At 63.8% G+C, this 461373-nt stretch carries 410 protein-coding genes, 2 tRNA genes, 2 other RNA genes and 2 pseudogenes (1 of these 416 running past the window's edge); 250 read left to right on the forward strand and 166 right to left on the reverse strand.

Annotated features, from left to right (window positions below; genetic code table 11):
• The 11 genes from M9955_23220 to M9955_23270 all read right to left on the reverse strand — a co-directional run.
• Window positions 1–267, reverse strand: partial view of an ABC transporter permease gene (locus M9955_23220; protein MCO5084555.1) — the 5' portion only. The gene continues 561 nt to the left of window position 1, outside the view; 267 of the gene's 828 nt are visible here — the first part of the coding sequence; it begins with the start codon at window positions 265–267; the stop codon falls past the left edge of the window.
• 30 nt (window positions 268–297) lie between these two features.
• A complete protein-coding gene (locus M9955_23225; protein ID MCO5084556.1) occupies window positions 298–1194 on the reverse strand; it encodes an ABC transporter permease in 897 nt (298 codons plus the stop codon).
• A 75-nt stretch (window positions 1195–1269) separates the two neighbouring features.
• The gene (locus M9955_23230; GenBank protein ID MCO5084557.1) at window positions 1270–2283 is read right to left on the reverse strand and encodes an extracellular solute-binding protein; all 1014 of its coding nucleotides are present in this window, start codon (window positions 2281–2283) and stop codon (window positions 1270–1272) included.
• 78 nt (window positions 2284–2361) lie between these two features.
• Window positions 2362–3417 carry an ABC transporter ATP-binding protein gene (locus tag M9955_23235; protein MCO5084558.1) on the reverse strand — a complete coding sequence of 352 codons (1056 nt, stop codon included), beginning with the start codon at window positions 3415–3417 and terminating at the stop codon, window positions 2362–2364.
• A gap of 198 nt (window positions 3418–3615) precedes the next feature.
• Window positions 3616–4560, reverse strand: coding sequence for a 2Fe-2S iron-sulfur cluster binding domain-containing protein (locus M9955_23240; GenBank protein ID MCO5084559.1), 945 nt, complete (start codon window positions 4558–4560; stop codon window positions 3616–3618).
• A complete protein-coding gene (locus tag M9955_23245; GenBank protein ID MCO5084560.1) occupies window positions 4560–5111 on the reverse strand; it encodes a pyridoxamine 5'-phosphate oxidase family protein in 552 nt (183 codons plus the stop codon). The genes M9955_23240 and M9955_23245 overlap by 1 nt, the downstream gene beginning before the upstream one ends.
• A 4-nt stretch (window positions 5112–5115) precedes the next feature.
• Window positions 5116–6432 (reverse strand): aspartate aminotransferase family protein, encoded by a 1317-nt coding sequence (locus M9955_23250; protein ID MCO5084561.1) that lies wholly within the window; start codon window positions 6430–6432, stop codon window positions 5116–5118.
• A complete protein-coding gene (locus M9955_23255; protein ID MCO5084562.1) occupies window positions 6429–7196 on the reverse strand; it encodes an N-formylglutamate amidohydrolase in 768 nt (255 codons plus the stop codon). The genes M9955_23250 and M9955_23255 overlap by 4 nt, the downstream gene beginning before the upstream one ends.
• The gene (locus M9955_23260; GenBank protein MCO5084563.1) at window positions 7196–8518 is read right to left on the reverse strand and encodes a glutamine synthetase family protein; all 1323 of its coding nucleotides are present in this window, start codon (window positions 8516–8518) and stop codon (window positions 7196–7198) included. The genes M9955_23255 and M9955_23260 overlap by 1 nt, the downstream gene beginning before the upstream one ends.
• Window positions 8515–9162, reverse strand: a complete 648-nt coding sequence (locus tag M9955_23265; protein MCO5084564.1) for a cysteine hydrolase — start codon at window positions 9160–9162, stop codon at window positions 8515–8517. Before M9955_23265 ends, M9955_23260 begins: the two co-directional genes overlap by 4 nt.
• Window positions 9159–10079, reverse strand: a complete 921-nt coding sequence (locus tag M9955_23270; protein MCO5084565.1) for a MurR/RpiR family transcriptional regulator — start codon at window positions 10077–10079, stop codon at window positions 9159–9161. Before M9955_23270 ends, M9955_23265 begins: the two co-directional genes overlap by 4 nt.
• Here M9955_23270 and M9955_23275 point away from each other — a divergent pair.
• Window positions 10062–10394 carry a hypothetical protein gene (locus M9955_23275; GenBank protein ID MCO5084566.1) on the forward strand — a complete coding sequence of 111 codons (333 nt, stop codon included), beginning with the start codon at window positions 10062–10064 and terminating at the stop codon, window positions 10392–10394. The genes M9955_23270 and M9955_23275 overlap by 18 nt on opposite strands.
• An 11-nt stretch (window positions 10395–10405) precedes the next feature.
• Entirely contained in the window at window positions 10406–11707 is a 1302-nt protein-coding gene (locus M9955_23280; GenBank protein MCO5084567.1) for a class II D-tagatose-bisphosphate aldolase, non-catalytic subunit, read from the forward strand.
• Between the two features lie 32 nt (window positions 11708–11739).
• Here the strand turns inward: M9955_23280 and M9955_23285 are convergent, their stop codons facing one another.
• A complete protein-coding gene (locus tag M9955_23285; GenBank protein ID MCO5084568.1) occupies window positions 11740–12429 on the reverse strand; it encodes an SDR family oxidoreductase in 690 nt (229 codons plus the stop codon).
• A 468-nt stretch (window positions 12430–12897) separates the two neighbouring features.
• On the opposite strand from M9955_23285, the gene M9955_23290 reads away from it, so the two are divergent.
• The 21 genes from M9955_23290 (at window position 12898) to M9955_23390 (ending at window position 39913) form a co-directional block, all read left to right on the forward strand.
• Window positions 12898–13863, forward strand: a complete 966-nt coding sequence (locus M9955_23290) for an NAD-dependent epimerase/dehydratase family protein (protein ID MCO5084569.1) — start codon at window positions 12898–12900, stop codon at window positions 13861–13863.
• A 219-nt stretch (window positions 13864–14082) separates the two neighbouring features.
• Window positions 14083–15633 (forward strand): glycosyltransferase family 4 protein, encoded by a 1551-nt coding sequence (locus M9955_23295; protein ID MCO5084570.1) that lies wholly within the window; start codon window positions 14083–14085, stop codon window positions 15631–15633.
• 4 nt (window positions 15634–15637) lie between these two features.
• Window positions 15638–16363, forward strand: a complete 726-nt coding sequence (locus M9955_23300) for a glycosyltransferase (GenBank protein ID MCO5084571.1) — start codon at window positions 15638–15640, stop codon at window positions 16361–16363.
• A gap of 50 nt (window positions 16364–16413) precedes the next feature.
• Window positions 16414–20193: a DUF1796 family putative cysteine peptidase gene (locus M9955_23305; protein MCO5084572.1), complete on the forward strand. Its 3780-nt coding sequence runs from the start codon at window positions 16414–16416 to the stop codon at window positions 20191–20193.
• A 631-nt stretch (window positions 20194–20824) separates the two neighbouring features.
• The gene (locus M9955_23310; protein ID MCO5084573.1) at window positions 20825–21871 is read left to right on the forward strand and encodes a polysaccharide biosynthesis protein; all 1047 of its coding nucleotides are present in this window, start codon (window positions 20825–20827) and stop codon (window positions 21869–21871) included.
• A gap of 8 nt (window positions 21872–21879) precedes the next feature.
• Window positions 21880–23007, forward strand: a complete 1128-nt coding sequence (gene wecB, locus M9955_23315) for a UDP-N-acetylglucosamine 2-epimerase (non-hydrolyzing) (protein MCO5084574.1) — start codon at window positions 21880–21882, stop codon at window positions 23005–23007.
• A gap of 19 nt (window positions 23008–23026) precedes the next feature.
• Complete coding sequence (locus M9955_23320; protein MCO5084575.1) at window positions 23027–24151, forward strand: glycosyltransferase; 1125 nt, start codon at window positions 23027–23029, stop codon at window positions 24149–24151.
• A gap of 12 nt (window positions 24152–24163) precedes the next feature.
• Window positions 24164–25171: a glycosyltransferase gene (locus M9955_23325; GenBank protein MCO5084576.1), complete on the forward strand. Its 1008-nt coding sequence runs from the start codon at window positions 24164–24166 to the stop codon at window positions 25169–25171.
• Entirely contained in the window at window positions 25168–26061 is an 894-nt protein-coding gene (locus M9955_23330) for a glycosyltransferase family 2 protein (GenBank protein MCO5084577.1), read from the forward strand. The genes M9955_23325 and M9955_23330 overlap by 4 nt, the downstream gene beginning before the upstream one ends.
• Window positions 26062–26198: 137 nt before the next feature.
• Complete coding sequence (locus tag M9955_23335; protein MCO5084578.1) at window positions 26199–27206, forward strand: GDP-mannose 4,6-dehydratase; 1008 nt, start codon at window positions 26199–26201, stop codon at window positions 27204–27206.
• A gap of 23 nt (window positions 27207–27229) precedes the next feature.
• On the forward strand, window positions 27230–27934 hold the full coding sequence (locus M9955_23340; GenBank protein ID MCO5084579.1) for a sugar phosphate nucleotidyltransferase: 705 nt from the start codon (window positions 27230–27232) through the stop codon (window positions 27932–27934).
• A gap of 192 nt (window positions 27935–28126) precedes the next feature.
• Window positions 28127–28654: a hypothetical protein gene (locus tag M9955_23345; GenBank protein ID MCO5084580.1), complete on the forward strand. Its 528-nt coding sequence runs from the start codon at window positions 28127–28129 to the stop codon at window positions 28652–28654.
• An 8-nt stretch (window positions 28655–28662) separates the two neighbouring features.
• Window positions 28663–29925, forward strand: a complete 1263-nt coding sequence (locus tag M9955_23350) for a glycosyltransferase (protein MCO5084581.1) — start codon at window positions 28663–28665, stop codon at window positions 29923–29925.
• 1 nt (window position 29926) lies between these two features.
• Window positions 29927–33415 (forward strand): glycosyltransferase, encoded by a 3489-nt coding sequence (locus M9955_23355; protein MCO5084582.1) that lies wholly within the window; start codon window positions 29927–29929, stop codon window positions 33413–33415.
• On the forward strand, window positions 33397–34671 hold the full coding sequence (locus tag M9955_23360; GenBank protein MCO5084583.1) for a hypothetical protein: 1275 nt from the start codon (window positions 33397–33399) through the stop codon (window positions 34669–34671). Before M9955_23355 ends, M9955_23360 begins: the two co-directional genes overlap by 19 nt.
• Window positions 34671–35528 carry a hypothetical protein gene (locus M9955_23365; GenBank protein ID MCO5084584.1) on the forward strand — a complete coding sequence of 286 codons (858 nt, stop codon included), beginning with the start codon at window positions 34671–34673 and terminating at the stop codon, window positions 35526–35528. Before M9955_23360 ends, M9955_23365 begins: the two co-directional genes overlap by 1 nt.
• Window positions 35529–35532: 4 nt before the next feature.
• Window positions 35533–36291 (forward strand): hypothetical protein, encoded by a 759-nt coding sequence (locus M9955_23370; GenBank protein ID MCO5084585.1) that lies wholly within the window; start codon window positions 35533–35535, stop codon window positions 36289–36291.
• Window positions 36292–36381: 90 nt separating this feature from the next.
• Window positions 36382–36660 carry a hypothetical protein gene (locus M9955_23375; GenBank protein ID MCO5084586.1) on the forward strand — a complete coding sequence of 93 codons (279 nt, stop codon included), beginning with the start codon at window positions 36382–36384 and terminating at the stop codon, window positions 36658–36660.
• Window positions 36661–36677: 17 nt separating this feature from the next.
• Window positions 36678–38069 carry a glycosyltransferase gene (locus tag M9955_23380; GenBank protein ID MCO5084587.1) on the forward strand — a complete coding sequence of 464 codons (1392 nt, stop codon included), beginning with the start codon at window positions 36678–36680 and terminating at the stop codon, window positions 38067–38069.
• Window positions 38070–38072: 3 nt separating this feature from the next.
• The gene (locus M9955_23385) at window positions 38073–38990 is read left to right on the forward strand and encodes a glycosyltransferase (GenBank protein ID MCO5084588.1); all 918 of its coding nucleotides are present in this window, start codon (window positions 38073–38075) and stop codon (window positions 38988–38990) included.
• Window positions 38991–39043: 53 nt separating this feature from the next.
• Window positions 39044–39913: an SDR family oxidoreductase gene (locus M9955_23390; GenBank protein MCO5084589.1), complete on the forward strand. Its 870-nt coding sequence runs from the start codon at window positions 39044–39046 to the stop codon at window positions 39911–39913.
• Here M9955_23390 and M9955_23395 read toward each other — a convergent pair.
• On the reverse strand, window positions 39910–41322 hold the full coding sequence (locus M9955_23395; protein ID MCO5084590.1) for a short-chain fatty acyl-CoA regulator family protein: 1413 nt from the start codon (window positions 41320–41322) through the stop codon (window positions 39910–39912). The two genes, M9955_23390 and M9955_23395, sit on opposite strands and share 4 nt — an antisense overlap.
• A 131-nt stretch (window positions 41323–41453) precedes the next feature.
• On the opposite strand from M9955_23395, the gene M9955_23400 reads away from it, so the two are divergent.
• The 7 genes from M9955_23400 to M9955_23430 all read left to right on the forward strand — a co-directional run bounded on the left by M9955_23400 (window position 41454) and on the right by M9955_23430 (window position 50915).
• Window positions 41454–42986 carry an acyl-CoA carboxylase subunit beta gene (locus tag M9955_23400; protein MCO5084591.1) on the forward strand — a complete coding sequence of 511 codons (1533 nt, stop codon included), beginning with the start codon at window positions 41454–41456 and terminating at the stop codon, window positions 42984–42986.
• 9 nt (window positions 42987–42995) lie between these two features.
• Window positions 42996–43289, forward strand: a complete 294-nt coding sequence (locus M9955_23405) for a hypothetical protein (GenBank protein MCO5084592.1) — start codon at window positions 42996–42998, stop codon at window positions 43287–43289.
• 25 nt (window positions 43290–43314) lie between these two features.
• On the forward strand, window positions 43315–45333 hold the full coding sequence (locus tag M9955_23410; protein MCO5084593.1) for an acetyl/propionyl/methylcrotonyl-CoA carboxylase subunit alpha: 2019 nt from the start codon (window positions 43315–43317) through the stop codon (window positions 45331–45333).
• 12 nt (window positions 45334–45345) lie between these two features.
• Window positions 45346–47517 (forward strand): methylmalonyl-CoA mutase, encoded by a 2172-nt coding sequence (scpA, locus tag M9955_23415; GenBank protein ID MCO5084594.1) that lies wholly within the window; start codon window positions 45346–45348, stop codon window positions 47515–47517.
• A gap of 25 nt (window positions 47518–47542) precedes the next feature.
• Window positions 47543–48730 carry an L-2-hydroxyglutarate oxidase gene (lhgO, locus tag M9955_23420; protein ID MCO5084595.1) on the forward strand — a complete coding sequence of 396 codons (1188 nt, stop codon included), beginning with the start codon at window positions 47543–47545 and terminating at the stop codon, window positions 48728–48730.
• A gap of 129 nt (window positions 48731–48859) precedes the next feature.
• The gene (gene fgd, locus M9955_23425) at window positions 48860–49867 is read left to right on the forward strand and encodes a glucose-6-phosphate dehydrogenase (coenzyme-F420) (GenBank protein MCO5084596.1); all 1008 of its coding nucleotides are present in this window, start codon (window positions 48860–48862) and stop codon (window positions 49865–49867) included.
• 40 nt (window positions 49868–49907) lie between these two features.
• The gene (locus M9955_23430; GenBank protein MCO5084597.1) at window positions 49908–50915 is read left to right on the forward strand and encodes a TIGR03842 family LLM class F420-dependent oxidoreductase; all 1008 of its coding nucleotides are present in this window, start codon (window positions 49908–49910) and stop codon (window positions 50913–50915) included.
• Window positions 50916–50942: 27 nt separating this feature from the next.
• Here the strand turns inward: M9955_23430 and cofH are convergent, their stop codons facing one another.
• The 5 genes from cofH to M9955_23455 form a co-directional block, all read right to left on the reverse strand.
• The gene (cofH, locus tag M9955_23435) at window positions 50943–53396 is read right to left on the reverse strand and encodes a 5-amino-6-(D-ribitylamino)uracil--L-tyrosine 4-hydroxyphenyl transferase CofH (protein ID MCO5084598.1); all 2454 of its coding nucleotides are present in this window, start codon (window positions 53394–53396) and stop codon (window positions 50943–50945) included.
• Window positions 53386–54078 (reverse strand): 2-phospho-L-lactate guanylyltransferase, encoded by a 693-nt coding sequence (gene cofC, locus M9955_23440; protein MCO5084599.1) that lies wholly within the window; start codon window positions 54076–54078, stop codon window positions 53386–53388. The genes cofH and cofC overlap by 11 nt, the downstream gene beginning before the upstream one ends.
• The gene (cofD, locus tag M9955_23445; GenBank protein MCO5084600.1) at window positions 54075–55064 is read right to left on the reverse strand and encodes a 2-phospho-L-lactate transferase; all 990 of its coding nucleotides are present in this window, start codon (window positions 55062–55064) and stop codon (window positions 54075–54077) included. Before cofD ends, cofC begins: the two co-directional genes overlap by 4 nt.
• 3 nt (window positions 55065–55067) lie before the next feature.
• Window positions 55068–55841, reverse strand: a complete 774-nt coding sequence (gene cofE / locus M9955_23450; GenBank protein MCO5084601.1) for a coenzyme F420-0:L-glutamate ligase — start codon at window positions 55839–55841, stop codon at window positions 55068–55070.
• A 137-nt stretch (window positions 55842–55978) separates the two neighbouring features.
• Window positions 55979–57598, reverse strand: a complete 1620-nt coding sequence (locus M9955_23455; protein ID MCO5084602.1) for a GMC family oxidoreductase N-terminal domain-containing protein — start codon at window positions 57596–57598, stop codon at window positions 55979–55981.
• Between the two features lie 169 nt (window positions 57599–57767).
• Here M9955_23455 and M9955_23460 point away from each other — a divergent pair, with 169 nt between their 5' ends.
• The gene (locus tag M9955_23460; GenBank protein ID MCO5084603.1) at window positions 57768–58289 is read left to right on the forward strand and encodes a c-type cytochrome; all 522 of its coding nucleotides are present in this window, start codon (window positions 57768–57770) and stop codon (window positions 58287–58289) included.
• A gap of 133 nt (window positions 58290–58422) precedes the next feature.
• Entirely contained in the window at window positions 58423–58872 is a 450-nt protein-coding gene (locus M9955_23465) for a pseudoazurin (protein MCO5084604.1), read from the forward strand.
• A 182-nt stretch (window positions 58873–59054) separates the two neighbouring features.
• Here the strand turns inward: M9955_23465 and M9955_23470 are convergent, their stop codons facing one another.
• The 5 genes from M9955_23470 to M9955_23490 all read right to left on the reverse strand — a co-directional run bounded on the left by M9955_23470 (window position 59055) and on the right by M9955_23490 (window position 62531).
• On the reverse strand, window positions 59055–59951 hold the full coding sequence (locus M9955_23470; GenBank protein MCO5084605.1) for a formylglycine-generating enzyme family protein: 897 nt from the start codon (window positions 59949–59951) through the stop codon (window positions 59055–59057).
• A gap of 58 nt (window positions 59952–60009) precedes the next feature.
• Complete coding sequence (gene nirK, locus M9955_23475; GenBank protein MCO5084606.1) at window positions 60010–61125, reverse strand: copper-containing nitrite reductase; 1116 nt, start codon at window positions 61123–61125, stop codon at window positions 60010–60012.
• Window positions 61126–61314: 189 nt separating this feature from the next.
• Window positions 61315–61716, reverse strand: a complete 402-nt coding sequence (locus M9955_23480) for a hypothetical protein (GenBank protein ID MCO5084607.1) — start codon at window positions 61714–61716, stop codon at window positions 61315–61317.
• Window positions 61717–61890: 174 nt separating this feature from the next.
• Window positions 61891–62064, reverse strand: a complete 174-nt coding sequence (locus tag M9955_23485) for a hypothetical protein (protein ID MCO5084608.1) — start codon at window positions 62062–62064, stop codon at window positions 61891–61893.
• 122 nt (window positions 62065–62186) lie between these two features.
• Window positions 62187–62531, reverse strand: a complete 345-nt coding sequence (locus tag M9955_23490) for a helix-turn-helix domain-containing protein (GenBank protein MCO5084609.1) — start codon at window positions 62529–62531, stop codon at window positions 62187–62189.
• Between the two features lie 161 nt (window positions 62532–62692).
• On the opposite strand from M9955_23490, the gene M9955_23495 reads away from it, so the two are divergent.
• The 3 genes from M9955_23495 (at window position 62693) to M9955_23505 (ending at window position 66332) form a co-directional block, all read left to right on the forward strand.
• The gene (locus tag M9955_23495; protein ID MCO5084610.1) at window positions 62693–65341 is read left to right on the forward strand and encodes a hypothetical protein; all 2649 of its coding nucleotides are present in this window, start codon (window positions 62693–62695) and stop codon (window positions 65339–65341) included.
• 73 nt (window positions 65342–65414) lie between these two features.
• Window positions 65415–65618, forward strand: a complete 204-nt coding sequence (locus M9955_23500; protein MCO5084611.1) for a hypothetical protein — start codon at window positions 65415–65417, stop codon at window positions 65616–65618.
• A gap of 264 nt (window positions 65619–65882) precedes the next feature.
• On the forward strand, window positions 65883–66332 hold the full coding sequence (locus M9955_23505) for a hemerythrin domain-containing protein (GenBank protein ID MCO5084612.1): 450 nt from the start codon (window positions 65883–65885) through the stop codon (window positions 66330–66332).
• Here M9955_23505 and M9955_23510 read toward each other — a convergent pair.
• On the reverse strand, window positions 66313–67032 hold the full coding sequence (locus M9955_23510; protein ID MCO5084613.1) for a Crp/Fnr family transcriptional regulator: 720 nt from the start codon (window positions 67030–67032) through the stop codon (window positions 66313–66315). The genes M9955_23505 and M9955_23510 overlap by 20 nt on opposite strands.
• Window positions 67033–67163: 131 nt before the next feature.
• Here M9955_23510 and hemN point away from each other — a divergent pair, with 131 nt between their 5' ends.
• Window positions 67164–68510, forward strand: coding sequence for an oxygen-independent coproporphyrinogen III oxidase (gene hemN / locus M9955_23515; GenBank protein MCO5084614.1), 1347 nt, complete (start codon window positions 67164–67166; stop codon window positions 68508–68510).
• 23 nt (window positions 68511–68533) lie between these two features.
• Here the strand turns inward: hemN and M9955_23520 are convergent, their stop codons facing one another.
• From M9955_23520 to M9955_23580, 13 genes are all read right to left on the reverse strand, one after another.
• A complete protein-coding gene (locus M9955_23520) occupies window positions 68534–70051 on the reverse strand; it encodes a permease (GenBank protein MCO5084615.1) in 1518 nt (505 codons plus the stop codon).
• On the reverse strand, window positions 70048–70815 hold the full coding sequence (locus M9955_23525; protein MCO5084616.1) for an ABC transporter ATP-binding protein: 768 nt from the start codon (window positions 70813–70815) through the stop codon (window positions 70048–70050). The genes M9955_23520 and M9955_23525 overlap by 4 nt, the downstream gene beginning before the upstream one ends.
• A 148-nt stretch (window positions 70816–70963) precedes the next feature.
• Entirely contained in the window at window positions 70964–71110 is a 147-nt protein-coding gene (locus tag M9955_23530; protein MCO5084617.1) for a hypothetical protein, read from the reverse strand.
• Window positions 71111–71244: 134 nt separating this feature from the next.
• The gene (gene xylA, locus M9955_23535; GenBank protein MCO5084618.1) at window positions 71245–72555 is read right to left on the reverse strand and encodes a xylose isomerase; all 1311 of its coding nucleotides are present in this window, start codon (window positions 72553–72555) and stop codon (window positions 71245–71247) included.
• 25 nt (window positions 72556–72580) lie between these two features.
• Window positions 72581–73381: a 3-methyl-2-oxobutanoate hydroxymethyltransferase gene (locus M9955_23540; protein MCO5084619.1), complete on the reverse strand. Its 801-nt coding sequence runs from the start codon at window positions 73379–73381 to the stop codon at window positions 72581–72583.
• Window positions 73382–73470: 89 nt separating this feature from the next.
• The gene (locus M9955_23545) at window positions 73471–73785 is read right to left on the reverse strand and encodes a MocE family 2Fe-2S type ferredoxin (protein ID MCO5084620.1); all 315 of its coding nucleotides are present in this window, start codon (window positions 73783–73785) and stop codon (window positions 73471–73473) included.
• Window positions 73786–73857: 72 nt separating this feature from the next.
• Window positions 73858–74952, reverse strand: coding sequence for a fatty acid desaturase family protein (locus tag M9955_23550; protein MCO5084621.1), 1095 nt, complete (start codon window positions 74950–74952; stop codon window positions 73858–73860).
• Between the two features lie 82 nt (window positions 74953–75034).
• Window positions 75035–75811: an ATP-binding cassette domain-containing protein gene (locus M9955_23555; GenBank protein ID MCO5084622.1), complete on the reverse strand. Its 777-nt coding sequence runs from the start codon at window positions 75809–75811 to the stop codon at window positions 75035–75037.
• Window positions 75812–75815: 4 nt separating this feature from the next.
• Window positions 75816–76787, reverse strand: a complete 972-nt coding sequence (locus M9955_23560; GenBank protein ID MCO5084623.1) for an ABC transporter permease — start codon at window positions 76785–76787, stop codon at window positions 75816–75818.
• Window positions 76788–76898: 111 nt separating this feature from the next.
• Window positions 76899–77831 (reverse strand): substrate-binding domain-containing protein, encoded by a 933-nt coding sequence (locus M9955_23565; protein MCO5084624.1) that lies wholly within the window; start codon window positions 77829–77831, stop codon window positions 76899–76901.
• 157 nt (window positions 77832–77988) lie between these two features.
• Entirely contained in the window at window positions 77989–79185 is a 1197-nt protein-coding gene (locus M9955_23570; GenBank protein ID MCO5084625.1) for an aldose 1-epimerase family protein, read from the reverse strand.
• Between the two features lie 10 nt (window positions 79186–79195).
• Entirely contained in the window at window positions 79196–80110 is a 915-nt protein-coding gene (locus tag M9955_23575) for a sugar phosphate isomerase/epimerase (protein ID MCO5084626.1), read from the reverse strand.
• A gap of 15 nt (window positions 80111–80125) precedes the next feature.
• Window positions 80126–81256, reverse strand: coding sequence for a Gfo/Idh/MocA family oxidoreductase (locus M9955_23580; protein MCO5084627.1), 1131 nt, complete (start codon window positions 81254–81256; stop codon window positions 80126–80128).
• 374 nt (window positions 81257–81630) lie between these two features.
• Here M9955_23580 and M9955_23585 point away from each other — a divergent pair, with 374 nt between their 5' ends.
• A complete protein-coding gene (locus tag M9955_23585) occupies window positions 81631–82662 on the forward strand; it encodes a LacI family DNA-binding transcriptional regulator (protein ID MCO5084628.1) in 1032 nt (343 codons plus the stop codon).
• A 6-nt stretch (window positions 82663–82668) separates the two neighbouring features.
• Window positions 82669–83859: a Gfo/Idh/MocA family oxidoreductase gene (locus tag M9955_23590; GenBank protein ID MCO5084629.1), complete on the forward strand. Its 1191-nt coding sequence runs from the start codon at window positions 82669–82671 to the stop codon at window positions 83857–83859.
• A gap of 55 nt (window positions 83860–83914) precedes the next feature.
• On the opposite strand, the gene M9955_23595 is transcribed toward M9955_23590, so the two are convergent.
• Both M9955_23595 and M9955_23600 read right to left on the reverse strand, forming a co-directional pair.
• A complete protein-coding gene (locus M9955_23595; protein ID MCO5084630.1) occupies window positions 83915–87013 on the reverse strand; it encodes an efflux RND transporter permease subunit in 3099 nt (1032 codons plus the stop codon).
• On the reverse strand, window positions 87010–88158 hold the full coding sequence (locus M9955_23600) for an efflux RND transporter periplasmic adaptor subunit (GenBank protein MCO5084631.1): 1149 nt from the start codon (window positions 88156–88158) through the stop codon (window positions 87010–87012). Before M9955_23600 ends, M9955_23595 begins: the two co-directional genes overlap by 4 nt.
• Window positions 88159–88271: 113 nt before the next feature.
• On the opposite strand from M9955_23600, the gene M9955_23605 reads away from it, so the two are divergent.
• Entirely contained in the window at window positions 88272–88817 is a 546-nt protein-coding gene (locus M9955_23605) for a TetR/AcrR family transcriptional regulator (protein MCO5084632.1), read from the forward strand.
• A gap of 83 nt (window positions 88818–88900) precedes the next feature.
• Window positions 88901–90310: a sodium:proton antiporter gene (locus M9955_23610; protein MCO5084633.1), complete on the forward strand. Its 1410-nt coding sequence runs from the start codon at window positions 88901–88903 to the stop codon at window positions 90308–90310.
• 64 nt (window positions 90311–90374) lie between these two features.
• Here the strand turns inward: M9955_23610 and M9955_23615 are convergent, their stop codons facing one another.
• Complete coding sequence (locus M9955_23615; protein MCO5084634.1) at window positions 90375–91301, reverse strand: LysR family transcriptional regulator; 927 nt, start codon at window positions 91299–91301, stop codon at window positions 90375–90377.
• A 79-nt stretch (window positions 91302–91380) separates the two neighbouring features.
• Between M9955_23615 and M9955_23620 the strand changes: the two genes are divergently transcribed.
• Window positions 91381–92274: a DMT family transporter gene (locus tag M9955_23620; GenBank protein MCO5084635.1), complete on the forward strand. Its 894-nt coding sequence runs from the start codon at window positions 91381–91383 to the stop codon at window positions 92272–92274.
• A gap of 17 nt (window positions 92275–92291) precedes the next feature.
• On the opposite strand, the gene M9955_23625 is transcribed toward M9955_23620, so the two are convergent.
• Window positions 92292–93347 carry a dipeptidase gene (locus M9955_23625; GenBank protein MCO5084636.1) on the reverse strand — a complete coding sequence of 352 codons (1056 nt, stop codon included), beginning with the start codon at window positions 93345–93347 and terminating at the stop codon, window positions 92292–92294.
• Between the two features lie 177 nt (window positions 93348–93524).
• On the opposite strand from M9955_23625, the gene M9955_23630 reads away from it, so the two are divergent.
• From M9955_23630 to M9955_23640, 3 genes are all read left to right on the forward strand, one after another.
• Entirely contained in the window at window positions 93525–94733 is a 1209-nt protein-coding gene (locus M9955_23630; GenBank protein MCO5084637.1) for a Xaa-Pro peptidase family protein, read from the forward strand.
• An 83-nt stretch (window positions 94734–94816) separates the two neighbouring features.
• On the forward strand, window positions 94817–96280 hold the full coding sequence (locus tag M9955_23635) for a caspase family protein (GenBank protein MCO5084638.1): 1464 nt from the start codon (window positions 94817–94819) through the stop codon (window positions 96278–96280).
• A gap of 23 nt (window positions 96281–96303) precedes the next feature.
• Entirely contained in the window at window positions 96304–97539 is a 1236-nt protein-coding gene (locus M9955_23640) for an FAD-dependent oxidoreductase (protein MCO5084639.1), read from the forward strand.
• A 3-nt stretch (window positions 97540–97542) separates the two neighbouring features.
• On the opposite strand, the gene M9955_23645 is transcribed toward M9955_23640, so the two are convergent.
• The 3 genes from M9955_23645 to M9955_23655 all read right to left on the reverse strand — a co-directional run bounded on the left by M9955_23645 (window position 97543) and on the right by M9955_23655 (window position 106213).
• A complete protein-coding gene (locus tag M9955_23645; protein ID MCO5084640.1) occupies window positions 97543–98172 on the reverse strand; it encodes a M15 family metallopeptidase in 630 nt (209 codons plus the stop codon).
• Window positions 98173–98480: 308 nt separating this feature from the next.
• A complete protein-coding gene (pbpC, locus tag M9955_23650; protein ID MCO5084641.1) occupies window positions 98481–100535 on the reverse strand; it encodes a penicillin-binding protein 1C in 2055 nt (684 codons plus the stop codon).
• 260 nt (window positions 100536–100795) lie between these two features.
• Window positions 100796–106213 (reverse strand): alpha-2-macroglobulin family protein, encoded by a 5418-nt coding sequence (locus tag M9955_23655; GenBank protein MCO5084642.1) that lies wholly within the window; start codon window positions 106211–106213, stop codon window positions 100796–100798.
• 511 nt (window positions 106214–106724) lie between these two features.
• On the opposite strand from M9955_23655, the gene M9955_23660 reads away from it, so the two are divergent.
• The 5 genes from M9955_23660 to M9955_23680 all read left to right on the forward strand — a co-directional run bounded on the left by M9955_23660 (window position 106725) and on the right by M9955_23680 (window position 114589).
• Window positions 106725–108380, forward strand: coding sequence for an ABC transporter substrate-binding protein (locus M9955_23660; protein MCO5084643.1), 1656 nt, complete (start codon window positions 106725–106727; stop codon window positions 108378–108380).
• Between the two features lie 91 nt (window positions 108381–108471).
• Window positions 108472–109509: an ABC transporter permease gene (locus tag M9955_23665; protein ID MCO5084644.1), complete on the forward strand. Its 1038-nt coding sequence runs from the start codon at window positions 108472–108474 to the stop codon at window positions 109507–109509.
• A 9-nt stretch (window positions 109510–109518) separates the two neighbouring features.
• Window positions 109519–110676 (forward strand): ABC transporter permease, encoded by a 1158-nt coding sequence (locus tag M9955_23670; protein ID MCO5084645.1) that lies wholly within the window; start codon window positions 109519–109521, stop codon window positions 110674–110676.
• Between the two features lie 13 nt (window positions 110677–110689).
• Entirely contained in the window at window positions 110690–113140 is a 2451-nt protein-coding gene (locus tag M9955_23675) for an ABC transporter ATP-binding protein (GenBank protein MCO5084646.1), read from the forward strand.
• 84 nt (window positions 113141–113224) lie between these two features.
• Entirely contained in the window at window positions 113225–114589 is a 1365-nt protein-coding gene (locus M9955_23680; GenBank protein MCO5084647.1) for an MmgE/PrpD family protein, read from the forward strand.
• On the opposite strand, the gene M9955_23685 is transcribed toward M9955_23680, so the two are convergent.
• Window positions 114569–115120, reverse strand: a complete 552-nt coding sequence (locus M9955_23685; protein ID MCO5084648.1) for a hypothetical protein — start codon at window positions 115118–115120, stop codon at window positions 114569–114571. The two genes, M9955_23680 and M9955_23685, sit on opposite strands and share 21 nt — an antisense overlap.
• A 257-nt stretch (window positions 115121–115377) precedes the next feature.
• On the opposite strand from M9955_23685, the gene M9955_23690 reads away from it, so the two are divergent.
• From M9955_23690 to M9955_23700, 3 genes are all read left to right on the forward strand, one after another.
• Window positions 115378–116916 carry a trimethylamine methyltransferase family protein gene (locus M9955_23690; GenBank protein ID MCO5084649.1) on the forward strand — a complete coding sequence of 513 codons (1539 nt, stop codon included), beginning with the start codon at window positions 115378–115380 and terminating at the stop codon, window positions 116914–116916.
• 135 nt (window positions 116917–117051) lie between these two features.
• On the forward strand, window positions 117052–119514 hold the full coding sequence (locus tag M9955_23695) for an FAD-dependent oxidoreductase (protein ID MCO5084650.1): 2463 nt from the start codon (window positions 117052–117054) through the stop codon (window positions 119512–119514).
• Window positions 119515–119607: 93 nt separating this feature from the next.
• Window positions 119608–121350: a cation:proton antiporter gene (locus M9955_23700; GenBank protein ID MCO5084651.1), complete on the forward strand. Its 1743-nt coding sequence runs from the start codon at window positions 119608–119610 to the stop codon at window positions 121348–121350.
• Window positions 121351–121356: 6 nt separating this feature from the next.
• Here the strand turns inward: M9955_23700 and M9955_23705 are convergent.
• Window positions 121357–121858, reverse strand: a pseudogene (locus M9955_23705) (TetR family transcriptional regulator C-terminal domain-containing protein).
• A gap of 233 nt (window positions 121859–122091) precedes the next feature.
• Between M9955_23705 and M9955_23710 the strand changes: the two are divergent.
• The 3 genes from M9955_23710 to M9955_23720 all read left to right on the forward strand — a co-directional run bounded on the left by M9955_23710 (window position 122092) and on the right by M9955_23720 (window position 125164).
• A complete protein-coding gene (locus M9955_23710) occupies window positions 122092–123420 on the forward strand; it encodes an aspartate aminotransferase family protein (protein ID MCO5084652.1) in 1329 nt (442 codons plus the stop codon).
• A 69-nt stretch (window positions 123421–123489) separates the two neighbouring features.
• Complete coding sequence (locus M9955_23715) at window positions 123490–124743, forward strand: Zn-dependent hydrolase (protein MCO5084653.1); 1254 nt, start codon at window positions 123490–123492, stop codon at window positions 124741–124743.
• Window positions 124744–124810: 67 nt separating this feature from the next.
• Window positions 124811–125164 (forward strand): hypothetical protein, encoded by a 354-nt coding sequence (locus M9955_23720; protein MCO5084654.1) that lies wholly within the window; start codon window positions 124811–124813, stop codon window positions 125162–125164.
• A gap of 10 nt (window positions 125165–125174) precedes the next feature.
• Here M9955_23720 and M9955_23725 read toward each other — a convergent pair whose 3' ends face one another.
• Complete coding sequence (locus M9955_23725) at window positions 125175–125606, reverse strand: cupin domain-containing protein (GenBank protein MCO5084655.1); 432 nt, start codon at window positions 125604–125606, stop codon at window positions 125175–125177.
• A 106-nt stretch (window positions 125607–125712) separates the two neighbouring features.
• On the opposite strand from M9955_23725, the gene M9955_23730 reads away from it, so the two are divergent.
• The 6 genes from M9955_23730 to M9955_23755 all read left to right on the forward strand — a co-directional run bounded on the left by M9955_23730 (window position 125713) and on the right by M9955_23755 (window position 130230).
• Window positions 125713–126501, forward strand: a complete 789-nt coding sequence (locus M9955_23730) for an ABC transporter ATP-binding protein (protein MCO5084656.1) — start codon at window positions 125713–125715, stop codon at window positions 126499–126501.
• A gap of 57 nt (window positions 126502–126558) precedes the next feature.
• Window positions 126559–127437, forward strand: a complete 879-nt coding sequence (locus M9955_23735) for an ABC transporter permease (GenBank protein MCO5084657.1) — start codon at window positions 126559–126561, stop codon at window positions 127435–127437.
• Complete coding sequence (locus M9955_23740) at window positions 127434–128588, forward strand: ABC transporter permease (protein ID MCO5084658.1); 1155 nt, start codon at window positions 127434–127436, stop codon at window positions 128586–128588. The genes M9955_23735 and M9955_23740 overlap by 4 nt, the downstream gene beginning before the upstream one ends.
• 23 nt (window positions 128589–128611) lie before the next feature.
• On the forward strand, window positions 128612–129583 hold the full coding sequence (locus tag M9955_23745) for an ABC transporter substrate-binding protein (protein ID MCO5084659.1): 972 nt from the start codon (window positions 128612–128614) through the stop codon (window positions 129581–129583).
• Window positions 129584–129746: 163 nt separating this feature from the next.
• Window positions 129747–129980: a DUF6290 family protein gene (locus tag M9955_23750; GenBank protein MCO5084660.1), complete on the forward strand. Its 234-nt coding sequence runs from the start codon at window positions 129747–129749 to the stop codon at window positions 129978–129980.
• Entirely contained in the window at window positions 129964–130230 is a 267-nt protein-coding gene (locus M9955_23755) for a type II toxin-antitoxin system RelE/ParE family toxin (GenBank protein MCO5084661.1), read from the forward strand. The genes M9955_23750 and M9955_23755 overlap by 17 nt, the downstream gene beginning before the upstream one ends.
• Window positions 130231–130232: 2 nt before the next feature.
• On the opposite strand, the gene M9955_23760 is transcribed toward M9955_23755, so the two are convergent.
• The 4 genes from M9955_23760 to M9955_23775 form a co-directional block, all read right to left on the reverse strand.
• Window positions 130233–131885 (reverse strand): thiamine pyrophosphate-binding protein, encoded by a 1653-nt coding sequence (locus tag M9955_23760; GenBank protein ID MCO5084662.1) that lies wholly within the window; start codon window positions 131883–131885, stop codon window positions 130233–130235.
• Window positions 131882–133054 carry a CoA transferase gene (locus M9955_23765; protein MCO5084663.1) on the reverse strand — a complete coding sequence of 391 codons (1173 nt, stop codon included), beginning with the start codon at window positions 133052–133054 and terminating at the stop codon, window positions 131882–131884. Before M9955_23765 ends, M9955_23760 begins: the two co-directional genes overlap by 4 nt.
• A 75-nt stretch (window positions 133055–133129) precedes the next feature.
• Window positions 133130–134065 carry an alpha/beta hydrolase gene (locus tag M9955_23770; protein MCO5084664.1) on the reverse strand — a complete coding sequence of 312 codons (936 nt, stop codon included), beginning with the start codon at window positions 134063–134065 and terminating at the stop codon, window positions 133130–133132.
• Window positions 134066–134138: 73 nt separating this feature from the next.
• Window positions 134139–135407: a GGDEF domain-containing protein gene (locus M9955_23775; protein MCO5084665.1), complete on the reverse strand. Its 1269-nt coding sequence runs from the start codon at window positions 135405–135407 to the stop codon at window positions 134139–134141.
• A gap of 195 nt (window positions 135408–135602) precedes the next feature.
• Between M9955_23775 and ettA the strand changes: the two genes are divergently transcribed.
• The 6 genes from ettA to M9955_23805 all read left to right on the forward strand — a co-directional run bounded on the left by ettA (window position 135603) and on the right by M9955_23805 (window position 140239).
• Window positions 135603–137252 carry an energy-dependent translational throttle protein EttA gene (gene ettA, locus M9955_23780; protein MCO5084666.1) on the forward strand — a complete coding sequence of 550 codons (1650 nt, stop codon included), beginning with the start codon at window positions 135603–135605 and terminating at the stop codon, window positions 137250–137252.
• Window positions 137253–137308: 56 nt separating this feature from the next.
• Window positions 137309–137533 carry a DUF6290 family protein gene (locus M9955_23785; GenBank protein MCO5084667.1) on the forward strand — a complete coding sequence of 75 codons (225 nt, stop codon included), beginning with the start codon at window positions 137309–137311 and terminating at the stop codon, window positions 137531–137533.
• A 2-nt stretch (window positions 137534–137535) separates the two neighbouring features.
• Complete coding sequence (locus M9955_23790; GenBank protein ID MCO5084668.1) at window positions 137536–137799, forward strand: type II toxin-antitoxin system RelE/ParE family toxin; 264 nt, start codon at window positions 137536–137538, stop codon at window positions 137797–137799.
• A gap of 140 nt (window positions 137800–137939) precedes the next feature.
• On the forward strand, window positions 137940–138269 hold the full coding sequence (locus M9955_23795) for a hypothetical protein (protein MCO5084669.1): 330 nt from the start codon (window positions 137940–137942) through the stop codon (window positions 138267–138269).
• A gap of 142 nt (window positions 138270–138411) precedes the next feature.
• Entirely contained in the window at window positions 138412–139533 is a 1122-nt protein-coding gene (locus tag M9955_23800; protein ID MCO5084670.1) for a beta-ketoacyl-ACP synthase III, read from the forward strand.
• Window positions 139534–139627: 94 nt separating this feature from the next.
• Window positions 139628–140239 (forward strand): molybdenum cofactor sulfurase, encoded by a 612-nt coding sequence (locus tag M9955_23805; protein MCO5084671.1) that lies wholly within the window; start codon window positions 139628–139630, stop codon window positions 140237–140239.
• A 42-nt stretch (window positions 140240–140281) separates the two neighbouring features.
• Here M9955_23805 and M9955_23810 read toward each other — a convergent pair whose 3' ends face one another.
• The 3 genes from M9955_23810 to tsaA all read right to left on the reverse strand — a co-directional run bounded on the left by M9955_23810 (window position 140282) and on the right by tsaA (window position 142731).
• The gene (locus M9955_23810; GenBank protein ID MCO5084672.1) at window positions 140282–141841 is read right to left on the reverse strand and encodes a tetratricopeptide repeat protein; all 1560 of its coding nucleotides are present in this window, start codon (window positions 141839–141841) and stop codon (window positions 140282–140284) included.
• A gap of 78 nt (window positions 141842–141919) precedes the next feature.
• Window positions 141920–142234 (reverse strand): DUF2293 domain-containing protein, encoded by a 315-nt coding sequence (locus M9955_23815; GenBank protein ID MCO5084673.1) that lies wholly within the window; start codon window positions 142232–142234, stop codon window positions 141920–141922.
• Between the two features lie 2 nt (window positions 142235–142236).
• Window positions 142237–142731 carry a tRNA (N6-threonylcarbamoyladenosine(37)-N6)-methyltransferase TrmO gene (tsaA, locus tag M9955_23820; GenBank protein ID MCO5084674.1) on the reverse strand — a complete coding sequence of 165 codons (495 nt, stop codon included), beginning with the start codon at window positions 142729–142731 and terminating at the stop codon, window positions 142237–142239.
• Window positions 142732–142838: 107 nt separating this feature from the next.
• Here tsaA and M9955_23825 point away from each other — a divergent pair, with 107 nt between their 5' ends.
• The 3 genes from M9955_23825 to M9955_23835 all read left to right on the forward strand — a co-directional run bounded on the left by M9955_23825 (window position 142839) and on the right by M9955_23835 (window position 146519).
• On the forward strand, window positions 142839–143852 hold the full coding sequence (locus M9955_23825) for a metalloregulator ArsR/SmtB family transcription factor (GenBank protein ID MCO5084675.1): 1014 nt from the start codon (window positions 142839–142841) through the stop codon (window positions 143850–143852).
• Window positions 143852–144775 carry a methylenetetrahydrofolate reductase [NAD(P)H] gene (metF, locus tag M9955_23830; protein MCO5084676.1) on the forward strand — a complete coding sequence of 308 codons (924 nt, stop codon included), beginning with the start codon at window positions 143852–143854 and terminating at the stop codon, window positions 144773–144775. The genes M9955_23825 and metF overlap by 1 nt, the downstream gene beginning before the upstream one ends.
• A 520-nt stretch (window positions 144776–145295) precedes the next feature.
• Window positions 145296–146519 (forward strand): alanine racemase, encoded by a 1224-nt coding sequence (locus tag M9955_23835; GenBank protein MCO5084677.1) that lies wholly within the window; start codon window positions 145296–145298, stop codon window positions 146517–146519.
• Between the two features lie 63 nt (window positions 146520–146582).
• On the opposite strand, the gene M9955_23840 is transcribed toward M9955_23835, so the two are convergent.
• Window positions 146583–147761 (reverse strand): lytic murein transglycosylase, encoded by a 1179-nt coding sequence (locus tag M9955_23840; GenBank protein MCO5084678.1) that lies wholly within the window; start codon window positions 147759–147761, stop codon window positions 146583–146585.
• Between the two features lie 118 nt (window positions 147762–147879).
• Window positions 147880–148686, reverse strand: coding sequence for a glycoside hydrolase family 25 protein (locus M9955_23845; GenBank protein ID MCO5084679.1), 807 nt, complete (start codon window positions 148684–148686; stop codon window positions 147880–147882).
• Between the two features lie 202 nt (window positions 148687–148888).
• Here M9955_23845 and M9955_23850 point away from each other — a divergent pair, with 202 nt between their 5' ends.
• The 4 genes from M9955_23850 (at window position 148889) to M9955_23865 (ending at window position 151635) form a co-directional block, all read left to right on the forward strand.
• The gene (locus tag M9955_23850) at window positions 148889–150250 is read left to right on the forward strand and encodes a beta-lactamase family protein (protein MCO5084680.1); all 1362 of its coding nucleotides are present in this window, start codon (window positions 148889–148891) and stop codon (window positions 150248–150250) included.
• A 93-nt stretch (window positions 150251–150343) separates the two neighbouring features.
• The gene (locus M9955_23855) at window positions 150344–150682 is read left to right on the forward strand and encodes a metalloregulator ArsR/SmtB family transcription factor (GenBank protein MCO5084681.1); all 339 of its coding nucleotides are present in this window, start codon (window positions 150344–150346) and stop codon (window positions 150680–150682) included.
• Window positions 150679–151161, forward strand: a complete 483-nt coding sequence (locus M9955_23860) for an SRPBCC domain-containing protein (protein ID MCO5084682.1) — start codon at window positions 150679–150681, stop codon at window positions 151159–151161. Before M9955_23855 ends, M9955_23860 begins: the two co-directional genes overlap by 4 nt.
• A gap of 84 nt (window positions 151162–151245) precedes the next feature.
• Window positions 151246–151635 (forward strand): cupin domain-containing protein, encoded by a 390-nt coding sequence (locus tag M9955_23865; GenBank protein ID MCO5084683.1) that lies wholly within the window; start codon window positions 151246–151248, stop codon window positions 151633–151635.
• 12 nt (window positions 151636–151647) lie between these two features.
• On the opposite strand, the gene M9955_23870 is transcribed toward M9955_23865, so the two are convergent.
• A complete protein-coding gene (locus M9955_23870; GenBank protein ID MCO5084684.1) occupies window positions 151648–155355 on the reverse strand; it encodes a hydantoinase B/oxoprolinase family protein in 3708 nt (1235 codons plus the stop codon).
• Window positions 155356–155598: 243 nt separating this feature from the next.
• On the opposite strand from M9955_23870, the gene M9955_23875 reads away from it, so the two are divergent.
• The gene (locus tag M9955_23875; GenBank protein ID MCO5084685.1) at window positions 155599–155805 is read left to right on the forward strand and encodes a hypothetical protein; all 207 of its coding nucleotides are present in this window, start codon (window positions 155599–155601) and stop codon (window positions 155803–155805) included.
• Between the two features lie 58 nt (window positions 155806–155863).
• Here the strand turns inward: M9955_23875 and M9955_23880 are convergent, their stop codons facing one another.
• On the reverse strand, window positions 155864–156754 hold the full coding sequence (locus M9955_23880; protein ID MCO5084686.1) for a DMT family transporter: 891 nt from the start codon (window positions 156752–156754) through the stop codon (window positions 155864–155866).
• A gap of 119 nt (window positions 156755–156873) precedes the next feature.
• On the opposite strand from M9955_23880, the gene M9955_23885 reads away from it, so the two are divergent.
• The 5 genes from M9955_23885 to rnpB all read left to right on the forward strand — a co-directional run bounded on the left by M9955_23885 (window position 156874) and on the right by rnpB (window position 161292).
• A complete protein-coding gene (locus M9955_23885) occupies window positions 156874–157590 on the forward strand; it encodes a DnaJ family molecular chaperone (protein ID MCO5084687.1) in 717 nt (238 codons plus the stop codon).
• Window positions 157587–158348 carry an N-acetylmuramoyl-L-alanine amidase gene (locus M9955_23890; protein ID MCO5084688.1) on the forward strand — a complete coding sequence of 254 codons (762 nt, stop codon included), beginning with the start codon at window positions 157587–157589 and terminating at the stop codon, window positions 158346–158348. The genes M9955_23885 and M9955_23890 overlap by 4 nt, the downstream gene beginning before the upstream one ends.
• Before the next feature lie 192 nt (window positions 158349–158540).
• Complete coding sequence (locus tag M9955_23895) at window positions 158541–159176, forward strand: transglycosylase SLT domain-containing protein (GenBank protein MCO5084689.1); 636 nt, start codon at window positions 158541–158543, stop codon at window positions 159174–159176.
• Between the two features lie 172 nt (window positions 159177–159348).
• Window positions 159349–160827, forward strand: coding sequence for an MFS transporter (locus tag M9955_23900; GenBank protein ID MCO5084690.1), 1479 nt, complete (start codon window positions 159349–159351; stop codon window positions 160825–160827).
• Between the two features lie 52 nt (window positions 160828–160879).
• Window positions 160880–161292: RNase P RNA component class A (rnpB, locus tag M9955_23905), an RNA gene on the forward strand.
• A 141-nt stretch (window positions 161293–161433) separates the two neighbouring features.
• Here the strand turns inward: rnpB and M9955_23910 are convergent.
• Window positions 161434–162543, reverse strand: a complete 1110-nt coding sequence (locus M9955_23910; protein ID MCO5084691.1) for a cystathionine gamma-lyase — start codon at window positions 162541–162543, stop codon at window positions 161434–161436.
• 382 nt (window positions 162544–162925) lie between these two features.
• On the opposite strand from M9955_23910, the gene mraZ reads away from it, so the two are divergent.
• The 22 genes from mraZ to M9955_24020 all read left to right on the forward strand — a co-directional run bounded on the left by mraZ (window position 162926) and on the right by M9955_24020 (window position 189575).
• Complete coding sequence (mraZ, locus tag M9955_23915) at window positions 162926–163387, forward strand: division/cell wall cluster transcriptional repressor MraZ (protein MCO5084692.1); 462 nt, start codon at window positions 162926–162928, stop codon at window positions 163385–163387.
• On the forward strand, window positions 163384–164400 hold the full coding sequence (gene rsmH / locus M9955_23920) for a 16S rRNA (cytosine(1402)-N(4))-methyltransferase RsmH (protein MCO5084693.1): 1017 nt from the start codon (window positions 163384–163386) through the stop codon (window positions 164398–164400). The genes mraZ and rsmH overlap by 4 nt, the downstream gene beginning before the upstream one ends.
• Before the next feature lie 4 nt (window positions 164401–164404).
• Window positions 164405–164776, forward strand: coding sequence for a hypothetical protein (locus M9955_23925; GenBank protein ID MCO5084694.1), 372 nt, complete (start codon window positions 164405–164407; stop codon window positions 164774–164776).
• Window positions 164773–166476, forward strand: a complete 1704-nt coding sequence (locus M9955_23930) for a penicillin-binding protein 2 (protein ID MCO5084695.1) — start codon at window positions 164773–164775, stop codon at window positions 166474–166476. The genes M9955_23925 and M9955_23930 overlap by 4 nt, the downstream gene beginning before the upstream one ends.
• Window positions 166477–166531: 55 nt before the next feature.
• Complete coding sequence (locus M9955_23935; GenBank protein ID MCO5084696.1) at window positions 166532–167980, forward strand: UDP-N-acetylmuramoyl-L-alanyl-D-glutamate--2,6-diaminopimelate ligase; 1449 nt, start codon at window positions 166532–166534, stop codon at window positions 167978–167980.
• Window positions 167977–169410, forward strand: a complete 1434-nt coding sequence (locus M9955_23940) for a UDP-N-acetylmuramoylalanyl-D-glutamyl-2,6-diaminopimelate--D-alanyl-D-alanine ligase (protein ID MCO5084697.1) — start codon at window positions 167977–167979, stop codon at window positions 169408–169410. The genes M9955_23935 and M9955_23940 overlap by 4 nt, the downstream gene beginning before the upstream one ends.
• Window positions 169411–169435: 25 nt before the next feature.
• Entirely contained in the window at window positions 169436–170518 is a 1083-nt protein-coding gene (gene mraY / locus M9955_23945) for a phospho-N-acetylmuramoyl-pentapeptide-transferase (GenBank protein MCO5084698.1), read from the forward strand.
• Between the two features lie 4 nt (window positions 170519–170522).
• On the forward strand, window positions 170523–171926 hold the full coding sequence (gene murD, locus M9955_23950; protein MCO5084699.1) for a UDP-N-acetylmuramoyl-L-alanine--D-glutamate ligase: 1404 nt from the start codon (window positions 170523–170525) through the stop codon (window positions 171924–171926).
• Entirely contained in the window at window positions 171923–173074 is a 1152-nt protein-coding gene (ftsW, locus tag M9955_23955; GenBank protein MCO5084700.1) for a putative lipid II flippase FtsW, read from the forward strand. Before murD ends, ftsW begins: the two co-directional genes overlap by 4 nt.
• A gap of 14 nt (window positions 173075–173088) precedes the next feature.
• Window positions 173089–174216, forward strand: a complete 1128-nt coding sequence (murG, locus tag M9955_23960) for an undecaprenyldiphospho-muramoylpentapeptide beta-N-acetylglucosaminyltransferase (GenBank protein MCO5084701.1) — start codon at window positions 173089–173091, stop codon at window positions 174214–174216.
• A complete protein-coding gene (gene murC, locus M9955_23965; GenBank protein MCO5084702.1) occupies window positions 174213–175625 on the forward strand; it encodes a UDP-N-acetylmuramate--L-alanine ligase in 1413 nt (470 codons plus the stop codon). The genes murG and murC overlap by 4 nt, the downstream gene beginning before the upstream one ends.
• Window positions 175622–176587 carry a UDP-N-acetylmuramate dehydrogenase gene (gene murB, locus M9955_23970; protein ID MCO5084703.1) on the forward strand — a complete coding sequence of 322 codons (966 nt, stop codon included), beginning with the start codon at window positions 175622–175624 and terminating at the stop codon, window positions 176585–176587. Before murC ends, murB begins: the two co-directional genes overlap by 4 nt.
• 712 nt (window positions 176588–177299) lie before the next feature.
• Entirely contained in the window at window positions 177300–178226 is a 927-nt protein-coding gene (locus M9955_23975; protein ID MCO5084704.1) for a D-alanine--D-alanine ligase, read from the forward strand.
• 71 nt (window positions 178227–178297) lie between these two features.
• Complete coding sequence (locus tag M9955_23980; protein MCO5084705.1) at window positions 178298–179155, forward strand: cell division protein FtsQ/DivIB; 858 nt, start codon at window positions 178298–178300, stop codon at window positions 179153–179155.
• A complete protein-coding gene (gene ftsA / locus M9955_23985) occupies window positions 179152–180456 on the forward strand; it encodes a cell division protein FtsA (protein ID MCO5084706.1) in 1305 nt (434 codons plus the stop codon). Before M9955_23980 ends, ftsA begins: the two co-directional genes overlap by 4 nt.
• Window positions 180457–180528: 72 nt before the next feature.
• Window positions 180529–182202 (forward strand): cell division protein FtsZ, encoded by a 1674-nt coding sequence (gene ftsZ, locus M9955_23990; GenBank protein MCO5084707.1) that lies wholly within the window; start codon window positions 180529–180531, stop codon window positions 182200–182202.
• Window positions 182203–182481: 279 nt separating this feature from the next.
• On the forward strand, window positions 182482–183432 hold the full coding sequence (gene lpxC / locus M9955_23995; protein ID MCO5084708.1) for a UDP-3-O-acyl-N-acetylglucosamine deacetylase: 951 nt from the start codon (window positions 182482–182484) through the stop codon (window positions 183430–183432).
• A gap of 184 nt (window positions 183433–183616) precedes the next feature.
• On the forward strand, window positions 183617–184480 hold the full coding sequence (locus tag M9955_24000) for an outer membrane protein assembly factor BamD (protein MCO5084709.1): 864 nt from the start codon (window positions 183617–183619) through the stop codon (window positions 184478–184480).
• Window positions 184481–184501: 21 nt separating this feature from the next.
• Window positions 184502–186169: a DNA repair protein RecN gene (gene recN, locus M9955_24005; GenBank protein MCO5084710.1), complete on the forward strand. Its 1668-nt coding sequence runs from the start codon at window positions 184502–184504 to the stop codon at window positions 186167–186169.
• A 134-nt stretch (window positions 186170–186303) separates the two neighbouring features.
• A complete protein-coding gene (ligA, locus tag M9955_24010) occupies window positions 186304–188454 on the forward strand; it encodes an NAD-dependent DNA ligase LigA (GenBank protein MCO5084711.1) in 2151 nt (716 codons plus the stop codon).
• Window positions 188455–188556: 102 nt separating this feature from the next.
• Window positions 188557–189282 (forward strand): AzlC family ABC transporter permease, encoded by a 726-nt coding sequence (locus M9955_24015; GenBank protein MCO5084712.1) that lies wholly within the window; start codon window positions 188557–188559, stop codon window positions 189280–189282.
• Window positions 189279–189575: an AzlD family protein gene (locus M9955_24020; protein ID MCO5084713.1), complete on the forward strand. Its 297-nt coding sequence runs from the start codon at window positions 189279–189281 to the stop codon at window positions 189573–189575. The genes M9955_24015 and M9955_24020 overlap by 4 nt, the downstream gene beginning before the upstream one ends.
• Window position 189576: 1 nt before the next feature.
• On the opposite strand, the gene M9955_24025 is transcribed toward M9955_24020, so the two are convergent.
• Window positions 189577–191406 carry an aminopeptidase P family protein gene (locus M9955_24025; protein MCO5084714.1) on the reverse strand — a complete coding sequence of 610 codons (1830 nt, stop codon included), beginning with the start codon at window positions 191404–191406 and terminating at the stop codon, window positions 189577–189579.
• A 191-nt stretch (window positions 191407–191597) separates the two neighbouring features.
• Here M9955_24025 and M9955_24030 point away from each other — a divergent pair, with 191 nt between their 5' ends.
• On the forward strand, window positions 191598–191786 hold the full coding sequence (locus M9955_24030; protein ID MCO5084715.1) for a hypothetical protein: 189 nt from the start codon (window positions 191598–191600) through the stop codon (window positions 191784–191786).
• Window positions 191787–191796: 10 nt separating this feature from the next.
• On the opposite strand, the gene M9955_24035 is transcribed toward M9955_24030, so the two are convergent.
• From M9955_24035 to M9955_24045, 3 genes are read right to left on the reverse strand one after another with little or no spacing between them, the layout of a single operon-like run.
• The gene (locus M9955_24035) at window positions 191797–192669 is read right to left on the reverse strand and encodes a 50S ribosomal protein L11 methyltransferase (protein ID MCO5084716.1); all 873 of its coding nucleotides are present in this window, start codon (window positions 192667–192669) and stop codon (window positions 191797–191799) included.
• A 51-nt stretch (window positions 192670–192720) separates the two neighbouring features.
• Window positions 192721–193299, reverse strand: a complete 579-nt coding sequence (locus M9955_24040) for an SCO family protein (protein MCO5084717.1) — start codon at window positions 193297–193299, stop codon at window positions 192721–192723.
• Between the two features lie 32 nt (window positions 193300–193331).
• Window positions 193332–193493, reverse strand: a complete 162-nt coding sequence (locus tag M9955_24045; GenBank protein ID MCO5084718.1) for a hypothetical protein — start codon at window positions 193491–193493, stop codon at window positions 193332–193334.
• Window positions 193494–193681: 188 nt separating this feature from the next.
• Here M9955_24045 and M9955_24050 point away from each other — a divergent pair, with 188 nt between their 5' ends.
• Both M9955_24050 and M9955_24055 read left to right on the forward strand, forming a co-directional pair.
• On the forward strand, window positions 193682–194128 hold the full coding sequence (locus tag M9955_24050; protein MCO5084719.1) for a CreA family protein: 447 nt from the start codon (window positions 193682–193684) through the stop codon (window positions 194126–194128).
• 36 nt (window positions 194129–194164) lie between these two features.
• Complete coding sequence (locus M9955_24055) at window positions 194165–194797, forward strand: antibiotic acetyltransferase (GenBank protein ID MCO5084720.1); 633 nt, start codon at window positions 194165–194167, stop codon at window positions 194795–194797.
• 1 nt (window position 194798) lies between these two features.
• Here the strand turns inward: M9955_24055 and M9955_24060 are convergent, their stop codons facing one another.
• The 4 genes from M9955_24060 to M9955_24075 form a co-directional block, all read right to left on the reverse strand.
• Complete coding sequence (locus M9955_24060; protein MCO5084721.1) at window positions 194799–195677, reverse strand: CPBP family glutamic-type intramembrane protease; 879 nt, start codon at window positions 195675–195677, stop codon at window positions 194799–194801.
• A 325-nt stretch (window positions 195678–196002) separates the two neighbouring features.
• Window positions 196003–196857 carry an SDR family NAD(P)-dependent oxidoreductase gene (locus tag M9955_24065; GenBank protein ID MCO5084722.1) on the reverse strand — a complete coding sequence of 285 codons (855 nt, stop codon included), beginning with the start codon at window positions 196855–196857 and terminating at the stop codon, window positions 196003–196005.
• A gap of 251 nt (window positions 196858–197108) precedes the next feature.
• Window positions 197109–197291 (reverse strand): hypothetical protein, encoded by a 183-nt coding sequence (locus M9955_24070; GenBank protein ID MCO5084723.1) that lies wholly within the window; start codon window positions 197289–197291, stop codon window positions 197109–197111.
• 82 nt (window positions 197292–197373) lie between these two features.
• Entirely contained in the window at window positions 197374–200061 is a 2688-nt protein-coding gene (locus M9955_24075; GenBank protein ID MCO5084724.1) for a UvrD-helicase domain-containing protein, read from the reverse strand.
• Between the two features lie 205 nt (window positions 200062–200266).
• On the opposite strand from M9955_24075, the gene M9955_24080 reads away from it, so the two are divergent.
• Genes M9955_24080 through M9955_24090 form a run of 3 tightly spaced genes read left to right on the forward strand, consistent with a single transcriptional unit; the run spans window position 200267 to window position 202791 of the window.
• On the forward strand, window positions 200267–200824 hold the full coding sequence (locus M9955_24080) for a periplasmic heavy metal sensor (protein MCO5084725.1): 558 nt from the start codon (window positions 200267–200269) through the stop codon (window positions 200822–200824).
• Window positions 200825–200842: 18 nt separating this feature from the next.
• Window positions 200843–201538, forward strand: coding sequence for a response regulator transcription factor (locus tag M9955_24085; GenBank protein ID MCO5084726.1), 696 nt, complete (start codon window positions 200843–200845; stop codon window positions 201536–201538).
• Between the two features lie 2 nt (window positions 201539–201540).
• Complete coding sequence (locus tag M9955_24090; protein ID MCO5084727.1) at window positions 201541–202791, forward strand: HAMP domain-containing histidine kinase; 1251 nt, start codon at window positions 201541–201543, stop codon at window positions 202789–202791.
• A 56-nt stretch (window positions 202792–202847) separates the two neighbouring features.
• On the opposite strand, the gene M9955_24095 is transcribed toward M9955_24090, so the two are convergent.
• Together M9955_24095 and M9955_24100 are read right to left on the reverse strand one after the other, a co-directional pair.
• On the reverse strand, window positions 202848–203315 hold the full coding sequence (locus tag M9955_24095) for an OmpA family protein (protein ID MCO5084728.1): 468 nt from the start codon (window positions 203313–203315) through the stop codon (window positions 202848–202850).
• A 71-nt stretch (window positions 203316–203386) separates the two neighbouring features.
• Window positions 203387–204061 (reverse strand): L,D-transpeptidase, encoded by a 675-nt coding sequence (locus M9955_24100; GenBank protein MCO5084729.1) that lies wholly within the window; start codon window positions 204059–204061, stop codon window positions 203387–203389.
• 284 nt (window positions 204062–204345) lie between these two features.
• Between M9955_24100 and M9955_24105 the strand changes: the two genes are divergently transcribed.
• The 3 genes from M9955_24105 (at window position 204346) to M9955_24115 (ending at window position 207302) form a co-directional block, all read left to right on the forward strand.
• Window positions 204346–205530, forward strand: coding sequence for a TMEM43 family protein (locus M9955_24105; GenBank protein MCO5084730.1), 1185 nt, complete (start codon window positions 204346–204348; stop codon window positions 205528–205530).
• 101 nt (window positions 205531–205631) lie between these two features.
• Window positions 205632–206510 (forward strand): dienelactone hydrolase family protein, encoded by an 879-nt coding sequence (locus tag M9955_24110; protein ID MCO5084731.1) that lies wholly within the window; start codon window positions 205632–205634, stop codon window positions 206508–206510.
• 276 nt (window positions 206511–206786) lie between these two features.
• The gene (locus tag M9955_24115) at window positions 206787–207302 is read left to right on the forward strand and encodes a hypothetical protein (protein MCO5084732.1); all 516 of its coding nucleotides are present in this window, start codon (window positions 206787–206789) and stop codon (window positions 207300–207302) included.
• 6 nt (window positions 207303–207308) lie between these two features.
• Here M9955_24115 and M9955_24120 read toward each other — a convergent pair whose 3' ends face one another.
• From M9955_24120 to M9955_24130, 3 genes are read right to left on the reverse strand one after another with little or no spacing between them, the layout of a single operon-like run.
• Window positions 207309–207491 carry a hypothetical protein gene (locus M9955_24120; protein ID MCO5084733.1) on the reverse strand — a complete coding sequence of 61 codons (183 nt, stop codon included), beginning with the start codon at window positions 207489–207491 and terminating at the stop codon, window positions 207309–207311.
• Window positions 207492–207549: 58 nt separating this feature from the next.
• Window positions 207550–208740, reverse strand: a complete 1191-nt coding sequence (locus M9955_24125) for a hypothetical protein (protein MCO5084734.1) — start codon at window positions 208738–208740, stop codon at window positions 207550–207552.
• A gap of 14 nt (window positions 208741–208754) precedes the next feature.
• Window positions 208755–209246: a thioesterase family protein gene (locus M9955_24130; GenBank protein ID MCO5084735.1), complete on the reverse strand. Its 492-nt coding sequence runs from the start codon at window positions 209244–209246 to the stop codon at window positions 208755–208757.
• Between the two features lie 103 nt (window positions 209247–209349).
• On the opposite strand from M9955_24130, the gene M9955_24135 reads away from it, so the two are divergent.
• Window positions 209350–210765, forward strand: a complete 1416-nt coding sequence (locus M9955_24135) for an FAD-binding protein (GenBank protein ID MCO5084736.1) — start codon at window positions 209350–209352, stop codon at window positions 210763–210765.
• Between the two features lie 85 nt (window positions 210766–210850).
• Window positions 210851–214705: an AsmA family protein gene (locus tag M9955_24140; GenBank protein ID MCO5084737.1), complete on the forward strand. Its 3855-nt coding sequence runs from the start codon at window positions 210851–210853 to the stop codon at window positions 214703–214705.
• Window positions 214706–214738: 33 nt separating this feature from the next.
• Here M9955_24140 and M9955_24145 read toward each other — a convergent pair whose 3' ends face one another.
• The 7 genes from M9955_24145 to ssrA form a co-directional block, all read right to left on the reverse strand.
• Window positions 214739–214969, reverse strand: coding sequence for a ribbon-helix-helix domain-containing protein (locus tag M9955_24145; protein MCO5084738.1), 231 nt, complete (start codon window positions 214967–214969; stop codon window positions 214739–214741).
• Entirely contained in the window at window positions 214966–215169 is a 204-nt protein-coding gene (locus M9955_24150; GenBank protein MCO5084739.1) for a DUF4169 family protein, read from the reverse strand. Before M9955_24150 ends, M9955_24145 begins: the two co-directional genes overlap by 4 nt.
• A 2-nt stretch (window positions 215170–215171) precedes the next feature.
• Window positions 215172–215702 (reverse strand): SspB family protein, encoded by a 531-nt coding sequence (locus M9955_24155; GenBank protein ID MCO5084740.1) that lies wholly within the window; start codon window positions 215700–215702, stop codon window positions 215172–215174.
• A gap of 143 nt (window positions 215703–215845) precedes the next feature.
• Window positions 215846–216385 carry an AAA family ATPase gene (locus M9955_24160; protein ID MCO5084741.1) on the reverse strand — a complete coding sequence of 180 codons (540 nt, stop codon included), beginning with the start codon at window positions 216383–216385 and terminating at the stop codon, window positions 215846–215848.
• Window positions 216386–216400: 15 nt separating this feature from the next.
• The gene (locus M9955_24165; GenBank protein ID MCO5084742.1) at window positions 216401–216748 is read right to left on the reverse strand and encodes a type II toxin-antitoxin system HicB family antitoxin; all 348 of its coding nucleotides are present in this window, start codon (window positions 216746–216748) and stop codon (window positions 216401–216403) included.
• Entirely contained in the window at window positions 216745–216999 is a 255-nt protein-coding gene (locus M9955_24170) for a type II toxin-antitoxin system HicA family toxin (GenBank protein MCO5084743.1), read from the reverse strand. The genes M9955_24165 and M9955_24170 overlap by 4 nt, the downstream gene beginning before the upstream one ends.
• Window positions 217000–217051: 52 nt before the next feature.
• Window positions 217052–217422: a transfer-messenger RNA gene (gene ssrA, locus M9955_24175) on the reverse strand.
• A 113-nt stretch (window positions 217423–217535) separates the two neighbouring features.
• Here ssrA and M9955_24180 point away from each other — a divergent pair.
• From M9955_24180 to M9955_24210, 7 genes are all read left to right on the forward strand, one after another.
• On the forward strand, window positions 217536–218330 hold the full coding sequence (locus M9955_24180) for a thymidylate synthase (GenBank protein ID MCO5084744.1): 795 nt from the start codon (window positions 217536–217538) through the stop codon (window positions 218328–218330).
• Between the two features lie 104 nt (window positions 218331–218434).
• Window positions 218435–219520: a DUF4424 domain-containing protein gene (locus M9955_24185; protein MCO5084745.1), complete on the forward strand. Its 1086-nt coding sequence runs from the start codon at window positions 218435–218437 to the stop codon at window positions 219518–219520.
• 14 nt (window positions 219521–219534) lie between these two features.
• A complete protein-coding gene (locus M9955_24190) occupies window positions 219535–220056 on the forward strand; it encodes a dihydrofolate reductase (protein ID MCO5084746.1) in 522 nt (173 codons plus the stop codon).
• A gap of 143 nt (window positions 220057–220199) precedes the next feature.
• Window positions 220200–221315: an FtsH protease activity modulator HflK gene (hflK, locus tag M9955_24195; protein ID MCO5084747.1), complete on the forward strand. Its 1116-nt coding sequence runs from the start codon at window positions 220200–220202 to the stop codon at window positions 221313–221315.
• Entirely contained in the window at window positions 221315–222271 is a 957-nt protein-coding gene (locus tag M9955_24200) for a protease modulator HflC (GenBank protein ID MCO5084748.1), read from the forward strand. The genes hflK and M9955_24200 overlap by 1 nt, the downstream gene beginning before the upstream one ends.
• A 13-nt stretch (window positions 222272–222284) precedes the next feature.
• Window positions 222285–222470 (forward strand): DUF2065 domain-containing protein, encoded by a 186-nt coding sequence (locus M9955_24205; protein MCO5084749.1) that lies wholly within the window; start codon window positions 222285–222287, stop codon window positions 222468–222470.
• Between the two features lie 113 nt (window positions 222471–222583).
• On the forward strand, window positions 222584–224089 hold the full coding sequence (locus M9955_24210; GenBank protein ID MCO5084750.1) for a DegQ family serine endoprotease: 1506 nt from the start codon (window positions 222584–222586) through the stop codon (window positions 224087–224089).
• Between the two features lie 25 nt (window positions 224090–224114).
• Here M9955_24210 and M9955_24215 read toward each other — a convergent pair whose 3' ends face one another.
• Window positions 224115–224687: a GNAT family N-acetyltransferase gene (locus tag M9955_24215; GenBank protein MCO5084751.1), complete on the reverse strand. Its 573-nt coding sequence runs from the start codon at window positions 224685–224687 to the stop codon at window positions 224115–224117.
• On the reverse strand, window positions 224684–225571 hold the full coding sequence (gene serB / locus M9955_24220) for a phosphoserine phosphatase SerB (GenBank protein MCO5084752.1): 888 nt from the start codon (window positions 225569–225571) through the stop codon (window positions 224684–224686). The genes M9955_24215 and serB overlap by 4 nt, the downstream gene beginning before the upstream one ends.
• Between serB and miaA the strand changes: the two genes are divergently transcribed.
• Both miaA and M9955_24230 read left to right on the forward strand, forming a co-directional pair.
• Window positions 225570–226481 (forward strand): tRNA (adenosine(37)-N6)-dimethylallyltransferase MiaA, encoded by a 912-nt coding sequence (miaA, locus tag M9955_24225; protein MCO5084753.1) that lies wholly within the window; start codon window positions 225570–225572, stop codon window positions 226479–226481. The genes serB and miaA overlap by 2 nt on opposite strands.
• A 94-nt stretch (window positions 226482–226575) precedes the next feature.
• Complete coding sequence (locus M9955_24230) at window positions 226576–227367, forward strand: GGDEF domain-containing protein (protein ID MCO5084754.1); 792 nt, start codon at window positions 226576–226578, stop codon at window positions 227365–227367.
• Between the two features lie 47 nt (window positions 227368–227414).
• Here the strand turns inward: M9955_24230 and M9955_24235 are convergent, their stop codons facing one another.
• Together M9955_24235 and M9955_24240 are read right to left on the reverse strand one after the other, a co-directional pair.
• Window positions 227415–229256, reverse strand: a complete 1842-nt coding sequence (locus tag M9955_24235) for an ATP-binding protein (GenBank protein ID MCO5084755.1) — start codon at window positions 229254–229256, stop codon at window positions 227415–227417.
• A gap of 131 nt (window positions 229257–229387) precedes the next feature.
• Entirely contained in the window at window positions 229388–231193 is a 1806-nt protein-coding gene (locus M9955_24240; GenBank protein MCO5084756.1) for an NAD(P)/FAD-dependent oxidoreductase, read from the reverse strand.
• Between the two features lie 188 nt (window positions 231194–231381).
• On the opposite strand from M9955_24240, the gene M9955_24245 reads away from it, so the two are divergent.
• From M9955_24245 to M9955_24275, 7 genes are all read left to right on the forward strand, one after another.
• Complete coding sequence (locus M9955_24245; GenBank protein ID MCO5084757.1) at window positions 231382–231948, forward strand: XRE family transcriptional regulator; 567 nt, start codon at window positions 231382–231384, stop codon at window positions 231946–231948.
• Between the two features lies 1 nt (window position 231949).
• Window positions 231950–232495, forward strand: a complete 546-nt coding sequence (locus M9955_24250; protein MCO5084758.1) for a GNAT family N-acetyltransferase — start codon at window positions 231950–231952, stop codon at window positions 232493–232495.
• A 250-nt stretch (window positions 232496–232745) separates the two neighbouring features.
• Complete coding sequence (locus M9955_24255) at window positions 232746–234497, forward strand: acetolactate synthase 3 large subunit (protein ID MCO5084759.1); 1752 nt, start codon at window positions 232746–232748, stop codon at window positions 234495–234497.
• Window positions 234498–234564: 67 nt separating this feature from the next.
• The gene (locus M9955_24260) at window positions 234565–234846 is read left to right on the forward strand and encodes an AbrB/MazE/SpoVT family DNA-binding domain-containing protein (protein ID MCO5084760.1); all 282 of its coding nucleotides are present in this window, start codon (window positions 234565–234567) and stop codon (window positions 234844–234846) included.
• On the forward strand, window positions 234830–235252 hold the full coding sequence (locus M9955_24265) for a type II toxin-antitoxin system VapC family toxin (protein MCO5084761.1): 423 nt from the start codon (window positions 234830–234832) through the stop codon (window positions 235250–235252). The genes M9955_24260 and M9955_24265 overlap by 17 nt, the downstream gene beginning before the upstream one ends.
• Window positions 235249–235821 carry an acetolactate synthase small subunit gene (gene ilvN, locus M9955_24270; protein MCO5084762.1) on the forward strand — a complete coding sequence of 191 codons (573 nt, stop codon included), beginning with the start codon at window positions 235249–235251 and terminating at the stop codon, window positions 235819–235821. The genes M9955_24265 and ilvN overlap by 4 nt, the downstream gene beginning before the upstream one ends.
• A 128-nt stretch (window positions 235822–235949) precedes the next feature.
• Window positions 235950–236546 carry a LysE family translocator gene (locus tag M9955_24275; GenBank protein ID MCO5084763.1) on the forward strand — a complete coding sequence of 199 codons (597 nt, stop codon included), beginning with the start codon at window positions 235950–235952 and terminating at the stop codon, window positions 236544–236546.
• A 3-nt stretch (window positions 236547–236549) separates the two neighbouring features.
• Here M9955_24275 and M9955_24280 read toward each other — a convergent pair whose 3' ends face one another.
• Both M9955_24280 and M9955_24285 read right to left on the reverse strand, forming a co-directional pair.
• The gene (locus tag M9955_24280) at window positions 236550–237023 is read right to left on the reverse strand and encodes a DUF2269 domain-containing protein (protein MCO5084764.1); all 474 of its coding nucleotides are present in this window, start codon (window positions 237021–237023) and stop codon (window positions 236550–236552) included.
• Between the two features lie 3 nt (window positions 237024–237026).
• Window positions 237027–238304: an SDR family oxidoreductase gene (locus tag M9955_24285; protein ID MCO5084765.1), complete on the reverse strand. Its 1278-nt coding sequence runs from the start codon at window positions 238302–238304 to the stop codon at window positions 237027–237029.
• A 95-nt stretch (window positions 238305–238399) separates the two neighbouring features.
• Between M9955_24285 and nthA the strand changes: the two genes are divergently transcribed.
• From nthA to M9955_24320, 7 genes are all read left to right on the forward strand, one after another.
• Entirely contained in the window at window positions 238400–239017 is a 618-nt protein-coding gene (nthA, locus tag M9955_24290; protein ID MCO5084766.1) for a nitrile hydratase subunit alpha, read from the forward strand.
• Window positions 239014–239673 (forward strand): nitrile hydratase subunit beta, encoded by a 660-nt coding sequence (gene nthB / locus M9955_24295; GenBank protein MCO5084767.1) that lies wholly within the window; start codon window positions 239014–239016, stop codon window positions 239671–239673. The genes nthA and nthB overlap by 4 nt, the downstream gene beginning before the upstream one ends.
• Window positions 239674–239689: 16 nt before the next feature.
• The gene (locus tag M9955_24300) at window positions 239690–240025 is read left to right on the forward strand and encodes a nitrile hydratase accessory protein (GenBank protein ID MCO5084768.1); all 336 of its coding nucleotides are present in this window, start codon (window positions 239690–239692) and stop codon (window positions 240023–240025) included.
• Window positions 240026–240493: 468 nt separating this feature from the next.
• Window positions 240494–240883 carry a type II toxin-antitoxin system VapC family toxin gene (locus M9955_24305; GenBank protein MCO5084769.1) on the forward strand — a complete coding sequence of 130 codons (390 nt, stop codon included), beginning with the start codon at window positions 240494–240496 and terminating at the stop codon, window positions 240881–240883.
• Window positions 240884–240950: 67 nt separating this feature from the next.
• Window positions 240951–242078: an ATP-dependent RecD-like DNA helicase gene (locus M9955_24310; GenBank protein ID MCO5084770.1), complete on the forward strand. Its 1128-nt coding sequence runs from the start codon at window positions 240951–240953 to the stop codon at window positions 242076–242078.
• 100 nt (window positions 242079–242178) lie between these two features.
• On the forward strand, window positions 242179–242919 hold the full coding sequence (locus M9955_24315) for a pyridoxine 5'-phosphate synthase (protein ID MCO5084771.1): 741 nt from the start codon (window positions 242179–242181) through the stop codon (window positions 242917–242919).
• A 180-nt stretch (window positions 242920–243099) separates the two neighbouring features.
• Window positions 243100–244938 carry a potassium transporter Kup gene (locus M9955_24320; protein MCO5084772.1) on the forward strand — a complete coding sequence of 613 codons (1839 nt, stop codon included), beginning with the start codon at window positions 243100–243102 and terminating at the stop codon, window positions 244936–244938.
• A gap of 68 nt (window positions 244939–245006) precedes the next feature.
• Here the strand turns inward: M9955_24320 and M9955_24325 are convergent, their stop codons facing one another.
• Window positions 245007–245894 carry an SDR family oxidoreductase gene (locus tag M9955_24325; protein MCO5084773.1) on the reverse strand — a complete coding sequence of 296 codons (888 nt, stop codon included), beginning with the start codon at window positions 245892–245894 and terminating at the stop codon, window positions 245007–245009.
• Between the two features lie 122 nt (window positions 245895–246016).
• Between M9955_24325 and M9955_24330 the strand changes: the two genes are divergently transcribed.
• The gene (locus tag M9955_24330; protein MCO5084774.1) at window positions 246017–246439 is read left to right on the forward strand and encodes a helix-turn-helix transcriptional regulator; all 423 of its coding nucleotides are present in this window, start codon (window positions 246017–246019) and stop codon (window positions 246437–246439) included.
• 50 nt (window positions 246440–246489) lie between these two features.
• Window positions 246490–247731 (forward strand): FAD-dependent monooxygenase, encoded by a 1242-nt coding sequence (locus M9955_24335; protein MCO5084775.1) that lies wholly within the window; start codon window positions 246490–246492, stop codon window positions 247729–247731.
• Here M9955_24335 and M9955_24340 read toward each other — a convergent pair.
• On the reverse strand, window positions 247723–248241 hold the full coding sequence (locus tag M9955_24340) for a hypothetical protein (GenBank protein ID MCO5084776.1): 519 nt from the start codon (window positions 248239–248241) through the stop codon (window positions 247723–247725). The two genes, M9955_24335 and M9955_24340, sit on opposite strands and share 9 nt — an antisense overlap.
• A gap of 348 nt (window positions 248242–248589) precedes the next feature.
• Here M9955_24340 and M9955_24345 point away from each other — a divergent pair, with 348 nt between their 5' ends.
• From M9955_24345 to M9955_24355, 3 genes are all read left to right on the forward strand, one after another.
• Entirely contained in the window at window positions 248590–249168 is a 579-nt protein-coding gene (locus M9955_24345) for a TetR/AcrR family transcriptional regulator C-terminal domain-containing protein (protein MCO5084777.1), read from the forward strand.
• Window positions 249169–249199: 31 nt separating this feature from the next.
• On the forward strand, window positions 249200–250219 hold the full coding sequence (gene ilvC / locus M9955_24350) for a ketol-acid reductoisomerase (GenBank protein ID MCO5084778.1): 1020 nt from the start codon (window positions 249200–249202) through the stop codon (window positions 250217–250219).
• A 349-nt stretch (window positions 250220–250568) separates the two neighbouring features.
• Window positions 250569–250862, forward strand: a complete 294-nt coding sequence (locus M9955_24355; protein MCO5084779.1) for a PilZ domain-containing protein — start codon at window positions 250569–250571, stop codon at window positions 250860–250862.
• Between the two features lie 28 nt (window positions 250863–250890).
• Here M9955_24355 and M9955_24360 read toward each other — a convergent pair whose 3' ends face one another.
• The gene (locus tag M9955_24360) at window positions 250891–251370 is read right to left on the reverse strand and encodes a BA14K family protein (protein MCO5084780.1); all 480 of its coding nucleotides are present in this window, start codon (window positions 251368–251370) and stop codon (window positions 250891–250893) included.
• 138 nt (window positions 251371–251508) lie between these two features.
• On the opposite strand from M9955_24360, the gene M9955_24365 reads away from it, so the two are divergent.
• From M9955_24365 to M9955_24375, 3 genes are all read left to right on the forward strand, one after another.
• On the forward strand, window positions 251509–252621 hold the full coding sequence (locus tag M9955_24365) for an endonuclease/exonuclease/phosphatase family protein (protein ID MCO5084781.1): 1113 nt from the start codon (window positions 251509–251511) through the stop codon (window positions 252619–252621).
• An 8-nt stretch (window positions 252622–252629) separates the two neighbouring features.
• Entirely contained in the window at window positions 252630–253358 is a 729-nt protein-coding gene (locus M9955_24370) for a hypothetical protein (protein ID MCO5084782.1), read from the forward strand.
• A gap of 89 nt (window positions 253359–253447) precedes the next feature.
• Window positions 253448–254707 carry a sodium:proton antiporter gene (locus tag M9955_24375; protein ID MCO5084783.1) on the forward strand — a complete coding sequence of 420 codons (1260 nt, stop codon included), beginning with the start codon at window positions 253448–253450 and terminating at the stop codon, window positions 254705–254707.
• A gap of 12 nt (window positions 254708–254719) precedes the next feature.
• On the opposite strand, the gene M9955_24380 is transcribed toward M9955_24375, so the two are convergent.
• From M9955_24380 to M9955_24390, 3 genes are read right to left on the reverse strand one after another with little or no spacing between them, the layout of a single operon-like run.
• Complete coding sequence (locus tag M9955_24380) at window positions 254720–255931, reverse strand: ABC transporter permease (GenBank protein MCO5084784.1); 1212 nt, start codon at window positions 255929–255931, stop codon at window positions 254720–254722.
• Window positions 255931–256632: an ABC transporter ATP-binding protein gene (locus tag M9955_24385; GenBank protein MCO5084785.1), complete on the reverse strand. Its 702-nt coding sequence runs from the start codon at window positions 256630–256632 to the stop codon at window positions 255931–255933. The genes M9955_24380 and M9955_24385 overlap by 1 nt, the downstream gene beginning before the upstream one ends.
• A gap of 4 nt (window positions 256633–256636) precedes the next feature.
• Window positions 256637–257929, reverse strand: coding sequence for an efflux RND transporter periplasmic adaptor subunit (locus M9955_24390; protein MCO5084786.1), 1293 nt, complete (start codon window positions 257927–257929; stop codon window positions 256637–256639).
• A 111-nt stretch (window positions 257930–258040) separates the two neighbouring features.
• Between M9955_24390 and M9955_24395 the strand changes: the two genes are divergently transcribed.
• Complete coding sequence (locus M9955_24395; protein ID MCO5084787.1) at window positions 258041–258964, forward strand: PhzF family phenazine biosynthesis protein; 924 nt, start codon at window positions 258041–258043, stop codon at window positions 258962–258964.
• 101 nt (window positions 258965–259065) lie between these two features.
• Window positions 259066–259141 (forward strand) — tRNA-Lys (locus M9955_24400).
• Between the two features lie 117 nt (window positions 259142–259258).
• Here M9955_24400 and M9955_24405 read toward each other — a convergent pair.
• Window positions 259259–260179, reverse strand: a complete 921-nt coding sequence (locus M9955_24405; protein MCO5084788.1) for a DUF4214 domain-containing protein — start codon at window positions 260177–260179, stop codon at window positions 259259–259261.
• A gap of 185 nt (window positions 260180–260364) precedes the next feature.
• Between M9955_24405 and M9955_24410 the strand changes: the two genes are divergently transcribed.
• The 5 genes from M9955_24410 to M9955_24430 all read left to right on the forward strand — a co-directional run bounded on the left by M9955_24410 (window position 260365) and on the right by M9955_24430 (window position 266234).
• Window positions 260365–261078: a trypsin-like serine protease gene (locus tag M9955_24410; GenBank protein MCO5084789.1), complete on the forward strand. Its 714-nt coding sequence runs from the start codon at window positions 260365–260367 to the stop codon at window positions 261076–261078.
• Window positions 261079–261211: 133 nt separating this feature from the next.
• Window positions 261212–262951, forward strand: coding sequence for a type I secretion system permease/ATPase (locus M9955_24415; GenBank protein ID MCO5084790.1), 1740 nt, complete (start codon window positions 261212–261214; stop codon window positions 262949–262951).
• Between the two features lie 7 nt (window positions 262952–262958).
• Window positions 262959–264284, forward strand: a complete 1326-nt coding sequence (locus M9955_24420) for an HlyD family type I secretion periplasmic adaptor subunit (protein MCO5084791.1) — start codon at window positions 262959–262961, stop codon at window positions 264282–264284.
• 153 nt (window positions 264285–264437) lie between these two features.
• Entirely contained in the window at window positions 264438–264749 is a 312-nt protein-coding gene (locus tag M9955_24425) for a helix-turn-helix domain-containing protein (GenBank protein MCO5084792.1), read from the forward strand.
• Between the two features lie 57 nt (window positions 264750–264806).
• Window positions 264807–266234 carry a hypothetical protein gene (locus M9955_24430; GenBank protein ID MCO5084793.1) on the forward strand — a complete coding sequence of 476 codons (1428 nt, stop codon included), beginning with the start codon at window positions 264807–264809 and terminating at the stop codon, window positions 266232–266234.
• 27 nt (window positions 266235–266261) lie between these two features.
• On the opposite strand, the gene M9955_24435 is transcribed toward M9955_24430, so the two are convergent.
• Window positions 266262–267167, reverse strand: a complete 906-nt coding sequence (locus tag M9955_24435) for an NAD-dependent epimerase/dehydratase family protein (GenBank protein ID MCO5084794.1) — start codon at window positions 267165–267167, stop codon at window positions 266262–266264.
• A 144-nt stretch (window positions 267168–267311) separates the two neighbouring features.
• Here M9955_24435 and M9955_24440 point away from each other — a divergent pair, with 144 nt between their 5' ends.
• From M9955_24440 to M9955_24490, 11 genes are all read left to right on the forward strand, one after another.
• Window positions 267312–268082: a SapC family protein gene (locus M9955_24440; protein ID MCO5084795.1), complete on the forward strand. Its 771-nt coding sequence runs from the start codon at window positions 267312–267314 to the stop codon at window positions 268080–268082.
• Window positions 268083–268120: 38 nt separating this feature from the next.
• Complete coding sequence (locus tag M9955_24445; GenBank protein ID MCO5084796.1) at window positions 268121–269260, forward strand: glycosyltransferase; 1140 nt, start codon at window positions 268121–268123, stop codon at window positions 269258–269260.
• A 122-nt stretch (window positions 269261–269382) separates the two neighbouring features.
• Window positions 269383–270357 (forward strand): GDP-mannose 4,6-dehydratase, encoded by a 975-nt coding sequence (gene gmd, locus M9955_24450; GenBank protein MCO5084797.1) that lies wholly within the window; start codon window positions 269383–269385, stop codon window positions 270355–270357.
• A 12-nt stretch (window positions 270358–270369) separates the two neighbouring features.
• On the forward strand, window positions 270370–271389 hold the full coding sequence (locus M9955_24455) for a GDP-mannose 4,6-dehydratase (GenBank protein ID MCO5084798.1): 1020 nt from the start codon (window positions 270370–270372) through the stop codon (window positions 271387–271389).
• Window positions 271386–272543 (forward strand): FkbM family methyltransferase, encoded by a 1158-nt coding sequence (locus tag M9955_24460; GenBank protein ID MCO5084799.1) that lies wholly within the window; start codon window positions 271386–271388, stop codon window positions 272541–272543. The genes M9955_24455 and M9955_24460 overlap by 4 nt, the downstream gene beginning before the upstream one ends.
• Window positions 272540–273853, forward strand: a complete 1314-nt coding sequence (locus tag M9955_24465; protein ID MCO5084800.1) for a glycosyltransferase family 4 protein — start codon at window positions 272540–272542, stop codon at window positions 273851–273853. The genes M9955_24460 and M9955_24465 overlap by 4 nt, the downstream gene beginning before the upstream one ends.
• Window positions 273854–273864: 11 nt before the next feature.
• Entirely contained in the window at window positions 273865–274518 is a 654-nt protein-coding gene (locus M9955_24470) for an acetyltransferase (protein ID MCO5084801.1), read from the forward strand.
• Window positions 274519–274530: 12 nt separating this feature from the next.
• On the forward strand, window positions 274531–275691 hold the full coding sequence (locus tag M9955_24475) for a DegT/DnrJ/EryC1/StrS family aminotransferase (protein ID MCO5084802.1): 1161 nt from the start codon (window positions 274531–274533) through the stop codon (window positions 275689–275691).
• Window positions 275692–275709: 18 nt separating this feature from the next.
• Window positions 275710–276747 (forward strand): glycosyltransferase family 4 protein, encoded by a 1038-nt coding sequence (locus tag M9955_24480; protein MCO5084803.1) that lies wholly within the window; start codon window positions 275710–275712, stop codon window positions 276745–276747.
• Window positions 276744–277781: a glycosyltransferase family 4 protein gene (locus tag M9955_24485; protein MCO5084804.1), complete on the forward strand. Its 1038-nt coding sequence runs from the start codon at window positions 276744–276746 to the stop codon at window positions 277779–277781. Before M9955_24480 ends, M9955_24485 begins: the two co-directional genes overlap by 4 nt.
• Window positions 277782–277783: 2 nt before the next feature.
• Entirely contained in the window at window positions 277784–278932 is a 1149-nt protein-coding gene (locus M9955_24490; GenBank protein MCO5084805.1) for a glycosyltransferase family 4 protein, read from the forward strand.
• A gap of 16 nt (window positions 278933–278948) precedes the next feature.
• On the opposite strand, the gene M9955_24495 is transcribed toward M9955_24490, so the two are convergent.
• The 6 genes from M9955_24495 to M9955_24520 all read right to left on the reverse strand — a co-directional run bounded on the left by M9955_24495 (window position 278949) and on the right by M9955_24520 (window position 286944).
• Window positions 278949–280829 carry a polysaccharide biosynthesis protein gene (locus M9955_24495; protein ID MCO5084806.1) on the reverse strand — a complete coding sequence of 627 codons (1881 nt, stop codon included), beginning with the start codon at window positions 280827–280829 and terminating at the stop codon, window positions 278949–278951.
• Window positions 280830–280966: 137 nt separating this feature from the next.
• Window positions 280967–281521: a sugar transferase gene (locus M9955_24500; GenBank protein MCO5084807.1), complete on the reverse strand. Its 555-nt coding sequence runs from the start codon at window positions 281519–281521 to the stop codon at window positions 280967–280969.
• A gap of 87 nt (window positions 281522–281608) precedes the next feature.
• On the reverse strand, window positions 281609–283234 hold the full coding sequence (locus M9955_24505) for an ABC transporter ATP-binding protein (GenBank protein MCO5084808.1): 1626 nt from the start codon (window positions 283232–283234) through the stop codon (window positions 281609–281611).
• A gap of 1 nt (window position 283235) precedes the next feature.
• A complete protein-coding gene (locus M9955_24510; GenBank protein ID MCO5084809.1) occupies window positions 283236–284369 on the reverse strand; it encodes an ABC transporter permease subunit in 1134 nt (377 codons plus the stop codon).
• Window positions 284362–285285, reverse strand: a complete 924-nt coding sequence (locus M9955_24515) for an ABC transporter permease subunit (protein MCO5084810.1) — start codon at window positions 285283–285285, stop codon at window positions 284362–284364. The genes M9955_24510 and M9955_24515 overlap by 8 nt, the downstream gene beginning before the upstream one ends.
• Before the next feature lie 60 nt (window positions 285286–285345).
• Entirely contained in the window at window positions 285346–286944 is a 1599-nt protein-coding gene (locus M9955_24520; protein MCO5084811.1) for a peptide ABC transporter substrate-binding protein, read from the reverse strand.
• 556 nt (window positions 286945–287500) lie between these two features.
• Between M9955_24520 and M9955_24525 the strand changes: the two genes are divergently transcribed.
• Together M9955_24525 and M9955_24530 are read left to right on the forward strand one after the other, a co-directional pair.
• On the forward strand, window positions 287501–296041 hold the full coding sequence (locus M9955_24525; GenBank protein ID MCO5084812.1) for a protein ndvB: 8541 nt from the start codon (window positions 287501–287503) through the stop codon (window positions 296039–296041).
• A gap of 225 nt (window positions 296042–296266) precedes the next feature.
• Window positions 296267–298042, forward strand: a complete 1776-nt coding sequence (locus tag M9955_24530; protein MCO5084813.1) for a glucan ABC transporter ATP-binding protein/ permease — start codon at window positions 296267–296269, stop codon at window positions 298040–298042.
• Window positions 298043–298075: 33 nt separating this feature from the next.
• Here M9955_24530 and M9955_24535 read toward each other — a convergent pair whose 3' ends face one another.
• The 8 genes from M9955_24535 to M9955_24570 form a co-directional block, all read right to left on the reverse strand.
• Window positions 298076–298573: an L-2-amino-thiazoline-4-carboxylic acid hydrolase gene (locus M9955_24535; GenBank protein MCO5084814.1), complete on the reverse strand. Its 498-nt coding sequence runs from the start codon at window positions 298571–298573 to the stop codon at window positions 298076–298078.
• The gene (locus tag M9955_24540; protein MCO5084815.1) at window positions 298570–299370 is read right to left on the reverse strand and encodes an ATP-binding cassette domain-containing protein; all 801 of its coding nucleotides are present in this window, start codon (window positions 299368–299370) and stop codon (window positions 298570–298572) included. Before M9955_24540 ends, M9955_24535 begins: the two co-directional genes overlap by 4 nt.
• Window positions 299367–300140, reverse strand: coding sequence for an ABC transporter ATP-binding protein (locus M9955_24545; GenBank protein MCO5084816.1), 774 nt, complete (start codon window positions 300138–300140; stop codon window positions 299367–299369). Before M9955_24545 ends, M9955_24540 begins: the two co-directional genes overlap by 4 nt.
• Complete coding sequence (locus tag M9955_24550) at window positions 300137–300967, reverse strand: ABC transporter permease (GenBank protein ID MCO5084817.1); 831 nt, start codon at window positions 300965–300967, stop codon at window positions 300137–300139. The genes M9955_24545 and M9955_24550 overlap by 4 nt, the downstream gene beginning before the upstream one ends.
• Window positions 300967–301953, reverse strand: coding sequence for an ABC transporter permease (locus tag M9955_24555; protein ID MCO5084818.1), 987 nt, complete (start codon window positions 301951–301953; stop codon window positions 300967–300969). Before M9955_24555 ends, M9955_24550 begins: the two co-directional genes overlap by 1 nt.
• 96 nt (window positions 301954–302049) lie before the next feature.
• Window positions 302050–303660 carry an ABC transporter substrate-binding protein gene (locus tag M9955_24560; protein MCO5084819.1) on the reverse strand — a complete coding sequence of 537 codons (1611 nt, stop codon included), beginning with the start codon at window positions 303658–303660 and terminating at the stop codon, window positions 302050–302052.
• 150 nt (window positions 303661–303810) lie between these two features.
• Complete coding sequence (locus tag M9955_24565) at window positions 303811–304608, reverse strand: creatininase family protein (GenBank protein MCO5084820.1); 798 nt, start codon at window positions 304606–304608, stop codon at window positions 303811–303813.
• Between the two features lie 78 nt (window positions 304609–304686).
• Window positions 304687–305070 (reverse strand): RidA family protein, encoded by a 384-nt coding sequence (locus tag M9955_24570; protein MCO5084821.1) that lies wholly within the window; start codon window positions 305068–305070, stop codon window positions 304687–304689.
• Window positions 305071–305326: 256 nt separating this feature from the next.
• Here M9955_24570 and M9955_24575 point away from each other — a divergent pair, with 256 nt between their 5' ends.
• Genes M9955_24575 through M9955_24605 form a run of 7 tightly spaced genes read left to right on the forward strand, consistent with a single transcriptional unit; the run spans window position 305327 to window position 311947 of the window.
• Window positions 305327–306331 carry an ABC transporter substrate-binding protein gene (locus tag M9955_24575; protein MCO5084822.1) on the forward strand — a complete coding sequence of 335 codons (1005 nt, stop codon included), beginning with the start codon at window positions 305327–305329 and terminating at the stop codon, window positions 306329–306331.
• 5 nt (window positions 306332–306336) lie between these two features.
• Complete coding sequence (locus tag M9955_24580) at window positions 306337–307155, forward strand: ABC transporter ATP-binding protein (GenBank protein MCO5084823.1); 819 nt, start codon at window positions 306337–306339, stop codon at window positions 307153–307155.
• Entirely contained in the window at window positions 307142–307999 is an 858-nt protein-coding gene (locus M9955_24585) for an ABC transporter permease (GenBank protein ID MCO5084824.1), read from the forward strand. Before M9955_24580 ends, M9955_24585 begins: the two co-directional genes overlap by 14 nt.
• Before the next feature lie 7 nt (window positions 308000–308006).
• Window positions 308007–309323: a cytosine deaminase gene (locus M9955_24590; GenBank protein MCO5084825.1), complete on the forward strand. Its 1317-nt coding sequence runs from the start codon at window positions 308007–308009 to the stop codon at window positions 309321–309323.
• Window positions 309323–310726: an FAD-binding oxidoreductase gene (locus M9955_24595; GenBank protein MCO5084826.1), complete on the forward strand. Its 1404-nt coding sequence runs from the start codon at window positions 309323–309325 to the stop codon at window positions 310724–310726. The genes M9955_24590 and M9955_24595 overlap by 1 nt, the downstream gene beginning before the upstream one ends.
• Window positions 310727–310777: 51 nt before the next feature.
• Entirely contained in the window at window positions 310778–311359 is a 582-nt protein-coding gene (locus M9955_24600) for an NAD(P)H-dependent oxidoreductase (GenBank protein ID MCO5084827.1), read from the forward strand.
• Window positions 311360–311947, forward strand: a complete 588-nt coding sequence (locus M9955_24605) for an NAD(P)H-dependent oxidoreductase (protein MCO5084828.1) — start codon at window positions 311360–311362, stop codon at window positions 311945–311947.
• On the opposite strand, the gene M9955_24610 is transcribed toward M9955_24605, so the two are convergent.
• From M9955_24610 to M9955_24630, 5 genes are read right to left on the reverse strand one after another with little or no spacing between them, the layout of a single operon-like run.
• Window positions 311944–314388: an FAD-dependent oxidoreductase gene (locus M9955_24610; GenBank protein MCO5084829.1), complete on the reverse strand. Its 2445-nt coding sequence runs from the start codon at window positions 314386–314388 to the stop codon at window positions 311944–311946. The two genes, M9955_24605 and M9955_24610, sit on opposite strands and share 4 nt — an antisense overlap.
• Window positions 314385–315566: a pyridoxal phosphate-dependent aminotransferase gene (locus tag M9955_24615; GenBank protein ID MCO5084830.1), complete on the reverse strand. Its 1182-nt coding sequence runs from the start codon at window positions 315564–315566 to the stop codon at window positions 314385–314387. The genes M9955_24610 and M9955_24615 overlap by 4 nt, the downstream gene beginning before the upstream one ends.
• 2 nt (window positions 315567–315568) lie before the next feature.
• Entirely contained in the window at window positions 315569–316261 is a 693-nt protein-coding gene (locus M9955_24620) for an HAD-IA family hydrolase (GenBank protein ID MCO5084831.1), read from the reverse strand.
• Window positions 316258–318711 (reverse strand): FAD-dependent oxidoreductase, encoded by a 2454-nt coding sequence (locus M9955_24625; GenBank protein ID MCO5084832.1) that lies wholly within the window; start codon window positions 318709–318711, stop codon window positions 316258–316260. Before M9955_24625 ends, M9955_24620 begins: the two co-directional genes overlap by 4 nt.
• Window positions 318712–318722: 11 nt before the next feature.
• The gene (locus M9955_24630) at window positions 318723–319319 is read right to left on the reverse strand and encodes an XRE family transcriptional regulator (GenBank protein ID MCO5084833.1); all 597 of its coding nucleotides are present in this window, start codon (window positions 319317–319319) and stop codon (window positions 318723–318725) included.
• 171 nt (window positions 319320–319490) lie between these two features.
• Here M9955_24630 and M9955_24635 point away from each other — a divergent pair, with 171 nt between their 5' ends.
• Window positions 319491–320201, forward strand: a complete 711-nt coding sequence (locus M9955_24635; protein ID MCO5084834.1) for a nitroreductase — start codon at window positions 319491–319493, stop codon at window positions 320199–320201.
• Between the two features lie 31 nt (window positions 320202–320232).
• On the opposite strand, the gene soxG is transcribed toward M9955_24635, so the two are convergent.
• From soxG to M9955_24655, 4 genes are read right to left on the reverse strand one after another with little or no spacing between them, the layout of a single operon-like run.
• Window positions 320233–320835, reverse strand: a complete 603-nt coding sequence (gene soxG / locus M9955_24640; GenBank protein MCO5084835.1) for a sarcosine oxidase subunit gamma family protein — start codon at window positions 320833–320835, stop codon at window positions 320233–320235.
• Complete coding sequence (locus tag M9955_24645) at window positions 320828–323812, reverse strand: sarcosine oxidase subunit alpha family protein (protein MCO5084836.1); 2985 nt, start codon at window positions 323810–323812, stop codon at window positions 320828–320830. The genes soxG and M9955_24645 overlap by 8 nt, the downstream gene beginning before the upstream one ends.
• A complete protein-coding gene (locus tag M9955_24650; protein MCO5084837.1) occupies window positions 323809–324111 on the reverse strand; it encodes a sarcosine oxidase subunit delta in 303 nt (100 codons plus the stop codon). The genes M9955_24645 and M9955_24650 overlap by 4 nt, the downstream gene beginning before the upstream one ends.
• Before the next feature lie 3 nt (window positions 324112–324114).
• Complete coding sequence (locus M9955_24655) at window positions 324115–325374, reverse strand: sarcosine oxidase subunit beta family protein (GenBank protein MCO5084838.1); 1260 nt, start codon at window positions 325372–325374, stop codon at window positions 324115–324117.
• A 222-nt stretch (window positions 325375–325596) separates the two neighbouring features.
• Here M9955_24655 and M9955_24660 point away from each other — a divergent pair, with 222 nt between their 5' ends.
• The 7 genes from M9955_24660 (at window position 325597) to M9955_24690 (ending at window position 334304) form a co-directional block, all read left to right on the forward strand.
• On the forward strand, window positions 325597–327996 hold the full coding sequence (locus M9955_24660; GenBank protein ID MCO5084839.1) for a mechanosensitive ion channel: 2400 nt from the start codon (window positions 325597–325599) through the stop codon (window positions 327994–327996).
• Window positions 327997–328102: 106 nt separating this feature from the next.
• On the forward strand, window positions 328103–328366 hold the full coding sequence (locus tag M9955_24665) for a hypothetical protein (protein ID MCO5084840.1): 264 nt from the start codon (window positions 328103–328105) through the stop codon (window positions 328364–328366).
• 210 nt (window positions 328367–328576) lie between these two features.
• Window positions 328577–330016: a UbiA family prenyltransferase gene (locus tag M9955_24670; GenBank protein MCO5084841.1), complete on the forward strand. Its 1440-nt coding sequence runs from the start codon at window positions 328577–328579 to the stop codon at window positions 330014–330016.
• A gap of 50 nt (window positions 330017–330066) precedes the next feature.
• Complete coding sequence (locus tag M9955_24675; protein MCO5084842.1) at window positions 330067–331365, forward strand: FAD-binding oxidoreductase; 1299 nt, start codon at window positions 330067–330069, stop codon at window positions 331363–331365.
• A gap of 24 nt (window positions 331366–331389) precedes the next feature.
• Window positions 331390–331818, forward strand: coding sequence for an EamA family transporter (locus M9955_24680; GenBank protein ID MCO5084843.1), 429 nt, complete (start codon window positions 331390–331392; stop codon window positions 331816–331818).
• Window positions 331815–332822, forward strand: coding sequence for an NAD(P)-dependent oxidoreductase (locus M9955_24685; GenBank protein MCO5084844.1), 1008 nt, complete (start codon window positions 331815–331817; stop codon window positions 332820–332822). Before M9955_24680 ends, M9955_24685 begins: the two co-directional genes overlap by 4 nt.
• A gap of 102 nt (window positions 332823–332924) precedes the next feature.
• On the forward strand, window positions 332925–334304 hold the full coding sequence (locus tag M9955_24690; protein ID MCO5084845.1) for an aspartate aminotransferase family protein: 1380 nt from the start codon (window positions 332925–332927) through the stop codon (window positions 334302–334304).
• A gap of 51 nt (window positions 334305–334355) precedes the next feature.
• Here the strand turns inward: M9955_24690 and M9955_24695 are convergent, their stop codons facing one another.
• A complete protein-coding gene (locus M9955_24695) occupies window positions 334356–336104 on the reverse strand; it encodes a hypothetical protein (GenBank protein MCO5084846.1) in 1749 nt (582 codons plus the stop codon).
• Between the two features lie 214 nt (window positions 336105–336318).
• Here M9955_24695 and M9955_24700 point away from each other — a divergent pair, with 214 nt between their 5' ends.
• Together M9955_24700 and M9955_24705 are read left to right on the forward strand one after the other, a co-directional pair.
• Entirely contained in the window at window positions 336319–338880 is a 2562-nt protein-coding gene (locus tag M9955_24700; protein ID MCO5084847.1) for an FAD-dependent oxidoreductase, read from the forward strand.
• A gap of 109 nt (window positions 338881–338989) precedes the next feature.
• Window positions 338990–339838: a DUF1194 domain-containing protein gene (locus tag M9955_24705; GenBank protein ID MCO5084848.1), complete on the forward strand. Its 849-nt coding sequence runs from the start codon at window positions 338990–338992 to the stop codon at window positions 339836–339838.
• A 25-nt stretch (window positions 339839–339863) separates the two neighbouring features.
• Here M9955_24705 and M9955_24710 read toward each other — a convergent pair whose 3' ends face one another.
• From M9955_24710 to M9955_24720, 3 genes are all read right to left on the reverse strand, one after another.
• Entirely contained in the window at window positions 339864–340865 is a 1002-nt protein-coding gene (locus tag M9955_24710; GenBank protein MCO5084849.1) for a GlxA family transcriptional regulator, read from the reverse strand.
• Window positions 340866–341090: 225 nt separating this feature from the next.
• Window positions 341091–341231: a hypothetical protein gene (locus tag M9955_24715; protein ID MCO5084850.1), complete on the reverse strand. Its 141-nt coding sequence runs from the start codon at window positions 341229–341231 to the stop codon at window positions 341091–341093.
• Between the two features lie 309 nt (window positions 341232–341540).
• Window positions 341541–341726, reverse strand: a complete 186-nt coding sequence (locus M9955_24720) for a hypothetical protein (GenBank protein MCO5084851.1) — start codon at window positions 341724–341726, stop codon at window positions 341541–341543.
• Window positions 341727–341889: 163 nt separating this feature from the next.
• Between M9955_24720 and M9955_24725 the strand changes: the two genes are divergently transcribed.
• Window positions 341890–342789, forward strand: coding sequence for a LysR substrate-binding domain-containing protein (locus M9955_24725; GenBank protein ID MCO5084852.1), 900 nt, complete (start codon window positions 341890–341892; stop codon window positions 342787–342789).
• 34 nt (window positions 342790–342823) lie between these two features.
• Here M9955_24725 and M9955_24730 read toward each other — a convergent pair whose 3' ends face one another.
• The 13 genes from M9955_24730 to M9955_24790 form a co-directional block, all read right to left on the reverse strand.
• Window positions 342824–343606 (reverse strand): hypothetical protein, encoded by a 783-nt coding sequence (locus M9955_24730; GenBank protein ID MCO5084853.1) that lies wholly within the window; start codon window positions 343604–343606, stop codon window positions 342824–342826.
• A complete protein-coding gene (locus tag M9955_24735) occupies window positions 343606–344517 on the reverse strand; it encodes an alpha/beta hydrolase (protein ID MCO5084854.1) in 912 nt (303 codons plus the stop codon). Before M9955_24735 ends, M9955_24730 begins: the two co-directional genes overlap by 1 nt.
• A gap of 99 nt (window positions 344518–344616) precedes the next feature.
• On the reverse strand, window positions 344617–344778 hold the full coding sequence (locus tag M9955_24740; protein ID MCO5084855.1) for a hypothetical protein: 162 nt from the start codon (window positions 344776–344778) through the stop codon (window positions 344617–344619).
• 207 nt (window positions 344779–344985) lie between these two features.
• Window positions 344986–347094 (reverse strand): ASKHA domain-containing protein, encoded by a 2109-nt coding sequence (locus M9955_24745; GenBank protein ID MCO5084856.1) that lies wholly within the window; start codon window positions 347092–347094, stop codon window positions 344986–344988.
• An 11-nt stretch (window positions 347095–347105) separates the two neighbouring features.
• Window positions 347106–348077, reverse strand: a complete 972-nt coding sequence (locus M9955_24750; GenBank protein ID MCO5084857.1) for a methyltetrahydrofolate cobalamin methyltransferase — start codon at window positions 348075–348077, stop codon at window positions 347106–347108.
• A 51-nt stretch (window positions 348078–348128) separates the two neighbouring features.
• The gene (locus tag M9955_24755) at window positions 348129–349247 is read right to left on the reverse strand and encodes a methylenetetrahydrofolate reductase (GenBank protein MCO5084858.1); all 1119 of its coding nucleotides are present in this window, start codon (window positions 349245–349247) and stop codon (window positions 348129–348131) included.
• Window positions 349244–349897 carry a methylenetetrahydrofolate reductase C-terminal domain-containing protein gene (locus tag M9955_24760; GenBank protein ID MCO5084859.1) on the reverse strand — a complete coding sequence of 218 codons (654 nt, stop codon included), beginning with the start codon at window positions 349895–349897 and terminating at the stop codon, window positions 349244–349246. Before M9955_24760 ends, M9955_24755 begins: the two co-directional genes overlap by 4 nt.
• Window positions 349890–350192 (reverse strand): virulence factor, encoded by a 303-nt coding sequence (locus tag M9955_24765; GenBank protein MCO5084860.1) that lies wholly within the window; start codon window positions 350190–350192, stop codon window positions 349890–349892. Before M9955_24765 ends, M9955_24760 begins: the two co-directional genes overlap by 8 nt.
• A 136-nt stretch (window positions 350193–350328) precedes the next feature.
• Entirely contained in the window at window positions 350329–351090 is a 762-nt protein-coding gene (locus M9955_24770) for a formyl transferase (GenBank protein MCO5084861.1), read from the reverse strand.
• Between the two features lie 62 nt (window positions 351091–351152).
• The gene (locus M9955_24775) at window positions 351153–351809 is read right to left on the reverse strand and encodes an exopolysaccharide biosynthesis protein (protein MCO5084862.1); all 657 of its coding nucleotides are present in this window, start codon (window positions 351807–351809) and stop codon (window positions 351153–351155) included.
• Window positions 351810–351915: 106 nt separating this feature from the next.
• Entirely contained in the window at window positions 351916–352491 is a 576-nt protein-coding gene (locus tag M9955_24780) for a DUF4893 domain-containing protein (protein ID MCO5084863.1), read from the reverse strand.
• A gap of 34 nt (window positions 352492–352525) precedes the next feature.
• Complete coding sequence (locus M9955_24785) at window positions 352526–353158, reverse strand: DUF1638 domain-containing protein (protein ID MCO5084864.1); 633 nt, start codon at window positions 353156–353158, stop codon at window positions 352526–352528.
• Between the two features lie 415 nt (window positions 353159–353573).
• Window positions 353574–354266: a B12-binding domain-containing protein gene (locus tag M9955_24790; protein MCO5084865.1), complete on the reverse strand. Its 693-nt coding sequence runs from the start codon at window positions 354264–354266 to the stop codon at window positions 353574–353576.
• Window positions 354267–354519: 253 nt separating this feature from the next.
• On the opposite strand from M9955_24790, the gene M9955_24795 reads away from it, so the two are divergent.
• The gene (locus M9955_24795) at window positions 354520–356097 is read left to right on the forward strand and encodes a trimethylamine methyltransferase family protein (GenBank protein ID MCO5084866.1); all 1578 of its coding nucleotides are present in this window, start codon (window positions 354520–354522) and stop codon (window positions 356095–356097) included.
• A gap of 145 nt (window positions 356098–356242) precedes the next feature.
• Window positions 356243–356932 (forward strand): hypothetical protein, encoded by a 690-nt coding sequence (locus M9955_24800; protein MCO5084867.1) that lies wholly within the window; start codon window positions 356243–356245, stop codon window positions 356930–356932.
• On the opposite strand, the gene M9955_24805 is transcribed toward M9955_24800, so the two are convergent.
• The gene (locus M9955_24805) at window positions 356916–358250 is read right to left on the reverse strand and encodes an adenylate/guanylate cyclase domain-containing protein (GenBank protein ID MCO5084868.1); all 1335 of its coding nucleotides are present in this window, start codon (window positions 358248–358250) and stop codon (window positions 356916–356918) included. The two genes, M9955_24800 and M9955_24805, sit on opposite strands and share 17 nt — an antisense overlap.
• Before the next feature lie 280 nt (window positions 358251–358530).
• Here M9955_24805 and M9955_24810 point away from each other — a divergent pair, with 280 nt between their 5' ends.
• The 4 genes from M9955_24810 (at window position 358531) to M9955_24825 (ending at window position 363050) form a co-directional block, all read left to right on the forward strand.
• Complete coding sequence (locus M9955_24810) at window positions 358531–359265, forward strand: dienelactone hydrolase family protein (GenBank protein MCO5084869.1); 735 nt, start codon at window positions 358531–358533, stop codon at window positions 359263–359265.
• A 78-nt stretch (window positions 359266–359343) separates the two neighbouring features.
• The gene (locus M9955_24815; GenBank protein ID MCO5084870.1) at window positions 359344–359907 is read left to right on the forward strand and encodes an RNA polymerase sigma factor; all 564 of its coding nucleotides are present in this window, start codon (window positions 359344–359346) and stop codon (window positions 359905–359907) included.
• 2 nt (window positions 359908–359909) lie between these two features.
• A complete protein-coding gene (locus M9955_24820; protein ID MCO5084871.1) occupies window positions 359910–362009 on the forward strand; it encodes a von Willebrand factor type A domain-containing protein in 2100 nt (699 codons plus the stop codon).
• A 447-nt stretch (window positions 362010–362456) separates the two neighbouring features.
• Window positions 362457–363050, forward strand: a complete 594-nt coding sequence (locus tag M9955_24825) for a PadR family transcriptional regulator (GenBank protein ID MCO5084872.1) — start codon at window positions 362457–362459, stop codon at window positions 363048–363050.
• Between the two features lie 48 nt (window positions 363051–363098).
• On the opposite strand, the gene bmt is transcribed toward M9955_24825, so the two are convergent.
• Window positions 363099–364112 (reverse strand): betaine--homocysteine S-methyltransferase, encoded by a 1014-nt coding sequence (gene bmt, locus M9955_24830; GenBank protein ID MCO5084873.1) that lies wholly within the window; start codon window positions 364110–364112, stop codon window positions 363099–363101.
• A 194-nt stretch (window positions 364113–364306) separates the two neighbouring features.
• Here bmt and M9955_24835 point away from each other — a divergent pair, with 194 nt between their 5' ends.
• Window positions 364307–365212: a S1C family serine protease gene (locus M9955_24835; protein MCO5084874.1), complete on the forward strand. Its 906-nt coding sequence runs from the start codon at window positions 364307–364309 to the stop codon at window positions 365210–365212.
• 7 nt (window positions 365213–365219) lie between these two features.
• Here M9955_24835 and M9955_24840 read toward each other — a convergent pair whose 3' ends face one another.
• Entirely contained in the window at window positions 365220–366056 is an 837-nt protein-coding gene (locus M9955_24840; GenBank protein ID MCO5084875.1) for a helix-turn-helix domain-containing protein, read from the reverse strand.
• A 164-nt stretch (window positions 366057–366220) separates the two neighbouring features.
• Here M9955_24840 and M9955_24845 point away from each other — a divergent pair, with 164 nt between their 5' ends.
• The 3 genes from M9955_24845 to M9955_24855 all read left to right on the forward strand — a co-directional run bounded on the left by M9955_24845 (window position 366221) and on the right by M9955_24855 (window position 368396).
• Complete coding sequence (locus M9955_24845) at window positions 366221–367231, forward strand: fatty acid desaturase (GenBank protein ID MCO5084876.1); 1011 nt, start codon at window positions 366221–366223, stop codon at window positions 367229–367231.
• A gap of 91 nt (window positions 367232–367322) precedes the next feature.
• Window positions 367323–368129 carry a PhnD/SsuA/transferrin family substrate-binding protein gene (locus tag M9955_24850; GenBank protein ID MCO5084877.1) on the forward strand — a complete coding sequence of 269 codons (807 nt, stop codon included), beginning with the start codon at window positions 367323–367325 and terminating at the stop codon, window positions 368127–368129.
• A gap of 42 nt (window positions 368130–368171) precedes the next feature.
• Window positions 368172–368396 (forward strand): hypothetical protein, encoded by a 225-nt coding sequence (locus tag M9955_24855; GenBank protein MCO5084878.1) that lies wholly within the window; start codon window positions 368172–368174, stop codon window positions 368394–368396.
• A gap of 18 nt (window positions 368397–368414) precedes the next feature.
• On the opposite strand, the gene M9955_24860 is transcribed toward M9955_24855, so the two are convergent.
• The 3 genes from M9955_24860 to M9955_24870 form a co-directional block, all read right to left on the reverse strand.
• Window positions 368415–369977 (reverse strand): glycosyltransferase family 39 protein, encoded by a 1563-nt coding sequence (locus M9955_24860; GenBank protein MCO5084879.1) that lies wholly within the window; start codon window positions 369975–369977, stop codon window positions 368415–368417.
• Window positions 369978–370059: 82 nt separating this feature from the next.
• Window positions 370060–372633 (reverse strand): FAD-dependent oxidoreductase, encoded by a 2574-nt coding sequence (locus M9955_24865; protein ID MCO5084880.1) that lies wholly within the window; start codon window positions 372631–372633, stop codon window positions 370060–370062.
• A gap of 90 nt (window positions 372634–372723) precedes the next feature.
• Window positions 372724–374301 carry a trimethylamine methyltransferase family protein gene (locus M9955_24870; protein MCO5084881.1) on the reverse strand — a complete coding sequence of 526 codons (1578 nt, stop codon included), beginning with the start codon at window positions 374299–374301 and terminating at the stop codon, window positions 372724–372726.
• Between the two features lie 193 nt (window positions 374302–374494).
• On the opposite strand from M9955_24870, the gene M9955_24875 reads away from it, so the two are divergent.
• The 4 genes from M9955_24875 to M9955_24890 all read left to right on the forward strand — a co-directional run bounded on the left by M9955_24875 (window position 374495) and on the right by M9955_24890 (window position 378134).
• A complete protein-coding gene (locus M9955_24875) occupies window positions 374495–375700 on the forward strand; it encodes an MFS transporter (protein MCO5084882.1) in 1206 nt (401 codons plus the stop codon).
• A gap of 200 nt (window positions 375701–375900) precedes the next feature.
• Window positions 375901–377280 carry an aspartate aminotransferase family protein gene (locus M9955_24880; GenBank protein MCO5084883.1) on the forward strand — a complete coding sequence of 460 codons (1380 nt, stop codon included), beginning with the start codon at window positions 375901–375903 and terminating at the stop codon, window positions 377278–377280.
• Window positions 377281–377328: 48 nt separating this feature from the next.
• On the forward strand, window positions 377329–377739 hold the full coding sequence (locus M9955_24885) for a carboxymuconolactone decarboxylase family protein (GenBank protein ID MCO5084884.1): 411 nt from the start codon (window positions 377329–377331) through the stop codon (window positions 377737–377739).
• Between the two features lie 74 nt (window positions 377740–377813).
• A complete protein-coding gene (locus tag M9955_24890; protein ID MCO5084885.1) occupies window positions 377814–378134 on the forward strand; it encodes a hypothetical protein in 321 nt (106 codons plus the stop codon).
• Window positions 378135–378388: 254 nt separating this feature from the next.
• Here M9955_24890 and mmsB read toward each other — a convergent pair whose 3' ends face one another.
• The 3 genes from mmsB to M9955_24905 form a co-directional block, all read right to left on the reverse strand.
• Window positions 378389–379273, reverse strand: a complete 885-nt coding sequence (mmsB, locus tag M9955_24895; protein MCO5084886.1) for a 3-hydroxyisobutyrate dehydrogenase — start codon at window positions 379271–379273, stop codon at window positions 378389–378391.
• 63 nt (window positions 379274–379336) lie between these two features.
• Window positions 379337–380506, reverse strand: a complete 1170-nt coding sequence (locus M9955_24900) for an isobutyryl-CoA dehydrogenase (protein ID MCO5084887.1) — start codon at window positions 380504–380506, stop codon at window positions 379337–379339.
• Window positions 380507–380638: 132 nt separating this feature from the next.
• Window positions 380639–381424, reverse strand: coding sequence for a TSUP family transporter (locus M9955_24905; protein MCO5084888.1), 786 nt, complete (start codon window positions 381422–381424; stop codon window positions 380639–380641).
• A gap of 108 nt (window positions 381425–381532) precedes the next feature.
• Between M9955_24905 and M9955_24910 the strand changes: the two genes are divergently transcribed.
• Complete coding sequence (locus M9955_24910; GenBank protein ID MCO5084889.1) at window positions 381533–381964, forward strand: TerB family tellurite resistance protein; 432 nt, start codon at window positions 381533–381535, stop codon at window positions 381962–381964.
• A gap of 19 nt (window positions 381965–381983) precedes the next feature.
• On the opposite strand, the gene M9955_24915 is transcribed toward M9955_24910, so the two are convergent.
• From M9955_24915 to M9955_24935, 5 genes are all read right to left on the reverse strand, one after another.
• Entirely contained in the window at window positions 381984–383603 is a 1620-nt protein-coding gene (locus tag M9955_24915) for a dipeptide ABC transporter ATP-binding protein (protein MCO5084890.1), read from the reverse strand.
• Window positions 383600–384469 carry an ABC transporter permease gene (locus M9955_24920; GenBank protein ID MCO5084891.1) on the reverse strand — a complete coding sequence of 290 codons (870 nt, stop codon included), beginning with the start codon at window positions 384467–384469 and terminating at the stop codon, window positions 383600–383602. Before M9955_24920 ends, M9955_24915 begins: the two co-directional genes overlap by 4 nt.
• A complete protein-coding gene (locus M9955_24925) occupies window positions 384466–385413 on the reverse strand; it encodes an ABC transporter permease (protein MCO5084892.1) in 948 nt (315 codons plus the stop codon). Before M9955_24925 ends, M9955_24920 begins: the two co-directional genes overlap by 4 nt.
• A gap of 17 nt (window positions 385414–385430) precedes the next feature.
• Window positions 385431–386912, reverse strand: a complete 1482-nt coding sequence (locus tag M9955_24930) for an ABC transporter substrate-binding protein (protein ID MCO5084893.1) — start codon at window positions 386910–386912, stop codon at window positions 385431–385433.
• Between the two features lie 117 nt (window positions 386913–387029).
• A complete protein-coding gene (locus tag M9955_24935) occupies window positions 387030–388307 on the reverse strand; it encodes an acetylornithine deacetylase/succinyl-diaminopimelate desuccinylase family protein (GenBank protein ID MCO5084894.1) in 1278 nt (425 codons plus the stop codon).
• Between the two features lie 209 nt (window positions 388308–388516).
• Here M9955_24935 and M9955_24940 point away from each other — a divergent pair, with 209 nt between their 5' ends.
• The 4 genes from M9955_24940 (at window position 388517) to M9955_24955 (ending at window position 393626) form a co-directional block, all read left to right on the forward strand.
• Window positions 388517–388945: a L,D-transpeptidase gene (locus M9955_24940; GenBank protein ID MCO5084895.1), complete on the forward strand. Its 429-nt coding sequence runs from the start codon at window positions 388517–388519 to the stop codon at window positions 388943–388945.
• 132 nt (window positions 388946–389077) lie between these two features.
• Window positions 389078–391927 (forward strand): molybdopterin oxidoreductase family protein, encoded by a 2850-nt coding sequence (locus tag M9955_24945; protein ID MCO5084896.1) that lies wholly within the window; start codon window positions 389078–389080, stop codon window positions 391925–391927.
• Window positions 391924–392685: a 4Fe-4S dicluster domain-containing protein gene (locus M9955_24950; GenBank protein ID MCO5084897.1), complete on the forward strand. Its 762-nt coding sequence runs from the start codon at window positions 391924–391926 to the stop codon at window positions 392683–392685. The genes M9955_24945 and M9955_24950 overlap by 4 nt, the downstream gene beginning before the upstream one ends.
• A 14-nt stretch (window positions 392686–392699) precedes the next feature.
• Window positions 392700–393626: a dimethyl sulfoxide reductase anchor subunit gene (locus M9955_24955; protein ID MCO5084898.1), complete on the forward strand. Its 927-nt coding sequence runs from the start codon at window positions 392700–392702 to the stop codon at window positions 393624–393626.
• Window positions 393627–393635: 9 nt separating this feature from the next.
• Here the strand turns inward: M9955_24955 and M9955_24960 are convergent, their stop codons facing one another.
• The 7 genes from M9955_24960 to M9955_24990 form a co-directional block, all read right to left on the reverse strand.
• Window positions 393636–394571 carry a lipid A biosynthesis lauroyl acyltransferase gene (locus tag M9955_24960; GenBank protein MCO5084899.1) on the reverse strand — a complete coding sequence of 312 codons (936 nt, stop codon included), beginning with the start codon at window positions 394569–394571 and terminating at the stop codon, window positions 393636–393638.
• The gene (locus tag M9955_24965; protein MCO5084900.1) at window positions 394571–395599 is read right to left on the reverse strand and encodes a zinc-binding dehydrogenase; all 1029 of its coding nucleotides are present in this window, start codon (window positions 395597–395599) and stop codon (window positions 394571–394573) included. The genes M9955_24960 and M9955_24965 overlap by 1 nt, the downstream gene beginning before the upstream one ends.
• A gap of 30 nt (window positions 395600–395629) precedes the next feature.
• Window positions 395630–396898 (reverse strand): beta-ketoacyl-ACP synthase, encoded by a 1269-nt coding sequence (locus tag M9955_24970; protein ID MCO5084901.1) that lies wholly within the window; start codon window positions 396896–396898, stop codon window positions 395630–395632.
• Between the two features lie 12 nt (window positions 396899–396910).
• A complete protein-coding gene (locus tag M9955_24975) occupies window positions 396911–398098 on the reverse strand; it encodes a beta-ketoacyl-ACP synthase (GenBank protein ID MCO5084902.1) in 1188 nt (395 codons plus the stop codon).
• A gap of 27 nt (window positions 398099–398125) precedes the next feature.
• Window positions 398126–398407 carry an acyl carrier protein gene (locus M9955_24980; GenBank protein ID MCO5084903.1) on the reverse strand — a complete coding sequence of 94 codons (282 nt, stop codon included), beginning with the start codon at window positions 398405–398407 and terminating at the stop codon, window positions 398126–398128.
• A 173-nt stretch (window positions 398408–398580) separates the two neighbouring features.
• A complete protein-coding gene (locus M9955_24985; GenBank protein ID MCO5084904.1) occupies window positions 398581–399135 on the reverse strand; it encodes a histidine phosphatase family protein in 555 nt (184 codons plus the stop codon).
• Window positions 399136–399247: 112 nt separating this feature from the next.
• Window positions 399248–402202 (reverse strand): caspase family protein, encoded by a 2955-nt coding sequence (locus M9955_24990; GenBank protein MCO5084905.1) that lies wholly within the window; start codon window positions 402200–402202, stop codon window positions 399248–399250.
• Between the two features lie 164 nt (window positions 402203–402366).
• Here M9955_24990 and M9955_24995 point away from each other — a divergent pair, with 164 nt between their 5' ends.
• The 3 genes from M9955_24995 (at window position 402367) to M9955_25005 (ending at window position 405964) form a co-directional block, all read left to right on the forward strand.
• Complete coding sequence (locus tag M9955_24995; protein ID MCO5084906.1) at window positions 402367–403314, forward strand: AEC family transporter; 948 nt, start codon at window positions 402367–402369, stop codon at window positions 403312–403314.
• A gap of 149 nt (window positions 403315–403463) precedes the next feature.
• Complete coding sequence (locus M9955_25000; GenBank protein ID MCO5084907.1) at window positions 403464–404921, forward strand: NAD-dependent succinate-semialdehyde dehydrogenase; 1458 nt, start codon at window positions 403464–403466, stop codon at window positions 404919–404921.
• 20 nt (window positions 404922–404941) lie between these two features.
• On the forward strand, window positions 404942–405964 hold the full coding sequence (locus M9955_25005) for a galactose mutarotase (GenBank protein MCO5084908.1): 1023 nt from the start codon (window positions 404942–404944) through the stop codon (window positions 405962–405964).
• A gap of 3 nt (window positions 405965–405967) precedes the next feature.
• On the opposite strand, the gene putA is transcribed toward M9955_25005, so the two are convergent.
• Window positions 405968–409588 carry a bifunctional proline dehydrogenase/L-glutamate gamma-semialdehyde dehydrogenase PutA gene (putA, locus tag M9955_25010; GenBank protein ID MCO5084909.1) on the reverse strand — a complete coding sequence of 1207 codons (3621 nt, stop codon included), beginning with the start codon at window positions 409586–409588 and terminating at the stop codon, window positions 405968–405970.
• A gap of 165 nt (window positions 409589–409753) precedes the next feature.
• Between putA and M9955_25015 the strand changes: the two genes are divergently transcribed.
• Both M9955_25015 and M9955_25020 read left to right on the forward strand, forming a co-directional pair.
• The gene (locus M9955_25015) at window positions 409754–410212 is read left to right on the forward strand and encodes an Lrp/AsnC family transcriptional regulator (protein ID MCO5084910.1); all 459 of its coding nucleotides are present in this window, start codon (window positions 409754–409756) and stop codon (window positions 410210–410212) included.
• A 60-nt stretch (window positions 410213–410272) separates the two neighbouring features.
• Window positions 410273–411196, forward strand: coding sequence for a sugar kinase (locus tag M9955_25020; GenBank protein ID MCO5084911.1), 924 nt, complete (start codon window positions 410273–410275; stop codon window positions 411194–411196).
• Between the two features lie 36 nt (window positions 411197–411232).
• Here M9955_25020 and M9955_25025 read toward each other — a convergent pair whose 3' ends face one another.
• Window positions 411233–412405: a winged helix-turn-helix domain-containing protein gene (locus M9955_25025; GenBank protein ID MCO5084912.1), complete on the reverse strand. Its 1173-nt coding sequence runs from the start codon at window positions 412403–412405 to the stop codon at window positions 411233–411235.
• A gap of 415 nt (window positions 412406–412820) precedes the next feature.
• Here M9955_25025 and M9955_25030 point away from each other — a divergent pair, with 415 nt between their 5' ends.
• The 28 genes from M9955_25030 to M9955_25165 all read left to right on the forward strand — a co-directional run bounded on the left by M9955_25030 (window position 412821) and on the right by M9955_25165 (window position 440556).
• On the forward strand, window positions 412821–413186 hold the full coding sequence (locus tag M9955_25030) for an NADH-quinone oxidoreductase subunit A (GenBank protein MCO5084913.1): 366 nt from the start codon (window positions 412821–412823) through the stop codon (window positions 413184–413186).
• Window positions 413177–413758, forward strand: coding sequence for an NADH-quinone oxidoreductase subunit B (locus M9955_25035; protein MCO5084914.1), 582 nt, complete (start codon window positions 413177–413179; stop codon window positions 413756–413758). Before M9955_25030 ends, M9955_25035 begins: the two co-directional genes overlap by 10 nt.
• Window positions 413759–413762: 4 nt before the next feature.
• Window positions 413763–414368: an NADH-quinone oxidoreductase subunit C gene (locus M9955_25040; GenBank protein ID MCO5084915.1), complete on the forward strand. Its 606-nt coding sequence runs from the start codon at window positions 413763–413765 to the stop codon at window positions 414366–414368.
• A 6-nt stretch (window positions 414369–414374) separates the two neighbouring features.
• Window positions 414375–414566, forward strand: a complete 192-nt coding sequence (locus M9955_25045; GenBank protein ID MCO5084916.1) for a hypothetical protein — start codon at window positions 414375–414377, stop codon at window positions 414564–414566.
• 31 nt (window positions 414567–414597) lie between these two features.
• Window positions 414598–415788: an NADH-quinone oxidoreductase subunit D gene (locus M9955_25050; GenBank protein ID MCO5084917.1), complete on the forward strand. Its 1191-nt coding sequence runs from the start codon at window positions 414598–414600 to the stop codon at window positions 415786–415788.
• A 58-nt stretch (window positions 415789–415846) separates the two neighbouring features.
• A complete protein-coding gene (locus tag M9955_25055; protein MCO5084918.1) occupies window positions 415847–417118 on the forward strand; it encodes an NADH-quinone oxidoreductase subunit E in 1272 nt (423 codons plus the stop codon).
• 9 nt (window positions 417119–417127) lie between these two features.
• On the forward strand, window positions 417128–418432 hold the full coding sequence (nuoF, locus tag M9955_25060; protein MCO5084919.1) for an NADH-quinone oxidoreductase subunit NuoF: 1305 nt from the start codon (window positions 417128–417130) through the stop codon (window positions 418430–418432).
• On the forward strand, window positions 418429–419028 hold the full coding sequence (locus M9955_25065) for an NADH-ubiquinone dehydrogenase (protein ID MCO5084920.1): 600 nt from the start codon (window positions 418429–418431) through the stop codon (window positions 419026–419028). Before nuoF ends, M9955_25065 begins: the two co-directional genes overlap by 4 nt.
• Entirely contained in the window at window positions 419025–419348 is a 324-nt protein-coding gene (locus tag M9955_25070; protein ID MCO5084921.1) for a pentapeptide repeat-containing protein, read from the forward strand. The genes M9955_25065 and M9955_25070 overlap by 4 nt, the downstream gene beginning before the upstream one ends.
• Window positions 419348–421429: an NADH-quinone oxidoreductase subunit NuoG gene (gene nuoG / locus M9955_25075; protein ID MCO5084922.1), complete on the forward strand. Its 2082-nt coding sequence runs from the start codon at window positions 419348–419350 to the stop codon at window positions 421427–421429. Before M9955_25070 ends, nuoG begins: the two co-directional genes overlap by 1 nt.
• Before the next feature lie 5 nt (window positions 421430–421434).
• Complete coding sequence (gene nuoH, locus M9955_25080) at window positions 421435–422478, forward strand: NADH-quinone oxidoreductase subunit NuoH (protein MCO5084923.1); 1044 nt, start codon at window positions 421435–421437, stop codon at window positions 422476–422478.
• A 73-nt stretch (window positions 422479–422551) separates the two neighbouring features.
• Window positions 422552–422743, forward strand: a complete 192-nt coding sequence (locus M9955_25085) for a hypothetical protein (GenBank protein ID MCO5084924.1) — start codon at window positions 422552–422554, stop codon at window positions 422741–422743.
• A gap of 3 nt (window positions 422744–422746) precedes the next feature.
• Entirely contained in the window at window positions 422747–423238 is a 492-nt protein-coding gene (gene nuoI, locus M9955_25090; GenBank protein MCO5084925.1) for an NADH-quinone oxidoreductase subunit NuoI, read from the forward strand.
• A 167-nt stretch (window positions 423239–423405) separates the two neighbouring features.
• Entirely contained in the window at window positions 423406–424026 is a 621-nt protein-coding gene (locus M9955_25095; protein MCO5084926.1) for an NADH-quinone oxidoreductase subunit J, read from the forward strand.
• A 2-nt stretch (window positions 424027–424028) separates the two neighbouring features.
• Window positions 424029–424337, forward strand: coding sequence for an NADH-quinone oxidoreductase subunit NuoK (gene nuoK / locus M9955_25100; GenBank protein ID MCO5084927.1), 309 nt, complete (start codon window positions 424029–424031; stop codon window positions 424335–424337).
• Between the two features lie 13 nt (window positions 424338–424350).
• On the forward strand, window positions 424351–426447 hold the full coding sequence (gene nuoL / locus M9955_25105; protein ID MCO5084928.1) for an NADH-quinone oxidoreductase subunit L: 2097 nt from the start codon (window positions 424351–424353) through the stop codon (window positions 426445–426447).
• Window positions 426447–427949 carry an NADH-quinone oxidoreductase subunit M gene (locus tag M9955_25110; GenBank protein MCO5084929.1) on the forward strand — a complete coding sequence of 501 codons (1503 nt, stop codon included), beginning with the start codon at window positions 426447–426449 and terminating at the stop codon, window positions 427947–427949. Before nuoL ends, M9955_25110 begins: the two co-directional genes overlap by 1 nt.
• 13 nt (window positions 427950–427962) lie before the next feature.
• The gene (gene nuoN, locus M9955_25115) at window positions 427963–429393 is read left to right on the forward strand and encodes an NADH-quinone oxidoreductase subunit NuoN (GenBank protein MCO5084930.1); all 1431 of its coding nucleotides are present in this window, start codon (window positions 427963–427965) and stop codon (window positions 429391–429393) included.
• A 2-nt stretch (window positions 429394–429395) separates the two neighbouring features.
• Window positions 429396–430220 carry a biotin--[acetyl-CoA-carboxylase] ligase gene (locus M9955_25120; GenBank protein MCO5084931.1) on the forward strand — a complete coding sequence of 275 codons (825 nt, stop codon included), beginning with the start codon at window positions 429396–429398 and terminating at the stop codon, window positions 430218–430220.
• Between the two features lie 10 nt (window positions 430221–430230).
• Window positions 430231–431895: a ribonuclease J gene (locus M9955_25125; GenBank protein ID MCO5084932.1), complete on the forward strand. Its 1665-nt coding sequence runs from the start codon at window positions 430231–430233 to the stop codon at window positions 431893–431895.
• A gap of 126 nt (window positions 431896–432021) precedes the next feature.
• The gene (mce, locus tag M9955_25130) at window positions 432022–432426 is read left to right on the forward strand and encodes a methylmalonyl-CoA epimerase (GenBank protein MCO5084933.1); all 405 of its coding nucleotides are present in this window, start codon (window positions 432022–432024) and stop codon (window positions 432424–432426) included.
• Window positions 432423–432689: a DUF1467 family protein gene (locus tag M9955_25135; protein ID MCO5084934.1), complete on the forward strand. Its 267-nt coding sequence runs from the start codon at window positions 432423–432425 to the stop codon at window positions 432687–432689. Before mce ends, M9955_25135 begins: the two co-directional genes overlap by 4 nt.
• 480 nt (window positions 432690–433169) lie before the next feature.
• On the forward strand, window positions 433170–434498 hold the full coding sequence (locus M9955_25140) for a proline--tRNA ligase (protein ID MCO5084935.1): 1329 nt from the start codon (window positions 433170–433172) through the stop codon (window positions 434496–434498).
• On the forward strand, window positions 434495–435781 hold the full coding sequence (locus tag M9955_25145) for a lipoprotein-releasing ABC transporter permease subunit (protein MCO5084936.1): 1287 nt from the start codon (window positions 434495–434497) through the stop codon (window positions 435779–435781). The genes M9955_25140 and M9955_25145 overlap by 4 nt, the downstream gene beginning before the upstream one ends.
• A complete protein-coding gene (locus tag M9955_25150; protein ID MCO5084937.1) occupies window positions 435778–436461 on the forward strand; it encodes an ABC transporter ATP-binding protein in 684 nt (227 codons plus the stop codon). The genes M9955_25145 and M9955_25150 overlap by 4 nt, the downstream gene beginning before the upstream one ends.
• A gap of 312 nt (window positions 436462–436773) precedes the next feature.
• Window positions 436774–437253, forward strand: coding sequence for a (2Fe-2S)-binding protein (locus M9955_25155; protein MCO5084938.1), 480 nt, complete (start codon window positions 436774–436776; stop codon window positions 437251–437253).
• A 141-nt stretch (window positions 437254–437394) separates the two neighbouring features.
• Window positions 437395–439746, forward strand: a complete 2352-nt coding sequence (locus M9955_25160) for a xanthine dehydrogenase family protein molybdopterin-binding subunit (protein MCO5084939.1) — start codon at window positions 437395–437397, stop codon at window positions 439744–439746.
• Window positions 439747–439758: 12 nt separating this feature from the next.
• The gene (locus tag M9955_25165) at window positions 439759–440556 is read left to right on the forward strand and encodes a xanthine dehydrogenase family protein subunit M (protein MCO5084940.1); all 798 of its coding nucleotides are present in this window, start codon (window positions 439759–439761) and stop codon (window positions 440554–440556) included.
• Between the two features lie 54 nt (window positions 440557–440610).
• Here the strand turns inward: M9955_25165 and M9955_25170 are convergent, their stop codons facing one another.
• Together M9955_25170 and M9955_25175 are read right to left on the reverse strand one after the other, a co-directional pair.
• Complete coding sequence (locus tag M9955_25170) at window positions 440611–441129, reverse strand: GNAT family N-acetyltransferase (GenBank protein ID MCO5084941.1); 519 nt, start codon at window positions 441127–441129, stop codon at window positions 440611–440613.
• A complete protein-coding gene (locus tag M9955_25175; protein MCO5084942.1) occupies window positions 441126–441884 on the reverse strand; it encodes a copper homeostasis protein CutC in 759 nt (252 codons plus the stop codon). Before M9955_25175 ends, M9955_25170 begins: the two co-directional genes overlap by 4 nt.
• A gap of 168 nt (window positions 441885–442052) precedes the next feature.
• Here M9955_25175 and M9955_25180 point away from each other — a divergent pair, with 168 nt between their 5' ends.
• From M9955_25180 to dusA, 4 genes are all read left to right on the forward strand, one after another.
• Entirely contained in the window at window positions 442053–442427 is a 375-nt protein-coding gene (locus tag M9955_25180) for a YciI family protein (protein MCO5084943.1), read from the forward strand.
• On the forward strand, window positions 442424–443689 hold the full coding sequence (locus M9955_25185; GenBank protein ID MCO5084944.1) for an RNA polymerase sigma factor: 1266 nt from the start codon (window positions 442424–442426) through the stop codon (window positions 443687–443689). The genes M9955_25180 and M9955_25185 overlap by 4 nt, the downstream gene beginning before the upstream one ends.
• A 66-nt stretch (window positions 443690–443755) precedes the next feature.
• Complete coding sequence (locus M9955_25190; GenBank protein MCO5084945.1) at window positions 443756–444124, forward strand: nuclear transport factor 2 family protein; 369 nt, start codon at window positions 443756–443758, stop codon at window positions 444122–444124.
• Between the two features lie 238 nt (window positions 444125–444362).
• Window positions 444363–445319: a tRNA dihydrouridine(20/20a) synthase DusA gene (dusA, locus tag M9955_25195; protein MCO5084946.1), complete on the forward strand. Its 957-nt coding sequence runs from the start codon at window positions 444363–444365 to the stop codon at window positions 445317–445319.
• Here dusA and M9955_25200 read toward each other — a convergent pair whose 3' ends face one another.
• Together M9955_25200 and M9955_25205 are read right to left on the reverse strand one after the other, a co-directional pair.
• Window positions 445320–446024 (reverse strand): TIGR02281 family clan AA aspartic protease, encoded by a 705-nt coding sequence (locus M9955_25200; GenBank protein MCO5084947.1) that lies wholly within the window; start codon window positions 446022–446024, stop codon window positions 445320–445322.
• Between the two features lie 2 nt (window positions 446025–446026).
• Window positions 446027–446260 (reverse strand): DUF1289 domain-containing protein, encoded by a 234-nt coding sequence (locus M9955_25205; GenBank protein ID MCO5084948.1) that lies wholly within the window; start codon window positions 446258–446260, stop codon window positions 446027–446029.
• Between the two features lie 123 nt (window positions 446261–446383).
• Here M9955_25205 and M9955_25210 point away from each other — a divergent pair, with 123 nt between their 5' ends.
• Entirely contained in the window at window positions 446384–447385 is a 1002-nt protein-coding gene (locus M9955_25210) for a nicotinate-nucleotide--dimethylbenzimidazole phosphoribosyltransferase (GenBank protein MCO5084949.1), read from the forward strand.
• On the opposite strand, the gene M9955_25215 is transcribed toward M9955_25210, so the two are convergent.
• On the reverse strand, window positions 447382–448914 hold the full coding sequence (locus M9955_25215) for a HAMP domain-containing histidine kinase (GenBank protein ID MCO5084950.1): 1533 nt from the start codon (window positions 448912–448914) through the stop codon (window positions 447382–447384). The genes M9955_25210 and M9955_25215 overlap by 4 nt on opposite strands.
• 150 nt (window positions 448915–449064) lie before the next feature.
• On the opposite strand from M9955_25215, the gene M9955_25220 reads away from it, so the two are divergent.
• From M9955_25220 to M9955_25235, 4 genes are all read left to right on the forward strand, one after another.
• Window positions 449065–449607: a thermonuclease family protein gene (locus M9955_25220; protein ID MCO5084951.1), complete on the forward strand. Its 543-nt coding sequence runs from the start codon at window positions 449065–449067 to the stop codon at window positions 449605–449607.
• Between the two features lie 22 nt (window positions 449608–449629).
• The gene (locus tag M9955_25225; GenBank protein MCO5084952.1) at window positions 449630–450241 is read left to right on the forward strand and encodes a glutathione S-transferase; all 612 of its coding nucleotides are present in this window, start codon (window positions 449630–449632) and stop codon (window positions 450239–450241) included.
• Window positions 450238–450858, forward strand: coding sequence for a uracil-DNA glycosylase family protein (locus M9955_25230; GenBank protein MCO5084953.1), 621 nt, complete (start codon window positions 450238–450240; stop codon window positions 450856–450858). Before M9955_25225 ends, M9955_25230 begins: the two co-directional genes overlap by 4 nt.
• Window positions 450859–450969: 111 nt before the next feature.
• Entirely contained in the window at window positions 450970–451461 is a 492-nt protein-coding gene (locus M9955_25235) for an Lrp/AsnC family transcriptional regulator (GenBank protein MCO5084954.1), read from the forward strand.
• On the opposite strand, the gene M9955_25240 is transcribed toward M9955_25235, so the two are convergent.
• The 3 genes from M9955_25240 to M9955_25250 all read right to left on the reverse strand — a co-directional run bounded on the left by M9955_25240 (window position 451462) and on the right by M9955_25250 (window position 454169).
• Window positions 451462–452169 carry a DNA alkylation repair protein gene (locus M9955_25240; protein MCO5084955.1) on the reverse strand — a complete coding sequence of 236 codons (708 nt, stop codon included), beginning with the start codon at window positions 452167–452169 and terminating at the stop codon, window positions 451462–451464.
• 5 nt (window positions 452170–452174) lie between these two features.
• Window positions 452175–453044 (reverse strand): NAD(P)-dependent oxidoreductase, encoded by an 870-nt coding sequence (locus tag M9955_25245; GenBank protein MCO5084956.1) that lies wholly within the window; start codon window positions 453042–453044, stop codon window positions 452175–452177.
• 78 nt (window positions 453045–453122) lie between these two features.
• Entirely contained in the window at window positions 453123–454169 is a 1047-nt protein-coding gene (locus tag M9955_25250) for a DUF1176 domain-containing protein (GenBank protein ID MCO5084957.1), read from the reverse strand.
• Window positions 454170–454610: 441 nt separating this feature from the next.
• On the opposite strand from M9955_25250, the gene M9955_25255 reads away from it, so the two are divergent.
• From M9955_25255 to M9955_25275, 5 genes are all read left to right on the forward strand, one after another.
• The gene (locus M9955_25255) at window positions 454611–455099 is read left to right on the forward strand and encodes a hypothetical protein (protein MCO5084958.1); all 489 of its coding nucleotides are present in this window, start codon (window positions 454611–454613) and stop codon (window positions 455097–455099) included.
• An 85-nt stretch (window positions 455100–455184) separates the two neighbouring features.
• Complete coding sequence (locus tag M9955_25260) at window positions 455185–456237, forward strand: aldo/keto reductase (GenBank protein ID MCO5084959.1); 1053 nt, start codon at window positions 455185–455187, stop codon at window positions 456235–456237.
• A 24-nt stretch (window positions 456238–456261) separates the two neighbouring features.
• Window positions 456262–457521, forward strand: a complete 1260-nt coding sequence (locus tag M9955_25265; GenBank protein ID MCO5084960.1) for a cysteine desulfurase-like protein — start codon at window positions 456262–456264, stop codon at window positions 457519–457521.
• Window positions 457522–457615: 94 nt separating this feature from the next.
• On the forward strand, window positions 457616–457864 hold the full coding sequence (locus tag M9955_25270) for a ParB N-terminal domain-containing protein (GenBank protein MCO5084961.1): 249 nt from the start codon (window positions 457616–457618) through the stop codon (window positions 457862–457864).
• Window positions 457865–458036: 172 nt separating this feature from the next.
• A complete protein-coding gene (locus M9955_25275) occupies window positions 458037–459053 on the forward strand; it encodes a glycoside hydrolase family 25 protein (protein ID MCO5084962.1) in 1017 nt (338 codons plus the stop codon).
• A gap of 40 nt (window positions 459054–459093) precedes the next feature.
• Here M9955_25275 and M9955_25280 read toward each other — a convergent pair whose 3' ends face one another.
• A complete protein-coding gene (locus M9955_25280; GenBank protein MCO5084963.1) occupies window positions 459094–459588 on the reverse strand; it encodes a DUF992 domain-containing protein in 495 nt (164 codons plus the stop codon).
• Window positions 459589–459878: 290 nt separating this feature from the next.
• Window positions 459879–459953 (reverse strand) — tRNA-Asn (locus tag M9955_25285).
• Between the two features lie 228 nt (window positions 459954–460181).
• On the opposite strand from M9955_25285, the gene M9955_25290 reads away from it, so the two are divergent.
• The gene (locus M9955_25290) at window positions 460182–460454 is read left to right on the forward strand and encodes a hypothetical protein (protein MCO5084964.1); all 273 of its coding nucleotides are present in this window, start codon (window positions 460182–460184) and stop codon (window positions 460452–460454) included.
• A 71-nt stretch (window positions 460455–460525) separates the two neighbouring features.
• Window positions 460526–461286: pseudogene (locus M9955_25295) on the forward strand (IS5 family transposase).
• Window positions 461287–461373: the final 87 nt, after the last annotated feature.

A 461373-nucleotide genomic window follows, 5' to 3' on the forward strand; every position in this document is an offset into this window, starting at 1 on the left:
GAGCGCGAGCGCGATCGTCGACGACGAGACGCCGATGATGACGGAATTGATGCCCGCTTCGATCCACTGCGGGTCGCCGAAGAAGGATTCGTACCAGCGCAGGGAGAAACCGGGGGGTGGAAAACGCAGCGATTCCGCGCTGGAGAAGGACATCGGTACGACAATGATGATCGGCAGGGCGAGGAACAGCAACACTGCAACCGCCACCGTTGCCAGAGCGCTTCCGGCGACGCTCGCCTCGCGGCGTTCCATGGCTGCGTCACTCAACGTTCGGCTCCGCTTGAAAAAGGTTCACGATCAAGTCTTTCGCCTCAGCAGCTGATAAACGGCGTAAAGCGCCAGCGTGAGGACGAGCAGCACGATCGAGATCGCCGCCGCCAGATTCCAGCGCGGGAACTGGTTGATCAATATGTCGAGCATGTTCGCTATGAGCGGCACCTTGCCGCCGCCCAGGATCGCGGGCGTGATGTAGAAGCCGAGGCTCAGGATGAACACCAGCACGAAGGTCGCGGCAAGAGCGGGAAGCGTGAGCGGAAAGAAAATGCGCCGGAAGAACTGGCCGCTCGACGCGCCGAGCGTATACGCCATCGGCCGCAGCCGCGGATCTATCTGCAGCATGGCTGCATAGAGCGGCAGCAGCATGAAGGGCAACAGCACATTCACCATGCCGATGGTGACGCCCACCTCGTTGTAGAGAAACGGAATGGGCTTGTCGGTCAGGCCGACGGCCTGCAGCGTCCGGTTGACGATGCCGGCGTTGCCCAAAACGACGATCCACGCATAGGTCCTGACGAGAATGCTGACCCAGAAGGACGTGACGATGATGCCGAGCGCGAACATCTGACCGCGCCTCGAAAGTCCGGTCATCCAGTAGGCAAGCGGATATCCGACGAGGGCGCATATCAGGGAAACGGTCAGAGCCACGCGCCCTGTCCGCAGGACGACCGTGAGATAGATTTTCGACGTGGCGAAATCGACGTAGTTCGCCAGCGTGAAGCCTCCGGAAACCTGGTCGACCAGGCTCCATGCGGCGGTCATCAGAAGCGGCAGGTTGAAGCCGACGCCTATGAAGACCAGCAGCGGCAAAACCCAAACGAGGCCGCTGGCGACGACGCGGTGCGGCCGACGGATCGTGGCGGACGGCAGCGCCCGCTTGTCGGCGGTCAAGCGCGCGGCTTCGGCGTCAAGAGTCAAGTCGGACATCCGGCATTGCACGGGCTAGGCGATGTGTCCGGCGTCCTGCGACGCCGGACACTGGATCGATCGGTTTCACTGGGCCAGCTTGAATTCCTGCCAGCGCTTCTCGACGTCGGCGGCATTGTCGTACCACCACTTGCCATCCGTAACGAACTGGACGTCGCGGTTGGCCTTGTAGTTCGGGAATTGCGACAGCTTGTCCTGCGGCAGCAACGGGTCGAGTTCGGGGCTCGGGCCGGTGTAGCTGATGTAGTTGGCGACACATGCCTGCTTCTGCGGATCGGAGTATTCGTGCAGATAGAGCCAGGCGGCCTCCTGCATGGCCGGGTCGGCACCCTTCGGGGCTCCCCACCAGGAGGTGTCGAGCATGCCGCCATTGAAGGAAATCTTGATGTCGTCCTTGGTCACGAGACGTCCCGACCAGCCGATAGCATATTGCGCTTCATTGTCCTGGAGGAGCTGTGCCGCCTGTCCGCCCGCCGTCCACCAGATCACGTCTCCCTTCACGCGCTCAAGCGTCTTGAACGCGCGATCGAGATCGAGCGGGAACAGCTTGTCCGGCTCGACGCCGTCGGCGAGGGCGGCGAATGCAAGCACATACCCCGGATAGTCGGGGAGGGCGCGCTTGCCCGGGAAATTGACCGTGTCGAAGAACTCCTGCCAGTTCTTCGGCTCCTTCGCATCCGGGCGCCACGCCATGATCGTGGAGAAATAGGTGCTGGCGAAGCCGTACGGCTTCTTGGCGTCGGGGAACATGTCGAACGGCTTCACCGCGTCCCAGTTGATCGGGTCCAGCAAGCCGGCGGCGTTGGCGCGTTCCAGTTCCGTCGTCTCCAGATCCATGAGGGCCACGTTGACGTTGCCCGATTGTGCGAGGCCCGCCAGCTTCGCGTAACCCGCCGGAGTGTCGAGTTCGACCTTGATGCCGTATTTTTCCGTGAACGGCGCGTCGACGCACTTCGTGACGGCGTCGGTCCATTCGCCGCCCGCGGTCAGGATACGCAAGGTCTTTGCCGGTTCGGCCGCTGCGGAGCCTGCCGCCACCGTGAGGACGGAGCCGAGCAGATATATAGAGAATCTACGCATGTTATTTCCTTTCCATACGTTCGGGGTTCCCGTTCACCGGATTATTCCGGTTTTCCTTTTGCGCGATTGCTGCCGCCATCAGGCCGGCAGAACCCAAACATCCTCCGGTTGCCAAGTCAGCCCGACCCGGTCGCCGACGGCGATGTCGCGTTTGAGATTGGAATTCTGGACCGTGAACACGTAGCCCTTGTCGGTCCGCATCAGGTATCGGACGGATTCGCCAAGGAAAACGCGTTCGGATACATTCACGGGCAGGGCGCCAGCGGCATCGCTCTGCACGATTTCCAGTTGCTCGGGCCGCAGCATGCCGAAGACGCTTGCGGCCGATCGCGTGACGGATCTGCCGTCGATGCGGATGCGGTCGCCTTCCTGCAACTGGATGTGCGGCTCCTCCCCCCCATCCACCGCTCCCCGGAAAACATTGGCGATGCCCAGAAAATTGGCGACGAATTCGTTCGCCGGTTGCTGGTACGCCTTCTCGGGCGTATCGATCTGCTGGATGCGCCCGTCCGACATGATGACGACCTCATCCGCCATCGAGAGGGCCTCGTCCTGGTCGTGCGTGACGAGCAGCGTCGTGATGCCGAGGTCGCGCTGAAGCTGGCGCAATTCCATCCGCACCTCTTCGCGCAGCTTGCGGTCAAGCGCGGCGAGCGGCTCGTCCAGCAGCAACACGCTCGGCTCGAATACGATGGCGCGGGCGATCGCGACGCGCTGCTGCTGACCACCCGACAGTTGCGAGGGCTTGCGCGAGGCCATGGCGCCCATGCGCACACGCTCCAGCGCCGTCCCGACCAGCTTCCTGATCTCCTCGGAAGGCCGGCCCCGGATGCGGAGGGGGAAAGCGACATTCTCGAACACGCTGAGATGCGGAAAAAGGGCGTAGCTCTGAAAGACGAGCCCGACATTGCGCTGGGCGGCAGGGGCCAGCGTGACATCCCTGTCGGCGATCTCGATCGATCCCGACGTCGGAAGAATGATGCCGGCAAGGACCGACAGCATCGTTGTCTTGCCGGAGCCGCTGGGACCGAGAACCGCACTGAGCGAGCCCGGCTTCACCTCCATCGTGACATCTTTCAACGCCTGGAAGCTGCCGTATTGCTTGCTGAGCTTTTTGATGCGGATCGAACTCACTCGCACCCTCGTGCCATTTCGGATCGCGTCGCGCCCCAGGCGACAGCGAAAACTTGGCGCATCGCGCATAAAACAATCAATTTACGATTGTTTATGCGGTGCATCAGATGCGCTTATGGTCGATGCGCGGGGTGGATTCGGTTGCTTCTTCCGGAGCGGAAGTCGGTGCGTCCGGATCGGCCGCGCCCGCCATTGGCGTCACGCGGTATGGATGAACACCTCGTTGCGAATATCGTCCACCAGTAAACCGTGGGCCGACAGCGCCTCTCGTGCGCCCGCGACCATCCCGGGCGGGCCGCAAAGATAGGCTTCGGTGCTAGGCGCAAGCGGCACGGTTGTCACCGATTTCAGCGCTTCGACGGGATTGCCGATGAATCCGGCCCATAAAGGGGAGGCTGAATCGGCCGCAAGAACGATCTCCAGCGGCAGCGTTTCCTTCAGCGCATGCAATGCGTCCAGCGCATAGGCGTCGGCGTCGGAGGCGAAGCCGGCCACGATGGCGAGCGGCGGCGCAGCTTCCGCCTCCATGGCAGACAGCATCGAAAGGATCGGCGCGAGGCCGGTGCCGCCGGCGACGAACAGCTTTGGCCTGGGATTGGAGCGCAGGTAGAAGACGCCGAACGGCCCGCGTACGGTGAAGGCGTCTTCCGGCTTCGCGCGCTCGCGCAGATAGGCGGACATTGCCCCGCCGGGCAGATCGCGCACATGCAGCACCTGCTCCTTCGCCGATGGCGGATTGGCCATGGAGAAGCGCCGCGGCTGGTCCATGCCCGGGAAGATGACCTCGACATACTGTCCGGGCAGGAAGGGCAGCGGGAACTGCAGGCGGTAACGGATTTCCCAGACGGAGGGCGAAACGCGCGAGAAGCTGTTGATCTTGGCGCGGCGCAGCGAGGCGGGCGTCACGTCCACGCGGCGATATGGTAGCCTGAGATCGAGCCCGGAGCGGGCCGGCATTATGCACAAGAGGACATACGATCCGTCCGGCGCGGACGCGACGCAGGTCCGGCACGTGCCTTCCCGGCAGTTGCTGGCGAGCACGTTGCCAGCCGTCTCGGCGGATACGAGCACGCTTTCCCCGTCGATCGCTGGAAAGTGCATGATCTCGCCATCGGCGAAAGTGAGGGAAATCGGCTCCGCCATCAGAAGTCGTCGGAAACATATCCCGTCGAAAGGCCGTCGATGCTGACGACATTGTTGGCGAGCCTATAGGCTTCGAGGCCTTCCTCGCCCTTGGAGCGCGCCCAGTCGACAAGCTCGCTGCGCTCTGCCATCTCGCCGACGACCGGTATGCTCCAGCCGCAGGAGGTTGCGACCGCATCGACGTTCAGGCGGAAAATCTGGCGAGTGCCGGGAAAGATCGGGAAAAGCGCCAGAAGCGTCTCCCATTCAGGATGATCCGGCCGGATGAGCTCGGCGCGGCCGTAAAGGCGCAACGTCATCGCCTCGCCGTTGAAGGCGCAAAACATCATCGTCATGCGGCCGTTCTCGGTCACATGCGCCGCCGTCTCGTTACCGCTGCCGGTGAGATCGAGATAGACGACCGTGCGATCATCGAGAATGCGCAGCGTGTCGAGCCCCTTGGGAGAGAGATTGACCCGGCCGTCTTGCGGCGCGGTCGCAACGAAGAACAGCTTCTGCGCCTCGATGAAGGCGCGCATGTCGTCGGGAATGGTTTTCCAGTTCAGGCCCATTTTTCTACCACATCATGAAGGAGGCGACGTCGGCGTCGGAGATGAGACCGGCGGCGACGTCGGCCATTGCCCGGTCGACGATGGAGACGCCTTCCGCGACCTCGGCCTCCGTGAGCGTCAGCGGCGGCATGAATTCGAGCACGTTCGCCTTCAGCCCGACATAGGTGAAGGCCGCCCCGAGTTGATAGCCGCGATAGATGATCTTGGCGGTCGTCGTCGCCGGCACCGGCTCGCGCGTCGCCCTGTCGGTGACGAGATCGACGCCTATGGCGAGGCCACGTCCGCGCACGTCGCCGACGATCTCGTGCCGGTCTCCGAGCGCGCGCAGAGCATCGGCGAACAGCGTTCCGATGCGCGCGGAGCGCTCAATCAGGCCTTCGTCCTCGATCGCCTTCAGCACCGCATTGCCGGCGGCGGTCGCGACCGGGTTGCCGGCCGTCGTCTGCAAGGCGAAGGCAGGCGCGTGATCCATGACCGCCTTCGGCCCGACCACGGCCGACAGCGGCAGGCCGCCGCCGATGCCCTTGCCGAACACAACCATGTCCGGCTCAAGCCCCTCATGCTGGAAGCAGTGCATAAGGCCGCTGCGCGCCAGCCCGACTTTCACCTCGTCGACGACGATCATGATGCCGTGCCGGCGGCAGCGCTCCTGCAACGCCTTGAGGAAGTCCGGCGGCGGCACGATCAACCCGCCATCGGACATCAGCGGCTCGATGAACACCGCCGCGACCTGATTCGGCGGGCAGGTCGTCTCGAACTGGAAGTCGAGCATGGCCAGCACGTCCTCGGCGCTGAAACGCGGGCGATACGGGTCGGGGTAGGGCAGGAGCAGGATGCCCGGCCGTGGCAGCGTGTGCGTCATCGCCGTGTGGCCGCTGATGCCCATCGAGCCGGAGAGGTTGCCGTGATAGGAGCCGACGAAGGAGATGAAGCGCGGGCGGCCGGTCGCCGCGGTAAGGACGCGCACGGCGCAGTCGTTGGCGTCGGAGCCCGAATGGCCGAACCAGACGCGCCTTTCGCCCTGTCCGGGCGTGATCTCCAGGAGCTTTTCTGCCAACGATACGGCCGGCTCGTTCGGGTAGAGCAGCAAGCTGGCTCCAGCCATGTCGCGGACCGATTTCTCCACCGCCTCGACAATCGCCGGATGATCGTAGCCGAGGATCGCCGGCCCGGCGGAGCCCGAAAGGTCGAGCACCGCGCGACCACCTTCCTCGATCAGCCGGTTGCCCTTGCCGCCCACCAGCGACAGCGGCGAAAACCGCAGCCGCCCGATCTCGGCGATGACGCGCGCATCGCGCTCGCGCAGGGTAAGGCCGCTCATGCCGCCACCTCGCTTGCCCGCCCGGGCAGGACGGCAGCGAGCCTGCCGGTCCATTCCGCCACGCCGCTCTCGTCGGCGATCAGGTCCTGCCTTATCTCGATCAGCACGGCCGGTATGCCGCGATCGTCGCCGTGGATCGGTACGGCATAGTCACCGTCACGGCTGATCACATAGGGCACGTTGAAATCCGCCACGATCGCCGGATCGCGGCGGAGGCCATTGAGGATGTGGGCGGCGAGGCCGCGCGCGCGGTCGAACAGCACGCCGGCGTGCCATTTGCGCGCGACGCCCAGGAAGACCGGCGTGAAGCTGTGGACGGTGACGATGAGCGTCGGCCGCCCCTCGGCAGTGCGCCGGTCGAGATGCGCGGCCACACGGTTGTGGAAAGGCTGGAACATGAGCCGCGCGCGCCGGTTGCGTTCAGCATCGTCTATTCCGGCATTGCCCGGTATGTCCGTATCTTCCGAGCGCACCGGAATGCTGCCCGGCACGCCGACCGGCCGGTTGAGGTCGATGAGCAGCCGCGAATAGCCGCTGAGGAATGCCGGTGCATCGAGATGCTGCGACAATCTGCGGGTCACTTCCGCCGCGCCTATGTCCCAGGCGATATGCCGCTCCAGATGCCGCGCATCGAGTCCGAGCCGGCCATATTCGGCGGGCATGTGGTTGGAAGCGTGCTCGCACAGAAGCACGATGTCCGAACCACCGCGCTCGTTCAGGACTTCGACCGCCGGTGGCCAGTCGCGGCTGGGCGGGGCGCTCATCAGTAAAGCGTCCGGTAAAGGTCGCAGATGGCTTCCGGCGTCATTTCGGAGAGCTTTTCAGCTTCATGCCGTTTGACGCCGACGAAGGTCTCGACGAAAGCCGGAGCGAACCAGCCTGTTACGATCTCGTCCGCGAGCAGCGTGTCGATGGCTGCCGGAAGGCTGTCCGGAAGGCGGCGGAGTCCGAGCTTCGCCCGCTCCGCTTCGCCCATCAGCGTGGGGTCCCCGGACACCAGAGGCGGCGTCGGCAGTCCGGCTTTGAGCCCTTCGAGACCGGCATGCACGATCGCGGCCAGCGACAGATACGGATTGGCGGTGGCGTCGGCTGCCCGGTACTCGACATTATACTGCTTCGCCGGATCGCGACCGCCGATGGTCACTGTCGGACAGATGCGCAGTGTCGCCTCGCGGTCGCGGTCGGCGAGCCAGGTGTAGGACGAACTCCAGTTGTGCGGCTTCAGCCGATAGTAGGACGGCACACTGGACGCGGTGAGCGCGGTGATCGCCGGCAGGTGAAGCAGCACGCCGGCACAGAAAGCACCGGCTCTTGCCGACAGGCCGCCCGGTCCGGCGGCATCGTAGGTCGCCGGCTTGCCGTCCGCATCGACAAAGCTGAAATGGATGTGCACGCCGTTGCCGACGCCATCCGGCGCGGTTTTGGGCGCGAAGCTCGCGTGCCAGCCGAGGTTGCGGGCCAGCTCGCGCGTGATCTCGCGGATCGCCACGCAGCGGTCGGCGGCGGCGAGCGCATCGGCCGGAGCGTGCGTCACCTCGAACTGCTCGTTGCCGAACTCGGCGATGATGACTTCCGGCGAGACGCCCGCCTCTTCCAGCGCCGCCATCAGCGTCGGCGCGAAGGGGTCGGCGCGGCGCAGGGCGGCAAGGGAAAGCGAATGCGCCGGCGCGAAGCTCGCACCCGCGATCTGGAACTCCTGCTCGAAGGCGGCGACGACGGATAGGCCCGTCTCCGCCCTCAGTTCGGCCAGCGCATCCTTCAGCATGGTACGGGTGCAGCCGAGCCACGGCGTGCCGTCAAGCTCGACGATATCGCCGGGCACCATGTCGAGAGGCGTCGCCGACCCGGTCATGCCGGTGCGGAAACGGGCCTGCCGGTCCGGGATCAGCCGCAGATCGCCCGACGAGCCCCAGGGATTGGGGTCGACGATGGAGTTGAACGGCGTCAGCGACAGGTTGGCCTGCAGCCAGCCGACGCCGGTCGCGGCGATCTTGTCCAGCCGGCTTTCCACCACCGACCGGCCGCGCGTCACGGCGGCGAGGTCCGTGGTCACCACGGCGACGAGAGATTCGACGGCGGCGTTCATGCCGATTTCCCCATGGCCTCGATGCGGGCGACGACGGTGTTCGTGTCGGCGACCCAGCAATAGCCGCCGAAAGCCTTGAGCCCGTTGGCGTGGCGCTCCGGCGTGGCGGTGGCGCAGGCGTCGGAGACGCAGGTCACCAGATACCCGCGATCGGCGGCGTCGCGCACGGCCATGTCCACGCACTGGTCCGTCATGATGCCGACGATGATCAGGTAGCGGATGCCGAGATTCTTCAGCAGATAGTCGATGTTGGTGGAGTTGAAGACGCCCGACGATGTCTTCGGCAGCATGATCTCGTCGCCGGCCGGGGCCAGCGATTTCACCGGAAGCCCCGTGGCAAGGCTCGGCGCGACATGGATCGGCGTCAGCTTGTGGTCGAGCGAACGGTCGCGCCCGTCCTCGGTCAGGCTCTGGATGATGGTGTGCAGAACCTCGACGCCGTTTGCGCGCGCCGCCTTCAGCAACCGCTCCTGGTTGGGGATCGTCTCGGCCGCGGTCTGGCGGTAGAAGTAGTGGTCCGGCCCGCGCTCGGGATGCGACGGATCGGCCCCGGGCTCCAGCCAGATTCGTTGCATGTCGACAAGGAGCAGCGCGGTCTCACCCTTGCGGAACGGCTCGTCCCGCTTCGGCAGCGAATGGCTCATGATTTCTTGTCCTGCTTTGACGATTTGGGTCCGGGCGTGCGGCGGGCGCCGCCGTCTCCGGCGCTGCTGTCCAGCGTCACGGCGTTCGCCTGACGCACTTCCTCCAGCCGCTCGATACGGGCGCGGGCCTCGTCGCCAAGCGTCGAGAGGATGTGCGCTACCAGCGCTTCCATCTGCGCAATCGCAGGGGCCAGCGTGTCGTAGGGCGATGCGACCTCCAGCGGGCTGACGATGGTCACCTCCGCGAAATCAGCGACCGGCGACAGCCACTGATCGGTGAAAAGCAGGAGACGTATGTCGCGGGCTGCGGCCTGCCGGGCGAAAGCGACGACGTCGAGCTGATAGCGGCGGTAGTCGAATACGATCAACACATCCTTGCGGCCGAGATCGGCAAGCGTGTCGAAAGCCTGCGCGGAGAGCACGCCGAGATCGCGTATGCCGGGCCTGAACTGCACGAGGTAACCGGCCAGCATGCCGGCGACATGACGGCTGAACCGTCCGCCGAGAAGGACCACGTCGCCCCTGGCGTCCATGATCAGCCGCGCCGCGCGGTCGTAACTCTGAAGCGGAGTGGCGCTTACCGACTTGTTCAGCGCTTCCCCGACCGAATCCAGATAGGCGACGATAGTGCTTTCGCTGGATGCGCTCGACCGCTTCGATTCCATCATCAGCAGCGGCGAACGCAAGCCCGCCTCGACTTCGGCGAGAAGCTTGGCCTGAAAATCCGGGAAGCCCTCGAAACCGAGCTTCATGACGAGCCTCACCACGGTGGGGTCGCTGACCCCGGCGCGCTTGGCGAGACTGGTGGCCGTACCGAGGCCGGAGGTCGGATACTCCGCAAGCAGGAGACGGACGATCTTCTCCTCCGACGGCGTGAGCGACAGTCCCTGGCTCATCAATTGATCCCGGATGGTCATGCTCCGCCCCTATGCCGCCTCTTCCCGGACGATCCCGACGATGCGAAAACAGACACCGCCCATGCCGGCGAGATTTATCCGCAGGCCGCTTCTATCACGAAGAAAAAATTACACGATGTATATATTCCGTCAATAGTGAAGACAGATCGACATTTGCGCGAAATCCCGTCGAGCAGGAAGATCGCCGTCGGCAAATCCGTGATTGAAGCGATTCCGCTGGCCGTTTACGCGCCTCTTAGATCCATGCAGTATTCCGGCGGCAATTGCCGGCCATCGTCCTCCGCGCTTTCTCGCGCGAAGCAGGTGCACGGCTAAGGGTGGTCTGAATGCGAGCCAATCTCAGGGACATCGTGGAGCGCAACCTCTCCGGCGCTGCCGTTGCGCTGCCGTCCGTGTGTTCGTCGCACCCCGACGTGATCGCGGCGGCCGCGCTGCTCGCGAGGCGGCATGAGCAGCCGTTGCTGGTCGAGGCGACGAGCAACCAGGTCAATCAGTTTGGCGGCTACACCGGAATGAAGGCCGACGACTTCATCGGCTTCGTCGCGAATATCTGCGCCAGGGCCGGCCTGCCGCGCGAGCGCGTCATCTTCGGCGGCGATCATCTCGGCCCGCAGGCATGGCGGGACCAGGATGCGGGGACGGCGATGGCGCACGCGGCCGATCTCGTGCGCAGCTTCGTCGAGGCGGGCTTCACGAAGATACATCTCGACTGCTCCGAGGGCTGCCGGGGCGAGGATGCACAGGTTTCCGACGCTTTGAGCGCGGAGCGTACGGCGCGATTGGCGGCGGTTTGCGAGCAATATGCGCCGGCGCGCGAGGATATTTCCTATATCGTTGGCACGGAAGTGCCGCCCCCCGGTGGGGCGCGTGCCAGCGATGGCGCGCACGGCATCGTGCCGACCTCGCCGGAAAGCGCCCGCGCGACGCTCGATGCCCAGCAGCGCGCGATCGAATCTATGGCGTCCTCCGAGGCGTGGGGCAGGGTGGTCGGTCTGGTCGTCCAGCCGGGTCTGGAGTTTTCCGGCGATCACATAGACCATTTCAATCCCGGGTCGCCGGATCGGCTGTCACCGATCCTCGCCGACTATCCCGGCCTGTGTTTCGAGGCGCATTCGACCGACTATCAGCAGCCGCAAGTCTTTCCGGAACTCGCCCGCCGTCATTTCGCGATCCTGAAGGTCGGACCTGCTCTGACATTCGCCTATCGGCAGGCAGTCTATGCGCTCGACCATGTCAGGAATTGGTACGAGGCGCCAAAAGGACGCGCGCCGCTTGCCGACACGATGGAAGCGCTGATGCTCGCGGCGCCCGCCAATTGGGACAGGCACTATCACGGCACTGCGGAGGATGTCCGCAGGCTGCGCCACTTCGGCTATGCCGACCGCATCCGCTACTACTGGAACCGGCCTGAAGCGGAGGCGGCGGTTCGCGATCTCATCGCTTCGCTGGAGGCGCACAAGCTGCTCGTTCCGATGCTCGAACAGTATTTCCCGCCGGATGTCATAGCGCGCGCCGAAGGGCTGGCAGAGTATATGCCGAGCTGGCCGCGGGCCTTGATCCTCGCGACGGTGCAGGAGGCGTTGCTGCCCTACTTCAAGGTCGGCCCCGGCGGAGCCGACAGCCGCTGAACCCATCCTGACGGCGATTTTGTCGAAGCATCTCAGGCGATCGAGTAGCCGCCGTCGACCGGAAGCACCACGCCGTGAACGTAGGCGGCTTCTTCCGAGACCAGGAAGGCGATGACGTTAGCGATGTCCGACGGTTCGGCCCAGCGGCCGAGCGGAATACGCGCGGTGATCTTCGGCCCGCGTTCCGGATCGTTCTTGGCGCCGATCGCCATGCGGGTCATGACCCAGCCGGGCGCAACGGCGTTCACGCGGATGCCTTCCGGTCCCCACGCCACCGCCATCGAGCGGGTCAGGCCCATGATGCCGGCCTTGGACGAGGCGTAGGCAGGCGATTTCGGCGAGCCGAAATAGCTCCACATAGAGGCGATGTTCACGATCGAGCCGCGCGCGGCGCGGAGCTTTTCACGGGCGGCGCTGGCGGCGGCGAGGCTTGCAGTCAGGTTGACGTCGAGGACCAGCTTGAAATCATCGAGACCCCATTCCCTCTCCTGACGCAGGATGCCGGCGCAGTTGACGAGCGCGTCGATCCTGTCGGCCCGCGCGACGAGCGCCTTGATATCCTCTTCCTTCGTCACGTCGGTGGTGACGAACTCGATGCTCTCGGGAAGTCCGTCCTCACGGTCCAGCCCGCCGGCAACGACACGGTAGCCCGCCGCGATCAGACGCTGGCAGGTTGCGAGGCCGATCCCCGTACCGCCTCCGGTTACGATTGCTTTCTTCATCGCATTCTCCTCGATCCATCCGCGTGCAGGTCAACTCTGCAGGGATTCCTCGGCTACCGCGCGGATACCGGGTCCGTCCAGCTTGTAATGCTCTTGGAGATGGTCGACTGCGCTTGCCGCCATCGATCGAGGCATCCTGGAAGAGTCGCTGGAGCGCGGGGTCGAGGCGACGGTATTCATGAGCGACCTCGCTTCGAAAGCGGCGGGTTCTCGCTCTCACATTCCATGACCCGCGGCCCGATGGCGGTGAAGCCATGGTCGGAAACGCTGTACGGCTTTCAGGTCGCCTGTGCGAATCTCATCCAGATCCGCCTCGAAGGGTGGAGGCGGTGTTCGCGCCGTGAGAATTCCGCCGGACGGCATCCGTCATCTCTTTCGTTCCGTCCACCTGACGTATCGGACAGGTCGACCTCGACGTGCATAAGGTTGTAGATTGGCACGCATCGAGATCGGAGACCGCATTCACGCATGCGTGTGTTAATAACAGGAGCGCACGGATTTATTGGCTCGGCCCTGCGTAAGGAGGCTGAACGTCGCTCCCTGAGGATCAGCACCCTTGCCATCGGAACCGGGAGGGCGGGCAACATCTACGATGGTCGCATCGGTTCCATGGATGATGTTGTGCAGTTAGCCGCGTTTCTGGAGCGACAGGCCCTCGACGGCATTGTTCATCTCGCGGGAACCACGCATGGAGAGAGGCCGGCAGAAACTTTTGCGTTGAATACGGGCTTTGCCGCGACATTGATGGCGGCACTCGATCTCGCCGGACTGCAAAACTGTCCGGTGCTTCTGATCGGCAGCGCGGCTGAATATGGCCGCCCCCGGGCGGAAGGCGCGGATCGGCTGCGGGAGACCGACCCAACCCGCCCTTCGACTGTATACGGCCTCAGCAAGCTCTCACAGACCCAGTTCGGCCTTGCGGCGTCCGCCCGGGGGCAGACGATCGTCGTGGCGCGTGTGTTCAATGTCGTCGGCGCCGGCATGCCGAAGCATCTGAGCCTGCCAAGCTTCGCCAGCCGGATCGCGGCTCTCGGTACGGCGGAAACGCTGTCGGTACTGCGAACGGGCAATCTCGATGCTGTGCGCGACTACATTTCGGTGGAGAGCGCAGCCGCGGCCTTGCTTGATCTGCTCTTTGCGCCAGCCGCTTACGGTCGGGTCGTCAATGTGTGCAGCGGCAGATCATACCGGATGCGCGACCTGCTCCATCGGATGCTCAAGATGGCAGAGCAGTCACCCGCAATCGAAGAGGCATCGGCAGGTGAGGAACCTCCGGACTGGGTCGTCGGCGATCCGACGCTCTTCTCCTCCCTGACCGGTTGGTTGCCGGGACCGATACGCGACGAGGATCTGGCTGCGGTGCTGGTCGACGCGGGATGCCGCGCTCGTCCAGGTTCCGAGGGACTCACCCGCGTCGTGCCCAGTGTGATCTGAGCAGGACTGCCGCATGTTCTCGTCATCAGCAATCAGCCTTGACTGGATACTGTCGGCCATTCAGCCGCAGTCGGCAAAGCCGGGGCTGGTCGTGGAGGCACTTGGATGAAATCCACTCACGGCGCGACCGCTCCGACGGTTCGGACTGGAGAACGATCCGGCGCTTGCGGCATTGGGCCGCTGCCACGCGCGCCTGTGCAGGTAACGGCTGTTGCCGGCATGCTTGCCGATGTCTGGGAGATGTCCCGGCAGCGTCTTCTGCGCCGCCTTCTGGCTAACCGGCAGGAACTCTTTCAGGAAAGCTATTACGCCGACCAGTGCGGACGCGAGGCACTGACCGGGCTCAGCCCGCTGGAACACTATATCCAGATCGGCTCGCGTCGGAATTGCCCCGCTCATCCAACGATGGATGTCGGGCGCATCGTGGAGGATATGCTTACGGCTCCAGCGACGCTGGACGGAACCGTGGTCGCCAATATGTTTCCCGGACTAGATAACGTACCCGACGAGGTTTATCGTGAGCTTGGGGCGTGGTCGCGCCATTTTCCGGAACTGAATCCCAAGGCCTTTCGTCCGCCCCTTGATCCCGGCGCGATGAGTGTGCGCGCCGAGCGACTTGGAAAGGCGTTTTCAGCCCTGCGCGATGCGATCGGTTCGTCGTTTACGCATCTTGTCGTCGCGCCATGGCATTATCACCCCGGCGGCGCAGAGCGTATCGGGCTCCTTCTCATGCGGTATCTCCGCGATATGGTTGGGGCTGCGAACGTCGTGATGTACGCCGCCGATCTGCCGACGGTTCATAATGTGGATCTGCCCAGCGATACGAGGCTGGTCTCGCTCTGCGACGTGCTGGATTCTCCCACACTTGAAGAGCGTGTCGAAATGCTCGACAGGCTGATCATCGAGTTTGCGCCGCGTGTCGTCTTCAACCTTCATTCCGAATCCTGCTGGCAGCTTTTCGCGCGACATGGCGCGACGCTCCATCACAACACCGGTCTCTACGGGATCGTTTTCAGCAATGCTGTATCACCGGAGGGTGAGCCCTATGGCTATTCCTATGAATTGCCCGGCTGCATCGGCGCGATGCGGGCGGTGATCGCCGACAATAGCAGCGTAAGGCGCGATCTTGCCCGGCATCTTCCCCTGCTCAAGCGCGATGTTGGAAAGATCCATGTCGTCTATACACCGGCGCCACCAGGCATGACGATGAAGCGGCCTCGACGCAACAAGCCTCGGCAAAGCCTCTGGATGAGCAGGTTCGCTGACGAAAAGCGGATGGACGTCCTTGCAGCGATCGCGGCGCGAATGCCGCATCGCCGTCATCTGGTCTACGGCTCTCTGGTGCAATCACGACGTCCCGCGAGCCTCGATCTGCTTGACGCACTCGGCAATGTTGAAGTGCGCGGGCGCTACGCCAGTCTTTCGGACATCCCGGCAGACAGTTGCGACGCGTTTCTCTATACATCCACCTTCGACGGGCTTCCGATCGTGTTTCTGGAGGCGACGGCGATGGGTCTCCCGATCGTCGCGCCGGACGTCGGCGGCATAGGCGATTTCGTGACCGAAGAAACCGGCTGGCTGGTCTCAGGCTCCGAAGCGGTGGACGAGTATGTAGCGGCGCTCTGCGAAATCGAGGAGAATCCCGAGCTGGCCTGCCGCAAGGTGCATGCCGCCCAGCGGCTCGTCCGGGAGCGGCACGGATGGGAACGTTTTGCCTCTTCTCTCGCTTCTCTTCCCGGTTTCATAGAGACCAGCCTTGTCGAGGAATAAGCCGATGAACGACAGATCGACAGGCGACGGCGATATCTTCATCGCGGTCTGCGCCAGCCGGGAAGGAAAGTTGCTCCATCGCACGCTCGCTGTGCTGTCGGATGCAATGGTGGAGGCCACACTTGGCGGCTTCAGGTGTGAAACGGTCGTCTTGTTACACGATGCCGACGAGGCTACGGCCACCATGGCCTACGACCGCGCCGGATCGTCTATTCGCGTCGTCGATTTGGGAGGAGCCGATCGAATCAAAGCCCGGAACGCGGCTGCGCGCATGGCTGAAGCGCCGCTGATCACCTGGATAGACGCCGGAGACGTCTGCAGCCGCGACTGGATTCGAGAGGCTGCCGGCCGAGCCTTCGAAGCCGGTCGCGAGGTGGTTTGGCATCCAGAGCATTGCGTCGTGCTGGGTGACAGTTTCCAACTTGTGGTATGCCGCGATCAGGAGGATGCACCGCGGGAAGTCGCCTCTTTTTTCTGGACGCCGCCCTATCCCTATGCGGCGCTCGCCCAGCGCGACCTCTATCAGCGCTTTCCGCTGCTGCCGCACGATACGGGGCGAGGATATCTCGGTGGCGACTGGTACTGGGGTTGCGAAACTATCGCTGCAGGCATTCCGCACAAGACCGTACCGAAGACATTCGTGGGCATCCTGCCCGACGATCCGCCGGTTCGCATCAATCTGGGGCCAGCACCCCGCAACATGCGACCCGCACCCCTTCGGCGCGCCTGATGCCGGCGGCTGTGTGACCCGCGATACGATCCAGATGGCAGGATGACAGCATGGGTGTGCCTTCCTTTTTCGGCTACCGGCATCTGAACAATGTATTTCGCGCCGGCAGCGATGCGGCGTACCTCTACGCTACCGTTCCTCATACGGCTTCGGCGCAGACGCTGCGCACGCTTTGGGCGCTGGAGAAGCGGCAGGGTCTGCTGTCATCCCCACCTCCTGCCGATCGCGCCACGCTGCACGATCACAGCGTGTTCCCCTGGCTCACGATCGACCATCCGGATTTTTCCCGCTACGTCGAGCGTTTTCAGTCGGCCTTCCGCTTTGCCGTCGTCCGCAACCCCTACGCCCGACTCCATTCGATCTTTCTCACTCATATCCAGCGCGACACACCCGCGGGACGCCGCTTCCGGCGCACGGCGAAGCTCCCGGTAAGCGAGGTTCTCGACTTCGATCGCTTCGCCACGCTGCTCGCCAACCTGCCAGAGCACGACCGGCATCCGGTCTTTTCACCACAGTCGGACTGGCTTTTGTACGAGAGCGTTCCCTACCATGCGTTGGGTGCTGTCGAACGTTACGTCGAAGACATGAGCGCGATGATGGCGCATGCGGTGCCGCCCGGCGGTACTGCCGACGAGGCCGGGGATCTGTCGATCGAGCGACCGTTCAGGCAAGTCATCTCGCCGGAGACAGCGCAACTCGTTCTCTCACTCTATCACCGCGACTTTGACGTTCTCGGTTACGATACCGACCCGGGCGCGGCCAGTGCTGCCCCGCGACGCCCGCTGGAGCGTATGCCGGAGCAGCCGCTCTACGGCACGCCGTTGTGGTTGCTGGTCGACAGCCGCGCTCAGCTTCTGGTCGGAAATGTCGACGTCGCCATCCGCCAGATCGAGCGGGTGATCGCGGAGGGAGAGGCTGAGCAGCGCGTCCTGCCGCAACTGCGCCTCGACCTTGCGCGCATCCATCAGGATCGTGGCGATTTCGACCAGGCGCTCGCCGTACTTCGGGCACCGCAAACCGCGTCGCTTTCCGATCCAGAATATCTGAGGGCACTGGCGGAACTGGAATTGCGGCGCAACGAACCGGCCGCTGCTCTGAAGGCGCTTGTCGCGATGTTCTCGGCATCGGACCCATCTCCTTCGGCGGTAAGGGAGATCGGTGCGCTCTGCGCACTGACCGGCGATCTGGATACATCGTTGCGTATGGGACATGCCATTCTCGACGCAGTACCATCCGGACCTGAGCGCAACCGTCTTGTCGATGCCCTCGTCGCTGGATTGAGCCGTCGTGGCTCGCCGCGCTACGCACTTGCCGTGCTCGAAGATATCCGCGAGGTGCGTGATCTCGGTTACGACGTCGCGGAGCCGGTCGCGCGGCTGCGAGGGGAAAAAAGCGCCCCGCCGCCTGTCGCGGCGCGCGATCCTGAGCTGCTGCCGCAGTCCGTCTTTGTCGATCCCGCATTGCAGGCGCTCGCGGAGGAGACCAGGGCAACCGCCGAATTCCTCCGGGAACGGCTGCTGCGCAAGGTGCTCGAAGCCAATCCGTTCCTATTCGACGCCGCGCATTATGCGCGTAGCGCGCCGGATCTCGGCAAGAGCGGACTGACGTCGTTTGAACACTATGTGCGGCATGGCAGCCGTCGACCGGGGGTGGAGCCCAACACCTTCTTCAATCATGCCGTTTATCTGCACCACTTCGCACGCGAGCCCGACACCATCCTCGACGCACTCGTTCACTACGTGGTCGAAGGCGCGCCGAGAGCGATCGATCCCGGCCCGTTCTTCGACAGCAAGGCCTATCTCCGCAAACATGCGGATGTCGCAGGCACGAGCGCTAATCCTCTTAACCACTACCTCTCCGGAGGGGAGCGCACGCGGGGACCTTTCGGCCTTCTGCCGGAATCCGTGTTCAATGGCCTGAAGCAGATGTCGTTCAACGACACAAAACTGTTTCCTAGTTCGTGGCGGCTGGGAGCCCTGACGCCCGATGCTTCCAGCCGTACTGCCGCCGAACGAAGAGGCGCCGTCTACAGCCGGCTGTCACGCGATCTGCCCGAGCATTGCACGCATCTCGTGCTGTTGCCGTGGGTCGCGCATCCGGGAGGAGCGGAGCAGGTTGCCGCCTCCACGCTGCGCATGCTTGTCGAGAGGCTCGGGGCAGGGGCTGTCGCCGCGATCGGCACCGACATGGCGAGCCGCAAGGGCTTCGATCTGCCCGAAGGTTTGAAGCTTTTCTCGTTGTCCGACTACCACGAAGCTCTCACAGTGGAAGATCGCGTCGAGATCCTTGATCGCCTCATCATGGAGCGGAAGCCTCGGATCACGTACAATCTGAACTCGCTTGCGTGCTGGGTCCTGATGGATTCACGCTCCCATATGCTGAAAGGGGAAACCGCGCTCTATGCCGCCATTTTTGCGTATGGTTTCAACGAAATCGACGGAACCTTCGGCTTTCATCAGCATATCGAAGCCTGCATCGACCATTTGACCGGCATCGTTACCGACAACAGCCGGTTTCCTGCGATCCTGCCGAGAATGGCACCGATATTGTCGACACAGGCCGAGAAGGTGCATGTCGTTTATACTCCGATCACCACCACGTTCGCGGAACCTTCTTCTCCTTCCGCAACACGGCCACGGCAGGCTCTGTGGATGAGCCGCTTCGCGCCGGAGAAGCGCATGGACGTGCTGGGAAGAATCGCAGCTGGCGCTCCCGACAGGCGCTTCGTCGTATACGGTTCGCAGAATCCCAATGTCCCGCCGGCAGACATCACTTTCCTGCGCGATCTTCCGAATGTCGAACTGGCCGGTTATTTCCGCGACCTGGACGATGTTCCCTTCGACGAATGCGACCTGTTCGTCTACACGTCCGCCTATGACGGCCTCCCGGTGGCGTTGCTGGAGGCCGCGGCAAAGGGCCTTCCTATCATAGCGCCAAACGTCGGCGGCATCTCGGATTTTATAACGTCGGAGACGGGATGGCTGGTGTCCAACCCGGACGCCGTCGATGAATATCTGGCCGCCATGCGCGAGATCGAAAACGATCCCAAACTTGTGCGGCGGAAAGTCCTCGCCGCGCAGAAGCTGCTTCGGCAAAGACATAGCTGGGCGGCGTTCCAGCAACAACTCGAACAACTGCCGCACTTCCTGCCGGGAGAACCCGATCCCAACAAACCGAACGCGCGCACCGGCTTTCAGAACGTCGTTGCGATCAGCCTTGGCGAGGCGTGCCAGTCAGCCCATCAAATAAGAAGATACTTCTCCACCGACGATCCCCATCACTACGAATGGCTGTTCCAGCCGGTCAAAAGCTATCCCGACGAGGCCGCGGGCTCGCCGTTCAACTGGTCGATCACGCCGATAGAGGCAGTCGCGAGGGCGATTTCACAGGACTTTGCGGGCTTTCTGAAACGTGAGAACCTGGAGTTCCGGACGGAGCCTTTCCAACATGTCCTCGATGTCGCCTACGGCATAAAGCACGTCCACTATTTCTCGCTGACCGAGGCGTATCTGGACGACTACGACATCGTCGAACAGAAGCTCGGCAAGCGGATCGACATGTGGCGGAAAGCGCTGCGCGGTGGCAAGAGCGTGTTGTTCGTCCGCCAGTCCGTAGGGGACGAGGCGGAGGCCGTGAAGCGTCTCGCCGGCGTCATCGGCAGGGCGTATCCGGATCTTCTCTTCGGCATCTTGGCCGTCTGCGGCAGCTATGAGAACCGGCAGGAAGGCAATGTCGTCTTTCGGCGCGTGCCGACGAATCCAAACGATTGGCAAGGGTACAACGAGCCCTGGAACGAGGCGCTGGATGCCGCCCGCCGTCTTTTTTCCTGATCGAGGCGATCGGGCGAATGTCGGCGAGATACGCGAGGCTTAAGGAGTGGGAGCACAAACTCGACACGTTCGTGGAGCCCGACGGCAAGTATAGGGCACGGTGCAATGACACTCTGACAAAGCGCCCGGGCCATTTCGACGAACAGATGGCGGCCGAGCCTTCTTGGGCAGAGCGCGATGCGTTGCTGGATGTAATGGCGGCAACCACGAAGGCGCATGGCATCGGTTTCTGGCTCGCTACGATGCCGCATGCGGTGCCACCTGTGGCTGCTGACGATCCGGACGAAGATCAGCGCACATTGCGAGACGCTTTGAACGATGCGACCCGGAGATACTGCCTGCGACGCTAGGTGAATCTGGTTGATCTGGATTCATATGTTCCAGACTTCGGCGGCCTGATGTATGACGCGATTCATCCGAATGAGAATGGAGCTCAGGCGATCGCACGAGCCCTGCACTCATGTATTCGCCTGCCGACAATCGTCGGGGCAAAGAAAGAAGCCTGATAATCCGGTGCTGGTGAACGGGTGCGGTTGGAAGCCACTTGCGGATGGTGGTGTACCGCTTTGGCGAACGCCGGGCCGGCTGATCGACGCCAGCTTTCAATATCCCAGTTCCAGTTGGAGTTCTCATGACCGCTTTTCCGCTTGCGCCCTTCGCGGCATCCGACACAGAAGGCAGGGTTGCCCTTATAACGGGCGGTACCGGCTCGTTCGGTACTGCGGTCCTGCATCGTTTTCTCGGTATGAATTTCAAGGAGATACGCGTCTTCAGCCGGGACGAGAAGAAACAGGAAGACATGCGCATCGCGCTGAAGAACGATCGGGTGAAGTTCTATCTCGGCGACGTGCGGGAGGCTTCGTCGCTTCAGCCGGCGATGGTGGATGTCGATCTCATCTTCCACGCAGCGGCGCTGAAGCAGGTGCCGTCCTGCGAATTCTACCCGATGGAGGCGATCCGCACCAATGTGCTGGGCGCGGAGAACGTGTTGGAGACCGCGGTGCGGTTCGGCGTGCCGAAGGTGATCGTGCTGTCGACGGACAAGGCCGTCTACCCGATCAACGCGATGGGCATGACCAAGGCGCTCATGGAAAAGCTGACCATCGCCAAAGCCCGCACGATCTCGAGCGACCGGACGGTGCTTTGCGCAACGCGGTACGGCAACGTCATGGCGTCGCGAGGCTCGGTCATTCCGCTTTTCGTCTCTCAGGTCAAGGCGGGCAGGCCGATCACGGTGACGGACCCCAACATGACCCGCTTCCTGATGTCGCTGGAGGATTCCGTCGATCTGGTGCTCTACGCCGCCAAGAATGCGCGGCAGGGCGATCTCTTCGTCCAGAAAGCGCCGGCAGCCAGAATCGGGGTGCTGGCGGAAGCCGTGCGGCGCATATTCAAGAGTGACGTACCCGTGCAGGTGATCGGCACGCGTCATGGCGAAAAACGGTACGAATCCCTGATATCCCGCGAAGAAATCGCCCGGGCGGAGGACCTCGGCGACTACTACCGGGTGCCGGCCGACGACCGCGACCTCAACTATGCCAACTATTTCAGCAAGGGGCAGACCGAGTTGTCGCAGATGGAGGACTACACCTCCGACAATACCCGTATTCTCGATCTGGACGGCGTGATCGCGTTGCTGCACGAACTGCCGTTCATCAAGAACGAACTGGCGAGCTGAAGCTTCCGATGACGAGAAAATACAAAATCCTGACGATCGTCGGGACCCGGCCGGAACTCATCAAGATGTGCCGCGTCATCGCGCTTATGGAAAAGCATACCGATCACGTGCTGGTGCATACGGGGCAGAATTTCGACCACCAGCTCAATCAGGTCTTCTTCGAGGAGCTGGGCATCCGTGCGCCCGACTTTTACCTCGGAGCCGCGGGAGGCAGTCCGGTCGCCGTCATAGCCGACATACTGTTGAAGGTGGAGGAGGCGCTGCTGAAGGTGCGCCCGGATGCGGTTCTCATCTATGGCGACACCAATTCAGGACTGGCGGTGATCGCCGCCAAGAGGCTGAAGATACCGGTTTTCCACATGGAAGCTGGCAACCGCTGCTTCGATCAACGCGTGCCGGAAGAATTGAACCGCAAGGTGATCGACCATCTTTCCGATGTGAACATGGTTCTGACTGAGCACGCGCGGCGCTATCTGATTGCGGAAGGCCTGCCGCAGGACCGCATCTTCAAGGTGGGGTCGCACATGCAGGAGGTGCTCGACCATTTCCGGCCGGCCATCGCCCGGTCCGACGTCCTCGACAGGCTGCAACTCGACGCGGGCTCCTATTTTCTCGTTTCCAGCCATCGCGAGGAGAATGTCGATTCGCCGGAGCGGCTGGCCAGCTTGCTCGATTCGCTCAACGGTCTCGTCGAACGCTACGGTCATCGCGTCATCGTGTCGACGCATCCGCGTACGCGCAAGCGCATGGAGGAGATGGACCTGCACGAACCCGATCCTCGCATCACCTTCCTGCCGCCTTTCGGGTTCTTCGACTACATCAAGCTGCAGGCGGAAGCCGCCTGCGTGATTTCGGACAGCGGCACGATCACCGAGGAGGGGTCGCTGCTCGGCCTGCGCGCCGTCACCATCCGGCAGGCGCATGAGCGGCCGGAGGGAATGGATGCCGGGACCCTGATCATGTGCGATCTCGATCGGCAGAGCCTCTTGAATGCGGTCGAGGTGGCGATTGCGGCGGACATGCCTGCGGCCATGCCGGTTGCAGATTACGAAGCCGGCGCCGTTTCCCGGAAGGTGCTGAACATCGTCCTGAGCTATATGGGATTCGTCAACCGGGTCGTTTGGCGAAAGAACTGAAACGCGTTACGAGGCCCGGATGCCTCTCGTCGTTCTTCACATCATCCCCACGATGGGGCAGGGCGGCGCTGAACGGCTGCTCCATGCACTGGCGTCGGTGCCAGCCGAGGGGCAGCGGCACATCGTGCTGACGCTGTTCGATGAAGTGCTGTTCGGAGACGGCGTCGACATCCGCACGCTCGGATTGGCGCGTCGCCAGCGCCTGCGTTCCTCCATGCGTTTCGCTCTGGCCTGGCGATCGATCCGGTCGATCATCCGCGACGAGAATGTCGGCATCGTGCATGGCTGGCTCTATTACGGCATTCTGGCGACCATTTTTGCACGGCCGCATGTCGACAAGGTGGTCTGGTCGATCCACAACACCCTGATGCCTGCAACGGGCCGATATACGGCGCTTCATCTCGCCGAGCGCGGTTGCGCGCGTCTTTCCTATAGCGTGCCGGATCGCATCATATACTGCGCGGAAGCGGCGCGTGCGGCTCATGATGCGGCGGGCTACAGGCGCGATGCCGGCATCGTTCTCGACAACGGCGTCGACGTCGAGCGCTTCTGCTACCCGGGACCGGAAGCCGTCCGGGCAAAGAGGCGGCGGCTTGGCTTTGCCGACGATGACGAGATCGTCGGCATCTTCGCGCGTTTCCATCCGCAGAAGGACCTGACCAATTCGTTCGCCGCAATCGCGGAATGCGTCAGGACGCGACCGAATCTGAAAGTGCTGCTTGCGGGCGCGGGCATGTCGCCCGACAATCCCGAGCTCAACAGGTCGCTGGAGCGCGCCGGACTCGCGCAACGCGCGACCTGCATCGGCATAAGGGACGACATGGAGGAAGTCATCAATGCGGCCAGTCTGATCGTCTCGGGATCGGCTTATGGCGAGGCCATGCCGATGGTCGTGCTGGAAGCGCTGAGTTGTGGAGTGCCTGTCGCCGCCACCGATGTGGGCGACGTGTCGCGGCTCGACATGCCGAGATCGGCAATTGTGCCGCCGTCCGAACCGCACGCATTGGCCGGCGCCATCAGCGCCGGGCTCGACCAGGGACGGGACGACGCCTTGTGGCGGAACGCGTCGGCGCGGACCCGGACGCGTTTCTCGATCGGCGCCTATCGGGCGGCTCACGCTTCGTTCTACAGATCCCTGCGGTAGGAGCGCTCGGCGATGAAGCGTCGTTCCGATGCGCCACCTGTCTCGATCGTCACGCCCGTCTGGAACGCGGCGGGATTCATCGAGGAGACGATCACTTCCGTGATGTCGCAGTTGGGGGACGAAGATGAGTATATAATCGTCGATGACGGTTCTACGGACGGAACTGAAGAAGTACTCGCAAGCCTCCAGAAAACATACGGATTCAGGCTTTTGAAGCAGGCAAATAGCGGGGAAGTCGCGGCCGTCAACCTTGGTGTGGACGCGGCTTGCAACGATCTTGTCTGCGTGGTCAACGGCGACGATCCGATCCTGCCCGGACTGCTGAGGCATATGAAGGAGACGTTCCGGAACGAGCCGGAACTGGCTGCGGCATACCCCGACTGGCTGATGATAGATGAGAAAGGCGTGATCCTTCGCACCGTCCGGACGATTCCATATTCATACCGGACGATGCTGGCGGAACATTTCTGCATTCCCGGTCCCGGCACGTTTTTCCGTCGAAGCGCCTTCGCAGGCGAGCCTTGCCGCGACCCGAGGGCGGAGGGACTTTCCGATTTCGACTGCTGGCTGCGCCTCGGCCGCACGGGATCGAGCATGCGGCGCGTGCCGGAGGTGCTGGCGACATGGCGGTCGCATCCCTCCGGCACGACGGCCACGATGGACGGCGCCAAACTCGCCCGGGCAAAGATAGAACTCATGACGCGCTTCTTCGCGCGGGACGATCTGCCGTCCGGCGTGCGTGCGCTGGAGGCACAGGCATTCAGTGCCGCCTATTATCATGCGGCGCTGCTGGGCATCAGGCGATCCCGCGTGCCCTCGCTGCGCTATGCCGTCGCGTCCTACCGGCACAAGCTCGTATGGCCCGCGGACGTGCATCCCACGCAGAGAAGGTCGTTGCCGCATCTTCTCTATGCCGTGACGCAGCCGTTTTCAGGCTGGTGTCACAGGCTGTCTGACTCGTTCCTTCCAGAGCGCTTCCGGCGGGCGCGGGTGCTGTCCCAGACATTCGGCGCGCAATGAGAAAGCCCGTCGTCAGCGTCGTCATTCCCGCCTTTAATCGAAGTGCAACGATCGGGCGTGCGTTGGCGAGCGTCAGGGCGCAGACATTTCCGGACTTCGAGATCGTGGTGGTCGACGATGCATCCGTGGACGACACCGTCGCTGCATGCGCCGCGTTCGAGGACAGCCGATTGCGGATCGTGCGACGCGATGTCAATGGCGGCGCCGCGGCCGCGCGCAACACGGGCATATTGGAATCAACAGCCGACCTGATCGCGTTTCTTGATTCCGATGATAGCTGGCTGCCCGACAAGCTCGCGCGACAAGTCGCGGCGATGTCGCTGCCGGGCGCTCCGGAGGTCGGTTGCACGGGTGTGATCCTGCATTTGCTCGACCATGGGGAGAAACGGGTCAAGCGTCTGGAGCAGACGAGCGACTGGGCGCGGCGTCTTGCCATGGACTGTGATCTCAGTCCCGGTTCCACGCAGATAGCCACCCGCCGGATCTTCGGCGAGATCGGCCTTCTGGACGAAACGTTGCCTCGCTTCGAGGACTGGGACTGGCTGCTGCGCTACACTCGCCGCCATGCGATCGGCGCGATCCCCGATCCTCTTGCGGAGATCTACAACCGACGCGCGAGATTGGGTGAGACAGTCGAGCGTTCCGCTGCGCTATTTCAGCGCAAGCATCAATCCGTATTTCGCGGCCTGCCAGTGTCGGATCGTCGCGACGCGCTAATGAATCTTTGGCTGCAGGCCGCCAATACCTATGCTTTCGAGCGCCGTTTCTGGCGTGCGATCCCGCCTTTGATCAAGGCTTTCAGGCACCGCCCTCTGCGGACGACGCAACGTTTCTTCGGCGGCGCGATCCGTTACGGTTTGCAGTCTGGAAAATCGTCGGAACTGACTTAGGTGTCCACGCAAGGATGCGCCCGCTGGTTGGTGGACGCGCTCTTTGGGTGAGTGTTAAGCGAGTCTTCGATTGGCCTCGTAGCGCGGACGAGAGTCGTTTTCACCACCCCTTTGAAAAGCGGAGGCTGCCGGGCAGTATGCGTATTGATTTGCGCGGGATCGCAAACAAGCGAATCCTGGTCACGGGAGCCGGTGGCTTCATCGGAAGCCACCTGATCGAGGCGCTGAGTCGCGCCGACGCCCGCGTGAAAGCGCTTCTTCACTACAATGCGGATGGCAGCATCGGCAATCTGCGCCTGCTGCCGAAAGATGTGATCGCGGGTGTCAAGATCGTTCATGGCGATCTCAACGATGCGGAATTCTGCGTCCGGCTGGTCGAGGATTGCGACATCGTGCTTCACCTTGGAGCGCTGATCGCCATCCCGTATTCCTATCTCGCCCCTCGCAGCTACGTCGCCACCAACATCGGTGGAACGCTGAATCTCCTGGAGGCGGCGCGGAGCCGCGGCGACGTGCGCTTCGTTCACACCAGCACATCCGAGGTCTATGGCAGCGCCCGCTACGTCCCCATGGACGAGGCGCATCCACTGCAGGCGCAGTCGCCCTATGCCGCGACCAAGATCGGGGCCGACAAGCTGGTGGAATCCTACGTGAACGCCTTCGGCGTCGACGCGGTCATCGTGAGGCCTTTCAACACCTATGGTCCGAGGCAATCGGCCCGCGCCGTGATACCGACCGTGATCGGACAGGTGCTCGGCGGCACGGAGCTCGTCAAGCTTGGCGCCGTCGCGCCGGTCCGGGACCTGACCTATGCCTCTGACACGGTTGACGGTTTCATCACCGCGGCGCTTGCCGAAAACGTCAAGGGGCGCTGCTTCAATCTCGGCACCGGAAGCGGCATCGCGATCGGCGACCTGGCGTCGCTGATCATCCGGCTGATGGGCTCCGATGCGCGAATCGAATGCGATGCCCAGCGCCTGCGTCCCGAAGCGAGCGAGGTCGACAGGCTGATTTCCTCGCATGACGCCTTCACCAACGCGACCGGCTGGGAGCCGAAGGTTTCGCTGGAGGAGGGGCTCGGGCGCACCATCGCCTATTTCAAGGCGAATCCCGATCTGCTGCCTCATGTTGGCTACGTGGTATGAGCACGCGGCATCAGGCAATCGTGATGGCGGGCGGGAAGGGCACGAGGCTCCATCCTTATACGGCCGTGCTTCCCAAGCCCCTGATGCCGCTCGGAGACGCACCGGTCCTTGAGCTGCTGCTGCGCCAGCTTTCGAATTTCGGAATCGGCGACGTCGTGATCGCGGTCAATCATCTGCGCCATCTCATCCAGGCATTCTTTGGGGGCGGCTCCAGCCTTGGCATGAACATCGCCTACGCCACGGAAGACCATCCGCTCGGGACGTGCGGTCCGGTGGCGCAGGTGCTGGACGACATGGCCGACGACTTTCTGCTGCTGAACGGCGACCTGCTCACCGATCTCGATTTCAGCGCGCTGCTCGATCGTCACAGGCAACGCAATCTGGACGCCACCGTCGCCGGTATCAGACGGAAGATCAGAGTCGAGTACGGCGTGCTCGACGTCGATCCGGACGCACGCCTCACAGGGCTGCGCGAGAAGCCTGAGATGGAGTTCGTGATCAGCATGGGCGTCTACGCGTTGCGTCGCGACGCGATAAGGCCGTTTCTCACGCCGGGAGAGCCGCTGGATATGCCTCAACTGCTTGCCGCCATGATCGCGGCGAAGTCCCGCGTCGAATGCTTCGTGACGGATTGCAAGTGGCTGGATATCGGTCGGCCGGAAGACTACGGCGTCGCCCAGGCGATCGTATCTGACGGGTATGACGCGTTCGTGAGGCAGAATCCATGATGGTCGATCGTGCTGTCGTTTTTGGGAAAGTGAATCTTCCGGTAGAAGAGGGCTCAACCCACCTCGATTGTGCCGTGGTCGTTGATCATTTCGAGGTCCGCTCCCGCGGTGTCAACCTCCGGGAGGAAGGAGGACGATTGTTCGGAATGGCGCTCCAAAAGCTTTCAGCGCCGATAAATCGTATGACCCGCGATGCAGAAGACGCCTTGTAGCTCCTGCGACCCCGCCGACGAAGGCCCGGGCACACGTCGCCTTCGTGAGAAGACGTCGTTTTCGGGGCGACCCGGCCAGCGCCCCGTCCAAATTGTCCTTGATGCACGAGAGGACGACGAGGGCCGGGCACTCCTCGCGATCTCTGCACTTCACCTGTGCGCGCGCTGCCTGCCTGACGTGATCGTCCGTGCGCTTTGTCCGACCGGCGCCGTCGTCAGCGTGGCGCTTGAGGCGTTCGAGTGGGATACCGGCGTCGAAGTGCAAGTATTCGGAATTGAGGATGCCGCAGCGGCTTTCGAGGGCGCGGACCTCTATGTGAGCGTGTCGCTGGACTCCGTTCATCGTGGCTGGTTCGAACAGGCGCAACGCGCCGGAATACAGGCCGTGGTGGCGACGCAATTTCCTGAGACTGTGGACAGGCAGTTTTTGACCATGCCGGTGCGCGTCGCCCACGATACGCGCCTCCTGGCGGAACGGGTACTCGAATGCCTCGAAAATCGCCGATAAAGCCGATTGTGAGCAGGAAGGAGGATTTCCGCCTTGTCCTCATCGTCGGCATGGCGGCCAGTATTCATCTGGCGCGCTGGGTCGCGCTCGTGCGTGGCTCGCAATACAAGGTGGTGGTGTTTCCCGTAATGCGCGGGACACCGTGCGGGGAACTTGCGCCTTACCGGCTGGTGCGGAATCGGGACGATATCGCGGCGCTGGCGAAGGGCGAAGTCGGTGTCTTCGATCTCGACAGCGTTCCCCGCAACGTCGCGGAAACGGTGGACAACGTCAACGCATATACATGGCCCGGGCATCCAGGCTTTCCCGACGATTTTCGTCCGACGACCGCCTACAAGCTCACAAAATGCATTCGCGATCTGGACCCCGATCTCGTGCATAGCATGGAGGTCCAGTTCGCGGGATACCTCATGCTGGAGGCGAAGCGGCGGATCGGCAGGGCGAACTTTCCGCCATGGCTTCTGTCGAACTGGGGCAGCGATGTCCTCCTTTTCCAGAAGCTTCGCGACCATCTCCCAATTCTCAAGCAGGTTTTCCGGGAGATCGATGGCTATTGGTCGGAATGCGGCCGCGATGTGAGGATCGCCCGAGACTTCGACTACCGCGGCAGGGTGTTCGAACCGATGCCGGCATCTGGCGGGATGCTCATGAAGGAGGCGAATGTTTCAGCTCCTTCGACGCGGCAACTCCTGCTTGTAAAGGGCTATCACGGCTGGGCCGGACGCGGGCTGCATATCCTGTCGGCCGTTTACCTCGCCGCCCCGGAACTGCGTCATCTGCGCATCCGCGTCACGTTTTCCAATGGCGTGGCGATCAGGATGACGCAAGACATCCGGGAGCGTACCGGGCTCGACATCGACGTTGAGCCTTATGTCGAAAAACATTCGGACGCGCTGCAACGGCTTAGAGAGTCGCGCATCGTGGTAGGCCTGGGCATCTCGGACGGTATCAGCACCACGCTTCTGGAGGCGATGACGGTGGGCACATTTCCGGTGCTGGCTGACACGTCATGCGCCTGCGAATGGATCGACAACGGCACGCACGGGATCATCGTCAACCCGCACGACACTGCGGCATTGGCGACCGCGCTCGTGCGCGCGGCGACCGATAACAAGCTCGTGGACAGCGCGGCCCTTCGCAACCGCAAGGAGGTCGCGCGGCGCTGGTCCGCGAGCCGCAACGCGCAGAAGGTCCTGCGCAACTATGGCATCATGATGGACAAGACCCGCGACGTCCCGCACGGGACGTCTGCCCGTGAAATGCAGGTCTGAGATGATGCACGCGCCTTCATCTGCCGCCGATACGCTTGTTTCTATCATCATTCCGGTCTTCAACGGGGCCAGATGGTTGGGCGATGCGATCGACAGCGCAATCGGGCAGACGCATCTCAACATAGAGGTGATTGTCGTAGACGACGGGTCGAACGACGATGGCCGGACGCGGGCGGTCGCGGAATCTTATGGTGATCAGATACGGCTGATCACGAAGCCGAACGGCGGCGTCGCTTCGGCTCTCAATGCTGGCATTCAGGCAATGCGCGGCGCGTTCTTCTCCTGGCTCAGCCACGATGATCTCTATCATCCACGGAAAATAGAGGTGCAACTGGCGCGCGCGCTCAGTTTTCCTGAACCGGTCGTGGTATTCGGAGACGTCGCAGTCATCGATGAGGCCAGCCGCAAGGTCTGGGAACTGGCTCTGGGCGCCAATACGCGCGCCCGAGACCATGCGTTGTGGCACGTGCTGGAGGCGCGGCTCAGCGGGTGCTCTCTGCTCGTGCCGCGCGTCTGTTTCGAGATCTGCGGCGTGTTCGACGAGTCCCTGCCGACGACCCAGGACTATGAGCTCTGGTACCGTCTGGCCCGGAAATATCGCTTCGTGCATTCCAGTGGCCTTCTAACGCTATCTCGCGCGCACGCCGATCAGGGTTCGCGAAATACGCGTCATCTGGAGGAGGCATCCCTGTTGTGGATGGATTTCCTCGATCGCCTGCCGGCCGACGTTCAGTCGGGGATGGCGATGGACGAACTCGAGTTCTGTGCCCGCGCCTGTCGAGCCGATATCCTTGCGTCCTATCCTGGACTGCCTGCTTTCGCGCACCGGCGCATGGTGGAAGCGCGGTCGAAGGCGAAGCTGACCCTGGTAGCCGACGTTCGCTATATCAGCGCCGCGTTCGAAACGCTCGGTCGGCTGGCTGGGATGGGTTATGTCGCGATCGATGTCGTCTTCGTCCAGCATGGAACCGGCGACGGCGCAGTCGTCGGCAAATTCGATCATGTCATGCGACGCGTCGGTTCACTGGTCACCGTCAGTGCGGATACGACTGCGGCGGAGGTCTCAGCAGCCGTCGCAGTTCGTGCCGATCCCGACGCCGTGATGATATTTCTTTCGGGCGATTCCCCCAATGTTCTTTTAGATCTCGAAACCGGTCTTGACCGGCTGTTCGCCAGGGAATTCGATGCCATGCTCCGGACGGAGCCGGAAGGCCGGTGGCTCGACGGCGGCATTTTGAGAGCCGGCGCCTTGATGGAGGCGATACGTCGGTCGGCTGTTCGTAGCGATCGTGCACTGCGAAGCGAGTTGGAATTTTGCGCGCGCGTTGCAGTCATGCCGCAGAAACCGGCGCAATCGCCGGTTCATATGGCTGCCGCGGGCGGCAGCGTAATCCCCGATGATGACGCCGCACGGCACGTTGTTGACGATGCTCCGACGGACACGCAATCGCGGGACGAAGCTGCGGCGGATATCGAGAGCCTTGAGGCTCCGACGGCGAGTACAACTCGCGAGCGCTATGTTCACCAGTTTCCGCCGCCATATCTCGGACGTTTCGAATTCCTCCGCGTGGCGCGAAAGCCGTTCCTGAAAGAAAAAAACGTCGAGAGGTTGCTTTCGCTCGTGGAGCGCCTTCGGACGATTGGTGGAGGGCGAATGTACCGGCCGGCCGTCTGGACTACGGAGCGGCTGCTCGGTGCTCGCGGTAAGATCGACCGAGACTGGTATCGAAGCGCTTACAAGGATGTCGATGCAACGATCGATCCGGTTATCCACTATCTGAAACAGGGTTGGCGGGAGAATCGTGATCCGTCACCCTCCTTCTCGACCAGCGAATATATACGGCGTTTCTCAGGCGGCGATAAACTCAACCCGATCACGCATGCATCGTTCTATCTCGAGAAACAGAAGGATCGGCCGATCCTCGGGAGCTTTCTCGTCACAAAGCTGTTGCGCTATCCGATCTCGAAGCAGTTTCTATCGGACAAAATTCTCGCCTCGCTTTCCCGCATGCAATCCCGCAGGCGTTTCTTCCTGCCGGAAAAGCATATCGGGAAGATCGAATGGATGTTCGGTGTAAGAGGCAAGATCGATCGCGACTGGTACAGACAAACCTACCTCCTCTCTTCCGGGAGCGGGGAAGACCCTTCATTGCACTATCTTGCGACAGGCTGGCGTTACGGCAACAAGCCCTCCGAGCGATATCGTATCGCGTCCTTTCCGACGTCCGGCGGCCCACTCTCCCATCTCAATCCGTTGAGCAGGGATACATTTTTGGGCCGAACCGAGATCGAATTGATCGAAGACCCATCAGTCTCGGCAGCGGAGGTCCTATCCGATTTCGCGGAGGGCGAAACTGGCGGTGACCGGGAGGCGGTCGATTCAAAGGACACCCTGCGGTCTTCTGGATCGAACATCCAGCAGGAGCGTTTCAGCCTCCAGACCGATACACATCATCCAGAAGCCGTTTTCGCATCTGCCGTTTTGCCGGCATGCGTCGCCTTTGTGCCCGATGGGACGCCATCGTCGGCTGACTGGATTCGATATGTCCGGAAGTCACTGGGATCGCAGGCGCGGTCCGTTGTCGTGCTTGCGTCCGGAACCAGTTCCATTTCCCTTTCGGGTGTGGGGCCGGACGTGTCATTCAACCTCCCGGAACAGCTTCCCGCGGCAGTCGAGCACATTCGCGCCATTGGTGTAGCGCGCTTCGACCTCGTCGGCCTTGCGCATCAAGAGAGCATTCAGATGCTGCTGGACGGTCTTTCGATCCCTGTGGACGTGACCGTTTTGTCGGAACCAATTCACAAAGCGGACCGCGCTTTGCTGCGACGTGCCGAGCGGGTGCTGACACCGGAGGCGGACATCGCACTCAGCCTTCGGCAATTGCGACAGAGGGGGCGAATCCTCCATGTCGTACCGCCCTGCGAGCATGAGGCTTTCAACTATAGGGTGGTACGCCGCAGGCTTCAGGAAGCCGATTCACTCAGGATATTGGTAATAATGCCGGAAGCGAGCGAGCCGGTGATATCAAGTGTGCTCGATGTGGCTGGCATGATCGCTGAGCGCAATCTGCCGATTTCCCTGATGGTTGCCGCCGAGCGCGAACGAACGTGTACACTCCAGTCTGTGATCTGGGTTGGACAGGCAAACTTCCCGAACCTGATCGAACTGATAGGGGAAACCTCTCCGCACCTCCTGTGGCTGGCTACCGACCCTGATACCGCCATGCTGCCCTATGCCCAGCATGTCGCCGAAATGGGCTTGCCGGTGCTGCTGACGGGATCCCGCAGGGTAGCAAGCCGGTTTTTCGGACGGGACTTCGCATGGCGCGGTACGGATAAATCGGGCGGGAGAGCCGAAGCAATAATCCAGCAACTCGAAGCACTGCGGGAAAGCGGACTGGATCTGCCATCGACAGGACTTTCGCCCGTCAAGGGATCGCCCGTCGCGTTTTATCCTGGGAGATATCTTGAATGGCGAAAGCGACCATAACCCGTGAGCGCAGGGTTCTGCTGATCGCCGGCGTTCCGCCGTGCAGCAACTATAGTGGAGGTATCTTCCTCGAACAAATCGTCCGGGCCACCCAGCCGCCGGCAGGGGTTTTCGTTGTGCAGAATCGGCATCTGACCCCCATCCTGAGCGCCGATCTCGCATCGCGGCTTTCGATCCGGACACGTATCAAGCCGGAAGAATTGCATGATGCCGGAGATATGCCCGTCAGGGTTCGGCGGGACGAAAGGCATGCCCGACTGAAGACCGTACCGGAGCTCTTTTCCAAGGCCTTGCGATTTGCGGCGGAAATCAACGCAACGGATTTCTGGATCGTTCTGGAAGGCCAAACGTTGATACGTCTGGCTCATATGCTGATGACGAAGGGTGGGCTGCCCGTTCACGTCCAGGTCATGGACCCGCCCGGATGGTGGCTGCGAGCGCACAATGTAGACACGCGATCGAGCGAAGAAATCCTCAAGCAATTCGACGAGGTCTTACGGGGCGCTGCCGGCTGTGCCGCCGCGTCATGGGCGATGGCGTCGCATTTTCGTCATTTATATAAGGCCCGCTGCGCTGTCGTCGTACCGGCGCTCGATGCTCAACTGGCGCTTCCTGCCGCCTTGTCGCCCGGAGATGGCACCATGCGGGTGGCCTTTTCGGGGCAAACCTATGCCACCGAGGAAATGAATGATCTCATCGGCGCTATGGTGGACATCAAGAACAGCGGACGATTCCGCGATGTAGAGCTTCACGCTTTCACAAATCACATCCCGACGGATGTGCCGGATAGCACAAGCGTGATTCGCAGCCGCGGATGGATATCCCAAAAGGATCTCGTGCGGGAACTTGCAAAAATGGACCTGCTCTATTGTCCCTACTGGTTCGCGGAAGGCATGCGGGAGACCGCCAATCTCAGCTTTCCGTCGAAGCTGATAACATATTTCGCCTCGGGCCGGCCGGTCGTGTTTCACGGCAGAGCCGATTCATCGCCCGGTCGCTTTCTCCGGGAAAACGCGGCAGCATTCTTCTGCTTTAGACCGGGAAAAGACGCGATCAGGAATACGCTGGAGCGAAGCCTGATCAGACACGACGACTATGCGGAAGTCTCGGCCAATGGCCGCGCGCTTGTCGAATCCCGGTTCAGCTTCGAGGCGTTGCGGGCGTCTTTTTCGGACTTCCTGCACATCCCACGTGAAGATGAGGGAGGGAACGTCCGGGCACCGTGGCGCGGGCACAATTTGGCGGATCAAGCTTGATGTTCAAGAGGTACCTCTTCCTTTTTGCCGCCCTCGTGGCTTTCGCCGTGCTGTTGCGATCTCTCTCCGGTGCCGGCGATGCGGGGGCGGGATTGAAGCAGTGGCTGATACCGGTCGCCACGCTCTACCTCGATACGTTCAACAATCCGACGACCGCACTCGTCCTGTCCTTGGCAATGGGACTGGCGGGGATGGCGATCATCGTCTTCTTCTGGGTCAAGCGGTTCCGTCCGGTGAATTCCGAGCTGCGCTGGGTGCTCAGGAAGCTGAAGATCGCCAAGGGAGAGGCGGGTTCACAGCAAGCGTTCGATGCCGCAAACGAGATTTTTGCGTCATCGGATTTGCTGGCGCGCCATTGGCGGTCGTTCCGGCCGCAGATCGCGCGGTCCGCCGATGGAACCTATATGCGCTTTGCCGATCCGTCGGACAGTTTCTCCCTGTCGACCATACGCCTTGCCGGCCGGTCGGCCTCGGCCATGCGCGCTTTCGCCGGGGATTTCGTCGGCATCGGTCTGGTCTTCACCTTCCTCGGACTGGTCGCCGGACTCTATTTCGCCGGGCGCAGCATGCTGAGCGCCGATCTCGGCGCCGCGCGGGAAGCGCTGATCCAGCTGCTACATGCATCGACCTTCAAGTTCCTTACCTCCATCATGGGCATCGGCATGTCGCTGGTGCTGACATGGGCCAACCGCATCTTCGTGTCGTCCACGGAGGAGGAACTCGACGAGCTGAATATCTGGATCGAGGATCATTTCCCCCGTGCGCCACGCACCATGGCCTCCGAAAATGCGCGCCAGTCTGCCGAATCCGCCGAGGTTCCAGGCGTTCCGGCGGTGCTTTCCGTAGCAGGGGAGTAGCTTTATGGCGGGCTCCGACCAGAATATCGAGGGCGGCGGGTCCGGTTTCTTCGTGCCCATGGTTGACATGCTGGCCGGCGTCATCTTCATCCTTATCATCATGCTCGTGTCCGTCGCGCTGCTGGCGCGTGACGACTATACGAAGATCGAGACCGCCCAGAAGGAAATCACCGCGATCGAGAAGGAGCTGGAAGCCGCGCGTGCGGCCGAGGCGACCTATCTCCATCCCCGGCGCCAGGCCAACGAAGCTCTGCGCGCCGTGCTCGAAAGGATTTCGAAAGACCTCGCCGCCAGCGGCATCTCGTCGGCAGTCGAAAAGGGACCGGACAGGCTGCGCCTGGAAGGCGCCGACTTCTTCGACGGCGGTGTGTCGCTTTCGGCCAAGGGTGCGCAAGCCGTGACGGTGCTGAGCAAGGCGCTGGCGCGAAGCCTGCCATGCCTCACCGATCTGCGGCCGATACCGGAATGCGCCGACGTGCCAGATGCGAGAGCCGCGCGGGTTGCGATGACGGTCCACAGCCCCGCGCGTGACGGGTCACCCCTAGACGCGCAGGCGCTTACGGATGTCCAGTCGGTCGCTCTTTTCGCGGCTGTCGGGGAAGACAATCCGGCGCTCATGGCGCTGCACAATCCGGCCGGCCAGAAACTCGTGGGATATGCCGCGCTGGGCGACAGCGTGCTGGCGAAGGAGGCAGGCGAGCACACGGAGCGCATCGAACTGGTGTTCGAGATGTTCGTTCCGCCGCTGCCGGATCAACAATAGCGGTTGACACGATTGCGGCTCGCTGCAGCCGGTGTGTCGGCGTGCTGCGGGAGGTGTCCGGTATCTGGAAGGAAGAGGCAGGTTGCGAAAATGGGCCTAATCAGAAGAGCCAAGGGCCTCATCCTCAGAAGCCCGTTGCTGCGGGCGGCCGTCTCAAGGCTGCGCGACCGAGCCGCGGCTGTCGCGGCGCGTCTGGCAGGCGAGCGCAGGATGAACGAGGCCACGCACGGCAGGGTCGAACTCATGGAGCTCGAAATCTATCGGCTGCGCAGCGATCTCAACCGTGCCGTCGCGCAGGCGGCGCGCGAGCGCGACCGCAATCTCGAACTGTGGGAGCGCCTCAGAGCATCGGGTGACCTGCAGGCGTGAAGCGCGGAAGCAAACCCATGTTCAATGTCGCGCCCGTCTCGCCGATGGTGAGCATCGTCATGCCCGTCTACAATGGCGGCGACTATTTCCGGCTGGCGCTCAACAGCGCGCTGAGGCAGGCATACGACAATTTCGAGATCGTCGTGGTCGACGACGGGTCGCAGGATGGCGGCGCGGCGGAGATGATCGCGGCCAGAGGCGGTGCGCGCGTCCGGTACATTCGTCAGGAGAATCAAGGCGTCGCCGGCGCGCTCAATCGCGGTCTTCGGGAGATGCGTGGAGAGTTCTTCTGCTGGCTGAGCCACGACGATCTCTTCGTGCCGCACAAAACGGCGATGCAGGCCGCCTATCACAAGCGCCTCGGCAAGCCGGATGCCGTCCTCTTCTCGGATTACGAACTGATGGACCCGGCGGGAAAGGTCTATCAGCGGATATCCGCCGATCGCGCCCGGCTGATGCGCGCGCCCATGCTGGCGCTGCTCAGTGGTTCCATCAACGGATGCACGCTGTTCGCTCCGGCGGAGGTGATGCGCGCCGTGGGCGAGTTCGATCCGCAATATCGCTACGTACAGGACTACCGGTTCTGGAACAGGCTGCTCCGGGACTACGAGTTCTTCCACCAGCCAGAATCGCTGGTTCACTACCGCATTCACCCCGAACAGGGGTCCAACCATGCCAATGCGGTGATCGAAGGCGACGATCTCTGGATCGACATGATGGGCGACCGTACGGAAGCCGAGCGGGTCCAGATGATGGGCAGTTCGCTGCGCTTCTTCGAGCATATGACGCGCCATCTGGCGGGCTCGCCCTACCGCAAGGCCGAAACCTTCGCCCGGGAGCGCGCCGATTTCTTCCGCGATCACACACCCGTCACGCTGGTCGTGCCCGTCGCGAACGGACAGCAGGCCGACGCAGCCCGGATTCTCGAATGGGCCGAGGCTTCGAGGCATGCTGACCTCGAAGTGCTTGTCGTGACCCGTCGCGGAACCGGCTTCGATCAATCGGGCGAGCGCGGCCGGAAGAATCTCCGCGTCGTGCTGGCGCCGGACGATGCGCATGAGACCGATCTTCTCAACACAGGGTTGGAAGCCAGCCGGGGCGCATATGTCACCTTCGCGCGGCCGGGGAGGCGGCTGCCACGACGTGCGCCCGTGGAGTTCGCGGCGCACATGATGCAGCAGGGCGAGACGGCGATGGTGATCGCGCCGCTCTCGCGCCCGCTGACCAGCATGGATATCGCCATGCGCGTGCCGGGAACGGAGGAGCTGCGGCTCGAAAATCTGGTGATCCATCGTTCCCTTATCGATGGAGGTTATCGCGTCAGGGGTGGCGGCACGCCGCTCGAAAGCTCGGCTGCCTTTGCGGCGTTCTGCCGTCCCGAGCTCGCTGTCTGGCATATCGGGGAATAGATCATGCCGGCGATTTCGGTGATCCTGCCGACATACAACCGCGCCTACTGTCTAGACCGGGCAGTGGGCAGCCTGCTGGCGCAGACGTTCGAGGACTGGGAGCTGATCCTTGTCGATGACGGCTCAACGGATCGGACGTCCGAACTTCGCCGCGAGTTCGCCTCGGTGCTCGGCGCGCGCTATCGCGATCTGGATTCGCAGCGTCGAGGCGCCTCGGGAGCGCGCAACCTTGGCATCGAGGCGGCGCGGGGCGAGTGGATCGCGTTTCTGGACAGCGACGACGTCTGGATTCCCGAGAAGCTGGGGCTGCAACTCGACGCGCTCCACGCAAGTCCGGAGGCAGGCTTCTGCTACACGGATTTCTTCGAGTTCGACGACGCCTACCATATCCTTCATCCGCGACATATCATTCCGGCGGCAATGGAAGGCAGCATCTATCCGCAACTCCTTGAAATTAGGCACAATCTCATCACCTGTCCGTCCGTGATGGCGCGCCGCGACCTCGTGATCGCCAATGGCGGCTTCGATGAGAGCATGAGAGTGTGCGAGGATATCGATCTGTGGACCCGCCTGTCGCGACTGGCTCCGGTGGTCGCGGTGCGCATGCCGCTGACCGGGGTGCATTCCCGGCACGACCAGCGTTTTCCCTATGTCGAAAGCGTGAAGGGACGCGATTTTCTGTACAGGCGGGCGGCGGAGCGAGACGGCGCGTTGACCGGGGGATTTCTCCGAATGCTCTATGACGAGGCGTTCGAAGCGTTTCAGGTCGTCGCGCGGATCAAGGGCGACGTCGCCGAGGCGGCGAGCCTCGAGGCGGCGCGACGGCGGCTGGCGGATCTGAAAGACGATCGTTTCGAAGCCGTGACAGCAATCGTCGATGATCTTGTCGACCGTCTTTCCGCCGCCGGAACCTCAAGATGATCCGTCCGGTCTGCGAACCAACTCAAAGAACACCAGAATGAGCAGTGTCGACCATGCCTAAAATCCTGATTCTCGGCGTTTCCGGCATGCTTGGAAATGCCGCCTACCGCCTGTTTGCGGGTTCCGAGGGATGGACCGTCGCCGGCAGGGCACGCAGTCTCGACGGGCTGGACGCCCTGCCGCGCACGGCGACAGCATCGATCGCGGGGGGGCTGGACATATCCGACGGTGGTCGGCTGAACGAGGAGATCGCCGCCGAGAAGCCCGATCTCGTCCTGAACTGCATCGGCGTCATCAAGCAGCTTTCCGAAGCCAAGGACCCGATCGTTTCTATCGAGATCAACGCGCTGTTTCCGCATCGCCTTGCGAAGATATGCGGCGAAGCGGGCGCACGCCTGGTGCATGTCTCGACCGATTGCGTCTTCAATGGAAAGGGGAGCATGTACCGCGAGACAGATCCTTCGGATGCCGAGGATATGTACGGGAAATCGAAGTATCTCGGCGAAGTCGACTACGATCACGCCATCACGCTCCGGACATCGATCATCGGGCATGAAATCCGCTCGTCCGTCTCGCTTCTCGACTGGTTCCTGAGCCAGCGGGGACCTTCCGTGAAGGGCTACACGCAGGCGATCTTTTCCGGCCTCACCACGCTCGAACTGTCGCGCGTCATCCGCGACGTCGTCGCGCCAAGACCGGAACTGCGCGGCCTCTGGCACGTGGCGTCGGAGCCGATCGACAAGTTCTCGCTGCTCAGGCTGATCGCGGAAGCCTATGGAAAGACGATCGAGATCATTCCCGACTCTGCGGTGAAGATCGATCGATCGCTGAATGCGGAGCGGTTTCGGGAAGCCACGGAGTATGCGCCGCCGGCATGGCCGGAACTGATCCGGCAGATGCGCGCGTTCGGGCGAGGCGGCTAGGACACCGCGAAAGGCAGGGTCGCACGTGCGTTCTGGTCGATGAGGATGCCTGCGTTCAACGGCGGAACGGCGCGCTGCACGCAGTCGCGGCGCTCGCAGATGCGGCAGGAGATGCCGATCGGGTCAAACGCCGCGCGATTCTCGACATCAAGACCATCGGCGTAGACGAAGTCGCCTGCATAGGAGATTTCGCAGCCCAGCGCGATCGCGTAGGAGCGGTTGAGCGCGTGGTAGCCGGCCGTCCGTTTGCGGACCTCGGCGGCGACGGAAAGATAGCGCACGCCGTCCGGCGTTTCGGCGAGCTGTCTTATGATGCGGCCGGGCGCCTCAAAGGCCTGATGCACGTTCCAGAGCGGGCACGCCGCGCCGAAGCGGGCGAATTGCAGCCTCACCGCGCTGTGACGCTTGGTGATGTTGCCGGCGCGGTCGACCGTCGCGAAGAAAACGGGAATCCCTTTCATGCCCGGCCGCTGCAAGGTGGAAAGGCGGTGCGCCGCCTGCTCCATACTGGCGCCGAAACGCGCGGCGAGCAGTTCAAGGTCGTGGCGCAGTTCCTTCGCGGCGGCCATGAATATCTGGTAGGGCAGGACCAGCGCTCCGGCGAAATAGTTCTTCAGACCGATCTTGCAGACCTCGGTCGCCGCCGTCGAACGGAAGGCGGCCCGTCTGGCGATCTCGTCGATCGCCGGCTCCATCTCCAGCGCCGCGATCTGGAACGCCGTCTGGAAGGTGCGGGTCGCGGCAGGCAAATAGGGGTTCAGGAACAGCGTGCGCGAAGAGGCGTCGAAACGCCTGATCATGTCGTCGTCCGGGCGCGCGCGGGTGGTGCGCACGCCGTGCTTTCGTTCCAGATAGTCGGTCAGGGCCGTTCCGGCCTCGCGCTCGGGCAGGGAGAGCGCGTGGGCCAGCTTCTCCGCCGCAACGTCGAGCTCGTGGACATAATTGTCCACGAAATGGAAGAAATCCCGGACTTCCTCGTATGGGCTCGGTTCGGCGACGGACGCGTTGCGGCCGAGCGCATCGTCGAGGCTGACAAGCTGCTCCGTCGCCTTGCGGTAGGCCTGATGGCAGGAGATGAGCGCGCGGGCCAGCGACGGCGCGTTCTGGGTGATCAGTTTCAGTTCCTGAAGGGTCGGCCGATGGCTGTCGAAGACGGAATCCGAAAGCGCTTCCGTCAGGGCCGACAGCATGCGGTCGCCATCGGTCTGCGAAATATCGGCCAGATCGATCTGGAATTTTTCCGCGAGTTCCAGAAGCACGGCGGCAGATACCGGGCGCTGGTTGTTCTCGATCTGGTTGAGATAGCTTGTCGAAATGCCGAGCCGCGAGGCAAACTGTACCTGCGTCAGGCCGCCGGCGAGGCGCAGGTCGCGGACTTTCCGCCCGATGTAGAGTTTAGGAGGAGCCATTTCGCATTTTTGCAAAATCTACTTTGCAATTTTATACACTGCACATGCGCACATTTTCAAGCGTTCCGGCCCGCTTCGACCGGCGATAAGCGGAACGACAAATCGAATGATCAAAAGGACGGAGGAGGCTGATGCGTGCGGTGCTCGACCAGCTGGAAGCGCGGCGCGCCGAGGCACGCCTCGGCGGAGGGCAGAAACGCATCGATGCCCAGCATGCCAAGGGCAAGCTGACGGCGCGCGAGCGGATCGAGGTGCTGCTCGACGAAGGGTCGTTCGAAGAGTTCGACATGTATGTCACCCATCGGGCCACCGATTTCGGCATGGCCAGCCAGAAGGTGCCCGGCGACGGCGTAGTCACCGGCTGGGGCACGATCAACGGCCGGCTCGTCTATGTGTTCAGCCAGGATTTCACCGTGCTTGGCGGTTCGCTGTCGGAGACGCATGCGCAGAAGATCTGCAAGATCATGGACATGGCGGTGAAGAACGGGGCGCCCGTCATCGGCCTCAACGATTCCGGCGGCGCGCGCATCCAGGAAGGCGTGGCGTCCCTTGCCGGATATGCCGAGGTGTTCAAGCGCAATGTCGACGCTTCCGGCATCGTTCCGCAGATCTCGGTCATCATGGGACCGTGCGCGGGCGGTGCGGTCTACTCTCCGGCGATGACCGATTTCATCTTCATGGTGCGCGACTCCTCCTACATGTTTGTCACCGGCCCGGACGTGGTGAAAACCGTCACCAACGAGATCGTCACGGCCGAGGAACTCGGCGGCGCGCGCACGCATACGCAAAAATCCTCCGTCGCCGATGGCGCGTTCGAAAATGATGTCGAGGCGCTGGAGCAGGTGCGCCGGCTGTTCGATTTCCTGCCGCTGAACAACCGCGAGAAGCCGCCGGTGCGGCCGTTCCACGACGACCCTTCGCGGCTGGAGATGCGGCTCGACACGCTGGTGCCGGACAGCGCCAACAAGCCCTACGACATGAAGGAGCTGGTGCTCGCCATTGCCGACGAGGGCGATTTTTTCGAGATCCAGGAAGCGTTCGCGAAGAACATCATCACCGGCTTCCTGCGCATCGAGGGACAGACGGTGGGCGTGGTGGCGAACCAGCCGATGGTGCTGGCCGGCTGTCTCGACATCGATTCCTCTCGCAAGGCTGCGCGCTTCGTGCGCTTCTGCGATGCGTTCTCGATACCGATCCTGACGCTGGTGGACGTGCCCGGATTCCTGCCCGGCACGGCGCAGGAATATGGCGGCGTCATCAAGCACGGCGCCAAGCTTCTCTTCGCCTATAGCCAGGCGACAGTGCCGATGGTGACGCTGATCACGCGCAAGGCCTATGGCGGCGCCTATGACGTGATGGCCTCCAAGCATATCGGCGCGGATGTGAACTATGCCTGGCCGACGGCCGAGATCGCGGTGATGGGCGCCAAGGGCGCGACGGAAATCCTCTACCGGTCCGAACTCGGCGATCCGGAAAAGATCGCGTCGCGCACCAGCGAGTATGAGAGCCGTTTCGCCAATCCTTTCGTGGCGGCCGAACGCGGCTTCATCGACGAGGTGATCATGCCGCATTCCTCACGCCGCCGCATCGCGCGCGCCTTCGCCGCGCTGCGCGGCAAGAGCGCGGAAACGCGCTGGCGCAAGCACGACACCATTCCGTTGTGAGGCGTTTGCATGATGCGCGACGCGCAGAAGCCGGAACTGACGCCGGAGGAGGCGAGGAAGGATCATTGGCGGATGTTGCGCTTCATGGCGCTGAACGCGGCGCTCGGCAGCCTGATCGGCGCGTTGGCGGCCGTGGCGCTGATCCTGCTCGACGTTGGCGGCATCGGCGCCCGCATAGCGAACGCCGCGAACCCGGTCATACCCGTCCTGCTGATCGCCGTCCCGTTCGCCTCGATTTTCGGCGGCGCGATGACGGCGTCCGCCATCATGCTGATGCCCTATGAAAAGCGATACAGAGACTGAAAACGCCGGGACTGGAAAACGCTTGATGTTCAAGAAAATCCTGATAGCCAATCGCGGCGAGATCGCCTGCCGGGTCATCAAGACGGCGAAGAAGCTCGGCATCGCCACGGTCGCCGTCTATTCCGACGCCGACCGCGACGCGCTGCACGTCAAGATGGCGGATGAGGCGGTTCATATCGGCCCGCCGCCTTCGAGCCAGTCCTATATCGTCATAAGCAAGATCGTCGACGCCATCCGGGCGGCCGGCGCGGATGCGGTTCATCCGGGCTACGGCTTCCTCTCGGAGAACGCCAACTTCGCCGAGGCGCTGAAGGCCGAGGGCGTCGCCTTCATCGGTCCGCCGCCGGTCGCCATCGAGGCCATGGGCGACAAGATCACCTCGAAGAAGATAGCGGCCTCCGCCGGCGTCAGCACGGTGCCCGGCCATATGGGGCTGATCGAGGACGCCGAGGAAGCGGCGAAGATCGCCAGCGAGATCGGCTATCCGGTGATGATCAAGGCGTCCGCCGGCGGCGGCGGCAAGGGCATGCGCATCGCCTGGAACGACGCCGAGGCGCGCGAGGGCTTTCAGCTTTCCCGAAACGAGGCCAAATCCTCTTTCGGCGACGACCGCATCTTCATCGAGAAATTCGTCACCCAGCCGCGACATATCGAGATACAGGTTCTGGGCGACCAGCACGGCAACACCGTCTATCTCGGCGAACGCGAATGCTCGATCCAGCGCCGCAACCAGAAGGTGATCGAGGAGGCGCCGTCGCCGTTCCTCGACGCCGCGACGCGCAAGGCGATGGGCGAGCAGGCCGTCGCTCTGGCCAAGGCTGTCGGCTATTATTCCGCCGGCACGGTCGAGTTCATCGTGGACGGCGACCGCAATTTCTATTTCCTCGAAATGAACACGCGGCTTCAGGTCGAGCATCCTGTGACGGAGCTGATCACCGGGCTCGATCTGGTCGAGGAGATGATCCGCGTGGCGGCGGGCGAGACGCTGCGGTTCCGCCAGGAGGATGTGAAGCTGGACGGCTGGGCGATCGAAAGCCGCCTCTATGCCGAAGACCCTTATCGCAACTTCCTGCCCTCCATCGGCCGCCTGACGCGCTACCGGCCTCCCGTCGAGGGGCAGCGCGAAGACGGCACCGTCGTGCGCAACGACACCGGCGTCTTCGAGGGCGGCGAGATCTCGATGCATTACGATCCGATGATCGCCAAGCTCTGCACTTATGCTCCGGGAGAGGGGGCGGCGGCCCGCCTCGCCGCCATCGAGGCCATGGGCCGGGCGCTCGACGACTTCGAGGTGGAGGGCATCGGCCACAACCTGCCGTTCCTTTCGGCGGTCATGCAGCAGGAGCGTTTTCGCGACGGCCGGCTGACCACCGCCTACATTGCGGAGGAATTTCCCGAAGGTTTTGCGGGCGTCGCGCCGGGCGGGAGGGAGGCGAGCGCGCTCGCCGCCGTCGCCGCGTTCGTGCACCTGCGCAGCGAGCGCCGCAATGTCGCCATATCGGGGGCGCTCGACAATCACCGCCGGGTGGTCGGGCAGGACTGGGTGGTAACGCTGGCCGACCGCGAATTCGCGGCACGTATCGAATCCGGCGACGGGCGTGCGAACGTGGCATTCGACGGCGGGGAGACGGCGTGCGTCGAGAGCGACTGGCGGCCCGGCATGAGCCACGCGCACTTCTCGGTCGACGGCCAAAGCCTTGGCGTGAAGGTCTCGCAGTCAGGCAGCGGCTGGCGGCTCAGATGGCGCGGCATGGACGTGGTCGCGCGCGTGCGCAGCCCGCGTGCGGCGGCGCTGGCGCGCCTGATGCCGAAGAAGCTGCCCCCGGACACGTCGAAGCTTCTTTTGTGCCCGATGCCGGGCGTGCTGACCGCCATTGCCGTCAGCGAGGGGCAGACTGTCGAGGCCGGCCAGACGCTCGCCACGGTCGAGGCCATGAAGATGGAGAACGTGCTCAGGGCCGAGCGGCAGGGCGTGGTCAAGAAGATCGGAGCCAAGGTTGGCGCCAGCCTGGCGGTCGACGAGCTGATCATGGAGTTCGACTAGATGGCAGTTGCGATGGGTGCTCAATCGCTGAGAAGAGAAGAGCCGGCAGAAACCGCCGATCTCGCCAACTGGCGTGCTGCTGCTGAGAAGGAGATCAAGCGCGACCCGGACACGCTGGTCTGGCAGACGCCGGAAGGCATTGCAGTCAAGCCGCTCTATACGGCCGCGGATATGGAGGGTAACGCCTATCTCGACAGCCTGCCGGGCCAAAAGCCGTTCCTGCGCGGGCCGCGCGCGACGATGTATGCCGGGCGGCCCTGGACGATCCGGCAATATGCCGGCTTCTCGACCGCCGAGGCGTCCAACGCCTTCTACCGCAAGGCGCTCGCAGCGGGGCAGCAGGGCGTGTCGGTGGCTTTCGATCTCGCGACCCATCGCGGCTACGACAGCGATCACCCGCGCGTGGAAGGCGACGTCGGCAAGGCGGGCGTTGCCATCGATTCCGTCGAGGACATGAAGATCCTGTTCGACGGCATCCCTTTGGAGAAGGTTTCCGTGTCGATGACCATGAACGGCGCGGTGATCCCGATCCTCGCCAGTTTCATCGTCGCGGGTGAGGAGCAAGGGGTCGCGCGCGAAAAACTTTCGGGGACCATCCAGAACGACATCCTGAAGGAGTTCATGGTCCGCAACACCTACATCTACCCGCCCGAGCCCTCGATGCGGATCATCGCCGACATCATCGAGTACACAGCGAAGGAGATGCCGAAGTTCAACTCGATCTCCATCTCCGGCTACCACATGCAGGAGGCGGGCGCGACGCTGGTGCAGGAACTCGCCTTTACGCTGGCGGACGGGCGGGAATATGTGCGGGCCGCGCTCAGGAAAGGGCTCAACGTCGACGATTTCGCCGGGCGGCTCTCCTTCTTCTTCGCAATTGGCATGAACTTCTTCATGGAGGCGGCAAAACTCAGGGCCGCAAGGCTGCTCTGGTCGCGCATCATGGAGGAATTCCAGCCGAAGAAGGCCGAATCCTTCATGCTGCGGACCCATTGCCAGACGTCGGGCGTATCGTTGCAGGAGCAGGACCCGTACAACAACATCGTGCGCACCGCCTTTGAGGCGATGAGCGCGGTGCTTGGCGGCACGCAGTCCTTGCATACCAATTCGTTCGATGAGGCGATCGCGCTGCCGACGGAATTTTCCGCCCGCATCGCGCGCAACACGCAGCTTATCCTGCAGCACGAGACCGGCGTCACGAAGGTCGTCGATCCGCTCGCCGGCTCCTATTTCGTCGAGAGCCTGACAAAGGAGCTGGCAGACGCCGCGTGGAAGCTCATCGAGGAAATCGAGGCGATGGGCGGCATGACGAAAGCCGTGGTCGAGGGCCTGCCGAAGCGGCTCATCGAGGAAGCCGCGACGCGACGGCAGGCGGCGGTCGACCGGGGCGACGAGGTCATCGTCGGCGTCAACAAGTATCGTCTGGAAGAAGAAGACCAGATCGACATTCTGGACATCGATAACAAGGCCGTGCGCGAGTCGCAGGTCAGGCGGCTGGAGCAGATCCGCCGGCAGCGCGACCCGGGGCGCGTCGAGCAGACGCTGGCGGCGCTGACGGACGTCGCGCGCGGCGGCAAGGGGAACATTCTGGAGGCTGCGGTGGAAGCGGCCCGCGCACGGGCAAGCGTAGGCGAAATCTCCGATGCATTGCGCAAGGCTTTCGGCGATCACGCCGCCGTGCCGAAGGTGGTGCGACACGTCTACGGCCCCGCATACAAGGACGAGCCGGAATACGCCACGCTGGTCGAGCGGCTGGAGGCGTGCGCGGAGCGGCTGGGGAGCAAGCCGCGCGTGCTGGTCGCCAAGCTCGGGCAGGACGGCCACGACCGGGGCGCCAAGGTCATCGCGTCCGCCTTCGGCGACATCGGTTTCGACGTCGTCGCCGGCCCGCTGTTCCAGACTCCGGAGGAAGCGGCCGAGACCGCGGTCGCCGCGAAGGTGCACGTCGTCGGCATGTCCTCGCTGGCTGCGGGCCACAAGACGCTGGCGCCGCAACTGGTCGAGGCGCTCAAGGCCGGAGGCGCGGAGAACATCATTGTCGTGGTCGGCGGCGTGGTGCCGCGGCAGGACTATCAGTTTCTCTTCGACCACGGCGTCGCGGCCGTTTTCGGTCCGGGCACCAACGTGCTCGATTCGGCGCGTGCCGTTCTCGATCTCATCGAAGGCAAGAGGCGCAACGCCTGAGAGGTGTGCCGCCGGAGGCCGTGTCGTGATCCATGATTTCTGCGTCGTCGGCGGCGGCATAGTGGGGCTGGCGACGGCGCTGGAACTCCTGCGGCAGCGGCCCGGCGCAAGCCTTCTCCTGCTGGAGAAGGAGGAGCGCGTCGGTTTCCACCAGACCGGTCACAATAGCGGCGTGATCCATGCCGGCATCTACTACGCGCCGGGCAGCCTGAAGGCGAAACTCTGCTTCGAGGGCCTGCATGCCACGAAGGATTTCTGCGACGAGCACGGCATTCCCTACGACACCTGCGGCAAGCTGATCGTCGCCACCAACGAGGTCGAACTGCGCCGCAACGATGCGCTGTTCGAGCGGGCGACGGCGAACGGGCTGAAGCTCAGTCGCGTCGGACCCGAGGAGCTGCGGGAACTGGAGCCGAACATTGCAGGCGTCGGCGCTCTTCTAAGCCCGGAAACGGGTATCGTGAGCTATCTCCGGATCTGCGAGAAGATGGCCGACCTGCTGCGCAAGGCCAGCGCGGAGATACGGCTAGGCGCAGCGGTGACGGGAATCAGGGACGAGCAGGAAAGCGTCACGGTGGTGGCGGGCGACGAATCGTGGCAGGCCCGCCGTCTCGTCTGCTGCGGTGGATTGCAGTCAGATCGGCTTGCGCGGCTGGCCGGCGCGAAGGCGGATTTCCGCATCGTGCCGTTCCGGGGCGAATATTTCGTGCTGCCGCCGTCAAGGAACGACATTGTCAGGCATCTGATCTACCCCGCGCCCGACCCGTCGCTGCCCTTTCTCGGCATCCACCTGACGCGGATGATCGACGGCAGCGTGACGGTCGGTCCGAACGCGGTGCTCGGACTGGCGCGGGAGGGCTATCCCCGCCTTGCTTTCGACGTGCGCGACACGCTCGATCTCGCCACCTATGGCGGTTTCTGGAAGCTCGTCGCGAAGAACTGGCGGCATGCGGCGGGAGAATTGCGCAACTCCATCTGGACGCGCGGCTATCTGCGGGAGTGCCGGAAATACTGCCCCGGTCTGACGCTGGAGGATCTGCGGCCCTATCCCGCCGGCATACGCGCGCAGGCGGTGACGCCCCGAGGCGAGGCGATCCATGATTTTCTGTTCGCCGCGACGCGGCGCACCCTGCATGTCTGCAACGCGCCGTCACCGGCGGCCACGTCCGCCATCCCCATCGCAAGGATGATCGCCGCGAAGATTCTGGCCTGAACAGTATGCCGGGCGGGAGTCATTTCGCCGCGCGGAAAAATGCTCTAGCCTGATGATCGCGGCTTTCCGGTCAAGCGGCCGGGAGGCGCACCGTCGCCTATCGTTGCAAACATCGTCAAGGGGTAAAGCGTGTCGTTGAGGATCGGGTACAAGGCTTCCGCCGAGCAGTTCGCGCCGCGCGATCTGCTGGATTTCGCCGTCGAGACGGAAGCGGCAGGCTTCGACTCCGTCTTCATCAGCGATCATTTCCAGCCGTGGCGGCATACGGGCGGACATGCGCCTTTCGCCATGTCCTGGATGGGCGCGCTCGGCGCGCGGACGTCCCGGGTGCAGATCGGCACCAGCGTGCTGACGCCGACGTTCCGCTACCATCCCTCGATCGTGGCGCAGGCTTTCGGGACGCTGGGTTCGCTGTTTCCGGGGCGCATTATCCTCGGCATCGGCACGGGCGAATCGCTGAACGAGGTGCCCGCCACGCGCACCGAGTGGCCCGAACTCAAGGAGCGCTTTGCCCGCCTGCGGGAGTCGGTCGACCTGATGAACCGCCTGTTCCGGGAGGAGCGGCTGACCTTCGACGGCACCTATTACAAGACCGAGAACGCCACGATCTACGACCGTCCGGACGTTCCGGTGCCGATCTACGTCGCGGGTGCGGGGCCGATGATCGCGAAATTCGCCGGCCGCGTCGCCGACGGTTTCATCTGCACCAGCGGCAAGGCGCCTGAGCTTTACAGCGAGACGCTGCTGCCGAACGTCGCCGCCGGGCTCGATGCGGCGGGCAGGACGCCGGATTCGATCGATCGCATGATCGAGATGAAAGTCTCCTTCGACACCGACCGGCAGCGCGCGCTGGAGGACACGCGGTTCTGGGCGGCTCTGTCGCTGTCGCCGGAGGAGAAGATGTCGGTCGAAGACCCGCTGGAAATGGAGAAGTTGGCCGATAATCTGCCGATCGAGCGCGCCGCCAAGCGCTGGATCGTCACCAACGATCCGGACGAGATGGTCGAGCGCATCCGGCCCTATGTCGATCTTGGCTTCCGGCATCTTGTGTTCCATGCTCCGGGTTCGGACCAGAAACGCTTCATCAGGCTTTTCTCGGAACAGGTGATGCCGAAGCTGCGCAAGACATTCGGCTGAGGGGAAGGCCGGAGGAACCGGCCAGAACGGAGTGAGGACATTGGAATTCGCTATTACATTCAAGGGTTTTGTCGAGGCTGAGCGGGCGCGCTACCTCGTCCGCATGGCCGAATATGCCGGCTTCAAATATTGCTGGTTCTACGATTCCCATATCCTGTGGCGCGACTGCTACGCGGCCATCGCCATGTGCATGGAGCACACCACGGCCATGCGTTTCGGGCCGCTGGTCACCAACCCCGATGTGCGCGACTGGTCCGTCGCGGCTTCCATCTTCGGCTCGCTGTCGAAGCAGAGCGGCGGCCGTTTCGACCTCGGCGTCGGCCGGGGAGATTCCTCGCGGCGCGTCATGGGCTTCAAGCCGGCGACGCTGGCGCGCGTGGCCGAGTTCATACACAAGACCAAGGCGATGGTGCGCGGCGACGAGGTCGTCTACGGCGAATCGCCGGAGCCGGTGAAGTTTCCATGGGCAGTGGGGCACGAGATGCCGGCCTGGATCGCGGCCTACGGGCCGCTGGCGCTGAAGACAGCGGGAGAGCATGCCGACGGCGTCGTGTTGCAGATCGCCGAGCCGGGCTTGTGCAAATGGTTCACCGACCAGTGCATCGAGACGGGCAAGGCGGCCGGCAAGGACATGTCCGGCTTCCGCTCGATGGCGGCCGCGCCGGCCTACTTCGGCCCGAGGGACAAGGCGATCGAGGCGACGAAGTGGTTTCCGGCCATGGTCGGCAACCACGTCGCGGACATTGTCGAGAAATACGGCAAGGATTCCGATCTCGTGCCGAAGAGCCTCACCTCCTATGTGGAGAAGCGGCGCGGCTATGACTATTCGAAGCACGGGCAGAGCGACAATCCGTATCTCGATTTCATCACGCCGGACGTGGTCGAAAGCTTCTGCGTGCTGGGCGAGCCGGAGGAGCACGTCGCCAAGATCAAGGCGCTGCAGAAGGCCGGCGTGACGCAGTTCAACATCTATCTGGACAGCGGCCAGGAAGAAGAGATCATCGCCGGTTACGGCCGCGACGTGATCCCGGCATTTGCGAAGGGGTGAAACGCTGGACGGGCGCGTCGACGCCCGTCACCCATGCCGCGAGCGGCGCGCGGCGTAACGCTCCGCCGCCGCTTCGTTCCTGCGTAGCAGCGGCGTGTTGACGACATCGCTCAGTTCGCCGGCTGCGAAAGCCATGCGGCGGCGCTCCGGCGGCGCGTCGGCGTAGAGCGTCGTGCGTAGGCGTGGCAAGCGGCCGTTGGAACGGATAAGCTCCTCCATCAGCGTCGGCGACATTTCCTGGCCGTGGGAAGCGCCGGCGGCGCGCGAGATGGTCTCGTTCATCAGCGTGCCGCCGAGATCGTTGACGCCGGCGCGCAGCGCCCGCGCCACGCCTTCCGCGCCGAGTTTTACCCAGGACGCCTGGATGTTGGTGATGTGCGGATGGAGAGCCAGCCGCGCCACCGCATGCATCAGCAGCGCCTCGCGGAAGGTCGGGCCGCGCCGCGCTTCGCCCTTGAGATAGATCGGGGCTTCCATATGAACGAAGGGCAGGGGGACGAACTCGGTGAAGCCGCCCGTCTCCTTCTGCAAATCGCGGATGCGCATGATATGTCGCGCCCAGTGGACCGGCCGCTCGATATGGCCGAACATGATGGTTGCCGTGCTTCTCAGGCCCACGCGGTGCGCCGCGCGCATGACCTCAAGCCACTCGCCGGTGCGCACCTTGTCGGCGCATAAGATGTCGCGCACTTCATCGTCGAGGATTTCCGCCGCCGTACCCGGCAGGCTGCTGAGGCCGGCCTTGCGCAGTTCGGTCAGGAACTCCTCCAGCGAGACGCCGAGAGTCTGCGTGCCGTGCCAGACTTCCAGCGGCGAGAAGGCGTGAACGTGCATGTCCGGCGCGGCCGTTTTCACCGCGCGGCAGATGTCGAGATAGGTTTCGCCCGTATAGTCCGGATGGATGCCGCCCTGCATGCAGACCTCGGTCGCGCCGCGCGCCCAAGCTTCGCGGGTGCGGCGCTCGATCTCGTCGAGGCTGAGATCGTATGGCGTGCCGCGCAGATTTTCGGACAGCTTGCCCTTGGAGAAGGCGCAGAACCTGCACTTGTAGGAGCAGACATTGGTGTAGTTGATGTTGCGCGTGACGACATAGCTCACCGTGTCGGCGTTGACGGCGGCGCGCAGTTCGTCCGCCGCGCGGCAGACGGCGAGGAGGTCGCCACCACGCGCCTCGAACAGACCGACAATTTCCCTTTCGCCAAGTGAAGCGCCGGACTGCGCACGATCGAGGAGCCGCGACAACGGCCCGGTAATCGCCGGCGTGGCGGGCGTGTCGAAAACCTTCGTCCATTGCGGCAGGCTTTCCGCACGACCCGGCGACCAGTCATCTGAACGCACGAAACCATCGGAGTCGACGGCTTCCAGCACGGGCGTGCGGAACGCCGGCTCCAGCCATTTTTTCGCGTCCTTGAGATGCGACGGATAGATCGGCAGGCGCTGCACCAGATGCTTGCCGGCCGTCTCGGTCGCGCGTTCAAGAATGTCGAGATGCGGCCATGGCGCTTCCGGGTTGACGTAGTCGGGGGTGACCGGGGATACGCCGCCCCAGTCGTTGATGCCGGCTCCGATGAAGCGGCTGAGCGTGCCGCGCGCAAGGTTCGGCGGCGCCTGGATGCTCATCGTCGGGCCGAACACCAGACGCGCCACTGCGATCGTCCAGAGGTGGTCGTCGAGATCGGGCTCGGGGGCCGCGCTCATGCGCGTGCCGTCCTTGGCGCTGAAATTCTGGACGATGATTTCCTGGATGTGGCCGTATTCGTCGTTGATGTCGCGCAGCGCCAGCATGGCCTCGATGCGCTCCAGCCGCGTTTCGCCGATGCCGATCAGCAGCCCGGAAGTGAAGGGCACGGCGGCCTCGCCGGCGAGACGGATCGTTTCAAGGCGGGCGGCGGGCACTTTGTCCGGCGAGCCGAAATGCGGCCCGCCGCGCTCGCTCAGCCGCTCGCTGATGGTTTCGAGCATGATGCCCATCGAAGCGGAAACGGTTTTCAGCCGTTTCAGATCGTCCAGTCCCATCAGGCCGGGATTGAGATGCGGCATCAGGCCGGTTTCGGTAAAGGTTCTCCCCGCCGCTTCCAGAAGATAGTCGAGCGTGGAGGCATGGCTGAGTTCCGCCAGCGCCTCGCGCGCGGCGCGATAGCGCATCTCCGGCTTGTCGCCGAGGGTGAAGAGCGCTTCCGTGCAGCCCGCCGCTGCGCCACGCCGCGCGATCTCCAGCACCTGTTCCATGGAGAGATAGGCAGCCTCGCCACGCTTCGGCGGATGGGCGAAGGTGCAGTAGTGGCAGACGTCGCGGCACAGATGGGTGAGCGGAATGAAGACTTTTCGCGAATAGGACACTGCGGAGCCGAAACCCTGATCGCGGATTTCGGCGGCGGTTTCGAGAAGCCGCGCGTCGAGGTCCACCGAAGCGAGCGAAAGCGCCTCGTCATGGGTAAGCGTATGGCCGGATGCCGCGCGGGCGAGGATGTCAGGCTTCATGCGTCGTCATTCCTGCGGCCGACGCTGCGGTCTCTTTCAGGTTCAGTCCGGAGAGATAGCCGTGCGTCAACGTCTGCGAGTTCCTCGACAGCATTGCACCGAGATCGGCGGGTCTGTCGATATCCAAAGCGAGTCGGGGGAGCAACGGCAGCATGGGCTCAATTCCCGCCTTGCGCGCCAGTGCGCAATGACGGGCAAAGCTGTCTGGCCCGAAGGAGAAGGACAGCAGATCGGGCGGCGAGCAGGCGAGGGCGTTCGAGCCGCCGTCAGAATCCGCCCGCGCAATGGTGACGGCGGGGTTGCCGTTGTGACCTTCGAGCATGGCTTCGATGTCGGCCGGCGTGACGAGAGGCACATCGCCGGGAAGGATGAGGACGCCGGTTGCGCCGAGCCGCGAGGCAGTTGCCATCGCACCGGCGAGTGCTGCGTTCAGGCCGCTTTCCATTTTCTCAGCCAGCACAGTCGCACCTTCCCGTCTCGCAAGCGCGGCAATCTCCTCATCCGCCGTCACCACAGCGACGCCGGAGAGGCGCGGTGTCGCCAGCGCAGCGCGGATGACATCGGTTGCCATGATGCGGACCAGCATCTCCCGCTGGCCTTCGGAGAGTGCGGCCGAAAGCCGCCGCTTGGCATCCTTCAGCCGCTTTACCGGGATAAGGCACCAGATGCCGGCATCGCTCAAGGGGCGTCTCCGGCCTTGAGCGAATGCGCGAAATCGAGCACGGCGCGGGCGAGCCGCTCCTTGTCCTCAACCGTGTGCATGACGGTTCCGGTTGCCAGCACCGGCAGATCGAGTGTGGCTGCCTCAGCGGCGTCGGATGCATCGATGACGAGGCCATCGACAAGCCCGCGATAATGTTCGGCAACGGACGCCGTGGTGACCGGCAAATTCAGCTCGCGCATGATCTTGGCCGTCGGACCCTTGACGGCCGCGCCGCCGACGATCGGAGAGACCGCGATGACCGGCGCGGGAGCCGAGGCCAGCGCCTCGCGCAGGCCGGGCAGCGCCAACAGGGGATCGACGCTGAGATACGGATTCGAAGGGCAGATCACGATCGCCGCCAATGACGAATCGGCGAGGGCTTGCATCAGCACCGGATGCGGACGCGCGTCCGCCACGCCCTCAAAGGCGATGCCGCGCACTTCAGGCGCGCACTGGCGTTCGACGAAATAGCGCTGGAAGTCGAGATCGCCTTCCGGGGTGCTGACCTTCGTGCGAACGGGATCGTCGCTCATCGGCAGCAGATGCGCCTCGATGCCGAGGCGTGCCGCGAAACCGGCGGTGATTTTGGAAAGGCTCCGGCCTTCCTTCAACTGCATTGTGCGCAGCACATGGGTAGCGAGATCGCGGTCGCCGAGATTGAACCACTTCTCGCCGCCCAGCCTGCCGAGGGCGGCCATGAAGTTCCAGCTTTCTCCCGCAAGGCCCCAGCCGCGTTCCGTGTCGTTCAGGCCGGCCAGCGTGTAAGTGACGGTGTCGATGTCGGGCGAGACATGCAGGCCGAGATGCTCGAAATCGTCGCCCGTGTTGATCGCGACCGTCAGCCTGCCGGGTGCGAGGACCCGGTAGAGGCCGAGCGCGAGTTTGGCGCCGCCGACGCCGCCGCAAAGCGCCAGAACTCTCGCGTCCGTCCTCTCGGAGGCTGGTGCGTTGCTGCGGTCGATCACGTCCTAACTCCGGAAAATGTCCTGATGCTTCGGCCGCAGCAGGGCGCTGGCCGGAGCGGGAGCCTGCCGCCAAGACAGGCCGCGCAGCAGCACGGCGGGGCGTCCCTGCGAAGCCTGCCCCATGAGCAGGCCGGCGGCGGCGGCGATCTCGTCGGCGAACGCGATCTGGGTTACCCTGAGCGCACGACCGAAGAGGTCCGGCTCTCCGACGCAATCGACCACGGCGGGCAGGCCGGCCGCGCCGAGCGCGACGCCGGTCACGCCGATGCGCCACGGCCTTCCGAAACTGTCGCTCATCACCACGCCCACCTCGACACCGAAGTGCCGATATATATGTGCGCGCATCGTCTCGCACCATGCATCCGGCGCTTCCGGGAGAAGCAACACCTGTTCGTCATCCGGTTCCTGCTCGACATTCGACTGATCGACGCCGGCATTGGCCATGATGAACCCCAGCCGGTGGACGACGATCAGCACGCCCGGACGGGCCGCTATGATCTCGGTCGACTCGGACAGGATCACTTCGACGTGACGGGGGTCTTTCTGCACCAGCGCCGCCAGTTCGACGGCGCGCGGCGACGGCACGACATCGGCAAGACGCACATAGCGTCCCTGCGATTTGGAGACGATCTTCTGGGCGACGACCAGCACGTCGTGCGCGCATGGCTCCAGCCCGTTGCCCGCCATAGCCTCGACGAGCAGGGCAGGCAGGTCCTCGCCCGGCGAAACGAGCGGCAGGCCGGGTAAGGCGACGAGGCTGAGACCGTCAGGATTCAAGGTTCGGACACCGTGGAATGGCTTCGGCCCGGACCTTCGGCGCAAGCCCGGTCCGGCGGATAGAGGGGCCATGCAATAGCCCATGTGCGACGGCTTGTCATATCCCGCGCGGCGAATGCCGTTGCGCCAGCGCTGTGTTACCGCTTCGCGTCCTCAAGGATCATTGCCGCGCCTTTCTCGGCGATCATGATCGTGGGCGAATTGGTGTTGCCCGACGTGATGGTCGGCATGATCGAGGCATCGACGACGCGCAATCCATCGACCCCGCGAACCCGCAGGCGGCCGTCGAGCACGGCCTCGCGATCGTGATCGGCGCCCATGCGCGCCGTGCCGACCGGATGGAATATCGTCGTGCCGAGATTGCCGGCGGCCACCGTCAAATCCTCGTCGGAAACGATGTGGGCGCCCGGCTTGTGTTCCTCCGGCCTGTAGGCGGCGAGGGCCGGCTGCGAGACTATCTTTCGCGCCCATTTCAGCGATTCGACGGCGACGCGACGATCTTCCTCCGTTGAGAGGTAGTTTGGCCGTATGTCCGGGGTATCCGTGGCTTCCGGTCCGGAAACATGGATCGAGCCGCGACTCGAGGGGCGGAGATTGCAGACGCTGGCCGTGAAGGCCTGGAAGGGATGCAATCCGTCGCCCCAATTGTCGAGCGAAAGCGGCTGGAAATGGAACTCGAGATTCGCCGTCTCGTATTCCGGCGAGGACTTCACGAAGGCGCCCATCTGCGACGGGGCCATGGTCAGCGGGCCGCGCCGCCGCAGAGCATAGTCGACACCCATCATCGCGCGGCGGAAGAGATTTCCGTAATCGCCGTTGAGCGTGCGGATGCCGCTGACCTTGTAGACGGGGCGGATTTGCAGATGATCCTGAAGGTTCTTGCCGACGCCACGCGATTCGACCACCGGTTCGATGCCGTGCGCCTTCAGGATCGCCGGATCGCCGATGCCCGACCTTTCGAGGATGAGCGGCGAGGCGACGGTGCCCGAGGAGAGCACGATCTCACCGGCGCGCGCGCGGAACGCCTTGCCATCCTTGTGATAGATCAGCGCCGCGGCACGGCCTTCCACAAGCTCGACGCGGTCGACATGTGCGCCCGTTTCGACGCGCAGGTTGGGGCGGCCGAGCGCGGGCTTCAAAAAACCGCGCGCCGCGCTCCAGCGCCGCCCACGCTTCTGGTTCACCTGGAAATAGGACGAGCCGGTGTTGTCGCCGGTGTTGAAGTCGGCGATCTTCGGCACGCCGGCCTGCTCGGCGGCGTCGCGAAGGCGGTCCAGTATGTCCCAGCGGATGCGCGGATTCTCGACGCGCCACTCGCCGCCGGATTTATGGAATGCGTTCTGCGGGTTTTCGTGATCCTCATGCCTCAGGAAGTAGGGCAGAACATCGCCCCAGCCCCAGCCGGTCAGACCCATCTGCCGCCAGCCGTCGTAGTCGCGAGCTTGCCCGCGCATGTAGATCATGGCGTTGATGGCGGACGAGCCGCCCAGCACCTTGCCGCGTGGATAGGCGAGCTGCCGGCCGTTCAACCCCGGTTCGACCGCCGTTTTGAACATCCAGTCGGCGCGGGGGTTGCCGATGGCGAAGAGGTAGCCGACGGGGATGTGAAACCAGATCCAGTTGTCCTTGCCGCCGCCTTCCAGCAGCAGCACGCGCTTCGACGGATCGGCGGAAAGGCGGTTCGCCAGCACGCAGCCAGCCGAACCCGCGCCAGCGATGATGTAGTTGTATTGTCCCGCGTCTTCCATCGAAGTCATCATCCCGACCAAGCCTGCTCTTATACACGGGCAGCATCGATGTCAGCCACCGACCGTCGGGACCCGCCGGCATTCAGGCAGAGCGCCGGTCCTCGTGTGTCGGCATCCCTCGGATTGATGAGGCACGCACTGTCGCGCTAAAATTGAGCGAACGGAATGCGAGGCGGATATGACACCGGGTGGCAGGATAGTGATCGCGGCGATCGGCTGCGTGCTGCTCGCATTGGCTGCCGGCGTCGTCTACATGTATCTTGCGAGGCAGCCGCACAAGCCATTGCTGGCATGGAAGGATGCAGCCGTCGTCGCGCGAGGCCGCGTTCTCTATGCCGACCATTGCGCGGGGTGCCACGGCGCCAAGGGCGAGGGACAGACGGCCGCCGGATTGGCGGCGACCGATGGGCCGCTCGCGCCGCCGCATGATTCGACGGGACATACCTGGCAGCATCCCGATTTCGCGCTGGTTCAGCTCACCAAGTCGGGCGTCGCGTCGGTCGCATGCCTTCCGCTGGACGAGAACGCGATGCCGAAGTTCGCCGATGCGCTGACGGATCGCGAAATCCTCGATATCCTCTCCTACATAAAGTCGAGTTGGCCCGCCGATACGATCGCCGAGCAGGAGAAGGTCAACCGGCTCTACCGGAGCCACAACGACGCGATGTGGGACATGCTGAAGCTCGGCGGCACATCATAGCCCCAACCCTTCGCAGCGCCGTGTTTCTTGCGATTTCCAGCGATGATTTGTCCTAGCGCAAATCGCCCCGACGTTCCGCGGATTATTGGAGCGTAAACGGCCGTCGTGGCCGTGGATGCTGAAAGGAAAGACAATGAACAGAATTATCGCAGCAATGGCGCTCGGTGCGGCTGTGCTGTTCGCAAGCGGCGCAGGGGCTGCCGATCACGAAGTGAAAATGCTCAACAAGGGCGCGAAGGGGGCCATGGTATTCGAGCCCGACCTTATTCTCGCAGCCCCGGGCGACACCATCAATTTCGTGCCCGTCGACAAGGGCCACGATGTCGAGACCATCAAGGGCATGATCCCGGACGGCGCAGAGCCGTTCAAGAGCAAGATCAGCCAGCCTTTCAGCGTGACGCTGGACAAGCCGGGTGTCTACGGCGTGAAGTGCCTGCCGCATTACGGCATGGGCATGGTCGCGCTGATCCGCGTCGGCGAGGCCAGCGAGGCCACGAATATCGAGGCGGCGAAGGCGGTGAAACAGCCGGGCAAGGCCAAGGCCGTATTTACCGAGCTTTTCGAGCAACTGGCCACAAAATAACAAACGCGGCCGGGCGGATTTTCCGCATCCGGCCATCCCATCGACCAGTCAAAAAAACCGCCGGCTTCCGAAAAAGGAAGCCGGCGGTTTTTCGTTGTGATGGCAGGTGCTGAACAACGCTCGCTCTTGCCGCCTGATGGTGATGAGGTTTCCTATAGGGGTGTCCGGAGATCGCAGGTCGATCAACCAGCGTCATCCTGAAGGAAAGGAATTGCAGCGAGCAACTTTTGCACGCGGCGGAACGAGAGGAGGGGCGTTTCGTCCTTGATCAGGCGGAAACCGAGGTTTTCCGGAGGCGTGCCCACGGCGCAGCCGCCGCTCTTTCCGTCGCGGACGAAGTTGGACATGTAAGCCCGATGCCGACCCTCCAGCACATGCACGCCGCAATTCTCGATCGAACCGACGACGGCACCTTCGGAATCGACGCTTACGCGTTCGTAGCAGGTTGAGGTCCACTCCCAGACATTGCCGCCGAAATCCTCGATGCCCTTTGTGTTCGCGCCGTAGTGGCCGCGCGGCTTGGGCTCGGGGTCCGGAGGACGTTTGGCAGCCGCCTCCTCGCGATAGCGCCTGATCCAGCGGACTGCCGGATTGGCAGGGTCGTCGGCAACGGGCGATACACTTTCTCCGACGAACCGTTCTCCCGCCGCGACGGCTGCCTCCAGCGCCGTCGGCAGACGCCAGTCTTCTCCGGTCGTTTCCGAATACCAGCGCGAATAGGCCTGCGCGTCGAGCCAGCTGACGCCGGTCACCGGAACGTCGGCGGCCGAAGCAGTCGCCGCCGCCGGGTCACAGGCGCCGGCCGCCACGCAGCGTTCGTAGTCCGCCAGACCGACCTGCCGCTTCATGATCCGGAAGGACGGCACCGCCATGGACTGCACGGGAGCGGCGACGGGATGGCCGTCGCGAAGGAATTCGCCGGGCTCCGGAAAGTCGATGACGGTGGCGGAGATCTCGACGGTCTCGGCTGCGGGGAAACCGGCCTCTCGCGCCGGGAGACTATGAACCCCGAGCGCGGCGACAGGCACTGCGAACGCCGCAACCGCGCCAAGAACTGCATCCAACATATTGACGGGCATAGCGAAAATCCTTCGAAGAATGGGTCCGGACGACAGCCCGGACCCATGCCGGTCCCGCTCAGTTGGTGACGATCGGACCCGGCGCCGCGACCTGCTTCATCAGGTCGTCATTCCACTCGCCGTCGACCACGAAGTGGGCGGTCGCACCGAGTTCCACGGCCTCGATGAGGTTGTGGTTCACATAGGCGTAGATGCCCGGCTGCAGGAAGGTGTAGAGCGCCGCGCCGGCAGAACCGCCCCGGATGAACCACGTTTCGAGGTCCTTGGCGGGCGGGTTGGCGAACTTGCCTTCTTCCCACACATAGTCGCCGTGGCCGCCGATGATGTGAGGCCGGGTGTCCCGGTTGGCCTGCGAGTGGACGATCAGCACCGTCTCTCCGACCTTTGCCTTCATGGCGTTGTCGCCGGTCAGCGAGCCCTTGGCGCCGTTGAAGACGACATGGGTGGGAACGAGGCCCTTCATCACGACCAGCGTGTCTTCGTAGCTTTCGCCGTGCGATTCGTAGGTCTTGAAGTTCCCTTCGGCATCGCGCGGGATGTAGAAGTCATTCTCGCCGATGTAGTAGATGCGGTCGTAGCGAAGCGCCTCGCCCTTCTCGTTCTTCAAACCGTCGCGGGGCAGGATCATGATCGTGCCGCTCATGCCCGACACGACGTGCCACGGGATCATCGCGCCCTCGGGTGCGCAGTGATAGACGAAAGTGCCCGTGCGTGTCGCCTTGAAGCGCAGCTTCACCTGCTCGCCGGGGTTGATCAGCGTCAGCGCGCCGCCGCCGAGCGCGCCGGTCGCCGCATGGAAGTCGATGTTGTGCGGCATCATGTTGGTATCGGGGTTGATGAGCGTCAGTTCGACATAGTCGCCCTCATGCACGACCATCATCGGGCCGGGAATCGAACCATTGAAGGTCATGCCCTGAAGAGTGGTGCCATCATCGTCGATGACCACCGGCTTTTCCTCGATCGCCATCGTGAATTCGACGACCTTGGGACCGCCCTTGGCGACCTGCTCGTGGGGATGGACGAAAGGCGGGTTCACCAGCGTGACCTTTTCGCGCGGCAATGCGGCGATCTCGGCCTCGCTCAGCGAGGCGGCAATAGAGGCACGGGCGGGCGGCATGCTCGCCAGCATTCCGGCGGCCGCAACTCCCAGAAGGGTTTGGCGACGCGTGAACATCTCGGTTCTCCTTGTGGTCCATCGATTTGACAGGGAAAACCTAGACCCCGGCGCGCATGCGTTCTTTGCGCTGCAACAAATTTCCGCATGCACTGCGAAATATTTATTGCGAAGCGGTCAGGAACGCGTGGGCTGGAAAGAGTTGTCGAGTGCGAATCGCCCATTCGGCGGCGATTCGCCCGGTCCGCGCTACTGGACCTTGATCGTATACTGGTGACGTTCGATCCTGCCGTCGTCGGTCTCGACCTCGATGACGGCGTTGTCCTCTCCCGTGAAGCCGGCATTCGCCTGATAAAAGACCGCGGCGACGTCGGGGGTCAGGGCAGGGCACTTCTTCACCACGCCCTGCTTTAGTTTGCCGGGCCGTGCGGTCAAGGTTCCATTTACGGCGGGCTTGGCGAGGCGCACCTGCACCTTGCCGTTATCGCATTCCGGGGTGACCCTGCCGAAGATGCCGATCTGCGCCGGCTTGCCGGCGGACACGTTCACGGTCTTCTCCACCACCTTCGCCTCCTGCGCGAGAGCCAGCGAAGGCAGCGAGACCGCTGCGAGGGCTGCGATCATGAGTCTGGTGGGTAGAGCCATCGGCATCGTCCGCTCCTTGTGCAAGCGAATCTGGAAGGCTGTCTGCCGAAACGCGGTCGGCCAGGACAGCACCTTATGCCCCCGCAAGGAATCTTCGATCAGCGATGGGGCGGAAACAAGGCGCTTCGCCGCCCGCAAGGACCGTAGGAGCAGCCGTGCGGGACCGCTACGGCCGGTGGTTCAGCGCTTGGCCTTGGCTGCGAAAGCCGCCTGCACCTGCTCCCAGCGGCCGAACTCCTTGCCGCAACTGGTGCATTTCACGATGAAATCGAGATTCGCCACGTCGATAGGGGTTTCGACGGTCATCGTGGCGCAACTCGGACATTTCAGGACAAGCGGACGGACCTCGGCCATTTGGCGCTCCCTTCAGACAGCGCCACGACATCGGCGCAGCCCTATATATAATGAGATCAGGGCCGGAACGCGACGGCGGATGAAAACACGCGCCGCGCCGGCCTGCTGCCCCTCAGGCCGAATCAGCCGTGAACGACGGTCAATTCCGTCTTCGGCGCATCGTCCCGCGATTCGCCGAAGAGAATCTCGTAGGAGATGGGATCGTAGTAGCGCATCAGTCCGCGCAGGAAAGCGCGCGGCTCCATGCCGAGCGTGGTCGCCCATAGCACGTATTTCTCGGGCGGCACCCGCCCGCGACCATTCTCGATCTGCGAGATGAACGTGTAATAGTCGGCGGCCACGATGGCAGCGAACGAACGCTGCGTGTGACCGGCCTTCTCCCTGAGTTCCTTGAGCCAAAGACCGCCTTCGCGACGCAATTGCTGCGTCGTGGGGTCGTCCAGCCTCTGATCCCTGCCAGCCAACATGTTCCGGGTTCCTTCCGCGCAAACCGCGTGTCTCGGCCATAAGTACGGGCCGCCCGTTTTTTTGTAAAGTAGAATTGACACTAGCCAATTTGATAGCTTAAAAAGCGACAACCGGACGGGGACAGCCGTGTCCGGCTACCCGAGTCATCGAGGAGATAACCATGACAGACCTAGCTGCGCTCGTAGCGGCGAATGAGGATGCGGCAGCTGCAATTGCTGCGGCCTATGAAATCCTGCTCGGCGGCGTGCCGAACATTGCCGGCTTTACGGTGCTGATCAACAATGCGAACGAGACGAACTTCGGCTCGAACGATCCCAGCATCGTTTTCAACCAGGAAAACATCTTCATCAACATCGTCAACGCGCTGGTTCAGGGCAACCCCGATGCCGCTGCCGCGTTCGCTGACATCACGGCTGGCGCCGCTTCGCTGGCGGATAAGGTCGCCGCGATCTACAACGCGCTCATCCCGCCCGGCGCGCAGAGCGAAGGCGGTCTCGAGTACGTGACTCGTGCGGAAGCGCTGGCGTTCTACGCCCAGGTTGCCGCCGAGCGTGGCGTTGCCGGTCCTGACGGTGCCGCTATCGTCGCCATGGCGTCGATCCTGAACATCGCCTACGAGGACGACGTCTCGGGTATCGGTGACTCGGTCAACGACCTGCTCGCCGCGATCGCCAACGGTTCGGCTGTGCTTCCGGCTTCCGGCGACACCTTCACCCCGATCGAGGATGCCGACGGCACCGACTTCGACGGTGACGACAATGCCGCTGGCGCCATCATCACCCTGACCGACCGTGTCGACGCCCCCGGCATCGACGAGTCGCAGGCTGGTTCGGGCCGTGACACCACCGGCACCGGCTTCAACGATCTCTACATCGCCACGGGTGCAACCCTCGGCGCTGGCGATGAGATCGCCGCAGGCGGTGGCAACGACACGCTTCAGCTCCGCTTCATCGACCAGGGTATCCGTTGGGTCGACCTCGGCACCGGTTTCGTTCCGGGCATCGGTCTTACCGTCAACCTGCCGGTCTTCGAGGTCCGCTCCACGGGTCTTGAGAACATCGACGTCCAGCTCGCTGGCGGCAACGACATCCTTGACATCCTGCTCAGCCCTCCGCTGAACCCGTTCGAGGTCGTCTTCGGCGGTGCGGAAATCGATCTGTCGCGCTCCTCGGAGATCACCGATCTGAACATCGAGCGTTCCTCGGGCATCCTCCGCTTCTCGAGCATCCAGAACAACGTCAATGTCAGCGTTACCGACTCGGTGGCCTGGCTCCAGTTCATCTTCGATGACGGCGCTCTCGGCGGCGCTGCCTCGACCTTCACGCTGGATGTCGATCACGCCTATGCGATCCTCGACATCGAGGCCAACGGTCCGGGCGACGTGTTCGACAGCCTTGTGCTCAACACGAACGACTTCAATGTCCTCGTGGTCAGCGACAACTGGGACGGCAGCCTGCCGCTTACCAGCCTGACGGTCACCGGCGCCGGCACCAACGTGCTGCTCTCCGGCCTGACCAGCCCGATCCTGGTCGGACCGCTCGCTGGCACGACCGACGAGTTCGCCGGTCTGACCACTGTTGACCTGTCGGCCAACACCGGCGGCACGGCTGTCGAACTGCTGTTCAACATGGCGGACCTCACCTTCACCGGCGGCTCTGGCAATGACATTGCTCTGCTGGGTTCCACCTCTGGCGGCGGCTTCCTCACCAATGACGACGATTTCGACGGCGGTGACGGTTACGACATCCTCGGTTTCGGCGGCGACGACCTCGTTGACCTCGATCCGGCAACTGTCACGCGCTTCGAGCTGTTTGCCCTGTTCAACGATGCTTCGGGCAACGACTTCAAGTTCGAGAACGCCGGCTTTAACGTCGATATCGCCCTGATCGCCGACTGGAATGCCAGGCTGACGCTTGAGGACTTCGACGGTCACACGCTCTATGTTCTGGAAAACCAGGACAATGCGGCTTCGGCGATCCAGTTCGACGACACGGATGTCGGCAACATCTCGCTCGGCCTGCCGATCGAGCTGATGACCTATGTCAACCTCGGCCTGGACTTCCTGGACGAGCTTGGTCTCGACGCCCTGATCCCGCTGCTGACGACGCCGACCGGCACCTTTGGCGTGGAGCTCATGGAGGTCAACACGACCGATCTCGAGCAGATCAACTTCGAGGTTGGCGGCGGTCTTCTGGCCGGCTTCAACACGGAGTTGTATGTCGACAACATCACGCTCACCGGTTCTGTCGATACTATTGCAGGATTGGGCACGGGTAACCTGTTCATCTATGCCATCACCGAGACCAATGCGGGTGATGACGCTGACGGCCTGACCTTCGATCTGTCGGCTCTGACCGGCGGCTTCGATGGCGGCAACCTCGCCGGTGTGCTTCTGAACGGCCCGCAGACCTACCTAATCGGTGCTCTAGGCAATATCGATGCTGGTGACCTTACCACGTCTTATGACTTCGATGGCGACGCCGTCGCTGACGATAGCTCGCTCATCGCCTTCGGTGGCGCCGGTCCGGCTGGCGACAACTTCCAGGACTTCGGAATCTTCTCCGATGCGTCGTTCGGGAATGTTGCGATCACCGGCTTCGACGCCTGGAACGTGGTGGGTACGCTGCTCGGTCAGCAGGACGTGCTCGACTTTACCGCTCTGGGTGTGGACGAACTGACCGACCTGACCTTCACGGACGTGGCGGGGAGCGGCGTTGTCATTACGTCGTCGCTGTTCGATGGTTCGGTGCTTCTGGTTGGTGTCAGCGCTGCTGACATCTCCAACGAAAACTTCGACTTCGTCGCCTAAATCGGGCAACGATTTCAAATCCGGGAAGGGCGCTTCGGCGCCCTTTCTCTTTTATGAAACAGGGAGAAATCCGATGAACAAGACCGTCACCGCCAAGACGATCCACAAATTGAGCCTTCATCAGACGCCCGAGCACCCCGAGCTCGTCGTCATGGAGATCCAGGTCACGGGCGAGACCGCACATTACGGCGTCGCTTTGAGCCAGCTCCGTCAATTGGCAGAAAACCTGCTCAAGCAGATCGAGAAGCTGGAGGCCGGCGCCGCCAAGCCGAACTGAGTTCGGCGCCCGGCAACCTTCCATCGCTGCAGCCGTCGGCTGAGCCTTCGCGGGCTCGCCGGCGGCTTTTGTTTTGCATGGATTTCAGAAGCAACGTCCCGCGTCGCCCCCGGACGGATGGGTGTTGATACAGATCAAGGTAGCACGGCAACGCCGGACGTAGCGATAAAGCGCATGAGCCACGCGACCGTGCAGAACACAGACTGTCAAAAACAAACATGCCCTGAAGGGGCAGCGGCGGCGCGGGGCGGAGGAAGCTGTGCTATGATGAGGCTCCGCAAGGACATCGCTCTGGTGGCGGAGGCGCATGTGCGTCAGCTCGCACTGTGCGCCGATCTCGAGGCGATCGCCGACGATCTGCCGTCTCAGGTCGACAGGCAGCGCTGCCTGCATCTGGCCCGCGCGGTATGCCCGACCATCGCCGCGGCCCAGTCAATCGAGGAAGAGCTGGTGTTTCCGGCGATGCGCGCCCTGCTTCCCGCAATGCCGGAATTGCAGCAGACGCTGGAGCGCCTGCGCTGGGAACACTTCGAGGACATGTGCTTCGCTGAAGAGCTTCACGATGCCTTGCTCGCCATGGGATGCGGCGAGCCGACGCTCGATGCGGAAGCCACCGGCTACATGCTGCGAGGCTTCTTCGAAAGCCTGCGGCGCCACGTCGCCTTCGAGCGCGAGATGCTTCTGCCGTTGCTGACTAGCCGCAACGCGATTTGAGCGTGGCGAGGTTCGTCACCTCGACGTGACGGTTGTTGGTGATCTCGATGATGCGCTCGGCCCGGAGCTTGGACAGCTGCCGCGATACGGTCTCGATGGTCAGGCCGAGGAAATCCGCGATGTCGGCGCGGGTGAGCGGCAGGTCGAAGGCGCGCCTCGATCCGCTGGCCGGATCGAGATGGGTGGCGATGAGGTAAAGGAAACTCGCCACCTTCTCGGAAGCCGTCTTGCGGCCGAGCGTCACCATCCAGTCGCGCGCCTCGTCGAGCTCGCGCAGCGTCTGCTGCATCAATCGGCGCTCGAGCGCCGGGTTGTCGGCGACCAGCTTCTCCAGCGCCGCCCGGGGCACACGGCAGAGATCGACCTCGGACGCGGCTTCGGCGGTCACCGCGCTTTCCTTGCCGTAAAGGCGGCCGAGGAAATCCGGCGCGAACTGCAGACCGACGATCTGCTGGCGGCCGTCCTCCAGCACCTTGGAGAGCTTGACCACGCCGCGCATCACGTTGGCGTAGCTTTGAATCGGCATCGCCTCGGCGGCGAGTTCCGTGCCCGGCTCATGATGCGCGATGTGCGTGCTTCTCGAAAGGGCCAGCAATTCGGAGGGCTGCAGCACGCCGCACATGCCCCTGTGCCGCGCTTCACAGCTCGCGCATATCGCAGGCACCTGCGAGTTGTGGATGTCGCGGCGTTCGATCGTCATCGTCATGGTCGCCGCAAATATGGTCGAACGCCGGCGGGATTGCCATATTGCCGATTGCCGCAGGCCGTTGATCGAAGTCAAGGCGCGCGCCGGCATGGCTGGTAGCTGTCTCAGCCGGACAGGAGCAAGCCATGGACCCCGCGCTGATCGACCGCTATTCGGCCCCGGTGCCGCGATATACGAGCTATCCGACGGCGCCGCATTTCCACGACGGCGTCGATGCCGCCGTATATGGCGGCTGGCTGGGCGAGATCGCTCCATCCGAAAGCGTGTCGCTTTATCTGCACGTGCCGTTCTGCGACCGGCTGTGCTGGTTCTGCGGCTGCCACACAAAGCAGGTGCGGCGCTACGATCCGATCGCCGAATACCTTGAGGCGCTGCGCCTGGAGATCGGGCTGGTCGGCGGGCGGCTCGGCCGGAAGCGGATCAGCGCCGTGCATTTCGGCGGCGGCTCGCCCACCCTGATGCAGCCGGACGACGTGCGCGGACTAGGTGCGTTGCTGCGCGAAACCTTCGAGTTCCAGCCGGATTGCGAGATCAGCGTCGAATGCGATCCGAACGACATGGACGAGCCGCGCCTCGACGCCTGGCGCGACTTCGGCGTGACGCGGGCCAGTTTCGGCGTGCAGGATTTCGATCCCGTCGTCCAGCGCGCGATCAACCGCATCCAGACGTTCGAACAGACGCGCGACGCGGTGGAGGGTTTTCGCGCGCGGGGCGTAGGCTCGATCAATCTCGACGTGCTCTACGGCCTGCCGCACCAGACGGTGGACGCGTTGCGGCACACGCTGGAGCAGGCGGTGTCGCTGGCGCCGGACCGTCTGGCGCTGTTCGGCTACGCCCATGTGCCGTGGATGAAGAAGCACCAGCAGATGATCGACGAGGCGGTGCTGCCCGGCCGTCATCAGCGCTTCGAGCAGGCGGAGCGCGGCGCCGACTTCCTCGAGCGCGCAGGTTATGTCCGCATCGGCCTCGACCATTTCGCGCGGCCGGGCGACAAGCTGGCCGTCGCGGCTGCGGAAGGCCGGCTTCACCGCAATTTCCAGGGCTACACCACCGATGCGGCTTCCGTCCTTGTCGGGCTCGGCGCTTCCTCGATCAGCCGCTTGCCGCAGGGCTACGTCCAGAACATCGTCGCGACCGGACAATACATGGCCTGCGTGCGCAAGGGCGAATTGCCCGCGGCGAAGGGCTATGCGTTCACGCCGATCGACCGCGCCACCGGCTGGGCGATCGAGCAGCTGATGTGCAATTTCGAAATCGCGCTGCCGCAGCTCGACGCCGAGTTTCCATCCGACGCGGAAAGCGTGGCCGAACGGATCAGGGACATCGCCGCCGACGACCCGGATGGTCTGGTCAGGTTCGACGGCCGAGCGATCGCGCTCACGCCACAGGGACGGCCTTTCGTTCGCACGGTGGCTGCGAAGCTCGACCGCTTTCTGACGCAGGGCGGCGCGAAATATTCCGCGGCGGTGTGAGCCGCGTCCATACTGAAGCGTTTTTAGGTCGGTCTCGGCCGTGCCATTCCGGCGACGACCAGCACGAGCAGCGCGCCGATGGCCGCGAACGGCGCAAGCATGCTGCCGGCCGCCGCCAATCCCGCCGTCGCGGCCCAGCCGATGGACGAAAATGCCTCGGCGAAGGTGGCGACGCGCGAAGATGTCTGCCGTCGCCGGAAATGGCTGCGCTTCGCCTGCGCGCGGAAGAAGAGCTGGATCGCCGTGGACGACGCGGCGGCGACCAGAACGCCGACAGCCGTGACGAAAGCGGCCCACAGCGAAGCCGTGGCGAGCGCCGCGACGATCGGCGCCAGCACGAAGGCGACCGAGCCGATGACGGCCTCGATCTTGGCGCGCAGCACCGCGCGGCCGTTGATCGGCGCCGTGGCCACGAGGTCGGGGGCGTCCTCGCCGGAAATCGCCAGCCAGGCGAGGCCGCCGGCGATCTGTCCTGCCGACATCACGAGAACGGGAACAAGCACGACCAGCGTGCCGCTTTCGGCGCCGTAGTTCTTCCACAGCAGCAATGCGGGCGGGATGAGGTAGAGGATCTGCATCATTGACTGCGAGATCAGCCAAGGGTCCCTGAGCAGGAGCGTCCATTCCTTGCGGCGCAGCGCCGATGCGGCGGACGAGCGGCGGAACATTTTTTTCGTCCTCTGGCGCACGCTGCCCATGCCGACGCCGGCGGCGGCGACAGCGAACTCGCCGAACCGCCGGGAGGCTACGGAGACCGCCAGCGCGAACAGGCCGAAGCCGGCGCAGAGTGTGATCGCAAACGCCGAGGAGTCTCCCATGGCCGCGCGCGCGGGCAGCCAGAGCAGGCTGTCGAGCGCCGGGGCGTGATCCACGATCGACGCCGAGTGGAACGCATCGATCCGGGAGAGATTGCCGTAGGCGAAGATCGAAACCGCCTGAATGCCGATGACGAATGCCGCGCCGACGATCGCAGCCACCACCTGCGCGACGAAGCGGGTGCGCGCCGGCCCCAGCGTCCTGAACAGCAGAACCGTCATGCCGACCGCAAGCGCCGTCGCGCCTGCCGACATCGCGAAAAGAACGCCATAGGCCGCCAGCCAGTGCGGTCCGCCGGCGACGATCAATACGTTGATGAAAGGGCCGATGAGAACAAGCGACAGAAGCGAGGTGGCGACGCCGATCGCGGCCATGCGCAGCGCGAAGATCATGCGTGTCGGCGCGGGCGACGACAGCAGAAGGTCGAGATCGGCGCGGGCGTAGAAGGCGCGCGTGACCGACTCCATGGCCTGCGAGACCATCACGGTCCAGCCGAGGAACGCGCTTCCGGTGACGACGATGAGCGTTTCGCGATCCGGCGGGAAGGTAACCCCGGCATAGGGGCTGACGATCTGCCACGCGACGAAATGCAGGCACGCGGCGAAGACGAGGATGATTGCGACGGCGATGCGCACGCGCCCGGGCCGGCCGGCGGTGACCATCCACGCAAAGTCGCGCCACATGAGCCGCAATTCATGCCGTGCGAACCAGACTGCCTTGCTCATGCGGCCGCATCCGACGGCGTGACGAGATCGAGGAAGATCTCTTCCAGCGTCGAGTCGCTCTTGCCCGCGCGCATCCGGAGATCGTCCAGCGTGCCCTCGGCGATCAGCCTGCCGGCGGCGATCACGCCGATCCGCTCCGCCATGCGCTCGGCGACTTCCAGTATGTGCGTGGTCATGATGATGGTGCAGCCCTGCGCGACGCGCTCGGCGAGCACCTTCTTCACCTGCCGCGCCGAGCCGGCGTCGAGCCCGGTCAGCGGCTCATCGAGGATGATGAGCCTGGGGTCGTGAACCAGCGCGCCGGCCAGCGCCACCTTCTGGCGCATGCCCTTGGAAAAGCCTTCGCAGCGCGTGTTCGCGTGCGGGCCGAGCCCCAGCCAGTCGATCAGTTCACGCGCGCGCGTCTCGGCGTCGCGCGAATCGATACCCCAGAGGCCGGCGACAAACTCCAGATATTCGAGAGGCGTCAGCTTGTCGTAGATCATCGGCTCGTCGGAAACCCAGGCAAGCACGGATTTTGCCTCGACGGCGTTGCGGCGGGCGTCGATGCCGAAAATGGAAATCTCGCCACGATCCGGCTGAAGCAGGCCGGCGACCATGCGCAATGTCGTCGTCTTGCCGGCGCCGTTCGGGCCGAGCAGGGCATAGAATTCGCCGGCGCGGACTTCGAGGTTCAGGCCGTCCACCGCCGGTCGGTCGAAGCGCTTGTGAAGGTCGCTTATGGCAAGCGCAGGAACGGCATGGGCGGGAACGGGGGCAACCACGGGCGGCTCACGGGACGTTGCAACGGCAGCGACGTTACTTTGAGGGTGTTTAGGCCGAATGAATCGCCGCCTGACGCGTCCGGAACGCGATCACGATGGCTAGCCGGAGGTTAACGCGCGTTTGGCTGGCCATCGGTCGAACCACAGATCAACGCCGCGGACCCGTCCTGCCGATCAGCCCGAATGCGATTGCCAGCGCAATGCCTATGCCGATGCCTGCGCCAATGCTGTCGAGCAGCAGGCCGATGACGACGCCGATCGCGACACCCAGACCTATGTTGAGCGGAGTGTTCATACCGCCGCATGTAGGGGGCTGGCAGGGCGCTGCAACCCGTCGGGAGCCATCCGCCGGGGAGGCGAGGCACAAGAAACCCCGGCCAATGGCCGGGGCAGAGCAGGGCAGGGCGCAGAATGGCGGATACGCGTGCGTCACACGTACCGGTTGACGATATTCTCCAAGAATTCCTGACGGCCGGACTTCGGCTCCGGCTCGATCCTCTTCCTGACGACGCGCTCCGCGATCTCCTCCAGCGAGCGCTTGCCGGCCAGCATCGCCTTGCCCTCGGCGCTCTTCCAACCCGCATAGCGCTCCTCCAGCGGGCCGGAGAGCGCCCTGTCCTCCAGCATGCGCGCGGCGGCCTTGAGGCCGCGTGCGCAGCAGTCGATCGCGCCGATATGGCCGATGAGCAGGTCCTGCGGATCGATCGACTGGCGGCGCAGCTTGGCGTCGAAATTGGTGCCGCCTGTCCTGAAACCGCCGCCCTGCAGGATGTAGTAATAGGCCAGCGCCATCTCCGGCACGTTGTTGGGGAACTGGTCCGTATCCCAGCCCGACTGGTAGTCGTTTCGGTTCATGTCGATCGAGCCGAAAACGCCGAGCGCGTTGGCAAGCGCCAGCTCGTGCTCGAAGGAGTGGCCGGCGAGGATCGCGTGGCCCTGCTCGATATTGACCTTGACCTCGTTCTCCAGCCCGAAATCCTTGAGGAAGCCGTAGACCGTGGCGACATCGTAGTCGTACTGGTGCTTCGTCGGTTCCTGCGGCTTCGGCTCGATCAGGATCGTGCCCTTGAAGCCGATCTTCTTCTTGTAGTCGACGACCAGCGACAGGAAACGGCCGGCCTGTTCGCGCTCGCGTTTCAGGTCTGTATTGAGCAGGGTCTCGTAGCCTTCGCGGCCGCCCCAGAGCACGTAGTTCTCGCCCTTCAGCCGCCTGGTGACGTCCATGCAGGCCTTTACGGTCGCCGCGGCGTAGGCGAAAACGTCCGGGTCGGGATTTGTCGCCGCGCCGGCCATCCAGCGGCGGTTGGAAAACATGTTGGCCGTGCCCCATAGCAGCTTGACGCCTGTCTCCTTCTGCTTGGCGGCGAAGATCGCGGCGATTTCGTCGAGCCGGGAGAGGCTTTCGGAAAAATTCTTGCCCTCGGGCCGCACGTCGGCGTCGTGGAAGCAGTAATAGGGCGTGCCGAGCAGGGTGAAGAGCTCGAAGGCCACATCGGCCTTGAGCTTGGCCAGTTCCATCGTGTCGCCAAACCACGGCCGGTCGAAGGTGCGGCCGCCGAACGGGTCGCCGCCCTCCCAAGCGAAGCTGTGCCAGTAGGCGATGGCGAAGCGGAGCTGGTCCTCCATGCGCTTGCCCGCGACGATCTCGTCCGGATTGTAGAAGCGGTAGGCCAGCGGGTTGGTGCTGTCCGGACCCTCGTATTTCACCGGCTTGATGTCGCCGAAGAATCCCGTGCTCATGAAAATCCCCTCCCTTATGTGGATGTCAGGCCGCGTCGATGCGCTTCATGAAGGCGTCGAGTTCGGCCGGGTCCATGCGGACGATGTGTTTCTCCTCGGGGTAGGCGCCGCTCTCGACGTCGGCAACATACTCCTTGAAGGCAGCGATGCGTTCCTGTTGCAGGCGGTCGTACTCCGCTGCGAAATTGCGATAGACCTTCGAGTGGCGTGGCATGTGGCCTCGGTTGGTCCCGAGTATGTCGCAGGCAAAGAGGTATTGGGCATCGCAGCCGGTGCCGGCGCCCATCGACCAGAGCACGAGCGAGGTGCGCTTCGATATGGCCTCCGCCACTTCCACCGGCACCACCTCGATTTCGACGCCGATGGCGCCGCATTCCTCGTACTTCCTGACCTGCTGGTAGATTGCCATGGCGGTGTCGGCGGTCTTGCCGACGGCCTTGAAGCCGCCCGTCCAGGTCGCGCGGGAAGGCACCAGACCGACATGGCCGATGACGGGGATATTGTCCTCCGCAAGCCGCTTGACGGTCGGAAAGCCGGTCGAGCAGTAGACTGCGTCGGCGCTGTTCTTGTACATCCCAAAGGCCCAGCGGACGAAATCGTCCTGCGTGCCGAACTCGAAGAAATTGTCACCCGTCATGGAGAACAGTGAGGGAGCGGCGTCCCGGTATTCGGGATGAAGCAGCAGTTCCGGCGGGATCGAGACGATGTCGATGCCGGCCCTTTCCGCGGCCTCCGCTTCCTCGATCGTCATGACGCGCAGCATGGTGAGCTGGCGTTTGCCTTTCAAGGCGCGTATGTCGGCAACTGTCGGCCGCTTGCGGCTCATCTGATCCCTCCCAGAGATAGTCCATAATCGATTAGATCGATCGTGACAGCGCTGTCTTTGCGTCTGCCACAATCACCCGCGACTGGCAATCAGCCGATGTCGATCATCACCTTTCCGGCCTCGACCTTCACCGGATAGGTCTTCAGATTGATGCAGACGGGGGCGCCTTTGGCCTCGCCGGTCTTGTAGTTGAAGCGGCCATTGTGCTTCGGGCATTCGATGATGTCGTCCATGACGAGACCGTCGGCGAGATGCACCTTCTCGTGCGTGCAGAGACCCTCGGTCGCAAAATACTCGTCGTCCGGGGAGCGATAGATAGCATACGTCCTTCCGGCATGATCGAAGCGGATCACATCCTCCTCATCGACCTCATCCGCTTCGCACGCTTCAATCCATTCAGCCATTTCGTCTGGTCCATTTCAATCAGTAGAGCGCCGGGCGAGGGCGCCCGGCGCGGCTAGAAGCGAAAACCTCGGCTATTCCGCCGCCGGCGCCAGCTTCACGTCGTGGAATTCCTCCCGATACGGCTTGGCCGTCGGGGGAAGCTCACGCTTCAGGAAGTAATCCTCGTATTTCAACTGGCGCAGCACGACCGGCCAGACCTCCTTGTAGGCGTGCCACATCGAGGGATTGGGCTTCGGCAGGTCGTGCTTTATGAGCTCATGCAGCCTCGGCAGCGCGTGGTACGGTATCATCGGGAACATGTGGTGTTCGACGTGATAGTTCATGTTCCAGTAGATGAAGCGGCTGATCGGGTTCATGTACACCGTGCGGCTGTTCAGCCGATGGTCGGTCACGTTATCCGCGAGGCCGATATGCTGCAGAAGGCCGGTCAGCACCATGTGCCAGCAGCCGTAGATGCGCGGCAGCCCGATGATCATCAGCGGCAGCCAGGAGCGCATGTAGAGCGCCAGCGCCACCGTCGCGATGTAGATCGCCATGTGCCAGCGGGCGGCGCGGATGGCTTTCGGCCATTCGGACTCCGGCATGTAGCTCTTCTCGTCCGGGCTGATGATGCCGAGGGCGTTCTTGCCGATGCCGATCAGCGAATACCAGACATCGACCACGCCGATGAACATCAGCGCGGCGCGGATGAGGTCCGGCGGACGCATGACGGCGATCTCCGCGTCGCGGCCGACGATATAGGTGTCGGTGTGGTGACGCGCGTGGCTCCACCGCCAGACGACGGGGTTGCGCATCACCATGAAGGAGGCGATCTCGTAGATGACGTCGTTCATCCAGCGCGTGCGGAAGGCCGTGCCGTGGCCGCATTCGTGCCAGCGGGAATCGCAGGACGAGCCGTAGAGCACGCCGTAGACAAAGAAGAACGGCACGCACCACCAGGTGCCCCAGAACCAGATGCCGCCTCCCGCCGAAATCAGCAGCGCCGCGATCCAGATGATGGTATCGCGGATCGCCGGCCCGTCGGAGCGCTGCATCAATTCCTTCATCGTCTTGCGCGGCACGTCGGTGTGATACCATTCGGCGGAGGCGAGGCCGGTCTCGATCGCCCGCTTGGTGCTTTCGCCTACGAGGCTATAGTCGCGTTTCATCTTGTTCGTCTCAGTCATCATGACCTCCGATGCTTTCCGCTCCGGTTCAGGTGGCCGCATTCCCCCATCTTTGGCCAATACATATAGGATGCGCCCGCCGTCAGTGCCCGACAGCGCTGCGCAACTCTTCTTCCGTCATGCCGGTAATCACTTCCTCGACCTTCTCGACGGTCGTCTGCCTCGGATCGATGTCGTCCGCGACGACCTTGCCTTGCCGCATCACGACGATGCGGTCGACCACCTGGAAGACATGGTGGATGTTGTGCGCGATGAAAATGCAGGAATGCCCCGTGTCCCGGGCATTGCGCACGAAGCGCAGCACGCCCTGCGTTTCCGCCACGCCCAGATTGTTGGTCGGCTCGTCCAGAATGATCAGATCGCTGTGGAAATACATGGCGCGCGCGATCGCCACGGCCTGACGCTCGCCGCCGGAAAGGGAGCCGATCGGCGTGTCCGGCGGGATGTTCTTGCTGATGCCGACCCGTTTCAGGAGGTCGCGCGCGACCTGATCCATCGCCGTCTGATCCATCCTGTTGAGGAAGCCCGGACCCTTGATCGGCTCGCGGCCAAGGAACAGATTTCGCGTGATCGACAGTTGCGGGACCAGCGCCGAGTCCTGGTAGATCGTCTCGATGCCGTTGGCGATAGCGTCCGTCGTATTCCTGATCTCGACCTTCCGGCCCTTGATGAAGATGTCGCCCGACGTCGGCCGTACCGCGCCGGACAGCACCTTGATGAGCGTGGACTTGCCGGCGCCGTTGTCGCCGAGCAGGCCGACGATCTCGTTCTCGAACACGCGGAAGGTGACGCCGTCCAGCGCGCGCACGCGGCCGTAGAACTTGCTGACGTTCTCCATGCGGACCAGTTCTTTGGACATGGTCTCAGTTCCCCGCCTGGTGCCGGCGCTCGAGGCCGGAATGGAGCGCCATCATGCCGAGGATGATCGCGCCGATGAAGATGTTGTAGGCGAGGCCCGGCACGCCGATCATGACGATGCCGTTGCGCATGATACGCAGGATGAAGATGCCGATCACGGTGCCGATGATGGTGCCGCGCCCGCCGGTCAGCGCGGTGCCGCCGATCACCACCATGGCGATGACTTCCAGTTCGTAGCCGGTGCCGCTGTTCGGGTTCGCGGCGGAGGTGCGGATCGAGCTGATGATGCCGGCGAAGGCCGACAGCATGGCCGATATCATGAACAGCGCGACCTTCGTCCGGTCGACGTTGACGCCGCGCGCGCGGGCCGCGTTGGCGTTGCCGCCGGAAGCCTGGATCCAGTTGCCGAACTTGGTCCGGGTCAGGATGTAGCTGAGGATCACCGCGGCGACGATGAACCAGAAGAGCGACATGTAGATGCGGAACGGCCCGATATAGAAGTCGCCGACCAGAAGCTGCGCCAGCCAGTGTTCGCCGGAGTTCCATGTGCGCTGCGGGAAGCCGTCGGTGATGAACAGCGCGGTGCCGCGCGCGACGAGCAGCATGCCCAGCGTGACGAGGAAGGAAGGGATCTTGAGCCGCGTCACGAACCAGCCGTTGACGTAGCCGATGAAGGCGGCCACCCCGAGCGCGACGAGGAAGGACACTTCCAGCGGCAGCGATCCGGCGTTGAACAGCGTCCACATGATGACGGGCGACAGGCCGAAAAGCGAACCGACCGACAGGTCGAACTCCCCCGACGTCATCAGCAGCGTCATGGCGAGCGCCACGAGTCCCAGTTCGACCGAGAAGGCCAGGGTGTTGCTGATGTTCAGTACGGAAAGGAACTGGGGGTTGATCGCCGTGAAGACGACAAGCAATCCGATCAGCAGCACGAACGGGCCGAATTCGGGTTTTGAGAACAGTCGCTGGAGCATCTCTGGCTTTCGTGGCTGGCGCGGTCAGGCGGCTTCGGCGTTTCGTCGCATCGGGTTGCGTGGAATGGCGGCGTCCGCGGCGAAATCGCTGCGGACGCCCGTTTCAGGGTTTTACTTGCCGGACATCACGTCGGCATAAGTCTGCGCGGTGTCCTTCTCATAGAGCGCGCCGGTGATGATGTTGAAGGCCGGCGGAACGCCCTCGGTGGCCATCAGCGCCAGCGAAAGCGCCATGAAGCTGGTCGCCTGCGGGTCCTGCCACTGTGCGGCGTTCACGTAGCCTTCGAGGACTTCGGCCGTGGTGTCGAGCGAGTTGCCCCAGCCGACGACCGGAACTTCGCCCGGCTTGACGCCGACCTGGTCGAAGACGCGCTTGATCGAGCCCGTCGCCATGTCGCCGAGGCCGATGATGGCCTTGATCTTGGCGCGGTTGGCGTTGAGGTAGTCGCTCATGCGGGTGATGACCTCGGCCTGGTCGAGCGTCGTCTCCGTCACTTCCCAGGTGATGCCGAGCGGCTCGAAGACCTCCTTGATGCCCTTCTCCTCCTCGACGCCGTAGCTGGCGCCGGGAACCTCGACGGGCAGCCAGACGAAGTCGCCCTGCTTCACGAGGCCCTTGTCGACCAGATACTGCGCCCAGCCGCGGCCGACGACCTTGAGGTCGGTGCCGACATAGGCCTGGAAATTCGCCGACGGATCAGGCGTGTTGAAGTTGATCAGCGGGATGTTGGCGGCCTTGGCCTCCTTGACGATCTCGACGAGGCTGCCCGGGTCCGGGCTCGTCGTCACGATGGCGTCCGCTTTGGCGGCGATGGCGGAGCGGAGCGCTTCCTGCTGGGCCGGCACGTCGCCATTGTGGAAGGACGTCTTCACGTCCTGGCCTGTCGCCTTCGCCCACATTTCCGCGCCTTGCAGGAAGTAGGTCCAGACCGGATCGGCCGGGCTGCCATGCGAGATCCAGTAGAGCGTCTTGGCCTGCGCGGCGGCAGGCAGGACGAGGGCCAGCATCAGGCCATAGACGAATAATCGCAATTTACTCAGCATCGATTACCTCCCGTTCGAAACACATGTTTCAGTTGCTCCTCCGCAGGCCCCGGGGAACCGGAACCGCATGGCCCGGCTTGCGCCGGACGCATTCTCACGCCGCGTTCCGGAGGCTCCGTTCGCGGCGAATTCGTTCGATGAAAGCGCCATCGTCATCTCACCGTGTTCCGCGCGGCATGGCGCCGTGAAGCGGCGGATGATTGTTGGAGAGTTCCGGGAAGCCGTCCTCCGGCTGCTTCGCGATACCCGTGATGCGCTTCTCCGCGGCGGCGATCTCGTCAGCACCGGCAAGCACGCGGAAGACCACATCGTAGCGGCGTTCGTCGCCATGCTCCAGCCAGATCATTTCGCCGCGCTCGCGCGCCGCCTCGTGGCCGAGCACGTGATGCGTCGAGGGCTCCATGCCGAGCACGTAGAGCCCCGCCTGCATGTTCTGCCATTCCAGCGTGCAGGGAAACTGGTCCTTCCGGCTGACGACCTCGAAACCTATGCCGAGCCGATCGTTGACGATCGCCATCGGCGACCATCCGCCGCCGTCGGTGCCCAGTTCGTGCTGCCAGACCTGCTCCGCGAAAATGTCCCGCGGAGCCGGCATCACGTTGTAGGGGACATCCTGCCTGCGATAGTTCTCGCCGGCATGCGCCGCCCAGACGACATCGGCGATCGGTGCCAGATAGCGCGAGCCCTCCGCAACGACCGGGTGACCGACATTGACGTGGTACAGATACATGTGCGGCGTGCGGTAGAATCCGCGGTTGACCACGACATCGTGCAGGCGGATCTCGTTGGTCCCGGCCTTCACCTCGATGCGGCGCGTCAGTTCCAGATTCTCGCCGAACACGGTGGCCTGCGAGACCACGCCCTCGCACCACAGCGTGCATTCGTCGCCGTCCCAGCGCTCGCCATAGCCGGCGAGCCGCGCCGGCAGGTTGGCGATGCGGCCATGGATGGAATGCTTGACGGTGTCGCGGCCGCGATAATTGTAGTGATCCGCCGGCTCCTCATACATGAACAGGATATGGTCGAGGCCGCAGGTGGCGAGCAGCCCGGAGAAGGTGCGCAGCCAGCCGAGACCGCCTTCGCCGTCATATTCCGCGTAGGCCGGATGCTTGAAGCCGGTCGGCGAATGCCAGCCGATCGCCATGCCACGGTACTCGCATTCCGCTATGTCGAAGCCGCGATCGACCATCACCGTGAAGCGCAGCCCGGTGCCGGTGCGGAACTCCAGAATGCGCACCCCGCGCTCGCCGCCGTCGCCCAGCGTCATCAGCCTGACGCCGGCGAATTGCGAGAACGAGCCGGCGCTGGCCGCGAGGTCGCGGCGGCTACGCTTCTGTCCGTAGAGGTCGACCATGATCCGGTTCTCAGAGGCCGTTGGCGCGCAGCTTGCCGTCGAGGAATTTCTTGGCGCGCGGCACGTCGTCCTCGGCCAGATGCTCGATGATGATCGGGATGTTGGAGTGCTTCTCGGCCAGCCGCTGCAGGTAGAGATCGTAGTTCAGCGAGCCGAGGCCGGGGGCCGGCAGTTCGATCTCGCCGACGCCGCGGAAGGTATGGCTTTCCATGGCGTTGTCGTCGCCGATGTCGTCATGCTTCTCTCCCTTGTCGTCGCCGGAGCGCTTGACGTCCTTGGCATGCGCGATCCTGATTTTGTCCGACAGCGTGTCGAAGACCTGATTGAGGACCTGATCCATCCGGTCGATGTTGTGGCTCTCGAAGTAGTTGGTCGGGTCCATCAGCAGGCCGAGACCCGGATGGTCGACCTGCGCGAACATCCTCACTGTCTCCTCGACCGAGCCGACGACGTTGTTCACATAGGTTTCGAGGCAGAAGACGGCGCCATGGTCGTAGGCGGTCTGGGCGAGGTCGGCGATGACCTTTCGGCACTCCTCGAACCCTTCCTCGGTCTTGTTCTTCGGATGGTGAACCCAGTCTGACTCGGTGTTGTAGGTGCCGGTTTCCGAGATCACGTAGGGCGAGCCGAGGTCGCGCGCATGGCGGATGATCTCCTTGAGGTAGTCGACGCGCCTCTTCCGCTCCCCTAGGTCGGGGTGGATGATGTTGGTGTATCCGGAAACGCAGCAGATCGGCAGGTTATGGTCGCGGAACACATCGCGGACGCGCTTCGCCTTGTCCTTCGTGATCTGGCCGGCGGAAAGATCGACGTCACGGAAGTGAAGGTCGAGCTGCACCGTGTTGAAGTCGAGCGCGCGGATCTTCTTCGCCGTCTCTTCCAGCCCGTAAGGGAAGTAACCCGTGAAAATGCCGGTCTGCATCATGATGAACGATCCTCCTCAACGATCGCCGATCGGAATTTCGGAAAGCCTGACGGTGCGGCCCTTGGCGATGGACCGGTACCCGGCCTCCACAAGCTGCATGGTCCTGACATTGTCGGCCACGCTCAGCGCCGGCGGCTCTCCGGTCTTGACGGCGTGTTGCAGTTGCTCCATCACGCCGATGAAAGCGTGCGGGAACCACATCGTGCCCCATTTCGGCGTCACCCACTTGCCTTTGGTGGCTTTCGTCGAGGCATAGGCGAGAGTGGACGGGACGCCGGTCGGCCAGCCGATCGTGCCCTTGGCGACGCCATGTGTGCCGTCGACCCGCCAGTTGATGTGCTGGTCGTCCTCGTAGCCCTTCTCGCGCGGCCCGGACCACACATCCTCCAGCGACACGGCCATCAACCCGGAAGGGAAGCGCAGCGTCGAAACGGTGATCCCGTCGGAGTGTTCGAACGTCGTGCGCGGGTCCTTGCGCGTCAGCGTGGTGATCTCGTCCGGATCGCCGAACAGGAAGCGCAGTACGTCGAGATGATGCACGGCCATGTTGGAGAGCGTCAGCCGGTCGTATTCGGCCAGAAACGGCTGCCAGTGCGGAATGGCGTGCATGTCGATCTGCGCAAAGACGATCTCCCCGAGCGTGCCGGCGTCGATCAGCTGTTTCAGCGCACGCATCGACTGGTCGTAGCGCATGTTCTGGTTGACGGAGAGGATCTTGCCGGCCTTCGCCGCCTGATCGCGCAGCTTGATCGCCTCCTTCAGCGACAGCGCCAGAGGCTTCTGCGCGAGGATCGCCTTGATGTGAGGCTGCTTCAGCGCATGACGGATCAGGGCCGGCTGCTGGTCCGGCGGGAAGGCGAGGTCGACGATCTCGACGCTCTTGTCCTCGATAAGCGCCTCGGGCGTTTCGTGGACCTTGGGAATGCCCCAGCGGTCCGCGACCTTCCGGGCGTTGGCCTTCGTGCGCGAGGCGATAGCAACCACGGGGAAGCCGGCTTCCTTGTAGGCGGCGAGGTGGCACTCGGCCATGATCATGCCGGCGCCGACACAGCCGATCCTGTACTTTCTGGTCCGGACTTTCACGTCCGGCTCAAGCTTCGGACCAGCCAAGCAAACCTCCCGCGCCGCGATGCGGCCCGGCCGCATCGCGCTGCACGCCCGTCGGCAACGCTGCGCTCACCGCCGGTGCGGCGGTGATGCGGCCTGCGGCCCGGCATGAACTCCTCCCTGTGAGCCAGACTTATGGCTCGCGCGGATAATTGACGGTCGTGGCAAACGCTGTCAACATCATTTCTCATCAAAACACACCATAAGCTTTCATGGGAGGATAAGTCATGACCAGAGTTATGCACTCACCCTGATGTTTCGGCATGGGAGGGTTTCCGTCCCATACAGTGAATGCCGCGACGTTTGGCGGCATTGCGCGGCGGTTCATCATTTCACATCAATTCATGTCAGATGCTCACGCAGGTATTGAACGGAACCCACGCGCGGCTGCAAAAGCTGGAAGGTGATCGGCGGTGCGCTCCACATTGAATGACGTTGCCCGCGAGGCCGGGGTCTCCGCCGCCACCGTCGACCGTGTCCTCAACAACCGGACGGGGGTGAGGGCCCGAACGCGTGAGATCGTGATCGAGACCGCACGGCGGCTGGGCTACATCTCTCCGCTCCCCGAGGACGAGAGGGGTCGGGGAGGCGCTGCCGGCAATATCATCCGCCTGAACTTCGCGCTGCCTGCCGGCACCAATACCTTCATCAGGATGCTGCGCCGCGAGATCGAGGTGCAGGCGTTGTCGCGCCCCAATCTCGACGTCCATGTCGAGGCGATCGAGGGTTTCGATCCCGAGGCGCTGGCGCGGGCGCTGCTTGACCTGCGCGGCAAGACGCAGGGCGTCGGCGTGATCGCGCTCGACCATCCGACCGTGCGCGAGGCGATCCGTTCGCTTGCCGCGACCGGCGTGAAAATCGTCACCATCGCCTCGGACATCCAGCATGTGCCGCGCGTCGCCTATGTCGGCATCGACAACCGCGCCGCCGGGCGGCTCGCCGGCTACATCGTCGGCCGTTTCATGGGCGCTGGAGCGAGCGGCAAGGCAGCCATGTTCGCAGGCTCCCGATCCTACCGGGGCCACGAGGAGCGCGAGATGGGATTCCGCCATATCCTCACAGAGGAGTTCCCCCGCCTCCAGGTGGTGGAACTGCGCGAGATGCTGGACGACCGCGCAAAAGCCTATTCGGAAGCTTGTGCGCTGCTCGACCGGCATCCCGATCTGGCGGCGATCTACAATATCGGGGCCGGCAATCCCGGCATAGCGCGCGCGCTGAAGGAGCGCGGAAGGCAGCATTCCGTGGTGTTCGTCGGCCACGAAGCCACGGAGGGCACGCGCGAGCTGCTGCTGGACGGCACGCTGGATGCCGTGATCGACCAGAATCCCCGGGTGGAGGCGCGCGAGGCGCTCAACATCCTGACGCAGTCGGTGCGCGGGCTACCCTTCGATCCTCATCCGCCGCGCCTGCAGGCGATTTTCCGCGAGAACATTCCCGAATTCTGAGGGCGGATGAGGCGGCGGCCTCCGCTGTCCCGGCGACGATTTTCCGAGAATGCCCCTCGCGGCTTCCTTGAGGTCGGGCGCGTCATCGGCTACGCGACTGGCTGGGAAGAGATTTCGCGGCAGCCGGCTGCGGCGATCATCACCGGGAGAGACTGGATGGCGGACAAGGTTCGTGTTGGCCTGATCGGCTGCGGCTTCTATGCCGCGAACCATCTCAATTCGTGGCGGGAGCTGGCGGCGGAAGGCGCGTCGCTGACGGCGGTGTGCGATGTCGATCCGGCCAAGGCAAAGGCAGCCGGCGAGGAATTCGGCGTGCCTTGCTATACCGAAGCGGCGAAAATGCTCGACGCGCATGAACTGGAGCTGGTCGACATCGTGACGCGCCGCGACACGCATCGTCCGCTCGCGGAGCTGACGATCGCGCGCGGCATCGCCACCGTCGTCCAGAAGCCGTTCGCCCCGAGTTGGGAGGATTGCGTCGCTATCGTCGAGGCTGCGAAGAAAGCCGATGTCTGGCTTGCGGTGCATGAGAATTTCCGTTTCCAGACGCCGATGCGCAAGGTCAAGGCGGTGATCGACAGCGGCGCCATCGGAACGCCGAGCTGGGCGCGCATCAGCTTCCGCACCGGCTTCGACGTCTACAAGACGCAACCCTATTTCTACGACGAGGAACGCTTCGCCATCGACGATGTCGGCATCCACGTGCTGGATCTGGCGCGCTATTTCATGGGCGAGGTGGAGCGGATTTCCTGCGAGACGCAAAAACGCAATCCGAAAGTGCGGGCCGAGGATACGGCGACCATGATGCTGCGCCATGCCAGCGGTTCGGTCAGCATCGTCGAATGCACCTATGAGGCCCGCCGCGCGCCGGAACCGTTTCCGCAGACTTTTCTCGAGATCGAGGGCGAGCGCGGGTCGATCATCGTCGGCCTCGATTTCAGGATGAAGGTCATTGTCGGCGACAGGATCGAGGAGACTGACATCGGCTCTCCGCTGCGGTCATGGACGAGCGACCGCTGGCACGTCGTGCAGGAGGGCGCCTTCAACGCCTGCCAGCATTTCCTGCGCACGAGCCGCGCCGGCATCGAGGCCGAGACGAGCGGCGCCAACAATCTCAGGAGCTATGCGCTTGTCGATGCAGCCTATCGCGCTGCCGAAGAACATCGCGCCGTGAAGCCCGAGGCGTGGAAAGGCTGACCGAACGAAAATGCCGGGCGTCCGCGTCCGGCAACATTCCGTCGGGGCTGCTCGTTCAATGCCCAGATACGGGCAGCGCCGAGGGCGTCTCGGCGGCCGGAGCAGGGGAGGGCGTCTCGTGCTTCGCTTCGCCGCGATGCGCCAGGAAAGTGTAGAACATCGGCACCACGAAGAGCGTGAACATGGTGCCGACCAGAATGCCGGCGAAGATCACCAGACCCATGGAGTACCGCGCGGCCGCGCCAGCGCCCTGCGCGGTGATCAGCGGCACGACGCCGAGCGCCATGGCCGCGGTCGTCATCAGGATCGGACGCAGGCGCACCTTGGCAGAGGCGACGATGGCGTCCCTGATCGAGAGGCCGTGGTCCTCGCGCTGCTGGTTGGCGAATTCCACAAGAAGGATGCCGTGCTTGGTTATGAGTCCGATCAGCGTGATGAGGCCCACCTGCGTGTAGATGTTCAGCGTGCCAAGGCCGAGATTGAGCGGCAGGATGGCGCCGAATATCGACAGCGGCACAGACATCATGATGATGAGCGGATCGCGGAAGCTCTCGAACTGCGCGGCGAGCACGAGGTAGATCACGACGATCGCAAGACCGAAGGCGATGGCGATCGTCGACCCCTGTTCCTTTTCGAGACGCGACTGGCCCGAATAATCGATGAAGAAGCCGGACGGCAGCAACGGGCGCGCAATATCCTCGATGACCTGCAGGCCGTCGCCGGTGGTGACGCCGGGCAGCGGCAATGCGGCGATCGTCGCCGAGTTCAGCTGGTTGAACTGCTCGATGGAGGCCGGCGAGGAGTTGGTGCCGATATTGATGACGGCGGACAGCGGCACCATTTCTCCGTTCGTGCTGCGCACGAAGAAGTCGCCGAGCTTCTCCGGCGTCCGGCGGTATTCGTCCGGCACCTGGAGGATGATGTCGTAGCTGTTCGAGTCGCGGTCGAACTGGGCGACCGCTCCGCCGCCGACCAGCAGGCCGAGCGTCCGGCCGATGTCGCTGATCGGGAGGCCCAAAGCCGCGGCGCGGTCGCGGTCGATGGTGATCGTCACCTGTGGCGCGTCGAAGGACAGCGAGTTCTGGACGATGATGAAGCGCCCGCTCGCCTGCGCCTTCTCCTTGATCTGCTCGGCGATCTCGAAGACCTGGCTCGGATCGCCCGTCGACTGCACGATCATGGAGATCGGAAGCCCGCCGCCGCTGCCGGGCAGGGTCGGCGGCGCGAAGACCAGCGCCTCGACGCCGGCGACCTTCGAAATGCGGGCCTGAATGTCGGCCTGCAACTCCTTCTGGCTGCGCTTGCGCTCCGACCAGTCCTTGAACGACCAGATGGCGAAGCCGGAATTGGTCTCGCCGCCGAAGCCGACGATCGAGAAATTGACCTTCAGCTCCTCGAGGTCCTTCGTCAGTTCCCGCATCTGATCCGTGTAGCGGGAGGTGTATTCGCTCGTCGCGTAGCGCGGCCCCGTCACGAGGGCGAAAAGCGCACCCTGATCTTCCTCGGGGGCCAGTTCGCCCGATGTCTTGGTGAACATGAACGCGGTCACGGACACCAGCGCAATCACGATCATCAGCGTCACCGGACGGTATTTCAGCGAACCGGAAACCAGCCGCTCATAGCGATTGGCAATGCGGTCGAAGGTGCTGTCGACGAAACGCTGGAAGCGGCTGTGATTGCCGGCCTTCAGGATGCGGGCGGACATCATCGGCGTCACCGTCAATGCCACGAATCCCGAAATGACCACCGCGCCGGCGAGCGTCAGCGCGAATTCGCGGAAGAGCGACCCGGTGAGGCCGCCGGTGAAGGCCAGCGGCGCGAACACCGCCGCAAGCGTGATCGTCATCGCCACCACCGGGCCGACGATCTCCGACATGCCCTTGAACGCCGCCTGCATGGGCGACATGCCTTCCTCGATGTGGCGGTGGATGTTCTCCACCACGACGATGGCATCGTCGACGACCAGGCCGATGGCGAGCACCATGGCGAGCAGCGACAGGAGGTTGATCGAATATCCCATGGCGAAAAGCATGAAGCAGACGCCGATCAGCGACAGCGGGATCGTGACGACCGGCATGAGCACCGATCGGAACGAGCCGAGGAAGAGCAGGATGACCACGATGACGATGGCGACGGCTTCGCCGATGGTCTTGAAGACCTCCTCGATCGAGGCGCTGATCGTTTCCGTCGAGTCGTAGACAAGCGTGATCTTCATGCCGTCCGGCAGGCTGTTCTGGATGGCGGGCAGTTCGTCGATGACGGCCGACGCGGTGTTGAGCGGATTTGCCGCCGGTGTCGGAAACACACCGATGAAGGTGCCCTGCTGGCCGTCGAAGTTGACGATCGTGTCGGTGCTTTCAGCGGCGAGTTCCACGCTCGCCACGTCGCGCAGGCGCACGACGCCGTTTCCGTCCGACTTCAGCGGGATCGCGGCGAACGCCTCGGGAGACTGCAGCGTGGACTTCAGCGTGATCGAATAGGCGGTGTTGGCGTCCTTCGTCTTTCCGGGAGCGGACAGGAAGTTCGAGCTGTTGATCGCCGCCAGCACCTCGGCCGCCGTCATCTTGCGTGAGGCGAGCTTGATCGGATCGATCCAGACGCGCATCGAATATTCGGCGGCGCCGAGCACCTGCACCTCCGCGACGCCCTCGATGGTCGACATGCGCGGACGCAGGACGCGCTCGATATATTCGGTGATCTGCTCCGGCGTCATGTTGGGATTCTGGATCGCAAGGTACATCAGCGCGAACTGCTGGCCGGTGCCCTTGACGATGACGGGGTCCTCCGCGTCGTTCGGCAACTGGCTGCGCACGCCCTGCACCTTCGACATGACCTCGGTCAGCGCAACGTCCGGATCTGAGCCCAGCTTCATCTGGACGGTGACGATGGAGACGGACGGGCGGCTCTGCGATGTTACGTAGTCGATGTTTTCCGTCGTCGCGACGGCGCGCGCGATCGGCGCCGTGATGAACCCCTGAATGAGGTCCGGGCTGGCGCCGGCATAGGTCGTGGTGATGGTCACGACCGTTTCCTCGACCTCCGGATATTGGCGGACCGAGAGGTTGAACAGGCCCTGGAAGCCCAGCAGCAGGATCATGAGGGCGGTCACCGTGGTGAGCACGGGCCGCCGGATGAAGAGATCCGAAAAGCTCATTGGTCGCTCGCCGTCTTCGTCGGTGTCTGCGGGGTCACGGTGTTGTCGACGCGAACCGGCGTGTTGTTCGAGAGGCGGTTCTGGCCGGCGGTGACCACTTCGTCGCCGGCGGCGACGCCCCTGGTGATCTCGACGGTGCCGTCGTTGCGGCGGCCGGTCGTGACGAAGACCTGCGACACGGAAAGTGCGGGGGCCTGCTCGGCCGACGGGGTGTTTCCGGTTGCGGCCGGTGCCGCCGCCGGTTTCACCACGAAGACGAAGTCGCCGTAGAGACTGTTGACCAGCGCCGTGTCCGGAATGGCGATCACGTCGTCTTCCTTCGGCAATTCGACACGCACCTGAACGAACTGGCCGGGGCTCAGCTTGCCGTCGGGATTGGTGATCTCGGCGCGAACCGAAACGAGTCGGCTCGACGGGTCCACCTTGGGCTCGATGCCCCTGATCGTTCCCTTGAACGGCCGGTCGTCGGCGGAAACGCCGAAGGAAACCGGCTGCCCGATCTTGAGCAGCGCAAGCTGCTGTTCGGGCACGGCGAAATCGGCGCGCATCGTGTCGAGATCCTGGAGGGTCGCCACGACCGTGCCGGGCTGGACGAACTGGCCGAGCTCGATGCGCGGTATGCCCATGGTGCCGGCGTAGGGTGCGCGCAGCTGCTTCTGGTCCAGCACCGCCTGCAGCTTGGACACCTGCGCGGCGGAGGTTTCGGATGCGGCGCGCGCCGAATCGGTCGTGACCTCGGAACCGACACCGCGCTTCTGCAGTTCGACGGCGCGGTCCAGAGCCTGCTTGTCCAGCCGGGCCTGCGTCTGCCCGGCCTCGAGATCGGCGCGCTGCACCGCATCGTCGAGCTGGACGAGGACCTCGTTGTCCTGAACCCGCTGGTTGGCGTCGAAGAAAATGTCCTTGACGATGCCCGTCGTCTCGACCGTGAGATCGACGCCGCGGGCGGCGCCGACGGTGCCGATCGTCTCGATGCCGGGCGTCCAGGCGGCGGGCTCGATCTTGACCGTGGACACCGTCACCTGCGGCACCGGCATGGAGGCGAAGAAATCCTGTATCGCCTTGTCGCGGAACATGTTGAAGCCGACGATGCCGCCGACCACGACGGCGAGCAGAACGAACGCGATGATGAAGCGCTTGATCAAGGCGATCCCCAAACGAATGCGTGCCCGTCAAGGGCACTCGGACCAACGTTACTGTACCGTCTGGACGGTATTGTCAATCTGGCCTACAATTTTCGCAGGACGGAGTCGCTCATGTGACACAGATAAGAACAAGCTCAAAAGACAGAATCCTCTCCGCGGCGGCAGATGTGGCGCGCGAGGCGGGCGCCGGCAACCTTTCGCTGGAAGCCGTGGCGGCGCGGGCGGGGGTCTCCAAAGGCGGCCTGCTCTATAATTTTCCCACGAAGGCTGCGCTGATGCGCGCTTTGGTGGAATCGTTCCTGACCAGGTTTGAAACCGAGCTCGACGCGGCCACGCAAGGCCCCGGCGCGCGAGACGGCCTGCTCGAAGCCTATATCAAGCTCTCGGCGATCGAATGCGACGAAACCCGGCCAGGCGCGGCGGGTGTGCTCGCGGCGATCGCGGAAGACCCTGATTTCCTCAAGCCCATCGCCGCGTTCAAGCGCAGGCTGCTCGACAGGCTGAAGGACGACACGCCGGATGTCGAAACGCTGCTGCTGGTTTATCTGGCGCTTGAAGGCATGCGCAGCATGAAGCTGTTCGACAGCGATGTGTTGACCCACGAGGAGCGCGAGCAGGCGATCGCGGCGATGCTGAAGCGGGTCACGCAAACCTGTTGAGTTTCGACGTTCCGCTTTGACCCTGTGTGCGGTGCCGGCTACTTTGCTCCGGCGCAACAAGGGGGCGTGATTTGCGTTTCCGGATGACTGTACGACGCCTTCCTTTCCTGGCCGGCGTGGCTCTGGCGATGCCCGCTCCGGCCTTTGCCGCCGAACTGCCGGGGGAGGCGATGTCGCTCCTGTGGGCCATTCCGTTCGCGGGCATTCTCGTCTGCATCGCGACCGGCCCGCTGCTCTATCACCGTTTCTGGGAGCATCATTACGGCAAGATCGCCCTTGCATGGGCCTTGCTGGTCATCGTCCCGTTGGCCGCCGCTTTCGGCTTTCCGGCGATGCTGACGGCCGTGCTGCATACGGTGCTGCTGGAATACCTGTCCTTCATTATCCTGTTGTTCGGGCTGTTCACGATTTCGGGCGGCATTCTCGTCGCCGGCAACATCCACGGCACCCCATGGACGAACGCGCTGATACTGGTCATCGGCGCCATCCTCGCTTCGGTGGTCGGAACGACAGGCGCGTCGATGATTCTCATCCGCCCGATCATCCGCGCCAACGACAACCGGCGTTTCAACGCCCATGTCATCGTCTTCTTCATCTTCCTCGTCTCCAACATCGGCGGCTCGCTGACGCCGCTCGGCGACCCGCCGCTCTTCGTCGGCTTCCTGCGCGGCGTCGATTTCTTCTGGACGACGACGCATCTCTGGCTGGATACTCTCCTTGTCGCGGGGATCGTGCTGGCGGTGTTTCTGGTGATCGACATTGCCCTCCACCGCCGCGAGGTCGGCGCGCCGAAGATCAAGGACCCGACGCCGGATTCGAAGATCCGCATCAAGGGGCTTGCCAACATCCCGCTGCTGGTCGGCGTGATCGCGGCGATCCTGATGTCGGCGGCATGGAAGCCGGGCGTCGAGTTCACCATTCACGGCGTTCATGTCGAACTGCAGAACGTCGTGCGCGACGTCCTCATTCTCGCGCTCGCCGGCATCTCGCTGAAGATCACAAGAAAAGAATACCGCGCGGCGAACGGCTTTACGTGGGGGCCTATCGCGGAGGTGGCGAAGCTCTTCGCGGCCATCTTCATCTGCATCATACCGGTCATCGCGATCCTGAAGGCCGGCATGAACGGCGCGATGGCGCCGCTGGTCGAACTGGTGACGCGGCCGGACGGTTCGCACAACGATCTGGCCTATTTCTGGATGACCGGCGTGCTGTCGTCCTTCCTCGACAATGCGCCGACCTATCTCGTCTTCTTCGAGCTTGCCGGCGGCGATCCGGTGGAGTTGATGACGACCCACGCGACGACGTTGGCCGCCATCTCGGCCGGCGCGGTGTTCATGGGCGCCAACACTTATATCGGCAATGCGCCGAACTTCATGGTCTACGCCATCGCCCGGGAGCGCGGCGTCCGCATGCCGAGCTTCTTCGGCTACATGCTGTGGTCCGGCGCGATCCTGATTCCCGCCTTCATCATCGCCGGCTTCATCTTCTTCTAGAGATTCAAGGCGTCCGGCGACGGAAGAAGGAGTCGGTTCAGGAGCTTAGGGTCAGATCCTGACCCTAGCGCTGCTCCTTCAGGAAGGTTTCGATGCTTTCTGCGTCCAGCCCCGCCTCGGCGGCAATGCGCCGGGCGAGTTCCGCTGCAGCGGCGCGGGGTCTGCCGGACGGCCGATCCATCCAGTAGGACACCGGATTGAGCACCGTGCGATCGTCGACCGGCACAATCAGACCGGCTTCGATCTGCGACGTCGCGAGAGGCGGGCGCGCGAGGGCCACGCCGAGCCCGTTGGCCGCCGCCGCGAGCACCAGATTGTAGTCCTCGAAACGCCTGTCCTGCGCACGCGGGAAATACTCCCTCCCATGCGCCGCCAGCCAGGCGCGCCAGGGCGCTGCGTCGGAATCATGGATCAGCGGATATTTCAGGATGGCATCCGGCCCGCCTTTGGCGATGTCGGCGGCAAGTGCGGGCGAGGCGATAGGGAAGCACTGCTCCTCGAACAGTTTTATCGACACGCGACCCGCGACGCCGCCGCGTCCGCAGCGCATGGAAAGGTCGATGCCTTCTTCATCCAGGTCGATCTGCCTGATGTCGACATCGAGGACGATGCGAAGCGGAGTCCCTGTGGTCTCCAGCTTCTTCAGACGCGGCATGAGCCAGAGACCGCAGAGCGAGGGTATGGTCGCCAGCCGGACGACCGAGCCGCCGCGCGGCTCGGTCCAGCGGTCGGTGTTGTCGGCGATCAGCGCGAAGGCTTCAGCCGTGCGGATGAACAGCCGGTTGCCCTCGATGGTCAGCGATACGCCGCGGGCGCCGCGCTCGAACACCTTGAAGCCCAGCCAATCCTCCAGTTTTGCAATCTGCCGGCTGACGGCGCCGTGGGTGACGTTCAGCGTCTCCGCGGCCGCCGAGAAGCTGCCGCCGCGCGCGGCAGCCTCGAAAGCCCGGAGGGTGTCGAGCGGCGGCAACTGGCGCAAGCTGTGATCCATAGTCACAGCTGATGCTTGAATTCGTCGTTTGTCAATCATCTTCCGAAGAGGCAAGAGAGGTGTGAACGGAGATGAAATCATGAACGCCGAGGCGACGCTTTCCAGGGCGGGACATTCCATCGACTGGATCACGGTGGCTGCCGTCGGCACGACCGTGATCGGCTGGGCTTCCGCCTTTCCCGCAATCCGCGCTGGTCTCGTCGCCTTTGGTCCAGCGGAGCTTGGGGCGTTGCGGTTTCTGATTGCGGCGCTGCCTGCCGCGCTCTTCCTTGTCATCGTCCGCCCCGGATTGCCGAAGCTCGCCGAGGCGTGGCGCTTCCTGTTCGGGGGCGCCGTGTTCGTCGCGCTCTATACGACGCTGCTCAATTTCGGCGAACTCACCGTATCCGCCGGTGCCGCAAGCTTCATCATCAACGTCAGTCCGGTGCTCACAGCCATCCTTGCCATCTTCATACTCGGTGAGCGGTTTCGCGCGCTGGCATGGCTCGGCACGGCGATCTCCTTCGGCGGCGTCGGGCTGATCGCTCTCGGCGAAGGCGGCGGCCTGACGCTCAATCAGGGAACCCTGCTCATCCTCGGGGCGGCTTTGTGCACGACGCTCAACACCATCGTGCAGAAGCCGCTCTTCGCCGATCACAAGCCGCTCGTCGTCGCCGCCTGGAACCTGATCATCGGCGCTGTGTTCCTGTCGCCCGTCCTGCCGGGCGCATTCGCCGAAGCTGCCGTAGCCGACCTGGTGAGTCTTCTGTCGCTGCTGTTTCTGGGCATCGTCTCCAGCCTTGTCGCCTACGGGGCGTGGGCCGTCGCGCTGTCGCGCCTGCCTGCGGCGCGGGCCAGCAACTATCTCTACTGCATCCCGCCGGTCGCCACCGTGATCGGTTTCCTCTGGCTCGGCGAGGCGCCGGGAACGCTCGGCCTCATCGGCGGCGCGCTGGCGCTCGGCGGCGTCATTCTCGTCAACAGATCGAAGTGAGACCGGGACGGCGCGGACTATGCTTCGCGCCAGGCCTGTCCAAGCACGCGCAGCCAGTTCTCACGGCAGAGCTTTTCCATTTCCTCGTCGCCATAGCCGGCCTTGCGCAGCGCCTCGATGAGGTTCTGCAATCCGGCGGCGTCCCGAATCTCCCTTGGCACCATCGCCCCGTCGAAATCGGAGCCGATGGCGACGCAGTCGATGCCGGCGCGCTCGACCATGTGGTCGACGTGGCGAACCATATTGTCCAACGGCGTCTCGCCAAGCTCCTGTCCATCGGAGCGCAGCATGGTCACGGCGAAATTCAGCCCGGCCAGCCCTTTGCGCTCCCTGATGGCGTCAAGCTGCCGGTCGGTCAGGTTGCGCGCCACCGGCGTCAGCGCATGGGCGTTGGAGTGGCTGGCGACCGGCGGCTGGTCGCTCAGTTCCACCACGTCCCAGAAGCCCTTTTCGGTGATGTGCGAGAGATCGATCAGAATGCCGAGCCGGTTGCACTCCCTGACAAGCGCCTTGCCCGCGTCGGTCAGGCCCGGTCCGGCATCGGGACTCGCGGGGTAGGCGAAGGGAACGCCATAGCCGAAAATGTTGTTGCGGCTCCAGACCGGGCCGAGGCTGCGCAGCCCGGCGCCATAAAAGAGTTCGAGCGCGTCGAGGTCCGCGCCGATCGGCTCGCACCCCTCCATATGCAGCACGGCGGCAAAGACCCCGTCCTCCATGGCGTCCCGGATGTCGGCCGTGGAGCGGCAGAGCTTCCAGACGCCGGCGCGGTCGAGTTTTAGCGCGATCGCCGCCTTGGCGACGGCGATGTCGAGCGACGGCTGACGGTCGAGCGGCGGCGAAAGCCGCGTTGCGTATTCGCCCCTGTTGTTCGGCGGGCTGAGCGTCAGCGGCGCGGAATTCGGGATATAGATCGCGCACAGCCCGCCGGCGAGGCCGCCTGCCTTGGCGCGGGGCAGGTCGATATGGCCGGCGGTCGTGCCATTGACCATCTCGGCGATGGGATCGCCGCCAGCGGCGGCGTTTCGCCAGAGACGCAAAAGCACGTCGTTGTGACCGTCGAATACCAGTTCCATGCAAAGCTCCAGATTTGCCGGCGATCATCGGGGTGAAAACCGGCATGGCAAGAAAAATGTTGAGTGCCAGGACGTCTGTCCTGCCTCCCTGCCTGCGACTGATTGACAGGTCTTGGCACAGGCGTCTCCGCTGTACGTCTGCGCCGCAATCTGGTAGGACCAGATCGGAGAGAATTCATGGAGGAGCATGTGAACATCCAGGCCGCTGCCGGCCAGAAGCCCGGCATTCCGTTCGACCAGGCCCGCGTTGATCGCATCATGGAGGAACAGGGCATAGACGTGCTCGTCGCCACGTCGAAGCACAACGTCCAGTACCTTCTCGGCGGCTACAGGTTCATCTTCTTCTCCGCCATGGATGCGATCGGTCACAGCCGATACCTGCCGATCGTCATCTATGAGAAGGGCAGACCCGAGCACGCCGCCTACATGGCCAACAAGATGGAGGGTCATGAGCATCAGGTGCATCCGTTCTGGGTGCCGAACCTGCATACCAGCTTCTGGGGCAGCGTCGATGCGGCCGAGAAGGCTGCGGCGCATCTGAAGAGCCTCGACCTCGGCAATGCGCGGATCGGATACGAGCCGGGCTTCATGCCTTCGGACGCCTATGCGGTGATCGCGGCAGCGGTGGGCAACAAGCAGCTTGTCGACGGCACGGGGGCTTTTGAGCGCATCCGCGCGGTCAAGTCACCAGAGGAGCTCGACCTGCTCAGACAGGCGTCCGAGCACATCACCGACTCCATGCTTGCGGTGTTCGCCGGCTCCGGCGAGGGCTCGACCAAGGAGGAGATCGTGCAGGCGCTTCGCACCGAGGAGACGCGGCGGGGCCTTCAGTTCGAATATTGCCTCATTACCCTCGGCTCCAGCCACAACCGCGCCGTTTCCGACGCAGCATGGAAGAAAGGCGAGGTGATGTCGCTCGATTCCGGCGGCAATTATCGCGGCTATATCGGCGATCTCTGCCGCATGGGCGTTTTGGGCGAGCCCGACGCGGAACTGGAGGACCTGCTCGGCGATATTCTCGAGGTGCAGGAAAAGGCGATCGCGCAGGCGAAAGCGGGGAATCCCGGCTCTGCCGTGGTCATGGCCGGCGAACAGACTCTGGCGAAGAAGACGCATATCGCACCCTTCACGGATTTCTTCACGCACGGCATGGGCCTGATCTCGCACGAGGCTCCGTTCCTGATGACCAATCACCCGGTCGCCTATGAAGGCGTGGACGCGTCCCGGCCGCTGGAGGCAGGTATGGTGATCTCCGTCGAGACGACGATGCTCCATCCCTCGCGCGGCTTCATCAAGATCGAGGACACGGTCGCGATCCATGAGGGCAGGGCGGAACTGGTCGGTGACCGCGGCCGCGGCTGGAACCGCGGCGGAACGGCGCGCTGAGCGATTTCCGCGCCGTGATTTGACAAGGCATTGAGCCCTGCCTAAGCCTTCGTTCCTGTTGTCGGCGCTGCTAAGGGGGATGCTTGTCGGGTCTGCTCAGGACATTCGCTGCGGTCGCGACCCTGCTCGCCGTCCTGTCGCTGCCGGCGCTGGCCGACAGGCGCATCGCGCTCGTCGTCGGCAATTCCGACTACCAGCATATCGCCAAGCTCGCCAATCCGAGGAATGACGCCGAAGACCTGTCGAAGCAACTCGCGGGTCTCGGCTTCGAGGTGATGGGCGGCACGGATCTCGACCGGCGCTCGTTGGTGGAACAGCTCATAAAATTCGGCCGCGCGGCGGGCACTGCCGACGTCGCGCTGTTCTTCTACGCCGGGCACGGCATCCAGGTGAACGGCCAGAACTATCTCGTGCCGGTCGACGCGATGGTGGAATACGAGGCGGAGGCCGACATTTCGCTCGTGTCGCTGTCCGGCGTGCTTCAGCAGATGGAGCGCGGCTCGGAAACCAACCTCATCTTCCTCGACGCCTGCCGCAACAACCCTTTCGCCGACCAGCTGGCGCGCTCGGAAAACCGCTCGGCGCAGTCGATCAGCAAGGGCCTCGGCCGCGTGCAGTCCGGCTCCGGCACCTTCATCGCCTTCGCGACGCAGCCGGACGCGGTTGCGTCTGATGGCGCCGGGCGCAATTCGCCTTTCACCGGCGCGCTGCTCAAGCACATTTCGGCTCCCGGCCAGTCGATCTCCGACCTGATGATCGAGGTGCGCAACGACGTGATGGCGGCGACCGGCGGCAAGCAGGTACCATGGGATTCCTCCTCGCTCACCGGCCGTTTCGAGTTCGCCGCGCGCCAGCAGATCGCCGCCGCGCAGCAATCGCAGCCGCAGGAAAGCGGCGCGTCCGAGAAGGAAGCCTATGAGCAGGCGGTCGCCGTCGGCAGCTGCGGCGCGCTGGAAGCCTTCATGCGGCGTTATCCCGACAGTTTCTATGCCGAGCTCGCGAAGGAGCGGGCGGCTTCGGCCTGCGCCGCGCCGACTGCCGAGCAGGTCGCGAGCGCTCCTTCCGTGGCGACCGCGACGCGTTCGGTGGCGCGCGACGGCACCTGCGAGCGCGGTCCTTTCGATGTCGACTACTGCGCAAGCTCGGTGCTGAAGCCGAGCAAAGCCATCCGCTACGAGCCGTCCATGATGTTCGACGGCAATCGCGAGACGGCGTGGGTGGAAGGCGAGAAGGATGACGGGCTGAACGAGACGCTGACGCTGCATTTCGGCAAGGCGCGCCTGCTTTCCGGCTTCGAGATCATCAACGGCTACGACAAGACGGAAAGCATCTGGCAGGCGAATTCGCGGGTGAAGACGCTGGAGGCCACGACCGGCGACGGCCAGACGCTGACGGTCGGCCTTCAGGACGTGCGCGGCGCGAGCCGGGTGGATTTCAAGCCGGCGATCCGCACCGAATGGCTGGAACTCCGGATCAAGGACGTCTATCCGGGGTCCAAATACAAGGACACGGCCATCAGCGAGCTTTATCCGGTGTTCGCCGACTGATCCTTCATGAAGCAGGTGCAGCAATGACAGCCGGCATGGTCATCATCGGGGCGGGCGAGTGCGGCGCGCGGGCGGCGTTCGCCCTTCGCGAGAACGGCTATGAAGGGCCGGTGACGCTGATCGGCGCGGAAGTCCACGCACCTTACGAGCGGCCGCCGCTCTCCAAGGACGCCATCACCGACGAGGCCCATCCCGCGCCGAAGCATGTGGCGCTGGCGGAGCGCTTCGCCGGGCAGGGCATCGATCTGCTGACGGGGCGCGAGGCGGTCGCCATCGACCGGAACGCCCGGCAGGTGCGTCTCGCCGATGGCTCGGCGATCGCCTACGACAAGCTGCTGCTGGCGACAGGCGCGACGGCGCGCACGCTGCCGATGGCGGCCGCCGCCGGCGAGCGCTGCCTGACGCTGCGCACCTATGACGACGCGTTGCGCATTCGCGGCCTGTTGAAGCCCGACGTGCGCGTCGCGATCATCGGCGGCGGCTTCATCGGGCTGGAGCTTGCCGCCAGCGCCCGCAGGCGCGGCGCAGAAGCGGTGGTGATCGAGGCGCAGCCGCGCATCCTGATTCGCGGGGTGCCGGAGGAGGTCGCGCGAGCCGTCGCCGCGCGGCACCAGGAGGCGGGCGCGGAGATCGTCACGGGGCAGGGGATTTCCGCGATATCGACGGATGATGACTCCGTTGTCGTCGAGCTTGGCTCGGGCCGCAGGATCGAGGCCGATTTCCTCGTCGTCGGCATCGGCGCGTCGCCGGTCACGACGCTGGCCGCCGAAGCTGGCCTCGTCATCGACAACGGCATCGCGGTCGACAGCCGCCTGCGCACCAGCGACGAGAACATTTTTGGGGCGGGAGACTGCTGCTCTTTTCCGCTGGAGATTTACGGCGGCCGGCGCGTGCGGCTGGAATCCTGGCGCAACGCGCAGGATCAGGGCGCGCATGCCGCCCGCAACATGCTGGGCGCGGACGAGCCGTTCGGCGTGGTGCCCTGGTTCTGGTCGGATCAGTACGATCTCAGCCTGCAGATCGCCGGGCTGGCCGATGGCGCGGCGACGGTCGTGCGGCGCGATGTCGGGGAGGGCGCCTTCATCCTCTTCCATCTCGGCGAGGACGGCCGCCTGCTGGCCGCCAGCGGCATCGGCCCCGGCAATGCGGTGGCGCGCGATATAAGGCTGGCGGAGATGCTGATCGGAAAGGGCGTCCGGCCCGATCCGGCTGAACTCGCGTCGCCCGACGTGAAACTGAAGTCGCTGCTTTCGCGGTGACGCCTATTTGCCTGTCACGTCGAAGTCGAAGGGCTGCCTGAACGGCTCGTCGCGAAGCGTGAAGTGCCACCATTCGCGGGCATAGTTCCGAAAACCCGCCTCTCTCATCAGCCGGACGAGCTTTTCGCGGCTTTTCCGCGCCGTCTCCGAGACGTCCTTTGACGCGGTGGCGCTGACCGGGTCCATGCAATCGACGCCCGTGCCGAACTCCAGCGTTTTCGCGCCGCGCACGCCGCAGGCGGGGTCTGGCGCCGCACTCGCGTCGTCCAGAGGCGCGATGGTCAGGTCGACGGTCGAGCCGCGCGAATGGGCCGAGCGGCGCGCCAGATAGCCTTCCGCCACCAGCCGGTTGCGCCGCACTGCGGGATACCATTCGGCGTTGGTCTCCCTGCCGCCTTTGGTCCATTCGACCATGTCGGCCACCGCGCGCTTCGGGCGGTAGCAGTCGATGACGACCAGCGTCTCACCGTCGGCCCTGAACGCGGCCTGTACCTTCGTCAGCGCCTCGGCGGCTTGACGGGTGAGGATGCAGGCCGGCACCGCATAGCCCTTGACCGGACGCCCGAGGAAATTTTCCGCGCCGGCATAGCGGATGTCCTGGCGGATCGACGGATCGACCTCGGACAGATGCACGAAGCCGGGAGGAAGGTCGGCGGCGGATACGGAGTGAACAAGCGAAATGGGCGCAGCAACAATTGCACTTGTTGCTATGAGCAAGCGTAGGATGGATTGCGCTCTACGCCGCCCCCCTCTGTCCTGCCGGACATCTCCCCCACACGGGGGGAGATCGGCTTTCATAAACGGTTTCGCCAATCCGCGACGTTGGCGATTGGCGAAAGCCAAGCAACTTTCTGATCTCCCCCCGTGTGGGGGAGATGTCCGGCAGGACAGAGGGGGGCGGCGTCGAGCGCCAGTCCCGAAAAGCAGCGACGCGCCAGGCTTCACTCGACGAACACCTTGACACTCGCGGCGCGGCCGGCGGCGTCGATGACGGTGAGCGTGGAAAAGCCCGTCGTGTCGGGCTGCCATGTCATCTGTCGGCGGCGGGCGAGTTCGGCGAGCGGCTTGCCGTTGGCGAGCCAGCGGAACGGCGCGCGACCGCCCTGCAGCTTCAAAACCAGCGGTTGCGCGCCGCTGACGGCATCGTTCAGCGCCACGCGCACGCCGTCCGGCGGGAAGACGATGCGCGGCGCGGGCTCGGTCGCCTTGGCCACGACCAGACCGGACTCGTCGGTGGAGAAGCGCGCCAACGTCACCGGCAGCTCGTCCTGCTTCTGGCGGATCACGCCGGGAGGCGGGGAGGGCAGCGGCACGGCGGCGACGCCCGAGCGGGCAAATCCCTCGAACAGGATGGGTGCCGCCGAGACATAGCCGGAAAGGCCCGGCACCGAGCCGCCGTCGGCGCGGCCGACCCAGACGCCCAGGACGTAGCGGCCGTCATAGCCGACCGACCATGCGTCGCGGTAGCCGTAGCTGGTGCCGGTCTTGTAGGCGATGCCGCGCGGTGCCGCTCCTTGCGGCGGTTTCACGCCGACCAGCATGTCGCCGACCTGCCATGTGGCGGTAGTGTCGAGGATCGTGCCCGCGCCTGTCGGCTGAACGGCTTCCGTGCCGTCGCGCAGGACGTTCACCTTGCCGCCATTCGCCAGTCCCGTGTATAGCTGCACGAGGCCGCGCAGCGTGATGCCAGCGCCGCCGAGACCGATGGCGAGGCCGGGCGGCTGCTTGTCGGGAAGGTCGAGTTTTATGCCGACCTGCCGGAAACGCGCGATGAGCCGCGACGGGCCGACCGCATCGAGCAGGCGGATCGCCGGCACGTTGAGCGAAAGCTGGAGGGCCTGCCGCACCGTCACGTCGCCCTGATACGACATGTCGAAATTGCGCGGCCGATAGCCGGCGAAATCGGCCGGCCGGTCCTCGATCATCGTCTCCTGCGCGACCATGCCCTGCTCGAAGGCGAGGCCGTATATGAAAGGTTTTAGGGTCGAGCCCGGCGAGCGTGAGATCTTCGTCATGTCGATCCAGCCCGAGCGGGCGGAATCGAAGAAATCGGCCGAGCCAACCTCGCCGAGAATCTCGCCGGTGCGCGCGTCGGCCATCACCATGGCGACCGAGAGTTTCGGGCCGAGCTTCTTCGCCGCCTCGCGCGCCACGTCCTCGAGACCCTGCTGCACACTCTTTTTTATCGTGAGCCTGTGGTCGAAGGCGGAGGGGTTGGCGCGCAGCGCGTCGTCCGACAGATGGGCGGCGAGCGCCGGCAGCGCCATGCGTTTCAGCGGAATCGGGTCGAGCCCGGCGCGCTCGGCTTCGCCTTCGGCCAGCACGCCGGCGCCGATCATGCGGTTGAGCACGCGCTCGCGCGCCGCCTGCGCCAGCATCGGGTTGCGATCCGGGCGGCGGCGTTCGGGAAGCTGCGGCAGCGCCACCAGCATGGCGGCCTCGGCGACCGTCAGGCGTCTCGGCTCCTTGCCGAAATAGGCCAGCGAGGCGGCGCGCACGCCTTCCAGATTGCCGCCATAGGGGGCAAGCGTCAGGTAGCGGTCGAGGATTTCGCGCTTCGACAGGCGGCGCTCGATCTGCACCGCGCGCAGCATCTGCCGGATTTTCGAGCCGAAGCTGCGGCTCTGGCGGGGCTCGATCAGCCGCGCGACCTGCATGGAAAGCGTCGACCCGCCGGAGACGATGCGCCCATTGGTGCCGAGCTGCAAGGCGGCGCGGCCGAGCGCCCAGACATCGATGCCGGGATGATCGTAAAAACGCTTGTCCTCATAGGCGACCAGCATTTTGAGGAATTCGGGATCGACCTTGTCGGCCGCCGTCTTCAGCCGCCAGCGGCCGTCGACCGTGGCGAAGGCGCGGAGCAATTGGCCGTCGCGGTCGAGCACTTCCGTCGAGACGGTCAGTTCGGCAGGGAGCGGCGGCGGATAGGCCGCGTCCAGCCGGTCGAGCGCGACGTAGCCGCCGCCGACGAGAAGGGCCAGCGACGCGCTGGCGATCGCGGTGCGGCGGAGAAGTTTTCTCAACCGTGGGGTTGCGCCGACATCTCTTTCAGTGATGGGGGCGTTGGCCATATCGCCCCCTCACCGGTCGCTTCGCGACCACCTCTCCCCCACTTCGTGAGGGGAGAGGAACCCAAACTTGCAGATGTCGGCGCGCGCGATGCGGCAGCGGTTCCTCTCCCCCTGGCAGGGGGAGAGGTGGTTCGCGCAGCGAACCGGTGAGGGGGTGCTGTTCATGGTGTGTCCAACGCCGTCCGCTACTCCGCCTTCACCTCCATCATACCGGTCGCGGTGCGGGCGGAGAACTGCGGGCGATACATGTCCTCGACATAGGCGGCTGGATGCACGTAGACGCCCGGCGTGACTGCGCGCACGACATAGGCGAGCGTCATGCTGCCGCTGGCCTGATCGGGATCGAAGGCCGCGACGAAGCGGTCGTCGCGGAACTCCAGATGCGCGGCGCTGGTCTCGGGAAGCCACGAGAAGTTCGACAGGTCGGCGCTGGAGACCAGCCCCGGATTGTCGATCTCGAAGCCGGCCGGCAGCAGGTCCTGGATCAGCACGCGCGATTGCCATCTGTTCGAGTTCGTCGCCTCGACCACCACGACGTAGCGTTCGTTCTGCTTCGCCTCGGTGATGTTCGCCTGCTTTCCGTCGAGCGTGTAGTAGGTGCGCTTGATGGTGAAGCCGTCACCGCCGGCCGGCAGCGGCTGCTTCGGCGCTGCGACGGTGGTCACCACGGCCTGCAAGGCATCCTTGCCGTCGTTCCTCACGACGATCGGATTGGCGACGAGATCGTCGCCGGTGACGGTGCGCGAGAGCGCGCCGGTGTGCGGCTGGCCGTCGACGTTGAGCGTGACGCCGCCGGTGTTGGAGGCGAAGGCGCGGGCGGCCAGCACCAGCCACGCCTGATCCTGCGTGCTCAGCCATGTGTAGCGCTGGCGCTCCGCCGAGACGAGCTTGATGAGTTCCGGCGTGACAGACGGCATCGGCTTCGTCTCCGCGGCAAGCGCCAGCATCGCGGCGCCGTCGCGCAGCCGCGAGCCGTAGTCCGAACGATACCAGTCGTTCTCCGGCTTCGACCTGGCGAGCTGGAGCGCGGCCTGGAAGGTCTGCTCGGACCGCTGCATGTCGCCATAGAGTGCAAGGCTCGCGGCAAGATGGGCGATCGCCAGCGGGCTGGTGAAGCCTTCGAGCTTCGTGTCTGCATAGTAGCGCAGGTCGCCGACCGACGCTTTCTTGTTGCGGGCCAGAACGTAGAGCGCGTAGGCGATCTCGCTGCCGCGATCCTGCACGTCGACGTCGTAGGAGATCGAGTTCTGCAGATTGTTCAGCGCCTGGACGAGCGCCTTGGATGGCACGTCGTAGTTCTGTTCGCGGGCGCGGCTCAGGAAGTCGGTAACGTAGGCGTCGAGCCACAGGTCGCCCGAACCCGGTGACCAGAGACCGAAGCTGCCGGCCGAGGCCTGATAGTTCAGCACGCGGTAGACGGCGTCCTGGATGCGCTCGCGCAATTGCGGGTCGTCCGGCAGGCCGAACGGCTTCGACAGTTCGCTCACATAGAGCAGCGGCAAAGCGCGGCTCGTCGTCTGTTCGGCGCAGCCATAGGGATATCGGTCGAGCGACATCAGCAGCGAGGCCACGTCGAAGGCGGCCGCCGGCGAGACGTTGAGGCTGACCGACGCGCCTTCCAGCACGCTGGCCGCGAGCAGCTGCTCGTCGACGCGCAGGCTCTTGTTCGGCCCGAGATCGACCACCATGCGCGTGGTGACGGGCAGGGCGGACGGGCGGATCGGCAGATAGAGCTGCTGCTCAACCGTCAGGCCGGACGCATTGGCGAGCCGGACGGTCACACCGGAATCGCCGGGCGCGACCGCCGTCAGCGGGATGCTCATGGTCTGTCGCTTGCCGCCCGCGAGGTTCACCGTGTCGGGGAACTCGCCGGTGCCGACGGTGAGGTTGCCGGCCGGCTCGACCGACAGCGCATATTCGCCGTCTGGCGCGTCCGTGTTCGAGATGTCGAGCCGCATCGTGGCCGAATCGCCGGGGGCCATGAAGCGCGGCATGCCGGCGGTGAGCACGATCGGATCGCGCACCACCACATCGGTCGAAGCCTCTCCGACCGCATTCTTCGTCCACGCGACGGCCATTACGCGCACGGTGCCGTTGAACTGCGGAATGTCGAAGTTGACGGTCGCCTTGCCGTCGCGGTCGAGCTGGACCGGACCTTCGAAGAAGGCGACCAGCTTTTCCTTCGGCGGGCTGCCCTGCGGGCTGAGATTGCCGCCGTCACCGCCGGTCCTGAGCTTGCCCATGACGCCGAGCGAGCCGTCGATCAGACGACCATAGATGTCGCGGATTTCCAGCCCGAGCATGCGCTGGCCGAAGAACCAATCGCTCGGGTCAGGCGCCTTGTAGCTCGTGAGGTTGAGGATGCCGACATCGACGGCCGCGACCATGACGTAGGCGTTGTCGTTCTCGGCCGCGCCCTTCACTTCGACCGGGATCGAGAGCGTCTGGCGGGGCTCGGTCTTTGCCGGCGGCGTCAGCGCGACGGAAAGCTGCTTTGCACCCGGCGCGATCTGCAGCCATTTCAGGCCGATGGCGCGCGCCGGCATGCGCGATTCCTGCGCGTCTCCCGGACGGAAAAGCGTGGCGGTGACATAGGCGCCCGCGCCCCATTCCGCGTCCACCGGAATGTCGATGGTCGCGCCGTCAGCCGGCACCGTGGCCGTGACGGTCTTCAACAGGCGCTCGGCGCCGATGGTCACCAGCATCTCGCCGGCAAAGCGCGGCGAGACCTTGAGCTTCGCCACGTCGCCCGGCTGATAGGCGTCCTTGTCGAGCGCGATCTCGAGCCCGTCCGGCGTCTCCGTCGAGGTGGCGGAGACGTACCAGCCGGCGTCGAATTCGTAGCTCGTCGCCGGACCTTCCGGATCGGCGCTCTCCACTTCCAGCCGATAGCGGCCCCAATCCACGGGCACGGAGATCGACGCTTCCTTGTCCGTGGTCGCATCGATCGTGCCGTCGGCGACGGCCGTGGTCAGCGTCACCGGCTCGTAGTTCCATGAATTGCCGTTGCGATACCACTGGTACTCGCGCTCCACCTTGACCAGCGACCAGACGAGGCCATTCTCGGCCTTGCGCTGGCCCTCATTGTCCGTGGCGATGACGCTGAACTTCGCGGTCCCGCCCTGCGGAACGGAGTCGGCAAAATCCGGCCGTATGCCGATCATGTCGCCCTGCGGGCGGATGTTGATGTCGGTGGAGCGCTCGACCGCGCGGCCGCCCGTCTCGCGCATGCGCACCGTCACCTTGGCGTCGACCAGACGCGTGGTGGAGGGCAGGGCGTCTATGGTGACCGGGAAGGTCGCCTTGCCGTCGTCGCCGACCAGCGGCAGGTTCGCCAGCGGCGTCCGGGTCGCTTCGCCCTCCTGCTCGTCCGCAAGGCCGAACCAGTAGCCCTTGAAGACATCCCATTGGCGCGTCGTGGTGAGCGTGACGTCGCCCTCCAGCGCGAGGCCGGCGGCGGGCGCGCCGTAGAGGAAGCGGCCGTCGACGGTCATGGTCGCCGTCTCGTCGGCCGCGATCTCCGTCTTGTCGGCGGTCAGGTCGAACTCGATGCGATCCGGCACGAAGTCCTCGACGAGGAACATCTGCGTGGCGACCGCCGGCTCCTTGGGATCGGTATGGATGGCGACCGTCCAGGTGCCGCGCATGGCGTTGGGCGAGAGCGGCAGGGGGACGGCATGGCCGCCCGCCATCTCGCCGTCGCTGACGGTGCGCCTTTCCTCGACGCCGTCGGGGCGCGTGAAGATGAAGGTGAGCGGCAGTTTTTCGACCGCCGTCGCGTCCGCGTTGCGGGCAAGGGCGGCGACATGCACCTCCTCGCCGACGCGGTATATGCCGCGCTCCGTCCACGCATAGACGTCCAACGCGCCGGGCGCGGCGCGGCCCTGGACGCCGCGATCCGACAGGTCGAAGCCCGCCTTGGTCATGTCGAGGAAGACGAAGTCGCTGCCGGCAAGGCTCGCCATCAGCACGGCCGGAACCATGCCGCCTTCGCCGCGCGTCAGGCCCGGCTGGAACACGGCCTTGCCCCCGGCGTCGGTCTTCGCGGTGCCGAGCACTTCGTTGTTGCGCGACAGGAGCGACAGTTCGGCGTCGGCCATCGGCTTGGCCGTGCCGAGCGAGCGCGCGAAGACGGTCAGCCCGTCCTGCCCGGTATAGGTCGAAAGGCCGATGTCGGAGACGACGAACCACTGGGTGGCGCGCGACTCCCAGGTGTTGCGGGTGTCGTTCTCCGGCGTCGCGGTCAGCACATAGATGCCCGGCTTGCGCTGGGGCAGCGCCTCGTCCACCGGGAAGCTGGTGGTGACTTCCTTGTTCAGCTCGCTGGCGACATCGATCTTGCCCTCCCAGACCGGCTCGCCCATCTGGTCGGAAATGTTGGAGAGATCGTAGCCGTCGAGCTGCCGCAGGAACTGGTAGCCCGAGACGAGCTGCGGCAGCGAGCGGTCGTTGATCCGGTAGAGCTTCAGGTCGGCCGAATTCATGTTGACGGTGACCAGCGGAATGCCGCGCCGGGCCGTCGAGGGCAGCACGAAGCCGTCGCCGGTGAAGCGCACGGTCGGCGAGCGGTCCTGGATGTAGACGGAGAGCACGATGGGGCTCTCGATGACCTCGCCGATCGCAGCCGGCAGACCGGGGCGGAAGGCGACGCTGTATTGCCTGCCGTGCTCCAGCCCCTCGACGCAGATCTGCTGGTCCTTGGCTTCGACGGCCTTCGGCGCCTGATTGTCGATGGTGACGAAGGTCGAATAATCGACGCCGGTCTTCACCAGCGCCTCGGAGAACTGCGCGCAGACGCGCGGGGTCGCCGTATCGGAATCGACACTGTGGTTGACGACGCGGAAGCCTTTTCGCACCTTCAGGTCCTCATATTCGGCGCGGATGGCCGGCGAATTGACGAGCAGCAGGCTGGCCTCATAGGCCTGAAGCGCCGGGCGGAAGAGATCGCGCTTGTCGAGGCCGACGGCGATCTTGGCCAGCGCATCGGCGCGCTGCGCGGCGGTGCGCGTTACGAGATAGGCGTTGTAGGCCGATGACGTCGCGTCGTTGCGCAGGGAATAGCTCTCCTGGCCGTTGATCGCCTGAACGGCGAGCACGGCGTTGGCGAGATCGATCCAGACCGCCGCATCGTCGGGGGAGATGGCGAGCGCCGCCTTATATTTCTGCATGGCGGTGCGCGGATCCCCGGTCAGCATGGCCGAATCGCCGGAATCGACCAGCGTGTTGAGGCCTTCCGTGACGGGCTGCGCCGGATTGACGATCAGGCGGCGGTAGTTCTGCGCCTCGGTCGCCATCCATTCGGGGAAGAAGGAAAGAGTGGTGGGCGCGCCGATATCCGGATCGCCGTTCAGGTTGACGACCTTGCCTGCCACCGCCCCGGTGAACGGCTTGATGGTGTTGAAGTCGGACTTCAGGAAGCACCATTTCGCCTTGGTGTTGTAGGTGAAGGCCCGGCAGCCTTCATCGGCAAGGCATATGGTCTTGCAGCGGTCGAGCGAGACGTTCGGTTCGGTCCTCAGATCGAAGCCGAAATAGTCGCTGTTCTCCGTCGTGACGACGGTGCGCGCCTGCGCGAAGGCCTGTCCCGTCACCAGGGACGCCATGGCCAAAAAGACAAGCGCCAAAATTCCGTGTGCCGCACGCATCCTGTTGCCCTCCCGAGAAACGTTGCAAGCCTTTCGGTTCGTATTGGACACGCCCGCCCGGCATCCCGTCAACACGAACGCGGACGGTCACACCATCCGCAACACACATTTGTGAGCGGGCGAATGTGGCTCCTTTGAGAAGGTTTCGTGGCAGCCGGTGGAATATTTTCGCAGTCTGTCCGCATGGCGGGAAATTGCGGCCCGTCCGGCATTTCCGCATTTGCCGCTGGACCGAAGGAGCATGCGCTTCTGGCGCTTGAATACATCCGTGGACCGTCGTTTATATGGGCGACGAAGAATCGTAAGATTTGCCGGTGCGTTGCCGAAATTGCGCCAACTTTGTCGCAATCGCGCCACCCGCGTCCCAACCAAAGTTGCACATTCCCCTGCGGGTTTCGCATTTCTCCGCCTTTGACATAGCCGGCGCGATGCGAAATGGTATGGGCAGAACAGAAAATGGGAGCTGGCAATGGGTTTCTTCAAAAGCAACGGGGATCGCGTCCCTGACCACATCCTGAAGATGGCCGAGGATGTGAAGGCGGGACACTGCGACCGCCGCGAGTTTCTGGCGCTGGCGAGCGTGTTCGGCGCGTCCACGGCCATGGCCTACGGCATGATCGGCCTCGCCGCGCCGACGCCGGCCGCGGCGCAGGAACCGAAGAAGGGGGGCGTGCTCAAGGTCGCCATGTCCGTCAAGGACCCCAAGGACCCTCGTACGGCCGACTGGTCGGAGATCGCCAATGCCGAGCGGCAGACCCTTGAGCCGCTGGTCAAATACACGCGGGATTTCACGTTCGAGCCGTATCTGCTCGAGTCGTGGGAAGTGAATGACGACGCCACCGAATACACGTTGAAAATTCGCCCCGGCGTGACCTGGACGAACGGCGACACCTTCAACGCCGATGACGTGATCGCCAATTTCACCCGCTGGGCCGACAAGAGCGCCGAGGGCAATTCGATGCCCGGCCGCCTCGGCTCGCTGGTCGACGAAGCCTCCGGTAAGCTGCGCGAAGGCTCGGTCGAAAGGGTCGACGACGCGACGGTCAAGCTCAAGCTCACCAAGCCCGACATCGCGCTGATCCCGCAGCTTTGCGACTATCCCGGGCTCGTCGTCCACCGCAGCTTCGACGAGACAGGCCGTGATTTCGTCAAGAACCCGATCGGCACCGGGCCTTTCGAGCTGGTTTCCTATGAAGTCGGCCAGAAGGTCGTCTACAAGCGTCGCGAGGACGGCAAGTGGTGGGGCGGCGAGGCTCTGCTCGACGGCGTCGAATTCATCGACTACGGCACCGATCCGTCGGCGATGGTTTCTGCCTTCGAGGCGGGCGAAGTCCACACCAATCACGAGACCACGGCCGACTACGTCTCCATTCTGGAAGGTGTCGGCTGCGTGACGTCCGAGGTGGTCACGGCCTCCACGATCGTGGCGCGCACCAACGTCGCCAACAAGCCTTATGACGATCAGAAGGTCCGCAACGCGCTGCAACTCGCCGTCGACAATGCCGTCGTGCTGCAGCTTGGCTACGGCAATGCCGGCGCTCCGGCGGAGAACCATCACGTCTGCCAGATCCATCCGGAATATGTCGAACTGCCGAAGGTGGCGCGCGACATAGCCAAGGCGAAGGCGCTGATGGAGGAAGCCGGTCAGATCGACTACGAGCACGAGCTGATCACCGTGGACGAGGACTGGCACAAGAATACGGGCGACGCGATCGCCGCGCAGCTCCGCGAGGCCGGCATAAAGGTCAAGCGCACCGTGTTGCCGGGCTCGACCTTCTGGAACGACTGGACGAAGTATCCCTATTCGATGACCAACTGGAACATGCGCCCGCTCGGCATCCAGGTGGTGGCCATCGCCTATCGCACCGGGGAGGCCTGGAACGAAGCCGCCTATTCCAATCCCGATCTCGACGCCAAGATCAACGAGGCGTTGTCGATCGCGGATGCGGAGAAGCGCAAGGTGGTCATGGCCGATATCGAGAAGATCCTGCAGGACAGCGGCATCATCATCCAGCCGTACTGGCGCAAGCTTTACAACAGCTCGGTTCCGGCGGTGAAGAACCACGGCATGCATCCGACCTTCGAGCATGATTTCGGCAAGGTCTGGCTCGACGAGAGCGCCTGACAAGGACACTTTGGCGAGGGGGCGAAAGCCCCTTCGTCGTTTCAGACGCTTGATCTGATGTGACCCCAACCCGGCCAGGCAGGGGGCGGCTATGCTTACGTTTATTTTTCGACGGCTCGGAACCATGGTGCTGACCATGTTCTTCCTGACGCTCGTCGTGTTCTTCATGGTCAATCTCGAGCCGAATCTGAAGAAACTGGCGATCAGTCAGCTCGACATGCGGTCGCCGGCGGAGCAGATCGAAAGCTGGCTGGTCAAGAACGGCTATCGCGACAACTTCTTCGTGCGTTACGGCCGCTGGCTGGGCGTCGTTCAGAAGCAGCCCTTCACCGATCCCGACAGTGGCAAGACGGTGCCGCGCTTCAGCTACTGCAACGAACCGTCCGAGCCGTATTTCGGCGGCATATTGCAGGGCGATTTCGGCTGCTCGACCAAGTTCAAGACGACGGTTTCGGCGAAGCTCTGGCCGGCGCTCGCAGCCACCGGCAAGCTGATGTTCTGGGTGATGGTCACCATGGTGCCCATCTCGCTGCTGATCGGCATTCTGGCTGGCATGCGGGAAGGGTCGCGCATGGATCGCTCCCTTTCGGTTGCCTCGATCACGACGACGGCCACGCCTGAATACGTCTCGGGCGTCATTTTCACCGTCATCTTCGCTTCATGGCTCGGCTGGCTGAACGGCTCGGCGGCGAGCGCGACCGGGCAGGGCCTCACCTTCTACAATTTCACCCTGCCGGTGATGACCATGGCAATCTACGGCATCGGCTACATCGCCCGCATGACGCGCGCCTCCATGGTCGAGGTGATGACGCAGCAATATATCCGAACGGCGCGGCTCAAGGGCCTGTCGTTCAGCCAGGTCGTCATCAAGCATGCGCTGCGCAATGCGCTGATCGCGCCGTTCACGGTCATCATGCTGCAGTTCCCGTGGCTGCTCACCGGCGTCGTCATCGTCGAGACCATGTTCCGCTACCAGGGTTTTGGCTACACGCTTGTGGAGGCGGCGGGCAACAACGACATCGACCTTCTGCTCGGCTGCTCGCTGGTGTCGGTGTTCGTGGTGCTGTTCACGCAGCTCATCTCGGACGTGGGCTATGCCTATCTCAATCCCCGTATTCGAGTGCAGTAGGAGCCACGCATGCAGCTCGAATATATCGGCGGATTTCAGATCTTTCTGGGCATCATCGCGCGCTTCTGGCCGGTCTGGGCGGCGCTCGCCATCGTGCTCGTCGCCAGCTTTGCCTACAAGAAGCGCCTCGGTCTCTACGGCCAGCTTTTCGACAGCGGCGTCGGCATCGCCGGCGTTTTGATCGTCCTGTTCTGGCTGTTCACGGCGATCTTCTCCGGCACCGTCGCGCCGTTCGACCCGCTGGCGCAGGTGCCGGTGATGAAGGACGCGCTGCCCGGCGCGGTCGAGCCGGCCTCCGCCAGGATCTATCTCCTCGGCGGCGACAAGCTGGCGCGCGACGTGTTCTCCCGCATGGTCTACGGAAGTCGCATCGTGCTCATCATCGCGCCCGCCGCAACCGCCTTCGCGCTCATGGTTGGCACGACGCTCGGCCTGCCTGCCGGCTATTATGGCGGGCGGATCGATACGCTGCTGTCCTTCCTGGCGAATCTGGTGCTAGCGTTTCCGGTGATCCTGCTGTTCTACCTGCTGGTGACGCCGGGCATCATGGACACGCCGATTCCCTACGGGCTGGCGGGGCTCTTCTTCCTGTTCCCGATCATCTTCTTCCTGACGCTGTTCTACACCCGCTTCAAGAACCGGCCGGAACGGCTCTATCCGCTGATGGCGCTGACCGTCATCCTCGGCGGCTGGATCTATATCGGCCTCGTCTTCGACGCCGATCCTCTCGGCATCGTCTCGATCGACCCGAACCAGCTCAACATCTTCGTGGCGGTGGTCTTCGCCTCCAGCCCCGGCGTGTTCCGCATCGTGCGCGGCCTCGTCATGGACATCAAGACGCGCGACTATGTGGCGGCGGCGCAGACCCGCGGCGAGACGCCGTGGTACATCATGCTCTGGGAAATCCTGCCCAATGCGCGCGGGCCGTTGATCGTCGATGCATGCCTGCGCATCGGCTACACGACCATCCTGCTCGGCACGCTCGGCTATTTCGGTCTCGGCCTTGCGCCGGAAAGCCCCGACTGGGGCACCGCGATCAAGGACGCCAGCCGGTTGCTGCGCTCCTTCATCCACCCGGCGCTGCCGCCGACGATCGCGCTGATGAGTTTCGTGCTCGGCCTCAACCTGCTTGCGGACGCCCTGCGCGAGCAATCGATGAAAGACTGACGGGAGACCTGCGATGAACGAAGCCGTCAAAGCCACGAACATCCAGGACGCGAAACCGATCATCGAGATCGAGAACCTCTCGATCTCCTTCTTCACCCGCAAGGGCGAAATCCCCGCCGTGATGGATTTCTCCTGCAACGTCATGCCCGGCGAAGCGATGGGCATCGTCGGCGAGTCCGGCTGCGGCAAGTCCACCGTGTCGCTCGGCATCATGCGCGACCTCTCCAACATCGGGAAGATCATCGGCGGCCGGATACGCTTCAAGGGCAAGGACATGGGCGAGATGTCCGAGGAGGAGCTGCGCTCCATCCGCGGCAACGAGATCGCCATGATCTACCAGGAGCCGATGGCGTCGCTGAACCCGGCCATGAAGATCGGCCGGCAACTGATGGAAGTGCCGATCCTGCACGACAAGGCGTCGAAGGAAGAGGCCTACAATCGCGCGCTGGAAATGGTGCGCGCCGTGCGCCTGCCGGACCCGGAGCGCATGATGCGCTCCTATCCGCACCAGCTATCGGGCGGCCAGCAGCAGCGCATCGTCATCGCCATGGCGCTGTTGTCGAAACCCGCGCTGCTGCTGCTCGACGAGCCGACGACCGCGCTCGACGTGACTGTCGAGGCCGGCATTGTCGAACTGGTGAAGGGGCTCGGCGAGAAGTTCGGCACGTCGATGATTTTCGTGTCGCACAATCTCGGCCTGATCCTCGAAACCTGCGACCGCATCACCGTCATGTATTCCGGCGAGGCAGTGGAGACGGGCAAGATCGAGGATGTCTTCGACCGGATGCGCCACCCTTATACGCAAGGGCTCTTCCGCTCGATCCCGCTGCCGGGCGCCGACAAGAACTCGCGGCCGCTGATCGCCATCCCCGGCCAGTTGCCGCTGCCGCAGGAGCGGCCGAAGGGCTGCAATTTCGGACCGCGCTGCCATCATTTCGTGGAGGGCGTCTGCAACGCGGCCGAAATCCCGATGATCCCGGTCGAGGGGCATGAGGGCCATTTCTCGCGCTGCGTCCGCTTCAACGAGATCGACTGGTCAGAAGTGCCCGCCGGCGCCGACAAGAAGCACGAGCCGGTGAAGCCGGGCGCGCCGGTGCTGAAGATCGACAATCTGAAGAAATACTACAAGGTCGCCGCTAACGAGATCTTCGGCGGCGGCGAGACCCGCGTCGTCAAGGCCAACGAATCGATTTCGTTCGAGGCGCGCGAGTCCGAAACGGTGGCGATCGTCGGTGAATCCGGCTGCGGCAAGTCCACGCTGGCCAAGGTGCTGCTCGGACTGGAGACCGCAAGTTCCGGCACGGTCGCGCTCGGCAATGGCGAGATCCAGTCGACCGGCATCGAACAGCGCGACGTGCAGACGGTGTCGTCGATCCAGATGGTCTTCCAGAATCCGTTCGACACGCTCAATCCGAGCCATTCGGTCGGCTCTCAGATCATCCGCACGCTGGAAAAGTTCGGCGTCGGCAAGACAGCCGCGGATCGCAAGAAGCGCATGTTCGAACTGCTCGATCTGGTGAAACTCCCGCGCGCCTTCGCGGAGCGGCGTCCGCGACAGCTTTCCGGCGGCCAGAAGCAGCGCATCGGCGTGGCGCGCGCCTTCGCCGGTCAGGCCAAGGTGGTGGTGGCCGACGAGCCGGTCTCGGCGCTCGACGTGTCCGTGCAGGCGGCGGTGACCGAACTTCTGATGGACATCCAGCGCAAGAACAAGACAACCATGCTGTTCATCAGCCACGACCTGTCGGTCGTGCGCTACATCGCCGACCGCGTCGTGGTCATGTATCTCGGCCATATCGTGGAGCAGGGGACGACCGACCAGATTTTCTCGCCACCCTACCACCCCTACACCGAGGCGCTGCTGTCTGCGATTCCGATTGCCGACACCAGCGTCGTGAAGAAGCACATCGTGCTGGAGGGCGACATACCCTCCGCGATGAACCCGCCGCCCGGCTGTCCCTTTCAGACGCGCTGCCGCTGGAAGAAGTTTGTGCCCGGCAACAAATGCGAGACCGAACTGCCGCCGCTGAGGGATTTGGGCGGCGGCCACAGAAGCCTCTGCTGGCTATCCGACGATGTGCTGAAGACGATGGAGCCGGTGATCAGTTTCGGTGATTCCGGAGACGCGATAGCACACGACGTGGTGCCGGAAGATCCTGCCCATGGCGCAGGTCCCGGTTATGCCGGTCCGGCTCCGAAGCGTCCGCACGGCAAGACAGCCAGCCCCGCCGCCGGCGCCGAAGCGGCTTCCGCGCAACAGGCCGAAGCACGTGCCAGGCGTCGGGCGCATGAACGTCACGACGACGATTCGGAGGATTTCGGCGCCTCGCCCGACCCGAATTCTGATGTCGGCCCGATCTCGCCTCTGCAGGTCGGCGATGGCAGGCAGGCGGAAGATCCCGACGTCTCCTCGGCTTTCGAGGAAGATGCCGGCAAGAGCGGAAAGCCTCGCCCGACACGCCACTAGAATGGTATCCAGCCCGATGCTTCAATGTGATCGGACATCGCGTTGCGGCCGCTCGGTTGCCGCCCGTCGGGAGAAGAGGGTCGCATGACCGGATCGGTGATCGATTTCATCGGCCGGTTTCGCCTTGAGGATGCGCCGGAGGACGTGGTCCATCATGCCCGGCGGTGCCTGCTCGATCTGATCGGCGTGGCGGCGGCGGGATCGCACATGCAGGTCAGCGGCATCGCGCGATCCGTGGCGGCGGCGCAATTCGGCGGCGAGGCGGCGGGATTCCTGTTCTCGGACGGCGCTGCCAGCGCGGCAGGTGCGGCCTTCGTCAATGCCGTCACGATCGACAGTTTCGATGCGCATGACGGCCATCCGCTGACCAAGGGTCATGCGGGTTGCGGCTCGCTGGCGGCGCTGCTGGCCTTTGCCGGCGACGGAGCGGCGATGTCGGGACGCGACGCGCTCGGTCATCTCATCCTCTCCTACGAGATCGCGATCCGCGTCGGCATTGCGCTTCATGCGACGGCTTCGGATTACCACACCAGCGGCGCCTGGGTGGCCCTGGCGACGGCGGCGATCGGCAGCCGGGTGATGGGGCTCGGTCCCGCACAGACCCGCGAGGCGCTCGGCATTGCCGAGTATCACGGTCCGCGCAGCCAGATGATGCGCTGCGTCGACCAGCCGACCATGGTCAAGGACGGATCGGGCTGGGGCGCGATGGCCGGCGTGGTGGCCGCCTGTCTTGCCCGCGAAGGTTTTACGGGCGCGCCAGCGGTCACCGTGGAGGCCGGAAACGTCCGCCAGTTCTGGGACGACCTCGGCAGCCGGTGGCGCATCCGCGAGCAGTATTTCAAGCCTTATCCCGTCTGCCGCTGGGCGCAGCCGGCCATGGAAGCGGCGGCAGCCCTGAAGCGCGCGCATCGTTTCGAGGCGGCGGACATCGAGGTTATCACGGTGCGCACCTTCCACGAGGCAAGCCGCCTCGCGGTCGCCGAACCCGGCTCGACGGACGAGGCCCAATACAGCCTGCCGTTCCCCGTCGCCGCATTGCTGGCGCGGGGAAGGGTCGGACCTTCCGAGATCGAAGGCGAAGCGCTGAACTCGCCCGAACTGCTGAGCCTGTCGCGGGCGGTGCGGCTGGTGGACGATGCGCGTTATTCGGCGCGTTTTCCAGCGGAGCGCTGGGCGGATGTCGAGATTCTGCTGAAGGACGGTCGATCGCTCCGGTCGGAGCCCTCGGTCGCGCGAGGCAGCGCCGAGAACCCGCTCAGCGATGTCGAGGTGAGCGAAAAGTTCCACGAACTCATGGCGGAATCCGGCTTTGCCGGGCGGGCGGGGCGCATCGAGGAGCTCGTCATGTCGCTGGAGCGCCAGCCGAGCATCGCGCCGCTGGTCGAATTGCTGACGGGGAGTGTGCGGCGCGCTGCGGAGTCCCGACCTTCAGCCGCGGCAGCCCTGTAGCTGCGCCTGATAGCGCTGCGCCATGGCTTCGGTGTCGCGCGCATATTTCTGTAGGCTGGCGTTGCTGCGCCAACTGCCGCGCCCATAGCCTCCCCAGCCGGAGTAATAGGCGAGGTAGAGGTTGAAGGCGTCGTTCTTGGCGACTCCGAACTTTTCCGCCGTCTGGGAGTGGTACCAGCCGACGAAATCGACCGCGTCGCTGAACTTGTTGCGCCGCGCGCCCCAATTGCCCGACTCGGTCTTGTATTGCGTCCAGGTGCCGTCGAGCGCCTGCGAATAGCCATAGGCGCTTGAGGCGCGCTTGCCCGGAATGAAGCCAAGATAATATTTGCGCGGCGGACGCGCATTGCTCTTGAAGCCGGATTCCTTGCGTACGGTCGCCATCAGCACATGCACCGGCACGCCGTATTTCTGCTCCGTGCGCCGCGCGGTGGACTGCCAGTTGTTGAACCAGCCGTCGTTCTGATCGAAGACCGCGCAGATGTCGTTGATACGGTTCGGCGCCGACGCGCACGCGGAAAGCGCGAGCATCGCGGAGACGGCTAAAACTCGACTAAAACTGTACGCACACACGCGAAAAGTCTTAGGCGGAAATCATAAAGGGAGTCTTTCGCCAATTGTTAACGAATGAGGCGGCGTGCGCGCCTTACAAGGAAATACTGCGATCACGGCATTTGGTGTCGCATTGTTGATGGTTGCGATCGATCGATGCCGCCTCAGCTAAAATCGCGTCCATGCAGGGCGCATTTCTGACAGACTGGGTACCCCGTGCCGGTTTTGATGCGCGCATGACCGCACTTCGCAGCCGACGCAGCGCCGACCGTACCCATGCAAGGACCGGTGCCGCCATTCCGCAACTGCCGCTCAGGCAGGTCGTCAATCCCTATCCGCCGATGGCGATCCTGTCGGACGACCAGATCGAGGCGATTCACGAGGCCTCCCTCCATATCCTCGAAAATTTCGGCATCGAGCTGATGAGCTCGCGCGCGCTGGCACTGTTCGGGAAGGCCGGCGCCACGGTCGACCATGCGACCTCGAACGTCCGCGTCGATCGCGGCCTCGTGGAGCAGGCTCTGGCTACCGCCCCGTCATCCGTCACGCTGACGCCGCGAAATCCGGAACGCGCGGTCCATATCGGCGGCAACGCCATCAACTTCACACTCGTCGCCGGGCCGCCCAACGTGCACGATTTCGAGCGTGGCCGGCGGGCCGGCAACCATCGCGACTATTGCGATCTTGTGCGGCTGGCGCAGCATTTCAACTGCATCCACATGCTGGGCAATCAGGTCTGCGCGCCGGTCGAGCTGCCGGCGACTTCGCGCCACCTCGACACCTACTTCGCCAATCTGGCGCTGACCGACAAGGCGTTTCACGTCTCGGCCATCGGCCGGGGCAGGGCGCTCGACGGCATTTCCATGGCCGCGATCGCGCGCGGCCTGACGCTGGACGAGATGCGCGGCGATCCGGCCGTCACCACGATCATCTCCGTCAACTCGCCGCGCCGTTTCGACGACGCCATGGCGGACGGGCTGATGACCATGTCGGAATTCGGCCAGTCGGTCTGCGTAACGCCGTTCACGCTAATGGGCGCGATGAGCCCGGTGACGCTGGCCGGCGCGCTCGCCCAGCAAAATGCCGAGGCGCTGTTCGGCGTGGTGCTGACGCAGCTCGTGCGGCCCGGCGCGCCCGTAATCTATGGCGCCTTCACCTCCAATGTCGACATGCGATCCGGCGCGCCGGCTTTTGGCACGCCGGAGAACACCAAGGCCAATGTCGCCTCGGGACAACTCGCGCGGCGCTACGATCTTCCCTACCGTACGACGCCGGGTTCGGCTTCGAATGCGGCGGACGCGCAGGGCGCCTATGAGACGATGATGGCGCTGTGGGGGGCGGTGCTCGGCCACGGCAACCTCGTCTACCACGCCGCCGGCTGGCAGGAGGGCGGGCTCACCGCGTCGTTCGAAAAGCTCATCATCGACGTCGAGATGATCCAGCACATGATGGAGTTTTTGCGCCCGATCGAGGTGAACGAGGGCGAACTGGCGCTCGATGCGCTCGGCCGCGTACCGACCGGCGGCCATTTCTTCGGCGAGCCGCACACGCTGGAGCGCTATTCGACGGCCTTCTACCAGCCGCTGCTGTCCAACTGGCAGAATTTCGAGGCATGGCAGGAAGCGGGGGGGCTGGACGCGACCCAGCGCGCCACCCGGCTCTGGAAGAAGGCGCTGGAGGAATACCGGGAGCCGACAATGGACCCGGCCCGCCGCGAGGAACTCGAAGCCTATATGGCAAAGCGCCGCGAAGAGATTGGAGCGGGCGAACCGTGATCGCAGAGCGCTCCGTTCGCCGTCAGGCGACGGATGACGGTTGCCGGATGGGGCGTAATCCTAAAGTGTCGATTCACCGCCCTCACACCCGGAATCCAGTCCTTCATCCAACCCGTTGAACGAGAATCGAAAACCATGAAATTGCATGCACAGGTCGTGGTCATCGGCGGAGGCGTTGTCGGCTGCTCGGTGCTCTACCATCTGGCGCGCGCCGGCTGGACGGACGTCGTGCTGCTGGAGCGCGACGAACTGACGTCCGGCTCCACGTGGCACGCCGCCGGCGGCATGCATACGATCAACGGCGATCCCAACGTCGCCAAGCTGCAGAAATACACGATCGACCTTTACAAGGAGATCGAGGAGCTTTCGGGACAGGCGACCGGCGTGCACATTACCGGCGGCGTGCTGCTCGCCGCCACCGAGGCGCGGATGGACTGGCTGCGCGGAGTCGTCGCCAAGGGCCGCTATCTCGGCCTCGATCTCGAAGAGATCTCCGCGGAAGAAGCGCATCGGCTGATGCCGCTGATCGATCCAAAGCAGTTCGTCGGGGCGGTGCGCAATTCCGAAGACGGCCATCTCGACCCGGCCGGCGTCACCCACGCCTATGCCAAGGCTGCGCGCAAGCTGGGCGCGGAGGTCGAGCGCTTCACCAAGGTGGAGGACATCAAGCGCCTGCCGGACGGATCATGGCAGGTGGTGACGAACAAGGGCAATGTGGTCGCGCAGCATGTGGTGAATGCGGGCGGCCTGTGGGCGCGCGAGGTCGGCCGCATGGTCGGGCTGGAACTGCCGGTTCTCGCCATGGAGCACATGTATCTCATCACCGAGGACATGCCGGAGGTCGCCGAGATCAACGCCTCGACCGGCAAGGAAGTGATCCATGCCGTCGATTTCGACGGCGAGCTTTACCTGCGCCAGGAGCGCGGTGGCATGCTCATGGGCACCTATGAAAGGGCGAACAAGCCGTGGTCGGAGCATGAGACTCCATGGAATTTCGGCCATGAACTGCTGGAGCCCGACATCGACCGCATCGCGCCCTCGCTGGAAGTCGGCTTTCGACACTTTCCGGCGTTCCAGAAGGCGGGCATCAAGCAGATCATCAACGGCCCCTTCACCTTCGCGCCGGACGGCAATCCGCTGGTCGGCCCGGTGCGCGGCCTGCCGGGCTTCTGGGTCGCCTGCGGCGTCATGGCGGGTTTTTCGCAGGGCGGCGGCGTCGGTCTGGCGCTCTCCAACTGGATGATCGACGGCGATCCGGGATTCGACATCTGGGCTATGGATGTCGCGCGCTACGGCGACTGGGCGTCGATGCGCTACACCAACGCCAAGGTGCGCGAGAACTATTCGCGGCGCTTCTCCATCCGTTTTCCGAACGAGGAGTTGCCGGCCGGCCGCATGCTCAGGACCACGCCGGTCTACGACCTTCTCTCGGCACGCGGCGCGCAGTTCGGCGTCGCCTACGGGCTGGAGGTGCCGCTCTGGTACGCGCCGGAGGGCGTGAAGGACGAGTTCTCGTGGCGCCGCTCGACCGACTTCGAGCATGTCGGCAGGGAAGTGCGCACCGTGCGCGAAGGCGTCGGCTTGTCGGAAATCTCCAGCTTTGCGAAGTATCGGGTCACCGGCCCGGGCGCAGCCGAATGGCTCGACCGGATGCTCGCCTGCAAGCTGCCCGCGCCGGGGCGCATGACGCTTGCGCCGATGCTCAAGGAAGACGGCAAGCTGGTCGGCGATTTCACGCTGGCCAATCTGGGGCCGGCAAAATATCCGGTGACGGGCGTCCTCTCGGAATCCCCCGAATGGATGATCTTCGGCTCCGGCATCGCCGAGCAGTACCATACGCGCTGGTTCGAGCAGCATCTGCCGGCTGACGGCTCCGTCGCCGTCGAGGCGCTGGGCCAGAAACTCGTCGGCCTGTCAATCGCAGGCCCGAAGGCGCGGGATGTTCTGGCGAAGCTTACCCGCGACGACGTTTCCAACGCCGCGTTCCCCTTTATGGCGATCCGGCGGATGGATGCGGGCATGGCGCCCGCCATCGTCGGCCGCGTCAGCTACACGGGCGATCTCGGCTACGAGATCTGGATGGAGCCGGAATACCAGCGTCATGTCTTTCACATGGTGATGGAGGCAGGCGCGGAATTCGGCATCGGCCTGTTCGGCGGCCGGGCTCTCAATTCCCTGCGGCTCGAAAAGAACTACGGCTCGTGGGCGCGCGAATACCGGCCGATCTATGGCCCGTTGGAAGCCGGTCTCGATCGCTTCGTCGCTTACAACAAGCCGGCGGATTTCATCGGCAAGGCCGGCGCGTCGGCCGAAAAGGCAAGCGGCGGCAGGCTGCGGCTCAGGGCCTTCGTCATGGATGCGGCGGACGCCGACGTGATCGGCGACGAGGCTATCTGGTTCGGCGGCAAGGTGCAGGGCTGGGTGACGTCCGGCGGCTACGCCCACAATGCGCGGCAATCGGTGGCGCTCGGCTATGTGCCGAAGGAGATCGCCGACGAAACGGACGGCTTCGAGATCGAACTGCTCGGCAAGCGTCACGCCGCGCGCCTGCAGCCCATTCCGCTGTTCGACGCGGACATGAAGCGCTTGCGCGGATGAGCGGTGTGCGGCGGGCTGCGTTGAGCCTGTCCGCGCGACCTTGACGCACGGGGGGGGAGTGTCCAGAAAGTCTGGTGCAACCGGGGGCGACGCGTGCACCACGACACCAGCTTGATAGCGATTGTCGCGATCGGCTTCGTGCTGGCCGCCATCTTCGGCTACATCGCTGACAGGCTCAGGCTCCCGACGCTGGTCGGCTATCTCGTGGCCGGCGTTTGTGTCGGTCCGTTCACGCCGGGCTTCGTCGCTGATCCCGCACTGGCCGGCCAGTTGGCCGAACTCGGTGTCATCCTGCTCATGTTCGGCGTGGGCCTTCACTTTTCCGTCTCCGACCTTCTTGCCGTTCGAGGTCTGGCCGTGCCCGGCGCCATCGGCCAGATCGTCGTGGCGACGCTTCTCGGCATGGGACTTTCCTCCCTTTGGGGCTGGACGACGGGCGAGGCCATCGTCTTCGGTCTGAGCCTTTCCGTGGCGAGCACGGTGGTGCTGCTCAAGGCGCTTGAACAAGGCAATCTCGTTTCGACGCCCATGGGCCGCGCCGCGATCGGCTGGCTCATCGTGGAAGACCTTGCCATGGTGCTTGCGCTGGTGCTGCTGCCGGCCTTCGCGGAAATGCTCGGTGGTCATCCGATCTCCGCCGATGGTGGGCACGATGCAGGAGCCGGCGGACAATCGGTGTTGCTGGTTCTGGGCGTCACGCTGATCAAGGTTGCCGCCTTCACGGCGCTTGCCGTCGCGCTTGGCCCGAAGATCGTGCCGGGCATCCTGACGCGCGCGGCACGAACCGGGTCGCGGGAGCTTTTTACGCTGACCGTGCTTGCGATCGCCTTGGGAATCGCCTTCGGCGCCGCCGCGGCGTTCGGCGTTTCCTTCGCGCTCGGCGCGTTCTTCGCCGGCGTGGTCATGAGCGAGTCGCATCTCAGCCATCGCGCGGCGGCGAATTCGCTGCCGTTGCAGGACGCGTTCTCGGTCCTGTTCTTCGTATCGATCGGCATGCTCTTCAACCCGATGGTCATCGTCGAGGCGCCGGGCAAGGTGCTAGGGGTTCTGGCCATTATCATGATCGGCAAGTCGATCGTCGCGGTCGCGATCGTATTGCTGCTGAGGTATCCGGTCGGCATGGCGCTCGGCATCGGAGCCAGTCTCGCGCAGGTCGGCGAGTTTTCGTTCATCCTCGCCGGTCTGGGCATCGCGCACGGGCTGCTGTCGGAGGAGGGGCAGGACCTCATCCTGGCGGGTGCGCTGCTGTCGGTCACCCTGAACCCGTTGGCTCTTCTTGCGGCCGGTATCGCTCAAAAATGGATGCAGACGAGCGGGCCGTCGGGCTGGTCCGGCTTCGGCAGGGCGAAGCTCCGGGCGCTCGTCCATGACCTGGAGGTTGCGCGCGCGGCGGCCGAGGCGCGCGAGCACGAACAGGAGCGCCAGATTACCGAACTCCTCGGCACCTTTCCGTTGTTTTCCAGGATCGACAAATCGGGACAGGAGGAACTTCTGCTGCTGTTCAGGCCGCAGACGGCCGCGCCGGGAGACCGCATCATCCGGGCCGGAGATCGCGGTACAACCATGTACTTCATCACTTCCGGCAAGATCGACGTGACCGTGCACGGAAAAGTCTTCCGCCTCGATGCCGGCAGCTTCTTCGGTGAGATGGCGCTGCTCAGCGGCGAGCGGCGGACCGCCGACGTGACCGCCGTCGATTTCTGCCAGTTGCTGGTGCTGGAGCGGCGCGACTTCAACCAGTTCATGTCGCGTCATCCGGAGCTGCGGGAAGCTGTGAACGAGATGGCCGACCGCCGCAAGGCGCTCAATCTGCAGGGAAGCGCCGGCGAAGCGTGAGACGCGTCAGGCCTTGGGCTTCAGGCCCTCCAGAAAGAGCTGTTCGAGGAAACGCGCCGCATCCTCGAAGCGCCCGTCGCCGCCCCGGTCGGGACCGAGCACGGCACGCACCTGGACGTCGAAGTCTGCGTAGTGCTGGGTCGTCGCCCAGATCGAGAAGATCAGGTGATAGGGATCGGTCCGCGCGATCCTGCCGGAGCGCATCCAGCCTCTGATGACTTCGACCTTCTCGTCCACGAGCTGTCAGCGGATCGCCAATATCGTCGAGCTCGCGCAGGGGCGCCAGGCAGGTGTCGAGCAGCCGGGCGAGCAGCGTCGAATGGATGTCCTCCTTGCTGCGGAAATAATAGAGCAGGTTGGGCTTCGACATGCCCGCCGCATCGGCGATCTGGTCTATTGTGGAGCCGCGGAAGCCATGCGCCGAAAAGACTTCCAGCGCCGCTTCCAGAATGGCGTCGCGCCTTTCGTTCTGGATGCGCGTGCGGGGATGTGCGCTTTTGGCGGCCAAGTTTCAGGCACCTCCCGGGACAGGAGCAAAGGCGACGATTTGGCCTAATCGACTGGACCAGAGATTTCCGGCGCGTGGAGCGCGTGAGGCTGTGAGCATTTCAGCTATCAGTCCCCTTGACCGCCTGCATGGCGATGCTAACGTTTGTCCATTCGGTCAAATTTGCGTACACGAAAGCGCAGGCAGAACCAAGCGTTGGCCGTTCCGAAACCGCAATTAGAGGAAGCTTGGTCATGTCGAACCGCCTGAAAGTCACGCCCAACGATCTGAGCGCCTTCTGGATGCCCTTCACTGCCAATCGGCAGTTCAAGCAGGCGCCGCGCATGTTCGTGTCCGCCAAGGACATGCATTACACCACGACCGACGGCCGCAAGGTGCTCGACGGCACGGCCGGGCTCTGGTGCGTGAATGCCGGCCACTGCCGGCCGAAGATCACGGAAGCGATCCAGCAGCAGGCAGCCGAACTCGACTATGCCCCGGCCTTCCAGATGGGGCATCCGATCGTGTTCGAGTTCGCCAACCGCCTGGTCGATATCGCGCCGGCCGGCATGGACCACGTCTTCTTCACCAATTCGGGCTCCGAATCGGTGGAAACGGCGCTGAAGATAGCGCTCGCCTATCATCGCGTGAAAGGCGACGGCTCGCGCTTCCGGCTGATCGGGCGCGAGCGCGGCTATCACGGCGTGAACTTCGGCGGCATCTCGGTCGGCGGCATCGTCACCAATCGCAAGATGTTCGGCACGCTGCTGACCGGCGTCGATCATCTGCCGCACACGCACCTTCCGGCCAAGAACGCCTTCTCGAAGGGCGAGCCCGAGCATGGCGCCGATCTGGCAGACGAGCTGGAACGCATCGTCACGCTGCATGACGCATCGACCATCGCCGCCGTCATCGTCGAGCCGATGGCCGGCTCGACCGGCGTGCTCATCCCGCCGAAGGGCTACCTCCAGCGCCTGCGCGACATCTGCACCAAGCACGGCATCCTGCTGATCTTCGACGAGGTCATCACCGGATTCGGCCGTCTCGGCACGCCTTTCGCCGCAGACTACTTCGGCGTGACGCCGGACATCATCACCACGGCCAAGGGCGTCACCAACGGCGTCATTCCGATGGGGGCGGTGTTCGTGAAGAAGGAAATCCACGACGCCTTCATGAACGGGCCGGAGCACCTGATCGAATTCTTCCACGGCTATACCTATTCGGGCAATCCGATCGCCTGCGCGGCCGGCCTCGGCACGCTCGACACCTACAAGGAAGAGGGGCTGCTCACCCGCGCGGCCGAGCTTGCTCCGCATTTCGAGGAAGCGCTGCATTCGCTCAAGGGTGAGCCGCATGTCATCGACATCCGCAATATCGGCCTCGTCGGCGCTATCGAGTTGCAGCCGATCGCCGGACAGCCTACGAAGCGTGCGTTCTCGGCCTTCGTGAAGGCGTTCGAGCGCGGCGCGCTGATCCGCACCACAGGCGACATCATCGCGCTGTCGCCGCCGCTGATCATCACGAAGGGACAGATCGACGAACTGGTCGACCATGTGCGCGAAGTGCTGCGCATGATCGACTGACAGGACTTGTGCAGGCGAGGCCGCGTCGGGAACCGCGGCCCTGCCTCAACAGAATGAGAGGGCATGCGCATGGCGGCGCCAGGCGAGAATTTGCGGATCAATCCGGATCGTCTCTGGGATTCGTTGATGGAAATGGCGAAAATCGGTCCTGGCGTCGCCGGCGGCAACAATCGCCAGACATTGACCGATGAAGACGCGGAAGGCCGTCGCCTTTTCCAGAAATGGTGCGAGGACGCCGGGCTGACGCTGGGCGTCGACAAGATGGGCACCATGTTCGCGACCCGGCCCGGCACCGACCCGGACGCGCTTCCCGTCTATGTCGGCAGCCATCTCGACACGCAGCCTACCGGCGGCAAGTATGACGGCGTGCTGGGCGTGCTGGCCGGGCTGGAGGTCGTTCGCTCCATGAACGATCTCGGCATCAGGACAAAGCATCCCATCGTGGTCACCAACTGGACCAACGAGGAAGGCGCCCGTTTCGCTCCGGCGATGGTTGCGTCCGGCGTGTTCGCCGGAGCGATCACGCTTGACTATGCCTATAGCCGGCAGGACCTCGACGGCAAGATTTTCAGCGACGAGCTGAAGCGCATCGGCTGGCTCGGCGACGAGGAAGTCGGCGCGCGCAAGATGCACGCCTATTTCGAATATCATATCGAGCAGGGACCTATCCTCGAGGCCGAGACGAAGCAGATCGGCGTCGTCACACACTGTCAGGGCCTGTGGTGGCTGGAGTTCACGCTGACCGGCCGCGAGGCGCACACCGGCTCGACGCCTATGGCGATGCGCGTCAATGCCGGGCTTGCCATGGCCCGCATCTTCGAGATGGTGCAGGCGGTGGCTATGGAAAATCAGCCGGGCGCCGTTGGCGGTGTCGGACAGGTGAAGTTCACGCCGAACTCCCGCAACGTGCTGCCGGGCAAGGTGGTCTTCACCGTCGACATCCGCACGCCGGATCAGGCGAAGCTCGACCGCATGCGTGCCACCATCGAGACGAAGGCGAAGGCGATCTGCAACGAACTGGGCGTCGGCTGCTCGGTCGAGGCCGTGGGCCATTTCGATCCCGTCACCTTCGACCCGACGCTCGTCGGCCGTGTGCGCTCCGCCGCGGAAAAGCTCGGCTACACGCATATGGACATTATCTCCGGCGCCGGACACGACGCCTGCTGGGCAGCCAAGGTCGCGCCGGCGACGATGATCTTCTGCCCCTGCGTGGGCGGTCTTTCGCACAATGAGGCGGAAGAGATCTCCAGGGACTGGGCGGCAGGCGGATGCGACGTGCTTCTGCACGCCGTGCTCGAAACGGCCGAGATCGTCACCGACTGATCGGACAGCGACCGTGGAGGCTCTCCTGCGAAGCGTCACACGGTCCCTTGTCCCGACGCTCTTTCCTATGGCGGTGGCGTTCGCGGTCGCCATCGTTTCCGCATCCGCCGCCACCCTCGACATCGCTGGTCCCTATGGCAACGAGGCGGGATGCCGTTTCGCCGCGAATGGCGACTATGGCGACGACAGCCTGCTTCTCCTGACGTCGGAGGAGGTTTCCACCTTCGTGACGGGCTGCATCTTCACGACCATCCGCCCCCAAGGCGAGGGCGCGTTCCTGATCGACGTGCTCTGTTCCCATGAGGGCGAGGAGTACAAGACGACCGGCACGATGCGGATCGAGAAGGTCGCGGGCGCGGACGCCTACTCGATCGTCGACGAGGACGGCAGCCAGTGGGGCGCGGTCGGCCCATGCGACTAGACCAAGGCGGTCATCCAGCCATCTTCGGCGTTTCGGGCACCAGCGCGTCGAGATGCGGCAGCAGCACCACGCTTTCCTGTTCGTTCGGGTCCGTGCGGGCTATGACGGCCGAGACCGGCGCGTCGCTGAGATTGGCGGGCAGGTGCGGCACGCCGGCCGGTATGTACATCATCTCGCCGGCCCGGGTGACGGCATGATGCTGCAACCGCTCGCCGAACCAGGTGTGCGCCTCGCCCGACAGCACATAGATCGCCGTTTCGTGGCTTTCGTGCAGATGCGCCTTGGCGCGGGCGCCGGGCGGCAGCGTCAAAAGGTGCATGCAGATGCCGGTGGAGCCGACGGTCTCCGCCGCGATGCCCGCGAAATAGTTCAGTCCCTGCTTGCCGGCATAGGCTTCGCCGGGACGGATGACGTGGCAGGTTGCGTTTGCTGGCTCGGACACGCAAGGTACTCCGCAAGGTAGTGGGACGGCGAGTGGAATTCAGCACGATGAAAAAAGCAATCGTAGGGTGCCTGAGCAAGCTCCCGAAAGAGGGCGGCGTGCCGACATGACCGGCCAGCCTTCCGTCGTTTCCGCGAGCAGGCTCGGGCTCACCTTTGCCACCAATGACGGGCCGGTGCAGGCCCTTTCCAACGTCGATCTGTCGATCGGCAAGGGCGAGTTCGTGTCCTTCATCGGCCCTTCCGGATGCGGCAAGACGACCTTCCTCCGCACCATCGCGGACCTCGAACAGCCGACGGCAGGCGCCATCACCGTCAACGGCATGACGCCGGAGGAGGCGCGCAAACGCCGCGCCTACGGCTATGTCTTCCAGGCGGCGGCCCTGCTGCCGTGGCGCACCATCGAGAAGAATGTCGCGCTGCCGCTGGAGGTGATGGGCGTTTCCGGAAGCGAGCAGAAGGCGCGCGTGAAGCGCATGCTCGAACTGGTCAATCTCGCCGGCTTCGAGAAGAAATTTCCATGGCAGCTTTCGGGGGGCATGCAGCAGCGCGCCTCGATCGCCCGCGCTCTCGCCTTCGACGCGGACCTGCTGCTCATGGACGAACCCTTCGGCGCGCTGGACGAGATCGTGCGCGATCACCTCAACGAACAGTTGCTCAAGCTCTGGGCGGCGACCGACAAGACGATCTGCTTCGTCACCCATTCGATCCCCGAGGCGGTGTATCTTTCCACCCGCATCGTGGTGATGTCGCCGCGACCCGGCCGGGTCACCGACGTCATCGAATCGACATTGCCGAAGGAGCGTCCGCTCGACATACGCGAGACGCCGGAATTCCTGGAGATCGCCGCCCGCGTCCGCGAGGGCCTCAGAGCAGGGCACAGCTATGAGGATTGAGGCTGGAGGTCCGCAAGTATACCCCTCACCGGTGCTCACCAGTTGGGCGCAGCGCGCATGACCATCTTCCGCGAAAAGATCTGGCCGGTCCTGTCGATCCTGCTGGTGCTGGTCGCGGTCTGGTATGTCGCGGCGGTGTTCATGAACGCGCCGTTCCAGCGGGACATGAACCAGCGCGGCGGCGTGACGCCCGGAACGATGGAGTTCATCGGCCAGACGCTCTCGCAGCCCAAACCCACCCTGCCGGCGCCGCATCAGGTGGCGCAGAACGTCTTCGAGAACACCTTCCTGCGCAAGGTGACCAGCAACCGCAGCCTCGTCTACCATTCCTGGGTGACGCTTTCCTCGACCGTGCTCGGCTTCGCCTTCGGCACCGTGCTGGGCATCCTGATCGCCGTGGGCATCATCCACACCAAGGCGCTGGAACGCAGCCTGATGCCGTGGATCATCGCCTCGCAGACGATCCCGATCCTCGCCATCGCGCCGATGATCATCGTCGTGCTGGCGGCCGTGAACGTCACCGGCATCATCCCCAAGGCGATGATCTCCACGTATCTCTCGTTCTTTCCCGTGGCGGTCGGGATGGTGAAGGGATTGCGTTCGCCGGACCTCATGCATCTCGACCTGATGCACACCTACAGCGCGACCAGGGCGCAGACTTTCTGGAAGCTGCGCGTGCCGGCGTCGGTGCCGTTTCTGTTCGCCTCGATGAAGGTCGCGATCGCCGCCAGCCTCGTCGGCGCCATCGTCGGCGAACTGCCGACCGGCGCGGTGGCCGGCATCGGCTCGAAGCTGCTCGCCGGTTCCTACTACAGCCAGACGATCGACATATGGGCTGCACTCGTGGCCGGATCTGTCGTCGCAGCGCTTCTGGTGACTTTGGTCGGCATCGTCGGCCGGCTGGTCGAACGCGCCATGGGAGCGCGGCTGGCATGAGTTTTGTCCGCCCGTCCTGGCAGGCCGTTCTCGCCATCGTGCTCTGCTTCGCCGCGATGGCGCTGCCGGCCATGAGTTCGCTGGAACTCGACGCGCGCGCCAATCCGACGGCGACCATCGACTATCCGTTCCTCGGCACCGCAGGCCTGATCCGCATCCTGCTGATCGTCGGTGCGGCCGCCTCGATGGCGCGGCTGTCGGCTCTGGGAGAGGCCACGATCCTGTTTTTCGCGGCGCATGCCGCAGCGTGGCTGCTGTTGACGGGCATTGCCGGCTACGAGGGAACCGCGCTCGCGCCGTTCTTCCTGCTCGTTGCGGCCGGCTGGCTTCTTGCCTGGCGTCTCGTCACGGTGCTGTCCTCCATCAAGACCGGCAATCGTGCGCTCGACGGGGTGCTGCGCCTCGTCATCCCGGCGATCTTCGGCGTGTGGCTGTTGATCATCTGGGAAGCGCTGACGCGCGGCTTCGGCATTCCGTTCGTGCTGCTGCCGCCGCCCAGCGCCATTGGCGCGCGCATCGCGAATTCCTTGCCCATCCTGTTTGCGGATGTGCGGCAGACCATCTTCAAGGCGGTGCTGGCCGGCTATGTGCTCGGCTGCGTATCCGGTTTCGTGGTGGCGATCCTTGCGGACCGCATCGGTTTCCTGCGGCGCGGGCTTCTGCCCATCGGCAACATGGTGTCGGCGCTGCCGATCATCGGCGTCGCGCCGATCATGGTGATGTGGTTCGGCTTCGACTGGCCCTCGAAAGCCGCCGTCGTGGTCATCATGACGTTCTTCCCGATGCTGGTGAACACGGTGACCGGGCTGGCCGCCAGCGGCGCAATGGAGCGCGACCTGATGCGCACCTACGCTTCCTCCTATTGGCAGACGCTGTTCAAGCTGCGTCTGCCGGCGGCCGCGCCGTTCATCTTCAACGCCTTGAAAATAAACTCCACTTTGGCTTTGATCGGCGCTATCGTCGCGGAATTCTTCGGGACGCCCGTGGTGGGCATGGGCTTCCGGATCTCCACCGAGGTCGGCCGCATGAACATCGACATGGTCTGGGCCGAAATCGCTGTCGCAGCGGTCGCCGGCTCGGTGTTTTATGGCATCGTCGCCCTCGTCGAGCGGGTGGTGACGTTCTGGCATCCGTCTGTCCGCGGGGGATAGACCAACTTCAGAGGGTAACGAGCATGAAGAAACTTATCGTATCCATGCTGGCGGGCGCGATGTCGTTCGCCGCGGCGCAGGCGATGGCCGCCGACGCCGTGACGCTGCAGCTCAAATGGGTGACGCAGGCGCAGTTCGCCGGCTACTACGTCGCCAAGGACAAGGGTTTTTATGAGGAGGAGAACCTCGACGTCACCATCAAGCCCGGCGGCCCGGACATCGCGCCCGAGCAGGTGATCGCGGGCGGCGGCGCCGACGTAATCGTCACCTGGATGGCGGCTGCTCTGGCGGCGCGCGACAAGGGCGTCAACCTGATCAACATCGCACAGCCTTACAAGAAGGCGGGCATGGAAATGGTCTGCCCGAAGGATGGGCCGGTGAAAACCGAGGCCGACTTCAAGGGCAGGACGCTCGGCGTCTGGTTCTTCGGCAACGAGTATCCGTTCTACGCCTGGATGAACAAGCTCGGCCTCTCGACCGAAGGCGGTCCGGATGGCGTGACGGTGCTGAAGCAGTCCTTCGACGTGCAGCCGCTGATCCAGAAGCAGGCCGACTGCATCTCGGTGATGACCTACAACGAATACTGGCAGTTGATCGACGCCGGCTACAAGCCGGAGGATTTGATCGTCTTCAACTATTCGGAGATGGGCAACGACCTGCTTGAGGACGGCCTCTACACGGTGGAAGACAAGCTGAAGGACCCGGCCTTCGAGGACAAGATGGTCCGCTTCGTGCGCGCCTCGATGAAGGGCTGGAAATACGCCACGGAGAATCCTGACGAAGCGGCCGACATTGTGGTCGAGAACGGCGGTCAGGACGAAAACCACCAGAAGCGCATGATGGGCGAGGTGGCGAAGCTGATCGACAATGCCGACGGCAAGCTGATCCCGGCGGCCTACGAGCGCACGGCGCAGGCGTTGCTCGACCAGAAAATCATCTCCAAGCCGGCGGAAGGCGGCTTCACCACCGCGATCACCGACAAGGCGATCAAATAGGACGCATCTCGGCGAAAGCATCTGAAAGGGGCGGGCGACCGCCCCTTTTTTATGCCGTCATGCCCTTGTCCAGAAATGGTGAAGAGCCAGCGTCGTCTTTGATATTGTAGCGGGGTCGCGGCCGCTGCCCCGGGATGCTATATTGAGGTTCTGGAGATTTGTTATGGCCAATATATCCATCGATGCCGATATCGACGCGATCGTACAGCGTTTCGCGAAGAATACGGGGCGTTCACGCGAGACCGTGCTTCGCGAAGCCATCCTGCGGGGGCTGGAAGATCTTGAAGACGAGGAAGACGTCCGCCGCTCTGATGAAATTTTGGATCGGCTTGAGCGTGGCGAAATCCGGACATACACCTCAGCGGAAGTGAAGCGTCGGCTTGGCTTGGACGATTGAGTACACCGAGCCTGCTGAAAGAACATTGTCCAAGCTCGATCGGAAGGTCGCGCGCAGAATAGTCACTTTCCTTGACGAGCGAATCGCCAGGATCGACGATCCTCGGTCTCAAGGGCAGGCGCTATCGGGTGCTCTGCGCGGCCAGTGGCGCTATCGCGTTGGCGACTATCGCATCATATGCCGGATTGAGGATCGGCGTCTGGTCGTTCTCGTGATCGATATCGGTCATCGAGGCGACGTCTATCGCTGATTTCAACGCTTCTCTCTTATGTCCGTCAGCGTGCGTGCGGGTGTGATCGCTTCGGGGTCGAGCTTGACCTCGATGATCGCGGGCTTGCCGCTTTTTCGCGCGCGTTCGAAGGCGGGCGCGAATTCGGACGTTTCGCTAACCGTCTCACCATGTCCGCCGAAGGCGATGGCGTAGGCGGCGAAATCCGGATTGCGCAGCGTCGTGCCGGACACCCGGCCAGGATATTCGCGCTCCTGATGCATGCGGATCGTGCCGTAGATGCCGTTGTTCAGGATCACCACGATCACCGGCAGATCGTATTGCACGGCGGTGGCGAACTCCTGTCCGTGCATGAGGAAATCGCCGTCGCCGGCCCAGACGATCACCTCGCGGTCCGGGAATACGGCCTTGGCGCCCACGCCTGCGGGCATGCCGTAGCCCATGCTGCCCGAAGTCGGCGCGGCCTGCGTGTTGAAGCGGCGATGCCGGTGGAAGCGATGCATCCATGTCGCGAAATTGCCGGCGCCGTTGCAGATGATCGCGTCCTCCGGCAGCACCGTCTCCAGATGCGCCATGATCGGCCCCATCAGCACCTTGCCCGGCCCGGTGGCTGGCGGTGTCGACCATTCGAGATAGCTCTGGTGAAGCTCTTCCGTGCGGTTCGCCCAGACAGGCGTTCTGGACGGCGTGATGTGCGAAAATGCGTCTGCGAAGGCGGCGGGCGTGGCGTTGATCGCCACGGTCGGCCGGAAGACGCGGCCAAGCTCCTCCGGGTCCGGATAGATGTGCACAAGCTTCTGGTCGGGATAGGGGCTTTTCAGCAGCGTGTAGTCCGCGGACGGCATCTCGCCGAAGCGGCAGCCCACCAGCAGCACGAGGTCGGCCTGCTTGATGTAGCTGCCGAGTTTTGGATTGACGCCGATGCCGACATCGCCCGCATAGTTCGGATGCAGCTGGTCGCAGAGCGCCTGCCGGCGGAACGAGCAGCCGACCGGCAGCGACCATCGTTCCAGCGCCGCGCACATCTGTCCGACGGACTCCTCCGTCCAGCGGGTGCCGCCGAGGATGACGAACGGCCGCTCGGCCTTTTCAAGCAGCTCTTGAAGCGCGGCCATCTCCGGCTCGCCGGGCCGCGTCTCGACAGGCGTCCAGGGCAGGGGTTTTGGCGTCTCGACCTCGTCGGTCAGCATGTCCTCCGGCAGCGAGATGACGACCGGACCCGGCCGCCCGGACGTGGCGACGGCGAAGGCGCGGGTGACGAGTTCGGGGATGCGGCGCGCATCGTCGATCTCGACCACCCATTTGGCGATCGAGCCGTAAAACGCCTTGTAGTCGACCTCCTGAAAGGCCTCGCGCTCCTTGATGCCGCGCGCGATCTGGCCGATGAACAGGATCATCGGCACCGAATCCTGACGCGAGATGTGCACGCCGGCCGAAGCGTTGGTGGCGCCGGGGCCGCGCGTCACGAAGCAGATGCCGGGTTTTCCGGTCAGGCGACCCTCGCAGTCGGCCATCATCGCCGCGCCGCCTTCCTGCCGGCAGACGATGGTCTTGATCGGCGAGTCGTGCAGCGCGTCGAGCACGGCGAGATAGCTCTCGCCCGGCACGCAGAAAAGGCGCTCGACGCCGTTCGCCTCCAGCGCGTCGACGATCAGCTGGCCACCGGTGCGCGTCATGCCTTGTTCTCCAGTTCGGCGAGGATTTCGGCCGTATGTTCGCCGAGGCGCGGCGAAGGCCGTTCATAGGTGAGAGGCGTCGCGGACATCACCATCGGCGCGCGCACTGAGGGCAGCATGTTGCCGTGACCGTCGTCCAGATCCATGCGCATGCCGCGCGCCTCGACCTGCGGGTCGGCGAACATCTCGCCGATATTGTTGATGGGGCTCGCCGGCACGCCAAGGCGTTCCAACTCCGCGAGCAAGGGCGCGCGTTTCCACTTTGCCACTGCCTCGACGATGGCATCATGCAACGAGACGCGGTTGGCGACACGCGAGGCGTTGTCGACGTAACGGCTGTCGCCCGGCAGGTGGTCCAGACCGACCACCGAACAGAATTTGCGAAACTGCGCGTCGTTGCCGGTGGCGAGGATGAAATGTCCGTCCTCCACCGGCAGCACTTCGTAGGGCGCGATGTTCATATGGGCATTGCCCATCTGGACGGGGACCTTGCCGGAAACGAGATAGTTCAAATTCTGGTTGGCAAGCACCGAGATCTGGCTGTCGAACAGCGCCATGTCGATGTGCTGTCCTTCGCCGGTCGCTTCGGCGTGGCGAAGTGCGGCCTGTATCGCGATGACCGAATAGAGGCCGGTGAAGATATCGCTGACCGCAACGCCGGCCTTCTGCGGCTCGCGCCCCGGCTCGCCGGTGATCGACATCAAGCCGGACATGCCCTGGATGATGAAGTCGTAGCCGGCACGCGGCGCATAGGGTCCGGTCTGGCCGAAGCCGGTGATGGAGCAGTAGACGAGCTTCGGATTGACGGCGCGCAGGCTCTCATAGTCGAGACCGTATTTCTTCAGGCCGCCCAGCTTGAAGTTCTCGATCAGGACATCGGCCGTCGCGACGAGCCTGCGCACGGTCTCGACGCCCTCGGGCGTCGAGAAATCGACCGCGATCGAACGCTTTCCGCGATTGCAGGAATGGTAATAGGCAGCCGAGAGGTTCTCTCCGTCGCGCCCGGTGACGAATGGCGGTCCCCATTTTCGCGTGTCGTCGCCGCCATCCGGGTTCTCCACCTTGATGACGTCGGCGCCGAGGTCTGCCAGCAATTGGCCCGCCCAGGGTCCGGCCAGGATGCGGGCCAGCTCGACGACGCGTATGCCTTTGAGGGGAGGGGTGGACATGGCGCTCCTTGCTGTTTCGCCGGCTGTAGCAATGCCGGCCCGCGCTGTCATCCGAAAGCAGCCTGCGACCAATGGTCAGCGCACGGGAATCATCCGGTCCAGCCAGTCGCCGAAATCCCGCATGATGATGTTTCGATTCAACTCGTTGAGGGATTCGTGCCGGGTTTCGGGATAAACCGTTGAAACGAGATTCGAAAACCCCATCCGCCGCAGCCTCGCCGCGAAGTCCGACACCGCCTTGCCGCCATCGGTCGCCGGGTCGCTGTCGCCGCCGACCAGATTGATCGGCAGGTCGCGGCGGACGGCGGAGAAGTTGCCGTCGTCCGCCCCGGCGAAAACGAAGGCGAACACGTCCCGCCACATGGAGACGGACGCGTCCCAGCCGCAGAGCGGGTCGGCGATGTATTTGTCCACCTCGACGGGATCGCGCGACAACCAGTCGAAGGGCATCCGGCGGTTCGGCACTCTTCTGCCCCATTCCTGAAATGTGAGTCGCGGCAGCAGGCGGGACGGCACGTCCGATCCCAGCCGGAATTTTTCCCATGCGAGGATTGCCTGCGCGACGCGCCCCATGAAACCGGCCGAGAAATTGGCGTTCCAGATGGCGGCGGCATCGATGCGGCCGGAGTGGCGCAGGAGGAAGTTTGTCGCGATCAGGCCTCCCATCGAATGGCCGAAAAGGACGACCGGCAGTGCCGGGTGCTCCTCAGTGATCAGCCGATGCACGGCAAGCACGTCCTTCAGGACTTTCGAGACCCCGTCGCGCGCGGCGAAACGACCCTGAGGAGCGTCGGCGGCCTTTGTGTGGCCATGCCCGCGATGGTCATGCGCATAGACGGCGAAACCTCGCCCGGCGAGGAAATCGGCGAAGCGTTCGTAGCGGGCCGAGTGCTCGGCCAGCCCATGATTGATCTGCACGACCGCACGCGGCGCGCCTGCGGGATGCCGCGATTGCAGGTTCAACGCCGCGCCCGTCGGCGATTCCAGTATGCTACGGCTGTCGAACGGCATGTCGCCCCCGGGTCCGTGCCAAGTGTCGGCATGCCGGGAGATGCCGTCAAGCCGCGCAATGGGTCACCCGGCTTCAGGCGTGGCTGCGCTTCCCGTCGGCATCCTGCGCGGCCTCGCCGACGACGCGGTCGCGCCCGTTCGCCTTGGCCTCGTACAGGCGTTCGTCGGCCTGCGCGAACAGGGCGGCGACGCTGGACGCGCCGTCGCCGACCGTGGCGACGCCGGCGCTGACCGACAGTTCGAGCTTGTCGTTGCGACTGGAGACGTGGACCGCGTGGCGGATGTTCTCGCCGAGAAGGCGGGCCATGCCATGCGGGTGCGGGCACAGGATCGCGAACTCCTCGCCGCCGATCCGGTAGACCTGGGCGTTTTCGCCGGCGGCTTCGACGAGCAGCGTGGCGATAGACTTCAGGACGCGGTCGCCCTCCGCGTGGCCGAACCGGTCGTTGATCGATTTGAAATGATCGACATCGAGCACCAGCAGGCTGAGCGGCTGGCCGGTTCGAAGACTCTCGGAGATCGCCTGTTCGGCGTCGGACTGGAAGCGTCCGCGATGCAGCAGACCCGTCAGGCTGTCGCGTCCGACGGTCTCCACCAGCGCCTCGTAGCGTTCGCGATAGGTCAGCACCTCGAAGATGTCGCTCAGGCCGCGCGGGGCCGGCAGGCGCTCCGTCTCCACCCATCTCAAATAGGCGACCATCATCGCGCTGAAGACCAGCGCGGCGGCCATCTTGGCCGCCCATCCCCCGAAGAAGACCTCTGCCGGGGCGTCGCTGAAGAAGCGGAGGGCGAGGTAGAAACCTGCCTGGTCGAGCGTCAGCACGCAGGCGATGGAGACGAGGATGCGCGCGAAAAGCGAGCGCCTGAACATCCGGCCGAGCTTCTCGTAGGCAAGGATGATCAGTATGGCGTCGACGAAGAGCAGTGTTGTGCCCCAGACCATCAGCCACCCCATCTCGTCGATGAAGGCGATATCCGGCGTCTTGTTGTTGGGGAGCAGCGCAAGCTCGTGCTGACGCAGGACGAGCACCATCAGCACCATCACCGCATTGCCGAGAAGCAGGCCGTAGATCGGCTGCCGGACGGCGGCGGCATCTTCCTTGATATAGAGGAGAAGCAGCATCGCCAGCTTCCCGGAGAACAATACCGCCGAGCCCGGCGAGACGATGCCGAATGGCAACTGGACGTAGAAGACGCTGGCAAGATAGGTTTCGAGAAAATGCATCACGCCGAGGGCGCACATGAAGACGCCGATGCCGATGCGCGCGCGCCAGCGGAACAGCGTCGTCATGACGCTGAAGTAGAGGAGCGCTTCGGCGATCAGCAGAAGACTGTTGTGCAACGTCTCGTCCGTGTCTCCGGCGGGCCTGTGGTGCTGGCCCGCCAAACATCACGGTTGTGACGTATAAGGGTTAAGCGGTTGTTTCCCCGTGCCGATCTTCATGTGGCCGGGCAGAGGCAAAAGCGATTGCCGTTCCCTCTGCAATCGCCTACATAGCGCGCAATCCTCCGTTCATCGAAGACAGGGTCAGCGCGCGTGGCACGCCAGTTCATCTATCACATGTCGGGTCTGAGCAAGGCCTACGGCACCAAGAAGGTGCTCGAAAACATCCATCTCTCCTTCTACCCCGACGCCAAGATCGGCATTCTGGGCCCGAACGGCGCTGGCAAGTCGACCATCCTCAAGATCATGGCCGGTCTCGACAAGGAGTACACCGGCGAGGCGTGGCTCGCCGAGGGCGCGACCGTCGGATACCTCGCGCAGGAGCCGGTTCTCGATCCGGCCCTCAACGTTTTCGGCAATGTCATGGAGGGCGTCGTCAGGAAGACGGCCATCATCGACCGCTATAACGAGCTGATGGCCAACTACTCGGACGAGACCGCCGACGAGGCGGCGCAGTTGCAGGATGAGATGGATCGCCTCAACCTCTGGGATCTCGAACAGCAGGTCGAGATGGCGATGGAGGCGCTGGCCTGTCCGCCCAAGGACGCCGACGTGACCAACCTTTCGGGTGGCGAGCGCCGCCGCGTCGCGCTCTGCAAGCTCTTGCTGTCGGAGCCCGACCTGCTGCTCCTCGACGAGCCGACCAACCATCTCGACGCCGAGACCACGGCGTGGCTTGAAAAGCACCTGCGCGCCTACAAGGGCTCGGTGCTGCTCATCACCCACGACCGCTACTTCCTCGACAATGTGACGGGCTGGATTCTCGAGCTCGACCGCGGCCGCGGCATTCCCTATGAGGGCAACTACACCGCCTATCTGGAAGCCAAGGCCAAGCGTCTCAAGCAGGAAGGCCGCGAGGACGACGCCCGCCAGCGCGCCATCTCGCGCGAGCGCGAGTGGATCGCGTCCTCGCCGAAAGCCCGCCAGACCAAGTCGAAGGCGCGCATCAAGGCTTTCGAGGAACTGCTGGAGCAGGCGGACAAGCGCCGGCCGACCGACACGCAGATCGTCATCCCGCATGGCGAGCGGCTGGGCAATGTCGTCATCGAGGTGGAAAAGCTCAACAAGGGTTTTGGCGATCAGTTGCTGATCGAGGACCTGACCTTCAAGCTGCCTCCCGGCGGCATCGTCGGCATCATCGGCCCGAACGGCGCGGGCAAGACGACGCTGTTCAGGATGATCACCGGTCAGGAAAAGCCGGATGCCGGATCGATCCGTATCGGCGAGACGGTGAAGCTCGGCTATGTCGACCAGAGCCGCGACGCGCTCGATCCGAATAAGACCGTCTGGGAGGAAATCTCCGGCGGCGCCGAAGTGGTGAAGCTCGGCAAGTTCGAGGCGAACACCCGCGCCTACTGCTCGTCCTTCAATTTCCGCGGCGGCGACCAGCAGCAGAAGGTCGGCAGCCTGTCGGGGGGGCAGCGCAACCGTGTCCACCTCGCCAAGATGCTGCGCACCGGCGGCAACGTGCTGCTGCTCGACGAGCCGACCAACGACCTCGACACGGAGACCCTGGCGGCGCTTGAGGACGCACTGGAAAGCTATGCCGGCTGCGCCGTCATCATCAGCCACGACCGCATGTTCCTCGACCGCCTCGCCACGCACATCCTCGCCTTCGAGGGCGACAGCCACGTCGAGTGGTTCGAGGGCAATTTCGAGGATTACGAGAAGGACAAGGTGCGCCGCCTCGGCCCCGAGGCGCTCAACCCCCACCGCATGACCTACAAGCGGCTGACGAGATAGTATCCCGTTGTGTGCAGAGTGCCTCTGCTATACATGTATAGCAGAGGAGTTTTCGTATGCTTGCTCTTCGCTTGCCGCCTGACATCGAGAAGCGCCTGGACGATCTGGCCCGGAAAACGGGCCGGACGAAGAGTTTCTACGCACGCGAAGCCATTCTCGAGCATATCGATGACCTTGAGGACCTTTACCTTGCCGAACAGCGGTTGAAGGAAAACGGCCCGCGGATTTCGCTCGAAGACATGATCGAGAAGTACCGCATCGATGATGCCGACATGGCCTGATCTTGTGGCGCATCGAGTTTGACGCCAAGGTCGACAAGGAGTTGGCGCGGCTCGCGCCAAAGGACAGGCAGAGCATTCTCCGCTTCCTGCGCGAACGCGTGGCTCCGCTCGGCAGTCCGCGTGAACTCGGCGAGGCGCTGGCCGGCCCGCTTTCGGGATACTGGAAATATCGTGTCGGCGACTATCGCGTAATTGCCAGGATCGAAGATCGGCAGGTCACCATTCTGGTCGTGCGGATCGGCAATCGACGGGAAGTGTATCGATGATACGATTCCTGAACCCGGCGTAGAAATGACATGCTGGCATAGACCGTCAGTCAGGTTTCTGTCGCAACCCTTTCCAAAGCTGCCTTGATACTGCAAAGAAAAGGGCGCAGCCTTGTCTGGTGGGTTTTGGGGAATTTCTCATGCGTCTTTCGTGCAGGCTGATGCTGTCGACATTCGTGGTGACGGCGGCATTCGCGGCTCCCGCATCCGCCAAGCCCGCGCAGTGCTTCACCACGGACGACGGCTATTATTCCTGCGATTTTCGCGGGCTGGACAAGGCTGGCAGCTTCCGCACTTCGGCGCGCGGCTACCCCACCTATGTGATCGAGGTCTACCAGAGCGGCCGGGCCTACGGTTATGCGGATTTCGGCACCGGCAGCAAGCCGCTGCCGGGCGAGTATATCCGCAGCCGGCAGGATCGCGCCTGCTGGGACAACACCGTGACGGGCACGCAGATCTGCGCCTGGTGAAGACATTCGCATCGCCGCGACACATCACGTGATGATCAGGTCCCTTCCCAAGCCGGCGCGTGCAGACTAAAGGGGCTCGCCAGAGACAGCGTTGAGGGCGCGGTTTTCCGCAACGGGAAGCCTCGTGCAGAATACGGCAAATATGAATCGCGTCATCGTCAGCGGCATCGGGATCGAGATACCCGAAGCCTCGATCAGCAATGAAGAGCTTGTCGAGAGCTTCAACCGGTGGGTCGACGCGGAGAATGCGAGGCGCGAGACTGCCGGCGAGGAACTGCTCGCCAGGTCGGACAGCGACTTCATCATTGCTGCATCCGGCGTGCGGAGCCGCCATGTGCTGGAGCGCGAGGGCATCCTCGATCCGGAGCGGATGGCGCCGCGCATTCCTTTTCGCGGTGACGATGAGCTTTCGGTGATGGCGGAGTTCGGAGCCGTTTCGGCGCGCAAGGCGCTTGCCGACGCGAATATTGCGCCCGCCGACATAGATTTGGTGATCTGCGCGGCGTCTCATCAGCAGCGGCCGTATCCGGCGATCGCCGTCGAGATCCAGAGGGCGCTGGGCCTTGGAGGCGCCGCGTTCGACATGAGCCTTGGCTGCTCGTCTGCCGCAGCCGCGCTGCATGTCGCCTATAACCTGGTCCGGTCCGGCGGGCACCGGCGCGTTCTCATCGTGACGCCCGAGATCATCACCGGTCATCTCAATTTCCGCGACCGGCAGACGCACTTCATCTTCGGCGATGCCTCCGCCTCGATGGTGGTGGAGGCGATCGGCGAGGGCGAGACCCTACCGGGCAAGCTGGAAATCCTTGGCACGGCGCTGTGGACTGAATTCTCCAACAACATCCGCACCAATTTCGGTTTTCTGGCGCGCACGGGCCAGAACGACACCTCCGTCGTCGAGATGGAAGGCATGCTGATCAAGCAGGTCGGAAACAAGGTGTTCAAGGAAGTGACGCAGGCCGCCTATCGGTTTGCGGTCGAGTTCCTCGCCGGCAAGGGGCTGAGACCCGTCGACATGCGCCGTTTCTGGCTGCATCAGGCAAATGCGCGCATGAATGCGATGATCCTGAAGCTGGCGCTTGGCCAGGAGGTCGGCCACGACCGTGCGCCGATGGTGCTCGAGAGGCTCGGCAACACGGCCGCAGCGGGGGCCGTGATCGCGCTGAAGGAGAACCATGAGGATCTGGCCGCCGGCGACAATGGCCTCTTCTGTGCGTTCGGCGCGGGTTATTCCATGGGCGCGGCGCTGCTCCGCAAGATGTAGCGCTATCGATCGGCGGCTTTTATCGCCCGATCAATGTTTTTTGCTGGAGGGTGCGCTCTTCGGGCGATAGCGTTCGCCCGACGAAGGATGAGCCATGGCCGAACAACTGAATCTGCTGGAAAGCGACGTAGAGATCGTCCCGGGCCGCAAGATTTCCGCGCGTGTCGCTGGCACCTATATCGCGCCTGCGGGTGATTTCCAGACGGAGGCGGTCGAGGCTCTGTCGCTCGGTTTCGACGGGATCGCCGGCGACGTGCATGCGGGGCCGACACGTCGCTCGGGCGGACGCGAGCCCTGGTATCCGCGCGGCACCGAAATGCGCAACGAGCGGCAGCTTTCGCTGGTAGCGCCCGACGAACTGGTGATCGTCGCCGGGCGCATGGGCATTGCCGAGGTGAAGCCTGAATGGATCGGCGCAAATCTGCTGATCGACGGCGTTCCGCGCCTTTCCATGCTTCCAGCCGGCTCGCTGATGTTCTTCAAGGGAGGCGTCACGCTGAAGGTCGACGCGCAGAACGGGCCGTGTCGTATCGCCGGACGCGCCATAGCGGAAAACGCCGGCATGGCGGACGCCGGCGCCCTGCTGTTCCCGAAGGTCGCGAAGCGCCTTCGGGGGCTGGTCGCGTGGGTTGAGAGGCCGGGCACGATACGCAGGGGCGAAGACGTCTCCATCCGCGTCCCGGAGCAGTGGATCTACCGGGTTTGAACAGTGTTCAATGCACATTGAACACTGTTCAAACGATGCCGTTCACTGGTTCGTCGCCGTCAGCAGCTTGATGAACTGTTCGGCGACCGGCCGCATCGGCGCGTCTTCCTTTTCGAACTCCAGATATTTTCTGTAGGCGGCGACGGCCTCCTCCTTCCTGCCGAGGTCGCGCAGGGCGTTCGCCTGCACGATGTGGAACGCGGCCTCGGTCGGGGCGATTTCCAGCGCGCGGCTGATGGTGGCGAGAGCGAGATCGGGTTTGCCGAGGATCAACTGGCATTCGGCAAGCTGCCTTATGTAATCCGCGGTTCCGGGCGCGAGCTGGATGGCGCGCTCGAAACGGGGAACGGCATCGCCGCAGCGCCGCAGAATGGTGAGGATGCGGCCGTGTGACATCTGCGCGTCGGCGTCATCCGGCGCGTAGTCGGCCGCGTCCCGGTAGATTTTCTCCGCCGCCTCGTAGTCGTTGGCGGCGAGATGACGGCCGGCAAGAAAGGCGAAGGCCGGCAGGTATCCGGGATCGATCTCCAGAGCGCGCCGAAGCAATTCTTCGCCTTCCTTCTGCCGGCCCGCATCCAGTTCGATCTTGCCGGCCTTGGCGAAATAGCGCGGCGATGCGGTATCCCACTCTGCGGCCTCGACAAGCAGCGCGACGGCGGTCGCGTTGTCGCCCGCCGCTCTGGCGAGGTCGGCCAGACCCTCCGCGGCGAAAACGCTGCGCGGATCGAGCGCCTTCAGCCTCTCAAGTTCCGTTCTTGCCCGCGCGCTGTCGCCCGATGCGCCAAGCGCCTGACCAAGATTGGCGAGCGCCGGCTTGAAGCGCGGATCGAGTTTTAGCGCAGCCTCGAACTCCGTGATCGCGGCCGGAAAATCCCCCTGGTTCACGCGGATCGTGCCGATCAGATTGTGGGCCCACTTCGCATCCGCGTGGTGGGAGCGGATGAGACGCCGTGCGAGCGTGGTCGCCTTCAGAGGTTCGGTGTCCGCAAGAGCGGCCAGTGCCGTGAAGGGGTCCAGATAGGACAGCACCGACGCTGCGCCCTGCCGGAAGTAGGTCCGCTCCTCCATGTCGCCCAATGGCGGAAGGTCGATGATGTCGACCCGGTCACGGATGACGCGCAACCTCAGCCGCACGCCTGCGCGAGCGCAATCCGCGTCGCCGCACACGAACTCGCCGGCAATCCGGGTCTCATAGGCATTGAAGAGCTTTCGCAGGTGGAAGACCAGCGACTCGATCGAAAAGCCGGAGTCCGGAAACGAAAATTCCACCTGCCGCGCATTCGGTATGGCGACGATGGTGTCCTTCGACGTTTTCGCGGCCCGCGCGACGTCGTTCAGCCCGTCCCACAGACGACTGGAAACGACTTCGGGCGTGAAGCCTTGCTCGGAAAGCGCGTCGGGAACGGCGATGGGCTCGATGACGACCTGATCGCGGCGGAATTGCCCGACGAGGATCGGCAGGATGACGATGACTGCGATGAGGAACAGGGCGTTGAGGAACAGGGTCCGCAACGTGTTCGACCACGCCTCCATGTTCGGCAGGGAAAGCCATTCCCTGAGCCGCTGCCATGCGTTCGGTCCGGATGCCTTCGCCCGCGCCATTCGCCCCTGTACCCCCTGCGATCCGCCATTGCCCGTCGACCAGCTTCCCCATCGTCGGCGGCATTTTTGGGACGCACCTTAGCCGTCATCGTCGTCCGGATCGAGCAGCCGCGTGGCGCGCCAGCCTGTCAGCACCGCATTGACCGCGTCGAGCACGAAGAAGCGCGCTGAATCCCGGTCGTAGCCTTCCGCCAGCAGCTTTTCGTAGTCAGTGTGCTGGTGACGGATATGCGCGACGGTGGCGAGCCACACCGCGATGCTCGGCGGCAATGTCTTCATGTGCCGGGCGCCGGCATCCTGCCGGATCTGTTCGGCATCAGAATAGGGCGCCATGGGAATCAGCAGGGTAAGCGCCTTGTCGATGGCGCGGCGGCGCTCGGTCGGTGCCGCCATCGCTACGGCCGCAGCGCGTCGGGAAATGCGTCAACCGAAGAAAAGTACGGCTTGACGTCGACCACGGGCGTGCCATCGAATAGATCGATCGCGTCGATCCCTATCAATCCAGTCGCGAGATCGACGGAGGTGAGGCGCACCACGTGCAGGCCGACCGGATTCGGCCTCACCGGTGAGCGCAGGGCGAAAACGCCTTTGGCGTCAGATGCATGGCGCGGTTTCTGCACAATCAGATTCCGTTGCGCCCGATCGAACCACGACAGGAGGATCGCGTGGGTGAAGGCCTCCAGGCCCAAAAGCCCCTGGCGGAACGGTCCATCGATCTCGATGGAGGCGGGCTGACCGGTTTCGCGCGCCGCGGTCATGTTCTTCGGACACTCGCCCCGATCCGTCCATGGCGACGTCACGCGTCCGATGAACCGGATCGTGGCGTCGGCCTGATCGCCGGGGTTGAAGGGAAGGGCGATTTCGCCCTCGCGGCGTTCGGTCAGATGCATGGGCGATGACAGTCCGGCAACATTTTCTGTTTGCAAGGCGACATATCACGTTGCACTTTGGTTGTTTCTCGCATAAAGATATCTTTATATGTTTTCCGGAATTGCCGATGCGCTCTCGACCCGATGCCGATCTGGATACGCTCGTTGATACATTGAAGGCGGCGGCGGAATCCAGCCGCCTGCGAATCCTGACGCTGCTGGCGCGGGGCGACCTGACGGTTTCCGACCTGACCGAAATCCTCAACCAGTCGCAGCCGCGCGTCTCGCGCCACCTCAAGCTGTTGCTCGAAGCGGGACTGATCGATCGCTATCAGGAAGGATCATGGGCTTTCTTCCGGCTGACCGACGCGGAGGATATGCGCAGCTTCGTGCAGGGCCTCGTTGCGAGGGTTCGCGCCGCCGATCCGCAGATCGAACGCGATCTGGAACGTCTCGGCTCGGTGAAGCGCCGCAGGCAGGAAAGAGCAACGGAGTATTTCCGTGAGAACGCCGCGAGCTGGGATCACATCCGCTCCCTGCACGCTCCCGACGGCGCGGTCGAGGCCGCCATGCTGAAGCTGGTCGGCGACAGGCCGTTCCAGTCGATGCTCGACCTGGGCACCGGCACGGGCCGGCTGCTGGAGCTCTTCGCGCCGCTCTATCGCCGTGGCGTCGGCATCGACATGTCGCGCGAGATGCTTTCGGTGGCGCGCGCCAATCTCGACCGGGCCGGCGTGCCGCATGCGCAGGTGCGGCTCGGCGACATCTACGCGCCGCCGGTGGAACGCGACGCCTACGATCTCGTCACCATCCATCAGGTGCTGCACTATCTGGACGACCCCGCGCTGGCGATCCGCGAGGCGGCCCGGCTGCTGAGGCCGGCCGGCCGGCTGCTGATCGTCGATTTCGCGCCGCACACGCTGGACGTGCTTCGCGACGAACATGCGCATCAGCGGCTCGGTTTTTCCGATCGACAGATCGGCGACTGGTTCGCGGAAGCCGGCATCGATCTCGAAGCGGCGCGCGACATCGCTTCCACCGCCGGGAAGGGCGGCTTGACGGTGAAGGTCTGGATGGGATGCGACCGCAGGCTGCTGGTCGCCGATCCGACGGGACGCGATTTGCAGCAGGAGGTCGCCTGATGAGCCAGTTCCGTCTGTCACGCCGGCCGGATATCGGCGACAAGATCCGCGTTTCGTTCGAGTTCTTCCCGCCGAAGACCGACGAGATGGAGCAAAAGCTCTGGGAAACGGTGAAGCGGCTGGAGCCGCTGGCGCCGCGCTTCGTGTCCGTCACCTACGGAGCCGGCGGCTCGACCCGCGAACGCACCGCGCGCACCGTGAAACGCATCCTCACCGAGACGTCCCTGACCCCGGCTGCGCACATGACCTGTGTCGACGCGTCGAAAGACGAGGTCGATGCGGTGATCGGCGAGTTCGCGGATATGGGCGTGAAGCGTTTCGTGGCGCTGCGCGGCGACCCTGCCGAAGGCGTCGGCGCCGCCTATCGCCCGCATCCGGGAGGCTACGCCAACGGCGCCGAGCTGGTGGCCGCGATGCGCGAGATCGGCGACTTCGACATTTCGGTGTCGGCCTATCCCGAGAAACACCCGGAGAGCCCGGATTTCGCGACGGATATCGACATGCTGAAGCGCAAGGTCGACAATGGCGCGACGCGCGCCGTCACCCAGTTCTTCTTCGACAACGATGTTTTCGAGCGCTACGTCGAACGGGTTCGCCGCGCCGGTATCTACATTCCGGTCGTTCCGGGCATCCTGCCGGTCCACAATTTTGCACAGGTGGCGAATTTCTGCTCCCGCTGCGGCGCGCATGTGCCAGCCTGGCTTGCCGAGCGCTTCGAGGGGCTGGCGAAAGATCCGCAGACGCATGCGCTGGTCGCGTCCGCCGTGGCGGCGGAACAGGTTCTCGATCTGGTGGAGCGCGGCGTCGGCGATTTCCATTTCTACACGATGAACCGCGCCGATCTGGCCTTCGCCATCTGCCACATGATCGGCATACGCGCCATGCCGTCCACGGAGTCGGTCGCAGCCCAAACCGCCGCCTGAACAGTGCTTCTCCCTTCACGACAAAGGGCCGGCAATGCCGGCCCTTCAGAAATTGTCGTCGCCTGAGTTTGCTGTCAGGACCGCTTCACGGTCAAGGAAGTACTCCGATGATCAGGGCGCCTATGAAGGCGAACGCAGCACAAATCATGATGGCATTGATCGGTCGCGCAAGTCCCATGAATAGCCTCCTCGTTGTGGTGACTATTTCGGGAGTCTAGGGGACTTCAGGTCACACGCAAGCGCAAAATATGCTGCATTGCGTCATGATTGTGGAGATTGCGACGGAATTGCGGCGGCTATGGGACGGATTTGATTGCAGAAATCGCGGCCGATTCCATCAGGCAAAAATTTTTTTGATCAACTGGTCAGACGATTTCCGGCCGCATTGGCCGTTCGTTGCCTGACAGGTCCCGGCTTTTCAAGGCGAGCCGTTCAGATCCGTGCCGGAACCCTCGCGCCGCCGGCCAGTTTTCCCGTTGCGATCCTTGGGTTATGCAGCGGTCGGAAGCGAGGGACGACGATGCAGCGATTCGAGAATGCGCGGGCAGCGGCCCATCAGCTCCGGCCGGACGACCCCGTCTATTGCTTCCGTCCGGACGTGCTGAAGCAGGACTGCCGGCGGTTCATGGAGATGTTTCCGGGCAAGACCGCCTATGCGGTGAAGACCAATGGCGAACGGCTGGTGCTGAAGACGCTGGTGGAAGCCGGCGTGAACGCCTTCGACGTGGCTTCCCCCGGCGAGTTCGAGGCGGTGAGGGAGGTCTCGGCCGATGCCGAGATGCTCTACATGCATCCGGTCAAAGCGCAGTCGCATATCAGGCTGGCGCTGGAGAAATACGGCGTGAGGGTCATCGCGCTCGACCATGAGGACGAGATCGCCAAGCTGACGCGCGTGGTGCGGGCGCTCGACATCGATCCCGGGCAGATCACCGTTTTCGTGCGCATCCAGACCAAGGGATCGGCGGCCTATGAATTGTCCAAGAAGTTCGGCGCGGGCCCCGCCTATGCGGTCGAGCTTGCCGACCGGCTCCACCGGACGGGCTTCAAGGTGGGATTGTGCTTCCATGTCGGCAGCCAGATCGAGGACCCGGACACCTATGAACGCGCGCTGGCCTCGGCGGACTGGGTGCGCAACCGCGTGAGCTTCGACCTTGCCGGGCTCGATGTGGGCGGCGGCTTTCCGGCGGAATACGGGCACGATCCGAGAAGCCGCAAGCCCGACATGCCGTCGCTGGGGCAGATCATGTCGCGGCTGCGCGGTGACCTTTCGGAATACGGTTTTGACGGGATGCCGCTGGTCGCCGAACCCGGCCGCGTGATCGTGGCGCGCGCGTTCTCGCTGATCGTGCGCGTGATGCTGCGCAAGGGCCGGCGGCTCTACATCAATGACGGGATCTGGGCGTCGCTGTCGGATTCCTGGACCGGCAAGATCACGCTGCCGGCGCGGTTCATTCCCGACCCCGCCATCCGCGCGCGCAACGGCGACGAGCACAAGATCGTGCCGTTCAAGGTCTGCGGCGCGACCTGCGATTCCGTCGATATATTGTCGCGTCCGTTCTGGCTGCCCGAGACGATCGACACGGGCGACTGGATCGAGATCGGCCATATCGGCGCCTATTCGCTGTCGCTCAGGACGCGCTTCAACGGCTTTTATCCGGATACCTTCGTCGAGGTCACGACGCCCTTCGAGGAAGGCGGCGCGGTGGAGGGCTTTGCCAGCCTGGAAACGATGAGTGGGCCGTGAGCGGTGAGCAGTGACCCGTGAACAGTGGGATTTTACTGTCCACGGGTCACTGCTCGCCGATCCCTAAATGGCTGCCAGCAGCGCCGGCGTCGGCCAGCCATCGATGGGCAGGCCGAGGCGTTTCTGCTCGGAACGGACCGCCTCGCGCGTGTTGACGCCCAGAATGCCGTCCACCTTGCCAACGTCGTAGCCCATCGCCTGCAACTTCTGCTGGAGCAGTTTCATGTCTTCCAGGCCGAGGCCCGGCTCGGGATTACGCTTGTCGTAGGCCGGCGCGCCGGCGAAGCGCGCGGCGAGGTTCGCTGCCGTCAGCGTGTAGGTCGCCGACTGGTTCCATTCGAGAAAGACGTCGTAATTGTCGTAGGAAAGGAAGGCGGGGCCCTTGCGGCCCATCGGCAGGACGAGTCCGGCCCTGAGCCCGTTGTCCGTCAGCGCGCTGCCATCGCGCCGGGTGACGCCCCACGACGCCCATTGGGGGAGCGGCAGCTTGTTGGTGCGGCCGGTCTCCTCCCACGGCATCTCCTCGGGCACGCGTACCTCCTCGATCCAGGGCTGGTCGCGCTTCCAGCCGCGGTTCTGGATTTTTGCGGCTGCGGTCAGGATCACGTCGGCGGGATCGTTGCGCACGTCGACATGGCCGTCGCCGTCGCCGTCCTGTCCGAGCTTCATGATGTCGGAGGGAAGCATCTGGGTCTGGCCGATCTCGCCTGCCCATGCGCCCTTCACGTCGGCGGGCAGGTCTCCGCGATCGATAAGGGTGAGCAGCGGCACGATCTGCGGACGGAACAGGTCAGGCCGGCGGCAATCATGCGAGAGCGTCACAAGCGCGTTGAGCGTGAGGAAGTCGCCCTGCACGGCGCCGAAATCCGTTTCCAGCGCCCAGAAGGCGGTGATGACGGCCGGCTGCACGCCGAATTCCCGGTCGGCGCGGGCGAACACGTCGGCGTATTTCTTGAGATTGGCCACGCCCTGCTTGAGACGGTAGGCGGAAATCATGCGGTCGGAGAATTCGATGAAGGTCTGGGCGAAGACGCCCTGCGCGCGGTCGCGCTGGAGGACCTTTTCATCGATATGCGCGCCGTCCAGCGCAGCGAGGCCGGCAGGGCCGACGCCCGCCGCGACCGCCTCGGCCCGCACCCCCTCTTTCCATTGCGCGAAGTCGCCGCCGCAGGCCTGCGCCAGCGCGGGGCCGGAGAGGGTCAGCGCGGCGGCAATCGACGTGGCGCAGAGCAATTTGTTCAAGATCGGTCCTTTTCCTCGCGAGAGGCGGTGCTTGTCAGGACCTTTTGGCAAAAATGCGCCCGCCGCGAAAGCCATGCGCGGCAGTCATTGCGCCCGGCCCGTCACATTCCGGCGAGATTCAGTGCGTGTTCGCTCGCAGCCACTTGTTCCAGGCGGTCGTGGAGCCGTTGAAGACGTTGATGTCGGCATTACCCCGGATACCCGGCACGACGCCCGTTCCGGTATACTGCCAGAAGGTGAAGGGATGCTCGCCGTATTTCTCGGTCGGGTGGCCGGCGACCGACCGCAGCCAGTACGGATAGCCCCGGAAGGTCGAGAGGTTGTTGTCGTCGAAGAAGTCGATCGAGGTGTAGATGATCGGCTTCTTGCCGTAATGCCGCTCGACGATTTCGAGGAACGTCTTCATCTCGCTGCGCACGGTCGCGGCCGGCGGTCTCAGCTTGCAGGTCGGGGAATCCGGGTTCCATTCCATGTCGAGGATCGGCGGCAGCGAGCCTTTCTCGCGCGGCACGTTGCGGATGTACCAGGCGGCCTGCTCATGGGCCGGGCGGCAGAAATAGAAGAAATGATAGGCGCCGCGCGGCACGCCGGCAGCGCGCGTGCTGGACCAGTGCTCGTCGAAATAATCGTCGACACGGTCGCCGCCCTCGGTCGCCTTCACGAAGGCGAAGGAGATGCCGTTCCTCTTCGCCGTGTGCCAGTCGATGGAGCGCTGGTATTTCGACACGTCGGTGCCATGGACGGCATAATGGATCGGCTTCTTCGCCTGCCATTCATGCGGCTTGTTGTCATCAAAGCGCGGATAGGCGAGCGCGACCCTGGTGGAAATGGAGGCCGAACTCGCAGCGCCCATCGGCTCGATGACGTCCGAAGTCGTGCAGCCCGCCAGCAGCGCCAGCATGCACAGCAACGCCATCCGTCGCATCATGTTTCGTTTCCCCACTCCATTCCCGACGCGTGCCGGGAACCAATCGCGTCACGATCCCCGGCCGAAGGGAGGTTCCGCACAACTGTCCCACGTGTTCGCCGAACATAGTTGATTTTTGGTTGATCGACCCCCACACGGTCATTCGAGATTGTGGGCGAAAATCGGCAATTCCGTGGCCGTTCGATTGGAGAGAGCATCGATGGGTGTGGTCGCGAAGATGCTGAAGTGGACCGGCGTTCTGGTCGTCGTCCTTCTCGCGGCTGTTGCGGGATGGCTCTATTTCGCGCCGCCGGAACTTATCCGCGTCGGCAGCGCATACTCGGCCAAGATCGTCTGCTCGAACGTCTTCATCGCCGGGCGGAACGCCGACGATGTTCTCGGCGACGACGTGCAGGCGCCCGGCCATCCGTTGCTGCGTCTGATGCGGGTCGAAGTGGACGGGGAGGCGCAAACCGTGACGGCCGCGCTGCTCGGCCGGTTCGGGGCAGGGGTTGCGGTGGCGCGCGACGGGTTGGGCTGCGCGTCCGTTCCCGATGGCAACGCCGAGGCGGCAAAGGCCATCGGCCTGCCTGTTGCAGCAAGGGTCGTGGCGGACGAGGATGCGTTGTGGCCTGAGGGCAATCGCGTCGATGCTTCCCAAGAGCCGGCGCTGGCGACGGTTCTAGACGATGCGGATCTGACGGGTCCGGGCATGCGCGCCGTCGTCGTTGTCCATAACGGCCGTATCATCGGCGAGCGCTACGGCGAGGATTTTTCAGCGGAAACGCCGTTGCTCGGCTGGTCGATGACGAAGACGGTCAATGCCGCGATCGTCGGCACGCTGGTCGAGGCAGGCAAGATGGATCCTGGCGCGTCCGGTCTGGTCGAAACGTGGAAGAGCGACGAACGCACGGACATCACGCTCGCCAATCTGATGGCGATGTCAAGCGGGCTGTCGTTCAACGAGGATTACGGCGACGTGACGGATGTCACGCGCATGCTTTTCCTCGAACCGGACATGGCCGCCTTTGCCGCCGCGCAGCGATTGGCAAGCCCTGTCGGAAAGACCTGGAGCTATTCGAGCGGCACGGCTCTTATCCTGTCCCGCCTTTGGCAGCAGGCGGCCGGCGCAGAAGCGCTCGAATGGCCCCGGCGGGCGCTGTTCGAGCCGCTCGGCATGACCAGCGCCGTGCTGGAGACGGACGAAGCGGGGACTTTCGTGGGCTCGTCCTATCTCTATGCCACGGCGCGCGACTGGGTGCGGTTCGGGCAGTTTCTGCTGCAGGAAGGCGTCTGGAACGGCCGCGAGCTTCTGCCGCCCGGCTTCGTCCAGTGGATGCGGGAGCCGGCTCCGGCATCGGACGGGGTCTACGGCAACGGCCAGCTATGGCTGAAGCCGGGCGGGCCGAACGACGTGGCCGGCCTGCCGCCAGACACGTTCTGGCTGATCGGCCATGACGGCCAGTCCATGGCGTTGGCGCCGTCGAAGCAGCTCATCGTGCTCAGGCTCGGCCTGACGCCGTCCCGGCAGGGGTACAGGCCGCAACGGCTTCTCGCCGCAATTGTTTCTGCCATCGAATAGTCGCTCAATCTCCGGGATAGTCAGACAAGCAAGTTTGCGCTTGATCATAACAATTTAGTTATATAACATGATTGACATTAAATGGAAACAGGTATGAGCCGCCTCGATCACGCTTTTGCCGCACTCGCTGATCCCACGCGCCGCGCGATCCTCGCGCGTCTGTCTCTGGGAGAGGCCACGGTGATGGAACTGGCGAAGCCTTTCGAGATGAGCCAGCCGGCGATTTCGCGTCATCTCAAGGTGCTGGAGGAAGGCGGCCTGATCACGCGCCGCGTCGAGGGCACCAAGAGGCCATGCAGGCTCACACCGGGCGGGCTTGGGGAAATCGATGCGTGGCTCGACACGCTCAGGGCCGCACTGACCCGCAACTATGAGCGGCTCGATACGGTGTTGGCCGCGATGCAGGACGAAGAAGCGGAGGAAATCCCATGAGCAAACTGACGCTGAAGACCGAGGGCGACACGCATGTCGTCGTCACGCGGCGCTTCGCCGCCCCGCCGAAGCTGGTGTTTCGTGCGCATACCGAGCCCAAGCTGCTTCAGAAATGGCTGCTCGGCCCCGATGGATGGACGATGCCGAAATGCATCAGCGATGCGAAGCCGGGCGGCAAGATCCGTTTCGAATGGGCCGACGGGAACGGCAACGGTTTCCATCTCACCGGGGAGTATCTGGAGGTCGAGCCCTACAGCCGCCTCGTGCATGTCGAGCGAATGCATCTGCCTGATCCCACGCCCGACAACCACGTCGAGACAACGTTCGATGCCGATGGTGGCGGTACGCTTCTCACGCTGCGCATGACGCTGCCAGATGCCGAAACGCGCAGGGCAATGCTTGCGACCGGCATGGAAGACGGCATGGAGGCGAGCTACGCACGGCTTGAGAACATGGCCATGGCAGGAGTGGTGGCGTGAGGACAACCGCAACGCTTGCGATGTTGAGCCGCAGCGACCATGCTCGGGGCGACGACGGCATTCCGTCGACACCCGGAGAAGTGTATGCCACGACACGATTTCGATCCGGCGACTATTACTCCCGATGGCCGCCCGCCAGCCAAGGCACGGCTTTTCGACGGTTCACTCGCCGGCCCGTATCGCGGATCGGTGAATGGCGAGGCGCTGGGCACGCAGGTCACCGTGCTCACCTACGGCAATGACGAGCCTGGCACCGGACCAAAGCTGCATGTGCATCCCTATGACGAGATCTTCGTGCTCCAGGAGGGCAATGCGAGGTTCTTCGTCGGCGATCAGGTGATCGAGGCAACGGCGGGCGAGACCGTGCTCGGCCCCGCCGGTCTGCCGCACAAATTCATCAATCTCGGCCCGGGACGGTTCCAGACTCTCGATATTCACCTTTCGCCGCGCTGGATTCAGACCGATCTGGAGTGAAGACGCTCCCGTCTATTCGCTGCCGAAACCGCCCGCCGTCGGCGTCGTGACGATGACGGCCTCGCCGGCCTCCAGCACGGTCTGGTCGCAGGCTCTCAGGGTTTCGACGGCGCCGTCGCTGCGGCGCACTTTCGTCGAACCGGCCTCGCCGTCACCGCCGCCGTCAAGGCCTTGCGGCGGGCGATTACGGTGCGACGACAGGATGGCGCATTCCATGCGTTCCAGAAAACGGACGGTGCGTTTCGTGCCGTCGCCGGCACGCCATCTGCCCTTGCCGCCCGAACCCTCGCGGATATGGAAATCCTCCAGCAGGACCGGAAAGCGCAGTTCGAGGATTTCGGGATCTGTGAGGCGGGAATTGGTCATGTGGACGTGCACGCCCGACGTGCCATTGAAGCCGCGGCCAGAGTTCACCCGGCCGGCAGGCGAGCCGGAGCAGATCGTCTCGTAGTACTGGTAGGTTTCGTTGCCGTAGGTCAGGTTGTTCATCGTGCCCTGGCTGTTGGCGAGCGCGCCCATGGCGCCGAACAGGGCGTTGGTGACGTGCTGCGACGTCTCGACATTGCCGGCGACGACCGCTGCCGGGTAGGCGGGGCGCAGCATGCAGCCATCCGGTATGACGATGTTGACCGGCCTGAGGCAGGCGGCATTCATCGGGATGTTATCCTCGACCATGACGCGGAAGGCGTAGAGCACGGCGGCGCGCGCCACCGGTTCCGGCGCGTTGAAATTGTTCTTCATCACCGGCGAGGTTCCGGTGAAGTCGACGGTCGCTTCGCGTTTCTTGCGGTCGACGGTGATCTTCACCTTGATGATCTGGCCGGTGTCCGTCGGGTATTCGTATTCCGAGACGTCTGGCAGCCGCTCCAGCACGCGCCGGACGCTTTCGGCCGCATTGTCCTGAACGTGGCCCATATAGGCGTTGACGACGCCGAGGCCGAAATGGGCGACCATCTTGCGCAACTCGGCAACGCCCTTCTCGTTGGCGGCGATCTGCGCCTTGAGGTCAGCGATGTTCTGGTGCGGGTTGCGGGCGGGGTAGGGATGGTCGGTCAGGAGTTCGTGCAGTTCCTTCTCGCGGAAGCGGCCGCGCTCGACGATGCGGAAATTGTCGAAAAGCACGCCTTCCTCGTCCACCGTCGTCGCCAGCGGCGTCATGGAGCCGGGAGCCGTGCCGCCGACATCGGCGTGATGGCCGCGCGAGGCCACCCAGAAGAGGATGTTGCCTCTGTCGTCGCTGAAGACCGGCGTCACCACGGTGATGTCCGGCAGGTGCGTGCCGCCATTGTACGGCGCGTTCAGTGCGAAAACGTCGCCCGGATGGATGTCGCCTTCGTTCAGCCGGATGATCGTCTCGACGGAGCGGTCCATGGAGCCGAGATGCACCGGCATGTGGGGGGCGTTGGCGACCAGCGCGCCGTCGCTGTCGAAGACCGCGCAGGAGAAATCGAGCCGTTCCTTGATGTTCACCGAATAGGCGGTGTTCTGGAGCGTCACGCCCATCTGCTCGGCGATCGACATGAAGAGGTTGTTGAACACCTCCAGCATGACCGGGTCGGCTGCCGTTCCAAGCGCGGCGCGGCGCGTCTTTCTTTCGATGCGGCGCAGAAGAACATGATCCTTGGCGGTGATCGTCGCCTGCCAGCCCGGCTCCACGACGATCGTCTGGTGGCTCTCGATGATGAGAGCGGGGCCGGCCACGCGATGGCCCGGCTTCAGCGTTTCCCGGCGGAAAATGCCGCTTTCATGCCGTGCGCCTTCGGTGAAGATTCGTCTGGTTTCGGAAGGCTTTGCCGCCCGGTCCTCGGTTTCCGAATCAACTTCGCTGCGGCCTTTTTCGCTGACGTCGACGCCTTCGACGCCAACCGTTTCCACGATCATCGGCTTGTTGTCGTAGATGAAGCCGAACTGGGCCTTGTGGGCTGCTTCGAAAGCCTGCCGCGCCTGCCCGATGGAGCCCTCCGTGAAGTCGACCGGCAGCGCGGTGTCCGTGCCGTCATAGCGGATGTGCAGCACGGGTCTGGTCGAGGCCGTCGCTTCCTCCACGCCCTGCGCGGCCAGTTCGGACAGCACGGCGGCGCGAAGGCTTTCGATCAATTCGCCGATGGCCGTCAGCGAATCCTCCGCGAGGGGCAGGAGCAGTGCCTGCTGGCGGGAGGCGAAGACGGATGCGAGGCCGATGCCGTAGGCCGAGAGCAGGCCGGAGAAGGGGTGGATGAGCACCGCCTCCATGCCGAGCGCGTCGGCGACGAGGCAGGCATGCTGGCCGCCCGCGCCGCCAAAACAGTTGAGCAGATATTCGGTGACGTCGTAGCCGCGCTGGACGGAAATCTTCTTGATGGCGTTCGCCATGTTCTCGACGGCGATGGTGACGAAACCCTCGGCCACCGCTTCCGGCGTCCGGCCGTCGCCGATCTCGGCGGCAAGCGCCTCGAATTTCTCGCGCACGATTTCAGTGTCGAGCGGCTGATCCTGGGCAGGCCCGAAGATTTTCGGAAAGAAGTCCGGCTGCAGCTTGCCCAGCATGACGTTGGCGTCGGTGACGGCCAGCGGTCCGCCGCGCCGGTAGCAGGCCGGACCGGGATTGGCGCCGGCGGAATCCGGTCCGGCGCGGAAACGGCCGGCCTCGAAATGCAGGATCGAGCCGCCGCCCGCCGCGACGGTGTGGATGCGCATCATCGGGGCGCGCACGCGCACGCCGGCCACTTCCGTGTCGAAGGCGCGCTCATATTCGCCGTCGTAATGGGCGACGTCGGTCGAGGTGCCGCCCATGTCAAAGCCGATCACCTTGTCGAAGCCGGCGAGCCTCGCCGTCTCCACCATGCCGACCACGCCGCCGGCCGGGCCGGAGAGCAATGCGTCCTTGCCCTGGAACATGTCGGCGGCGGTGAGGCCGCCCGACGACATCATGAACATCAATCTTGGGCTCACGGCCGCGTGCTCGCTTCGCTCGCTGGCCTCCGCCGGGGCGGCCGACGACGGCCGCCGCGCGGTCGCGCTTGCGGGCTTCGCCCGTTCCGTTTCGATTCCCAGTTCACCCGCCACGTGGCTCACATACCTGCTCAGGATCGGGGAGAGATAGGCGTCGACCACGGTGGTGTCGCCACGGCCGACCAGCTTCACCAGCGGTGAGACCTCGTGGCTGACCGAGACCTGGCCGAAGCCGATCCGGCGGCAGACCTTCGCCACCGCCTGCTCGTGTTCGGGAAACTTCCAGGCGTGCATGAAGACGATGGCGACGGCGTCGATGCCGTCGGCGCGGGCCTGTTCGATCGCCGGCTTGACCGAAGCGATGTCGAGCAGCTTTTCCACGCAACCGTCGGCGCGCACGCGCTCCTCGACCTCGACGACGCGTTCGTAGAGCTGCTCAGGGAGGATGATCTCCTTGGCGAAGATGTCGGGCCGGGCCTGATAGGCGATGCGCAGAGCATCGCGGAAGCCCCTGGTGATGAGGAGGAGGACACGGTCACCCTTGCGCTCCAGCAGCGCGTTGGTGGCGACCGTGGTGCCCATCTTGATGTCGCCGATGCGGCCGGTGGGGATGGGATCGCCTGTCTTGAGGCCGAGAAGGTCGCGGATGCCCTGGATGGCGGCGTCGCGGTAGGCTTCCGGGTTTTCCGAGAGCAGCTTGCGCGGATGCAGGCCGCCGTCGGGCGCGCGGCCGACAATATCGGTGAAGGTGCCGCCACGATCGATCCAGAAATCCCAGCGTCCACTCATGGCGTTTCCCTCTCGCGCAAGCACTCTACATATCCGTGCAGAGCAAATGATCGGAGCATCGTCAATGACTCCGGATCGCGCATGCTGTTTCGAACGATGAGGCTGCCTGAGACAGGGCTCTTCTGACGTTTCATTACGCCCTGTAAGCCGATGTGAATGACTTCACGAATTCGTGCGCATTTCTCCTCCGACCGTCCGGACCGTAAAGGAACGGCCGGGCGCATTTTGAGAAGGAGAGCTGACATGAAGAAGCTTATTCTGGCCGCTGTTTCCGCCGCTGCCCTTTTCGGTGTCGCCGCGTGCAGCGACAGCGGGACCGGCACCGACACGACCACGACGCAGAGCACCAATCCGCCGGTCACCGATCCGGCAGCTCCGACCGTGCAGCCGACCGAGCCTGCTCCTGCGGAGAAGCCGCTCGAACCCGCTCCGGCAGCTCCGGCTCAGTAACGGGGATATAAGATCTCCATTCAGCGGCCGGGCTTGCCCGGCCGTTTTTATTGCGGAATCAGCGCGAAACGCGTGCGCGGCGTCCGAGCACAACCACGCCTACCACAAGCAGTGCGAAGATCGCAGTGCGCGGTCCGATCGTTTCTCCGAGCAGCAAAGCAGAGAAGGCGAGCGTGAAGAAGGATTGCAGCAATTGCACCTGGCTGACGCGCGCGATACCGCCCATGCCAAGTCCGATGTTCCAGGCGAAAAAGCCGAGCAGCATGGAAAAGAAGCTGAGGTAGAAGAAAGCGACCGTCTCGGCAGGGGAGGCGTGCCAGTAGACCGGGTCGAATATGAATATGCTGACGGGAACTGAAATCGGCGCCGTCGTCACGAGCGACCAGCATATCACTTCCCATCCGGGCATTCGCTGCGAGAGCTTGCCGGATATGACATAGCCGAGGCTGGCGGAGATGGCGGCGGCGAACAGCCACAGATCACCCGCGGTGAGGACCATGCCGTTGTCCCCGATTGCGAAGGCCACAACCAGGAATGCGCCGAGAACGCCGAACATCCAGAACAGAGGCGATGGCCGTTCGCCCATGAAAAGCGCGGCGAAGACGCTGGTGGCAAGCGGCAGGATGCCCAGCACCACGCCGCCATGGGACGCGGGTACGGTTTGCATGGCGATCGAGGAAAAGATCGGAAAGCCGAAGACGAGCAGCACTCCCGCGGCGAACAGGGCCACGACATCCTTCCGTGGGAACGGCTTGCGCAGGAGCAGCAACAGGAATCCGGCCGCGACCGAGGCAAGCGCGGCCCGGCCGCAGGCGACGAATGAAGGGCTGAACACCTCGACCGCGACGCGCGTTGCCGGAAGCGTGCCGCCGAAGATGGCGACGCCGACCAGCCCGAGCAGCAGGCCGATCGTCTCCCTCGAGAAGCGCGGAGCGGGTGAAGTGTCCATCGGCAAGGGTTAGCGTCGGAACCGGCAGCACGTCGCGGCCAATCCATTGGACCAGCGAACTCATGCGCACCGCGCGGCGCGGCTTCAATCCCGTCCCGAAACCACATAAGACAGCATTCATGTCCATTTGGTCCCGAATTGGCGAATTTGCGCGTCGCGTGTCGGCGTCGGCTTCCGCCGGCGCCGTCGACGTTGCCGCCGCGTTGCGCAATGCGTTTGCCGGCGATCCCGAACTTCGCCGGAAAGTGGCGTTCTCCGTCGCCATGATCGCGCTTTCCGCCAAGATGGCGAAGGCCGACGGCGTCGTGACGCAGGACGAGGTGCGAGCCTTCCAGCAGATTTTCGCCGTGCCGCCGAAGGAGGCGCGGAATGTTTCCCGTCTCTATACGCTGGCCCAGGCCGACATTGCCGGTTTCGAGAGTTATGCGGCGCAAATGGCTGCGCTATGCGGCTCGGGCACGCGCAACTGCATGATGCTGGAGGACATACTCGACGGCCTTTTCCACATCGCCAAGGCCGACGGCGTGCTGCATGAGCGGGAAGGGCGCTTCCTGCACCGCATCGCGGAAATCTTCGAGATCGAGGAAGATCACTATCAGAGCATTCTGGCGCGACACGTGAACATCGGGGCCGCAGATCCCTATGTCGTGCTCGGCATCGAGCGGGGGCAGCCGCTGGACGAGGTCAAGAAGCAGTACCGGAAGCTGGTGTCCGAGAACCATCCCGACCGTCTGATCGCGCGTGGGGTGCCGGAAGAATTCATTGCGCTCGCGACGACACGCATCGCCGCCATCAACGCGGCCTATGAGCTGATCGAGAGGGGGCTGAGGCTGTGAGCGGCTTCCTGCCCGATCATACGGGGGCCGACGTCAGGGTGTCGCCCAATTTCGGGCCGCGCGCGCAAGGTTTCCGGCCCGACATGATCATCCTGCACTACACCGGCATGGAAACCGGGGAGGCCGCCGAGGCGTGGCTGTGCAATCCGGTTGCGGAAGTTTCCTGCCACTATCTCGTCCATGAGGACGGTCGCATCGTGCAGATGGTGCGCGAGAGCGACCGGGCGTGGCATGCCGGCAAAAGCTCATGGAAGGGCGTCGCGGACATCAATTCCTGTTCTGTCGGCATCGAAATCGTCAATCCGGGCCACGCGTTCGGCTATGTCGAATTTCCCGATGCGCAGATCGAGGCGGTCATTGAACTCTGCGCGGGCATTGCCAGCCGTCACAATGTGGCGCCGGAACGTGTCCTGGCGCATTCCGACGTCGCTCCGGGGCGCAAGGTCGACCCCGGCGAGCTGTTTCCGTGGGGGAAGCTTTTTGCCGCCGGGATCGGTCATTTCGTCGCGCCTAGCCCCATCGGCGGCGGCCGTTTTCTCACGGGCGGGGATCGCGGCGAACCGGTCGAGGCGCTGCAATCCATGCTCGCGCTTTATGGTTACGGGGTCGAGATCGGCGGTGTGTTCGACGCGGCGACGGCAACCGTAGTCGCCGCATTTCAAAGGCATTTTCGGCCTGAACGTGTCGATGGCGTGGCCGACCGCTCGACGGTCGAGACGCTGCACCACCTGCTCAAGGCGCTGCCCGCGCTGGCCTGATAAACTCCGGCGTTGGTCCTGACGAAATATCTCTCGGTGAAACGTAACGTGACTTGGAGAGTCACGTTTGGCGCTCATTTGCGGGCCAATCCGCCGATCCTCGCGCCGGACCCGACCTCCCACGGGTCCTGATTTCAAGCCCGGCGGACGGGAACCCAAGCCCGGACCGCCCCCGCAGACAATCGGAGCCAAATGAAAATCCCGACCGTTTTGACGGCGGCACTTGCCGCCGCCGCGATGACTTTTGCCGCGCATTCCGCCGAACGTCCCGCCAATCCCGCTAAAAGCGTCTCCCAGGCGAAGCTCGCTGCGCTCGCCCCCAACAAGCCCGGCAAGCCGGCCGGCGTGACGCGCGAAGAATGTCCCTACCTTTTCGGCTGCGGCGACAAACAGGAAACGGACAAGACGACGACAGCTTCCATCGCGAAGCCACGCAACCCGGCCGCCAGCACAGGCAGCCAATATGGCGACATCATCGCGAAATATGCCACGGCCTATGGCGTGCCGGCGTCGCTTGCCCATGCGGTCATCCATGTCGAGAGCAATTTCCGGCCCAACGCACGCGGCAGCGCGGGCGAGGTGGGCCTGATGCAGATCAAGCCGGCGACCGCACGGATGATGGGCTACACGGGTTCGGTGAAGGGCCTCTTCAATCCCGAGACGAACATCAAGTTCGGCATCAAGTATCTTTCCATGGCGCATCAGCTTGGCGGCGGCACCACATGCGGCACGGTCCTGAAATACAATGCCGGCCATGCCGCCAAGCGCATGAACAAGCGGTCCTCGGCCTATTGCGCCAAGGTGAAGCGGCTGATGGCCGGCGCCTGAGCGATCCTGCGGTCAGCCAGCCGTGCAAGTCCCTCGCGAGCCGCTTCCGTCGCGGCTCGCGAGGCGATGGGAAGTGGATATGACGAAAACACGCCTTTCCCAACCGGCGGCCATTTGCCATTAGATGCCAGTTCCGCTGCGGCCTGCATCAGGCAGCGGACGGGATGCGCGAATGGACACTCCTCCCCGAAATATGGACGCCGCTGCGCCGGCACTCACGGAACGCGAGAAGAACGTCATCATCGGTGGCGTTCTGCTGGCGATCCTGCTGGCCGCGCTCGACCAGACGATCGTCGCGCCGGCCCTGCCAACCATCGGCGCGGCGCTCGGCCACGCCGATTACCTGCCGTGGATCGTGACCGCGTACCTGCTCACCGCCACTGCGGCTGCACCCCTCTACGGCAAGATTTCGGACGTTCACGGACGTCGCGTCACCATCCACGCGGCGATGTTCGCCTTCCTCGTCGGCTCGGTGGTGAGCGCGGTGGCGCCGAGCATGCTCGTGCTGGTGCTCGGCCGCGCCATACAGGGGCTTGGCGGCGGCGGGCTGTTCACGCTGGCGCAGACGGTGATCGGGGATCTCGTGCCGCCGAAGGAGCGCGCCCGCTACGCCGCCTGGATTTCCGGCACATGGGCGGTCGCCAGCATCGCCGGTCCGCTGCTGGGCGGCGTCTTCGCCGAGCATCTGCACTGGTCGCTCGTCTTCTGGATCAACATTCCGCTCGGCATCGCCGCCGCGGCCATCATGAACGGACCGTTGAAGAAGCTGCCGATCGTCGGCCGCCGCCACAGCATCGACATACCGGGCGCGGTGCTGCTGCTTGCGGCGACCGCCACGCTGCTTCTGGCGCTGAGCTGGGGCGGCAGCGAATATCCCTGGCTGTCCGCCCCGATTGCCGGTCTCGTGGGCGGCTCTGCGTTGCTTTGGGGCCTTTTCGCGCTGCGTCTGCGGCGAGCGGCGGAGCCGCTGGTGTCGCTCGAGGTGCTGGCCAATCCGATCGTGCTGTGGGGAACGATCTCGATCGCCCTTCTTGCAGCCGCCAATGTCGGCCTGACCGTCTACCTGCCGATCTACCTGCAATCCGTGCTCGGGCTGACGGCGGCGCAATCGGGCACGGCGATGCTGCCATTCCTGCTCGGCACGGTCGTCGGCGCTTCCACGAGCGGGCGGCTGGTGGCGCGCATCGTCCATTACAAGCGGATCGCCGCGTTCGGCCTCGTGCTCAGCACGCTCTGCGTGATCGTGCTCGGTCTTGTCGCCTCCGAAGCCTCGCTGCTGGTCGTCAACGTGCTGCTGACGCTCATCGGCATCGGCATGGGGACCATGTTCCCGGTCGGCACGGTGTCCGTCCAGAATGCGGTGGACCATGCCCATCTCGGCGTGGCGACCGGCGTGCTGGCCTTTCTCCGCTCGCTGGGCAGCGCGCTCGGGGTCGCGGCGCTGGGCGCGGTGGCTCTGGGCTACGGCCTGCCGCTTGCCCGCGAGACGGCTCAGGTGGTCGTCGCGCCGGCGATGGCGGGCGCGGCCTTTGCCGCGATCTTCTTCGCAAGCGCCGCCATTCTGGCGGCCTGTGTCGGCGCTCTTTTCCTGATGCCGGAGAAGCCGCTGCGGGGTCGCGGGAGCGAGAAAACGCGGGCGGCGGAAGGATAGGCGGCGCGCTTTGCTGTTGCATTGCGCTCATCCAGCGACTAACTGCCGGGTGCCAGCTGGCCGGGCGGCCGCACGCGTCAATGCCGAAAGGTGGCGCGTGAGGAAAGTCCGGGCTCCATGAAGACACGGTGCCGGCTAATGGCCGGCGGGGGCGACCCCAGGGAAAGTGCCACAGAAAGCAGACCGCCCCATTCCTGCCCGAAAGGGCGGGCGGGGTAAGGGTGAAAGGGTGGGGTAAGAGCCCACCGCGCGACCGGCAACGGGAGCGGCACGGTAAACCCCACCGGGAGCAAGACCGAATAGGGACGGTGCGAAGGGAAACCTTCGGGGGCGGTTTTCAGCCCACCGTCCGGGTAGGTTGCGTGAGGCGTCCGGCAACGGCCGCCCAAGATGAATGGCCGCCACGTTCCGCCGTCGCGAGAGGGCGGGGCCATACAGAACCCGGCTTACAGGCCAGCTGGCTCTCAAATCTCCCGGAAACCGAGCGATTTGAGCCGTTTGCGAGCAGATGCGCAGTTTTCGATTCCGGTCGCTCGCAGATCGATTCAATGCGCTGACGCGCCGAATCCGGATGTCGGGCGAAGTGGCTGACGACGTGTGCTGCGATCAGCCCGCCTGATCCAGCGCGTCCTTCAATGCCGTCCAAAGCTCCTCCGTCGGCTCGCATCCGATGGAAAGCCGGACGAAGCCGGGCGTGACGGCATCGCCCCACCGGGCCCGGCGCTCGGCCGACGTATGCACCCCGCCGAAGGAGGTCGCCGGCTGGATCAGCGCGCAGGCATCGATGAAGCGCTCGGCGGCCGACTGCGTGCCCAGCGTCAGGCCGATGAGGAAGCCGAAACGGTCCATCTGCATGCGGGCAAGATTGTGGGATGGGTCGTCCGGCAACCCGGGGAAGCGCAACGCTTTTGTGGCCGGATGAGCCTGCAGGCGGGGGGCGATCGTTTCGGCCGACCGGCACATGCGGTCGAAGCGAACTTCGAGGGTTTCCAGTCCGCGATGGACCAGCCAGGCCTCGAACGGTCCGGGAATCGCGCCGGAAAGCTTGCGCCAGTCGCGAACGGCCGAAAGCAGGGAGCCATCGCGGCTTGCGACATGGCCGAACAGGACGTCGGAGTGACCGTTCGGCGCCTTGGTGTCGGCCGACACGACGATATCGGCGCCAAGCTCCAGCGGCCGCTGCCCATAGGGCGTCATGGTGGTGTTGTCGGCGACGACGATCGCGCCGGCGGCATGGGCGGCGGCGGAGACCGCCGCGATGTCGCAGAGATCCAGTCCCGGATTGGCCGGACTTTCGAGGAAGACGAGGCGATAGCCGTCGAACCCTCCGTCCACAAAGCTGGCGGTCGGCCGCAGATCGGCGGCGACGCCGAACGACTTGAGAAAACGGTCGGAGAGCACGCGCGTGGTGTAATAGCCGTCGGCAGGCAGCAGGATGCGGTCGCCGGTCTTCAGCAGGCTGAAGAAGGCAGCCGAGATCGCCGCCATGCCCGACGGGAAAGCGACCGCCTCGGCGCTTTCGAGATGCCCGAGCATCTCCTCGACCGCTTCCCATGTGGCGTTGTTGAAGCGCCCATATTGCCGCGCGCCGGCCGGGTCTCCCGGCAGATGGTACATCGCCGCCATAATCAGCGGCAGCGGCACGGGATCGCCCTTGGCGAGCGTCCTGCGGCGAAGATGCGCGAGTTCGGCGGCGCGTTTAGACTGATCGTTCATGTCCGGCTCTTTTCTGCGGTTTCCGCCCGTCTAAGGCCCGGCCGGCGCGAGCGCAATGCGCCTCTGCGGGTCAATCCTAACGCTTCGTTAGTCTTAATGGATCACAAATGCCGGCAAGGCGCGAAATCCGTGCCCAAGACCCATTTGTAAGCGATTTGTGTCCGCATGTCCCGTTGACGCCCATACAGTCCCATGTTACCCCATAACCACAATCAATCCCTTGTTGCAGTAGCGGGTGAAGCGTTCGCCAGATCGATGGTCCAGCGGGTCATCGAGCGGGGGTGCTTTTGCTGTGGCGAGGGGTGTTTTCGGGGGTCGCGCCCGATCGGCGCGGCGGGGCGTATGAAACGGGGTCGGGCGGTGCGAGCCGCCGCTGTGACGCATGGATCGTTTTCTGTCGAGTGCGGTGAACAGGATAGACTCGAAGGGACGGGTATCGGTGCCGGCTTCCTTTCGCGCGATCGTGCAGAAACGTGGCTATTCGGACCTCTACGCGATACGCCAGCTGGACGTCCCGGCGCTGGATGTCGGCGGTCCGGACCTGCTCGACGGTTTCGAGCAGCGCATCGCGCAGGAGGACCCGCTGCTGCAGACAGCGGACGACCTGGCCTATTTCTACTATGGCGACGGAGCCTTCCTGAAGCTCGACCAGGACGGCCGGATCACGGTCACGGACTTCATCCGCGAGCATACGGGCATCACCACGGACGTGGCCTTCGTCGGCAAGGGCAAGGTGTTCCAGATCTGGGAGCCCGAGCGGTTTCGCGCCTATGGCGCAGAGGTGAGGGCGAGGCTGCTGGCGCGGCGACAGGCCGCTTCAGCCGCTTCGGGAAGAACGGAATGATGGCGGGCCACGGCGACGACCATCTCGCCGCTGGCGGACCGGCCCGCCACATTCCGGTTCTTCTGCAGGAAGTGCTGGAGGCGCTGGCGCCTGTGCCGGGTGAACTCTTCATCGACGGAACGTTCGGCGCAGGCGGCTACACGAGAGCCATTCTCGCCAAGGGCGCTTCGGTCATCGCGATCGACCGCGATCCGGACGCCATCGCGGCCGGGGCGGCGCTGGTGAAAGAGTCTGGCGGTCGCCTGCGGCTCGTGCAGAACGCCTTTTCGCATCTGGACGAGGTTGCCGAACGGGTCGACGGCGTCGTGCTCGACATCGGTGTTTCCTCGATGCAGCTCGACGAGGCGGAGCGCGGCTTTTCCTTCCGCACCGACGGCCCGCTCGACATGCGCATGGCGCAGGCGGGCCTCTCCGCGGCCGATGTCGTGAACCGCTTCAAGCCGGAAGACCTGACACGCATTTTCGGCCTGCTGGGCGAAGAGCGCCATGCCGGGCGCATCGCGCGCATGATCGAGAAGCGCCGGGCGACGAAACCGTTCACCCGCACGCTGGAACTGGCGGACGCCATCGAGACGCATATCGGGCGCAATCCGAAGGACAAGATCCACCCCGCGACGCGCGTGTTCCAGGCGTTGCGCATCTTCGTCAACGACGAACTCGGCGAGCTGGCGAAGGCGCTCTTCGCCGCCGAGCGGGTGCTGAAACCCGGCGGCCGGCTTGTCGTCGTCACCTTTCATTCGCTCGAGGATCGCATCGTCAAGCGCTTCATCGCCGATCGCGCGACCAACCCCGCCGGCTCGCGCTACCTGCCCGAGGTCAAGGCGATCGCGCCGACCTTCGAGAAGCGCGGCGGCGCGGTCGGGCCGTCCGAGGCGGAAATCGCCGCCAATCCGCGCTCCCGCTCGGCCAAGCTGCGCGGGGCGGTCCGCACGTCGGCGCCCGCCCGCGCGGCCGATCTCTCCATTTTCGGCCTGCCAAGGCTGCCCGAAATCCTGCGTCCGGAAGAAAGGTAGCAGCGTGTTCCGCACCAGCGACATCATCATGCTGACCGTCATCGTCGCCTCGGCGGCCTTCACCTACAAGGTCAAGCACGAGGCGGAGGACAGGCTGTCCGAGATCCGCAAGATCGAGGCGCAGATCCGCTTCGAGGAAGACACGATCGACGTGCTCAAGGCGGACTGGAGCCTGCTGACGCAGCCGGCGCGGCTGGACAAGCTGTCCAAGATCTATGAGGGCGAACTTGGCCTCAAGACAACCGAGGCCAAGCAGATCGTGCGCCTGAGCGAATTGCCCGAACGGCCGCTGACGATCGAAGACCTTGTGTCCGACTCCACCGATCTCGCGGCCGCCGGCGCCGACCCTGTCACCACGGGAGCTGTCGCGCAATGAAAGCATTCTGGAAGCGATCGAAAGATACCGCGCCAGCCGACAGCATTGTCGTGGACGGCGCGCGCAAGACGGGCGGACGCCCGCGCAACCGCGTCCTGATGACGATGGCGGTCTTCTTCGCCATCTACGCGACCATCGCCGGGCGTCTGGTCTATTTCGGCATACTGGAGCCGGATGAGGGCAGCGGTCCGGCTTCACGCGTCACCGCAGCGCGTCCCGACATCGTGGACCGCAACGGCGAGGTTCTGGCGACGGACATCAACACGGCGTCGCTGTTTGCCGAGCCGCGGCGCATCGTCGATGCCGACGAGGCGATCGAGAAACTGACGACTGTCCTGCCGGACCTGAATGTCGAGCAGACCTACAACAAGCTGAAGAGCGGTACGGGCTTCGTCTGGCTGAGGCGGCAGATCTCGCCGCGCCAGCAGGCCGACATCATGGCGCTCGGCATTCCGGGCGTCGGCTTCCGCACCGAAAAGCGCCGTTTCTATCCCGGCGGCGAGACCGCGTCGCACATACTGGGGCTTGTCAACATCGACAACCAGGGCATTGCGGGAATCGAGAAATACATAGACAGCCAGGGCCTCGCGGACCTTCAGGCCTCCGGCCTCGCGATGGAACGGGACCTCCAGCCGGTCAAGCTGTCCATCGACCTGAGGGTGCAGCACATCGTGCGCGACGAGATCGTCTCGGCGCTGGACCGCTACCATGCGATCGCGGCGGGCGCGGTGGTGCTCAACGTGAAGACGGGCGAAGTGGTGGCGATGGCGTCGGTGCCGGACTTCGATCCCAACAATCCGGTCACGGCGCAGGACAAGGACCATCTCAACCGCATGTCGGCGGGCCTGTTCGAGATGGGGTCGACCTTCAAGAGCTTCACGACGGCGATGGCGCTCGACTCCGGCAAGGTCAATCTGAACAGCCGGTTCGACGCGACGCGCCCGATCACCATCGGACGCCAGACCATCCGCGACTTCCACGGCAAGCATCGCGTGCTGACGGTGCCGGAAGTGTTCATCTATTCCTCGAACATCGGTTCGGCGCGCGAGGCCGACGTCGTCGGCATCGAGGGCCATCGCGAGTTCCTGCATCGCATCGGCCTGCTCGACCGCATGACGACGGAACTGCCCGAGGTCGCCAAGCCGACCGAGCCGAAGGTGTGGAAGAAAGTGCATTCCATCACCATCGCCTTCGGCCATGGCGTGTCGACGACGCCGTTGCAGACGGCGGTCGCGGCGGCGGCGCTGATGAACGGCGGCTACCTGATGAACCCGACGTTCCTGCCGCGTTCGCGGGACGAAGCGCTGTCCGGCGCGACACGTGTGATCAATGAGCAGACGTCGAACGACATGCGCTATCTCTATCGGCTCAACGCCGAGAAGGGCTCCGGCAAGCGAGCGGAAGTGCCGGGCTACCGCGTCGGCGGCAAGACGGGCACGGCGGAGAAGGTGGTCAACGGCCGCTACTCCACCGACAAGCGCTTCAATGCCTTCCTCGCCGCCTTCCCGATGGACGATCCGCAATACATCGTGCTGTCGATCGTCGACGAGCCGAAGCCCGAGAAGCCCGGCATGGGCGCGACGGCGGGACTCAACGCGGCGCCGATCGTCGCCAACATCATCCGCCGCTCCGCCTCCATGCTTGGCGTGAAGCCAGAATTCGGCCATGAAAAAGAAGCAACTGTGGCCTCTTACGAGTGATTCTTTTCGCGCTGCGTATGAAGGCGCGCCTGCCTGTTGCATCGATTGGGGATAGATGAAACTCAAGGAACTTGCCGGCCTCCTGCCACTCGACGGGCTCTCGTCGGAAGGTGTCGAGGTTGCCGGCGTCACATCCGATTCCCGGCAGGTGAAAGCCGGGACGATCTTCGTTGCGGTGCCGGGCTCGAAGGCAGACGGCTCCGCCTATGCCGCTGATGCAGCAGCCAAGGGCGCGGCGCTGGTCGTCTCCGGTCGGTCCATCGGCGGGCTGGCGGCGCCGGCGCTCGTCGTCGATGATCCGCGCCGGGTGCTGGCGCTGCTTGCGGCGAAATTCCACGTGGGGCAGCCTGCCACGATGGCGGCCGTCACCGGCACCAGCGGCAAGACGTCCGTCGTCTCCTTCACGCGCCAGATATGGGAACATGCCGGCTTCGCCGCCGCCAGCATCGGAACCACAGGCGTCATCGCGCCGGGGCGGAACGACTACGGTTCGCTGACGACGCCCGATCCCGTGGCGCTGCACGTGCTGCTTTCCGAACTGGGTGCGGCCGGCGTCACCCATGCCGCCATGGAGGCGTCGAGCCACGGCCTCGACCAGCGTCGGCTCGACGGCGTGAAACTCGCGGCCGGCGCCTTCACCAATCTCGGCCGCGACCACATGGACTATCATCCGACGGTCGAGCACTATCATCACGCCAAGCTCAGGCTTTTCGACACGCTGCTGCCGAAGGGCGCTCCGGCGGTCATCTTCGCCGACGATCCATGGTCGGACGCGACCATCGAGGCAGCGCGCGCGGCGGGTCTGGATGTGCTGACGGTGGGACGCAAGGGCGATTTCCTGACCCTGAAACGCGTCGAGCACGAGCGCTACCGCCAGCGCGCGGAGATCCAGGCAGGTGGAACGATCCACGAGATCGACCTGCCGCTGGCCGGGGACTTCCAGATCTTCAACGCGCTGGTCGCGGCGGGCCTCGCCATTTCGACCGGTACAAAAGCGGACGTCGCGCTGCGCGCGCTCGAAAAACTCAAGGGTGCGTCGGGGCGTCTCGAACTGGTCGGCACAACGGCCGCCGGCGCCCCCGTCTATGTCGACTATGCCCACAAGCCGGACGCGCTGGAAAACGTGCTTTCGGCGGTGCGGCCCTTCACCACCGGCCGCGTCGTGGTTGTGTTCGGCTGCGGCGGCGACCGCGATCGCGGCAAGCGGCCGATCATGGGCGAGATCGCGACAAGGCTGGCCGATGTCGCCATCGTCACGGACGACAATCCGCGCAGCGAGGAGCCCGCCAGCATCCGCGCGGCGATCATGGCCGCCGCGCCGGGTGCGATCGAGATCGGCGACCGCCGGCAGGCCATCCGTGCGGCGGTCGACATGCTCAGGGCCGGCGACACGCTGGTCGTCGCGGGCAAGGGGCACGAGGAGGGTCAGACCATCGGCGCCGAAACTTTTCCGTTCTCCGACCATGACGAGGTGCGCAATGCCCTGAAGGGGTTGGCAGCATGAGCTATCTCTGGACATCCGACGATCTCGTCGCCGCCATTGACGGCCGCCCCAACGGCACGCTCCCGGAAGGCGTTACCGGCATCTCCATCGACAGCCGCACGCTGAAGCCCGGCGAGGCGTTCTTCGCCATCAAGGGCGAGACGATGGACGGCCACGACTTCGCCACCGCCGCGATGAAGGCCGGGGCGAGCGTTCTGGTCATCGCCGAAGGCAAGCTGCCGGCGGTCGGGCGGCTGGCGATCCCGAAGATCGTGGTGCCGGACGTGCTCGTCGCGCTGGAAAAGCTCGGTGTCGCCGCGCGGGCGCGCAGCCGCGCCAAGGTGATCGCGGTCACCGGCTCGGTCGGCAAGACGAGCACCAAGGAGGCGTTGCGCCATGTGCTTTCGGCGGTCGGCACCGTGCATGCGTCGGACAAGTCCTTCAACAATCACTGGGGCGTGCCGCTGACGCTCTCGCGCCTGCCGGCCGATTGCGACTTCGCGGTGTTCGAGATCGGCATGAACCATCCGGGCGAGATCCGTCCGCTGGTGAAGATGGTCAGGCCGCATGTCGCGCTCATTACGCTGATCGCGGCCGCTCATCTCGGTCACTTCAGGAATCTCGAGGAGATCGCGCAGGCCAAGGCCGAAATCTTCGAGGGGCTGGAGGAGGACGGCACGGCGCTGCTCAACCGGGACGACGCGCATTACAAGCTGCTCGTCAAACTGGCGGAACAGGCGCTGGTCAGGAACATCGCGACCTTCGGCGAGTCGGAAGGGGCGACCTATCGGCTGGTCAATGCGGCGCTCGGCGTCGACAGTTCCTCCATCACGGTCAGGATCGGCGATCAGGAGATCGCGGCTCATATCGGCATGCCCGGCCGGCATGTCGTGCAGAATGCGCTCGCCGTGCTTGGCGCGGCGCATCTGGTCGGCGCGGACCTGAACAAGGTGGCGCTTGCGCTGGCAACGCTTCTGGCGGAAGGCGGGCGCGGCAGGCGCCATACGCTTCATCATCCGGAGGGGTCGTTCCTTCTGATCGACGAGAGCTACAACGCCAATCCCGCCTCGATGCGCGCCGCGCTCGAAATGCTGAACGCCGCGCCGGTGGGCGAGGGCGGGCGGCGCATCGCCGTGCTCGGCGACATGCTGGAGCTCGGAACGCAGGCACCGCGCCTGCATGCGGCGATCGCGGACATCCTCGCCGGAATGCAGATCGACGTCGCGCTTCTTGCCGGACCGGAGATGAAGGCTCTGCACGACAAGCTCGGCGACAGCCTCGCGACAGAATACCGTGCGAATGTGGAAGAACTGAAAGCTGTGCTTCTCGACGCCGTGAGACCGGGGGATGCGGTCATGGTCAAGTCGTCGAAAGGCATAGGCTTCGCAAAACTGGTCGATCTGCTGATCCAGCAGTTTTCGGCGCCGAAGGCGGAGCAGAAACGCGCGTGAGCGCGGCAGAGGGGACGAGACTGGAATGCTAACTCTGCTGGTCGGCTTCGCCAATGAAGTGCAGCTCTTCAACGTATTTCGCTACATCACCTTTCGAACCGGCGGCGCGCTGATCACATCGGCGCTGTTCGTGTTCCTGTTCGGGCCGGGCATCATCGATTCGTTGCGGCTGAGGCAGGGCAGGGGCCAGCCGATCCGTGCCGACGGCCCGCAGACGCATTTCAAGAAGGCCGGCACGCCCACCATGGGCGGCCTGATGATCATGACCGGCATCATCGTCTCGACGCTGCTGTGGGCGAATCTGTCGAGCGTCTATGTATGGGTGACGCTGCTTGTCGCCATCGGCTTCGGCGCCATCGGATTCTATGACGACTATCTCAAGGTGACGAAGCAGTCCCATCTCGGCCTTTCAGGCAAGGCGCGTCTCGCCATCGAGTTCGTCGTCGCCGGCATCGCCGTCTTCTTCATCATGCGGGCGGGGCAGGCGCCTTTCTCCTCGTCGCTGACTTTCCCCTTCGTCAAGGACCTCATCCTCAACCTCGGATGGTTCTTCATTCCCTTCGGCGCCTTCGTGGTGGTGGGCGCCGGCAATGCCGTGAATTTCACCGACGGTCTCGACGGTCTGGCCATCGTGCCGATCATGATCGCGGCGGCGTCCTTCGGCGTCATCGCCTATCTGTCGGGCAACGCGGTCTTCGCCGAATATCTGCAGATCCACTTCGTCCCCGGCACCGGCGAACTGGCCGTCATCCTGGGGGCGGTTATCGGCGCCGGTCTCGGCTTCCTCTGGTTCAACGCGCCGCCCGCCGCGATCTTTATGGGCGATACCGGCTCGCTGGCGCTGGGCGGCCTGATCGGCACGGTCGCGGTCGCGACCAAGCACGAGATCGTCATGGCGATCATCGGCGGCGTCTTCGTGATGGAGGCGCTGTCGGTCATCATCCAGGTCGGCTACTTCAAGATGACCGGCAGGCGCGTGTTCCTGATGGCGCCGATCCACCATCACTTCGAAAAGCTCGGCTGGACCGAGAGCCAGGTGGTGATCCGCTTCTGGATCGTCGCCGTCATCCTGGCCCTGATCGGCCTTTCGACGCTGAAGCTCAGGTGACGGGATGATCCCTGCGACCACACTCGGCGGCAAGCGGGTAGCGCTCTTCGGCCTCGGCGGCTCGGGGATCGCGACGGCGCGCGCGCTCGTCGAAGGCGGCGCGGACATTGTGGCGTGGGACGACAATCCCGAAAGCGTGGCGCGCGCGGAGGCCGAAGGCATACCGACAGGCAATCTGCGGCAGGAGGACTGGAGCGTCTTCGCATCCTTCGTGCTGTCGCCCGGCGTGCCGCTGACGCATCCCAAGCCGCACTGGTCGGTGGAACTCGCACGCGGCGCCGGCGTCGAGGTGATCGGCGACATCGAGCTTTTCGTGCGGGAGCGCAACGCGCTGGCGCCCGATGCTCCGTTCATCGCCATCACCGGCACCAACGGCAAGTCGACCACGACGGCGCTGACGGCGCACATTCTGAGATCGGCCGGCCGCGACACGCAGATGGGCGGCAATATCGGCCGCGCGATCATGACGCTCGACCCTCCGAAGCCGGACCGGTTCTACGTGGTCGAGTGCTCGTCCTACCAGATCGACCTCGCCCCCTCGATCAATCCGACCGCCGGCATCCTGCTCAACCTCACGCCGGATCATCTCGACCGGCACGGAACCATGCAGCACTACGCCTCCATCAAGGAGCGGCTGGTCGCGGGCAGCGACACCGCTATCGTGGGCGTCGACGACGCCTATTGCGTACAGATCGCGGACCGTCTGGAACGGGCGGGCAAGGCGGTTTCGCGCATCTCCAAGCGCCTGCCGCTGCCGGATGGCTTCTTCGCCGACGGCACGGATCTCATGGAAGCCAGCCATGGCCGCTACGAGCGCATCGCCTTTCTCGAAGGCATCGGCTCGCTGCGCGGCCAGCACAATGCGCAGAATGCGCTTGCGGCGGTCGCGGCCTGCCTGAAGGTCGGTCTCGATCTCGGCGAGATCCAGGCGGGACTGGAGAGCTTTCCGGGGCTCGCACATCGCATGGAGCAGGTCGGCCGCAAGGGCAGGGTGCTCTTCGTCAACGATTCCAAGGCGACCAACGCCGATGCCTCCGCGCCGGCGCTGTCTTCGTTCCAGCGCATCTACTGGATCGCCGGCGGCCTGCCGAAGGAAGGTGGCATCGAGCCGTTGCGGGGCTTCTTCCCACGCATCACGAAAGCCTATCTGATCGGCGAGGCGGCACCGGCCTTTTCGGCGACGCTTGGCGAGTCCGTGCCGTACGAGATTTCCGGCACGCTGGACGCTGCCGTCGCCAATGCGGCGCGTGACGCCGCCGAGGAAGCGGACGGCGAGCTCGTCGTGCTCCTCTCGCCGGCCTGCGCCAGCTTCGACCAGTTCAAGAATTTCGAGGTCCGTGGAGACGCCTTCCGCGCGGCGGTTGCCGCCATCCAAGGCGTCAAGGTGATCGGAGGGAAGCCCTCATGATGCGTCGTACCGACAAGAGCGCAGTCGCCACCTGGTGGTGGACGATCGACCGATGGTTTCTCGCCGCCTTCCTGTCGCTCATGGTGCTCGGCATCGTGCTGTCCTTCGCCGCCAGCCCGGCGGTGGCCGAGCGCATCGGGCTCGACAGCTTCCATTTCGCCATCCGCCAGATCGTGTTCATGATCCCGGCGCTGATCGCCATGATCTCCGTTTCGTTCCTCGATGCGCGGCAGGTGCGGCGTCTGGCGCTGATCATGCTCTGCGTGATGCTCGTGCTGATGATCGCCGTGCTCTATATCGGCGTCGAGGTGAAGGGCGCGCGGCGCTGGGTGTCCTTCTTCGGCATCTCCATCCAGCCGTCCGAGTTCCTGAAGCCGGCCTTCGTCATCATCACGGCGTGGCTCTTCGCCGAACACTCGAAGCATCCCGATATTCCCGGCAATTTCTTCGCCATGATCCTTCTCGGTGTGGTGATCGCGCTTCTCGTCGCGCAGCCGGACCTCGGCCAGACCATCCTGACGCTCGCCACCTGGGGCATCATGTTCTTCATGGCCGGCATGTCGTGGTTCTGGATCATCCTGCTCGGCGCGATAGGCGTGGCCGGCGGCTTCGGGGCCTATCTGATCTTCCCGCACGTCGCCGGCCGCATCGACCGGTTCCTGACAGGGGAGGGCGATACGTTCCAGGTCGATATGGGCCGCGACGCTGTCATCAATGGCGGCTGGTTCGGCGTCGGGCCGGGCGAGGGCACGATCAAGCGGGTCATTCCCGACAGCCATGCCGACTTCGTCTTCGCCGTTGCGGGCGAGGAGTTCGGCATCGTGCTATGCTTGGCGATCATGGCGATCTTCGCGTTCATCGTGCTGCGCGGCCTCAACACCGCGCTGAAGGAGCGCGACGACTTCACGCGCTATGCGGTCGCCGGCCTCGTCGTCGTCTTCGGCCTGCAGTCGATCATCAATATGGGCGTGAACCTGCAACTCATGCCGGCGAAGGGCATGACGCTGCCCTTCATTTCCTATGGCGGCTCGTCGCTCATCGCCATCGCCATTTCGATGGGCATGGTGCTGGCTCTGACGCGCAAACGTCCCGAAACGCGCCAGACGATCGGCTTCCACGCCTATCCGCGCCATGTGCCGGCCGAGTGAACGGGTACGGCTGAATGGCGAAGGGGTCGATTCTTCTCGCGGCCGGCGGTACGGGCGGACATCTGTTTCCGGCTGAGGCGCTGGCCCATGAACTGGTCGCGCGCGGCTGGCAGGTGCATCTGGCGACGGACGGCCGAGTCGAGAGGATCTCCGGCAATTTTCCAGCCACCGCGGTGCATCGCATTTCGGCCGCGACGCTCGGCGGACGCAATCCTGTCGCGTTGCTTTCCGCTCTGTGGACGATCTGGCGCGGCGTGCGTGAGGCATCCGGCGTCATCCAGCGCATCGGTGCGAAGGCGGTGATCGGCTTCGGCGGCTACCCCACGCTGCCGCCGCTGTTTGCCGCGACGCGGCGTGGTGTGCCGACCATGGTGCATGAGGCGAACATCGTCATGGGGCGGGCCAACAAGGCGCTGGCCGGCCGCGTCGACGTGATCGCCGGCGGTTTCCTGACGGAGCAGGCCAGCGGCCACCCGGAAAAATATGTCTTCACCGGCAATCCGGTGCGCCAGCCGATCCTCGATGCGCTGAGCGTCGCCTACGCCGCGCCGTCTGCCGGCGAGCCGTTCCGACTGCTCGTCTTCGGCGGCAGTCAGGGCGCGCAGTTCTTTTCCGACGCCATACCGGCGGCGATCAGGCTGTTGCCGGAGAGCGAGAGGAGACGCATCAGGCTGGTGCAGCAGGTGCGCGCCGAGGACATGGAGAAGGTGAAAGCCGCCTATGCCGAACTGGGCATCGACGCGGAACTTGCGCCGTTCTTCACCGACATGGCGCAGAAGCTGGCGGCCGCGCACCTCGTCATTTCCCGCGCCGGGGCCTCGACGGTGACGGAGCTTTCCGCGCTCGGGCGCCCGGCGCTGCTCGTGCCCTATCCGCATGCGCTCGACCATGACCAGGCGGCCAATGCGGCGGCACTAGCTGCGGCCGGCGGCGCGGAAGTGCATCCGCAATCCTCGCTTTCGCCGGAAAAACTTGCCGGGCGGCTTGGCGATCTGATGGCCGATCCGCAAAAGCTTTCCGCCATGGCCGCCGCCGCGCGCTCGACCGGCAAGCCGGACGCGGCGCGGTTGCTCGCCGATCTCGCAGAAGCTATTGCGTCTGGAAAGACGCTTTCGCAATTCAGGAAGGAAATGCCGCGATGAAAATGACACGGACCATCGGCCGCGTTCATTTCATCGGCATCGGCGGCATCGGCATGAGCGGCATCGCCGAGGTGCTGCACAGTCTCGGCTACGCCGTGCAAGGGTCGGATCAGGCGGACAGCGCCAATGTGCAGCGCCTTTCCGCCAAGGGGATAAAGTGCTTCGTCGGGCACAAGGCCGAGAATATCGGCGACGCCGAAGTGGTGGTGGTTTCGACTGCGATCAAGAAGACGAATCCGGAGCTGATCGCGGCGCGCGAGCGCCTGCTGCCCGTCGTGCGCCGGGCCGAGATGCTGGCCGAACTGATGCGCTTCAAGCAGGCCATCGCCATCGGCGGCACGCATGGCAAGACGACGACGACCTCGCTCGTCGCGACGCTTCTCGAAGCAGGACAACTCGACCCGACGGTCATCAATGGCGGCATCATCAACGCCTACGGCACCAATGCACGCATCGGGCGCGGGGACTGGATGGTCGTCGAGGCCGACGAGAGCGACGGCACATTCCTCAAACTGCCGGCCGACATCGCCGTGGTGACGAATATCGATCCCGAACACCTCGACCACTACGGCTCGTTCGACAAGGTTCGCGACGCATTCCGGCAGTTCGTGGAGAACGTGCCGTTCTACGGTTTCGGCGTGATGTGCACCGACCATCCCGAGGTGCAGGCGCTGGTCTCGCGCATCGAGGACCGCCGCGTCATCACCTATGGCGAGAACGCACAGGCGGACGTGCGTTTCGAGAACCATGGCATGGATGGCGCGGTCTCGGTGTTCGACGTGGTGATCCGCAATCGCAAGTCGGGCGGCCATGAAGCCATCCGCGACCTGCGCATGCCGATGGCCGGACGGCACAATGTCTCCAACGCGACCGCGGCGATCGCCGTCGCGCGCGAGCTCGAGATTTCCGCGGAGGACATCCGCAAGGGCCTCGCGGCCTTCGGCGGAGTCAAGCGGCGCTTCACGCCCACCGGAAGCTGGAACGGCGTGCAGGTGTTCGACGACTACGGCCACCATCCGGTCGAGATCAAGGCGGTGCTGCGCGCGGCCCGCGATTCCACCAAGGGACGTGTCATCGCCATCGCGCAGCCGCACCGCTTCACGCGGCTTCACGACCTGTTCGACGAATTCTCGGCCTGCTTCAACGATGCCGACACCGTGATGGTCGCGCCGGTCTATCCGGCGGGCGAAGACCCGATCGAGGGCGTGACGTCCGACGCGCTCGTATCGCGTATCCGCGCCGGCGGTCACCGCGATGCGCGATTCGTCGAGAACGCGCAGGCCATCGCGCCGACCGTGCGCGCCCTGGCGCAGCCCGGCGATTTCGTCGTGTTCCTCGGCGCCGGCAACATCACCCAATGGGCTTACGCGCTGCCGAAGGAACTGGCAGCCGGAGAAGCGGCGTCATGACACCGGGCCAGCAGCTGATCGAGTCGGTCGGCGACAGGCTTGCCGGGCTGCGCGGCCGCATCACCGTCGATGCCGAGATGGAGAAGATCACCTGGTTCCGCGCCGGCGGCATTGCCGATGCGCTGTTCCAGCCCGCCGACGAGGAGGACCTCGTCGCTTTCCTCAAGGCCGTGCCCGAGGACATCCAGCTCATGGTCGTCGGCATAGGGTCGAACCTTCTGGTGCGCGACGGCGGCCTGCGGGGATTCGTGATCCGTCTTTCCGCAAAGGGTTTCGGGAATACGGAGATCGTTTCGCCGACGCAGATCCGCGCCGGCGCCGCCACGCCCGACAAGCGGCTTGCGGCGGTGGCGCTGGAAGCCGGCATCGGCGGCTTTCATTTCTATCACGGCATTCCCGGCGGGGTCGGCGGAGCGCTGCGCATGAATGCGGGCGCGAACGGCGTCGAAACGCGGGAGCGCGTCGTCGAGGTGCGGGCGCTCGACCGGCAGGGGAACGTCCACATCCTGTCCAACGCGGACATGGGCTATTCCTATCGCCACACGACCGCGCCGAAAGGGCTGATCTTCACCTCTGCGCTTTTCGAAGGCTATCCCGAGCGGCGCGAGGTCATCAAGGAAGCGATGGACGCTGTGCAGCACCATCGCGAGACCGTGCAGCCGATCCGCGAGAAGACCGGCGGCTCGACGTTCAAGAACCCGCCCGGCACTTCCGCCTGGAAGGAGATCGACAAGGCCGGCTGCCGTGGCCTGATGATCGGCGGCGCCCAGATGTCGCCGCTTCACTGCAACTTCATGATCAATACCGGGACCGCCACCGGCTACGATCTGGAGTATCTCGGCGAGACGGTACGGGCCCGCGTTCTGGAGACGTCCGGCATCAAGCTGGAATGGGAAATCAAGCGCATCGGCAAGTTCAAGAAGGGGCGCGAGGTCCACCAGTTCCTTGGACAGTTGCTTTAAACGAGTGTCCTCTCGACAGGCTTCTGGCGAGCGCGAGGTTTTTCCATCTGGAATAGGCCTCTGTCTGCCCTTTTTTGAGTAGGGAAAGGAGTCTTAATGATACTTTCCGCAATTTATTGTCGGGTATTGTGAGGCATGTTATTTGATTGAACATGCGCGCGGTTCAATTGCTCATGGCAGGCAGTTTATGCTGCTTTCTTTTAATGATTCCAATGGTTTTGTATCCTGAATCGTTCGTCACAAGCGCGGCTCGCAGGGATCAATGCACTCGGCTGCTTGAATCGTACCAGACGTCCGGTCATGTTCCTGCCGCAGGCACTCACGAGCGCTCGACCTATGCCGAGTGCTATCAGCTGATCTGTGGTGTCGCGCTGGGCCAATAAGGGGCGCGAGGTCCACCAGTTCCTTGGACAATTGCTTTAAGCGCGACCGCTCGTCGGACCTGTCCCGTTTCGATTCACAGGCCGATGCAAATGAGTCACACTCAGGACCGTTTTCATCGCGTTGGAATCGAAAGATGAATCGGTTCGAATTTTATTCAAATTCGGTTCTTGCCACAGAATCCAACCTCTGATTCTTTGGGGTTGTAGCGTTCCTGATTTGAGTCGTCGGCGTGTCGTAACACGCGGTTTCCGGCCGAGGGGCTAAAGCCGGAAATGGTCGAGTCATGGGCTGAAATATCAATCCCTCAATTCAGGGGAAATGAGAGGGTATGACCAAAAAGCACGTGGCCGTACTGATGGGGGGATTCTCGTCGGAGCGGCCGGTTTCGCTCTCTTCGGGCAATGCCTGTGCGGACGCGCTCGAGGCTCAGGGTTATCGCGTCACCCGTGTCGATGTGGCGAGAGACGTCGGCTCGGTGCTCGCGGATTTGCGGCCGGACGCGGCGTTCAACGCCCTTCATGGTCCTTTCGGCGAGGACGGCACGATCCAGGGCATTCTCGAATATCTCGGCATTCCATACACCCATTCCGGCGTGCTGGCTTCCGCTCTCGCCATGAACAAGGAGAAGGCCAAGCGCATCGCCAAGGCCGCCGGCATTCCCGTGGCGGAATCGCGCGTCGTCAACCGCAAGACCATTGCCGGCGAGCATCCGATGAAGCCGCCTTACGTGGTGAAGCCTGTCAACGAAGGCTCCAGCTTCGGCGTCGTCATCGTCCGGGAAGGGCAGTCCCATCCTCCGCAGGTGGTCGCTTCGGCCGAGTGGCGCTACGGCGACCAGGTGATGGTCGAGCGCTACGTGCACGGCCGCGAACTGACCTGCGCGGTGATGGGCGACGTGGCGCTCGGCGTCTGCGAGATCATTCCCGTCGGCCACAACTTCTACGATTACGACTCCAAATACGTGCCGGGCGGATCAAAACACGAAGTTCCGGCAAAAATTTCACCGAATATTTACCAAAAACTACAGACACTGGCGCTCAAGGCACACCAAGCGATCGGCTGTCGCGGCGTTTCCAGATCTGACTTCCGTTACGACGATCGTCACTCCGAAAACGGCGAGATTGTCTGGCTGGAAGTGAACACCCAGCCGGGCATGACGCCTACCTCCTTGGTGCCAGAGATCGCCGCGCATGCGGGACACACGTTCGGCGAGCTCTTGAGTTGGATGGTGGAGGACGCCTCGTGTTTGCGTTAGGGACGGGACGGGATGAAAGGAGCAGTGCGCCGGGCGCGCGCGGCGGCTCGTTCGTTGCGTTTCAAGAGAAGCTGGTTCTGCCGAAGTGGCTGCGCCGACCGGCGCGGCTGCTCAAGCGTCTGAACAGCGGCGAGATCACGCCGCCGCGTTTCGCCGCGACGGCGATGACCGCTATTTTCCTCGGCGCCACCGGCGCTTACGGCGCCTATCTTGGCGGACATATTCCCGACTATGCGCAGGCGGTGACGGCGCGCACCGGCTTCGCCGTCGACCAGGTTCGCGTCATCGGCCACAAGCAGACCTCCGAGATCGACATTCTCGACCGCCTCGAACTGGACGGCTGGACGTCGCTGGTCGGCTTCAACGCCGAGGCAGCGCGCGAGCGCGTCGCTTCGCTGTCCTGGGTGGAGGTCGCCTCCGTCCGCAAGGTCTATCCGGATGGCATCGAGGTGCAGATCAAGGAGCGCGAGCCTTTCGCGATCTGGCAGCACGGCAACGAGCTCTCGGTGATCGAGAAGGACGGCAAGGTGATCGTTCCCTTTACCGGCGGTTCGCTGTCGGGCCTGCCGCAGGTCATCGGGGTCGGCGCTGCCGAGAACGCGCAGGCGTTCCTGGCCAAGGTCGCGGCGCATCCGGCGCTCGCGCCGCGCGTCAAGGCCTATGTCCGCGTGGCGGAGCGCCGCTGGGATCTGCGTCTCAACAACGGCATGACGGTGAAGCTGCCGGAGGATGGCGAGGATCAGGCGATGGTGGACCTGCTCGCCTTCGATCGCGACGGCGCGCTCCTGTCGCGCGACGTGGTGGCGGTCGACATGCGCATACCCGACCGGCTGGTGCTGCAGCTTTCGCCGGAAGGCATGGAGCGCCGCACGGCGGAACTCGAAGCGCAGGCCAAGGCGCGCAAGAAGGCCGGGAAGAGCAACACATGAGCTGGCTCGGCGCACAATCGACCGACATACCGCGCTCCGGAATCGTCACCGTGCTCGACGTGGGGTCGAGCAAGGTCTGCTGCATGATCGCCAAGCTGAAGCCGAGCGAGGGCAGCCAGCTGCTCAAGGGCCGGACGCATCAGATCCGGGTTATCGGCATCGGTCATCAGAAGTCGCAGGGCGTGAAATCCGGCGTCATCGTCGATCTCAACCGTGCCGAACAGGCGATCCGGCTCGCGGTCGACGCGGCCGAGCGGATGGCCGGTCTCACGGTGGATTCGCTGATCGTCAACCTCAGCGCCGGGCGTCTCCGCAGCGAGACCTTTTCCGCCGCGATCAATCTCGGCGGCCATGAGGTCGAGGCGGCGGACGTGAAGCGCGTTCTGGCCGCCGGCGCCAAGCAGGCGCTGAAGGCGCAGAGGCAGGTCGTGCATTCGCTGCCGGTGGCCTTCTCGCTCGACGGGGAGCGCGGCGTGCGCGATCCGCGCGGCATGATCGGCGACACGCTCGGCGTCGACATGCATGTGCTGACCGGCGACGCTGCGCCGCTGCGCAATCTGGAACTCTGCATCAACCGTTCGCATCTCTCGGTAGAGCGGATGGTCGCGACATCCTACGCCAGCGGCCTGTCGGCGCTCGTGGATGACGAACTGGAGATGGGCGCTGCCTGCATCGACATGGGCGGCGGCACGACGACGATCTCGGTGTTCGCGGACGGCAAGTTCGTTCACGCGGACGCCATTCCGGTCGGCGGCAACCACGTCACGCTCGATCTCGCCAAAGGCCTGTCGACGCGGCTCGACGATGCCGAGCGGCTGAAGGTCATGCATGGCTCGGCTCTGCCCGGCGGCGCCGACGATCGCGATATCGTTTCCGTCCGGCCGATCGGCGACGAGAGCGACGTGGCCATTCAGGTGCCGCGCGCGGCGATGACCAGGATCATCCGCGCCCGCATCGAGGAGACGCTGGAAATGCTGCGTGACCGGCTGAACGCATCCGGATACGGCAACGTCGTCGGCAAGCGGGTGATTCTGACCGGCGGCGCAAGCCAGCTCGGCGGTCTGCCGGAAGCGGCGCGGCGCGTGATCGGACGCAATGTGCGGCTCGGTCGGCCGCTCGGCGTGGCCGGCCTGCCGGAAGCGGCGAAGGGGCCGGCATTCGCAACGGCGGTCGGGCTTCTGATCTATCCGCAGGCGGCAGGACTGGAAGGGCGGCAGCCGAAGGGTGGACAGGTGTTGCGCGCAACGGGCACGAACGGCCGGCTCCAGCGGGTCGGTCAGTGGATCAGGGACAGTTTTTAGTTTCGAGTTTGGCGGGGACAGCCCCATTGGCGGCCGCAGCGGCGAGCGGCGAAAAGGCGAAGGAAGACAGAAATGACGATCAATCTGAAGAAGCCGGACATAACCGAGTTGAAGCCGAGGATCACCGTGTTCGGCGTCGGTGGGGGTGGCGGTAACGCGGTCAACAACATGATCACGGCCGGGCTTAGGGGCGTCGATTTCGTCGTCGCCAACACCGACGCCCAGGCGCTGACCATGTCGAAGGCCGAACGCCTGATCCAGCTCGGCGCGCATGTGACCGAGGGACTTGGAGCCGGTTCGCAGCCCGAGGTCGGCCGCGCCGCCGCCGAGGAATGCATCGACGAGATCATCGATCATCTGTCGAACACCCATATGTGCTTCGTCACCGCCGGCATGGGCGGCGGCACCGGCACCGGCGCGGCTCCGGTCGTGGCCCGCGCCGCCCGCGAAAAGGGCATTCTGACGGTCGGCGTCGTCACCAAGCCGTTCCACTTCGAAGGCCAGCGCCGCATGAAGACGGCCGATCTCGGTATCGAGGAACTGCAGAAGAGCGTCGACACGCTGATCGTGATCCCGAACCAGAACCTGTTCCGCATCGCGAACGACAAGACGACCTTCGCCGACGCCTTCGCGATGGCCGACCAGGTGCTCTATTCCGGCGTCGCCTGCATCACCGACCTGATGGTCAAGGAAGGCCTCATCAACCTCGACTTCGCCGACGTCCGCTCGGTGATGCGCGAGATGGGCAAGGCGATGATGGGCACCGGCGAAGCCTCGGGCGACGGCCGCGCCATGGCCGCCGCCGAAGCGGCGATCGCCAACCCGCTGCTCGACGAAAGCTCGATGAAGGGCGCCAAGGGCCTGCTGATCTCGATCACCGGCGGCCGCGACCTGACCCTGTTCGAGGTGGACGAAGCCGCGACCCGCATCCGCGAGGAAGTCGATCCGGAGGCCAACATCATCCTCGGCGCGACCTTCGACGAGGAACTGGAAGGCGTCATCCGCGTGTCGGTGGTCGCCACGGGCATCGACAAGACGGCGGCCGAGATCGCGGCGACGCCGATCTCCATCCGCCAGCCGCCGAAGCCGCAGGCGCAGATGCGCCCCGCCGAGGCCCGCCCGCAGCCGCAGCCGGAAATGCGCGTCGAGCCGCGCGCGGCCGATCCCATCGCCGACGTCATCCGGGCTGCGGACATGGGAGGGGATACCATCCAGACGCGCCCTTTAGCGGTCGCTCCGGCGGATGATTTCCGCCCCGCCAGCAAGCTGTTCCAGGGCGCGCCGCAGCCCGCCCAGCCTGCTCCGCAGGTGATGCAGCCGGCCGTCATGCAGCAGCCGCAGCCCGCGATGGTTCGCGAAATGCCGCAGCAGGCCGCCCCCGCGCCGCAGGCCCGCATGCCGCGAGTCGAGGACTTCCCGCCTGTCGTCAAGGCCGAGTACGAGGCCAAGACCCGTGCTCCCGCGCCCGAGGAAAGAGGTCCGATGAGCCTCATCAGGAAGCTCACGACCAGCCTCGCCCGCAAGGAAGAGGAGCCTGCCCGCCTGCAGCCCGCACAGGCGCCCCGCGAGCCGAAGCTGCGCCAACCGGCGCCCGAGGCCCGCCGGCTCGCCAGCCAGGACCCGCAACTCTACGCGCCGCGCCGCGGCCAGCTGGACGAGCATGGCCGCCTGAGCCCGCAACCGCGCGCTGCCCAGGAAGACGATCAGCTGGAGATTCCGGCTTTCCTTCGCCGGCAAGCGAACTGATCTCCGCGGAGTCGTTCACCCGATATTACGGGCAGGCGCAAAACGCCTGCCCGTATTCGTTAAAAAAGCATTCACTTCAAAGCCTTATCTTCGTATCTGAAAGTCCGGTCGTCGTTACACGGAGTAAGAAACCGTGATTTGGAGTCTTTCCAGCCGGAGACTATCTTCCGGCCCGGAAGTCGACGGCGGATCGTAACCAGTCTGGAGGAGCCATCCTCCGCCGCACGGAAAGAAATCCGCGGCCTCACGGGGGGCGAGGCGGAATCTCGACGACGGGCCATGGGGTTTGGTTTGCAGGAATATCAGACGACTTTAGGAGCCAGCGTCACGCTATCGGGTACGGGCGTGCATAGCGGCAAGCCGGCGACGGTCCGGTTCCATCCGGCCGATGCCGACATGGGCGTGGTCTTCCATGTGACCGCCGCCGACGGTGCCGTCCGCGAGTTGCGCGCATTGCATTCCTCGGTAGGTTCCACCGATCTCTGCACGGTTCTGGGTGATCCGGCCGGCGCGCATGTCGCGACGGTCGAACATCTGATGGCGGCGCTTTTCGGCATGGGCATAGACAATGTCGTCGTCGAGATCGATGGCGGCGAGGTGCCTATTCTCGACGGCAGCGCCATGCCTTTCGTCGCGGCGTTCGAACAGGCCGGCATCGAACAGCTTGCGCTGCGCCGCCGCTATCTCCGCATCATCAAGCCGGTGCGGGTCGAGAACGGGGCCTCCTGGGCGGAGTTCCGGCCCTATAACGGTATCCGGTTCGAGGTGGAGATCGATTTCGAATCACCCGCCATCGGCCGGCAGGTCTTTGCCGGCGACGTATCGGCAGAAATGTTCCGCAACCAGATCGCGCAGGCTCGCACCTTCGGTTTCATGAAGGATGTGGAGCGGCTTTGGGCGGCCGGCTACGCGCTCGGCTCCTCGCTCGAGAATTCCTTGGTGATCGGCGACGACCACCGCGTGATCAATATGGGCGGGTTGCGCTGCGAGAACGAGTTCGTGCGGCACAAGGTGCTGGACGCGATGGGCGATCTGGCGCTTGCCGGCGCGCGTTTCATCGGCTGCTTCCGGTCCTATCGGGGCGGGCACAAGCTGAACGCGGCGGCGCTGCGCCGCCTGCTGTCGGACGCATCCGCCTTCGAGATCGTCGAGACGTCGCGGCGTTCGCGCAGCCGCTCGGCAGAAATGCAGGCGGTCAGCGCACCGGCCTATGCGCCGTGGACTCTCTGAGCTGGCGGCGTAAGGTTTCAGGCCGTTAACTAAATTTTTCGAGCTGTTGCCTGATGGTGACGATTCCAGGCATGGCGCGCCACAAAAATGCGCCATTGCGGGAGCATGGCGTTGCCCGGCAGGGTGGGTTATGTTTTATGGCTCGGTGCTCGACGCAGTGACGCCGAAGGGGCGAACTTCAAAGATGCTGTTTAATTCCGGTGGAAAGGCGAGGGGGGTACGCGCGGCCTTGACGTCGCTCGTGATCGTGGCGGCGCCGCTCCTGCTTTCGGCGTGCCAGTCCGACGACGACATCAATCTCGCGACCTATGTCGAGCAGACCGATCCAGCCGACCAGCTCTACAATGAAGGCCTCGCCAATCTGAATGCCGGCCGCCTCAAGGAGGCCGAGCGCAAGTTCGCGGCTATCGACCGGCAGCACCCTTATTCGGAATATGCGCGCAAGGCGATGGTGATGAGCGCCTTCACCAGCTATCGCAACGGCAATTATGACGAGGCGATCAATGCAGGGAAGCGCTACGTGCAGCTCTACCCCTCGACTCCGGACGCCGCCTACGCGCAATATATCGTCGGTCTTTCCTATTTCCGCCAGATCCGCGACGTAACGCAGGATCAGAAGGAATCGCGCCGCGCCATCGAGGCGATGGAGGAAGTCGTCCAGCGTTGGCCCGATTCGGAATATGTGGACGATGCGCAGGCCAAGATCCGCTTCGCGCGCGACCAGCTTGCCGGCAAGGAAATGCAGATCGGCCGCTACTATCTGGAGCGTCGCGAGTATATCGCGTCGATCAAACGCTTCCGGTTCGTGGTCGAGAACTATTCGAACACGCGCCATGTCGAAGAGGCGCTGGCGCGTCTGACGGAGGCGTATTACGCCATGGGTCTGGCGCAGGAAGCGCAGGCGGCCGCAGCGGTGCTCGGCCAGAACTTCCCCGACAGCCAGTGGTACGCCGATTCCTACAAGCTGCTGCAGTCGGGCGGTCTGGAGCCGCGCCAAAGCGCAGGCTCGTGGCTGTCGAACGTCGGTAAACTCGTCGTCGGGGGATGATCCGAAGGGATCTGACGCCCGATGCTATCCCAGCTTTCGATCCGTGATATCGTCCTGATCGAGCGGCTAGACCTTGAGTTCGCCTCGGGGCTGTCAGTCCTCACCGGCGAGACGGGCGCCGGCAAATCCATTCTTCTCGACGCGTTGTCGCTGGCGCTTGGCGCGCGCGGCGACGCTTCGCTCGTTCGTCATGGTGCCGCGCAGGGACAGGTGACCGCGGTCTTCGACGTGCCGCGCAACCATCCGGCGCGCACGATCCTGGCGGAAAATGCGCTGGACGACGACGGCGACATCCTTTTGCGGCGGGTGCAGACGGCGGACGGGCGTACCCGCGTCTTCGTCAACGACCAGCCGGCGAGCGTGGCGCTGATGCGCGAAATCGGCCGGGCGCTGGTCGAAATCCACGGACAGCACGACGACAGGGCGCTGGTCGACGCCGCCGCGCATCGCGACCTGCTGGACGCTTTCGGCGGCCATCTCGGTGCCGTTCGCGGCGTTGGAGAGGCATGGCGGCTCTGGCGCGAGGCCGAGCAGGAACTCTTGCGCCATCGCGCCAAGGTCGAGGCAGCCGCGCGCGAGGCCGACTATCTGCGCGCTTCCGCGGAAGAACTTACCAGGCTCGATCCGCAGCCGGGCGAGGAGACCGAGCTTGCCGGAAAGCGCACCGCCATGATGCGCGCGGAAAAGATCGCGACGGACATCAAGGATGCCGAGGATGTGCTGTCGGGTTCCGGTTCGCCGTTGCCGCCGCTGGCGGGCCTGCTCAGGCGTCTCCAGCGCAAGCAGGCGGATGTTCCCGGCCTGCTCGACGAAATCATCCGGACGCTGGATGAGGCGTTGATCTCGCTTGACGAGGCGCAGTCCGCGGTCGATGTCGCCATGCGGGCGGCCGAATTCGATCCGCAGGCGCTCGAGCAATCCGAGGAACGCTTGTTCGCCCTGCGCGCCGCGTCTCGCAAATTCTCGGTGCCGGTGGACGATCTTGCCGCGCTGCGCGACGCCATGGCGGCGGACCTCGCCGACCTCGACGCGGGCGAGGAGCGGCTGCAGGTGCTGGAACGGCAGGTAGCGGCCGCTCGCGACGCCTATGACGGGCTGGCGGAAGAGCTTTCCGGCCTGCGCGCGGCGGCGGCGACGAACCTTGCGCAGGTGGTGATGGCGGAACTGCCGGCGCTGAAGCTGGAACGGGCGGAATTCATCGTCGAGACCGCGACCGATCCGGAAAACCGGCAGGAGACCGGCATCGACCAGATCGAATTCTGGGTGCGGACCAATCCGGGCACGCGTGCCGGACCGATGATGCGCGTGGCTTCCGGGGGCGAACTGTCGCGCTTCCTGCTGGCGTTGAAGGTGGCGCTCGCCGACCGCGGCTCCGCCCCGACGCTGGTCTTCGACGAGATCGATACCGGCGTCGGCGGCGCGGTGGCGGACGCCATCGGTCAGCGTCTCGCGCGACTGGCCAAGCGCGTGCAGGTCCTGTCGGTCACGCATGCGCCGCAGGTGGCGGCCCGCGCCGACACGCATCTGCTTATCGCGAAATCCGGCAATGCCGACCGCGTGGCGACCGGCGTCAAGGAGATCGACCGTGACGCGCGGCAGGAGGAGATCGCGCGGATGCTCGCCGGCGCGACCATCACCGACGAGGCGCGCGCCGCGGCAGCAAGGCTGTTGAGAGAGAACGCGGCCTGACCATTCTGTCGGCCATTGTCAGCTTGCCGGGCCGATAGTCGGCCAATCCGGTTTACATTTGCGCCGTTTTCTTGCCAGAACTGAGCCATTCCGGCGCTGCCGGGCATGTCCATGTTTCGCGCCGGAGTTCATCCATGCCGCTTTCAACGAAGCCCGTCGAGGCGCTGACCGCGGAGGAAGCGGCAAGCGAACTGGAGCGGCTGGCGGCCGAGATCGCCGGGCATGACGAACGCTACTATCGCGAGGATGCGCCGACCGTATCGGATGCCGAGTATGACGCGCTGCGCCTGCGCAACGCCGCGATCGAGGCGCGCTATCCGGAGCTGATCCGGCCGGATTCGCCGTCCGTCAGGGTGGGCGCCGCACCGGCCGGCGTGTTCAGCCAGGTGCGCCATGCGGTGCCGATGCTGTCGCTGGACAACGTGTTTTCCGATGAGGACGTCCGTGATTTCGTCGCGTCGGTCCGCCGTTTCCTGTCGCTCGCGGCCGATGCGGAACTGGTGTTCACCGCGGAGCCGAAGATCGACGGCCTGTCCATGTCGTTGCGTTACGAGAATCGGCGGCTGGTGACGGCGGCGACGCGCGGCGACGGCACGACCGGGGAGAACGTGACCGCCAACATCCGAACCATCGACGAGATTCCGCAAAGGCTGCCTGAAGAGGCGCCCGACGTCGTGGAAATCCGCGGCGAGGTCTATATGCGCCGCGACGACTTCTTCGCGCTGCAGCAGCGCATGGCGGAAAGCGGCCAGACCTTCGCCAATCCGCGCAACTCGGCGGCCGGCAGCCTGCGCCAGAAGAACCCCGAAGTGACGCGCTCGCGACCGCTCAAATTCTTCGCCTATGCGTGGGGCGAAACGAGCGGTGAACTGGGCTCCACGCAATATGATGTGGTCAAGCGTTTTGGCGACTGGGGTTTTCCGATCAACGACCGCATGGTGCGCTGCCGTTCGGTGGAGGAACTGCTGGCGCGCTATCACGAGATCGAGGCGGAGCGCGCCGAGATCCCGTACGACATCGACGGCGTCGTCTACAAGGTCGACCGTCTGGACCTGCAGCAGCGTCTCGGCTTCCGCTCCCGCAGCCCGCGCTGGGCGACCGCGCACAAGTTTGCCGCCGAGAAGGCGATGACCGAGCTGAAGGGCATCGACATCCAGGTCGGCCGGACCGGCGCGCTGACGCCGGTCGCGCGGCTGGAGCCGGTGACGGTGGGCGGTGTCGTGGTGGTCAACGCGACGCTCCACAACGAGGACTACATCAAGGGCATCGGCAATAGCGGGCAGCCGATCCGCGAGGGCAGGGACATCCGCATCGGCGACACGGTGATCGTCCAGCGGGCCGGGGACGTCATCCCGCAGATCCTCGATATCGTTCCCGAGAAGCGACCGGCCGACGCGGTGCCGTACGAATTTCCGCATCTTTGTCCCGCCTGCGGCAGCCACGCCGTGCGCGAGGACGGCGAGGCGGTGCGGCGCTGCACCGGCGGCCTCATCTGCCCGGCGCAGGCGGTCGAGCGGCTCCGGCATTTCGTGTCGCGCAACGCCATGGACATAGAGGGTCTGGGCGAGAGGCAGATCGAGTTCTTCTTCAACGCGGAGGACCCGGCGCTGTCGATCAAGTCGCCTCCGGACATCTTCACCCTGAAGACGCGGCAGGAAGCGTCCCTGACCAAGCTGGAGAATATCGACGGGTTCGGGACCGTGTCGGTCAGGAAGCTCTATGCGGCAATCGACAACCGCCGCGAGGTCGAGTTCTGGCGCTTCCTGCATGGGCTCGGCATCCGGCATGTGGGCGAGACGAACGCCAAGCGGCTGGCTCGGGCTTTCCTGTCCTTCAGGGCCTTTCGCGATGTCGGCGAAAGCGCGGTTCCGCCGGCGGGCAAGGGCGATCCGGGCAATGCCGCATGGCAGGAGCTCAACGCGGTCGCCGGCATCGGCAATATCGTCGCGGAGGCCGTGGCCGACTTCTTCGGCGAGGAGCATAACCGTTCGGTCGTCGACGCGCTGCTCGCCGAGGTCACGCCGCTCGACGAGGAGCCCGTGGCGGCAGCCAGTTCGCCTGTCGCCGGCAAGACCGTGGTCTTCACCGGATCGCTCGAAAAGATGTCCCGCGACGAGGCGAAGGCGATGGCCGAAAAACTGGGCGCCAAGGTCGCCGGCTCCGTCTCGAAGAAGACGGACCTTGTGGTGGCCGGGCCCGGCGCGGGCTCGAAGCTCAAGCAGGCCACCGAACTCGGCATCGAGGTGATCGATGAGGATCAGTGGTTCGAACGCGTGAAGGGTTGAAACGTCGAAGGCATTCGCTTCATTGATCGAAGCGCTCAACGGAATTGGTGTGACAGGGAAGACCTGCTGACCTATGTAGCCCGGCGTCAGCAGGAGAGTGATTTGACAACGGACGTCCTGGTCGAGAAAGACCTCAAGGCCGACTTTATCGAAGGGGCGCGAGCAGGCCTGCCGGTGGCGGTCGCTTCCGCGCCATTCGCGGTTCTCTTCGGCGCCGTGGCGATCGAGAACGGCTTCAACGTCTGGGAAGCGACGCTGATGAGCGCACTGGTCTATGGCGGCGCCAGCCAGATGGTGGGCATCGAACTTTTCGGCCAGCATGTCGCGCCGTGGCTCGTGGTGCTGTCGATCTTCGCCGTCAACTTTCGCCATGTGCTGTATTCCGCCACGCTCGGACGGCAGCTCACACACTGGTCGGTGCCGCAGCAGGCGATCGCCTATTTCCTGATGACAGATCCGCAATTTGCCGAAACGGAGCGAAAGGCGGACACCGACCGGTCGGTGAGTTTCATCTGGTACATGGGCATGGGCGTCGTCATCTATGTGCCATGGGTCGTCGAGAGCGGTCTTGGCGCGTTCTTCGGCAAGCTCATCCCGGACACCCATGCGCTGGGCATCGATTTCCTTCTGCCCATCTATTTCCTCGGGCTCGTCATGAGTTTCCGCAAACGGGCGCTCTGGCTGCCGGTCGTCCTCACCAGCGGCGCGGCTTCCATCATCGCCTACAAGACGATCGGCTCGCCGTGGCACGTCTCGGTCGGCGCGCTGGTGGGCGTCCTGCTCGGCGCCATGCTCGCCCCCGCCAAGAACGAAACGCCATCCATATGAGCACGCATCTCTGGATCATCCTCGCCGGAGCGATCCTGACCTATCTCACGCGGGTAGGCGGGCATCTCGTGCTGTCGCGTTTCGAGCGCATTCATCCCCGCGTCGAGGCCGGCCTCAACGCGGTGCCCGCCGCGGTGCTGACAACGCTTGTCGAGCCCGCCTTCCTGACGGCCGGGCCGGCGGAACTCGTCGCCCTGCTGGCGGCGTGCGTGCTGTCGCTGCGTTTTGGCATGCTGCCGATGTTCCTCGCCAGCGCCGTGGTGCTGATCGCGATGCGGCAGTTCGTGGGGTAGATCAGCCGATTGGCGCGGTGGCAGCCTCCAGCCATCCCAGCGTCTCGCCGTCGACCATGGGGCCGATCTCGGCAAGCACGCGCGCATGATAGGCGTTGAGCCAGTCGAGCTCATCCTTCAGCATCAGTTCCGGCCGGATCAGGCGCCGGTCGATCGGCGCCAGCGTCAGCGTCTCGAAAGCGTGCATGGCGATGTCGCCGCCAGCGATCTGTTCCGCCGGCGTCACGAGGATGAGGTTTTCGATACGGATGCCGTACGCGTCTTCCTTGTAGTAGCCGGGTTCGTTTGAAAGCATCATACCGGACAGCAGCTTCTGGGCGCCGGTCTTCGCGATGCGCTGCGGCCCCTCATGCACGGAGAGATAGGAGCCGACGCCGTGGCCGGTGCCATGGGCGAAATCGCAGCCCGCCTTCCAGAGCGCCACGCGCGCGAAAGCATCGATATCCATGCCGCGCGTTCCCGGCGGGAAACGCAGCATCGATATGCCGATCATGCCTTTCAGGACCAGCGTAAAGCGCTCCCGCATCTCGTCCGTGGGCGTCCCGATGGGAACGGTGCGGGTGATGTCGGTGGTGCCGTCCTGATACTGCGCGCCGGAATCGACCAGATAGAGCTCCCCGCGCGCCAGACGGCGGTTCGTGGCGGTCGAGACGCGGTAGTGAATCACCGCGCCGTTCGGGCCCGCGCCGGAGATGGTCGAGAAGGAGATGTCGCGCAGCGGCATCTGGGTGCTCTCGCCGGCCAGTCGCCGGCATTCCTCAAGCTTCGTAACCGTCGAAATCTCGTCGAGCGTTGCCGGATCGGTGCGGTCGAGCCAGCAGAGGAATCGCGCAATGGCGGCGCCGTCACGGCGGTGGGCCGCCCGGCTGCCGGCGATCTCGGCTTCGTTCTTGGTGGCGCGCGGCAGCCGCGCGGGATCGGCGGCCTCCACGACCGTGCCGCCATTGGCGACCACGAGCGTTCTCAGACGATCGGCGGCGAGGACGGGGTCGAGCGAGACCCGGGCGCCCTCCTTCGCCAGCCGTACTATCTCCCTTTCCAGTTCGGACGGGGCGCGCAGGTCGCAGAGCTGCGTCAGATAGGCTTCGGGCTCGATCGGAAGCTTGCGCTTGTCCATGAACAACAGGTGATGGCCGTCCGCGCCGAGCACGGCGAACCCGAGCGCAAGCGGCGTGTGCGGAACGTCGGAGCCGCGGATGTTGAACGCCCATGCGATCGAGGACGGGTCGGTCAGCACGGCATGGGTCGCGCCGTCCCTCGCGACGGCTTCCGCCAGACGATGCAGTCTGGACTTCGCAAGCTCGCCCGCGAACTGGATCGGATGGATTTCGACGCGGCCGAGCGGGGAAGGGGGCCGGTCTTCCCACAACGCGTCGATCGGATTGCGGGCGACGGGCACCAGCGTCGCGCCTGTTTTCTCCGCCGCCTCGCTCAGCGCCTTCAACTCGCCGATCGTGTGCAGCCAAGGATCGAAGCCGATCCGGAGCTTTCCCTCAAGGTTCTCGCGAATCCAGGCGGGCGGCGGCGTATCGATCAGGCTGGCCACCGTGAAGACGTTCGGATCGGTCTGCTGGCGCACCTGCAGCGTGTAACGTCCGTCGACGAAGATGACGGCGCGATCCGCCATCATGAGAGCGACGCCGGCCGAGCCGGAGAAACCCGTCAGCCATTTCAGACGCTCCGAACCCGGCGCGACATATTCGCCCTGATGCTCGTCGGCCCGGGGCACGAGAAAAGCATCCAGTTCACTCTTCGCCATCCATGCGCGCAACGCTGCGACGCGGGACGCGCCGACGCTGGGATCGGTGTCGGTATCGAATGTCTGGAACATGGAGGCCTCGTGCAAATCGGCGGGACCGTAGCTCCATGCCGGTGCGGTTGCAACGCTCGCCGGAAGCGCATCCGATGCGTATGCAAAAGCGCATTGAAGGTATGTGGCCCTGGCGCTTCTCTCGGCGGTCCCGGCGGCTTAGCTTTCTGCGAGGAGGAGATTGTCATTCAATCCTTGCGAAGGAGAACGACATGACCGCTGCCTCACTTCCCTACCGCTTTCTCCGCAATGCGATGAACGCCTTGATGGCGGCGCGCGAACGAGAAGCGCAGTCCTACGTCAACGGCGCACTGCTGATGCTCGACGACGAGACCCTGAGCCGAAGCGGCTACAACCGCCAGGAGCTGCAGCGCCGGCCGGCGCGCGTCTCGATGATCTGAGGGCGCCGCACTATCTCTTGAGGTGTATCGTCACCCAGCCTTCGCGATGCGTGGTGCGGACGTGGCGGAAGCGTTGCCCGACATAGGCCGCGACGACCGCATCGCGCTGACGATCGAGGATACCCGACAGGACCAGCGAGCCGCCCGGCGTCAGGTGCCGTGCCATCTCGGGCGCCAGCTTCATCAGCGGGCGGGCCAGAATGTTCGCCACGATCAGGTCGAAAGGCGCGTTGAGCGCAAAGACCGGATTGTGGAATCCCGCGGCCGTGACGGCATGCACCAGACGGACGACGCCGTTCAGGCGGACATTCTCCCGCGCGACCTTCGTGGCGACCGGATCGATGTCGGTGGCGAGGACGGGAATACCCGCCAGTTTCGCCAGCGCGATCGCAAGCACGGCGCTGCCTGTTCCCAGGTCGAGCGCGTTGCGGGGCCGCTCGCGCCGCAGCACGTCGGTGAGCATTTCGAGGCAGCCCGCCGTCGTGCCGTGATGGCCGGTGCCGAAGGCGAGGCCAGCCTCGATCTCTATGCCGATGTCTCCGACCCGCAGCCTGTCGCGATCATGTGCGCCGTGAACCAGAAAACGGCCGGCCCGCACCGGCTTCAGATCTTCGAGCGACTTCGTGACCCAGTCGATGTCCTCGAGCGTTTCGCGACCGATACCTGACGGGATCGCGAGGCGGTCGAGCACGGCCGTCATGCGCGCCGCGACCTGGTCGGGCTCGCCGGGCGCGTAGACCGAGACTTCATGGATATCGGCCGCCTCGTCGACTTCGAGGATCAGCAGCGGATGGCCGTCTTCCTCGAACTCCGCTTCGAAGGCGTCATAGGCGCGCTGCGCGTCGACCTTGTTCAAGGAGATGTGGAGGCGTGTCTGCGGCATGGCCCGATTTCAGGAGCTGACTTTTCCGGCGCGGCGCAACGGCCGCCACGATCAGCCTTTTGCCGCGAGGCGCTTCAGCTTTGCAATCGCCGTGTCGCTATTTTCTTCGTAGGCGATGGTGCCCGCGAAATCGCCTGAACTGTCGAGCAGCAGCACCGACGCAGTGTGGTCCATCGTATACTCGCCGTCGCCGGTATCGACCCTCTTCCAGTAGATGCCGAAGGATTTCGCCATCGCGTACACCTTGTCGGGCTCGCCGGTGATGCCGGTGATCCGGTCGGATGCGTTCTCGACGTAGAGCTTCATCATCTCCGGCGTATCGCGCTCCGGATCGATGGACACGAAATAGGCCCGTATATCCTTGCCCTCGTCGCCGAGCTTGGTGAGCCATGCATTCATTTCATACAGCGTCGTGGGGCAGACTTCCGGGCAGTTGGTGAATCCGAAGAACACAGCGCTCGGATGGCCGCGAAAGGCAGATTCGGTGATCGGCGCTCCATTCTCGTCGACCAGCGTGAAAGGCGCGCCGTATGGCTCGCCGCTGTTCGTCTGGCGGTACCATTCGAAGGTGAGGAAGCCGACACCGGCAGCCATCAGCACCAGAATACCAACGAGTATCGGTCGCATCATTTATCGAAAGCTCCCGGACAGCCGCGCTGCCGCTACATGCACCAGGAAAGGCCGGTTTCGACCATGGCGCGGAAAATATCGGCGCCGTTGTCGATCCACGCCGCAAACGCCGCGCCGGTCGCGGCACCGAACGCCGCGACGGCAAGCGTCAGCTTCGCGAGCAGAGAACCGGAAATGCGCATCCTGCCGAACATGCCTGCTATCTAATGCTTCATCCGCATTGGCGGAAGTGGCCACTGTGTCGCGACGGGCGCACATTTTCGTGGCAGCGGGAGCCCGGGGTCGTTGCGTTCGTTGTCGACGATCACCATTTTAGCGGACGGCTTGAGCGGAGCAAACGATGCGCGGATTCCTTATTCTTCTCCTTTCGGCTGCAGCGGCGATGGCTTTTTCGCCGGCCAGCGCGCAGGAGGTGGGCAAGGTCGGGGTCGACTGGCTCGGCAACGACATCATCATCGAGGCGATCAAGGACCCTGAGATCGACGGCGTCACCTGCCACGTCTCCTATTTCGATCGCGGGGTCATCGACCGGTTGCAGAAAGGCAACTGGTTCGAGGACCCCTCAGACACCGCGATTTCCTGCCAGCAGACCGGACCCATCACGATCGGCGACATCGATCTGAGCAAGGATGGCGAGGAAGTCTTCAAGCAGGGCATAAGCCTGATCTGGAAGAAGCAGGTCGTGAACCGCATCTACGACAAGGCCAACGATACGCTGATCTATCTGGCGCATTCGCGGCAGGTGCAGGACGGATCGGCCAAGATGTCGATCTCGACGGTTCCGCTGTTCGGCCAGCAGGTGAACTGGAAGAACGGCAAGCCCCAGTGACTTGCCGCCCGGCGCGGCACGGCGTAGAGCGCGCCGATGGAAGACGCCGCAAACATCCGCTTCAAGGAGCCCGAGCCCCGCATCCATCCGACGGCTGAACTCAAGTCCAGCCGCCTCGGGCGCTATGTCGCCGTCGGCGAGCGCGTGATCCTGCGCGAGGTCACGGTCGGCGATTTCTCCTATTTCGAGCGGCATGCCGAGGCGATCTACACGACGATCGGCAAGTTCTGCTCCATCGCGGCGAACACGCGCATAAACGCGCTGGAACACCCGATGGAGCGCATCACCACGCATAAGGTGAGCTATCGGCCGAACGAGTATTTCCGCTTTCTTGGCGTGGACCAGACCTTCAAGCAACGGAGGCAGGCGAAGGCCGTCACCATCGGCCATGACGTCTGGATCGGACATGGCGCGGTGATACTGCCCGGCGTGACCATCGGGAATGGCGCGGTGATTGGCGCGAACGCCGTTGTCCGCAAGAACGTCCCCGCCTACACGATCGTCGCCGGCGTGCCGGGGCGCGTCATTCGAAAACGCTTCGACGACGCGATCGCCGCGCGGATCGAGGCGGCGGCATGGTGGGACTGGCCGCTCGAGCGGCTGGCGGACGCCATACCCGACATGCAGTCACTGCCGATAGAGGCGTTTCTGGCGCGCTGGGGCGCGTGAATCAGGCGCGCTCGCCGGGTTTCAGCGGCGCCACGGCAGGTTCGATGTAGAAGTGCCGGCGCAGCTGGCGTCTCGTCACCCAGATGAAGATTCCGATGAGGACCATCAGCAGCCAGGTGATCGGCGCCAGCCGGATGTCCTCGCTGCCGCCGAGCCACCAGACGTCCGGCTGGTAATCCAGAAGATCGGTGCGACGCAGGAAGACCTTGAAGCCGAGCAGGCCCGCATGCATGCCGATGGCGCAGGCGAGCGATCCGCTGGCGATGTAAGTGACGATGAAAAGCCCGCCAAGCAGGAAGAGGCCAAACAGCAGGCTCGCCACGTCGGCAAGCGCCCAGGAATCCTTGTAGGAGATCAGGTGCGTCACCGAGAACAGCGCCGCCGCCACGACGATCGCCGCGACCGTTACCAGTGGCGTCTCGTCGTAGCGCAGATGACGGAAGACGAAGGCGCGGAAAATGTGCTCCTCGGTGTAGGCGAGCACGATCACCACGAGCAGCGCGACGATCGTCTTGCCGAGCAGCGCCATCGAGAAGCTCGCCCATGCGTCGGTAGACCAGCTGACGAAGCCCATGAGGCCGAGAAGCCCGTAGGCGATGGCCATCAGCACCACAGCCTGCGCCCACATGGCGCCGAAGCCGGCGAGCGCGCGCGGCAGGTTGGCGAGGTAGGGTTTTAGAAAAACCGCCGGTCCGCCGCCGCGACGCACGGCGAAGATGACGAGGATCGGGATGATGATGAGGAACAGGCTGACCTGTCCGATGCCCTTCGTATCCCGCAGGGAAACGCCAGCGCCCGTCGCGTGAAGCACGAACTCCACCGCCGCGCAGGCGACGAAGACGATGACGAGCAGAACGAAAAGGCTGACGTAGCGGGACAAGGCGGATTTCCGGCGATGTTTTCGGCTGGTTAGGGTCAGGACCTGCTGATCTGGTCGAAATGGTGTGAGGTCATTTCGCTGGATAGGAGGAGCGAAGGCGAAGGCAATGTTGACCATTGTCGAGCCTTCGCGACGAGGTAGCCGGCCAAATGAACCACATCCGAAGGACGCCGAAACGGCTTCGACCTGCCGCGTCGAACTCCTCGGCCGATGGAACCCCATCGACCTTCGGACTTCTCCTCGCATCTCTTTGCCGTTTCAGGCGCCATTTCGATCATATCAGCAGGTCCTGACCCTTACCGAAGCCCCGGTCAATGTCCATCGATCAGCCCGTCATATGATCTTGAAATGCCTCCGCATAATCCGGGTGCCAGCGGGAGAGGGCGGGCCGATTGTGGATGATGTCGCCGACCGCCCAGGCCATGCGCTTCTCGTCGGTCGCACGGGCGACCTCGTTGTCGGGGCAAAGGATGTAGAAATCGCCGGCCGCCAGCCGTTCGAGCATGAAGTCGACCACCTGCTCGCCGGTCCACGCGCCAGCCGGCTTCTCCGTCGCGCCGACGGTGAGGCCGGTATAGGTGAATCCGGGGATGAGCAGGTGCGCGGAGACTTTCGAGCCGGCCATGTTGCGCAGTTCGTGGGCGAGGCCTTCCGTGAAGCTTTTCACGGCGGCCTTCGAGACGTTGTAGGCGAGGTTGCCGGGCGGCGTGGTGATGCCCTGCTTGGAGCCGGTGTTGACGATGACGCCGGCATTGCCGGACTCGATCATCATCGGCGCAAAGGCCTGCGTGCCATAGGCGACACCCCAGAAATTCACGTCGATCAGCCTGCGCCAGCCGTCGGAATTCTCCCACGGCTTGCCCGGATTGTCGCCGATGCCGGCATTGTTCATCAGCACGGAGGGCGCGCCTAACCGCGTCCGGACGGTATCGGCGAGCGATTGCAGATCTTCCAGTCGCGTGACGTCCACCGCTTCGGCGAGGATCTGGCCGACGCCCGGCGTTGCCTTGATGGCGTCCGCGGCGGCGGAAAGCCGATCCGCGCCGAGATCGGCGATCACGACGTTCATGCCGCGCGCGGCATAGCGTTTCGCGGCGGCGAGACCGATCCCGCTCGCACCTCCGGTAATGACTGCGGTGTTGCCGGCGGCAAAGGCGGAAAGAGCGGTGTCATCGGTCATCAGCGGGTTCCTCCGTTGGACGCCAGAGAGCTTATGGAGCGGTGTTTCGTCAAGCGGTGCGGGCCAGAACCGCATCCCGTTGCCTGCATATCTGCGACAATTTGCATATGAATTGTACAGTGGGGAAGTTTGCCCACCCAACGGGCATCACCTATGTTCACCTTGATGACATTCTCCCTCCTGAATGTCAGAAAAGTATGGCCCGCCGGTCTCCTCCCCGGCGGGCCTTCTTTTTTTACTCGTGCTGCACCCTACTGCCGGGTGTTGTCGGCCTGGCCGCCTCGTTGCTGCTTGTCGCGCAACTGATTTCCGCCCTGCTGGCCCTGGCGATCCTGTCCTCCCGTGCCGCCGTGCTCGGCCTGCTGCTGGCGGATCAGATCGTCCTTGTCGGCCTTGTGCGTGCCTTGGTGCTTGATGTTTTCCTGATCGGGCATTGAGCTGCTCCTTTCCTTGCAGCAGATCAACCGATCAGGCCGGATCGGGGTTCCATGCAGCGGTGTCGGAGCCGATTGCCACTCACACCGACGTGACGAAACCGTCGAGCACCTTCTTCTGGCCGGCCCTGTCGAAATCGATGGTAAGCTTGTTGCCGTCGATTGCAGCGATGTTGCCGTTGCCGAATTTCTGGTGGAACACGCGGTCGCCGACATGGAAGGCCGAGGGGCTGTCCGACACGGATTTCGCGACCAGCTCGCCCTCGATGACCCGGCTTTTCACCGAGCCCCGGCCCGCGCCATAGCCGGAATCGGTCTCGCCATAGCCGATGCGCTCGACCTGATGGCCGGAGCGGCTGCCCCAGTTGCGGTCGGTCGCCTCGGTACGGTTGGCCTGCGCGCGCGCCCAGCCGGGCGTCGCATAGGTGTTGGAGAAGGCGCCGCGGCCGCCGCCGACATTGTCGAAGCGCGACGCGCCGTAAGGGTTCTGGCGGCCAGCCGAAAAACCGCCCCGGCCGGAAGCGAAGGAGCCGCCGCCATAGGGGTTGCCGTAGCCGCCATAGGAGCCGCCGCCCTCGGCGACATCGACATGGGCCTCCGGCAACTCGTCGAGGAAGCGCGACGGAATGGTCGATTGCCAGAGGCCGTGGATGCGCCGGTTCGACACGAACCAGAGATGCAGATTCTTCTTGGCGCGGGTCAGCCCGACATAGGCGAGGCGGCGCTCCTCCTCCAGCCCGGAGCGGCCGCCCTCGTCCAGCGCGCGCTGGTGGGGGAACAGCCCTTCCTCCCAGCCCGGCAGGAAGACCGTCTCGAACTCCAGGCCCTTGGCCGAGTGCAGGGTCATGATGGAGACGGCGTCCATGCCCTCGTTCTGCTCGGCATCCATGACCAGCGCGACATGTTCGAGGAAGGCGCGCAGGGACTCGTATTCCTCCATGGAGCGGATCAGCTCCTTGAGGTTTTCCAGCCGCGTGGGTGCATCGGGCGCGCGGTCGTTCTTCCACATATCCGTGTAGCCGGACTCTTCGAGGATGATCTCGGCGAGCTCGGTATGCGGTTTGGTGTCGAGCATTTCCTGCCAGCGGGCGAAATTCGCGGCGACCTCGCGCAAAGCGGCGCGCGGCTTGGGCTTCAGCTCGTCCGATTCGGCGAGATTGGCGGCGGCGGCGAGCATGGGGACGCGCAAGGCGCGCGCCGTGTCGTGGATCTGGCGGATGGTGGCTTCGCCCAGCCCGCGCTTCGGCACATTGACGATGCGCTCGAAGGCCAGGTCGTCCGCGCCCTGCGCCACGACGCGAAGATAGGCCATCGCGTCGCGGATCTCCTGCCGCTCGTAGAAGCGCGGGCCGCCGATGACGCGATAGTTCAGCCCCATGGTGACGAAGCGATCCTCGAACTCGCGCATCTGGAAGGAGGCGCGGACGAGGATGGCCATGTCGTTGAGCGCATGGCCTTTCCTCTGAAGGGTCTCGATCTCGTCGCCGACGGCGCGCGCTTCCTCCTCCGAATCCCAGGCGGCGTGGACATTTACCTTGGCGTCGTCGGGCGAGGGGCGGTCGGTGAACAGCGTCTTGCCGAGCCGGCCCTCATTGTGCGCGATCAGATGGGAGGCGGCGCCGAGGATATGGGCGGTCGAGCGGTAGTTGCGCTCCAGCCGGATGACCGTCGCGCCCGGGAAATCCTTTTCGAAGCGGAGGATGTTGTCCACCTCCGCCCCGCGCCAGCCATAGATCGACTGGTCGTCGTCGCCGACGCAGCAAATATTGATTTGCTGCTGTTTGTTCTCGCTCACGGGCCGTACCGCCGCCTGCGGCGGCTGGCCCTCCGCGGGGGCGGCCTGACCGGCCGACGCCCGGTCGGGCTTGCGGCCTTCGGCCGAAGACATTGCGCGCTCAGTTTTCGGTCGCTGCGCCAGAAGCCGCAGCCACATATATTGGGCGGTGTTGGTGTCCTGATACTCGTCCACCAATATGTATTTGAACTTGCGATGGTATTCCGCCAGCACGTCGGGATGCTCGCGGAAGATGCGGATCGGGTGGCAGAGAAGGTCGCCGAAGTCGCAGGCGTTCAGCGTCTGCAGGCGCTCCTGATAGGCGGCGTACAGCTCGCGGCCCTTGCCGTTGGCGAAGGAGCGGGCGTCGCCCTCGGGGATGTCCTTCGGGCCGAGCCCCTTGTTCTTCCAGCCGTCGATCATGTTGGCGAAGGTGCGCGCCGGCCAGCGCTTGTCGTCCAGCCCCTCGGCCTGGATGAGCTGCTTGAGCAGGCGGATGACGTCGTCCGTGTCGAGGATGGTGAATCCGGATTTGAGGTTCGCGAGCTCGGCATGGCGGCGCAGGAGCTTTACCCCGATGGAATGGAAGGTGCCGAGCCAGGGCATGCCCTCCACCGCCTCGCCGACCAAAAGGCCGATGCGCTGCTTCATCTCGCGCGCGGCCTTGTTGGTGAAGGTGACGGCGAGGATCTGCGACGGATAGGCGAGGCCGGTGGCGAGGATGTGGGCGATGCGGGTGGTGAGCACGCGCGTCTTGCCCGTGCCGGCGCCGGCGAGCACCAGCACCGGGCCTTCGGTCGTCTCGACGGCCAGCCGCTGCTCGGGATTGAGACCTTTCAGGTAATCCGGCGGGCCGTTGTGGCCCTGCCGCGCGGCCATGGCGCGGGCGGCGATGCCTCCGCCCTGCGGACGCGGCGACGCGCTTGCGGGGCCGGGCACGCCACGGGGATCGGGCTCCTCGTCAAAGAAGGGCATATCGTCGGGAAAGCCGGACATCTGAGCCGAATGTAGTGATTCGGGCCGGAAAGGCCAGAAGTGTTTCCGATTTGTACCGGATCGGCAAGGGAGAAGAGGAAAAATTTCCTCTCTGTTTTCCGGCGCGCCGTGCTTCACACTTCTTTACATAGGCCGCGAATGGCGGAAACCTCGGCTCCCTATGGTGCTCCCATCGGCAACCGCCAGATGGAAGAAGGAGCACATCATGACCAACCAGAACGAAACCAACCCGCAGGATACCGGCAGCACCATCGACCACGATCGCAACGAGACGTCTCCGGCCCCCAAGGCGAAGCGGAACCTGACGCTGACTGTCGGTCTGGCGCTCGCGGCCGTCATCGGCATCGGTGCGGCAGTCGCCGTGGCGCAGGGCGGATGGGGCGGCCCCGGCGGCTGGAAGCACGGCATGGGCCATATGGGCGCGCGTTTCGCCGAGCATCGCGTAGGCCACATGCTTGACGAGATCGACGCGAGCGCCGAACAGGAAACGAAGATCTGGGCGATCATCGACCGGACGCGCACCGAACTCCGGCCGATGGGCCGCGAGTTCCGCGACACGCGCGAGCAGGTGATGACGCTGCTGGCTGCCCCGACGATCGACAAGGCGGCGGTCGAGACGCTGAGGGCGAGCCGCATCGCGGCGATCGACGAAGCGTCGAAGAAGGCGGTGGCTGCGGCGGTTGAGGCGGCGGAGGTGCTGACGCCCGAACAAAGGGCGAAGCTCGCCGCCGAGATGAAGGAACGCCACGGCGGCCGCTGGTAAGCGGCGAAAGGAGAGGGCATGGCGGACGAGGTTCTGATCATCGATGACGATGCGCGCCTCGCCGCCATGCTCGGCGACTATCTCGGCAGCAACGGCTATTCGACCGCCCGCGCCGGGACGGGCCGCGCCGGCGTGGAGGAAGTGCGCCGCCGCGCGCCGGACGCGGTGATCCTCGACGTGATGCTGCCGGACATAGACGGCTTCGAGGCGTGCCGGCAGATCAGGGCCTTTTCCGACGTGCCGGTACTCATGCTGACGGCGAAGGGCGACGAGACCGACCGCATCGTCGGGCTGGAACTCGGCGCCGACGATTATCTGCCCAAGCCGTTCAACCCGCGCGAATTGCTGGCGCGGCTGAAGGCGATCCTGCGCCGGCGCGGGGGCGGCGCGGACCTGCCGCGCACCTTGCGGTTCGGGCGGCTGGAGATCGATCCCGGCTCGCGGACGGCGCGCGTCGACGGGACAGCCAGGCCGCTCACCAGCCATCAGTTCGAATTGCTGCTGGCGCTGGCCGAGAACGCCGGGCGCACGCTGTCGCGCGAGCAGCTCATGGATATGGTGAAGGGCGAGGAACTGGACGCCTTCGACCGCTCGATCGACGTGCATGTGTCGCGCATCCGGGCGGCGATCGAGGATGACCCGAAGCACCCGCGCAGGCTGATCACCGTTCGCGGCGCGGGCTATGTATTCGCGCGCAACCAGGACGATGTGTGACCATGGTCAGCAGCCGGCTGTTCCTGAAGGTCTATCTGACGCTGCTGGCGTGCCTGGCGGCGGTCGCGCTGGCGAGCGGCGCCTACTGGCGGCTGACGATGGACCGCGACACGGCCAATTTCGGCGAACGGCGCGACCGCTTCGCGCAGGAAATGCTGCCGGCGTCCGACGATCCGGCGCAGACGCGGCTGATGCTGGAGCGGCTCGGCAAGGCGCTCGACGCCGATCTGGCGCTCTATTCGCGCGACGGCGAGCTGCTGGCTTCCGCCGGGCAGCCGCCCGACCTGACCGAGCCGCGACGCGGCAAGCGGCCCTTCCGCTACAGGCATGGCGAGCCGCAGATCGTGCGGTTTCCCGACGGGCGCGTGCTTGTCGCCGACATCGCCATGCCGTGGGAGGGCGGCCGGCGCGGGGCGCTGGGTTACATAGCGCTGATCGCGGCGGTGGTCGGCCTCGCGGCCTATCCGGTGGTCCGCCATCTGACGCGGCGGCTCGAAAAACTGCGCGAAGGCGTGGAGAAGTTCGGCGGCGGCGCGCTCGACGCGCGTGTCGACGTGAAGGGCCGGGACGAGGTCGCGGCCGTCGCGCGCAGCTTCAACGCCGCCGCCGGGCGCATCGAGCAACTGGTCGGCGCGCACCGCACGCTGCTCGCCAATGCCAGCCACGAATTGCGCTCGCCGCTGGCGAGACTTCGCATGGCCATCGACCTTTCGGGGCTGCCGGCGAATGGCGGGCAGTCGCGCGAGATCAATGCGAACCTCGCTGAAATCGATGAACTGGTGGAGGAGATCCTGCTCGCCAGCAGGCTGGAACACACTGCCGCCGCTGCAAAGCTGGAACCGCTCGATCTGAGCGGCCTCGTGGCGGAGGAATGTTCGCGGCACGGCATCGAGATGTCCGGCGTGGCCGCGCCGATGAGCGGCGACCGCCGGCTGCTGACCCGCCTGACCCGCAATCTTCTCCTCAACGCGATGCGACATGGGCGTCCGCCGGTGGATGTGGACGTGTCGAGCGACGCGCGCGGCGTGACGCTCACCGTTCGCGACCATGGCGACGGCCTGCCGCCGGGGGAGGAGGCGCGGGTCTTCGAGCCCTTCTACCGGCCCGCCGGACGCAGCGAGTCGGCAGGCGGCTGGGGGCTCGGCCTCGCGCTTGTGCGCCAGATCGCCGAACTGCATGGCGGCACCGCGCGCTACGAGACGCCGGTGGATGGCGGGGCGCGCTTCGTCGTGCACCTGCCGCGGAAGGGATGAGCAGCCGGACCGTTCCTGCTTTTTTCGAAATGCGGAAACGATCTGTTTTCTGGTGTTCAGTCGTCCCTTACGGTTCTCAGATTCGAGACCACCCGGCGGTTCTGGACCTTGCAGGAGCGGTCGGAGCAGGCGCGGACTTCCCTGTCCTTGCCGTATCCCTTGGCCCACATGCGGTTCGGCTCCACGCCGGCATTGACGAGATAGCTCATCACCGCGTCCGCCCGCTTCTGCGAGAGCGTGACCTGCGCGGAAGCCCCGCCCGAATCGTCGGCGAAGCCCTGCAGCTTCACCAGCCATTTCGGATACTGCTTCAGCCACGCGGCCTGCGCATCGAGCGTCGCCTTCGCGGTCGAATCGAGAGCGGCCGAATCCGCCGCGAAGAAGGTTCGGCGGCTGACATTGAGGATGAAATCCTCCTCCGTTCCCGGCTTGACGTTTTCGAAGCCGGCTGCCGGCTGATTGGTCTCGTCCGGAGTCGTGGAAACGGGCGGAGGCGGCTCCTGCGGGCCGGGACGCGGCGTCATCGACGTCGTCGAGCAGGCGGCGAGCGCCATCGCCATGCAAGCGAGCAAGGCGAGGCCGGGGATGCTGCGTCTCATTTCGGCGCTCCGCGGTCGATATCGTCCAGTTTCATCGCGCGGTCGGCCTGGTCCGCGATGTGCTGAAGCACCGCCACGGCGGTTCCCACGGGAATGCGCTGATAGAGGTCTATCGCGTCCTCGTTGAACATGCGGATGCAGCCGCTCGACGCGTCCGTGCCGATGCTCCAGGGCTGGATGGTGCCGTGGAAGCGGTAGCCGGTGTCGGCGCCGTCACGGTGCAGATACATGGCGCGGGCGCCGAGCGGGTTGCTGGGCGAGCCGCCGGCGACGGAGGCCGGGAGGTCGGGATGGCGCGCGATCATCTCCGGCGGCGGCGTCCATTTCGGCCACAGCGCCTTGCGGTCGACGGTCGAGCGGCCATACCACTTGAAGCCTTCCTTGCCGACGCCCACGCCGTAGCGGATGGCCGTCTTGTTCTCGTTGATGAGATAGAGGAAGTGGTTGCGGGTATCGACAACGACGGTGCCGATGGGCTCGCTCGAATAGTATTTGACGACCTGACGCCGCCATTTCGGGGCGACCTTGGAAAAATTCGTCCGCTTGTAGGTGACGCCGTTGTCTGTCGCGGTTCCGGCGAACCAGTCGGCCGCCGCCGCCTCGGCCTCGACGCTTCCGGCCACCGCCGCAGCCAGGCCACCCAACACGACTTCCCTGCGTGTCAGCCGCATATGATTTCCCCCTCGAATACGATCGGACCATAGATGAGCCGTTTGCGGGATCAAGTGTGGTGCCGGCGGTTGGCGCCGATTTCGCGGCGGGTGTTGCGCGAAATACAACCACGCGCCGGCGCGGCGATGTTGCCGGAGCAAAGAAGTCGAAACGCCATTGAAACATGCCCGTTACCTGGCGAGCGGCAAGACGCGCGCGACCGCCTTCCGCGTGAAACAGACTCGTGGGAAAGGACGGCACAGACCGGACTCGGAGCGATCCGCGCCGGGGTTTGGGGGACATCATGAGCGACACCTTCACCGTGACCACGCGAACCTCCTGGTTCGGGCGTCTCAAGAATTCCGTCATCGGCGTGCTGATCGGTCTGCTGCTGGTGGTCGGCATGGTCGTCCTCCTGTTCTGGAACGAGGGCAGGGCGGTGCAGACCGCCCGCTCGCTGACGGAAGGCGCGGGCGTCGTCGTCTCGGTGTCGTCGGACGCCGTCGACCCGGCAAATGATGGCAAGCTTGTGCACGTCACCGGCGACGTCAGCACATGGCACAAGCCTTCCGATCCGGGCTTCGGCATCACGGCAGAAGGCGTGCGGCTGGAGCGGCGCGCCGAGATGTTCCAATGGAAGGAGACGTCCGAATCGAAGAGCCAGGACAAGCTCGGCGGCGGGCAGGAGACGGTGACGACGTACAGCTATTCCAAGGTATGGAGCGACGGCCCGATCGACTCGTCGCGCTTCAAGCAGCCGGCCGGCCACGAGAACCCGCCAATGGAGATACGCGGCCAGAACTTCCAGGTGCCGGAAGCCGAACTCGGCGCTTTTTCGCTCAGCCAGCGCGTCATCTCGATGATCGACGCGCAGAAGGATTTTCCGGTCGCGCCCGACCAGACGGCGGCGGTCGACGCCGCCTATAGCGGCAACAAGCGGGTGACGGTGGCGGAAGGACGCATCTATCTGGGCTTCAACGCCACGCAGCCAGCGGTGGGCGACTACCGAATCTCCTACCGGCTCGCGCCGCTCGGCCCGATCAGCGTGATCGGCAAGCAGGCCGGCAGCGGTTTCGACAGCTACCAGACGCAGGCGGGCGATGCGCTGCTGATGGTGGACGACGGCGTCGTGCCGGCCGAAAAAATGTTCGCCGACGCGCAGACGGCCAACACGCTGGTGACGTGGATCATCCGCGTCATCGGACTGATCTTCCTGTGGGTCGGCTTCGCCCTCGTCATGGCGCCGCTCGGCGCGCTGGCGGCCGTCATCCCGCCGCTCGGCCAGATGGTCGGCTTCGGCGCGGGGCTCGTCGCGCTGGTGCTCGCGGTGCTTGTCGGCGCGGGAACGATCGCGATCGCCTGGTTCTGGTATCGGCCGCTGCTGGCGCTGGGGATCATCGTGGCTGGCGTCGCCATCGCCTTCCTGCTCGGCCGTATGGGTCGCGCGCGGGCGAAGGTGGCGGCATCCGCCGCGCCGCAGGCAGCGTAGGCAAGCCGCCGACAAAGGCTGCGCTTCTCATTCAAGCGTGTGTGATTGGACCCTGCGGTTCGGGCTCCTATCCTTGCGTCATATCCTGAATGGAGGACGCGATGGAACGGCCGAAAATCACGCAGGCGATGATCGACGCCTATGACGAATACACGCATCTGACGCTCGACCGGCGCGGTTTCATGGAGAAACTGTCGAAGCTGGCGGGCTCGGGGGCAGCGGCTGCGGCGATCGCGCCCATGCTTGCCGCCAACAGCGCGCGGGCGGCCATCGTGCCTGAGGACGATCAGCGCCTGAAGGCTGAGGACATCACCTATCCCGGCGCGGAAGGCGAGATGAAGGGCTATCTCGTGCGGCCGGCGGATGCTACGGGCAAGCTCGGAGCCGTCATCGTCATCCACGAGAACAGGGGCCTCAACGCCCATATCAAGGACGTGGCGCGCCGCATCGCGCTGGAAGGCTTTGTCGCGCTGGCGCCGGACTTCCTGTCGCCGCAGGGCGGCACGCCCGCCGACGAGGACAAGGCGCGCGAGATGTTCTCCTCGCTCGACGCGGCCACGACCGCCGCGAACGGCGTGGCGACGGTGGCGTTCCTCAGGAACAGCGAGGCGACCAATGGCAAGGTCGGCGCGGTCGGTTTCTGCTGGGGCGGCGGCACGGTGAACAACCTCGCCATCGCCTCGCCAGACCTTGCGGCGGGCGTCGCCTATTACGGCGCGCAACCAAAGGACACGGCGGCGATCGCCAACATCAAGGCGCCTCTGCTCCTGCACTATGCCGGGCAGGACGAGCGCATCAATGCCGGCATCGATGCCTACAAGGCGGCGCTCGATGCGGCGGGCAAGGAATACACCGTCCACATCTACGAGGGCGCGCAGCACGCCTTCAACAACGACACATCGGAAGCCCGCTACAACAAGGAAGCGGCCGATCTTGCATGGGGAAGGACTGTGGCTTTCTTCAAGGAAAAGCTATCCTAGAGCCTTTCATGGTTAGCCGGAAACGGTTCTGTTTGTCAGATGGCAGGGCGATCCGCGCGAAGGCCGGTGCAGGTCGTACCGGGAGTACGGCCAAATCCGGCCGACAAAGCGGGCGTACGCCAGCGGCAAACCCTTCGGGCCGGGTGCATTTGGCCCATTTCCTTCGGCTTTCGGCTCGGCCGTGGCGCCACCACGCCCTTCGCCGAAACCCTCGACCTTGGGACCAAATGCTCTCAGGCAGAACGGTTCCGGGTAGCCATGAAAGGCTCTAGCAGCGTGACGAATCCGCAGATCCATCATTTCGAGCCCAATGGCGGCATTCCCAACAGCCGGCTGCCGCTGGTGATCTTCAAGGGCGGCCTGCCGGCGGATGCGCGAAGCGGCGAGGCGGCGTGCGCGCTCTATCGCAGGAACGGCTGGGGCGGAACGTGGGTCTACACCGTCTTTCCCTACTGGCATTTCCACACGAAGGGGCACGAGGTGCTGGGCTGCGTGGCGGGCACGGCGAAGATCGGCTTCGGGGGAGACGACGGCATCGTGGTGGACGTGTCGGTCGGCGACGTGGCGATCGTCCCGGCAGGTGTCGGGCACAAGAAACTCTCCGCCTCGCCGGGATTCCAGATGGCGGGCGGCTATCCGCCGAAGCAGCAGGGCGACATCGTGCGGCCGGGACAGTTTTCCGACTGGGAACTGGCAGAAGCGATCGGCAAGGTCGCCCTGCCGGAGAGCGATCCCGTCCTCGGGAAGGATGACGGCGTCGTGGCGATATGGCGCGGCGTTACGGGCCGTTGACGGATTTCAGGCCGCCTGAAGCAGCGGCCGGACGTCTTCGGCCCGGAAGGAGAAGATCAGCGCCATCTGGTCCATCACCTCGTCGGCGGCGTAGCCGAGATCGCGATAGGCGCGGATCGCGGCCTCGATCTCGAACCGCTCGGAAAGCGGCACGCGCGTTTCGTCGGTGATCTCGATCTGCATATCCAAGCGTGTTCCCCCGAAAACCCTTGCTGAAGCCTACGCAGGCTCGCTTGCGTCAGGCTTGCTATCGAAGGGAGTTCAGCGACCGGGTGGCTTCGGCGATCCATTTCAGGCGCTTCTCGGGCACGAGGCCGTAATTGTAATAGTTGACGGCATCAGCCCCTGCGGCGACGGCGGCAAGGCCGGCTTCCGCCAGTTCGCCGGGGCCGGAAAGCTCCGGGTGAAAGAGACGCAGGCCGGCGCCGAGGAATTTTTCCGGGCCGATGGCGCGGCGCATCCCGGTGACGGCGGCGGCGACGGCGGCAGCCGGCTCGCCATAGAGGCAGAGAAGCACGCCGTCGCAGGCTTTCGCGACCTCGGGCAAGTCGAGCGCCGCATACCAGGTGGCGGCGTCGCTGACCGCGATCACCTTCGTGTCCGGATGTGCCTCCTGCCGGATTTCGCCGACGAGGCTGGTCACCACGCTGTCGCGCCACTCGAGGAAGGCGAAAAGAGGTTCGATGGCCTCGAAGGCGGCGATGCCTTTCGCCGGAAAATCGGGAAAGGTGCATTCCGGCCGCTCGCGGTCGAGTGCGACCGATATCTGCTCCGCCACCCAGCGCTTCGCCGCTTCGCCATCGACACCCTCCTGCGCCGCGCGGTCGAGGCAATGGTCGCAGAAGCAGATGGAGAGGAAGAAGTCTTCCTCGAGCGTCAGGCCGACGCCATCCTTCTCGTGATGATAGCCATGCGTGAAACCCATATAGCTCGGGGTTTCGAGTTCGATCACGTCCGGCCGGTAGTTCTCCGAAATGTCTTTCGCCAGCGTGCGCGCGTAGCGCCGCGCCTCGGGCGACGCCGGGCAGAGGCTGAACCAGTTCGGATCGCCGAAGGCGTTGCGGGCGACATGCGTCGGATGCAGCATGCCGAGCCGCGTATTGTGCAGGCAGACCGTCCAGCACGACGTACGGATGCCAGACGCGGCGCGCGCATCGACCAGCGCACGCAGCATGTCGCCATCCTCTCCCACCTGACGGGCCATCTTCGGCTGGATCGCCGCATCGGCCCACAATGCCGGGGAGGGGCGGAAGTAGACCGTGCCGTCCTCCGGAAAATAGCTCTTCCGGCGCTTGCCGCGCGGCTGCACGAAGCGGCCGGCATGGTAGGAGGTGGCGAGGCTGACCGTGTTCAGGCCGAGATCGCGGATTTCGACAAGAAATCGATCGATGCCCTGCTCGGCGACATCCCACGGATAAGTCCAGACGGAAAGCTGCAACGTGCTGGCCATGGTCAGACCGTCTTCGGCCTGCGGTTGATGGCGATGGAGCGGCCGGCGCGCTCCGGCATGGGCAGCGCCGCATGGGCGTCGCGCATCGCCTCCACTTTTGCAGCGATGTCAGGCGGAAAGGCCACGACCTTGGGTCCGTTCATGTCGACATGGAGCGACAGCGTCTCCGAGGTCGCCGCCAGCCAGCCGTCGATGTGGCGGATTTCCTGATACATGCGCAGACGCTTCTCATCGTGGTCCAGAAGCTGGAAGGAGACGGTGACCTTGTCGCCGAAATGCAGTTCCTGCTGATAACAGATGTGTATTTCCGCCGTGTAGATGGTGAGCCGGCGCTCCTTCGCATAGCGCGGCCCCATGCCCATCAGTTCGAAGGCCTCGTCCGACCCGCGGTCGAACAGCACGTTGTAGTAGGCCATGTTGAGATGGCCGTTGTAGTCGATCCAATCCTTCTCGATGTCCATGGCGCGGGAGACATAAGGGGTCGCGACGGTCATCAATCGGCTCACAAAAGGAGGCTTGCTCAAACGCGGTCGAAAACTGCTATAGGCCCTCTAGCCGACCAGCAAGGGTCAGGCTGGCTTATTCGCGGAGGAATCCATGGCTCTGAGCGACCTGGTGACGGTTGCACGCAACGAGGCGGGCATCGCAGCCGTGCTCGGCATCCTGAAGCAGCGTTTCGGCGAGCGCTTCCAGACCGGGCAGGACATCCGCGCGCAACATGCGCATACGACGAGCTACATCCCGAATCAGCCGCCGGACGGCGTGGTGTTCGCGCAGTCCACGGAGGACGTGCAGGAGGTCGTGCGCGCCTGCGCCGAGTATCGCGTGCCGGTGATTCCGTTCGGCACCGGCACGTCGCTGGAAGGGCATACCAACGCGCCGGGCGGCGGTATCTCCATCGATCTCATGCAGATGAACCGCATTCTCGCCGTCAATCCCGAGGATCTCGACTGCACGGTCGAGCCGGGCGTCACGCGCGAGGCGCTGAACACGCATCTGAGGGATACCGGGCTGTTCTTCCCCATCGATCCGGGCGCCAATGCGAGCCTCGGCGGCATGGCGGCGACGCGTGCTTCCGGCACCAATGCCGTGCGCTACGGCACGATGCGCGAGAACGTGCTGGCGCTGACCGCCGTGATGGCGGACGGCCGCGCCATCACCACGGCCCGGCGGGCGAAGAAGACGTCGGCCGGCTACGACCTGACCCGACTGCTGGTGGGTTCGGAGGGAACGCTCGGCATCATCACCGGGCTGACGCTGAAGCTCTACGGCATTCCGCAGGCGATCTCGGGCGGCGTCTGCCCGTTCCCGAGCCTCGAAGCAGCCTGCAACGCCGTGATCGCCACGATCCAGATGGGCATACCGGTGGCGCGAATCGAAATCGTCAACGCGCTGCAGATGCGGGCGATGAAGAACTATTCGCAGCTCGATTACCCGGAAAGCCCATGCCTGTTCGTCGAGTTCCACGGCAGCGAGGCCGGCGTCGCCGAGCAGGCGGAGAGCTTTGGCGAGATCGCCACCGAGTATGGCGGCGGGCCGTTCCTGTGGACGAAGGTGGCGGAGGAGCGCGCGAAACTCTGGAAGGCGCGGCACAACGCCTATTTCGCCTCGCTGACGCTGCGTCCCGGCACCAAGGGCCTGTCCACGGATGTCTGCGTGCCGATCTCGCGGCTCGCCGAATGCATCCGGGAAACGGAAGCCGATATCGAGCGCATGGGCCTGATCGCGCCGATCGTCGGCCATGTCGGAGACGGCAATTTCCATACCATGCCGTTGATCGACATGGACAATCCGGAAGAGATCGCACGCTGCGAGGAGTTCGTTTCGCGGCTGAACCTGCGCGCCATCTCCATGGACGGCACCTGCACGGGCGAGCATGGCATAGGGCAGGGCAAGGTCGGATTCCTGGAGCGCGAGGTCGGCGACAGCGTCGACTTCATGCGGACCATCAAGACCGCGCTCGATCCGCTCAACATCATGAATCCCGGAAAAATCCTTCCGGCCGCCCATTGACAGCCGCACCGGCGACGAAATCGCCACTTTATAGTCGGACCGATGCAGCTATGCTGCGGAAAAGATTCCTGAACCCCGTGGAGCGATGCTCGCCCGTCTTTTCGTCCTGATCGGTGGCCTTTTCGTGCTGGTGCTGACCGCGGCACTGGTGGCGCCGTACTTCATCGACTGGACGAACTACAGGGCCGATTTCGAGCGAGAAGCGAGCGGCATTCTCGGGCTTCCGGTAAAGGTGCAGGGCGATGCCTCGGCGCGCATCCTGCCGTTTCCGTCAGTGACCTTCACCGACGTGGTCGTCGGGGCGGGTGACAGCGAGCCGGCGATGACGGCCGAAGAGTTCTCCATGGACGCCGAGCTGGCGCCGTTCATGAGCGGCGAGTTCCGTATCTTCGACATGCGCGTCGTGCGGCCGAAGGCGACGGTTTCGGTCGGCGCGGACGGGACCATCGACTGGGCAATGCGCCCGTCCTCACCGATCGCGGCGTCGAGGATCTCCCTCGAAAAGCTGACGATCAGCGAGGGGCTTGTGACCATCCACCACGCAGGCAGCGGGCGCGATCACGTGCTGAGCGAGATCAACATGGACGCTTCCGCGCGGTCCTTGCTCGGGCCGTGGCGCGCCGAGGGCAGCCTGCGCGCGGACGGAAGGCAGGCGGCGCTTTCGATCTCCACCGGCGCGCCCGCCGACGATGGCTCGATGCGGCTCAAGCTGCTGACCAATCCGGCGCTCTATCCGATCGTCATCGAGGCGGACGGCGACGTACGGATGGAGAACGGCGCGGCGACCTATGCCGGCACGTTCAGGGTCGACGCCAAGGAGGACGTGACGCAGGAACTGCGGGGCGCGAAGAAAAACGGGGCAGCCGCCAAGGCCGACCGGCAGGTCGTGCCGCCCAACCGGCTGGGGGGCAAGTTCACTTTCGACAGCCACCGGCTTTCCATCGACGAGTTCCGTTTCGAGAGCGGCCCGCTGAACGACCCCTATGTCGCGGACGGCAAGGCTGCCATCGACTTTGGCGCGGAACCCCGCTTCTCTATCGTGGCCGACGGCGCGCAACTGCGCTTCGACGAGACCACGCAGCAGGCGACGCCCGGCCAGACGCTCGACCGGCGGCTGGCCGATCTGCAGGCGATGCTGACGGGATTGCCCCAGCCCACCATACCCGGCACGGTCGAGGTGAACCTGCCGGCGATCGTGGCCGGCGACACGATGATCCGCGACGTCAGGGTTTCGGCGGAGCCGCAAGGCGACGGCTGGAACATCAAGTCGCTGGCGGCGGTGCTGCCGGGCCGCGCGACCGTCGAGGCAAATGGCACGCTCGCGACTGCCGGCGAGCTCGGCTTCAAGGGCAATCTGCTTCTCGCCGTGGCCCAGCCGTCCGGCTTCATGGCCTGGCTCTCCAAGGATGTGGACGAGGCGATAAGACGGCTGCCCGCCGCCGGGTTCAGCGCCGATGTGGACCTGAGCCCGCGCCGGCAGCATTTCGGCAATCTCGAACTGCAACTCGGGGCTGCGAAGTTCCGCGGCGAGGTGGACAGCCGCCGCCCGGCGGACGCCCGGCCGACCCTGCTCGTCCAACTCGACGGCGGCGCGGTCGATTTCGACGGACTGTCGGCCTTCGCTTCGCTGTTCGTCAGCGAACAGGGCGGCAATCGTTTCAGCGGCACCGATCTCGATCTCGCAATCAAGGCGGGGCCTGTCGCCATTGCCGGCCTGCAGGCGGAATCGCTGGATACGGCCGTGCGGCTGCGCGAGGGGACGATCGAGGTGGACCGGCTGACGGTCGGGGGGCTCGCCGGAGCGACGATGACGGCGACCGGCAGCCTGCGGGACCTTGCCACGCATGCGGGCGGCACCATCGACGCGTCCATCGTGGCCGTGGATCTCGAGCCGCTGATCGAGGCTCTGGCCCAGCGCTTTCCTGATCAGCCAATCGTTGCCGCGCTGCGCGAACGGAGCGCGGCGCGCGCCGGCCTGTTTGCCGACACCGAGATCGATGTCGTGGCGGATGCCACGGCCGGCGACGACGGCAAGCGCATATATTCGCTGAACGCCAAAGGCGTGACGGGCGGCACGGAGTTTTCGGGAAGCTATCTCGGCGCCATCGGCGATCCGGAGGCCGAGATCGTCATGTCGTTCGGCGGCAAGAACGCCGATGCGGCGTCGCTGCTGGCGCTCTACGGCGTCAGGACGCTGCCGATCGACCTTGTCGGCGCGGGCGAGACGGACATCACCGCGTCCGGCTCCTGGGCCAAGGGGCTGGCGGCCACGGTCAAGTTCAGCGGCGATCGCGCGACGGCCGGCTTCGAGGGAACTCTTTCTTCGGCCGAACAGGGCATTGCGGCGAAAGGCAAGGCGGCGGTCAACGCTTCCGACATCGAGCCATGGCTGATGACCGCCGGCTTCGGGCTTCCCGGCATGGGGACGGGAACCGGCGTCGACCTCACCGCCGACGCCGACTACGCCGGCGGGTTGCTGGTGCTCTCCGGGCTCGAGGGCACCGTCGCGGACGGCGCGGTGGCGGGCGACGTCAATCTCGAATTGAAGGAGGGCGTGCCGCATCTCTCCGGACAGATGGCGCTGGACGAGATAGACCTCTATCCATTGGCGCGGCTGATCCTCGGCGACGATACGCTCGAGAGCGCCGATTCCGGCTGGGCGACGACCCCGTTCCAGCAGAAGTCGCTGGCGCCGTTCACGGCCGATCTCGACCTCAACGCCGGAAGCCTCGCGGCCGGGCCGATCGCGACGGCCAGCGATGCGCAGGCCTCTCTGCGGCTCGATACGGACGGCCTGCGCGTCAGTGACCTTACCGGCGAACTGGCCGGCGGAAAGGTGAGCGGGCTGTTCGAGCTGAAGAACAACGACGGAAGCGGCCTCCTCACCGCGCAATTGCGCCTGACGAACGCCGATGTCTCGCAGATCGTGCCGGGCATCGGGCTCAGCGGACGCGGCGATTTCTCGACGGCGCTCTCCGCCAGCGGCAAGACGATCGAGGGCATCGTGGCCGCGCTTTCCGGTTCGGGCACTGCCACGTTGCGTGACGTGGTCATCCCCGGCATCAATCCTGATGCGTTTCCCGCCTTCATCGCGGAGGCCGACAGGATCGGCCGCGACGTGGATGCGGCGAAGACGGCCGCCTTCGCGCCCGGGCTGGCCGGGCAGGGCGAGTTCGCCGCAGGCAATATCGACGTGGCCTTCACCGTTGCGGGGGGTGTGCTGCGGGCGCCGCCGGTTACCGCCTCCACTCCGTCGGCTACGCTGTCGGCTGAAGTGCGCGCCGACCTGAATGACGGGAAGCTCGCCGCCACCGGCACCATCGCCTATGCGCCGGGCGACGAGGCGCTGGTCGGTTCCGAGCCCGCCGTGGGCTTCATCGCATCGGGCGCGCCCGGCGATGTTTCCGTGACGTTCGACACCGGTCCTCTGGCGCAGTTCCTGACGCAGCGTGCGCTGGAAAAGGAACAGGCGCGCGTCGAGGCGATGCAATCCGAGCTTCTGGAGAAGCAGATGCTCCGGCGCGAGGTGCGCTATTATGCGGCGCTCCAGATGGCGCGGGAGCGGCTCGCGGAGGAAAAACGGCGGGCCGAAGAGGATGTGCGCCGCAAGGCCGAGGAGGCCGCGCGCATTCAGGCCGAAGAGGAAGCAAAGCGCAAGGCGGAGGAAGAGGCGAAAGCGCGCGCCGACGAGGAAGCGCGGCTGGCGACCGAGGCCGAGGCGAAGAAGGCAGCGGAGGAAAAGGCGCGGCGGGATGCCCAGGCGGCCGAACGAAAGAAGGCGCAAGCCGCAGCTCGCGCGGCGCAGCAATCGCGCGACCAGCCGCCGCAGCCAGAGCCACCACCGCTGTCGATCGACCGCGATGCGTTCGACACGAGCCCGGCCACGCAGCCGAGGAAGGGGCCGTTGGGCGGCCTGCTCGACGGGATTTTCGGGAATTGACGGAGAGTGGGACGAGACCGGCGTAGCGCTTGGTCAGTTCTCTGTCGCGCCGCCCGACTTTGCCCATTCCAGCACGAACAGCCTGATGGCGGAGGAAAGATTCGTGTCGCGCGGCCGCGTATCGTCGATCTCGGCGATCAGCGCCGCGAGGGCGACGCCACGTCGACGCGCTATGGCCGCCAGATCGTCGAAGAAGGGCTGTTCGAGCGAAAAACTGGTGCGGTGACCGCGGATCGTGACGGAACGCTTGACGACCCGGCTCAACGGGTGTCGTCCGGCGCGTCTTTCGTCCGCTCAAGGCGATGGCCGTCGAGCAGTGCCGACGCTCGTTCCGACGTCGCGCGTTCGGCAAGCCGTTCCGCCCTGGTGCGTCCATGAAGCGCGCGATTCCCGGCAGCAACCTTCTCGCGGTCGGCCCGCGCCTTTTGCTTGCGGACCATGCGGAGGTTGACGATCTCCGCCATCGCTACTTCTTGCGGAAAGCGTCGAGCGAAACGACGTCGGCGCTTTTGCCGTCAGTCTTGTCGGCTGCGGTTTCCGCGCCTTCCTTTTTCGGCTCGGCCTTCGACTGCGCCGGCGTCTTCTGCACGGCTTCCAGCTTCACCGGAGCCTCGATGGGCGTAGCGGCCAGCGACTCGTCGGCGCGCGCGTCGAATTCAAGCTCGAAGTTCGTCGAGGGATCGTAGAAGCCGCGGACGGCCGAGAAAGGAATTTCCAGCTTTTCCGGCACGTCCGAGAAGGACAGCCCGACCTCGAAACCGGTCTCAGTCACCTTCAGATCCCAATACTGGAACTGGAGCACGATGGTCATCTGCTCGGGATAGCGCTCGCGCAGGCGGCTCGACACGCGCACGCCGGGCGCACCGGTCAGGAAGGTGATGAAGAAATGGTGATTGCCCGGCAGACCGGTGCGCGACACTTCGGTAAGCACCTTGCGCATCACGCCGCGCAGCGCTTCCTGTACCAGAATGTCGTATCGCAGATGGTCTTCGGCCATATTTGTGCGGCGCCTGCTTCGGGACTCACACTTTACGTCTAGCCAAGCTTCTTGGCGAGGTAAACTGAAGATAGTGCACTGCGTCACGATCGGCGCATGCGCACGAAAATTTGCTTGTTGGACGATCGGCAGCGCTTCGTCGTTCAGGCGCGGATCTGTTCGAGGATGAAGCGCTTGCGTTCGTCGGGCGTCAGCATCGGCACCTCGATACACTGGTAGTCGACATCCCGATAAGCGTCGCGGACGAATTCGAAGGTGCGTTCGGCCTCGGCGAAATCCTGATGACGCTCCTCGTCGGGCCGGTAGATCTTCTCCCACGGTGGAAAGACGAAGACGCGGCGATTGTAGCGGTAGCGTTCCGCTGCCCGCTCGACATGGATCGGGACGGGCAGGCCGGACAGGCGCAGATAGCCGATCACGTCCGGCACGCCACGGTCAAAGAAGGTCACGCCGCCATTCTCTCGGGCGAGATCGTGCGAGCGCATCTCCCATGTCAGCATGTGATCGGCAAAGATCGCCGGGTCCTTCCACGGCAGGGCAGGGCCGTCGATGGCGGACTGCTGCCGGATAACGGCGCGGCCGGCTTCCACCGTGCCGGAATGACCCTCGTCCCGGAGCAGGTCGAGGACAGTCGTCTTGCCGGCGCCGGGGCCGCCGGTGAGGACGAAGAAGGTGTTTGTCATGGCTTGTTCATCAACTCACTGGGTGGCACGCGCGTCCTCGGCCGCCCGGGAAAGCACTTCCTCACTCCATTCGTTCAGGCTCTTGCCGGCAAGCTCGGCGGCTATCGATGCACTGGCATGGGTTTCCGGCTTCACGCGTAGCATCAGATTGCCGGAATAGGGCTTCTGGGGGCTCTTCCCTATCTTCCGGCAGGTCTCGAGATAATCGTCGACGGCTTCATGGAAGGCCGCGATCAATCCCTCGACATTGTCGGAATGGAAACTCACGCCGTCGCGAATGCCGGCGACGCGACCGAAAAAGATCAGATCCTCCGGGTCGAATTCGACCCGGGCGGCATATCCCTTGTAGACCATCGCCTTCATGGTGCTTCTCCTATCCTCGTCAGGAAGTCGCGTGCGGCACGCACCTGGTATCTCTTGGCTTCCTTGTCCGGATGCGGGCGATGAAAACTTTCGATCTCGCCGCCCTTCTCAAAGCGGACACGCGATCCGTTGCCCTCGATCATGTTGCAGCCGATGGAGACAAGCAGGCTCTCGATGTCAGCCCAATCGATGGTCCCGGAGACCGGGTCCCGGAAAATCGCGGCAAGGGTCTTTCGCTGCTTGCTGTTCATGCAAGCATATAAAAGATGCTATCAGAAAATGCAATCAATTATTCGGGGGAGAAGTGGAGGCTTCTGTTGCCAGGTGCCTCCGGACCCCGCCTAGAGGTGCTAACCCCTAGGGCTTGATTTGAGACTATCGCGCCGCATTAAGCAGCGAGACGTGCCTCAGCATAGTTGTCGTTGGCAACTATAAGGTTAGCCCGATAACGGTGGTACAATGCCGGGCAAAAGTCCGATCTTTACACCCTCGTCGATCCTATTTCGCCCCCATCAGAAGCCGTCGTTTTCGTCTTTTGACGCGACGGCGGCTTGTGGTGGAGGCGCCGGGTACCGCCCCCGGGTCCGAATGGCTTATTTCATCGGCCGTTTATCGCCATAGTCAGGCAAGCTGACGCGGCTAATATAGGGGCTGGCGGCGCGTATGAAAAGAGCGAGATGGATGCGCCGACATTCATCATTCCTCCACACCCGCTATCCACAGTGGCGAAGGCTAGGAAGACGCGCGCCAACGTCTATATCTGGTGGATAGCGAATCGACGGACCCCATGCGCCAGTATCTCGACCTGCTCCGCCATGTGCTCGAAAACGGCTCCGACCGGCCGGACCGGACGGGGACGGGCACACGCGGCGTATTCGGCTACCAGATGCGGTTCGACCTCGCGGACGGCTTTCCGGTGCTGACGACGAAGAAGCTGCACCTGAAGTCGATCATCCACGAACTCTTATGGTTCCTCGCAGGCGACACCAACATCAAGTACCTCAACGACCACGGCGTCACGATCTGGGACGAATGGGCCGACGAGAAGGGCGAACTCGGGCCGGTCTATGGCAAGCAGTGGCGTTCCTGGCCGAAGGAAGATGGCGGCGAGATCGACCAGATCGCGAATCTTCTCATACAGATACGCAAGAATCCTCATTCACGCCGGCTGATCGTCTCGGCGTGGAACCCGGCGGAAGTCGACCAGATGGCGCTGCCGCCCTGCCATTGCCTGTTCCAGTTCTACGTCTCGGAGGGCCGGCTGTCGTGCCAGCTCTACCAGCGCTCGGCCGATATCTTCCTCGGCGTGCCGTTCAACATCGCCTCCTACGCGCTGCTGACGATGATGGTGGCGCAGGTGACGGGATACCGGCCCGGCGAGTTCATCCATACGCTCGGCGACGCGCATCTCTACGCAAACCATTTCGAGCAGGCGCGCGAGCAATTGACGCGCACGCCGAAGCCGCTGCCGACGATGTGGATCAATTCGGCCGTCACCGATCTCTTCGCTTTCCGCTACGAGGATTTCCGTCTGGGGAACTACGTCGCCGACGCGACCATCAGGGCGCCGATCGCGGTGTAGGCCGGCGTTCAAGAAACCGCCGCAAAGTCGATCCTTCATGCCTGCGGGTCTTGCGTCTGCGGCGATATTGCCTGCATGACGGGATATGCGGCGGAGGTGAGCATATGATCGGACGTCTGTTGATGGCCTGCGGCGTTCTTGCGTCAGCGCCGGCGTTCGCCAACGATTCCATCGCCGAACTCGGGACAGGCGGCCTGATCCTGTCGCGTACCGACGCGATCTCCATGGCGAAAGAGGACCTGTTCATCTCCATGGACAGGGTGACGGTCGACTATGTTTTCAGGAACGTGACCGACAAGGACGTAAACGCCATCGTGGCCTTTCCGATGCCGCTGATCGAGGCGAACCCTTACTCGATGCCGGCATTGCCCGACGACACGTCGGACAATTTCCTCGGTTTCAAGGTGAGCGTGGGCGGCAAGGCGGTAAGTCCGCAACTCGAACAGCGCGCGTTCGCGGTGGAGGTCGACGTCACCGATCTTCTGGCTGCGAACAACGTGCCGGTGAATCCGTTCGCCGAACCAGTGCTGGCCGCGTTGGAGAAGCTGCCACAGAAGACCGCGAACGACTGGATCGATCGCGGGCTGATCTTCATCGACAGCTATGACGACGGATCGGGCTGGAAGAACGTGCGCACGCCGCTCTGGTCGCTGAAGTCGACCTATTGGTGGAACGCGACGTTCCTAGCGGGGGAGGACGTTCGCGTCTCGCATGACTACAAGCCGAGCGTCGGCGGCACCGCCGGGCTCAACTTCTTCACCGAGGGCGGCTTCAACGAGAATTATGCCGTCTACAAGCAGAAATACTGCATCGACGGCGCGTTCGAGCGCGCGGTGAAGAAGGCCGCCGCGGAATCGCCCGATGGTTATCCGCGGCTGATGGAATGGCGCATCGACTATGTGCTGACCACCGGCGGCAACTGGGCGCTCGGCAATATCGGCGATTTCAGGCTGACGGTCGACAAGGGCGATCCGAAGAACCTCGTCAGCTTCTGCGCCGCCGGCGTGAAGAAGACCGGCCCCGCGACTTTCGAGACACGTCAGACCGACTTCTATCCCCAACGCGATATCGAGATCCTGATCCTGAAGGGCTGGGACGAAGTCGAGCCGATGGCGGCCAAGGCGCCTGCGCGCAAACTCGAAGGGGCGTCGCGGGCCTTCGACGCGAAAGCGAAGAGGCCTGCGAAATAGATGAGGTGCCGTCCTTGAAGATCGTGATCCACGTCGCCATCGCGGCCAATGGCGTGATCGGTCGCGACGGCGGACTGCCGTGGCGGCTCTCCACCGACCTGAAGCGCTTCAAGGCCGAAACGATGGGCAAGCCGGTCGTCATGGGGCGAAAGACCTGGGAGACCTTCCCCAAGCGTCCGCTTCCGGGCAGGCTCAACTTCGTTGTGACGCGTGACAAGGCATTTCGGGCCGAGGGCGCCGAGGTCGTGCATTCGCTGGATGAGGCGCTGTCGCTCGCACGTGTCCGTGGCCGCTGCATGAGCAGTGTGGATGAAATCTGCGTGATCGGCGGCGGGGAAATCTATGCGCAGGCGCTCGATCTGGCTGACGAGATTCACGTCACGCATGTTCTTGCCGAAGTCGACGGCGATACCAGATTTCCAGCGATCGATGGCGATCTCTGGGAGGCGACCTCGTCCGAGGCCGTTCCGGCGGGCGAGCGCGATACCCATCCGACGCGGCACGTTATCTACAAAAGGCGCGGTTTGTCGCGCTGAAATGCACTTGTATGAGCCGGTTCGACGCGGCAAATGAGCTTGCCGCGGCGCGGGCGCGTTGAAAGCGGTGCCGTGCCTCCCTATAGAGGGAAGTGGCGGGCTCGCCGAAAAGGCGGGCGGGAGTTGAATCCGAAAGGACATTTATGCCCTGGAACAATCAGAGCGGCGGTGGTGGCGGCGGCCCATGGGGCGGCGGCGGCAACGGCCAAGGCCCATGGGGACAGGGGCCACGCCCCCCCAGAGGACCACAGGGCACGCCGCCCGGTCTGGAAGACATCATCAGGAGCGGCCAGGACAGGCTGAAACGCGTATTGCCGGGCGGCGGCGGTTCGTCGGCAGGCGGCGCCGGCAGTCCCGCGCTTTTCGGTCTGATCGGCCTTGCCATCGTCGCCTTCTGGATTTTCCAGTCGGTCTATACCGTGCAGCCGGACGAAATCGCGGTCGAACTCCGTTTCGGCAAGCCGAAGCAGGAGCTTTCGCAGCCGGGCCTGCATTTCCACTGGTGGCCGATCGAGACGGTCGAGAAGGCGAACACGGCCGAAAAACTCATCAATATCGGCGAGACGCGTGGCAATACGTCCACCGGCCTGATGCTTTCCGGCGACCAGAACATCGTCGACGTGAAATTCTCGGTCGCCTATCAGGTGTCCGATCCCGTCTCCTATCTTTTCAACGTCTCCGATCCCGACGAGATGGTCCGTCAGGTTGCGGAGAGCGCCATGCGTGAATCGGTGGGCCGGCGTCCGGCGCAGGACATTTTCCGCGACGACCGGCAGGGCATCGCCGACGACGTGCGGGGCATCATCCAGACGACGCTCGACCAGTACGGCGCAGGCCTCGGCGTCAACGCCATTTCCATCGAGGATGCGGCGCCGCCGCGCGAAGTCGCCGACGCGTTCGACGAGGTGCAGCGCGCCGAACAGGACGAAGACCGGTTTGTCGAGGAGTCCAATCAGTACTCCAACCAGAAGCTCGGCCAGGCCCGCGGTCAGGCAGCGCAGATCCGCGAAGAATCGGCCGCCTACAAGAACCGGGTGGTACAGGAGGCGCAGGGTGAAGCGCAGCGCTTCATCTCGGTCTACGACGAATATGCCAAGGCGCCGGATGTGACGCGCCAGCGCCTCTATCTGGAAATGATGGAAAGGGTGCTGCGCGATTCGAACAAGGTGATCGTGGAGCAGGGCAACGGGCAGGGGGTGGTGCCGTATCTGCCGCTGCCTGAACTGCAGAAGCGCGCGCAGACGGGAGGAAGCAACTGATGACCAACCGTCTTCCCGTCATCGGCGTCATCGTCGCCGTCATTCTCTTCCTGGTCTATTCGTCTGTGTTCGTCGTCAACGAGCGTGAGCAGGCGATCGTGCTTCGTTTCGGCGAGATCGTCGACGTCAAGAGCGATCCGGGCATCTACTTCAAGGCGCCGTTCGGCATGTTCGAGGCCGACAATGTGCAGATCATCGAGGACCGCGTCATGCGGTTCGATCTGGACGACATCCGCGTGCAGGTCGCCGGCGGCAAGTTCTACGAGGTGGACGCTTTCGTCGCCTACCGCATCAACAATCCGCGCGTCTTCCGCGCCACGGTTTCGGGCAGCGTCGATCTGGCCGAGCAGCGCTTGCGCACCCGTCTCGACGCGGCGCTACGCCGGGTCTACGGCGTACGCGGATTCGAGGCAGCGCTGTCAGAAGAGCGCGCGGCGATGATGCGCGAGGTGCGGGACCAGCTTCGGCCCGACGCCACCTCGCTCGGTCTCGAAGTCGAGGACGTCCGCATTCGCCGCACCGACCTGACCGCAGAGGTCTCCCAGCAGACCTACGACCGCATGAAGGCTGAGCGCCTCGCCGAGGCCGAGCGCCTGCGGGCGCGCGGCCGCGAGGCGGCGCAGCGCATCCGCGCCCGCGCCGACCGCGAGGTGGTGGAGATCGTCGCCGAGGCGCAGCGCGATTCGGAAATCGCGCGAGGCGAGGGCGACGCGGAACGCAATAGCATCTTCGCGGAGGCCTTCCAGCGCGATCCGCAGTTCTTCGAGTTCTATCGCTCGATGAGCGCCTATGGTCAGGCTCTCGACGGCGCCGGCACGACCATGGTTCTGACGCCGGATTCGGAGTTCTTCCGCTTCTTCCGCAGCCCCGACGGCAGCATTCCGAACGGCGGCACGGCAGCGCCTCCCGCATCGGGGGCTACCGGTTCGACGACGCCCGCAGCGCCGGCTCAGTGAAGCCGGCCCGAAGATGAGCGATTTCCTCGCCGCCGTCGGGCTGGTGATGGTGTTCGAGGGTCTTGTCTATGGCGGTTTTCCGCGGCTGGCGAAAAGGCTCGCCGCGGATGTCATCGACATGCCGGAGAACACGTTGCGCACCATCGGGATGCTTGTCATCGCCGCCGGCGTGGCGGTGGTCTGGCTTGTGCGCGGATAACGCAGGTTTTATGCGATTTCGGTGGCCGGGGGCCGCAAACAGGCCCTATTTTGCGCTGACAGAATGAGGAGCGCGTCCGTCGCGCTTTGCGGAGATCCATGGAGCCCCGAGTGATGAGTTCTACTATCCTTGCCAAGATGCGCAGTTCGCTGGTCGGCGTCACGGCAGCCGCAATGCTCGCGACGGCCGGGCTTCCGGGCTTCGTCGCGCCCGCTGCGGCGAACGGTCCTGAATCGGTCGCCGACCTTGCCGAAGGCCTGCTCGATTCGGTCGTCAACATCTCGACGACGCAGAATGTGAAGGGCACCGAGTCGCAGGATGCCGTGCCGATGCCGCAACTGCCCGAGGGATCGCCCTTCCAGGATTTCTTCGATGATTTCTTCAAGGACCGTCAGGGCGAGGGCGGAGGCGGCGGCGACAGAAAGGTGCAGTCGCTCGGCTCGGGCTTCGTCATCGATGCCGAGAAGGGGATCATCGTCACCAACAACCATGTGATCGCCGACGCCGACGAGATCGAGATCAATTTTGCCGACGGTGCGAAGCTGAAGGCCGAACTGGTCGGCACCGACACCAAGACCGATATCGCCGTGCTGAAGGTCGACCCCAAGCTCAAGCCGCTCAAGGCGGTGAAGTTCGGCGATTCCAGCAAGCTCAGGATCGGCGACTGGGTGATGGCGATCGGCAATCCGTTCGGCCTTGGCGGCACGGTCACGGTCGGCATCGTCTCGGCGCGCAACCGCGACATCAATTCCGGTCCGTATGACGACTTCATCCAGACCGACGCGGCCATCAATCGCGGCAATTCGGGCGGGCCGCTGTTCAACATGAACGGCGAGGTCGTCGGCATCAACACGGCCATCATCTCGCCGTCCGGCGGCTCGATCGGCATCGGCTTCTCCATTCCCTCGGCGCTGGCGACAGGCGTCGTGCAGCAGCTTGCCGAGTTCGGCGAGACGCGGCGCGGCTGGCTCGGCGTGCGCATCCAGCCGGTTACCGACGATATCGCCGAAAGCCTCGGCATGAAGGATTCGAACGGCGCGCTGGTGGCCGGCGTCATCAAGGGCGGACCGGTCGACGACGGCACCATCCAGCCCGGCGACGTCATCAGGAAGTTCGACGGCAAGGATGTGAAGGAAATGCGCGATCTGCCGCGCGTCGTGGCGGAAAGCCCCGTCGGCAAGGCGGTCGATGTCGTGATCGTCCGCAAGGGCGTGGAGCAGACGGTGAAGGTGACGCTCGGACGCCTCGAAGACGGCGAGAAGCTGGCCCAGGACGAGAATGGCAGCGGGGGCAGCGGCGACGAGCAGGCGCCGGTCGCTACGGCCTCGGTGCTCGGCATGACGATCGGCGAACTGAACGACGAGGCGCGCAAGAAATTCGGCATCGCAGCGGACGTCTCGGGCGTGCTTGTCAGTGAAGTGACACCGAATTCGCTCGCGGCGGAGCGTGGCATCGTTGCCGGCGACGTGATCACGGAGATCGCGCAGGAATCGGTGAAGACGCCGAAGGACGTGCTCGATCGGATCAAGAGCCTGAAGGATCAGGGCCGCAAGAACGCGCTGCTGATGCTGGCGTCGAAAACAGGCGAGTTGAGGTTCGTGACGATCCGGATGGACTGACCCCCGATGGGATATCTGAAGGCGGCTATCGGGCCGCCTTTTTTCTTTCCTTCCACTCGTTTCGCCCGATCCGGTAGAGAGCGTGCCGGCGGAATTGCGGATGCGTGTCGGGAATGCGCGGGTGGTCGAAATCCTCGGCGGGATCGTTGCGCATGCCGAGGCGCCGCATGACCGCCAGCGAGCGCTCATTGTTCCACACCGCGAAGGAGGTCACTTCCGGCGCGCCCAATTCATCGAAAGCGAAGTCCAGCCACGCACGACTCGCTTCGGTGACGTAGCCTTTGCCCCAGAATTCGGGCGCCAGACGCCAGCCGATCTCCAGCGTTCCATGCGGAATGAAGGGCGCGAGATCCGTCTTCATGATGCCGACAAAACCGATGGCCTGGCCCGTCGATGCGATTTCAGCCGGAGCGAAGCCGTAGCCGCGGCTGGCGATGTCGTCGCGGAGACGATCCATGAAGGCATCCGCTTCCGCGCGATTCCGCCGGAACGGGAAAAACTCCATGACGGTATCGTCGGAATTGATGCGGAAGAACAGATCGCGGTCGCGATCCTCCCAATTGCGCAGGATCAGCCGCTCCGTGCGCATCGGTTTCATGTGACGAAATCCGGTTCCCGATAGCCCTGGAGATAGAGCAGGGCGCTCAGGTCGCCATGGTCGATGCGGACGCGCGCCTGGGCCGCCACGATCGGCTTGGCATGAAGCGCGACGCCGGTGCCCGCCAGCCGGATCATGTCGAGATCGTTCGCGCCGTCGCCGACGGCAATCGCATCCTGAGGGGTGAGTCCGAGCCGCGCCGAAATCTCGTTCAGGGCTTCCGCCTTGGCTTCACGGCCGAGGATGGGCTCGATCACCCGGCCGAGCAGCTTGCCCCCGGCTTCCTCAAGCACGTTGGCGCGGTGTTCGTCGAAGCCCAACTTGCCGCCGATGCGGCTTGTGAAGAGGTCGAAACCGCCCGAGACGAGCGCCGTCCAGGCACCGTTGGCGCGCATGGTGGCGATGAGCTCCCTGCCGCCCGCGGCCAGCGTCAGCCGGTTCTCCACGATGAGATCGACGACCGCAGTCTCAAGCCCCGCGAGCAAGGCGACGCGCTCGCGCAGGGCGCTTTCGAAAGGTATCTCGCCGTTCATTGAGCGACGGGTGATCTCGGCGACATGCTCGCGGAGCCCGACCTCGTCGGCCAGTTCGTCGATGCACTCCTGATCGATCATGGTCGAATCCATGTCGGCAATCAGCAGGCGCTTGCGACGGCTGTCCGCCTGCTGCACGGCTATGTCGACGGGTTCGCCGGCGAGCGCCTGCCGCAGCGCGGCCTCCGCTTCGCGGCCATCCGCACCGGCCGGAAGCAGCAGATCGCAGGCGAGATTGTCAGCCAGCCAGTCGATGGACCTTGCGCCGATGGCGCGAGAGCCCATATCCGCGAGAGCGGGCGTCAGCGCGCGGTCTTTCGGAGCGGAAATCAGGGTGGCGACAAACGACATGGAGGGTTCTGCGGGGCCGGCGCCTGGGCGCGTGAAGAATGCGCTCCTGATAGCGGGGCCGACCGCGAGCGGCAAGTCGGCAATGGCGCTCGATCTCGCCGTCAAGTTCAACGGTGCGGTTATCAACGCCGATTCGATGCAGGTCTATTCCGGGCTTCGCCTGCTGACCGCAAGTCCTTCCGACGAGGATCTGGCCCGCGCTCCGCATCATCTCTATGGCCATGTCGATCCGGCGGCCGACTATTCCACGGGCGCATGGCTGCGTGAAGTGAAGACGCTTTTCGACGAAGAAAGGCTGGAAGGCAGGCGGCCGATCTTCGTCGGGGGAACCGGCCTCTATTTCCGCGCGCTGACCGAAGGGCTTTCGGAGATGCCCGCCATCCCGGAATCGGTGCGCGAGCGCTGGCGCTATCATCTGCTGGAGGACGGCGTCGCTGAACTGCACGGCATCCTGCTTCGCCGCGATCCGCAGGCGGCGCTCCGGATCGGCAGGACCGACAGCCAGCGGGTCGTTCGCGCGCTGGAAGTGCTCGACGCATCAGGCCGCTCGATCCTCGAATGGCAGGCCATGCGCAACGAGCCTCTGGTCGATCTCGCAACGGCGAGAGCCGGCGTGCTCGACATACCACGCAGCCTTCTGGTCGAGCGGATCGACAGGCGGCTGGAGCAGATGGTCGAGGACGGAGCGATCGAAGAGGTGCGGAATCTTCTCGCACGCGGGCTGGACGATGCGAAGCCCGCGATGAAGGCGATCGGCGTGCGGGAGTTCGGCGCGGCGATCGCCGGCACGTTGACGCTCGAGGAAGCGGTTGAGCGCGCCAAGATCGCGACACGCCAGTACGCCAAGCGTCAGGCGACCTGGTTCCGGCATCAACTCGGCGCGGCGTGGACCCACGTCAACCCTGCGTGATGACGCCGCGCCATCGCAATCTTAAATTGTGCGTTAAGACTCCATAAGAGGCTCAATGAGATAAGTCGGACTGTACAGGCTGTCCGGCGAGACCATGAGTTTCCACAAATCGGAATCCGCCTTCTTCGTCATCATCGGCGTCATCCTTGCGGCTGGCGTGGTGACCTTCCATGCCTTCAGCGTCATCAACTCCGGTCTGGCGCCGGACGTGGCCGATGTGCATGCGGGCGATTTCGAATATCTTCGCAAGCTTCTGTTCGCGACGGGCGTTCTGCTGGTCACGGCCATGTTCTTCGGCGTCTTCTTCATATATCCGCTGATCCGCAGGCAGGCGACCGAGGAAGGCAAGCTGAGGCGCATGACGGCGTCGCTCAGCGCCAAATCGCTGACGCTGGAGCAGGCTGCGCTGACAGACGGGCTGACCGGCATCCAGAACAGGCGCTATTTCGACGACGCGCTGAAGGAGTACCTTGCCGAGTTCAAGCGCATCGACAAGCCGATCGGGCTGATGATCCTCGATCTCGACCACTTCAAGCAGATCAACGACACGCACGGGCATAATATCGGCGACGAGGTCCTGAAATCGGTGGCCAGATGCCTGAAGGAACTCACGCGCTATCACGATGTGGTCGCACGGCTGGGCGGCGAGGAGTTCGCCGTCATCGTGCCCAATATCGACGGAGAACTACTGCAGAAGCTCGCCGAGCGTATCCGCCGCGCAATCTCGGCGCTGCCGATCACCTCGGGCAATGTGCGCCTGGCGATCACGACGAGCGTCGGCCTTGCCATATGGGACCGGCGCGAGACAGCTGAAAAGCTCGTCGAGCGGGCTGACAAGATGCTCTATGAGGCGAAGCGGCTCGGTCGCAACCGCGTCTGCGCGTAGCAGCGCTCGTCCTCTTTCGGATGCCTTCGAAGCGATCATGGCTTCGATCAATCCTGACGGAAGCGGTTGCCGAAACGCCCGCCAGAATTCGCGGCGAAGCCGAAATTGGCCTCGATGTCCGTCGAGGCCGTCTGGACGGGCTTGCGGAAATCGGGCTCGCCAGCCTGTCTGAGCGTGCTGGTCGAGACGCCGGAGGGCGTTGCCGACGCCTGCTGTGTCTGTGGGCTCTGGACGTTGCGCAGACGGTTGACGATGCCGGCAAGGTCGATGTTGCCGTCGGTAACGCCGTGGGTATCGCTTTGCTGTTCCTTGCGTCCGGGAATGCGCGAAAGATCGAGACGTTCGAACTTCAGGCGCATGGTCGTCGCCACGCCTTCGCCGAAGACGATCGCTTCGCGCTGTCCCATCGAGGAAAGGAAGGCCAGCGTCGATGCGGACGAGTCCGAAATGGCCGACTTGATGATCGCCTGGTCCACCTCGTTGGCGAGCCGCATGGTGAAGACGGTCGAGCACTGGGACAGGATCGTCGGATCGAGCTCGCCGGGCCGCTGCGTGACGACGCCGAGATAGCAGCCGTATTTGCGGCCTTCCTTGGCGATCCTCGCCAGCGCGTGGCGGGTCGGCGCGAAGCCGAGGCGCGGATCGGACGGCAGATAGCGGTGTGCCTCCTCGCACAGAAGCAGCAGCTTCAGCTTGCCGTCGCTCCACAGCGCGAGGTCGAATGCGAGGCGGGCGAGCACGGAGCAGACCGCGTTGACGACTTCCGAAGGCAGGCCCGCCATCTCGAAGCAGGTGATCGGCCTGCCCTCGTGCGGGACGCGGAAGATGTGACCGATCGCCCGGTGGATGTTGTCGTCGATCATGCGCGAACTGAACATGAAGCGATAGCGCGGGTCGTTGACGAGCGCCTCGATGCGGGTTCGCAGCGCCTTGAGGGCCGGCCGCTCGTCCTTGGCATCGAGCTGTCCCATGCGATCGTCGATAAGCTTGAGAAGATCGGCGACCCTGTACGGCACCGGCGTATCGGCGGTGAGCGCGTCTGCCGCGCGGCGAATATAGGCACCGCCGCCGGGATTGCGGAACAAATGCTTCGCCTGCGGGATGAAGTCACGCAACAGATCGATCTCGTCGACCTCGATCTCCCGGCCGCGGAAGATCACCTCGGAGAATTCCTCCAGCCGGAACATCCAGAAGGGCAGGTCGAGGCTCGCCGTATCGACACGGACGGAAAGATCCGGCAACGCACCGGCGAACTCGTTGTGCGGATCGAGCATCAGGACGCGCAGGTCGGGCCTTGCCTCGACGGCCTTGCGCACCAGCAGCGATACGGCGGTCGACTTGCCGACGCCGGTCGTCCCGACGACGGCGAAGTGACGGTTCAGCGTATCGTCGATGGCGATGTGCGCCGCGATCTCCTCGTCCTGTGCGAGCGTGCCGATGGAAACGCCGGCACGTCCTCCAAGATCGTAGATCGCGGCCAGATCGCGCGCGCGAATGCGGTGCGCGACCGCGCCCACAAATGGGTAAACGGTGATGCCACGGTCGAAGACGGGCTTCCCGGTGGCCGGATTATCCTTGACCTCGCCGACAAGCTCGACGGCAATTTCTATGATGCCGCCAGACCCCGCGCCCCAGTGCAGATCGGGCTTCCTGATCTCGTAGATGATGCCGACGGTTCGCGCCGCGTGCAGATTGATGGAAATCATTCTGCCGACGGTCCAGTGACTGTTCATCTCCGGAGAGCCGTCGTCAGATGGTTCTATGTTGGCGCTGACAATGGCGCGGGCGCCGTCGCACTGAACCAGGTGCCCCAGAATCCGGTGATCCGGCTGATCGAAATCGCGTCTTTCCTGCGATATGGTATCGCCTGCGCTGCGCTCGGAATACATGCCCATCCACCTGTGATCGGTCAGTGGATGTTAGCCGTTCGCAGTTAAGGTCGCGTGAGACGGTATGGTTGAGAGCCGATTAAGTTGTGGCGCGAAACTTTTCATTTCGCGCCACAGGCTGGATGACGGCGTCAGGACTTATGATAGACCTCCTGCAGCCCGTAGACCGGCGTCGGAATGCCTTCCAGGCGCGCCTTGAGCTGCAGCGCCAGAAACAGCGAATTGTGCCGTGACTGGTGCAGGTTGCCGCCATGGAACCACAGGGCCTCCTGCCGGGTCGGCTTCCACATGTTGCGCGGCTCGCCTTCCCACGGGCCGGGATCGTTCTTGGTTCCCGAGCCGAGGCCCCAGACGCGGCCCACCTTGTCCGCCGTCTCCTGGTCGATGATGTCGGCAACCCAGCCGTTCATCGAACCGAAGCCGGTGGCGTAGACCACGAGGTCCGCCGGAAGCTCGGTGCCGTCGTCGAGAACCACCGAGTTCTCCGTCAGGTGATCGACCTGGCCGTATTTATGCTTGATCTTGCCGTCGATGATGAGCTGGCTGCCGCCGATGTCGATGTAGTAGCCCGCGCCGCGGCGCATGTATTTCATGAACAGGCCAGTCTCGTCGTCGCCCCAGTCGATGACGAAGCCGGCACCGGTAAGCTGCCTGTAGAACTCGGCGTCCCGCTCGCGCATCTGTTCGTAGAGGGGCTTCTGGCTCTCGCCCATCAACTTGTAAGGCATGCTTGCGCCCATATAGTCGGCTTTCTCGGCATCGATGCCGGCCGCAAGGGCGCGCTCGGAGTAGCCGATCCCCGTGGCTATGTCGTGCAGCGTCTCGATCTTCACGACGAGGGTCGGGGAGCGCTGCACCATCGTGACATCCGCGCCAAGTTCCGCGAGCGCGCCGCAGATGTCATGGGCGGAGGTGTTGGAGCCGATCACAACCGTCTTCTTGTCGACATAGGCGTCCGGCCCCGGATGCTGCGAGGAATGCTGCTGGATGCCCTTGAACTTGTCGCGGCCCGGGAAGTTCGGGATGATCGCACGGCTTGCCTGGCCCGTGGCGAAGACGAGCTGCTTCGGCCGCAGCACGATCTCCTTGCCCTCGCGCTCGACCACGACGGTCCATTCCCTGGTCTTCTCGTCGTATTTGGCGCTCTTGCAGAGCGTGGAGCCCCAGAAATTCAGCTCCATCACCTTGGCGTACATCTCCAGCCAGTCGCCGATCTTGTCCTTGGGCGAATAGACCGGCCAGTTGGCGGGGAAGGGGATGTAGGGCATGTGATCGTACCAGACCGGATCATGCAGGCAGAGCGACTTGTAGCGAACGCGCCAGCTATCGCCGGCACGAGGGTTCTTCTCGACGATGATGGTCGGCACGTCCAGTTGCCTGAGACGGGCGCCGAGAGCGAGCGCGCCCTGACCGCCGCCGATGATGACCACGTAGGGCTGCCGGCTGTAGCCCAGCTCCCTGGCTTCCTCCTCCCGCTTCTCCGTCCAGCTTATTCCGCTCGGCTTGTCCGGCGCGACTTCCGGATGGCCGTTCGGGCGGCGCACTCCGGCCGGCTCCTCATAGCCCTTCAACTCGTCCATCGCCGTCAGGATGGTCCAGATACGGCCGTTGCGGGCGCGGATATGGCCCCGGCAGCGGGCGACGTTGGTCTCGAAGGTGAACCAGCCCTCGAGCACGCCGTCGATCTCCGTCGCGTCGTCCGTCTCCGACAGTTTCCAGCCCGAAGGCCCGGTCCTGGAGAGCTGGCTCTTCAGCATGTCGCGGACGGCATCCCGGCCCTCGACGGTCTTGATGTTCCAGGTGAAGGCGACGAGATCGCGCCAGAAGCACTCATCCTCAAAGAAACCGACCGCGGCGTCGACATCGCCGGCCGTCAGCGCGCCGCCGAATTTTTCCAGCAGATCGCCCAGTTTCTTGTTCGGAGCTTTGTCGAGCATACGGTTCCTCCCAGCACAACGACACGGCATGATGTCCGCCTCTCCCGACGGACGCCAAGCCTACTATGGCGCGAACGTCCGCGCTCGTCATCCGTCAAAGCGACACAGGTCAATAATTTGTCCGGGAAACGAACAAATTAGATTTCCGGGTGGATTGATCTTGCTCTATCGTTCAGTATACTGGACGAATGGCCAATGAAGAAGACGAAAGCGGCAAGGCAATCGCGCGACGCATCCGCCTGGAACGAACCGCCCGCGCGTGGTCGCTGAGCGAACTTGCACAGCGGTCCGGCGTCTCCAAGGCGATGCTGAGCGCCATCGAGCGCAACGAAACCAGTCCGACCGCGGCGCTGCTCGTGCGCATCGCGGCCGCGTTCGACCTGACGCTGTCTGCGCTCATCGCCCGCTCGGAACAGGCAGGCGGCAATCTTCTGCGCGCCGCGGATCAGCAGGAATGGCGCGATCCGGCGACAGGCTATGTCCGCAGACACGTTTCGCCTCAATCGGACGGGCTGCTGGAACTCATCCGCGTGGACATGCCAGCGGGACAGCAGGTCGGCTTTCCCGCCGCCTCCTACACGTTCGTTCGTCACATGATCTGGCTGATCGAAGGCAGGCTCGATTTCCATGAAGGTTCGGTCGTCCATGAAATGCACCCCGGAGACTGTCTCGAACTCGGGCCGCCCAATGATTGCGCCTTCGTGACGCCCGGACCGCAGCGGGCAATCTATCTGGTCGCACTGGTGAGGCGCTGAGATGCCGGCAGGCTTGAAGATCCGTATCGAGATAGGGCCGGTAGAGGATACAAAAGCGAATCGCCGCCAACTTTGCGATCTGCTCGTCGAGACCGTCGCATTCGGCGGTTCGGTCAGCTTCATGCACCCATTGTCGATGGAGGATGCTCAGGCGTTCTGGGAAAAATCGCTGGCCTCGGCGGCATACGGGGAGCGTGTCGTGCTCGGTGCGTGGGAGGGGGACCTTCTGGTTGGCACGGTGACGTTGCTGCTCGACTTTTCGCCCAACCAGCCGCATCGCGCCGAGATCGCCAAGATGATGACGCGGGTGAGCCATCGCGGGCGAGGCATCGCCCGCTCGCTGATGGATTGCGCGGAGACGATCGCCGCTGCGCGCGGCAAGTCGCATATTGTGCTCGACACGGCGACGGAGGAGGGCGCGGCCGGCCTATACCGAAAGCTCGGCTATAATCTCACCGGAGAGATCCCCAACTTCGCGCTGAAACCGCATGGCGGCCTCACCGGGACGCTGATCTTCTGGAAGGAGCTCCCGCGCTATCCGGGATGAAATAGGGCGTTGACTTTCGGGACGGTCCGCTCTTATTGTCCGCGCCCATGAAGAAGACCCTCATTCTCGTAGTAGGACGGCGCATGGGCAAGGCGGGGTGACCGCCGGGCGAAATCCACCCATGCGCTAAGACGACAGGCTCCCTCGGGGGCCTTTTTTATTGCTTTCGACGCGACTATTCGAACAGAAGCCCCACGGCGGAAACAGACGGAACAAACCCATGACCGAGGCAAAGACCGAGCGCAACGAGATGACCGGCGCCGAAATGGTGGTGCAGGCGCTGAAGGACAACGGCGTCAAGCATATCTTCGGCTATCCGGGCGGCGCGGTCCTTCCGATCTATGACGAACTGTTCCAGCAGGACGAGGTCCAGCATATCCTCGTGCGCCATGAGCAGGGGGCGGGCCATGCCGCCGAGGGCTATGCGCGCTCGACCGGCAAGGCCGGCGTGCTGCTGGTGACGTCCGGACCGGGTGCGACCAACGCCGTGACGGCGCTGCAGGACGCGCTGATGGATTCCATCCCGCTCGTGTGCCTCACCGGCCAGGTTCCGACGACGCTGATCGGCTCGGATGCCTTCCAGGAATGCGACACGGTCGGCATCACGCGGCCCTGCACCAAGCACAACTGGCTGGTGAAGGACGTCAACGAGCTGGCGGCCACCATCCACGAGGCCTTTCACGTCGCGACGACCGGTCGGCCGGGTCCGGTCGTGGTCGATATTCCCAAGGATGTCCAGTTCGCCAGGGGCACCTACGTCTCGCCGCAGACCGCGCCGCGCACCAGCTACCAGCCGAAGGTCCAGGGCGATCTCGAAAAGATCAAGGCCGCAGTCGCACTGATGACGGGCGCGAAGAAGCCGGTCATCTATTCGGGCGGCGGCGTCGTGAACTCCGGTCCGGAAGCGAGCGCGCTGCTGCGCGAACTGGTCGAGTTGACCGGCTTCCCGATCACGTCCACGTTGATGGGGCTTGGCGCCTATCCGGCGAGCGGCAAGAACTGGCTTGGCATGCTGGGCATGCACGGCTCCTACGAAGCCAATATGGCGATGCACGACTGCGACGTGATGCTGTGCATCGGCGCCCGCTTCGACGATCGCATCACCGGCCGCATCAATGCGTTCTCGCCGGGGTCGAAGAAGATCCACATCGATATCGACCCGTCCTCGATCAACAAGAACGTGCATGCCGACATCGGCATTCTGGGGGATGTCGGCCGGGTTCTGGAGGATCTGGTGCGGCTGTGGCGCGCCGGCGCGAAGCACGACAAGAAGACGCTCTATCCCTGGTGGGAGCAGATCGCAAAATGGCGGGCGCGCGATTCCTTCGCCTACAAGAACAGCAGCGACGTCATCATGCCGCAATATGCCATCCAGCGGCTCTACGAACTGACCAAGGGACGCGACACCTACATCACCACCGAAGTGGGCCAGCACCAGATGTGGGCCGCGCAGCATTTCCATTTCGAGCAGCCGAACCGCTGGATGACCTCAGGCGGTCTGGGTACGATGGGCTACGGCCTGCCGGCCGCGCTCGGCGTGCAGGTCGCGCATCCGGACGCGCTGGTCATCGACATTGCCGGCGACGCATCGGTGCAGATGACCATGCAGGAGATGAGCTGCGCCGTTCAGTACAACGCGCCGATCAAGATCTTCATCCTCAACAACCAGTATATGGGCATGGTGCGCCAGTGGCAGCAGCTTCTGCACGGCAACCGCCTGTCGCACTCCTATACCGAGGCGATGCCGGACTTCGTGCTGATGGCGCAGGCTTTTGGCGCGCACGGCATACGCTGCGAGAAGCCGGGCGATCTCGACGACGCGATCACGGAGATGATCGACGTGAAGAAGCCCGTGCTGTTCGACTGCCGCGTGGCGAACCTCGCCAACTGCTTCCCGATGATTCCGTCCGGCAAGGCGCATAACGAAATGCTGCTGCCCGACGAGGCGACGGACGAGGCGGTCGCCAACGCCATTGACGCCAAGGGCAGGGAACTGGTGTAGCGGCAAGATTGAAGTAAGATACGGTAAGACGTATATTATCTTACTTCGTCTTACCTGGAGCGATGTGATGAATGCGCGAGCGAAAATCTCGAGTAAGGGCCAACTGGTGCTGCCCAAAGCCATAAGGGACGCATACGGACTCGGCGCGGGCTCGGAAGTCGATATAGAGACCGCCGGGGATGCCATCGTGCTCAAACCGAGAAAGAGAAGGCCGCAAGGCGGTCGGGTCTACACTGTGGACGATGTCGCGGGAATGTTGAAATACGATGGCCCGCCTGTCGCTATCGAAGACATGAACCGATTGGTTGAAGAGGATTTCCGGCGGCGGTGGAATGCCAAAGGCAATTGATACGAATATCCTCGTTCGCTTCCTGCTTGATGACGGATCGGAAGAAGTGCCGATCGCGCACGACGTTTTCCGGCATGAAGCGCTGGAGATATCGTCGAGCGTCATTCTGGAATGCGAGTGGGTTCTTCGCTCGATCTACAAAGTCAAACGAGATGCCATTTGTGAGGCTTTCACCGCTGTCCTTAACCTGGAGAATGTCCTTGTGCAGGATGAGAATGTCGTGCTGGCGGCGGTTGACGCGCACAGGCAAGGCTTGGATTTTGCCGATGCGATGCATCTTTTCATGGCAGATAAGTCCGATGAATTCCTGACCTTCGACACCACTTTCAGACGATTTGCGAACCGGTTGGCCGACGCGCTTCCGGTCCGAGTACCGACCCTGCATTCACCGGAAAGAAAAACATGAACGCCCATCTACAGCCGACCGGCTCCGCCTATTTCATCGCCAAGGAAACGCAGAGGCCGGAAAAGCACACGCTGTCGGTGCTGGTGGACAACGAGCCGGGCGTTCTCGCCCGCGTCATCGGCCTTTTCTCCGGGCGCGGCTACAATATCGAGAGCCTGACCGTCTCCGAGACGGAGCACGAGCAGCATCTTTCGCGCATCACCATCGTGACCAGTGGCACGGCGCATGTGCTGGAGCAGATCAAGAACCAGCTCGAACGGATCGTGCCGGTGCATCGGGTCGTCGACCTGACGGTGCGGGCGGAGGAACTCGACATCGGCGCGCCGCTGGAGCGGGAGCTTGCGCTGATCAAGGTTTCCGGTACGGGCGACGCGCGGGTCGAGGCGCTGAGGCTGGCGGATGCGTTCCGCGCCAAGGTGATCGACGCCAACACCGAGCATTTCATCTTCGAACTGACCGGCAAGAGCACGAAGATCGACCAGTTCATCGCCATCATGAAGCCGCTCGGCCTTGTGGAAATCTGCCGTACGGGCGTCGCCGCGATGAATCGCGGCCCACAGGGCATGTAGCTCTCCGTCTATGGCAGACGCCGGCCCTCGCCGCAGCAACTGATTTCGTTGTCCCGAAACCCGTCCCGGCAGAAATTTTGCAGGCGCGGGAATGGGTCAATATAACTGCCATAAATCAGGAGGGGCCAATGTCGACTGAGGTTTTCCTGGCGCTGCTCGGCTATGCTTTCGTCACCTCGATCACGCCCGGCCCCAACAATCTGATGCTGCTGGCATCGGGCGTGAATTTTGGCTTCATCCGCACCATCCCGCATATGCTCGGCGTCGGCATCGGCTTCTTCGTGATGCTCCTTGCCGTCGGCTTCGGCCTTGGCGCGGTGTTCACGGCCGTTCCCGCCCTGCATCTGATCCTCAAGGTTCTTGGCTCGGCCTATCTGCTCTATCTCGCATGGCGCATCGCGACGACGCGGACACTCGGAAAGGAAGGTGAGGCGGGTGCCGTGCCGATGACTTTCCTCGAGGCAGCCGCATTCCAGTGGGTCAATCCCAAGGCCTGGGTGATGGCCCTTTCGGCGATGGCGATCTACACCAATCCCGACCGGCCTTTTCTATCCATATGGATTGTTGCGGCGGCATTCGCGCTGGTGAACCTGCCCAGCGTCTCGTCCTGGGCAGGTTTCGGCACGGCGCTGCGCGGCTTCCTGTCCGACCCGGTGCGTCTCAAATGGTTCAACATTGCCATGGGCGTGCTTTTGGTGCTGACGCTCTGGCCGATGGTGAAATAGCCGTCAAAACAACTGAATCGCCGGCTTGGTCAGCATGAGCCAGAAGATGGCCAGAACGCTGAAAAACGCCGGAAAACCGCAGGCAAACCAGATTCGGTAGAGTTGGAAATAGCGAGCGGGCAGTACTGCGCCGTTTGAGGCCGCCGTCCGCGCCAGATTGCGCATTACGACTTGTATGTACACTACCGGCAGCCAGAACAGGCCGGTAATGACATAGAGCATGAGCGACAGGACGATCCAGCCTTCCCAAAGAGACCAACCGAGATCGTGCGCCAGCCATGCGCCGGTGATGGGTTGGAGAATGACAGCGGTTGCGGTGAAAACGGTGTCGGCGACTACGACCGTGCCACCTACGTGCGCAATGATTGCCGGATCCCGGGTGCGATGCGCCATGACCATGAAAAAGGCGATGCCGGCGCCTGTGCCGAACAGGACGGTGGCGCCGATGACATGAACGAGGCGCAGTAATTCTTCCACGGCTCAGCGTTCGTCCAGAATGGCCAGGCCAACCAGCGCAAGGGCCATCGAAGGCAGGACCTTGACCAGCGGCCCGAGCGGATCTGCCCACAGTGACGGTATCAGGAGCGTGGCCGCTCCGAGATAGACAAGCGAGAAGCCGATCACGCCCTTGATCGCAAAGGCCGCGAGGGCTCGAAAAAGAACGCCAACACCCAATGCGATGTCAGCAAGGCTTGTGACGAGTGTCAAGGTGGCGGCGAGGGCCGGCGGAGCGCCTGCCTCGACCAGATGCTGTGACGAAGAACTGAACCGAAACAGCGCGATTGCACCGGACAGCAGCCAAAACAGGCTGAGCGTGCCAAATATGACTGGCTTAAGCAGATAGAGCCGGGCGAACCACAACTCCTGTACCCCCGCCGGGATGTCGGCAAGGGTTTCGGAAAGGGATTTTATGGGGTGGGCGGTAGGTTCAATGTTTCCAGCCACCCCCGCCGCCGCTACTTCGAGCGCGGTGGAACGAAGCGGGGACCTCCAGCCCAACCTGCCAAGCAGGTCTGCAATCGATGATGTGGCGCGGGCTGCAAACGACGGTACGGCGAGCGGGCGTGCCTCGGGTAAGCCTAGCCATTGACGATGGGCGGCAACGGCTTCGGCGAGTGTAAGTGTCTCCGGTGAGGCGAGATGGAGATCACTGCCGGGCTCGATGCGTCCTTCCACGGCATCGGCTACGGCTGCCGCCACCTCGTCGAGCGCGGCGAACTGCATTTGAGCCTCCATATGCACGAGAGGCGTCACAAGCGGGAACGCCGCCAAGGCCCTAAGCAGCGCCGAGCCGCCGTAGGCGGTCCGGCCGATGATGACGGCCGGTTTCAGCAGAACGAAGGGAATGCCGGAAATTTTGAGCGCCTCGTCGGCAGCGCGCTTTGTGGACAGCAAAGGGAGGTCGGCTGCCGGGCCATTGGTGTTGGCCGAAATCTGCACGAGCAGTTTGATACTCACTTGTTTTGCTGCTTCGTAAAGCGAGCGCATGGCGTCGTACTGAACGGCTGCCACATTGTCTCGTGCGCTGTCCTGCAGGGCACCGGCGCAATTTACCACTGCATCGATGTTTTCCAGCAGAGGCAACCAAGCTTCCAGCAGCCGGGAGATGTCCATCGATTTCCAGGCAATTTGCGGCATCTGCCGTTTCGATTTGCCGACAGTACGACCAACCGCGACTACGGAGTTGCCGCGATCCGATAGCAGTTTTGCAACCGCCATGCCGACAAAACCATTGCCGCCCAGAATCAAAACCCGCATGCCCGGAAGATAGCGGCAGGCTTGACTGCGTACAAATGACGGTCAGCCGAGGGGTGTACTTGCTGACTGCACAGCGCAGGCATAGGTTCGTGGCCATGTCGCACGATCACGACCATCATCACGACAACGACCTTGATCCGTTTGCCGCGCGGGTGCGGGCGCTGGAGACGATCCTCGTCGAGAAGGGCCTGATCGATCCGGCGGCGATCGACGCCATTGTGGACACCTACGAGACCAGGGTCGGGCCGCGCAACGGGGCGCGGGTGGTGGCGAAGGCGTGGATGGACGCCGACTATGCCGACTGGCTGAAGCGCGACGCCACCGCGGCGATCGCCTCGCTCGGCTATACCGGCCGGCAGGGTGAGCATATGCAGGCGGTGTTCAATACGCCCGAAACGCATAATCTCGTCGTCTGCACCCTCTGCTCCTGCTATCCGTGGTCGGTGCTGGGGCTGCCGCCGGTCTGGTACAAGGCGCCGCCCTACCGCAGCCGCGCCGTCATCGATCCGCGCGGCGTGCTCGAGGAGTTCGGACTGATCCTTTCTGCGGAAACGAAGATCCGCGTGTGGGATTCGACGGCCGAGCTTCGCTATCTCGTCGTTCCCATGCGTCCGGCAGGGACGGAGGGCTGGAGCGAGGAGCGGCTGGCCGACCTCGTCACGAGGGACTCCATGATCGGGACGGCGCTCGTCAAGCTGCCGGATGCGGCATGAACGGGCCGCAGGATCTTGGCGGACAGATGGGGTTCGGGCCGGTAGCGCCCGAGCCCGACGAGCCGCCGTTTCACGCCGACTGGGAGAAACGGGCGCTGGGCATCACGCTGGCAGCCGGCGCGATGGGGCATTGGAACATCGACGAAAGCCGACATGCGCGGGAATCCCTGCATCCGACGGACTATTACTCCTCCAGCTACTATGAGATCTGGATAAAGGCGCTGGAAGTGCTGTTGCTGCGGCATGGATTCGTGAGCGCCGAGGAACTGGCGGAAGGGCGCAAGCTGGATGACGGGGCGCCCGCCAAACGAAAGCTGGTCGCGTCCGAGGTGCCGGCCGTGCTGGCGCGAGGCGGGCCTTGCGACCGGCCTGTCGACGCGCCGCCGCGCTTCAAGGCGGGCGACCGGGTGCGGACGAAGAACTTCAACCCGACGGGACATACCCGCCTGCCACGCTATGCGCGGGCCAAGATCGGCACGATCGAAGCGGTGCGCGAGGGCTTCGTCTTTCCGGACACCAACGCGCATGGCAAGGGCGAGCATCCGCAACGGGTGTATACGGTTGTCTTCGATGCGGTGGAAATCTGGGGCGAGGGCGCCGATCCCACGCTCACCATCTCAATCGACGCCTGGGAAAGCTATCTTGAGCCAGCCTGAGCATCCTTTCCCGAAGATGACAGGGGTGGATGATCCGGTCTTTGCCGAGCCATGGCAGGCGCAGGCCTTCGCGCTCGCCGTGGCTCTGGCGGATCGCGGCGTGTTTTCGTGGAGCGAATGGGCTGAAACGCTGTCGGGCGAGGTGCATCGACAGGACGCGGCGGTCGATGGTCATGACTATTACCAGCACTGGATGCGGGCGCTGGAGAGGCTGCTGGTTGCAAAGGGCGTGACGTCGGCTGGTGCGATCGACGATATGGCGGCGGCTTGGCAGCGCGCGGCCCATGCGACGCCGCACGGTAAGCCAATCGAATTGAGGAACGATCCGCAGTCGAATTCGACTGCAGCTTAGCAGTTTCCGATTAGTGATGCCCGTTCAGAATGTTAGCAATGCGGCCTCGCGGCTTTCGCCTTGATCCTCCTGCGCTGTGTCTGCACCGGCATAGCAGGGCTTCAGTTCTGCTATACGAGCAACCGCGCAGGGCTATTGCAAATATGTTCACTTTGTGTTCCTATTAGATACACGCAACTCGCATCTTTACATAACCTATTTAGGGTTGTAGATACGATGGTAATACACGTTAAGGATTCAGAAACCGACTCGCTGGTGCGTGAACTCGCAACCAGACGCGGCATCGGAATCACGACGGCTATCAAGGAGGCAGTGTCGGAAGCCTTGGCGGCGGACGAACGGCTTATGCGGGATGGCATTCGCGATGATCGGTTGAAGGCGCTTTTCGAGAGGTGGGATCGGCTGCCGCGATCTTCGATAAAGACCGACAAGGCGTTTTTTGACGACTTATGGGGCGAGGGGGGATGAATGTTTGTCGATGCGTCTGCTTTGGTGGCGATCCTGAAAGGCGAAGAGGAGCGCGACTTATTTTCGAGACGCATCACAGAGGCTGCGAGGCTGATCACGTCACCGATAAGCATCTTCGAGGCGGCGATGGCTTTCGTTACGATGACCGGGAATTGCGCCGCCGCGACCAATGAAGTGTACGCTCTGCTGGAAACGCTAGGGATCGTAGTTGTGCCGATTGAAGAATCTGCGGCGATGGCTGCCGCGATCGCCCGTGATCAATACGGCAAAGGCACTGGGCATCCGGCACAGCTCAATCTGGGAGATTGCATCTCTTATGCGTTGGCCAAGCAAAATGCTGTGAAACTCCTCTACAAGGGCAGAGATTTCGCGCAGACCGACCTGGCGTGATCGTTCGGCGTGGCGTGGGCAAAGGTGCATCTTGTCGAGCGCGTCCGAATCCTGTCTGAGAACAAAGATGGAATTTTCACCCCAGCAGGACGATGCGCTGAAGGCGGTGGCGCGATGGCTGAAGTCGGGCCGGCCGCAGGTGTTCCGGCTGTTCGGCTATGCCGGTACGGGCAAGACGACGCTGGCGCGCCATTTCGCCGAGCATGTCGACGGGCAGGTGCAGTTCGCCGCCTTCACGGGCAAGGCGGCGCAGGTGCTGCGCTCGAAAGGCGCGACCAACGCCCGGACCATCCATTCGCTGATCTACCGGCCGCGCGGCGAGGAGGCGGTGGAAGACGAGTCGACGGGCAAGACGTCGATGTCGCCCACCTTCTCGCTCAACCGCCAGAGCCCGGTGGCGCGGGCCAAGCTCATCATCATCGACGAATGTTCGATGGTGGACGAGCAACTCGGCAAGGACCTGATGAGTTTTGGCACGCCTATTCTCGTGCTTGGCGACCCGGGCCAGTTGCCGCCAATCTCCGGCGGAGGCTTCTTCACCGACCATGAGCCGGACTTCCTGCTCACCGAGATCCACCGACAGGCGCGCGACAATCCCATTATCCGGCTGGCCCTCGACGTGCGGGAAGGACGGGAGTTCGCGCATGGCGATTTCGGCACTGCGCAGGTGATCGGCCGGGACGAGGTGACGCAGGACCTCGTGCTCAAGGCCGATCAGGTGCTGGTCGGCACCAACCGCACGCGCCGACGCTACAATACGCGCCTGCGCGAGCTGAAAGGTTTTACCGCTTCCTACCCGCAAGCCGGGGACAAGCTGGTCTGCCTGCGCAACGACCCGGCAAAGGGGCTGCTCAACGGCTCGCTGTGGAAGGTGATGACCTCGTCGCGCGAGACGGTGAAGCCGGGCATAAACCTGCTCGTGTCGCCGGAGGAGGACGATCCCGATCGCGGCGTCGCCAAGATCAAGCTGCTCAAGGCGGCTTTCGAGAGCCCGGACGAGGAGATCCCCTGGCAGCAGAAGAAGCGTTTTGACGATTTCGACTACGGTTACGCGCTGACCGTCCACAAGGCGCAGGGCTCCCAGTGGAACGATGTGGTGTTGTTCGACGAAAGCTGGGCCTTCAAGGATACGCGCCAGCGCTGGCTATACACGGCGGTGACGCGTGCCGCGGAGCGGCTGACCGTGGTGCGCTGAAGCCGGACAGGCGAGGCGGATCGATGGTGCAGGGGCGAAAGCCCGGTGCGTTCGCCGGCAAGGGACGGTATAGGTGCCGCGCCTGCCACTGGAGCGTTCCATGCCCGCAAAACTTTCGGTCAATCTCAACGCCATCGCGCTGCTGCGCAACCGTCGCGACCTGCCCTGGCCGAGCGTCACCGGCCTCGGGCGCATCGCGCTGGCCGCCGGCGCCCATGGGCTGACCGTGCATCCGAGGCCCGACGAAAGGCATACGCGGCGGACGGACCTGCCGGCCATCCGCGCGCTGATCGACGACGAGTTTCCCGCCGCCGAATTCAACATCGAGGGCTATCCGACGGAAGACTTCCTGCAGTTGGTGGAGGAGACCCAGCCGGAGCAGGTGACGCTCGTGCCCGACGATCCGGCGCAGCCGACATCGGACCATGGCTGGAACTTCCGCGAGAGCGCCGCGTTTCTCACGCCGATCGTCAAACGACTGAAAAGCGCGGGCATGCGCGTATCTTTATTCTCCGATCCGAATCCGGAAGGCGTCGCGGCAGCGGCTGGCACGGGCGCCGACCGCATCGAACTTTACACCGGGCCCTATGGCAGTTGTCATGACAATCCGGTGCGGGCGGCGGCGGAACTGGAAAAGCTCGCGCTCACGGCCGAAGCGGCATTCGCGCAAGGGCTAGCCGTGAATGTCGGCCACGATCTCACTGTGGACAATATGCGTCTGCTGATGAAGCGCATTCCGGGCGTCAGCGAAGCCTCCATCGGCCACGGCCTCACGGCGGATGCGCTGGAGTTCGGCATGGCGGAAACGGTGCGGCGCTTCCTGCGCAGTTGCGGCTGGTAGCGATGCGTGTGCTGCATGGCAATACAGAGAGGCATGCCAAAGCAGTGATTGTTATTGCAGTGCAGCAAGCGTAGAGCACCCGCCGCTCTACTGGAGTTTGCCATGGGTCACGTCAAAGCCGGCCCGGCTCAGCCTCAATCCACTGAACATCACGCCAGCGCGCCGCCCAGCAACGTCAGAATGCTGATGCTCGGCGCGCTCGGCGTCGTCTACGGCGATATCGGCACCAGCCCAATCTATGCGTTCCGCGAGGCGCTCGTCGCGTCAGCCGGCGGACGGGTGGCGTCGCGCGAGGATATTCTGGGCGTTCTGTCGCTCATCATCTGGGCGCTGACGATCATCGTCACGGTCAAATACATCGCCTTCGTGCTGCGCGCCGACAATCGCGGCGAGGGCGGGACGCTTTCGCTTATGGCGCTTGCACGGGGCGCTATAAAAGGTCGTCCCATCTCCATCCTGTTCATCGGCATGCTGGGCGCTGCGCTGTTCTACGGCGATGCGGTCATAACCCCCGCCATCTCCGTCCTCTCCGCCGTCGAGGGCATGGAAGTGGTGACGCCGGCTTTCGGGCCGTACGTCGTGCCGCTCACGCTGGTGATCCTCGCGGCATTGTTCGCCGTCCAGCGCTTCGGGACGGGCAGCGTCGGCATCGTCTTTGGGCCGATCACGCTGGTCTGGTTCCTCGCCATCGGTGCTTCCGGCCTGATGCACATCTTCGACGACCCGGAAATCCTGCTGGCGATAAACCCGTATTACATCGTCGGTTTCCTCACCAACCAGCCGGATGTCGCCTTCGTCACCATCGGCGCGATCTTCCTCGCCGTCACCGGCGCGGAGGCGCTCTATGCCGATCTCGGCCATTTCGGCCGCCGGCCCATCGTGCTGGCGTGGCTGGCCATCGTGTTCCCATGCCTGTTGCTGAATTATGTCGGGCAGGGCGCGTTCGTGCTCGCGGATGGCGGCGAGATCGGCCACCCCTTCTTCGAGATGAACAGGGGCTGGACGCTGATCCCTATGGTGGTGCTGGCGACTGCGGCGACAGTGATCGCCAGCCAGGCGGTCATTTCCGGCGCGTTCTCGCTGACCAGGCAGGCGGTGCAGCTCAACCTCCTGCCACGTCAGGAAATCCAGCACACGTCCGAAACGCAATCCGGCCAGATCTACCTGCCGCGCGTGAACCTGCTGCTCGCGCTGGTGGTCATGATGCTGGTCGTCGGCTTCGGCGAGTCGAGCCAGCTTGCGGCGGCCTACGGCATTTCCGTCACGGGCAATATGCTGATGACGACGATCCTGCTATTCGTCGTCATGACCCGGATCTGGAAATGGCCGCTCGCGGCGGCTATCAGCCTGACAGCCGTGTTCGCCTTCATCGATATCGGTTTCTTTCTCTCCAACATCGTCAAGGTGTTCGACGGGGGCTGGGCCTCGCTGGCGGTCGCCATCACGGTCGTGGTGGTGATGGCTACGTGGGTGCGCGGCAGCCGTCTCCTCTTCGAGAAGACGCGCAAGAACGAGATTCCGCTGGATTTCCTGGCGGACAACCTTGCGAAGAAGCCGCCGCAGCTGGTCGAGGGGACCGCGGTTTTCCTGACCGGCGATCCGCTCAGCGCGCCGACGGCGCTGATGCACAGCCTCAAGCACTACAAGGTGCTGCACAAGCAGAACGTCGTGCTGTCGGTGGTGACCGCGCAGGAACCGACCGTGCCGGACAGCGAGCGGGCCAGCATCGAGAAGATCAACGACCTTTTCCTGCGGGTGCGTCTCACCTTCGGCTATATGGAGCATCCGAACGTGCCCAAGGCGCTCGCCATCTGCCGCAAGCAGGGCTGGAAGTTCGACATCATGACGACGTCTTTCTTCCTTTCGCGGCGCTCGCTGAAACCCTCGCCGAACTCCGGCATGCCGCTGTGGCAGGACAAGCTGTTCATCGGGCTTGCCCGGACGGCGGCCGACGCGACGGAATACTTCCAGATTCCGACCGGGCGGGTGGTCGAGGTGGGCACGCAGGTCGCGATCTGAGCCACGCTGGAAGCCGTCCGGACAACAAGTGCGGACGGCCCCTCCGAAGAAACCCGCCTTGCTTATGCTCAGCCTGCGAGAGCGCTCTTGCTTTCGTCGATGAAGGTCTTGAGGGACCTGGACTTACGGCCCGACAACGTTTCGACGTCCCCGGTCACTTGCGAGAGGTCGCCGGCGCGGGCCGCCGTGTCGAAGGAAACCAGCGTCGGGATGAACGCGTCGGGAACGCCCGCCGCCTTCATGCCGCCGGCAAGCTGATCGTCGGTGAGATTCACGACCTGCAGAGGCTTGCCGGTGGCGGCGCTCACGAAATTGGCGATTTCGGCGTTGGTATAGGCCTCGGTGCCGGTGAGCGTATAGGTCGTGCTCGTCGCGGGCGGGTTGGCAAGCGCCGCCGCGATGGCCGCAGCGATGTCGTCGCGCGCCACGAAAGCCGTCCTGCCTTCGCCGGCGGACGTGTACCACTGGCCGCTCGCGAGCGCCTGCGGAAGCGACATGAACAGGTTCTCCTGATACCAGCTGTTGCGGAAGATCAGGTATGGCAGGCCTGTCGCCTTTACCGCTTCTTCCGTTTGCAGGTGATCGGGCGCGAAGCTGACTTTCGAGCTCTCGGCCGCAGGCAAGGACGTATAGGCAAGCCGCTTCGCGCCGGCTTCAACCGCAGCTGTGACGGCGGCGCGATGCTGCCTGAGACGGGTTCCGGCGCCATCGAGCGCATCGGTCGAGACGATCAGCACGGTGTCGGCGCCGGCGAAGGCCTTCGCCAATCCAGCCGCGTCGTCGAAATCCGCCTTGCGGACGGCGACGCCTTTCGCCGCGAGCTCGGCGAGCTTTTCCGGGCTGCGGCTGCCCACGATGAGGCGCGCCGGCGCGACGCCCTGATCGTCAAGAAGGTGGTCGATGATGGCGCGGCCGAGCTTTCCGGAAGCGCCGGTGACGAAAATCGTGTTGCTCAAGATCGGATTCCTCTATGCGTGAAACTTGCTCTCAAAATGAGACCAGCACTAGAATAAGAATTGATCCATATCCGTAAAGAAGGCAGTTTCTCCGCTCCTAGGCACATGGAAGGAACCATCCCATGGATGGACGGGTCGTGAACCTGCGCACCAAGCTGGAAATCTACCGGGCGTCTTCGCCGGAGCAGAGTCTGGCCGATTGCCCGATCCGCGACGTCATCCAGACGATAAGTGGACGCTGGAGTTCGCTGCTCATGACCGCGCTGGCGGAACGTCCCTATCGCTTCGGAGAACTGCGTCGCCTCGTGCCGGACATTTCGCAGCGCATGCTGACGCAGACGCTTGGAGAGCTGCAAAGGGACGGCTACGTCCATCGCGAGGTTTTTGCGACGAAGCCGCCCATGGTGGAATACAGCCTGACCGATCTCGGCCGCTCCATGTATAGCGCGCTGGAGCAACTGCTGCACTGGGCGGAACTCAATCATGCGAATGTGCGGGAAGCGCGCACACGTTTCGATGACGCGCATGGCAAATCGTCGCCTTGATCCGGCCGAGCAACTGTCGGTAACTGCCGCCCGTTGAAACGGGCGGGACTGTGAAGATACCAAAACAGATAGCAATCGCCGGCGCGGGGCCGGCCGGTCTTGCCGCGGCTCTCTATCTTGGTCGGACTGGCCATCGGGTCACGATCTTCGAACGCTTCGATGCGCCGAAGCCGGTAGGCTCGGGATTGATCCTGCAGCCGACCGGACTGACGGTGCTTGCCGATCTCGGCCTGCTGGACCGCATCCTCGCGCTCGGCGCGCGCATCGACCGGCTCTACGGCGCCGACGCAAGGAGCGGGCGGACGGTGCTCGATGTGCGCTACGATGCGCTGAAAGGCGGAAGGTTCGGGCTTGCGGTGCATCGGGCCGCCCTCTTCAACGTGCTTTTTGACGCGGTCAGCGAGGCCGGGATTGCCGCCGAAACGGGCGTCGACGTCGCCGATGTCGAGCATGATGGCGAGCGGGCGTTTCTGATAACGGGAGAGGGGCGGCGCATTGGCGGGTTCGATCTGGTGATCGATGCGTCCGGCGCGCGGTCGCGGCTGAGGCGACGTGCCGATCGCAGCGCGGAACCGAAGCCGCTCGCCTATGGCGCGTTCTGGGCTTCGCTCGGCTGGTGCGACGGGTTTCAGCGCAACGCGCTGACGCAGCGCTACGACCGAGCAAGCGTGATGATCGGCGTGCTGCCGATCGGCCGGGCCGAGGCTGGCGGCGAGGAGATGGCCGCCTTCTTCTGGAGTCTGAAGCCGGACGCTGCCGAGCGGGTGAAGGCTGCGGGCATCGATGCGTGGAGGGAACGGGTCGGCTCGTTCTGGCCGGAATGCGCGGCATTCACGGACCAGATCGACGGTTTCGAGCAGCTTTCTCTGGCGCGCTACGGTCATCATACGCTGGCGCGGCCGGCGGGGCGCAGGATGGCGGTGATTGGCGACGCCTCGCATTCGACCAGCCCGCAACTGGGGCAGGGAGCGAACATGGCGCTGCTCGACGCCGCGGCGCTGGCGCATGCGCTGAAGACGAGCGGCAGCCTCGAAGACGCGCTGGAGGCCTATTGCCGGGCGAGGCGCTGGCATCTGCGCCTCTTCCAGTCCCTGTCATGGATGTTCACGCCTTTCTACCAGTCGGACTCGGTGTTCTTGCCCTTTCTGCGTGACCGACTGGTGGCGAGCATCGCCCGCATTCCGCCCGCGCCGCAATTTCTCGCCGCGATGGTGGCCGGAACCGTCATCGATCCTTTCGCGAAGGCGGGGCTGGGGGAACATTCTTGGGCAAGGAAACGGCAATCAACCTGATAGGCGCAGCCATCCTCGTAGTCGGGGCGGAAGGATCGTACCGCCTGCCTCCGTCACCAAGAGAAAGATGACAGTACGCGCGACATAGGAAGGCTTGTCCATTCCAAGAGTTTGTACGTGAACCTCACTCGGATTGCGCGGCAACCAAGCAAAGCCGCGAAACCATCGCCTTTTTGGCAATAGAGTTGGATCGTATAGCGTCAATGAGACGCCCCACTCGTTTGCGGTACCATTTATCGGTCGGGCGGTCTCGACATCCTTCCATGCAATTGAGAAGCCGATTCTGGTGTCCGTGAGACCGTCGTCCCCGATCGTCAGCCGGCCATCACGTTTGAAGCCGTCATGCAGCGTCCGCCAAGCGGCAATCAGCAAACCGGGAACACACCAAGCTGCGAATATTAATAATCCAAGTTTAAAAATAAAATCTAGGATACCTTCGATGTATGTAAAGAAAAATACCATACCCGCCATGGCGGTGCTTAGCGCCACTAAGCAATAGAAAATGCCCACGCCTATGTGCCATGTCCGACGAGGCTTTATAATTAAAGGAAGATTCACGGAAACAGGCGGCGGTGAACTGTCACGAAGTGTCGGGATGCCAGGAATCTGGATTGAGCTTGGCCGCTGCATACGATTTTCCAAACGTGTTGGACAAAGGGATAGCTTCTGTCGGTAAAAATCTCGCATGTCCGATTGATTCACATTCCCGTTGACACGAAGGGCGTTGGCCAGTACCGAACCGTAACGTACGGTACGGTATTGGTTTAGGCGGCTTCAGGCGTGGATCAGTCGGCAGAGCAGGAGCAGGGAGCGCTGACGCCCCGCCAGCAGGCGGTGCTCGATGCCGTGCTCGACCTGATGGCGGAGGAGGGCGGCGGCTTCTCCATGACCGCCGTGGCGCGGCGCGCCAACTGCTCGAAGGAAACGCTCTACAAATGGTTCGGCGACCGGGATGGCATGCTGACCGAGACGGTGCGCTGGCAGGCGTCGAAGGTGCGCGCCGGGAATTACGACCGCCAGAAACTCGATGCGGCCGCCTTGCGGGAAAGCCTTGAACGTTTCGCAGCCAACTGGCTGTCCGTCATCTCCAGCCGCACCTCCATCGCGCTCAACCGCGTGGCGATCGGCGGCGCCGCCTCGAAGGAGAACAATCTGGGCCGGATCGTGCTCGCAAATGGCCGGTTCGCCATAGGAGAACGCATCAAGCCGCTGCTGGAGGCAGGCCGTGCCGCCGGACTCCTTGCCTTCGACGATGCCGAGGAGGCGTTCCGTACGTTCTTCGGGCTCGTCGGACGCGACGTGCAGATCCGGCTGCTGCTTGGCGACAGGCTGGACATGACGCAGGGCATGATCGCGCAGGATGCCGCCCGCACCGTGGACCAGTTCCTCATCCTTTTCGGAACGGCGGATGCCGCTCCGGGAAAACACCTCACTTGAAAATTCAACCAAAGCAAGGAAACGTCTGACAATGCGCGTTTATTACGATCGTGACGCCGATCTCAATCTGATCAAGGGCAAGAAGGTCGCCATCATCGGCTATGGTTCGCAGGGCCGCGCCCATGCGCTGAACCTCAAGGAATCCGGCGTGAAGGACATCGCCATCGGCCTCAAGGCCGGCTCGGCGACGGCCAAGAAGGTGGAGGCGGACGGCCTCAAGGTCATGTCCGTGGCCGAAGTGGCAAAGTGGGCAGACCTGATGATGATGGCGACGCCGGACGAGTTGCAGGCCGACATCTACCGTGACGAGATCGCGCCAAACATCCGCGACGGCGCGGCGATCGCCTTCGCCCACGGCCTCAACGTGCATTTCGGCCTGATCGAGCCGAAGAAGACGGTGGATGTTCTTATGGTCGCGCCGAAGGGTCCCGGCCACACCGTGCGCGGCGAGTATCAGAAGGGCGGCGGCGTGCCGTGCCTCGTGGCCGTGCATCAGGACGCCTCGGGCAACGCGCTCGACCTCGGCCTTTCCTACGCCTGCGGCGTGGGCGGCGGCCGTTCGGGCATCATCGAGACCAACTTCAAGGAAGAGTGCGAGACCGACCTGTTCGGCGAGCAGGTCGTGCTGTGCGGCGGTCTGGTCGAACTCATCCGCGCCGGCTTCGAGACGCTGGTGGAAGCCGGCTATGCGCCGGAAATGGCCTATTTCGAGTGCCTGCACGAAGTGAAGCTGATCGTCGACCTCATCTATGAGGGCGGCATCGCCAACATGAACTACTCGATCTCCAACACCGCCGAGTGGGGCGAATACGTCTCCGGCCCGCGCATCATCACGGAAGAGACCAAGGCCGAGATGAAGCGCATCCTGAAGGACATCCAGACGGGCAAGTTCACCTCGGAGTGGATGCAGGAGTACCGTTCGGGCGCGGCGCGCTTCAAGGGCATCCGCCGCATGAACGACTCGCACCAGATCGAGCAGGTCGGCGAGAAGCTGCGCGGCATGATGCCGTGGATCGCCAAGAACAAGCTCGTCGACAAGGCGAAGAACTAAGGGCGATCCACGGGTTTTCCGTTTGCCCGTCCTCGCGCTCCGCGCTGTGGGTGGGCGGGAGGATCGCCGAGAGCAAGCTGGTGGACAAGGCGAAGAACTAAGGGCGATCCACGGGTTTTCCGTTTGCCCGTCCTCGCGCTCCGCGCTGTGGGCGGGCGGGGAATCGCCAAGAACAAGCGGGTGGACAAGGCCAGGAACTAAGAGCGATCCACGCTTTCCACTTGCTGGAAACATCGACGCCCGTGGCTCAGGCCACGGGCGTTTTGCGTCAAAGCTGCCCCATTCCGGCACAAATCGGCTGGCACGAGCTTTGCAATGGGAGAATCCGGAAGAGTTAGGGAGATCCGAGATGGAACCCATTGCGGAAAAGTCGATCGGCCTGAACGGCGCGGTGTTCGCAGACCGCAGGACGGAACTGCGCCGGCGCGTTCTGAAAGGGGCGCTCGTTTATTACAACAAGGGCTACAGCACCTTCGAGTGCGCGGTGCGCAATATCTCGGAGAACGGCGCGCAGCTCAGTCTCAGCGGTGATTTCCCGATACCTGCGGAGTTCGCGGTGCGCGTCGACGGCAGGCCGGGCCGTCCGGCCGTCGTGCGGTGGCGTTCCAGCACGGCGATCGGCATCCAGTTCACGGACGAATAGCAAGAGTTGTCCCGGAATGGGACACGCCCTAGTCGAAAGGCGAGACGCAGATCTTCCTCGGTCCCTTGTCCGGCTGGTAGGTGTTGTCCTTGGCGCGATAGCTCCGGTATTTCGAGTAGCACCAGTCGACATGATCGGCGGACAGGTTCTGCACGCGATAAAGGGTGCGCGTTCCGGTGTATTTGGGCGCCCTGGGAATGGGGGCCGGCCTTATCTTCTGGACGTTCAGGTCAAGCTGCTGATCCGGCGGCTCGTAGCGGTATCGCCCGAAGCGATTGTCGTGGCCCGGGTCGAAGCGGCCAATATCGGGCGTGATCGTATGGCGCGGGATGGTGTTGACGCCGCCCTGACCGATACCGCAATTGCCGATCGTGCCGCAAAGGTCCTGCACCCTGATGATCGGGAGCCCTGCGCCGGACGGAGCTGACGCCCTTGGCAAAGCGTTTGCCGGGGCGCCGGAGAGCGTCGCCGCAAGCGGGAGGCACGCCCCGAGAATCAAACGGAACATCGCGTTGTTCTGCATGACTCATACATAGCGTGCCCCTGGTCATTTCCCAAGAAGCCGATCCATACCCTCAACCGACGTCACCCGGCAGCGCGGCTGACCGCTTGTGTTTCGAGGCGGGGCAGGGCAAACCTGCCGACGATGTCGCTGCGCCTTGCCACCTTCAACGTCGAAAACCTGATGCGCCGTTTCGATTTCTCCGGATTTCGAAACCAGCTCAATGAGGATCGCACGCTGACGCTTTTCGAAATCAAGGATGAGGCGGAATACCGGCTGCTCGAAAAAGCCCGGACTATCGCCCACACCGACGACACGCGACAGATGTCGGCACTCGCAATAGCCGAGACCCGGGCGGACATCATCTGCCTGCAGGAGGTTGATGACATCGAGGCGCTCAAGGCCTTCGAATACGGCTACCTCTTCAAGATGATCGGCGAGGGATACCGGCAGAAATATACCACCGCCGGCAACGATTCGCGCGGCATCGACGTGGCGTTGATGATGCGCGAGGAGACCGCGCACGGCCAGCGGATCGAGTTCGTGCGCATGACCAGCCACGCCTCCGTCACTTACGAACAGCTCGGGCTGCACACGCCGGAGCTTGCCGCACTCGGCAACGAGCCGTTCGAGCGCATCTTTCGCCGCGATTGCCTCGAGATCGACGTGACGGTCGGCGGCGTGCCGCTGACGCTCTATGTGCTTCATCTCAAGTCGATGACCGGCACGCGCGGCAATCTCACCGGACGCGATGCCTCGATGCCGATACGCATGGCCGAAACCATGGCTGTGCGGCGCATCATCGAAGACCGTTTCGGCAGGGAACATGCCAGGGACAAGCGCTGGGTGATCTGCGGCGACATGAACGACTATCGCGAGCGCGTGCTGATCACCGGCAACGGCCATTCCGGTTTCCAGTTTCAGCCGGTGCGCGAGCCGCAGTCGGCGCTCGATGTGCTGCTGAAGGACGGTTTCGCGGAAAACGTCGTCGAGCGGCGGCCTGAACTCGACCGCTGGACGCTCTATCATACCCGTGGCCCGCAAGAGCGGCATCTCTGCCAGCTCGACTATATCCTGCTTTCGCCCGCTCTGGCGCGGCAAAACGGCAAGGCCGTTCCCGACATCATCAGGGGCGGCCAGCCGTATCGCACGCCGTTTCCGCCGGGACAGGAAGTCGAGCGCTATCCGCGTGTCGGCTGGGACCGGCCGAAGGCTTCGGACCATTGTCCGGTCGCCGTCACGCTCGATATCGTCTGAGGCGCATCATGACTTTCGTCCTTCCGCGGGATGCCGTCGTTCCGGTGGAGGCGGTCGAGGTGCGGCTCGATCCTGCGCCGCATCCCTTCGAGATCGAGAATGCGGAGGCGATCGAGGAATACTGGCGTAAGGCATCGGCGGAGAATCCGGCGCTTTTCGACGGCCGGCTGGTGCTGCATTCGGATCTTGCCTATCGGGATCGAAAGCTGGTCGGCACCTGCCGCGAAGTGCGCTTCGCGACGTTCCTCTACTGGCGCGAGCGGCGCGGCGCCCAGTCGGCGGAGCATGCCTATGCGCATGCCGCTCTGGTCTCCGGCGACAACCAACTCGTCGCGATCCGCATGGGAAAGCACACAGCCAATGCCGGCTCGGTCTATTTCGCCGCCGGGTCCTTCGAGGCGACCGATTTCGTGGACGGCTGGGTGGACGTAGACGCCAACATGACCCGCGAGGTGGGCGAGGAAACCGGGCTGGATATTTCGACGGTCCCGCGCGACCCGGGTTATCATCTCTATTCGCGAAATGGTGGCACCGTCATCATACGGCGATACTACCTGCCGCAAACGGGACGCGAGATCGCGGACCGTATCGAGCGCTTCGTGGCGGCGGAAAGCGATCCGGAGATCGAGGGGCCGGTGCTTATCTCCTCGGCCGACGCCCTGCCGGCCGGCACGAAACCGTATATGGCGGAGATCGTGCGCTGGCATTTTTCGCAACCGGCGCGGCACCGGACATAGTGCTGCGGCCGGACGAAAAGCGCCCGCGCCGGTTGTCGGGCCGATCGGAGTTCCTTTAGGTATCATCAGATACGGAAGACGGGGGCGTCATGACGGAATTCGAGATCGCGGCGTTGCTGCTGACGCTTTCGGCGTTGTTCGGCTGGCTGAACATCAAGGTCCTGAAGCTGCCGCATACGATCGGCCTGCTGGTCATGGCGCTGGGCTCCTCCATGGCGCTGCTGCTGGTCAACGCCGCCTTTCCCTCATTCGGGCTCGCGGAAGCGCTCCAGCACGTGATGGGCGAGATCAACTTCTACACCGCGCTGATGGAGGGCATGCTGTCGATGCTGCTCTTCGCCGGGGCGCTCCATGTCGATCTCGGCCTGCTCAAGGACCAGAAATGGGCGATCGGCATCATGGCTACCGTCGGCGTGGTGATTTCGACGGCGGTGGTCGGCGTCGGCCTCTGGGCGGTCGCATCGCTGCTCGGCTTCGATCTGCCTCTGATCTGGGCGCTGGTATTCGGGGCGTTGATCTCGCCCACCGATCCGGTGGCGGTGCTCGGCCTCCTGAAGACCGTCAACGTGCCGGAGTCGATCAAGGCGAAGATCGCTGGCGAATCGCTCTTCAACGACGGTGTGGCGATCGTCATGTTCAGCATGCTGGCGACCATCGCCATGGTTACACCGGACCAGCAATCGCCGACGGTGTGGGGCGTCGCGGAACTGCTTGTCTATGAAGGCATCGGGAGCATCGTGTTCGGACTCGTCACCGGCTGGATCGCCTACCGGGCCATGCTGGCGATCGACGACCATGTGGTCGAGATCCTGATCTCGCTGGCGGTGTGCATCGGAACCTATGTGGTCTGCCACCGCCTCCATCTCTCGGGGCCGATCGCGGTCGCCGTCTGCGGCCTGCTGATCGGCAATCACGGCGTCGAACAAGCCATGAGCGAAAAGGTCGAGGAGTATCTGTTCGCGTTCTGGGAAGTCGTGGACGAGATGCTGAATTCGGTGCTCTTCCTGCTCATCGGCCTCGAAGTGCTGGTGATCGCCTTCGACTTCTCGAACTCGTGGATCATCTTCGCCGCCATTCCGATCGTGCTGATCGGACGCTTCGTCTCGGTGGCGACGCCGATTTCGCTGCTTTCGATACGGCAGACCTTTTCGCGCGGCGCGATACCGATCCTGACCTGGGGCGGGTTGCGCGGCGGCGTGTCGGTCGCGCTGGCCCTGATCCTGCCCGATGGCGGCCCGAAGACGCTGCTGCAGGGCGCGACCTACGCCGTCGTCATCTTCTCCATCGTGGTGCAGGGACTGACGATGAAGCGCGTCGTGGGCAGAGCGAGCGGCTTGAAGGCCGCCTGACGGTTAGCGCGGCTATTCGTGCCTCAGCGCTTCGATCGGGTCCAGCCGCGCCCCGCGTAGCGCCGGGAAGAAGCCGAAGACCATGCCGATCAAGGCCGAGAAGCCGACGGCCAGCAGGATTACGAGGACGCTAGGCGAAAACGGGATCGACAGGGCGAAGGACGCGCCGCCGGCAAGCCCGAGGCCGATGGCGATGCCAATCAGGCCGCCGAGCAGGGAAAGCACGGTCGCTTCCACCAGAAACTGGATGAGGATGTGCTTCTCATGTGCGCCGATGGCGAGGCGGATGCCGATCTCGCGCGTGCGCTCCGTGACCGAGACCAGCATGATGTTCATGATGCCGATGCCGCCGACCAGCAGACTGACGCCGGCAAGCGCGCCGAGCATGCCGGTCATGCTGGTGGTGGCGCTCGTCATGGCGTCGGCGACCTGGGTCATGTCGCGCACGGAAAAGTCGTCATCGCGATCCGGTGCGACGCGGCGTGTGTCGCGCAGTATGTCCTCGATCCGCTGCTGGAGGACCGAGGTCGAGGTTCCTTCCTCGGCCGCCACATAGATCGTGTCGATGTCGCGATTTCCGGCGATGCGGCGCTGGAACGTCTTGAGCGGCATGAAAACGACGTTGTCCTGATCCTGCCCGAAGCCGGAAAAGCCCTTGGGTTCGAGCAGGCCGATCACCTTGCAGCTGACGCGGCCGACGCGGATCGCCATGCCCTCGGGGTCACCCGTGCCGAAGAACTGCTTGCGCACGGTCTCGCCTATCAGACAGCTCGCCGCGCCGCTGCGCGTCTCCGAATCGCTGAACTCGCGGCCCGAGACGACCTTCCAGTCCCGCGCCATCAGATAGGCGTTGTCGGTGCCGGTCACGGAGACGGAGAGGCTTTCGGTACCGAAGACGACGCGCACGGTCTTCTGCGAGGCCGGCGAGATGGCGCGGGCGCCTTCGAGATGACTGGCCAGCGCCGAAACCTCCTTGTCGCCAAGCTGGCGGATCACCGGTTCGGGGCCTGAGCCGGGCACCGGCGGACGGCCGGGACGCACGACCAGAAGATTGCTGCCGAGCTTGGAAATGTCGCTCTTGACCTTCTCGGTGGTGCCGGTGCCGATGGTAATCATGGCGATCACGGCCGCGACGCCGATGACGATGCCGAGCAGCGTGAGAAACGAGCGCAGCGCATTGCGGCGGACGGACCGGAGAGCCAGGCGGACGGTCTCGAAGAACATCAGGCCGCCTCCAGATTGAAAGTGTCGGAGGCGACGCGCCCGTCAACGAACGAGATGGTGCGCCGGGCATAGGCCGCGATGTCCGACTCGTGCGTCACCATGACGATGGTCAGTCCGAGCTCGTCATTCAGACGGTTGAGCAGTTCCATGATCTCGTGGCTGCGGGACGTGTCGAGATTGCCGGTCGGCTCGTCTGCCGCGAGCAGCGTCGGACGGCTGACGATGGCGCGGGCGATCGCCACGCGCTGCTGCTGGCCGCCTGAGAGCTCGGCCGGCGTATGCCGTTCGCGGCCTTTCAGCCCAACCTCCTCAAGCGCTTTCATCGCCAGTTCGCGGCGCTCCGTCGCGCCGACGCCGCGATAGATCAGCGGCAGCTCGACATTTTCCACCGCCGTGGTGCGCGGCAGGAGGTTGTAGCCCTGGAACACGAAGCCGATGTAGAGATTGCGGAGCGCGGCCCGCCGGTCGCGGTCCAGCCGGCCGGCATCGATGCCGCCGAAGCCATAACGGCCCCGCGTCGGCGTATCGAGGCAGCCGATGATGTTCATCGCCGTCGATTTTCCGGAACCGGACGGCCCCATGATGGCGACGAATTCACCCTGATCTATGGAGAGATCGACGCCAGCCAGCGCGTCGACGCGAGCCTCCCCTTCGCCGTAGGTTTTCCAGACGTCGCGGAATGTGATGAGCGGCTCCGACACCGGCTCAGCTCCGGCTCTCGCTCGAACTCACGATCACGCTGTCGCCGTCGTTGAGGCCGGAGATGATCTCGGTAAGGTCTCCGTCGGTCGCGCCGACCGTCACCTTGACGGGTTTCGGCTGGCCGTTCTCGAGAACATAGAGCGTGCGCGATCCGTCTGCGGGGAGGGCACGCTGCTGCTGCCGCTGCGGCCGGGGCATTCGCGGCATGAAGAGGCTTTCAAGGCTCCAGCTGCTGCGCTGCTCGGCGACCGGAGGCCGGAAACGGAACGCGGCGGCGGGAACGGTGAGCACGTCCTTCGCCTCGCGCGTGACAACGGCGACGGTCGCCGTCATGCCGGGACGCAGCAGCATCTCCGGGTTCTCGACATCGAGGCGCGCGTCATAGGTGACGACGCCGTCGGTCGTGACGGATGCATAGGCGATGTCGCGGATGCGCGCGTCGAAAGTGTGTCCGGGGAAGGCGTCGACCGTGAAATGAGCCCTCTGGTCGGCGGAAACCATGCCGATGTCCGCCTCGTCGATCGCGGCCTTGAGCTCCATCTTGCGCAGGTCGGCGGCGATGACGAAGAGCACCGGCGCCTGCAGGGAGGAGGCGACGGTCTGGCCGGGGTCGACGGAACGCGTCAGCACAATGCCGTCGATCGGCGCGTAGATCTTCGTCTTGGAGAGGTCCGTCTGCTGGAGCCTGAGCTGCGCTTCCGCGATCTGGAGCTGCGCTTCGGCAACCGAAACGGCGCTCGCAGCGCGGTCGCGGGCGGCGAGCGCCGTTTCGACGGACTGGCTGGTCGCCGTGCCTTTTTTCGCAAGCTGCTGCGTTCGATCAAGTGTGCGCTGCGTTTCGTCGAACGTCGTCTTTGCCTGATTGATCTGGGCGCGTACCGATACCGCCGACGCCTCGGCACCCTCGACCTGCGCCGCGAGACGGGCGGTGTCGAGCTCCGCCAGCACGTCGCCCTTCTTCACCGGCTGGTTCTCATCCACCAGCACGGCGCGGACGACGCCAGACAGTTCGCTCGAGATGTCGACCTGCACCAGCGGCTGCAGCGTGCCGGTCGCCGTTACCTCGACCGTGAGATCGCTCCGCTCTACCGGCTGGGTCTGGAAAACGGTACGCGTGGAGGGCTGCGAAACCCAGAACCAGGCGCCTAGCGCGCCGGCTGCGATCAGCACCGCCGCCGCGAGATAGGCCCAGATGCGCCGACGCATGCGACGGCGCTTGCCGCCCGTATCGAGAGCCAGAGCCGTCTCGATCGACGGCAGTGTTTTCGGCTGTGGCCGATTGACAATCTGGTCTATGACAAACCCCTATGGTGCCGCAGCGTCCCGACTGACCGAAAATCGGTCTGTCGCGGTCGGATTTCAAATTAATTTTCCGCCATGTTCGCGGCGGTTTAAGGATCGAATCTCGTGTCCGCCCGCAAGTATCTGCTCTACGACGTGTTCACCGATAGGGCGTTTGCCGGCAATCAACTCGCCATCGTGCTCGACACGGCCGGACTGGATACCGCCGCGATGCAGGAGATTGCGCGCGAGTTCAACCTGTCGGAGACGGTGTTCGTGCTCGGGCGAGAGGAGAACCGCGCCAGGATCCGCATCTTCACGCCGGCGCACGAGCTTCCTTTCGCCGGCCATCCGACGGTGGGAACTGCCGTGGCGCTGCGCGACGCCGGCATTCCGGCCGACAATGACAATCACGAGAGCGACGCCGCGATCCTGGTTCTGGAGGAGCGCATCGGACCGATCCGCTGCCTCGTCAAGCGCGACGGCCGAGGCGCCTTCGCGGAGTTCGGCCTGGCCAGGCTGCCGGCGAAGGCAGATTTCGAAATCAGCCGCGAGCAGGCGGCGGCCGCTCTTGGGATCGGACCGCACGACATCGGCTTCGAAAATCACACGGTCAGCGTCTGGAACGCGGGGCTGCCCTATGTAAGCATTCCGGTCCGCGATCTCGACGCCGCGGCGCGGTCCTCGCTGGATGTGCGTCTTTGGCTGGAGATCGTCGGTGCAAGGATCGACGACCAGAATCCGGCGGCCTATGTCTATTGCCGCGAAACCGTCGCGCAGCAGAACGCTCTGCACGCGCGCATGTTCGCCGGACATCTCGGGATTCCGGAAGACCCGGCGACAGGGTCGGCCGTTGCGTCGCTGTCCGGCGCGATCGCCATGTTCGACCGTCCGCTCGACGGTACGACGGAATACTGGATAGAGCAGGGGCTGGAAATGGGCCGCCCGTCCGGCATCCGGCTGGAACTCGACATGCGGGACGGCGAGCTCAGTGCGGCGCGCATCGGCGGTTATGCCGTAAAGGTCGGCGAAGGTGTCATCTACAGGTAGCCGCTCCAGCGCCGGTTCCGCCGTGATTGCGAACTAACTGGTTTTCCGGACTGGACAGGTCGTCATGGCGAGGCTATATGCCGCTCGCCGTTACTGGCGTTGGGTGTGTAGCTCAGTTGGTAGAGCAGCTGACTCTTAATCAGCGGGTCCACAGTTCGATCCTGTGCACACCCACCAAAAACCACTTGATATGACAAGACTTTAGCTGGCGGCACGATCCGTGCTGCAGAGACCGGCGGCTTCAAATTCCCGTGTCGCGCGGGATATCGACCGGACGTACCCGGCGTGGCATCCTCAACGCCAGGCGAATACGATGTGACGCATATGGCCTCCCGTAAGGGCGGCGAGCGTGCCTCTCACCGCCGGAATGGCCGGGCTGCGCATCGTCACGAAACGTTGGAAGCCCATGCCCTGCAGCATGGCGACGATGCAGGCGACGTTGGGGGCGAAGAAGTTCGTCGGATCGGCGTTGAGCGATTTCAACGGCAGGAAGCGCATCGCCGGCCTGCGCAGATTGTTGAGACTCGTTGCGGTCTCGACCACGATGCGTTCACGCGACATGGCGGCGGCCTTTTCGAGGCCACCCAGCGGGTCCTTCAGATGATAAAGCACGCCGAGGAAGAGGACGACGTCGAAGGTGCCAAGTTTTGCGGGATCGAGGTCGAAGAGATCGACCTCGTGGCTGTCGCATTTCGAAGCGAACTCGGCGTGGGCGTAGTCGTAGCCTGCCTTGGTGCCCCATCCCGGGCCACCCCAGCAGAACCAGTCCGTGGAAAGCACGCGGCCGGCGCCGCGCCGCTCGGCCTCGAACGAGAAGAAGCCGTCCCATGCGCCGATGTCGAGCACGCTCTTGCCGGCGACGCCGTCCCGGAAGATCGCATCCGCCTCGCGCTTCAGCGTATCGAGGGGCTTGATTCCATTTACCCGGCGGCCGTCCGGAAATTCCATGGAATGGAACCAGTGAATGCCGCCCTGCCTTTCGAAAGCCGCGATTTCAGGATGAACGAGACCGGCCGCGCGCCGACGCTCCTCCGGAAGCGCGCGGAATTCCTCGCTGCCTGCGAGAATGCGCAGCACCTCGCTTCGCGTGATCGCCGCCGGCGCGAGGCTGTCGTAGTAGGCGCGGGCATGGTCGTCGAGAGCTCTGCCCAGGACCGCCTGGTAGAGGCGTCCAATCTCGTCGAGACCGATACGATCGTCGGTTTGCGCACGCATCACAACTTCCCCCTACGTCTTTGGACAAGCAGACGGTGGCGTCCGAACCCCGCGCAAACGCCTGAAAAGACCTTACGATCGCCATTGTCAGCTTATTTGAGACAAAGTTCGGTTGAAAGTACCGCCGCAGCGAATTCAACTATGGCTGTCCGATTCGCATGATTGCAAAGAATGGAGGACAAGGTATGCGCAGGCATTTCCACGTCGCCTTCATCGGAGCCGTTGTCGCGCTTTGCCTGCCGGCAGGCGCCCCTGCCGCGGAGGAACTGGCGGCGGCATCGGTCGGGGGTATGGCGGCAGTTCCGGACAATGCGGGCGCGATCGGAAGGGTGCATCCCGGCAGCGGACGCTATTGCACCGGTACGCTGGTCGCCCGGAAAACCGTCGTCACCGCGGCCCACTGTCTCGTCGATCCGCGCTCCAAGCGCTGGATTCGCGCGGAATCGCTGCACTTCCTCGGCGGCTATCGCATCGGCCAGTACGACTATCACGCGCGTGTCGCCAGCTATACGGTCAGCCCCGCCTATAATCCGAAAGAACCGCAACGGAGCCTTGCGGCCGACTGGGCGATGCTGACTTTGACCGACACCCCCGACGAGGGCGCTCCCATCCGCTCGCGTCGCGGCGAGGCCGGGAACATGGTGGGCGAGGTGACGGGCTATGCGATGCAGAAGAAATACGCCCTGTCGACCTCCGAGCCCTGCAAGATGCAGAAGATCGGTTTCCTGTTGTTCGGCGAATGCAAGGCGCTTCTCGGCATGTCGGGAGCGCCGCTGATCGATGTCGCGACCGGAGAAATGCTGGGCATCCAGGTCGCGGCAGGCAATCGGGAAGGTCGCGACTTCATGGTCGCTGTCCCTGCAAGCAACTGGAGGAAGGCGCTCGAGGGAGCGCGGTAGGTTCGATACAGCTCCGGGAACGTCGCCGGCGCATAGCCGTTAGAGCAGTTGCGCCGGTTCGGGGCTGGTTTTATATGGGCGCGTGAACTGCGGGGGAAGTTCACATCAACCTGAAAAGAGTGGGCTGGGCCAGGTGAGTAAAGCGGACAATCTCCTGTCGCAGGCGTTTCGTGCGGGACGCGGCGGCTTCATTACTGCGCTGGTCTTCAGCTTCTTCATCAATCTTCTGGCTTTCGTCGGACCGCTCTACATGCTGCAGGTCTACGATCGCGTCATCACCAGCCGCAACGAGACGACGTTGATCATGATCACGATCATCGCCGCCTTCCTTCTGGTGGTTTTCGGCGTCCTGGAGCGAGCGCGCTCGGCCGTGCTGATCCGGGTCGGCGCCGTGTTCGACGCGACGGCCAAGGACAAGCTGTTCGCCGCGATCGCCAAGGGCAGCCTGCGTGCGCCGAACCAGATCGGCGCGCAGGCGTTGCGCGACCTCGACAGCGTTCGCGAATTCATGACCGGCAACGGCCTGATCTCTTTCTGCGATGCGCCGTGGGTGCCGATCTTCGTCGCCGGCTGCTTCATCCTTCATCCCTATTTCGGCTACGTCGCCCTGACCGGGGCCATCATCATCTTCCTGCTTGCGCTGGGCAATGAACTCTCGACGCGCGGGCATCTGAAGGAAGCTTCGCAGAGCTCGGTCGTCGCCAACAACTGGGCGACCGCGGTGTTCCGCAACGTCGAGGTGCTGCACGCCATGGGCATGATCAATGCCCTTCGCGGCCGGTGGCGCAAGCAGCATGACGCGGTGATCGGCTGGCAGGCGAAGGCCAGCGATAGCGGCGGCACGTTCATTGCCGCCACGAAGTTCGTCCGTGCCTTCCTGCAGATCTGCATTCTCGGTGTCGGCGCCTATCTCGTCATCGAGGGGACCGCGTCGCCCGGCGCCATGATCGCGGCGTCGATCGTCATGGGACGCGCTTTGGCTCCCGTGGAGGCCTCGGTCGCCAACTGGCGCGGGTTCGTCAGCGCCAGGTCCGCGCGGAGCCGCATCCTGAAGCTGCTGGAGGGCGTGCAGGACGACCAGAATCGCGTCATGTTGCCGAATCCGCAGGGCGTCGTTTCCGTCGAAAACCTCATCGCGTGCCCTCCGGGAACACGCACGCCGACGCTGCGGGGTGTGTCGTTCGCGCTGAAGGGAGGCGACGTGCTCGGCGTCATCGGGCCGAGCGCGGCCGGCAAGTCGACCCTTGCGCGGGCCCTCGTCGGGGTCTGGCCCTCCGTATCGGGCGCGGTGCGACTCGACGGTTCGGATCTGCAGCACTGGTCCCCGGAGCAACTCGGGCAGCACATCGGCTATCTGCCGCAGGATATCGAACTGTTCAGCGGCACGATTGCCGAGAATATCGCGCGTTTTCTGGAGGATGACGACAGCAAGATTATCGAAGCGGCTAAACTTGCCGGCGTGCATGAGATGATCCAGCAGTTGCCGGATGGATACAACACGCGCATCGGCGATCAGGGGGCAGGTTTGTCGGGCGGCCAGCGGCAGCGCATCGGACTGGCTCGCGCCTTCTACAACCGGCCGGCGCTGATCGTTCTGGACGAACCCAACTCGAACCTCGACGCCGAAGGCGAGGCGGCCCTCATCAACGGTATCAAGGTCGCCAAGGAGCAGGGCTCCACCGTCGTCCTCGTCACACATAAGACAAATGTTCTCGGCATTGCCGACAAGGTGCTCGTGCTGATGAACGGTCAGGTCCAGCATTTCGGGGATCGCCAGTCGGTGCTGGGCAAGCTGATGGGCCCGCGCGTCGCGCAGCTCAATCAACCCGATACCGCCAGCGCAAACGAGCCCGTAACTGCCGGTCAGGCGTAGGAAGAAGATGAGCGAGCAGAAAACAGAGCCCAAGAACGGCGTCCTGTCCGCCAGCAAGAGCTGGTTCGGTCCGGCAGCCATCGGATATGCAACGATTATCGTTGCATTCGGCGTATTTGGCGCGTGGAGCGCCTATGCGCGGGTGGACAGCGCGGTCATCGCGTCCGGCGTCATTTCCGTGGAATCCAACCGCAAGACCATCCAGCACTATGAGGGCGGGATCATCCGGGAAATCCGGGTGAAGGAGAACGAGTTCGTTCAGAAGGACCAGGTGCTGTTCGAACTGGACCCGACCGAGGCGCGCGCCAATGTGGCGATGATACGGGCCCAACTCGATTCGGCGCTGGCTCTGGAAGCCCGGCTCGTGGCCGAGCGTGACAATGCCGAAGCGATCGCCTTCCCGGAGGAGCTTCTGAACCGTCGCGACCAGCCGGTGACCTCCGCTTCGATCATCGACCAGCAGAAACAGTTCGACCAGCGGCGGGACGCGTTGTCGGGGCAGATGGCCATCCTTACCTCCCGCATCGAACAGCTCAACACCGAGATCAGCGGTCTGGAGCAGGAAGCGGCCGCAACCCGCCGCCAACTGGTCGCCATCGACGACGAACTCGAATCCAAGCAGGAACTCTACAAAAAGAACCTGATCGCCAAAAGTCAGGTGCTGGCGCTCGAGCGGGAGAAGGCGCGGCTGGAAGGTGTCGTCGGACGCTCCGTCGCCGACAAGGCCAAGGCCGAAGGTTCGATCGGCGAGACCAACCTGCAGATTCAGCAGCTCGAAAAGCAGTTCCTCGAAGACGTGAACTCGCAGATCCTGGAAGCACGCCAGAAAATCTCGGATCTCCGGCAGCGCATGGTCGTGGCGACCGACGTGTTCACGCGCCTTGTCGTCAAGGCGCCGCTCGCGGGCTATGTCCAGAATCTCCGCGTCTTCACGCAAGGCGCGGTAATCCAGTCGGGGCAGCCGCTCCTGGACGTGATCCCGGTGGATGAGCCCCTGATCGTGCAGGCGCGCGTCTCGCCGCTCGACATCGAATCCCTGAAGGTTCACATGCAGGCGGAAGTTCGCTTCCCTTCCTTCAAGGCCCGCGACTTCCCGGTGATATTCGGCACGGTTCGCTCCATTTCAAACGACCGCTTCGTCGACGAGGCGAATGGTCAGGCCTACTATCTGGCGCTTATCGAGGTCGACGACAGCAAGATCGAGCATGCGCATGAGCAATTGATCGCCGGCCTGCCGGCGGAAGTCATCGTGCCGACCGGCGAGCGCACCGTGGCACGCTACCTGATCGATCCCCTCATCGACAGGATGCGCAAGAGCTTCCGCGAACATTGATATCGGGCGCGAATCATCACGGCATCGTCAGAAGTCGTGATGAATCTGTGTTGTTTGCGACTGTTGATTTCGCTATACTTGCCATGGGAAGCGACCTGCGGGCGTCAAGATCCGCATGTCTCGGGGTGGTCTCTATAGCCGGGTGTATCCGCCGTGTACACGAATCCGCAAAAGCTCAACGAGCCGCATGTGCAACGCCTGCGGCAGGATGCCGGACGCTGGCTCAAGGAACTGCGAGAATCAAAAAAGCTGACGCAGCGTGACCTCGCATTGCGGGTTGGCGCGGAGTATTATACGTTCATTTCCCAGCTGGAGAACGGGCGAGGGCGTATTCCACCGGATCGGTATGCGGACTGGGCAAAAGCACTTGACGTTCCCGTGCGTCCTTTTGTTAAGAAGATGATGAGTTTTTACGATCCGGTTACCTACGATCTCCTATTCGAGAGCGAGCAATCGGAAGACTGATTCGGGCCGTGCGGGCGCTATGATGCGGTCCGGCGCTTCGAAGGAGACTGCTGCCGCATGACATTCTCAGCACACAACGTCGTGAGCCTGTTCAGGGCAAAGCCGTCGATTCGTGACTGGGACAATTCGGAACTGGCGCAGTTCTTTCGCGTCGAGGCGGCGCTTCGGCAGGCGGGCATTTTCGTCGACACGCAGCGCGGCGTGACGGACGAGGGTGATCCCTGGTTCGTCTATTGCAGGCAGGACAATGGCGACGTCTTCCTGCATATTGCGCGGTTCGACGGTTTTTACGTCGCGGCGAGCCCGACCATGAGCGGACCGCTCGTGCGCAAGAAGTTCAACGAGCTTCTGGACGAGCTCGTCCGCGACAATCCGGTGATCCTGCAGCCTTCCTCGAACAGGCGGCCCGGTCCGGATCTCTACATACACCCGTCGACGATGCTGATCGCCGCGGTCGCCGCGCTCTTCTACAAGACCGCGCCGATAAGGGCCGAGGACCATGGCGACAACCCGCTCCGCCAGTCGGAAGCGCGAAGCGCCCAGGGATTCGGCATGCTGTCCGACGTCTATTCGGTCGCGCTCGTTTCGGCGATGGCGATCATCGCGGTCCTTCATCATACGCACGCCGAGAATGTGGTCGTCGAGGAGAATCATCAGGAGCAGCAGGCGCTGCTCGACGGGATTCTCTTCAACCTCGGCTCGAACCACAACGATCTGCCTGCCTTCGAAGGCAATGTCGAACCCACGGGGCTGATCGGTGGCGTCGCGCAGGCCGCTACGGAGGTCGTTCTGGCAAACCAGGTGCAGGACAATCTGCCCTCTGCCAACGATACCGCCGTTTCCTTGCAGAGCCTGTTCGGCAAGTTTGCCGATACGATCATCGCCGCCAGCAGCGCCGTGACGGAGACGGCTGAACTTGCGGTGGCGGAGCGTCATATTGCCAGCAACGACAGTCAGACGGTCCGGAGCGAGGCTCTCGGCGGAGAAGGCGGAGACAAGGTTCTCCCCGCGCATTCCCCGTCCAGCTCCGCTTTCGTGATCGCAGCGGCTGCGACGCCGGACTTCAAGAACGATCAGCCGCAGCCTGTCCAGCAGGTGAGCGTCGCGCCTTCCGACCAGACCGCGAAGGAGCCGGCCGTCGTGCAGGTCGCCGCCCTGAGCGCCGTTCCGACGGCCACCGACGTGCTGACGTCGTCGCTGCAACTCGATACGTCTGCCGTCACGAAGGGAGGCAGTCTCGATCCGGCCGTTTCGCAGCCGTCCACCGGTGGCGAGAGCACTACGGTCGACAGCATCGTTGAAACGCCGCCGGAGCCTGTCTTCTATAATTTTGTGCAGGCAGCAGGAATGGTTGTGCTGCTCTCGTCCTCGCATACGACGGCCAGCACTTCGGCCACGACCACCGGCATGGAATTGCCGCACCAGTCGATCGACGTTCCGCTGCTCGGCATCATGGACGATGGCCACCTTCTGGCCGTTGCCTGAACCTCCGGTTATCCCGTTCGTTCGATCTTAGCCGCGCGCTGATGTTTCGACGAATGCATGCGCCATGCGATGAAGGTCATGGGCTGGCTCGACCCTGGGGCGCCAGCCGAGCTTGCTCAGTCCGGAGACATCGACGCGAAGATCGCCAAGCAGTTTTTCGGCGAAAGATTTGAGGCCGATGGCACGGAGCGCGCCGCGGAGCAAGCCGGCCGGGACGTCGATGAGGCCGGGAGGGCGGCCGAGGCCGTCCCGGATCGTCGTGACCAGTTCTCTCAGTGACAGGTCTCTTCCGTCGCTGGCGTGAAGGATAGTCGCGCCTGCGCTGATGGCCGGCGCGGTTGCCAGAAAATGCAATGCGTCGACGAGATTCGTCACTCCGATCATCGACCGGCGATTTTCGACTGCGCCGAAGGGCAAGGGAAAAGGCGAGGCGCATAATTTCAGCAGCAGGCCGAGATCGCCCTTCGGGTCGGGACCATAGACGAGAGGCGGTCGCACGATGACCGTTTTTTCCAGACCGCCGTTCGCCAGAAGTGCTGTCTCCCCGGCCGCCTTCGATCTTCCATAGGCGCTCACCGGCTTGCGCCGCATGTCCGGCGTCAGCATGCCGGCGTTTCCGCCGACCACGGCGATAGAGGAAACGAAGACGAAGCGGGGCACTGCCGCGTCGGCCGCCGCGATACCGAAGTTCTTCGTGAACTGGTGGTTGGCAAGGTCGAAATCCGCTTCCGAGAGACGGCGACGGCGCGGCGTCAGGCCGGCGCAGTGGATGATTGCAGAACAGCCGTCGAGCTGGCGCGACAGCTCTGCCCGCGCGCTGCTTTCCAGCAGGTTTCGTTCGATGCGCCTGACCGAATGACCGCGGTGCTCGAGCTCCGCGACAAGCGTCCCGCCTATGAAACCGTGGCAGCCGCTGACTGCGATCGTCGTCAAATCGTTCTCCATCGGTGTCTGTCTTTCGGGATTGCGCTTTGCTGCATTCGCGTCAACAGGTCGATATCCTTGAGTTGTTTTATCCTTCGCAATAACTGACGTTGCCGCAGCGATTTCGATCCTGCCGCAGGAGGACCCCCGGAATTGGCATCTTACATCCCGTTGAACAGGATCGAGCATGCAGCCCGGCAGTGGCGTCGGCCTGTCGGCTACGCTTTCGCTGCGGAGGAAACGATCATACCGCTGGCGGCGATCGAAGCGGCGCAGGCCGCTGCGGAGCTGCCGCTCGCCTTTGCAAGCGTCGACGGGGTGACGCAGCTTGTCGCGGTCATGTCCGCGAAGCCGGGAAGGAACTGGTTCGTCGGCTCAGACGGTCGATGGCTGGGGCAATACGTGCCTGCGCTGTTTCGCGCCTATCCGTTTCGCCTCGCCTGCGCAGACCCCGGCGGGCAGTTCGGCTTATGGATCGCGAACGAACCTTCATCCGCGGTGGACGGTGAGCCGATCTACGATCAGGCCGGCGAGCTCACGCCCCGGGTGAAGGCGATGGCGTCGTTTCTGATGACGTTCGAGAACAGCCGCCTCCAGACGCAACGGGCCTGCGCCGCTCTCGAGAGTGCAGGCGTCCTCGTGCCGTGGACGATCAGGCTGCGCGCTGTCGATGAACAGGAGGAGGTGCTGGAAGGCTTGCTGCGGATCGACGACGGAGCGTTGTCCGATCTTTCCGACGATGCATTTGTCGGTCTGCGCCGCGCGGGCGCGCTCGGTATCGCGCATGCGCAGCTTTTATCCGTCTCACGACTGGACATACTGGCGCGCCTTCCGAAGGTTGCCGCCATGCTGGGCGTATGGGAGAATAATCCCTATCCGGATCTCGGCTTTCTGCGACCGTCGGACGATGACGTGATTTTCTGAGGCTTGATCCGCGATTGCGGACAGCTTATGCCGTTGGAATGTTGAGGGTTCTCGCTTTCGGGCGGTTTCTGGACGACAAGCCGGGGGGCATCCAGAGCCACGTCGAACATCTTTTTCACGCGATGAAGGGCTCGGTGGACTACGTCCATCTCGTGCCAAGTCGCGAATGGAAAGACGCGCGCCTGACCCTGCACGGATTCCCCGTGATCCGGAAACGCGGCATCGATATCGACGGCACCGTCGCGATCTCGCCTGCGCTCGTGTCAGAGGCGTGGCGCATAAGCCGGGAGCAGACGTTCGATCTGGTGCATCTGCACTTTCCCGACCCGATGACGCACATTGCCTCCATGGCGGTCCCGTCTTCGGTCCCGAGGGTCATCAGCTGGCACGCCGACATCGTGCGGCAACGCCTGATCCTGCCGTTCTATCGACCGTTCCTGAGAGCCGCGGCGCGCAATGCAGCCGCCATAATCGCGCCGACGCCGCGTCATCGCGATGGCTCGCCCATCCTGTCGAAAGTCACTGATCAATCGAAGATCAAGATCGTGCCTTACGGGTTCGACCTGAGCCCATTCACGGTTCCGGCTCCTGGCGCCGCCGACCTTAGAGCCCGGTTCGGCAGCCCGATCATCTTCACGATGGGTCGGCATGTCAGTTACAAGGGTTTTGACGTCCTCATCCGCGCCATGGCGGAAGTGCGCGGCGATGCGCAGCTTGTCCTCGGCGGAGAGGGGCCGTTGACGGTGGAACTGCGCCTGCTGGCTGAGCGTAGCGGCGTAGCGAAACGCGTGCATTTTGTCGGCATGGTGCCGCCAGATCAACTGGCCGCGTATTATCAGGCCTGCGATGTGTTCTGTCTGCCTTCGGTCACCGTCGCGGAGGCGTTCGGCATCGTGCAGGTGGAGGCCATGGCGAGCGGCCGGCCGGTGGTGAGCACGAAGCTCAACACCGGAGTCGACTATGCCAACCAGGACGGCGTCACCGGCTTCACCGTGACGCCGGGCGATCCGCATGAACTGGCTGCCCGTCTCAACCTCCTGATCGAGGACAAGGCGCTTGCCGACCGCATGTCGGCCGCTGCGCGAGAGCGGGCGCTTGGCGTCTTCACGCTGGAGCAGATGCGCGATCGGACGCTGGCGGTCTACAACGAGGCCGCCGCGCAGCGCCGTTCGCGCTGAGAACGCGCCTTTCCGGTTTGCGGTCGACGTATATTTCCACTAGAAGGCCGGCATCTCTGGGCAACACATGAGGCGCGGCCATTTCCGGCCCGCCTGTCACACTCCGTTCGAAAAGAGACTGCATGCGTAAAGCCTTGATCACCGGCATTATGGGCCAGGATGGCGCCTATCTTTCACAATTCCTGCTGAGCAAGGGGTATGAAGTCTATGGCCTCGTTCGCAGGTCGAGCACGGTCGACGTGCGCGACAATCGCCTGCACTGGCTGGGCGTCGCGGACGCTGTGAAGATCGTGGACGGCAACCTGCTGGAGCTTTCGGGACTGATCCGGTCCGTCCGCGAGATCGCGCCGGACGAGGTCTACAACCTTGCCGCCCAATCCTTCGTCCGCACCTCGTGGCAGCAACCGATCCTGACCGGCATGGTGACCGGCATCGGCGTCGCCAACATGCTGGAAGCGGTCCGTATCGAAGCGCCGCAGGCCCGGTTCTATCAGGCATCGTCGTCGGAGATGTTCGGCCTCATCCAGGAGCAGGTGCAGAACGAAAAGACGCCGTTCTACCCGCGCTCGCCCTATGCGGTCGCGAAGGTCTACGGCCACTGGCTGACGGTCAACTACCGCGAGAGCTTCAACATTCACGCCTCCAGCGGCATCCTGTTTAATCACGAATCGCCGCTGCGCGGCATCGAGTTCGTGACCCGCAAGGTCACGGACGGCGTGGCGCGCATCAAGCTCGGGCTCGCGAACGAACTCCGTCTCGGCAATATCGACGCCAAGCGGGACTGGGGCCATGCGCGCGACTACGTTCAGGCCATGTGGATGATGCTGCAGCAGGACGAGCCGGACGACTACGTCATCGCCACCGGCGTCACGACTTCGGTGCGCGAGATGTGCCGCGTCGCGTTCGAGGCCGTCGACCTCAACATGGACGACTATCTGGTTATCGATCCTTCGCTGTTCCGCCCGGCCGAGGTTGATGTGCTGCTGGGTGATCCATCCAAGGCGCGCGCCAAGCTCGGCTGGGAGCCGAAGGTGACGTGGCAGGAGATGATCCGCGAAATGATCGAGGCGGACCTGAAGCGCCTGTCGAGGCGATAGGTATCAAGGACCATGGCAGCGCCGAAAGCGCCACATTCAGGTCCTTCAGCGCGCCGCGTAGTCATCACCGGCGCCTTCGGTTTCGTCGGCCGCTGGCTGGCGACCGAGCTTTTTGCGCGCAATCCCGGGATTGAGATCGTCGGCTGGGGCCTGCGCGGGGAGGGCGCGGACCAGATTCCCGGCGTGCGCCGCATGGGTGTCGATATTGTCGACCGTGCCGCGGTTTTTGCCGCCATGGCCGAAGTCATGCCCGCCGCCGTCATCAATCTTGCCGCGATCGCCGCGCCGCGAGAGGCCGCCCTCGATCCCGACCGGGCGTGGAGGGTCAATCTGTTCGGCGCGATGAACGTGGCCGAAGCGGTTCTGGCGAAGGCGCCCGCGGCGCGCTTTGTCCAGATCAGCAGTTCGGAAGTCTATGGCGGAAGCTTTGCGCGAAAGGCCGGGCCGCTGGACGAGAAGGCCGCGCTGGAGCCACTGAACGTTTATGCGCTGACCAAGGCTGCTTCGGACCTCGCGGTCGGCAAGCTGGCGCATGACGGATTGAAGGCCGTGCGTTTCCGACCTTTCAATCACACAGGCCCGGGACAGGGCGAAGCCTTCGTCGTGGCCGCGCTGGCGAGCCAGATCGCGCGAATAGAGCAGGGCCTCAAGGCTCCGGTCCTTCACATCGGCAACACCAATGTCAGCCGCGATCTCCTGGATGTCCGCGACATCGTGAAAGCCTACGCCTCGACGGTGACGGATGATGACCTGCCGGCAGGCGAAGTCCTCAATCTCGCCTCAGGCGTTGCACATGGTATCGGGGACATCGCCGACCGGCTCTGCGCCATGGCGAAGGTCAAGATCGCCATCGAGGTCGATCCTGCTCGGGTGCGCGCCAACGATCTTGCGCGGACGCTGGGGGATGCCTCGCGCGCAAAGGCTCTGCTCGGATGGCAACCCGTCATACCGATCGAGCGGACGCTCCGTGACGTACTCGACTTCTGGCGCGAGAAGGCCGCTGCCGAACGCAAGGAAACCGGCACCAGATGAACGCCGAGGGTCCTTCCATGGACACGCATGCCATGCCGGTTCCGCTCAGGCCGGCGAGGCTCGAACTGCGCATGCGCAATGAGCTAGACTCGCTCGCCGCCGAACACGGCAGCGGTGCATTCAACTTCGTCTTCGCCGGAGGTGGCAAATTGTCCCGATTGCGCTCGAAAGCCAAATCCGCCCTGCGCGCCCCGGCAGACATGGTGCGCCGGTTCCTGAACGCGCCGGTTCGGACGATGCTGACGCAGGTGGAGCAGCGCATCGACCACAACGAGATCCAGCAGCAGGCGCTGATGAACCGGGTGGACCAGCTGACACGGATGTTCGGCGCGCGGATGGACGAGTTCGAGGTGAAGATGCGGCCGCTGGTCACGCTGGACGACGCCTATGCGGTGCGTCTCGGCGACGGCTATATACTCGTGCCCAGGGACGAGCCGGCCTTCGTGCTCATGCTCGCCGATGCGACCACGGGAGGGCTCGAGCCGGGCACCCGGGCGTGCCTGAAGCGGGTGCTGCAACCGGGCGACACGGCGGTCGATATCGGCGCCAATATCGGGCTGCTCACCATGGCCTGCGCGCGCGCCGTCGGTTTCGGCGGAAAGGTCTTCAGTTTCGAGCCCGAGAAGCGGATGGCGGACCTTCTGGAACGTACGATCGCCATGAACGGGCTGGCGCAGGTGAAGCTTTTCCGGCAGGCGGTCAGCGCCGAGCCGGGTACGCTGAGCTTCAACGTGTCGACGATACCGGGCCATTCGTCCCTGTTCGCGCTGCCGGAGAACGAAGCCGGCCATGTGCAGGAGGTCGAGGTCGTGCGGCTCGACGATGTCGTGCCCGCCGGCCAGCGCGTCGATCTGGTCAAGATCGACGTGGAGGGCGCGGAGATGGAAGTCGTGAAGGGCATGCGCCGGATACTGGACGAGAATCCGAACATCGTCGTTGTCGCCGAGTTCGGCATCTCGCATCTGCGTCGCGTGGGACGCACATCGGGCGACTGGTTCAGCGCCTTCGAGGCGCACGGGCTGAAAGGCTTCACCATCGAGGAGCCGGCGGGAACCTGTAAACCGGCCGAGATCGAGCGGCTGGAGGCGATCGAGTCCGCGAACATCGCCTTCGTCCGGCCGGGAACGACCGCCGAGAAGAGGTTGCTCGCTTGAGGATCGGATGGGTCACACCGCTGGCGAAGACGTCCTCTATTGGAAGCGGGGGCCTTCGCATCTGCGACGCGCTCGCGGAGCGCGGGCATCTGGTCCACATCATCCGGTCCGAGGTGAGGGATGTGCTCGATACGCCGCATCAGGAAACGCCGCATCGTGTGCTGACCTGGCGCGACGTGCCGCTCAAGGAGGCGAAGCAGAGCTATGATGCGGTCTTCGTCAACATCGGCGACAATTTCAATTTCCACGCCGGTATCTTCGAATATCTGAAGGAGCCGTTCGCCATAGGCATCTTCCACGATTTCTATCTGTTCAACCTGTTCAATGGCTGGCGGCATTCGCTGGGACTGACGGCGAATCAGGCGGTGCGCGAGATCGTCACCACCTATGGGCCTGCTTCCAGCGAGGCAGCGCTGCGCGCCATACGCGGCGAGATGGACATCACCGAGCTTTCGCAGGCCGTTCCCATGACCGAATGGCTGGCGAAGCGCTGCGCCGGTGCGATTGCACATGCGCAATTCTATGTGCCGCGGCTTCTGTCGACCTGCGCGGGTGTCGTGGAGGTGCTCAACCTGCCTTTCGCTCGGCGCGACATCCCGCCGGCGGTGGCGAGGGACGGACGCCTGACGGTCACGACGGTCGGCGTCGTCAATCCGAACAAGTGCGTCGACGCGGTCATCGACGCGATCGGTCAATCTGCCGCGCTGCGGGAAAAGGTCCGCTATGTCGTCGCCGGTGCGGCCGATGACGCCATGCGCGCGGCGCTCGAAGGCAAGGCCAGGGAGCTGGGTGTCGATTTCCAGCTGCTCGGCCGCATTGAGGACGACCGGCTGATGCAGGTGCTCGACGAGGCCGACATCATGTGCTGCCTGAGGCGTCCTGTTCTTGAAGGCGCTTCGGGCTCGGCGATCGAGGCGATGTTGAGTGGCCGCGCCACCATCGTCGCTGACGCCGGCTTCTATGGCGAACTGCCGGACCGCTACGTCACCAAGGTGCCTGCGGACTTTTCGCCCTCGGATCTGGCGCGCGCCATCGAAGGACTAGCCGCCGACGCAGAGAGCAGGTTGCGCATGGGTGTCGAGGCGCGCTCCTGGGCTCTCGAAACGTTTTCAGGAGATGCCTACGCGGTCATGCTGGAAAGCGTCGTGCGGGATCAGGCGCGGCTGGAACCCTATCTGGAACTCTCCGATCGCGTGGCGAAAAGGCTGGCAAGGCTTGGCTTCGGCGGGTCGAGCAAGATCATCGGACGTTTTGCGGCCGCCATTGACGGCATGCGGCAACCGGACCCGCAGTCACCTCATAGGGTCTGAAAGGGATCGACGTGACGACGGAAAACGCAAGACAATCGGCAAAACCCAGGCTGGTGGTGCTTGGCGGCGGCGGCCATGCCAAGGTGGCGATCGAGACGATCCGCGACGCCGGCCTCTATAACATCGCCGGCTTTCTGGATCGGCCTGCCGCAGGCGATATGGTGTTGGAGGTCAGACGTCTGGGCGACGACTCCCTGCTGCCGTCGCTCGCCGCATCCGGCATAACGCATGCCTTTCCGGCCGTCGGCAGCAACAAGGTGCGGGTGCGGCTCGGCAGAAGAGCCCGGCAGACCGGCCTGGAGCTTGCCAACGCGATCAGCCCGTTCGCCTATGTGTCCAAATCGGCGCGTATCGGAGACGGGGTACTGGTCGTCGCGGGCGCCATTCTAAACGCTGAGACGATCGTCGAGGATTTCGCCGTCATCAATACCAATGCCAGCGTGGATCACGACGGGCATATCGGCATCGGCGCGCATATCGCGCCGCGCAGCGTTCTGGCAGGCAAGGTGACCGTCGGCGAGCAGGCGCTGGTCGGCGTCGGTGCGACGGTCTTGCCGGACGTCACGATTGGTGCCAATGCCATTATCGGCGGAGGATCTTGCGTGGTATCGGACATTCCGGACGGAGCCACGGCATATGGCGTGCCCGCACGGGTCGTTTCGTAGGAGCTTTTGACCATGGCAGCGAAGCCGCTCGGACAGACCGAGACAAAGCAGGATGCCGACAAGCATCTGTCGGCGCGGATACCGGTCGCTGCGCCGGTTCTGGACGGCCGCGAGGCCGAATATGTGCAGGAATGCATCGAGACCGAATGGATCTCGTCCAACGGCCGCTTCATCGGCGCCTTCGAGAAGGCTTTTGCCGAATTCTGCGGCGTGAAACACGCCATCGCCACCAATAACGGCACGACCGCGCTGCATCTGGCGCTGGTCGCGCTGGGCATCCGGCCGGGCGACGAGGTGATCGTGCCGACGCTGACCTACATCGCGTCGGCGAACTGCGTGCGCTATTGCGATGCCGTGCCGGTGTTCGTGGACAGCGAATCGCAGTCCATGAACATGGACCCGGCCAGCGTCGCCGCCGCGATAACCCCCAGGACAAGTGCGATCATCCCCGTTCATCTCTACGGCCATCCGGTGGATATGGACCCCATCCGCGAGCTCGCGAAGAAGCACGGGCTCTTCATCGTCGAGGATGCGGCGGAGGCGATCGGCGCGGAATACAAGGGCAAGCGTGTCGGCGGTCTCGGCACCTGCGCGACGTTCAGCTTCTTCGGCAACAAGATCATCACCACCGGCGAGGGCGGCATGGTGACGACCGACGACGACGAGCTGGCGGCGAAGCTGCGGCTTTATCGCGGGCAGGGGATGGACCCCGAACGGCGCTACTGGTTCAACGTCATCGGCTATAACTACCGCATGACCAACGTGGCAGCCGCCATCGGTCTGGCGCAGATGGAGAAGGTCGACCAGCATCTCGGCCGCCGCGCGGAGATCGCCTCGCTCTATCGCCAGAAGCTCAGCGCGCTTGCGGACCATATCGAACTGCCGACGACGGCGAACTGGGCCAAGCATTCCTACTGGATGTATGTGATCACGCTGAAGGACAGCGTGAAGAAGTCGCGCGACGAGGTTATGGCGGCGCTCGACAAGGAGAATATCGAGACCCGCCCGGTCTTCTATCCGATGCACGACATGCCGCCCTACAAGGAGGATCGCTCCTATCCGGTTGCGGACCGCCTCTCGGCTCGCGGCATCAACCTGCCGACGCATGGACGCATGACAGAGCGCGACATCGATCGCATCGTTGCTGCGCTGACGCGCGCCGTGGCGAACTGAGCGGCACGGATCGCCGGCTTGCGCATCGTTCTGGCGTCATCCTTCGTGCCGTTCGTCAATGGCGGGGCGCGCTTCATCGTCGAGTGGCTGGAGCAGCATCTCGTCGAGCACAGCCATCAGGTCGAGCGCTTCTATCTGCCGTTCATCGAGCATCAGGACCACATCCTCGAACAGATGCTCGCCTACCGGATGATGAGCATCGAGGACCATTCCGACCTCCTGGTGACCTTCCGTCCGCCGGCCCATGTGCTCAGGCATCCGCGCAAGGTGGTGTGGTTCATCCACCACATCCGTTCCTTCTACGACCTCGCCGACACGGTGCATCGGGGCTTCGCCAACACGATGAAGGGCAGGGCGGTGCGTGACGCGCTGGTCGATGTCGATACGACGACGATCCTCGAAGCGGAAAAGGTCTTCACCAACTCGCAGGTGGTCGCGGATCGGCTGAAAAAGTTCAACGGCGTGCGGGCGACGCCGCTCTATCCGCCCGTTTTCCAGCCCGAGCGTTTCCACAACGACGGCTATGGCGACGAGATCGTCGTTGTCTGCCGCGTGGAGGCGCACAAGCGGCAGGCGCTCCTGATCGAGGCCATGCGCCATACGAAGACGAGGGTCCGGCTGCGGCTGTGCGGGGTGAGTTCGAACCCGGCCTATGACGCGGAAATCCAGAAGCTGATCCGGGGAAGCGGCGCGGCAGACAGGATCGCCTTCGACAATCGCTGGATTTCCGAAGAGGAGAAAGCGGAGAAACTGGCGCCGGCGCTGGCCGCCGCCTATCTGCCCGTGGACGAGGACTCTTACGGCTATCCGAGCCTCGAAGCGGCGCATTCGCGCAAGGCCGTCATCACCACGTCCGATTCCGGCGGCGTGCTGGAATTCGTAGAAGACGGCCGCAACGGCTTCGTCGCCGAGCCGACCCCTGAAGCTGTCGCGCATGCAATGGACCGGCTGCATGCCGATCGCGCGATGGCGGCGCGCATGGGCGAAGCCAGCCACGAGCGGCTGCGCGAGTTGAAGATCGACTGGAACCACGTTGTCGAGAGCATCGTGTCATGAAGGTGCTGGTCGTCAACAACGCGGTGCCCTTCATCTGGGGCGGGGCCGAGGAACTCGCTCGCAACCTCGTGCTCGCGCTCAACGCCACCAAGGGCGTTTCCGCCGAACTCATGCGCATGCCGTTCAACTGGGTGCCGAACGAGCGGCTGGTGGACGAGATCGTCCTCAATCAGGCGATGCATATTCCCAATGTCGACCGCGTCATCGCGCTGAAGTTTCCGGCCTATCTGATACCGCATCAGCGCAAGACGCTGTGGATTCTCCATCAGTTCCGGCAGGCCTACGATCTGCGCGATGCGGGGCAGAGCCCGCTCGGCAACGATCCGGACAGCCGCGCCATCGTCGAGGCAATCCATCGCGCCGACAATGAGTGTTTCGCCGCCTGCCGTCGCATCTTCACCAATTCTCCGGTGACGCAGAACCGGCTGAGGCAATACAACCGGCGCAAGTCGGAAGTGCTCTATCCGCCGCTGAACGACGAGGCGTTGTTCCGGCCGGGCGAATATGGCGACTACATCTTCGCCGGCGGCCGTGTCGCCGTGGGCAAGCGGCAGCGGATGCTGATCGAGGCGATGAAGCATACCAAAAGCGGCGTGCGGCTGGTGATCGCCGGCCCGCCGGAATCCGACGATATCGTCCGCGATCTCACGGAGCTGGTCGAGCGGGAAAATCTCTCGGATCGCGTTACTCTGAAACTGGCGTTGCTGTCGCGGGAAGAGATCGCCGGACTGGCGAACAATGCACGGGCGGCCGCTTATCTCCCGTTCGACGAGGATTCGCTGGGCTATGTGACGATGGAGGCGTTCGCCTCCGGCAAGGCTGTACTGACCACAACCGATTCCGGCGGTCTGCTGGAGATCGTAAAACACGAGCAGACGGGCTTCGTCGCGGAACCGACGCCGGAGGCTGTGGCCGCGGGGCTCGACGCCCTCCACGATGCGGCGGCGGCCCGCAGCTACGGGCAGGCCGCCGCCGCGCTGTGGCAGAAGAAGAACCTCACCTGGGCGAAAACCGTCGAAAAGCTGCTGTCCTGAATATGCGCATCTGCCTCGATACATCCGCCATCCGTCCGCCGATGACCGGCATCGGCTACTACGTGCTGTTCCTCGCGAAGCACCTGCCGGCCGAAGCGCCGGACGTGGAGTTCCTGTCGTTCGACGGCGCGTCGACGCGTCCAATGACGCTCGATGTGCTGGATGCGCGCGCCGGACAGGCCGCTGACACAAGCAGCCTCGTCGGCCGGGCGATCGAGCTCGCCAAGAAGTCCGACGCGGCCCGGCGTCTCTACCGCGTGGTCAAGGCGCGTCGTTTCCAGCAGGCATCGTCCAGCTACGACCTGTTCCATGCGCTCAACTTCGTGCCGCCGATGGAAACGGACGCCACCGTGCTGCCCCTGATCCACGATCTCTCCTTCGAGAGGCTGCCGCACACGCATCCGGCCGACCGCGTCGCGTTCCTCCGGGAGCGGCTGAAGACCATCCATCGCTATCGCTTCATCAATACGCTGTCGCATTTCAGCGCCAGCGAGATCGCCGACGTCTACGGCTATCCGATCGAGCGGATCGGAGTCAGTCATCCGGGCGTAAACGAGCGCATGTATCGTCTGGCCGAACCGAAGGCGCTTGCCGAAATTGCCGCGATGGGGCTGAAGGAACGCTCCTTCTACCTGACCGTCGGCACCGTCGAGCCGCGCAAGAACCACAAGGTGCTGGTGGAGGCCTATGTCGGCCTGCCGCCGGCCCTGCGCAAACGCTGTCCGCTGGTGATCGTCGGCGCGAGCGGATGGGGCAGCCTCGATGTCCCCGGACAGGATGAACTGGTGCGCGAAGGATCGGTCCGGTTTCTCGGCTACGCGGCCGAAAATGTGGTGCGCGCGCTCTACGCGCAGGCGAGGGCGCTGCTTTTCCCGACGCTATACGAAGGGTTCGGCATACCGGTCGCCGAGGCAATGGCGAGCGGATTGCAGCCCGTCGTCTCGGACATTCCGGTGATGCGGGAGGTGGCGGGCGACGCCGGAATCTATATCGATCCCAAGGACGTATCAGGGTGGCGCAGCCAGCTTGCCGAGATCGCGGACAACGATGCCAGGCTGCTGCCGGCCGAGACGTTGCGGAAGCGCGCCGGGATGTTCACCTGGCAGAATACCGCGCGAAAAACGGTCGAACTCTACCAGCGTTTCCAGTAGCTCTGACGTCCCGCTCTCAGGCGGCCGGACTGCGCTTCACCTGCCGGACAGCGGAGAAAAGCAGATTGTTCGCGCTTGCCTCGTCGCCATTGTCCACGGCCTTGCGCAACGATGTCAGCGCGTCGCAAACGTCGGCATAGTTCCAGTTGCGGCGCCTGCCGCGCATGATGCGGGAATGAGCCGTCGGCTCGACATGCTTGGCGTCGTAGAACAGTTCCTCGAAAATCTTCTCGCCGGGACGCGAGCCGACGACCTTGATCTCGATGTCGCCTTTCGGATGGGCGGCGTCCCGGAGCGTCAGGCCGGCGAAGCGGATCATGTTTTCCGCAAGATCGCGGATGGCGACGGGCTCGCCCATGTCTAGAAGGAACACGTCGCCGTTCTCGGAAAGGCTCGCCGCCTGGATGATGAGCTCGGCGGCCTCGCGGATCGACATGAAGTAGCGCGTCATGTGCTCGTCGGTGAGCGTGACGGGGCCGCCCTTGGCGATCTGTTCCTTGAACAGCGGCACGACGGAGCCTTGCGAACCGATGACGTTGCCGAAGCGCACGGCGCAGAAACGCTGTTTCTCGCCTGCCTCGCGCGGACGGTTGGCGAAGCTGCGGACGATGATCTCCGACCAGCGCTTGGTCGCGCCCATGACGTTGGCCGGCCGGACGGCCTTGTCGGAGGAAATGAGAACGAAATACTCGACCCTGGCGTCGAACGCGGCCTCCGCGATCGTCCATGTGCCGAAGACGTTGTTGGCGATGCCCGAAAGCATGTTCATCTCGACCATGGGAACATGCTTGTAGGCGGCCGCATGGAAAACAGTGTCGATCGCGTGCTGCTCGAAGACGCGGCGCACCAGCTTCTCGTCCGTCACGGAGCCCAGTATCGGCATGAGATCGACATCCCTGCCGTCGCGAAGCGTGCGCTCGATCTCGTAGAGGGCGAATTCGTCGACGTCGAAGAGGATCAGCCTGCGCGGCGACAACGTGACGATCTGCCGGCAGAGTTCGGAGCCGATCGAACCTCCCGCGCCGGAGACGAGAACGGTCTTGCCAGTCACCGGCTGGCGGAGAAGAGCAGGGTCGGCAGCCACGGCCGGGCGGCCGAGCAGATCGCCAAGCTCGATGTCGCGCACGCGACTTCGGAGGTCTCCCTCCCAACCGGCTGCGATGGTCGGCAGGAAGCTGATCTTGACGCCGGTGCTGCTCGTCTGTCGCAGCATGGCCGCGCGCGAGGCGCTGGTCACGCTGTCTGAGCAGACCACGATCTCCTGCACGTCGAACTGCTCGACAAGCGAACCGAGCCGTGAGGGGGGATGCACGCGCGCTCCGGAAATGTCCGCGCCTTGCAGCGCAGGGCTGTCGTCGACGAAGGCCACCAGATTGGTCTGCGGATCGAGGCGCAGCGCCGCGGCAAGCTGCACGCCGGCGCCGCTTGCCCCATAGATGATGATACGTTTCGAAGCCGTCGCAGCGTCGAAAGCCTGCTGCAGCAGCCGGCGCGCGGCGAAGCGGCTGAAGGCGAGAAGCACGGTGCCGACGGCGAAGTAGATGACCGGTACGGAACGCGGCACTCCGGCCCCGCCGCGCGTCTCGGTCATGAAAACGATGACCAGCCACACCGGAACCGCAACCGCCATCGCCTTGCCGATCGACCAGAGCATGGCCTCGGACACGTAGCGGATGACGGCACGATAGAAGCCGAACTGGACAAGGATCGGAATGGCGATCGCCGGCGCCAGCGCCATGACGACGGCCTGCGTCTGGTTCGGTATGAACGGGCGTCCGAAACGCAGCGAATAGCTCAGCCACAGGGCGAAGAGCAGGATCAGGAAATCGATCGTGGCCAGCAGCAATCTTTTGCGCCGGCGCGGCAATGCAATCAGCCAGGCTAGAATCGAAGCCACGTCTATATCGCCTTTGTCGCTTCCCGCCCGCCGGCCAAGATCTCAGCTCTGACGGAGCTAGGTATAACGCAATACATGGAAAAGCAACGCGGCTACGGCAAGCCGGATGGCGCAAACTGCGCACGATGAGGCGTTCGTCAGCCCTTGACGGCGTCGCCAGCGCCTTTTCCGGTCGCCGTCGCGAGGATGATCGCCAGGTCGCCGAGGAAGCTGCGGGTCTCGATATAACGCTTGTCGGCGCCCGCCAGCCTTTCCGGGGTGGACATGTCGATGCCCGCGAGTTGCGCAGGCCCGGTGATGCCGGGTCTGGCGGAAAAGACATCGGCGGCCCGGCGTGCCGCGATGACATCGTGCTGCGAGGGCAGGCAGGGGCGAGGGCCGACGAGGCTCATGTCGCCGCGCAACACGTTCCAGAGTTGCGGCAACTCATCGAGCTTATAGCGGCGCAGCTTCGCGCCAAGCGGCGTGACCCACGAGCCGGCGACCTCATGCGAGCCCGCATTGGGGGCGGCGGTGAACATTGTCCGGAACTTGTAGCACCGGAACACGCGTTCATGTCGTCCGACGCGCTCCTGCACGAAGACGGCGCGGCCGGGCGATGAACGCCGAACCTGTATGGCGATCCACAGCATGACGGGACTTAGCAGGACAAGCCCGGCGGCAGACGCCAGAAGATCGAAAAGCCGCTTCATCGATAGGCCCGGATGCGCATGCCGCTGGATCGCCGAGGTGTCATCGCAAGTCAATGGCGGCCGTATCCTCGCCTGCGAGGGCAGCGCTTACGCGGCGGTCTTGCGGAAGCGCGTCTTGTCGATAGCCGCGGCCATCAGCGTTTGCGTATAGATATCGCGGGGATGATCGAAAATATCCTCGGTCGGACCTTCCTCGACGATCTTTCCCTGCTTCATGACGATGATGTGGTCGGCAATCGCGCGCACGACAGCCAGATCATGGCTGATGAAGAGATAGGAGAGGTCATGGGTCTTCTGCAGCGTGCGCAGAAGCTCGACGATCTGCTTCTGCACGGAACGGTCGAGAGCCGAGGTCGGTTCGTCCAGCACCATCACCTTCGGCTTCAGGATCATGGCGCGCGCAATGGCGATGCGCTGGCGCTGGCCGCCGGAGAATTCGTGCGGATAACGGTTGCGCATCACCGGATCGAGGTTGACCTCACGCAATGCCTCTATCGCGCGCTGGTCACGCTGTTTCGCCGTCAGGGACGGCTCGTGGACGAGCAGGCCCTCGGTGATGATCTGGCCCACCGTCAGGCGGGGGGAGAGCGAGCCGAACGGGTCCTGGAATACGACCTGGAGTTCGCGGCGCAACGGCCGCATCTGCCGGCGGTCGGCATTCGAGATGTCGCGATTGTCGAAGCGGATGACGCCGTCGCTGGGCAGCATGCGCAGCAAGGCGCGGCCAAGAGTGGACTTGCCGGAGCCGGATTCACCGACGATGCCGATGGTCTGTCCGCGCTTCAGACGGATCGAAATCCTGTCGACCGCGCGCAGGATGGTGGGAGGCCCCGAAAAGAAGCCGCCGCCGAGATCGAACGTGACCTCCACATCCCGGCCTTCCAGCAGGATCGGCGCATCGGAAGACGGTGGCGCCTTGCGTCCGGTCGGCTCGGCGGCGAGCAGCATCTTCGTGTAGGGATGTTCGGGCGCGGCAAAGATCTTCTCGGTCATGCCGGATTCCACGACGTTTCCGGATTGCATGACGTAGACTCGATCGGAGAAGCGGCGGACGATGCTGAGATCGTGCGTGATGAAGACGATCGCCATGCCGAATTTCTGCTGCAGTTCGGCAAGCAGCGTCAAAATCTGCGCCTGGATCGTCACATCGAGCGCGGTTGTCGGCTCGTCCGCAATCAATATGTCCGGATCGTTCGCCAAGGCCATGGCGATCATCACGCGCTGGCGCTGGCCGCCGGACATTTCGTGCGGGTAGGCGTCTATGCGGCGTTCGGGATCGGGAATGCCGACCAGCCTCAGGAGTTCAAGAACGCGTGCGCGCGCTGCGCGGGCGTTCATGCCTTTGTGCCTGATCAACGGCTCGGCGATCTGGTTGCCGATCCGGTAGAGCGGATCGAGCGAAGTCATCGGCTCTTGGAAGATCATGGTGATCTTCGCGCCGCGGATGCGGTTTAGCTTGCTGTCGGGCAGGCCGACGAGTTCCTGATTGCGATATTTCGCCGAGCCGGATGCCTTGCCGTTCGAGGCGAGCAGGCCCATCAGCGCCATCATGGTCTGGCTCTTGCCGGAACCGGATTCGCCGACGATGCCGACCGTCTCGCCGGGCATGACGTAGAGATCGATGCCTTTCACCGCTTTGACAACCCCGTCATGCGTGCTGAATTCGACAGTCAGGTCGCGGACTTTCAGGATCGGTTCTTCGGGCGCGGCCATGTCAGCGGTCCTTCGGATCGAGGGCGTCGCGCAGCCCGTCGCCGACGAAATTCAGTGCGAACAGCGTCGAGACGAGGAAGATCGCGGGAAACAGCAGCAGCCAGTTCGCCGAGCCGATATTCTTCGCTCCGGTCGAGATCAGCACGCCCCAACTGGTCATCGGTTCCTGCACGCCGAGGCCGAGGAACGACAGGAAACTCTCCAGAATGATGACCTGCGGCACCAGCAGCGTCATGTAGATCACCACCGGGCCGAGCAGGTTGGGTACGATATGGCGCAGCAGAATGCCGCGCGGGGACACGCCGAGCGCCTCGGCGGCCTGCACGTATTCCTGCCGACGGATCGACAGCGCCTGACCGCGCACGATACGCGCCATGTCGAGCCATAGAACCGCGCCGACCGCCAGGAACATCAGCACGAAATTCCGGCCGAAGAACACCACCAGCATGATGACGAAGAAGATGAAGGGCAGGGAATAGAGAACGTCGACGATGCGCATCATGACTTCGTCCGTCTTGCCGCCGATGAAGCCGGCCGTCGCGCCGTAGAGAACGCCGATGACGACGGCGACGACGCCGGCCAGGAGGCCGATGGCGAGCGAGACGCGTCCGGCCATCAGCGTCCGGGACAGCAGGTCACGGCCTGTGTTGTCGGTGCCGAAGAGGAAATATTGCTGCTTGATGCCGGCGCTGAAGGTCATCTGCGTCCCGTCCGCCGAGCGATCCTCAACCTTGGCGTCGTCGAAGGTGTCGGAGCGGTCGATGTAGCGCGTGTTGCGCTCGTCGATCTCGCGCGACGACGTGACCGTGAAAAACACACGCTCGTCTTCCTGCCGCCATTCCTTGAGGTCGACGCGCATGCGCTTCAGGACGTCGGTCAGCGCCGTCTCGATCATTTCCGGCTTGGGATAGGCCGAAACGCTTGGCGGCGTGCGGACATAGTCGGCGTAGATGGTCGTGTAATTGTGCGGCACGAACCACGGGCCGAAGACGCAGACGACGGTCATCAGCACCAGATAGACGAGGCTGACCATCGCCGCCTTGTTGGTGCGAAGCCGCAGCCAGGCATCCCCCCAGAATGAGCGGCCGGCGACCGGCGTTTCGGGCGCGGGCCCGGCGAGCGCGGCGTCAGTCATAGCGCACCCTCGGGTCGATGGTGGCGTAGAGAATGTCCACGATCAGGTTGAAGAGGATGGTGAAAATGGCGATGACGACGACCGTTCCCATGACCAGCGTGTAGTCGCGGTTGAGGGCTGCGTCGACGAAGTAGCGGCCGACGCCCGGTATGGCGAAGATGGTCTCGACGATGATCGAGCCGGTGAGCAGCGCTGCCGCCGCCGGCCCGGCATAGGAGACGATGGGCAGGACCGCGCCGCGCAGGGCGTGCTTTATGACTACGGACCATTTCGACAGGCCCATGGCGCGGGCCGTGCGGATGTGGTGCGAGCGCAGAGATTCGATCATCGAGCCGCGCATCAGGCGGGCGACGATGGCGATCTGCGGCAGCGAGAGCGTCAGGATCGGGCCGATCTTGTTGAGCAGCGCGCCGTCGCCCCAGCCGCCGACCGGGATGAGCTTCCACGACAGCGCGAAGACGAGCTGGATGATAGGCGCGATGACGAAGGTGGGAATAGTGCTGCCGGTGGCGGCGACGGCGATCACCGCATAGTCGGCCGCGCGGTTCTGGTTGAGCGCGGCGATGATGCCGAGCGCGCCGCCGACGAAGAGCGCGAGGATGAGCGCCGATGCGCCGAGCTGGATGGAGATGGGCAGGCCGTTGGCGAACAGCTCGCCCACGGTGAAATCCGGCAGATTGTAGCTCGGGCCGAAATTGCCGTGCAGCAAGTTGTTGAGATAATTGAGATATTGCTGCCAGAGCGGCTTGTCGAGGCCGAACTGCGCCTCAAGATTCGCTTTGATCTCGGGGCTCAGCCCGCGCTCCTGGTTGAATGGTCCGCCCGGCGCCACGCGGATCAGGAAGAAGGCCAACGTGACGATCACGAACAGCGTTGGAATCGCGGTCAGCAGCCGCCGGATCACGTAGACGAACATCGCGTCCCCGCAGGTGTAAGGGATGCCGCCGCCCCCACAGGGAGGCGGCGGCGCAGAGGCTTATTCGGTCTTCGAGATAAAGCGGCTCGGATGAATGTCCATGACGTTGGGCTCGTAGCCGACGAGCTTCGGCGAAACGAGGTTCTTGTAGGAGTAGTAGAGGAGCGGGATCTGACCGACCTCGTCAATCAGCACGCGCTCCGCAGCCTCAAGCTCCTTCATGCGTTCCTCGGGCTTGCCGCCGGCTGCCGCAGCCTTGTCCATGGCTTCCTCGAACTGCGGATTGTTGAAGTTCGAGTAGTTGTTGCCGCTGGCCTTGCGGGAGATGCCGAGGAAGCTCTCCGGGTCCTTGTAATCCGCGATCCAGCCGGCGCGGGCTACGTCGAAGTCGCCTTTCTGCTCAAGATGCCCGTAATGGGTCTTGGTGTCGGTATTGAGCATCGTCACCTCGATGCCGAGCGGCTTCAGCTGCTCCTGAATGGCGACGGCCGTGTTCTTGTGGTTCTCCGAAGTGTTGTAGCGGATCTCCATCTTCAGCGGCTTGTCGGGGCCGTAACCGAGCTTTTCGAGGATCTTCTTGGCCTCGTCCTCGCGGTCGATCTGCGACATGTCGGCGAATTTCGCCATCGCAGGCGCGTAGCCTTCGATGCCGGGCGGCACCATCGAATATCCCGGCAGCATCGAGTTCTGCCAGACCTTCTCGGCCAGGAAGTCGCGGTCGATCGCCATGGAGACGGCGTTGCGCAGCTCGACATTGTCCCACGGCGCCTTGTCCACCTTGATCGCGTAGTAATAGGTGCCGAGGTAAGGTCCGATCTTGAGCTGATCGCCGAATTTCGCTTTCAGATCCGCCATCTGTTCGGTCGGGATGTCGTCATTGAAGTCGATCTCGCCGGCCTCGAAGCGCTTGATGGCGGTCGAGCGATCCTCGGTCGGAAAATAGCGCACGGAGTCGAGCTTGACGTTCGCCGCATCGTGGAAGCTCGGGCTCTTCATGACCGTGATGTGGTCGTTGGGGATGAATTCCTTCAGCGTGAAGGCGCCGTTCGAGATGAGGTTTCCGGCCTTGATCCAGTCGTCGCCGAGTTTCTCGATGGAGGCCTTGTTGACCGGATAGGTCGACTGGTGCGTCAGCATCTCGAGAAAATAAGGCGTGGGCGACTTCAGCGTCACCTCGAAGGTCGCCGGGTCGACAGCCTTTACCGCAAGCTCTTCCGGCTTCATCTTGCCGGTGTTCACCTCCTCGCCGTTCTTTACGACATAAAGCATGGAGGCGTATTCCGCGCCGGTCGCCGGATCGAGCAGGCGGCGGAACGAATAGACGAAATCATCAGCGGTGACGGGAGAGCCGTCCGACCATTTGCCGTCGGCGCGCAGCTTGAAGGTGTAGACGGTGCCGTCGTCCGAAACGGTCCAGCTTTCGGCCGCGCCGGGGATCACGTTCGCCTGGGCGTCCTGCATAATGAGGCCTTCGAAGAGATCGCGCAGGATGTTCGCCTCGTACACGGTTGACGTCTTGTGAGGGTCGAGCGATTCCGGATCGGCGGAATTGCCGCGGTTGAACACCATCTCCGCGTAGGCCGGCGCGGCGAAGTAGACGCCTCCCACCGACATGATGCTCGCCGCGAAAACTGTCGCGCGGAACAGATTTTTCAGCATTTTCACTACTCCCTGTTGGCCCGTCGCGGGCCAGAGGGCCGTCGCGCATCGAGCATGTTCAGTACGAACCCAGTTCCTACTGTCCGGCCGTTCCCTCCCGGCCGACGAAAGCCCGACACTACCAGCTAGCGGCCCTTTTTCAACATCGAAGGCGGCACGGTTGTTGCGTACTAAAGGGGATGCCGCGCACGAAATTGCATGCCCCAGCGGAAGCAACGGGCGGGCAGCGGAACGGTTGAACCGGGACCGTGACCGGGCCTGAATCCGGGTTTGGAACGCGAATAGTCCGCTTTGGCAGATTTCGCCGCATCGCACCTCGATCGGCAGGCAGATCGCGTCAAAAAACGCCGCCGCAACTTTCTCAGCATGTACGGTCCGAAAAATGGAGCCACAACTGGCGTCAGACGACCTGAACGCAGGATCTGGTCTCTTTCCGTGTTGCGCATGGTCCAAGAAAAGACACGATTTCCTTGGTTTCGCCCATGTTCTGACGCAACCATTTTGCGTAGGAACGATTTAAGAGCGTCGCCCTACAGAACGCTATCGGGACGTCTTCATGAATATGCAATCTGATCCGTCGACCTTCGTGCCGGCGGTGAAGCCTCTTCCTCCGCAAGCCGAAACTCCCATCCGCTCGACAGTCCTCAACGAGGAAAACCTCCGTCGCCTGGGCGAGGCCCTCGGTCGGGGCGAAATCGGCGCGTTGACCGGTTTCGAGCCGTTCGACTTTCGCGCGCGGGTGAAGGAGGATGCCGAGCACATACTGCGCGTCTACCGCTCCACGAACGATGTGCAGGCCCGGGGCGAGTCGATCACGCCGGCGGCGCAATGGCTGCTCGACAACCACTACGTCGTCGAAGAGACGATCGTTCAGATCAAGCGCAATATACCGACGCGCTTCTATCGGCAGTTGCCGACGCTGACACTGCCCGGCGGGGTGAACATACCAAGGGCGCTGGCGCTGGCCTGGCTCTACGCGGCCCATACGGACAGCACGATCTCGGCAGACGGCTTCGCCGCGATCGTCGACGGCTATCAGAAATATGAACCGCTGAAGATCGGCGAATTGTGGGCGCTGCCCTCGCTGCTGCGTTTCGTGCTGATCGAAAACCTGCGGCGGCTGGCGTTGCGCGTGGCCCGCGCCCGTGAACTGCGCCGTCTCGCCAATGAAGTCGCAGACCGGGTGCTTTCGACGACGAAAGGAGAGGAAGCGCAGGCAGCGCTCGGCGAGTTCGCCGACCATGCACGGGACACCACCTTTGCGACCCAGCTTCTCTACCGGCTGCGTGACGGCTCGAAGAACGCCGGTGACGCACTCATCTGGCTGGAGCAGCAGCTGGAACGCGACGGTTCGGACGCGGAAGATATCATCATCCGCGAACACCAGACGTTGTCGAGCGGCAACGTCACCACCGGCAACATCATCCGCGGGCTGCGCCACATCAACGACGTCAACTGGACGATGTGGTTCGAAAGCATCAGCCGGGTGGACGCCTTGCTGCGCGAGCGCACCAATCTGTCCGAACTGGATTTCGCCTCCCGCGACCAGTACCGCCGCCGGATCGAGGCGCTGGCACGGCGTTCGACCCTCACCGAGTTCGAAGTAGCCGACCGCGCGACGCGTCTGGCCGGGTGGACGGAGGGCGAGGCAGCGTCGACCGCCGGCGAAGATGCGCATCCGCCGGTAGACGTGGGGTTCTTTCTGATCGGCGACCGCGCGCGCGAGCTCGAAGCGGACATCGGCTACCGGCCGTCATTCGGTGACCGGTTGCTGAAGAGCTTCCGCGGAGCCGGCTGGCCCGGCATCGTCATCCCGGTGATCGGCATGACGACACTGCTGCTCGCCGCGACGGGTTTCGCCTTCGCTTCGGCCGGCGTGCCCGGCATCGGCATCGCACTGCTGCTCTTGTTGTTTTCGGTGCCGGCCAGCGAGGGCGCTCTCGCGTTCTTCACCACGATAGTGCTGCTGTTCCTGAAGCCGGCGCGTCTCGTCGGCTACGAATACATGCAAGGCGTGCCGTCGAGCGCCAGGACGCTGGTGGCGGTGCCGTCCCTCATCTCGTCGCGCGACGATGTCGAGGAGAGCGTTCGCAACCTCGAGGTGCACTATCTCGCGAATATGAGCGGCGACCTGCGGTTCGCTCTTCTGTCGGACTGGCCGGACAGCGACGTCGAGCAGGAAAAGCCGGATCTGGAGCTGCTCGACTATACCAAAAAGTGCATCGCCGATCTCAACCGGCGCTACCCGCTCGAAGGTTCCGTGCGGTTCCATCTGCTGCACAGGCGCAGGTTGTACAACGAGGCCGAAGGCCGTTGGATGGGATGGGAGCGCAAGCGCGGCAAGCTGCACGAGCTCAACCTGCTGCTGCGTGGCGACAGCGACACGACCTTCCTGCCGCCGTCGGACCCCGTCCCGGAGGGCATCGTCTATGTCATGACGCTCGACGCCGACACACGCATGACTCGCGGCGCGGTCGCGCGTCTGGTCGGCAAGATGGAGCATCCGCTCAATCGTCCGGTGATGGACGAAGCCGGCAATCGCGTCGTCCGCGGCTACGGCATCCTGCAACCGCGCGTGACGCCTTCGCTGACGACCGGCGACGAAGCGTCGTTCTTCCAGAGGATATTCTCCGCCAACCGCGGCATGGACCCTTACGTCTTCACGGTCTCCGACCTCTATCAGGATGTCTTCGACGAAGGCACCTTTACCGGCAAGGGCCTCTATCACATCGACGCCATGGAGGCGTCTTTGAAAGGCCGGATACCGGAAAATGCGGTGCTGAGCCACGATCTGCTGGAGGGAGCCTTCGCGCGCGCCGCGCTGGTGACCGATGTCGAGCTGGTGGAGGATTATCCGACACGCTACGCGGTGGACGCGTCGCGCCATCACCGCTGGGCGCGCGGCGACTGGCAGTTGCTGCCTTTCATCCTGCGGCCGGATTCCGGAGTTCCGGGACTTTCGCGCTGGAAGATGGTCGACAATCTGCGGCGCTCGCTGACACCGATCTTCTGGGTGCTGGCGTCCGTCGCCGGCTGGAGCTTCCTGCCGTTCGCCGCCGCCATCCAGTGGCAGGCGCTGCTGATCGTCAGCCTGTTCATGGCGCCGACCTACGACATCATCGATTCGATCTGGCCGGACAATCCCGACGTCACCTTGCGCGGGCACATCATCTCGCTCGGACAGGACATAGCCTTCGGCTCGGCGATGGTCGCCATGCGCGTCGTGCTGATGGCGCATTCCGCCTGGATGATGGCGGATGCGATCCTGCGGACGCTCTACCGCCTTTTCGTCAGTCGCAAGCATCTTCTGGAATGGCGCACCGCCTCGCAGGCACAACGGTCCGGCGTGAACACGCCGGGCGGCTACTATCGCATGATGTCGGGCGCGCTGCTGGTCGCCGTGCTCGGCCTTGCGATCCCGACCGCGGCGCATTCGTCCGGCGCGTTCGTGGCGCTGATTTTCGCCGTTTTCTGGGCGTTGTCGCCGCTGTTCGCCTGGCTTGTCAGCCGCTCGGCGGAAACGGAGGACCGGCTTTTCGTCAAGGAGGAAGATCGCGTCGCGTTGCGGTCGATGGCGCGCCGCACGTGGCATTATTACGAAACCTTCGTGACGCCGGAAGACAACCATCTTCCGCCGGACAATTTTCAGGAGATTCCTTCTCCTGCGGTAGCGCATCGGACGTCGCCCACCAATATCGGCGTCTATCTGCTGTCCGTCGTATCGGCGCGCGATTTCGGCTGGATAAGCCTGAGCAACGTCGTCGAACGCATCGAGAACACGCTTTCGACCATCGAGCGCATGGAGCGCTATCGCGGCCACCTCTACAACTGGTACGAAACGACCACACTCAAGCCGCTCACGCCGCTCTATGTGTCGGCCGTCGACAGCGGCAATCTCGCCGGACACCTCGTGACGGTCGCATCCGCGTGCAACGAATGGTCGATGGCGCCCGCCGCCCACCTGCAGGGCGATTTCGACGGCATTCTCGATGTCGTGGACATACTGGACGAGACGCTGGCCGCCCTTCCGGACGATCGCCGGCAGCTGCGGCCGTTGCGCCAACGCCTGATCGACCGCATCGCCGGCATGCGGCGGGCCGTTAACACCATAAAGAGCGAGCCCGAGACCGCCGCGATCCGCACGCTCAACCTCGCCATCCTCGCAGGGGACATCTGCAAGCTGGCCGCGGCCGTCCATGGCGAGACGTCGTCCGATGCCAGCGATCTTCTGGCGCAATGGGCGAGCATACTGGAGGCGACGTGCGACGCTCATGTCGGCGACTCCCACACGGACGAGCGTGGCGTGGAGGTGTTGCGCCAGCGGCTGATCGCGGTGCGGGATCGCGCCCGCAAATTCGCCTTCGAGATGGAGTTCTCTTTCCTGCTGCGCCGCGAGCGCAACCTTTTGTCCATCGGCTATCGCGTGCAGGAGCGGCAACTGGACGAGGCCTGCTACGACCTGCTGGCGTCGGAAGCGCGCCTCACCAGCCTGTTTGCCATCGCCAAGGGCGATATCGCGACGGAGCACTGGTTCCGGCTCGGCCGCCCCATTGTCGAGATCGGCTTCAGCGGGGCGCTGATGTCGTGGTCGGGCTCAATGTTCGAATATTTGATGCCACCGCTCGTCATGAAGGAGCCGCATGGCGGCATACTGAACCAGAGCAACCAGCTGATCGTTCGCAAGCAGATCCAGTACGGCAAGTCGAAGAACGTGCCATGGGGCATCTCGGAAGCGGCCTACAACGCACGCGACCGCGAGATGAACTATCAGTACACCAATTTCGGCGTGCCGGGGCTCGGCCTGAAACGCGGTCTGGCCCAGAACACGGTGATCGCGCCTTACGCGACCGTGCTTGCTGCGCAATACCGGCCGGATGCGGCAGTCGCCAACCTCAAGCGCCTGCGCGCGGACGGCGCGATGGGACGCTACGGCTTTTATGACGCGGTCGACTTCACGCCCCAGCGCGTGCCAGAGGGCAGCAGCTACGCCGTGGTCTACAACTACATGGCCCATCATACCGGCATGTCGATCGTCGCCATTGCCAATGTGGTGTTCGAAGGTCGCATGCGTGATCGCTTTCACGCCGACCCGGTGATCGAGGCGGCGGAACTGCTGCTGCAGGAGAAGGCGCCGCGCGAGGTGCCTACGGCGACGGTGCGTGCCGATGCGTCGGAGCGGTCCAAGGCTCAGGTCATCGAAGAGAATTTCGACACGCGTCTGATTCTCAATCCGCATCGGGAACTGCGCGCGACCAACGTGCTCTCCAACGGCCGCTATTCGGTCATGGTAACCGCCACCGGCTCCGGATACAGCCGGTTCGGCGATCTCGCGGTCACGCGCTGGCAGCCCGATCCGGTCGAGGACCGCTACGGCAACTACATCTTCCTGACGGATGTCGCGACAGGCGAATGGTGGTCCGCCACGACCGAACCGAAGCGCGCGCCGGGCGAAATCGCGCAAACGGTCTTCACCGACGACAAGGCGAGCTTCCAGAAGATCGTCGGAGACCTGCGCTCGGAGGTGGAAGTCATCGTCACCGCCGAGGCCAATGGCGATGGCAGGCGGGTGACGCTGGTCAACAACGGGCCTTCCGACCGGTTCGTCGACCTGACGTCGTATATGGAGATCGTGATCGCGTCCGAAGCGAGCGACAACGCGCATCCCGCTTTCTCCAAGCTGTTTGTCGAGACCGAGATCGTCGCCGCACGCAACGCGATTTTCGCTACGCGCCGCCCGCGGCAGGCAGGCGACCAGACGCTTTCGTTCGGTCATTTCGTCACCGCAGCCACTGGCTTCACGCGCGAGACAGAAGCGGAAACGGACCGGCGCGCATTCCTCGGCCGCGGGCGCACCATCGCCAATCCGACCGCCTTCGACTCCGAGGTCCGCCTCGGCGGTCACGACGGCTTCACCCTCGATCCGATCGCCTCGCTGCGTTGCCGCATGCGCGTGCCGCCGGGCAAGAAGGTGTCCGTCACCTTCTGGACAGTGGTCGGTGCGGACCGGGCGGAAGTGGAGGCGGCGATCGAGCGGCTCGACCATCTGGAAAGCTTCCAGCGGCAGGCGACGCTCGCATGGACGCGCTCGCAAGTGCAGACGCGCCATTGCGGCCTCAGCCTTTCCGATGCCGCCAACGTGCAGAAGCTGGCCCGCTATCTCCTTTATCCGGAGCCCTGGACACGCCTTTCGGCCGATGCCATCGCATCAGGGCTGGGCAAGCAATCCGACCTGTGGCCGATGGCGATTTCGGGTGACTATCCGATCTTCGCCTTGCGTATCGGAGATGTGGCCGATCTGGAAATCGTTGCGGCGGCGCTGCGCATGCAGGAATATATGCGCGCGCGGGGGATCGTTGCCGACCTCGTCATCGTCAACGAGCAGGCCTCGTCCTACGTGCAGGACCTCCAGCAGGCGATCGAGTATCTTTGCGAAAACAGCAGGGTGCGCGGCCGTGAGCAGGGTCCGCGCCAGCATATCTTCGCCGTGCGTCGCGACCTGATGGACGAGCACTCGTATCGCACGCTGCTGGCTGCGGCGCGGATCGTTCTGCACACGCGCAACGGGACCATTTTCGATCAGATCGAGCGGGCGGAAGCGTCGGAAATCGAGGCGCGGGGCAAACTCTCGCCTGACGATCGACGTGATGAAAGCGTGGTCACCCCGCGCCCCGCGCAATCCGGCGTTTCAGGTGCCGGACTCGCGTTCTGGAACGGCTTCGGGGGCTTCGACCGGGACGGCCGCGACTATGTGGTGCGGCTGGCGGGGAACCAGACGACGCCGCAGCCCTGGATCAATGTGATCTCCAATCGCGATTTCGGCTTCCATACGTCGGCTGGCGGCGCATCATTCAGCTGGAGCCGCAACAGCCGCGATTTCCAGCTGACGCCGTGGTCGAACGATCCGGTGACGAACCGGCCGGGGGAGGCGATCTATATCCACGACCGGGCCACGGGCGGCGCTTTTTCGCCTTACTCGGCGGTGTTGCGCGATCCGTCGCTGGTATACGAAACCCGTCACGGTCAGGGCTTCAGCAGCTTTTCCACGAATCGCGGCGGTCTCGAGGTCACCGCGACGCAAATCGTCGATCCCGCAGACCCCGTGAAGCTTATCCGCCTGCGAATCAGGAATGGCCGTTCGCAGCCGGCAAAGCTGCGCGTCTACGCCTATGCCGAATGGGTGATGGGCAACAACCGCGCCCGCTCGGCTCCGTTCGTGCTGCCCGCCTATCATGCGTCCGGCGTGATGATGGCGCGCAACGTCTACAGTCTGGACTATGGCGACCGCACGGCGTTTCTGGCGAGCGATGGCCCGGCGCAATCTGCGACGTCGGACCGTCTCGATTTCATAGGGCGCGATGGTTCGGTTCAGTTTCCCGAGGCCGTTGTCTCCGGCGCGGATCTCTCCGGGCGGGTCGAAGCCGGCCATGATCCGTGCGCGGCTCTGGCGCGCGACATCGAGATCGCGCCCGGAGATACGCATGATATGATCTGGATGCTGGGCGACGCCGCATCTTCCGAGGAGGCGGTCGCGCTTGCGGCGAAGCACGGCGCGCGCGATTTCGACGAGCGGCTGGCCGAGAACGAGCGGCTGTGGGACGATTTTCTCGGCACGCTGCAGGTCAAGACGCCCGATCCGGCCTTTGACGCCGTCGTGAATGCCTGGCTGCCTTATCAGAGTCTGGCTTGCCGCATCCGCGCGCGTTCCGCCTTCTATCAGGCGAGCGGCGCGTTCGGCTTCCGCGACCAGCTCCAGGACACGCTGGCCTTCCTCCTGCACGATCCCACGCTGGCGAGGAATCAGATCCTGAACGCGGCGCGCCGCCAGTTCCCCGAAGGCGACGTGCAGCACTGGTGGCTGCCGCGCACCGGGGCGGGCGTGCGCACCATGATTTCGGACGACGTGGTCTGGCTGGGCTACGCAGTGGCGCACTATGTCTCGGTGACCGGCGACAAGACGATCCTTGACGAAAGACTGCCTTTCATCACCGGCGATGCGTTGAAGGAGGAGCAGCACGACGCGTTCTACACGCCTGAAATCACCGGGGACCCGATCCCGCTGTTCGAGCATATGACCCGTGCGCTCGATCTCGCGATCAGGCGCACCGGTCCCGATGGGCTGCCGCTGATCCTTGGTGGCGACTGGAACGATGGCATGAACCGTGTCGGCGAGCATGGCAGCGGGCAGAGCACGTGGCTCGGCTGGTTCCTTGCGAAGACGCTGACCGATGTCGTTCCCTTGCTCAAGGAGCGTGGCGATACGTCACGGGCCGAGAGATATATGCGCCATGTCGAGGCGCTCAGGAGCGCCATCGAGACGAAGGCATGGGACGGCGAATGGTATATTCGCGGGACCTATGACGACGGGTCGCTGCTCGGCTCGAAGCAATCCGACGAATGCAAGATCGACCAGATCGCGCAATCCTGGAGCGTTATCTCCGGCTATGGCGATGCAGAACGCTCACAGACGGCGCTCGATTCGGTCGAGAAGCTGCTGGTCGATCCGGAACTGAAGATCGCCAAGCTCTTTACACCGCCTTTCTCGAAGACGGACAAGGAGCCCGGCTATATCAAGAGCTATCCGCCGGGCGTTCGCGAGAACGGCGGCCAGTACACGCACGGCGCGACGTGGCTGGTGGTGGCACTGGCGCGTGCTGGGCGGGCCGATGCGGCCTATCGCCTGTTCTCCATGCTCAATCCGGTCAATCATGCGCTCGACCGCGAGGCAGCCGAACAATACCGGGTGGAGCCCTACGTCGTTCCGGCGGATGTCTATTCCGGCGAGAACGGTGGGCGTGGCGGCTGGACATGGTACACTGGCTCGGCCGGGTGGCTCTATCGCGCAGCCGTCGAGGCGATTCTCGGCATTCGTAGGGAAGGAGAACGGCTGTTCGTCGAACCCGCGCTGCCGAGCGAATGGCCGGGTTTCTCGGCCCGGCTGAAGATCAACGACTCGATCTATCATATCTCGGTCGAGCGCGGCGATGTGGAAGAGCGGACGATCGAGGTCGATGGCAAGGTCAGCCGCGCCGGATGGGTTCCCGCAACCGCGAAAGACGAGGTTGAGGTCATCATTCGCGTTCCAGGTGTCGGTTCCTGACGCATAGCTTCACGAAGCGGCTATGCGTCCGCCACAATTTCGCCGAAAGCCTGCCATTTTTCCTTTAATCTCAACCTTTTATCTGATCACGACACTTTACAGGCTGTAGCGAAAGTTTGTCACGCAAACCGGAACTGACTTGGACACGACACATTGTGTTGCCACTCAATAGCCCGTATGCGTCTCCATGGTGCACTGCACAATCTGCGGCGATGAGGTATTTGCGTGTCATTGCTGGAAATTTACTTTAGAGCAATTGGTTATCTCGCCGCCGAGAAAGCAAAAGTGCTCACCATCTGCGGTGCAAATGTCGTCCTCGCCATGGTGACTATTGCCGAGCCAGTGTTGTTCGGCAATATAATCGACGCCATCACCGACAAGAGCGATGTCGTCCTCAATCTCGCCCTCTGGGCGGGTCTCGGCGTCTTCAATATCTTTGCCTATGTTCTTGTGGCACGGGGCGCCGACCGGCTGGCGCACCACCGCCGCACTGCAGTGCTCGCCGATTCATTCGAGCGCGTGATCACGATGCCTCTTGCATGGCATCACGAGCGCGGCACCTCCTATGCGCTGCACACGCTGCTGCGGGCTGTCGAAACCCTGTTCAGCCTCTGGCTCGAATTCATGCGCCAACACCTGTCGACCGCGATCGCCCTGCTGCTGCTCGTACCGACGGCGCTGTCGCTCGACCTGCGTATGTCGCTGGTGCTGTTCGCGCTGGCAGGAGCGTATTTCTTCATCAGTCGTACCGTGATGCAAAAGACGAAGGAGGGGCAGGCGCGCGTCGAGCAGCACTATCACCGCGTGTTCGCGCATGTCACCGACAGCGTCAGCAACGTCTCGGTCCTGCAAAGCTACAACCGCGTGGCGCATGAAACGCTCGCGCTGAAGCGTTATGCCGCCGATCTTCTCGACGCCCAGTTCCCGGTTCTCGACTGGTGGGCGCTCGCCAGCGCGATGCATCGCCTCGCTTCCACGATCTCCATGATCGTGGTGCTGCTGATCGGGTCCTATCTGGTCTCGCTCGGGCAGTTGAAGATCGGCAACATCATCGCGTTCACCGGTTTTGCGTCGCTTATGATCAGCCGGCTCGATCAGGTGAGCGCCTTCGTCAACCAGATCTTCGAGGCGCGGGCCAAGCTGGAAGACTTCTACCAGATCGAGGACTCGGCCATGGATCGCGTCGAGCCCGACAATCTGCGGGAACTGCGCAATGCGACCGGTCACGTCCGCTTCGAGGATGTGAGCTTCAATTTCCGCAATTCGGGACAGGGCGTCGAAAATATCTCGTTCGAGGTCGCGGCCGGCCAGACGGTGGCGATCGTCGGCCCGACAGGCGCCGGAAAGACCACCATCATCAACCTGCTGCAGCGCGTCTACGACCCGCAGCAAGGCCGCGTCCTCATCGACGGGATCGACACCAGAACCTGCACGCGCAAGTCGTTGCGCCATTCGATCGCGACGGTTTTCCAGGATTCCGGGCTCTTCAACCGATCCATCGAAGAGAATATCCGCGTCGGCCGTTCGGGCGCGAGCTACGATGATATTCACGAAGCAGCGTGCGCCGCTGCCGCGCAGGACTTCATCCTCGCCAAGAGCGAAGGCTATGACACGATCGTCGGCGAGCGCGGCGGACGACTGTCAGGTGGCGAGCGTCAGCGCATCGCGATCGCGCGGGCCGTGCTCAAGGACGCGCCGATCCTCGTTCTCGACGAGGCGACGAGCGCGCTCGACGTGGAAACGGAAGGCCGGGTCAAGGAGGCGATCGACCGGCTGCGGGAGGGCCGGACGACTTTCGTCATCGCGCATCGGCTCACCACGGTTCGCGATGCGGATCTCGTGATTTTCCTCGATAACGGCCGCATCGTCGAGATGGGCGGTTTTCAGGAACTCGCCGCGAACAACGGCCGCTTTGCCGGTCTGCTGCGCGCCGGCGGGCTGCTGGGTGACGACGAGGTGCGCAAGCTTTCCCGGATCGCGATGCCGAGCGAAGCCGCCTGATTCGGGATCGACGCGCCGTCGCGCGGCGGGCATTCAGCAACCGTTCGACAGGTGGATGTGGCAGCAGCCGCTGCCATGTCCGGGCGTCCAGGTGACGTTCTCGAAGCGGATGCCCGTCGCCTCGAACAAACCGCGATCGAAGGCGCCGGCGATGCGGCACATGGTGGCGAGGCGCTCGCCGTCGAGGCCGGCCGCAACCCAGGCATCCTTCAGCGGGCAACGTTTCACATAGAAGCTGATGCCATCGTCGCGACGCTCAACGTTTGTGGGGTACATGCGTCCGCCATCGGGACTCACCGACAGAAAAGCTTCGCCAATGGCGCGTGCGTCCTTTGGCCCGTACTCCGCAAAAGCGACGCCCGCGACTTCCTGCCCGCGCTTCTCGACGGCGCGGACCATGACGGCCTCCGCTGCTTCGGCCCCATATTCCTGCTCGAGTTCGGCGTAAAACAACCGGTAGAGGTCGGCCCTGTTCTGGAACGCGGCGTCGAGCTCGCGGGCAAGCTTCTCGGTTCGGCTTTCGTCGGTCATTTTGTTCCTGCGAGGCTGTCAGGCCGGTATTTGAGACGCGGAATTGCGGCGACAAGGGCTTTCGCGGCGTCGGATCGGGGCGAATCCATGAGGTCGGCGGGCGAGGAGGTCTCGACAATGCGGCCCTGATCCATGACCGCGACGCGATGCGCGATCCGGCGTACGACGGCGAGATCGTGCGATACGAAGAGATAGGCGATGCCGTACTGCCGCTGAAGTTCCGCAAGCAGGGCGAGAATCCGCCCCCGTACCGCGACGTCGAGCGCGGAGACCGCCTCGTCCAGCACGATCAGCTTCGGTCGCGTCGCAATGGCGCGGGCGATCGCGACACGCTGGCGCTGGCCGCCGGAAACATCGTGGATGTTACGCGTGGCGATCTCCGGCGGCAGGCCGACACGTTGCAGCAGGTCGGCGATCAGGGCGGGGCGGTCCCGTGCCGGCGCGATGTCATGGATGCGCAGCGGGTCGTCTATGACGCGGGCCACGGTCGCGCGCGGATTGAAGGCGGAATGCGGGTCCTGAAACACCATCTGCAGCCTTGCGCGCATGGTGCGAAGCGAGACACCTCGCTGGAGGAGGAGATCGGTCCCGTCGAACGCGATCGAGCCGGAATCGGGCTCGATCAGCCGCAGGATCGTGCGGGCGAGGGTCGATTTCCCGCTGCCGGAGCCACCGACAAGCGCCAGCGTCTCGCCGGGATTGAGCACGAGGTCGACAGCGTCTAGCGCCTGCACCACCGCATCGCCGCGCCGGAAGCGCTTGCTCAGGCCGCGCACGTCGAGAAGCGGCGCGCTCATCCGGCGATCCCGACGGGAGCATCGATGCCGATATGAGCCTCGATCAGCGTGCGCGTGTAGTCGCTCTGCGGCTGCCGCAGCACCTGCTCGGTCGTGCCGATCTCCACCAGCCGGGCGTCGCGAAACACGGCGATGCGATCGACGAGTTGCGACGCAAGCGCGATGTCGTGACTGATGAAGACAAGCGTCATGCCGTCCTCGCGCACCAGTTCATCCAGTTGCCGGACGATCTCGGCCTGCACGACGGTGTCCAGCGCGCTGGTCGCCTCGTCGGCGATCAGCAGTTTCGGATTGGCGGCGATGGCCGCGGCGATCGCGATGCGTTGGCGCTGGCCGCCGGAAAGCTCGTGCGGATAGGTGCGGGACAGCCGCGCCGCGTCGGGAAGGCGCATGCGATCGATCAGCTCCACCGCGCGGCGATACGCTTCGCTCCAGCTCAGGCCGAGATGCGCGCGCACGACCTCGGCGATCTGTTCGCCGACCTTGAGGACGGGGTCGAGGCTGGACGAAGGGTCCTGAAAGACCAGGCCGACATCGCGTCCCTTGACCGGCGATCGTCCAAGACCCGGCCAGGCGATTTCGCCGCCGACGAGCGCAGAGCGGGGCAGGATGCCCGCCACCGCCAGCGCCAGGGTGCTCTTGCCCGAGCCGCTCTCGCCGATGACGCCAAGCCGTGAATTTTTCGGAACGTCGAGGCTGACGCGGTCGAGAGCCGGCCGGTCAGAGCCCTGATACGACACTGTAAGATCGCGCAGCGAGAGCAGGGTCATGCGCGGCCTCGCCGCGCCGCAAGGGCTTCAACGACGCCTTCGCCGGTCAGATAGACGCCGAGCACCGTCGCCACCAGCGCCATACCGGGAAAGATGGAAAGCCAGGGTGCGGCCCGCAACACCGTGCGGCCCTCGGCGATCATGCCGCCCCAGGTGACGCTGTTGGGGTCGCCCAGGCCCAGGAAGGAGAGGGCGGCTTCGATCAGAATGGCGTTGGCGACAATGACCGAGGCAAGCGTCAGCACCGGCGGCAGCGCGTTCGGCAACACCTCGCGGAACGCGATCCCGGCCGGATGCATGCCTACGACACGGGCCGCCGCGACGTAGTCCCGTTCGCGGATAGAAAGCACCTCGGCTCGCGCGATCCGCGCCGGCTGTGTCCATGCCGAAGCCGCTATGGCTGCCACCACCACCGGCAGCGACGGGCCGACGACGCTGACGAATGCCAGCGCCAGAAGGAAGCCGGGAACCGTCTGGAAAGCCTCGGTGACGCGCATCAGCATCTCATCGACGAGGCCGCCGGCAAAGCCCGCAACGGTGCCGACCGTCGCGCCGACGACGATGGCCGCAATCGCCGCCGCCAAGCCGACCAGGAGGGAGGTTCGGGTGCCATGCACGAGTTCGGCAAGCACGTCGCGGCCGAGCCGGTCGGTGCCGAGGATGGCCGCAGGGTCCTGAAACGGCTGGAGCATGGGTTGCGCGACGATGGCGAGCGGATCGCCGGGGTAGAGCAGCGGCGCAAGCAGCGCAACCATCGCTATGGCGAGGAGGATCAGCGCGCCGGCAACGCCTTCGGCTGTTGCAAGGAACCGTCGCAGGAAGGGCATCAGGCCGCCTCGGCGCTGCCGACGCGCGGATCGAGCAGTGCATAGGCGATGTCGACCAGCAGGTTGACGATGATAACCAGCACCGCGCTGACCAGCACGATGCCGAGCAGGAGGGGCGTGTCGCGGGAGGCGACGGCTTCCCACGCCAGCCGGCCGAGGCCGGGTATGGCGAAGACGCTTTCGATGACGACGCTGCCGCCGAGCATCGAGGCCGATTGCAGGCCGAGCATCGTGACCAGCGGCAGCAGGGCGTTTCGCGCTACATGGCGAAGCACGATGCGGCGGCGTGAAAGCCCGCGCGCCTCGGCGGCACGGACAAAATCCTGTCGCCAGACTTCCGCCATGCCGGCGCGCATCAGCCTGAGATAAAGCGCGAGATAGATGATGCCGAGCGACGCTACCGGCAGGACGAGATGCCGCGCCACATCCATGGTGCGAGAGAGCCCATGCTTGCCGGAGGCGATGGTCTCGATGCCGGAAAGCGGCAACCAGCGCAGGCTGATGGAGAATACGATGATCAGCACGAGCGCCAGCCAGAAGCCGGGAACGGCATAGAGCGCCAACGAGCCGATCGACAGGAAGCGATCGCGAAAACTGCCGGGTTTCGCACCCGCCACGATGCCCAGCAGGGAGCCAAGACCGAAGGAGAGCGCCGTCGCGGCGGTCATCAGCATCAGCGTGTTGGGCAGGCGCTCGAAGATCACGTCCCTTATCGGCCGTGAGAAACTGACGGACCAGCCAAGATCGCCATGCGCAAGCGCGGAAAGATACGCACCGAGCCGGGCCCACGCCGACTGGTCGAGGCCCCAGGCCGTCCGCATATCCTCGATCATCTGCGCGTCGGCGCCGCCGGTGGACAATATATAGGCGTCCACCGCGTCTCCCGGCGCGAGTTCGAGCAGCAGGAAAGCGCCGATCACGACGATCAGCATCACGGGAACAGCGGTAAGCAGCCGCCGGCGGATGAGGCGCAGCGCGCGGGTCATGAGACGGGACTGCGCGAGAGCAAGATGGATGGTTGCATGGTCACATGCGTGACTAGATCATCCACCCCGCATTCACGCAATCGCTACGATGCGGACCTATCCGTCGATCCACGTATCGGCCCAGTTGCTGACCGCCCAGCGGGGGTTGTTCGATACGTTGTGCACGCTGTCGCGCGCCACCGTGATGAAGCCCCATTCGGCGACATTGATCAGCGGAAGATCGGCAGCGACCAGCTTCTGGAACTCCTTGTAGAGGTCCGTGCGGGCCTTTTCGTCGATCGTCTCGGCGGCCTTCGCGATGACGGCGTCGATCTCGGCGTTGGCGTAACCGCCCTGATTGGAGAAAGGCACGCCGTCCGGTATGCCGCTCTGGACAAGGATCGTGGTCGAGATGGCGGGATCGCCGCGGAAGACCGGCGGGCCGACGGCGATGTCGAAGGTGTGGTCGGTGTAGACCGCCTTCTGATGCGCGGCCGCGTCGTTGTTGACGATCTCGGCGTCGATGCCGACGGCGGCCAATGCCTGCCGCAGATAGTCGCCGAACTGCTTCGTCTCGTTGAAATACGGCGCCGGAAGCAATTTCAGCGAGAAACGCTTGCCGTCCGCGCCCTTCGCATATCCCGCCTCGTCCAGCAGAGCGTTGGCCTTGGCGACGTCGAACGGATAGGTCGGCACGTCGGATGTATAGAACTGCGGGTCGTTCTGCGGCACGGGGCCGGTCGAGGGCGAGGCGTAGCCCAGGAAGATCGTCTTGACGACGAAATCCTTGTCTATCGCATGGGCGATCGCCTGCCGAACCTTGAGATCGGCCAGTTCCTTGCGCCGGTGGTTGATCTCGACCACCAGCTGATAGGTCAGCGCCTCATAGCCCTTCGATACGACGACGATACCCGGAACTTTCGAGATGCGGTCGAGATCGGCGAGCGGCACGGCCGAGAACGCCGCCAGATGCACTTCCTCCGCTTCAAGCGCGCCTGCGGCCGCGGCACGGTCCGGCAGGACGCGATAGACGATCTCGTCCAGATAAGGCTTGTCCTTGTCCCAGTAGGCCGCGTTCTTTTCCAGCCGGTAATATTCGCCGGCCTTGTGCTCCGCGAATTTATACGGACCGGTGCCGATGAGCGCCGTGTTGGCGGGATTGGCCGCGATATCGGTGCCTTCGTAGATGTGCTTCGGCACCACGCTGGTCAGAGGCGGCAGCGCATTGCGGATGAGCTGGAACGGCGTCGGCTTCGAGAACTTGAAGACGGCCGTATGATCGTCCGGCGTGTCGACCGCTTCCAGATCCTTGAACACCACGCGACCGAGATTTTGCAGCGCCTTCCAGACATTCAGCGCGGAAAAGGCGACGTCGGCCGAGGTGAAGGGCTTTCCGTCGTGCCAGGTGACGCCCTCGCGCAGCTTGAAAGTGACCGACAGGCCGTCGGCCGAGCCTTCCCAACTTGTGGCAAGTCTCGGCGCCAGCCCGTTCTCGCCTTCGTAGGAGGCTTCCGCAAGCGGCTCTATGACCTTGCTGGCTATGAAGAACACGCCGTTGGAGGCGACGATGGCCGGATTGAGGTTCTTCGGCTCGGAATCCGCCGCGACCACAAGCCGGCCGCCCGCCTTGGCCTCCTGCGCGAAGGCGAGGCTCGGCATGGCCGTCGAGGCGAGCAGCATCGATGTCGTGGCGAGGAACGAGCGGCGGGAAAGCGCAAAATCCACCATGTCAAAACTCCGTTCGAAATGGACAGACCCTAAGACCGCGAAGGGCCCGGCACGAGGCAAGGTTTTCTATCCTGGCGAGTTTCGTTGGTTTGATCTCGCAGTTGCAATGGCGCAGCGAACAAAGTTCAGCATTCCAGCCTGCCGGACCGCTCAACTCAGCCACTCGTCAAGACGTGCCGCACGAACATCCTGGAGAAGCCGCACGAAGCCTGCCGCCTGATGAGCCGCCGTCAGCTTGCCTTTCCGGGCTGTCGCGGCCGCCGCGTTTCCAACGACGCCGTGGGTGTTCAGGTCGCTGGCGATCCAGGCGAAGGCGTGCGTGCCGGTCTGGCGTAGCAGGCCGAATGTCTTCTCGGCCTTCTCCACATTGGAACGGAAATCCTCGGCTTTCGCCATGTCGACCAGTTCGGGGCGGAAATGCAGCATGAGCGAGGTTTCCACGTCTCCGCCGTGAATGCCGTAGCGGTTTTCCGAATCGGGATACATGCCCTCCGGCAGGCCGAAGCGCATCCAGCTCGTCTTCACCGCCATCATCCTGCAGGCGACGCGGAGTTCCCGCGTCACGATGCCCATGATCTCCTCGTTGCCGCCATGCGAATTGACGACGACGATCTTTCGGACCCCGGCGCGATTGACCGAAAGTCCCAACTCCGCCCAAGCCTGAATCGTGGCAAGCGGCGAAAGGGTGAGAGTGCCCGGCGCATGAAGGTGCTCGTTGGACTTGCCGACGGACTGGACCGGAAGGATCCGGACGTCGAGATCGTCCGGAATCATCGGGATCACGGTTTCAAGCATCCCCTGCATGATCGACGTGTCGGTGGAGACCGGCAGGTGCGGGCCGTGCTGCTCGATGGCGGCCACTGGCAGCACGGCGATCGTTTTTTCGGGATCGATGCCGGTAAAGGCGGTGGTGGGAAAATCGCCCCACCAGATGCGTTGCTTGCTCACGTGCTTCCTCAGTCAAGATTCTGCGCGGACGTTAGACAGCGGGGCTCGCCGAGTCCACGCCCATGCCGACGATGGCGATCAGCCTGCCGCGACGACCTCGATCTCGACCTTGAATTCCTCGCGGGCGAAACCCGACACGATCATCAGCGTCGAGGCCGGGGCTGGATGGGCGAACAGGCGGTCGCGTACATCCATATAGGGCCGCAGGCAGGAGCGGTCGGTGACGTAGGCGTTTATGCGGATGATGTTTCCAAGGCCCATGCCGGCTTCGGCGAGGATGGCGGCGATGTTGGCGAAGCACAGCTCGGCCTGCGCGCCCGCATCCGCCGGCACGACATCGTCCGCGGAAATGCCCAGTTGCCCCGAGCAGAAGACCAGACGCGAGCCGCCCGGCACCTCGACCCCGTGGCTGTAGCGGGCAAAAGGCGGCTTGATGGAATCGGGCGTCAGATATTTCGGCATGAATGTCTCCTCTGCCATATTCTAGAGCCTGAAACGGCGTGTCATCAATGTTGTGGCAGATGTTGCGGCTCCATGGACAGGAGCTTGAAAAATAGGCACGATGCGGGCCGAGGCAGCACCTCAAGGGCTATCGTAGCAACGACCGCACAGGCATCCATCCGCCTGGAACGCGGTGGGGAGCGGTGGCACAGGTCTTGCGTTCATGGACTTCAGTCAATGCCGCTAATGGACGCGGCCGAATATGAGGGTGGTGTCGATGAAAAAGCTTTTCTGTTCCACTGCGATCGCTGTCGCGGCTTTGGGTGCTTCCAGCCTTGCGGCCGGCGCCGCCGACAAGGTCACGTTCATGACCAACTGGCTCGCACAGGCGGAACATGGCGGCTACTATCAGGCTGTCGCCGACGGCACGTATGCCGCGTGCGGTCTCGACGTGACCATCCAGCAGGGCGGTCCGCAGGTCGCAGGACGTCCGCTCCTGCTCGCCGGCAAGATCGACTTCTATATGGGCGGCAACATGCAGCAGGCCTTCGACGCGGTTGCCGAGAACATTCCGCTCAGGGTCGTCGCGGCGTCGTTCCAGAAGGAGCCGCAGGTCGTCATGTCCCATCCGGGCGAGGGGCTCGACAAGTGGGAGGACCTGCCGAAGGCCGAGCAGTACATCATCGGCGACGAGGGCGCGCAGAGCTTTCTGCTCTGGATGGCCGAAGCCTACGGCTTCGACCTCTCCAAGCGCGTGCCATACACTTTCAATCCTGCTCCCTTCATCGCCAACAAGAAGTCGATCCAGCAGGGTTATGTGACGTCCGAGCCCTTCGCGGTGGAGAAGGAAGGCGGCTTCGTGCCGAACCAGTTCCTGCTCGCCGATTACGGCTACAGCACCTACTCGACCACGATCGAGGCCATGCAGGACACGATCGACAAGCGTCCGCAGGTCGTCCAGTGCTTCGTCGATGGCTCGGCCAAGGGCTGGTACAATTATCTCTACGGCGACAACAAGGCCGCCAATGAGATGATCAAGAAGGACAATCCGGACATTACGGACGAGCAGATCGCCTTCACGATCAGCCAGTTGAAGAAATTCGGCATCGTCGATTCCGGAGACAGCGAAAAGCTCGGCATCGGCGCGATGACCGACGAAAAGATGCAGGACTTCTACGACAAGATGGTTGCGGCCAAGGTGATAAAGCCGGGCATCGACATCAAGAAGGCCTACACGCTTGACTTCGTCAACAAGGGCGTCGGTCTCGAGCTCAAGAAGTAGAACGTATGTTGTCGGAAGCGGCTGTCCGGTCGTCGGCGGCTGACAGCAGCGGCTCGACGCCGCTGCTGTCACTGCGCTCGGTCGGAAAAACCTTCTCGAATGGAGTCACGGCTCTCTCCAACGTCGATCTCACGATCGGCGAGGGCGATTTCGTGAGCCTGCTCGGCCCTTCCGGCTGCGGCAAATCCACGGCGCTGCGGCTGATCGCCGGCCTGTCCTCCCCGACATCCGGCCAGTTGCAATGGCACCGGCAGGTGGGGGCGGATGCCGTCGGCTTCGTCTTCCAGGAGCCGACGCTGCTACCCTGGGCGAGCGTTTTCGACAATGTCTGGCTGCCGCTGCGCCTGCGCGGCGTTTCGCGCAGCGTCGCAGCGCCCAAGGTGCGCGAGATGCTGGCGCGGGTGCACCTCGACGGCTTCGAAAAAGCGGTGCCGCGAGAACTTTCCGGCGGCATGAAGATGCGCGTCTCGATCGCGCGGGCGCTGGTGACGGAGCCCCGATTGCTGCTGATGGACGAGCCTTTCGCGGCGCTCGACGAGATCACCCGCTTCCGGCTGAACGACGACCTCCTGGAACTCTGGGAGCAGGCGCGTTTTACCACGATCTTCGTCACGCACAGCGTGTTCGAGAGCGCGTTCCTGTCCAGCCGTATCGTGGTGATGGCGGCCCGGCCCGGAAGGATTTTCGACGAAGTGCCAGTCGATGCAGGCTATCCGCGCGACGAGGCATTTCGCACATCGGCCGACTATGCGGCTCTCTGCCGGGAGGCGTCGGACGTGCTTGCCGGCGCGATGCATGCGGGAGGCGGCTATGACGGCCATTGAAAGCGGTCGTGCCGTGCCGGCGCTCGATGCCGATGAAGCGCGCAGGCTGCGCAATCAACGGTTCGAAAGCGTAGGCAAGTGGCTGCTGCCGCTGACGATCATGATCGTCGCGATCTGGCTGTGGGACCGCATCTGCGTCTGGAACGAGATTCCGCAGTACATCCTGCCGCGCCCGGGCGTGGTGTTGCAGACGCTGTTCACGGATGCCGGACTGCTTTTCGGCTCCCTGCTGACGACGCTGAAGATCACATTTCTCAGCCTGCTTCTGGCCGTTGTCGGCGGTGTCGGGCTGGCGGTGCTGTTCGCCCAGTCGAAATGGGTGGAGATGTCGTTCTTCCCCTTCGCCATCGTGCTGCAGGTCACGCCGATCGTCGCGATCTTCCCGCTGATCAACATCTATGTCGACAACCAGACGGCCAAGCTTCTGCTTTGCGCCTGGATCGTCGCCTTCTTCCCGATCCTGTCGAACACGACGCTGGGATTGAATTCGGTCGACCGCAATCTGCGCGACCTGTTCAAGCTGAACGGCGCGACAAGATGGCAGGAGCTCTGGCACCTGCGCCTGCCGGCGGCGATGCCGTATTTCCTCGGCGGCTTGAAGATCGCCGGCGGCCTGTCGCTGATCGGCGCGGTGGTGGCGGAGTTCGTTGCCGGCTCCAGCGGGCAATCCTCGGGGCTGGCCTCGCGCATCATCGAGGCGGGGTACCGGCTGAACGCGCCGCGCCTCTTTGCAGCGCTGATCCTGATCTCCTTCACCGGCATCGTGATCTTCCTGGTGCTGTCGCTCGTGTCGCACCTCATCCTGCGCCGTTGGCACGAGAGCGCGCTCAAGCAGGAGCGGTGAGCCCCGCATGATCGCGCAGGCGATTCCTTCCGATGGAACCTATAAGCTCTCGCGCGTGCGGCTGCACGGTTCCCTGACACCGGACCTGCCGGCCGACCATGGCAGCGACGGCTTTCTGCTGGTGGATATAGGCGTGGCTGCCGGCAAGATCGTGTCGATCGAGCCGTCGCGAGAAGACAGCCGATCCTCGGATGCCATCGATCTTGCCGGCCGTATCGTCATGCCGTGTTTCGTCGATTGCCACACGCATCTGGACAAGGGGCATATCTGGCCGCGCTCGCCCAATCCGGACGGCAGCTTCGCCGGCGCGCTGACGGCCAACGGCGTCGACCGCACGCAGCGCTGGTCCACCGAGGACGTGTCACGGCGCATGGATTTTGCCCTGCGCACCGCCTACGCCCACGGCACCAAGGCAATCCGCACCCATATCGACAGCGACCCGCCGCAGGACGCGATCTCCTGGCCGGTCTTCGAGGAAATGCGAGAACGCTGGCGCGGGCGGATCGAGTTGCAGGCTTCCTGTCTGATGGGCATCGAGGCCGTTCGCAACCGCGACTGGTTCACGGGGTTGGCGAAGCGCGTGGCGGATGCGCGCGGCGTCCTCGGTGCCGTGACCTATATGGTCCCGGATCTGGACGAATTGCTGGATGTCATCGTTCGCCTCGCCATGGAGAACGGGCTCGACCTCGATTTCCATGCCGACGAAACCGACGATGTGCAGGCAGTTTCTCTGCGGAAGATCGCAGAAGCTGTCAGGCGGAACTGTTTTGAGGGCAAGGTGCTCGTCGGCCATTGCTGCTCATTGGCGCGCCAGCCGGATGCGGTCGTGCTGGAGACGCTGGACGAGGTCGCGCAAGCGGGTCTTGCCGTCGTGTCGCTGCCCATGTGTAACCTCTACCTGCAGGATCGCCGGCAGGACGGCACGACGCCGCGCTGGCGCGGCGTGACGCTGCTGCACGAGATGAAAGCGCGCGGCATTCCGGTCGCCGTCGCCTCCGACAACACGCGTGACCCGTTCTACGCCTATGGCGACCTCGACATGCTGGAGGTTTACCGCGAGGCTACGCGCATCCTCCATCTGGACCATCCCGTCGGCGATTGGCCGCGTGCGGCGGCCGCGACCCCGGCCGGCATCATGCGGCTCGGCGATGCGGGTTCGCTCCATGCCGGCGGGCGTGCGGATTTTGTCATCTTCCGCGGACGCAACTGGACCGAATTGCTGTCGCGGCCGGAATCGGATCGCATCGTCGTGCGCGACGGGCAGGCGATCGAACGCGTCCTGCCTGACTATCACGAGCTCGACGATCTCATGGAGTGGAACTGATGGATATTGCAGCGCTGAGGCGGGAGCTGGAGGGTATCCGGATCGAGGACAACGACAAGATCGTGCAGCAGAAGAGTCGGGATTTCTATTGGTACAGCCCGGTTTTGAAGCGTCAGCTTGACCATGTCACCGCCGAAATCGTCGTTTCCCCGCGAGACGAGGCGGAGGTGATCCGCGTCCTGGCCGCATGCTACAAGCACGGCGTACCGGTGACGCCGCGCGGCTCGGGCACGGGCAATTACGGCCAAGCCATGCCGCTGTCGGGCGGCGTGGTCCTGTCCCTTTCGGAACTCACGGAAATCAAGGAGATCGCCCCTGGCCGCGTGGTGTGCGGCGCCGGCGCGGTCATGGCGAAGGTGGATCGCGAGACGCGAGCGCAGTCGAATCAAGAGTTCCGCATGTTCCCGTCGACCTATGCGACGGCTTCGATCGGTGGCTTCGTCGCAGGCGGCTCGGGGGGCGTCGGCTCGATCAATTTCGGTGGACTGCGCGACTTCGGCAATGTCCTGCGCCTGCGCGTGGTAACCATGGAGGCGGCGCCGCGCGTGCTCGACCTGACGGGCGAGGACCTCCACAAGGTCACGCACGCTTATGGAACCAACGGCATCATCACCGAAGTCGAGATGCCGCTGACGACCGCTTATGACTGGGTGGACGTGATCGTGGGTTTCGACAGTTTCATGGACGCAGCGCGTTTCGGCAATGCGCTTGGACGTCAGGACGGCATTCTCACCAAGCTGATCACGCCGATTTCCGCGCCTGTGCCATGGCTTTATCTCAAGCGGCACCAAAAGTTCTTCCGGGAAGACATGAGCGTCTGCGTCTGCATGGTTGCGCCGCATTCGCTGGACGCATTCCTCACCTTCACCCGGCGCACTGGCGGCGCGGTCGTCTACAATGCGGCGGCCGCCTCCGAGGAGGATCGCAAAGGCCTGCCGCCTGCCTATGAACTTGCCTGGAACCACACGACGTTGCGGGCGCTGCGCATCGACCCGTCGATCACCTATCTGCAGTCGCTCTATCCGTTCCCGAACCATCTCGCGCTGGTGGAGAAGATGGACGGGATGTTCCCCGGCGAGGTGTTCTCGCATCTGGAGTTCGTGCGCTTCGACGGCGACATCACCTGTTTCGGCCTGCCGCTGGTGAAATTCACCACAGAGGAGCGGCTGGACGAGATCATCCGCATCTTCGAAGAGAATGGCTGTCCGATCTTCAACCCGCACCGCTACACGCTGGAGGAGGGTGGTATGAAGCAGACGGACGAGGTGCAGCTTGCCTTCAAACGCGAGGCCGATCCGCAGGGGCTGCTCAATCCGGGCAAGATGATCGCGTGGGAAGATCCGACTTACGATTATCGCACTGGCAGGACCTTCCTGTTCAAGGGACTGGAGAGGGTGGCGTAACCATCTCATGCTCGACCGGCGATCTTTCACACCCCCTCTGTCCTGCCACGCATGAAAATTCTCGTCCTTCACGCGCATCCCGTTGAGACCAGTTTCAACGCCGCCCTTCACCGCATGATCGTGGAGCGGCTGACGGCGCGCGGTCATGTCGTCGACGACTGCGATCTTTATGCGGAGGATTTCGATCCGCGGCTGACACGGGCCGAGCGCATCGCCTATCAGGACACCGAGCGCAATATCGAGCCGGTCAGACAATATGTCGAGCGCTTGCGGCAGGCCGAAGGGCTGGTGCTCTGCTTCCCGGTCTGGAACTATGGCTATCCGGCCATATTGAAAGGCTTTTTCGACCGCGTATTCCTTCCCGGCGTGTCGTTCCGGCTGGTCGATGGGAAGGCCCGACCGATGCTTCACAATATCCGCAAGGTCGAGGCGGTGACCAGCTATGGCGGCAGCCGGTTCCGCGCATGGCTCATGGGCAATCCGCCGCGCAAGCTGATCCACCGGCTGATGCGCTCGACGGTGAAGCCCGGCGCGCCGGTGGGTTTCTCGGCGCATTATTCGATGAACCTTTCGACCGACGCTTCCCGCGCTGCCTTCATGCGGAAAGTCGCCGCGCGCATGGACGCTTTCTGAATGCGTACACTGGTCGTCTACTGCCATCCGGTGCCGGAGAGCTTTGGCGCGGCGTTGCGCGACACGGTGTGTTCGGTTTTGCGGGAAAAAGGAGACGAGGTACGGCTGGTCGACCTTTATGCCGAGGGTTTCGAGCCGGTCATGGGGGCGGAGGAACGACGTCACTACAATGAACGCGCCTCCGAGGACCCGGTGCTGAAGGCGCATTTCGCGCATCTTGGCTGGGCGGAAGCGATCATCTTCGTCTATCCGACCTGGTGGTACGGGTTGCCGGCAATGCTGAAGGGCTGGCTCGACCGTGTCTGGGCGACAGATGTGGCATTTCAACTGCCCAAGGGAGACGGTCCCATCGTCTCGCTGATGACCCATATAAGCAAGCTCGGCGTCGTTACCACCTGCGGCGCGCCGTGGTGGCTCTCCGTTCTGATCGGGCAGCCGGGGCGCAAGACGCTGCTGCGCGGAATGTGGGCGCTGACAGGCAAAGGCTGCCGCACCATGTATCTCGCGCATTACAACATGGACAAATCGACGGCGGAGACACGGGAGCGGTTTCTTGGAAGGGTGAAGAAGCGGGTAGGGCGCTTCTAGGCCCGCACTCTTTCGGATTTGGGGTCGTACATCGGCCTCAGTGAAGCCTCTGCAGCGAAGCGCTCGCCTGCAATCTCAATCTCGTAGGACGAGCCGAGCACATCCGTCTCGCTTTCACCGGTGCAGGGCACGTAGCCGAGGCCGATCGCGCCGCCGAGATGGTGCCCATAATTGCCTGAGGTAATCGTGCCGACGATCCTGCCGTCACGGACGATCGCCTCATTGTGGAAAAGCAGGGGCTCAGGCTCCTTCAAACGGAACTGGACGAGCCGGCGCGACAGGCCGGCTTCGCGCTTCTTCAGCACGGCGTCACGGCCGATGAAGTCGCCTTTGGCAGTCTTCACCGCGAAGCCGAGACCGGCTTCCAGCACATGGTCCTCGTCGGTGATGTCGTGGCCGAAATGGCGGAAAGCCTTTTCCATGCGGCAGGAATCCAGCGTATGAAGCCCGCAGAGCTTCAGTCCGAAACCCGCTCCGGCCTCCTCGATCGCCTCGAAGACATGGGCCGCCTGATCGGTGGAGACGTAGAGTTCCCAGCCGAGTTCGCCGACATAGGTGACGCGATGCGCGCGGGCGAGGCCCATGCCGATCTCGATCTCACGAAACGTTCCGAACGGATTGGCATCATTGGAGAAATCGTTCGGGCTCACCTTTTGAATCAAGTCGCGCGACTTAGGCCCCATCAGGCAGAGAACCGCCTCGCCAGCAGTCACATCCGTGATGACGACGAATTCGTCCGTGAGATGCCGGCGCAGCCATGCAAGGTCGCGCTGCAGCGTCGCGCCGGGGACGACGAGGAAGAAGGCGGTGTCGGAGAGCCGCGTGACGGTGAGATCGCTTTCGATGCCCGCGCGCCCGTTCAGCATCTGCGTATAGACGATGCGGCCGGGCTCGACGTCCAGATCGTTCGCGCAAAGCCGTTGCAGGAAACGCAGCGCGTCGCGGCCCTCGACGCGAATTTTGCCGAAGGAGGTCATGTCGAACAGGCCGACATCGTTCCGGACGGCCAGATGCTCCTCGCGCTGGTTGTCGAACCAGTTCTGCCGCCACCAGGAGTACCGGTATTCGCGCTCCTGTCCCTCCCGGGCGAACCAGTTGGCGCGCTCCCAGCCGGCAACCTCGCCGAAAACCGCGCCGCGCGCCTTCAGATGCTCGTGCAGCGGCGAACGCCGCACGCCGCGCGCCGTGGCGACCTGCCGGTAGGGGAAATGGTCGGCATAGAGCAGGCCCAGCGTCTCGGTGACGCGCTCCTTGAGATAGCGGCGGTTCTTCTGGAAGGGCTGGGCGCGGCGGATGTCGACCTCCCAGAGATCGAAGGGCGGCTCACCGTCGTTCATCCATTGCGCCAGCGCCATGCCGGCGCCGCCGGACGAGACGATGCCGATGGAGTTGTAGCCCGTGGCCATCCAGTAGCCGCCGACCTCCGGGGCTTCGCCGAGATAATACCGGTCGTCCGGCGTAAAGCTTTCGGGGCCGTTGAAGAAGGTATGGATGCCGGCGGTCGCCAGCATCGGCATACGGTTGACGCCCATTTCGAGGATGGGCTCGAAATGCTCCATGTCCTCCGGCAGCTGGTCGAAGCAGAAGCTTTCGGGAATGCCGGCCATGCCCCAGGGTTTCGCTTTGGGCTCGAAGGCGCCAAGCATCATCTTGCCGGCATCCTCCTTGTAGTAGGCGCATTCGTCCGGCACGCGCAGCACAGGCAGGCGCGACAGGCCGGGGATCGGCTCGGTGATCAGATAGAAGTGTTCGCAGGCGTGGGAGGGGATCGTCACGCCGTTTTGCAGCGCGAACTCGCGCGCCCACATGCCGGCGCAGTTGACAACGATGTCGGTGTCGATCGTGCCTTGCTCGCCGTCCTTGTCCCAGCTGACGCCGGAAACGCGGCCGTTTCGGGTGTGAACGGCGGAAACCTTGACGCCCTCGACGATCTTCGCGCCATGCTGCCGGGCTCCCTTGGCCAGCGCCATGGCGATGTTGGCGGGGTCGCACTGGCCGTCCAGCGGCAGATGGACCGCGCCGACGACGTCGGAGACGTTGAGATGCGGGTACATCTCCTTCACTTCCTGCGGGGAGATCTCACGCACGTCGACATCGAAGGCCCGGGCCAGAGAAGCCTGCCGATAGAGTTCGTGCTTGCGCTCCTTCGTCAGCGCGACGCTGATCGAGCCGACCTGACGCATGCCGGTGGAGACGCCTGTCTCGGCTTCCAGTTTCACGTAAAGATCGGCGGAATATTTTGCCAGCCGCGTCATGTTCTGCGAAGCGCGCAACTGACCGATCAGCCCGGCGGCATGCCATGTCGTGCCGCAGGTCAGTTGCTTGCGTTCGAGCAGAACGACATCCGTCCAGCCGAGCTTGGCCAGATGATATGCGACGGAGCAGCCGGAAACGCCACCGCCGATGATGACCGCGCGAGCCTTTGGCGGAAGCGCGCTCATGCGGCGACCCGGCGATAGGAGGAGACGAACCGCCGCAGACGGCTCGCGGCTTCCTGCAGGACCTCTTCCGACTGGCAAAGGCTGATGCGGACGTGGCCGGCGGCGGCCTCGCCGAAGCTCGCGCCGGGCATGACCGCAACCTTCTCCGCTTCCAGAAGCGTCCATGCGAATCTCTCGCAGTCCGGCTCTACGGCGCGCACGTCGAGCATCACATACATGCCGCCGTCCGAACCGCGCACGACGATGTCGTTCGTGCCGCGCATGGCATCGAGAAGCACCTTGCGACGCCGGCCATAGGTTTCCGCTATCTCCTTGACGCCATAGCCATTTTCGAGTGCTTCCGACGCAGCATGCGAGACGAAATCGGTCAGGCCGTAGGTGGTCACCAGATTCAGCGAGATCAGTAGTGCGATCATATCCGCAGGCCCGGTCAACCAGCCGATGCGCCAGCCGGTCATGCCGTGACTTTTAGACATGGAATTGATGACGAGCGTGCGTTCCGCCATGCCGGGAAGAGAACGCGGCGAGATATGTTCGCCGCCGCCGAGCGTCCAGTAGACCTCGTCGGAGAGCAACCAGAGATCATGCTCGATGCAGAGCGCAGAAAGCGCTTCGAGCGACTGTCGCGTATAGATGGCGCCGGTCGGATTGTTCGGGCTGTTGATAAGGATGGCGCGGGTGTTGGGCCGGATCGCCGCCGCGATGGCCTTCGCATCCGGCTGGAAACCATTTTCGGCGCGGGTCTCGACGACGGTGAATTCGGCTTCCGCGGCGCGGAAGGTTCCGGGATAGGTGGCGTAGTACGGCGCGACGACGATGGCGTGGTCGCCGCGATCAAGCGTGGCCTGCACGGCGGCATAAAGCGCGGCCTGGCCACCCGGCGTGGCGATGACCTGCGCCGCATCGGTTTCGACACCGGTCGCCTCGGTGGATACCTTGGCCATGGCGGCGCGCAGCCGAGGCAGGCCGGGAAGCTGCGTGTAGTGATGGTGGCCCGCACGCAGGGCCGTGACACAGGCTTCCACCGTTTCCGCCGGGCTGTCGAAATCGTGGTCGCCGACGGAGAGCATGATGATGTCCTCGCCGGCCTGCTTGCGGGTCATGGCGGCAAAGTGCACCTCCCATCCGTCCTTGCCGGAAGGAATGATGCCGCTGATGCGGGAAGAGGGCCGGGGCATCGTCAGGGCTCCATCTCTACAAAAGCGTTCAGGCGCGCGGCGATGAGAAGCCGGCCTGCGTCGTCCGTCCGTACGCCGAATGTCTCGTAGCTGGCGATGGTCGGATGCGGGACGTTCGCGCCGTGCGAATGGGTCGCGGTGACGACCGCCACCGTCATGCCGGCCGCCTCCGCAGCCGCGATGCCCGCCGGGGCATCTTCAAAGACAAGGCAGTCTTCAGGCCTTTGGCCGAGGCGGGACGCGGCCAGAAGGAAGCAATCGGGCGCGGGCTTGCCTTTCGTCACGTCCTCGCCGCTGATCATCAGCGGCGGCAATGGCAGGCCGGCCGCGCCAAGCCGGCGCCTGGCGAGCTCACGCGGCGCCGAGGTGACGACGGCCCAGCGATCGGCGGGCAGCATGGCGAGGAAGTCGGCCGCGCCGGAGATCGGCACGATCCCGTCCACATCCTCCAGCTCGGCGCGAAGGACAATCTCCGCTTCGCGCTGCGGGTCGACGCCCGGCAGGTTGAGGCGGCCGATGGTCTCGCTGGCGCGGACGCCATGAATGGTCGGCAGGAATGCCGCCACATCGAGCCCGTAGCCGCGCGCCCAGCTCGACCAGACGCGCTCCGTCGCGGCGATAGAGCTCAGGATCGTGCCGTCCATGTCGAAAAGGAACGCCCCGAAGGTGCGATCAGGATGCGGTGTGTTCGTCATGCTTTCAGTCTCAGGTTTTTGGGGTCCCAAAGGGGCTCGTCGGGTTGCACCGTCGCCGGGCACCGCGCGCCGAAGATTTCGATATCGACGCGGGTGCCGGGCTCGGCCAGATCGGCACGCAGCATGCCGAGCGCGATTGCCTTGTCCACCCTGTGGCCAAAACCTCCTGACAAGGTTTCGCCCACAATCTTTCCGCCGTGCCATACCGTCGACATATAGGGCGCGTCGCAGTCGCCCGCTTCGTCCAGAACCAGCGTGACGAAACGCTTTGCCACGCCCTGCTGCTTCTCGTTCTGAAGCGCCGCCTTACCCTTGAAGTCGGGCTTGTCCCATTTGACGAAGCGCTCGAGACCGCCCTGCAGGATCGTATAGTCGGTGGAAAGATCCTGTTTCCAGGCTCGATAGCCCTTCTCAAGACGCAGCGAATCCAGCGCGAACATGCCGAACGGCTTCAGTCCATGTTTTTGGCCCGCATCCCACACGGCGTCGAAGACCCTGGCGGTGCTGCCGGTGTGCGTGTGCAGCTCCCAGCCGAGTTCTCCGGCGAAGGAGACGCGGACGAGCTGGAGCCATTCGCCGGCGATCTGGCAGGACTGGTGCGACAACCATGGCGATGAAAGATCCGCATCGGCCACGTCGGCGAGGATGTCGCGCGCCTTCGGTCCTGTGAGGATCTGGCAAGCGAAATTCTCGGTGACGTCTTCCAGAGTCATTGCATGGGTTTGCGGCGGATGCTTCAGAAGCCACTCGAAGTCATGGCTCTGCGCGACGGCCGCGGTGATGAGGAAGAAGAAATCCTCTTCGATAGCCATGATCGACATTTCGGTGACGATCCGGCCGGAATCATCGGCGAAATAGCCGAGGCCGATACGGCCGGGCTTCGGCACGACGCCAGTGATGAGTGTCGAAAGCCAGTCGCGCGCGTCCGGTCCCTTCAGGCGGAAGCGCGAGAAGCCGGGGAGGTCGAGAATGCCGGCGGCATCGCGCACCGCGAGACACTCTTCGCGGACGCGCTTCTGCCACGGGCCGTCGCGATCATAGGTCTGCGTCGCGGCTTCGGACGTGTCATCGTCCGGCTGGGCGTACCACAGGGCGCGCTCCCAGCCGTTGAAGACGCCGAATTGGCCCCCAAGAGCCGCGATGCGGTTGTGGATCGGCGAGAGCTTTCGTCCGCGCGCCGCTGGCCAGGCATGGCGAGGGAAATGGATGGCATATTCGTGGCCGTAGACTTCCAGCCCCTTTGCCACCGCATAGTCGGGCGCGGCGGCAAAGGCCGTGAAGCGGCGCGGGTCGCACGACCACATGTCCCATTCCGTCCGACCTTCCGTCACCCATTCGGCCAGCACTTTTCCGGCGCCGCCCGCCTGCGCGATGCCGAAGGTGAAGACGCAGGCCTCGAAGGCATTAGGCACGCCCGGCATAGGCCCGATCAGCGGGTTGCCGTCCGGCGCGTAAGGGATCGGCCCGTTGATGACCTTGGAAAGGCCGGCCGTGCCGAGGATCGGCACGCGCGCGATGGCGTCGCTGAGATACCATTCCAGCCGCTCCAGATCGTCCGGGAAAAGCTGGAAGGAGAAATCGTCGGGCATCGGATCATCGGAGGCGGCCCAATGCGCGCGGCAGTTCTTCTCGTAGGGCCCGAGATTCATGCCGAACTTTTCCTGCCGCAGATAATAGGAACTATCGACGTCGCGCAGCAGCGGCAGTTTGTGCCCGACCTCGGTCGACCACGCCTTCAGTTCCGGAATCTCGTCGAACAGGATGTATTGGTGACTCATCACCATCATCGGGATGTCGCGGCCGAACATCTTTCCCACCTCGGCGGCGCGATAGCCGGCGACGTTGACGACGTATTCGCAGCGGATCTCGCCCTGCGCTGTCGAGATCACCCATTCGTCCCGGTCGCGTCGCACCGCCGTCACCGGGCAGAAACGGACGATCTTTGCGCCGAGGTCGCGCGCGCCCTTGGCCAGTGCCTGCGTCAACTGGGCAGGGTCGATGTCGCCGTCATTCGGATCGTAGAGCGCGCCGGCGAGATCATGCGTCTCGATGAACGGATATTTAGTCCTGATCTCGTCCGGCCCGATGACATCGATCGCCATGCCCTGATAGCGGCCCATGCCCCTGGCGCGCTGGAACTCGCGCATCCGCTCCCTGCTATGCGCGAGCCGGATCGAGCCCGTGACGTGGTAGTTCATCGGATAGTCGACTTCCGCGGCCAGCCCGCGATAGAGCTCGGCAGAATAGCGCTGCATGTTCATCAGCGACCAGGAGGACGAGAAGGTCGGCACGTTGCCGGCCGCATGCCACGTGGAGCCGGACGTCAATTCGTTCTTTTCCAGGAGGATGCAGTCGGTCCAGCCCGCTTTGGCGAGATGGTAGAGCGAGGAAACGCCGACAGCGCCGCCGCCGATGATGACGACGCGCGCGTGGGAGGGGAGTTCGGCCATATTGTCCTCCTTCAATACACCGGCGGGCTGACGACCCAGATGACCACCGCCGGCACGTCGCCAGCGTTTCGCCAACGGTAGGTCTTGTTGCTGAAACGAAAACTGTCGCCTTCGCCGAGACTGTGCCACGTTCCCGCGATCTCAAGGTCCAGGCATCCCGAAACGACGTAGCCGGCGTCTTCTGTTTGCCGCTGCGCCTGGACGCTTCTTTCGGCGCCGGGCGCGAATTCGGAGCGGATGAGTTCGAAGCTGCCACCAAGATCGGGCGAGAGGAGTTCCTCGGTCAATCCCGACTCGCTCGATCCGAGCGCACGGCGATGCCCGGCGCGAACGATAACGCCGCGCTCGGGCTCCGTCGCGGCCTCGTGTCCGAAGAAGATACTGAGCGGAACGCCGAAAACATCGGCAAGACGCCTCAAATCCTCGATGGACGGCTGCGACAATCCGCGCTCGACCTGACTTATCCAGCCGATCGAGCGGCCGAGCTTCAGCGCGAGTTCCGCGATCGTCAGCCCCCGGCTTCGACGCAACGCACGGATGTCGCGCGCGAGCATGTCCGCCGCGGTCAGCACGTCATTCATTCCGTTCTTGTGCGCGATCGAGGTCATGAAAAATCCTGCCGAATTTTCATCCACACGTTTGTCATGAAATTTTCAAGGAGAATTTCATATGCCAGCGGAATGGATTCGCTTGCACGGGCGGCTTCGCAATGCCATGGCATGCGGCGAAAGTGCGCCGGAGCGCAGCGGATCGAGGGGCCGTATCCAAAGGAGTGGCACGTGCTGGCACCGGGCAGGGAGCATTTGCCTCTCGACGAAGTAGGTGTGGTGGATGACGCGATCGTGTCGCGGCGTTCCGTGCGAGCGTTCCTCCCGGACGAGGTCGACCGGGCGACGATACGCCAGATCCTGGAAGTGGCGGCACGCGCTCCCTCCGGCACCAACATGCAGCCGTGGCGGGTCTATGTCGTCGAAGGCGAGACGAAGCAGCGGATTTCCGACGCCATCCTGAACTCCGGCATTCGTGCCGAGAAGGCGGGTTGGGACGAATACAAGTACTATCCCGACCAGTTCTTCGAGCCCTATCTCACGCGCCGGCGGACCGTCGGTTTTGCACTCTACGGACACCTCGGCATTGCGCGCCGCGAGGTCGAGCGCATGCGCGAGCAGCACGATCGCAATTTCGTGTTCTTCGATGCGCCGGTCGGCATGATCTTCACCATAGACCGGCGATTGAACACCGGGTCGTGGATCGATTACGGCATGTTCCTGCAGAACATCATGGTCGCGGCGCGGGCGAGGGGACTGCACACCTGCCCGCAAGCGGCGTTTGCGCCGTATCATCGGCAGATCAGGCCAGTGCTCGGGATCGGCGAGGAAGAGGTCGTGGTTTGCGGCATGGCGCTCGGCTATGAGGATGTCGCCAAGCCGGAGAACGATCTCAGGACCGGGCGCGCGCCGCTCGACGAATGGGCGAGCTTCCACGACTGACGTGGCATGTCACGGGCAGACCCGCTGCCGCTCAGACGACTTCGTAGCCCACTTCCTCCGCGGCGTGACCGAGCATCTTCCAGAAGCTGCGGGCGAATGAACGAAACACGTAGAGGTCGAACTGCTCCTCGCCGGTGCGCTGGATTTGCGTGAAGATCTCGTGGTGGGTGGTCGAGCGACCCGCTCCCAACGGGAAGGCCGTCAGCGAAAAGTCGATCGCGAAGAGTTTCGACAGCACCCATTCCGCCTTCGGGCCGGCGATGCGGAATGCAGTCCGGCCGTGCGAAAGGTCGGTCACGGCGCCGACATCCTGAAGCATGGCGGCGGCGTATCTGGCGAAAACGCCTTCCTCCTCCTCGATGACCATGAATTTTCCGGGCGCGAAGCCGAAGGCGGCTTTCGTCTTTTCGGCGACGCCCGCCCCGGCTCCGTCGGAGAGCTCGAGGCCGGAAATATCCTGGACAAGCGCTATCAACACCTTCTCCTGCCCGCGCCAGGCAGCGAGCTGCACGACGGAGCCGGGCTGCGGTTCCGAAAGAACCACGCCCGCCGACCCGCCGACATTGCCGTGAGCGCCGGGCTTGTAAGCCGCGCCGAGCGGCGAAACCTGCTCAATCCCGTTCTGGCTAGCCATGCATACGCGTTCCTTCAGGGTCGAACATATGGTGGCTCACGATTTCCACCGGACCGAACCGTTTGCGCAGCGGATCGGAGACGAAGGCGCGGGTGCCGCGACGCGTCTTGCCGCCGCTGACCAGCGCCAGCCCGATATATTTGCCCAGCGAAGGCGAGTAGCAGGTGGCCGTGACGTGGCCGAGCGAGTTGGCGGGCGCCTCCGGATCGGCGCGCTCGACAATATGCGCGCCGCCGTTCAACGCGCGGCCGTCGAGCGAAACGAGGCCGACCAGCTGCAACCGGTTCGGTCCGGTCAGCCCCTCGCGGTCCATCATGGCCGAGCCGACGAAAGGCTTCTTCTTCGACGGCATCCAGTCGAGATGCAGGTCGCGCGCGGTAGTGCGGCCGTCGATCTCCGAACCCGTGACATGGCCCTTCTCGATACGCATCGTGCCGAGCGCTTCAAGGCCATAGGGAACGAGGCCGGACGGACGGCCTGCACGAAGCAGCGCGTCCCAGACATGCTGGCCGTGGCCAGCGCCGCTATAGACCTCGAAGGCCATCTCGCCGGAAAAAGAGAGGCGGCAGATCATGACCGGCGCGCCGTCGATCTCGCCGTGGACGATACCCATGAAGGGCAGGGCCTCGTTGTCGACCTTCGTGCCCGTGACGCAGGCAGCGAGGATTTCCCGCGCGCGTGGGCCGCCGATGGCCGCGCCCGCCCACTGGTCGGTGACTGAGGTCAGGTGCACCTTCAGGTCCGGCCAGATCACATCCAGCAGATACTCCAGATGCTGCATGACCTTGCCGGCATTGGCCGTGGTCGTGGTCATCAGGAAATCGTGCTGGCCGAGCCGCCACGTCGTGCCGTCGTCCAGCACCAGCCCGTCCTCGCGCAGCATCAGACCGTACCGGGCCTTGTTGACCGGCAGGGTCGAGAAGATGTTTGTGTAGACGCGGTCGAGGAATTCGGCTGCATCCGGCCCCTGAACGGCGATCTTGCCGAGGGTCGACACGTCCACGATGCCCGCTTCGTTGCGGCTGGCCCGCGTCTCGCGGACATAGGCCTGCTCGATCGTCTCGCCGGGGTGGCCGTAGATGCGTGGGCGGAACCAGAGGCCTGCAGGCATCATTTCCGCGCCCTGCGACACATGCCAGTCGTGCATCGGCGTCAACCGGTCGGGCTTGAGATCGCCGAAGCGTTCCGCCGCGATCGATCCGAGCGAGACGGGGGCGTATGGCGGCCGGAAGCGGGTGGTGCCGACCTCCGGGATCGGCTTGCCGGTCGTTTCCGCCATGATGGCGAGGCCCGGCACGTTCGACGTCTTGCCCTGGTCCGTCGCCATGCCGAGCGTGGTGTAGCGCTTCAGATGCTCGACGGAGACGAAGCCTTCCCGATGCGCGAGGCGCACATCGTCCGCCGTCACGTCGTGCTGGAAATCGACGAAAGCCTTGCCCTTGGCCTTGATCTCGAACACCGGGGCAGGGCGCGACAGCAAGGCCGTGGGCTCTGCTTCGGGCAGGACTTCGTCGTCGGATGAGCCATCGCGACCGGCGGCTGCGCCCTGCGCGATGGCTTCCACGGCGGAGAAGGAACCCGCAGCCGCGCCGACCGAGACCCAGTTCTGGTGCGGCTCGGGCGGGACGAAGGCCTGGATTTCTTCATGCCACAGCGCCTTGCCGCCGGCCTGAGTCGCCAGATGCAGCGTCGGCGACCAGCCGCCCGACACGAGCAGCGCGTCCGCCGCGATGGTGCGGGTGTCGCCCGATATCGTCCGGCTGCCCGCATCGAACGGCTGGACCTTGATGCCGGACAGCGCCTTGCCGCCTTCGGTGCCGACGACAGCGTGGCCGGCCAGCACCTCGACACCGGCGACGTTCGCCGCCGCACGCGCTGCGGGCGAAATTTCGGCGCGGACGTCGATCACTGACACGATCCCGGAGCCTGCTTCCCTCAATGCGCCAAGGGCCGCATAAGCGCTGTCATTGTTGACGAAGAGCGCGACCTTCGCGCCCACTGCGATACCGTACTCGGCCGCGAAGCGTTGGGCTGCGGATACGAGCATCACTCCGGGGCGGTCGTTTCCCGGAAAGACGATTGGACGTTCGAGCGATCCCGTTGCCAGGACGACCTTGCCGGCGCGGATCGTCCAGCTCCGGTGCCGCGGCTCGCCGATGCCGGGCGCCGCCTTATGATCGGAGACACGTTCCAGCGCGGCAAGCGTGTTGTCGTCATAGTAGCCCCAGACCTGAGTGCGCGGCAGCAGCGTGACGTTGGGCATGGCACGCAGTTCGTCGACGACAGACTCGGCCCAAAGGTCGGCTGGCCGGTCGCCAATCGTTTCGCCCGACCATTTCGTGGAACCGCCGAATGTCGGGTCGAATTCGGCGAGTATGATGCGCGCGCCGCTCTCGGCCGCGGCACGGGCAGCCATCAGCCCCGCCGGCCCGGAGCCGACGACAAGCACGTCGCAGAAGGCGTTGACGCGTTCGTAGCGGGCTGTGTCGGCGGCATCGCCGACGCGGCCGAGACCTGCCGCGCGGCGGATGAAATGCTCGCAGAACATCCAGAAGCGGGTGCCCTTCAGCGGCCCGATCGCCGGCCCCATGAAGGTTTTGTAGTAGAACCCGGCGCCGAGCAGCTTGCCGCCCAGCTGGTTGATGGCGTTCACGTCGAAGGCGAGCGAAGGGAAGCGGTTCTGGCTGACCGCGACGAGGCCGTCGAATATCTCCACGGTCGTCGCCGGGACGTTCGGCTCGCGCACGGCCCCCCGCAGCACCGTGACCAGCGCGTTGGGCTCGTCGATGCCAGCGGAAACAAGGCCGCGCGGACGATGATATTTGAACGAACGGCCGAAGAGCCTGACGCCGTTGGCAAGCAGCGCCGAGGCGAGCGTATCGCCCGGATGGCCGTTGCAGGCATGGCCGTCGAAGGTGAAACAGACCGTCCTGCTGCGGTCGATGCGGCCGCCGGCGGCAGCGCGGCGCGGGCTCATCGCGGCTCTCCCGCCACGGCGTGCCGCTCATGAAGGGCGTGGCCGGTCTCGCGCACAAAGGAAACACGCGAAACCTTGTGCGTCTGGGTGGAGCGCGTCACAGCCAGATGCGCCCGGCAGCCGCCGGAGTGCTGCCAGATCTCATTGTGCTCGCCGGCGATGTTCACGCGGTCGTAGACGTAGCGGTTCCAGGCTTCCTGATCGGTGGAAGCGGGATCGGGGCGCGTGCGATTTCCGTCTCCCTGATAGGTGTATTCGGAAACGTCGCGCGGGCCGCAGTAGGGGCAGGTGATCAGCATGGCTCAGTGCAACCGGGGCGTGGCGCCCTGGCCCTTGTCGTCTATGACCGTCCCGCGATGGAACCGATCCAGCCGGAAGGGGGCGTTGAATTCGTGCGGCTCATCCTTCGCTATGGTGTGAGCGAAGCAGAATCCCGATGCCGGAGTGGCCTTGAAGCCGCCGTAGCACCAGCCGCAATTGAGGTACATGCCGGGCAGAGGGCCGGTCGTGATGATCGGCGAGCCATCCATCGACATGTCCATGATGCCGCCCCATGATCTCAGCAGACGCAGGGGCGCAAGGCTGGGAAACAAGGCGACCATCTCGCTCATGACGTCTTCCACGACGGGCAGGCTTCCGCGTTGCGCGTAGCTGTTGTAGCCGTCGATGTCGCCGCCGAAAACCAGCCCACCCTTGTCCGACTGGTTGATGTAGAAATGACCCATTCCGAAGGTGACCACCGTGTCCAGAAAGGGCTTGATCGATTCGGTCACGAAAGCCTGGAGGACGTGGCTCTCGATGGGCAACTCCTCGACGCCGGCCATGCGCATCACATGGCCGGTCGAGCCGGCGACGGCGACGGCAACCTTCTTCGCCCGGATCTCGCCGCGCGACGTCGTGACGCCGACGACACGGTCGCCGTCCTTGAGGAAGCCGTTGACTTCGCAGTTTTCCAGTATGTCGACGCCGCGACGGTCTGCGCCGCGCGCATAGCCCCATGCGACGGCATCGTGCCGGGCAGTGCCTGCGCGACGCTGCATCAGGCCGCCAAGCACCGGAAAGCGCGCCGAACGGCTGACATCGAGTCCCGGCATGAGCTGCTTGAGCTGCCGTGCATCGAGCAGTTCGGCGTCGACGCCCTCATGCCGCATGGCGTTGCCGCGGCGTGCATAGTCGTCCATCTGCGCAGGCGAATGGCCGAGATTGACGACGCCCCGCTGGGAGAACATCACATTGTAGTTCAGGTCCTGGGACAGGTTCTCCCAGAGCTTCATGGAATGTTCGTAGAAGCGGATGTTCTGCGGCAGGAGATAGTTCGAACGGATGGTGACCGTGTTGCGGCCGACGTTGCCCGAGCCGAGATAGCCTTTTTCCAGCACCGCCACATTGGTGATGCCGTGCTCCTTGGCGAGATAATAGGCCGTCGATAGCCCGTGCCCGCCGCCACCGATGATGATGACGTCGTAGCTCGGCTTCGGGTCCGGCTTGCGCCATGCCGGCTTCCAGTCCCGGTTTCCCGAGAACGCGTTCTTCAGCAGCGCGAGGGCTGAATATTCCGCCATGCCCCATCCTCAAATCGGCCGTCCGGACACTATAGACGCGATCCGGGCGCGAAGGCCAATTTTGCGCCATGACATATCGCTTGCCCGACCTCGTTCGCAGGGCATCGTCGCTTGCCGGCCGCGCCGCCGGTCTCTAACACTATCCGCCACTTCGACCGACCCTTCGCGGTGATTCACGGCTTGACGAACCGGCTGACCATCTTCCTGCGCAGCATCGCGCTCATGCTTGTGCTTCTGGCGTCGGCACTGCCGGTGACGGCACAGGACGAGACGCCGCTGACGCAGCAGGGAGCAGGAATCGTCGCGACGCAGCAGGCCGTTCTTAGCGAGATCGCCAGGCGCGCGGACGCCATAGCGGCTCGGATCGACGCAAGCGGGGACAGCGACGAGAAACTGGTGGAGCTCCGCCTCGGCCTCGAGGAAATGGCGACCGAGCTTCTGCAGAGCGGCGTGGCCTTCAGGCCGCGGCTGGCGGAGATCAACAGCCGACTCGAACAGCTCGGCGCGCCGCCCGCAGACGGGCAACCGCCTGAATCCGAGATCGTGTCGAACGAACGGAAGGCGCTTCAGGCAGAAAAGGCCGACATAAATGTCCTGCTCGGCAAAGCGGAGGACCTGTCGATCCGCGTCAGCAACCTGCTCGACAGGGTCGCGACGCTGCGGAGCGATCTGTTCAGGCGGCAACTGACCGCGCGCTACGATCTGGTCGACGCGTTCGGAACGGAGACCGCGGCGGATGCGCAGCGCGAACTCAGCCAGTTGTACCGTTCCGTCTCGTCATGGCTGCGCTTCGTCTTCCAGTTCAAGTTCCAGGCGGTGCTTGCGGCGACCTTCCTCGCGCTTCTGGCTGCTGCGATCCTGATGGTCGGCGGCCGGCGGCTGGTTGGCCGGCTGATCGAGCCCGACCGCATGGTGGAGGACCCCAGCTATCTCAGCCGGCTGTCGGTCGTTTTCTGGTCGACGCTGCTGCCGACGCTGGCGCTTGCCGTCTTCTTCACGTCCACGGCGTTCTTCTTCCACTATTTCAACGTCTTGCGCGGGGATATCGGAGTCTTCCTGAAATCGCTGTCGGATGTCCTGCTCGTCATTTTCTGCGTCAACAGGCTGACGCGCGCTGCCCTTTCGCCGTCCCTGCCGAACTGGCGCCTGATCGAGGTCGAGCCGACTCCCGGCCGCTGGCTGATCGGCATGGCCACCGCCATGGCTGTCGTGCTCGGCGTGAGCATGTTCCTCGGCGAAGTCAACGAGCAGATGGGCTCGCCGCTGTCGATCACCATAGTACGCAGCTTCATCGCCACGATCATCATCGGCCTGCTGATGATCCTCATCGGATTGATCCGGCCGTTCAGGGATTCGGAAGGGCGCTGGCGTCCCTGGCCGGGCTGGCTGCGGGGTTTCCTCTTCGCCATCGGCGGCTTCACGGTGCTGACCTCGCTGCTCGGCTACATAGGACTGGCGCTCTTCGTCTCGATACAGATCGTCGTGACGGGAACGATGGTCCTGCTTGCCTATATCGGCTTTCTGTCGGCGCGCGAGATCAGCGAGGAAGGCGCGTTCGCGCATACGGTGTTCGGCCGGAGGCTCGCCGCCCGGGGGCATATGAACGAAGCGACGCTCGATCAACTCGGTCTTGCGTTGAGCATGGCGATCAACCTGCTGATCGTGGCCATCTTCGTGCCGCTCGCGCTGCTGATCTGGGGGTTCCAGCCGGGCGACCTGCGTGCCTGGATCTACAAGCTTGCTACCGGAATCCAGATCGGCTCGATCAGCATCTCGATCACGGGCATCCTGACCGGCCTGCTCGTCTTCGTCGTGGGATACTTCCTGACGCGCTGGTTCCAGGGATGGCTCGACGGCTCGGTGATGGCGCGGGGACGGGTCGATGCCGGCGTTCGCAATTCGATCAGGACGGTGGTGGGCTATGCCGGCTTCGCGCTTGCCGCCGTCGTCGGCATTTCGGCTGCCGGGCTCGATCTTTCCAACCTCGCCCTGATCGCGGGCGGCCTGTCTCTCGGCATCGGCTTCGGCCTGCAGAACGTGGTGTCGAACTTCGTCTCGGGTCTGATCCTGCTGGCCGAACGCCCGTTCAAGGTGGGCGACTGGGTGGTTGCGGGCGATGTCTCGGGCACAGTCAAGAAGATCAGCGTGCGGGCGACGGAGATCGAGACCTTCCAGCGCCAGACGATGATCATGCCGAATTCGCTGCTGATCAATGCGGCTGTCGGCAACTGGACGCATCGCAACAGGCTCGGCCGTGTCGACATCAAGGTGAACGTTGCCTATGGCTGCGACGCCAAGAAGGCGCACGAGGTCATGCTCGCGATCGCGCGTTCCCATCCGATGGTGTTGAAGAATCCCGAGCCCTTCGTGCTTTTCGCGAATTTCGGACCGGCGGCGCTGGAGTTCGAGATACGCGTCTTCCTTGCCGACATCACCAATGGCGGCACGGTGCAGAACGATATCCGCTTTCAGGTGCTGACCGCGTTCGACCGGGCCGGCCTGATCATACCGTCGACGCCGCGCGCCGAAGTCGACCATATGGACCCGGCGGCTGAAGAGCGGGACACCGCGCCGGCCGGTCAGGCGAAAGGTGCGGCGTCGTCCAACGCCGGCCCGGCATGAAGGGTCGGCCGTTCAGTTGCCGTTCAGCTTGCTTCTCCTATAAGGTTACGTGCGACGGATTGGCCGTCGACCAGGCAAAGAGGCGGTAGGAGATACCGTGACGAACATGAAGAAGCTGCTGATCGGATTTGCCGCGCTTGTCGCAGCGGCCAATGCGGCGATGTCTGCGACTGCGGTCAACAAGGATGGCGAGCCACGCACGATTGTCGTCACCGAGGGGGGCGACAAGAGCGAGCTTTCCATCGCGGCGGGCGAGACGCTGGATTTTTGCCCCAATGGCTGCTTCGTGACGCTGCCGAACGGCGACCGTGAGGCGCTGACCGGTTCCGAGACCATCGAGATCATGAACGGCGTCGCCCGCGTCAAGTAGTCCGGGTTGAATCCCGCTCGTCAGGGCCGTGCGATTTGCGCGGCCTTTTATGTTTTCGGGCAAGCAAGCGTTAAACCTAACGCGTGAAAAGCACCCGGACGACCCCACCGGCGCCCTCCCGGTTAAGCCTTATCTGACTCCGGCCCGCTATACCGCGTTCAAAGACGCCCGGTCAGGGCGCGGGACGGCAAGAACAGGGTGGCAGGCCGGATGGACGCGAGGTCGGACAACACGACGATTCCGTTTGCCGTCGATCTCGACGGTACGCTGATTGCGACCGACCTTTTGTGGGAAGGTCTGTTCCTGCTTTTGAGAAAGCACCCGCTCTGCCTTTTCATGCTCCCGTTCTGGGTGCTGTACGGGCCGGCGCGTCTCAAGCAGGAAATCGCCGCGCGCGTGAGCATCGATCCGACACTGCTGCCCTATCGTGCGGAAGTGGTCGAACGCATCAGGGCCGAGCGCGCAGCCGGGCGCCAGACGATCCTCGCCACCGGCACGCCGCGCAAATTCGCGGAGGCGATCGCCGCCCATCTCGGCATCTTCGACAGGGTGATGGCGACCGACGGGCTTCACAACCTCACATCCGAGCGCAAGCGCGCCGCGCTGTGCGAAGCGTTCGGCGACGGCGGTTTCGACTACGTCGGCAACAGCCGGCATGACCTCAAGGTGTTCGATGCCGCCCGCACGGCCGTCGTCGTTGCCCCGGACCGGCCGGCGGCCCGGTGGCGGGCCCGGCATAAGGCCGAATTGCTGGAGACGCCTCGTCCTACCCTCAAGACGCTGCTGAAAATGCTGCGCGTGCACCAGTGGCTCAAGAACGTGCTGATCGCGGTGCCGGTGGTGCTCTCGCACGAATACGCCAATCTTCAGATGATCGGCGCGTGCATCCTCGCCTTCATCTCCTTCAGCGCCTCTGCTTCGGCCGTCTACATCGTCAACGACTTCTTCGATCTGGGTCTCGACCGCCGCCATGCGACGAAGCGCAACAGGCCATTCGCCAGCGGGCTCCTGTCCATGAAATTCGGGATGGTCTGCGTGGTGCTGCTGCTTGCCGTGAGCTTCGCCACGGCGCTGTTCCTGCCGCCGCTCTTCATGGCCGCGCTGGCGACCTATCTCGTGGCGACCACGGGCTATTCGCTGTCGATCAAGCGTATGCTGCTGCTCGACGTGCTGATGCTTGCCGGACTCTATACGATGCGAATCCTGGCCGGCACAGCCGCGACCGGAACGGACATATCGTTCTGGCTGCTGGCGTTCTCCACCTTCTTCTTCCTGTCGCTTGCGCTGGTGAAGCGCTACGTCGAACTGCGCACGACGACGCTCGATCCCAAGCAGCGCATCGCCGGGCGTGGCTATCGGCCGGAAGACGAGGATATCGTCGCGCAGGCCGGCATGGCTTCCGCCTTCTCCTCGGCGCTGGTTCTGGCGCTTTACATCGACAGCGACGCGGTGCGTGAGCAGTATGCGCATCCCTACATGATCTGGCCGCTCGCGGTGATCGTGCTCTACCTCACCATGCGGATATGGATACTGGCGCGACGCGACGAGATGCATCACGACCCCGTCGTCTTCATCACGCGCGACTGGCGCAGCCAGCTGGTGACGGTCTTCGGCGCGCTGCTGCTCGTCGCGGCGGTGGTGGCGCCATGACAGTCCGCCATGAGAGCTTTGGGCGTGTCGCCGCTCCCGTCCATCGATCGATGTCGGCGGACGCGGCGATCACGGCGCTTTCCCGGAGAACGCCGGAGCGGGATTCGCTGCTCGCCTACGGCAACGGACGGAGCTACGGCGATTCGTGCCTGAATCCGCGGGGCGCGATGATCGACATGCGCGGCCGCAGCCGCATCCTGTCTTTCGACCCGAGCGACGGTGCGATCGAGGTCGAGGCCGGCGTCCTGCTTTCGGACATTATCGCCCATGCCGCGCCGCACGGATATTTTCCCGCGGTCGTCCCCGGCACGCAATTCGTCACCGTCGGCGGCGCGATCGCCAATGACCTGCATGGCAAGAACCATCATCGCCGGGGAACCTTCGGCGGTCACGTCGACAGTTTCATCCTGATGCGATCCGATGGCGAGCAGATCGTCTGCTCGCGCACCCGGAACGCCGAACTCTTCGCGGCGACGATCGGCGGCATGGGCCTCACCGGCCTGATCCTGTCGGCGCGGCTTTACCTGATGAAGGTTCCGTCGCTCGACGTGGCCGAGCGGGTCGTGCCGTTCCCGAGCATCGAAGCCTATCTCGACCTTGCGGAAGCCGCCGACGCGGACAACGAATATGCGGTTGCGTGGATCGATCAACTGGCAACCGGAGTGCATGCGGGTCGTGGCCTGCTGCTGACAGGCAATCACGCCGAGACTGCCGCCTCACCGCAGGCCATAAGGAAAGCGCGGCTCGGCGTGCCGTTCGCGCCGCCGATGACGGTGCTGAACCAGCCGTTCCTGAAGCTTTTCAACGCAGCCTATCGTTGGGCAAAGAGCCGCAAGCAGGGCGTTCACGTCTCCGGCTATCAGTCCTTCTTCTTTCCGCTGGACGGTGTCAACGACTGGAACCTGCTATATGGGCCGCGTGGACTGCACCAGCACCAGAGCGTCATTCCGTTTGACGCGGCGCGCGAGGCCGTGCCGGCACTGCTGGCGGCGTCGCACAAGGCGGGGCAGGGGTCGTTCCTGACCGTCCTGAAGCGGTTTGGCGACATTGGATCGCCCGGCCTGCTATCGTTCCCGCGGCCGGGCTATACGCTTACGCTCGACTTCCCGCACCGTGGCGAACGCACGCTTGCGCTGCTCGCCGAGCTGGACCGCATCACGGTAGACGCCGGCGGCGCCGTCAATCCCTACAAGGACGCGCGTATGAGCGCGGAGACGTTCGCGGCCTCGTTTCCCGATTTCCGCAAGCTGGCAGCCAGACGCGATCCCGCTTTCAGCTCGGGTTTCTGGCAGCGCACGGGAGAGCGGCTGCTCAATCAGGAAATTCATCTCGCGCAGGCCGCGGAATAGGCAATCGGTACGGATGACGATCGCATGAAATACATTGTCTTCATTCTCTTCACGGTGATGACCAACGCTGCGGCGCAACTCATGCTCAAGCAGGGCATGATGGCGCTCGGGCCGATCTCCTTCGACGGCGTCAACCCGATCGTGAAGCTGCTGCAGATCGTGTTCAGCCCGTGGGTGTTCCTCGGCCTCTGCACCTTCGTGATTTCCATGGCCTCGCATCTCTATGTGCTGTCGAAGGTCGAATTGTCCTTTGCCTATCCGTTTCTCAGCCTCGCCTACGTCGCCGTGGCGATCTTCGCGTATTTCGTGTTCCGCGAGGACCTCAACGCATGGCGCATCGCCGGCATCGGCTTCATCTGCATCGGCACCATCCTGATCGCTCAGGGTGGCGCGGGCCATGCCGAGGCATCCCCTTCCCAGGAACCAGTCCAGACGAGTGAGCTAGCCCGATGAGACACATTATCTTTGGAGGCGACGGCTTCGTCGGCCGCCACCTAGCGCCGAAGCTGGTCGCCGATGGCCATGAAGTCGTGGTGGCCGATATCGCCAAATCCGACCTGCCGCACTACCGCCATGTGCGCCACATCAAGACGGACGTGACCGATCCCGATTCCGTCGCGGCCATCGGCATCAGGGCGGACGACATGGTCTACAATCTGTCGGCCAAGATGCTGTCGCCCATCCAGGTGCGAGCCAAGCGCCATGAGTTCTTTTATCCCGTGAACTACAACGGCACGGTGCACATCATCGACGCCATGGCGAAGGCCGGAGCGCCGAACCTCGTGCATTTCACGACGGATATGATCTACGGCCACACGGTGACTTATCCGATGACCGAGGATCATCCGGTGGCGCCGCTCGGCGAGTACGGCATGTCGAAGTGGGAAACCGAGCTGCTGGCCGCCGAATGGCGCAAGCGAGGCATGAACATCTCGCTCTTTCGCCCACGCCTCATCATCGGACCCGGCCGTCTCGGCATCCTCGAAAAGCTGTTCAAGCTAATCGACTGGAACCTTCCGGTGCCGATGATCGGTTCCGGCAAGAACCCCTATCAGTTCATCTCCGTGTTCGACTGCGCCGAGGCCGCCCGGCTTGCCTGGAAAGCAGGGGTGCCGAACGAGGCCTACAATCTCGGCTCTCTCAACCCGCCGCCGGTGCGCAAGCTGCTGGGCGACCTGATCCGCCATGCCGGTTCGAAGTCGATCCTGATCCCGACGCCGGGCTGGGCGGTGAAGCGCACCCTCGACCTGCTCGACTGGCTGAATATGCCGATCATGGACCCCGAACAGTATCTCATCGCCGACGAGGAATGCGTGCTCGACGTCTCGAAGGGCAAGCGCGACCTCGGCTGGGTGCCGCAATATCGCGACGAGGACATGCTGAGCGCCGCCTACACCGAATATCGCGCGAAAAAGGAAGGCCGCCCGGTCTCCGCCTCGCATGTGCCCGCCGAATAGGAGTTTTCGATGAACGTGATGACAAAGCCCGACGCTGAAACCACACGGCAGTTCGTCGACGCTCCGAGCGTCGGCCACAATTTCGTGCCGAAACCGAAGCTGATGAGCGTGGAGGAGGCCAAGGCGCTCGACGTGGCGCGGATGACCGACCTGTTCAAGGCGCATCTCAATCCCGGCCAGTTGCATTTCATGAAGCTGCTCGGCTTCCACAAGATCAAGATCGAGCGCGCCGAGGGCATGTATTACTACGATCAGGACGGCCGGAAGATCCTCGACTTCTTCGGCGGCTTCGGTTCGCTGGCGCTCGGCCACAACCATCCGCGTATCCTGAACGTCCGCAAGAAGTTCCAGGAGGAGAACCGGCACGAGATCGCCATCGCCTTCATGTCGCAATACGCCTCGGCGCTGGCCTACAATCTGGCACAGATCTCGCCCGGCGATCTCGACATGGTGTTCCTCGGCTCTTCGGGTTCCGAGGCGATGGAAGCGGCGGTCAAGCTCGCGGAACGCGCGGCCGGCCCGGCCCGGCCGAAAATCGTCTATGCGGAAAACTCGTTCCACGGGAAGACGAAGGGCGTGCTGTCCATCACCGACGGACAGCTATACCGCAGCGAGTTCAAGCTCACCGACAACACGATAAAAGTGCCGTTCGGCGATATCGACGCCATCGAGCGCGCTTTCATCGCCCATCCGGACATCGGCGCCATCGTGCTGGAGACGATTCAGGGGGGCGGCGGCATCAACCAGGCGCCGGCGCCGTTCTGGCACAGATTGCGCCGCCTGTGCGACGTGCACGGTGTGCTCTGGGTCGCCGACGAGGTGCAGTGCGGCGTCGGGCGTTCGGGACGTTTCTACGCCTTTGAACACTATGGCGTGGTGCCGGACATTACCGCAGTCGCCAAGTCGCTCGGCGGCGGCAAGTCGGCCATGGCGGCGATGATCGCCCGGCGCGATGTGTACATGAAGGCCTATGGCACGCCGAAGACGGCGATGATCCATGCCGCTGCAACCTTCGGCGGCATCGGCGAGGCGTCGATCACGGCCATCGAGACGCTCAACGTGCTCTATGACGAGGGGCTGATCGAGAACGCGGCGGTGACCGGCGATTATCTGCTGGAGAGGCTGGAAGTCCTGAAGGCCAAGTATCCGAAGATCATCAAGGAAGTTCGCGGCAAGGGCTTCATGATCGGCCTCGAACTGCACGACTTCAGCCAGACGCTGCCGATGGTGCTGCGTCCGGTCGTCGCCATGCTCGACGACAAGCTGAAGGGCTCGCTCTCGGGCTTCCTCGGTGCGCTGCTTCTGCGCGACTACGGCGTGCTCGTCGCCTTCACCGAGTACAATCGCAACGTCATCCGGCTCCTGCCGCCCCTGATCTGCCAGCGCGAGCATGTCGACCAGTTCATCGAAGCGCTCGACGACCTCATGTCGCGCGGTATCGTCGCGATCGTGAAGGATTTCGTGAAGAGCCAGGTCAAGTAAGGCCAGCCATAGCCGAAACGAAGCCGGGCCTCGCGCCCGGCTTTTTCATGTCTATTCGATCCCGGTGAATTTCGGATTCACGAAAGCATCGTAGCAGGCGTCGAGCCTTATGCGCCTGTGCTTTACGAGCGCGGGTTCATAGAGCTTGTAAAGGGCTGCGTTGGCGGTGGTCGGCGGGCACGTCGGATAGAGGACCAGATCGGTCTCCGCCACGGCCGTCTCTTCGGCCGATCCGGGCGCGGGGACGGCGCGGAACGGGTCGGCCCCGATGGCGATATGCCTGGGCGCCCGTCTGTCCATCAGCCACGGGAACGGATTGACGAAATTCAGCGACGCGATGGTTTCGAAGCGGACACCCCTTGCTGCCTCCAGCGCGTGTATGGAATCGATCGCTCGGGCGACCGCGCCCAGATAGATGATCTGGAAGTCGAAGTCCGAATAGAGGACCGGCGTCGGCAGTTCGCCGACCGCGATCATGTCATCGTAAAGCGCGCGATGCTCCGGATAGAAACCGAGCATGTGTTCGACACGGTCGGCCACTTCCTCACGCATGTTGACGTGGCCGAGTGTCTTCAGGTTGCTGGCTTCAAGATGTGTATTCTTGATGCCGCCCACATAAGCCCGCGCGGCGCGCTCGGCTATCGCGACAGCAGGGGGCAGGGAAATCGCGGCGGACAGTCCCGCGACCGCGATCATCAGGGCGGGCCGCGAGATCATTCCGCCAATACCGAGAATGACGGCGAGCACGACCGGCCAGAGGAAGATGAGAGCCTGGCTGCCGGTGTTCTGCGTCTCGAACAGGATGCCGGCGAAAAGCACGACGAGAAGCCAGAACGCCTTGCTGTCGAAGAAGGCGGCTGCCTCGACAAGACTGGCGCCGGCGAAGGCTCCTTTTGCCCTGCCGATCAGCTTCGCGCGATTGCTCCAGATGAGCAGCAGCGCGAGCATCCCGGTCGGCGCCAGCATGCCGAAATTCAGCGATGCCGACTGCAGGAAGCGCGGCGCCAGCGTACCGCTGTTCATCTCCACCAGCAGCAGGATGTCACGCACATAAGCACTGACAATGCCGGTCGCGATTTCGAGGATGCCAAGGATGGCGAAGAACGCGACCGCTGATGCCACTGCGTGGCGCAACGGGACGCGGCCAGCCATGAAGGCGTATGCCGCAATGATGCCGCCTGCCACGAAACCTGTGATCTTGAGGAAGAACATCGCCATGATGGCGAGCGTGATGACGACTGCGAGCAACCGGCGTTCCTGCATGAACAGGATCGCGGCCACCAGCACGTAGAGCATCTGGCAGACCTGCCGGTTGTAGATGCCGAAGGCGTCCGAGCCCGGAAATGGATAAAACTCGCGCGTGTTGAAAGGCAGCAGCGCGAAGATCAGGAAAGGAACGAGCAGCGCGAGCGCAACGATGCGCGAGCGGCGCTGCACGTCCCAGACCACAAGCGCCATAAGCGGTGCGGTGACGGCGAGCAGCGACCAATGGGCCATCAGGGCCGGCTGGCCGTTGGGGAACACGGCGAGCCATCCCGCGAAGAGATAATAGCCGAGCGGCCCGACAGGCGTGAAGAAGTCTAGGATCGGCGCCTGCCCGCTGAATATGCGGTTGGCGGCGTCGTAATAAATATAAACGTCCCAATACATCGGGCCGATCGGCACGGAGACCGGCAGAGAAAGCAGCAGGCAGACGGCGATGACGGCGATCGCCAGAATGGCCAGCGGAGACGCGAGATAAGGGCCTGCCGCCGAAACGGTCTCCCGACGCTTGCGATTTTCGTTCAGCGCGACGCTCATCGCGGGCCTTTCCGGATGCAACATGACGGCTCACAGTCCTACCAGCGGTCCTGTGCGAAAGCGTTAACGCTCGTCACGAACCTTCGGTTAAGGTTTATGGTGGCGGGCGTTGGCGCCCGAGGTCGCGGGCCGTTTTTGCCATGTCGCAAACAAGCTGCACTCGCGCCGCATCGCCTTATAGTGTGCGCGCAAAGGCATCGCGGAGTGACGGGCAATGGCAGGGTTTCCGGAAAAGGCGAAGGTCGTCATTATCGGCCTCGGCGGCATCGTCGGCGCGGCGGTCGCGCATCACCTGATCGAGCGCGGCTGGGACGACATTGTCGGCATCGACAAGTCCGGCATTCCGACCGATATCGGCTCGACGGCGCACGCCTCCGATTTCTGCTACATGACCAGCCACGACTTCCTGTCGTGCTGGACCTCGCTCTACTCCATCGATTTCTACGGCAAGCTCGGTCACTACGAGCGCATCGGCGGCCTCGAAGTGGCGCGGGTCGGCGACGATGCCCGCATGGACGAGATCAGGCGCAAGGTGTCCTCGGCCAAGGCCTTCGGCACGCGCGCCCGGCTGATCGAGCCGGCCGAGATCAAGGAGAAATTCCCGCTCATCGAGGAAAGCGTGGTGCAGGGCGGCCTGTGGGACCCGGATGCGGGCCTCGTCATCCCGCGCTCGCAGACGGTTGCCGGCAAGCTGGTGGATCAGGCCGAAAAGGCGGGAAAACTGCGCGCCTTCGCCAACACGCCGGCGAAATCGCTGGTCATCGAGAACGGCCGCGTCATGGGCGTCGTGACGGATCGCGGCACGATTTTCGCCGACTATGTCGTGGTCTGCGCCGGCCTGTGGGGTCGCCTGATCGCCGAGATGGCCGGCGAAGATCTCCCCGTCATGCCGATCGATCACCCGCTGACCTTCTTCGGCCCCTACACGGAGTTCGCCGGTACGGGCAAGGAGATCGGCTGGCCGTTGCTGCGCGATCAGGGCAACTCGGCCTATATGCGCGATACGGGCGATCCGACGACGTCGGAAGGCGGTATGATCGAGTGGGGTTATTACGAGGAGCACAATCCTCGGCTCGTCCATCCCCGTGAGCTTCTGGAGAAGGAGCAGGCCCGCCTCTCGCCGTCGCAGCGCGATCTCGACATGGAGCAGATCCTGGAGCCGCTGGAACGCGCCATCGAACTCACGCCGATCCTCGGCGAGCTCGGTTATGAGGAGCGCCGCTCCTTCAACGGTCTCTTGCAGGTGACGGCCGATGGCGGACCGTCCATCGGCGAGAGCCAGAAGGTGAGGGGGCTCTGGTACGCCGTCGCCATCTGGGTAAAGGATGCGCCGGGCATGGCGAAGCTGGTCGCCGACTGGATGACGGACGGACGTACTGCCGTCGATCACGCGAAGATCGACTATTCGCGTTTCTATCCGCATCAGTTGAAGGAAGACTTCATTGCCGGTCGCTGCGGCGAGGCGGCGCAGAAGGTCTATAACCCGGCCGTCCACCCCCGCGAGCCCTACGCGACCGGCCGCAACATACGCCGCTCGCCCTTCTACGAGCGCGAGAAGGAACTTGGCGGCTATTTCATGGAACTCGGCGGCTGGGAGCGCGCGCATGGCTATGCCGCCAACGAGCCCCTGCTGGAGAAATACGGCAACCGCGTTCCGGTGCGCGAGAACGAGTGGGACAACCGTCACTTCTGGCGCGTCTCGAACGCCGAACATCTCGCCATGAGCGAGGATTGCGGCATCGTGAACCTGTCGCACTTTTATATGTTCGACGTGGAGGGGCCTGATCATGTCGAACTGATGGAATGGCTGTGTGCGGCGAAGATCGGCGGCGACGCCAATATCGGCAAGGGCATCTACACGCATTTCCTCGATGACGAGGGCATGGTGCGGGCCGACCTCACCGTCATCCGCATGGCTGACCGCTGTCGGGTCATCGACGGCGCCGATGCCGGTCCGCGCGACTTCCACTACGTGAAGCGCATCGCGGAGGACAAAGGGTTCAACGTGACGGTCACCGACGTGACGGAAAAGTTCGTGACCATCGGCATATGGGGACCGAACGCGCGCGCGACATTGCAGAGGGTGGTGGAGGACCCGGCGAGCCTCGCGCCGGAGGCTTTCCCCTTCGCTGCCATCAAGCCTGTTCGTATCGCCGGCAAGGACGTGACCGCCTTCCGCATCTCCTATGTTGGCGAGCAGGGCTGGGAACTGCATATGCGCTACGAGGACGGGCTCGCCGTCTGGGATGCGCTGCGTTCCACCGGCGTCATGGCCTTCGGTGTCGAGACCTATGCGAATTCGCGGCGCATGGAGAAGAGCCTGCGCCTTCAGAACGCAGATCTGCTCACCGAATACAATCTGATCGAGGCGGACCTTGCGCGGCCGAAGGTCAAGGAAGCGGATTTTCGGGGAAAGGCGAAGCATCTGGAATACAAGGCCCGCCCGCATCAGCCGGCGATGCTCTGCACGCTGGTGATGACCGACAATCGCGATTCCAGGGGTATCGCGCGCTATCCGGTCGGCAACATGCCGGTGATGGACCTGGATACGGGCGAAACGCTGATGGACGAACTCGGGCGCCGTTCCTTTACGACCTCCGTCGCCTACGGTCCGACCATCGGCAGGAACATTGCGCTCGCCTATCTGCCGTGGGCGTACTGCCAGGAAGGGCGAAAGCTGGCGGTCGAATATTTCGGCGAGGCCTATCCGGTCGAGGTCGTGGGTATCGGCTACAAGCCGCTCTACGATCCGGAGAATCTCAAGCCGCGAAGCTGACCTCGATACCCGAATTGCAGGACGTGCTCTCGAAATCGTGAGCACCGTCCCGGCGACGCATTTCGACTGAGTTCTTTGTCGCAGGGCGAATCTCGCTTACCTTGAGGGAATGTCTCTTCCGGCGCATGCATGGTGGGGAATACTGGGCAGCGTAGCTACCGCGCTGGGTTTCTTTCCTGTCCCTCAAGCGTATGCGGCCGAACCTGTCGACGTCGAGCTTGTTCTGGCGGTCGACGTTTCGCTTTCCATGTCTCCGATGGAACTGGAAATCCAGCGCAAGGGCTATGCGGCCGCGCTGACGGACAAGCAGGTTCTCGACGCGATCGCAAGTGGCGGCTACGGCAAGGTCGCAATCACCTATTTCGAATGGGCCGGCTCGACATCGCAGCATGTGATCGTGCCGTGGACCGTCATCGCATCGCCGCAAGATGCCGAGCGGGTTGCCGAACAACTCACCGCAGCCCCGTCAAACAGCGCGCGCCGCACCTCGATATCCAGCGCCATCGATTTCGGGGTCGATCTCTTCGCGGAGACGAATTTCCGGGGCATGAAGCGTGTGATCGACGTTTCAGGCGACGGGCCGAACAATCAGGGGCCTGCCGTGAACAATTCGCGCGATGCGGCGGTGGCTCAAGGCATCATCATCAACGGGTTACCGCTGATGACCAATGGCGGCTTTACCAGCGCCTATGACGTTACCGATCTCGATCTCTACTACACCGACTGTGTGATCGGAGGCCCCGGCTCCTTCATGATCCCGGTGAACGACTGGGAGCAGTTCCCCGAGGCGGTGAGGCGCAAGCTTGTTCTGGAACTTGCGGGCGCCGATCATCTGAGGCGCATCGCCGCCGATGCCGGGCCATTGCCCGTCATCCATGCACAGGCCCGGCCGCAATATGACTGTCTGGTCGGGGAAAAGATGTGGCGGGATCGTAGCTGGATGTGGGACGCCCGGTAACCCTGGCAGATCAGAGACTTTCCGGTCAGGCTGCAAGAAGCTGCTTGCGGTCCAGGCGCTCCTGCTGCGGCGAGCGCGCGTAAAGCTCGCGGTAGCATTTCGAGAAATGCGAGGCCGATACGAAGCCGCAGGCGACCGCGACGTCAACGACCGGCATCGCCGACTGGATCAGGAGATGTCTCGCCCGGTCGAGCCGGATCTCCAGATAGTACCGGGCAGGCGAGCGCCCCATCTCCTGCCGGAACAGCCTTTCGATCTGCCGCCGCGACAGGCCGACATGATCGGCGATTTCGATCAGCGAAAGCGGCTCGGAGAGGTTCGCTTCCATCAGTTCAATGATCGACAGGACCTTGGCGTTCTGAACGCCGAGCCGCGCGCGCAGCGGCAGGCGCTGCCTGTCGGTCGGGCTGCGCACGCGGTCGGTGAGGACCTGCTCGCAAACCCGGTTGACGAGACCTTCGTCGAAATCGTCCCCTATGAGCTTCAGCATCATGTCGAGCGCGGCAGTTCCACCGGCGCAGGTATACACATTCTGGTCGACCTCATAGAGGTCTGCGAAGACGTTCGCCTTCGGAAAGGCCTCCGAGAAACCGGGCAGGTTCTCCCAGTGGATGGCGCAGCGCTTGTTCGACAGGAGCCCGGCCGAAGCCAGCACATGGGCTCCCGTACACAGGCCGCCGACGCCGACGCCGCGATTATACTCTTCACGCAGCCAGGCGAAAACCGAGCGGTTGTTGTAGCTTTCCACGTTGACGCCGCTGCATACGAACACGATGGAGGGGCGATCCGGTCCTGCCAGCTTTCGCCGTTCTTCCTCCAGCGAGCCGTTGACCGCGCATTCCACGCCGTTCGACGCCTTGACCGGCCGGCCGTCATAGCTCGCCAACCGCCACTTGTAGGCGTCGTAACCCAGCATACGATTGGCGATGCGCAGCGGCTCCAGTGCCGTCGCGAAAGCGACCATCGTGAAATCCGGCACGAGAAAAAAGACAAGGGATCGCTTGATCGGATTTCTGGGCGCCGTCACTTTTGCCTCACGCCTGTCATGTCGCGAACAGAATGTCGCTAACAGCAAAGTTGACAACAGGTAACGTCAATCTTGTCAATGGGTCCGGGGCCCCGTGAGCATTAAATTTGCGACATGTCACTTTGAGCGCGCGTTCCGGATGTCGCAGACAGGCACAAACAAACGCCGCCCTTGCTTTCGCAAAGGCGGCGATTCAAAAGGCGAAAAACTGAAAGGCTGTGCGGCTCAGTGGACGAGCACGCCCAGACGGTTCGCGGCAACAGCCGCGGTCTGCCCCGGCATGGTGTTGCTCAAACGCTGGCGCTCCAGCGTCGTGGCAATATTGGACTGGTTACGCTTGCCGAAAAGGCGGGAAAAGATCGTCATGACACGTCTCCATGCATCAGAGTTACACGGGGTGCCTTCGCTAGACTGTTAGGAGTGGGGCATCTCGTTCGATGGCGTTGATGTAGTGATGAACGCGGCGAAATTCAGCGCCAAAAGCGAAGCTCTCCAACGAAAAAGCGACATCCAGATTGCGACGGGCAGGAAAAAGGGCGCCGAAATTTCAATCATTTACCGCGGGTTAATGATGGATATCTCGCAGCTATGCGGCCAGGTGATGGGTGTCATGCCCTGCACGCAATACGGCTCAACCGAGCCTGCCGGCGACAGCCGGCAGGCTGTGGCTCGCGATCAGCAATTGCCCGTGCGGGTTTGCGACAGGAACCTGCGGTCGGGGCGTGTGTCCATCGGATCAGGCCAGCCGATGTCCTTCTGCAACTCGACGGGGAGGCGCTGAATCGCACGTTCCGTCAAATAACGAGCGCGGGCTTCGCTGTAGCTATGTGCAATGCGCTCGATTGTCGTCAGTATCGACATTTCATGTTCCTTCCATGCTTCGAGCGAGGCGGTGAAGCTTGCCTCCGGTTGGCAGGAGGAGGCGGCATTCATCCTTGACGGTGTTGACTATGGTGCTTGAAAGCTTTTCAATCAAACGAAATGAAATGATCAGTTGGATCAAGTTTTCTGAAGAGAGGTCCACTTGAACGCCCCGCTCAATCATCCGTTGCCGCTGCTCGATCTCGACGTTCTGCGCACCTTTACCGCTATCGCGGAGACGGGCAGTTTCACCACCGCCGCCAATGCCGTCTTCCGGACGCCCTCTGCCGTCTCGATGCAGATCAAGAAGCTTGAGGATATTCTGGGCCGCGCGGTTTTTTCGCGCGACGCGCGTTCGGTGACGCTCACCACCGATGGCGAGATCCTGCTCGGCTATGCGCGCCGGCTGCTGGCCATCAACCGGGAGGCCGTGTCAAAATTCATCATCCCCGACATAGTGGGAGTGGTGCGCCTCGGTTCTCCCGACGATTATGGCGAGCGTGTCCTGCCGCAGGTCCTGAAGCGCTTTGCACAATCGCACCCGTCAATCGCGGTGGACGTGACAATCGACCAGAGCAGCAACCTGCGCCGCCGCATGGACGATCGCGCGCTCGATATCACGCTGCTGACCAATTCCTACAAATCGAGCGCGACGGGCGCCGAGACTCTGTTGACCGAGCCGATTGTCTGGGCGGGAGCCAAGGGAGGGTGCGCGCATCTGCGCGAGCCCTTGCCGGTCTCTCTCTGGGAGGAAGGCTGCGCCTGGCGAGCAGGCGCTCTCGAGGCGCTGGGTCGGGAGGGGCGCAATTATCGCATCGCCTACATGAGTGCGCATACGGCCGGTCAGCGTGCGGCGATCATGGCCGATCTGGCCGTCGCGCCACTGCCGCGATCGTTCCTCGGCAACGAAATGGTGGAGCTGGGACCCAAGGACGGCATGCCGGATATCGGAAATTATCAACTTGCCATGGTCGTCGCGCCTGAGGCGAGTGCGCCGGTCAAGGCGGTCGCCGACCACATCCGCGCGACCTTCGAGGTCTTCAAGGAAACCGGAAAGTTCTGAGAGCCGGCGGCGACAAGCAGGCCTTTGTCGATTTTCATTTGCAGCACTGGCGGGCGCGGGCTACCCATTCTCCCGGGTCGGTTTGGGATCGCGGCGGCACGCGGGACGAGCGTCGCGAATCTTCGGGGGTGATATGCATACGAGATTCAAGGGAGATTCGACCGACAGTTTCCAGGAGTTGAAGGCGGCTGCGGATTCTTATCCGCGCACGCTCACCGAAGACGAGCAGCTCGGCTTCTGGCAGAAGCCGCTGGACTGGAATCCCGGCCATCCGAACTTCTTCAACAATATGTTCCAGATCCTCAACGGCATCCGGGCGATGGGTCTCGCGCCGGAGGCTACCATCGTGGAGATCGGGTCCGGCACCGGTTGGACGACCGAAATCCTTGCCGGGCTGCGGTACAATGTGATCTGCCTGGAACCTGCCGAAGTCATGCTCGAGACGGCGCGGAAGCGCGTTGCCGACTTTCTCGCGCTTCGTCGCATGTCGCAGCTCGCGGAAAACGTGAGCTATCACTGCAGCACGCTCGAAGAGGCTGATTTCGTCGCCGACCAGTCGGCGGACGCCATGGTTTTCTTCGAGAGTTTCCATCACATCATCGACGAGCACAAGGCGCTGGATCAGGCGTTCCGCATCCTGAAACCCGGCGGCGTGCTTTGCATCCTTGGCGATTCGAACTGGATTCCCGGCCACGCGGAGCAGGAGCGCTTCTGGATGGAGGAGATGGCGCGCTTCGGCACTCTGGAAAGCCCGTTCACCCACGAATATCTCACCGATGTGCTGGGGCAGCACGGCTTTCGCGATGTTCGCCGGCATCACTCCGTGAACGGGCTGATCGCGGTCAGGAACGCGACGATACGGTCGCGAGCGCGGCGCGCCTCGGGTATGCCGATCAACGGCCAGACGTGGAACATGCCCGGCTCGATCATCAGATGGACAGACGCGCCTGCTGCTGAGGCCTGTTCGGCGAAGCGGACCGTATCCGGATGGAGCAGGTCGCGCGTACCGGACAGGATCAGGGTCGGAGGCAGGACGCCGAGATTGCCGAAGATCGGGCTGATGCGCCAGTCGGTGCGGTCGATGCCTGCGCTGTAGTGGCGGACGGCTTCGAGGCCGCCGGCAATGCCGAGCCACGGATCGATCTTTTCCGCTTCATAGACTTCCGGATTCTGCAAGGACATGTCGAGGCCGGGCGAAATCAGCACCTGTCGTCCGGGCAGATCCAGCCCACGTTCCGCCGACATCATGGCCAGGACAACGGCCATGTTGCCGCCGGCCGAATCGCCGACGAACACGATGTCCCTGGCCGGCCAGCGCTGCAGCATCGCATCGTAGACCTTCGTCACCATGCCGAACATGGCGTGAAAGTCATGCTGCGGCGCGATCGGATAGATCGGCACGGTAACAGGCGCTTCCAGCCGTTCCGCGAGTTCCGCGATCAGCGACCAGTGATAGCGCGTGATCTGAAAGACGAACGCCCCGCCATGCAGGTAGAGGATACGCTGCGGCGAGCGTACGCCGCTTCGCGGCGACACCTCGTATACAGGAAAGCCGTCGACCGTATGTTGTGTGATCGAGAGGCGCCCCGCAACGGCGCGGGAAGGCCGATGATCCTCCGTCAGGCGCGCGGCGTCGATCCAGGCGTTCATGCCCGCGGCGCTCGCGAACGCCTTTTTCCGCGTGTGCTTCAGCACGAGAGCGACGATATGGCTTTGTAAACTGGGCATTGCCGATACTCGCCTCAAATCGTGGCGGTCCCTTCAATGGAAATCTGAAGCCGGCTCGAGATAATTCAAGCCGGATGTTGCGCACCCGGTGGGTGCGGATCAGAAATTCCAGTCCGGAAGTTTTGGCGTCGCAGGCTCACGACGGCTGGGCGACCAGCGCCAGCCGATGTCCTTCTGAATTTCCAGCGGCAGCCGATCGAGCATCTGCTCGGTGCGACGGCGTGCGCGGGTGCGGGCTATGCGCGTCAGACTCTCGAACATGATCGTTCCTCATCTTGTCGTAACAGCCGCAGCAATGTCAGGCGGCCTATCGGATCATGCACAGATAAGAACGAATTGTTTCGAACAAATGGCGATAAAACCCCATAGGATGGAATTTTTGTTACGCTGCGGAAACGTTTGTATGCGAATGAATTCCGCTGTTAAAGCGGGCCGCTCGCCTTGGCTCTCGTTTAAGTCTCGCCCAGCTCAGTCGCGATTGCGGCGCGCGGCGCGTTCCTCACGCGAGCGGCGGCGGGGAGCAGCATCGCCCGCACCATCGACCGATTCCATCACCTTGCGCGGGGGCAGGTTCACCTGCTCGGCAAGTTTCGGGAATGGGTCCACCTTGTTCGGCAGCGCCATGGCGTTGACGAAAAGCTGCTGGAAATGCGGCTCCAGCGCCGTCTCGATCTTCTCGATCCGCGATACTTCCTTCTCGATCTCGCGGCGATGATCGCGGTTGAGCAGCGCCATCAAAGCGCCGGTGCCGGCCGCGTTGCCGACCGCCTTCACTTCGGAAAGATCGCAATCCGGTATGAGGCCGAGCACCATCGCGTATTTCGGGTCGATAAAGGAACCGAAAGCGCCGGCGAAACGAATGGTGTCGACGTGTTCGATGCCCTGTTTCTCCATAAGTAGCTTCACGCCGGCATATAGCGCAGCCTTGGCAAGCTGAATGGCGCGCACGTCGTTCTGCGTGACCGTGATGCGCGGCCCGCCATCCTGCCCTTCGCGGAGCAGATAGGAGAAGGTGCGGCCGTTCTGGATGATACGCGGACTCCGGGCCGCGAGGCTGCCGTCGACGACGCCGTCCTCCGAGATGATGCCGGAGAGGTACATTTCCGCGACCACCTCTATGATCGCCGAGCCGCAGATGCCGGTGACGCCGGTTGCCCTGGCTGCCTCCTCGAACCCTTCATCGTCGGACCATTTGTCGACACCGATGACGCGGTATTTCGGCTCCAGCGTTGCCGGGTCTATACGGACACGCTCGATTGCGCCCGGCGCGGCGCGCTGGCCTGACGAGATTTCCGCGCCCTCGAAGGCGGGGCCGGTGGGCGAAGAGGCGGCGACGACGCGATTGCGGTTTCCCAGCACGATCTCGGCATTGGTGCCGACATCGACCAGCAGCATCATCTTGTCCTGCCGGTAGGGTCCTTCGGAAAGCGTTGCGCCGGCCGCGTCCGCGCCGACATGGCCGGCAATGCAGGGCAGCATGTAGAGCCTCGCGCCGCGATTGACCTCGATATCGATCTCGTGCGCCCAGAACTGGATGGCGCCGGAAAGCGCCAGCGCGAAAGGCGCCTGACCAAGCTCGGTCGGATCGATGCCGAGGAACAGGTGGTGCATGATCGGATTGGCAACGAACACGGCGTCGAGAATGTCATGCCGGTCGACGCCGCCTTCCGCGCAGACCTTGCCGATCAGCGTGTTGACCGCTTCGCGGACAGCCCTGGTCATCGCCTCGCGTCCGTCCGGATTCATCATCACGTAGGAAACGCGGCTCATCAGATCCTCGCCGAAGCGGATCTGCGGGTTAGACGTACCGGAAGACGCGACGATGCGGCCGGACAGCAGCGAGACCAGATGCATGGCGATCGTCGTCGAGCCGATGTCGCAGGCGATGCCGTAGGCCTCGTTCTTGAGGCCGGGATAGAGCGCGGTGATGAAGGGCCGCGCCGATTCCATGTCGCGGTGAACGACGGCGGTGACGCCCCATGTTCCCGGCGTCAGTTCAGGTTGGTCGGGCAGCTTCGTACGCAGGATCTTCTGGAGTTCAGGAATGAGGTATGGCGCAACCAGAAGGTCCTTCCAGTCCCATTCCTTCTCCAAAGCGGCTTTCAGCCGGTCGAGATCGCCGAGCGGCTTGTGCATGTCGGGTTCCTCGACCTCGACATAGCAAAGCTGCACCGGCGAATTGCGCTCGATGACGCGGTCGGTCGCCGCCTTGCGCACGACCTGCGCGTTGATGACGGTGTCTTGCGGCACGTCGATGACGAGATCGCCCTGCACTGTGGCCGAGCAGGAGAGGCGGCGGCCTTCGGGCAGGCCGCGCACGCGCTCGTAGCGCTCCTCCTTCGGACCCTTGGGAGATATGTGGTCGAGCGAGGAGACGATCTTGTGCTTGGCGAAATTGCCTTCCTGCACCTCGATCTGGCAGCGGCCGCAGGTCGCGCGCCCGCCGCAGACCGATTCCACGTACACGCCCAGCGACCGGGCGGCGTCCAGCAGCGGCGTACCCACCGGGAAGCGCCCGCGCTTGCCCGAGGGCATGAAGAGGACGAGAGGATCGGTGGGAGGGACGGGAGCGTTCATATCAATACTGGCTATACCTGCGCCGTTCGTCTCGCCTCACGCCCACCGCGACGGCGGCCGCCAGCTGCAGCCGAGTCGCCGGGGGCAACGACGGCGACTGGCGGCGGGGCGGCATGCTCGCCCGGCTTGAAGTCCTTGTAGGTCTTGATCCAGGTCATGCAGTCCTTGTCGGTCCCGGCCAGCACATTGGCGCCGCGCACAGCCTCCATCTCCTGCGGCCGGCAGGGATTCATGATGGCGGAGGTCATGCCGGCGCCGATCACCATCGGGATGAAGGCAGCGTTGATGCCGTGACGGTGCGGCAGGCCGAAGGAGATGTTGGAGAGGCCGCAGGTGGTGTTGACCTTCAGCTCATTGCGGAGGCGATAGAGGAGTTGAAAGACCTGACGGCCGGCGTCGCCCAGCGCGCCGATCGGCATGACGAGCGGATCGACGACGACGTCCTCCGGCTTGATGCCATGGTCCATGGCGCGTTCGACGATCTTCTTCGCGACGGCAAAGCGGACGTCCGGGTCCATCGAGATGCCGGTCTCGTCGTTGGAGATGGCGACCACCGGAACGTCGTACTTCTTCACGAGCGGCAGGATCGCCTCGAGCTTCTCCTCCTCGCCGGTGACGGAATTGACCAGCGGACGTCCCTTGGCGACCTTTAGGCCTGCCTCGATGGCGGCGGTAACGGAAGAGTCGATGGAAAGCGGCAGGTCCACGAGCCCTTGTACGATCTCCAGCGTCTGTACCAGAAGGCCGGGCTCGGTCGCGTTCGGGTCGACAGCGGTGACGCCTGCATTGACGTCCAGCATGGTCGCGCCGGCCGCGGCTTGCTCCAGCGCGTCCTTTATCACGGTCTCGAAATTGCCGGCCTGCATTTCCGCCGCCAGCTTCTTGCGGCCGGTTGGGTTGATGCGCTCGCCGATCACACAAAAGGGCTGATCGAAGCCAATGACGATTTCGCGGGTCGCCGATGCGACGATCGTGCGGGTCATATATCTCTCCTAGTGATATAAAGACTTCTTTATATCGTTATCTGAAGCCGATCAAGCGGCCGGCGCATCCTGATGCGCCGACTTCACCATGTCGACCTGGGTTTCCGTGACATTGTCATGCAGTAGGTGGCCAAGGCGTTCGGCGACCAGCTTGTCGTCCGCGCGAACCTCGCGCTTCCAGGGCTGGCGGCCTTTCAGCACACCTGATTCATCGACGATCTCGGCGACGTATTCCTCCTGACGGTAGGCCATCACATGGACGCCGGAAACGCCGGGGATTTCCTTCACCTCGTTGATGATGTCGATGCAGAGCTGCTTGCCTTCCTTCTTCTGGTCCTGCGCGCCCTCAAGCCGCTTGATGACGGCGTCTGGAATATGGATGCCGGGCACGTTGGAACGAATCCATTTCGCCGTCTTCGCCGAGGCGAGGGGGCCGACGCCGACAAGGATGAACACCTTCTCGGTGTGCCCCAGGTCGCGCGCCTTCTGCATGAAGGTTCTGAACATCGGCACGTCGAAGCAATACTGGCTCTGCACGAACTGCGCGCCGGCGGCGATCTTCTTGCCAAGATGGATGGGGCGAAAATCATAGGGCGGCGCGAACGGGTTGATCGCCGCGCCAAGGAACAGTTTCGGCGGCGTCGTCAGCTTTCGGCCCGACAGGAATTTCCCGTTGTCGCGCATGATGCGGATCGTCTCCAGCAGCGACATGGAATCGAGATCGAAGACGGGCTTCGCGCCGGGCTGGTCGCCGGCCTGCACGCCGTCGCCGGTCAGGCAGAGGATATTAGCGACGCCCATGGCCGCGCCGCCAAGCACGTCGCCCTGGATGGCGATGCGGTTCTTGTCGCGGCAGGCGATCTGCATGACGGGCGCGTAACCCATGCGCGTCAGCAGCGCGCAGATGCCGACCGAGGACATATGGCAGTTGGCGCCGGACGCATCGACGGCGTTGATGGCGTCGACCCAGCCGTCGAACACTTTTGCGCGGTTGTAGACGTCTTCGGGGTCGGCGCTGTCCGGAGGGTTGAGTTCGGTCGTCACCGCAAATTCGCCGCGCCTCAGCACTCGTTCCAGCCTGCCGCGGGAGGTGTGGCCGGGCAGGGGTTCCAGCGGCAGGTGGACGCCGGCCGGATTCTCGTCGATCTGGAAAGGCCGGGGGCCGGTCATGCGTTCGCCCCGTTGCGCGCAGCTTCCTTCTCGGCCGCCGCGAGCGCCGTGACCCTCAGCCATGCGGAGGTTTCGCGCAACGACTGATCGACCGGCTTCTGCACGGCAAGAATCCTGTCGCCATGCACCATGTTGCGCGAGCCCTCCCAGGCCTTGACCCAGACGCAGGGCATATCGGGCTCGACCTCGCAATTGCCATTTGCGCGCACACCGCCGCAGGGGCCGTTGCGCAACTGCTTCGGACAGTTCATCGGGCAGGACATGCCGGTCGAAGACAGGATGCACTGGCCGCACATGCGGCAGTCGAACATGAAGCCCTTGACGCGCTTCTCGACGAACTTCACCGGCGCCTCGACGCGACTGTAGCCGATGCCCTTCCAGATCGGATGCAGCAGCAGAAAGGCGTCGGCGAACTTCGAATAGAACCATTCCAGCGCGCGGCTGTGGCGGATCGACCAGAGCCGTACGGCGAAGGAGCGCTGTATGCGGCGCTGCGGCGACACGTCCGCTGGCTTGTAATCGCTTTTCGGGGCCGTCTTCTTGACGATGGTCGCCTGCGTCACGCCTCCCGCCGCGGAGGGCGGAATGGTTTCAGGAGCGGCGCTCGCGGGCCCTTTTGCCGTTGTCGGGATCGGCTGGGTATCAGACATCTTCCTTGCCGCCGGATTTCGCGAGAGCGACAAGCCGCTCCCGGTCGTATTGTGCATCGATACTGGCCGCCGCCTTTTCCGCTTCGGCCTCGAGGTCGTCGCCTACCGCAACGGGGCTCGCCTTTCGCCACTCGGCGAGATAGGCGTCGGTTTCCGCGGCCCCGGACCGCATCGCGGCCATGTCGATGGCCTCGGTGAAGCGCAGCGGAAGCTCCCGCTTGGCGCTCTGGCGGCCTTTCTTCACGATCACCTGGGCAGGAATGTCGCGCCAGTAGACGACAATCAGATCGGCCATTTGCAGCACTCTTTCTCGATGTTTGAGTTTTGATGGAAGCCGGATCGGCCTGCTTGTTGTCGGACGACGCGCGGGCCTTCAAAAACGACAGGAGACGATGTCGCGGATGGGCGATCGCATGGCGGTCTCGCTGCGCTTACCAGACGCCCTTCGTCAGACCGGTCCAGAGATAGCGCCAGATCGTCGGATGATACCAGAGATGCGACGGCAGGTCCGAAGGCACTGTCGTCAACCGACCGGCAAGGGCATCCTCTGCCGCCTTGATGCAGATGTCGCGAGACATGGCGGCCTGCCGGAACGCATAGGTCATGAAGTTGTCGTCCGATGCAGGCCTGCCGCGCACTTGATAGAGTGTGCCACCCGTATCCACGCCAGCGTCGACCAGATGTACCGTTCCGCCGAAATTCTCCGGATCGCCGTTGGCGAGCGCCCAGTAGCCGCCATTCATGCCGCGGTATTTCGGGTTTATGCCGGCATGATAGTTGATGATCGGGCAGGGCATGGCGCCGAGCATTTCCGCCTTCATGATGCGACACCCGACCAGAAACAGAAGGTCGGGTTTCAGCTGCTCGACAGCCTCGCGGAATTCAGGCCCATTGACGGACGGGACTCGGACGATCGATTGGCCCGCCACGGGCTCCGGCCGCAGCCGGTTTTCCGCGATCATTCCGGCGATCCGCCCCTTGAGCAACTTTTTTGCCAACACGGTCCAGACCATCATGGCGGTCTGACCTGCCGCGTTGACATAGCCGAATTTCCGGACGCGCCGCCTGATGAGAGCTGAGCGTGGTTCACCGTCTTCCAGAACGACATCGATCGGCCCGAAGCGCCCGATCAGCGCGTTTGCAATGATCCACGGATGCGGCCCGCCTGCCGTGACAAGGACGATCTTCTGCATGCCCAGCCCAATGTTCAGGAGCCGCGAGCGTAAGCAGGAAACCTTAACGTCCCTTGCCCGGCCTAGAAGATGCCGAAGACGGCATGTGTGATGAAACCGGCGGTGCTGACCACCACGCCGATCACGGCGAGTGCAGCGATGCCGACGATCCCGCCGGCAACGAGGAGCAAACCGTCGCGCTCCGACACGGCCAGCCCAAGCAGAGCGGTGGCGCAGGCCGGCAGCCAGTTGCCCAGAGGGATGGGCAGGGTGACGATCACGCCGAGGAAGAGCGTGACGAGGCCGATGAAGCGGTCCCCGTGGCGACGCCAGAACGGCCAGTAGCGCGGCCTGATGACGCGCTCCAGCCGCACGAGACGCGGAATCACCCAGAGCATGAGCTTGCGGAACTGCTCGGGCGAGATCGACTTGTCCATGAGGAAGCGCGGCAGCCAGGCGCGTTCGCTGCCGTAGGCCATCTGCGCGGAAATGATGATCAGCGGAAGGCCGAGAAAGGCGGAAGCCGGTGGGGGCAGGGGAATCATGTTGATGGCGGCGAAGAACACCAGAAGTCCGGCGAAGCCGCGGTCGCCGAGGGCGTCGCGGATCGCGCGGAGCGATACCGGGCCGCTGTTTTCCTCCATCATTTCGGCAAAGACCTGCGAGAGGCGGCGAGGCCGTCGCTTCGCGGGCGCCCCCTCGATCTGCCCGTCGTCAAATCCGCGCATTTCCTGTCTCATGACAGAGTTCCCCCGCGCATCTGCGCGATATGGGCATTGTGGCGATCAGGGGTTAAGCCTTGATGACGCACACGAAAAGGTTGTGTGGCCCGACGACGCAACCGGGTCAGCGGCGGAATTCAAGGATATCCAGCTTCGATTCATAGTAGGGCAGCGGCAGTTCGATGCGCCATTCCTTCTGCCCGGTGCGGAAAGCATAGCCGACCTGATCGGTTTCGGGGCCGCTGGCGTAGGGTTTCGGCTTCTCGTCATTCACATATTGCGAGCCGAGATAAATCAGCCGCCGCTCATTCTCGTCGTAGAAGCGGCCCGTGGTGCGCTGCGACCCGCTGATCTTCTCCAGCTTCCAGCCGGAACCGTCGTCGGTGACCCGGCACTTGAACCAGCCATAGATGACAAGGGGCAACTGACCGCCGATCTTGATCGTGCGGCATTGCCAGTTGCCGGTCATGTCGAAGTTCCGGAAAGTCTGCACCCGTTTCGCGAGGATCGTCTCCAGTTGCGCGACCTCGTTAGCTTCACCGCCGCGCCGGGCTTCCGCGATCGCCAGTTCCCGCGTCTGGGCGTAATTGTTGAGGCGGATGCGGTCGGCCGGCGTGATAAGTTTGTCGACGACGCCGTCAGCCGACGCTGCGGAGGGCAGCACGACCAGCAGAGCGAAAAGGCATGCGCGCAGCTTCATTCGACCTCCGTCTCTCAGCCGAAGCGCTTCGCCTTCAGGCTGCGTTTTTGGCGATGCCGGTCAGCGCAGGAACCAGATCGCCATATCCGGTGAACCGCCGCTCGTAGTTCAACCCCAGCAACGCTGCGGCGTCTTCCGCGACCTTGTCGAGCGCGGGATCATCCGTTTGGGCAAGGTAGACGAGTTTCTCGTAATTGCCGAAATAGTCCGGAATAAGTTCGGGATGACGGTCGAGGCCGAGCGGCCGGATGAAAAAAGCGTCGAACTGCCGGCACAAGAAGTCGGTCATGTAAAAGCAGAGCATGTCCGCGTCGCCGGACGCCTCGAAGGCCTCCAGCTTCTGATAGAAGGCGAAGCAGTGCGGGCCCCCGACGCGCTCGACGCCGTGCTTTTCCAGCACCTTGTCCAGCATGCCACCGGTGCCGCAATCCGCGTAGCCCGCAAAGATGCGCTGATATCCAGCGGCTCTGGCTTCGGCGATCGCCTTCTCCATCGCCGGCGCGATGCGGTCCGGATAGAAGTGAAACTCGGCCGGAAGGCAGGTGAGATCGATATGGTCGAGGCGATAGGCCGTCTTCACCGCCAGAATCTCGCGCGCCAGCATGCCACAGGCGATCACGCGCAGCCTGCTCTGCTTACCGCTATTGTCGTCGTGCCTCTCGGCCATGGAACTCCCGAGCCTGCCGCTCGTTACACGCGGACATTATTCGATAAGGGAGACACCGTCCATGAAGCTCGCTCGTATCGGTCCGATAGCGGTGCTCATCTGCGCCATTTTCGCAGCGTCCTGTGCCAATACGGTGCGTGGCGTCGGTAAGGACGTCAGAGCCACGGCTGATGCCGTGGAGGACTCCGTCGAATAGCGGCAGCCTCTGGCAGCAAGCCGGGAGGCGAAAACGGGCGGGTGACGTTCTTTCTCCAGCCGATGCAATGGAGAGCCGGAATGTCACTCCTCGTTTTTCGCGCCTTTCCCGTCGTCCTCGTCATGGCTGGCGCCGCATCCTGCCAGTCGACAGACACCGCATCGCGGTCCACGGACCAGAAAGCGGGCAATGGCTACTGAGCCGACATGCTCGGCGCCGTCAGACGCGGACGTTGTGGCGGCGCTTCATGAAGTCCTTTGCCGTCTCGACCGCGACTGCCGCGTCGCGGCAATAGGCATCGGCGCCGACGGCCTTGCCGAATTCCTCGTTGAGCGGCGCGCCGCCAACCAGCACGACGTAGTCGTCGCGGATGCCCTTCTCCTTCATCGTATCGATGACCACCTTCATGTAGGGCATGGTGGTGGTGAGCAGCGCCGACATGCCGAGGATGTCCGGCTTGTGCTCCTCGATCGCCTCCAGATACTTCTCGACAGGGTTGTTGATGCCGAGGTCCACGACGTCGAAGCCCGCGCCCTCCATCATCATGCCGACGAGGTTTTTGCCGATGTCGTGGATGTCGCCCTTGACCGTGCCGATCACCAGCTTGCCCTGCTTCGGCGCGCCGGTGGCGGCGAGCAGGGGACGCAGGATCGCCATGCCTGCCTTCATCGCATTGGCGGAAAGCAGCACCTCCGGCACGAAGAGGATGCCGTCGCGGAAATCCTCGCCGACGATGCGCATGCCCTCGACCAGCGCCTCGGTGAGCACCGCATAGGGCGCCCAGCCACGCTCCAGAAGGATGTTGGTGCCTTCCTCGATCTCTTCCTTCAATCCGTCATAGAGATCGTCGTGCATCTGCTGCACGAGTTCTTCGTCGGAGAGCTCGGAAAGAATGATTTCGTCGTCGGACATGCTGCACTCCTGCTGGGCCGCGACCGTTGCCTGCGCAGACCTTCGTGTCTGCACCCATAGGTATCGCGCGGCCCGACAAAGCCATAGCCGATTTGCGACTTCGCACAATAGGAAAGCGACCGGAAACATGGCGGCGTGCTTGTCGATTTTGCGACAGGCCTTGGCGCTCACTGGCCGTTTCGCATAGGGTCGTTCGCTACGATCAGCCAACGAGGTCGCACGAGACGGCCAATACCAGCCAAGGAAGAGCATCATGGACGAGAAGCTGGCGGCTGAAGCCGAAACGACGAGCGGACGACGCTCGCGCAGCGATCGAGGCGGCGGCGCGGCGGCCCGGCGCGCGGCGCGTTCCGGTGGCGGCCCCGGTACCCAGCTTACCTATATCAGGCGCAACATCCCGCTCTATGAAGTGCTTGACGAGGAAGGGCTGGCACTCATCGAGAAGAATGCCGACACGGTTCTGGAGGAGGTCGGCATCGAGTTCCGCGACGACGCCGAGGCGCTTGCCTTGTGGAAGGACGCGGGCGCGGACATCAAAGGCGAGCGGGTGCGCTTTCCACGCGGCCTGCCGCGGTCGCTTCTGAAGACCGCCCCGAAGATCTACACGCAACATGCCCGCAATCCGGCGCGCAATGTCGAGATCGGCGGCAAGGGCACTGTCTTCGCCCCGGTCTACGGCCCGCCCTTCGTGCGCGATCTCGACGGCAACCGCCGCTACGCGACGATCGAGGATTTCCGCAATTTCGTGAAGCTCGCCTACATGGCGCCGTCGATTCACCATTCGGGCGGCACGGTATGCGAGCCGGTCGACGTGCCGGTGAACAAGCGTCACCTCGACATGGTCTACAGCCACATAAAATACTCGGACAAGCCTTTCATGGGCTCGGTGACGGCGCCCGAGCGCGCCGAGGACACCGTCGCGATGGCGAAGATCGTGTTCGGAGACGATTTCGTCGAGAATAACACAGTGCTGACCAGCCTCATCAACGCCAATTCGCCGATGGTCTTCGACGAGACGATGCTGGGCGCGCTCAAGGTCTATGCCCGCCACAACCAGGCATGCATCGTGACGCCGTTCATCCTTGCCGGCGCCATGAGCCCGGTGACGGTCGCCGGCACGCTGACGCAGGTGCTGGCCGAGGTGCTGGCGGGCGCGGCCCTGACACAGCTCATCCGGCCGGGCGCTCCGGTGCTGTTCGGCACCTTCGCGTCTTCGATCTCGATGCAGTCGGGCGCACCGACCTTCGGCACGCCGGAGCCGTCTCTGGTGTCCTATGGCGCGGCACAGCTTGCGCGCCGGCTCGGGCTTCCCTTCCGCACCGGCGGGTCGCTCTGCGCGTCCAAGGTTTCCGACGCGCAGGCCGCGTATGAAAGCGCCAATACGCTGAACTCGACCATTCTTGCCGGCACGAACTTCGTGCTCCACGCAGCCGGCTGGCTGGAGGGCGGCCTATCCTCCGGCTACGAAAAGTTCATGATGGACATAGACCAGCTTGGCATGCAGCAGAGATTCGCCGAGGGTGTCGACCTCTCTGAGAACGGTCAGGCGATGGACGCCATCCGCCAGGTCGGGCCGGGCAGCCACTTCCTCGGCTGCGACCACACGCAGGCGAACTTCCAGACCGCTTTCTACCGTTCGACCATCGCCGACAACAATTCCTACGAGCAATGGCTCGCGGAAGGCGAGAAGACGGCCGACCAGCGCGCCAACGAACTGGCCCGGCGCTGGCTGGAAAGCTACGAGGCCCCGCCGCTCGACCAGGGTATCGATGACGGCCTCAACGACTTCATTGCGAAGAAGAAGGAGTCCATGCCCGACGCCTTCACGTGAAAGGAGCCCGTGTCAGGCCGGGCTAAAGTGGCCAACATCATTCACAAGGAAGTCTGGCGCAGCGCGTTTCGTCAGCCGGGCGAGGAGTGATATTGGCCCGTATCGCAGCCGAAAAGATGGAGGGCTGCCGGGACTGGAAGCGCCGGTGTATCGAGATGTCATAGACTCGGTTTCCACTGCTCTCGAAGCCCACGGGCTTCTTGTTCGAGGCGGCTTCAATTTCGCCGCCGCGGCGCAGGCGCCGCCGGCGCTTTCTGACAGCCCTGCGAGAGCGGTCATCCTTGTCGGCAATGCCGGCGCAGGTTATTGGCCGCATTTCCAGCGATGGCGCGACGCACAGCCTGCCGTGTCGACCGATCCGCTCGATACATGGTGCCGGGAGGTCATCGGCGCGGTTGCGGCACGAAGCGGAGCGCGTGCCATTTCTCCATCGGACCGGCCGTTTCAGCCTTTCCAGCAATGGGCGATGCGCGCGGAAGGATTGCGCCCGTCGCCGCTCGGCATCCTCATGCATCCGGAATATGGGCTCTGGCACGCCTATCGCGGCGCGCTGCTGTTCGATGTCGAATTACCGTTCGACCGGATCGGGAAACCGATTCATCTCTGCGACGCGTGCACCGAAAAGCCCTGTCTCAAAGCCTGCCCGGTAGAGGCCTATACCGAAGCCGGCTTCGACTATCGGGGGTGTCTCGCTTTCGCGAGCAGCGCAAGGGGGGGCGACTGCCGCGAGAAAGGGTGCCTGGATCGCAATGCCTGTCCGCATGGGGCTGGATACCGCTATCCGGCTGCAATCCAGGCCTTCCACATGGCGAGCTTCCTCAGGCCGGCAATGTGAGCGGCCGCGTCGATGCGGGCACTTGCCGGCCGCGCGGAAGCGTCCAGACATGCACCGGCTCATCACGGCCGCGTATGCTGACAGGCCCATGATCGATGGCGAACGGGAGAGGCACGGCGTCGCCTTCCTGCCGGGCGGCGGCGATCAGCGCCGCGCCGAAAGCCGCGTCGGCGTCGAGTTCGCGGCACAGCGCCTGCAGCCTGCTCGCGACATTCACGGTGTCGCCGACGACGGCAACCGATAGGCTTCGTTCGCTTCCGACAGCGCCGAGAACCACGGGTCCGTAATGCGCGCCTATCCGCACGTCGACAGGCGAAAAGCCGGCTTCGGCACGGCGATCATTCCATTTGTGCAGCATTTCGATCATCGCTTCGGCGCAGCGGATGGCGCGCGTTGCGTCGTCCGGTCCTGCACGCGGCACGCCGAACGTCGCCATGATGCAGTCACCGATGAAGTTGTCGACCGTGCCGCCGCTCTCGAACACGACCTGTTCCATCCGGCGGTGGAACTGGCGAAGCAGTTCGAACACCTCCTCGGCAGGATGGTCTTCCGAATAGTTGGTGAAGCCGACAATGTCTGCGAAGACGACGGCGATGTCCTGCCGGCGCACCGGGCCGAACGGCTCGTCTTCCGAGGCAAGCTCGTCGACGAGGTTCGGCGAGAAATGCCGAGCGAGATTGCCGCGCGCCCGCTCGGCCTTGATGTAATCGTCCGCCAGCCGGCGCGACCGCGATACGACAAGCGAAATGATGGCGGCCATGATCAGGATGACGACGACGTTCGTCGCCTGATCGAAGGCATCGATGAAGTTGGGATTGAGATAGAAACGCAGTCTCTCGGCGAGCGACATGGAATATAGCTGCGCAGCGGGAATGATCGTTCCCGGGTGCATCGCCACCCAGACCACGCCCGCCGTCCACGACAGCGCGGCTGCGATGCCGAGCCAGGCGGCGAGGCGCGGCGAAAGGCTCAGGGCGCCCAGACAGATGAAGATCAGCAGATATTTGAATCCGCCCTCGCGCAGTTGCATGGCAGGCGGCAGGCCTTCTGTGCCGAACGGATTCGGGGCGATGAGCAGGATGGTCACCAGCACGATGTCGAGCGTTCCCACCACATAGCCGAGCCAGGGCGGGTTGAAACGCCGTCGCGTCAGCCGGTACTGGATGAAGCCGACGAGGAAAAAGAAAACCAGCGCCGAGAGCACGAACAGCAGCGCCTCGTTCCACTTGCTGATCAGCGTGATGAATATGGCAACCGCAGCCAGCGATCCGGTGCGCGCCCAGAACTGCAGCGCTGCGCCTTCGCGTTCTGCGCGCATCAGAAGATTCCGCAACCTGGAACGGCGTCGCCGTTCTCCATCCGGCGGTATGGTCATCCGTCGCTGCCTTCCATCGTTGCTCCGACAAGACCGCGCTGCCTATGGCACAATCATGTTTCCGACCGCCTTCGCGTACAACCGTGGCACGATTCCGTCACGCAACAAATCGCGCTGCGCCATGGGAAAGCACGTTTGGCTGGTGTCGGGCAGGCGAGCTGTCGTTGCCATTGCCGGCCTCGCAAATGTAGGGATTCGTCAACAAATCCACGCGGAGAATCACATGCCTGGAGGCGCGCTCGACATCCGAACCAAAGATGGCGTTGCCAAGGCGGGTCTTTTCGGGGCAGGGCAGGGCCACAGTACGGGCGTCATTCTCTACATGGATGCGTTTGGTCCACGTCCGGCGCTTGATGCGATGGCGTCGCGGCTTGCGGCCAACGGCTACGTGGTTCTGGTTCCCGATCTCTTCTACCGGCAGGGCGCCTACGGGCCGCTCGACGCCAGAACGGCCTTCGCCGACGAAGCGACAGGCGCGTGGCTGCGTTCGACAATGGCGGCCACCAACCAGGCCATGACGCAGGCCGATACCGACGCTTTCATCGAGGCGCTGGCGGCGGCTGGTGTGACAGGCTCCATCGGTACGGTCGGATACTGCATGGGCGGCGCGCGGGCGCTGAACGCCGCCGCGGCTCATCCCGGCCGGATCGCAGCCGCCGCCAGCTTTCATGGCGGCAATCTCGCTTCCGATGCGCCGGACAGTCCTCATCGCAATGCGGCATCGATAAGGGCAAAGGTGTATGTCGGTGTCGCCGGCGTCGACCGGAGCTTCCCGCCCGAACAATCGGCACGGCTCGCCGAAGCTTTGCGCTCGGCCAAGGTTGACCACGTCATCGAAAATTACGTGGGCATGCAGCATGGCTGGTGCGTACCCGATCATAGTGTCTACGACGAAGTTGGCGCGGAGCGTCACTGGCGCCGCCTCGTGATGTTTTTCGACGAAACCCTGCGTGGTTGAGACCACACGCGGCGCGCTTTTGAACTTTTTCTGCAACCGACCCCAAGGAATGCCACGAAACTTTCGTCCAACGGACAAATGACGGCGATGGTGCTGGAAGACCGCGCGGCGTCCGACAGGGAACTGATCGGGCTGGCGCGCAACGGCGACAGGGGTGCTTTCGGCGAACTCGTCGAACGGCACTACGATTTCATCTATCGCATCGCATGGCGCTGGGCGGGCAATCGCAGCGACGCCGAGGACATCACGCAGGACGTCTGCGTCAGGCTCGGCAAGGCGATCCGCGGCTTCAAGGGAGAGGGCGCGTTCACGACGTGGCTCTACGCCATGACGCTGAACGTCGCCCGCGACCTGAAGCGGAAGGAAAAGCGCGACACGGCGAAGACCGAGGCATTCGGCGTGCACGCGCTGATCTCGGGCGAGGCGGAAGAGGTACTGGACGATCCCGCCGAGCGCCTCTGGGCCGCGGTGAGGCAACTCCCCGACAAGCAGCGCGAGGCCGTGCTGCTTGTCTATGGCGAGGATCTCAGCCACGCGGACGCGGCCGATGCGATGGGTTTGGCGGAAGCCACGGTCTCCTGGCACATCCATGAAGCGAAAAAACGGCTGAAGGTGCTGATGCGCCCGGCCGGGGAAGACTGATCATGGCTGGACACGACGAGTTCGACATCCTGCGCACCGCAAAGGTGCCGGCACCGCGCCGCGAGGCGAAGGATGCCGCCCTGCGCGCCGCGCTCGATGCCTTCGACGGCAAAAATATCACGTCGGCCGCCCAAGGATCGGCGGACGGCATGCGTCTCACCGAACGAGCAAGACAGCTCTGGAGAGACATCATGCAAAAGAAAATGCTCGCTGCGCCGGCTCTGGCGACGCTCGTCGCCCTGCCGATCGCCGGCTACGCCGCCTTTCAGTTGATTGAGGGAAACCCGTTCAGTTTCACGCCGCAAAGCGCCGATGGTCCGGCAGGGCCGGTGGTCGAAAAGCCGGCGGAACCGTCGAAGAGGAAGGATGAGATCGCTTCTATTGGCGGGGAGACCGACGCGGATGTTCGTTCGCGTCAGGTGGCTGAGCCGGAAGTGCAGGCGCCGCGTCAGGAAGGCGGTCGCGTGAGCGTTCAGATGTCGCCCCCCCTTGAGGAGGCGTCACGCGACTTGTCAGGTCTGCTCGGCGCTCCGCAACCGGCCGAAACTTACGCACCCGCAGCCCCCGCCACGATGGCCAATAAGGCGGTCGGCCGCGGAGCACCCAAGCTCACAGCATCGGAAGCGATGCCTGCGCCCGCTCCATCGGACAATCTCGCGCAGATCGAGGAGAACCGTGACCGGCTGACCGAGTTCAAGACGAATCCGGTGCGTTCGGCGCTGGAGGACCCGGTCTCGACCTTCTCCATCGATGTCGACACGGCGTCCTATTCCTTCGTGCGCGCCTCGCTGAAGCGTGGGCTGCTGCCGCAGGTGGACACGGTGCGCGTGGAGGAGATGGTCAATTACTTCCCCTATGACTGGAAGGGACCGGATTCGGCCGAGACGCCGTTCAACACCACCGTTTCCGTGATGCCGGCGCCGTGGAACGACCAGCACAGGCTGATGCATGTCGCCATCAAGGGCTATGACGTGCAGCCGGCCGAGCAGCCGAAGGCAAACCTGGTCTTCCTGCTCGATGTTTCCGGCTCGATGAACCAGCCGGACAAGCTGCCGCTGCTGCAATCGGCCTTCCGCCTGCTGGTCAACAAGCTCAGGCCGAACGACACGGTGTCCATCGTGACCTATGCGGGCGACGCCGGCACGGTGCTCGAGCCGACGAAGGTTTCCGAGAAGGAGAAGATCCTTCAGGCAATCGACACGCTCACGCCGGGCGGCTCGACTGCGGGCGAGGCGGGCATCAAGGAGGCTTACCGGCTGGCGGAAAAGTCCTTCGTCAAGGATGGCGTCAACCGCGTCATGCTGGCGACGGACGGCGACTTCAATGTCGGCCAGACGGACGATGCGGACCTGAAGCGCATCATCGAGGAAAAGCGCAAGTCGGGCGTATTCCTCTCCGTGTTCGGCTTCGGGCGCGGCAATCTGAACGATCAGATGATGCAGACCATCGCCCAGAACGGCAACGGCACGGCGGCCTATATCGACACGCTGCAGGAAGCCGAGAAGGTACTGGTCGAGGATTCCTCCTCGACGCTTTTCCCGATCGCCAAGGATGTGAAGATCCAGGTCGAGTTCAATCCGGCAAAGGTCTCGGAATACAGGCTTATCGGCTACGAGACGCGTGCGTTGAACCGCGAGGACTTCAACAACGATCGCGTCGATGCCGGCGAGATCGGCTCGGGCCATTCGGTGACGGCGATCTACGAGATCACGCCGAAAGGCGCGCCGCAGATGATCGACGATCTGCGCTATGGCGAGGCGTCGACGAACAATCCGGATGGCGTCGCCAATGCGGATGAATATGCCTTCGTGAAGATCCGCTACAAGGCGCCTGATGCCGATGTCTCGAAGCTCATCACCACGCCGGTGACCAGCGCGAACGAAGTATCGTCCTTCGATGCGGCCTCGACCGACCAGCGCTTTTCGGTGGCAGTCGCCGCCTTCGGCCAGAAACTGCGCAGTACCGATCAGACGGCAGGGATGGGCTGGGATCGCATTTCCGAGATCGCCGCCGCGTCGCGCGGTTCCGATCCGTTCGGCTACCGCTCGGAGTTCCTGTCGCTGGTCAGGCTCGCGGCGGCGCTCGACACCGGCAAGCGCTGAGCGTCAGCGTATATGTGGAGAAAGGCCCGGCATCGTCCGGGCCTTTTCGTTGCCGGCCCCCATGCCGCTCACGTTCCGCTCACGCTCATGTGTTGGGCGCGCGCCCAAGAAACGGGTGGTGGCCCGCGTCTCATGAACGAAAGCACGCCGGACAATTCTCCTCGATCGGCGTGCCCGGGATTGTCACTGACGCGGGAGCCGTCCCGTTTGGGCTTGGGGACGGCTTTCAGGGATCGCTGCGCTCTGGCCTCTGTGCGCGATCGGAACGCGGTGACAATGGGCCGGCTCTTCCGGGTGGGATCGTCCGGTGAGGGAGCTGGTCATGGGCGGTGAGGCAGGGCCGGTGAGGGGCAACCCTTGCCGGCCCTTTTTTATCCATGCTCTTGCAAAAGATATATCGTTTGATAGATATGTCTCATGAACGATATATCTTTGAAAGGAAATCCCATGTTTCATCGACCCCATGCCTGTGACGGCCGACGCAAGGGCTGGTTCATGAGCGGCGAAGGACGAGGTCCGTTCGGCGGCGACGGAAGGGGCGGGCGGGGCGGCTCGTTCGGCCGTCATCGCGGCGGTCCTTTCGGCGGCCGCGGCCCGCGCATGTTCGATCCCGGCGCGCTGCGTCTCGTGGTGCTCGGCCTGATCGCCGAGGAACCACGTCACGGCTACGACATCATCAAGGCGCTGGAGGCGAAATTCCAGGGCGCCTACAGCCCGAGCCCGGGCGCGATCTATCCGATGCTCCAGATGCTGGAAGAGGCCGATCTGGTGGTCTCGGAGGCGAACGGCAACAAACGGCGCTATTCGATCACCGATCAGGGCAAGGCCTATCTGGAAGAGAACGCGGCGGAACTCGCCCGCATCAACGCACAGATCGACGAGGTCTCCGCCGACAGCGGCGAGATATCACTCGGCGATGAGGTGAAAGACATCGCCCGGGCGGTCTTCATGCGTCTGCGGCGGGGTCAGTACACGCCGGAACAGGCACGCAAGGCGCGTGATATCCTGCGCAAGGCCCGCCGCGATCTTGAGGATCTTTGAAAGCAGCTACGGCTGCGGATCGTGCGGTCCGCAGCCGTTTCACTGATATCAGCCGCGTCGCCGGCGCTCGCGCCTGCCGCTATCGGCTTCGCTGTTGTTGGCGGCAGCCAGCTTGTTGCGCATGGGACCTATGCGCTCGATCACAGTCGCGACCGTCGGGCGCTCGGTTCTGGCGTGCGAGTCGATCGCCTTGCGCATGGCGGCAAGATGCTCGAACGACGTGCCGCAGCAGCCGCCGACGATCTTCGCCCCGGCATCGATCGCAAGGCGCGCATAGTCCGCCATCAAGGTGGGTGTGCCGGAATAGTGGATTTCCGAACCGCGAAATTCCGGGATGCCGCAATTACCTTTCACAATGACCGTCGCTTCCGGCTTCGCCTCGGTCATGTCGAGCAGCGAGGCGAGGATATCGGACGCGCCGACGCCGCAATTGGCGCCGACAGCCAGCGGTGCGAAAGCCAGACCGTCCGCGACGCCGTGAATATCCTTCGGCAGCAGACCCATCATGGTGCGGCCGGCCGTATCGAAGGAGCCGGTATAGGTATAGGGCAGACCAACCTTGATGGCGGCTTCCGCCGCCGCGCGGATTTCGTCGGGAGCGGACATGGTCTCGATCCAGGCGACCTCCGCGCCGCCCGCCTTCAAGCCTTCGATCTGTTCCACGAACGCGGCCACGGCATCTTCGTAGGAGAGCGCACCGAGCGGGATCAGCAGTTCCCCCGTCGGACCTACCGATCCGGCCACGATAACCTTCCGGCCTGCCTTGTCGGCGACCGACCGCGCGATCTCGGCGGCGCGCTTGTTGATCTCGAACACCCGGTCCTGCGCATGATGCAGCTTCAGGCGATGGCGCGTGCCGCCAAAGGAGTTGGTCAGGATGATGTCGGCGCCAGCGTCGACAAAACCCTGATGCAGTTTCGCGATCGTCTCGGGGGCGGTCTCGTTGAGCAGTTCCGGCGCTTCGCCAGCCTGCAGGCCCATCGCGAAAAGATTGGTGCCGGTCGCGCCGTCTGCAAGGAGCACGCCTTTTTCCGCCAGCAATGCGTCGATCGGGTTCAGCATGGGTCGTCTCTGAAGGAATGAGAGGAATTCGGATAACGATATAAAGAAGTCTTTATGTCACGTCAATCAATGCTGTATCGGCGATCCGCTTCAGTCGGCCTGTCGGTTGTAGTGCTCTGTCGGGCTGCCTATCTTAGCCGGATTATATTTCGGGCGATCCGGCAAGCCGGTGATCGTTTCGTGCAGGAGCCGACATGGACATCGATACGGTCCTCAAATCCGTCGTGACGGTACAGGCCAACATTCCGGAGGATGGTTTTACCGCCAGCATTCTCGGTACGGAGCGCTCAGGCAGCGGCATCGTCATCCGCGACAACGGCCTTGTTCTGACGATCGGCTACCTGATCACCGAGGCAGAGACCATCTGGCTGACGACGCGCGGCGGTCGGGTCGTGCCCGGCCATGCGCTTGCCTACGATCAGGAGACGGGCTTCGGTCTGGTGCAGGCGCTTGGACGGCTCGATCTTCCCGCCGTGAGGCTTGGCCAATCCGGAAAGGCCGAGGTGGGCGATCCGGTGACGCTCGCAGGCGGTCAGGGCGACGCTGTGGAAGCGCGCATCGTCACCAAGCAGGAATTCGCCGGCTACTGGGAATACCTGCTGGATGAAGCGATCTTCATCGCGCCGGCACATCCTTCCTGGGGCGGGGCAGGGCTGTTCAATGCCGACGGCGAGCTCATCGGCATCGGCTCGCTGCTTCTCCAGATGGCGAGCAAGGGCGAGACCCAGGACATCAACATGGTGGTGCCGATCGACATATTGCGGCCGATCCTCGACGACCTGCTCAATCGCGGGCAGGTCGACAGGCCGCCACGGCCATGGCTAGGCGTCTATTCGGCAGAAAGCGACGGCAAGGTCGTCACTATCAATGTCGACCGGCGCGGGCCGGCTGCCGCTGCCGGACTGCGTCAGGGAGATATCGTGACCGATGTGCGCAACCTTGAAGTGGAAGGCCTAGCCGATTTCTATCGCAAGCTATGGGCAAGCGGCCCGGCCGGCACCGAGATACCGATCCGCATCGTCCGCGACAGGCGGGACATGTGGCTGCGCATCAAGTCCACCGACCGCAACAGCTATCTCAAGAAGCCTGTCCTCCAGTAGGTTTCCTCTAAGCGACGTCGAGGCTGCGCGCGAAGGCCGGGACTTCGTGCGCGTGGACGTCTGCGGCGCGGATCAGGTTGTCGAAGTGCCGTGTGAAGGTGCCGATCAGTTCGGTGGCGTTCAGTACCAGATACATGTCGCCCACATAGAGCGCGACCCGATAGGGCCCGAAGATCGTGTAGGGCACGGAGTAGCGCTGGCGGCCATCGTAGAGGTAGAGGCGGAAGCTCGGATAGAGATCATCCAGAAGCATCGCCATATGATCGAGCTGCCGACGCCGGGCGGCCTGTGAGAGACCGCTCCAGACGCCAAGGCCCCGGGCGAAGATCTCCAGCGTGTGGCGCGGCATGCAGACCTCCATGTCGGTCTGCGGCAGGCGGTTGTAGTCGATGCGTGACTGTGTCTCGTCGCGCTGCGCCTCCCGGCTGCGGTGGGAGATGTCCGCCTCGTAGTCGATGAGTTCGCGGGTCCGCAGCAGGTCCGGGATACCGGCCGGCACATAACGGATCTTCATGCCGGCGGCTTCGGCATGCCATTTCGCCATCAGGGGTTCGCCGAAGGCGCTGGAACCCTCCTCGATCTCGAAGCTGGCGCGCAGTTCCCCAGTCAGCGCCTCGTCCTGGCTGAGACCCAGCAGCCAGTCGAGCGAGACCTTGTACTCGGCAGCGATATTGAGAAGCGTCTCGGCGCGGGGCAGCCGCGTGGACGTTCCGGAGAGAAGCTGGGAGAGCGCGGATCGGTCGATGCCGACCCTGCCGGCGAAAGTGGACTGGTTGATGTCGGCACGCTGGATAAGCTGCCGCAGCCGCTCCCGGAATATCAGGGAAAGGTCGCGCTTATCCATATACGGACGCTCCGAGCGCTGTTTTGTTTACTTTCCACATCAAGTGACGTGGTTGCTTCGCAAAATCAACATTTTCTTCGCCAAATCGCGTTGAATCTGACCCGGTCTACTGACACCCTTATGTCAGTAGGCGTGCAGAATCCACGCTGGCGAGACTGGACAAAATGAGCATCGGGCGAGTGCGCACTGGCCGCAAGGCAACCATCGAGTGGCCGACAGTTACCCTGATCCTTGCCTGTTACGCCGCGTGGGGCGTGCTTGTCTTCGTCGCCTATCCTGCCTATCCGGTCATGTCGCTCCTGCTTCTCGGGGCAGTGCTGGCCTTACAATCCTCCCTGATGCACGAAGCCTCGCACGGGCATCCGACGCGCAAGGGCTGGATGAACGAATTGCTGGTCGGATTGCCGATCGGCCTCGTCTATCCGTTCCGGCGGTTTCGCACACTGCATCTGCGCCATCATGCCGATGAACGCCTGACCGATCCGTTCGACGATCCGGAAAGCTATTACCGTGCGTTCTGGCAATACGAGAAGCTGCCGGCGGTGATGAGATCGCTGCTCACCATCAACAACGCGATGGTCGGACGGATTGTAATCGGTCCGCTGCTCGGCACCTGGATTTTCATCACATCGGAACTCAGGCTGATGCTCGACGGCGACCGCGACGTGCGCCGCGCCTGGCTGCATCATGCAATCGGCCTCGCCATCGTGGTACCGCTCATCATCTTCGCCTCGGCGATCCCGCTCTGGCTCTATATTCTTGCGCCGGTCTGGATCGGACAGTCCATTCTTGCGATCCGCACCTTTGCCGAACATCAATGGTCCGAATGTCCGGACGGCCGCACCATCATCATCGAGCGGTCGCCGCTATCCTTCTTCTTCCTGAACAACAATCTGCACCTCGTTCACCACAAATTGCCGACAGCCGCCTGGTACAGGCTGCCGCAATTGTTCCGCGAGCGGCGCAACGAGTGGGTGGAAATGAACGGAGGATACGTCTATCCCAACTACTTCGCGCTGCTGAGGGACTTTGCCTTCAGGCCAAAGGAGCCCGTCGCTCATCCCTTCCTGCGCCGCACGCCTGAGCCCGGCCGCGCGTTCCGTCCTCGCGTGAGAGCGCGCAACGTGAACGGGTTTGGCACCGCTCCGGTGCCGGCCGAGCCGCCGAAGGAATGATATCTGCCTGACGCACGCCACGCGCCGATGCCTGCGTTGCCTCTCTCAACTCGCGTTGCGAGATTTTCCATTCCGAGCCTGATCCCACACGATGAGCAATTACATAGCCGCGCTGCCAATGTATGACTGGCCGGAACGTACGGCCGAGGTCGATGCCGAGTGGGCGGTTCTGCGCGATCTCATGCGAGACGAGGGCATTCCGGCACCCGAAAAGCTTGTGCGGCGCAACGCGGATGTTCTTTCCATGTCGGGCGGCATCCGGGACGGGGGCGGGATCGAAATCGCACCCGATCCTTCGGTGCTTCCTGCCGATCAACTCGATCTCCACGCTCTTTGGCGGCATCCGGCGCTTTTGATCGGGCAAACCTGCTGGGGACCGATGGAACTCGGTCTGGCGCGGCATGTCGAAGTGGTCGGGCAGGCGGACTATTCCGCTTTCGAAGGGGGGCAGGGGCCCCTTTATTCAAGCGCCATCGTCATGCGGGCGGATGCGCCCGGCGTGCAGACGGTTGCGGCGAACGGAACTGTGGATCTGCCGGTGACGTCCATGCGCGGACGCCGCCTCGCCTTCAACAGCTCCGATTCGCTGTCGGGCGTTCTGGCATTGGAGCGCGATCTGCAGCACATCGGCCAAAGCCTCGACATATTCTCCGACCGCATCCTGACCGGTGGCCACCGCAACTCGATCAAAGCCGTCGCGAACGGCGAAGCGGACGTTGCCGCGATCGATTGCAGGAGCTGGGCGCTTGCGCGCCGTTTCGAGCCTGCCGCCGAGGCATTGATTGTCGTGGGCTGGACAGCGCTCAGGCCGGGCCTTCCCTTCATCGTATCGCGTCATCTGCCGGGAAAAATGATTCAATCGATTCGGAGAATTGTCGCGAGGAACGCCGGGACCTGACGGGAGTTATACGCCCCGCACGATAAAAGCATGGAGGAAACGATGCTACGTCGCATCTCGGCCGCAGAGCTGGTCGAGCAGTTGGTGTCCGAAGGCAAAGGGCGGATCATCTCGGTGGCTGACGCCATCTATTCCATCCGGAAAGCGATCCGGGATTGTGAACATACGGACGAGGAGCTTGGCCAACTCATCGCCGCGATCGCCATACATCACGGATGCAATGTCGCGTTTTCAGGCGCGGGTTCCGATCTCAGCGTGCGAAGCTAAGGAGTTGGCGCTGCCCTGTCAGCGCCGCGCCTGCCACCATTGGCTGCAAAGTCGTCCATTCGGCGGGACCGACGGATCGCCGTCCTTGACGAGACGGACATAATACACGCGGCGCGTGCCGCCGAAGCTTTCGGGGACATCGACAAAGCTCACCCGGTCAGGAAAACGATATCCGACGTCGCGCAACGGCAGCCAGATATGCGGCGGCGGGCATGGCTGGTCGAGCCAGGTCACGAGTCCCGGCTCTTCGATGCGGTTCACGAGGCCCGGAACCTCCTCGTTGAGCAGAACGAGCGAGGGATCGACCAGACGGAAATTGCCGATCCAGGACGAAAAGCCAAGAATGGTGCGCAACGGCCCCTGTTTCTCGAAGCCCTGAAGCAGAAACGCATGATCCATGCGGGCACTGCGCGATTTGCCGTCGCCGCCGATGGCCTGCTTGTACCACGTCGCCGGTATCACGAGCACCGAAACGGCCAGCGCGGCGGCGAGGAAATGCACCGCTACGCGGCGCCCAGCCGGGCCAAGCATCTGCGCCCTGATCGCGATCCAGGCGGGCAGCAGGAACAGAAACGGCGTCAGCCATCGATCGGGGAAGGCGGTCGATCCGGTGACGATCATCAGGCCGACCACAAGGCCGAGACTGAACAGGATGGCGCGACCGATGAAGCCGTTGTTCGGCGAGGCGGCGCTGTCGGTCCTCAGCGGGTTCTGCCGTTCCAGCGCGAAACAGACGGCAGCGATGACCAGCGTCATGGCCGTGAAGTTCAGAACCGACTCGATCAGCTGGGCAAGTCCGTGCGTTCTGATCTCCAGAAAACCGCCCACCGCGGCAATCCCCAGCTTGCGCGTACGGGCAAGAACCGCGTCGATGTTCGAAATGCTCCAGATGATGGTGGGGAGCAGGGCGACGAGCGTGGCGGCGAGGCTGATCAGAAAGCGACGGTTGAGGATGACGGGGCGGTAGGCCGGAATGGAGATCGCCGCCAGCAGGATGGCGATCATGAAGATCGAATCGTTGAACTTCGACAGCATGGACAGCGCAGCGGCGAGGCCGAACAGCACGTAGGCCGTGATCGTCCGCTTCGTGACCAGATTGACGAGCGCCAGAACGGCGAGCGCGGAAAAGGCCAGCGCCGCCACGGAATGGGTCAGCGTATGCTGCGATTCCCAGAAGATCTGGGGCATGGTCATCAGGCCCAGCGCGCCGGCCGATGCCGTGAGCAACGAGAAGCCGAGCAGCGTCAGGGTCCGGTGGACTGAAAAGAACGTCAGAAAAAGCAGCAGGTATTTGATGATCTTCAGGGTCAGCAGCTTCGGACCCAGAACCTGAGCGAAGCCCCAGAATATCCATGTGAAAAGCGGCGGCTGCGATCCACCGTAGCCGGCCCAGAGATAGGGCACGTAGATAAGCTGCTCGGCATCGTCGATCGTGGTGGCGGTGCCGGCGAGCCAACTGACGAGTGTCAGCGTGGCGGCCTGAAAGGCGCAGTAAAGCGCGGCGAGCGCCAGCGCGGCGTTGACGCCGCCCAGCTTTCCCTCGCCGACCCATCGCACCCGGTTGTGGATTTTCTCGATCAAGATGCCGTTCCGTGCAACGCCGCACCGCCCGGAGGCGCGGGTATCACGGCACGGCGGCAGTCACAACTCGGGCGCTTGAGGTCTACTGCCGCATCTTCTCGCCCGAAGGATCGAAAGGCGGCTCGATGTTGATGCGGGCGGGACGGCGCTGGCCGAGGATTTCGATCTCGAACAGGCCGGTGGCTTCATTGTCGGCCAGTTCAGCGGGTACATAACCCTGCGCCATCGACTTGCCGACATAATGCGCATAGCCGCCCGACGTGACCCAACCGACCACCGACCATTCGCCATCGTGAAGGCCGCGTACCGCCGATGCCCCCTGCGCGGCGGAGGAGCCGCGCACCGCCTTTCCGGAAGCTTCGAAGCGCGGCGCGCCGAAATCATGCGTCTTGCCGACAGTGCCAAAGTCCTTGCCGTTCGCCTTTGCCCAGATGGGCTCGTCGCCCATCACATCGGCGTCGAGTGCGTCGACGATGAGTGAAACGCGGCGCAGCTTCGGGCCGTTGGTCTTTTCCTCGGCAGCGGCATCTCGTCCGATGAAGTCGTTCTTCTCCATCTTTATAAAGCGGTCCATTCCGCCTTCGAACGGCCCGTAGATGGGGCGCAACTCGCGGAACCATGTCGGAAAGTTCTTTTCGAGGCGCATCGAAAGCAGCGCACGCATGCCGAAATCGACGATGCCGAATTCCTCGCCGGCTTCCTTGATCGCCTTGTAAACAAGCCGCTGATAGGCCGGCTGCATCCAGATCTCGTAGCCAAGATCGCCGGTGTAGGTGATGCGGTTCACCATACAGGGCGCGCCGCCGACCGCCATCTCCCGGAAGTCCATGAACCTGAACGCCCTGGACGACACGTCGACATCGACCAGTTTCTGCAGCAGCGCCTGCGACTTCGGCCCCGCGATGGAGAGACCGACGAGGGTCTGGTCGAAGCGGTGGATGCCGATGCTGCCGTCCCTCGGCAGATGCTTTTCGAACCAGCGCATGTGATACTTCTGCGCCGCCGACGAGCCCCAGATCATAAATGTCTCGTCGCCTGTCCTGGCAATCGTGAAATCGCCGATCAGCTTGCCGCGCTCGTTGAGCATCGGGGTAAGCATGATGCGCCCCTTTTTCGGCATCCGGTTGGTCATGAGCCGGTTGAGGAAATCCTCCGCGCCCCCGCCGGAAACCTCATACTTGGCGAAGTTCGCAATCTCGGTGACGCCGACGCGCTCGCGGGTTGCCCTGACCTCGTTGCCGACATGCTCGAAGTCGTTGGAGCGGTGGAATGACACGACGTCCTTCGGCTCGCTCCCCTTCGGGGCGAACCAGAGCGGGGTCTCAAGGCCCCACGAATCGCCCATGACCGCGTTCTGGGCGAGCATGGTGTCGTAGAGCGGCGTCGTCTGCGCCGGGCGCGCGGCCGGCAATTCCTCGTTCGGGAAGCGGATCGAGAAGCGTCGCGAATAGTTTTCCCGAACCTTGGCGTTGGTGTAGCGCAGGCTCGCCCATTCGCCCCAGCGGGCGACATCCATGCCCCAGACGTCGAAGCCGGGATCGCCGTCGACCATCCAGTTGGACAGAGCGAGGCCAACGCCGCCGCCCTGGCTGAAGCCGGCCATGACGCCGCAGGCGACCCAGAAGTTCGTCAGGCCCTGCACGGGACCGACAAGCGGATTGCCGTCCGGCGCGAAGGTGAAGGGGCCGTTGATCACCTGCTTGATGCCGGCATTGGCGATGCCCGGGAAATGCCGGAAACCGATCTCCAGCGACGGCGCGATGCGGTCAAGATCGGGGGCAAGCAGTTCATGACCGAAATCCCAGGGCGTATTGACCGGCGACCACGGCTTGCAGGCCTTTTCATAGGTGCCGAGCAGGATGCCGTTGCGTTCCTGGCGGGTGTATATCTCGCCCTTGAAATCGAGCACGCCGACCATCTCGCGGCCGGTTTCCTTGTTGAACGCCTCGACCTCCGGCATCGGCTCGGTGAGCAGATACATGTGCTCCATGGCGAGCACCGGCAGTTCGACGCCGACCATGCGGCCGACCTCGCGAGCCCAGAGGCCACCGCAGTTGACGACATGCTCGGCATGAACGGTTCCCTGTTCGGTGACGACGTTCCACGTGCCGTCGGGCTGCTGGGTCAGTTCTCTGACAGGATTGCGCAGGACGATGTCGGCGCCGAGCTTCTTCGCCGCCTTGGAATAGGCGATCGTCGTGCCGGACGGATCGAGGTGGCCCTCGACCGGGTCCCACATGGCGCCGACGAAATGCCGCTCGTCCATGAAGGGGAACATAGCCTTGGCTTCGGACGGCGTGATGAGCTCCGTGTCCATGCCGAGGTAGCGGCCCTTGGCGTGGGCGAGGCGCAGGAAATCCATGCGCTCCGGGCTATCGGCCATCATCACGCCGCCGGTGAGATGGAGTGAGCAGGATTGCCCGGAAAGCTCCTCAAGCTCCTTGTAGAGCGACACGGTGTAGGCCTGCAGCTTGGCGACGTTTGGATCGCCGTTCAGCGTATGGAAGCCGCCCGCAGCATGCCACGATGAACCGGAGGTGAGTTCGGAACGCTCGATCAGCACGATATCGGTCCAGCCGGCACGGGCCAGATGATAGAGTACGGAGCAGCCGACGACGCCACCGCCGATCACAACAACTTTATAGTGTGATTTCATCAGGATACGTCCATTCTTCCAGAAATTGAGTCCGGCCGTTCAGAAAAAGAGTCAAGGCCGGTCGGCAAGTGCCTCGCTTACATACGATCATCAAAAATCCGTCGGAGCGCCGCCCTCGGTGATGCGTTTCTCCACGAAGGCGTCGAGTTCCTCGCGGATAGCCGGGTCCATGGGCGGTTCCTCGTAAGTAGCGAGGCGTTCCTTCCAGATGCGATTGGCGCGTTCTATGGCTGTCGGAGAACCCGCCTCTGCCCAGGTCTCGAAATTGCGCCAGTCCGAGAGGATGGGGGAATAGAACGCCGTCTTGTAACGCGACTGCGTGTGCGGCGTGCCGAAGAAATGTCCGCCCGGGCCGACATCGCGGATTGCATCCACGGCGAGCGCGTCCTCCGACAGATCGAGCGGCGTCAGGAACTCCGCCACCATTTGCAGCAGGTCGATGTCGAGGATCGTCTTCTCGTAGGAGCAGCGCAGCCCGCCTTCCAGCCAGCCGGCACCATGCAGGATGAAATTGCCGCCGGACTGGATCGCGCCCCAGAGCGAAAAGACGCTTTCATAGGCTGCCTGGGCATCGACCGTATTGGCCGCGCAGGTGTTGGAGGTGCGGTAGGGGATCCTGTAGCGGCGCGCAAGCTGGCCGCCGACGAGTTGCGCTTTCATGTATTCCGGCGTTCCGAAGGCCGGCGCACCCGACTTCATGTCGACGTTGGACGTAAATCCGCCGTAACCGACCGGCGCGCCCTTTCTGACCATCTGGCTGAAGGCGATTCCGGCCAGCGCCTCCGCGTTCTGCTGGACCAGGGCGCCGGCGACGGTGACCGGCGCCATGGCGCCGGAAAGCGTGAAGGGCGTGACGATCACGACCTGTCCGTGAGAGGACATCTGGATGATGCCCTCCATCATCGGAATGTCGAGCTTCAGCGGCGAGTTGGTGTTGATGATGGTGTAGACGGACGGCTCTTCCAGAAGCTGCTCGCGGGAAATGCCGCGCGCGATGCGGGCGATCTCGATGCCGTCGAGGTTGCGTTCCTTGCCGAGCGAATAGATGTGGAACACCTTGTCGGTAAGGGTGGCGAGATCGCGGATGCATTCGAGATGGCGGATCGATGGGTGGATGTCGATCGGCTCCACCGGATAGCCGCCCGTCGTATTCAGGATGTTGTGCATCTGCGCCAGGCGCAGGAAGTTCTGATAATCCTTGCGGTTGCCGGGGCGGCGGCCATTGTCGATGTCCGAGCAGTTCGGCGCGGACGCCATCTGCGAGATCACCAGATTGTTGCCGCCGAAGCGCACGTCATGCGCCGGATTGCGGGCATGGATGGTGAATTCGGATGGCGCGTGAGAGATCAGTTCCAGCAGCATGTCGCCGTCGAACCGGACGCGTACGCTGTCTTCGCGCACATCCGCGCCATGCTCTTTCATGATGCGTCGCGCCTCGTCATGCAGCACGTCGACGCCGATCTCCTTCAGCACGCGCAGCGATGCGAGGTGGATCGATTCCAGTTCGTCGTCCGATATCAGCTTCGTCGGCGCGAAGGGAATTTTGAGCTGCCGGAATGGAGGCTGCTCGAAGGCCATCGAACCGCCGCCACGCTTGCCGGCGCGGCCGCCACGACGGGCGCGCTCGGTTGCGACGACCGGTTCGGCCGGTTGCAGCGCTGCGTTCATGGCGAATCCCCGTGGCAAGATATGCAATTCTGAGCCGACATAATGCTGTCGGAGACGGTGCGCTTGCACGGAGGCGGCGACCCGAAGCGCGAGGGAAACGACATGGAGCAGATGACACGCGAAGCGAATGGCCGCGTGTTCGGGTGCCGCCTGTGCCATTGCGCGAGAGATATCTCTTTGCTGTCTAGCAGCGATGAGTATCACCGAGCAACCAAAGCAGTCCGAAGCGGACGACGACCTGCCGCCCCGCTGGGGCGCTTTGCTGGGTGTGACGGCGGCGCTGGCGGCGTTCGGCGCGGGCCAGGGCCTGAGCTATCCGCTCTTCAGCATCCTGATGCAGCGGCAGGACATGTCGCCGGTGCTTATCGGCTTGTCTGCGGCGATGATGCCTGTCGGGCTCATAACGTCCGCGGTGTTCATCCCGCAACTCGTCTCACGATTCGGGGCGCGCAATCTGGCCGTGGCCTGTGCGATTGGGGCGGCGATCTGCTTTCTGCTGATCGGCGCCCTGCAGAACTGGGTGGCCTGGTTCGCGGTGCGTTTCCTGCTCGGCGTCATCATCAATCCCCTTTATGTCCTTGGCGAGATCTGGGCGCTGGCGCTCGCGCCGCCGAAACGCCGGGGAAGGGTGATGGGCGTCTTCAACGCCATCATGGGCGGAGGCTACGCGGCCGGTCCGCTCGCCCTTGCGCTTCTCGGCGCAGGCGGATGGCCACCGTTTCTGTTCGCGATCGCTGCTTTTCTCGGCTGCGGGCTGGTCCTTTTCCTCGTCACCGCCGATCTTCCCGGATTCGACAACGAGGCTGGCCCGGACGATACGAATGCCGTCGCCGGCGTGACGAGCTTCGCGCCGCTCGCGCCGGCGCTGTTGTTCGCGGTGCTTGTCTCCGCGGCCGTGCAGCAGAGCACCTATGCGTTGACGCCGGTGTTCGGCGCGGCCTACGGTCTGGGCGAGGCGACACAGGCGAGCCTCGTCACGGCGCTTTCGCTCGGCAACATATTCCTGCAGGTGCCGCTAGGGCTTGCGGCCGAACGTTTCGGCGCACGGATGATGATGGTCGGTTGCGCGCTGACGACGGCGGTCTGCGCCGTTCTCGTTGGTGTGTTGATCAGCGGTCCGTTCATATGGCTTGTCCTGATGGTGATGGGCGGTGTCGGATACGGCGTCTACACGATGGCGCTGGTCGAGCTCGGCAACCGCTTCAAGGGCGCGACTCTGGTCGCAGGCAATTCCGCCTTCGCCCTGATGTGGGGAATGGGCGGCATCGCCGGCCCGCCCGTCGCGGGGACGCTGATGCACGTCGTCGGACCTCTTGGCCTGCCCGGATCGATCGCGACGCTCAGCATGCTGACGTCGGCCTTCGTTCTCTATCGCTCGGTCGCGCGAAGGCGCTCTTGAACCGGGGTCGAGCGGCGGTCTAGACTGCCAAAATGGTCCGCCGCCAACAGTTCGTTGAAAGCCATGCGTCGACGCCTTCGCGTCGCACCCTGCATGCCGAACTGCTGCGGCTTTGCGCCCGTATCGGCTATTCGCCGCCATTCCCCGCCTGAATCCGCCTCGGCGAAAGCCGGCTTGATTCAAGAAACGGGACCAAATCCATGAGCTATCAGAATTTTTCGCTGGCGCAGCTTCAGCAGATGGATGCCGCGCACCACCTGCATCCTTTCACGGACCACAAGGACCTCCGAGCCGCGGGCACGCGTATCATCTCGCGCGCCGATGGGCCGTTCATCTACGACACCGAAGGCAACGAAATCCTCGACGCCATGGCGGGCCTCTGGTGCGTCAATATCGGTTACGGCCGCGACGAACTGGCGGACGCCGCCTATGCGCAGATGAAGGAACTGCCTTACTACAACTCCTTCTTCCGCTGCACGACGCCGACTGCGACGCTGCTGGCCGACAAGCTCGCCTCGATCGCACCGGCCAACATCAACCATGTGTTCTTCGGCTCCTCCGGCTCGGAGGCCAACGATACAGCGCTGAGGCTCGTGCGGCACTATTGGGCGCTGGAAGGCAAACCCGAGAAGAACCGCATCATTTCGCGCAACATGGCCTATCACGGCTCGACCGTTGCCGGCACGTCGCTCGGCGGCATGAGCGGCATGCACGACCAGCTTGGGGGAGCGGTGCCCAACATCGTGCATGTGATGATGCCCTATGCGTTCGAACTGGCCCGGCCCGGCGAGAGCGACCACGATTTCGGGCTGCGCGCTGCGAAGGCCGTGGAGGACGCGATTCTCGAAGCAGGGCCTGAGAACGTGGCGGCCTTCATCGGCGAGCCGGTGCAGGGAGCGGGGGGCGTCAAGATTCCTCCAGCGAGCTACTGGCCCGAAATCCAGCGTATCTGCCGCAAATATGACGTTCTCCTGATGCTCGACGAGGTCATCACCGGCTATGGCCGCACGGGACAATGGTTCGCCGCACAGATGCTCGGCATCGAGGCGGATACGATCACCACCGCCAAGGCGCTGACCTCCGGCTATCAGCCGCTGTCGGCCCTGCTGGTCGGCGACCGCATCGCCGGAGCGCTCGTCGAGAAGGGCGGGGAATTCTATCACGGCTATACCTATTCCGGGCATCCGGTGGCGTGCGCCGTGGCCCTGAAGAATCTCGAGATCATCGAAAAGGAAGGCATGATCGAGAGGGTCCGCACCGAAACCGGCCCATACCTCGCCGAGCAGTTGCGGAAGCGTGTCGCCGGACACGATCTGGTGGGCGAGGTCCGTACGCTCGGCTTCCTCGGAGCGATCGAGATCGTCAGGGAGAAGGGCTCTCGCGACAGGTTCGAGCCGGCTGGCAGCGCCGCCGTCGTCATTCGCGATCATGCCGTTTCCAACGGCCTGATGATGCGCGCGACCGGCGATACGATGATCATGTCGCCGCCGCTGATCTGGACGAAGGAGACGATCGATCTCGCCTGCGACCGCATTCTCAAGGCCCTCGACCTTGCCGCCGCGGATCTCAAGCGCAAATGACATTCAGACAGGCGCCAAGGCGCCCGTCATCGACCGGAGAGAACTTTCATGAGCGGCAAATCCCTGCTTCCCCTGATCGAATACGAGGCGGCAAACGCTGAAGTCCGCGCCGTCTATGACGACATAATGGCGACACGGAAGACCGACTGGATCAACAATTTCTGGAAGGTTCTGGCGCATGATCCCGTGCAGCTTCGCCGGATGTGGGAGTCTCTCAAGGAGATCATGGGGCCAGGCGCGCTCGACCCGCTGACGAAGGAACTGATCTATATTGCCGTCTCCGCGACCAATGGCTGCGAGTATTGCACCTATTCCCATACCGCATCGGCTCGCGCCAAGGGCATGACCGATGCGCAGTTCACGGAACTGCTCGCCGTGGTCGGCAAGGCCAATGAAACCAATCGGCTGGCGAACGCGTTGCGTCCGCCGGTGGACCCGCAATTCCAGCCGCGAGACTGATTTCGCGCCGGGTTCCGTGCCGAGATATGGGGTGGCGCATGTCTTCTTCGAAACGATCGCGTGGAGCGCTCCCGGTGCCGGCCGTTCCCGCTCTTATGCTCGTGCCAGCGGTCATCGGGGCGCGGTTGCCGATCCTGACAACGGAGGCCGCCGGCACGCGCCGGCGGACCGAGACGACGAAAGCGATGGCGGAAAAGGCGGCCGCGGCTGCGGAAGGCATGGTTGCGGCCCAGATGTCGCTGGTAAAATCCATGTGGAGCTTCTGGCCGGAGGTAGCCTCCGGAAAGGTGCCGGCCCTTGTGAACGGCAAAGCCCTGCAAGACGCGACGGACGCCGCCATGAAGCCGATCAACCGACGCGTGCGGGCAAATTTCCGGCGGCTTTCGCGCGGTTGAAAAGGCAAAAACCGCGTCCTTTCAGGGGGCGCGGTCTTGCCATTCGAACGCATGGCCTTTCGCGAACGCTACACTGCGAAAGTCACGGGCTCCGGTACGCTTGACCTGATCCGGAGCGCGGGGCGGCTGCGATGTCCGCCTTGCGATCCGTACTAAAGGAACATCGTTACCGGGCGGTTATCGAGACATTAAGCAAAGATGAATTTGCGGCTTTTTTGCGCGGCAACACGAAAAAAGCGTAGAAAACGAAGGCTTTACGCTGCGTTACCCCGCAGCATCCGGATGATGCCCGAGAAGTCGGCGCCGCCTTCGCCGAGCGCGTTGAACAGCGCATAGAGTTGCGTCGCTTCAGCGCCGAGAGGCGTGACAGCCCCGGCCGCTTGCGCGGCCTCCTGCGCGAGCTTGAGGTCCTTGAGCATGAGCGCCGCGGCAAAGCCCGGGCGATAATCGCGATTGGCGGGAGAGTTCGGGACCGGTCCCGGCACGGGACAGTAGCTCGTCAGCGACCAGCACTGGCCGGAGGAGGTTGAGGCCACGTCGTAAAGCGCCTGGTGCGAGAGACCGAGCTTTTCGGCAAGCACGAAGGCTTCGCCCACACCGATCATCGAGATACCAAGGATCATGTTGTTGCAGATTTTCGCCGCCTGTCCGGCGCCGGCGTCGCCGCAATGCACGATCCTGCCGGCCATTGGCTTGAGCACCGGCTCAGCCTTCGCAAAGGCTTCCGTCGAGCCGCCAGCCATGAATGTAAGCGTGCCAGCCGCCGCACCGCCCGTGCCGCCGGAAACCGGCGCGTCGATGGACAGAAGGCCGTTCTTGCCGGCAATGGCATGCGCCTTGCGCGCCGATTCGACATCGATCGTCGAACAGTCGATCATCAGCGTGCCTTTGGCTGCCCAAGGGGTGATTTCCTCGTAGACCGACAGCACATGCTTGCCGGCCGGAAGCATGGTGATGATCACCTCGGCTCCTTCGATCGCGCTCCGCGAATCCTCCACCGCCGCCACGCCATTGTCGCGCGCCAACGCCAGATTCTCGGGAACGAGATCGAACCCCTGCACCCGATGTCCGGCCTTCACGAGGTTTGCAGCCATCGGGTTGCCCATATTGCCGAGGCCGATGAAGGCGATGGTGGTCATGATGGTTCCTCCGGAAACGAGGGAGCGAAGAACAAGGGCGCTTTCTGTCGCTGCGTCCTGCCCCTACGCCCTTCCTACAAGGTGGCGAGCGATGATCACCCGCATGATTTCGTTCGTGCCTTCAAGAATCTGGTGCACACGCAGGTCGCGCACCAGTTTCTCGATGCCGTATTCGTGGAGATAGCCGTAGCCGCCGTGTAGTTGCAGCGCGTCGTTGGCTACCTCGAAGCACGTGTCGGTGACGAAGCGTTTCGCCATGGCCGACCATTTCGAGGCGTCGGGCGTCTTGCGATCCAGTTTCGCGGCGGCCGTATAGAGCAGCATGCGGGAAGCCTGCAGTTGCGTTTCCATGTCGGCCAGCCGGAACTGCAGCGCCTGGAACTGGTCGATAGTCTTGCCGAAGGCTTTTCGCTCGCCGGCATAGCCTAGCGCCTTGTCGAAGGCCGACTGCGCGCCGCCGAGTGAACAGGCGGCGATGTTGAGACGACCGCCGTCCAGACCGGCCATGGCGATCCGGAAGCCGGCGCCTTCGCCACTGAGCAGATTCCCGGCCGGCACGCGGCAGTTCTCGAAGATGACCTGCCGCGTCGGCTGCATGTTCCAGCCCATCTTGTATTCGTTGGCGCCGAAGGAAAGCCCCGGCGCATCCTTCGGCACGACGATCGTGGAAATGCCCTTCGGGCCGTCGTCGCCGGTTCTGACCATGGCGACATAGACGTCGTTGGCGCCTGCGCCCGAAATGAACTGCTTGGTGCCGTTCAGCACGTATTCGTCGCCGGAACGCACCGCGCGCGTCTTCAGGGCGGCTGCATCTGAACCCGAACCCGGCTCGGTGAGGCAATAGCCGGCAAGCCATTCCATCGAGGTGAGTTTCGGCAGGAAACGTCGGCGCTGTTCGTCGTCACCGAAGGTGTCGATCATCCACGCGCCCATATTATGGATGGAGATGAAGGAGGCGAAGGCCGGGCAGGCTTTCGACAGCGCCTCGAAGACGAGCACCGCGTCGAGCCGGCCAAGGCCCGAGCCGCCGACGTCGTCCCGCACATAGATGCCGCCGAAGCCAAGCGGTCCGGCCTCGCTTATGATGTCCCGCGGGAAATGCTTGATCCTGTCCCACTCGAGCGCCTTCGGCGCGACCCGGTCGGCTGCGAACGCGCCGGCCATTTCCTGAATCGCGCGCTGGTCTTCGGTGAGTTCGAACTGGCTTGCGCCGGCATCGATCGCAGCGTCCATCCCGGCCTCCCAAAACCGAACGTCGATCTGAAGGCCGCAGTTTAGGCCAGTGGCGGACCGGCGCAACCGGGGATCGGGCAAAGCGGATGTGCGCAAATGGAAGACGGGATGTGCAAGATACGATTCTATCTGTCAGCCGGCCAGCCAGACGCGAACAGGATTGGAAGGATCGATCAGCAGCCGCAAGGCTAGGGATATGCAGACGGCCACGAGAAGCGGCTTGATCAGCCGCGCGCCAATGCGCATGGCGAGCATCGCGCCGAGGCGCGCGCCGAGGAACTGGGCGACGCCCATGACAATGCCAAGTTTCCACAGAACCGCCCCCGAGAGCGCGAAGACGCAGAAAGCGCCGAAATTCGACGCAAAATTCAGCAGCTTGGTATGCGCGGTTGCCCTCAGCACGCCGAAGCCGGCGAGCGTGACGTAGGCGAGCATGAAGAACGAACCAGCGCCCGGACCAAAGATGCCATCGTAGAAGCCGACGCCAAGCGCGGGCAGCAGCGCGAACATCAAAGGCGGTATCCGCGCCGCATGATCGAGATCGCTCAGATTGGGTTTTACCGCGAAGTAGAGTGCTATCGCGACCAGCATGAACGGCAGGGCGATCTTGAGCCAGTCGCCTGGAATGGCATGCGCGAGAAGGGCGCCGCCAATCGATCCGGCGAGAGAGCAGACCGCCGCAGGCAGGTGATGCCTGAAGTCGATCAACCCGCGCGATGCGAAGGCGCAGGTCGCCGACCCGCTGCCGAAAAGCCCCTGCAGCTTGTTCGTCGCGAGAGCCTGCAGCGGCGACAGGCCGGCAAGCAGCAGCGCTGGAATGACGATAAGACCGCCGCCGCCGGCTATGGCGTCGATGAAACCGGCGACGAATGCCGCCAGGGCAAGAAGCAACACGGCGTCGGTCGCGAGTTCGAACATGTTTCCCGTGTGCAACGGATGGACGGTCGCGCGCATCGATCATAGCGAGACCGGTTGCGCAAGCCGAAAAACCCGCTACCAGTTTGCCAATCCTCGGAGGTGGCGCAGATGGCGGTCGGATTGCTGGGACAGATACGCAACCTGCTCGATGGTGATCCGGGCGTTCGCAAGGTGGCGGACGATCCGATCCTGTCGGCCGAACTGCTTCTGCTCTTCCGCATGATTCTCGCGGATGGAGAGGTGGAAGAACACGAGATGGCGACCTTCCGACGCATCTGCCGGGATGCCTTCGGTATCGCCGAGGAGAGCGTGGATGCGGTCGTGCAGTATCTCAACGATTTCGGCTACGAAACCAACGGCTCGCAGGCGCTCGCCCTGTTCCGGGGCCTGAAGCTGGAGCGGCGGCAGGCGCTTGCGCAGCACATGGCCGACATCGCCAAGGCCGACAATCAGCTCGCGGCGCAGGAGGTCCGCCTGCTGCGGCGCATACTTGATACGCTCGGGTTGCAGCCGGTGGATGTGGTGAAGGGCGGCGCGTAGATCGCCGACGGTGTTCGCCTCAGCCCTGTTCGCGCATCCGGCGGGCGATGGCGCGATGCAGATCGGGTGCCGCCGCGACCAGTTGCTTCGCGGCTTCGGATGCCGGGTTGTCAAGCACGTCGGCCGTCCTGCCGGTCTCGACGATGCGCCCCTCATGCATGACCATCACGTCGTCGGTGATGGCGCGCGCCACAGTCAGATCGTGCGTGATGAAGAGATAGGCGATGCCGAGCCTCTGGTTCAATTCCGCGAAGAGATCGAGAATTTGCGCACGGATCGAGACGTCGAGCGCGGAGACCGGCTCGTCGGCCACGATCAGCTTCGGGCGCGTTATGAGCGCGCGCGCGATGGAGATGCGCTGGCGCTGGCCGCCTGAAAATTCGTGCGGATATTTGTGCATGTCGGCGGCGAGGAGACCGACTTCGTGCAGCGCCGTCGCCACCATGTCGCGGCGCTCCGCCGGATTCGGCTGTTGTTCCAGCAGGTGAAGCGGTTCGGCGACCAGCCTTTCGACGCGGTGGCGAGGGTCGAACGAGCCGTAGGGGTCCTGGAACACCACCTGCATGTCGCGGCGGGCAGGCCGAAGCTCGCCCTCCGATCTGCCTGTAATCGCTTCATTCCTGAACCGGATCTCGCCCGACGTCGGCTTATCGAGCGCAAGAATCATGCGGGCGAGGGTCGATTTCCCGCAACCGGAGCGCCCGACGAGCGCGACCGACTGGCCGCGATGCAGGCTGAACGAGACATCGTCCACGGCGCGCATCGGCTCGCCCGACCGGAACAGCGAAACGCGTCGTCCGCGATAATCCTTGGTGATATTCTTCACTTCGAGCAGCGGTTCGCTTCCCGGGGAATGGGGCATGGTACGCGCCGGCACATGCATCGACGCCAGCGCGAGCTGCCGCGTATAGGGGTGCGACTGCTCCGACAGGGTGAGGGCTGTCTCGCCCGTCTCCATCACCTCGCCGTTCCGAAGGATGGTGATGCGGTCGGCCATTTCGGTCACCACCGCGAGATCGTGCGAGATGAGCAGCAGGCCCATTCTGTTCTCGTAGACGAGGTTGCGCAGAAGGTCGAGGATCTGCGCCTGCAACACGACGTCCAGTGCCGTCGTTGGCTCGTCGGCGATCAGGAGTTTTGGCTTGAGCGCGCAGGCGATGGCGATGACGACGCGCTGGCGCTGGCCGCCCGAAAGCTCGTGCGGATAGCGGGACAGCGGAAATCTGCTCTCGGGCAGGCCGACGCGGTCGAGGATTTTTCGCGCGCGATCTTCCGCGTCGGCGCGGCTGGCTCCGGTGTGCCAGCGTATGCCTTCGGCGACCTGTTCGCCGATGGTCTTGACCGGGTTCAGCGCCGTCATCGGCTCCTGGAAGACCATGCCGATGTCGTCGCCGCGCAGTTCGCACATGCGCTGTTCTCCGGCCGTGAGCAGATCAATGCCGGAGAAATGGACACGTCCCGTGGCGCGCGCGCCGGCAGGCAGCAACTGCATGACGGTGAGCGCCGTCATCGACTTGCCGGAGCCCGATTCGCCGACGAGGCCCATGATTTCGCCGGGCGCGATCGACAGGTCGACGCCTTTCAGGATCGGCCTGCCGTCGATGGCGAGCGCGAGCTTTTCGATCTCCAGCAAGCTCACCGCTGCCGCCTCAGCTTGGGATCGAGCGTATCGGACAGGCCGTCGCCGAGAAGGTTGAGGCCGAGCACGGTGAGCACGATGGCGAAGCCGGGAAAGAGCGCCAGAAAGGGCGCCACGATCATACGGGTCTGGGCGTCGAACAGCATCCGTCCCCAACTCGGCATGGGAGGCTGAGCGCCGAGACCGACATAAGACAGGCCGGCCTCCGCCAGAATGCCGAGCGCGAACTGGATAGTGCCCTGCACCAGCAGGAGGTTCGCGATGTTGGGAAGAATATGCTCGATGGTGATGAGCGCCGGGCCCTTGCCGGCGGCGCGGGCAGCGAGGATGAACTCCCTCGGCCAGAGCGACAGCGCGCCGGCGCGCGCCACGCGTGCGAAGACCGGGATGTTGAAGATGCCGATCGCGATGATGGCGTTCACCGCGCCGGGGCCGAAGATCGCCGTGATCATGACCGCCGAAAGCAGGGCAGGGAAGGCGAAGACGAGGTCGTTGAAACGCATCAGCGCTTCGTCCAGCCAGCCGCCGCGGGCGGCGGCCCAGCAGCCGAGCGGCACGCCGATTCCCATGCCGATGCCGACGGCTACCAGCGCTACCGCTATCGAGTTGCGGGCGCCGATCATGATCATCGAAAAGTTGTCGCGTCCGAAATGGTCGGTGCCGAACCAGTGCGTCGCGGAGGGCGGAAGCATGCGATCCGCAACGACGAGCCGGGTGACGTCGTAGGGCGTCCAGAAGAACGATACGAGCGCCATGAGAGCGATGAGCGCCGTCAGCACAAAGCCGACAACGAAGGAGCGGCTGCGGAATGCCCGCGCGACAATGCCGCGAAAGGTTTCCGGGCTCGCGGCGACGGGCTCGTTCATGCCGGAGCCCTGAGGCGCGGGTCGACGATGGCGTATGAGAGGTCGACCAGCAGGTTGACGATGACGACCGCCGCGACGAGCAGCATGACGACGCCTTCAACCACGATAAGGTCGCGCTGGGTGATCGCCTGGAAGATCAGCCGGCCGAGGCCGGGCAGGTAGAACACGTTCTCGATGATGATCGTGCCGGCGAGCAGGAAGGCGAATTGCAGGCCGAGAATGGTGAGCACCGGTATCATGGCGTTGCGCAGCGCATGCCGCCAGAGCACGTGCCGCCACGGCATGCCTTTGGCGCGGGCGGTGCGGATATAGTCCTCGCCGAGCACTTCGAGCAGCGCCTGACGGGTGACGCGGGCGAGGATCGCAGCCTGCGGCAGCGCCAGCGCGAAAGCCGGCAGGATCAGCGCCGTCAGGGCAGGCCGGATGCCGGCGCTCCAGCCCGGAAAACCGCCCGCCGGCACCAGCCGCAGCCAGACCGCAAAGACGTAGATCAGGATCAGCGCGAACCAGAAATTCGGCACGGCCACGCCGAATTGCGACAGGCCCATGGAAATGGCGTCCGCCGCGCGTCCGCGCCTGGCGGCGGCGAACAGGCCGACCGGAATGGCGATGGCCGTCGAGAGAAAAAGCGAGATGATCGCCAAAGGCAGCGATACGCCGATCCGTTCGGTGATCAGGTCGATGACCGGAACCGAATAGGTGTAGGACCGGCCGAAATCCAGCGTGAGCAGCCCGCCGAGCCAGTTCAGGTAGCGCCACAGGATCGGCTGGTTGAGGCCCAGTTGTTCACGCAGCGCCGCGACGGCATCCGGCGTGGCGGTGGTTCCCAGCATGAGCTGGGCCGGGTCGCCGGGCAATATCTCAAGCACCGCGAAAACGACGATCGACGCCGCCAGCAACGTGGCGACGCCGATCAGCAGGCGTTTCAGAATGTAGGCGGCCACGGACTAGCCCACTGCGGTCAGTCCACCCACTTCACCTTGGTCAGGTCAGTCGCCTGGATCGGGGCGTTTTCCCACATGCCTTCGAGCTTCGCATCCCACACGCCGACCTTCGGCAGTTCGAAAAGGAAGATCGCGGGCACGTCATGCGCGAGGATTTTCTGCGCGGAACCGAGCAGTTCCTTCCGTTTGGCCTCGTCGTTGGTGACCTTCAGCTCCTCGATGACCTTGTTGAATTCCGGATTCTCGTACTGGAAGTAGTAGCCGGGCCGGGAGAAGATATCGATGTCGTTCGCCTCGGTGTGGGAGACGATGGTCAGGTCGTAGTCCTTTTCGGTAAAGACCTTGCTCAGCCAGTCCGCCCACTCGACCGGGATGATCTCCAGATTGACGCCGATCTCGCGCAGTTGGGATGCGATGACCTGTCCGCCGTCGCGGGCATAGGCCGGCGGGGGCAACTTCAGCGTCGCGGAGAAGCCGTTTTCGAGTCCGGCGGCCTTCAGGTATTCCTTCGCCTTGGCGACGTCGTAGGGATACTCGCCGGTCAGATCGATGTAGGCCGGGTTGGCCGGCGACAGGAACGAACCGATAGGCTCGCCCAGTCCCGTCCCATTGCCGGCGATCACCGCCTTCTTGTCGATAGCTGAGGCAAGCGCCTGACGCACCTCCAGCTTGTCGAAAGGCGGCTTCTTGTTGTTGACGGACAGTATCGTCTCGCCCTCCGTGGTGCCGATCACCACCTTGAGTCTGGAATCGGCCTGAAGCTGCGGCAGCGCGTCGCCGACGGGGGCGTTCGGGAAGGCCTGTACGTCGCCCGAGAGCAGGGCCGGCACGGCCGCGGCGGCATCCGGGATGACGCGGAATTCCACCTTGTCGAGCGCGACGGGGTCGCCCCAATAGCTCTCGGCTTTCGAAAGCTTGATGCTGGAGCCTTTCGCCCAGCTGTCGAACTTGAACGGGCCGGTGCCGACCGGCTTTTCCTTGTTTGTCTCAGCCGACTCCGACGCCACGATGATCGCGTCGCCAATGCCCATATTGTAGAGGAAAAGGCCTTCCGGATATTTCAGCGACACCTTGACCGTCGCCGGATCCACGACCTCGACGTTGTCGATCGCGGCGAACAGGCCTTTCTGTGCGTTGGTCGAGTTTTCGGCGCGGGCTCGATCGTACGAGAATTTCACATCGTTTGCGGTGAAATCGCTGCCGTCGTGGAATTTGACCCCCGTGCGGAGCTTGAATGTGTATGTCTTTCCATCGTCCGAGACTGTCCAGCTTTCCGCCAGAGCCGGAGCAATCTCGCCGGTCGCGGTGATGCGGGTCAGCCCTTCGAAGACGTTGGCGTAGACGACCTCGTCGATCGCGGCGGCGGCGCCGGCTGTCGGGTCGAGATGCGGGGGTTCAAGGACGACGCCGACGACGAGATCGGCGCGTGCTGCGAGAGCGGCAGTGGTCGAAGCCAACGCAAGCGCCGCCGCTGCCAGAATGGATTTCCAGACTTTCATGATGATCTCCCCACAGAATTCGGGAGATCAAAGCGCGAAACGGCGGGCGAGTAAATGCCGTTTTGTTGCGGTGCGGCAGAGATTTGGGAAAAGGACTTTCTTTGAATATCGCAAACGTTAGCGTGCGCGACCGTTAAGAAGAAGATCAAGGCCGATCGCCATGACCTTCGCCGATTCCACCATGTCCCGTATGCCCACCCACTCGTCCGGCCGATGTGCAAGATCGAGTATGCCGGGTCCGTAGGCGATGCAGTCGAAGAGATGCCCGATGCGCGCGACGTGCTTCTGGTCGTAAGTGCCGGGGGAAATCACGTAGTCCGGCTCCCGGTCGAAGATGGCGCGAATTCCCTCCGCAACGGCGCTCACGACCGGAGCGTCGCGCTCTGTCATGGTCGGCTGGACCGTCATGACGTCGCGAATCTCGTAGTCGAACTTTCTGCGCTCGCGCTTGAGGCGATCGAGAATGGCTGTCACCTCTCCCTTCACGTCATCGATCTTCTCTTCCAGCAGGAAGCGACGGTCGATGGTGAGCCGGCACCAGTCCGGCACGTTGGGCGAGGGGAGGCCGGGCCGGAAATCCTCGGTCTGGCCGCCGTGGATGGAATTGAGATTCAGCGTGGAGCGCCGTGCGCCTTCCGGCACCACCGGCATCGTCGTCCGCTTGCGGTCGAGGGCCGGGAAAAGCTCTCTTTCAAAGGCTTCCAGAACCGCACCCATGTGCCGTACGGCGCAATCGCCCAGAAACGGCATGGAGCCGTGGGCGATCTCGCCCTTGGTCTCGATCTCTGCCCACCACACCCCACGATGGCCGAGGCAGATGCGATCCTTGTTGAGAGGCTCGGGAATGATGACGTGGTCGACGCGGGGTTTCGAGAAGTATCCCTGCTTCGCCAGATAGGCGACGCCGCCGAAGCCGCCGGATTCCTCGTCGACGGTGCCGGATATCTCGATCGCGCCGGGAAAATCCGGGTAAGTCCGCAGAAACGCCTCGACGGCGATGATGGATGCCGCGAGCCCTCCCTTCATGTCGCACGAGCCCCGTCCGTAGACCCGGCCGTCCTTCACGATCCCGGCGAACGGATCCATCGTCCAGTCCTCGCCGGGCTCGACCACGTCGATATGGGAATTGAAGTGGACGGTCGGACCCGGACGGTTGCCTTCGATGCGCGCGACGACATTGGTGCGCGGGTACCGGTCGGTATCGCCGGGAGTGCCTTCTCCGCGCACATATTCGATCTCGAAGCCGCGCCGCTTCAGGCGGTCGCCGATATATGCCGCGCAGGGCGTATAGGCCTCGCCGGGAGGATTGATCGTCGGAAAGCGGATCAGGTCGACGGTCAGGGCCGTCAGATCATCTTCGAGGCCATCGACGGTCTTCAGAAGGAGGTCACGCATGCTTTAATTGGAGCCCTCCCACCTGCTTTTGGCAAGCAGGGAAGCGATTTTGGCCCAAAACACGTGGTCGTGATGCAACAGTCGGGAAAATTGATCGGCAGCCGGCTCGTGACCTGCGGATTCCGTTAGCGACTTCGGGATAGGGTCACAACGCTGCCACCAACACAACAAGAATAAGGGGTGGGCTTGTAACATCTGGGGTTGTGGCGATGAAAAAATCCATTCTTTCAGCTATTGCATTTGCGACCATGCTGTTCGGCATGTCTGATATTGCTTCCGCGGCGGGGCTCGTCGCGCGCGTGAATCTGGCGGCACAGACGATGACCGTCGAAAAGCACGGCCGGGTCATTTATCGTTGGAAGGTCTCGACGGCGCGGAAGGGATACGTCACGCCGCGCGGAACCTGGCGGCCGACCCGCATGCACAAGATGTGGTATTCGCGCAAATACGACAATTCGCCGATGCCGTATTCGGTTTTCTATCATGGCGGATATGCCATCCACGGTACGAACGCCGTGAAGAATCTCGGTCGGCCGGCGTCGCATGGCTGCGTCAGGCTGGCGCCGTCGAATGCGCAGAAGTTCTATACGCTGGTGCGCGAGATGGGGCCGGGCAATACGCGTATCGTCGTCAACTGACCGGGCGAAAGCCGGGTGGCGGTTCCGCCGCCGCCCGCGCTGTATGAATTTCGCCCCAAAGTGACGATTGCGGGCATTTCCTTTCCCGAAGGTCCCCGATAGGACTGTCGGGTGAGGAGTTTTTTGCCAGGAATGCAGTCCGAGCCGCGCCTTGCCCTGTCCGAGCCCGTCGGCGACGAGGTGCGCAAGACCACCTGTTATATGTGCGCCTGCCGATGCGGCATCGACGTGCATATCAAGGACGGCAAGATCCGCTATATCGAGGGCAATCGCGACCATCCGGTCAACAAGGGTGTGCTCTGCGCCAAGGGCTCGGCCGGCATCATGCAGCACTATGCGCCGGCGCGGCTGCGGGCGCCGCTGAAGCGCGTGGGACCGCGCGGCTCCGGCGAGTTCATCGAAATCTCATGGGACGAAGCGCTGGAAACGGCGACTGAATGGCTCGGCGCGGTGCGGCGGAGCGACCCTAAGAAACTCGCCTTCTTCACAGGCCGCGACCAGTCGCAGTCGCTGACCGGCTTTTGGGCCCAGCAGTTCGGCACGCCGAACTACGCCGCGCATGGCGGCTTCTGCTCCGTCAACATGGCGGCTGGCGGCATCATGACAATCGGCGGCGCGTTCTGGGAGTTCGGCGCGCCCGACTGGGAGCGCACGAAGCTGTTCGTGATGTTCGGCGTCGCGGAGGATCACGATTCCAATCCCATAAAGATGGGCATTTCGAAGCTGAAGAAGCGCGGCGCGCGTTTCGTCTCCGTGAACCCGGTGCGAACCGGCTATTCGGCTGTGGCCGACAACTGGATCGGCATCAGGCCCGGCACCGACGGTCTGCTGATCCTGTCTCTGGTGCACGAACTGCTCAAGGCGCGGCGGATCGATGTCGACTATATCCGTCGCTACTCCAACGCTTCCTGGCTCATCATCGACGCGCCGGGGCAGTCCGATCACGGGCTGTTCGCCCGGGATGAGGCGGGCCGACCGCTGATATTCGAGAGCGTGACGGAGCAGATTGCGCCGCACGGCAGCGCCGGCGCGCAGCCCGCGCTTTCGGGTCGCTACAGGCTGGAAGACGGGCGATTCGCCGTGCCTTCGTTCCAGTTGCTCGCCGAAAAATACCTCGATCCCAAATACGCGCCGGAAGCCGTGGCCGCCGAAACGGGCGTCGCTGCCGAGACGATTCGCGGACTTGTCGCCGAGATCGGACGTATAGCCTTCGATGAAGCGATCACGGTGGAGCAGGCATGGACCGATATGAACGGCCAGCGCCACGCGTCCTTCATCGGACGTCCGGTGTCATTCCACGCCATGCGGGGCATCTCAGCCCATTCCAACGGTTTCCAGACCGCGCGGGCGCTGCACATGCTGCAGGTGCTGATCGGCGCGGTCGATTGCCCCGGCGGCTTCCGTTTCGAGCCGCCCTATCCCAAGCCTGTGGAGGCGCATCCGACGCCGCATGGACGCGCCGAGCATTTCGGGTCGAACAAGCCCCTATCTGGGCCGCATCTGGGTTTCCCGCGCGGGCCGGAGGACATGCTGATCGACAAGGAGGGCAGGCCGACGCGGCTCGACAAGGCCTTTTCGTGGGATGCGCCGTTCGCGGTCCATGGCGCCATGCAAATGGTCATCGCCAATGCGCATGCCGGCGACCCGTACCCGATCGACGTCCTGTTCCTCTATATGGCCAACATGGCCTGGAACTCGTCCATGAACACGGCGGGCACGATCAGGATGCTGGAGGATCGGGACCCGGAAACCGGCGAGTACAGGATTCCGAAGATCATCTATTCGGACGCCTATGCGTCGGAAATGGTCGCCTATGCCGATCTCGTTCTGCCGGACACGACCTATCTCGAACGGCACGACTGCATCTCGCTGCTCGATCGGCCGATCACGGAACCGGACGCTGTGCAGGATGCGATCCGCTGGCCGGTCGTGGAGCCCGACCGCGACGTGCGCGGATTTCAGACCGTCATCCTCGATCTCGGGGCACGGCTGCGGCTGCCGGGCTTTGCCGACAGTCGCGGCATGCCGATCTACAAGGACTACGCGGACTACATCGTGCGCCACGAGCGGCGGCCGGGAATCGGGCCGCTGGCGGGTTTTCGCGGCGCGAATGGCGACCGGGCAGGGCGGGGTGCGGCCAATCCGGACCAGTTGCAGCGCTATATCGAGAACGGCTCGTTCTTTTCGGCCCACATTCCGCTCGAAGCGCAGTTCTTCAAGCATGCGAACAGGGCATATCAGGACTTTGCCGTGCGCATGGGGTTCTTCGACGAGCCCAAGCCGGTGACGTTCCAACTCTACCAGGAATCGCTGCAGAAATTCAGGCTCTCGGCGGAAGGCATGCGGGAACCGGTGGCGCCCGAAACGCACCGGCAGCGCATACTGGACACGTTCACGCCGCTTCCCGACTGGTATCGGCCATTCGAGGAAGATATGGTTTCGCGCGAGGCGTTTCCCTACCACGCGATCACGCAGCGGCCTGCGGCGATGTACCATTCGTGGGGGTCGATGAACGCGTGGCTGCGGCAGATCCACACAAAAAACGTGCTCTACGTGCCGGGCGCTGTCTGCGACGCCGAGGGACTGAAGACAGGCGACTGGGCCTGGGTAACGTCGCATCACGGCCGTATCAAGGTGGAGATCGCACGGACCGAAGCCGCCAACTCTGACACGATGTGGACGTGGAACGCGATCGGCAAGCGGGAAGCCGCATGGGCGCTGGACAAGCGCGCTCCGGAGGCCCAAAAGGGATTTCTTTTGAACCATTTGATAAAGGAACTTCTACCGCCGAAGGACGACGGAATGCGGTGGTCGAACGCCGATCCGGTCACCGGCCAGGCGGCCTGGTACGACCTGCGCGTCCGCATCGAGAAGGCGAAGCCCGGCGAAGTCAGCGAGCCGCATCTCGCGGCGTTGCGCGAGCCCGCGCCGGCTGATGTGCCGGCGAATGAACTTCGCTACGGGCAGGAGTGGGCGCATTGACCAGCCTGCCATCCCTGCCGACACCGAAAAAGCTTGGGCTCGTGATCGATCTCGACGTGTGCGTCGGCTGCCATGCCTGCGTCATCTCCTGCAAGGAGTGGAATACTGGCGGTTACGGCAGCGCGCTTTCCGATCAGGACCCGTATGGGCCGGACGTGTCGGGCACCTTCCTCAACCGCATCCACAGTTTCGAGGTGGTGCCCGAAGACGGCAAGGTCATCGGCGAAGCCGGCGATGCGCGGATCGTGCATTTCCCGAAATCCTGCCTGCATTGCGAGGATGCGCCCTGCGTGACCGTCTGCCCGACCGGCGCCTCCTACAAGCGCTCGGCGGACGGCATCGTGCTCGTCGACGAGAGCAAGTGCATCGGCTGCGGGCTGTGTGCATGGGCGTGTCCCTATGGTGCGCGCGAAATGGACCTTGCCGCCGGCGTCATGAAGAAATGCACGCTTTGCGTCGACCGCATTTACAACGAAACGCTCGCCGAGATCGACCGCGTGCCGTCCTGCGTCCGCACCTGCCCGGCCAATGCGCGGCATTTCGGCGATTTCGCCGACCCGGAATCCAACGTGTCGATCATGGTCGCGGAGCGCGGCGGCATGGATCTGATGCCGGAGCAGGGGACGCGTCCGGTCAACAAATACCTTCCGCCGCGTCCGAGGACCGTGCTCGCCGACAGCGCTCCGCGAACGGCCGCAGACACCGGCGGCACAACCGGGTTCTTCGCATGGCTCGACGGCGTGCTGGAGCGGATGTGAGACAGTTCGCCTGAATGCATCCCGCTTTTTCCATCATCATCTTCTCGACGCTATCCGGTCTCGGCTACGGGCTGGCGGCGGTGCTCGGGCTCGGTCTTCTGGACCCGGCCGCCTCCGCGACCAAGGTCGCGCATTTGGCAGCGCTTGCGCTGATCAGTGCCGGCCTGTTGTCCTCGACACTGCACCTCGGCAATCCGCAGCGCGCATGGCGGGCCTTTTCGCAATGGCGGTCGAGCTGGCTGTCGCGCGAGGGCGTCATGGCGATCCTCGCTTTCGTGCCGCTCACATGGTCGGCCGTCGCGTCGTGGTGGAGCGGCGCCTATCATCCGCTGCCGGGTATTCTAGGTGCAGTGCTGGCGGCCGGTACGGTCTATTGCACCTCGATGATCTATGCTTCGCTGCGTTCCGTCGACGCGTGGCATACGCGGCTGACGCCGGCCTGCTACCTGTTTTTCGCGGCAGCCGGTGGCGGCCTTCTTGCCACCTTCTTTGCGTTCGCCGGAGGTGGAGTTGCGCGATTTCCGACGCTGCTGGCGGCTGTCGCGCTGCTGGCTGCCTGGGGCGTCAAGCTGTCCTGGTGGAAGCGCCTGCGGACGCTGACGCCGCTATCCTCGCCTGAAAGCGCTACCGGCCTCGGTAATATCGGAAGGGTGAGCCTGTTCGAGCGACCGCATGTCAACGAAAACTACCTGACCCGCGAGATGGGATTTCGCATCGCCCGGAAGCATGCCGACAAGCTGCGCCGGATCGCGCTCCTCATCGGCGCCACAGTGCCCGCAGTCATCGTTGCCTTGCTGCTGCTTCTGGCGTCCCAAGGCGGTGTCGTGCCGGCGGCTGCCGCCGCCGCTGCCGCGTTGTGCTTTGCCGCAGGCGTTTTCATCGAACGCTGGCTGTTCTTCGCTGAAGCGCGTCACGCCGTGATGAACTATTATGGAAGCTGACGTGCCGCGCTATTTCGTCTTCGGCGGCGTCAGCGCCCAGCGCTTGTGGAACCACATCCACTGACCGGGATGTTCGCGCACCCAGCGTTCCACAATGTCGTTCAGAAGCTGCGCAGTGGCCTTCGCGTCGATAGCGCCCCTTGCGTCGCGCGGCAGATCTATTTTCGGCTCGACCTCCAGCCGGTAGCGATTGCCGGGCAGGCGGATGCAGCGCGCGGGATAGACGTCGCAGTCATATTGCCGGGCGAGTTTCGGCACCAGCGGCGAGGTCTCGCATTCGCGGCCGAAGAAGGTAGTGCGGATGCCGTTCTGGAATTTCTGATCGACCAGCACGCCGATGGTGCCGTTTGCCTCGAGGATGCGGGCCAGCGCGAAAGCCACGCCGCGCCGTGAAGCGAGCAGGTTGCCGATGCCGGCGCTACGCGCCTTCATGATGTAGCGGGCGAGAAACGGATTGTTGGGCGGGCGGAACATGAAAGCGGCGTCGAGCCCGTAATGGGTACCGGCGACGGCCAGCATCTCGAAATTGCCGACATGGGCGGTGAGCGTGATCCGCGGCTTCCTGCTGGCCGCCATCTCGTCGAAGCGGTCGATGCCGATCACTTCGACACGACCCACCTTGTCTGATTTGGAATCGAAGTCGAAGAGCGTGTCGAGAAAGATGTATTCGACCGCAAGGCGAGCCATGTTGGCCCACATGTCTGAGGCGATACGCTGGATCTCGGCTTCGGATTTCTCCGGAAAAGCCTTGCGCAGATTGTCGACGGCGACGCGATGCCGGCTGACTTTGGGGCCGACCCAGCGCCCGAAGCGGTCGGCCAGGTTGAGCGCCCGATCCGGCGGCACCAGCCGCATAAGACTGAGGAAGCCGATGGCGAATTGTGCGATCAGCCAGTAGTTCGCGACCTTCAGCCAGTTGGCGAGGCGGAACAGGAGGGGCCGCATCAGGCCACTCGGAGAATGATCTTGCCGAAGACGTCGCGGGTTTCCATGCGCGCCAGCGCGGCCCCGATGCCGTCGAACCCGACCTCTGTATCGATGACGGGTTGGACGATCCCGGCAGCCATCTTCTGCATGGCGTCGGCCATGTTCTCCATGCGGCAGCCGAACGAGCCGAGGATCTTCAGTTGCTGCTGGAAGAGCTGCATCAGGTTCACGGAGGTGGAAACACCCGAGGTGGAGCCGCAGGTGACCAGCCTGCCGCCGCGTTTCAGGCAGAGCATGGAGCCCGCCCATGTGTCTGCGCCGACATGCTCGAAAACGACGTCAACGCCCTTCTTCTTCGTCAGCTTGCGGACCACGCCCTCGAAGCGATCCTCGCGGTAGTTGATGACGTGATCGGCGCCGAGCGCCTTCGCCTTCTCGATCTTGTCGTTGGAGCCGACCGTGGTGATGACGGTACAGCCCATGCGGCGGGCGAGCTGGATCGCGGCGCTGCCGATGCCCGAGCCGCCGGCATGAATCAGGATCGTCTCGCCCGGCTGGAGCTTGGCGTTGTCGAACAGCATGTGCTCGACCGTGCCGAAGGTGATCGGCGCGACCGCCGCACCAACGTCCGTTACTCCGGGTGGGGCAGGGACAAGCAGGCGCGCCGGCAGGTTGATCTTCTCCTGCGCGAAGCCGTCGAGATGGAAGCCGTGCACGCCGCCGACATTCTCGCACAGATTGTCGCGCTTCTCGCGGCAGGCCCTGCACAGCCCGCAGGTGCGTGCGCCGAAGATTGAAACGAGCTGGCCGGGAACGAGGCCGGACACGCCGGGGCCGATGGAATCCACCACGCCCGAGGCTTCAGCACCGATCACCAGCGGCATCTTGCGCTTGGCGAAGGCCATGCCGCGCCAGCCCCAGACGTCGATATGGTTCAGCGCCACGACCTTGATGGCAACGGTCACTTCACCTGTTTCCGGGGCCGGAGGCGGGGGCAGGTCGACCGTTTCAAGACGGCGGTCTTCGACGAGTTGCAGTGCGCGCATGAAGCTATCCGACAAGACTATCGGCTGCGCTTAGACGGCTTCACGGGCCATGACAAGGCAGGCGTTCTGCCCGCCGAAGCCGAAGGAATTGGAGAGCACCATGGCCACGTCGGCCGGGCGCTTTGCGTTCGGCACCACGTCGAGCTCGATATTCGGATCCGGCACGTCATAGTTGATGGTCGGCGGAATGACGCCTTCGCGCATGGTGAGCAGGGAAAACGCTGCCTCGATGGCGCCGGCGGCGGAAAGCGTGTGGCCGATCATCGACTTGTTGGAGGAGATCGGGATCGACTTCATGCGCTCGCCGAAGACCGTCGATAGGGACAGATGCTCCATCTTGTCGTTTTCCGGCGTCGAGGTGCCGTGCGCGTTGATATAGTCGATATCTTCCGTGGAGACGCCGGCATCGGCCAGCGCCGCGGAAACGGCCGCAATTGCGGGGGACCCGTCGGGCTTCGAACGCGTGCGGTGGAAATCATCCGCCTTCTCGCCGCAACCCTTCATGATGCCGAGCACGGTTGCGCCGCGCGCCGTAGCGCTTTCGAGCGACTCGAGCACGAGGGCCGCCGCGCCTTCCGCGAGCACGAAGCCGTCGCGATCCTTGGAGAACGGTTTTGAGGCCCGTTCCGGCGCGCCATTCTGGGTAGAGAGCGCAGACAGCAGAGAGAAGCGGATCAGCGCTTCCGCCGTTGCGGAGCCATCGGACCCGATGGAGAGCGCGCGATCCGTCTCGCCGCGCCGGATCGCCTCGACGCCGAGCTGTATCGCCGTGGCGCCCGAGGCGCAGGCGGTCGACAGGGTGATCGGCAGGCCGGTCACGCCGAAACGGTCGGCAAGACGATCGGCAATGGCTGCGAAAAGCGTCGTTTCCTCAATCGCGCTGTCGTTGAGACCCTTGGCGGCGGCAAGAAGGCGGTCGTAGCCCGAGCCATCCTTGCCAGACGCATAGAGCGCAAAACGGTCATGCCAACTGATCTCGACCGGGGGGGAGGCGAGGAACAACGGACCTTCGAAATCGTCGCTGATGCCGGACTGGCCGATGGCCTCCGCCGCGGCCATCTCGGCAAGCTCGTGGGTGAGGGCGGTCGCGCCCTTGCTGCTCGACGGCAGGAAATCGATCATGCCGGAAATGGTCGTGTTCAGGTGATCGATCGGAAAGCGGCTGATGCGCTTGATGCCGGACTTGCCGGCGGTGAGTGCAGCCCAGTTCTCGGCCTTGCCAACGCCCAGCGGCGTCACCATGCCGATACCGGTGACGGCGACGATCGGTCGCCCAAGATGATCCCTGAAATTCGGCATGGCTGCCTCTCTTTAGCCCACTGCCTTGACGACCGCGACGCCCTCGCCAGTGACGTGGCCGATGATCGTCGCAATCGCCTGACCTGGTTTCGTATCCATGGCCTGTTCGGCGCTTTCCAGCGGCGGCAGCGCCGAGCGCCTGGAGACCGCCAGCGCTGCGAGAGCCACCGCGAAGGGAAACTGCGCCTCCTGCAGGTGGCCGATCGCTGTCGCCAGCGCACGTGCGCGCAAACCAGGGCGAGCGGCGATCGCGGCCCGTTCGGCCTCCGACGCCTGTCTCGCGCCCGACGCGCCTGCAACGACCAGCGTCTCGCCTTCGGCGGCCAGCGCCTTGTCTATAAGCCGCGCCAGCGATGCCGCGCGGTCCGGGTTGCTCGCGGACGCACGTCCCGCAAGCACCTTCGTCAGTTGTGCGTAGACGCGTGCGCCGCGCCCGGCGGCATGTTCGGCCGACTCGAGCACGAGGAATGCACCCCCGGAGCCCGCAACCATGCCGCCGCCCGGCGCGGAAGCGCGCTGCCAGACCGGCAGCCACTCGCCTTCGTGCAGATGGCGGCCGAGCGCATGGCCGAGCAGCATGCTGCGGTGCGTTGCCTGAAAGGCGCCGCCGACGAGCGTGATATGCGATTGGCCGGACGCGATGCGCGCATGCGCGGTGCCGAGCGCGGTCACGCCGCAGCCTTCCTCGCCCATGAAGGTGCGGGAGGAACCGGTGACGCTGTGGACGATCGAAATGTTGCCGGCCAGCAGGTTGGAAAGCTGGGCCAGAAACAGCGTGGGCCGCAGTTCCGTGGTGAGCTTTTCGTTGAGCAGGAGGTCGTGGTCAGCGCGCGCCTCGGAGGCGGCCATGATCGCCTCGTCAACGGCTTCGTCGCGCTCGCCGCCGCCCGCTGCGATAATCATGTCGGTACGCGAAAGCAGATCCTTGTCGGCCTTTACACCGGCATCGTCGAGCGCGAGCCCCGCTGTATAGGTCCCCAGGCGCTGCCAGAGCTCCATCTGGCGCTGGTCCGAGCGCTTCGGGATCTGCAGGTTCCAGTCGATTTCCGGAAGCGGATGAAAACTGTAAGGCGCGAAGGAGGTCTGGTCGACGTTAGGCCGGAAGCCGGGTGCGGCGAGGGCGCCCCAATGTGCCTCCGTGCCCTCCCCGAGCGAGGAGACCAGACCGATGCCGGTGATGACGACGTCTTGGTCAGCCATGGGCTTGCCTTGTCGGCCGCTCGGTCCTCAGGCGGACTTGGCGGCCACCAGTTCGTCGATCTTGGCGCACAGGTTCTTCATGACGAAATATTCTTCCGTCGAGCCACGGCCTTCATTCACGTCCTGCGTCCACTTCTCCAGCGGCACCTTGATGCCGAACTCCTTGTCGATGGCGAAGACGATGTCGAGGAAATCCAGGCTGTCGATGCCCAGATCATCGATCGTGTGGCTCTCGGGAGTGATCTTGTCGCGGTCGATTTCGCTGGTGGAGGCGATGATGTCGGCAACTCTGTCGAAGGTGGTCGGCACGGGAGTTCCTTGAGTGAACTTCGTTGGAAACGGATATCTTGAATCGACCGGCTCTTATTCGCTTTTCGCCGACAAGGGAAGTCGGCTCCGGCCTTGCCGTGTGTCTGCAGATATGCGCCCGGCCACCGTTTTGCGCAACCCCGCGCAGCCCTCCGGCTGTGGCGACGGATAGCTCAGTTGAAGATAATGCGGGCTGAAACGCGCAATCCGGCGTCCGTCGGCGCAACGATGACGGCCTCGCCCTCGCGTGGAGATATGCCCGTCAACGCCTTGATGTTCTCCAGGTGGGTGACCATCACCATATTGCCCGATCCGCTATAGTCGCGCACCGCCGCGATGACCGCTTCGTCGGCCTCTTTCGCGGCCGATTCGTCCTTGGGTAGTTCGTCCAGTGCGGGAAACTCTTCGACCCTGTTGTCCTCGAAAGCGATGCGGGCGGTGTCGCGTGCCCGGCAGTACCGGCTCGTCAGCACGCGTTCCGGATAGCCAGCGCGGGCGGCAAACAGCGCGCCGATCTTTTCCGCCTGCTGCCGGCCGCGATCCGACAGATTCCGCTGGGTAGAGCATCTCGTGATGTCGAAGTTCGCGGGATCGCCGGTGCCGGGCGCCGCCGCATGGCGTAGCAGGACGACCTGACCGCCGTTGCGCAACAGGGCCCAGCCTGCCTCTGTCGCGCCTGCCGGCGCCGCCAGGGCGCACGCCAGAAGGCAAAGTACAAATCGTATCATCATCGGGCCTCCCGCCGCTTCCATATAAGGATGCGGAGCGGGACGGCAAAGCCAAACGAGCGTGAGCGGCGGATCGGCTGCCTTCGAAAGCGCGGCGAGCCGAGGCCTGGACCTATTTCTGCGCAAGCTGTTCCTTGACCAGGGCAATCTTCTTGTCGAGCAGGAAGATAAGCGGATACTGGCCGGCGGCCATGAACCCTTCCTTGGCCTGTTCGAAATGCGCGATGGCCTCGTTGAACTCCTTTTCGCCGCCGCCGCGCGAGCCGAGCGACCAGTGGACATCGCCGATATTGTTGATGGTCATCGCCCATTGGCCGGGTTGGCTCTCACGTGTGAAGACGCGCTTGGCCTGCTCGAACGCTTCTTGCGCATCCGGAAGATATTCGGGCTTCTGTTCGAAATTGCTCAGATTGAGCAGGCATGTGCCAAGCCCGTTCTGCGCGGTCGCCCATTCCAGCGGCGCGTTGTCGAAGGTCAGCACTTCCAGCGCGGAGCGGCGAGCGGCGACCGAAGCCTTGAGATTGTCGATCATCGCGTCATGCTGGCTGAGACTTTGCAGGGCCGAACCGAGGCTGTTCTGGACCAGTGCCCACATCTTCGGCGTATCCGCCTTGTTGTAGACCTCCAGCGAGGACCGGAAAGCGCCGACGGCCTTCTTTATGGATTCCGGATCGTTGTTGAGCATCCCGGTCAGCATCAGCGTGTTGCCGAGCGTGTTGTTGGCCATTGCCCAGTCGAGCGGCAGGCGCTCGCGCGTGAACTCCTGCATCGCGGCTTCCGTGGCCCTGACCGACTCGTCCAGCTTGGCGACGTCGCCGGTGCGCTGGCCGATGGTCTGAAGCGTCGCGCTCATATTGTGCTGGACAGAAGCCCAGTCCATCGGTGAGCGCTCGCGTGTCAGCACGGTGAGTGCTTCCCTGAAGGCGGCGACAGCCGCTTCCAGATTAGCGGTGTCGGCGTCCAGCTTGCCCATATTGTAGAGGGCGTTGCCGAGGTTTAGCTGGCTCGCACCGTAAAGCAGCGGAAAACTTTCCTTCGTCCGCACTTCCATGGCCGTCCGGAACGCTGCGGCGGCCTCTTCGTGCAGGGCGCGGTCGTTGCGGGTGCTGCCCAGCGTGTTGAGGGTGTTGCCGAGGTTGTTCTGCACCATTGCCCATTGCAGCGGCGCTGCCTGCCGTGTGTACTCCTCCAGTGCCAGCCGGTAGGCCTTTTCCGCCTGCTCCAGCGTTTCGGTCGAGCCCGTGCGCTCGGCGAGGGAAAAGAGCGCGATACCGACATTGTTCTGCGACGACGCCCAGTCGAGCGGCACCTTCGCGCGGTCGCGCTTGTCGAGCGCGGTGCGGAATGCCTCGACCGCGCTTTCCAGTCTGGCCGGGTCGCTTTCGCGCTGGCCCAGCACCAGCAGGCCATTGCCGATATTCGTCTGCGCTGACGCCCAGTTGATATCATCCTTCTCGCGCTCGAAAACGGCGAGCGATTCGCGGAAGATCTGGATCGCCTTCTCGATGTTCGCGGGATCGGATTCGCGCTCGCCGATGGTCTGATAGACCACGGCCATGTTGTTGCGGGTGATCGCCCAGTCGCGGTCTTCCTGATCACGCGGAATGTAGTTCAGGATGATCTGATAGGCGTCGAGCGACCTTTCGAGCAGGGCGCGGTCGCCGGATGCGTCTCCGGCGGCCATCAGGGCTTCCGCTTCCTGGTTCTTGTAGTTCCAGCGCAGACGCTCGTCCCATTTCTCGACAAGTTCGTGAGCCTTGCCGTAGTCGGCGGCGGCCGCGAGATAGTCGAAGGCGAGCGCCGACGCATCGGCGCGCTTCGCATAGACGGCCGCGTCGGCGATGCGCTTTTCCTTGACGAGCTGTTCCGCCTCATCAACCGCTGAACTGGTCGCCTCCACGCGTGCTACCGCTTCGTCGAGAAAGGTTTTGGCCGCGACCAGCGCGCCCTGCCGAATCGCGTCGTCCGCGGAGGCGCTGAGCCGCTTGATTTCCGGATCGTTCGAGTTCAGCGCATTGCGTTGGTCGATCATCTTCCTGACGCGCTCGGCCTGCGCATCGAGCACCTTTTCAAGCTCCTTGGGGTCGGAAGGGGTTTCCGAACCGAGCGCGCGCAACACACCGAACAGCGAGTCGAGGGGCACGTCGGCCCTGGCGGCTACCGTCTGTACCTCGGCGCGGCTTGCTTCCGGCATCTCGGAAATCGTGAGAAGCAGCTTCCGGCGCTCGCCGGTGATGACGCCTTCGTCGCCCTCGGGCTGTTCGATCGGCACGCCGAAATAGAGGAAGCGCCGCAGGCTCTCGTTGATCCACGGTCGCTGCTGCGCCTTGGTGTCGAGGTAGACCTCCTCCGTCACCATGCGCATCACGGCGCCGAATTCCTCGCCGTCGATGGCGCCGAGATGGCGGAGCAGCGCCGCGGCATAGGGGCTGTTTTCGCCCGCCGGTCCGTCGAGGGCAGGGCGGCCGGGTTCGGCCGCGAAGCCGATCACCGTGCCGAGATTTTCCTTCGACTGGCTCGCACCGCCGCTCAAGGGAGCAGCGCCGCGCACGGGCGTCAGGCCACCGGCTGCAATCGGCGAGCCCTGGTCATCGGGTGTCTTCCTGATCAGTGCGCCTTCGGGGAAGGGATTGGTGCGGCAGGCGTCCAGCAGCACGATCGCGACGGGAACGGTCGCCTTGAACTCGTCCATGACATTGGAGAGGGCGACCAGCGTCTCCTCGGCGTTCTCCAGAGAATCCAGATCGGCGTCGACCGGAACCAGCCAGTTTTCGCCGCCCGCCTCGATGCCGTGCCCGGAATAATAGAGGAAGGCGACATCCGCGCCCTCGGCATCCTCGACGAAGCGCTCCAGATCACGTTTCAGCTTCTTCGCGTCGCGGTCGCTGACGCTACGGGCGTCGAAGCCGAGATCCGACAGGAGGCCGACCATGTCGCGGGCGTCGTTCGATGGATTGGGCAGCGGCGAGATGTGCTCGTATTTCGATTGGCCGATAACGAGCGCGACGCCATTCAGGGTCGGCTTGTCGTCGGCTCGCGCAAAACTCGCCGCTACGAGGGCCGCCAAGAAGATCACTGCTCGAAAGGTCGCGCCTGCCAGCATTCCCGCTCCTTCCAACTGCCGAACGCCCGTCGGTCACCCAGGCGATGCTCTCCGAACGCTGGTAAGTGCGCTCCGCGAAAAAATTGTGGCACGTTGCGCACGCGTCGGGCCTTGCCTATCACGGCACCATGTCAGCAGTCACCGAAACAACGCTCTACATTTTCGGTCTCATCGCCCTCGGCTACGTCTCCGGCGTCACGGGATATCTGAAGACGGAGGTGGGCGACGGGCTATCTGCCTTCGCCGTCCGGGTCGCATTGCCCCTGCTGCTGTTCAGCACGCTGACGCAGGCGGATTTCGCCGGTACGCCCTGGAAGCTCTGGCTCACCTATTTCAGCGCCGTCATCGTCGCCTGGACCGTAGGCCACCTGATCACGACGCGCGTGTTCGGACGCGACAGTCAGGCCGGCGTGGTCGGGGGCGTGTCCTCCGCCTTCTCCAATCTCGTGCTGCTCGGCACGCCGTTCATGCTCGGCGTATTCGGCCAGCCGGGTTTCGAACTCCTCTCGCTGCTGATCGCCATCCACCTGCCTATCATGCTCATGGCCTCTATGGTGCTGTTCGAAATCTACGGGCGCAAGGGCGGGGGGCAATTCGAACCGCTGCCGTTCCTGCGTTTTTTCCTCCTGCAACTGATCAGAAACCCGCTGGTTGTCGGCATTCTCTGCGGTCTCGCATGGCGGCTTTTCGCCCTGCCGCTGCCTTCGCTCGCGGCGCGCTTCGTCGATACGCTCGCGGGCATAGCCGCTCCCCTGGCACTGTTCGCGCTCGGGCTCGGCCTCAAGAAGTTCGGCATATCCGGCAATGTGCGGCCGGCGCTGGTGCTGTCCACCATCAAGCTGATGCTCATGCCGGCAGCGGCGCTGGCGGTGGCGTGGCTGTTGGACCTGCCGCCGCTCACGGCTCAAGTGGCGGTGGTCGCCGCCGGCCTGCCCTCGGGCGTCAATTCCTATCTGATCGCCGTGCAGTTCAACACGGGGCAGGCGCTGGCGTCCAACCAGATGACCATCGCAACCGCAGGCGCCGCCATCACCATGTCTTTCTGGGTGATGATCCTGCACTATCTGTACGGCTGAGGCTTTCGATTGGTCCAGATTGGTCCAGCCGATTGCTCGCGCTCCGTGGTCTGCGCTAAGAGCGGCGCCACCACGAACCGCGTGAGAACCGATCCTCTCATGCGCCTAGCGTGTCTCGCCAGCCCGAAGCAGAGTTCAAGAGGTCAAGGATGCTCCAGAAAACCAGTCACTACATGCGTCAGGCGAATCTGATCGGCGGCGAATGGGTGCAAGCCGATTCAGGCGCCACCATCGACGTCACGAACCCGGCGACGACGCTCAAGCTGGGCACCGTTCCGAAATCCGGCAAGGCGGAGACGCGCCGGGCGATCGAAGCCGCAGAAAAAGCCTTCCATACGTGGAAGAAGACCTCCGCGCTGGAACGCTCGAAGCTCCTGCGCAAGCTGCATGACCTGATCATGGAAAATCAGGATGCGCTGGCCGAATTGCTGACGATGGAGCAGGGCAAGTCGCTTACCGAGGCGAAAGGCGAGATCGGCAGCTCCGCCGCCTACGTGCTCTGGTTCGCCGAGGAGGCGCGCCGCACCTATGGCGACCTCGTGCCGTCGCCCTGGGCGGACCGGCGCGTTCTCGTCACCAAGGAGGCGACCGGTGTGGTCGCGGCGATTACGCCGTGGAATTTCCCGTCCTCCATGCTGTCGCGCAAGATCGCGCCGGCGCTGGCGGCCGGCTGCACGGCAGTCGTCAAGCCCGCCTCGCAGACGCCGTATTCGGGTCTTGCATGGGGCGCGCTCTGCGAGGAGGCGGGATTCCCGAAGGGTGTCGTCAACGTCGTTACGGGTTCGGCTGGCGAGATCGGCGACGAGCTTTGCACCAACCCGCTGGTCAAGAAGCTGACATTCACGGGTTCGACCGAGATCGGCAAGCTCCTGATGGCCAAGTGCGCCTCGACGGTGAAGAAGGTTTCGATGGAGCTCGGCGGCAACGCGCCGTTCATCGTCTTCGACGACGCCGACCTCGACCGGGCGGTGGAAGGCGCCATCACCGCCAAGTACCGCAATTCCGGCCAGACCTGTGTCTGCACCAACCGCTTCTTCGCGCAGGCAGGCATCTACGACAAGTTCGTGGAGAAGCTGGCTGCGGCGAGCGACAAGCTGAAGGTCGGTCCAGGCCTCGACGCCGGTACGCAGCAGGGACCGCTGATCGACCAGAATGCCGTCGAGAAGGTCGAGGAACTGATCGGCGACGCCACCGCCAAGGGTGGCAAGATTGTCACCGGCGGCAAGCGCCATGCGCTTGGAGGCTCCTTCTTCCAGCCGACGGTGATCGCCGGTGCGACTCCCGACATGCGGTTCATGAAGGAAGAGATCTTCGGCCCGGTCGCGCCGGTGTTCAAGTTCGAGACGGAGGAGGAAGTCGTCAAGCTTGCGAACGATACCGAGTTCGGGCTGGCTTCCTACTTCTACACCAGCGATCTCGGCCGCACCGTTCGCGTCATGGAAGGCCTGAAATATGGTATGGTGGGCGTCAACGAGGGATTGATAACGACCCCCGAAGCGCCGTTTGGCGGCGTTAAGGAATCGGGTCTCGGCCGCGAAGGCGGACATCAGGGGATCGAGGATTATCTCGATACCAAATATGTCTGCATCGGCGGTCTCGGCCTCTGAGGCAACAGAGACGAGGGCACATGGACGGTGAGGTTTTCGGTCGAACGCCGGAAGGCGAAACCGCCCAGCGCTTCCGCATCTCCGGCGGCGGTCTGACCGCCCATATCATCAGCCGGGGCGCAGCCGTGCAGGACCTGCGCCTCGCCGGTCATGAAGCGCCTCTGGTGCTCGGCTTCGAGAAACTGGGCGACTACATCCAGCACTCGCCCTATTTCGGCGCGACGGCGGGCCGTTATGCGAACCGCATCGCCAACGGCGCCTTCGTCATCGACGGCAGACATTGCCAGACCGACCGGAATTTCTTGGGCAAGCACACCTTGCACGGCGGCGCGCATGGATTCGGCACGCGCATCTGGGACGTCGCCTTGCACGGACCGGATTTCGTGACGCTGTCGCTGCACTCCGCCAACGGCGATATGGGTTTTCCCGGTGCGATGGACGTCACTTGCACCTACCGTCTGAAGATTCCCGGCACGCTCTCCGTGGAGTACACCGCAACCGCCGAGGAACCGACGCTCTGCAACCTGGCGCATCACTCCTACTTCAACCTGGATGACGGCGGCAGCGGCGACATTCTCGACCATGAGATGATGATCGCCGCGGGCGCTTATCTGCGTGTCGACGAGGAGATGATCCCGACCGGCGTTGTGCAGCCGGTCGACGGTACGGATTTCGACTTCCGCCGCGCCCGCTCGGTCCGGGCGGACGATGGCGGGGCTCAGCGCCTCTACGATCATAATTTCTGCCTGTCGGCCTCGCGCGGGCCATTGCGGCATGCGGCGCGTGCGCGTGGGGCACGCTCGGGCGTCTCGCTCGACCTCTGGACGACCGAGCCGGGCGTCCAGTTCTATTGCGGCGCTTATCTCAAGACAGACGGGCCAACGGGACTGGGCGGGCGCCGCTACCGTCCCTATTCAGGTTTCTGTCTCGAACCGCAGGTCTGGCCGGACTCCCCGAACCGACCTTATTTTCCGCAGGCCTTGCTGTGGCCCGGTGAGCGCTATCACCAGATCACCGAATACCGGTTCGGCCTGACGGACTGAGCGTCAAGCGGTAGCCAGCAAGCTTGCGTTGCCGCCGGCCGCCGTCGTGTCGACGCAGACCGCGCGCTCGTGGCAGTAGGCCGCGGGATAGATGGCTTCCGTGACCAGCGGCACGATCGGCCCCTTCTGGCGGGCGAGCGCCTTGCGGTAGGCGCGCAGCGTCGTTTCGCCCGCCGCACTGGCAACCGTGTCGACCGCGAGTTTCTGCAACTCGGCAGCACTCAGGGTTCCGTCTATCGCGGCAAGCGGCAAGCCCTTGCCCGTCAACGGCTGCAGTGCAGCCGACGCACCCGGAGCGACCGCCACGACCGTGTTGCCGGCAGCCAGCGCCTGGATCACCTGCGACAGCAATGTGCCGGCATCCGGCCCGACGGCCAGCACGCGACCGCGCGGCACGAGGGTGAGCGTGTTCGCCTCGCCGGTCGGGCCAGGAAGGTCGGTCGCGCCATATTCGAGCGCCGCAGCCGCGCCGATGGCGACAGCACCCTTGCCGCGCAGATGCTTCCGCAGGATGGAAATGCGGTCCGGCAGCGCTGCCCAGCCTTTCGCGGCGGCGCTCGGCATCTGCTCGGCGATGCGCGCCGCAGTCACGGCGTCCGCATCGGTATCCGGGGAGGAGACGGGGGCGGCTTCGACCGCGCGGCGGAAACGGCGCAAATAGTGCGGACCGCCGGCTTTTGGCCCTGTTCCGGACAGTCCTTCGCCGCCGAAGGGTTGCGAGCCGACGACAGCGCCGATCTGGTTGCGGTTCACATAGATGTTGCCGGCGTGGATGCCGTCCACGATGTGCTGCACGCGCGCCTCGATGCGCGTATGGAGGCCGAAGGTCAGCCCGTAACCCTTGCGGTTGATGGCGGCGATGACCGAATCGATCTCGTCCGCCTCGAAGGTCGCCACATGCAGCACGGGGCCGAAGATCTCGCGCTCCATCTCTTCGATGCCGCTGACACGAAAGACATGCGGCGCGACGAAGCGGCCGTCCTTAGGCGCGTCGAGCCTGGCGATAAGCTTGCCGGCCTTCTCCATCTTCTCGCAATAGGCGCGGATGGCGCCCTGCGCCTCCTCGTCGATCAGGGGGCCGACGTCGGTTGCGATCGACCACGGGTCGCCGACATTGAGCGCCTTCATCGCGCCTTCCAGCATTTCCAGCATCTTCTTCTCGACGTCCTTCTGGACGTAGAGGATGCGTAGCGCCGAACAGCGCTGGCCGGCGCTCTGGAAAGCGGAGGCGAGCACATCGCGGATCGCCTGTTCGGGCAGGGCGGTCGAATCAACGATCATTGCGTTCATGCCGCCGGTCTCGGCGATCAGCATGGCGTCGGGCGCGGCGCTCTCGGCGAGCTTCGCCTCGATCATTCGCGCGACTTCGGTCGACCCCGTGAAACAGACGCCCGCAATGCGCGAATCGGCGGTGAGCGGCGCACCCACGGAAGGGCCGTCGCCGGGCAGAAGTTGCAGCACGTCCCTCGGGACGCCTGCCTCATGCAGAAGTTCAACGGCGCGCGCTGCAATAAGAGGGGTCTGCTCGGCAGGCTTGGCGAGCACCGCGTTGCCGGTAACCAGCGCCGCCGCTATCTGGCCGGTGAAGATTGCCAGCGGAAAATTCCACGGCGATATGCAGACGATGACGCCCCGCGCCTCGGTTCCTGCCTCGGCATTCGGCGCCTCCAGCGCGTAATAGCGCAGGAAATCCACGGCTTCGCGGACTTCGGCGATGCCATCGGCAAGCGTCTTGCCTGCCTCGCGTGTCGCCAGTGTAAAGAACTCCACGGCATTCGCTTCATAGAGGTCGGCGGCCTTGCGCAGCATTGCGACCCGCTCCGGGACGGGTGTAGCGGCCCAGCCGGCCTGTGCGGCGACGGCAGCGCCAACAGCGGCAGCGACCGACGCGGCAGTCGCCTCGGAGACGGCTCCGACGACTTCGGACGGCTTTGCGGGATTGACGACCGGACGCGGCGCGGTCGCGGCACCGCCGGCCGTTGGCGCGGCTTGCCACTGTTTGCCGGCGAGTCCGGCCCTGGCCGTATCGATCGCGGCAAGCGTCACCGGATCGGTGATATCCCAGCCTTCGGAGTTCCTGCGATCGAGCCCGAAAATATCGGAAGGCTCTGGAATTGACGGATTCGCCGCCGGCCCCTGCGTTTCGATGGCGCTCAGCGGATCGCGTACGATGTCCTCGACGCGGACATCCGTATCGGTGATCTGATGGACGAAGGAAGAGTTGGCCCCGTTTTCCAGCAGACGCCGGACGAGGTAGGCCAGAAGATCCGAATGCGCGCCGACCGGCGCATAGATGCGGCAGCGCGTGCCCTCCTTGACCCGCACGGCTTCATGGAGCGCTTCGCCCATGCCATGCAGGCGCTGGAACTCGAACTTGCCCTTGTCTTGCGCCATCGCCAGCACGGCGGCCACGGTGTGCGCATTGTGCGTGGCGAATTGCGGGTAGATGCGGTCGGTCATCGACAGCAGCTTTCGCGCGCAGGCCAGGTAAGAGACGTCCGTGTTCGGCTTGCGGGTGAAGGCCGGATAACCCGGCAAGCCCATTGTCTGGGCCCGCTTGATCTCCGTGTCCCAATAGGCGCCTTTCACCAGCCGCACCATGATGCGCCGGTCGAGGCGCCTGGCCAGTTCGTAGAGCCAGTCGATGACGTAGGCGGCGCGCGGACCATAGGCCTGTACGACCACGCCGAAACCGTCCCAGTCGACCAACTCCGGTTCGGCCAGCACGCCGGCGATGACGTCGAGGGACAGGTCCAGACGATCGGCCTCTTCCGCATCGACATTCAGTCCCATGCGCGCGTAGCGCGCGGCCAGCGCCAGCGACCGCAGGCGGTCGATCATCACCGGCAGCATGGTTTCCTTCTGGGCGACCTCGTATCGAGGGTGAAGGGCGGACAGTTTCACCGAGATGCCGGGATTCTCGCGGATATCCGTGCCGGTCGAGCCGCTGTCGAGCGAGGAAATGGCATCCGCGTAGGCGCGGTGGTAACGCAGCGCGTCCGCCTCGGTCCGCGCGGCCTCGCCCAGCATGTCGAAGGAATAGAGATAGCCTTTGGAGGTCATCGGGCGGCCGCGCTTCACGGCTTCCGCGATGTTACGGCCGAGCACGAACTGCTCGCCCATCTCGCGCATGGCGGCCGAAACGGCGGTGCGGATGACGGGTTCGCCAAGCCGGCGGACCATGGCCCGCAGCGTTCCTTCGATGCCGCCTTCGCCCTCATCCAGAACGCGGCCGGTGAGCATCAGCGCCCAGGTCGAGGCGTTGACGAAAATGGAGCTCGATCCGCCGGAATGCGCGGACCAGTCATGCGGCGCGATCTTGTCGCGGATCAGCTCGTCGATCGTCTCGTTGTCCGGCACTCTGAGCAGGGCCTCGGCCAGACACATCAGCGCCACGCCTTCCTTTGTCGAAAGTCCATAGGCCGACAGGAAAACCTCCATCAGCCGCGGATCGGAGGATGCTCGGACGGCGCGCACGAGATCCGCTGCCCGCCGGACGATGGCCTCACGCTGTTCCGGGGTCAGTTCGGTGGCGGCGGCAAGCCGCGCCAAGGCCTGAGCTTCGTCGGGCAGGTAGTTTGCCCGCATCTCGCTACGAATCGCATCAAGTCGGTTCGACGGCATGGCAGTCCCTCGCTGCGCTGAGAGTGGTCCGGAACGGCGCGCGTCGCAAGCGGCCATCTTCCGCGTCGAATAGCATGCCCGCCAGATTATGGGTGGTCCAAAGATATTGTGGTTTCAGTGCATTTAGTCCATAAATTCTGCTTCTTGACGGCAATTTTCGCTATGATGAGCACGCAAACAGATCAACTGGACCGTTTCGATCGCTCCATCGTTCAGGCGCTGTCACGCGACGGCCGACTCTCCATGGCCGAGCTTGCCGGAAAGGTCGGTCTTTCCAAGACCCCGGTGCAGGCGCGTGTGAAGCGGCTGGAGGCGGAAGGGTATATCCGTGGCTACGCCGCGATCATCGATCGCGAGAAGATGGGGCAGGGGCATATCGCCTTCGTGCAGGTGAAGCTCTCGGACACGCGCTCGGCCGCGCTGGACGCGTTCAACCGTGCCGTCGTCGGTACGCCCGAGGTCGAACAGTGTCACATGATGGCGGCGAGCTTCGATTACCTGCTCAAGGTGCGGACGACTGACATTGCCGCCTATCGTCGGGTGCTCGGCGAAAAAATCTCGGCGCTGCCGCATGTCGCGCAGACATCGACCTTCGTGGTGATGGAGACGGTCAAGGACCGGTAGGCGACTGGCTATTTCGCGCGTCGCCGGATATGGCGTTGCCCGCAATCCTGCGGAGGTCACATGCGCAACAGTATCGCGTCGGTCGGCGAATGCATGCTGGAGCTTTCGGGCACGGGCGAGGGGGCGTGGCGGCTGGGCTATGCCGGCGATACGTTCAATACGTTGTGGACGCTCAGGGCGCTGGTCGATGCCGGTCAGCCGACCGATTACGTCAGCGCGTTCGGCGACGACCCGTTTTCCGAGCAGCAGATCGCCTTCTTCAAGGAAAGCGGCATCGGCATCGCCTCCAGTCCGCGTCTCAAGGGCGCGAGGCCGGGAATTTACGCGATCACGCTGAGCGGCGCAGAGCGATCCTTTACCTATTGGCGTAACGACGCGGCGGCACGAGAACTGGCGTCCGATCCGGCCGCGCTTGCTGCGAGTCTCGAAGGCCGGGCGCTCGTCTATTTCTCCGGCGTCACGCTGGCGATTCTGGAGCCTGAGGCGCGTGCCGCGCTGATATCGGCTCTCTCGACGGCGCGTTCGGCCGGTAGTCTCATCGCCTTCGACCCAAATTATCGTCCCCGGCTGTGGCAATCCGCCGATGCTGCGCGACAAGCGTTCGATGAAGCGCTCCCGGTTGCCGATATTGCCTTGCCGACGTTCCCGGACGAAGAGTTGCTCTATGGCGACCGCGATCTTCAGGCGACCGCGGCACGTCTGCTGAAAGCGAGCGTCGGCGAAGCCGCGATCAAGAATGGCGATCAGCCGGCGCTGATCGCAACCGCGGAAGGCTCGACAAGCGTGCCGGGGATCACCGTGAGCGCGATCGACACGACCGGCGCGGGCGATTCCTTCAATGGCGCCTATCTTGCTGCACGGCTCAAGGGTGAGCCTCCGGTCGAGGCTGCGAAGCGGGCTCATCGCGTGGCTGCGGCTGTGGTGCAGGTACGTGGCGCGCTCGCGCCCTTCGAGACGCTGCGGCAGGCTTTTTTACAGGAATGAGGCAGTACGCACGGGTATATTCCCGATGCGCCGCGCTCAGAATTGCCGCGCGAGCGCCGGACCCAGATCGCCAGCCGGTGTGATTTCGATGCGTTCGAGACCCAGCCACTGCTGCAACAGCTTCAATTCTTCCGCCAGTTGCGCGGCCGTATCGAAAGGCGCATTTTCTTCGGCGAATGCGGCATGGACGCGCAGAACGCCTGCCGGGCGATCTGCCTTGGCGTCGATGCGGGCGACGAGCGCCTCGTTCAGCAGGAACGGCAGCACATAATAGCCATGCTGGCGCTTTTCTGCCGGCGTGTAGATCTCGATGCGGTAGCGGAAGTCGAAAAGCCTCTCGGCGCGGGTACGCTCGAAGACCAGCGGGTCGAAGGGCGTGAGCAGAGCTCGCGTCTCGACCCGGCGCGGCGCCTTTGCATCCTTGTGGACATAGACCTGCTGGTGGCCCCAGCCCTTCACTTCGATCGGGTTGATCTCGCCCGCCTCCACGAGTTCGGGGATATGCGCCTTGGCCGCTTCCGGCGACTGGCGAAAATAGTCGCGCAGGCAGGCGGCGGTGCCGATGCCAAGCGACCTCGCGGCAATGCGCAGAAGCTCTCGCTGGGCGTCGGCTTCCGAAGGCGCCGGCCGCGCCAGAATATCCTTCGGGATGACCCGTTCCGGCAGGTCGTATAGTCGCTCGAAGCCGCGGCGCGATGCGGTCGTGATCTTGCCTGCCCAGAACAGCCATTCGAAGGCGTGCTTGGCTTCGCTCCAGCCCCACCAGCCGCCTGTTCCCTTGTGGCCCTCGATATCCGACGCGGCGACAGGACCGCGCGTCCTCACCTCCTGCAGTATCTCTTCGATGAACGCCCGACGTTCGCGCCCGAATGCCGCGATGCCCTTGTAGATGCCTTCGCCGCGTTCGGCGCGCTGCATGCGCCATTGCATGAGAGGCCAGGTCTCCATCGGCAGAAAGGACGCCTCATGCGCCCAGTATTCGAACAGACGGCGCGGCTTCTTCGATGCTGCTTCTTCCAGCATCTGCATCGGGTAGGGTCCGAGTCGCGAGAAGAGCGGCATATAATGCGCGCGCACAACCGCGCTGACGGAGTCTATCTGCAAGAGGCCGAGACGGTTCACAGTGCTGTTGAACTGGCGCCGTCCGACAGGTCCCTGAAGTCTACCAGCGCCGAAGCCCTGCGCCGCCAGCGCAATCCGCCGTGCCATCGTGACCGGGATCTTCTCTCGCTTCAGCGGCACGATGGCTTCTGTCCCTGCGGTTTTGGCTCAATACAATCAGCGGCTTGCCGGCAGCCGGAGTTCTCTCTCATCTCTCGACGAGACACGTTCGCGACGCAACCGGCAACCCGAAAATCTCCTGACAGTTTTGGACAGTTGCGCCTTCCGCAACGGTACGCGTGGGTGCCTGAAAACTGGAGTAAAATAGTAAAGAAATCAAAGCGCAAGCCTCGGTCAATTCTGGCGTGGAAGTGTCAGCTTGGGCTTGCTTAGACCCCGGCGCTGCGCTAACCCTCGCCGCGTTGCAACATGACTTTTCGACGGGTCGGCGGTTAATCTGTCGCGGTGCCGCTGGGCGGCTCGGTGCTATAATCCAGCGACCAGGTCGAAACGAGGCTTCGCGATGAACGAGCTTTTGAGTTCTTACCTGCCGGTCGTGATCTTCATCGCGGTGGCGATGGTGGTCGGACTGGCCCTGATCGTCGCTCCTTTCCTCGTCGCCTACCGGAATCCGGACCCCGAGAAACTCTCGGCCTATGAGTGCGGTTTCAACGCCTTCGATGATGCGCGCATGAAGTTCGACGTGCGTTTTTACCTGGTGTCGATCCTGTTCATCATCTTCGATCTCGAGGTCGCCTTCCTGTTCCCGTGGGCGGTATCCTTCGGCGAGATCGGCCTGTTCGGCTTCTGGTCGATGATGGTGTTCCTGGGCGTGCTCACCGTCGGCTTCATCTATGAATGGAAGAAAGGAGCGCTGGAATGGGATTGAACGACGCTTCCGCCACGCTCGTCGCGCCGCGCCCCAAAGGCATTCTCGATCCGAGGACGGGAAAACGCTTCGGCGAGGGCGATGCCTTTTTCGGAGAGATCAACAACGAACTCGCCGACAAGGGTTTTCTGGTCACGTCTTCGGAGGCGCTGATCACCTGGGCCCGCAGCGGCTCGTTGATGTTCATGACTTTCGGCCTCGCCTGCTGCGCGGTCGAGATGATCCATACCTCCATGCCGCGCTACGACAGCGAGCGCTTCGGCGTCGCCCCGCGCGCCTCGCCGCGCCAGTCCGACATCATGATCGTCGCGGGCACGCTCACGAACAAGATGGCGCCGGCGCTCCGCAAGGTCTACGACCAGATGCCGGAGCCCCGCTACGTCATCTCCATGGGCTCCTGCGCCAATGGCGGCGGCTACTACCACTACTCCTACTCGGTGGTGCGCGGCTGCGACCGGGTCGTGCCGGTCGACATCTACATTCCCGGCTGTCCGCCCACGGCCGAAGCGCTGCTTTACGGCATTCTTCTCCTGCAGAAGAAGATCCGTCGCACCGGCACGATCGAGCGGTGAGGATATGAGCGAAGCCCTTACCGACCTCGCTGCCTATCTCGGCGAAAAGCTCGGCGCAAAGATCGCGGATTCGGTCGTCGCCTACGGCGAACTGACCGTGACGACCGAGCCGCAGGACCTGATCGACGTGCTGTCGTTCCTGAAGCGGGACGTGCAGTGCCAGTTCGTCTCGTTCATCGACATTTCCGGTGCCGACTATCCGTCGCGCGAGCGGCGTTTTGACGTGGTTTATCATCTTTTGTCGCCGCACCAGAACCAGCGCATCCGCGTCAAGGTGCTGGCCGACGAGGAGACGATCATTCCCTCTGCGACCGCGATTTTCCCCGGCGCGGACTGGTATGAGCGCGAGACCTACGATCTCTACGGCGTGCTGTTCTCGGGTCATCCCGATCTTCGCCGCATCCTCACCGATTACGGCTTCGAGGGTCATCCGCTGCGTAAGGATTTCCCGCTCACAGGCTTCGTCGAGGTGCGCTACGACGACGAAGTGAAGAGGGTCGTCTACGAGCCGGTCGAACTGAAGCAGGAGTTCCGCAATTTCGATTTCCTGTCGCCCTGGGAAGGTACTGATTACGTGCTGCCGGGCGACGAGAAAGCGAAACAGGGATGACAGCCGATGCCACGGATCCTCGCTGCAATCGTCATCCTGATCATCTTCATCGGGCTGACGGTGTTTGCATTCCGGATGATCTCGCGGACGCTTCGAGGCGGCAGCGAGAAGGTCGGCAAGATTCTGGCCGCGATCATCATCGCGGCGGCGGCGTACGTACTGTTCGGGCAGGGTTTCCTGTTCGGCTATCTGGACTGAAGGGCGCGCTGGACGCCGAGAGCACGTTGCAATGACTGAGCACAACGTCCGCAACTTCAACATCAATTTCGGGCCGCAGCACCCGGCGGCGCATGGCGTGCTGCGCCTCGTGCTCGAACTCGACGGCGAGGTCGTGGACCGTGTCGATCCGCATATCGGCCTCCTGCACCGCGGCACCGAAAAGCTGATCGAGGCCAAGACCTACCTGCAGGCCATACCTTATTTCGACCGGCTCGATTATTGCGCGCCGATGAATCAGGAGCACGCGTTCGCGCTCGCGGTCGAGCGCCTGTTGGGCATCGACGTGCCAAAGCGCGGCCAACTGATCCGCGTGCTCTACGCCGAAATCGGCCGCATCATGAGCCATATCCTCAACGTCACCACGCAGGCCATGGATGTCGGCGCGCTGACGCCGCCTCTCTGGGGCTTTGTCGACCGCGAGAAACTGATGGTCTTCTACGAGCGTGCGAGCGGTTCGCGCATGCATGCGGCCTATTTCCGTCCCGGTGGCGTCCATCAGGACCTGCCCGACCAACTGGTCGAAGATATCGGCAAGTGGATTCCGGGTTTCCTCAAGACGCTGGACGACCTTGACGACCTGCTGACGCCAAACCGCATCTTCAAGCAGCGCAACGTCGACATCGGCGTCGTTTCGCTGGAAGACGCATGGGCGTGGGGCTTTTCAGGCGTGATGGTGCGCGGATCGGGCGCGGCGTGGGATCTGCGCAAGTCGCAACCCTACGAATGCTATCCCGAAATGGAGTTCGACGTTCCGATCGGCAAGAACGGCGACTGCTTCGACCGCTACCTGATCCGCATGGAGGAGATGCGCCAGTCGGCGCGGATCATGCAGCAATGCGTCGACCGGCTGCTTGGCAAGGACAAGATCGGCCCGGTTTCCAATCTCGACGGCAAGGTCGTGCCGCCGAAGCGCGGCGCGATGAAGCGGTCGATGGAAGCGCTGATCCATCATTTCAAGCTTTACACCGAAGGCTATCGGGTTCCGGCCGGCGAGGTTTATGCCGCTGTCGAGGCGCCGAAGGGCGAATTCGGCGTCTATCTGGTCTCGGACGGCACCAACAAGCCCTATCGCTGCAAGCTGCGTGCGCCCGGTTTCGCACATCTGCAGGCAATGGATTTTCTCTGCCGCGGACATCTTCTGGCCGACGTCAGCGCCGTTCTCGGCTCGCTCGATATCGTCTTCGGGGAGGTAGACCGATGAGGATGCTTCCCGAGTTCATGATGCAATGCCGCAAGCCGGTACGCTAAGGTTTTTCTGAATGTCCGTACGTCGTCTCGCCGAGCCAGCCGTTCAGCCAGCCGCCTTCGCCTTCACCGGCAAGATGGTGGATGAGGTGCAGCGCTGGATCGCGAAATATCCGAAGGGCCGCGAGCAATCGGCCATTATCCCGCTGCTGATGCTGGCCCAGGAGCAGGAAGGCTGGGTCACGCGCGCCGCGATCGAGTCGATCGCCGACATGCTCGGCATGCCTTACATCCGCGCGCTGGAAGTCGCGACATTCTATACGCAGTTCCAGTTGCACCCGGTGGGCACGAAGGCGCATGTGCAGGTGTGCGGCACGACGCCATGCATGCTTCGCGGCGCGGAAGACCTCATCAACCTCTGCAAGTCGAAGATCCATCCGGAACCTTTCCATACGAATGCCGACGGCACCCTGTCGTGGGAAGAGGTCGAATGCCTCGGCGCGTGCGTGAACGCGCCGATGGTCATGATCTTCAAGGACACCTATGAGGATTTGACGCCCGAGCGTCTTGCCGAGATCATCGATGCGTTCGAAGCCGGGAAGGGCGCCGACGTGCCGGTCGGGCCGCAGAACGGGCGCTCCCTATCGGCGCCCATCTCCGGGTTGACGTCGCTCCGCGACGAAAAGGCTGTGCTCAAGTCCACGCGCGATCGGGAAGCCAAAGCCGCTGCCGCCGCGGAAGCCGCGAAGCCCGCCGAAGGCGCGAGCGTGCCGCCCTCAAAGGCGGCGAAACCCACGACATACGCCGCCGAAACCAACGGCACGTTGAAATCGCCTTCCCCGGTCAAGGTCGACGCGAAAGTGGAGACGGCGGCCAGCGTGAAGCCGCCGGCGCACAATGCCGCTAAGGCGAACAGGACGGAACCGGCTGTCGAGGAAGTTTCTAAACAGCGCGTCGCCGCGAAGTCGCAAGGCGAGCCGGCCGCCTTCGTCTCGCCGGAAGCGCTGAAGGGCGAGCCGGTTGGCGCGACCGGCAAGAAGATGAAGACGGAAAAGCCGTCGCTGGATGACAAGAGCCGGCCTGCCGGTATCGAGCGTCCCGCCAAGCCCGATGATTTGCAACTCATCTCCGGCGTCGGCCCGAAAATCGAGGGCACGCTGCATTCGCTGGGCATCTTTACCTTTGCGCAGATCGCCGCCTGGAAGAAGGCCGAGCGCGAATGGGTCGACGGGTACCTGAATTTCCGGGGCCGGATCGAGCGCGAGGACTGGGTCAAACAGGCCAAGGCGCTCGCCAAGGGCGGCGTGGACGGATATGTCCGTGTCTTTGGCAAGAAGCCGGTTTGAGGTCGCGATATGCTGCAGGACAAAGACCGTATCTTCACCAATATCTACGGCCAGTTCGACAGGTCGCTGAAGGGCGCCGAGGCGCGCGGCATCTGGGACGACACCAAGGGCCTGCTCGACAAGGGCCGCGACTGGATCGTCAACGAGATGAAGGCGTCGGGGCTGCGCGGCCGTGGCGGCGCCGGCTTCCCGACAGGTCTCAAATGGTCGTTCATGCCGAAGCAGAGCGACGGCCGGCCGAGCTATCTCGTCGTCAATGCCGACGAGTCGGAGCCCGGAACCTGCAAGGATCGCGACATCTTGCGGCACGATCCTCATACACTGGTTGAGGGTTGTCTGGTGGCCGGCTTCGCCATGGGGGCGATCGCGGCCTACATTTATGTGCGCGGCGAGTTCATCCGCGAGCGCGAGGCGCTGCAGCGGGCGATCGACGAGGCGTATGCCGCCCGTCTGATCGGCAAGGACAACATCAACGGCTACGATTTCGACGTCTACATGCACCATGGCGCAGGGGCCTATATCTGCGGCGAGGAGACGGCGCTGCTGGAAAGCCTCGAGGGCAAGAAGGGTCAGCCGCGGCTGAAGCCTCCTTTCCCGGCGAATATGGGTCTTTATGGCTGTCCGACGACGGTCAACAATGTCGAGTCGATCGCGGTCGCGCCGACCATTTTGCGGCGCGGCGCCGCGTGGTTCTCATCCTTCGGCCGGCCGAACAATGCCGGCACGAAGCTTTTCTGCATCTCCGGACATGTCAACACGCCTTGCACCGTCGAAGAGGCGATGTCGATCCCGTTCCGCGAGCTGATCGAGAAGCACTGCGGCGGCGTCCGCGGGGGCTGGGATAATCTGCTTGCCGTCATTCCCGGCGGCGCCTCGGTGCCGTTGGTGCCGGCCGAGCAGATCATGGATACGCCGATGGATTTCGACGCGCTGCGCGACCTGAAGTCCGGTCTCGGTACGGCGGCCGTGATCGTGATGGACAAGTCCACCGACATCGTGAAGGCGATCGCGCGTCTTTCCTATTTCTACAAGCATGAGAGCTGCGGCCAATGCACGCCGTGCCGCGAGGGCACCGGCTGGATGTGGCGGGTCATGGAGCGGCTGGTGCGTGGCGAGGCGCAGAAGCGCGAGATCGACATGCTTCTGGATGTGACCAAGCAGGTCGAAGGTCATACGATCTGCGCGCTTGGGGACGCCGCAGCATGGCCGATCCAGGGCCTGATGCGCCATTTCCGTGGTGAAGTGGAACGTCGGATCGACGAATTCTCCCGCAACGCGCATCGCGCCGAGCCGGTACTGGTGGCGGCCGAATGAAGAAAACCCTCACATCGCTTGTGCCGGAGGCCTCTCAACTGGCCAATCTGATGGCGCATCCGGCGGCGGGCGCCATGGCGCTCTCGGCGCTTGGCTTCGGCGTGGCGAGCCAGGCCGTCGGCCACTGGATGGGTGTCATGGCGATGGCGGCGGACGCGTCGCAGCGCTTCTGGGCGCCGTTGATGGAAGCCGGGCAGGGCGGTTCCGTCGCGGTCAAGCGCTCGCTGGTTCAGAATGTAGCCACAACGAACGTGGCGCCTGCCGAACCGCGCGGCAATGTGGTCATGCTGCGGAAGCCGGATCGCGGCAACATAGCGGATACTGCCCCTGGCGAGACGGCAGTTGCAGTAGAGGTCGGCGCGGTGTTGATAGCCGACGATCTCAAGGCCATTTCGGGGATCGGACCGAAGATGGAGCAAGTGCTGAACGGTCTCGGCGTGCGGACATATGCGCAGATCGCGGCTTGGGACGATGCGGTCGTCGCGCGGATCGAGGACGCCGTCGGCTTCAAGGGCCGCATCGAGCGTGACGGCTGGATCGCGCAGGCAGCGGCGCTGAGCGGCGGCGCAAAGATCGCGACGGGTCGGGACGCATGAGCGGAACGATGGAAATCCACGACAAGCGCGACGTGCTGGATGTGAAGAACGCCTCGGTGGCGAATTCGCGGTTCGACGACGTCAACCTGTCGAACACGCATTTCCGCAATGTAAATCTGTCGGCCGCGGCGTTCGAGCAGGTGCTGCTCAGCAATGCGCGCGTCGCCGACGCAAACGTTTCGGGCGCTCTGTTCTCGAATGTGAACATGAGCAACGTGAAGATCGAGAATGCGCAGGTGGCGGGCATGACGATCAATGGCGTCGCCGTCCGTGATCTGTTCGAGGCATACGAGACGGCGAAATCCGCCGGGGGCAACTGATGGCTAAGCTCAAGGTCGACGGGAAAGAGATCGAGGTACCCGACCACTACACGCTGCTGCAGGCGGCGGAGGAGGCGGGTGCCGAAGTTCCGCGTTTCTGCTTTCACGAGCGACTGTCGATCGCCGGCAACTGCCGGATGTGCCTTGTCGAGGTGAAGGGCGGTCCGCCCAAGCCGCAGGCTTCCTGCGCCATGGGCGTGCGTGACCTGCGCCCCGGCCCGAATGGCGAACTGCCGGAAATGTTCACCAACACGCCGATGGTCAAGAAGGCCCGCGAAGGCGTGATGGAGTTCCTGCTCATCAACCATCCGCTCGATTGCCCGATCTGCGATCAGGGCGGCGAGTGCGATTTGCAGGATCAGGCAATGGCTTTCGGTCTCGACGGCTCCCGTTACAAGGAGAACAAGCGCGCGGTCGAGGACAAGTATATCGGCCCGCTGGTGAAGACGATCATGACGCGCTGCATCCATTGCACGCGCTGCGTCCGCTTCACCACGGAAGTCGCCGGCATTTCGGAGCTTGGCCTGATAGGCCGCGGCGAGGATGCCGAGATCACGACCTATCTCGAGCAGGCGATGACGTCCGAGCTTCAGGGCAATGTGGTCGACCTCTGCCCGGTCGGCGCGCTGACGTCCCGGCCTTACGCCTTCCAGGCGCGTCCGTGGGAACTGACCAAGACCGAATCGATCGACGTCATGGACGCGGTCGGCTCGGCGATCCGCGTCGACACGCGAGGCCGCGAGGTGATGCGCATCCTGCCGCGCGTCAACGAGCAGGTGAACGAGGAGTGGATCTCCGACAAGACACGCTACATCTGGGACGGATTGCGCTCGCAGCGCCTCGACCGGCCGTATGTGCGCAGGAACGGCCGCCTGACGCCGTCAAGCTGGGCTGAAGCCTTTGGCGCCATCAAGGACGCGGTGTCACGGACGTCGTCCGAGAAGATCGGCGCGATTGCCGGCGATCTGGCCGCCGTCGAAGAAATGTACGCGCTGAAGCTTCTGATGCAGTCGCTGGGCGCCGCCAGCATCGACTGCCGGCAGGACGGCGCAGCGCTCGATCCGTCGCTCGGTCGCGCGAGCTACGTCTTCAATCCGACCATCGAGGGCATCGAGCAGGCGGACGCCGTGCTGATCATCGGCGCCAACCCGCGCTATGAGGCCTCGGTGCTCAACGCCCGCATCCGCAAGCGCTGGCGGCTGGGCAATCTGCCGGTCGGCGTCATCGGCGAGATCGGCGACACGCGCTACAGCTACGAAAAGCTGGGCGCGGGTGCTGAAACTTTGAGGGATCTGGCGGACGGCAATGGCTCGTTCTTCGCAACGCTGCAGGATGCGAGGAAGCCGCTGATCATCGTAGGGCAGGGCGCATTGGCGCGGCCGGACGGCGCGGCGGTGCTCGGTCTCGCGGCAAAGCTCGCGCAGGCGGTCGACGCGGTTTCCGAAGACTGGAACGGCTTTGCGGTGCTACATACGGCGGCTTCGCGTGTCGGCGCGCTGGACATCGGCTTCGTGCCGGGCGAGGGCTGCAAGAACGTCGCCGATATGCTCGGCGCGAGCGACGTGCTCTTCCTGCTGGGCGCTGATGAACTGGACCTGTCGAACGCGGCGAACGCCTTCGTCGTCTATATCGGCACGCATGGCGATGCGGGGGCTCACCGCGCCGACGTCATCCTGCCGGGCGCGGCCTACACGGAAAAGTCAGGCACCTATGTCAACACCGAGGGTCGGGTGCAGATGACCAGCCGCGCCGGCTTCGGTCCCGGCGATGCCCGCGAGGACTGGGCGATCCTGCGCGCTCTCTCCGACGTGCTCGGCAAGCGTCTGCCGTTCGATTCCCTTGGCGCGCTACGGGCGAAGCTCTACGCCGACCATCCGCATTTCGCCGCCATCGATCAGGTCGCGCCGGCCGATGCGGAAGGCGTTGCCAACGCGGCGAAGCTCGTCGGCCGTGTCGGCGGCGGAGCCTTTGTCTCGGCCGTGGCCGACTTCTACATGACCAATCCGATCGCCCGCGCATCGGCGGTGATGGCCGAGTGTTCGGCTCTCGCCAAGGGCGGCTTCAAGCAGGCAGCCGAGTAGGAACCATGGAAGACTTCTTCTCCATTTACGTCCTGCCGGCGCTGATCATCCTGCTGCAGTCGGTCGTGCTGATCGTCGTTCTCCTGATCGGCGTCGCCTATCTGCTCTATGCCGACCGCAAGATCTGGGCGGCCGTGCAGTTGCGCCGCGGCCCGAACGTGGTCGGCCCGTGGGGTACTCTGCAGGCCTTCGCCGATCTGTTGAAGTTCGTGTTCAAGGAGCCGGTCATCCCGTCCGGCGCCAACAAGGGCGTGTTCCTTCTGGCTCCGCTTGTGGCTGCCGTTCTCGCCATATCAGCCTGGGCGGTCATCCCGGTGAGCGAAGGCTGGGCGATCGCCAACATCAATGTCGGCATCCTCTATGTCTTCGCAATCTCGTCGCTGGAAGTCTACGGCGTCATCATGGGCGGCTGGGCGTCGAACTCCAAATATCCGTTCTTGGGCGCGCTCCGCTCGGCGGCGCAGATGGTGTCCTACGAAGTCTCCATCGGCTTCGTCATCGTCACCGTGCTGCTCTGCGTCGGGTCGCTGAATCTCTCCGACATCGTGTTGTCGCAGCAGGACGGCATCGGCACGCGTCTTGGCCTGCCGAACACGCTGCTCGACTGGCATTGGCTCGGCCTGTTCCCGATGTTCATCGTGTTCTTCATCTCGGCGCTGGCCGAGACGAACCGCCCGCCCTTCGATCTGGTCGAGGCCGAATCGGAACTCGTCGCCGGCCACATGATCGAGTATTCGTCGACGCCGTTCCTGCTCTTCTTCCTCGGCGAGTATGTGGCGATCGTGCTGATGTGCGCGCTCACCACCATCCTCTTCCTCGGCGGGTGGCTGCCGCCCTTCGACTTTGCGCCCTTCACCTGGGTGCCGGGCGTCATCTGGTTCGTGCTGAAGGTGTGCCTGGTGTTCTTCATGTTCGCCATGGTGAAGGCCTTCGTGCCGCGCTACCGCTACGACCAGCTCATGCGCCTCGGCTGGAAGGTTTTTCTGCCGCTGTCGCTGGCGATGGTCGTCATCACCGCCGCCTTCCTCAAACTCACGGGGTGGGCGTGATGTCGGTCAGGATTCCCGGATTGGTTCCCGGCATTGCTTGGCGCGTCTGGCCGAGCTTGTTTGGAGAAGGATGATGAGCGGTTTCCAGATCGGCGCCATCATCGGTCTTGCGCTTGGCCTTGTCGGCTTCTTCGCGATGCGGGCGCTGGCTCGCCGCGTCGAGCTTGAGGAGACAAAGACCGCCCTGGAGATGGCCTCGATCGTCGACCTCGTACTGTTTCCGGTCCTCGGCGCTTTTGCCGGCGGACTTGCATCTGGAGATTAACCCATGTCAGCGCTAGCCCAGGCCGCCAAGTCGCTGCTGCTCAAGGAATTCGCCGCCGCGTTCGTGCTGTCGATGCGGCAGTTCTTCGCGCCGAAGGAGACGATCAACTACCCGCACGAGAAGGGGCCGCTCAGCCCGCGCTTCCGTGGCGAGCACGCGTTGCGGCGCTACCCCAACGGCGAGGAGCGCTGCATCGCCTGCAAGCTCTGCGAGGCGATCTGCCCGGCGCAGGCCATCACCATCGAAGCCGGCCCGCGCCGCAACGACGGCACGCGGCGCACCGTGCGCTACGACATCGACATGGTGAAGTGCATCTATTGCGGCTTCTGCCAGGAGGCGTGCCCGGTGGACGCCATCGTGGAAGGGCCGAATTTCGAGTTCGCGACGGAAACGCGCGAGGAACTCTACTACGACAAGGAAAAGCTTCTGGCGAACGGCGACCGGTGGGAGCGCGAGATCGCGCGCAACATCGCTCTGGATGCGCCGTATCGCTGACAATTGACGCATGGACTGGGCCGAGGGGCTCGTCTAAAGCATCGGGCCGAAAGCGGGCTTGCTCCCGTTCCTGTCCGCTGCGGAACACTGGGACAGACCGGCGGCGACCGAAGGCTGCCGGACGGACGGGCGCAAGCCCTGTACGGAAAGGATGATCGGGGGACCCGATGCTGAGTGGACTAGGGGCGATATTCTTCTATCTGTTCGCCTTCATTGCGATCGCGGCGGCCTTCATGGTCATTTCCGCGCGCAACCCCGTGCATTCCGTGCTCTACCTGATCCTGACCTTCTTCAACGCCGCTGCGCTCTTCCTGCTGACGGGCGCGGAGTTCCTGGCGATGATCCTGCTGGTCGTCTATGTCGGCGCGGTGGCGGTGCTGTTCCTCTTCGTCGTCATGATGCTCGACGTCGACTTTGCCGAGTTGAAGCGTGGCGCATTGCAATATGCGCCAGTGGGCGCGCTGGTGGGCATCATCCTCGCGGCCGAGCTGATCGTGGTTCTCGGCGGCTATGCCTTTTCGCCCGAACTCGCCTCCACGGTGGCCTTGCCGACCCCTGACATCGCGACGCGTTCCAATACGGCGGCGCTCGGGGACATTCTCTACACGCAGTATGTCTTCTACTTCCAGATCGCGGGCATGGTGCTGCTGGTCGCCATGATCGGCGCGATCGTACTGACGCTACGTCACAAGGCGGGTGTGAAGCGGCAGGATGTTTCCGTGCAGGTCGCGCGCGTACCGGCGACCTCCATCGAGATCAAGAAAGTCGAGACGGGGAAGGGGATCTGACGATGATTGTCAGCATCGCGCATTATCTGACCGTTTCGGCGATTCTTTTTACGCTCGGCGTGTTCGGCATCTTTCTGAACCGCAAGAACATCATCGTCATCCTGATGTCGATCGAGCTTATCCTGCTGGCCGTGAACATCAATTTCGTCGCCTTCTCGGCGGCGCTGGGCGATCTGGTCGGGCAGGTCTTCGCGCTCTTCGTGCTGACGGTCGCCGCCGCCGAGGCCGCGATCGGTCTAGCGATCCTCGTCGTCTTCTTCCGCAACCGCGGTTCTATCGCGGTGGAAGACGTGAACATGATGAAGGGCTGACGGTCCAATTATGCTGTACCATCTGATCGTCTTTCTTCCTCTTGTCGGCTTCCTGATCGCCGGCCTTTTCGGCTCGCAGATCGGCGCCAAGGCTTCGGAATACGTCACGTCCGGCCTGCTGGTCGTCTCGGCGGTGCTGTCGTGGTACGCCTTCATCACCGTCGGGCTCGGCGACGTCGAAGCCTTCAACGTGCCGGTGCTGACCTTCATCCAGTCCGGCGCGCTGTCCGCCAACTGGGAGTTCCGCATCGATACGCTGACGGTGGTCATGCTGATCGTCGTCAACACGGTCTCGGCGTTGGTCCACATTTATTCCATCGGCTACATGCATCACGATCCGCACCGGCCGCGCTTCTTCGCCTATCTGTCGCTCTTCACCTTCGCCATGCTGATGCTGGTGACGTCGAACAACCTCGTTCAGATGTTCTTCGGCTGGGAGGGCGTCGGCCTCGCGTCGTATCTGCTGATCGGTTTCTGGTACAAGAAGCCTTCGGCAAGCGCCGCCGCCATCAAGGCTTTCGTCGTCAACCGCGTCGGCGATTTCGGCTTCGTGCTCGGCATCTTCGGCGTGTTCATGCTGTTCGGCTCGGTGAATCTCGACACCGTGTTCGCCAATGCCGCGAATTATCTGCCGGCGGAGGTGCATGGCGAGGCGTCGACCGGGGCGGCCGCTGGCGATCATGCGGCGCCATCGACCGAGGCGGCCTCTCCTGCAATCGAGCAACCCGCTGCCGAGGCGGGCCATGGTGCCGAAGCCACCGCGGCGCCGGGCGAGACTGTCCTCGACTTCCTGGGCTATGCACTGGACAAATCCGCGGCGCTGACCGTGGTCTGCCTGCTGCTCTTCATGGGCGCGATGGGCAAGTCGGCGCAGGTGCCGCTGCACACATGGCTTCCGGATGCGATGGAGGGCCCGACGCCCGTTTCGGCGCTCATCCACGCCGCCACCATGGTGACGGCCGGCGTCTTCATGCTGGCCCGGCTTTCGCCGATCTTCGAGCACTCGCACACGGCGCTGACGGTCGTCACCATCATCGGCGCGATCACGGCTTTCTTCGCCGCGACGGTCGGTCTGGTGCAGAACGACATCAAACGCGTCATCGCCTATTCGACGTGTTCGCAGCTCGGTTACATGTTCGTGGCGCTCGGCATGGGCTTTTATTCCGCTGCCATTTTCCATCTGTTCACGCACGCCTTCTTCAAGGCGCTGCTGTTCCTCGGTTCCGGCTCTGTCATCCATGCCGTTTCGGACGAACAGGACATGCGCAAGATGGGCGGTCTGCGGAAGCTGATCCCTCAGACCTACTGGATGATGGTGATCGGCACGCTGGCGCTCACCGGCGTCGGTATTCCAACCATTATCGGTACAGCGGGCTATTATTCGAAGGATGCCATCATCGAGGGCGCCTTTGTCGGGCATAACGCCTTCGCAGGGGTCGCCTTCGCGCTGCTGGTGGTCGCGGCCTGCTTCACCAGCTTCTACTCATGGCGGCTGATCTTCATGACGTTCCACGGCAAGCCGAGGGCGACCGCCGATGTCATGCACCATGTGCACGAATCGCCGCCGGTCATGCTGGTGCCGCTCTATATTCTGGCGGTGGGCGCGCTTCTTGCCGGTATCGTCTTCCAGCATTTCTTCATTGGCGAAGGATATGCGGAATTCTGGAAGGGCGCGCTGTTCACGGCGGAGAACAACCACATCCTTCACGATTTCCACGGCGTGCCGCTATGGGTGAAGCTGTCGCCGTTCATCGCGATGCTGGTCGGCTTCCTGCTCTCCTACCAGTTCTACATCCGCTCACCGGAGACGCCCGGCCGGCTCGCCGCGCAGCATCACGGGCTCTACCAGTTCCTGCTGAACAAGTGGTACTTCGACGAGCTCTACGACTTCCTGTTCGTGCGGCCCGCCATGTGGCTCGGGCGCTTCCTGTGGAAGAAGGGCGACGGTTTCGTCATCGACGGGTTCGGCCCTGACGGCATTTCCGCGCGCGTGGTCGACGTGACCAACCGCGTCGTGAAGCTGCAGACGGGTTATCTCTATCACTATGCCTTCGTCATGCTGATCGGCGTCGCCGCGCTGGTCACCTGGATGATGCTCGGGGGTCACTGATGTCGGGCGTGCCTATCCTTTCGCTCGTAACCTTCCTGCCCCTGGCAGGCGCGCTGCTCATCCTGTTCATCAAGGACGAGGGCGAGAGCGCGCGGCGCAACATCCGCGCCGTCACGCTCTGGACGACAATGCTTACCTTCCTGGTGTCGCTCTTTGTCTGGACGGGGTTCGACAACGCCAATCCGGGCTTCCAGTTCGTCGAGAAGACGGAATGGCTGGATTCCGGCATCTCCTATCACATGGGTGTCGACGGCATTTCCATGCTGTTCGTCATTCTCACCACCTTCCTGATGCCTCTCTGCATATTGGCGTCTTGGGGTTCGGTCGAGAAGCGCGTCAAGGAATACATGATCGCGTTTCTCATTCTGGAGACGCTGATGATCGGCGTCTTCTGCGCGCTCGACATCGTCCTCTTCTACGTTTTCTTCGAGGCCGGCCTGATCCCGATGTTCATCATCATCGGCGTCTGGGGCGGCAAGCGGCGCGTGTATGCCTCGTTCAAGTTCTTCCTCTACACGCTGCTCGGCTCGGTGCTGATGCTGCTGGCCATCATGGCAATGTACTGGACGGCCGGCACAACCGACATCCCGACGCTGCTCGTCCATGACTTCCCGGCGGAGATGCAGACATGGCTATGGCTGGCCTTCTTCGCGTCCTTCGCGGTGAAGATGCCGATGTGGCCGGTGCATACCTGGTTGCCGGACGCGCACGTCGAGGCCCCGACGGCGGGCTCGGTGATCCTGGCGGGCATCCTGCTGAAGATGGGCGGCTACGGCTTCCTGCGCTTCTCGCTGCCGATGTTCCCGGACGCCTCCCTTTACTTCCAACCCTTCGTCTTCACCCTGTCCGTGGTCGCGATCATCTACACGTCGCTGGTCGCGCTGATGCAGGAGGACATGAAGAAGCTGATCGCCTATTCGTCGGTCGCCCATATGGGCTACGTGACCATGGGCATCTTCGCGCTGAACGTCGAGGGCATTCAGGGCGCGATCTTCCAGATGCTCTCCCATGGCCTCGTGTCGGGCGCGCTGTTCCTCTGCGTCGGCGTTATCTACGACCGCATGCACACCCGCGAGATCGCCGCCTATGGCGGGCTCGTGAACAATATGCCGAAATACGCCGTGGCGTTCCTGATCTTCACCATGGCCAATGTCGGCCTGCCGGGCACCAGCGGTTTCGTCGGAGAATTCCTGACGCTGATGGGCGTGTTTGAGGTCAACACCTGGGTGGCGTTGTTCGCGGCGACAGGCGTCATCCTATCGGCCGCCTATGCGCTGTGGCTCTACCGCCGCGTGATCTTCGGCGCGCTGACAAAGGAGAGCCTCAAGGGTCTTCTGGATCTCAGCACCCGCGAGAAACTCGTGCTCTACCCGCTGATCGTGCTGGTAATCTTCTACGGCGTCTATCCGCTGCCGGTGTTCGATGCGACCGCCGCGTCGGTCGACGCGCTGGTCAAGCATGTGGCCGAGTCGGTCGCCACGCAGACCGCCGCCGCGAATTGAGAGAGACTCGACCATGGATCTGAATTCGAGCCTCGCCCTTGTCGCACCGGAACTGATCATCGCCGTCGGCGCGATGGTGCTGCTGATGATCGGCGTCTATTCCGGCGAGCGGGCCAACACCACGGTAACCGGCCTTGCGGTCGCGCTGTTGATCGGCGCTCTCGCCTGGATGCTCCTGTTCACATGGAACGGCGATGCCTTCGGCACGGCGTTTACGAACGACGCCTTCGCGCGTTTCATGAAATGTCTCTCGCTCATCGGTTCGGCCGTGGCGCTCATCATGTCGGTCGGTTTCGCCAAGGCGGAAAAGTTCGACAAATTCGAATTCCCGGTCCTCATCCTGCTCTCCACGCTGGGCATGATGCTGATGATCTCGGCCAACGACATGATCGCGCTCTATCTGGGGCTCGAACTGCAGTCGCTGGCGATATACGTGCTGGCCGCGATCAACCGCGACAATCTGCGGTCCACGGAAGCCGGCCTCAAATATTTTGTGCTCGGCGCGTTGTCGTCCGGCATGCTCCTCTACGGCATTTCGCTGGTGTACGGTTACACCGGCAATACGGGTTTCGACGCCGTGGCGGCGGCGCTTGCGCAAGGAGAACGCCAGCTTGGTCTGGTCTTCGGTCTGGTGTTCGTGCTGGCTGGCCTTGCCTTCAAGATTTCTGCTGTGCCGTTCCACATGTGGACGCCGGACGTCTATGAGGGCGCGCCGACCCCGGTCACCGCATTTTTGGCTGCGGCGCCGAAAATGGCCGCGATGGCGCTGATCGTCCGCGTTACCGTCGGCGCGTTCGAGCCGATCTCGTCCGACTGGCAGCAGATCATCGTCTTCATTGCCATCGCCTCCATGGCGCTGGGAGCCTTCGCCGCGATCGGCCAGAAGAACATCAAGCGCCTGATGGCCTATTCGTCCATCGGCCATATGGGTTATGCGCTGGTGGGTCTCGCGGCCAACAGCGAAGCCGGTGTACGCGGTGTCGCCATCTACATGCTCATCTATCTGGTGATGACGCTCGGCACTTTCGCCTTCATCCTCGCCATGCGCCGCAAGGACGGCAATGTCGAGCAGATCAGCGATCTTGCCGGCCTCTCCAGCACAAATCCGGTGATGGCGACGATCCTCACCATCCTGATGTTTTCGCTGGCCGGCATCCCGCCGCTCGCCGGCTTCTGGGGCAAGTGGTACGTGTTCATGGCGGCGATCAACGCCAACCTCTACGCGCTGGCGGTGATCGGTGTGCTGGCTTCGGTGGTAGGCGCCTACTACTATCTGCGCATCATCAAGATCATGTGGTTCGACGAACCGGTAGGTGGTTTCGTGCCGATGGCCGGTGAGTTGCGCCTCGTTCTCGGCCTTTCCGGCGCGTTCGTGCTCTTCTACGTCCTGTTCGGAGGTCCCATCGCCGGCATGGCGGAAGCGGCGTCGAGGACGTTCTTCTGAGCATGGCTTTTTCGCTCGGTCCGAAGGCCGCTTTCGAAGGCTATCGGCTGGAAGCGTATGAAACGGTCGGGTCCACCAACACGCTGGCGCTCGACCGGGCGCGGGCCGGTGATCCGGGCATGCTGTGGATCGTGTCCAAGAAACAGGAAGGCGGGCGCGGCCGGCGTGGGAGGACATGGGAGACTCCGGAAGGCAATCTCGCAGCGACCCTGCTCGTGGTTGATCGCCACGATCTGAAGGTCGCGGCGACGCTCGGCTTCGTCGCCGGACTGGCGCTTGCCGACGCTCTCAATCTGGTTGCGCCGGAGGCCCGGCTTGCCGTCGGCGTCGATGGTGCGGGCAAGGCGAGTAATCGCTTCGAACTGAAGTGGCCGAACGATGTTCTGGCTGACGGCGCGAAGCTCGCGGGCATTCTGCTCGAATCGCATCTTTTGCCGGACGGTCGGGTCGCCCTTGCGGTCGGCATAGGCGTCAACGTCGTCGCCCATCCCTCGGACGTTCCCTATCCCGCTACCTCGCTTGTCCAGCTCGGCTCTTCGGCCACAGCAGAGCACCTGTTCATTGCCTTGTCGGATGCCTGGACCGAATATGCGCGCATCTGGAACGGCGGCCGCGGGCTGGCGACTATCCGCAAGCTATGGCTCTCCCGTGCGGCGGGTCTGGGTTCGGAAGTTGCCGTAAATCTCGGCGGCGAGGTGAGGCGCGGTATCTTCGAAACGATCGATGAAGACGGCCGCTTCGTGATCCGTGGGACGCGCGGCGAGACCGTGACAATCGCGGCGGGCGACGTGCATTTCGGCGCGGTCGCATCGGTGCGGGTGTCTTAGGGAGGTTCTGATGGCGGACAATACCGAACTCGTCTTCGTGCCGTTGGGAGGCCTCGGCGAGATCGGCATGAATTTCATGCTCTATGGGTTCGGCCCGGCCCATAATCGCGAATGGATCATCGTCGATGTCGGCGTGACGTTTCCGGATGCGCATCTGCCGGGCGTCGATCTCGTCATGGCGGACATCCGCTTCGTGGAGGAAAACCTCGCTTCGTTGCGCGGCATCGTGATCACGCACGCGCATGAGGACCACTACGGTGCGCTGCACGATCTCTGGCCGAAGCTGAAGGCGCCGGTCTGGATGTCGCCGTTCACCGCCGGGTTGCTTGAGGCGAAGCGTCAGGCCGAGGCGAACGCGCCGAAGATTCCCGTGACGATCTACAAGGCCGGCGAGAAGTTCACCATCGGGCCGTTCCAGATCGAAGCCATTCCCGTCGCGCACTCGATCCCGGAGCCGATGGCCTTGGCGATCACGACGCCGGCGGGAACCATCGTGCATACCGGCGACTGGCGGCTCGATGCGACGCCTGAAATCGGCCCGCCGACCGACGAAGCGCGGCTCAGAACGCTGGGCGACGCCGGCGTGCTGGCGCTGGTCTGCGATTCCACCAATTCGGTACGCGAAGGGGAGTCTCCATCCGAGCAGGCGGTGGGCGAAAGCCTGAAGAACCTCATCGCCGAGGCAAAGGGTAGGGTGGCGATCACCACATTCTCCTCCAATGTCGGCCGCATCCGATCGATCGCCGAGGCCGCGACCCGCGCCGGACGCAAGGTGATGATCCTCGGCACTTCCCTGAAGCGCGTCATCAATGTCGCCGGCGAGCTCGGTTATATGGAGGGTATGCCCTCTTTCGCGGCCGAGGAGGACTATGCCTATATCCCGCGCGAGAACCTCGTCATCATCTGCACCGGCAGCCAGGGCGAGTCGCGCGCCGCGCTGGCCAAGCTTGCCCGCAACGAGATGAAGACTGTCCAACTGACGCCGGGCGATACGGTCATCTTCTCGTCGCGCGTCATTCCCGGCAACGAGAAGGCGATTCTCGAAATCAAGAACCAGTTGATCGACCAGGGCGTCAAGGTGATCGAGGATGGCGACGCGCTGGTCCACGTCTCGGGGCATCCGCGCCGCAACGAGCTGCGCAAGATGTATGAGTGGACGCGCCCGAAGATCGGCGTTCCGGTACACGGTGAGGCGGCGCATCTGGTGGCGCAGGGCTCCCTGATGGCCGTCAGCGGCATCCTTCAGGTCGCGCAGGTGCGCAATGGCGACATGCTGCGCATCTGGCCGGGAACGCCGGAGATCATCGATCAGGTGCCGTTCGGGCGTATCTACCGTGACGGTCTTCTTGTTGGCAGCGAGGAGGCCATGGGCATCCGCGACCGGCGAAAACTCTCCTTTGCGGGTCATGTGGCGGTGAACGTCGTGCTGGATGACCGCTACGAGCTTGCCGGCGATCCCGACATCGTCGCCATCGGCGTGGCGCAGGCCGATGCCAAGGGCGATGACATGGAAGAGCTGATGCTGGATGCGGCAACAGGCGCGGTCGACTCCATACCTCGCCAGCGCCGAAAAGACCTCGATCTCGTGCAGGAGGCCGTCCGCCGGGCCGTGCGTGGCATGGCGAACGAAGCCTGGGGCAAGAAGCCGCTGGTGACGGTGTTCGTGACGAGGTGAAAAGGTCGGTGAACTGTCATCGTTGAACAGTGATTGCCGATCATCACTTCTTGCTGTTCAACGATGACAGTTCACTGATCACGGTAACTTCTTGAGTTCACCGACAACTGCTCGATAAGGATTCCCATGCTCGGTCGTCTGAACCATGTTGCAATCGCCGTTCCGGATCTTGCCGCCGCCGCCGCAATCTACCGCGATACGCTCGGCGCGTCGGTCAGCGAGACGCAGGCGCTTCCGGAGCACGGCGTGACTGTCGTGTTCGTCAATGTCGGCAACACCAAGATCGAGTTGCTCGAGCCGCTCGGCGAGAATTCTCCGATCGCCGCCTTCCTGGACAAGAATCCATCCGGCGGCATGCATCACCTCTGCTACGAGGTGGACGACATCCTTGCCGCGCGCGACCGGCTGAAGGCTTCCGGCGCCCGGGTGCTGGGCGACGGCAATCCAAAGACCGGAGCGCATGGCAAGCCGGTCCTTTTCCTGCATCCCAAGGATTTTACGGGAACGTTGGTCGAGCTTGAACAGGCATGAGCTGGATTTCCGGAGCGGCCGTCTTCTTCATCATCTGGTGGATGGTGCTGTTCGCCACACTGCCGTTCGGGCTGCGGACCCAGGAAGAGAATGACGACGTGACGCTGGGCACCGTGCCGAGCGCGCCGCACGGCCCGCATATGCTACGGGCCATCGTCCGCACGACAATCGTCGCGGCGATCATTTTCGGCGTTCTGCTGTTTCTGACCCGGGGCCTCGGGCTGAGCTTCGACGATATTCCGCGGATCGTGCCCGAATTCTGACGCTAGCTGCGCAACAGGTTTGCACTCTTTGCATCTCGCTGCGAAATCTTGCCGAAGACTTCATTTGCGAGTGACGATGCCCGTTCTTGCAAAAAAAAAGCAAGGCACGAAGCCTTGCAATTTTTGAACGCGTCCGATCCACTTCCAGAAAACTGGCGGCTGCGAATTACCGCGCCAGGACCGCATCCTCCCAAGACTTTGACCGCGTAGGAAAGCAGTTTGTTCCTGCTTTCTCGATTATGGCGAGCACACTAGACCAACGGTGGACGAATTGTCACGCATAAATTTGCCAGATTCGACCAAATCGTGTGCTGCAATGCACAATCAAACGGCAATCATGCTTGAAAAATGGACAGGGAAACTGACCCATTTGCCGAAGGCTGTCGGGTTTCCATTCCGCCACGAAATAGCTAAGAAGCCGGTTCACTCACCATCCCGGCCGCGGCGATTCCGCTTTGGCCTCGTTCCACGGATATTTCGATGCGTTTATCGCGCTACTTCCTGCCGATCCTGAAAGAGACTCCGCGCGAGGCGGAGATCGTTTCCCATCGACTGATGCTGCGTGCGGGCATGATCCGTCAGCAGGGGCAGGGAAGCTTTTCGTGGCTGCCGCTGGGCAAGCGCGTGCTCGACAAGGTGTGCCAGATCGTTCGCGAGGAGCAGAACCGCGCCGGTGCGCTCGAAATTCTCATGCCGACGATCCAGTCGGCGGAGCTCTGGCGGGAAAGCGGTCGCTATGACGACTACGGCAAGGAGATGCTTCGCATCAAGGATCGCCACGAACGCGACATGCTTTACGGTCCGACGAACGAGGAGATGGTTACGGAGATCTTCCGCTCCTATGTCCGCTCCTACAAGGACCTGCCGCTGAACCTTTACCACATCCAGTGGAAGTACCGCGACGAGGTGCGCCCGCGCTTCGGTGTGATGCGCAGCCGTGAGTTCCTGATGAAGGACGCCTACTCCTTCGACATCGACTACGAGGGCGCGCGCGCGGCCTACAATCGCATGTTCGTCTCCTATCTGCGCACCTTCACGCGTCTGGGGCTCCAGGCCATACCGATGCGCGCCGACACCGGTCCGATCGGCGGCGATCTCAGCCATGAGTTCATCATCCTTGCCGATACCGGCGAGAGCCAGGTGTTCTGCCACCGCGACTATCTCGACTTCGTCGTCCCGGGCGCCGACGTGGATTTTTCCAACGACGCCGAGATCGGCGGCATCGTCAGGCAGTGGACGACGCCTTACGCCGCCACGGACGAGATGCATGACGAGGCTGCATGGGGTGCCATTCCCGAAGACCAGAAGGTTTCGGCGCGCGGCATCGAGGTTGGCCACATCTTCCACTTCGGCGAGAAATATTCGAAGCCGATGGGCGCGAAGGTGGCCGGTCCGGACGGCAAGGACCATTTCGTCTCGATGGGCTCCTATGGCATCGGTCCATCCCGTCTCATAGCAGCCGTCATCGAGGCGATGCACGACGAGAACGGGATCATCTGGCCTGAATCGATCGCGCCCTTCGATGTCGCGCTGATCAATATGAAGGTTGGCGACGCGGCGTGCGACGAGCTGTGCGAGCGCCTGTACTCGGTGCTTGCAAAGTCCGGCAAGGACGTTCTCTACGATGACACCGATCAGCGCGCCGGTGGCAAGTTCGCGACCGCCGACCTTATCGGCCTTCCGTGGCAGGTCATCATCGGACCGCGTGGCGCCGCAACCGGCGAGGTGGAGGTGAAGAATCGCCGGACAGGCGAACGTGTCACCATTCCCGCCGAGCAGGTGCTTCACCACATAGGCGCCGCGGCATGACAGGCGCCACCGCCGCCAGAACAGGCGGGGCGGGGCCTTTCTCTGCCTTCGAGCGCATGGTCGCGTGGCGTTATCTCCGCTCGCGGCGCAAGGAAACGGTGATTTCCGTCATCGCCGGAATTTCGTTCGTCGGCATCATGCTTGGCGTGGCGACGCTCATCGTTGTCATGGCGGTTATGAACGGTTTTCGCGCTGAACTGCTGACCAGAATCCTGGGAATCAACGGTCATCTGATCGTCCAGCCTGTCGACGAACCGCTGGAGGACTATGCCGAGGTCGCCATGCGGATCTCCGGGGTGGCGGGCGTCAAATACGCCATTCCGCTGATCGAGGGGCAGGTGCTTGCGCAAGGCCATATCGGTAGCGGGGCCGGCGCTCTGGTGCGCGGTATCCGGGGTGAGGATCTGGCGAAGCTCGACCTCGTCGAAAAGAATGTCCGGCACGGTACGATCGAGAATTTCGACGGCAGCGAAGGCGTGGCCATCGGACGAAGGATGGCGGAGAATCTCGGCCTCGTGCTCGGCGACACCATCACCTTGATCTCGCCCGACGGCGACATCACGCCGATGGGCACCACGCCGCGCATGAAGGGCTATCCGGTCGTCGCCATCTTCGAGGTCGGCATGTCGGAATATGACACGTCGATCATCTACATGCCGCTGGCCGAGGCCCAGCTCTATTTCAATCAGGAAGACAGGGCGCAGACGATCGAAATCTATGTCGACAACCCCGACAATGTGGATGCGCTGCGGCAGCCCATAGAAACCGCCGCCCAGCGTCAGATCTACATGACGGACTGGCGCCAGCGGAACCAGACCTTCTTCTCGGCACTGCAGGTCGAACGCAACGTCATGTTCATGATCCTGACGCTGATCGTGCTTGTCGCGGCGCTCAATATCATTTCCGGGCTGATCATGCTGGTTAAGGACAAGGGCCGCGACATCGCGATCCTCCGCACCATGGGCGCGACGCGCGGCGCGATCCTGCGCATCTTTCTGATGACCGGGGCCGCCATCGGCGTCACGGGAACCGTTGCGGGGCTTCTGCTCGGTATCGTCATCTGCCTGAATGTCGAGTCGATACGTCAGTTCTTCTCGTGGGTTTCGGGGACGATCATCTTCGATCCGTCGCTCTACTTCCTCAGTCAGTTGCCGGCGCGGATGGAGTTCCGGGAAACGCTGTCGGTCATCATCATGGCGCTCGTGCTTTCCTTCATCGCCACCATCTTTCCGGCGTGGCGCGCCGCCAAGCTCGATCCGGTCGAAGCGCTGAGGTACGAATGATGGCGGAGGCCATTCTCGAACTCAGACAGGTCGAGCGGCATTATCTGCAAGGCCAGAAGAAGCTCACCATCCTCAGCGGCACGGATTTTTCGCTGGTGCGGGGCGAGATGGTCGCGCTGGTCGCTCCGTCCGGCGCGGGCAAGTCGACGCTTTTGCATACGGCGGGTCTGCTGGAGCGTCCCGATGGCGGCGACGTCATCCTGGGGAGCCGCGCCTGCGGACGGCTTTCGGACGACCAGCGTACGGCGATTCGCCGCAACGACATCGGTTTCGTCTATCAATTCCATCATCTTCTGCCGGAGTTTTCGGCGCTTGAAAACATCATGCTGCCGCAACTGGTGCGCGGTCTAACGAAGGACGAGGCGGGAAAGCGTGGTGCGCAACTGCTCGATTACATGCAAATCGGGCATCGCGCGAACCATCGTCCGGCCGAGCTTTCCGGCGGCGAGCAGCAACGTGTGGCGATCGCGCGGGCGGTCGCCAACGCGCCGCTGGTGCTGCTGGCCGACGAGCCAACCGGCAATCTCGATCCTGTCACGGCGGGATATGTGTTCGATGCGCTCTCCGCGCTGGTCAAGCAGTCGGGGCTTGCCGCGCTGATCGCAACGCACAATCATGAACTTGCCGCGCGGATGGACCGCCGCGTGACGCTGAAGGACGGCAAGATCGTTCCCCTCTGAGGCGATGGCAGCCCGCGGCCATTGGCTGCCGAGCCCTGATCGCTGCCCGTGTGCGTCCGGCTTGCCGCAACCGTCGAACCGACCAATCCCCTGACGCCGCATCGCCGCGCGTGCATCATCGGCATCGCGTGTCAGGCAGCGGGATTTCGGTTTCTTCGCGCCGCGCCGAGTCACAAATCCTGGATAAGCGAAAAAATTCAAACAGGCCGTTGATTTGCGGCGTTGTCTGTCGTCAGATTGAGTTTCCGGGACGGGAGCGTCGCTGGATGCATATAGGCAAGGCCGAGGGAGGTATCGTTGTCTGACCTAACCATGGTGGTTAACGGACGCACTGTGTCCGGCGCGGTCGAGGACCGCACGCTGCTCGTACATTTTCTCAGAGAGCATCTTGGATTGACGGGCACCCATGTGGGCTGCGACACGTCGCAATGTGGCGCTTGCGTCATCCATGTCGATGGCAAGGCGGTCAAGTCGTGCACGATGCTGGCCGCGCAGGCCTCCGGATCGACGATCGTCACCATTGAGGGTCTCGCGGACGGGGCGGAGCTTCATCCGGTGCAGGCGGCATTCAAGGAGCATCACGGGCTTCAGTGCGGCTTCTGCACGCCCGGCATGATCATGGCGGCGACGGACATGATCCGCCGCCACCCGGAAGGCCTGGACGAAAAGACCGTGCGCGCGGAACTCGAAGGCAATATCTGCCGCTGCACCGGCTATCACAATATCGTCAAGGCGATCCTGGCCGCTTCGGAAACCATGTCGAAGGGCAAGGGCAAAGCCAAGGCCGCCTAGAGCCGGGTGAGTAGGGAATAGGACGGCGAGCGCGGCAACGGCCCGCCCGTACCTAACTACCGAATGGATCTCGGCGAGGTTCGGCTTCCCTGCTCACTATTCGCTACTCACTACTCGCTATTTTGCGGAGGAGTTTTCGCGATGGGAATGGAAGGGATTGGCGCCCGGGTGGCGCGGAAGGAAGACAAGAGGTTCATTACCGGCGGCGGACGGTATACGGACGACATGGTCGTCTCCGGCATGAAGCATGCCGTGTTCGTGCGCAGCCCGTACGCGCATGCCGACATCAAGAAGATCGACGTCAAGGCCGCCAGGGCGATGCCCGGCGTTATCGCCGTGCTGACCGGCAAGGAACTCAAGGCGGACGGCGTCGGCAATCTGATCTGTGGCTGGATGATCCACTCCAAGGACGGCACGCCGATGAAGATGGGCGCGTGGTCGCCGCTCGCTGTCGACCGCGTCCGCTATGTCGGTGACGCCGTCGTCATCGTGATCGCCGACACCAAGGGGCAGGCGCGCGATGCTGCGGAGGCGGTCGAGATCACCTACAAGGAGCGCAAGGCCGTCACCGACACGGTCTCGGCCCTGAAGCCCGGCGCGCCGCAACTCCATCCGGAGGCGGAAGGCAATCTCATCTTCGACTGGGAGCTTGGCGACGCCAAGTCGACAGACGCTGCGTTGGCGAATGCTGCGCACATCACGAAGATGCACATCATCAACAACCGGCTGGTGCCGAACGCCATGGAGCCGCGCGCCACGCTCGGTCATTACGACAAGGCGGAAGATCACTATACCTGCTGGACGACGTCGCAGAATCCGCATGTCGCCCGTCTGGTGATGAGCGCGTTCTACAATATCGCACCGGAGAACAAGCTGCGCGTCATCGCGCCGGATGTCGGCGGCGGTTTCGGCTCGAAGATCTTCATCTATCCGGAGGAGGTCGTTTGCCTCTGGGCGTCGAAGAAGGCCGGGGTGCCGGTGAAATGGGTGGCGGATCGCACAGAAAGCTTCCTCACCGACGCGCATGGCCGCGACCACGTGTCGGAAGTCCAGATGGCCTTCGACAAGGATAACCGGATCATCGGGCTGAAGGTCGACACGATCGCCAATTTCGGCGCGTACATGTCGCTCTTCTCTTCGTCGGTGCCGACCTATCTCTACGCGACGCTTCTGTCGGGCCAGTACAATATCCCGGCGATCCATGCCAATGTGCGCGCCGTCTACACCAACACCGCGCCGGTCGATGCCTATCGCGGGGCAGGGCGGCCGGAGGCCACCTATCTCGTCGAGCGCACGGTAGAGACCGCGGCCCGCGAACTCGGCATCTCGCCAGGGGAGCTGCGCCGCAAGAACTTCATCACGCAGTTCCCGCACCAGACGCCGGTCATCATGGCCTACGACGCGGGCGATTATTCCGCATCGCTCGATGCGGCGATGAAAGCTGCGGACTATGCCGGTTTTGAGAAGCGCCGCGCTGAAGCGAAGAAGCGCGGCAAGTTGCGCGGAATCGGCATGTCCAACTACATCGAGGCCTGCGGCATCGCGCCGTCGGCGGCTGTGGGTTCGCTCGGCGCCGGCGTCGGCCTGTGGGAATCGGCGGAGGTGCGCGTCAACGCCGTCGGCACGATCGAGGTGCTCACCGGATCGCACAGCCACGGGCAGGGCCATGAGACGACCTTCGCGCAACTCGTGAACCAGCGCTTCGGCGTGTCCATCGACAGCGTGTCGATCGTCCATGGCGACACCGACAAGGTACAGATGGGCATGGGCACCTACGGTTCGCGCTCAGGCGCGGTCGGCATGTCGGCCATCGTCAAGGCGCTCGACAAGGTCGAGGCCAAGGCGAAGAAGATCGCCGCGCATCTGATGGAGGCCGACGAGGGTGACATTGTCATCGAAAACGGCGAACTGAAGGTCGCGGGCACCGACAAGAAGGTGCCGTGGTTCCAGATGGCGCTTGCCGCCTACACGGCGCACAATCTGCCCGCAGGCATGGAACCAGGCCTGAAGGAGACGGCGTTCTACGATCCGTCGAACTTCACCTTCCCGGCCGGCTGCTACATCTGCGAGGTAGAGGTCGACCCCGATACCGGCGTCACCGAGATCATCCAGTTCGTTGCGGCCGACGACTTCGGCAACATCATCAACCCGATGATCGTCGAAGGGCAGGTGCATGGCGGCATCGCGCAGGGCGTCGGGCAGGCGCTGCTGGAGGGCGCGCATTACGACGCGGCGAGCGGCCAGCTCATCACCGCAAGCTACATGGACTACACCATGCCGCGCGCGGACGACCTGCCGTCGTTCCAGATCTCGCACCAGAACACGCCATGTCCGGGCAATCCGCTGGGCATCAAGGGCTGCGGTGAGGCGGGGGCGATCGGCTCTCCGCCGGCGGTCATCAACGCCATCACAGACGCCATCGGTAACAACGACCTTCTGATGCCCGCGACGCCCGAGCGTGTCTGGGCGGCCATCAACGCAGCGAAGCACTGAGGAGACGCGACCATGTATACGGTCAACTATCACCGCGCCAAGTCGATCTCCGAAGCTGGCAAGCTCGCCCAGCAGGGGGACGCCAAGTTCCTGTCGGGTGGCATGACGCTGATTCCGGCCATGAAGACGCGGCTTGCCGCGCCTTCGGACCTGATCGACCTCACCCATATCGACGGACTGAGCGGTATCGCCGTGTCGGGCAAGGAGGTCACCATCGGGGCCGCGACGACGCATTATGTCGTGTCGCGCAACGAGAAGCTGCGCAAGGTCTGTCCGGCGCTGACGGATCTTGCCAGCCATATCGGCGACCCGCATGTGCGGTATTGCGGGACCATCGGCGGCTCGATCGCCAACAACGATCCGGCCGCCGATTATCCGGCGGCCTTAGTCGCGTTGGATGCCACGGTCGTCACCAACAAGCGGGAAATCCCGGCGTCAAAATTCTTCAAGGGCCTGTTTGAAACGACGCTGAAGGATGGCGAGATCGTCACGGCGGTCAGGTTCAACGCGCCGGCGCAGGCGGCTTATGAAAAATTCCGCAATCCCGCCTCCCGCTATGCGATCGTCGGTGTGTTTGTGGCCAAGTCGAAGGAAGGTGTGAAGGTGGCGGTGACCGGCGCCGGCGATGACGGCGTCTTCCGTTCGAAAGAGTTGGAGTCGGCACTGGCGAAATCGTTCAGCGCCGCGGCGCTGGAAGGCATCAAGGTGCCCGCCAGGAATCTCATGGACGATCTGCACGCCTCGCCGGAATACCGCGCCAACCTGATTGCCGTGATGGCCAAGCGGGCCGTGGCGAAGGCGACTGCCTGATCGCCTGCGAACGAGATGAAAGGGCGAGGGCCTTTGCGGCTACTCGCCCTTTTCTCATGCGCTCAGATCATGCTGGTTGATAGTGGGCCTTTCAGCCGCGAGCCTTCTGGCAAAATAGCGCACTGACTTCTTGCCGCCATGAATGACGGCTTCGCCGACTTCCTGAAAGCCGAGATTCGCGTGGAAGGCGTCGGAGGCCGGATTGGGCGGATCGGCATTGACCTCGCAGGTGACGATCTCATGGCCTGCGCCCGCCGCGACCGCAAAGAGGTCTTCGTATATGCGTCGGGCGATGCCGCGCCCGCGCGCATGCGCAGCCACCGCTATCCGGTCGACATAGACGAAACGGGGGTAGCGCGCGCGGAACCAGAGATAGTTCGGGCTGTCGTAGTCGGCTGTTTGATCGAACGCCAGAATGAAGGCGTCGAGTTCGCCGACGCGCCGCGCGTAGAATACCTCACCGATTAGATGATGCAGACGGTCCGGTTCCAGCCAAGAGAGCTCCTCGGCATGAGCATTGTTCAAGGCCAGCACCGCCTGCTCGTCAGCGCGCACTATGGGCGTGATGCTCATGACGGTTTCGCGGCAGCAATCGTCGCGGCCACTTGCGCGCCATCGGTGATGGTGTTGCGGTATTCGCGATCAAGTTCGGCGCCGCCCATGCCAACCCTTGGGTTTCGGTGGCGCATGCCGCTCGGAATATCCTTGAGCGCGGCAAAATGGATTTCAGGCAGGTTGGTGCGGGCAAGGACGGCCGCCACATTGCCGGGGCGCAAGCCGCCACAGCCCATGACGACGATGCGGCCGCGCGCGAGTGCGACCAATTCCGCCAGCAGTTCCGCGCCGTCTTCCGCGGTGTCGCGCTGGCCGCTGGTCAGAACGCGGCCGACACCGCAACGGATCAGCGCCTCGAGCGCTTCCGCCGGATTGCGTGTCATGTCGAAGGCGCGGTGGCAGGTGACGTTCAGCGAGCCGGCGGCGGCCACGATTTCGCGCATCCGGGCCTCGTCGATGCTTCCATCTGCCGTGAGGCAGCCGACGACGACACCTGCCACGCCGAGTTCGCGGCATGCTGACACATCCTCCACCATCGAACGGAACTCCGCCTCCGAATAGAGGAAGTCGCCGCCGCGCGGCCGGACGATGACATGGAACGGTATCGCCGCAACCGAAAGTGCGGCGCGGATGGTCCCGAGGCTCGGCGTGATCCCGCCCTCCAGCAGGCTCGCACACAACTCGACACGATCGGCGCCTGCTTCCTGCGCGGCGATCAGGCCGTCGATGCCTTCGACACAGACTTCGATGAATGGGCGATGGGCGGTCGTCATGAATGATACCCCGAGGCGCCGCCCATGAACCATCGCGTCTCGCGGCGGTCAACTGCAAGCAGGTTTTCTCGTCCTCTTTGCCCACGGAACTGCGATATGCGAAAAGTTTCGCTCCCGGTGTCGGAACGACGCCACGCCCTGCGTCATCGTATCAGACGGAGTAAGAGAATGCTCTATGCAGTGCTTTGCTACAATTCGGAAGACGTCGTCGGCGCCTGGAGCAAGGAAGAGGACGATGCCGTGATGGCGCGTCTCGCCGAGGTTCAGGAGAAGGCTGCCCGGCAGGGACGGCTGGGGCCGGTTGCCCGGCTGCTACCCACGACATCGGCGACGACGCTTCGCAAGTCGGGCGCGGAGCCGATCGTGCTCGACGGTCCGTTCGCGGAGACGAAGGAGCAACTGCTCGGCTTCTATCTCGTGAACTGCAATTCCCTCGACGAGGCGCTGGATTTCGCCCGCGAGCTGACAGTCGCCAATCCCGGCTCCGGCTCGTACGAGATTCGGCCGGTTTCCGTGTTCTTTCCCGGCGGAGGGCCGACGTGACGGACGTCGCATATATAAGCGCCGCCCTGACCGGCGCTCGTCCGCAGGTGGTGGCGGCGCTGCTGCGCTATTTCCGCGATCTCGACACGGCGGAGGAAGCGTATCAGGAAGCCTGCCTGCGTGCGCTGAAGGCGTGGCCGCGCAATGGTCCGCCGCGTGACCCGACCGCCTGGCTGATCTTCGTCGGTCGCAACGTCGCCATCGACCAGGTGCGCAAGACGTCCCGGCAGGCGCCAATGCCGGCCGAGGAGCTCGTTTCCGATCTGGAAGACGTGGAGGACGCGACCGTCGACCGGCTCGACAATGCGGGCTATCGCGACGACGTGCTGCGCCTGCTGTTCATATGCTGCCATCCGGACATCCCGGCCACGCAGCAGATTGCGGTGGCGCTGAGGGTGGTGTCAGGCCTTTCCGTCAGGCAGATCGCACGCGCTTTCCTCGTTTCGGAAAGCGCCATGGAGCAGCGCATCACGCGGGCGAAGGCGAGGATAGCGAAAGCGAACGTTCCTTTCGAGACGCCCGGCGCTGTCGAGCGCAGCGAGCGCCTCGCGGCAGTTGCCGCCATGATCTATCTCGTCTTCAACGAGGGCTATTCGGCAAGCGGCGGCGACGAACCGATGCGCGCCCAGCTCTGCGACGAGGCGATCCGGCTTGGCCGGTTGCTGCTTCGCCTGTTTCCGGCCGAGCCGGAGATCATGGGACTGCTGGCGCTGATGCTGCTGCAGCATTCCCGCACGCCGGCCCGTTTCGATGCCGCTGGAGAGATCGTGCTGCTCGAACAGCAGAACCGTTCGCTCTGGAAGAAGCCGATGATCGGCGAGGGGCTGGCGCTGATCGACAAGGCGATGCGCCATCAGCGGCCCGGACCGTATCTCGTGCAGGCGGCGATAGCGGCTCTCCATGCCCGCGCGGAGCGGCCTGAAGATACGGACTGGACGCAGATAGACCTGCTCTATGCGACTCTGGAGCGGCTGCAGCCGTCGCCGGTGATCACGCTGAACCGCGCCGTCGCCCTGTCCAAGGCGAGGGGACCTGCGGCGGCGCTCGCCTTGATCGAGCCGCTGGCCGACAAGCTCGGCGGTTACTTCCATTTCTTCGGCGTCCGGGGCAATCTCCTGATGCAGCTTGGCCGTCATCGCGAGGCGCGCGAGGCCTTCAATCAGGCAATCGCGCTTGCCAACACGCCCGCGGAGGCCGCGCATATCCGGACGCATCTCGATGCGCTGGCCGGTCAGACCGCCGCCGCACGCGTGCCGTCCTGAGTGTCGTGTCACCTTTGCTCTTTCCGTGGCCGTGGCGCATTATGACGCCATTTCAGGGAGGATTGCATGGGTAACACGCCGACAATAGAGAGCTTGCTTGCGCAGTGGATCGAGGCTTTCAACAGCCATGATCTCGACCGGCACATGGTGCTTTACACCGACGATGCCACCCTGTTCGGTTCCGTTGACGAGCTGCAACTCGGTAAGGCGGCGATACGTGCCTATTTCGGCCGGCGACCCGGCACCATCCGCGTCAAGAACTATCCCATGCCGCATGTCCGCATGATCGCGCCGGACGTCGCCGTCACGGCGGGGCATGTCGATTTCGCCGATGGCGACCAACCCAGCCCGTACAGGATGACCTGGGTGCTGGTCAGACAGGACGGAAACTGGCGGATAACCCAGCATCATGGATCGCCGCGCTTCGGGTTCTGATGGCAAACGCGCCGGCGGCGGCTTGAAAAAGCCGGGAAATGGTCTAGGTGGAAGGCCTCGGCCGTGACGGGCTATGATGCTCCGAGATGCCGGATCAGTGCCGCGAACGGCATTCGGGTGGCGACGCAGCCCAGCAAACTGCCAACAAGCCTGTATGGGACTTTCAAACGTGGCGGACCACGGAGCAAATTCGCCGATTTCCGGCCTCTACCACCCTCCTGTCCTGGCCGTCGCGCCCATGATGGACTGGACGGACAGGCATTGCCGTTTCCTGCACCGTCAGCTCACTGCGCGCGCGCTGCTCTATACTGAGATGGTGGTTGCGGATGCGGCGATCCATGGCCCGCGTGAGCGTTTGCTAGGCTTCGATCCGAGCGAGCATCCCGTCGCATTGCAATTGGGCGGTTCGGAGCCGGAAAAGCTCGCAAATGCCGCTGGCATCGGCGCGGGTTTCGGTTATGACGAGATCAATCTGAACGTCGGTTGCCCGTCTGACCGGGTGCAGTCCGGAATTTTTGGCGCCTGCCTCATGCGGACGCCGGCACTCGTCGCGGAATGTGTGTCCGCGATGAAAGCGGCCGTCGCGGTGCCGGTCACCGTCAAATGTCGCATCGGTGTCGATGATCAGGACCCGGAGATCGCTCTCGACGAACTGGCGTCCCGTGTCTTTGCTGCCGGCGCCGATGCGCTTTGGGTGCATGCGCGGAAAGCCTGGCTCCAGGGGCTCAGTCCGAAGGAAAATCGCGACATCCCGCCGCTGGACTACGGCCGGGTTTACCGGCTCAAGCGGGAATATCCGGACCGTTTCATCGGCATCAATGGCGGTATTCAGTCGCTGCGCGAGGCTGAGGGACATCTGAACCATGTCGACGGCGTCATGCTTGGGCGCGCAGCCTATCATTCGCCGATGCTGCTTGCGGATGTCGACACTGCGATCTTTGGCGAACAACGCGACGCCATCGACTATCATCTACTGTTCGACACCATGGCCGGCTATGCGGAGCGGCATATCGCAGCCGGCGGGCGGCTCGGCCATGTGATACGCCATATGGTCGGCCTTTTCCAGGGCATGCCGGGCGCGCGGCGCTACCGGCAGATCCTCTCAACGGAAGCGGCGCGGCCGGGAGCGGGACCAGAGGTGCTGTTCAAAGCTCTGGAGGCGATCGATCTTCCGGCGCTTGAAACTGCCGCGTGATCAGTCGCGCAGCATCATCCGGTCTCCGCGAATCTCGAATCCCGACAGCGTGCCGATGAAATTCATGCCGAGCAGGCTTTGCTGCAGCATGTCCTGGCTGGCGACGAGCGCCGGGACGTTGCGCCGGGAAATCGCCCCGACGCCGATATCCTGAAGCACGATGCGGGCGGCGAGCGCCTGGCCATTCGCCGTGGATACCGGAACCTGATAGTTCAGGGCAGACGTATCGATGCCCGCGCGTTCGGCGTCCGCCGTCGTCAGGACCGTCGTCGTCGCGCCGGTGTCGATCATCATGCGCACGGTCCGGCCGTTGACGACGGAATCGGCCTCGAAGTGACCGTTGGGCAGTTTTTCCAGTATGACGGTGGTGCCGCCGTCGGCGTCGGTTATCGAAAGCGGGCTGCCGGGCACCAGGCCTGCGGTGACGCGGCTGGCAACGTCCTGCAATTCGTAGCGATACTGGTAGCCCGCGACCAGCACGAGGACGATCAGGGCCCAGATGCCGAGCATGCGGACAGTCTCGCCGAAACGGCGGCGCCCGAAAATGCCCGCGGCGATGACCAGTCCCAATATGCCGAGATAGATGCCCTGACCGAGACCATCCTCGACGCGGCCGTCCGCAACGAGCAATTCACGACCGACAAGCACTGCGGCGCCAAGTCCGATCAGGGCCAGAACGATCCAGAGAAGACGATCGCCACCCATGCTCAGGATTGCCCCGCGCGTTCACGGGCCATGCGGTTCCGGCGGGTTTCGCGGCGAGGGCGGCGCTCGACCGTTTCCAGCCTTGCCGGCAGCTCTGCCATGACCGCGCGGCGCATTTCGGGCGTCATGGCGATCCACGCGGAGATTTCCTCGCGCGTGCGGCCGCAGCCGAAGCAATAGCCGGTCTTCATGTCGATGGAACAGACAAGGATGCAGGGCGATTCGATCGGCGACATCTCATTTCCACGCGCGTCCATCCCACATGGGGCACGTCGCCGCGCAATGCAAGATAGGGCCTGTCGCGCGATTGTCTCCGTGATTGCGGCGGACTATGGCACCTCAATGATGGAGACCGAGCGATGACCACTGGGCTGCCTTTCGACGACCTCCGGTTCCTCCTGGACAATCTTCCGGAAGCGGACCAGTCGCAGGCGGAAAAGGTCCGGGCCGTCTTCGAACGGGCCGGAACCGCAGGATCGCTCGCGCCGCTGGCGGAGCTCGCCGCATGGCTCGCCGCCTGGACCGGCAGGCCGCCTGCCGTTACCCGCCCGCTGGTCGCCATCTTTGCCGGAAACCACGGTGTCGCGCGGCGTGGCGTGTCGCCCCGCCCGATGAGTGCGACGGCCGCGATGGTGGAGATGTGCGCCGCCGGCGGCGCGGCGGTCAATCAGGTATGCGTCGCCAATGATCTTGGCCTCAAGGTCTTCGATCTGGCGCTCGACCTGCCGACTGCGGATATCGCCGAGGAAGCCGCGCTGGACGAGCGCGGCTGTGCGGCGACCATGGCCTTCGGCATGGAGGCGATCGTCGGCGGCACCGATCTCATCTGCCTTTCGGATGTTGGCGTCGGCAACGACACTGTCGCGGCTGCCATGTTCGCCGCGCTTTACGGCGGGGAGGGGATTGAATGGGTGGGACACCCAGATGCCAACGATGCGGTGCTCGCCCGCATGGCCGCGTCGGTTGATGAAGCGCTGGCGCTCCACCGCTCGCATCTTAAGGACCCGCTGGAAGTGCTGCGGCGCGTCGGCGGGCGCGAGATTGCGGCTATTGCCGGCGGCATACTCGCCGCGCGGATGGAAAAGGTGCCGGTGCTGATTGACGGCTTCGCGAGTTCTGCGGCGGCGGCTGTGCTCCATGCGCTCAATCCGCGCGCGCTGGATCATTGCCGGCTGTCGTCGCTTTCCCGCCAGCAGTCCCACAGGTGTGTTGCTGAAAAGCTCGGTTTGAAGCCTTTGCTCGACTTCGAGTTCGATGAGCCCGGCGTCGGCGCGGGGGTCGCCGCGGGCATCGTCAAGGCTGCGGCCTTGACCGCCTCCGGTCTCGCGGCCGCCGTTGGTCAAGGCGCAAAAAGCGCTTAGGACGCCACCGCCATGGAGCGGCGGGGTCGGCTGTTCCTGCCGCTGGCTTCGCGCGGGATCGCCGGCAGTTCTTCCATGACGCGGGAAGCGGGGAAGATGGCGATGGCGTCGGTGCCGACGCGCAGCTTCGAGTCCAGTATGAAATCGCCTCCATGCATGGCCAGAAGACCCTGGACGATGGGCAGACCGAGACCCGTTCCCTGTTCTGCCGCCTTGATGGCGATGGAGCCCTGGCCGAAAGCGGACAGCACGACCGGAATCTCTTCGGGAGGGATGCCGGGGCCGTGGTCGCTCACCGAAATGTACTGTCCGGCACCCTCCGTCCAGCCGACGCGGACGAGGATTTCGCCGCCGCTCGGGCTGAACTTCACGGCATTCGACAGCAGATTGAGGGCAATCTGACGCACGGCGCGCTCGTCCGCGAAGATACGCGCCAATGTCGGTTCGAATTCGGTGCGGATCGTCAGATTCTTGTTGCCGGCCCTGAGCTCCATCATGTGACAGCAGTCCTCGACGATCGGGACCAGGCTTAGAGGTTCCTCGTTGAGCTGGTACTTGCCGGCTTCGATGCGCGAAAGATCCAGAATCTCGTTGATCAGCCCGAGCAGGTGCTTTCCCGAATCGTGGATGTCCTGCGCGTATTCGCGATAGGTCGCGTTGTTGATGGGGCCGAGCACTTCCTTCGCTATGACCTCGGAAAAGCCGAGGATCGCGTTGAGCGGCGTGCGCAGTTCGTGGCTCATCGTGGCCAGGAAGCGGGATTTCGCAAGGTTCGACTCCTCGGCGCGGCGGCGGGCCTCGTCGGATACCGCCTTTGCGGTTTCCAGTTCGGCGATGAGGCCGTCATTCTCGGATCGGAACGTCAGCAGCATTCGCGATGATCTGCTGAGCAGCGCCGACGCATAGGAGAAGAACGGGACGGAGAGGATGAGGATGATCGCCATCATCGCTTCCGGCAGGACGGCGAAATGGCTGGTGAACACGGTGTATATGGCCACCGGCAGGCTGAAGGTGACGGCCAGCGCCCCGGGCATGGACGACGAGATCAGGGCGGTCGCCGCGATGGCCATGATGAGGATTGCCGCCTTCACGACAGGGAACAGCTCTACCTGGCAGGTATTGCAGGCTATGACCGTGAGATAGGCCCAGCCCAGCCCGCTGACGAAATGCGCGGCCAGAAAAAGGCGGCGCGTCGCTGCGGCGTCGATGGACGCCACCTCCATGCGGTCGATGCGATGCGCGACGACGATGAGGAACGCGTAGCATGCCAGCGAGAGCAGTCCCCAGATGACGATCTGGTCCTTGACGCCGCTCAGCATCCCGCCTGCCGCGACGACGATCACGAGAAGCGGCAGCACACCGGCGCCATTCATGACGCTGCGCGCATGAATCTTTATCAGCTCCCGGTCGAAAACCGGATTGCCGGCCTTCTGCGAGAGCTGTTCGCGCGTCTTGCGCACAGCCTTGGCCACCTCGCTGTTGCGATGCGGCTTGCTGCGGTCCACAATGGTCTTGTCTGGCGCGTTCACCTTGACGCCCGGGTTATTCGCTTTTCCGATCGGCTCTGCGGCACGCTAGTCACGAATGATTAAGAGTCCCTGAGGATGGCCAGAACTTCGCCGGAAAGGCGACGCCTCGGGATGCCTGCGAAGAGGCGGCGTGGCCGATTCGCCCGTGTGATGGACGCGCTGCTGACGGTCGCTGTCCTCTGCCTGCTGTTTCTCGTCGTCGCCAGACTGGAAAGATTGAGCGTCGTCAATCCTTTGGGCGTCGCCCGGGTGGCTGACGGCGATTCGCTAGAGATTGCCGGCGAGCGCATCCGCCTGCGCGGCATCGACGCGCCGGAGCTCAACCAGAAATGCAGGCGCGACGGCTCCGATTTTGCCTGCGGTCGGCAGGCCGCCGAGGCGCTGAAGGCGCTGACGGAGCAACGCGACGTGTCATGTCGAGGTTGGGAGCGGGACCGCTACGGTCGCCTGCTCGCAATATGTTCGGCCGGCGGCGTGGAACTGAACAAGCGGCAGGTGACCGACGGTTGGGCGGTGGCCTATGGTGGCTATGAGGCCGAGGAGCGAGCCGCTCGGGCCGAGGGTCGCGGTATCTGGTCCAGCGATTTCGAGCGGCCGAGCCAATGGCGGGCAACGCACGGAGAGCTATCTGAATCGCCGCACGATCTGTCCGGTATGATCGGGAATTGGCTGCGGCAGCTCGTCGGCGGCTGAGGGTAGGGGCGGAGGAAAGAACATGAAACTTTTTGATGGCGGCAAGGCGCCGAACCCGCGCCGCGTGCGCGTCTTCCTCGCGGAAAAGGGTATTTCGGTGCCGCTGGTTCCGATCGACATGGGCGCGCTGGAACACAAGGGCGAGAACGTGACGGCGCGCAATCCATTGCAGCGGCTGCCGGTGCTGGAACTGGACGACGGCACTGTCCTCACCGAATCCATCGCCATCTGCCGCTATTTCGAGGAGCTTTATCCGGAACCGGCGCTCTTCGGCGCCACGACCCTGGAAAAGGCGCTGGTCGAGATGTGGCAGCGCCGCGTCGAACTCAATCTCCTCATGTGCGTCGCTCAGGCTTTTCGCCACGTTCACCCCGCAATGAAGGGCTGGGAAGTGCCGCAGATCGCGGAATGGGGCGAGGCGAACAAGCCGAAGGCGCTGGAGTTTCTTCGGCTTCTCGACAAGGAACTGGCATCGCGGGAGTTCGTCGCCGGCGACCGGTATTCGGTAGCGGACATAACCGGCCTGATCGCCATCGACTTCATGAAACCGGCGCGGATCGCAGTGCCTGACGAACTGGGCAATGTAAGGCGCTGGCATGGGGCAGTGTCAGCGAGGCCGAGTGCGGCTGCGTGAGTGAGGCGCATGCCCTTGGCCGATTGGCCGATCAGGCCCGGGCATGCCGCATCTGCGTCGAGGCTCCGATCGGACGGCCAATGCCGCATGAGCCGCGCCCGGTTCTGGTGCCCTCGGCGACGGCGCGCATCCTGATCGCCGGACAGGCGCCGGGCACGAGGGTGCACGCCACCGGCATTCCGTTCAACGACGCCTCGGGCGATCGCCTGCGCGACTGGATGGGCGTCACACGAGCCGAATTCTACGGTCCTCGCCTGTTTGCGATCCTGCCGATGGGCTTCTGCTTTCCCGGTCAGGACGCAAAAGGTGGCGATCTGCCGCCGCGCAAGGAGTGCGCGCCGGCGTGGCGAGCGAGCCTTTTGGCGTTGATGCCGCAGATCGAACTCGTTCTGGCGGTAGGCGGCTACGCCCAGAAATGGCATCTCGGCGGCAGGATCGGGCCGTCGCTCACTGAAACGATGCTGAACTGGCGGAGCATTTTCGAGCAGCCGGACGTGCCGCGCGTCATGCCGCTTCCCCACCCGTCATGGCGGAATACGGTCTGGTTGAAGCGGCATCCATGGTTCGAAGCCGATCTTTTGCCCGTGCTGAAAGCGGAAATCCGCCATCGCATCTGACCGTGATTGCGGAACGATCGTCCTCAATCTGCGCCTTCGCGGCGATATTCTTTCTTGTGACGGCCGCGCTTTCCGTGCATTTTCCGCAAAATATTTCTACCGAGGTGCCATATGGACCGGCTTGATAGAAAAATCCTCCGACTTCTTCAGGAAGATGCTACGCTGGCGGTTGCCGACATCGCCAAGAAGGTCGGACTGTCGACCACGCCCTGCTGGCGGCGCATCCAGAAGCTGGAAGAAGAGGGCGTCATCAAGCGCCGGGTGGCCGTGCTCAATCCGGAGAAGATCAACACGCGCGTCAACGTCTTCGTGTCGATCCGCACGAATTCTCACAGTCTGGAATGGCTGCGCCGATTTTCGGAGGTCGTGCAGGAGTTTCCCGAGGTGGTCGAATTCTACCGCATGAGCGGAGATGTCGATTATCTGCTTCGCGTCGTGGTGCCGGACATCGCGGCCTATGACGCGTTTTACAAGCGCCTGATCGGCAAGATCGAAATCCGTGACGTGTCCTCGACCTTCGCCATGGAGCAAATCAAATACACGACCGAGATGCCGCTGGACTACATTATCCTGGACAAGGAGTCCGGCGCCAACGCGGCGTAGTCAGGCGATCTGCTTCGCTTTCACCGAAAGCCGCTCCAATGTCTTCGGAGCGGTGAGTTCCCGCACTGCATCCTTGCCGATCCAGCGCGCCGTCCTGTCATCGGACGCGGCAAGCTTTTCAGCAAGCATCAGGGCAGGGGCGTGTAAAGCCATCGAACGTTTGCCGAATGTCCGCAGGGCCCAGTTCACCGCCTTCCTGACGAAGTTGCGGCTGTCCGTGGCGTGTTTTTCGATCAGCGGCAGATAGCTTTCGAAAACCGAGTCCGGCTCTTTCTTGCGGTGGACGCTTGCCCAGCAAAGCATGGCGAAGGCGGTGCGGCGGACGAATTCATGCTCGTCCTCAGCGAACTCCTCGATGAGCTGACGCCAGTTGTCAGTATCGACGAAAAGGTCCGAGACCCCGTCGACGATATCCCAGGAATCGAATTCGGAGGCCCAGCGACGGGCATCTCCAACTGTGAATTTTTTCGGATCGGCGGTCAGCGAGGCGATGAATTGCGCTTCGGTTATGCCGGTATCCCAGAGCCGGAAGGCGCGTTCATGGTTGCGTTTGATTTTTCGTGCGATGTCGCGCTGGACGCCATGCGGGACGCCGAGTGCGCGATCGACACGGATGCCGTAGCGTTTCATGCCCTGCCGGTTTTCCTCCGACCCGAGCGAACGCAGATGGGCGACGATTTCCTCCGCTGTCGAGTCAGGCGACAGCACCGGCTTTACCGATCCAACCGCGCCAGCAGCGACGACGTATCCCACCGATTGCCGTCCATCGCCTGAACGTCCTTGTAGAACTGGTCGACGAGGGCGGTTACCGGCAGTTTCGCGCCGTTGCGGTCGGCCTCTGCGAGACAGATGCCGAGATCCTTTCGCATCCAGTCCACGGCGAAGCCGAAATCATATTTTCCGGCATTCATGGTTTTGTGCCGGTTTTCCATCTGCCACGAGCCGGCCGCCCCCTTGGATATGACCTCGATCACCTTCTCGATATCGAGGCCTGCCTTCTTGCCGAAATGGATACCCTCGGCCAGGCCCTGCACGAGCCCGGCGATACAGATCTGATTGATCATCTTGGTGAGCTGACCCGCTCCGTGCGGACCCATATGCCCGACCATGCGGGCGTACGCTTCGATGACAGGCTTGGCGCGGGCGAAATCGTCGTCGGCGCCACCCACCATCACAGTCAGAACGCCGTTCTCCGCTCCCGCCTGGCCGCCGGAGACCGGCGCATCGAGGAAGGCGAAACCCCGCGCATCCGCCTTCTCGCCAAGCTCGCGGGCGACTTCCGCCGAAGCGGTCGTGTTGTCGATGAAGATCGAGCCTTTCGCCATGTCCCTGAAAGCGCCTTGAGCACCGATGGTGACCTCGCGCAGATCGTCGTCATTGCCGACGCAGGCGAACACGAAATCCTTGTCGGCTGCAGCTTCCTGAGGGGTCGGCGCGCTGTCGCCGCCGAATTCGGCTACCCATTTCTCGGCTCGTGCGGCCGAGCGGTTATATACCGTAACATCGTGGCCACCCTTGCGCTTCAGATGTCCGGCCATGGGATAGCCCATAACGCCGAGACCAATGAATGCCACTTTCGCCATCTGTCCGCTCTCCCGAAAAGGTCGGCGGCTGGTTTAGCCCGTCGCGCCGCAGTGCACAATGCGGGTCGGCACAGCGTCTCAGGGTGCGGTGTCGAAATCCAGCACCGTCTCGGGATTGATCTCGCCGTCGTAGGAGGCGTCGACCTCATATTTCGTCAAGGTGAAGGTGCCGCCCCGGAAGAGGTAGGTGGCGATCGAAGACGCATCGGCGACGCCCCGCCATTTGTTGAACGACTGCAGCGTGTGCGTCTCAGCGTCGTATTCCGAGTTCACCAGCATATCGACCGTCCTGTAGCCGACAACGTTCACGCTCTCCAGCTTGCCGTCGGGGTCGTCGTTCTCGTAGTGGATGTCGAGTTCCGGCGCGGCGAACTGGAGCTGGCTTACGCCGTCGATCTCGTTTTCCAGATAGTAGACCTGATTGCTGTTGTAGGCGCCATAGATGCACTCGAAACGAAACAGCCGCGCTTTTCTATCCGGTTCGCTCGCCTCCTGCGATCGGTCGCGATAGGTGAGTTTGGTTATCGTGGCCTCGGCCGCGTTCGGTTCCGCATCCGGCGCCAAGGTCTGGCAGATCGCGCCATAGGCGGCCCTGAAGGCCTTTTCGGCCTGTTCCAGTCCCGTGTCTCGCGGATTGACAGGCGCGCCGCCACAGGCCGAAGGCAGTATTTCAGCCAGTTCTCCTTCGGCCGGCTTCAGCTCACCCTTTTCGATGCGGAGCGGGTTGAACGGCGGCTCCTGGCTCGCCGGCTGGGCGAGCCGCGCAGTGTAGCAGCCCGCGAAGGTGCTGGTGCTGCCGTCGGCATTCGTCGCGCGGATCGCCACCGGCACCTGGTAGAAAATGCTGCCGGCCGCGCCTTCCTCGCTCGCCGGTCCCGTTTCGACCGCCACCGACTGCGTCTGCTCGTAGCCCTTGACGAAGGCCGCGAAATCGCGCGCCGGCTTCTGCTCGCCGAAATAATCCCATGCGCGCGCATACTCCTTGCGGTCGATCGCGTTGTAGAGCGACCGGACGAGGGTTTCGGCGCTGGATCTGTCGTCCAGATAGGCGCCTTGCGCGAGAAGCGGCGTGGTGATGCCGACAGCGCAAGTCAGGAAAATCGTCGGTCCGGTGAATCGTCGCATGGCCAAACTCCGCATTCCGCAACGTCGCCCCGGAATATGGCGGAGATTTGCCCCGGCGCCGTTGGCGATGACACACTGCCCCAAGGCTCTGGCCCTAAACGCGGATCGCCAATTCGCGTGCGATGCGCGGCGCATTGGAAATGCGCGCTCGATCCTGCCATGCACAGCGGCAGCAATCCGCTTGAGGCGAATGCCTTCCGCGAATCCGCTCCGGGATATGTCGCGGGGTAAAGAACTCGTTCCGGAAACCCATGATCAAGGCTCCTTCGTCCTTCTCCCCGAGATAGATGATTCATTCGATATTGTGCAATGCAGCATGACTATGGCTGGCGTGCGTCCAATTGCCTCCGTCGCGATCAGAATTTCCGCGTCGAGAACGATTTCTTGAGAACCTCGTTGTATGGTCACGCAACAAAACAAGACCGCGCAACAGGTGAGGAAATGCCCTCCGCCAAGAACGGAGACTTCGCGAGCTTGCTGGACGATCTGTTCCAGGCGGCGTCGATTCCGGAGGAAGAGGACGAAGAGGCGAGCGCCACCGCGCCCTCCATTCCTTTCGATTATCTCTCCGTCGTCGATGAGCTTCATTCAGGACGCATCAAGGTATCCGACAGCGAGGCCTCCGCCGAATATCGCGCCGTCGGGGCGCAGATCGAGGAGTTGCTTCGGGAGTTCGACTTGCGGCGCGCGGAGATCACGCCGCCGCCGCTGGAGGTTGAGCAATGGCCGTCGACGGAACCGGCGGACATAGCCAGGGAACTTGCGCTCGAAACGCACAAGCGCGCCGACGACCTTGCACGCGCGCGCCGCGCCTTTGCGTTCGACAACCATCCCGATCGTGTGGAGCTCTATCTGCGCGACCATGCCATCGTACGCATGCAGATTGCCAACATGCTCATCGATGACGCCTTGCGCCGGCTGAAGCGCTAAGCATCTTCACGCCAATTGCCCGATATCATATTGTCATCGGCACGGCTCTGGCCGCCCGCCTCGTATTTTCGCCCGGAGAATTTTCATGCAGAAGCGCCGCCTCGGTCGCTCCGATCTTCTTGTTTCCAGCATTTGCCTCGGCACCATGACGTGGGGCCAGCAGAACACGGAGGCCGAGGGACACCATCAACTCGACTTCGCGTTCGAGTGCGGCGTCAATTTCCTCGACACGGCGGAAATGTACTCCATCCCGCCCAGGCGCGAGACGCAAGGCAGCACGGAACGCATCATCGGGAGTTGGCTGAAAAAGCGCGGCAGGCGTGACGATGTGATCATTGCTTCGAAGGTCATTGGCCGTACGTCGAGCGACTGGTACCGTGGAGGGCGTTCGTCGAAGCTGGTGCGAGCCGACATTTTGGATGCCATCGACAAGTCTCTGGCGCGACTGGGCACGGACTATATCGATCTCTATCAGATCCATTTTCCGGATCGGCTGGTGCCCTGGGGCGCCAACCCCACCAGAATCTCGGAATGGCCGACGCGTCGCGCCACCGACGAGACGCCGATCGCCGAAACGCTCGCCGTCTTCGACGATCTCGTGCGATCCGGGAAAATCCGCCACATGGGACTTTCCAACGAAAGCTCATGGGGAACCATGCGCTTTGTCTTCGAGAGCGAGAAGGGCGATGGACCGCGTCCCTTATCCATCCAGAACGCCTACAATCTGGTCAACCGCACATTCGAGGTGAACCTTGCCGAGGTCTGCGACCGCGAGGACATCGGCTTCCTGCCTTATTCGCCAGCGGCGCAGGGTTTCCTGACGGGAAAGTACGATCACGGCGCACGTCCCGCCGGCGCGCGCGAGACGCTGTTCAATCGCGGCGACCGCTACAAGACGCCGAACGCGGCGGAGACGCTGCTGGCATACAACACGCTGGCGCGTGATTTCGGCATGGAGCCGGCCCTTTTCGCCAACGCCTTCGTCGTCAGCCGTCCGTTCGTCACGTCGTCCATCATCGGTGCGACCTCGGTCCCGCAGCTCGAAATGGCTCTGGCCTCGGCTGAGGTCGACTTCACCGCAGAGATGCTTGCGGCCGTCGACGCCATTCACCAGCGAACCGGAAATCCTTGCCCCTGAGGAATTGCACTTGAGGAATTGCCCATGAGCTTCGCCATCGACGACATCCGCGCGGAATTCCCGGCGCTGGCGCTCACCGATGCGGGCCGTCGCCGGATCTATCTCGACAATCCTGCGGGAACCCAGGTGCCGCGTGCAGTGGCCGACGCCGTCTCGCATTGCCTGCTCGAACGCAACGCGAATCTGGGCGGCTTCTTCACGACGACACTCGCCGCGCAAGAGGTCGTCGACGGCGCGCACGCGGCGATGGCGGATTTTCTCGGGGCGGCGGCGGAGGAAATCATCATTGGCCCCAACATGACGACCCTGACCTACCAGATGTCGCGAACGCTCGGCCGGCGGTTTTTGCCGGGCGACGAGATCGTCGTCACGCGGATGGATCACGAAGGCAATGTCGCGCCGTGGCTTCAACTCGCGGAGGATCGCGGTATCACCGTCCGTTTCGTACCGTTCGATGCGGAGACATGGCAGATCGAGCCGGAGACCCTGCGCGCCGCGCTGACGGAGCGGACGCGGCTGGTTGCGCTCAACTATGCCAGCAATCTCACCGGTTCGATCAACCGGATTCGCGAACTCACCGCGATCGCCAGGGAAGCCGGCGCGCTCGTCTATGTCGATGCCGTCCAGTTTGCGCCGCACGGTCTTGTGGACGTACAGGCGATCGGCTGTGATTTCCTTGCATGCTCGGCCTACAAATTCTTCGGGCCGCATATGGGGATTGTGTGGGGGCGTCGCTCGGTGATCGACGAACTCGAAGCCTACAAATGCCGCTGTTCGTCCAACGCGCTGCCGGAGCGTTTCGAGACCGGCACGCCGCAGATCGAACTGGTGGCGGGACTGTCGGCGGCTATCGGCTATTTCGAGCGTATCGGAATGCTGACGGGCGCCAGTGGGTCGCGCCGCGAACGAATCGCGGCTGCCTACCGGGCGTCGATTGCCTATGAGAACATGCTGGCGATGCAGCTCATCGACGGCATCCGAGACGTGGAGGGGCTTAAAATCTGGGGCATTTCGGAAGCCGCGCGGCTTGCCGAGCGCGTCCCCGCCGTGTCGTTCACCGTCGAGGGCATCAGCCCGGAAACCGTCGCCCGGCAACTGGCCGACGAAGGCATATTTGTCTGGTCGGGACACAACTACGCCTGGGAGATCGTGCACCAGCTCGGCATTCCCGCAGAGCAGGGAGTCATCCGCATCGGCATTGCGCATTACAATACCGAAGCGGAAATCGCCGAAACCGTCGCCGCAGTGCATCGTATCGTCCGGATGCTTCGACAGACGCGCTGACCCGAACGGATGCTACCGGGCATCATCGTTCCGGTGAAGCTTGCCGTCACGCGTGCTTTCCCGCATCAATGCGTGGCAACTGCGTGGGGTAAAAATGCTTCGTGCCCAGAAGATCGCCGTCGACAAGGTCTATGTCCCGACTGCCCGGCGCAAGACGCTGCACCCCGAAACCGTGCGCTCCCTTGCCGAGGACATCGTGGAAAATGGCCTGAAGACGCCTATCCAGGTGCGTGTCGACGGGGCGCGGTTTGTGCTTGTCGAGGGTCTGCACCGGCTCGAAGCCTTCAAATGGCTCGGCGAGCCGACGATCGACGCCTATCTCGTGCAGGCCCGGAAGCACTGATGCGCCTGCCGGTGTGATCGGAAGGCAAATCACATCGCGCTGTGACCTCATGACAACACCGTGAACTTTCGGTGGGATTCAAACTTTCTTGGTAATTTCTCATTCATAAATGAGCCTGTTCGATCCGGCGGCGCATGCCCTCGGTCTGTTTCAGTTCTGCGTACAGGTCTCCATGCGTCCGGGAAGCTTCCTTCTTTCGCTCGCCGTTTGCCTTGCCCTTGCGGGCTGCACATCCAGTTCCGGCATAGACGAAATCCTCGCCCGCCCGTCGATGGAGGTGACGAGTTCGATCGCCAAGCCGGACAAGACGACGCCTCAGGAAATCGTGGCGCTCGTGGAGGAAGAGGAAGGCGTGGCCGCTCTCGCCGAAACCGCGCCCGCGCCATCCTCGGCGCCGTCCGTTCAGGCGCTCGCCATGATCGAGCCGAACAAGCCGGCCAGTGGTCTCAAGGCCAGCCTGACGCGGCCAAGCCCCCGCATCAAGGTTGAACGTCACCGGTTCCGGGACGCAAAGCCGATAAATTTCGGCAAGGCCAAGCCGCAGGACCTGCCGGTGCACGGCGTCGATGTTTCGCGCTGGCAGGCCAACATCGATTGGGCCAAGCTCAAGAGCCAGGGCGCCAATTTCGTCTTCATCAAGGCCACAGACGGCGGCGATCACCTCGACCCGATGTTCATGAAGAACTGGGTGAACGCGCACGAGGCCGGCCTGAAGCGCGGCGCCTACCATTTCTTCTACTGGTGCCGCACGGCAGGCGAGCAGGCGGACTGGTTCATCCGGAACGTGCCGAAAGTGGAGGGAGCGCTGCCGCCGGTGATCGACGTCGAGTACAATCATCTCTCGAACTGCAAGCGCCGGCTGCCGCGCGCCAAGGTCATCGAGAAGATGCAGGTGTTCATGGACAAGCTGGAAGCGCATTACGGCCAGCGTCCGATCATCTACACCGCGCCTGATTTTTACGCCGACAATCTGAAAGGCGAGTTTCTCGATTATCCGTTCTGGCTGCGCTCGGTCGCCGCTCATCCGTCAAAGCGCTATCCGGGCAGGAAATGGGTGTTCTGGCAGTATTCCGGCTCGGGCCTGTCGCAGGGCGTGAAGGGCAACATCGACCTTAACGTCTTCCACGGCACCGAAAAGCAGTGGCGCGATTGGGTCAACGGCGTGTCGTACACCGCGCGGGCAAACTGAACGGGCCGGATTTTCCGCGCCGGCCCGTTCGTTCAGCGGATCAGTTGGCCGCCAGCGTCATCGACGTGCCGGTGGCGGCGAGGTTGAGACCGAACTGACCGGTAAGCGACAACAATTGCAGGTGGATCGAACCGGACGTGCCGCCGACCAGGACGTTGCCGCCGATGCCTGCGCCCACCGTCGCCTCCAGCGTCGCTCCTTCATAGAGGCCCGCCAGCGAACCGCGGTGATAGCCGGCGGTTGGCGCGAAGACCGCCCAGATCAGCTTCTGGCGCGTGGTAAAGCCGAGGTCGACGCCGAGCTTGCGGATCGCGCCGGTATACGTGTCGGTTCTGCCGCGCGTCGATGTAAAGGCGCAGTTCACTTCCTTGGCGGACCCAAGCACATAGCCGACGCCGCCGTCGATGTCGCAGGACAGCGTGCCGATGCGTACGCCGCCGCGATCATCGGGTTCCTCGTGCTGAACATCCGCAGCGTTCGCTGCCGTTGCGAAAGCGAGCGGGGCGATGACTGCCGCTGCGAGAATGGATTTCATTTTTCTGCTCCGTTGGAACGACTGTCCCGGTATGCCCACCCGTGATTCCGAGCCCAGGGTGAAACGCCATCGTGGCGGAAGTGTTGCACGACCGCGCATGTTTCCCGGGTGTGGGCAGGCTCCTATTGTCCTTCCTGCGTAGCGCAGGAAGGACAATAGGATCGAAAGCAGTTTGTCGGGTCGCATCGCTGGATCCCGGTTTATCGGGAAAAAATCCACGGGCAGCAGGAAATAGAGGCGCGCCGCGCAAGGAAAGATGCGAGAAAATCAGGGAAGTACGCTGAGTTGAATGGCTCCCCGGGCCGGATTCGAACCAGCGACCAACCGGTTAACAGCCGGTTGCTCTACCACTGAGCTACCGGGGAACGAGAAGGCTCATGCGAACGCCGGTGCCTATAGCAAAGACTTTTCGGGATTGCAAAGAAGCTTTGGCAGTTTTTTTGTGGTGGGAGATCGAGCCCGATCCGACGGGTCTCATCTTGCCGCGTGCGGTCGCGTTACCCATGTTGGCGGGCTATGGGCCGACGCAAGATGAAAACGAATGATCGACTGCTTTCCGGCGCGATGATGCGCGGATGCCGATGCGCGGAGCTATGCGCATGACGGCGCGGCATCGGATACATCTTTTCGGAAGGCATTTTTCGCTTCCCAGGTCGCGACTCCTGCGGATCTGCATCGGCGTGGCGCTGGTCTTTTTCGGTATCCTCGGTTTCCTGCCCGTGCTGGGCTTCTGGATGATTCCGCTCGGATTGCTCGTGCTCTCGCACGATGTGCCGCGTGTTCGCCGGTGGCGGCGGCGCCTCCTCGTCTGGTGGGAGCGGCGCCGGAATGCCCGGCGCGCGGCAAAACAGGCTGACGACGCCTAGGCTGTAGTGACGATTTAGGGATTCCAGTTAAGTCGCAAATCAGATTCCATTCTGGCTTTTGGAGGTCAGTCATGGATGTGGATGGGCTGAGCAATGAACAGTGGCTGCGGATTGAGCCGTTTGTGCCGGGTGGTCGCAAGGGTCGACGTGGTCCACGCACCAACAACCGGCGCTTTGTCGACGCTTTGATCTGGATGGCCCGCTCGGGTGGACGCTGGCGTGATCTACCCGAGCGTTATGGCAACTATCAGACAGCCAAGCGGCGTTACTACCGCTGGATCGAGATGGGTGTGCTCGAAAAGCTGTTCGAGGCACTGGCCAAAGAAGCCGACCTCGATTGGGTCGCGATCGATTCCACCTCCATCCGCGCACAGCCCCAAGCCGCCGGGGCACGGCGGAAAAGGGGGGAGCGGACGCCCAGGGTCTTGGCCGTTCACGCGGCGGGCTAGGAACCAAGATCCATGCCGCCGTCGATGCGCTCGGCCTGCCGGTGCGCTTCGTGCTCTCGCCGGGCCACCGAGGCGATGTGATCTACGGCAAGGACCTGCTGGAAGGCCTTAAACCTCGCCACGTCATCGCCGACCGCGCCTATGACGCCGAGGCCTTCCACGACATCATTCTCGATGCTGGAGCTATCCCCGTCATTCCGCCAAGGCCCGAACGAAGGCGTCCTCACGCTTGCGACTGGCGCATCTACAAGGAACGAAACCTCATTGAGCGCTTCTTTGCCAAACTCAAGCAGTTCCGCCGCGTCGCAACGCGATACGACAAGCTCCTCGCAAACTTCCGAGGCTTCGTCCTCATCGCAGCCATAGCTATTTGGATCAGATAGTTAAATCGTCACTACAGCCTAGAACGCGCGCCGCCCTGTGGTGGCTCCCTGGCTCGATCTGTCGTCTATTCAAAGCTCAGCCCCCGG

It is taken from the genome of Rhizobiaceae bacterium (genome assembly GCA_023953845.1).
GTDB lineage: Bacteria > Pseudomonadota > Alphaproteobacteria > Rhizobiales > Rhizobiaceae > Arvimicrobium.

Coding starts and splice junctions, on each gene's coding strand:
- M9955_23230 (MCO5084557.1), bottom strand. CDS start 2,283: ATGCGTAGATTCTCTATATATCTGCTCGGCTCCGTCCTCACGGTGGCG.
- M9955_23240 (MCO5084559.1), bottom strand. CDS start 4,560: ATGGCGGAGCCGATTTCCCTCACTTTCGCCGATGGCGAGATCATGCAC.
- M9955_23245 (MCO5084560.1), bottom strand. CDS start 5,111: ATGGGCCTGAACTGGAAAACCATTCCCGACGACATGCGCGCCTTCATC.
- M9955_23250 (MCO5084561.1), bottom strand. CDS start 6,432: ATGAGCGGCCTTACCCTGCGCGAGCGCGATGCGCGCGTCATCGCCGAG.
- M9955_23255 (MCO5084562.1), bottom strand. CDS start 7,196: ATGAGCGCCCCGCCCAGCCGCGACTGGCCACCGGCGGTCGAAGTCCTG.
- M9955_23260 (MCO5084563.1), bottom strand. CDS start 8,518: ATGAACGCCGCCGTCGAATCTCTCGTCGCCGTGGTGACCACGGACCTC.
- M9955_23265 (MCO5084564.1), bottom strand. CDS start 9,162: ATGAGCCATTCGCTGCCGAAGCGGGACGAGCCGTTCCGCAAGGGTGAG.
- M9955_23270 (MCO5084565.1), bottom strand. CDS start 10,079: ATGACCATCCGGGATCAATTGATGAGCCAGGGACTGTCGCTCACGCCG.
- M9955_23280 (MCO5084567.1), top strand. CDS start 10,406: ATGCGAGCCAATCTCAGGGACATCGTGGAGCGCAACCTCTCCGGCGCT.
- M9955_23285 (MCO5084568.1), bottom strand. CDS start 12,429: ATGAAGAAAGCAATCGTAACCGGAGGCGGTACGGGGATCGGCCTCGCA.
- M9955_23290 (MCO5084569.1), top strand. CDS start 12,898: ATGCGTGTGTTAATAACAGGAGCGCACGGATTTATTGGCTCGGCCCTG.
- M9955_23295 (MCO5084570.1), top strand. CDS start 14,083: ATGCTTGCCGATGTCTGGGAGATGTCCCGGCAGCGTCTTCTGCGCCGC.
- M9955_23300 (MCO5084571.1), top strand. CDS start 15,638: ATGAACGACAGATCGACAGGCGACGGCGATATCTTCATCGCGGTCTGC.
- M9955_23305 (MCO5084572.1), top strand. CDS start 16,414: ATGGGTGTGCCTTCCTTTTTCGGCTACCGGCATCTGAACAATGTATTT.
- M9955_23310 (MCO5084573.1), top strand. CDS start 20,825: ATGACCGCTTTTCCGCTTGCGCCCTTCGCGGCATCCGACACAGAAGGC.
- wecB (MCO5084574.1), top strand. CDS start 21,880: ATGACGAGAAAATACAAAATCCTGACGATCGTCGGGACCCGGCCGGAA.
- M9955_23320 (MCO5084575.1), top strand. CDS start 23,027: ATGCCTCTCGTCGTTCTTCACATCATCCCCACGATGGGGCAGGGCGGC.
- M9955_23325 (MCO5084576.1), top strand. CDS start 24,164: ATGAAGCGTCGTTCCGATGCGCCACCTGTCTCGATCGTCACGCCCGTC.
- M9955_23330 (MCO5084577.1), top strand. CDS start 25,168: ATGAGAAAGCCCGTCGTCAGCGTCGTCATTCCCGCCTTTAATCGAAGT.
- M9955_23335 (MCO5084578.1), top strand. CDS start 26,199: ATGCGTATTGATTTGCGCGGGATCGCAAACAAGCGAATCCTGGTCACG.
- M9955_23340 (MCO5084579.1), top strand. CDS start 27,230: ATGGCGGGCGGGAAGGGCACGAGGCTCCATCCTTATACGGCCGTGCTT.
- M9955_23345 (MCO5084580.1), top strand. CDS start 28,127: ATGCAGAAGACGCCTTGTAGCTCCTGCGACCCCGCCGACGAAGGCCCG.
- M9955_23355 (MCO5084582.1), top strand. CDS start 29,927: ATGATGCACGCGCCTTCATCTGCCGCCGATACGCTTGTTTCTATCATC.
- M9955_23360 (MCO5084583.1), top strand. CDS start 33,397: ATGGCGAAAGCGACCATAACCCGTGAGCGCAGGGTTCTGCTGATCGCC.
- M9955_23365 (MCO5084584.1), top strand. CDS start 34,671: ATGTTCAAGAGGTACCTCTTCCTTTTTGCCGCCCTCGTGGCTTTCGCC.
- M9955_23370 (MCO5084585.1), top strand. CDS start 35,533: ATGGCGGGCTCCGACCAGAATATCGAGGGCGGCGGGTCCGGTTTCTTC.
- M9955_23375 (MCO5084586.1), top strand. CDS start 36,382: ATGGGCCTAATCAGAAGAGCCAAGGGCCTCATCCTCAGAAGCCCGTTG.
- M9955_23380 (MCO5084587.1), top strand. CDS start 36,678: ATGTTCAATGTCGCGCCCGTCTCGCCGATGGTGAGCATCGTCATGCCC.
- M9955_23385 (MCO5084588.1), top strand. CDS start 38,073: ATGCCGGCGATTTCGGTGATCCTGCCGACATACAACCGCGCCTACTGT.
- M9955_23390 (MCO5084589.1), top strand. CDS start 39,044: ATGCCTAAAATCCTGATTCTCGGCGTTTCCGGCATGCTTGGAAATGCC.
- M9955_23395 (MCO5084590.1), bottom strand. CDS start 41,322: ATGGCTCCTCCTAAACTCTACATCGGGCGGAAAGTCCGCGACCTGCGC.
- M9955_23400 (MCO5084591.1), top strand. CDS start 41,454: ATGCGTGCGGTGCTCGACCAGCTGGAAGCGCGGCGCGCCGAGGCACGC.
- M9955_23405 (MCO5084592.1), top strand. CDS start 42,996: ATGATGCGCGACGCGCAGAAGCCGGAACTGACGCCGGAGGAGGCGAGG.
- M9955_23410 (MCO5084593.1), top strand. CDS start 43,315: ATGTTCAAGAAAATCCTGATAGCCAATCGCGGCGAGATCGCCTGCCGG.
- scpA (MCO5084594.1), top strand. CDS start 45,346: ATGGGTGCTCAATCGCTGAGAAGAGAAGAGCCGGCAGAAACCGCCGAT.
- cofH (MCO5084598.1), bottom strand. CDS start 53,396: ATGAAGCCTGACATCCTCGCCCGCGCGGCATCCGGCCATACGCTTACC.
- M9955_23455 (MCO5084602.1), bottom strand. CDS start 57,598: ATGACTTCGATGGAAGACGCGGGACAATACAACTACATCATCGCTGGC.
- M9955_23460 (MCO5084603.1), top strand. CDS start 57,768: ATGACACCGGGTGGCAGGATAGTGATCGCGGCGATCGGCTGCGTGCTG.
- M9955_23465 (MCO5084604.1), top strand. CDS start 58,423: ATGAACAGAATTATCGCAGCAATGGCGCTCGGTGCGGCTGTGCTGTTC.
- M9955_23470 (MCO5084605.1), bottom strand. CDS start 59,951: ATGCCCGTCAATATGTTGGATGCAGTTCTTGGCGCGGTTGCGGCGTTC.
- nirK (MCO5084606.1), bottom strand. CDS start 61,125: ATGTTCACGCGTCGCCAAACCCTTCTGGGAGTTGCGGCCGCCGGAATG.
- M9955_23480 (MCO5084607.1), bottom strand. CDS start 61,716: ATGCCGATGGCTCTACCCACCAGACTCATGATCGCAGCCCTCGCAGCG.
- M9955_23485 (MCO5084608.1), bottom strand. CDS start 62,064: ATGGCCGAGGTCCGTCCGCTTGTCCTGAAATGTCCGAGTTGCGCCACG.
- M9955_23490 (MCO5084609.1), bottom strand. CDS start 62,531: ATGTTGGCTGGCAGGGATCAGAGGCTGGACGACCCCACGACGCAGCAA.
- M9955_23495 (MCO5084610.1), top strand. CDS start 62,693: ATGACAGACCTAGCTGCGCTCGTAGCGGCGAATGAGGATGCGGCAGCT.
- M9955_23500 (MCO5084611.1), top strand. CDS start 65,415: ATGAACAAGACCGTCACCGCCAAGACGATCCACAAATTGAGCCTTCAT.
- M9955_23505 (MCO5084612.1), top strand. CDS start 65,883: ATGATGAGGCTCCGCAAGGACATCGCTCTGGTGGCGGAGGCGCATGTG.
- M9955_23510 (MCO5084613.1), bottom strand. CDS start 67,032: ATGACGATCGAACGCCGCGACATCCACAACTCGCAGGTGCCTGCGATA.
- hemN (MCO5084614.1), top strand. CDS start 67,164: ATGGACCCCGCGCTGATCGACCGCTATTCGGCCCCGGTGCCGCGATAT.
- M9955_23520 (MCO5084615.1), bottom strand. CDS start 70,051: ATGAGCAAGGCAGTCTGGTTCGCACGGCATGAATTGCGGCTCATGTGG.
- M9955_23530 (MCO5084617.1), bottom strand. CDS start 71,110: ATGAACACTCCGCTCAACATAGGTCTGGGTGTCGCGATCGGCGTCGTC.
- xylA (MCO5084618.1), bottom strand. CDS start 72,555: ATGAGCACGGGATTCTTCGGCGACATCAAGCCGGTGAAATACGAGGGT.
- M9955_23540 (MCO5084619.1), bottom strand. CDS start 73,381: ATGAGCCGCAAGCGGCCGACAGTTGCCGACATACGCGCCTTGAAAGGC.
- M9955_23545 (MCO5084620.1), bottom strand. CDS start 73,785: ATGGCTGAATGGATTGAAGCGTGCGAAGCGGATGAGGTCGATGAGGAG.
- M9955_23550 (MCO5084621.1), bottom strand. CDS start 74,952: ATGACTGAGACGAACAAGATGAAACGCGACTATAGCCTCGTAGGCGAA.
- M9955_23555 (MCO5084622.1), bottom strand. CDS start 75,811: ATGTCCAAAGAACTGGTCCGCATGGAGAACGTCAGCAAGTTCTACGGC.
- M9955_23560 (MCO5084623.1), bottom strand. CDS start 76,787: ATGCTCCAGCGACTGTTCTCAAAACCCGAATTCGGCCCGTTCGTGCTG.
- M9955_23565 (MCO5084624.1), bottom strand. CDS start 77,831: ATGCTGAGTAAATTGCGATTATTCGTCTATGGCCTGATGCTGGCCCTC.
- M9955_23570 (MCO5084625.1), bottom strand. CDS start 79,185: ATGGTCGACCTCTACGGACAGAAGCGTAGCCGCCGCGACCTCGCGGCC.
- M9955_23575 (MCO5084626.1), bottom strand. CDS start 80,110: ATGATGCAGACCGGCATTTTCACGGGTTACTTCCCTTACGGGCTGGAA.
- M9955_23580 (MCO5084627.1), bottom strand. CDS start 81,256: ATGCGGCCGGGCCGCATCGCGGCGCGGGAGGTTTGCTTGGCTGGTCCG.
- M9955_23590 (MCO5084629.1), top strand. CDS start 82,669: ATGAGGCGGCGGCCTCCGCTGTCCCGGCGACGATTTTCCGAGAATGCC.
- M9955_23595 (MCO5084630.1), bottom strand. CDS start 87,013: ATGAGCTTTTCGGATCTCTTCATCCGGCGGCCCGTGCTCACCACGGTG.
- M9955_23610 (MCO5084633.1), top strand. CDS start 88,901: ATGACTGTACGACGCCTTCCTTTCCTGGCCGGCGTGGCTCTGGCGATG.
- M9955_23615 (MCO5084634.1), bottom strand. CDS start 91,301: ATGGATCACAGCTTGCGCCAGTTGCCGCCGCTCGACACCCTCCGGGCT.
- M9955_23620 (MCO5084635.1), top strand. CDS start 91,381: ATGAACGCCGAGGCGACGCTTTCCAGGGCGGGACATTCCATCGACTGG.
- M9955_23625 (MCO5084636.1), bottom strand. CDS start 93,347: ATGGAACTGGTATTCGACGGTCACAACGACGTGCTTTTGCGTCTCTGG.
- M9955_23630 (MCO5084637.1), top strand. CDS start 93,525: ATGGAGGAGCATGTGAACATCCAGGCCGCTGCCGGCCAGAAGCCCGGC.
- M9955_23640 (MCO5084639.1), top strand. CDS start 96,304: ATGACAGCCGGCATGGTCATCATCGGGGCGGGCGAGTGCGGCGCGCGG.
- M9955_23655 (MCO5084642.1), bottom strand. CDS start 106,213: ATGGCGTCCCTGGTGACGGGACAGGCCTTCGCGCAGGCGCGCACCGTC.
- M9955_23660 (MCO5084643.1), top strand. CDS start 106,725: ATGGGTTTCTTCAAAAGCAACGGGGATCGCGTCCCTGACCACATCCTG.
- M9955_23665 (MCO5084644.1), top strand. CDS start 108,472: ATGCTTACGTTTATTTTTCGACGGCTCGGAACCATGGTGCTGACCATG.
- M9955_23670 (MCO5084645.1), top strand. CDS start 109,519: ATGCAGCTCGAATATATCGGCGGATTTCAGATCTTTCTGGGCATCATC.
- M9955_23675 (MCO5084646.1), top strand. CDS start 110,690: ATGAACGAAGCCGTCAAAGCCACGAACATCCAGGACGCGAAACCGATC.
- M9955_23680 (MCO5084647.1), top strand. CDS start 113,225: ATGACCGGATCGGTGATCGATTTCATCGGCCGGTTTCGCCTTGAGGAT.
- M9955_23685 (MCO5084648.1), bottom strand. CDS start 115,120: ATGCTCGCGCTTTCCGCGTGCGCGTCGGCGCCGAACCGTATCAACGAC.
- M9955_23690 (MCO5084649.1), top strand. CDS start 115,378: ATGACCGCACTTCGCAGCCGACGCAGCGCCGACCGTACCCATGCAAGG.
- M9955_23695 (MCO5084650.1), top strand. CDS start 117,052: ATGAAATTGCATGCACAGGTCGTGGTCATCGGCGGAGGCGTTGTCGGC.
- M9955_23710 (MCO5084652.1), top strand. CDS start 122,092: ATGTCGAACCGCCTGAAAGTCACGCCCAACGATCTGAGCGCCTTCTGG.
- M9955_23715 (MCO5084653.1), top strand. CDS start 123,490: ATGGCGGCGCCAGGCGAGAATTTGCGGATCAATCCGGATCGTCTCTGG.
- M9955_23720 (MCO5084654.1), top strand. CDS start 124,811: ATGGCGGTGGCGTTCGCGGTCGCCATCGTTTCCGCATCCGCCGCCACC.
- M9955_23730 (MCO5084656.1), top strand. CDS start 125,713: ATGACCGGCCAGCCTTCCGTCGTTTCCGCGAGCAGGCTCGGGCTCACC.
- M9955_23735 (MCO5084657.1), top strand. CDS start 126,559: ATGACCATCTTCCGCGAAAAGATCTGGCCGGTCCTGTCGATCCTGCTG.
- M9955_23740 (MCO5084658.1), top strand. CDS start 127,434: ATGAGTTTTGTCCGCCCGTCCTGGCAGGCCGTTCTCGCCATCGTGCTC.
- M9955_23745 (MCO5084659.1), top strand. CDS start 128,612: ATGAAGAAACTTATCGTATCCATGCTGGCGGGCGCGATGTCGTTCGCC.
- M9955_23750 (MCO5084660.1), top strand. CDS start 129,747: ATGGCCAATATATCCATCGATGCCGATATCGACGCGATCGTACAGCGT.
- M9955_23760 (MCO5084662.1), bottom strand. CDS start 131,885: ATGACGCGCACCGGTGGCCAGCTGATCGTCGACGCGCTGGAGGCGAAC.
- M9955_23765 (MCO5084663.1), bottom strand. CDS start 133,054: ATGTCCACCCCTCCCCTCAAAGGCATACGCGTCGTCGAGCTGGCCCGC.
- M9955_23770 (MCO5084664.1), bottom strand. CDS start 134,065: ATGCCGTTCGACAGCCGTAGCATACTGGAATCGCCGACGGGCGCGGCG.
- M9955_23785 (MCO5084667.1), top strand. CDS start 137,309: ATGCTTGCTCTTCGCTTGCCGCCTGACATCGAGAAGCGCCTGGACGAT.
- M9955_23795 (MCO5084669.1), top strand. CDS start 137,940: ATGCGTCTTTCGTGCAGGCTGATGCTGTCGACATTCGTGGTGACGGCG.
- M9955_23800 (MCO5084670.1), top strand. CDS start 138,412: ATGAATCGCGTCATCGTCAGCGGCATCGGGATCGAGATACCCGAAGCC.
- M9955_23805 (MCO5084671.1), top strand. CDS start 139,628: ATGGCCGAACAACTGAATCTGCTGGAAAGCGACGTAGAGATCGTCCCG.
- M9955_23810 (MCO5084672.1), bottom strand. CDS start 141,841: ATGGCGCGGGCGAAGGCATCCGGACCGAACGCATGGCAGCGGCTCAGG.
- M9955_23815 (MCO5084673.1), bottom strand. CDS start 142,234: ATGGCGGCACCGACCGAGCGCCGCCGCGCCATCGACAAGGCGCTTACC.
- tsaA (MCO5084674.1), bottom strand. CDS start 142,731: ATGCATCTGACCGAACGCCGCGAGGGCGAAATCGCCCTTCCCTTCAAC.
- M9955_23825 (MCO5084675.1), top strand. CDS start 142,839: ATGCGCTCTCGACCCGATGCCGATCTGGATACGCTCGTTGATACATTG.
- metF (MCO5084676.1), top strand. CDS start 143,852: ATGAGCCAGTTCCGTCTGTCACGCCGGCCGGATATCGGCGACAAGATC.
- M9955_23835 (MCO5084677.1), top strand. CDS start 145,296: ATGCAGCGATTCGAGAATGCGCGGGCAGCGGCCCATCAGCTCCGGCCG.
- M9955_23845 (MCO5084679.1), bottom strand. CDS start 148,686: ATGCGACGGATGGCGTTGCTGTGCATGCTGGCGCTGCTGGCGGGCTGC.
- M9955_23850 (MCO5084680.1), top strand. CDS start 148,889: ATGGGTGTGGTCGCGAAGATGCTGAAGTGGACCGGCGTTCTGGTCGTC.
- M9955_23855 (MCO5084681.1), top strand. CDS start 150,344: ATGAGCCGCCTCGATCACGCTTTTGCCGCACTCGCTGATCCCACGCGC.
- M9955_23860 (MCO5084682.1), top strand. CDS start 150,679: ATGAGCAAACTGACGCTGAAGACCGAGGGCGACACGCATGTCGTCGTC.
- M9955_23865 (MCO5084683.1), top strand. CDS start 151,246: ATGCCACGACACGATTTCGATCCGGCGACTATTACTCCCGATGGCCGC.
- M9955_23870 (MCO5084684.1), bottom strand. CDS start 155,355: ATGAGTGGACGCTGGGATTTCTGGATCGATCGTGGCGGCACCTTCACC.
- M9955_23875 (MCO5084685.1), top strand. CDS start 155,599: ATGAAGAAGCTTATTCTGGCCGCTGTTTCCGCCGCTGCCCTTTTCGGT.
- M9955_23880 (MCO5084686.1), bottom strand. CDS start 156,754: ATGGACACTTCACCCGCTCCGCGCTTCTCGAGGGAGACGATCGGCCTG.
- M9955_23885 (MCO5084687.1), top strand. CDS start 156,874: ATGTCCATTTGGTCCCGAATTGGCGAATTTGCGCGTCGCGTGTCGGCG.
- M9955_23895 (MCO5084689.1), top strand. CDS start 158,541: ATGAAAATCCCGACCGTTTTGACGGCGGCACTTGCCGCCGCCGCGATG.
- M9955_23900 (MCO5084690.1), top strand. CDS start 159,349: ATGGACACTCCTCCCCGAAATATGGACGCCGCTGCGCCGGCACTCACG.
- M9955_23910 (MCO5084691.1), bottom strand. CDS start 162,543: ATGAACGATCAGTCTAAACGCGCCGCCGAACTCGCGCATCTTCGCCGC.
- mraZ (MCO5084692.1), top strand. CDS start 162,926: ATGGATCGTTTTCTGTCGAGTGCGGTGAACAGGATAGACTCGAAGGGA.
- rsmH (MCO5084693.1), top strand. CDS start 163,384: ATGATGGCGGGCCACGGCGACGACCATCTCGCCGCTGGCGGACCGGCC.
- M9955_23930 (MCO5084695.1), top strand. CDS start 164,773: ATGAAAGCATTCTGGAAGCGATCGAAAGATACCGCGCCAGCCGACAGC.
- M9955_23935 (MCO5084696.1), top strand. CDS start 166,532: ATGAAACTCAAGGAACTTGCCGGCCTCCTGCCACTCGACGGGCTCTCG.
- M9955_23940 (MCO5084697.1), top strand. CDS start 167,977: ATGAGCTATCTCTGGACATCCGACGATCTCGTCGCCGCCATTGACGGC.
- mraY (MCO5084698.1), top strand. CDS start 169,436: ATGCTAACTCTGCTGGTCGGCTTCGCCAATGAAGTGCAGCTCTTCAAC.
- murD (MCO5084699.1), top strand. CDS start 170,523: ATGATCCCTGCGACCACACTCGGCGGCAAGCGGGTAGCGCTCTTCGGC.
- ftsW (MCO5084700.1), top strand. CDS start 171,923: ATGATGCGTCGTACCGACAAGAGCGCAGTCGCCACCTGGTGGTGGACG.
- murG (MCO5084701.1), top strand. CDS start 173,089: ATGGCGAAGGGGTCGATTCTTCTCGCGGCCGGCGGTACGGGCGGACAT.
- murC (MCO5084702.1), top strand. CDS start 174,213: ATGAAAATGACACGGACCATCGGCCGCGTTCATTTCATCGGCATCGGC.
- murB (MCO5084703.1), top strand. CDS start 175,622: ATGACACCGGGCCAGCAGCTGATCGAGTCGGTCGGCGACAGGCTTGCC.
- M9955_23975 (MCO5084704.1), top strand. CDS start 177,300: ATGACCAAAAAGCACGTGGCCGTACTGATGGGGGGATTCTCGTCGGAG.
- ftsA (MCO5084706.1), top strand. CDS start 179,152: ATGAGCTGGCTCGGCGCACAATCGACCGACATACCGCGCTCCGGAATC.
- ftsZ (MCO5084707.1), top strand. CDS start 180,529: ATGACGATCAATCTGAAGAAGCCGGACATAACCGAGTTGAAGCCGAGG.
- lpxC (MCO5084708.1), top strand. CDS start 182,482: ATGGGGTTTGGTTTGCAGGAATATCAGACGACTTTAGGAGCCAGCGTC.
- M9955_24000 (MCO5084709.1), top strand. CDS start 183,617: ATGCTGTTTAATTCCGGTGGAAAGGCGAGGGGGGTACGCGCGGCCTTG.
- recN (MCO5084710.1), top strand. CDS start 184,502: ATGCTATCCCAGCTTTCGATCCGTGATATCGTCCTGATCGAGCGGCTA.
- ligA (MCO5084711.1), top strand. CDS start 186,304: ATGCCGCTTTCAACGAAGCCCGTCGAGGCGCTGACCGCGGAGGAAGCG.
- M9955_24020 (MCO5084713.1), top strand. CDS start 189,279: ATGAGCACGCATCTCTGGATCATCCTCGCCGGAGCGATCCTGACCTAT.
- M9955_24025 (MCO5084714.1), bottom strand. CDS start 191,406: ATGTTCCAGACATTCGATACCGACACCGATCCCAGCGTCGGCGCGTCC.
- M9955_24030 (MCO5084715.1), top strand. CDS start 191,598: ATGACCGCTGCCTCACTTCCCTACCGCTTTCTCCGCAATGCGATGAAC.
- M9955_24035 (MCO5084716.1), bottom strand. CDS start 192,669: ATGCCGCAGACACGCCTCCACATCTCCTTGAACAAGGTCGACGCGCAG.
- M9955_24040 (MCO5084717.1), bottom strand. CDS start 193,299: ATGATGCGACCGATACTCGTTGGTATTCTGGTGCTGATGGCTGCCGGT.
- M9955_24045 (MCO5084718.1), bottom strand. CDS start 193,493: ATGTTCGGCAGGATGCGCATTTCCGGTTCTCTGCTCGCGAAGCTGACG.
- M9955_24050 (MCO5084719.1), top strand. CDS start 193,682: ATGGCTTTTTCGCCGGCCAGCGCGCAGGAGGTGGGCAAGGTCGGGGTC.
- M9955_24055 (MCO5084720.1), top strand. CDS start 194,165: ATGGAAGACGCCGCAAACATCCGCTTCAAGGAGCCCGAGCCCCGCATC.
- M9955_24065 (MCO5084722.1), bottom strand. CDS start 196,857: ATGACCGATGACACCGCTCTTTCCGCCTTTGCCGCCGGCAACACCGCA.
- M9955_24070 (MCO5084723.1), bottom strand. CDS start 197,291: ATGCCCGATCAGGAAAACATCAAGCACCAAGGCACGCACAAGGCCGAC.
- M9955_24075 (MCO5084724.1), bottom strand. CDS start 200,061: ATGTCCGGCTTTCCCGACGATATGCCCTTCTTTGACGAGGAGCCCGAT.
- M9955_24080 (MCO5084725.1), top strand. CDS start 200,267: ATGACCAACCAGAACGAAACCAACCCGCAGGATACCGGCAGCACCATC.
- M9955_24085 (MCO5084726.1), top strand. CDS start 200,843: ATGGCGGACGAGGTTCTGATCATCGATGACGATGCGCGCCTCGCCGCC.
- M9955_24090 (MCO5084727.1), top strand. CDS start 201,541: ATGGTCAGCAGCCGGCTGTTCCTGAAGGTCTATCTGACGCTGCTGGCG.
- M9955_24095 (MCO5084728.1), bottom strand. CDS start 203,315: ATGACGCCGCGTCCCGGCCCGCAGGAGCCGCCTCCGCCCGTTTCCACG.
- M9955_24100 (MCO5084729.1), bottom strand. CDS start 204,061: ATGCGGCTGACACGCAGGGAAGTCGTGTTGGGTGGCCTGGCTGCGGCG.
- M9955_24105 (MCO5084730.1), top strand. CDS start 204,346: ATGAGCGACACCTTCACCGTGACCACGCGAACCTCCTGGTTCGGGCGT.
- M9955_24110 (MCO5084731.1), top strand. CDS start 205,632: ATGGAACGGCCGAAAATCACGCAGGCGATGATCGACGCCTATGACGAA.
- M9955_24130 (MCO5084735.1), bottom strand. CDS start 209,246: ATGACCGTCGCGACCCCTTATGTCTCCCGCGCCATGGACATCGAGAAG.
- M9955_24135 (MCO5084736.1), top strand. CDS start 209,350: ATGGCTCTGAGCGACCTGGTGACGGTTGCACGCAACGAGGCGGGCATC.
- M9955_24140 (MCO5084737.1), top strand. CDS start 210,851: ATGCTCGCCCGTCTTTTCGTCCTGATCGGTGGCCTTTTCGTGCTGGTG.
- M9955_24150 (MCO5084739.1), bottom strand. CDS start 215,169: ATGGCGGAGATCGTCAACCTCCGCATGGTCCGCAAGCAAAAGGCGCGG.
- M9955_24155 (MCO5084740.1), bottom strand. CDS start 215,702: ATGGCCGAAGACCATCTGCGATACGACATTCTGGTACAGGAAGCGCTG.
- M9955_24160 (MCO5084741.1), bottom strand. CDS start 216,385: ATGACAAACACCTTCTTCGTCCTCACCGGCGGCCCCGGCGCCGGCAAG.
- M9955_24165 (MCO5084742.1), bottom strand. CDS start 216,748: ATGAAGGCGATGGTCTACAAGGGATATGCCGCCCGGGTCGAATTCGAC.
- M9955_24170 (MCO5084743.1), bottom strand. CDS start 216,999: ATGAACAGCAAGCAGCGAAAGACCCTTGCCGCGATTTTCCGGGACCCG.
- M9955_24180 (MCO5084744.1), top strand. CDS start 217,536: ATGCGCCAGTATCTCGACCTGCTCCGCCATGTGCTCGAAAACGGCTCC.
- M9955_24185 (MCO5084745.1), top strand. CDS start 218,435: ATGATCGGACGTCTGTTGATGGCCTGCGGCGTTCTTGCGTCAGCGCCG.
- hflK (MCO5084747.1), top strand. CDS start 220,200: ATGCCCTGGAACAATCAGAGCGGCGGTGGTGGCGGCGGCCCATGGGGC.
- M9955_24200 (MCO5084748.1), top strand. CDS start 221,315: ATGACCAACCGTCTTCCCGTCATCGGCGTCATCGTCGCCGTCATTCTC.
- M9955_24205 (MCO5084749.1), top strand. CDS start 222,285: ATGAGCGATTTCCTCGCCGCCGTCGGGCTGGTGATGGTGTTCGAGGGT.
- M9955_24210 (MCO5084750.1), top strand. CDS start 222,584: ATGAGTTCTACTATCCTTGCCAAGATGCGCAGTTCGCTGGTCGGCGTC.
- M9955_24215 (MCO5084751.1), bottom strand. CDS start 224,687: ATGAAACCGATGCGCACGGAGCGGCTGATCCTGCGCAATTGGGAGGAT.
- miaA (MCO5084753.1), top strand. CDS start 225,570: ATGGAGGGTTCTGCGGGGCCGGCGCCTGGGCGCGTGAAGAATGCGCTC.
- serB (MCO5084752.1), bottom strand. CDS start 225,571: ATGTCGTTTGTCGCCACCCTGATTTCCGCTCCGAAAGACCGCGCGCTG.
- M9955_24230 (MCO5084754.1), top strand. CDS start 226,576: ATGAGTTTCCACAAATCGGAATCCGCCTTCTTCGTCATCATCGGCGTC.
- M9955_24235 (MCO5084755.1), bottom strand. CDS start 229,256: ATGTATTCCGAGCGCAGCGCAGGCGATACCATATCGCAGGAAAGACGC.
- M9955_24240 (MCO5084756.1), bottom strand. CDS start 231,193: ATGCTCGACAAAGCTCCGAACAAGAAACTGGGCGATCTGCTGGAAAAA.
- M9955_24245 (MCO5084757.1), top strand. CDS start 231,382: ATGGCCAATGAAGAAGACGAAAGCGGCAAGGCAATCGCGCGACGCATC.
- M9955_24250 (MCO5084758.1), top strand. CDS start 231,950: ATGCCGGCAGGCTTGAAGATCCGTATCGAGATAGGGCCGGTAGAGGAT.
- M9955_24255 (MCO5084759.1), top strand. CDS start 232,746: ATGACCGGCGCCGAAATGGTGGTGCAGGCGCTGAAGGACAACGGCGTC.
- M9955_24260 (MCO5084760.1), top strand. CDS start 234,565: ATGAATGCGCGAGCGAAAATCTCGAGTAAGGGCCAACTGGTGCTGCCC.
- M9955_24265 (MCO5084761.1), top strand. CDS start 234,830: ATGCCAAAGGCAATTGATACGAATATCCTCGTTCGCTTCCTGCTTGAT.
- ilvN (MCO5084762.1), top strand. CDS start 235,249: ATGAACGCCCATCTACAGCCGACCGGCTCCGCCTATTTCATCGCCAAG.
- M9955_24275 (MCO5084763.1), top strand. CDS start 235,950: ATGTCGACTGAGGTTTTCCTGGCGCTGCTCGGCTATGCTTTCGTCACC.
- M9955_24285 (MCO5084765.1), bottom strand. CDS start 238,304: ATGCGGGTTTTGATTCTGGGCGGCAATGGTTTTGTCGGCATGGCGGTT.
- nthA (MCO5084766.1), top strand. CDS start 238,400: ATGTCGCACGATCACGACCATCATCACGACAACGACCTTGATCCGTTT.
- nthB (MCO5084767.1), top strand. CDS start 239,014: ATGAACGGGCCGCAGGATCTTGGCGGACAGATGGGGTTCGGGCCGGTA.
- M9955_24300 (MCO5084768.1), top strand. CDS start 239,690: ATGACAGGGGTGGATGATCCGGTCTTTGCCGAGCCATGGCAGGCGCAG.
- M9955_24305 (MCO5084769.1), top strand. CDS start 240,494: ATGTTTGTCGATGCGTCTGCTTTGGTGGCGATCCTGAAAGGCGAAGAG.
- M9955_24310 (MCO5084770.1), top strand. CDS start 240,951: ATGGAATTTTCACCCCAGCAGGACGATGCGCTGAAGGCGGTGGCGCGA.
- M9955_24315 (MCO5084771.1), top strand. CDS start 242,179: ATGCCCGCAAAACTTTCGGTCAATCTCAACGCCATCGCGCTGCTGCGC.
- M9955_24320 (MCO5084772.1), top strand. CDS start 243,100: ATGCTGATGCTCGGCGCGCTCGGCGTCGTCTACGGCGATATCGGCACC.
- M9955_24330 (MCO5084774.1), top strand. CDS start 246,017: ATGGATGGACGGGTCGTGAACCTGCGCACCAAGCTGGAAATCTACCGG.
- M9955_24345 (MCO5084777.1), top strand. CDS start 248,590: ATGGCGGAGGAGGGCGGCGGCTTCTCCATGACCGCCGTGGCGCGGCGC.
- ilvC (MCO5084778.1), top strand. CDS start 249,200: ATGCGCGTTTATTACGATCGTGACGCCGATCTCAATCTGATCAAGGGC.
- M9955_24355 (MCO5084779.1), top strand. CDS start 250,569: ATGGAACCCATTGCGGAAAAGTCGATCGGCCTGAACGGCGCGGTGTTC.
- M9955_24360 (MCO5084780.1), bottom strand. CDS start 251,370: ATGTTCCGTTTGATTCTCGGGGCGTGCCTCCCGCTTGCGGCGACGCTC.
- M9955_24365 (MCO5084781.1), top strand. CDS start 251,509: ATGTCGCTGCGCCTTGCCACCTTCAACGTCGAAAACCTGATGCGCCGT.
- M9955_24370 (MCO5084782.1), top strand. CDS start 252,630: ATGACTTTCGTCCTTCCGCGGGATGCCGTCGTTCCGGTGGAGGCGGTC.
- M9955_24375 (MCO5084783.1), top strand. CDS start 253,448: ATGACGGAATTCGAGATCGCGGCGTTGCTGCTGACGCTTTCGGCGTTG.
- M9955_24380 (MCO5084784.1), bottom strand. CDS start 255,931: ATGTTCTTCGAGACCGTCCGCCTGGCTCTCCGGTCCGTCCGCCGCAAT.
- M9955_24405 (MCO5084788.1), bottom strand. CDS start 260,179: ATGCGTGCGCAAACCGACGATCGTATCGGTCTCGACGAGATTGGACGC.
- M9955_24410 (MCO5084789.1), top strand. CDS start 260,365: ATGCGCAGGCATTTCCACGTCGCCTTCATCGGAGCCGTTGTCGCGCTT.
- M9955_24420 (MCO5084791.1), top strand. CDS start 262,959: ATGAGCGAGCAGAAAACAGAGCCCAAGAACGGCGTCCTGTCCGCCAGC.
- M9955_24430 (MCO5084793.1), top strand. CDS start 264,807: ATGACATTCTCAGCACACAACGTCGTGAGCCTGTTCAGGGCAAAGCCG.
- M9955_24445 (MCO5084796.1), top strand. CDS start 268,121: ATGTTGAGGGTTCTCGCTTTCGGGCGGTTTCTGGACGACAAGCCGGGG.
- gmd (MCO5084797.1), top strand. CDS start 269,383: ATGCGTAAAGCCTTGATCACCGGCATTATGGGCCAGGATGGCGCCTAT.
- M9955_24455 (MCO5084798.1), top strand. CDS start 270,370: ATGGCAGCGCCGAAAGCGCCACATTCAGGTCCTTCAGCGCGCCGCGTA.
- M9955_24460 (MCO5084799.1), top strand. CDS start 271,386: ATGAACGCCGAGGGTCCTTCCATGGACACGCATGCCATGCCGGTTCCG.
- M9955_24475 (MCO5084802.1), top strand. CDS start 274,531: ATGGCAGCGAAGCCGCTCGGACAGACCGAGACAAAGCAGGATGCCGAC.
- M9955_24485 (MCO5084804.1), top strand. CDS start 276,744: ATGAAGGTGCTGGTCGTCAACAACGCGGTGCCCTTCATCTGGGGCGGG.
- M9955_24490 (MCO5084805.1), top strand. CDS start 277,784: ATGCGCATCTGCCTCGATACATCCGCCATCCGTCCGCCGATGACCGGC.
- M9955_24500 (MCO5084807.1), bottom strand. CDS start 281,521: ATGAAGCGGCTTTTCGATCTTCTGGCGTCTGCCGCCGGGCTTGTCCTG.
- M9955_24505 (MCO5084808.1), bottom strand. CDS start 283,234: ATGGCCGCGCCCGAAGAACCGATCCTGAAAGTCCGCGACCTGACTGTC.
- M9955_24510 (MCO5084809.1), bottom strand. CDS start 284,369: ATGACTGACGCCGCGCTCGCCGGGCCCGCGCCCGAAACGCCGGTCGCC.
- M9955_24515 (MCO5084810.1), bottom strand. CDS start 285,285: ATGTTCGTCTACGTGATCCGGCGGCTGCTGACCGCGATTCCAACGCTG.
- M9955_24520 (MCO5084811.1), bottom strand. CDS start 286,944: ATGCTGAAAAATCTGTTCCGCGCGACAGTTTTCGCGGCGAGCATCATG.
- M9955_24525 (MCO5084812.1), top strand. CDS start 287,501: ATGAATATGCAATCTGATCCGTCGACCTTCGTGCCGGCGGTGAAGCCT.
- M9955_24535 (MCO5084814.1), bottom strand. CDS start 298,573: ATGACCGACGAAAGCCGAACCGAGAAGCTTGCCCGCGAGCTCGACGCC.
- M9955_24540 (MCO5084815.1), bottom strand. CDS start 299,370: ATGAGCGCGCCGCTTCTCGACGTGCGCGGCCTGAGCAAGCGCTTCCGG.
- M9955_24545 (MCO5084816.1), bottom strand. CDS start 300,140: ATGACCCTGCTCTCGCTGCGCGATCTTACAGTGTCGTATCAGGGCTCT.
- M9955_24550 (MCO5084817.1), bottom strand. CDS start 300,967: ATGCCCTTCCTGCGACGGTTCCTTGCAACAGCCGAAGGCGTTGCCGGC.
- M9955_24555 (MCO5084818.1), bottom strand. CDS start 301,953: ATGACCCGCGCGCTGCGCCTCATCCGCCGGCGGCTGCTTACCGCTGTT.
- M9955_24560 (MCO5084819.1), bottom strand. CDS start 303,660: ATGGTGGATTTTGCGCTTTCCCGCCGCTCGTTCCTCGCCACGACATCG.
- M9955_24570 (MCO5084821.1), bottom strand. CDS start 305,070: ATGCCGAAATATCTGACGCCCGATTCCATCAAGCCGCCTTTTGCCCGC.
- M9955_24575 (MCO5084822.1), top strand. CDS start 305,327: ATGAAAAAGCTTTTCTGTTCCACTGCGATCGCTGTCGCGGCTTTGGGT.
- M9955_24580 (MCO5084823.1), top strand. CDS start 306,337: ATGTTGTCGGAAGCGGCTGTCCGGTCGTCGGCGGCTGACAGCAGCGGC.
- M9955_24585 (MCO5084824.1), top strand. CDS start 307,142: ATGACGGCCATTGAAAGCGGTCGTGCCGTGCCGGCGCTCGATGCCGAT.
- M9955_24590 (MCO5084825.1), top strand. CDS start 308,007: ATGATCGCGCAGGCGATTCCTTCCGATGGAACCTATAAGCTCTCGCGC.
- M9955_24595 (MCO5084826.1), top strand. CDS start 309,323: ATGGATATTGCAGCGCTGAGGCGGGAGCTGGAGGGTATCCGGATCGAG.
- M9955_24600 (MCO5084827.1), top strand. CDS start 310,778: ATGAAAATTCTCGTCCTTCACGCGCATCCCGTTGAGACCAGTTTCAAC.
- M9955_24605 (MCO5084828.1), top strand. CDS start 311,360: ATGCGTACACTGGTCGTCTACTGCCATCCGGTGCCGGAGAGCTTTGGC.
- M9955_24610 (MCO5084829.1), bottom strand. CDS start 314,388: ATGAGCGCGCTTCCGCCAAAGGCTCGCGCGGTCATCATCGGCGGTGGC.
- M9955_24615 (MCO5084830.1), bottom strand. CDS start 315,566: ATGCCCCGGCCCTCTTCCCGCATCAGCGGCATCATTCCTTCCGGCAAG.
- M9955_24620 (MCO5084831.1), bottom strand. CDS start 316,261: ATGACGAACACACCGCATCCTGATCGCACCTTCGGGGCGTTCCTTTTC.
- M9955_24625 (MCO5084832.1), bottom strand. CDS start 318,711: ATGGCCGAACTCCCCTCCCACGCGCGCGTCGTCATCATCGGCGGCGGC.
- M9955_24630 (MCO5084833.1), bottom strand. CDS start 319,319: ATGACCTCGATCGCGCACAAGAACGGAATGAATGACGTGCTGACCGCG.
- soxG (MCO5084835.1), bottom strand. CDS start 320,835: ATGGCTAGCCAGAACGGGATTGAGCAGGTTTCGCCGCTCGGCGCGGCT.
- M9955_24645 (MCO5084836.1), bottom strand. CDS start 323,812: ATGAGCCCGCGCCGCGCTGCCGCCGGCGGCCGCATCGACCGCAGCAGG.
- M9955_24650 (MCO5084837.1), bottom strand. CDS start 324,111: ATGCTGATCACCTGCCCCTACTGCGGCCCGCGCGACGTTTCCGAATAC.
- M9955_24655 (MCO5084838.1), bottom strand. CDS start 325,374: ATGGCGGAATATTCAGCCCTCGCGCTGCTGAAGAACGCGTTCTCGGGA.
- M9955_24660 (MCO5084839.1), top strand. CDS start 325,597: ATGCTTGTGCTTCTGGCGTCGGCACTGCCGGTGACGGCACAGGACGAG.
- M9955_24665 (MCO5084840.1), top strand. CDS start 328,103: ATGAAGAAGCTGCTGATCGGATTTGCCGCGCTTGTCGCAGCGGCCAAT.
- M9955_24670 (MCO5084841.1), top strand. CDS start 328,577: ATGGACGCGAGGTCGGACAACACGACGATTCCGTTTGCCGTCGATCTC.
- M9955_24675 (MCO5084842.1), top strand. CDS start 330,067: ATGTCGGCGGACGCGGCGATCACGGCGCTTTCCCGGAGAACGCCGGAG.
- M9955_24680 (MCO5084843.1), top strand. CDS start 331,390: ATGAAATACATTGTCTTCATTCTCTTCACGGTGATGACCAACGCTGCG.
- M9955_24685 (MCO5084844.1), top strand. CDS start 331,815: ATGAGACACATTATCTTTGGAGGCGACGGCTTCGTCGGCCGCCACCTA.
- M9955_24690 (MCO5084845.1), top strand. CDS start 332,925: ATGAGCGTGGAGGAGGCCAAGGCGCTCGACGTGGCGCGGATGACCGAC.
- M9955_24695 (MCO5084846.1), bottom strand. CDS start 336,104: ATGAGCGTCGCGCTGAACGAAAATCGCAAGCGTCGGGAGACCGTTTCG.
- M9955_24700 (MCO5084847.1), top strand. CDS start 336,319: ATGGCAGGGTTTCCGGAAAAGGCGAAGGTCGTCATTATCGGCCTCGGC.
- M9955_24705 (MCO5084848.1), top strand. CDS start 338,990: ATGTCTCTTCCGGCGCATGCATGGTGGGGAATACTGGGCAGCGTAGCT.
- M9955_24715 (MCO5084850.1), bottom strand. CDS start 341,231: ATGACGATCTTTTCCCGCCTTTTCGGCAAGCGTAACCAGTCCAATATT.
- M9955_24720 (MCO5084851.1), bottom strand. CDS start 341,726: ATGTCGATACTGACGACAATCGAGCGCATTGCACATAGCTACAGCGAA.
- M9955_24730 (MCO5084853.1), bottom strand. CDS start 343,606: ATGCCGGCGAACATCGCGAAAGCCGTGCTGCCCCAGCACATCGGTGAG.
- M9955_24735 (MCO5084854.1), bottom strand. CDS start 344,517: ATGCCCAGTTTACAAAGCCATATCGTCGCTCTCGTGCTGAAGCACACG.
- M9955_24740 (MCO5084855.1), bottom strand. CDS start 344,778: ATGTTCGAGAGTCTGACGCGCATAGCCCGCACCCGCGCACGCCGTCGC.
- M9955_24745 (MCO5084856.1), bottom strand. CDS start 347,094: ATGAACGCTCCCGTCCCTCCCACCGATCCTCTCGTCCTCTTCATGCCC.
- M9955_24750 (MCO5084857.1), bottom strand. CDS start 348,077: ATGACCCGCACGATCGTCGCATCGGCGACCCGCGAAATCGTCATTGGC.
- M9955_24755 (MCO5084858.1), bottom strand. CDS start 349,247: ATGACCGGCCCCCGGCCTTTCCAGATCGACGAGAATCCGGCCGGCGTC.
- M9955_24760 (MCO5084859.1), bottom strand. CDS start 349,897: ATGTCTGATACCCAGCCGATCCCGACAACGGCAAAAGGGCCCGCGAGC.
- M9955_24765 (MCO5084860.1), bottom strand. CDS start 350,192: ATGGCCGATCTGATTGTCGTCTACTGGCGCGACATTCCTGCCCAGGTG.
- M9955_24770 (MCO5084861.1), bottom strand. CDS start 351,090: ATGCAGAAGATCGTCCTTGTCACGGCAGGCGGGCCGCATCCGTGGATC.
- M9955_24775 (MCO5084862.1), bottom strand. CDS start 351,809: ATGAGACAGGAAATGCGCGGATTTGACGACGGGCAGATCGAGGGGGCG.
- M9955_24780 (MCO5084863.1), bottom strand. CDS start 352,491: ATGAAGCTGCGCGCATGCCTTTTCGCTCTGCTGGTCGTGCTGCCCTCC.
- M9955_24785 (MCO5084864.1), bottom strand. CDS start 353,158: ATGGCCGAGAGGCACGACGACAATAGCGGTAAGCAGAGCAGGCTGCGC.
- M9955_24790 (MCO5084865.1), bottom strand. CDS start 354,266: ATGTCCGACGACGAAATCATTCTTTCCGAGCTCTCCGACGAAGAACTC.
- M9955_24795 (MCO5084866.1), top strand. CDS start 354,520: ATGGACGAGAAGCTGGCGGCTGAAGCCGAAACGACGAGCGGACGACGC.
- M9955_24805 (MCO5084868.1), bottom strand. CDS start 358,250: ATGCGCGCAGAACGCGAAGGCGCAGCGCTGCAGTTCTGGGCGCGCACC.
- M9955_24810 (MCO5084869.1), top strand. CDS start 358,531: ATGCCTGGAGGCGCGCTCGACATCCGAACCAAAGATGGCGTTGCCAAG.
- M9955_24815 (MCO5084870.1), top strand. CDS start 359,344: ATGACGGCGATGGTGCTGGAAGACCGCGCGGCGTCCGACAGGGAACTG.
- M9955_24820 (MCO5084871.1), top strand. CDS start 359,910: ATGGCTGGACACGACGAGTTCGACATCCTGCGCACCGCAAAGGTGCCG.
- M9955_24825 (MCO5084872.1), top strand. CDS start 362,457: ATGTTTCATCGACCCCATGCCTGTGACGGCCGACGCAAGGGCTGGTTC.
- bmt (MCO5084873.1), bottom strand. CDS start 364,112: ATGCTGAACCCGATCGACGCATTGCTGGCGGAAAAAGGCGTGCTCCTT.
- M9955_24835 (MCO5084874.1), top strand. CDS start 364,307: ATGGACATCGATACGGTCCTCAAATCCGTCGTGACGGTACAGGCCAAC.
- M9955_24840 (MCO5084875.1), bottom strand. CDS start 366,056: ATGGATAAGCGCGACCTTTCCCTGATATTCCGGGAGCGGCTGCGGCAG.
- M9955_24845 (MCO5084876.1), top strand. CDS start 366,221: ATGAGCATCGGGCGAGTGCGCACTGGCCGCAAGGCAACCATCGAGTGG.
- M9955_24850 (MCO5084877.1), top strand. CDS start 367,323: ATGAGCAATTACATAGCCGCGCTGCCAATGTATGACTGGCCGGAACGT.
- M9955_24855 (MCO5084878.1), top strand. CDS start 368,172: ATGCTACGTCGCATCTCGGCCGCAGAGCTGGTCGAGCAGTTGGTGTCC.
- M9955_24865 (MCO5084880.1), bottom strand. CDS start 372,633: ATGAAATCACACTATAAAGTTGTTGTGATCGGCGGTGGCGTCGTCGGC.
- M9955_24870 (MCO5084881.1), bottom strand. CDS start 374,301: ATGAACGCAGCGCTGCAACCGGCCGAACCGGTCGTCGCAACCGAGCGC.
- M9955_24875 (MCO5084882.1), top strand. CDS start 374,495: ATGAGTATCACCGAGCAACCAAAGCAGTCCGAAGCGGACGACGACCTG.
- M9955_24880 (MCO5084883.1), top strand. CDS start 375,901: ATGAGCTATCAGAATTTTTCGCTGGCGCAGCTTCAGCAGATGGATGCC.
- M9955_24885 (MCO5084884.1), top strand. CDS start 377,329: ATGAGCGGCAAATCCCTGCTTCCCCTGATCGAATACGAGGCGGCAAAC.
- mmsB (MCO5084886.1), bottom strand. CDS start 379,273: ATGACCACCATCGCCTTCATCGGCCTCGGCAATATGGGCAACCCGATG.
- M9955_24900 (MCO5084887.1), bottom strand. CDS start 380,506: ATGGACGCTGCGATCGATGCCGGCGCAAGCCAGTTCGAACTCACCGAA.
- M9955_24905 (MCO5084888.1), bottom strand. CDS start 381,424: ATGTTCGAACTCGCGACCGACGCCGTGTTGCTTCTTGCCCTGGCGGCA.
- M9955_24910 (MCO5084889.1), top strand. CDS start 381,533: ATGGCGGTCGGATTGCTGGGACAGATACGCAACCTGCTCGATGGTGAT.
- M9955_24920 (MCO5084891.1), bottom strand. CDS start 384,469: ATGAACGAGCCCGTCGCCGCGAGCCCGGAAACCTTTCGCGGCATTGTC.
- M9955_24930 (MCO5084893.1), bottom strand. CDS start 386,912: ATGAAAGTCTGGAAATCCATTCTGGCAGCGGCGGCGCTTGCGTTGGCT.
- M9955_24935 (MCO5084894.1), bottom strand. CDS start 388,307: ATGCGTGACCTCCTTCTGAAGACCGTCGATGGCCTCGAAGATGATCTG.
- M9955_24940 (MCO5084895.1), top strand. CDS start 388,517: ATGAAAAAATCCATTCTTTCAGCTATTGCATTTGCGACCATGCTGTTC.
- M9955_24945 (MCO5084896.1), top strand. CDS start 389,078: ATGCAGTCCGAGCCGCGCCTTGCCCTGTCCGAGCCCGTCGGCGACGAG.
- M9955_24955 (MCO5084898.1), top strand. CDS start 392,700: ATGCATCCCGCTTTTTCCATCATCATCTTCTCGACGCTATCCGGTCTC.
- M9955_24960 (MCO5084899.1), bottom strand. CDS start 394,571: ATGCGGCCCCTCCTGTTCCGCCTCGCCAACTGGCTGAAGGTCGCGAAC.
- M9955_24965 (MCO5084900.1), bottom strand. CDS start 395,599: ATGCGCGCACTGCAACTCGTCGAAGACCGCCGTCTTGAAACGGTCGAC.
- M9955_24970 (MCO5084901.1), bottom strand. CDS start 396,898: ATGCCGAATTTCAGGGATCATCTTGGGCGACCGATCGTCGCCGTCACC.
- M9955_24975 (MCO5084902.1), bottom strand. CDS start 398,098: ATGGCTGACCAAGACGTCGTCATCACCGGCATCGGTCTGGTCTCCTCG.
- M9955_24985 (MCO5084904.1), bottom strand. CDS start 399,135: ATGATACGATTTGTACTTTGCCTTCTGGCGTGCGCCCTGGCGGCGCCG.
- M9955_24995 (MCO5084906.1), top strand. CDS start 402,367: ATGTCAGCAGTCACCGAAACAACGCTCTACATTTTCGGTCTCATCGCC.
- M9955_25000 (MCO5084907.1), top strand. CDS start 403,464: ATGCTCCAGAAAACCAGTCACTACATGCGTCAGGCGAATCTGATCGGC.
- M9955_25005 (MCO5084908.1), top strand. CDS start 404,942: ATGGACGGTGAGGTTTTCGGTCGAACGCCGGAAGGCGAAACCGCCCAG.
- putA (MCO5084909.1), bottom strand. CDS start 409,588: ATGCCGTCGAACCGACTTGATGCGATTCGTAGCGAGATGCGGGCAAAC.
- M9955_25015 (MCO5084910.1), top strand. CDS start 409,754: ATGAGCACGCAAACAGATCAACTGGACCGTTTCGATCGCTCCATCGTT.
- M9955_25020 (MCO5084911.1), top strand. CDS start 410,273: ATGCGCAACAGTATCGCGTCGGTCGGCGAATGCATGCTGGAGCTTTCG.
- M9955_25025 (MCO5084912.1), bottom strand. CDS start 412,405: ATGGCACGGCGGATTGCGCTGGCGGCGCAGGGCTTCGGCGCTGGTAGA.
- M9955_25030 (MCO5084913.1), top strand. CDS start 412,821: ATGAACGAGCTTTTGAGTTCTTACCTGCCGGTCGTGATCTTCATCGCG.
- M9955_25035 (MCO5084914.1), top strand. CDS start 413,177: ATGGGATTGAACGACGCTTCCGCCACGCTCGTCGCGCCGCGCCCCAAA.
- M9955_25040 (MCO5084915.1), top strand. CDS start 413,763: ATGAGCGAAGCCCTTACCGACCTCGCTGCCTATCTCGGCGAAAAGCTC.
- M9955_25045 (MCO5084916.1), top strand. CDS start 414,375: ATGCCACGGATCCTCGCTGCAATCGTCATCCTGATCATCTTCATCGGG.
- M9955_25050 (MCO5084917.1), top strand. CDS start 414,598: ATGACTGAGCACAACGTCCGCAACTTCAACATCAATTTCGGGCCGCAG.
- M9955_25055 (MCO5084918.1), top strand. CDS start 415,847: ATGTCCGTACGTCGTCTCGCCGAGCCAGCCGTTCAGCCAGCCGCCTTC.
- nuoF (MCO5084919.1), top strand. CDS start 417,128: ATGCTGCAGGACAAAGACCGTATCTTCACCAATATCTACGGCCAGTTC.
- M9955_25065 (MCO5084920.1), top strand. CDS start 418,429: ATGAAGAAAACCCTCACATCGCTTGTGCCGGAGGCCTCTCAACTGGCC.
- M9955_25070 (MCO5084921.1), top strand. CDS start 419,025: ATGAGCGGAACGATGGAAATCCACGACAAGCGCGACGTGCTGGATGTG.
- nuoG (MCO5084922.1), top strand. CDS start 419,348: ATGGCTAAGCTCAAGGTCGACGGGAAAGAGATCGAGGTACCCGACCAC.
- nuoH (MCO5084923.1), top strand. CDS start 421,435: ATGGAAGACTTCTTCTCCATTTACGTCCTGCCGGCGCTGATCATCCTG.
- M9955_25085 (MCO5084924.1), top strand. CDS start 422,552: ATGAGCGGTTTCCAGATCGGCGCCATCATCGGTCTTGCGCTTGGCCTT.
- nuoI (MCO5084925.1), top strand. CDS start 422,747: ATGTCAGCGCTAGCCCAGGCCGCCAAGTCGCTGCTGCTCAAGGAATTC.
- M9955_25095 (MCO5084926.1), top strand. CDS start 423,406: ATGCTGAGTGGACTAGGGGCGATATTCTTCTATCTGTTCGCCTTCATT.
- nuoK (MCO5084927.1), top strand. CDS start 424,029: ATGATTGTCAGCATCGCGCATTATCTGACCGTTTCGGCGATTCTTTTT.
- M9955_25110 (MCO5084929.1), top strand. CDS start 426,447: ATGTCGGGCGTGCCTATCCTTTCGCTCGTAACCTTCCTGCCCCTGGCA.
- nuoN (MCO5084930.1), top strand. CDS start 427,963: ATGGATCTGAATTCGAGCCTCGCCCTTGTCGCACCGGAACTGATCATC.
- M9955_25120 (MCO5084931.1), top strand. CDS start 429,396: ATGGCTTTTTCGCTCGGTCCGAAGGCCGCTTTCGAAGGCTATCGGCTG.
- M9955_25125 (MCO5084932.1), top strand. CDS start 430,231: ATGGCGGACAATACCGAACTCGTCTTCGTGCCGTTGGGAGGCCTCGGC.
- mce (MCO5084933.1), top strand. CDS start 432,022: ATGCTCGGTCGTCTGAACCATGTTGCAATCGCCGTTCCGGATCTTGCC.
- M9955_25135 (MCO5084934.1), top strand. CDS start 432,423: ATGAGCTGGATTTCCGGAGCGGCCGTCTTCTTCATCATCTGGTGGATG.
- M9955_25140 (MCO5084935.1), top strand. CDS start 433,170: ATGCGTTTATCGCGCTACTTCCTGCCGATCCTGAAAGAGACTCCGCGC.
- M9955_25145 (MCO5084936.1), top strand. CDS start 434,495: ATGACAGGCGCCACCGCCGCCAGAACAGGCGGGGCGGGGCCTTTCTCT.
- M9955_25150 (MCO5084937.1), top strand. CDS start 435,778: ATGATGGCGGAGGCCATTCTCGAACTCAGACAGGTCGAGCGGCATTAT.
- M9955_25155 (MCO5084938.1), top strand. CDS start 436,774: ATGGTGGTTAACGGACGCACTGTGTCCGGCGCGGTCGAGGACCGCACG.
- M9955_25160 (MCO5084939.1), top strand. CDS start 437,395: ATGGGAATGGAAGGGATTGGCGCCCGGGTGGCGCGGAAGGAAGACAAG.
- M9955_25165 (MCO5084940.1), top strand. CDS start 439,759: ATGTATACGGTCAACTATCACCGCGCCAAGTCGATCTCCGAAGCTGGC.
- M9955_25170 (MCO5084941.1), bottom strand. CDS start 441,129: ATGAGCATCACGCCCATAGTGCGCGCTGACGAGCAGGCGGTGCTGGCC.
- M9955_25175 (MCO5084942.1), bottom strand. CDS start 441,884: ATGACGACCGCCCATCGCCCATTCATCGAAGTCTGTGTCGAAGGCATC.
- M9955_25180 (MCO5084943.1), top strand. CDS start 442,053: ATGCTCTATGCAGTGCTTTGCTACAATTCGGAAGACGTCGTCGGCGCC.
- M9955_25190 (MCO5084945.1), top strand. CDS start 443,756: ATGGGTAACACGCCGACAATAGAGAGCTTGCTTGCGCAGTGGATCGAG.
- dusA (MCO5084946.1), top strand. CDS start 444,363: ATGATGGACTGGACGGACAGGCATTGCCGTTTCCTGCACCGTCAGCTC.
- M9955_25200 (MCO5084947.1), bottom strand. CDS start 446,024: ATGGGTGGCGATCGTCTTCTCTGGATCGTTCTGGCCCTGATCGGACTT.
- M9955_25205 (MCO5084948.1), bottom strand. CDS start 446,260: ATGTCGCCGATCGAATCGCCCTGCATCCTTGTCTGTTCCATCGACATG.
- M9955_25210 (MCO5084949.1), top strand. CDS start 446,384: ATGACCACTGGGCTGCCTTTCGACGACCTCCGGTTCCTCCTGGACAAT.
- M9955_25220 (MCO5084951.1), top strand. CDS start 449,065: ATGGACGCGCTGCTGACGGTCGCTGTCCTCTGCCTGCTGTTTCTCGTC.
- M9955_25225 (MCO5084952.1), top strand. CDS start 449,630: ATGAAACTTTTTGATGGCGGCAAGGCGCCGAACCCGCGCCGCGTGCGC.
- M9955_25235 (MCO5084954.1), top strand. CDS start 450,970: ATGGACCGGCTTGATAGAAAAATCCTCCGACTTCTTCAGGAAGATGCT.
- M9955_25245 (MCO5084956.1), bottom strand. CDS start 453,044: ATGGCGAAAGTGGCATTCATTGGTCTCGGCGTTATGGGCTATCCCATG.
- M9955_25250 (MCO5084957.1), bottom strand. CDS start 454,169: ATGCGACGATTCACCGGACCGACGATTTTCCTGACTTGCGCTGTCGGC.
- M9955_25255 (MCO5084958.1), top strand. CDS start 454,611: ATGCCCTCCGCCAAGAACGGAGACTTCGCGAGCTTGCTGGACGATCTG.
- M9955_25260 (MCO5084959.1), top strand. CDS start 455,185: ATGCAGAAGCGCCGCCTCGGTCGCTCCGATCTTCTTGTTTCCAGCATT.
- M9955_25265 (MCO5084960.1), top strand. CDS start 456,262: ATGAGCTTCGCCATCGACGACATCCGCGCGGAATTCCCGGCGCTGGCG.
- M9955_25270 (MCO5084961.1), top strand. CDS start 457,616: ATGCTTCGTGCCCAGAAGATCGCCGTCGACAAGGTCTATGTCCCGACT.
- M9955_25275 (MCO5084962.1), top strand. CDS start 458,037: ATGCGTCCGGGAAGCTTCCTTCTTTCGCTCGCCGTTTGCCTTGCCCTT.
- M9955_25280 (MCO5084963.1), bottom strand. CDS start 459,588: ATGAAATCCATTCTCGCAGCGGCAGTCATCGCCCCGCTCGCTTTCGCA.
- M9955_25290 (MCO5084964.1), top strand. CDS start 460,182: ATGCGCATGACGGCGCGGCATCGGATACATCTTTTCGGAAGGCATTTT.